The organism is Thermaerobacter litoralis (assembly GCF_054654595.1).
Genome location: NZ_BAAIES010000009.1, coordinates 173,015 through 634,387, shown reverse-complemented (window position 1 = coordinate 634,387; position 461,373 = coordinate 173,015). Strand labels below are relative to the sequence as shown.

The following is a 461,373-nucleotide window of genomic DNA, read 5'->3' as shown; positions in this document are numbered from 1 at the left end:
CCGGTACGGCCACCGGGACGTGGTCGCCCTCCTGCTGGACCGGGGGGCCGATCCCGACGTGGCGGCGGCAGGCGGCCAGACGCCCCTGGACTGGGCCATCGTCTTCGGCCATCCCCAGGTGGCGCGGCTACTGGTCGAAGGGGGTGCGGCCATCGGGCCCTTCGCCGCGGCCGGCCTGGGGGACCTGGAGCGCCTGCGCCAGTGGATCCGCCGCGACCGGCGCTGGCTGGCCGCCCGCAACGACTGGCAGGGCACCTTGCTTCACGTGGCCGCCCTGGCCGGACAGCGGGAGGTGGTGCGGTGGCTGCTGGAACAGGGCGTCGACCCCCAGGCGCGGGACGCACGCCGGCGCACGCCCCTGGACCACGCCCGGGATCCCGTCATCCGGCGGTGGCTGGCCGCAGCGCCTCCAGGGCCGGCGGGATGACGAAGGCCGCCTGGTGGACCGCCGGCGTGTACCAGCGGGTGCCCGCAGGGGCGTCGCGCACGGGCCCGCTGGCCGGGTTCGTCCCCCTGGAACCCCAGACGAAGGCCTGCAGGCCGATCAGGTACGCGATGGAGGGGCAGTAATACACCCCGCTCTGGGGGAACACGCCCTCCAGCCGGCGGCCGATGGTCGCCAGGGCGTCCCGGTGGATGAAGGGGGACAGGGCTTGCTGGACCAGGCAGCCGCCCTCGGCCAGCGCCCGGTGGGCCAGCCGGTAGAAGGTCTCGCTGTACAGGGTGTCGGCGGGGGTGCCGGGGTCGCTGCAGTCCACCAGGATGGCGTCGTACTGCCCCGGCTGGGCCTCCTGCAAGAAGGCGAAGCCGTCGGCGTAGACGATCTGCAGCCGCGGGTCGTCCCAGGCGTCGCCGCCCACCTGGGGCAGCCACCGGCGGCAAACGCGGACCACCGCCTCATCCAGCTCGACCAGGTGGATCGCCTCCACGTCGGGCCAGCGGGTCACCTCCCGCAGCGTGCCGCCGTCGCCGCCGCCGATGATCAGCACGCGGCGCGCGCTCTTCAGGGAGGCCAGCGGGACGTGGACCAGCATCTCGTGGTAGATGAACTCGTCCATCTCCGCGACCTGCAGGATCCGGTCGAGGAACAGGGCGCGGCCGAAGCGCTCCAGCTCGGCCACGACGATGTCCTGGTAGGCGGACCGCTCGTGATGGAGCAGCCGTTGCAGGCGCCACCGGATCTGAAAGCCGATGGTCTGGTTCTCCACCAGCCATCCGGATTCCGGGTCGACCTGCCAACCGGCCTGGGTCACGTCCGCTCACTCCTTTGCAGCCATGGTCTCCGCCCGGGGCGACCCCGGCGGGCGCGGCGCAGCCGCGGTGGCGCTGCGCCAGGACCCAAAGGCGGCCACCGAGCGGCGCCGTGCCCGGGGGCCACCCGGCGGAGCCACCCCTGCACCTGTTTGCTACCGGGGGCCCGAACCCTGCCCCGCCGAGACCTCGATCCAGGGGGCGGCCGTGGCCGCTCACCCATCCCCGCCCAGCCCATGGACGCCTGGACCGGGGCGGGGACCGCGGGGCCGTGGCCACCAGGGCCGTGGACGCCTTCCATCCGCAATGGTAAAATGACCGGCGCGTACCCCGGGAGTCCCGGCCTGGCTTCGGGAAGCGCGGGCGTGGCGGAACGGCAGACGCGCCAGACTTAGGATCTGGTGGGTTCATCCCGTGGGAGTTCGAGTCTCCCCGCCCGCACAGGGCCCTGGGAACCGGCGGTGCGTTGCAGGATGAACCGGCCCGTGCTATACTCACGTGTCGGCGGGCGGTTCCAGCCGCCGCAGCCCGTTCACCAGCAGCGAAGGGCGAGGCAATCCATCGGCCGAGCCGATCCATCTGCGGGAGTAGCTCAGGGGTAGAGCGTCTGCTTGCCATGCAGAAGGCCGCGGGTTCGAATCCCGTCTCCCGCTCCGTGGTGGCGCCCTCGGGCACCGGATCTGGAACCCGGTGCCGCGGGCGCCATCTGTGCATCGCGGACACCATCGGTGCCCCCGGTCCAGCCGGCGAACCGCCGCCGGGCGGTTCGCGCCGCGGCCGGTTCCTCCGCAGCCCGTTTGCCGCCGTCTCCCGCGTGTGCTAAAATCTGCGGGTCCTGGCTCGATGCCCGCCGCTGGGGAAGGCGCCGCCAGGGCGCCGTGGCCGCTGGCGAAGGACCGGTTGGGCCGTGGGCCCCCAACGGCGCCGCCTCCGGCCCGGGGATCCCGCGAGGACCTCCATGACCCGAGGGTTTGCACGATCATGGCTGAAGGCTCGACCGGGCGCGTCCCGAGCCGAGCAGGGAGGATGGGCTGAGTTGAAGGCGACCGTCGAGAAGATCGAAAACCGCCGCGCAACCTTGACCATCGAGGTGGAACCGGAGGCGGTGGCCCGGGCCCTCGACCATGCATACCGGCACCTGGTCCGGCGGGTCCACATCCCGGGTTTCCGCAAGGGGCGCGCACCCCGGTTCCTGGTCGAGCGGCATCTCGGCAAGGCGGCCCTCTACGACGAGGCCCTGGAACACTTGCTGCCCGAAGCCTACAACCGGGCCGTGGCCGAGACCGGCATCGAGCCCATCGACCAGCCCCAGCTGAACATCGAGACCTTTGATGAGGAGAAGGGGCTGCGCTTCACCGCCGAGGTGGAGGTCAAGCCCGAGGTCGACCTGGGCGCCTACCGCGAGGTGCGGGTGGAGGTGCCGGCTCCCACCGTGACCGCCGAGGACGTCGACCGGGAGCTGGAACGGTGGCGCGAGCTGCGGGCGACCCTGGAACCCGCGGGCGAGGAGGCGGTCGCCGACAAGGGCATGGTGGCGGTCCTGGACCTGGAGGGGACCCTGGACGGCCAGCCCATCCCCAACGGACAGGCCGAGGATTACGTGGTGGAACTGGGCGCCGGGCGGCTGCTGGATGGCGTGGAGGAACAGATCCTCGGCATGCGCCCCGGGGAGGAGAAGGACGTGCCCGTCACCTTCCCGGAGGACCACGCCGAGGAATCCCTGCGGGGGAAGACGGCCACCTTCCACATCCGCTTGAAGGAGCTCAAGCGCAAGGTGCTGCCCGCCCTGGACGACGACTTCGCCCAGGACGTGGCCGGGGTTTCCAGCCTGCAGGAGTTGCGCGAGCGGGTCGAGAAAGAACTGACCCGAATCGCCGAGGAGCAGGCCCGTGCCGAGGCGCGCCGGCAAGTGGTCCAGAAGGTGGTGGAAGGCGCCCGCCTGGAGGTGCCGGAGACCCTGGTGCGCCGCCAGGTGGAAGACCGGATCCGGAACCTGGAGAACCGGCTGCGCCGCCAGGGCGACAGCCTGGAGTCGTACCTGGAGGCCACCGGCCAGACGCGGGAGCAGCTGGAGGCGTCCCTGCGCGCCGAGGCCGCCGACGACGTGCGCACCGACCTGGTGCTGGACGCCGTCGCCAAGGCTGAGGGCATCGAGGCGACCCCGGAGGACATCGAGGCGGAGATCCGCACCCTGGCCGCCTCCACCGGCCGGCCTTACCAGCAGTTGCGGGACCAGTTCAACCGCACCGGCCTGATCCTCGACCTGGCGGATGGGATCCGCCGGCGCAAGACCATCGACTGGCTGGTGGAACGGGCCACCGGCAAGGCGGTGGGCGAGGTGGCCGACGCCGGCACGGAGGCGGCCGCGGCCGGTACGGCGGAGGCGCCCGGCAACGCCACGGCGGCCGGTGCGGCCGGCGGCGGGGCGGGTGCATCAACCGAAGGCGCGCAATGACAAACTGCAAGGGTGTGACGGGAGGCCGGCCGCAGGGACCTGGCGCGAGGCCAGCGGGTCCCGGGCCGGTTCGGATTCCCTGGGCGGGGCAGGCGGCCGGGGAATCGGGCCAATATAATAGACACCGAAGCCGCGCCTCCGGGCGGCCGGTTCGTCCCCTGGGGGCCGGCCGGGCCGGAGACCGGCCGCTCCCCCGCGGATGCGCCGCCGGCTTCGGTGGGCGAGGGCGAGGTGGGCTGGAATGAACCTGGTGCCGTACGTCATCGAGCAGACCAACCGGGGCGAGCGGGCCTACGACATCTACTCGCGGCTGCTCAAGGACCGCATCGTCTTCATCGGCACGCCCATCGACGACGTGGTGGCCAACTCGGTCATCGCCCAGCTGCTGTTCCTCCAGACCGACGATCCGGACCGGGACATCTCCATCTACATCAACAGCCCGGGCGGCAGCGTGGACTCGGGGTTGGCCATCTACGACACCATGCAGCACATCAAGCCCGACGTCGCCACCTACTGCGTGGGCCTGGCGGCCAGCATGGGCGCCATCCTGCTGGCCGGGGGCACCAAGGGCAAGCGCTACGCCCTGCCCCATTCCCGGATCATGATCCACCAGCCCCACTCCCAGGTTGGCGGCACCGCGTCGGACGTGAAGATCTACGCCGACCAGCTGCTCAAGCTGCGCCAGGTGGCCAACGAGATCCTGGCCAAGCACACGGGCCAGCCCCTGGAGCGGATCGAGCGGGACACCGAGCGGGACTTCTTCATGACCGCGGAGGAGGCCAAGGAGTACGGGATCATCGATCACGTCCTCGAGCCTCGGGCCAAGCGGTCGGACGGGTAGCCACCCGGCAAGAGAGGGGTCGTCATGTTCAAGTTCACCGACGAGAAGGGCCAGTTGAAGTGCTCGTTCTGCGGCAAGTACCAGGACCAGGTCAAGCGCCTGGTGGCCGGGCCGGGGGTCTACATCTGCGACGAGTGCATCGAGCTCTGCAACGACATCATCGAAGAGGAGCTCAGTGAAGAGGCCGACGTCGAGCTCAAGGACCTGCCCAAGCCGGCGGAGATCAAGGCCTTCCTGGACCAGTACGTCATCGGCCAGGAGCGGGCCAAGAAGATCCTCGCCGTGGCGGTGTACAACCACTACAAGCGCATCCACCTGGGCGGGCGTATCGACGACGTCGAGCTGCAGAAGAGCAACATCCTGATGATCGGGCCCACGGGCTCGGGCAAGACCCTGCTGGCGCAGACCCTGGCCAAGCTGCTGAACGTGCCCTTCGCCATCGCCGATGCCACCTCCCTGACCGAGGCGGGCTACGTGGGCGAGGACGTGGAGAACATCCTGCTCAAGCTGATCCAGGCCGCCGACTACGACATCGAGCGGGCCGAGCGCGGCATCGTCTACATCGACGAGATCGACAAGATCGCCCGCAAGGCGGAGAACCCGTCCATCACCCGCGACGTCTCCGGCGAAGGCGTGCAGCAGGCCCTGCTCAAGATCCTGGAGGGCACGGTGGCCAGCGTGCCGCCCCAGGGCGGGCGCAAGCACCCCCACCAGGAGTTCATCCAGATCGACACGACCAACATCCTCTTCATCTGCGGCGGCGCCTTCGAGGGGCTGGACAAGATCATCTCCAGCCGCATCGGCCGCAAGGTGATGGGCTTCGGCGCCGAGGTCCGCAGCAAGCAGGAGACCAACGTGGGCGACATCCTGCGGCACATCATGCCGGAGGACCTGCTGAAGTTCGGGTTGATCCCCGAGTTCGTCGGCCGGTTGCCGGTCATCGCCACCCTGGACGCCCTGGACGAGGACGCCCTGGTGCGGATCCTCACGGAGCCCAAGAACGCGCTGGTCAAGCAATACCAGAAGCTGCTGGCTCTGGACAACGTGGAGCTGGAGTTCGAACCCGAGGCCTTGCGGGCCATCGCCCAGGAGGCGCTGAAGCGCAACACCGGAGCCCGGGGCCTGCGGGCCATCGTGGAAGAGCTGATGCTCGACCTGATGTACGACCTGCCGGGCCGGGACGACGTGGCCCGGGTGGTGATCACCGAGGAGACGGTGCGCCACCGCCGGGAGCCCATCATGGTGACCCGGGAGCGGGCGAAGAAGCAGGAGGAGACGGCCTGACCAGCGGCGTCGCGGCCCGCGGCAGGCCGGTCGCCGGGGCCGCGGGCGCGGTGCCGGAGGCGGGATGGGACGGATCGCCGGGCGGGTTGAGTGGCCCGGTCCCAGCGGACGGCGGACAAGCTTCAATAGAGCGGTGGAACGGCGCGGCGGGTTCCTCTAGGGCCTGCCGCGCCGGCCGCTTTCCGGGGGCGGTGCTCCCCTGGCGGCCCTGCCGGCCATTGGCCTTGGGTGCCGGGGTGAAGGCGGCGGGCGGGGCAGATACTAGGAGCGATTTCCGGGATGCCGCCCTGCTGCCTGCACGGCGGCATCCCGCCCACCAAGCGCGAGGGGAGCCCGCCGGCCATGGACTACGGAAGCATCATCACCTTCGTCCAGTTCTTCTTCGCCGTGGTGATCGGCCTCTACTTCTGGAACCTGCTCAAGGCCCAGCAGGGCAGCAAGGTCGCCGTCCGCAAGGAGTCGCGCAAGGAGCAGGACCGCCTGGCCGCCTTGCGCGCCATCGCCTTGACGGAGCCGCTGTCCGAGCGGACCCGGCCCCAGCGGTTCGAGGACATCGTCGGCCAGGAGGAGGGCCTGCGCGCCCTGCGGGCGGCCCTGTGCGGCCCCAATCCCCAGCACGTGCTGATCTACGGCCCGCCAGGGGTGGGGAAGACCGCCGCCGCCCGGCTGGTGCTGGAAGAGGCCAAGCGCAACCCGCGGTCGCCCTTCCGACCCGACGCCGCCTTCGTGGAGATCGACGCCACCACCGCCCGCTTCGATGAGCGGGGCATCGCCGACCCGCTGATCGGGTCGGTCCACGATCCCATCTACCAGGGCGCCGGCCCCCTGGGGGTGGCCGGGATCCCCCAGCCCAAGCCGGGCGCCGTCACCCGGGCCCACGGCGGCATCCTGTTCATCGACGAGATCGGCGAGCTGCACCCGGTCCAGATGAACAAGCTGCTCAAGGTCCTGGAAGACCGCAAGGTCCTCCTGGAGAGCGCCTACTACAACCCGGACGATCCCAACCTGCCCGCCCACATCAAGGACGTGTTCGAGAACGGCCTGCCCGCCGACTTTCGCCTGGTGGGGGCCACCACCCGCATGCCGGACGAGATCCCGCCCGCCATCCGGTCGCGGTGCGTGGAGATCTTCTTCCGGCCGCTGACCCCGGAGGAGGTGGGCCTCATCGCCCGCCGGGCCGCCGCCCGCCTGGACCTGCCCATGGACGAGGGGGCGGTGCGGGTCATCGAGCGCTACGCCCGCAACGGCCGGGAGGCGGTGAACATCGTCCAGATCGCCGCGGGGCTGGCGGAGACCGAGGGCCGGCGGCGGGTGACCACCGCCGACGTGGAATGGGTGGTCAACACCGGCCAGTACACGCCGCGGCCCGAACGGCGGGTGGCCGACCGGCCCCAGGTGGGGGTGGCCCACGGGCTGGCGGTGTACGGGCCCAATCTGGGGACCTTGATCGAGATCGAGGTGGTCGCCAGCCGGGCGGCGGCCGCCGGCCAGGGACGGATCACCCTGACCGGCGTCATCGACGAGGAGGAGTTCGGCGGTGGCGGCCGCCCGGTCAAGCGGCGCAAGAGCACGGCCCGCGGCTCCGTGGAGAACGTGCTCACCGCCCTGCGCCGCCTCTTGCCGGTTCATCCCGCCGACTACGACCTGCACATCAACTTCCCCGGGGGGATCCCCCTGGACGGCCCCTCTGCCGGGGCGTGCCTGGCGGCGGCGATCTACTCCGCCCTGACGGGGGTGCCCGTGGACAACCAGGTGGCCATCACCGGGGAGGTCAGCGCCCGCGGCCTGGTCCGGGCTGTGGGCGGCATCCAGGCCAAGGTCGCGGCGGCCCGCCAGGCCGGTGCCCGGCGGGTGATCCTGCCGCGGGAGAACTGGCAGGAGTCCCTGGCCCGCTGTGGCCTCGAGGTGATCCCCGTGAACACCGTGGATGAGGTCCTGCGGGCGGCCCTGGTGAAGGAGGAACCGGCCGCGCCGGGGGCCGGCCGGGAGGTGGCGGCCCAGGTGTTGACGGCGGCGCCCCAGGGATCGTCCTGAGGCGGCCGGACCATGTCCTGACGGGCCTGCCGGAAAGTGCTTCTGCCATCCGGTAGGAATGGCGCTGCCGTTCCCCGAACCCCTATGGCCGTGACGCGCGGCGGCCGGCCGTGACCCGGCCGCCGCCCCAATTGGGGACGAGGGGAACGGCAGGCGATGACCATTCTGGCACGGGGGCAGCGGGTGGTCCTGACCCCCCTGACCCCCTCCGACCTCCCCTGGCTGGTGCGCTGGGAGCAGGATCCGGAGATCGCCCGCTTCGCCGGGCGGCGTTTTGGCAACCTCGCCGAGGCCCAGGCGTGGTGGCGAGCGGTCCAGGCCGATCCCCGCCATGTGGCCCTGGCGGTACGCACGCCCGCCGGGCGGCTGGTCGGCGACGTGGAACTGGTGGAGATCAACTGGGTGCGCCGGGAGGCGGAGTTGCGGATCCGCATCGGGGACCGGACCCTGCGGGGTCGCGGCCTCGGCCGCGCCGCCGTGGAGGCAGCCGCGCTATACGCGGCCCGCCTTGGGCTGCGGCATCTGTTCTTGCGCGTCGACGTGCGCAACGTGGCGGCCCTGCGGTGTTATCGCGCCGCCGGCTTTCGCTGCCTGGCCCGGCTGCGGGCGGGCCGGCGCAAGGCGGACGGGGTCGCGGACATGTACCTGATGGGACGCTCCCTGGCGGAGGTCCTGGCGGCCGCGCGCTGACATCCGGCCCAAGCGGCCTTGACAGGGGTCGCTTTCCTTCATTTACACTACAGTCAACCCAATCCAGCCGGCGCCGCCGCCGGGGAAGGGCGGGTTTCGTCAACCCCGTGGCGGCGGGCCGGTTGCACCGGCGATGACGGGGAGGAGTAAGGGCCGCGCCCCGGCCAGAGAGAGGCGCCCGCAGGCTGCAAGGCGCCTTCCGGTGAGGCGGGCCCCGAAGTCGCCCCGGAGCTCCCGTACCGAAGGCGCCCGCCGTGCCCACGGCGCAGGCCGGTTCCACCGCCGGGTGGTGACGGGTGCAGGTAGGTCGGGCGGCTGGCGCCCGTGATCGCGCCGCGAGCGCCCCGCCGGTCAACGGGCAGGGCCGGTGGCGCCCTGGCCACGGCCGGTGGCGGTCCCGGTTCGCCTGGCAAGACCGCCCCGCGGCCGCGGGCGGCGGCCGGCCAGGGCCACCAGGGCGGCCGGCCAAGGGCCCAAAGGGAACGGGTCCTGGGCCGGAAGCGGTGGGGCGGAAGAAGGGTGGTACCGCGAGAGCAGGGCCTCTCGCCCCTTGGGGCGAGGGGCCCTTTGGTTTCTGCCCTTGGTTTTTGGGGAAAGGGAGGGAACGAAGATGGCGAGCCCCGAACAGGTCCAGCCGGCCACCCGGCCGGAAAGGGCGCCGGCCTCCACACCGCCGGCCGCCGCGCCGGACGCGGCCTTGCCGACGCGCTACCGGCCGCAGGACTTTGAAGAGGACGTCTACCGCTTCTGGTTGGAGCAGCGGGCCTTCCACGCCGACCGGGAGGCGCCGGGGCCCACCTTTTCGATGGTGATCCCGCCGCCCAACGTCACGGGCAACCTGCACATCGGCCACGCCCTCAACAACACCCTGCAGGACATCCTGGCCCGCTGGCACCGGATGCAGGGGGACGTGACCCTCTGGGTGCCCGGCACCGACCATGCCGGCATCGCCACCCAGCACGTGGTGGAGGTGCGCCTGGCCAAGGAGGAGGGCTTGCGCCGCCAGGACCTGGGCCGGGAGAAGTTCCTGGAGCGGGTCTGGGCGTGGAAGAACCAGTACGAGGCGAACATCCTGGGCCAGCTGCGCCGCCTGGGCGCCTCGGTGGACTGGGACCGGCTGCGCTTCACCATGGACGAGGGCTGCAGCCGGGCCGTGCGCGAGGTGTTCGTCCGGCTCTACGAGAAGGGCCTGATCTACCGCGGCGACTACCTGGTCAACTGGTGCCCCGAGTGCCACACGGCCCTGGCCGACATCGAGGTGGAGCACGAGGAACGGGAGGGCCGGCTCTACCACCTGCGCTACCCGCTGGTCGACGGCGAGGGCGCCGTGGAGGTGGCCACCACCCGCCCAGAGACCATGCTGGGCGACACCGCCGTGGCCGTCCACCCCGAGGACGAGCGCTACCGGCACCTGGTGGGCAAGCGGGTGCGGCTGCCCCTGGTGGGGCGGGAGATCCCCATCATCGCCGACCCCTACGTGGACCCCGATTTCGGCACCGGCGCCGTCAAGGTGACCCCGGCCCACGACCCCAACGACTTCGAGATGGGGCGCCGCCACGGCCTGGAGCAGGTCCAGGTGATCGGCTTCGACGGCCGGATGACGGACGCCGCGGGGCCGCGCTACGCCGGCCTGGACCGCCAGGAAGCCCGGCGCCGGGTGGTGGCTGACCTGGAGGAGGGGGGCCACCTGGTCAAGGTGGAGGCCCACCGGCACAACGTGGGCGTCTGCTACCGCTGCGGCACCGTCATCGAACCCCTGATCTCCCGCCAGTGGTTCGTGCGCATGAAGCCCCTGGCGGAACCGGCCATGGAGGCGGTGCGCAGCGGCCGCACCCGCATCGTGCCGGAGCGCTTCACCCGGGTCTACCTGCACTGGCTGGAGAACATCCGCGACTGGTGCATCTCCCGCCAGATCTGGTGGGGCCACCGCATCCCCGCCTGGTACTGCGAGGACTGCGGCGAGACGGTGGTGGCGCGGGAGGATCCCGAGCGCTGCCCCCGCTGCGGCAGCCGGTCGCTGAAGCAGGACGAGGACGTGCTGGACACCTGGTTCAGCTCGGCCCTCTGGCCCTTCTCGACCCTGGGCTGGCCCGACCGGGACAGCCCGGACCTGCGCCGGTTCTACCCCACCTCGGTGCTGGTCACGGGCTACGACATCCTGTTCTTCTGGGTCGCCCGGATGATGTTCATGGGCCTGGAGTTCATGGGCGACGTGCCCTTCCGCACGGTCCTGCTCCACGGCCTGGTGCGCGACGCCCAGGGGCAGAAGATGTCCAAGTCCCGCGGCAACGTGGTCGATCCCCTGGAGGTGATCGACAAGTACGGTGCCGACGCCCTGCGCTTCACCCTGGTGACCGGCCTGGCTCCGGGCAACGACGCCCGCTTCTCCTGGGACCGGGCGGAGGCCAGCCGCAACTTCGCCAACAAGCTGTGGAACGCGGCCCGGTTCGTCCTGATGAACCTGCAGGACTTCGATCCGGCGCGGGGCGAGCCCCGGCGGGACAATGCCGCCGACCGCTGGATCCTGGCCCGCCTGGACGCGGCGACGGCTGACGTCCAGCGGCTGCTGGAGTCCTTCGAGCTGGGTGAGGCGGCCCGGACCCTGTACAACTTCATCTGGGACGAGTTCTGCGACTGGTACATCGAGCTGGTGAAGCCGCGCCTGGCCCTCACCGGCCAGGCCGCGCCGGGCTCCGGCGCTCAGGGGGCGCGCCAGGCCGGCGGCGTGGGCGGCGTGGCGGACGAACCGGCAGCCGGGGCGGCGCCCGCGGCAACCGCTGGTGCTCCCGCGGCGGCGGATGCGGTGGATGCGGCGGGCGATCGCTACGCCGCCCAGTACACCCTGTGGCAGGTGCTGGAGCAGACCCTGCGCCTGCTCCACCCCTTCATGCCCTTCATCAGCGAGACCATCTGGCAGCGGCTGCCGCGGCCGGCCGGCGCGCCGGCGACCCTGGCCCTGGCGGCCTGGCCGCGGGCCGGGGAGGCGCGCCCGGCCGGGGCGACGGCCGCCGACGACGAGCGGATCGCCCGCTTCCAGCGGGTGATCGACACGATCCACGGCCTGCGCAGCATCCGGGCGGAGTTCCGGGTGCCGCCGGGCCGCAAGGCCCACGTGCTGATCTACGCGGACGAACCGGCCCAGGCCGAGGCCTTCGCCGAGCAGGCCGAGGCGATCCGGCGGCTGGCCGGGGTCGACCGGTTGGAGATCGCCACGGGCAGCGGCCAGCGGCCCGCCCAGGCGGCGGCCTACGTGGGACCGGGCATCGTCGCCTACATGCCCCTGGCGGGCCTGATCGACCTGGAGGCGGAGCGGCGGCGCCTGGCCCGGGAGCAGGCGGAGGCCGAGGCGGCCCTGGAGCGGGTGCGCGCCAAGCTGCGGAACGAGGGCTTCGTCACCCGGGCCCCTGCCGAGGTGGTCGAGCAGGAGCGGCAGCGGGAGCGGGAACTGGCGGCGCGCCTCGACCTCCTGCGGCGCCGGCTGGAGGAACTGGGCTGAGGGTGGCCCGGCCGGCCGCGGGGCCGGCGGTGAAGGCAGCACCAGCCAGAGCAGCCACGTCACCAGCCAGCGCGGGCACGGTCCGAGCGGGTACGGGCACGGTCAGAGCGGCACGCAGGACGGGCGGCAAAGGCCGCCCGTCCTGCATTGAGGGGCTGGGACGGCGAGCCGGCGGGATGTAAAATAATGGTACAGCGCAAGATAATGGCGATCGACATCACTTTTCGACACGAGGGAGGCAACGGCGTGCCGGTACCGAAGAGAGGGACCGTCCGGGAAAGGACGGGAGGTCATGCGACGGAACGGCGGAGGATGGCGCCTGATCGCGGCGGTGCTGGTGGGCAACGCCCTGGGCAACCTGGTGGCCCGCCAGTGGGCGGCGGCGTGGCTGCCCTGGCTGACCCAAGGCCTGGGCCCATCGCTGGAGCCCTTCACCCTGGCCGTGCCCTACCTGGGGGCCCTGACCTTCGGCCTGCGCCTCGAGGTGACGGCCGGCGGCTTGCTGGGGATCCTGATCGCCCTGGCGTGGCTGCGGCGCCAGCGGTAGGATCCCGCCGGTCCCCCGGGCGGGCGCGGGCGGTCACCGGGAGGAAAGGACGGTGAACGGGGCGGGGACGGGGCGGGAGCTGGTGCTGGCCTCATCGTCGCCGCGGCGCGTGCAGCTCCTGGCCATGCTGGGGCTGCCCTTCGTCCAGGATCCGTCCCGGGCCGAGGAACCCCTGCCGGAGGCCCCGCCCGGCCGGATCGACCCGGAGGACTGGGCCCTGCGCCAGGCGTTGCGCAAGGCCCGGGACGTGGCGCGCCGCCACCCCGGCGCCCTGGTCATCGGGGCCGACACCGTGGTCGAGCTGGACGGCCGGCTGCTGGGGAAGCCGCGGGATGCGGACGAGGCCCGGGCCATGCTGGCGATGCTGGCGGGGCGCGAGCACCGGGTGGCCTCGGGCGTGGCCGTGGTCGACGGCAGGAGCGGCCGGGCGGCCACGGGGAGCCGGCTCACCCGGGTGTGGATCCGGCCCCTCACCCCGGCGGAGATCGACGCCTACGTGGCCACCGGCGAGCCCATGGACAAGGCGGGGGCCTATGCGATCCAGGGCATCGGCGCCACCCTTGTCCCCCGCATCGAGGGGTGCTACTTTAACGTCGTTGGCTTGCCCCTGGCCCTGCTGGCCGATCTTCTCTCCCTCTTCGACGTGCAGGTGCTGGGGCGCGCCCCGGTCCGGACCGGCCGGGATCCGGGGGCTGCCGGGCGATGAGGGCGCCGCGGCGGACCTCCTCCCTGCGGGTCAAGGACCTGCCCCCGTCGGACCGCCCGCGGGAGCGTCTCCTGGCGGGTGGCGCCTCGACCCTGAGCACCGTCGACCTCCTGGCCATCCTCATTGGTTCGGGGACGGGCCGGGGCGACTCGGCCCTGGACCTGGCCCGCAGGGTGCTGGCCTACGGGGCCCGCGGCCCGTCCGGCCTCGCGCCGCGGGCTGGCGCCGAGCCCGCCCGGCTCCGGGGCGCCGGCGGCCGGGTGGCGATCGCGGCGGGGCGGGGCGGCAGCGCGGTGGCCGACGGGTCCACCTCCACGGCGGTGGCCGCCGGCGGGGGGACGGGGGGCGATCCGGAGCCCCCGGAGGCGTTGGGGGAGTGGGATGCCCTCCAGTGGCTGGCATCGGCCCGGGCTGAAGAACTCTGCCAGATCCCGGGCATCGGGCCGGCCCGCGCGGCCCAGATCGCGGCCGCGGTGGAGCTGGGCCGGCGGCTGGCCACGGCGCGGCCGGTTCGTCCGCGGGTACGGTGCCCCGAAGACGTTAGCCGGCTGCTGATGGCCGGTATGAAAGACCTGGATAGGGAACATTTTTATCTGGTTCAGTTAAACACGAAACACTATGTACTAGGTGTGGACTTGATCTCCATCGGTACGCTGAACGGGGCCATGGTGCACCCGCGGGAGGTCTTCCGTGCCGCCGTGCGCCGCGGGGCTGCGGCGCTGGTGCTGGTGCACAACCACCCCAGCGGCGATCCCACGCCGAGCCCGGAAGACGTCCAGGTGACCCGCCGGCTGGTGGAAGCCGGCCGCATCATAGGGATCGACGTGCTGGACCACGTGATCATCGGTAACCAGCGGTACGTGAGCATGCGGGAGGCGGGCCTGGTCTGGACGGCAGACGGCTAGGCGCCGCAGCAGGCAGGGCCCGGGAAAGCGCCCGGGTCGGAAGAACGAGGCCGGAAGGCGGCACGGTCAGGGGGCGTTGGTGGTGCTGGAATCGGTATACCGTTACTTCTCGCGCGACATGGGCATCGACCTGGGGACGGCCAACACGCTGGTGTACGTCCGCGGCCGGGGCATCGTGATCCAGGAGCCCTCGGTGGTGGCCGTCCAGGCGGAGACCAAGCAGGTGCTGGCGGTGGGCGAAGAGGCCAAGCGCATGATCGGCCGCACGCCCGGCAACATCATCGCCGTCCGGCCGATGAAGGACGGCGTCATCGCCGATTTCGAGATCACCCAGGCCATGCTGCGCCACTTCATCGGCAAGGCCCTGCGCGGCCGGTCCCTGGTGCGGCCGCGGGTGGTGATCTGCCTGCCGTCCGGCGTCACCGAGGTGGAGAAGCGGGCCGTGGTGGACGCCACCGAGCAGGCGGGGGCGCGCAAGGCCTATCCCATCGAGGAGCCGATGGCGGCGGCCATCGGGGCCGGCCTGCCGGTCCACGAGCCCACCGGCAACATGATCGTCGACATCGGCGGCGGGACGACGGAGGTGGCCATCATCTCCCTGGGGGGCATCGTCACCCACCGGTCGATCCGGATCGCCGGCGACGAGATGGATGAGGCCATCGTCAACTACGTCAAGCGCAACTACAACCTGCTGATCGGCGAGCGGACCGCCGAGGAAGTGAAGATCGCCATCGGCTCGGCGTATCCCATGGACGACGAGGGCTCGGTGGAGATCCGCGGCCGCGACCTGGTCACCGGCCTGCCCAAGACCATCGAGGTGACGGCGGCGGAGATCCGCGAGGCCCTCTCGGAGACGGTGGCGGCCATCGTTGACGCCATCAAGGTCACGCTGGAGCGCACGCCGCCCGAGCTGGCGTCGGACATCATGGACCGCGGCATCGTCATGACCGGCGGCGGTTCGCTGTTGCGCGGCCTGGATCGCCGGGTGGCCGAGGAGACGGGCATGCCCGTGCACATCGCCGAAGACCCCCTGCTGTCGGTGGCTCTCGGTGCGGGCAAGTACCTGGATGTGATCGACAACGTCCAGCGGAGCCTGGCAACCTCGCGCCGCCTGGCCTGAGGCCGGTTCGTCCGGCAACGGGAGAGAGGGGCGGGAAGCGCAATGGTGCCGTGGCTCCGCAGGCTGCTGGCCGTGGTCCTCGTGCTGGCCCTGGCGGGGGGCGCGATGGCGGCTACCCGCCACCTGCGGCCACGGTCGACCTTGCTGGAAGGGGCGCTGCAGGAGGTGCTGGCGCCCCTTAGCGGCGTTGCGGCGCGCATGGCCCGGGGCGCCGGGGAGATCGGCCGGACCGTGGCCACCCTGACCCGGTTGGAGGCGGAGAACCAGCAACTGCGGGAGGAACTGGAGCGCCTGCGGGGCGTGGAGGCCCAGGTGCGCCAGTTGGAGCGGGAGAACCGCCAGCTGGAGGAACTGCTGGGTCTGAAACAGGCCCGGCCCGACGCGGTCCTGGCGGCCCGGGTCACCGGGCGAACGCCCGACCGCTGGTACCAGGAGATCACTCTGGACCAGGGCTCGGCCGACGGCGTGGAACCCGACATGGTCGCCGTGGTGCCCGGCGGCGTGGTGGGCCGGGTGGTGGCGGTGACGCCCCACAGCGCCCGGGTCCTTTTGATCACCGATCCCGAGAGCGGTGTTGGCGCCCTGATCGGGCGCAGCGGCGAAGCGGGGGTCGTCTACGGGCGGGGTGGGGACCTGCCCCGACTGGTGATGACCCTCTTCGCAGCCGACGCCGACGTCCGGGTGGGCGACGACGTGGTGACCTCCGGGCTCGGGCCGGTCTTCCCGCCGGGGCTTCCCATCGGTACGGTGACCTCCGTCGGCCGGGATCCCACGGGGCTGGGCATCCAGGTGACGGTGGAACCCAGTGCGCCCTTGAACCGGCTGGCCGCGGTGCTGCTGCTGGAGCCCGCCCGCAAGGGGCTGGCGCCGGTCGGCGGCGGGACGGCCGCGGCGCCGGGCGGTGGCCCGGCGGCCGTAGCGGGCTCCCCGGCTGCCGGGGCCGGCGAGCTGGGGCCGGGGGCCGGGGAGCCCGGCGTCAGCCGGGGGACCGGCGCGCCCTCCGGAGGGCCGGGGGGTACGGCGCCGTCGGGCGGGCAAGACACCCGTCAGGGCGTCGGTACGGTCCCGGTCGGCCCGGCGGACGGGGGAGGCGGCGGCAGCGGGACCGTCTCGGGTAGCGGGCCGTCGGAGCCCGCCGGGAGCCCGCCCGGCGGCGGGGAGCCGGCGGGCGCGGCGGGCGGGGACGATGCCGCCTCCGGGGCTTGGGGCATGAGCGCGGGCGCGGCAGCAGCGGCCGGGGCGACCGCGGCCGGGAGGGGAACACCATGAGGCGGCCCCTGCGCTGGACCCTGCTAGGGCTCCTGGCCCTGTGGCTGGAGGTCACCCTGGTCCCGGCCGCCGGATTGCCCCGGCTGCACCTGCCCCTGTTGCTGGCCGCCGCCACGGGCCTGGTCTACGGTCCCCGGCAGGGGATCGCCGTCGGGGCGGTGGCCGGCCTCTGGCTCGATCTCTGGACGGGCCGGCTGGTCGGCTCCTGGACCCTGCTGGGTGCGGCGGCGGGCTGGGCTGCGGGCAAGGCCGGGGAGAGCCTCTACCGCGACGTGCCCGGCCTCTCGCCGGCCCTGGGGGTGGCCTTCACGGGCCTGGCCGAGACCGCCCGCGGGCTCCTGGTGGCTGCGGCTGCGGGCCTGCCGGTGACGGTGCAGGACGTGGCCGGGTGGTGGCGGTCCCTGGTCCCGGAGCTGGTGGCGGCGGCGGTCGTCGCGCCCCTGCTGTTCCGGTTCGTCCTGGGCATCGAGCGGCGGGAACGGGAGGCCCGGGAGGCGGAGATCCCGGGCGGCTGGCGGGGAGGATGGCCATGAACCCGGAGGAACTGGCCCGCCGGCAGCGCCTGCGCCGGCGCAACATCCTGATGGGGCTCCTGGTGCTGTGGACGGTGATCCTCCTGGGCCGCCTCTACATGCTGCAGGTGGTCATGGGGGACGAACTCAGCGAGTACGCCGCCGGCCAGCGGCTGCGCAAGGTCTACGTCCCGGCGCCCCGGGGCCAGATCCTGGACCGCCGGGGGCAGGTGCTGGCCACCTCCGTGCCGGCCTATTCGGCCTATCTCGTCTACACCCGGGAGGGGCTCGACCCCGCGGCGCGCCAGCTGCTGAGCCGGATCCTGGGCATCCCCGTGGAGGCCATCACCGAGGCGGAGGCGCAGCTGCGGGTGCGGCCCGTGCCCGAGATCCCCGTGCGCCTCAAGGCGGAGCTGACGCCGGCGGAGATCACCGCCCTGGCGGAGAACCGGGACCGGCTGCCGGGGGTGCTGGTCGAACCCCAGCCCCTGAGGACCTATCCCGGTGGCACCCTGGCCGCCCACGTGCTGGGCTACGTGCGGGAAGGGAAGCGGCCGTGGCAGCTGGTCGGGGAGAGCGGCATCGAGGCCACCTACAACGGCCCCGTCCAACTGCCTGACGGCCGCACCCTTCAGGGGTTGACGGGCGTTGACGGCCAGCGCCTGGTGGAGGTGGACGCCCGGGGCCGCCCCCTGAGCGACGAGTCCCGCCACCTGCTGCTGGGCGGCGATGCCGAGCGGTATGCGGTGCCGCCCCGGCCGGGCAACACCCTGGTCCTCACCCTGGATGCCCGGGTCCAGAAGGCGGCGGAAGAAGCCCTGGCCCGGCGGATTCAGGAGCTGCGGGAGCTGCAGGTGAATCCCTGCCCCTGCCCGGCGCGCAACGGTGCCGCTGTCGCCGTGGACGTGCGTACCGGGGCCATCCTGGCCATGGCCTCCTACCCCACCTTCGACCCCAACGACTACGCGCGGCAGGCCTTCATGGAACCGAGCGACCCGCGCTATGCCGAGGTTAACCGCCGGATCGACGAGCAGAACACCTGGGACAAGAAGTACCGGGGCCGCCCGGTGCTGGGCCCCTTGCTGAACCTGGCCCTGTATCCCCGGGCGCCCGGGTCGACCTTCAAGCCCATCACGGCCCTGGCGGCCATGGTGCGGGGGGTGCTGCCAGGCTCGGTGTACTGCAGCGGCGAATACCTGTACGCCGGGCACGAATACGGCGACTGGCAGGCCCACGGCCGCGTCGACTTCGACAAGGCCATCGGCCGGTCGTGCAACGTGTACTTCTACCAGGCGGGCCAGCGGGCGGGCATCGAGGCCATCGTCGACGTGGCGACCCAGTTCGGCCTGGGGCAGCCCACGGGCCTCCGGGACCTGCCGGGGGACAAGGCGGGTACCCTGGGGTCGCCGGAGACCAAGGCGCGGTTGGAACCCGAAGATCCCACCTGGTACGGCGGCCACACGTTGAATGCGGCCATCGGCCAGGGCTACCACGCCTTCACGCCCCTGCAGATGGCCCTGTACATCGCCACCCTGGCCAACGGGGGCACGCGCTACCGGCCCTACCTGGTCCAGGAGATCCGCGACCCCCAGACCGGGCGGGTCCTCTGGGAGGCCCAGCCCGATCCCCTGAACACCGTGGACATCCCTTCCGCCTACCTGGAGCGGGTGCGGGAGGCCATGGTGACGGTGACCCAGGACAACGGCGGCTGGTACGGGACGGCCTACGGCGTCTTCCGCGACGCGCCCTACGTGGCCGGGGGCAAGACGGGAACCGCCGAAGTCGGGGAGCGCCTGCCCGAGTCGGAGAACGACGGCTGGTTCGTCGCCTTCGCGCCGGCCGGCAAGGGCGAGCAGCCCGAGATCGCCGTGGCCGTGGTGGTCCACGCCGGCGGCGGTGGGGCCCTGGCCGCCGGCCCGGTGGCCCGGGCCATGCTGGATGCCTACTTCGCCGGCCGCTACGGCCTCCCGGCAAACGCCACCGAGGCGGCCCAGGAGGCGCACCAGGACGCGGCCCGGGGGGCGACGGTGGTCCCCGCCGATTGAGGCCCCGGGACAGGGGCCAGGGGCGGGGGCGCCGGCCCCGGTCGGCTTCCCGGTGCTGGCTTCGCCGGCGCCGGGCGGCGGGCCCCGTGGCTGCTCCCGGGTTCCCCGGGGGTCGCCGGCCGGGGCCGCCGCCGGTTGCCGGCCGGCCCGGGTCCAACCGGCCGGCGACACCCACCGGCGCCGGTGCCGCCTCCTGCCGAACTTTGCGCCGGCCGGCCGGGGCGCTGCGACACCGTTCGCGGCAGGACTTGTCCCCCCCGGGGCGAAGGAGCGGTCAGCGCCGGTTTGGAAGGGGGGGCCGCGGTGAAGGGATCGCCGCAGGTGATCAGGGCCGGGGACGAGGTGATCGTCTCCCTGGCCGGCGACCTGGACTTCCCCACCTTGTGCACCACCTTGGAACGGATGCTGGCGGGTGACCCCAGCCTGCGCGAATGCCCCGCCCTGGTGCTGGATACGGGCCGCATGCAGCTCACCGCCGATCAGGTGATGGCCCTGGAAGGCCTGGTCAGCCGCTACGGCGGCGCGCGCCTGCTCCACGTGATCACCGAGCAGGTCGACGAGGCCGGGGGCCGCCGGAGCCCATCCCGCCCGCCCGGGGGGGGCCCATGGACCATGCCGCCGGGGTGGGCGGTGCGGGAGGAGATCCCGGCATCCCGGCCCCCGGGCGAGCCGGCGGCCCACGGACCCCGGCCGGCCGGGCCCGGCAACGGCGGCGGGGCCGGCCCGGCCGCCGCACCCGCCCGGCGCCGCCGCACGCCGGGGGCTGCCGGCGAGGGCGCAGGACGGGGCGCGGCCCGCGGCGGCGACAGCGCCGGCAGGGCCCCGGGGGAGCCTGCCTTCCCCGGGACCGCCCGGGAGGGCTCGCCGATCCCGGGCGCCACGCCGCCGGACGAACCGGCCCCGGCGGCCGGCGCGGCCGGTTCCTCCGCCGGCGGCCGCCGCGGCGGGGCCGGGGAGGCGACGCGGTCCACAACAGCCTCCAGCACCACCGCCACGGGGCCGGCCGCCGGGACCGGCGGTGCCGGGGACGGGGCGGCGGGAGCCGCGGTGGCGGTGCCGGCGGGGCCCGCCCTGGCGGTCCCGCCCCCGGCGGGCGGGGTTGCCGCCCCGCCGGCGGGGACCGGAGCCCAGGTCGCCCCCGGGGCCGGGACCACGGCGGCGGGGCGCGCTCCGTCCGGGGGCGTCGCAGCCCGGGCGGTCCGGGGCGCCGGCAGGACCCGGGCGGGGGTCGTGGTGCGGCGAACCTTGCGCTCGGGCCACCGGCTGGTCTACGACGGCGACGTGGTCATCCTGGGGGACGTCAACCCCGGGGCCGAGGTCATGGCCACCGGGGACGTGGTGGTCTTCGGCCGCCTGCGGGGGACGGTCCACGCCGGTTTCAAGGGCGACGAGCAGGCCGTGGTGGCCGCCCTGGTGATGGAGCCCGTCCAGCTGCGCATCGGCCGCCGGATCGGCCGGTCGCCCGACGGCGAGTCCCCGGCGGTGGGGCCGGGTGGACGGTCGACGGGCCATCGCGGGACGGCGGCGCCGCGCGGCCCCGAGATCGCCTGGGTCCGCGACGGGCAGGTGCTGGTCGAGCCCTTCGACCCCGCCCGCTGGTTCTGGCAGCGCCGGCAGGAGCAGGACCGGGCAGGGCGGGACGGGGCGCGGAGGGTTGCCGGAGGGTAGACCCGCGGGAGGCCGCCGGCCGCGGGAGGGGATCCGGCCCGCGGCGGGGCCGCCAAAGAGGAGGGGACGCCTTGGGCACGACGCTGGTGATCACCTCGGGCAAGGGCGGCGTCGGCAAGACGACGACCACCGCCAACCTGGGCACGGCCCTGGCCCTGACGGGCAAGCGGGTGGTCCTGGTCGATGCCGACATCGGCCTGCGTAACCTGGACGTGGTCATGGGCCTGGAGAACCGGATCGTCTACGACCTGGTCGACGTGGTGGAGGGGTTCTGCCGGCTGCGCCAGGCGCTGATCAAGGACAAGCGCTTCGACGGCCTGTTCCTCCTGCCGGCGGCCCAGACCAAGGACAAGTCGGCGGTCCAGCCGGAGCAATTCAAGGCCCTGTGCGACGAGCTGGCCCAGGAGTTCGACTACGTGCTGGTCGACAGCCCGGCGGGGATCGAGCAGGGCTTCCGCAACGCCATCGCCGGCGCCCAGGAGGCCCTGGTGGTCTGTACCCCCGATGTGTCGTCGGTCCGGGACGCCGACCGGGTGATCGGCCTGCTGGAGGCCGAGGGCCTCGCGTCTCCGCGGCTCATCATCAACAAGCTGCGGCCGGAGATGGTCCAGCAGGGCCGCCAGATGGGGGTCGAGGACGTGTTGGACGTCCTGGCCGTGGAGCTCATCGGGGTTGTGCCCGAGGACGAGCAGGTGGTCGACTCCACCAACCGGGGCGAGCCCGTGGTGGCCCACGAGCGCAGCCGGGCGGGGCGCGCCTACCGGGACATCGTCCGCCGGCTGTTGGGCGAGCAGGTCCCCTTCCCCGATTTCAAGGAGGAACACGGCCTGTTCGGGCGGCTGCGGCGGCTCCTGGGCGGGGCCTGAGCCGGCGGCCGCGCCTGGGCGGCACGGTAGCCGCAGCCGGACCGTCCAGGTCCCGGGTCCGGCCCGGGGCCGTGGGATCGTGGGGAGGGATGAAGGGTGATCCAGCTTCTGGCCCGCGTCCTGGGCCGCGGCGGCGCCGCGACCGGGCAAGGCGGCGCGCCGGGGTCCCGCGCCGGCGGTGGGGCGGGAGGGGGCTCCGGCCGGATGGCCAGCAAGGACATCGCCCGGGAACGGCTCAAGCTGATGCTGGTCCACGACCGGGTGGACATGGAGCCCGAGCTGATGGAGGCGCTGAAGGACGACCTGATCCGCGCCATCTCCCGTTACCTGGAGGTCGACCGCTCGGCCATGGAGGTGAGCCTGCACCGGGAGGCCTCGACGGTGGCCCTGGTGGCCAGCATCCCCGTGCGGGCCGTGCGCCGGCGGCCCCTGGCGGCGGGCGACGGCGAACCCTGAGGGCCCGCAGTGGCGCGGCCCAGCCGGGGGGCATCCGGGGCATCCCGGCGGGGCGGCAGCCCCTGCCAGCGGCCCACGGCGGCAGGCAGCCCCACCTACCTAGGGCGGCGCCGGCTGCTATCATGGGAGGGGCCGGTGGCGTGCGGGCGCCCCGCCGGCCACCGGCCTGCCGGTTCCACCGGTGAACGGGGCCCGGACCGGAAGGTGTCCCGGGCCGGCGGGAACGGCCGGCCGCCGGTCGCCCCGATGGCGCGGAAGGGAGGGAAGCCCGTGGGCTTGCTGGACCGTCGCCTGCTCAAGACCCTGGATTTGCCCTTGATCGCCCTGGTCATGGTCCTCATGGCCTGCGGGCTGGTGCTGATCGCCGTCGCCGTCCGGGCGCGGGGCATGGTCGACCTGGTGGAGAAGCAGGCGATCTTCGCGGCGGCCGGTTTGGCCTTAATGCTGGCCGTGACCCTGTGGGTCGATTACCGCACCCTGCCACGCATCCAGTGGTACCTCTACGGCGCGGCCCTGGTAGGCCTGGCCGCCATGCTGGTGGTGGCCCCGGAGACCAACGGGTGCCGCTGCTGGATCAACGCCGGCCCCATCAGCCTGCAGCCGGCGGAGTTCGTCAAGCCGATCCTGATCCTGGTGCTGGCCGACTGGCTGGCCCGCCACGAGGACCGCCCCTGGACCTGGTGGGACCTGGCCCCCGTGCTGGCCATCGTGGTCCCGCCCGCGCTGCTGGTCCTCAAGCAGCCCGACCTGGGCACGGTGCTGGTCTTCTTCGGCATCGCCGGCGGGATGCTGCTCATGGCCGGCTACCCGGCGGCGCGGCTCTTCGGCCTGGCGGTCGCCGGCCTGGCGGCGGCCGTGGCCCTGGTCTGGGCCCAGCTGCGCTTTCCCGACAAGCTCTCCCTGCTCGAGCCCCACCAGCTGATGCGCCTGGTGGTCTTCATCAATCCCTACAACGACGGCCAGAACGGGCTGGGGGCGGGCTATCACGTGCTCCAGTCGCGCCTGGCCGTGGGCAACGGCCGGCTCTTCGGCCAGGGCTTGACCGGGGCGAGCCAGACGGCCACCAGCTTCCTGCCCGAGCCCCAGACCGACTTCATCTTCGCCGTGGCGGCCGAGACCCTGGGCTTCGTGGGCATCACCGTGCTGGTCCTGCTGCTTCTGGGCTTGCTGCTGCGGGCCCTCCACGACGCCACCCAGGCGGGGGACACCTTCGGCATGCTGCTGGGCGCCGGGGTCGTCTCCATGCTGGCCACCCACTTCATCATCAACGCGGGGATGACCGTGGGCCTGATGCCCATCACCGGCCTGCCGCTGCCGTTCATCAGCTACGGCGGCAGCAACCTGATCACCAACTGCCTGAGCCTGGGCCTGCTGATGAGCGCCTACGCCCGCCGGCACAAGATCCTCTTCTGAATGTCCCACCGGTGCTGACGCCCCACCGGCTAGCCCATCGGCCGCGGCACCTGCGGTGACCCCACTGGCGGAGGCACCCCAGGCTACCCCAGCGGCTCGCCTGCACCCTGGGAGCCTGCGCTGCCAGCGCGTGCCCGCACCCTCTGGTGCCCCCATTGCCGGGGCCGTCCCGCGGCGGCGGGCTCCGGGCCGGGGTGTGGCGGCGAAGGCGACCCCGGGCCGCGGGGGTGGACCCAGGGTCCGGCCGCCCGACCAGCATAGGGATGGCTCGGGTATCCATATACTGCGCCCGGAGGGACGGCCCATGGTGTCCCCAGGCGCAGGCGGAGAACGGGACGAACGCGGCCCCCAGGCCGGGTCCGGTGGGCCCGGCACCCCCGCGGTTCCTGGCGAGCCGGCGGCGGTGGGTCCGGCCGGGAACGGAACCTTGGGGGCCGGCGCCGGCGACGCCGGTCCGGCAGCCTTCCCGGCGCCGGAGACCACGGTCGCCCCCGGCCCGGCCGCTTCCACGGGAGCGGGGGTGGAGGGTCCTGCCGGGGTCGGGACCGGCGGCCCGCCCGGGTCCCGTCCGGTGCCGCCCCCCGGCGGCTGGATGCCCGGCGCGCGCCACGGCGCGGGCTGGTGGGTACCCCTTTGCCTTGCCCTGGCACTGGTGGCGGGGCGCTGGTTGCCCGGGGACGCCGGGGAGGCCTGGGCCCGCGCCGCGGGACGGTTGGTGGAAGCCAACTGGCTGGAGCGCCCGCAGGTGGCCCAGTGGCTGGCGCGGCTGCCCGGCGGTGGGTGGCTGCAGGAGGCCGTCCTGGGGTCCGCCCCCGGGGACGCCGGCGCGGCCGGCGCCGGCGTCCCCGGCGGGAGCCTGCCTGCGCTGGCGCCGCTGGCGCCGGACCCGGCGGGGTCCGGCGCCAGCGGTGGGCCCACCGGCGCTTCCGGCGCCGGCCACGGGCCCACCGGCGCTTCCGGCGCCGGCGGCGCCGGAAGCGCCGCGGGCAGCGGCCCCACCCCCGGGGCTCTCCCGGGGGATCCCTCCGCGGGTGCCGCCGCCGGCTTGCCCGCCGCCCCATCGGGCGGCGGGCCCGGCGATCCGTCTGCAGCCGGCAATGGGGAATGGACCGAGCCCGGCGGTTCGGCCGGCGGCGGTCCGGCCGGCGACGCCGGTTTGTCCCGCGACACCGGTTCGGCCGGTGGCGCCGGTTCGTCCCCCGGCGGCGGTTCGGCCGGCGCCGCCGGTTCGTCCCACGACACCGGTTCGTCCCGGGAGAATTGGGAGCCATCCTGGGACTGGCCGGTGGACGGCCGGGTGACGGAACCCTTCGGCTGGCGCCTGGACGACGGCGACGCGCCCCGGTTCCATGAGGGCATCGACATCGCCGCGCCCGCTGGCACCGCGGTGCGGGCGGCGGCGGCCGGGGTCGTGACCCGGGTGTGGTACGACCGGGCCGGGCTCGGGTGGATGGTGGAGGTCGACCACGGCGGCGGGTGGGTGACCCGCTACGCCGTGGTGGATCACGTGGTGGTCCGGGACCGGGACGCCGTGGCGGCCGGCCAGGTCCTGGCCGCCGTGGCCGCCGAGGGGGAGGGCGCCGGTCCCCACCTGCACTTCGAGATGCGCCAGCGGGGGCAGGCGGTCGACCCGGAGCTCCACCTGCCGGCCGGGGGCGGCAGTTAAAGGACCTGGCCAGGGGCGACCACCGGGCGCCGCGGACCCGCATCGCCCGCCGGCGCGGCGTTGGCTGCACCGCGCCGCCCGCCACCGGGCGTGGGCCGGCCTGAGGCTTGGGGTTCGTGACCCGCCCGGCGCCGGACGCGAGGAGGCGAGGGCCCCTGCACCTGGGCAGCTTCCTGGGCGTGGCCGTGTTCGTCCACCCGCTGCTTTTGGTCCTGGTGGCCCTGGCGGCGGTCCTGGGCTTGCCCGGGCAGTTGCTCCTGCTGCTGGCCGTCCTGGCGACCCACGAGCTGGCCCACCTGATCGCCGCCCGGCTTTGTGGCCTGGAGATCGCCCGCCTGGAGTTCCTGCCCTACGGCGCCGTGGCCGACATCCGGGGACCGGGCCGGCGGGAACCCCTGGTCGAAGCCGTGGTGGCCCTGGCCGGGCCGCTGAACAACCTGCTGCTGCTGGCCGGCAGCATCGCCCTGCACCAGGCCGGCTGGCTCCAGGGACCCTGGGTGGCTCCCTTCCAGGCGGCCAACCTGACCATGGCCCTGTTCAACCTGCTGCCCGCCCTGCCGCTGGACGGTGGCCGCATCCTGCTGGCCTTCTTGAAGCGGACCCGCGGCCCGCGCCAGGCGGTGATGACCCTGGGCCGGCTGGGGCGCGGGGTGGCGGTCGCCCTGGCGGCGGCCACGGCCCTGGCCTTCTACTGGCAGGTCCTGGCGCCCCACCTGCTGGCGGCCTCGGTGACCATCTGGGTCGGCACCGCGCGGGAGGAGCAGTGGGTCGGCGTCACCGCCCTGCGCGGCCTGTGGACCAAACGGGGACGACTGCGGCGGGTGGGGCTCCTGCCCGTCCACCGCCTGATCGCCCTGGAGACCACCAGCCTGCGCCAGGTGGCCGAGGCCCTGCGCCCGGGCAGCTACCACGAGATCGTGGTGGTCGACGGCCAGCAGCGCACCCTGGGCGAGGTGGACGAGGGCCTGCTCCTGCGCGGCATTTTGCAATTGGGTCTGGATGCCCCGGTGCGCGACCTCCTGGAGTGGCGTCCCTGATGCCCCGGCCGGGGCCGGTCCATGGGCGGCCGGAGTGTCGTCCCGCACGGGTTCCTCGGGGGCGCCGTCCCGCAAGGGGGTCCTCGCTTGCTGTCGCCCCGTGTCGCGTGGGCCGCCTCGCACAGGACCCCGAGATCCGGTACGGTCCTCCCTTGCTGTCGCCCCATGTCGCCGCCATCGAGTTCTGTCGTGACCACCCGCCTTTCCCGTCGCATTGCCGGAGCCGGTGCCCGCCATATTTCTCCATAGCAGCGCGCCAGGGCGTACGGTGGCGCGGCGGCCAGCGGGCCCGCGGGGCGGCGCGCCGGGGCGGTGCTCCGGGGCGGCGTGGATGACGGCCCGCCGATGGATTAAACTGAGCTTATCTACAAGTTTGGAGTGGTTTTTCATGAACAAGTCCATCCTGGTCACGGTGGAACCCGACGAGACACGGGTCGCCGTGCTGGAAGACGACCGGCTGGTCGAGGTCTACCACGAGCGGCCGTCGACCCAGCGGGTCGTGGGGAACGTCTACAAGGGGCGGGTGGAGAACGTCCTGCCCGGCATGCAAGCCGCCTTCGTCAACATCGGTCTGGAACGCAACGCCTTCCTCTACGTGGCCGACGCCATCCCCCGCGGCGACGAGGCCGACGACGACGAGCTGCCCGACGACCTCCGCCAGGCCGCCATCACCGACATCCTCCACCCCGGCCAGGAGATCATCGTCCAGATCACCAAGGAGCCCACCGGGACCAAGGGCGCGCGGGTGACGCGCCACCTCACCCTGCCCGGCCGGCTGCTGGTGCTGATGCCGGGCGTCGACTACGTCGGGGTCTCCCGCCGCATCCACGACGAGAAGGAGCGCCAGCGGCTCAAGCAGCTGGCCCAGGCCCTGCAGCCGCCCGGCGCGGGCCTGATCGTCCGCACGGCGGCGGAGGGCCGCAGCGAGGCCGAGCTGCGCGGGGACGTGGAGTACCTCACCCGCCTGTGGGCCGACATCCAGCAGCGGGCGCGGCGCCAGCGGGCCCCGGTGTTGCTCTACCGGGACCTGGGGCTGGTCTTCCGCGTGGTCCGGGACATGCTGACGCCGGAGGTCGACCGGGTCCTGATCGACGATCCCGCCGAGTACCGGCGGATCCTGGACCTCATGGCCACCTTCGCCATCCCCCTGCGGGACCGGGTGCAGCTCTACCAGAACCGTGAGGCCGGCCTGTTCGAGCAATTCGGCATCAACGAGGAGATCGAGCGGGCTCTCAAACGCCGGGTCTGGCTCAAGAGCGGCGGCTACCTGGTGATCGACCAGACCGAGGCCCTGACGGCCATCGACGTCAACACCGGCAAGTTCGTCGGGTCGAAGAACCTGGCGGACACCGTCTTCCGCACCAACATGGAGGCTGCGGCCGAGATCGCGCGCCAGCTCCGCCTGCGGGACATCGGCGGCATCATCGTCATCGACTTCATCGACATGGACGAACCGGCCCACCGCCAGCGGGTGGTCCAGGAGCTGGAGCGGCACCTGGCCCGGGACCACACCAAGGCCACGGTGCTGGGCATCACCGCCCTAGGGCTGGTGGAGATGACCCGCAAGAAGGGCCGGCGCAGCCTGCTGGAGCAGCTGACCCGGGAGTGCCCCTACTGCGAGGGCCGCGGCCGGGTCCTCAGCGAGGAGAGCGCGGCGCGCCGGGTGCGCCGGGAGATCAAGCGCATCCTGCGCCACTCCCCCAGCGAGGCCATCCTGGTGGAGGTCCACCCCTCGGTGGCGTCCCTGCTGATCGGCCCCGGCGGTGCGAACCTGCGGGAGCTGGAGCGGGAGACGGGGCGCAGCGTCTTCATCCGGGGCCGGGAGGACGTTCACCTGGAGGCCATGCACCTGGTCGCCCTGGGGAGCCGGGCGGAGGTGGAGCGGCAGGCCCTGCCGGTTCATCCGGGCCAGCGGCTCGAGCTGGAGGTGGAGGAGCGCCACGCCACCAACCAGGCCGACGGCATCGCGCGCCTGGAGGGGTACGTGATCGACATCCAGGGCGCCGGGAACCGGGTGGGCCAGCGGGTGGTGGTGGAGATCACCCGCGCCTACCGCACCTATGCCAGGGCAAAGGTGGTCTCCTGAGCGCCGCGTGCACCGAAGGGCCCCGCTTGCCTTGACACCCCTGGCCCCGGGCGACTAGAATACTAGCGCTGTGAAGGCCCCGGCTGCGCGGGGGCCCCTTTTTCTGCCCTTTTCCGGCCAAATTTCCGGCCACGCCGGCCGGCCGGCGCCGCGGGGGCGCACCCCGTGAACCGCCGGCTGGGAGCGCGCGAGATAGCCAACGCAGCCAGGTGGAGGCGGGGTGACGCCATGTACGCCATCATCGAGACGGGGGGCAAGCAGTACCGGGTGCAGGAAGGCGACGTGCTGCGCCTGGATAAGCTGCCCGCAGGCGAGAACGAGACGGTGGTCTTCGACCGGGTGCTGGCGGTCAAGCAGGGTGACGAGTTCCGCATCGGGACCCCGGTGGTCGAGGGGGCCCGCGTCACGGGCCACGTGCTGGGCCACGGCCGGGACCGCAAGATCATCGTCTTCAAGTACCGGCCCAAGGTGAACTACCGGCGCAAGCGGGGTCACCGCCAGGCCTTCACCCGGGTGAAGATCGACCGCATCGAGGCGTGAGCCGTGATCCGGGCCGTGTTCTTCCGCGATGGCCGGGGCGCCATCACCCGTTTCGAGATCACCGGCCACGCCGGGTTCGCCGAGCGCGGGGAGGACATCGTGTGCGCCGCCGTCTCGGCCCTGGGGCAGGCGGCGATCCTGGGCCTGGAAGAGGTTCTGAACCTGGTGCCCGAGGTGGAGCTGGACGAGGAGGGGCGGCTGGTGTGCCAGCTGCCCGCGGCGGTGCCGCCTGAGGTGGAGCGCGCCGCCCAGGCGATCCTGGAGACGGCGCGGGTGGGGATCCAGGCCATCGCCGGCGACTACGACGATTACGTGCGCGTGGAGGAACGGACGACCGGAGGGAGGTGAGGTCCATGCGCCGGATCAACCTGCAGCTGTTCGCTCACAAGAAGGGCGGCGGCAGCACCCGCAACGGTCGCGACAGCAACCCCAAGTACCTGGGCGTCAAGCGGTACGAGGGGCAGGTCGTGCGCGCCGGCACCATCCTGGTGCGGCAGCGCGGGACGCGGTTCCATCCCGGCAAGCACGTGGGCCGGGGTGGCGATGACACCCTGTTCGCTCTGATCGATGGCGTCGTCCAGTTCGGCACCCGGGGCGGCCGCCGCGTGGTCAACGTGGTGCCGCTGGCGGCGGTCGAGCCCACCCAGGTTGCCGCCGACTGACGCCACCCCCTTGCCAGGCGCCTCCGCTGCGGCCGGAACCGGTTGGGCGGAGGCTTTTTGCTATCTGGACAGGCATGGCGCGGGGCGAGGGGCTTGCCGGCCGCGGGGCGGGGGCGGCTGGACCTGGCCCCTGGTGGCCGCCGGGGATGGGGGATCCTGATGACGGGACGGGAGGAACCGCACGCGGGCGACCCGCAGCAAGCCGCCGGGGCCCCCGGTGGGGGCCACGCCCAGCACCTGGTCCGGGTGGTGCGGGCCCGGCGCCACGCTGCCGTCAACCGGCTGCAGATCGCCCTTGGCTGGCTCCAGCTGGGGCGGCCCGAGCGGGCCACGGCGGCGCTGGCCGAATGGTGCCGCCAGCTGGAGTGGGAGGGCGTCGTGCTGCGCCAGTGGCCGGCGGAGACGGCCGCCCTCTACTTGACGTGGCGTGCCCTGTGTGAGGAGGCGGGGATCGAGGTCGCCTGGCGCGCCCCGCAGGTCCAGGGACCGCGGGCGGCCGTGCCCGGCGCCGGCCCGCGGCGGCCGGCCGCCAGGCCGGCGGGCCAGGCCCCCACTGCTCAGGGACGGGCAGCGGCTGCCCCGGGGAGGGTGGCGGCAGAGCTCGAAGCGGCCCGGCAGGCGGCCCTGGTGGCGCCGGGGCGCCGGATCTGGCTGCACTGGGACGGCCTGGAGGGCCGGCTCCGGTGGGGCCTGGAGGGCGGGGACGCGGGCGCGGCAACCGCCGCCGGCCAGGAAGCCGCCGCCGGGCCGGGCGGGCTGGAGGATGCAGGTTCCACCGCGGGGTGAAGGGCGTGCCCGACTTCGTCGACGAGGCGGAGATCTACGTTGAAGGGGGTACCGGCGGCAACGGGGCCGTCAGCTTCCGGCGGGAGAAGTACGTCCCCCGGGGCGGCCCCGACGGCGGCGACGGCGGCCGGGGCGGCGACGTCATCCTGGTGGTCGACCCGGCCCTGACGACCCTGGCCGACCTGCGGTACCGCCGGCACTACCGGGCCGAGCGCGGCACCCACGGGGAGGGTGGCAACCGCCACGGCCGGCGGGGCGAAAACCTGTACGTGCGGGTGCCCCCCGGCACGGTGGTCCGCGACCGGGACACGGGGGCGGTGCTGGCCGACCTGGCGGCCGAGGGCCAGCAGGTGGTGGTGGCCCGGGGCGGCCGGGGCGGCCGGGGCAACGCGCGCTTCGCCACCCCCCAGCGGAAGGCGCCCCGCCTGGCGGAGAAGGGGGAGCCGGGCGAGCGGCGCTGGCTCAAGCTGGAGCTGCGGCTGCTGGCCGACGTCGGCCTGGTCGGCTGGCCCAACGCCGGCAAGTCCAGCCTCCTGGCCCGGATCTCCGCCGCCCGTCCCAAGGTGGCCGCCTACCCCTTCACGACCCTGGCGCCCAACCTGGGCGTGGTCCAGCGCGGGCCGGGACGCAGCTTCGTGGTGGCGGACATCCCCGGTCTCATCGAGGGCGCCCACGAGGGCGTCGGCCTGGGGCACGAGTTTTTGCGGCACATCCAGCGGACCCGGGTGCTGATCTACGTGGTCGACGCCGCCGGCACCGAGGGGCGCGACCCCCGGCAGGACCTGGCCACCTTGCGGGACGAACTGGAAGCATATGAGCCGGCCCTGCTCGCCCGGCCCGGGGTGGTGGCGGCCAACAAGGTGGACTTGCCGGAGGCCCAGGCCTACCTGGCCTCGCTGGAGGAGGCGGCCCGGGAAGCCGGGCTGGAGCTGGTGCCCATCTCCGCGGCCACCGGTCAGGGGGTGGACCGGCTGCTGGACCGGGTCGAAGCCCTCCTGGCGCAGGCGCCGGTGCCCCAGCCCCTGCCGGCGGCCGGGCGCAAGGTCTACCGGCCGGGACCTGATCCGCGCCGGCTGGAGGTGCGCCGGGAGGCAGACGGCGCCTGGGTCGTCACGAGCCCTCTGGTCGAGCGCTGGGTCGCCATGACCGACTTCGACAACGACGAGGCGGTGCGCTGGCTCCTGCGCCGACTGGAGCGCCTGGGCGCCGAGGAGGCCTTGCGGCAGGCCGGGGCGCGCAACGGCGATACGGTGCGGTTGGGGCCGCTGGAGCTGGTGCTGGGGGACGAGACGGGCTCCACGGAGCCTGCCGGCCAGGGGGCCGGTAGCGACCATCGCCACGGGGACGACGGGTGAGGCAGGCCGGAGGCGGGCCGCGAAGGAGGATACCGGTGGCCAGAGGGCTGGAGGAGTGGCTCAAGCCGCGCCGGGACGGCCGGCCCCTGCAACTGGGCGTCCTGGGAGGGACCTTCGACCCCATCCACATCGGGCATCTGGTGGCAGCGGAAGCCGCCCGGGTCCACTTTGGGCTGGACCGGGTGCTGTTCGTGCCCGCGGGCCGGCCGCCCCACAAGGACCCGGCCGGCGTGAGCGACGCCGAACACCGCTACCGCATGACGGTGCTGGCGACCGCCGGCAACCCCCACTTTTACACCACCCGGCTGGAGCTGGACCGGGAGGGCCCCTCGTATACCATCGATACCTTGACCCAGCTGTCCGCCCTGGCCGGACCCCAGGCCTCCCTGTTCTTCATCGCCGGGGCCGACTCGGTGGTGACCCTGCCTTCGTGGCGCGGCGGCCTGGCCCTGCTGGACGTCTGCCGCCTGATCGTGGTCACCCGGCCGGGGTTGCCGGGTCCCGTCCTGCAGCGGTTCCTGGACGACGTGCCGCCTGCCCGGCGCGCCCGGGTTCACGTGCTGCCCATCCCCGAGATCGGGATCTCGTCCACCGAACTGCGGGAGCGGGTGGCCACTGGCCAGTCCATCCGCTACCTGGTCCCCGCCGCGGTGGAGGATTATGTTGAGAAGTACGGCCTCTACCGCCCCGCCGGCGGCGGCACCGGTGAGGCCGCGACCCTGCCGGGAACCCCCGTGATTCCCCGGACGGCCTCCCGGACGCGGGGAGCCGCGAAGGCCGCGCCCGCACCGCCGGAGCCGCCGGGTGGGGCGCCGCCGCCGACGCCAGACTGCAGCGGGGCGCCGGGGCTGCAGGCGCCGGACCGCAGCGGGGCCCAGGAGCTCGAGGCACCGGACCGAAGCGGCGCGCCGGGACCGCAAGCCCGGTTCCCGTCTTTCGGGCCGGACGCGCCGCGGGGCGGGGCCTCCGCGGGAGCCGCCCTGCGGCCGGGGGCGGGTGGTGCCGGTGGCGCGGGTTCGTCCGGATCGGATGCCGGCATCGCCCTCTGAGGGGGAGGGAACCGGCATGGTGGACGAGCCGTCCATCCAGCAGGCGATCCGGGCTGCCCAGGCAAAGGCCGCGGCGACCCTCAGCCCCGGGCGTTACCGGCACGTGGCGCGGGTGGTGGAGATGGCGCGCCGGCTGGCCCGGAGCCACGGAATGGACCCGCTGCCGGTGGAACTGGCCGCGTGGCTGCACGACCTGGCCCGGGAGCGGGACGGGGCGACCCTGCTGGCCCAGGCGCGCCAGGCTGGCTGGGAGCCCGATGCGGCCGAGCGGGCGGACCCCATCCTCCTCCACGGTCCGGTGGCGGCGTGGGAGGCGGCCCGCGAGGGTTTGGCGGACGATCCCCAGGTGCTGGAGGCCGTTCGCTGGCACACCACCGCCCACCCGGGGTTGGGGCCGGTGGGCTGCCTGCTCTTTTTGGCGGACAAGTTGGAGCCCGGTCGCACGTACCCTGGTGTGGAGGACCTGCGCCGGCTGGCCTTTGAAGACCTCGATGCGGCGATGGCCGCCGTGCTGGACGACTTGATTCGCTACTGCCTGGACCGGCGGCTGTGGCTGCCGGCGGTGACCGTGGCGGCCCGTAACGCCTGGCTTCGGCGGTCCTGGCCCGGCCCGGCGGGCCCGGTCGATGCCTGAGCGCGCCTGGCCGGGCGCGCCTAGCCGGGACCTTCCTGGGGACCCGATGGCGGCCGATCCGACGTCCCGGCGACGGGAGGGCGGCGGGCGCCCGGCGAGCCCGGCATCCACAGGGGCAGCCCGGCGGCGGAAGGGGCGCGGCATCCGAGGGGCCGCCCAACGGCGGGCGCTCGGCGCGCGGCATCCGCAGGGACTGTCGGCGGCTAGCGGCCGGCGGCGGCCGGCGCCCGGCGCGCCGGGATGGCCAAGGGGCGCGGGGACGATGGCGGCTGGTACCGGTCGACCTGGCCGGCCGGCTTCCGGCCCGTTACGATGGCAGGAGGCGCACCGGGACACCCCGTCCCGAGGGCCCTTGAAGGAGCGTCAAAGACGGTGAGCATGCCTCTGGTCGGACCCATGGAACAGGAACCCAAGCGGCCGCGGCGGAAGGCGGCCCGGGTGCTGACGGTCCTGGCCGCCGTGCTGCTGTTGGCGGGCGTGACGGCGGCCTTCTGGCTGGGTTCCACCCTCTACGGGTTCTTCAGCAGCGTCCAGCAGGTCCCTCGCCAGGACGATGCGGACGGCCAGCAGGCGGTGGCCGCCGACCGGCCGCTCAACATCCTGGTCCTGGGGGTCGACGCCGGGGCGGGGGCCGGGGAGCCGGAAGCCCCCCAGCGCTCGGACACCATCATGGTGGTCAACGTCAACCCGGTCACCGGACGGGTGGGGCTCCTGTCCATCCCCCGCGATACCCGGGTGCCCATCCCCGGCCGGCCCCACCCGGAGAAGATCGCCCACGCCCACGCCTACGGGCAGGCCGAGGGCGGTCCCGGCGCGGGGGCGGAGCGGGTCGCCGCGACGGTGGAGGACTTCCTGGGGATCTCCATCGACTACTTCGTCGAGGTGGACTTTGACGCCTTTCGCGCCCTGGTCGACGCGGTGGGCGGCGTGGAGGTCTGCATCGAAAAGCCGATGCGCTACACGGCCCGCAGCCAGAACCTGCGGATCGACCTGAAGCCGGGATGCCAGGTGCTGGACGGCGAGAAGGCCCTGCAGTACGTGCGCTACCGGCAGGACGGCGACATCTTCCGCATCCAGCGGCAGCAGCAGTTCCTGCGCGCCCTGGCGGACAAGGTGCTGAGCATGAAGGGTGTGCTCAAGCTGCCGCAGCTGGCCAGCACCCTGGGCAGCCAGATCACGACGAACATGCCCACCAGCCGGATGCTGGGCCTGGCCACCCTGCTGCCGCGGTTCGACACGACCAAGCTGGAGATGGGGATCCTGCCGGGCAAGCCGGGGTACATCGACGGCCTCAGCTACTGGCTGGTCGATCAGGAGACCGCCCGGCAGGAGGCGATGAAGATCCTGGCCGGCGTGGACGTCGAGGCCAACGCCCAGGTCCGGCTGGAGGTCCTCAACGGCAACGGCCGCCGGGGCGCCGCCGGCCGGGTCGCCGACCTCTTGCGCGGCCTGGGTTTCCAGGTGGTGACGGTGGGCAACGCGGAGCGGTTCGACTTCGCGGCCACCACGGTGGTGGTCCGGCCTGACGACACCGAGCTGGCCGACCGCCTGCGCCAGGCGCTGGCCGGGGCGGCGCCCGGGGTCCGGGTCGAAACGGCGGAGGAGTTGCCCGAGGGCGTGGACGCGCGGATCGTCGTCGGGCAAGACTTCACCGGGAGCGCCGCCGTCGGGGCGGCGACGGCCGACGAGAACGGGGAGGGAGGAGGCGCTTGACCAGCCGGGAGAAGGCGCTGGCCATCGCCCGCGCCGCCGAGGCGAAGAAGGCCGCCGACGTGGTGGTCCTGGACATGGAGGGCATCACCCTGATCGCCGATTACTTCGTGATCTGCCACGGCCAGAACGCCATCCACGTGCGCGCCATCGCCGACGGGGTCGAAGAGGACCTGGCCGAGCGGGGGCTGGTCCCCAGCCACCGGGAGGGCTACGACGCGGCCCGGTGGGTGCTGTTGGACTTCGACGACGTGGTGCTCCACGTCTTCCTGGCGGCCGAGCGCGAGTACTACGCCCTGGAACGGCTCTGGGGGGACGCCCGGCGGTTGGAGCTGGAGACGCTGCCCGAGGCGTGACAGGTCTAACGCGTGACAGGTCTAACGGTTGCCTTGACACCGCCGCGGGACCCTCTCTATAATGGGCTACGCGGTTCGACAACCGGTCGCGCAAAGGCCGTGAACGGGAGCAGTACCTTGCCGGCGGCCCCCAGAGAGCCGGTGGTGGTGCAAACCGGCGGCACGTGGCAGGGGAACTCGCCCGGGAGCCGCACCGGCGAAGGCGGCGGGCCAAGGCCGCCGGCAGCCGGTGACGTGGCCCGCGTTAAGGGCATGAGTGGGTCAGATCCGTGGGGCGGTAGCTCAGTTGGGAGAGCGCGTCAATGGCATTGACGAGGTCGTGGGTTCGAGTCCCATCCGCTCCACACTGATCAAGAAGGGTGGTACCGCGGGAGCCCCCCGTCCCTTGTGGACGGGGGGCTCCTGGCGTCTTGGCCCTGGCGCCGGGCATCAAGGACCGTGACCGGCGCCGGGCGCCCAGCGGGAGCGCCCGGCGGGCGCGCTTGCCCCTTCAGGCAGCAGGCAGGAGGAGGCTACGGCCATGGCCGTCGACGACCGCTACAACTTTCACGCCGCCGAGAAGAAGTGGCGGCAGCGCTGGGCCGAGGAAGGTCTCTACCACGTGGAGGCCGACCCGTCGCGGCCCAAGTTCTACTGCCTCGAGATGTACCCCTACCCGTCGGGCAAGCTGCACATGGGGCACGTGCGCAACTACTCCATCGGCGACGCCACGGCCCGGTTCCACCGCATGCGCGGCTACAACGTGCTCTACCCCATGGGGTGGGACTCCTTCGGCTTGCCGGCGGAGAACGCCGCCATCGCCAACCAGACCCACCCCGCCGATTGGACCTACGCCAACATCGCCGCCATGCGGGAGCAGATGCAGCGGCTGGGGCTCAGCTACGACTGGCGGCGGGAGATCGCCTGCTCCCACCCCGGCTACTACAAGTGGACCCAGTGGCTGTTCCTGCTGCTCTACAAGCGGGGCCTGGTGGAGCGGAAGAAGGCGCCGGTGAACTGGTGCCCCCGCTGCGCCACGGTGCTGGCCAACGAGCAGGTGGAAGACGGCGCCTGCTGGCGTTGCGGCACGCCGGTGGAGAAGCGCGAGCTGGAGCAGTGGTTCTTCAAGATCACCGCCTACGCCGACCGGCTGCTGGCCGATCTGGACTTGCTGGAGGGCTGGCCCGAGCGGGTCAAGGTGATGCAGCGCAACTGGATCGGCCGCAGCGAAGGGATGGAGCTGGACTTCCCCATCGCCGGCCGGGACGAGAAGCTGACCGTCTTCACCACGCGCCACGACACCATCTACGGCGCGACCTTCATGGTGCTGGCGCCGGACCACCCGCTGACCCTGGAGCTGGCCCGGGGCACCGCCCAGGAGGACGCGGTGCGCGCCTTCGTCGAGCGGGTGACCCGCCTGACGGTGCGCGACCGGGCCGAGGCGGTGGACGCCAAGGAGGGCGTCTTCACCGGCGCCTACGCCATCAACCCGGCCACCGGGGAGCGGATCCCCATCTGGACGGCCAACTACGTCCTGATGGACTACGGGACCGGGGCGATCCAGGCGGTCCCCGCCCATGACGAGCGGGACTTCGCCTTTGCCCGCCAGTACGGGCTGCCCGTGCGGGTGGTCATCCAGGGCGAGGGGGTGCCGGCCGACGGCGACCGGCTCAAGGAGGCCTACACCGGTCCTGGGCGCATGATCCACTCCGGCCCCTACGACGGCATGGACAGCCGCGAGGCCTACCGCCGGATGGCCGAGGATTTCGAGCGCCAGGGCATCGGCCGCCGCACCGTCAACTACCGGCTGCGGGACTGGCTGATCTCGCGGCAGCGTTACTGGGGCGCGCCCATCCCCATCGTCTACTGCGACCGCTGCGGCATCGTCCCCGTGCCGGAGGAGCAGCTGCCGGTCCTCTTGCCCGACGACGTCCGCTTCGAGGTGGGCGCGTCGCCGCTGACCACCTCCGAGCGCTTCGTCCGGACCACCTGCCCCTCCTGCGGTGGACCCGCGCGGCGGGAGACGGACACCATGGACACCTTCGTCGATTCGTCGTGGTACTACTACCGGTACACGTCGCCGCGGGACGAGCACCAGCCCTTCGACCGGGAGAAGGTGTTCTACTGGCTGCCCGTCGACCAGTACATCGGGGGCATCGAGCACGCGGTGCTGCACCTGCTCTACTCCCGGTTCATCACCAAGGTGCTCTACGACGAGGGGCTAGTGCCGAGCCCGGAGCCCTTCCAGCGCCTGCTGACCCAGGGCATGGTGATCAAGGACGGGGCCAAGATGTCCAAGTCCAAGGGCAACGTGGTCAGCCCCGAGGACATCCTGGAGGAGTACGGTGCCGACGCCACCCGCCTGTTCATCCTCTTCGCCGCGCCGCCCGAGCGCGACCTGGAGTGGTCCGAGCACGGGATCGAAGGCGCCAGCCGGTTCGTCCACCGGGTCTGGCGGCTGGTGGCCGGCTGTGCCGGCCCGATTCGGGAGGCGGCGGGTCAGGTGGCCGTCGCCCGGGAAGGAGCCCTGGCCGCACGGCAAGGCGCGGCGGCGGAGCCCACGGCGGCGGGGAGCCCCGGGGCCGCGAGCCTGGAACCGTCCAAGGAAGGGTGGGGGCCGGAGGAACACGCCCTGTGGCGGGAGGTCCACCGCGCCATCGCCCGGACGACGACGGACATCGCCGAGCGCATGCAATACAACACGGCGGTGGCCGCCCTGATGGAACTGGTCAACGCCATCTACGGCTACCGCGACCGGGTGGAACCGGCCGCCCAGCGGCCCGACCTGCTGGCCGCCGCCCTGGACCGGCTGCTACGCATGCTGGCCCCCTTCACCCCTTACCTGGCGGAGGAGGCCTGGGACCTGCTGGGCTGGCGGGCGACCCGGGGCAGCGTCCACCAGCAGCCCTGGCCCGAGTGGGATCCGGCGGTGCTGGAGGCCGGCACGGTGGAGATCGTGGTCCAGGTCAACGGCAAGGTGCGCGACCGGTTGCAGGTCGACCAGGGGATCGGCGAGGAGGAACTGCGCCGGCTCGCCCTGGAGAGCCCAAAGGTGCAGGACTGGATCCAGGGCAAGACGGTGGCTCGGGTCGTCACGGTGCCGGGCCGGCTGGTCAACATCGTCGTCAAGTAGCCGGTGGAACGCCGCGCGGGAACGGGCGCCATCGCGCCGACGGTACGGGAACCAGGAGGCGGGCGGCCTAGGGGCCGCCCGCCGGCTTTGTTTTCCGCCCCTGGCGAGGGCGTTGGTTGCCGGCGCCGTCGCCGTTGGGTCACCAAGGCGCCTCCATGATCGACGCCATATTTTTAATCCACATATTTACAGGGCCGGGCTGGCTGTTGTAATTTATTGGTAGACCGACGGCCTGGGTCGGGCTGGGGCCGCGGCCGGTCCGGCCACGAGGACCGCAGCGTTCCGGCCGGCTCGCACGGGGCGGGATCGCCCGGCGGGCCGGGCGGTGACACCAAGGACCCGGCCACGGCGGCACCCGGGGGCGGCGCGGCAGCGGCGCGCCGCCCGGCACCGACGGGCACCCGGTGCTGGCCGGGCGGCTACCGCGCCACCGGCGGCCCCGCCGCCCGTTCTGCACGGGTAGGGGGAATGGTCATGGACGCCTTCGAACCGGTGCCGCCTCCGCCCGTCTGGGGCGGAGGTTCCGGCCGGGGTCGCTGGGCCGGCGCCCTGGCCCCTTTGGTCGGCCTGGCCCTCCTCGCGGGTCTCTGGTCCTGGCGCGCTGTGGAGGGAAGCGCGGGGGTGGCCGTGGCGGTGGAATCCGGCCCGGTACGGGCCCTACAAGCCGGAAAGGCCACCGCAACGCCGCCGGGATCGGGCGGTGCCGGGGACCCCGGCGTTCCGCGGTCCGGTGAGCCGGAGCCTGGTCTGCCGCCGGCGGGGGAGGGTGCGGGGCACGGGGTGGCGGGCGGCCTTGGGGGCGTCGTGCCGGACGGGAGCGGGGCTGGGCGCTCGCCCGGCGCGGAGGCCGGTTCTTCCGGCGCGGCGGCGCCACCGTCCGGAGAGCCTGAGGCCAGCCCGCCTGGCGCGCCGAGGCCGTCGTCGGACCCACCGGCCGCCGAAGGGGAGAACCTCACCGGAGGCGCCGCGGGTGGCGGGGCGGGCGAGGTCATGGGGGCCCGGCCGTCTCCCGCCGGCGGCGGACCCGGTGCAGTCTCCGGGTGGGGGGGCGCACCTTCAGGGCCGATGCTGGCCGTCCACGTGGCCGGGGCCGTCGCCCACCCCGGTGTCTACCTGCTGCCCCCGGGAGCACGGGTGGTCGACGCCGTCACGGCGGCAGGCGGCCCCACCCGCGAAGCCGCCTTGCACGCTCTCAACCTGGCGGCGCCTCTGGCGGACGGCACGCGGATCCAAGTGCCGACCCAGAAGGAGGTGACCTCGGGAGCGTTCGTCCCCGGCCGGGACGGCCTGGCGGCGTCCCCGGCCCCCGGTCCTGCCGGGACCCCGGCGAACGGCCCGGCGAGCGGTGCCCCGGGCGCGCCGTCCCGCCCCATCGACATCAACCGGGCGACGGCGGCCGAATTGGAGGCGTTGCCGGGCATCGGTCCCGCCCTGGCCCAGCGGATCGTGGCCGATCGGGAGGTCAACGGTCCCTTTCGCCGGCCCCAGGACCTGACCCGGGTGGCCGGCATCGGTGCCAAGACCCTGGAGAAGCTGCTGCCCTACATCACGGTGGGCCCGTAGTGCCGCGGGTTCAGGCGCGTGGCGTGCCCGCGAGGGCGGATCGCGTCCCGGTCCCTGCCGGGGCCGGGGCCGGGGAACGCCGTGGCAGGTCCGGGGTGGGATGCCCGAGCGGTGACCCCCGGGCGGTGGGACAGGCCGTGGGCGATGCCGTTCCCCCGGGAGGTCCCGGCTGCTTGCAGCGCACGACCCCCATCCCTTGGGTGGTGGATCTGCCGGGGCGCGGTGCCGCCGCAGCGGCGGGAGGTGGGCGGGTGCTCGGCCGCACGGGGTGGATGCTGGCCTACATGGCGTCCGTCGGGGCGTGGGCCCTGCTCCGCTGGCCGGCTTACCGGGCGGGGCCCCCGCCCCGGCCGCCGTCCCCCTGGGAGGCCGTCCTGGCAGGCGCAGCGGCCGTCGTGATCCTGCTGGCCCTGGCGGACCGGACCTGGTGGGGAGGGCGGTGGGGGAGGAACCGGGCGCGCCCTCTCGCTGCGGTGCCCCGGGCGGGCGGCGGGGCCGGCATGGCCGTGGCCTGGGGAGGCGATGGCGGCCACGGGTGCCGGAGTCCCGCCATGGCGGGGGTTTCCTTGGCGACGGGTCACCCTGGCGCCAATCGTCAGGGCGCCCAAGGCCGCCTGCATCCGGAGGGCCCTGTGCCGGCAGCTCCTTTAGCCGCTGCTGCCGCCGCCCTTCCCGCCGTCCTGCTGGCCGGGCTGGCCGCGGCGGCCGGCTGGCTGGCGGCGGAGACCTGGGTGTGGGCGGCCTGGCGACCGGCGGCGTGGGCGGACGAGGAGACGGTCACGGTCGCCGGTTACCTGGTGGACGGCCAGCGGCTGGCGGTCACCGCCATCGACGGGATCCCCGTCCAAAGCCGCCTCCGGGTGCGATGGCCCGAGGCGCGGTCGGGTGGGGACGGCGGGCCTCCGCCGGTGGGGGCTCCCGTGACCGTCACGGGCGCGCTGCGCCCGCTGCGTCCCGCCACCAATCCCGGCGGCTACGATGACCGGGCCGCCGGCCTGCGGGAGGGGTTCGCCTTCGAGTTGCGCGCCGCCGCGCCACCGCGGATCGACGGCCCGCCGCGGCCGGCGGCCCAGGTGACCCGGGCGCTCGGCGCCCTGCAACACGTCCTGCTGGATGGCCTGGCGGCCACCCTGCCGCCGGGCCCCCAGGGGGTGGCGGCAGCCCTCCTCTTCGACCGCCGGGACGGCCTCTCGGTCACGGCCCGGGACGCCCTGGCGGAGACGGGGCTCATCCATGCCCTAGCGGTGTCGGGCCAGCACGTGGCGATGGCGGCCGCCCTGGCCACCTGGATGGCGGGGCGGGCCCGGTGGCTCCCCCGGCGCCGCCGCCTGGCCGTGACGGCGGTGGTGCTCCTCTATGCGGGCCTGACGGGCGGACCGCCCTCGGTGCTGCGGGCCACCGCCGTCTTCCTGCTGGCCGAGGCGGCCCGGGTCCTGGGCCGCCCGGTGTACCCGGTGGAGCTCTTGGTGTGGGCCGGGTTCGTCCAGGCCGCGTGGCGCCCGCTGGTCCTGCTCGACCCCGGTTTTCAGCTCTCCTTCGCGGCGACCGCCGGGCTGGTCTTGCTGGCGGACCCGCTGCGCCAGGCCTGGCGCCGGCGCTGGCACCGGTGGGCGGCGGGCGCCGGGACGAACCCGGGTGAGCCGCCCCAGGGTGCGGGTCATGCCTCGATCACTATCCTGGGCGCTGCTGAGGGCGTGCCCGCCGGCCGGCGCGGGGGCCGGGGCGTTCCTGCGCCCGGCGGGGCAGGTGGCCGGGGCGCAGCACTGGCGATCCACAGGCTGGCATGGGGCGCGGTTCGCGTGGTGGGGTGGGCGGGCGACGCGCTGGCGGTCACTGCCGCGGCACAGCTGGCGGTGATGCCGGTGCAGGTGGCCCTCTTCGGTCGCCTCCCCCTGGCGGCGCTGGTTGCCAATCTGGTGGTGGTTCCCCTGTCGGCCGTCGCCCTCGTGGCCGCCGCCGCGGCGGCGGCCGGCGGCGCGCTGCTGGTCCCGGCGGCCGGGAGCGTGCTGGGAGAGGGCGTGGTCCACGGCCTGGCGCGGGCAGTGGGCTGGCCGGCGGAGGTCAGCCTGACGGCCATGGTCCGGGCGGCCATGCTGGCCGGTACCCTGCCGGCGGCCGGCGCGCAACTGGCCCCGGCGGCCGCCGGGTGCATCGCCCTGGCGGCAGGATGGGTCGTGGGGCAGCTGGGCGACGGGCGGCCGGGATTCGCCCGCCGGTTGCGCCCCCGGCCGCTGCCGCCGGGGCGCCAGCTGGCTCCCGCCGCCGGGGCGGTGGTGGCGGCCCTGCTGCTCTCGGCCTGGGTGGACCGCCCGCCTCCCGCCGGCACCTGGGAGGCGTGGTTCCTGGACGTCGGGCAGGGGGACGCGATCCTCCTGCGCTTTCCGGGCGGGCGCACGGCCCTGGTCGACACTGGCGGCCGCGCCCTGCAGCCGCCCGAGGGCCGGTACTGGCCCGGTCCGGCCCCGGCGATCCCCGATGCCGTGGGGGAACGGGTGACGGTGCCCGTGGTCCGGCGGTTGCTGGGCCGGGGGCCCGACCTGCTGGCGGTGACCCACGCCGACCGAGACCATGCGGGAGGCGCGGGCGCGGTGCTGGAGCGCCTGGGTGCGGGGACCGTCTGGCTTGGCGGCGTGCCTGGGGCACCCCTGGATCGGGCGCTGGTGCGCTTGGCCGGCGCCAAGGGCATCCCGCTGCTGCGGCCCCACGCGGGCTGGCAGTGGCGACCGGCTCGGGGTTGCACCGTCGACGTCCTCCATCCCCAGCCGTTAGGGCCGTCCGGGTTGTCTAGACCCCTGGCGGGGCCGTCCTGGCAGTCGGGGCCCGCGGCGGGGGCGGCCGGGGTGTCTGGGCCCGCGGCGAGACCGGGCGGGGTGTCGGGGCCTGCGGCGGGGCCGGGCGGTGGCGGCCGCGCCGCAGGCGCCGGCCAAGGGGAAGGCCGGGAAGGCGGGGCGGGCGGAGACAGCGGGGACGGCACGGCGCCGGCGCCGGCCGGGGAGAACGACCAGTCCCTGGTCCTCCGTGTAGCGTGCGGGGGCCCTCGCCTGCTGCTGGTGGGTGACCTGGAGCGGGCCGGGGAGGAGGAGCTCTTGCGCCGCGGCGTGGACCTGCGGGCGGACGTCCTCAAGGTCGCCCACCACGGCTCCCGGGGCGCGACCACGCCGGCCTTCCTGGCGGCGGTGGCCCCGCGGCTGGCCGTGGTCTCCGTGGGGCCAAACCCGTACGGCCTGCCTCACGTGGAGACCTTGGCCCGCCTGCGGCGGGCCGGCATCCCGGTCCTGCGCACCGACCGGCTCGGCGCCATCCGCATCCGGGCGGAGGCCGGCGGCCATCTGGAGGTCCGGGCCATGGCCCCGGGCGGCGGCCGCCCTGGGGGACCGTAAGGGCTGCCGGTGGTCCCCGGTGGGGCGCGGGAAGGAAGACGGCTGCCGCGTTCCACCTCCGTCGGGTACCATCGGGGTGATGCCTTCACAGCCGGTACACCCCTGGGGGGTACGCCCTTGGAATCCCGACCTGCCGCCGAGGTCCTGGCGGCCATCCAACGGGGAGCGATCGAGCCCGTCTACGTGCTGCACGGGCCGGAGACCTACTGGCACGACGCCATCGTACGAGCCCTGCGGACGGCCTTGCTGCCCGGGGACGATGTGCTGAATTACGCCCAGCTGGACGGCCGGGCGACCCTGCCCGCCGAGGCGGTGGAACAGGCCCGGACCATCCCCTTCCTGGCCGAGCGCCGCCTGGTGGTGGTCAAGGAGGCGGCCTGGCTGGCCAGCCGCGGGGGCGCGGCGGGCGGTGGCGGTGGAGCCGGCCCCGAAGGCGGCCGGGACGGCGACGGCCGTTCCGGGGCCGGCCGGGCCGGCACCGGGGGGCAGGGGGACACGGCGCACGGCGACGAAGGCGCCGATGCCGCCACCCCCTGGCCGGCCGGGGCCGCCGGGGAGGGACGGCCGGGGCGGGGTCGTGCCGGTTCGTCCGCCGGTGGGGGGCGGAGCGCTGGGGAGGCCGTCGACGGCGCCCTGCTCGAGTACCTGGAGGATCCCTCGCCGACTTCGGTCCTGGTGATCTGCCACCCGCCGGACCTGGACGGGCGGCGGGCCGTGGTCCGGCGCCTGCGGCAGCAGGGCTGGGCGGTGGCCTGCCACCCCCTGCGGGACGAGGCCCTGGCGCGCTGGCTCGTCCAGCGGGCCGCCGCCTGGGGGAAGGAGCTGGAACCCGAGGCGGTGGCGTGGCTGGTTGAGTCGGGGGAGCCCGATCTGCAGCGCCTGGAGAGCGAGATCGCCAAGGTGGCGACCTACGTGGGGTCGCAGCCCCGGATCGGCGCCGCCGACCTGCGCGCTGTGGGGGTGGCCGTGGCCACGGCCGGGGTCTTCGAGCTGGTCGACGCCATCGTCGCCGGGCGCCGCCGGCAGGCCATGGAGCTGGTGGGTCGCCTTCTGGACGGCAACGAGCCGCCCCTGCGCCTCTTGGCTCTGATCACCCGCCAGTACCGGATCCTGGCCTATGCCGCCAGCCTGCGCCGGCAGGGGGCTGACGCGGCCCGCCTGCAGGAGGTGCTCCAGCTGCACCCCTTTGTGGCGCGCAAGGCGTGGCAGCAGGCCCGGACCATGTCGCCGGAGCGGGCGGTGGCGGCCCTGGAGGCCGTCCTCGAGACCGACGTGGGCATCAAGCAGGGGCGCTGGCCGGCCCGCCTCGGCCTGGAGCGGCTGGTCTGGATCCTGTCCGGCATAGGGGCCCCCGGTGGGGCGACCGCGGGGCAGGCCGCACCGGCCGGCCCGCCGCCGGCGAGGGGACGCACGGGGCGCGGCGGTGCGTCGTGGGGCCGGCGCGGGGGCGGTACGTACTACGCCGGCCGATAAAACGCCGGTTGAAAAACAAGCCGCTTCCCGTCAGAAGCGGCCATGGTGAGGAGCGGATGGAGAAATTTGGCGAATCCGGCGTTTGCGGCAGCCTTGGGCGGGCACGACCTTCGCTTCAGGAGACGCGCCCCAGCTTCTTCAGCCGCTGCATCAGGCGGGACTTCTTCCGCGCCGCGGCGTTGCGGTGGATCGCTCCCCGCAGGGCGGCCCGGTCGATGGCGCTCAGCGCCCGGCGCAGGGCGGTCTGGATCGCCCCCTCGTCCCCGCCGGAGAGGGCCTGTTCGAGGCGCCGGATGGCCGTCTTGATGCGGGTCTTGTACATCTTGTTGCGCAGGCGGTTGCGCTCCGCGATCCGGACCCGCTTGCGCGCCGAACGGGTGTTGGGCACTTTCTTCACCTCCGTGCCAGACTTTCATGTTAATCCACGGGGCCGGGCGGAGCAAGGGGCTCGGCGGGACCGGCGACCAGCGTTTCCTGGCAACCGGGAATAGGGGCTCCACCGAAGGGTTAGCCTACAGCCGGTGAAGGAGCAAGCGGCTGGAAGGAGTGACCCTGGTGGTGATCGGCGCCATCATCCGCTTCATCGTCTCGGCCATCGTCCTCTTGCTGGTGGGGTTCCTGGTGCCCGGCTTCCGGATCATGGGCTTCGTCAACGCCTTGCTGGCTGCGGTGGCCATCGCCGCCATCGGCTGGTTGATCGAGGCGCTGCTCGGGCGCAACATCTCGCCGCAGGCCCGCGGGCTCGTCGGCTTCCTGACGGCGGCCGTGGTGATCTACGCCGTCCAGTTCATCGTGCCCGGCATGAGCGTGTCCATCCTGGGGGCCCTGCTGGCCTCGCTGATCATCGGCATCATCGACGCCTTCGTGCCCACGGAACTGCGCTGAGGGAACGCTGTCCAGCGTGCGCCGGCCGGCGCCGGCGCGGGCCCGGGACACCGGCTCCCGGGCCTTTTCCGTCCAAGCCTTCCGTCCAAGGCCTGGGTCTTGAGCGGTCCCGGGCCTTTTGCTGGGATTTCTGGGATCCCTGCCGTTTTCGCCCGCCCTGCCTTTCGCCGGCTCCGCCCCCCGACCGGGGTGGGGTGCGACCCCCGGCATGACCACCTTCCCCCACGCATAGGTGTGCTGCGGAGGCGAATGGAGGGACAGCCATGCCCGCAGACCGGCCTCCTGCGCACGGCCCGGCGGCAGGGGTTCCCCAGGATGACGGCCGTTCCACCCCCGCGACGAGCGATCCGGCGACGATGGAGCCGAAGGCGATGAGGATGGCGCCGCCCACGGCAGGCGCCAAGGCACCCGCCCAGGCGGATCCCCCAGCGACGGCGCAACCCCAAGAGGGGGATCCCGCATCCACCTCGCCGCCGGTTCCGTCGCCCCGGAGGACGGCTCCCGAACCGGCCGGCGCGGAGGGGCTGCCCGTTTCCGGTGACGCCGGGGCCCCGGTCCCGGCCCCGCCCGGCAAGGGGACAGGCCCTGAGTGGGCCGCGACGGCCCCGCCCGCCCTGGGACGACCGGCCCTGCGCCGCGCGGCCCCGGACCGGCGCGGTGCCGGCGGCACCACCGGTCAAGCCGCCGCCCGAGACCCGCGGGGGCGGGAGACCACGGCCCAGGGAACGGGCATCGCCGGCACCACCCGGCGGCTCGCCCCGGCGGACCCCGGCCCTGCGGCAGGGGCGGGGCCGCGGCGGGCGGAGGAACCGGCCCACGCCGCCGCCGAGATGGCGGCCACCGCCGCCACCGGCCCCGCCGGCGGGTGGGCTGGCACCGCCGCAGCCGCCCCGGCCGGTGCCGCGGCCGCCCCGACCGGCGCCGGTGCCGGCCGAGGTCCCGGTGTCGCGGCCGGTGCCGGCGCCGCCGGCACGCCCCGGGACGGCGCCGCCGCCCCTCCCCGGGACGGCACCGCCGGCGCTGCCCCCGATGCCGCCGCCGGGAGATCAGGCGACGGTGGCGGAGGAACCGCCCCGGGCGGCGACCCCGACCGGCCGTCCCCGGGGCGCCGGCCGGCCGATCCCTGGGCCCTGATCGCCACCTACGCCGGCCTGGTGGCCGCGGTCTTCCTGTTCCTGGCTGGTTTGGGCGGCGGCCTGCCCTGGGACCGGTCGCACCCCCCGGGGGCCGGTGCCCCCGGGAGCCCCGTGGCGGGCGAGCAGGTGCCCGGCGCGCCCGGCCGGGAGCCGGCCGTGCCCGCCCTGAGCGGAGCCGGCGGCGCCGGGGATCCGGCCTCGGGGGCCGGAGCGGGATCGGGGGACACCGGCGCGCCCCAGGGGAGCGGTGGCGGTGCTGGCGGCGGTTCGACCCCCGGCCTGGCCGGCGGCGCGGCGCCGGGTGCGGCCGCCGGGCCCGCCGAGCCGGCCGAGCCCGATCTCTGGCAGGCCCTGGGGGAGCGGCTCTGGGGCTGGCGCGCCGCCCTGCGGGCGGTGTGGCCGGGTTCGTCCGGGGATGGGGGGCCGGAGGGGGCGGACCTGGGCCGCCGCCTGGTCCACCTGCTGACGGAAAAGGTGAGCGGCGTTCGTTTGGACGAGCCCCTGACCCTGGTGGCCGCCCAGTTCCCCGGCGAGCACCACCTGGAGGTCTTCGAGGAGGAGGGCGGTCCGGTGGTCGGCCGGCTGGCGCCGCCCGACATCCTGGCCGGCGGCTTGCCCAGGTTCCGGCCGCCGGCGGCCGCCGCCGGTGGCGACGAGGTGGCGGTGACGGGCGACCGGCCGCGGGTGCTGATCTACCACACCCACACCAGCGAGGCGTACGTGGGCGCCGTGCCGGCCGGGGCGGGGTTCGACCCGGCGGTGGAGGCCTTCACCAGCGATCCCGGTGCCAGCGTGGTGGGGGCGGGGGCCGTCATCCAGCAGGTGCTGGAGGAACGCGGCATCGGCGCCGTCCACCTGCGCCAGGTTTTCGACCGGGACGGCCAGCGGGTGACCCGGATCGGCAACTACCAGCGCTCCCTCAAGGCCCTGGTGGGCGGCGGGGATGAACCCGGCGTCCTCGACCGGTATCCCAGCGTGGACGTGGTGGTGGACGTCCACCGGGACGGGATTCCCCGGGAGTCCACGGTGGTCCGGGTGGGCGGCCAGCCGGCGGCGGGGATCCTCTTCGTGGTGGGAACCGACCGTCGCCTGGAACACCCGCAGTGGAAGAAGAACTACTGCTTCGTCCAGTGGCTCGTGGCCGAACTGAACCGCCGTTACCCGGGCCTGGTCAAGGGCGTCCTGGTGTCCGACAACCGCTACAACCAGCACGTGCGGCCGGGGGCGGTGCTGGTGGAGATCGGCGGCTACGGGAACACCCCGCAAGAGGCGGACCGCAGCGCCCGCATGTTCGCCGAGGCCCTGGCGGCGGTGATCGAGGCGGGCAAGGTGCCCCAGGCCGACCGGCCCTTCCAGTGCCCGCCAGGGGTGGCGCCGCCCCGGTGAGGGCCGGGTGCCGGGGCGAAGGCTGGGGCGGGGGCTGGGGTGGGGCTGGGCCGTGGTGAGGCCCGCCGTCGTTGCGCCCGGCCCCGGCGGAGGGCCCCGCGCCCAGCCCGGGCGCCGCGGCCGCGGGCCCGCCCCGGCCGCGGCGCCCGCCCCGGCGGCGGGCTTGTGACCCCGGGCCATCGCCGGTATGCTCATCGGTAGCGGCGGTTCCCGGCCGGGGCCGGCCGGGAACCGCCGCGTGCCCGGGAGGCGATGGCCTGTGGCGATCCTGGCCGAGTCCCAGCGGCAAGCGGTGGCCCGGCGCCTGGAGGCGCTGGAGGGTCCCGTCGAGCTCGAACTGTTCGTCCGTGATACCCGCCTGATCATCCCGGGCCGGGAGTGCCCGCGCTGCGAGGAGACGGTCCAGCTGCTGGAGGAGGTCTGCACCCTCAGCCCCCACCTGCGGCTGACCGTCCGGGATCTGGACCGGGAGGCGGACCGGGGGCAGGCGCTGGGGGTCCAGTACACCCCGACCCTGGTGATCCACGGCCGCGCGGGCGGCCGCGTGCGCTTCGTCGGCGCACCCCTGGGGTACGAGTTCGCCAGCCTCCTGGAGGTGCTGGCGGAGGCCGGCCGGGCCGGATCCCGACCGGCGTCGCCGGCCGGCCGGGAAGCCGGGCCGGCGGAGGCGGGTCCGGCGCCGGCGCCCGATCCTGCTCCCGGCCAGGCGGGGGCGCGCCCGGAACCCGGGGCCACGGAGGCCGAGGCGAGGGCTGGGACCGAGAGCCGGGCGGCTTCCGGGCCGGGCGCAGACGGAGCGCCGCCCGCCGGGGAGGGCGCGGCCGGCGTCCTCGATGGGGCAGGTCCCCTCGACCCCGAGCGGCTCGCCCTGCTGGAGGCGGCGGCGGAGACCGTGCACCTGCGGGTGTTCTTCACCCCCACGTGACCCCACTGCCCGCGGGCCGTGCGCTCCGCCATGCAACTGGCCCTGGCCAGCCCCCGGGTGGTGGCCGAAGCGGTAGAGGCCAGTTCCTTCCCGCAGCTGGCGCGCCAGTACCAGGTCTGGGCCGTGCCCAAGACCGTGGTCAACGACCGGGTGGCCCTGGACGGGGCCGTTCCCGACGAGATGCTGTGGTCGGCCATCGCCCAGGCCCTGGGGATCCCGCCCCGCTGAGGACCGGCCCGGCGGGGTCGGAACCCCGCCGGGACCGGTAAGCCCCGGCCGGGCCGTGGACCGGCACCGGGGCCGGCTCCATGGCGACGGGACGCCCCGGCCACCGAACCCGGCGGGGACCGTCACCCGTCCCGGATGGACAGCCATCCCCACGACGCGAGGTCATCGTCCAGGATGAACCAGACAGCCGGAGAGGGCCGCCAGGCCCGGATCCGCAACTTCTGCATCATCGCCCATATCGACCACGGCAAGTCCACCCTGGCCGACCGTTTGCTCGAGCGGACGGGCACCATCAGCGAGCGGGAGCGGCGGGACCAGGTGCTGGACATGCTGGAGCTGGAGCGGGAGCGGGGCATCACCATCAAGGCCCAGGCCGTGCGCATGTTCTACCGCGCCGGGGACGGGCAGGAGTACACCCTGCACCTGATCGACACGCCGGGCCACGTGGACTTCAGCTACGAGGTCTCCCGGGCCCTGGCGGCCTGCGAGGGCGCGATCCTGCTGGTCGACGCCACCCAGGGCGTGGAGGCCCAGACGGTGGCGAACCTGTATCTGGCGCTGGACGCCGGCCTGACCCTGATCCCGGTGATCAACAAGATCGACCTGCCCGCCGCCCGGCCCGAGGAGGTGCGCCAGCAGCTGGCCGACCTGGGCTTCGACCCGGAGGAGGTGCTGCTGGTCTCGGCCAAGGAGGGCACCGGCGTCGACGGGCTCCTGGAGGCGGTGGTCCAGCGCATCCCGCCGCCGGCGGGCGACCCGGAGGCGCCGCTGCGGGCCCTGGTGTTCGACAGCCACTACGACCCCTACCGCGGCGTCATCGCCTACGTTCGGGTGCGGGACGGGCGGCTGCGCCCCGGCGACCGGATCCGCCTGATGGCGTCGGGGGCCGAGTTCGAGGTCGACCAGCTGGGCACCTTCCGGCCCCTCCTGGTGCCCGTGGACGAACTGGCCGCCGGCGAGGTGGGCTTCGTCGCCGCGGGCATCAAGAACGTGCGCGATTGCCGGGTGGGCGACACCATCACCCTGGTCGACCGGCCGGCGGCGGCGCCGCTGCCCGGCTACCAGCCGGCCAAGCCCATGGTCTTCACGGGCCTGTACCCCGTGGACCCGGGCGACTACGACCGGCTGCGGGAGGCGCTGGAGAAGCTGCACCTCAACGATGCCGCCCTGGTCTTCGAACCGGAGACCTCGGAGGCCCTGGGCTTCGGCTTCCGCTGCGGGTTCCTCGGCCTGCTGCACATGGAGATCGTCCAGGAGCGGCTGGAGCGGGAGTACGACCTGGACCTGATCACCACCGCGCCCAGCGTGGTCTACCGGGTCCGGCTCCGGGACGGCAGCGAGGTGGAGATCCAGAACCCCGCCGAGCTGCCGCCCCGGGACCGCATCGAGGCGTTCCTGGAACCCTACGTGCGGGCCTCCATCTTCACGCCCAAGGACTACGTCGGCACCTTGATGGAGCTCTGCCAGGACCGGCGCGGCGAGTTCGTCAACATGGAATACCTGGACACCCGGCGGGTCCGGCTGGAGTACCTGATGCCCCTGGCGGAGATCATGTACGACTTCTTCGACCAGATGAAGTCGCGCTCCAAGGGCTACGCGACCCTGGACTACCACCTGGAGGGGTACCGGGAGTCCGACCTGGTGCGCCTGGACGTGCTGGTGGCCGGGGAGCTGGTGGACGCCCTGTCGGTCATCGTCCACCGGGACAAGGCCTACGCCCGGGGCCGCGCCCTGGTGGAGCGGCTCAAGGAACTGATCCCTCGCCAGCTCTTCGAGGTGCCGATCCAGGCCGCGGTGGGTTCCCGGGTCATCGCCCGGGAGACCATCCGCGCCCTGAAGAAGAACGTGCTCGCCAAGTGCTACGGCGGCGACGTCACCCGCAAGCGCAAGCTGCTGGAGAAGCAGAAGGAAGGCAAGAAGCGGATGAAGCAGGTGGGCCGGGTGGAGATCCCCCAGGAGGCCTTCATGGCCGTGTTGCGGGTGGACGAGCCCCGGGGAGGCGGGGGCCGGTGAGCCGGCGACGGGGCGCGGGGACGAACCCGGCCCCGGCGGCGGGGCGCGCCCAGGAGGCGATCGCCGCTGGCGGCTCCTGGCCCGAGTGGGACGCCGGCCCCGCCCTGTACATCCACGTCCCCTATTGCCGCCAGCGCTGCCACTACTGCGACTTCAACACCTACCTGCTGGACCCTGAGGGCAAGGCGCGCTACCTGGCGGCCCTGGAGCGGGAGCTGGCCCTGCTGGCCGCCGATCCCGCCCTCACCCGGCCGCTGGTGTCGGTCTTCGTGGGCGGGGGGACCCCGTCGATCCTGGAGCCGGCCGAGCTGGAGCGGCTGCTGGCCGCGGTGCGCCGCCACTTCGCCCTGGCCCCGGGGGCCGAGATCACGGTGGAGTGCAACCCCGGCACCCTGGACGGCGACCGGCTGCGGGCCCTGCGGGAGGGCGGGGTGACCCGGCTCAGCCTGGGGCTGCAGGCCGTGCAGGACGAGCTCCTGCAGGCCATCGGCCGCGACCACACCTGGGCGGACTTCTGCGCCACCTACGACCGGGTGCGGCGGGCCGGGTTCGACAACGTGAACGTGGACCTGATCTTCGGCCTGCCCGGCCAGACCCTGGCCCAGTGGGAGGCGTCCCTGGAGGCGGTGATCGCCCTGGCGCCCGAGCACGTCTCCTGCTACGGCCTGGAACTGCACCCGGGCACGCCCTTCCACCGGCGGTGGGAGGCCGGCCAGCTGGACCTGCCCGGGGAGGACGAGGAGCGGGCCATGTTCGACCGGGCCGGCGAGCGGCTAGGGGCGGCCGGGTTCGTCCGGTACGAGATCTCGAACTTCGCCCGGCCGGGCCGGGAGTCCGTCCACAACCGGGTTTACTGGCTCAACGGTTCGTACCTGGGCGCCGGCCCCGGGGCCTGGTCCTGCTGGCAGGGCGAGCGGCGGCGGAACTGGCTCCACCCCGTGGCCTATGCGGCCTGCCTGGAGGCGGGACGGTCGCCCGTCGACCTGCGGGAGCCCGTCGGCCGGCGGCAGGCCATGGAGGACACCATGATCCTGGGCCTGCGCCTGGCGGCGGGGGTCGACGAGGCCCGCTTCGCCCGGCGCTTCGGGCTCACCCCCCAGGAGGCCTTCCCGGAGGCCGTCCGCCGGCTGCTGGCGGAGGGCTGGCTCGTCCGGGAGGGCGGCCGGCTGCGCCTGGCCCCGCACGCGGTCCCGGTGGCCAACAGCGTGCTGGAGCACTTCGTCGCCACAGGGGACGAACCGGCCGAGGCCGGCCGCTGACCGCCCACCATCCCCTTCCGCCAGCAGGCCGGGGGCCGACCACCCATCCCGGCCGCTGCCCCCACCCGTCCATACCCCTCCTCCGGGGCGCCGGCCATCCATGGCGCCGGCACCGCCCGTGGCCACGCCGCCCGCCGGCGGCAGGCCGCAGCGGGCCGGGGCCGACGGGCCGGGGCCGGATCGTCCCGGGACGGCGACGCATTGACGCAGGCCGCCCGCGGTGCTACCTTGTAAAGAGGATCGTTAGCACTCTCGGATATCGAGTGCTAATCCGGCCCGGTGTCCGGGAGGCAGCTCGGCCTCCGCCGGGCGGGCCCGGGCAGCTCACAGGGCGGCCCTTAAGGGCCGCGGGCCGCCAGCGCGCCAGGGCCGTCCCGGAGCCGAGGGGGGATCGCCATGGACCGGCGCAAGCAACAGGTCCTCAAGGCCGTGGTAGAGGACTACGTCGACACGGCGGAGCCCGTCGGCTCCCGCACCCTGGCCCGCAAGTACGGGCTGGGGGTGAGCCCGGCCACCATCCGCAACGAGATGGCGGACCTGGAGGAGATGGGTTTCCTCGAGCAACCCCACACCTCCGCCGGGCGGATCCCGTCCGACCGCGGCTACCGCTTCTTCGTCGACATGCTGATGGACACCGTGGTGCCGCCGCCGGAACTGGTCGAGCGGCTGCGCCGCCTGTACGCCGAGCGGGTCGACCAGGTGGGCCGCCTCTTGCGGCAGACGGCCCAGGTCCTCAGCGAGGCGACGGACTGCTTGGCCCTGGTCGAGGCGCCGCGGGTGGAACCGGTCACCTTCCGGCACCTGCAGGTGCTGCCCCTCAGCGAGCGCCGAGCGGTGCTGGTCCTGGTGACCGACGAGGGCCTGGTGCAGCAGCGGCTGCTGGACCTGCCCGAGCCGGCCAGCGAGGCCGACCTGCAGCGGATCTCCGCCGTCCTGACCCGGCGCCTGGCGGGGCTCACCCTGGACCGGGTGGGGCACACGGTGCTGCGGGAGCTCTACGAGGAGCTGGCGGCCTGCGGCGCCCTGCTGGAGGTGGCGCTGGAGGCCCTGCGGCCGCCGGCCTCCGACGACGACCATCCCGTCTTCGTCCTGGGCACCCGCCGGCTCTTCCGCCAGCCGGAGTTCCAGGACCTGGAGCGGGCCCAGGCGGTGCTGGGCCTGGTGGAGCGGCAGGAGCTGGTGCGGGATCTCCTGGGCCGGCAGGGCAACGAGGAACTGGTGATCACCATCGGGCACGAGAACCCGTATCCGGATCTGTACGACTGCAGCGTGGTCAGCGCCACGTACCGTCTGGGCGGTGAGGTGGCCGGTCGCATCGCCGTCCTCGGCCCCAAGCGGATGCACTACCCCCGGATCACCAGCCTGATGGAGCTGCTGGCGCAGCTGTTGACGGAGGCCCTTGAGCGCACGGTGCGGTGACCGGACCCGCCGCCGGATGGATGGCCCGTCCCTGCCAGCCGGTGGCGGGGCTTTTTTGTCCGGGACCGGCCGGCGACGGGCGACGGGAAGGAGGCAGGGCCCATCGTGACAGAGGACGCGACAGGCGCGACGCGGACGAACCCCCAGGAGCCGGACCCCGCCGCGACTCCCCCGGGGACGGCCGGCGGGCGCGCCCCGGAGGCTCCCGCCGCGGAGGACCCGGCCGGGGAGGCCCTGGACCTGGAGCAGGCCCGGGCCGCCCTGGCGGCGGCCCGCCAGGAGTTGGCGGAAGCGAGGGCCGAGGCGGAGGCGGCCCGTTCCGAGGCCGCGGCCGCCCGGGCGGCGGCGGACGCCGCCCGCCGCCGGGCCGACGAGGCCCTGGACCAGCTGCGGCGGCTCCAGGCCGATTTCACCAACTACCGGCGGCGCATGCTGGAAGAGCAGGGGCGCTGGCGCCAGGAGGCCGAGGCCGAACTGGCCCGGTCCCTGCTGCCCGTGGTCGACAACCTGGAACGGGCGCTGGCTGCCGCCGGCGACGACGGCCATCCCCTGGCCCAGGGGGTCGCCATGGTCCACCGCCAGTTCCTGGACGTGTTGCGCCAGGCGGGGGTCGAACCCATCGAGGCCCAGGGCCAGCCCTTCGACCCCTACCGGCATGAGGCGGTGGCCCGGGTGGAGACCGACGCGCACCCCGACGGCACGGTGATCGAGGTCTTCCAACGGGGTTACCTTTACCGGGGACGAACCCTGCGCCCGGCCATGGTCAAGGTGGCGGTGGCCCCGCCGGCGGCCGCCGGTGCCGGTGGAGACGGGGCCGGGGCGGCTGCGGCGCCGCCGTCGCCGGAGGGGGTCCCCGCAGGAGCTGGTGACGGGACGCCCCCCGAGGAGGGCAGCGCCGGAGGGACCGGCCCGGGATCAACGGCGGGCCGGGCCGGCGGCGAAGAAGGCAGGGGGAAGACACCCGGTACGCCCATGATGGAGGCTGGGTCCTAGAGGAGGCGACGTGGCATGGGCAAGGTGGTGGGCATCGACCTGGGCACGACCAACTCGGTGGTGGCGGTGCTGGAGGGCGGCGAGCCCACGGTGATCACCAACGCCGAGGGCAGCCGCCTGACCCCGTCGGTGGTCGGCTGGTCGAAGGGCGGCGAGCTGCTGGTCGGCCAGGTGGCCAAGCGCCAGGCCGTCACCAACCCCGAGCGCACCATCTTCTCGATCAAGCGCTTCATGGGGCGCCGCTTCAGCGAGGTGCGGGACGAGGCCGGCCGGGTCCCTTACAAGGTGGTGGAGGGGCCCAACGGTGACGCCCGGGTGGAGGTGGACGGCAAGCTCTACTCGCCGGAGGAGATCTCGGCCATGATCCTGCGCAAGCTCAAGCAGGACGCCGAGGCCTACCTGGGCGAGCCGGTCACCCAGGCGGTCATCACCGTCCCCGCCTACTTCAACGACGCCCAGCGCCAGGCGACGAAGAACGCCGGCCGCATCGCGGGCCTGGAGGTCTTGCGCATCATCAACGAGCCCACGGCGGCGGCCCTGGCCTACGGCCTGGACAAGGGCGAGGACCAGAAGATCCTGGTCTTCGACCTGGGCGGCGGGACCTTCGACGTCTCCATCCTCGAGCTGGGGGACGGCGTCTTCGAGGTCCGGGCCACCAGCGGCAACAACCACCTGGGCGGCGACGACTTCGACCAGCGGATCATCGACTGGCTGGCCGAGGAGTTCAAGAAGGAGCACGGCATCGACCTGCGCCAGGACCGCATGGCCCTGCAGCGGCTCAAGGAGGCGGCGGAGAAGGCGAAGATCGAGCTCTCGTCGACCTTGAGCACGAACATCAACCTGCCCTTCATCACCGCCGACGCCAGCGGGCCGAAGCACCTGGACATGACCCTGACCCGGGCCAAGTTCGAAGAGCTGACGGCGGACCTGGTGGAGGCCACCATGGGGCCCACCCGCCGCGCCCTGGAGGACGCGGGGCTCAAGCCCGAGGACATCGACAAGATCATCCTGGTGGGCGGTTCCACCCGCATCCCGGCGGTGCAGCGGGCGATCAAGGAGTTCTTCGGCAAGGAGCCCCACAAGGGCGTCAACCCCGATGAGGTGGTGGCCATGGGCGCCGCCATCCAGGGCGGGGTGCTGGCCGGCGAGGTCAAGGACCTGGTGCTGGTCGACGTGACGCCCTTGACCCTGGGTGTCGAGGTCCTGGGCGGCGTGGTCGAGCCCATGATCCCGCGCAACACCGCGATCCCGACGTCGAAGTCGAAGATCTTCTCCACCGCCGCCGACGGCCAGACCCGGGTGGAGATCCACGTGGTCCAGGGCGAGCGGCCCCTGGCGCGGGACAACAAGACCCTGGGCCGGTTCATCCTGGACGGGATCCCGCCGGCGCCGCGGGGCGTGCCCCAGATCGAGGTCACCTTCGACATCGACGTCAACGGCATCGTCCACGTGCGGGCCAAGGACCTGGGCACGGGGCGCGAGCAGAAGATCACCATCCAGTCCCAGGGCGGCCTCAGCGAGGACGAGATCCAGCGCATGATCAAGGAGGCCGAGCAGCACGCCGAGGAGGACCGGCGGCGCAAGGAGCTGATCGAGGCCCGCAACCAGGCGGACAGCCTGCTCTACCAGGCGCGGAAGACCCTCAAGGACAACGAGGGCAAGCTGGACGCCGGCCTGAAGCAGCGGGTGGAGGACCGGATCAAGGCCCTGGAGGAGGTGGCCCAGGGCGACGACCTGGGCACCATCCGGCGCCGGTCCGAGGAGCTCTCCGAGGCGCTGCTGGAGATCGGCCGGCGGATCTACGAGCAGCAGGCGGCTGCGGCCGGTGCCGGCGCCGCCGGCGGGGCCGGTTCGTCCGGCGGGGCGGGGCCGGCGGGCAGCTCGGGGGACGTGTACGACGCCGGCTTCCGGTCCAAGGACGACGAGCGCACCGGCACCGGCGGCGACTGACGGCGCGGTCGGCCGGGGGCGGACGCCGCCTTCGGGCGGGACGTGGATCCCGGTGAGGGGGGCGGCGGCCGGTGCCCCTGGCCCCCGGCCGCCGGGCGGCGGGACGGGCCGGGCGGCCGCGGGTTGACGCCCGGTGAGGAGGAGGTGCGGCGTGGCGAAGGACTACTACGCGATCCTGGGGGTCTCCCGGGACGCCTCCCAGGAGGAGATCAAGAAGGCCTACCGGCGGCTGGCCCGCCGCTACCACCCGGATGCCAACCCGGGCGACCCCGAGGCCGAACGCCGCTTCAAGGAGATCAACGAGGCCTACCACGTCCTCAGCGACCCGGAGAAGCGGGCGGCCTACGACCGCTTCGGCACCGCCGAGGGGCCCGCCGGCTGGCCGGGCGGTGGAACCGGCGGGTTCGGCGGCGCCGGCGGGCCGGGGGGTGGCTTTGGCCCCTTCGGTGGCTTCGGCGACTTCGGGGACTTCGACGGCTTCGGCCTGGGCGACCTGTTCGACGCGGTCTTCGGTGGCGGGCGGGCGTCCCGGCGGGGCGGCCCGGCCCCGGGTGCCGACCTGGAGATGGAACTGGAGCTCACCCTGGAGGAGGCAGCCCGGGGCGGCCGGCGCGAGATCCGGGTGGAGCGGCCGGAGGAGTGCGCGGCCTGCCGCGGCACGGGGGCCGAGGGCGGGCGCCTGGTGGCCTGCCCCCAGTGCGGCGGCAGCGGCCAGGTGCGGGCGGCCCGCGCCACGGCCTTCGGCCAGTTCGTCACCGTCCAGACCTGCCCGCGTTGCGGCGGCGCGGGGCGGCTGGCGGCGGCGGCCTGCCGCGCCTGCGGGGGCCGCGGCCAGGTCCCCCAGCGCCGCACCCTGGAGATCGACATCCCCCCCGGCATCGACGACGGCATGCGGCTGCGCCTGCGGGGCCAGGGACTCCCCGGCCGGCAGGGGGGCCCCGCCGGCGATCTCTACGTGCGGATCCGGATCAAGCCCCACCCGGTCTTCCGCCGGGAGGGGGACGACATCGTGGCCGAGGTCGCCGTCGGCATGGCCCAGGCCGCTTTGGGCGCCAAGGTGCGGGTGCCCACCCTGGACGGCGAGGAGGAGGTCCTGGTCCCGCCGGGCACCCAGCCTGGCCAGGTGATCCGGCTCAAGGGCAAGGGCATGCCCCGCCTGCGGGGCGGCGGCCGCGGCGACCAGCTGGTCCAGGTCCGGGTGGAGGTGCCCCGGCGCCTCTCGGACCGGGAGCGGGAGCTTCTCCTGGAGCTGGCCCGCCTGCGGGGCGAGGCCGTGGCGGAGGAACGCGGCCTCTTCCAGCGCATGCGGGATGCGTTCAACCTCTGACGGCCCCCGGCCGTGCCGGGAGGACGGCCTCCGGCCGAGGGGGGAGGGTTGCCGGTGCGCTGGCTGGAGATGGTGATCGACGTGCCCGCCCAGGCGGCGGAGGCGGCCGCCGCCGCCCTGGTGGAGGTGGTCGGGTCCGGCCTGGTCTGGGAGGACCGGGACGGCACGGTGCGGCTGCGGGCTTACCTGCCCGAGGAGGGCTTCGAGGAGCGGTACCGGCGGCTGGGGGAGCGCTGGCGGCGGGTGCGCCAGGTATTCCCCGCCGTCGGCCCCTGGGCACCGGCGGTGCGCGCCCGGGCCGAGGAGGAATGGGCCGAGGCGTGGAAGGCCTACTTCGAGCCCCTGCCCGTGGGCCGGCACCTGATGGTGGTGCCCAGCTGGCACCGGGACCGGGTCGACCCCGGCCCGCGGGTGCCCCTGATCCTGGATCCCGGCATGGCCTTCGGTACGGGCCAGCACGCCTCCACCCGCCTGGCCCTGGAGTTGCTGGAGGAGGTGCTGGTCCCGGCGGAGGAACCGGCCGGCGCCGGCAGCCCGGGCGACGGGGACGCCGGCCGCGCCGGCGTCCGCCGCGGGTCGCCTGCCGGTGGCGACCCGGAGGACCCGGTCTCCGCTCGCCTGGATGGCGGCGGCCCGGGCGATAGGGACGGCGGCCGGGCCGGCTTCCGCAGCGAGCACCCTGCCGGCGGCGGCCCGGGGGGTCCGGGCCATGGCCCCGCAAGCGGTGCCCCGTCCCGGGGCGTGGTCCTGGACGTCGGCACGGGCTCGGGCATCCTGGCCATCGCGGCCGCCAAGCTGGGGGCGGAGCGGGTCCTGGCCGTCGACGTGGACCCGGTGGCCGTCAAGGTCGCCCGGGAGAACGCGGCCGTCAACGGGGTGGACGGGCGGGTGGCGGTGGCCGTGGCCACGCCGGCGGCGCTGCGCCGGGAACCCCCCGCCGGCTGGGCGCCCCACCTGCCGGCGGCCCTGACCGTCGCCAACATCACCGCCGAGATCCTGGCCGGCATGGTCGACGACCTGCACGCCCTGACCCGTCCGGGTGGCGTGCTGATCCTCTCGGGGCTGCTGGCCGAAGCCACCGATACCACCGAACTGGAGGGCCGCTGCCGGGCCCGGGGCTGGCAGCTGGAAGAGCGGCGCCGGGCGGAGGGCTGGGAAGCCTGGCGGCTGCGGCGGCCGTGAGGCGGGAAGGGCATGTTCGTCCCCCACGTGTTTGTGGACCGGGAACTGGAGCCGGGCGCGGTGGCTCCCCTGGACGCCGACGACGCCCACCACCTGCAGCGGGTCCTGCGCCGCCGGGACGGGGACCCGGTGGTCGCCGTCACCCCCGGCGGCCGGCGCTGGCTGGGCCGGCTCCGGGCGGAGACGCCGCCCCGGGTGGAGGCGCGGGAGCCGCTGCCCTCCAGCGAGCCGCCCCTGGCCATCACCCTGGGCCAGGGCCTGCCCAAGGGCCCCAAGATCGAAGAGGTGATCCGCCACGGCACGGAGGTGGGCATCGCCCGCTTCGCGCCGGTCCAGGCGGCCCGCTCGGTCAGCCGCCCGGACGCCCAGGGGGCGGACCAGCGGCGGCAGCGCTGGCAGCGCATCGCCCGGGAGGCGGCCCGGCAGGCCCAGCGGTCGGCGGTCCCGCAGGTCGACGCCCCCCGCCCTCTGGACCGCCTTCTGGCGGAGGAGGCCTGGGACCTGATCCTCATGCCCTGGGAGGAAGAGGAGGCCCGGGGCCTCTGGGCGGAGCTGGAGGCGGTGGCCCGGGCCTGGGGCCGTCCCGCCACGGGCCGGCGCGTCCTCATCCTGGTCGGGCCCGAGGGCGGGTGGGAGGCCTGGGAGGTGGAGGCCGCCCGCCGCGCCGGCGCCCGGGTCGTCACCCTGGGGCCGCGGATCCTCCGCACCGAGACGGCGGGCGTGCTGGTCGCGGGGCTGGTGCTGCACGTGCTGGGCGACCTGGGCTGAGGGTTCGAAGTGGGGCGCAGCGGAGCGGGGCGCTGGGCAGCGGAAGCGCCGGGAGGGAGACGGCCGGACCAGCCGGTCGGCCAGCCGTACGGCTAGCCGTACGGCGAAGGGGTCCATCCCCAAGGGGCCGCAGGGAGGAGCCGGCGGCATACAGGTGCATAGAGGTGCTCCAGGCGGCGCGGGACGGCGCCGGCGGACGGACGACGGAAAGGCGGGGAGAGCGTGGACGAGCGCGAGACGGCCCGGACCCAACCCGGCCTGGGCAACGGGGCGGGGGATGGTCCGGACCCCCAGGCCGGCCGCCGGGCCGGGCCCGGATCGGCCGCCGGCTCCGGCGCCGGGCGGCGGCTGCGGGTCGGCATCCTCTTCGGCGGGCGGTCGGGGGAACACGAGGTCTCCCTCATGTCGGCCCGGTCGGTCTACCGGGCCATGGATCGCGACCGGTTCGAGCCCGTGCCCATCGGCATCACCCGGGAGGGCCTGTGGATCCTGCCCCGGGATGCCGCCGCCCTGCTGGAGGCGGGGCGGGGGGTCGAACGGGCCGACGGCGTGCCCCTGGCCGTGGTGCCCGGCCCGGCGGGAGCCCGCCTGCTGGTGTTGGAAGGCGGCGCGGAGGCCGGTTCGTCCGGTGAGGAAACCGGGGCGGCGGGGCGCGCCGGGGCCGTGGCGGGGCGGTGGCTGGAGCCGCTGGACGTGGTCTTCCCCGTGCTCCACGGCACCTTCGGCGAGGACGGCACGGTCCAGGGGCTCCTGGAGCTGGCCGGCCTGCCCTACGTGGGCGCGGGCGTCCTGGGCTCGGCCGTGGGCATGGACAAGGCCGTGATGAAGGAGCTCTTCCGGGCCCGCGGCTTGCCCGTGGTCCCCTTCCTGGTGGTGACGGCGGCCCGCTGGCAGCGGGAACCCGGTGCCGTCCTCGCCGCCATCGAGGGACAGCTGGGCTACCCCTGCTTCACCAAGCCCGCCAACCTGGGCTCCAGCCTGGGCATCCGAAAGTGCCGCGACCGCGGAGAGCTGGAGGCCGGCCTTGAGGAGGCCTTCGCCTACGACCGCAAGGTGGTGGTGGAACGCGGCGTGGACGCCCGGGAGCTGGAGATCAGCGTGCTGGGCAACGACGAGCCCATCGCCTCCGTACCCGGGGAGATCCGGCCGAAGGACGAGTTCTACACCTACGCGGCCAAGTACACCGAGGGCGGCTCGGACCTGATCGTGCCGGCCCAGCTGCCGCCACGGGTGGTGGAGGAGATGCAGAGGCTGGCCATCGGCGCCTTCCAGGCCATCGACGCCGCCGGCATGGCCCGGGTCGACTTCTTCCTGGAGCGGGCCACCGGGCGCTTGCTGGTCAACGAGATCAACACGATCCCGGGGTTCACCGCCCTGAGCATGTATCCCAAGCTCTGGGAGGCCGCGGGCTTGCCCTACCGCGACCTGATCACCCGGCTGATCGAGCTGGCGCTGGAACGTCATGGTGAACGGGCGCGGCTGCGGACATCCTATGGAGACGGGGCCCCGTCCTGAAGGACACCGCGCCTCCGGTGGCGAAACTGGACGGCAACGCCCGGGCCCGTGACGGGCCGCCGCCCGGCGGCCCCGCCGGCCGCGAAACGGATCATGACCCCGGTCCCCGGGCCACCGGCCGGGTGCCCGGGGGTGGCCGGGTGGCCCGGGTGCCGGGGCCGAGCCGGGGCGGGTCGCCGGTAAGGGGAGGTGACGCCGTGGCGGATTGCCTGTTCTGCCGGATCGTCGCGGGCGAGCTGCCCGCCGACAAGGTCTACGAAGACGAGCACGTCCTGGCCTTCCGGGACATCAATCCCCAGGCGCCGCAGCACGTCCTGGTGATCCCCAAGCGGCACATCGCCTCCCTCAACGAGGCGGGGGCCGACGACGTCCCGGTCCTCGGGCACCTGCAGCGGGTGATCCCCGAGGTGGCCCGCCGGGTGGGCGTGGCCGAGAGCGGGTACCGCGTGGTCGTCAACACCGGGCGCGATGCCCTGCAGACGGTCTTCCACGTGCACTATCACGTCCTGGGCGGCCGCTCCCTCGGATGGCCGCCCGGTTGATGGCTCCCTGCGGCCACCCCGGTGGCCGGAGGTCGTGGTCGGGAAGGAGGGATCCGGGGTGGCCGAGATCAAGCGCCGGGAGAACGAGACCCTGGACGACGCCCTGCGCCGGTTCCGCCAGGCCATGCGCAAGGCGGGCATCCTCAGCGAGGTGCGCCGGCGCGAGCACTACGACAAGCCCAGCGTGCGCAGGAAGAAGAAGAGCGACGCCGCCCGGCGCCGCCGCCGGGGCCGGTGACGCCGGCCCGGGCCGCTGAAGCCGCCGGCCGCCGGCAAGGCCGTTGCCCGGACCGGGTCGCCGCGGCCGTCGCCGTGGCCACGGCTAGCAAACCGGCGGGCCGGGTGGGCGGGGAGGTCTCTCCATGTCCCTCAAGGAACGTCTGGAACAGGACATGAAGGAGGCCATGAAGGCGCGGGAGGCGGGCAAGACCCGCCTCTCCGTCATTCGCATGGCCCGGGCCGCGATCAAGAACGAGGAGATCGAGCGCGGCCATCCCCTGTCGGACGACGAGGTGTTGCAGGTCCTGGCCCGGGAGAAGCGCCAGCGCCAGGAGGCCCTGGAGGAGTACCGCCGGGCCGGGCGGGACGACCTGGTCCAGCAGATGGAGGCGGAGATCCAGGTCCTGGCCGCCTACCTGCCCGAGCCGCTGAGCGAGGCGGAGCTGACCCTGCTGGCCGAAGAGGTCATCGCCCAGGTCGGGGCCCGCGGGCCCCAGGACATGGGCAAGGTCATGGGCCAGCTCATGCCCCGGATCCGCGGCCGGGCGGAGGGCAGCGACGCCAGCCGGATCGTCCGCGAGCTGCTGAGCCGCATGGCACCGAAGGCGTAGGCCGGACCGTGCAAGGGCGGACCGGCAGGGCCGGGGAGGAACCGGGGAAACGGGGGCGGGGCGTGGTGGACGGGGGCCGGCTGTGGAAGGCCCTGCAGCGGCTGGCGGGGGTGCTGGTCGTCCTCGCCACCCTGGTGGGCGGCGGCGGGAGCGGAGGACCGCCGCCGGCCGCCAGCGCGTCGCCGGCGGCGGGGACACCCGAGCAGGTGCTGGTCATCCCCATCCGCGGCAACATCGAGCCGGGGCTGGCCCGGTTCGTCCGTCGCGGCTTGAACCGGGCCCGCGAGCAGCGGGCCGCCGTGCTGCTGGAGATCAGCACCTTCGGCGGCCGGGTCGACGGCGCCACGGAGATCCGTGACGCCATCGACGCGGCTGTGGCCGCCGGCGTGCCCGTTGCCGCCTGGGTTCCGGACCGGGCCATCTCCGCGGGGGCCCTGATCGCCATCGCCGCGCCGTCCCTGTACATGGCGCCCGGCGCCACCCTGGGCGCCGCCGAGCCCCGCCCCGCCGACGAGAAGACCATCTCCTACGTCCGCGCCGAATTCGAGGGAGCCGCCCGCAGCCGCGGCCGCGATCCCCAGGTGGCCGCCGCCATGGTCGACAAGGATGTGGCGATCCCGGGGCTGGTGGAACGGGGCCACATCCTCACCCTGACGGGCGAGCGGGCGCAGGCCATCGGGTTCATCGAAGGGCTGGCCGCCAGCCGCCAGGAGGCGCTGGCCAAGGCCGGCTGGACGGGCCTGCCCGTCCACGAGCTGGCGCCCACGGCGGCGGAGCGGGTGGCCCGCTTCGTCACCGACCCCCTGGTCGCTCCCCTGCTGCTCTCCATCGGCCTGGCGGGGCTGGTGGCCGAGTTTTACGTGCCGGGGTTCGGCTTTCCCGGAATCGTGGGCTTGCTCAGCCTGGCCCTGTTCTTCGGCGGGCACCTCCTGGCCGGTGTGGCCGGCTGGGAGGTGCTGTTGCTCTTTTTGGTGGGGGTCGTCCTGCTCGCCGTCGAGCTGGTCGTGCCCGGCTTCGGCGCCTTTGGCGTGGGAGGCCTGCTGGCCCTGGGGGCCGCCGTGGTGCTGGCCACCGGCGACCCGGTGCGGGGGTTGCAGTCGCTTCTGATCGGGTTTGTCGTCGCCGTGGCGGTGGCGGTGATCCTGGGCCGGGTGGCCGGCCGCCGGGGCTTGTGGCGCCGGCTGGCCCTGCCCACCCGCCTGGGCGCCGCCGAGGGTTTTCGCGCGACGGAGGTGGACCAAACCCTGCTGGGCGGGCGGGGCCGGGCCCTCACGCCCCTGCGCCCGGCGGGGACGGCCGCCGTGGCGGGGCGGCGGGTGGACGTGGTGACCGAGGGCGAGTACCTGCCGGCCGGGACCCCCGTCCAGGTGATCCGGGTGGAGGGCCGGCGGGTGGTGGTGCGGGCGGTGGAACCGGAGGGCCCCGGGGCCGAACCGGGCGGTCCTGCGGTGGAACCGGACCCTGCCGCGGCCGGGGACCGCTCCGGGGCGGCGGGGGCCGGCGGCCCGGAGGGACCGCCGCCGGCCGGGCCCGGGCCCGCCGGCCCCGCAGCCGGTTCGTCCTGATCGCGGCGGGAACGAGGGAGGGGGAGGAACCCGTGGACCTTTCGTGGCCGATCCTCCTGGTCAGCATCGGCCTCTTGCTGGTTGCCCTGACGGTGGTGTTCAGCTTCATCCCCGTCGGGCTGTGGATCTCGGCCCTGGCCGCCGGCGTGCGGGTGCCCATCATCACCCTGATCGGCATGCGCCTGCGGCGGGTGCCGCCGCACCGGATCATCAACCCGCTGATCAAGGCGGACAAGGCGGGGATCGACGTCAGCCTGGACAAGCTGGAAGCCCACTACCTGGCCGGCGGCAACGTGGACCGGGTGGTCGACGCCCTGATCGCCGCCCAGCGGGCGGAGATCCCCCTGACCTTCGAGCGGGCGGCGGCCATCGACCTGGCGGGGCGCGACGTGCTGCAGGCGGTGCAGGTCAGCGTCAACCCGCGGGTGGTGGAGACGCCGGTGGTGGCGGCCGTGGCCAAGGACGGCATCGAGCTCAGGGTCAAGGCCCGGGTGACCGTCCGGGCCAACATCGACCGGCTGGTGGGCGGTGCCGGGGAGGAGACCATCATCGCCCGCGTGGGGGAGGGCATCGTCACCACCGTCGGCTCCGCCGAAGACCACAAGGCGGTGCTGGAGAACCCGGACTCCATCTCCCGGGTCGTGCTGAGCAAGGGCCTGGATGCGGGCACCGCCTTCGAGATCCTCTCCATCGACATCGCCGACGTGGACGTGGGCCGCAACATCGGCGCCCAGCTGCAGATGGACCGGGCCGAGGCCGACAAGAACATCGCCCAGGCCAAGGCGGAGGAACGGCGGGCCATGGCGGTGGCGGCGGAGCAGGAGATGCGGGCCCGGGTCCAGGAGATGCGGGCCAAGGTGGTGGAGGCCGAGGCCCAGATCCCGCTGGCCATCGCCGAGGCCTTCCGGCAGGGGCGGCTGGGCGTCTTCGACTACTACCAGCTGCGCAACCTGCAGGCGGACACGGAGATGCGGGCGTCCCTGGCCGGCGGGCCGGGTCAGGGCGACGCCGGTTCGACCGCGCCGGGCGCGGAGGGCCGCTGACCGCCGGCCGCGGCCGGTCATGACCCGGGAGGGGGAACGGCGGCGTGCCGGACTGGTTGGAGGGGCTCTTGGGGTCGGGGATCGACGTCGCCATCCTGCTGGGGATCCTGGCCAGCGTCGTGCGGGGTCTGGTGGACTACTATCGCCGCCGGCCGGGCCAGGGGCGCCCTGCGGCGGGACCGGCCGCGCCGCGGCGCCAGGAAGGGGCCCGCCCGGGGCCGGCCAGCGGGCCCAGGAGGCTGGAGCGGCCGGTGCCGCGGCCCGATGGGGCCGGCGAGCCGGGACAGCCGCTTTCACCCACAGCCCCTCCACAGGAGGAGCGGCAACCCGCCCGCCCGGCTTCCCGCCCGGCGGCTGAAGCGCCCCGGACCCCCACGGCGTGGCCGGGCGGCGGCCCCTGGGGCGACCTCTGGGGCGATCTGCTCCAGCAGATGGAACAGCTGCTCCGGGAACGGATCGAGCCCAGGGTTCCGGACGAACCGGCGCTCCCGCCCCCGGTCCGGCAGCGCGGGGAGGCCACCCCAGGTGCGGAAGGCCGTGCCGGCGAGGAGGGTACTCCCGGCGGCGAAGGGGTGCCGGGCGGCGAAGGCACCGCCGGAGGGGAAGGGGTTGGGGGTCTGGAAGGGCCGCGGGTGGCGGCGGCCCGGGCGGAAGAGCGGCCCGCCCCGTCCCGGCCCGGCCCAAGCCGCCCCGCTCCTGCGGAGGACGGCGGGAGGGCCGGCGTCCTCCAGCCCCCCGTTCCCCCTACCGGGCCGGCGCCCCTCCCCGGCCTGCCGTCGCCCGTCCATGCCGCCGCCTTGGCGCCGGAGGCCCGCCGCGCCATGGTGCGCCGGGCCTGGATGTGGATGGAGGTCCTCGGCCCGCCCCGGTCCCTGCGGCCGTGGGTGCCCCCAGGGCCCGGTGGCGCCCGGCGCCCCTGAGGGAGGCGCGGGCCGCCCGCTGGGCCCCTGCTGCCGCCATCCCGGTTGCCGCCATTGCCGCTTCCGCCAGCCCTGCTCCCGCCATCTCCGCTTCCACCGCCCCTGCGAACGCCATCCCCGCTTTCGCCATCCCCACTCCCGCCACCCCTGCGGCCGCCATCATATCCCCCCGCCCCCCGCCGTAACCTTCAGCGGAGGCTTGTGCACGAAGGAGGCAGCGCCTTGGCGCGGGACGGGCGCGGGGGCGGAGGCCGAGGGGCGCACCCGGGCGGGGGCGGCTGGCGCCACTGGCTGGCGGAACTGGAGGACAGCCTGGCCGGCGCCCTGGAACTGCCCCGGGATGCGGTGCGCAACCTGCCCCGCATCACCTTGCTGGGGTCCCTGGAGCTGGTGGTGGAAAACCACCAGGGCGTGCTCTACTTCGACGATGCCCGGGTCCTGGTCGCCGTGCCCGGCGGCCGGCTGGAGGTGACGGGGCAGGGGCTGGCCATCGGCCGGATCGACCGGGAGCAGTTGCGCCTGCAGGGCCGCGTCGACCAGCTGCGGTTCCTGCCGGTGCCCGGAGCGGGGGAGGGCGGCCGCCGGGCCGGGGCCGTCCCAGGGGCGAGCTACCCGCGGCCGGGAGGCGACCGGCGGTGACCCGGGGCGTGTGGCGGTTCCTCCTAGGCGCCGTGGAGGTGGTGGTGACCCCGTCGCCCCGCCGCCGCTGGCGCCTGCCGGCGCGACTGGGGGGGCGGGCCGCCGCCGAGCCGGCGGGATGGGGGGACGATCCCGGCCTGCCCCGGGCGGGGATCGAGGCCTTCCTCAACCAGGCCGCCGCCCAGGGCCTGGTCCTCTGGCGGGTGCGGCGGGGCGATGCGGGGACCCTGCGCGGGTGGGTGGCGGTCGACCAGGTGGGGGCCCTGCGGGCCGTGGCCCGGCGGGCGCGGTGCCGGGTGCGGTTCGGCCGGCGGGTGGGCTGGCCCTTCCTCTGGCGGCGGCTGGCGCGGCGCCGGGTGCTGCTGGGCGGCGCCCTGGCCACCGCCGTCCTGGTCTACTATCTGTCGGGGGCCATCTGGTTCATCGAGATCCACGGCCTCGAGCACCTGCCGGAGCCGGTGTTCCGGCAAGAGCTGGCCCGGGCGGGCCTGCGACCCGGCGTGCGCAAGGATGCGGTGGACCTGCGCCAGCTGGCGGAGCGACTGCCCCTGGAGGTCCCCGGGGTCGCCTGGGTGGGCATCACCAGCTACGGCGTCAAGGTCGTCCTGGACGTGGTGGAGAAGGAGCCGCCCCCGGCGGTGCCCGCCGACCGCCCGGCCCATGTGGTGGCCCGCCGGCCGGGGGTCATCGTCCAGGTCATGGCCCTGCGGGGTGAACCGGTGGTCCAGCCCGGACAGGTGGTGAAGGCCGGCCAGATCCTGATCCGCGGCGAATACCGCCCGCCCGAGCCGCCGGCCTCGGAGGGGGACCGGAACCGGCCGCCACCCCGGCCGGGCAAGCCGGTGGCGGCCCTGGGCCGGGTCCTGGCGCGCACGTGGTACAGCGAGTACCGGGAGGTTCGCCTCGAGCAGATCCAGCCGGTGCGCACGGGACGGTCGTGGGTCCAGGTCGTCCTGCGTATCGGACCCTGGCGCCTGCCGGTATACTGGCAGCGAGGGCAGTCCGGACGGTACGAGGTGGAGCGCCGGGTGCTGCTGGCCGCGCCGGGCTGGAGGGATGGCCCGGCCCCTGTCGAACTGTTGAGGGAAACCCGCCACGAGGTGGTGCTGGCGCGACACAGGCTGACGCCCCAGCAGGCCATGCGGCAGGTGGAGCGGCAGGTGGTGGCCCGGGTGGCCGCCGGCCTGCCGCCGGGAAGCCGGGTCGTGGCGGTGAAGAGCCAGCTGGTGCAGCAATCGGCAGGATTCGTCGGGGTTCGCACCACCGTCGAGGCCATCGAGGACATCGGCGTGCAGCGCCCCTTCGACCGGCCCTAGCGGTCCTCCAGCCGATGCGGGCACCGCCCACCCGGCGTGCAAAAGGAGGGCGATGGGCTCCTTGCCCGAGGCGCGGCAGCCCAACGGTGCGGCGCCGCCGGCCGCCGAAGGCCACGTGGCCGTCATCGACCTGGCGGATCACAGCGAAGCGCTGCAACTCTTCGGGCGCGGGGATCAGAACCTGCGGCTGATCCAGGACAGCTTCCCGGTCCAGATCGTCTCGCGGGGCGATCACATCCGCTTGCGCGGCCGGCCCGACGAGGTGCGGCAGGTCGCCACGCTGTTCGAGGGCCTGCTGCAGCAGGTGCGGCGCGGGGTCCCCCTGGGCCCCGAGGACGTCCGCTACGCGATCCAGCTGGCGCGGGAGGGCCGCGCCGAGCGGATCCCCGAGGTGGGGGACGACGTCATCGTCACCACGGCCCGGGGCAAGCCGATCCGCCCCAAGACCCTGGGGCAGCGGCGCTACGTGGAGGCCATCCGCGAGAACGGGATCGTCTTCGGCATCGGGCCCGCGGGAACGGGCAAGACCTACCTGGCCATGGCCGTCGCCATCGCCAGCCTCAAGGCCCACCAGGTGGCCCGCATCATCCTCACCCGGCCCGCCGTCGAGGCCGGCGAGAAGCTGGGCTTCCTCCCCGGCGACCTGCAGGAGAAGGTCGACCCCTACCTGCGGCCCCTGTACGATGCCCTGTGGGACATGCTGGGCGTCGAGACCTTCCAGAAGTACATGAACCGCGGGCTGATCGAGGTGGCCCCCCTGGCCTACATGCGCGGCCGGACCCTGGACGACTCGTTCATCATCCTGGACGAGGCCCAGAACACCACGCCGGAGCAGATGAAGATGTTCCTGACCCGCCTGGGCTTCGGCTCCAAGGCGGTGGTGACGGGGGACGTGACCCAGGTGGACCTGCCCCGCGGGCGCCATTCCGGCCTGGCCCACGTCCAGCAGGTGCTCAAGGACATCGAGGGGATCGAATTCGTCTACCTGACGGAGCGGGACGTGGTGCGCCACCCCTTGGTGCAGCAGATCATCCTGGCCTACGAGGCGTACGAGCGACAGGAGGAACAGGCGGCCGCCGGCCGCGACGGGGGCGCCCGCGAGGGGAGCCCCGAAGGCCAGGAGGGCCGGGATGCCGGGGCCGGGCGGCGGGAGCGGGACGGCTCCGGCGCCGGGGGGGCGGGCCGGCGCCGCCCGTGACCCCGGAACCCGGAGGACCCCGCGGGGCACCCGGGTCCCCGTGGGGCATCCGGCGGCCGGAGCGAAGGAGGCCAGGCGGTGGCGGGCGGTTCGCGGGTCGACCCCCGTGAACCGCCCGCCACCGTGCCGCGACGCCTGTGCCGGGAGTGGACAAGATGGACGGAGGCTTTGCCGGCCTGGGCCGCTGGCTCGATCGCCACCTGGGCGACCAGTGGCGGGAGCCCCAGGTGCGGCGTTTCATGTGGAGCGGCCTGTTCTTCCTGTGCTTCACGCTGCTTTTGGCCACGGCGGTGGCCCCGGCCCAGGTGCGGGTGCGCCCCGGGCAGGCCGCGCCGCGGGATCTGGTGGCGCCAAAGCAGTTGATCGACCGGCCGGCCACGGAACGGCTGCGCCAGGAGGCGGCCCGGGCCGTGCCCGACCAGTACCAGGAGGATGACACCGCCGCCGAGCAGGCGCGGCGGGACGTGGACGCCGCCTTCGACGCCGTGGCGGCGGTGCAGGAGGCCATGGCCCGCCGGGCCGAGGCCGAGGGTCAGGGCGGCGGTCCCCCCGAGCCCGTCGCCGCCGACCGCGGCCGCCTGGAGCAGCGGCTGGGCTTTGCCCTGCCCACGGAGGTGGCCGACGCGGTCCTCACCGCCGACAAGGGCACCCTGGAGGCCATGCGCCGCGACCTGTGGGCGCTGGTGCGGCGGGAGCTGGACCAGGGGATCAAGGAGGACCAGCTGGCGGCCACCCGGTTGCGGCTGGGCGAGGAGATCGACAACCTGGACTACCCCCGGCCCCTGCGGGAGTTCATGGACCTGGTGGGCAGCCGCGCCCTGCGCCCCAACCTGATCTTCGACCGGGAGGGGACCGAGGAGGCCCGGCGCCGGGCCATGGAGCAGGTCGACCCCGTGGTCATCGTGCCCGGCGAGGTCATCGTCGAGGCCGGCGAGAAGGTGACCGAGGACGACATGGTCCGCCTGCGGGACGCGGGCCTGCTTCAGGAAGACCCGTGGGGCCTGGCGGGCATCTGGGCCGGCACGGGCCTGCTGGTCCTGCTGGGCATGGCGGCCGGGGGCGCCTACCTGGCGACCTTCGACCGGCGGGTCTACGAGGACGAACCGCGGTTCGTCCTGTTCGGGCTGGTGCCGGTGATCACCCTGGTCTTCGCCCGCCTGCTGCAGCCCGTGTCCCCGTACCTCATGCCCGTGGCCACGGGGCCGATGCTGCTGGCCGTCCTGCTGAGCCCGCGCACCGCCCTGGTCGCCGCCATGCTGCTGGCGGTGGCGGTGGGGGTGATGGCCGGCGACGGCCTGCGGTTCGGCATCGTGGCCTGGTTCGGCGGGGCGGCGGCTGCCTTCGCCGTCTCCCGCCTGGGCCACCGTTCCGACTTCATGCGGGCCGGGGCCATCATCGCCGGCGTCAACGCGGCGACCACCCTGGGCCTGGCCTTGATGCTGGGCAGCCCGCCCCTGGACCGCCTGGAGGTCTGGAAACAGGTGGGGTGGTCGGCCTTCGGCGGCCTGCTGGCGGCCATCCTGACCATCGGCCTCCTGCCCTTCCTGGAAAGCTTTTTCGGGCTGGTCACTCCCGTTCGCCTGATCGAACTGGCCAACCCGAACCAGCCCCTCCTGCGCCGCCTGCTGGTGGAGGCGCCGGGCACCTACCACCACAGCCTGATGGTGGCCAACCTGGCCGAGGCGGCGGTGGAGGAGATCGGCGGCAACTCCCTGCTGGCCCGGGTCGGCGCGTATTACCACGACGTGGGTAAGATCCGGCGCCCCTACTTCTTCATCGAGAACCAGTTCGGCGGCGAGAACCCCCACGACAAGCTCTCGCCCAACCTGAGCGCCCTGATCATCACCGCCCACGTCAAGGACGGCATCGAGCTGGCTCGCCAGCACGGCCTGCCCGAGGAGATCATCCGGTTCATCCGGGAGCACCACGGCACCACCCGGGTGGAATACTTCCTGCGGCGCGCCCAGGAGATGGGCGAGCCGGACCAGGTGCTGGAGGGCAACTTCCGCTACGACGGCCCGCCGCCCACCACCCGGGAGACGGCGGTGGTCATGCTGGCCGACGGCGTGGAGGCGACGGTCCGCTCGCTGGGCCACCTGACCCCGGGCCGCATCGAACAGGTGGTGCGGAAGATCATCAAGGACCGGCTCAACGACGGCCAGCTGGACCGGGCCGACCTGACCCTCAAGGACCTGGACCGGATCGCCGCCACCTTCGTCCGGGTGCTGACCGGGGTCTTCCACCACCGGATCGAGTACCCGGAGGTCGTGCTCAAGGAGATGGAGCGGGCCCGGCGCAAGGAGGGGGCGCCGCCGCGGGAGGGGCGGCCGGCGCGGCCGCCGGAGCCGAGGCCGGTTCCTCCGGCGGACGGGGGCCCCCGGGTTCGGGAGGGGCGCGGCGATCCGGAGCGGCGGGACGGCACCCCCCTGGAGACCGAAGCGGCGCCGGACGAACCCGGCCCGGGGCCGGCCGGGGCCGAGCCCCCGGGCCCGCCGGGCGCCGGCCGCCCGCCCGACGGCGGCGATTGAGGCGGCGGCGCACCGGGACACCCACCCACCGGGAGGGAACGGGATGGACCGCCACGACCCGCAACAGGGCCCGACCACCGTCCTGACCATCGCCAACCAGCAGGCCATGCCCGTGCCGGCCCACTGGGAGCGCCTGCTGCCCCAGGTGGTGACCCGCCTGCTGGCGGCGGAGGGCCTGGCCGGGCCCGTCGAGGTGGCCCTGACCTTCGTCGATGACGCTGCCATCCAGGAGCTGAACCGGCGCTACCGGGGCAAGGACGCCCCCACTGACGTGCTATCCTTCCCCCAGCTGGAGCCGGCGGAGGTGGCTGCCTTGCAGGCGGGCGGGGAGGCGGCGGAGGCGGGGACGGGTTTACCCCCCGCCGTCCCGGGCGGGGTCGCGGGCCCCGCGGGGGAGCCGGTCCCCCTGGGCGACGTGGTGATCTCCCTGGAGCGGGCGGCCGCCCAGGCCCGCGAGTACGGCCATTCGGTGGACCGGGAGGTCGGTTACCTCCTGGCCCACGGGGTGCTCCACCTGCTGGGATACGACCACGACGATGCCGAGGGGGAGCGGCGGATGCACGAGAAGGCGGAGGCGGCCCTGGCCGCCTGCGGGTTGACGCGGCCATGAGGGGCGGCCGGCGGCCCAGCTTCGGGCGGGCGGCGACCCTCGCCGAGTCCTTCCGTTACGCCTGGGCCGGCTTCCGCTGGATCTGGGCGACGGAAGCCAACATGCGGCTGCACTTCGCCGCGGCCACCTTGCTCTTCACCGCAGCCTGGTGGACCGGTGCCGTCGCCTGGCAGTGGGCCCTGCTGATCCTGGCCGCGGGGCTGGTGATCCTCCTGGAGTGGATCAACACCGCCATCGAGGGCGCCGTCGACCTGGCGACCGAGGAGTTCCGGCCCCTGGCCGGCCGGGTCAAGGACGTGGCGGCCGGGGCGGTCCTGGTGGCTGCCCTGCTGGCCACCCTGACGGGCGTCGTCGTCCTGGGGGCGGACCTCTTGCGCCTGCCCGCTCTGCTGGTCTTCTACGCCCGGGAGGCGCCCTGGCGGCTGCTGCCCCTGCTCCCCGCCCTGTACTTCGCCCTCAGCTCCCTGGGGGTTCGCCGGGCGACCCGGGACGAACCGGCCCCCCGCGGCCGCGGGGGCGGCTAGACGAAGACGCGCGGTCCCGGCCGCCGGGCCGCCGCCGGCCTGCCGCCCCGGACCGGGGCGCCGCCTTGATCGCCAGCCGAAGACCCACAATGCAGTACACCCGCTGGGAGGAGGTCAAGCCCTTGCGACCCTGGCCGACCCCGTCGCCCTTGCCGCCGGTTATAGCCTTGGCCCGTTCGACCCCCTGGCCTGCCCCGAACCCTTCCCGCAACGGCGACCGGGAGGCCGGCGGCCGTCTCTCCCGGCGGCCGGGTCCGGCTCAGGGGCCGCACCCTTGCCGGTCCCGGCCGGCCGCGGGATGGCAGGGGCGGCGCTGGACCCGCCGGTCGCTCGCCGTGGTGGCCGCCCTGGCCACCCTCCTGCTGGCCGCCTGCGGCCGCTCCCAACCGGCCACCACCCCCGGTCCCACCCCGCCGCCCGCCGGCCAGGAACCCGCGCCCGCGCCCCCGCCGGTGCTCAATCCCTTGACGGGGCGGCCGGTGGCCGATGAGGCCAGCCTCCAGCAGCGCCCGGTCCTGGTGAGCATCGACAACCACCCCGACGCCCGGCCCCAGGCGGGGCTGACCCAGGCCGACCTGGTGTACGAGGTGCCGGCGGAGGGCGGCATCACCCGCCTGCTGGCCCTCTTCATCACCCAGCGGCCCCAGCGGGTGGGACCGGTGCGCAGCTCGCGCCACTACTTCCTCGACCTGGCCGCCGAGTGGCAGGCCCTCTACGTCCATGCGGGGGGCAGCCCCCAGCATTACGCCCGCATCGGCGCCAGCGGCCTGGACGACCTGGACGGGGTCCGCTCCGACCCCCGGGGCGGCGGGCAGCGGGTCTTCACCCGGGACAAGGGCCGGGCCATGCCCCATAATCTTTATGCATCCCTGCCGGTGGCGCTGGCGGCCGCGGAGGAGCGGGGTTGGGCGGTGGCCGCGGCAGCCCCCCGGGCGCCCTTCGCCTTCGCCGAACCCGGGGCGCCGGCGGCGGGCGACCAGGTGGCCGAGCTGGTGATCCACTGGCCCGGCTGGCGCCAGGGATGGGTTCGCTACCGCTGGACGGGGCAGGGTTTCCTCCGGGAGACGGCCTTCGGCCCCCATATGGCGGAGGAGACCGGCCAGCCCCTGGTCCCGGCCAACCTGTTGATCCAGTTCGTCCCGGTGCGGGCGATCCCCGGCGACGTGGCCGGCCGCCTGGACGTGGAGGTCACCGGCGCGGGCCGGCTGCTCATCGCCACCGGCGGCCTGCTGCGGGAAGGGCGCTGGGAGAAGGCCTCGGCGGCCGCACCGACCCGCTGGCTCGAAGCCGGGGGCGAACCCGTCCGGCTGGCGCCGGGCGCCACCTGGATCCACCTGGTGCCCGAGGGCACCCGGATCGAGGTAGAGGCGCCCGCCCGGGAGGGGGAGGCCGGCGGTCCCTCGGGTTCCGGCGACGGGCCGTCTCCGGGTGGCGCGACCAGCGGCCCATGACGGCAGGGAGGCACCAACCCGCGACCAGGAGGATGGCGAGGAGGGAGGCGACCATGGCGGCCAGGAGGGCGGTGGCGGCGGCCGGGCCCAACCGGCCCCAGGGCGGGCCGGCCCCCGCCGCGGGCGCCCAGATTGCCCCCGGCGACGATCCGGCCCCGCAGGACGCCCCGCCGGAGGCCGGGGCGGCCCGGCCCGACGGGCCGGGGGACGAACCCGCCTCGCGGGCGGCCCCGCGGGCCGGGGATGGCGGGGCCGGCCCGGGCGACGCCGGCCCGGGCGGCGGCTTCCGTTCGGGCTTCGTCGCCCTGATCGGCCGGCCCAACGTGGGCAAGTCGACCCTGCTCAACCAGATCATCGGCCGGAAGATCGCCATCATGTCCGACAAGCCCCAGACCACCCGGACCCGCATCTTGGGGGTGCTCAACCGGCCCGGTGCCCAGCTGGTCTTCGTCGACACGCCGGGCATCCACAAGCCCCAGCACCTGCTGGGCGAGCACATGGTGCGGGTGGCCCGCCGTACCCTCCAGGAGGTGGAGGCGGTCTGCTGGCTGGTGGAGGCGCCGGACCGGGAACCGGGGCCGGGCGACCGGTTCATCGCCGAGCACCTGGAAGCCGTGAAGACGCCCAAGATCCTGGTGGTCAACAAGATCGACCAGGTGCCGCCGGGCGAGGTGCCGGCCATCGCCGCCCGTTTCGCCGAGCTGGGCCGGTTCGCCGCCGTCCACCCCATCTCCGCCCTGCACGGGCTGGGTGTGGCCGAGCTGGTGGCGACCCTGGAGGGGCTGCTGCCGGAGGGACCCCGGTTCTTCCCCGAGGACATGGTGACCGACCAGCCCGAGGCCCAGATCATGGCCGAACTGATCCGCGAGCAGATCCTCCACCTGACCCGGGAGGAGGTGCCCCACGCGGTGGCGGTGCTGATCGAGAAGGTGGAGCGCCGCCCCAACGGGGTCGTCTACGTTCCCGCCACCATCTACGTCGAGCGGGAGGGGCAAAAACGCATCCTCATCGGGGAGCAGGGCCGCATGCTCAAGGAGATCGGGCGCCTGGCCCGCCAGGAGATCGAGGCCCTGCTGGGCTCGCGGATCTTTCTGGACCTCTGGGTCAAGGTCAAGCCCGATTGGAGGAACAAGCAGGGGGCCCTCAGCAACTTCGGGTTCCACCAACCCTGACGCGCGGGCGGGGCGCGATGGGCGCCCCCCGTCCCCGATGCGTCGGGCGGTGGAACCGGGTGGGGCCGGGCAGGTGGGGAGCGATGGCGGACCGGACCGGCGCGGCGGAGCAAGGGACCCGGGAGACCGGTATGGAGGGACCCGGCGGGGCGGGATCGCCGGCACGGGAGGCGTGGCCGGACCAGCTGGCCCGGGCCGTTGCCGCTGGCGATGCCGCTGCGGCGGCGGAGCTGGCCGCCCAGGTCCATCCGGCCGACCTGGCCGAGTTCGTCCTGAAGATGGCGCCGGCGTCCCGGTCCCGGCTGCTGGCCTGGCTGCCGCCCGAACAGGCGGCCCTGGTCGTCGAGGAGCTGCCCCCGCCGGTCCAGTCGGAGATCCTGGCGGTCCTGGGCCGCCAGCGGGCCGGCGCCGTCCTGGAGGAGATGGCCAGCGACGAGGTGGCGGACCTTTTGGGGGAGCTGCCGCCCCAGCGGGCCGTCGACCTCCTGGGCCTGCTCAAGGAACCGGAGGCCGCCGACGTGCGGTCCCTGTTGTCTTACCTGGACGACACCGCGGGCGGCCTGATGACCACGGAATTCGTGGCCCTCCAGGACGACCTCACCGCCGCCGAGGCCATCGACGCCCTGCGCCGGCTGGCCCCCGACGCCGAGACCATCTATTACGTCTACGTGGTGGACGGCGAGGAGCGGCTGCAGGGGGTCCTCTCCCTGCGGGAGCTCATCGTCGCGCCGCCGGAGACGCCGATCCGGCGGATCATGCGCACCCGGGTGGTGACGGTGCCGCCGGAGATGGACCAGGAAGAGGTGGCCCGCATCGTCGCCAAGTACGACCTGCTGGCGGTGCCCGTGGTCGACGGCGCGGGCCGCATCCTGGGCATCGTCACCGTGGACGACGTGGTCGACGTCCTGGAGGAGGAGGCCAGCGAGGACATCTACCGGCTGACGGCCACCCCTGAGGGGGCGGTGGCTGGCACCTCCTGGCTCCGGGCCCGGTTGCGCCTGCCGTGGCTGGTGGGCCTGCTGCTGGGCGAGCTGGTGGTGGCCCGGGTGATCCAGGGCTTCGAGGGGACCCTGGAGCGGGTGGCGGAGCTGGCCTACTTCATCCCCCTGCTGGCGGCCACGGCGGGCAACGTGGGCACCCAATCCCTGGCCACGGCCGTCCGGGGCCTGGCGACGGGGGAGATCGCCCGCGGGCAGGCGCCGCGGGTGCTGCTGCGCGAACTGCAGGTGGGCCTGTTGCTGGCCGTGGTGCTGGCGCTGACCAGCGGCCTCCTGGTGTACGGCGTGCTGGGCCACGGGCCGGTGGCGGTGACGGTGGGCGTCGCCATGGGGGTGAACACCCTGGTGGCCGCGGCCATCGGCGTCCTGGTGCCCCTGGGCCTGAGCTGGCTGCGGGTCGACCCGGCGGTGGCCTCGGGCCCCTTCGTCACCACCACCCTGGACGTGGTCGGCACCCTGGTGTACTTTCTCACCGCCACGGCGCTCCTGTTGCGGGCGGCGGGCTGACCCCCGGAGGGATCCGACCGGCCGCCGGCGCCCGCCCGGCCCGTGGGCCAACCGGGGGCAAACCCGCATCCCGGTGGGCCAACCGGCGGGCGAACCCGCCTCCCGGCGGGCCGCACCGGTGGGTGAACCCGCCTCCCGGCCGGCCAAACCGGCGGGGGCGGGGGACGAACTGGCCCGGCGGCCCCCCTTGCGCCCGGTGGCTCGGGTTTTGCCGGCCCGCGGGGCTCGCCCCGGGCACCGGGCGGGGGCCGGAGGGGGTCGCCGGAGGAAGGGGCCCGAGGGCGGGCGCGGGAGGAAGGGGCCGGAGGGGGGCGCCGGAGCAACGGGCCGGAGGACGGGCGTGGCAGGAAGGGGCCGGAAGGCGGGAGCCGGAGGTGGAGGCATGCCCCTCTACACGGTGGACGGCATCGTGCTGCGAACCCGGGAGTACGGGGAGCGGGACCGCCTGGTCACCCTGGTCGACCGGGAGGGCACGCGGCGCACCGTCCTGGCCAAGGGGGTGCGGCGCCCGCGCAGCTCCCTGGCGGCCGGGGTGCAGCCCTACACCTTCAGCCGGTTCCTCCTGTGGAAAGGGCGGTCCCTGGACGGGGTCAGCCAGGTCCAGGTGCTGGACGCCCTGACGGGCCTGCGCGGCAGCCTGGAGGCCCTGGCGGCGGCCGCCTACGTGGCCGAACTGGCCGAGGCCTTCACCCAGGAGGGGGCGCCGAGCCCGGGGGTCTTCGCCACGGTGCTGGAGGTGCTGCGGGGGCTGGCGGCGGCCCCGGGCGACCGGACGGCCCATGCCCTCTGGCTGCGCCACGCCGAGCTGCGGTTGCTGGAAGGGGCGGGGCTGGGGATGCAACTGGACGCCTGCCAGGCTTGCGGGCGGTCCCTGGGCCCGCCGGCGGCGTCACCGCCCGGGGCCGAGGAGGGGGCGGCCGTCCCGGCGGGGTACAGCGCCGAGCTGGGCGGGGTCCTCTGCCGCCGGTGCCTGCCGGGGTACCCGGCGGCCCTGCCCCTGGACCCGGCCCCGTGGCAGGTGCTGCGCCAGGCCCGGCGCCTCAACGCCGTCCTGGCCGGCCGGCTGCGGCCGGGCGCTGAGGTCCTGGCCCGGGCCGCGGAGGCGGTCCAGACCCACCTGGTCTACCACCTGGGCCGGCCCTTTCGATCCCCGGGGTTTTTGGCAATACTGGATGAAGCGACGCGCTTGACGGCCCAAGACCGGGCACCCGGGCGTGAACCCCGCACCGGGCCGTGACCCGAGGGTCGGAGGGGGTGAAGCGGGTGACGGAGCTGGAGAAGATCGACATCCTGCGGGAGCGGGCGGGCGTCAGCTACCGGCGGGCTAAGGAACTCCTCGACCAGTGCGGCGGCGATGTGGTCGAGGCCCTGATCCGCCTAGAGGAGGAATCCCGCCGCAACACCTGGCAGGAGCGCATCCAGGTCCAGGGCGCCGAGCTGGTCGACCGGGTGCGCCAGCTGATCAATGAGGGCAACGTGCGGCGCATCGTGATCCGCAACCAGGACGGGCAGACCCTGGTGGAGCTTCCGGTCACCGTGGGCGCCCTGGGGGCGCTGCTGGCGCCCATGCTGGCGGTGGTCGGCGTCATCGCGGCCCTGGTCACCCGGGCGACCATCGTGGTGGAACGCCGCAACGACGGCGGTGGGAGTCCCGGCCAGGGGGCGGGGACGGGCGCCGAGGGCGGCCCGGCGGCTCCCGGGAATCCCGCCGGGGCCAGCGGCTGGGGCGGCCAGATCACCGGCGCCGGCGGGGCCGGCGAGACGGGAGGCTGGGGCGTCTCCGGGGACGGCCCGGCGGGCGGCCCCCAGGACACGGGGCCTCGCCACTAGGCGGGCCGGCAGGATCCGGGGCGCCGCCGCCGAAAGGCAGCCTGTCGCGCCCGGTGCAGCGAGTCGCGCCCGGTGCAGCCTGTCACGCCGGTGGACCTGGAAACCGGCGGGATGAGCAACCCTGGCCATCGACCTTGACCGTCCAACCGGCCGGCCGCGGCGGCTCCCCGCAGGGACCGGGGGGCTCCGCCGCAGGCGGCCGGGCGCCGGAGGGCGATGAGGGGGAGGAGTACCCCGGTGCGTCCGGTTCCAGCGAGCCGGTGCGGGTGGGAGGCCGGCCCGGAACCCGGGGGAAGGCGCCCCCGAGCCTGCGGGAGGAAAGGCGCGGGCCGGCACCGGCCGGCCCCTCGGGGGCCGGTTCGTCCGGCGCCGCCTGCGCCGAGTAAAGCCCGCACCGTGGAGGTGGGTTCGCCCCCCGCCGGGACCGCGCCCGATCCAGGGAGAGCAGCCGGCGGCGCCCCGTCGGGGCCGTTCGGGCGAGCCAAGCAGGGTGGAACCGCGGGGGCCTTCAGGCCGCCCGTCCCTGTGGGGGCGGGCGGTTTTTCATTGGGCCAAGCCGGGCGGAGAGGTCGCGGACCCGGCCGCGGCCAGCGGCGGGCCGCGACGGAGGAGGGATGCAGCGGTGGACTTCCAGCAGATGATCCTGCGCCTCAACCAGTACTGGGCCGAGCAGGGCTGCGTGCTGGCCATGCCCTACGACGTGGAGACGGGGGCCGGCACGATGAACCCCTTGACCTTCTTCCGCGCCCTGGGGCCCGAGCCGTGGCGGGTGGCCTACGTGGAGCCGTCCCGGCGGCCGGCCGACGGCCGTTACGGCGAGAACCCGAACCGGCTCTACCAGCACTGGCAGTACCAGGTGATCCTCAAGCCGTCGCCGCCGGACGTGCAGGAGCTCTACCTGGGCAGCCTGGAGGCCCTGGGCATCCGGCCGCTGGAGCACGACATCCGCTTCGTCGAGGACAACTGGGAGTGGCCCAGCGGCGGCGCCTGGGGCCTGGGCTGGGAGGTCTGGCTGGACGGGATGGAGATCACCCAGTTCACCTACTTCCAGCAGGTGGCGGGCTTCGAGTGCAAGCCCGTCTCGGTGGAGCTGACCTACGGCCTGGAGCGCATCGCCACCTACCTGCAGGGGGTGGACACCGTCTTCGACATCCGCTGGGTCGACGGCGTCACCTACGGCGAGATGTTCCGCCTCGCCGAGTACGAGCACTCCGCCTACAGCTTCGAGCACGCCGACGTGGACATGCTGCGCCGCTGGTTCGACGACGCGGCCCGCGAGGCGGCCCGGGCCCTGGAGAGAGGCCTGGCCCTGCCCGGATACGACTACGTGCTCAAGTGCTCCCACCTCTTCAACGTGCTGGAGGCTCGCAACGCCGTCAGCGCCAGCGAGCGCACGGCCCTGCTGGGGCGGGTGCGGGGGCTGGCCCGCAAGGCGGCGGAGGCCTACCTGGCCCAGCGGGAGCGGCTGGGCTACCCGCTGCTGCAGGCCGGAGCCTGGGGCGCCGGTCCCGCCCCCGCGGACGAACCGGCCTCCGGCCCGGCGGCGGGCTGATCCGGGCGGGTACCGGGGTTGACAGCGAAACTCGTCGGGGGAAGGAGCCAGGACCATGGACCAGCATGAGATGGACCAGTCCGAGATGGACCAGCGGCTCGATCTTCTGGTCGAGGTGGGGTGCGAGGAGATCCCTGCCGGCGACTGCGGGGAGGCTCGCCGCCAGCTGGCGGAGCGGGCCGGCACGGCCTTGGCGGAGGCGGGCCTGACGTATGAGGTGGTGCGGTCCCTGGGAACCCCGCGCCGGCTCACCCTGGTGGTGCAGGGGCTGTCACCGCGGCAGGAAGCCCGGGAGGAGTGGGTCCGGGGGCCGTCCCGGGCCGCGGCCTTCGGTCCGGGCGGCGAGCCGGCGCCGGCGGCCCTGGGCTTCGCCCGCAGCCAGGGGGTCGAGGTGAGCCAGCTGGTGGTGCGCCAGACCCCCCAGGGCGAGTACGTCTTCGCCCGCAAGGTCCACCAGGGGCGGCCTGCGGCGGAGGTGCTGGCGGAGTTGCTGCCGGCCGTCCTGGGCGGCCTGGAGTTCCGCCGCACCATGCGCTGGGGGGCCGGCGAGCACCGGTTCATCCGCCCCGTCCACTGGCTGGTGGCCCTGCTGGGCGAGGAGGTGCTGCCGGTCTCCTTCGCCGGGGTGCGGGCCGGGCGGGTGAGTTACGGTCACCGGTTCCTCCATCCGGAGGCGGTGGAACTGGCCTCGGCGGCGGAAGACGAGTACCGCCGCCGGCTGGCGGAGGCGTATGTGGTGGTCGACCCCGAGGAGCGCCGGCAGCGCATCGTGGAGCAGGCCCGGGCCGTGGCCGCCGCCGTGGGGGGCGAGGCCGAGATCGACCCCGAGCTGCTGGACGAGGTGGTCGACCTGGTGGAGTACCCCACGGCCTTCACCGGCTCCTTCGCCCCCGAGATGCTGGAGCTGCCCCGGGACGTGCTGGTCACCACGATGAAGGTCCACCAGCGCTACTTCCCCGTGCGGCAGCCGGGGGAGAGCCGCCTGATGCCCTACTTCATCGCCGTCCGCAACGGCGACGAGCGGCACCTTCAGACGGTGCGGCAGGGGAACGAGCGGGTGATCCGCGCCCGGCTGGCCGATGCCCGGTTCTTCTTCCAGCAGGACCGGCAGCGGCGGCTGGCGGACCGGGTGGCGGACCTGGAGCGGGTCTCCTTCCTGCCGGGTCTCGGCACGCTGCTGGACAAGACGCGGCGGCTGGAGCGGCTGGTGGGATGGCTGGCGGAGCGACTGGACCTGCCGGCGCCGGAGCGGGAGCAGGCGGCCCGGGCGGCCCACCTGGCCAAGACCGACCTGGTGACCTCCCTGGTCTACGAGTTCACGGAGCTGGCAGGGCGCATGGGGCGGCAGTACGCTCTGCTGGACGGCGAGCCGGCGGCGGTGGCGGAGGCCCTGGCCGAGCAGTACCTGCCGCGGGGCGGGGACGATGACCAGCTGCCCGCCACGCGGCCGGGGCTGCTGCTGGCCATCGCCGACCGGGTCGACACCCTGGCGGGCTGCTTCGCCGCGGGCCTGGAGCCCACGGGCTCCCAGGACCCCTACGGCCTGCGCCGGGCGGGGGTGGGCCTGCTCCGCCTGCTGGCCGGGCCCGCGGCGCAAGGGCCGGCGGGCCGGACGGGAGGCGGCGCCGGAACGCCCGCCGGCACAGGCGCAACCGGATCAGGCCACCCGTCGCTGCCCCCTCTAGATGTCCTGCTGGATCAGGCCCTGGCCGGCTACCTGCCGCCCGTGGCGTCGCCGGCGGTGGAGGTGCGGTTCGACCCGGGCGAGGTCAGGGCCAGGCTGCTGGACTTCCTGGTGGCGCGGCTGCGCGGGCTGCTGGCCGAGGCAGGTTACGCCCACGACGTCATCCAGGCGGTGCTGGCGGTCGACGCCCGCGACGTGCCCGGGGTCTGGGCGCGGGCCCGGGCGGTGGCGGAACTGGTGGCCTCGCCCCTGGCTGCCGACGTGCTGACCGTCCACCGGCGGGCGGCCAACCTGGCCGGGCGGGCGGAGGCGGACGCCGTCGACCCGGCCCTGTTCCGGGAGGCCGAGGAGCAGGCGCTCTACGCCGCGGTGGAGGCAGCCGCCGGGGTGGTGCAGGAGGCCCTGGCCGTCCGGGATTACGGCGCCTACTTCCGGGCCATCGCCGGGCTGCGGCCCGCCGTCGACGCCTTCCTCGACCGGGTGCTGGTGATGGCGGAAGATCCGGCCCTCCGGGCCAACCGCCTCGCCTTGCTGAAGCGGGTGGCCGGCCTGGCCGGCCGGGTGGCGGCCCTCGGGGAGCTGGCCGCGGGCGTGTGACCGGCGACCGGCCGTCCAGCGACCGTGGGTGGGCGGGGGCCGGGCAGGCCACGACGGCCCGGCCCCCTCTGTCCTTGTCGCAGCCCGAGCCCCGGTGGTGGCGGAACCAGGGATTCGACAGGGGGTGTCCAATGGTTTAGAGAGATCGCACCCGGGAAAGCGGGCACTGGTGCCCACCACGCCGGTCCCCCGCCAGGGGGGTTCCGTGGCCCCGCCGGCGCGTCGAGGGGTGCTCGGGGGAGGGACTTGCAACCCTTGATCCGTCTGCTGACCGAGGCCGACCGCCAGGCCACCCTTGAGTTCCTCGCCGCGGAGAGCGCCTTCAACCTGTTCATCCTGGCGGACATCCACAACTACGGATTTGCCATCGACTTCCAGCAGGTGTGGGGCGATTTCTCCGCGGGCGGGCGGCTGCGGGCGGTCCTGCTGCGTTACTTCCGCAACTTCATCCCCTACGGCCGGGACGGGTTCGATGCCGAGGGCCTCGCCCGGATCATCCAGCGGCGGGTCGGCGAGGAGGATGGGAATCGCTGGGAGGTCTCCGGCAAGACGGACGTGGTGGAGCGCCTGCGCCCCTACACCCGGCACATTCTCGACTGGGATCGCCGCCGCTCCCTGTACTTTGCGGAGCTGGCGAGTGACGGAAGCCTCAGGGGGTTGCGCCAGGCGCTGCCCGGCGACGTGAAGCTGCACCGCATGCAACCCGGCGATGTGTCCTTGGTCGGCGAGCTCTACCGGCGCATCGCCGAGTTCCGTACCTTTGACGAAGGCGCGGAACGGGAACTGCACCACTCCCTGGCCACGGAGGCCGCCCGCGGCTACTGGCTGGAACACGACGGGCGTGCCGTGGCGGCCGTCAAGACGGCGGCGGAGAACCCCTATTCGGCCATGGTGGTGGGCGTGGCCACGGATCCCGACTTCCGCCGCAGGGGCTTCGCGACCCAGCTCATGGTGCGGTTGTGCGAGGAGGTCCTGGCCGAGGGCAAGCGCCTGTGCCTCTTCTATGACAACCCGGCGGCGGGCGCCATCTACAAGCGGCTCGGTTTTCGGGACATCGGGACCTGGGACATGGTGCCGGCACGCGGGGGCGCGCCCGGGGCCGCATCCGCGCGGTGACCGTACCGCGGGCACCGTGGGCTTCACCCCGTACGGGCTTGGTGCCCTCAGGGCCGGCGGGTGCGCCGGGCGCCTCCGGCCGGTAACCGGGACCGCGGGCGCGGTACCCGGCCCGGTGCGGCCGCCGGGCCAGGAGACGGGAGGCTCCCGCGGGGGAGGGAGGAAACCGGGTGGGAGAGCCGGTCGTCTTCATCGTCTCCGATTCCCTGGGCGAGACCGCCGAGCTGGTGGCCCGGGCGGCCGCCAGCCAGTTCAACGGTCATCGTGCGACCTTCTACCGCTTCCCCTACGTCGATCGTATGGAGACCGTCGACGAGATCGTGGCGCGGGCCCGCCGCGAGCAGCGCAGCCTGATCGTCCACACCCTGATCCTGGAGGACTTGCGCCGGGCACTGAACGAGAAGGCCCAGGCGGCCGGCATCCCCGTGGTCGACATCATGGGGCCGATGATGGCGGCCTGGATGCGGGTGGCGGAGCGCCCGCCGCGGCTGCAGCCCGGCCTGCGCCACCGCCTGGACGAGGAGTACTTCCGGCGGGTGGAAGCCGTGGAGTTCGCCGTCAAGTACGACGACGGCAAGGATCCCCGCGGCCTGCTCCAGGCGGACATCGTGCTGCTGGGCGTCTCCCGCACCTCCAAGACGCCGGTCAGCATGTACCTGGCCCACCGCATGTACAAGGTGGCCAACGTGCCCCTGGTCCCGGAGGTGGAGCCGCCTCCCGAATTGTATAAGGTACCGCGGAACCGGCTGGTGGGCCTGATCATCCGCCCCGACGCCCTGCAGCGGATCCGGCGGGAGCGGCTCAAGGCCATCGGCCTCGGTGAGGACTCCAGCTACGGCAGCATGCAGCGCATCCAGGAAGAACTGGCCTACGCCCAGCGCATCTTCCGGGAACTGGGCTGCCCCGTCATCGACGTCACCAACAAGGCCGTGGAGGAGACGGCCAACACGGTGCTGCAGATCCTGGCGAAGGGGGAGCGCCATGAGCACGGGGACCGCTGAGCCCGCGGCCCAGCCCCAGGCGGCGCCGCGGCGGTGGGTCTACTTCTTCGACGAGGGAGCGGGGGCCGGCCGGGCCCTCCTGGGCGGCAAGGGCGCCAACCTGGCCGAGATGACCCGCATCGGCCTGCCCGTCCCGCCGGGCTTCACCATCACCACCGAGGCCTGCAAGGCCTACCAGGCCGCCGGCGGGGTGTTCCCGCCCGGCCTCATGGAGCAGGTGGAGCAGCAGCTGGCGCGGCTCGAGCGGGAGATCGGCCGCCGGTTCGGCGATCCCGAGCGGCCCTTGCTGGTGTCGGTCCGCTCCGGGGCGCCCGTCTCCATGCCGGGGATGATGGACACCATCCTCAACCTGGGGCTCAACGACCAGGCGGTGCAGGGGCTGGCCCGGGAGACGGGGGACCCGCGCTTCGCCTTCGACTGCTACCGGCGGCTGATCCAGATGTTCGGCGACGTGGTGCTGCGGGTACCGGCCGCCCGCTTCGAGCACGCCCTGGAAGCCGCCCGGCAGCGGCGCGGCGTCCGGTTCGACCACGAACTGCCGGCGGAGGAACTGGAGCGGCTGGTGGCGACCTTCAAGGAGATCGTCCGGCAGGAGGCCGGTCGCGACTTCCCCCAGGACCCGCGGGCGCAGCTGGAGCTGGCCATCCGGGCCGTGTTCGACTCGTGGAACAACGAGCGGGCCAAGGTCTACCGCCGCATCCACAAGATCCCCGACGACCTGGGCACCGGTGTCAACGTGCAGGCCATGGTCTTCGGCAACACGGGCCCGGACTCGGGAACCGGCGTGATGTTCACCCGCAATCCCTCCACGGGTGCCCGCGAGCTGTATGGCGAGTACCTTCCTAATGCCCAGGGGGAGGACGTGGTGGCCGGCATCCGCACGCCGGAGCCCATCGCCCGACTGAAGGAGCAGCGGCCGGCGCTCTACCGCCAGCTGGAGCAGGTGGCGGAGCGCCTGGAGCGCCACTACCGGGACATGCAGGACATCGAGTTCACCGTCGACCGTGGGCGCCTGTTCCTGCTGCAGACCCGCAGCGGCAAGCGGACGGCGGCGGCCGCCGTGCGCATCGCCTGCGACATGGTGCAGGAGGGCCTGATCGACCGGGATACGGCGCTGTTGCGGGTCGACCCGGACCAGGTCGCGCGCCTCTTGCACAAGCACGTGGACCCCAACGCGGCGGTCGAGCCGCTGGCCCAGGGGCTGCCCGCCTCGCCGGGGGCGGCGGTGGGCGCCATCGTCTTCGACGCCGGCGAGGCGGAGCGGCTGGGGCGGGAGGGCCAGGCGATCATCCTGGTCCGGCCCGAGACCACCCCCGATGACATCCACGGCATCGTGGCGGCCCAGGGGGTGCTGACCAGCCGGGGCGGCATGACCAGCCACGCCGCGGTGGTGGCCCGCGGCATGGGCAAGCCCGCCGTCTGCGGCTGCGAGGCGCTGCGCATCGACCTGGAGCGGGAAGAGTTCCAGGTGGGGGGCCGGGTCTTCCGCAAGGGCGACATGATCACCATCGACGGCGCCACGGGCCGGGTGTTCGCCGGCCAGGTGCCGCTGGTGGAACCGGAGCTGTCGCCCGAGTTCCGGCAGCTACTGGAGTGGGCGGACGCGGCGCGGCGGCTGGGGGTGCTGGCCAACGCCGACACGCCGGAAGACGCCCGCCGGGCCCGGGAGTTCGGCGCCGAGGGCATCGGCCTCTGCCGGACCGAGCACATGTTCATGGGCCCCGAGCGGCTGCCCGCCGTCCAGCGCATGATCCTGGCCGAGACCCGGGAGGAGCGGGAGGCGGCCCTGGCCGAGCTGGCGGTGATGCAGCAATCCGACTTCGAAGGGATCCTGGAGGCCATGGCCGGGCTGCCGGTGACCATCCGCCTGCTGGACCCGCCGCTCCACGAGTTCCTGCCCTCCCTGGAGGAGCTGCTGGTGGAGGTGACGCGGCTGGAGCTGGAGGGCGGCGACCCGGCCCGGCTGGAGGAGCGCCGTGAGCTCCTGCGCAAGGTGCGGGCCCTGCATGAGGCCAACCCCATGCTGGGCCACCGTGGCTGCCGCCTGGGCATCACCTTCCCCAAGGTGTACGAGATGCAAGCCCGGGCCATCTTCCGGGCCACGGCCAACCTGCGGCGCCGCGGCGTGGACGCCCGGCCGGAGATCATGATCCCGCTGGTGGCCCACGTGCGGGAGCTGGCCTTCTTGCGGGAGCGCATCGAGGCGGTGCGCCGGGAGGTGGAGGCGGAGACGGGCCTGGACCTGAAGGTCCGGATCGGCACCATGATCGAGGTGCCGCGGGCGGCCCTGACGGCGGGCGAGATCGCCCAGGTGGCCGAGTTCTTCTCCTTCGGGACCAACGACCTGACCCAGACCACCTTCGGCTTCAGCCGCGACGACGCCGAGGGCAAGTTCCTCCACCACTACCTGGCGGAGAAGATCCTGCCGGAGAACCCCTTCGTGTCCCTGGACGCCGCCGGGGTGGGCCGGCTGATCCAGCTGGCCGTGGCCGACGGCCGCCGGGTCCGGCCCGACCTCAAGGTGGGCATCTGCGGCGAGCACGGCGGCGATCCGGCGTCCATCGCCTTCTGCCACCGGGCGGGGCTGGACTACGTCAGCTGCTCGCCCTTCCGCGTGCTCATCGCCCGGCTGGCGGCGGGCCGGGCGGCGGTGGAGGAAGGCGGCAGCGAGGGCGGCGGGGGCGAAGGGTGAGGCAGCCCCCATCGTCACCCAGGGCGAGGCAGCCCGGGTGGCCGTCCGGTTGGATCAGGTGACCTCCGATGCCGGTGCGGGCGGCGGGGGTGCGCCGTCTCCGGCTGGGGGCCGGCCCGTTCCACCCCTCGGGCCGGGTTCGGTGCCCGCCAGCAGAGCGATCACCGGCTCCACGTCCCGCTCCTGTACGAGAACGTACAGGTGGTCCCCGGGATGGAGCACCGTCCGGCCCCGGGGCGGGATCACCCGGCCGTCCCGCACCAGCATGGTGACCGTCGCCCCTCCGGGCAGGTTGACCTGGGAGAGGCTGCGCCCCGCCGCCGAGGCATGTTCTGAGACCTGCACGTGGATCAGGCCCACGGCGGGCCGGCCCACCGGCGCCAGCTCCAGCCGGGGCTCCGCAGGTCCCGCCCCCGGCGCGGCCAGCCCCAGCCAGCGGGCCAGGGGAGCCAGCGTGGTGCCCTGGACGGCCACCGATGCCAGGACGACGAAGAACACCACGTGGAACAGGTACCAGCTGTCTTTCAGCCCGGCGGCCAGCGGGACCGTGGCCAGCACGATGGGCACCGCGCCCCGCAGGCCCGCCCAGCCGAGGAACAGGCGCTCGCGCCAGTCGAAGTCCCAGGGCAGCGTGCAGATCCAGGTGGCCAGGGGCCGGGCGACCAGCATGAGGGCGCCGGTGATCACCAGGGCCCCGCCGGCAACCTCCGGCAACTGGCTGGGAAAGACCAGCAGCCCGAGGAGGACGAACATGCCCACCTGGGCCACCCAGCTCAGGCCCTCGTGGAACCGCACCACCGTGAGCCGGTACACCGGCGCGTAGCGGCTCATCATGAGCCCGGCCAGATAGACCGCCAAAAAACCGCTGCCGCCCACCACCGCCGCCGCGCCGTAGGCCGTCAGGGCGACGCCCGTGCTCAACAGCATGTACGGGTAGCTGGATTCCGCGGCCAGGCGGTTCATGGCGACGGCTCCTGCCCGCCCGGCCGCCCATCCCGCCACGGCGCCGAACCCGACCTGCCGGACCAGCAGCGCCAGGCCTTCCAGGGGGGCGACCGGTTCGATCGCCATGCGGACGAACAGGTCGGTGAGAAAGATGGCCACCGGATCGTTGGTCCCTGACTCCAGCTCAAGGGTGGCGGCCAGCTTGCGGGGGAGCGGCGTGCGGCGCAGGATGGCAAAGACGGCGGCGGCGTCGGTGGAACCGACGATGGCGCCGATGAGCAGCCCATGGGTCCAGTCCAGACCGGGCAGCCAGGCCGCCGCCGCTCCCACCAGCGCGGCGGAGATGGCGACGCCGGCCGTGGCCAGGACCAGCCCCGGAGCCAGGACGGGGCGCAGCTCGCTCCACCGTGAGGCCAGCCCGCCTTCGAACAGGATGAGCGCCAGGGCGACGGTGGCCACCTGGTGGGCAAGGCGGGCGTTGTCAAAGTAGACCCAGCCCAGGACGTCGCTGCCGGCCAGCATGCCCAGGCCGAGGAACAGCACCAGGGCGGGGAAGGCGACCCGATCGGCCAGCCAGGTCAGCGCCACCCCCAGCAACAGCGCAATGCCCAGTCCCAGCAGCAGCAGGGTCAGGACGTCGATGGTTCCACCCCCTGGCGAGAATTCCCCCTGCCTTCCCGCAGGCGGGTACAGGCATAGGCCTGGCGGCCGGGCCTTGTGACCGGTCCCTGCGGCAGGGCTCCGTGCTCGGGTGTCGCGGCCGGTCTGTGCGGCCGAGCTCCGTGCTCGAGCCTCGTGACCCGTCCCTGCGGCCGGGTCCCTCGCACGGGCTCCGCGCCCGGTCCTAGGGCCCCGGCCCCATGCCCGGTTCCGCTGCCGCCTGCCCGTCCCCTTATCTTGTGGCTCGCGTCGCGGATCGTGCCGTGCCCGCGCTCAGCACGGCCAGGCCGGCGATACCGGCCACCGCCGATGCGGTCAGGACGCCGATCTTCGCCTGATCGAGGTAAGGGGTGCCGTCGAACGCCAGGCCTGCTATGAAGAGGGACATGGTGAAGCCAATCCCTGCCAGCAGGCCGGCACCGGCCATGGCGCTCCAGCCCGTGCCGGCCGGCAGGGAGGCCCAGCCGGCGCGGACAGCGAGCCAGCTGGCGCCCAGGAGGCCGGCGGGCTTGCCCAGGAGCAGGCCAAGGAACGCGCCCATGGTGACACGGCTCGGGGAGGCCGCCTCCAGCGATACCCCCGCCGTCAACAGCGCGAACAAGGGCAGGATGGCATAGGTCACCCAGGGGCTCAGCATGTGTTCAAGGCGGTGAAGGGGACCGGCCGCCGCGTGGGCCGGCGTGGTCCCACTGCCGGCCGGGCCGCCGGTGCCGCGGGCCGGCACGTTGCCCTCCGTGGCTTCCATGGGGACGGTCAAGGCCAGGAGGACGGCGGCGACGGAGGGACTGATCCCCCCCTGGAGCGAGCCGTACCATGCCAGGAGACCGAAGAGCAGATACACCGCCAGGTGCTGGCCGCGGGCCAGGCGGCCGTAAGCGAGGGCCCCTGCCAGCGCCACCGCCATGAGCAGCAGGGGACCGGGCTGGAGACCCCCGCTGTAGAACAAGGCAATGACCAGTACGGCCCCCAGGTCGTCGACGATGGCCACCGCGGTGAGGAAGACCTTGAGCCCAACGGGCACCCGCGGGCCGAGCAGGCTGAGGACCCCGAGGGCGAAGGCGATGTCGGTGGCCATCGGGATACCCCACCCCGGTGCGCCGGGCCCGCCGGCATTCACCACGCTGTAGATCGCCGCCGGAACCACCATCCCGCCCACTGCCGCGATGACGGCCAGGGCGGCCCGGCGCGGATCGGCCAGCTCTCCGGCCAGCAGTTCCCGCTTGATCTCGAGACCGACCGCGAGGAAGAAGATCGACATCAGCCCGTGCTTCACCCACTCGGCCAGGGTCATGTCCAGCTCCATAGACCCGAGCCGCAGCGCCACCGGGAGTTCCTTCAGGGCCCGATAGGCTTCATATGCCGGCGAGTTGGCCCAGATCATGGCGATGACGGCACAGGCGATGAGGAGGATCCCGGCCCCCGCCTCGCTGGCCAGAAACTCCTGCCATGCGCCTGGCACCGGCCGGACGCGGCCCTTGCCTCCCGCCACCGGCTACCACCTCCTGACGATTCGCTCCCACCGCTTCGTCATGGACCGGAGAAAGGACGTCACGAGAGACGCGCGAGCCAGGCCCTCTCGCCGGGGACCAGCCTGGGGCATGGAAGCGCCGTGGGGAACCACACCAAAAGATACCGGAAAGACACCGTTGTGGCCAGCCTGGCCATGTGGACGGTGGCGAATCGCAAAAGTCCCCGCCAATAACGCTTCATCACACGATATCACCGTCAATCTCGCTCGCGCTCTGCGGAAGCACTGCCGGGTAGCTCCAGGGCCGGGGCGGCACGAAGGGACGGCCGCCCATCACCCCCCAGCCCGCCGCAGCATGTATGGGTTGGGGAGGGAGGCACCGTGTTCGTCCATCTCGGCAGTCTTGCCCAGATTGCAGGTGCGGATTGGGTGCGGCGGGGGCTGGAGCTGGTTCCACCCGCCGACGCCAGGATCCTGGCGCGGCGGTGGGGCCTGGACGGGGGGACGCCCCGGTCCATTGCCGAACTGGCCCGGGAAGAAGGGGTGCCCCCCATCGCCATGGTGAGGCGGCTGCAGGAAGCGGAGCGGCGCCTTCTCCGGGCCATGGCGGCAGCCCGGCCGGCGGCGGCGCCGGGCAGCGGTCAAGGTTCTTCGCCCGGGGTGGAGACGCCCGGAGCCTCCCCGGGTTCGCGGGCCACGGCACGGCCCCCCGCCCCGGCAGCCCGCGGCGCGGCGGGGACCGGCCCGGGACCGGGCGGCCGCCCGGGACCCGGACAGCCGGGACCCGGGCAGCCGGGTCCTCAGCCCCGCCGGAAGGCCGCCACGGGATCGGCGACCGGCACCGCGTCGGCCAGGAACGCCTCGCCGTAACGCACGCCGATGCGCAGGCCGTAGTGCCGGGCACGGACGGTGGCCGCCTCGAGGTAGTCCTCGACCCCGAAGTACTTGTGGTCGATGGGGGCCGTGGGCTCGACGAACTGGCTGGCGAAGGCCCGCATGGCCTGCAGCTTCCCCTCGAAGGTGTCCGTGATATCGACGACGAAGCTGGGTTCGACCCACTCGTTGACGGGGAAGAAGAGCAGGGCGTCCACCAGGTGGTACGGCTCGCCCAGATCCAGGTTGCGCAGGGCCGCCTGGAACACGGCCCGCCGCACCAGGGCCCACGCCCCCCGGTGGTCGGGGTGGCGGTCGTCGCCATGGTGGGTGAAGACCAGCCGCGGCCGGCAGCGGCGGATCAGGGCGGCCAGCTTGCGGCCCAGGGCGGGGGAGTCTTCCACCCGGTTGTCGCCCAGGTGGAGATTGAGGCGGAAACGGGCGCCGTACACCCGGGCGGCGGCCGCCGCCTCCTGGGCCCGCCGTTCCGGGGTGCCCTTGCTGCCCAGCTCCCCCCGGGTCAGGTCGATCAGGCCGATGCGGTAGCCGAGCCGGTGCAGCTTGACCAGGGTGCCGCCCATGCCGATCTCGGCGTCGTCGGGATGGGCGCCGATGACCAGCACGTCCACCGGCTCGGGCTCGGCGCCCGGGGCTGGCGCCGGGGCCCGGGACTCGGCCTGGGGCCCGGCCCGGCCGGCCGGTGCCACCTCCGTTCCCGGAGCCCCGGTGCCGGGCGTGCCCTGGGACCCCTCTTCCGCGGCTGCGCTGCCCGCCGGTACGTCTTGTGCGTCTTGTGTACTGTGGGAACCTTGTCGAGGCGGGAAATCCACCACAGCCTTCTCCTCCCGTTCCGATGTCTACTGTACTGAATCCCCCGGCCCGGTGCCCTTCCCGGGTGCTTCCCGGGCGCTCCTTCTGGCTGGCTCTTCCAGGGCGAGTCGTTCCAGGGCGGCCAGCGCGGCCCAGGCGACGAACCCGGCGCAGGTGGCAAAGGCAGGGCCGGTGCGGACCTGTCCCGTCGCCGCGTCCACGGTCTCGCAGGCGAACCCGCTGTCCATGGGCGCCCGGGCCAGCCATCTCAGGTACTCCCGCCGCCCGGCCAGCAAGCCCGCGGCCACGCTGAGCAGCCAGGGATGGCGGGCGTGGGGGCAGGTGGGCGTCGCAAAGGGCCCGGGCGGCGGCCCAAAGGGATTGTGCTGCGAGTAGATCCACCGCACCGTGTTGGCGAGCACCGCCGCCACGTCCAGCGGGTCGTCCGGCCGGCGGCGGGCGAAGCCGTAGGGGCCTAGAAGCTCCAGCGTGCCCGGCGGCTCGTCGTACAGCACGGCGCCCGCGCCGCCGGGTCCGGCCACGGCCCAGGCAAACTGGGGGCCCCACTGTCCGGGCACCACGCAGTGGGCCAGCACGGCCCGGCGGGTATGGGCGGCCCGCCCGGCCAGCCAGGCGGGATCCGGGCTGCCGCCCGGATGGCGGGTGGTCCGGGTGCCCGCGGGTCCGGTGCCGGCGGGTGGGGCCACTCCGGGCCGAGAGGAAGCCAGGGCGCTGAAGGCAGAACCGGCGGTGGAGGCGGGCGGGATGTTCGGGGCGGCACCGGCGCCCGGGGTGTGGTCAGCCGCCGAGGCGCGACCGGCGCTGCCGGCGGCGAGGGTGGGGCGCCAGGGCACCTCTGGCCCCACGGCCACCGGGAGTACGGCCACCGCGGAGGCATCCCCATGGCCTGGTGCGGCGGGCCGGTCCCGGCGGGCCTGGGTCCGGGCCGATGCCCGGGCCAGGTCCTCCAGCGCCTGGGCGTAGAGGGCGTTGTCGTAGGTCACGAAGGGCGCCTGGGCCGGGTCGTCCGACGGCAGCAGGAAGGTGGCGACGAGCCCCGTGGCCTCATCCCGCCGGGCCTCGGCCGCGGCCAGGACGGCGGCCAGCCCGGCGGCGACGGCCGGTTCGTCGAGGATGGACGCGTCGCCCGTGGCCTCCAGGTACCGGGCCAGGGTCAGGGGCCAGGCCGCAGCCTGGTCCAGCTCCCAGCCCGGATAGAGGACCGTGCCGTCCAGGTACTGGCTGTGCTCGCCCGGGTAGCGGGTGTAACGGGCGAAACCGGCCACCAGGATCTCCCGGGCCAGGTCCGCGTCGGTAGATAGCAGGGCGGGAAAGGCCCAGAGCAGGCTGTCCCGTGTCCAGTGGGCGCCGCTCACGTAGTAGCGCGGGCTGCGCGAGGTGAGCAGGACCCAGTCGTCCCCGTCCAGGGTCCGGCCGTGGGCGTAGAACAAGCTGAACCAGAGGTTGCGCCGGAGGCGGTCTTCCAGGGCGCGGGCTTCCGGCGGGCTGAGCAGGCCCAGGGCGACGGCCCGGTCCAGGCCGGCCCGGCGCAAGGCGGCCCGGCGCCAGGGGGGCAGGGCGGGTTCGGGCGCCGGTGCCACCCGCTGGCGGTCCCCGTGAGGTTCGACCGGGTCCTGCTCGCCTGCCGCCTGCGGCCGGTTCCTGTCCCGCTGGGGCCGAAAGGGATCCCGGGCGGCCAGCCACTGCAGGGTGGCGTCCAGCAGCCGCTGCCATCCCACCCGGGCCAGGTGCACCGCCGTGGTGGCGGCGCCGTCGGCTTCGGGCGCCACCCCGCCGTACACGATGAGCTCCCCGGTGCCGGGGGGTGACCAGAACGCCCAGCCATCCCCACCCGTCTCCCGCTCGGGGGGATCGCCTGCGGCCGAGCGCAGGGCCAGGGCTGCAACGGGCACCGTGCCGGGAGCCTCCCAGGCCAGAGCCCTGGTCCAGCGGTAGGGGAAGGGCCCGGCATCACCGGCCAGGGGCCGCCGGTGGTAGACCGTGCGGTACACGGTCCCCGGACGAACCAGCAGTCCCAGCCGCACCCCCGCGGGCAGCGGGAGCCGGCCGCCGGAACCCGCCGCCGGGACGAGGCGCAGGGCGACGGCAAAGCCCCGCTGGCCGGCCGGGGCCAGCCAGGTGACCTCAAGGCTCAAGTCCGGCAGGCCGGGAAGCTCGATCTGCCACTGGGGCACCCACCCTCCCAGATAGTGCAGCTCGGGGCTGGCCGGGGACGGGAGTTGCTGGGGGGCACCCCCGATGGTCTCGGGGCTTTCGGAACCAGGAAGGCGACCGGCAGGGCGGTCGCCGGCCGCCGCGGCCGCAGGCACCCTTGGGCCGGACGTGACCGGGCCGTCGCCGGCTCCCGCCGCGGTCGCCCTTGCGGCGGTGGTGGCGGGGCGGTCGCAGGCCCCCACCGCCGCAGGCGCCCCCGAAGCGGTCGTCGCCGGGCCGGCGGTGGCCGTCCGGCCACCTTCCGGCGCCGGCGGCCACAGGCGCCGGCCGTCCTGCTCGACCACGGGGATGAGCAGGGGACCGGGCGCCTCACCGGTCCCTGGACCCTCCGCCGGGCCGTGGCCGTCCCCGTGCCCGGGCTGCCGCCCCACCGAGGCTCCGGTGAACTCGATCAGGGCCCGGGCGACGCCGCTCAGCACGCCCACGGACCGCGCCGCCGCGGTGGCCGGGTCGAGGTCCGGCAGGGACACCCAGAAGTTCCCCGTCACCGCCACGGGCTCCACCGCTGCCAGCTCTTCCGGCACGGTGAGGATGGGGGAGCCGGGCAAGAGCGGCTCGCTGGCACCGTCCCATGGCCGCTTCTCCGTACCCGGCCGCGATCGCCCTGCGGGCTGTGGTCGTCCTGTGCCTTGCAATGGCGGCCCTCCCCCGCCCCTGCCCCGGTCATGTCCCGGCGGCCACGGGGCTCCTGGCGCTCAGTGACGCAATGGCGGGACGGAACCCGCCCGGCAGCCTTTCGCCGGGGGCCGGCGGGGATCCTCCGCCGGGACCCGGTGGGGATCCTCCGGCCGGGGCCCTGTGGGGTGCCTCCGGTCCGCACCCGCTTGACCCCGGGAGTCACCCCTTGGTCCCACTAACCTTGATCCCACTCAAGGTATGTCCCTCCGCGAACTCCCGCTGCAACAGGAAGAAGAGCACCAGGGACAGCACGAGGGACGGGAGCACCACCAGGGTGGCCGCCGCCATCTGGTCGAATCCAGGCGGTGGAAGGCCAGGTCATAGATGAGGAGCACGAGCAGGCGCTGCTTCCGGCGGCCGCCGCTATATCATCCGTGGGACCCGGAGCCCTTTGCGCGGCCGCGCCCAGGAACCCCTTGCCGCCCCGCCGAAACCTCCGGAAAGGCGCACCAGTCCGCGAGAGGGGGGATGGATGGTGGTCAAGCTGGTGGCCCTATATCAGCATCCCGACGACCCGGAGGCTTTCGACCGGCACTACCGGGAGGTGCACCTGCCCCTGGCCCAGCGTATGCCGGGCCTGCGCCGCGTCGAGATCGCCCGGGTGACCGGCTCGCCGGGGGGCTCGTCGCCCTACTACCTGATGGCCGAAATGTATTTCGACGACGCCGCCAGCCTGCAGGCGGCGCTGCAATCGGCCGAGGGGCGGGCGGCCGGCAAGGATCTCATGGGCTTTGCCGGGAAGATCGTCAGCCTTCATATCGCCGAGGTGATCCAGCAAGACTAAACGGGTGTGCCGGCGGGGCGGGTATGTGGTGGGGTGAGTCTGCAGGCCGCGTGGGCCACCCGGGCGGGCGTGCCGACACGGCGCCGGGGCTCGGCGGGTGGCAGGGCTGGTCCGGCCAGGCGGCGGCCGGCGGGTCTCGCTGCCGAGGGCTGGGCTGGCACGGCGGTGCGGGAGGGCTGGCGCTGCCGAGGGCTGGGCAGGCAAAGCGGTGCCGGAGAGCTGGCGCTGCCAAGAAGGAGGGGCACCGGCCTGGAGGTGGGCATGCGGCTTGATCCGGGCGTGGGAGTGGTCGGAGCGGGGCCTGGTGGAAGGCAGGGTGCCCGGCGACGGGCAGGCTCCAGGCCAGGGACCGGGAGGCGCGGAAGCTTCCGGGGCCCCGGGCCGCGACCCTGAGGGCGGAGCGGCTCGCGTCGAGGCACCAGGCGACGGCCGCGCCGAGCCTGCAACACGTGGCACTGCTGGCCGTGCCGGCGGCCACCGGGTGGTGGTCTGGCTCGATGTGCGGGACCCCACCCCGGCCGACTGGGACCTGCTGCGCCGGCGTCGCGCCCTGGCTCCCTTCCTCTGGAGCCGGCTGGAGTCGGGCACGGCACCCTACGGGGTCGAAGCCGCCGGTGGGACCCTGGTCTTTCAGATCCTGCTGCCGGCCGGCCGTCCCTGCCTGGTCATCCTGGCCCCCGGCGAAGTGACCACCGTCTGCGACGGGGGCGGCGACCCGTGGGAGCGGCTGCGGGAGCGGCTGGCCACCGGCCCGCCCTCCGTGCCCCGTACGGCGCCGTGGCTCCTCTACTTCTTGCTGGAAGACGTCCTGCACAGCTACGGCGACCATGTCCAGCGCCTGGAAGACCGCCTGGAGCCGGTGGAGGCCCACTTCCTCAGGGACGAACCCGGCCCCGGGGGCGCGCCTGCCGGCCAGGGCGACGCGGCCCGCACCGGGAACACGGTTCCGGGCGCAGGTGCCCCGGGCCGGGCAGGCCCTGCATCCGGCGAAACCGCACCCGCCCCGGGCGGCCCCGGCGGCGGCCGAACCGGCAGGGCCCCAACCAGCCCCGCCGCCGGTCAAACCGGCGAGGCCCCGGCGGGTGCCGCCTCTGACCGGACCCGACAGCCGCCGGCGGGCGAGCCCCGCTGGAGGCGGGTGCGGGGACCGCGGCCCGCGGCGGTCAATGGATCCAGGCGCCCCGCCCCCGGGCGGTGGCGGGATGCCGGCGGCGTGTCGTTCCTCAGCACCTTGCACCGGCGGGCCGGCCAGCTGCACCGGCGGCTGAACAGCCTGAGCGAGGTGCTCGACCGGCTTCTGGAGAGCAGCTACAACGGCTACGAAGGCCGGGGCGAGGGGCTGGGCGACCGCCAGCTGCGTCCCTACCTGCGCGCCCTGCGGGACCACGCGGGGCGGCTGAGCGGCCGGCTCGAGAACGCCCGGGAGCTGGTCGTCACCCTGATGAACCTGCGGCTCGCCCTGGCGGCCGAGCGCACCAACCGCCTCATCCTGAGGCTCACGGTGCTCTCGACCATCTTCCTGCCCCTGACCTTCCTCACGGGCATCTACGGCATGAACTTCAAGTACATGCCCGAGCTGGACCTGCCCTGGGCGTATCCGGCCCTGCTGGCCTTCATGCTGGCTCTGGGCGTGGGCCTGTGGTGGTTCTTCAAGCGGGAGTACGAGTGGTGACGGGAGGGGACGAGTGGTGACGGGGGCAGGGGCTGAAGCGCGGGTGCGGTGAGCGCGGCTCAAAAGGCGGGCGCCCGCGGCCCAGGTCAGGCCGCGGGCGCCGGGCTTGCCTCCCGCCTTCCGGGACGTTCCTCCTCAGGCGCCGGCTGCCGCCTGGGCGGCCGGTTCGTCCCAGATGGGGGTGCCGTGGCTGCGGGCGTACTCGCGGAAATCGGCCATCAGCTGGCGGGTGATGGGACCCGGCCGGCCGTCCCCCAGCCTGCGGCCGTCGACCTCGATCACCGGGCAGACCTCGGCGGCGGTACCGGTGATGAAGCATTCCTCCGCCACGTACACGTCGTGCCGGGTGAAGACGGCCTCCTCCACGGGGATGCCCCGCCGCCGGGCCAGCTCCATCACCGTGTCCCGGGTGATCCCCTGCAGGATGCCCAGGTGGGGCGGCGGCGTCAGGAGCCGCCCATGGCGGACGATGAAGATGTTGTCGCCCGTGCATTCGGCCACGTAGCCTTCCTCGTTCAGCATGATGACTTCGGCGAAACCGGCCAGGTTGGCTTCCAGCCGGGCCAGGATGTTATTCAGGTAGTTGAGGGACTTGACCCGCGGGTTCAGGGCGGCCGGCGAGGTGCGGCGGGTGGCGACGGTCATCACCCGCATGCCCTGCTCGTAAAGCTCGGCGGGGTATAGGGCCAGCCGGTCGGCGATGATGACCACCGTGGCCCGGGGGCACTTGCGCGGGTCGATGCCCAGGTCCCCCGGGCCCCGGGAGACCACCACCCGGATGTAGGCTTCCGCCAGATCGTTGCGACGGCAGGTTTCCACCACGGCGGCGGCCATCTCCTCGGGAGGGATGGGGATCTCCAGCAGGATGGCCCGGGCCGATTCATAAAGCCGCTGGATGTGTTCGTCCAGTTTGAAGACCCGGCCGTTGTATGCCCGGATGCCCTCGAACACCCCGTCGCCGTAGAGAAAGCCGTGGTCGAAAACGGACACGGTCGCCTCCTCCTTGGGGACGAAGCGACCGTTCACGTACACCAGCATACCGTTCGGACCCCCTCCGTACCGCGGGCGCCTCGAATATGTTAACGTCGAAAATACCATCTGGCTGTGACGGGGTCAAGAAAGAACTGGCCGATTTGTGACGAACTTCACATAGGCACGGGTCTCAGGATGCAGCCGGTACGGGTGCCGCACGACCGTGTACCGGGTGCGGGGTGGATGCACTGTGACGGCCGAATGGACCTTCCTCGACCACACCTTCCGCATCGGCGAGGAGACCCTGCCCTACGTGCGGCAGGGGCTGAACGAGGAAACGGCCCAGAAGATCTGCGAGATCATCCGCGACATCGCCGAGGTCGACGCCGTGGCCATCACGGACCGGCAGACCATCCTGGGCTACGCCGGCCTGGGCTGCCCCTTCATGGTGCGGCACCAGCCCATCCTCACCCGGGCCACGCGCAACGTGCTGGCGACGGGCCGGCTGCGGCTGGTGGCCTCCAAGGCGGATTTCGAATGTCCCATCGCCGGTTGCCCCTGCCCCCTGCAGGCGGCGGTCATCGCACCCCTCAAGGTCCGGGACCAGGTGGTGGGGACGCTGAAGCTGTATCGCACCCACCGCAACGACATCCCCGGCATGGTCCACCGCCTGGGGGCGGGGATCGCCCAGCTGCTCAGCCTGCAGATGGAGCTGGCCGAGGCCGAGCGGCTGCGGGAACTGGCAGCCCGGGCGCGGCTCGAGGCCCTGCAGGCCCAGATCCGCCCGCACTTCCTGTTCAACACCCTGAACACGGTCCTGATGTTCAGCCGCACCGACCCCGACCGGGCCCGCGACCTGCTGGTGAAGCTGGCGGTGTTCCTCCGCCGGGCCCTGACGGTACGGGACGAGTTCATCCGCCTGGAAGACGAGATGGAGTACGTGCAGATGTACCTGGAGATCGAGCAGGCGCGGTTCGGCGACAACCTGCGCTTCCGCGTGCGGATCGACCCCCGGGCCTTCGGTTGCCTGGTGCCGGTGCTGACCATCCAGCCCCTGGTGGAGAACGCGGTGGTCCACGGGCTGGCACCCCGGGAAGGCGGCGGGCGCCTGACGGTGGCGGCCCGGGTGCGCGGCGGCCACTTGCACGTGGTGGTGGCCGATTCAGGGGTCGGCATCCCCCCGGAACTGCGCCAGGAGATCTTCCGGCCCGGGGTCGGCAAGGGCATGGGGCTGGGTCTTTCCAACGTCAACCAGCGGCTGGTGGGCTTGTACGGGGAGGCGTACGGGCTCAAGGTGCGAAGCCGCCCGGGGCGGGGAACCCTGGTGCGCCTGGTGGTCCCCTTGCGGCGCCAGGCCGGGCAGCCGGCCAGGGAGGAACCGGCGCGATAAGGAGGAACCGGCGCCATGACGGTGCCTGCCGAGCGACAGCCAGAATTGGAACGGCCGGACGAACAGGAACGGGCGGGACGGCAGCGGCCGGAACGGGAAGGGCCTGACGGGCTTGAGCGGCCGCAGGGGTACGAGCGCCGGCCCCGATCCGAGCGGCAGCCGGAAGGGCGGCCCGAAGAAGACCGGGGTGCGGACGCAGCCGCAGGACCGCTGCCCGCGACCGGGACCGGGAGGGGTCCGTCGCCCGCGGGGGAGCCGGGCCGCGGCGGGGCCGCGTTCGACCCGAACGGCGACCCCGAATGGGAGTGGGATCTGGACGGCCCGCCGCCAGGGGACCGGCCCATCCGGGCCCTGATCGTCGACGACGAGTACCCCGCCCGGGCGGAGCTGCGCTACCGGCTGAGCCGGGAACCGGGGGTCGAGATCACCGGCGAGGCGGCCACTGCCCGGGAAGCCCTGCGGCTGATCGGCGCCCTGGACTACGATGTGGTCTTCCTGGATATCGCCATGCCGGGAATTTCCGGTCTGGAACTGGCCGAGCGGCTCAAACAGCAGCCCGGCGCTCCGTACGTGATCTTCACCACGGCCTACGACGAGTACGCCGTCAAGGCCTTCGAGGCCCGGGCCCTGGATTACCTCCTCAAGCCCTACAGCGACGACCGGCTGCGGGAGGCCTTGAGCCGGGTCCGGGAGCGGCTGGCCTTGCGGGGGGGTGCAGGGCCGGCGAGAACTCCGGCGACGCCCGTAGCGGGTCCGGTGGGGACGACCCCGGCAGGTGTGGGCCCTGCAAGCCAGGTCGTGCCGGATGCCCAGGCCACTCCCGTGGCGGGTCCGGGCGCCACCGCCACAGGAGCGGGAGCACAAGCGGGTTCGCGGGCGCCAGGTGGGGTGGTGGCGCAGGCGGGGCGGTCAGGACCGGCGGCGGCTGACCAGGCGGCGGCACCGGGCGCCGCGGAGGGAGCGGGGGGCGGGCCGGCCGCGACGGGCGGCGGCCGCGGGCGGCCCCGGCCGCGCTGGGTGATGGGGGTCCGGGACGAGGCCGCGGTGCCCATCCCCGTAGAAGAAGTGGTCTACGCCGAAGCGGAGAACGACCAGGTCTTCGTGTACACGGCGACCCACCGCCTCCCGACCCGTTACACCTTGCGGGAGCTGGAAGACCTGCTCCCCCCGGACCGGTTCTTCCGCTGCCACCGGGGCTACATCGTCAACCTGCGCAAGGTGCGGGAGATCAGCCCGTTCTTCAACGGGACCTACAACCTGACCGTGGTCCACGCCGGCCAGCCGGTGACGATTCCGGTGGCTCGCAGCCGCGTGCCCGAGCTGAAGCGGCACTTCTGGCCCGAGCAGGCCAGTTGATGGCGGGACCGTGGTGTTGAAAACGGCGCTCACAGGCGGCCAGGTTCGGCTAGGCTTTGGGAGACGGTCACGGGTATCATGGGGTTAGGCACCTACCCATCCGGTGCGGACGCACTTGGCGTTCCGGCACACCCAACGCCCGGCCGGAACATCATCGCCGAACCATCACCAAGCATCAAGTTCAAGAACCATGACGCCACAATCCATGCAGGGAAGGCGGGAGCCACCATCGACCCTGTATTTGTCATCGCCGCGACCAACGCCACCCTCAACGCCATCAGCGCCGTGGTGATCGCCCGGGCGTACCGGCGGATCCGTGCGGGTGACGTGGCGGGGCATCGCCGGGGCATGCTGCTGGCGGCCGGGTTGCAGGCGGTGTTCCTCATCCTGTACCTGACCAAGAGCGTCCTCTACGGGACGACGCCGTTCGAAGGCCAGGCTGCCATTCGGCTGATCTACCTGGTGATCCTGGGCGCCCACAGCCTGGCGGCCAGCGTGACGGCCCCCCTGGTGCTGGTGGCGCTGGTCCTGGGTCTGCGCGGCCGCTACGACCGCCACCGCCGGGTGGCCCGCTGGGCCTATCCCATCTGGTTCTTCACGTCGGTCACGGGGCCGTTGACCTTCCTCTTGCTCTACGGATTCGGCCGGCCCGGCTATGGGGTCCAGGCCCTGGCCGCTCTGGTGCAGGGACTGCCGGGGGCTGTGGCCGCCATCGGCACCACCTGGGGCCCCTTCGCAGGGGCCGGAGGGATCTGGACGGACCCTGGGCTTTTCCTGACCCAGGTCCTTGCAGGGATGGGTCCGACTCTGGCCGCTCTTGTACGGATGGTGACCTGGGCGTGACAGGGGCGGCGGGGCGGACCTTGGCGGCGGCGGGTGGCGGTCCGGGTCCAACGCGGGTACCGGCGATCGAGGTGGAGCACCTGTCCCGGCGTTTCGGCGCCATTGAAGCCGTCCGCGACGTCAGCTTCCGTGTCGAGCAAGGGGAGATCTTCGGCCTGCTGGGCCCCAACGGAGCCGGCAAGACGACCACCATCAAGGTGCTGCTTTCATTGCTCAAACCATCCAGCGGCCGGGTCCGGATTCTCGGGATCGACGTGGCGGAGCAACCCGCGCGGGCCAGGCGCTATGTCGGGTGGGTTCCTCAGGAAACGGCCGTGGATCCCCTGTTGACCGGCCGGGAGAACTTGCTGCTGGTGGCCGGCATGTACCATCTTCCCCCTGCCGATGCAGCCCGGCGGGCGGAGGAGCTCTTGCAGCTGGTCGACCTGTCCGACGCCGCGGACCGGGTCGTCCGAGACTACTCCGGCGGGATGCGGAAGCGGCTCGACCTGGCCATGGGGCTGGTACACCGGCCTGCCGTGCTGGTTCTGGACGAACCCACCCTGGGCCTCGACATCCAGACCCGGCGGCGGCTGTGGCAGTACATCCGCACGTTCCGGGACCGGGGAACCACCATTCTGCTCACCACCCACTACCTGGAGGAAGCAGACTGGCTCTGTGACCGGGTGGCCATCATCGACGGGGGCCGGTGCCTTGCCCTGGATGCCCCGGCGCGGCTCAAGGCCCGCTATGGCAGCGAGTATCTGGAGTTGCGGGTGGCGGCAGGCCAACCGGCCGAACAGGTGCGGCAGCTGGCCCGGCAGCTCGAGGTCCTGGAACCGGTCATGGAGGTGGAGGTGGACTGGCCCGGTTCCAGCTCCGGGCTTGCCGTTCGCATCGGATTGCGGGTGCGGGATTCCCTTGCCGCCCTGGAACCGGTCCTGGCCACCTGCCGGGCGGCGGGGATCGCTCTTGGGGGGGTGGCGGCTCGGCCGGCCACCCTGGACGACGTGTTCCTCCACTTGACCGGGCGAGCCTTGCGGGATGGGGAGACGGCAGGCTAGGTTACCCTGGCAAGGGCTGGGTGTGAGCTGGCGGGGACTAGGTCGGAACTCGCGGAAGCTGGGTCTAAGCTGCCGAAGGTCGGATCCAATCCAAGCGGGACGGTACGGCGAGCGCTGCTGGAGGGGGCGGAGGATGGGCGAATTCTGGCTGGAAAACCGTGTGATGCTCCAGCGGTGGTGGTTCCGCTTGCGCCGGGAGCCCTTGACGTGGTTGTCGACGTTGAGCCAGCCGGTGCTCTGGCTGTTGCTTTTCGGTCACCTGCTGGCCCGCATGGCGGCGGGCGATGTGCCGGGGCACAACTACCTGGCCTTCATGAGCGCCGGGGCCATGGTGATGACGGTGTTCAACGGGGCCATAAACGGTGGGGTTGAGCTCCTTTTCGACCGGGAGACCGGGTTTCTGCAGCGCCTTCTGGCCGCGCCCATCCAGCGGCTGTCCATCGTCACCAGCCGGTTCGTCTACATCATGGCGGTGACCGCCGTACAGAACTTGCTTATCATCCTGACAGCCTACGGGCTAGGGGTTCGATTTGCCACCGGCCTGGGCGGGATCGTGGCGGCCCTTGGCATCGGTGCCCTTTATGGGGCGGGGGTCGCCACCTTGTCGATTGCCCTCGCCTTCGCCGTTCGCCGGCATCCCGAGTTCTTTACCATCACGGCGTTCCTGAGCCTGCCCCTGCTCTTTTTGAGTACCGCTCTGGCCCCCCTCGACCTCATGCCGGGATGGATGCAGGTCCTGGCCCGGTCCAATCCCATGACCTACGCCATCGAGGCCACCCGCGCGCTGGTCCTCAACGGCTGGGATACGCAGCTGGTTTTCTCTATGGTGGGAATCCTCCTGGCCTTCGATGCGGTGGCACTGGCCGTTGCGGCGCGGGTGTTACGGCGTGGCCTAGCGTAATAGCGTAATCTGGCGTAAGTAGAGCAGGGCGGCTTGGTGTTATGCCGGTGATTTTGGGTGTGGCGCCTGGTGCTGCGCCGTGGTCAACCTTGGACATGGTTTGTTTTTTGGTCCCCGTGGGCGATTGGACGAGTTGTCGCGGAGTAGGACGAATTCACCTTCCTCAAGAAGAGATAACGTTCCTCTTTGGAGCCTGTTTCACTGATCCTGACGAGATCAGAACTGGGGGAACGTACCGGGTCGATTCGGCTATGTCCCGTGGGCTGACGGCCAGGACGGGGTAGGCCGGCGGCCCGGTCGTTACCCTATCTACGCCAACCCCGCCGCCATCCAACCCAAGGGCGAGGATGAGGACGCCTCCGTGACCCTTCGCCAGAGCTTCAGCAAGTTATGGGTCAGGCAGAGCAGCTTCCACTCGCTGTCACACGCCGCCAGACCCCGACGCAGGAACCGGTCGGCCCCTCGCACGGCCTTGATCTGCCCGAACACCGGCTCCACGGTCTGGCTGCGCTTGGCGTAGATCGCCTGCCCTCGCCGGGTCCGCAGCTTACGTTCCATCCGCTCCCGCAGGCTCAGCCCTTTGGGGATCCGGCCCCGCGGAGGGGGTGCATCCTTCCAGGCTTGGCGCTGCTTCCACTCCTTGCTCGTCGCCAGGAACAGTTCCGGCCCATCCGCCGGTGCCTGCTTCACGTTCGCCTCGCTCCAGTACCCCGCGTCGGCGACGACGGCCCGGATGGGCTTGTCCACGCCCGCGGCCCGCAGGTTGGCTTGCGCCTGCTGGAGCATCGGGTGGAGTTGGCCCACGTCGTTGGCGTCCTGCGTCACCGCCGCGGCCACGATGAGCTGGTCTTCGGTCACCACCGCCTGGGCGTTGTACCCTTGCACAAAGCCCTGCCGGGTCTTCATGATCCGGCTGTCCGGGTCCGTGACGTTCGCCTTCGCCGCCGGATCCACCGAGGGATCCGGCGCCTTCGGCTTGCGCCCCCGCCGCTTCTTGCCGGTCGCCTGCTCCTGCGCCTTCCGCTCCTCGATGCGGGCCTGCTGCCGGGCGGCTTCCCGGGCCGCCTCGTCCTCCAGCCGCCGCTTGCATGCCTTCAGCCGCTCCAGCCGGCTCGCACGGTGGCGCAGCTCCTCCGGCAACTCGTCCCCACGACGCCCGGAGCCGTACCGCTCATCTTCTTCCCGGTCCGTGGCCTCCGCCTCCCGGAGCATCTTCTCCACTTCCTGGCGAATCGCATCGTAGGTGCGGTTGGCCGCCAGCGAGGCGTTGGCCTTGACTTTCGTCCCGTCCAGCGCCACCACGCCGACCTTCCCCAGCCCCGCCTCACGGCACAGCCGCAGCACCTGGGTGAACAGCGCGGCCAGCTCCCGTGCATGGCGCTGGCGGAAGCGGGCGATGGTCACGTGATCCGGCTTCTGGTTGGCGGTGATCACCCGGAAGGCCACGTCCTCGAGGCACAACCGCTCGATCCGCCGGCTCGACCGTTCGCCGACGCAGTAGGCGTACAGCAGGAGCGTCACCATCAGGGTTGGGTCGTAACTCTCTCCGCCCCAACCGTCGGCGCGGTACTTCTCGTAAAAGGCCCGCAGGTCCATCTGCTCGACGGCGTCGATCAGAAACCAGGCCAGATGATCCTCAGGCAGCCAGTCGCGAAGGCTCGGTGGGAGCAGGTACAGTTGGTCGCGGTTCACCGGGCGGAAGTTGTAGGCCATAGGAACACCTCAGGCGATGGCGAATTCCAACCGATGCCTTCACTTAACCTCCCGTGGCTGCAATCCTGCGGAAATACCTGGGTTCGTGAAACAGGCTCTTTGGCAACCTCCAAAACCAACCGGGTCATTCCAGGCACCCTACTCGGGTTTGAGACAAAAGAGGCCGTCGAGGAAGCCGGTTACGAGGTGGCCTGACGCGGAAAGGCGGGGCAGGGCCCGGCACTCCGGCCGGGTGCTGCCCCTTCATCGATGCCTCTAACGGGCACGAAGGCCGTTGGCGACGGCCAGCAGCTCACTCACCTCGTGAGCGGCAACGGCCAGCGAGACGCCAAGCCAGCCTGTCAGCGCGCCCGGGATCAAGATCGCCAGAACGGCTAGCGAGAAGATGATGTTTTGGCGGCTGATGGCGCGGGCCCGGCGCCCCAGGCGAACAGCGTAAGCCACTTTTCTCAGATCGTCGGCCATCAGGGCGACGTCAGCCGCCTCAATAGCGGCGTCGGTTCCCGCGGTGCCCATGGCCATCCCGACCGTGGCAGCGGCAAGGGCCGGCGCGTCGTTGATGCCGTCGCCGACCATGATCACACCGCCATACTCTTCAGCCAGCGCCCGCACGATCCTGGCCTTGTCCTCCGGCTTCAGTTCCGCCCGGACATCGTCGATGCCAAGTTCCCGGGCGATGGCGTTCGCCGTCCGCTGATTGTCGCCGGTTAGCATGATGAAGTGCTCGATACCCGCTTCGCGCAATGCCTGTAGAGCGTCTTTTGCCTCGGGCCGGATCTCATCGCGGATGGCCAGCAGCCCCTTCACTTCCTCATCGGTGCCCACGAAGACGACCGTATGCCCGCTGTCCCGCAGCTCGTCGATCTTGTCCGACAGCTCCGCGGGGACCCGGGCTCCCAGCTGTTGAAAGAGAGCGGGGCTCCCAACATAGAGGCTCACCTCGCCGACCACCGCCCTGGCCCCGGCTCCGGGTAGAGCCTGAAAGTCCCCGGCCTCGGGTACCTCGATCCCTTCATTCTGGGCCTTGGCCATGACGGCTCGGGCCAGGGGGTGCTCGGAGAAACGCTCAATCGCGGCCGCTCGCGCCAGCACTTCCCGCTCCGTCCATCCGGGCGCTGCGACAATGGTAGTCACCACGGGCTCTCCGCGCGTCAGCGTTCCGGTCTTGTCGAGGGCCACTGCGCGGACCGTGCCGAGGTTCTCAAGATGGATGCCCCCCTTGATGAGCACGCCGTTCTTGCCAGCTGTACCGATGGCGGAAGCCATGGCCACGGGCGTCGACATGACAAGGGCGCAAGGTGCCGCTGCTACCAGGAGGACCACAGCGCGGGTGGCCCAGGTCGACCAGTCGAGACCGATCAGGGGCGGGAGCACGACCAAGGCCACGGCTGCAAGCAGGACAACAGGGCTGTAACGCCTACCAAACCGCTCGATGAAGCGCTGAGCCCGCCCTTTTTCTGATTGAGCCTGTTCGACCAGGCGGATGATCTTGGACAGGGTATTGTCCTCGAAAGTAGCCGTGGCCTCCAGAACAAGGGCGCCCTCACCGTTCACTGTGCCGGCAAAGACCCGGTCGCCTGGGCCCTTTGCCACAGGCACCGACTCGCCTGTGACCGCAGCTTCGTTAATGCTCGACCGCCCTTCACGAATGATGGCGTCGGTGGCGATGGATTCGCCCGGCCGCACGAGGAACCGATCGCCCGGTTTCAGGGAGCTCGCCGGCACCATGCGCTCCCGGCCGTTCTCGAGGAGCCGCGCCTCCTTGGGGGCCAAATCGAGCAACGCCTTGATGGCGGAGCGGGTGCGAGCGAAGGTGTACTCCTCCAGGCCTTCTGCCAGCCCGTAGAGAAAGACAAGGAAGGTGGCCTCAAACCACTGGCCGAGAAGGACGGCTCCCAACGTGGCGAAGGCCATGAGAGCTTCGATGCCTACTTCCCGCTCTTCAATGAACTCTTCCCAACCCTCGCGTACCCAGAAGTAGCCCCCGAGGGCAATGGCAACGACGTACAAGGGGATCTGGACCGCGGGGCCAAGGCCTAGCTTCCCGGCTAACCAGCCCAAGCCCAACACGATGCCTCCGAGGCCAGCATTACGGATGGGGGGGAAGCGGTACCAGGGACCTTCGAAGCCTTCTTCCTCTTCAGCGTCCTCATCTTCTCGGCTCGAGGAATGGCGTTCCGCCTCTTCGGCGACGGCGCGCGTGGTAAGGCTCTTTTCGTCCATGACAATTCCTCCTTCGCACTACTTCCGAACACGGACGTTGGGGGCCAGGTGCTTCTTCTGAATCCCCGCGCGGCAGCGGCCGCCGACGCGCAAGGTCATCCGTTGCTCGAAGTTTTTCTGGTCTTCACGGAATAAGTCGGCAGGGAGCCGCCTGACGACCTCTGCCAGCTCCTTCACGACCGGGTCCGTGAGATCGAGGGAATAGTAGACCCACCGGCCGTCTCGTCGTGCCCGCAGTAGCCTGGCGTTGCGGAGCTCTTTCAAGTGCCGTGACACGTGGTATTGGGGTACCTCAAGGGAGTCGACGAGTTCGCAGACACACACCTCCTCATCATTCGCGGCCATGAGCCGGACGATCCGGAGGCGCGTAGGATCCGACAGTGCCTTGAAAACATCCGTGATTCGCGAGAGTTCCGTCACGGGTCAACCCCCTGCTTCCCGCCCGTTCTGGTTCTCCAGTACTACCGGCGCATGGCCGGGCCCCGCCGCTTTAAGAAGTATATATGTGCATATGCGCATATTTCAAGGCGGGGGCGCAGTCCTTTCACGCTTTCCTTTCCCATGCACCTTGGTGAGTAGTCGGCGCCCGTGAGGAACCGTCTGCCCGCGGACCATTCCTTCCGGGACATCGACCGGGCCGTCGATTTTGCGTTCGTCGAAGAAGAGACGGCCGATCTGTACAGCGCCGATCAAGGCCGGCCTTGTGACCGCTAATCGAAAAGTTACCTGTATCAGTTTCGGTAGGGGGTGCCCCTACTCCCGGCCAAGAGACGTCTTAGCCGGAGGGTTGGCGGGACCAAAGTGATCGGGCTTTGGCCCAGTAAGTGGGATTGCTGACCTCCGGGAGTGGCGAGACGACCTGGTTGGGGAAATAGGGTGCCCCCCCTTCCATTTGGGGCCGACCCGCATGAACCACAGGTGTCGGCATGATCGGAGTGCAAGCCCCCAGCGGGCAGCAGGACAAGCTCGGCCGCCAGGGTAAGGTTCTTCCCAGATTCGTAGGCGGCCGCTTGGCGGGGCACAGGCAGGAGGGACGGCCGACGGTGGTGTGGGCTTCGAGCTCGTAAAGTTGTCTGGTCGGCCCCCTCCTGCGAACCGCCTACATGGGCGCGGCTTGGGCCGACAGCCCGGATAGGTGAGTGCGCTGCGATCTCCGTCTCCGCCCCAAGAGCCCGGGAGAGGGGGAGCAACGCCGTGCCACGGTATTTCGGGCTCGACCTCCATAAACGGTACGTCCACGGCTGCGAATGGCAGGTGGACGTGCAAAAGGGAAGGCATTTCCGGTTCCCCAATACCGATGCAGGGTGGGCGACCTTCGTTGAGCAGCTGCGTGCGGATGACGAGATCGCCCTCGAGGTCACCGGAAACGCCTTCAACGTGCACGACTTGCTTTCGGCGTACGCCGGCAAGGTCCTGCTGGCCAATCCCCTGGAGCTGAAGCGCTTGGGTGCCGGTCGGCACACGGATCGCGTGGAGGCCGAACGGCTGGCCAAGATGCTGGCCCTGGGGATGGTGCCGGCCGTGTGGGTGCCACCGCGGGAGGTCCGCGACGTCCGGTGCCTTTTGCAATACCGGGACCGGTTGGTCCGGAACCGGCGGCGGTACCTGACCCAGGCCAAGTCCGTGTTCCAGCGACACGGGCTGCCCATCCCGCGGAAGGTGGACCCCCGGCAGTGGCTGGACCGAGAAGCCCTGACCCCGTTGCCGCAAGCCGAACGCGTCATCCTCCTCAGCACGCTCCGGCAGCTGGAGGCCGTGGACGCCGACCTTCAGGCCGTGGAAGCAGAGATCGCGCGACAGGTGGCCGACCAGCCGGCCGTTCAGTTGCTGACGATCACCGGGGTGGGCCTCATCACCGCGGCCACCATCTGGGCGTACCTGGGGGACCCGAGCCGCTTCCGAACCGCCAAGCAGGTGACGCGGTACGCCGGGCTGGATGCATCCGTGCATCAATCCGGCGAGCAGGACCACCGGGGTCGGATCAGCCGGAATGGATGCAAACTTTTGCGCACCACCCTCGTTGAGGCCGCTCTCGCGGTGGCGCGTCACGACCAGGGCCCCTTGGGGGCGTTCTTCCACCGGAAACAGCGGCAAATCGGACATCACAAGGCCGTCGTGGCCTTGGCCCGCAAGCTCCTCATCGTCGCCTGGCGTATGCTCCTTACGGGCCAGCCCTACCGGGCGGCCAAGCCGTTGCTCGTGCAGCGGAAGCAACGCCGCCTGCTGAATGTAGCGCAGGCTGCTGTTGATTGGGATGCGGTGACCAAGGCCCTTTGGCCTGAGGACATCAAGACCCACCGTCGGCGAAAAGTCGCTTGATCGCTGGGTGCTTGACTTCGAACACACCACCACCTGGGACTCTAGCTACTGGTATGACGCCAACGGCAATATCGTCGCGATCGACACGCTAAGCGGCCGGCAGACCTTCGAGTACGACGCCCTGAACCGGCTCGTGCGCTGGACGGACGAGACGGGGAAGGTGACGGAGTACGCCTACGATGCGGCGGGCAACCTGGTCCGAAAGGGCAGCGAGACCTTCACCTACGACGCGGCGAACCAGATCGCGAACCCCGGGTTTAGCTACGATGCGAACGGCAATCTGACCAGCGACGGCACGTATCGCTATGAGTACGACGCGGAGAACCGGCTGGTGAAGGTCACGCGGGTTGCGGACGGGTTCCTGGTGGCGCAATACGAGTACGACTACCGGGGCCTGCGGATCCGGAAGGTGACGCCCAGCGGCGAGGTTCGCTACCACTGGGACAGCCGGGGCCGGCTGGTGCGGGAGAGCGACGGTTCGGGCAAGACCCTGGCGCGGTACATCTGGAACGACCGGGACGAACTGGTGGCCATCGAAAAGGACGGGCAGGTCTATTATCCGCACCTGGGGCACCGGGGCGACGTGCTGGCGGTGACGGACGCGTCCGGGAACCGGGTGGTGGCGTACCGCTACGGACCGTGGGGCGAACTTTTGGGCCAAACGGGGAGCTTCAAGCAGCCGTGGCGGTACGCGGGGTACTATTATGACGAGGAGACGGGGCTGTATTACCTGAAGGGGCGGTACTACAGCCCGCGGCTGGGACGGTTTTTGACGAAGGATCCGGTGCTCGAGTTTGCGGAGAAGAAGCCGCTGGATCCGTATGCGGGGTTTGTGGCGCTGCAGGATGCGTTGGCGGATCCCCAAACGTTGAATCCCTATACCTATGCACGTGGGAACCCCGTGCAATACGTGGATCCGGACGGTCGATGGGCGAACATTGTACTCGGTGCCGCCATGGGTGCATTTTGGGCTGGATTGGGCTATCGCAATAACACGAAAAACCCAACGCGAACGGGTTTGATTGTTGCTGTCGCAACCGGGGCCTTCTTGGGCGCCGTGTCTGGCATGGGAGGAAGCATGTTAACCACAGTAGGTTCTCGGGTTGCGTGGACTGCCTACAGTGCCGCGAAAGAGTACTTGATTGTGGGTGCTCTGACCAATGAGAAGCTGTCAGTGCGCGGATTGGCCAAAAATGTGGGGATCGGTATTGCCCAGGACATTGGCGGCGATACGATACGTGCATTGCGGAAGAGTGTAAAAAGGAGGTGAGACCTTCGCATGACATTTCGGGAACTCATTGATTCCATAGTTGAATCGGTAAACCCGCACGTCATGTACGCAATAGGCATTTCATTAATCGTGTCGAGGAAATACTTTATAGTTGCGTTAATACTGTTGGTTGGATCGCTTCTCTTAACCATGGCTGGGTTGCTTCACAACGAAGTTGATACAATAGCATTTGGTTGCATATTCACAATCATTTCTGTCGGTCTTGTATTTTGGACTCGACGTCTGCCAAAGAAGCAAAAGGAAGACAAGGTTTAAAGGGACGGTCCGATGTCGATTGGAAACGAGCGGACGGTGCTTTCGCTTCTTACTCCAGGCACGTCGCTTGTTTATCGAGCGAAACACGTCGTGGAAGCGTGCATCGCTCCGGGGCCTTCCCGGTGGATCAGGGCCATGGGAACGGGTTAGATGCTAACGAATCCTTTCATTGCTGGCAAGCCCATACAAAGGCCGCCGTTTTGGCGGCCTTTGTCTTCCGAAGGCGGTGACTGCTCGAATTCCGTGCTGGACGTACTCGTCGGGTTTGTATTACTTGACTTGGACAGTTCGTTGTGCCATGCCGACTACTTTTATCCTTGTATGGAAGAACAGGACACGCTGTGTTTGTAATGCCACGGAAGTGTTGTGCGTGCTAATCGAAAAGTTGACCACCGTGACAACCTAAATGTTGACCACCCCGGCATCGGATTCAGAGGTTCGTTAGGGTGAGACCCCCTCCTTCCGCAGGCGCTGCTGGCTTTCGCGGAACCGGTAGGACTCGCCGTTGAATAGCAGCACATGGGACCGGTGGGTGAGCCGGTCGAGCAAGGCCGAGGTCAAGGCGGCGTCGCCAAAGACCTCGACCCAGCGCGAGAACTCGAGGTTGGTCGTGATGAGCAGGCTGCCGCGCTCGTAGCGGTGGGCACAGAACTGGAACAGCAGCGGGCCCGCCGGACCCAGACCCAGGTACCCGAGTTCATCGAGGATCACGAGGTCGAAGCGATCCCACCCCTTGAGGACCTTGGGCAGGCGGGCCTCGTTGTGTGCCTGCAGCAGCTCTTGCCCCAGGGCGACGGCCGTGGTGAACCGGACCCGCCAGCCGGCATGGATGGCGGCCACGCCGAGGGCGATGGCCGTGTGGGTCTTCCCCGTCCCTGTCGGGCCCAGGCAAATCACGTTCTCCCGGGCCTTCACGAAACTTGCGTCGGCGAGCTGGAGCACCCGGGTCTTCGGGAGGGTCGGGAAGCGCCGTAAAGTCGAAGGAGTCCAGCGCTTTCAGGGCGGGGAAGCGAGCCAGGTGCAGCCGGCGCTGCAACCGGCTTTGTCGCCGTGACTCCACCTCGGCCGTAAGGCAGGCGGCCAGGTAGGCCAAGGGGTCCTGGCCGCTCTGGGCAGCGTCCCGGGCCAGTTCGCGGTACGCCTTGCGCAGCCCCGGGAGCCGTAACTCCCGGGCGTAGAGGTCGATGAGCGCTTCCTGCGTCGCCTTGGTGGCATTCATCGGGGGTTCCCTCCCAGCAAGGCATCGTAGCAGGCCGGGTCCGAGGTCCGGACTTGCACGGCCGCGAATCGTTCCGGAACGGGCACCGGCTCGGGGACCGGACGGGCCAGACGGTTGAGGATCAGCTGGCGAACGGCTTGGGCCTCAAGGAGCCCCTGGGCAGCGGCTTCTTCCAGCGCTTCGGCCACCGCCCTGGCCGGAAACTCCCGGTGGAGAAGGAGGACCTGGGCGAACTCGCGGTACCCGTCGGGACGCCGGCTGCACAGGAGGCGCTGAACCTGGGCATACACCGGCGGCAACGTGGGCACGACGGCCAGGTGGGTGGCGGCCCGCGGCTTCCGGGCCAAGGCCGGAAGGTAATGGGCCAGTTCGAGGCGGGTCTCGCCGCGGCCATAGACCCGCGAATGGGTCGCCACAAGGCGCTCGCCGTCGGTGACCTCAACCCGGTCCGTATAGGCCCACAGGGTCAGCGTGCGGCCCACCCACTCGCAAGGCACCGAGTACCGGTTCCGGTCGAAGGTGACAAGGCTCAGCTTGTTGACCGTGACGACGTGGGGCCGGGCGGCACGGAAGGGCCGGTCCGGCAGGGGCCGTAGCGCGGCTCGCTCTTGTTCCCAGGCCTCTTGGCGCCGCTGGCGCTCCCGCTCACACCAGGCGAGCAGGTGAGCGTTCAGCGCCTCCCAGTCGGGAAAGTCGGGCACGGGGACCAGGGCGTTTCCGCCGCACGTACCCCACGCCGTTCTCCACCGCCCCCTTCTCGTGGGCCTCGCCGGGCCGGCAGAAGGCACTGTCGAACAGGTCATGGGCACGGAGGCTGGCGAAGAGGGTATGCTCCTCCCGGGCCGGGCCGGCGAGGATCTTGGTGACCGCCGTCTTGGCATTGTCGAAGATGCACTCGTGGGGAACGCCGCCGAGCCAGGCAAAGGCGCGGCAGTGGCCTTCGAGCAAGGCCTCAAGCCGCTCCGTCGGCGACGCCTAGGCGAAGATCACGCCGCTGGCCCGCAGGCGCAGGACGAACAGGTGGGCGACCGTGCGGCGGCCTCCGAGCACCACCAAAGCTTCACCCCAGTCGACCTGGGCCGTCTGGCCCCACGCGGCCGTCAGAGGGAGGAACGGTTCAGGCCGGCGGTCGCGTACCTGGGCGACGAACCGCCGGACGGTGGACTCACCGCCTTGAAAGCCGTACTCCTCGACCAGCCGCTGGTCGATCCGGCGAGCCGTGTGACGCTGCTTTCGCGGGGCCGTGGCATCCTGTTCCAGCCACGTCAGGATGACGTTGCGGTTGGGGTCGAGCACGGGGCTGGGCCGTGGCGACGTGAGCCGGTAACGAGGCGCTTCCGCACTTGCCAGAGCCTTGCGAACCGTCTGGCGGGCCAGCCCGAGCTGCCGGCTGATCTTCCGGATGGACCAACCTTCGACGAAGTGCCGCTTTCGGATAAACTCGATATCGACCATCCCGAGCACTCCTTCGGCCTCCTGTCCCTGGAAGGTCTGGACACCCTCCCAGCATACAGGGGGCAGGTCTCGGGGTGGTCAGTTTTTCGGTTAGCACAAGGGCCCTACGTGGGTAACTTTTCGATTAGCGTTCACAGCCCGCGCGGTTTCGGGGCGTTTCGATTCCTCATAGGCACCCTACAAACTGCCTGCCGCGCTCCACCGCACCGCAATCCCAAGTCGTTTCGATTCCTCATAGGCACCCTACAAACGACATATCCACCGGCTGCCAACATTATCTTGGTTACGTTTCGATTCCTCATAGGCACCCTACAAACACGTTGCTACGACGCTCGACGGCAGGAGAGGCGTGAGTTTCGATTCCTCATAGGCACCCTACAAACGCCATGAACGCGTGGGAAGCATGGCGCGAACACGGAGTTTCGATTCCTCATAGGCACCCTACAAACCAACGAGCCGGTGGCCGACTTCGCCACCGCCCACCGGGTTTCGATTCCTCATAGGCACCCTACAAACCCGGGCGTAGGAGTCGGACGGCCGTGGCGTGTTTGTGTTTCGATTCCTCATAGGCACCCTACAAACTCGTCGTCGCTGACCGGTTCGATTTTCTCACCGCCGGGTTTCGATTCCTCATAGGCACCCTACAAACCGATATGGACGCGTCCAAAAGGCCATTTGGATTTGTCGTTTCGATTCCTCATAGGCACCCTACAAACGTTTGCTCTTTGCGTGCGAGGCCGCGCTACGGGCGAGTTTCGATTCCTCATAGGCACCCTACAAACTCACACCGCTCCTTGATCTCCTTCAGGCGTTCAGGCTTGTTTCGATTCCTCATAGGCACCCTACAAACGGCTGGAGAAGCAATTTGGGGGGGGCATTTTCGGATGGTTTCGATTCCTCATAGGCACCCTACAAACGTAATCCCCAGCTTTCTTTTTTGCCCTAATTCCGACGTTTCGATTCCTCATAGGCACCCTACAAACGGCGTATTACCGCCGGGTCTGCGAGAGCCTGGGGCTGTTTCGATTCCTCATAGGCACCCTACAAACAAGGCCCTGAACCACCCCGCCATCGTGTACGTGGGGTTTCGATTCCTCATAGGCACCCTACAAACCAAAGCCTGCTGGACGCTGGGGCCCTCGATCCCCGGTTTCGATTCCTCATAGGCACCCTACAAACGTAGGGCCACACTTGTGGCCGCGATGCAGGCGGTGGTGTTTCGATTCCTCATAGGCACCCTACAAACTTGCGGCCGGCGGCGCGCCGGCCCAGGCCCAGGCCGGGTTTCGATTCCTCATAGGCACCCTACAAACCCGCAACTGCGTTCCTGACGGGTCTATCACCATTGCGTTTCGATTCCTCATAGGCACCCTACAAACCCGCGAGTGGCTGCAGGACCTGGGCGTATACGCCGGTTTCGATTCCTCATAGGCACCCTACAAACCGTTCGAGCGTGCCGTCGGCAAGGTCGAGAACAAGATGTTTCGATTCCTCATAGGCACCCTACAAACTTTGCCTCGCGCTCCTGCAACTCGGCGATGGCCATGTTTCGATTCCTCATAGGCACCCTACAAACGTCCTTGTTCGTGTGGAACGCATGTTCCACGAGAAGTTTCGATTCCTCATAGGCACCCTACAAACCCTTGTGCTCCTGGCAGTACCGCTCCGGCGGCTGCAGTTTCGATTCCTCATAGGCACCCTACAAACCCCATCTTCGACCGAAGAAACCGTTCTCCTTCAACGGTTCCTGCGCCCGCTTTCTGTCGATCCAGATACAGGGATACTGGGCAAAACAGGATGCGGGCAAGCCAAAAACGCAGGCGTGGCGCCAACTGGGTGGAATTACCTCCTGCTGTCGACCTCCCGGGGTTTTGCCGTGATCGGAGGTCGACAGCAGGGCCACCTTGCCTCCTCCCCCGGCCACCTATCCATCGGGCTATGCTCGATCGTCCGATGCGCCGTCATCCCATCCCCAAGTCCCAGACCCCCCTCCAGGAGGACGGGCCCTTCATTGCGAACCTGCCATTGCGCGCTTGCCAGAACCGACCTGGATGGCCGGGCGCCTCATGCACCATGGGGCGCCGAAGCCGGCCGGCGGTACCGCTGGGTCGGCCGCCGGCGGAAGGCGCCCCATCCACCATGGGGGCGCCGAAGGCGAGCCTGCCAGTACCGACCACATCGGCGGGGGGATGCTCAATGCGCTTCGTGGTCTTCGGCGGGGCGGGGGACATGGGAAGCCGGGCGGTCCGGGAACTGGCCAGGACCCCCGGTGTGGCCCAGGTGACGGTAGCGGACCGGGATCTGGAGGCGGCCCGGTCGGTGGCCACCGCGGCGGCGGAAGAGGCGGCGCCAGGTTGCCGGGTGGTTGCGGAGGCGGTCGACATCCTGGCACCTGGGGCAGCCGCCCAGCTGATGGCGGCCCACGATGTGGCGGTGGGGGCGGCGGGCCCGTTCTACCTCCTGGAAGAACCCCTGGCCCGGGCGACCATCGAGGTCCGGCGACCCTACATCAGCCTCTGTGACGATCACGACGCGGCCCGGCGGGTCCTCGAACTGGACGAGCCGGCTCGCAGGGCAGGGGTCACCATCCTGACCGGCCTTGGCTGGACGCCGGGGCTAACCAACCTTTGTGTGCGCCATGCTGCCCAGCGGATGGACCGGGTCGAAGCCGCCCATATCGCCTGGGCGGGCAGCTCGGCGGATTCCCGGGGCTGGGCCGTGGTCCTCCACACCATGCACATCTTTAGCGGGCGGGTCACATCCTTTGTCGCAGGACGGTGGGAGGAGGTTCCTGCAGGGACCGGGGCGGAACGGGTGGAGTTCCCCCCACCCCTTGGTGCCGTGACGGTCTTTCACGTCGGGCACCCCGAACCGGTGACGTTACCGCGATTCCTTCCCGGCCTGCAGGAGGTGCGGCTGAAGGGAGGCCTGTCGGAGCCCGCCCTGAACCGGCTGGCTGTCACCTTCGGGCGCTGGGGGTTGATGGCCACCCACCGCCGGCGGCAGCGGTTGGGCGCGGTGCTCAAGCCGCTGCTTCCTCTCCTGGAACGGGTGGGGGCCCCATCCCGGCCCGCTTCCGGGCTCGTCGTCCGGGTGCGGGGCCGGGTGGGCGACCAGGTGGTGGAACGCAGCTACCGGGCGGCGGCGCCCATGGCGAGCCTGACGGCGGTGCCTCTGGCCCTGGGAGCGCTTTGGATGGCCCAGGGGCGAATTGAGGGACCGGGGGTGCTGGCGCCCGAAGCACCGGGCGGGCCGGACCCGGAGGCGTTCTTCCAGGAGCTGGCCGAGCGGGGCGTGGCTGTGGACCGGGAGCCGTGACGGCCCTGCCCAGCCCTGGGCGCCGGCCGGTGGCGAGGACCTGCGACCACTTCTCAGGGCTGGTGGTCGACAGGCGGTTTGCGTCTGGTAGAACTCCGAGGACGTTAGGCCGACTAGCACCAACACCATTGGGGAGGGGCTCCTCCTGTGAGAATCGCCCCGGTTCTCAACCTCGCTGTGCTGACAAACCGTTCCTTCCTTGCTCTCGGCCTGCCTGATCGCCGCCGGGGTCCCCCGGTCGGCCGGCACCGCTCCGGCAAGTCCGGTAGTCAAACGTCAGTTCTGCTGCAGCCTGAATAACTCGCTTAGCCTCTGGCTGCCCGTATTCTTCATCGGGTCCGTCGGTGTGGGCATCGGCAACGGCATCGTGCAGCCCTTGATCGCCACCCTGTGGCAGGAGCAGACACCAAACCATCTGCTCGGGCGGGCTCTGGGGCTCGTTAGCAGCCTGTCCGGGACGATCGCCCTCTTCACGATGGCGATCACCGGCCCCCTGGGAGAGATCTTTGGTCCAGGCCCCTGCCCCCACGCCCAGGGCTGCATACGGCTGCCCCGCCGGCGGCGGCGCCTACGCGGAGGCGGGTTCGTCCAGGGACCTCAGCCTTTTAAAGAGGGCGGGGATCACCTGGGTGACCAGCACCCGTTCCATTTCGCCCAGGCCGCCCCGCCGGGCGCTGAAGAGAGGCACCTCCGGAGCGTGTTTCTGAATCATCATCTGGGTGGTGTGGTAGCCGTAGGCGGTGACCACGACGATGGCGTCGTAGCGGCCGTCCAGGGCCTTGCGCACCCACTGGCGGCTGGTGCCGTCGGCGAAGACCATGTCGCCCCCGTAGCGGTTCACCACCTGCTGGTAACCGCCGCCGTGGTTGGGGTCGCCTACGACCAGGATGCGGGTGTTCTGCAAGGGGCGCAGGGCCGCCAGCTGGCGGTTGACCTCTTCCAGGGTTGCAATGCGCTCCTTCAGCCGCTTCATCTCCTCGCGGCAGGACCTGGCCATCCTGACCAGGGCTTGCCGCATCCGGTCGCGCCGGGCCTCGGCCTCGGTGACGATGGACTGGGCAACCTGCACGGTCTCCTGGTCGTTCAGCAGGGCCATGTATTGCTCGAAGCGGCGGCGCCAGTCCGCCGAGTCCTTGAGCCAGCGGTTCCAGGCGGCAGCCCAGGCCGGGTCGTCCAGGGTATCCCCCATGGCCCACAGCAGCCCGAGGGCCAGCCCTTTCCGGCGGCTCCGCTTGAGCAGGCCGACCACCTGCTGGGGTTCCGGCGGGCTGCCCGGGCGGTAGCCCGGAAGAAGGCACGGGGTCAGTTCAGCGGCCAGTCGCTGGGCCAGCTGCGGGTGGCGGCAGGCTTCGCGGAACAGCCAGTTCGCCAGTTGACCCCGCTTGCGCCCGCACCGGGGCTGGAGGTCGAGCCGCTGGCAAATCAGCCACAACATGCCTTCGTTGACGATGCCTAAGGCCATCTGCAGCCCGGTCAGGCGCTGCATTGGTTCCGCCATCATCGCCCCATCCCCTCCCGCTGCGGCCGGTCGGGCCCGGGGCCTGGCGGGCTCCGGCCCCTCCCCGCCCTGGCTTTGGCCGTATTATCCGGGATTCGCCTTGACAGGCGGCGTCATGGAGAAGGGACGGGGGAGTCCGGGGAGTGAGCCCAATGCACCGTTACGGCCCGCGACGGCACGGGCGCCGCCGCCTGCTCGGGCTGGATGGCAACGGTTGACGCCGGGGTTCGGCCGCTGCTATGCTGATTACCAAACGACCGTTTGTTGGTTTACCTTTGTTTGGTTAACCGGGAGGAGCCATGGGCCGTTCCACCGCCCGCCGGGAAGAGATCCTCACCGTGGCCGGCGAGCTCTTTCGCCAGAAGGGCTATCACGCCACCTCCATGCAGGACATCGCCGAGCGGCTGCAGCTGCAGCGGGGCAGCCTTTACGCCCACATCGAGAGCAAGGAAGAGCTGCTGTTCGAGATCGTGGACCGCGCGGCCGACCGGTTCCTGGACGGCATCGAGCAGGCCTGGAGGGAGGGCACAACGGCCCGGGACCGCTTGCAGCGGGCCCTGGCCGCGCACATGGCGGTGATCGCCGAGCACCGCGACACGGCCAGCGTGTTCTTCCACGAGTGGCGCTTCTTGCGTGCTGACCTGCGGTCCCGCATCCAGGCCAAGCGGGACCGCTATGAAGCCCGCTGGCGGGAGCTCATCGCCGACGGTGTCGCCCGGGGCGAGTTCCGCGCGGTCGACCCGCGGTTCGCGGCCCTGCTGGCGCTGTCGGCGGTCAACTGGGCCTACCAGTGGTATTCGCCGGACGGGCCCTTGGCACCGGACGACGTGGCGGCCACCTTTGCGGAGCTGATCCTCAAGGGCCTGGAGGCCGGCTCGTCCTGAGGGCGGTGCCGGCCGGGCGACCGGCGTCATGGCCGCAACGAAGCCGTCCCGGAAGGCGGGATCGTCCGGCCCTGGGAGCGGGCTTGGGCCAGGCGGGTCGCCATCGGTGCCTTGCAAGTCATCGCAAGTCTCAGGGCCGCCTTGCAAGTCACCGCAAGTCTCAAGGGATCGCAAGACGCTTGTTTTGCGAGTCCTGGTTTGGAGTCTTGGGTCTTGTTTTGGAGTCTTGGGGACGCGTCACCCTGGGGGAAACACGGAGCGGTCCCCGGCCGGGGTCCTGGGGTGCCCGGCCCGCCGGTCGAACCGGCCCGCCGGTCGAACCGGCAGCCGGGTGGCCCCGTGCCCTGAGCGGGCCCAAAGGGCAGCCCGGGGCCGGATGCCCCGGCCGGGGCCGCCACGGGAGGGGAAACCATGGCAGACCAGGGAATGCAGGGCCAGGCCGCTGTTGCAGCCGGCCAGCGGGCAGGGTTGCCTCCGGCCGGGCCGGCAGGCCCCCGCGACTGGCGGGAGGAGGAGCGCATCGCCGAGTTCACCGCCCGCCTGGAGCGGGGCGAGAAGGTGGAGGCGGGCGACTGGATGCCCAGCGAGTACCGCCGCCAGTGCCTCCGCCTGATCCAGACCCACGCCAACAGCGAGATCATGGGGGCCCTGCCCGAGCGGGAGTGGATCCCGCGGGCGCCCACCCTGCGCCGCAAGCTGGCCCTCATGGCCAAGGTCCAGGATGAAGTCGGCCATGCCCAGCTGATCTACCGCGTGGCGGAAGACCTGGCCGCACCCCTCGGCATCACCCGCGAGGACATGATGGACGCCCTGGTGGCGGGCAAGGCCAAGTTCCACAACGTCTTCAGCTATCCCGCGCCCACGTGGGCCGACGCGGGCATCATCGCCTGGCTGGTCGACGGGGCCGCCCTGGTGACCCAGGCGGCGCTGCTGCAGACCAGCTACGCCCCCTACGCCCGCATCCTGCGGCGGATCTGCGCCGAAGAGGCGATCCACCTCAAGCACGGCGAGGACATTATCCTCACCCTGATGAGCGGCACCCGCGCCCAGCAGCAGATGGTCCAGGACGCGCTGAACCGCTGGTGGCGGCCGCTGCTGCACTTCTTCGGACCGCCCGACGAGATGTCGCCCAACCTGGAGCAGGCCATGAAGTGGCGGATCAAGGTCCGCACCAACGAGGAACTGCGGCAGGAGTTCCTGAGCAAGTACGTGCCCCAGATCCGCGCCCTGGGGCTCCAGATCCCCGACCCCGAGCTGCACTACGACGAAGCGCAGGGCCGCTGGGTCTACGGCGACCCCGACTGGGACGAATTCTGGCGCGTGGTCAAGGGGCAGGGACCCAGGACGGAGGCGCGGCTGGCCATCCGGCGCCTCTCCCACGAGGAGAGCCGCTGGGTGCGGGAAGCCCTGGCCCGCGGCGCTGCGGCCGCCTGACGGGCCGCCATCCCGGCCCAGGAAGGGGACGAACCGGCATGGGCGTCACCATGGAGGTCTACGAGGTCTTCGGCCAGCCGCGGCGGGGCGAGCCGTATATCCACTGCGGCAGCCTGCTGGCGGGGGACCGGCGCAACGCCCGGCTGCTGGCCCAGCAGCTCTACTGCCGGCGGCAGGAATACGTCAGCCTGTGGATCGTGCCGCGCTCGTGCATCGAAGCCGTGGGCGAGGGTGACACCGACTGGTGGCAGCCGGCCACGGACAAGACGTACCGCCTGGGGGAAGGCTTTGCCCGGACCCGGATCCTCTGGCAGCGCTTCGGCCGGGGGCCGGGCGGCGGCACGAGTCGCGGCGGGCCCGGGCGCGGTGGCGCTGGCACGGCCGGAGCCCACGCTTCCTCCCCGGAACAGGACGGGCCGGCAGCCGTCGCCCCGGCCCACCGGGCCGGCGAGCCGGGCGCACCCGGTGATGCGGTACCCGGTGGCGTGGTCAACCGCAGCGGTCACGTGCGGGTGCGCCGGGGGCCCCGGCGCCAGGACCGGGGAGGGCGGCGGGATCCCGGGGGCGCCGCGCCCGGTGGCGGGGGCGGTGCGGCGGGGCCCGGTATCTGGATGGCTGGTTCGGGGAGCAGTGCCGTTGCCGGCCGCGACGCCGGGAAGGGCACCGGGCCCAGGCCGGGGACCGGCACAGGGTCCCCCGCCGGGACGGGCCCTGGGGCCGGGCCCGGGCAAGGGGGTGAGGGCCGGTGAACGGGTCGAACCGGGCCCACGCCATGGAGTCCCTCTCCGCCCACCCGGCGGGCGCGGCTGCCGCGGGCGCTGACCCGGGCCTGGTGGCCCTGCTCTTCGCCCTGGCCGACGACGAGCTGATCGCCGGCCACCGGGCGTCGGAGTGGACGGGCGTAGCGCCCTACTTGGAAGAAGACGTGGCCTTCTCCTCCATCGCCCAGGACGAGGTGGGGCACAGCGCCCTGCTTTATCAACTGCTCGCCGATCTCGGCCAGGGAGGCGGGGATCCTGATGCCCTGGCTTTTGGCCGGGATCCTGCGGACTTTCGCAACGCGATCCTGCTGGAACAGCCCAACGGCGATTGGGCCGCGGAGATCGCCCGCCACTTCCTCTACAGCGAGTACGAGGCCGTGCTGTGGCCGGCGCTGGCCCGCTCGCCCTACGAGCCGCTGGCCGCGGCGGCGGCCCGCATTGCCCGGGAGGAGGCCTACCACCAGGCCCATTTCCGCCAGTGGGTGGTCGAACTCGGCCGCGCCGGTGGCGAGGCACGGGAGCGGCTGGCGCCGGCCCTCACCCGGGCCCTGGCCCTGGCGGCCGGGTTCTTCGAACCGGTGGAAGGGGAGGAGCAGGCTGCCCGCTGGCGGGGGGCCAGCCTGGAGGAGCTTCGCCGGCTGTGGTGGGCGGCCGTCCGCCAGGTGCTGGAAGAGGCCGGCCTGGCCGAACCGGTGCTGGGGCAGCCGGGACCGGGAGAGCCGGCTGGCGTGGAACCGGCGGATCCCGGGATGGGGGGAAGCCCGGCGGCCGCCGGGAGCGAGCGAGGCCTGGGAGGCCGGCGAGGACACCACTCGCCCGCCCTGGAGACCTTGCTGGCTGAGATGACGTTGGTCTACCGCTCGGACCCGGCGGCGGAATGGTAAGGGGGCCGGCGGATGCAGGGCCGTGAGGCCGGACCGGGCGACGGCGCCGGTTCAGGGGAGGGAGAGCCCGTGGGTTCTGCGGGACCGTTGCGGCAGGCGTCGGGATCGGTGCCGGCCGGTTCGTCCGGGGACGGCAGCGCCCCCGGGCAGGCCCCGTGCCAGGAGAATCGCCGCTCCCGTGGGAACGGCGGGGCCGGGGGGTCCCGCCGGCCGGGCGAGACCGGAGCCCAGGCCGGAAGCGGGCCCGCCGCCGGCCGGCGTCCGGCCACTGTGCAGCAGGAGAACCAGGCGCTGCGGGATGCTCTGTGGCAGGCCCTGGCGGAGGTGCCCGACCCGGAGATCCCCGTGGTCAGCGTCGTCGACCTGGGGATGGTGGAAGCGGTGGAGGCCGACGCCCGCGCCGGCCGCGTACAGGTCACGCTGCTTCCCACCTTCGTGGGCTGCCCGGCCTTGGGGCTGATCCGCCAGGCGGTCGCCGGGCGGCTGCAGGCGGTCCCGGGCGTGCGGGAGGTGGAGGTGCGGGTCGCTTACAGCCCGCCCTGGTCCACCGACCGGATCACGCCCGCGGGGCGCCGGAAGCTGGCCTCCTTTGGCATTGCCCCCCCTCCGCCCGTGGGAGCGGGGCGGCCCGCCGCCGGGCGATCTGCGCCGGAGCCGCATGGGCCGGGACGTTTGCCGGGCGGAGACGCCGAGGGCGCCGGCGCCGGGAAGCCGGATGCCGGGATGCCGGGTGCCGGAGCACCGGACCTCGCGGCGGCCGCCAGCCAGGTGCCTCCGGGACCTGCCGGCTGCGGGGCATTGCGGCGTCTGGAGACCCTTGCTGCCCATGCCGCCACCTGCCCCTTCTGCGGGTCGCGCCGTACCCGCCGGGAGAACGCCTTCGGGCCGACCCCGTGCCGCAGCCTGTGGTATTGCCTGGATTGCCGCAACCCCTTCGAGCAGATGAAGGCCCTTTGATCTTCGCCCCCCCACCCCCCGGCAAGGAAGCCGCAAGGAAATCCACCCGCCTCACGCCAATTGGCGTAAAAGGCCCAGGCCGGGTCAGATCCTGCGGGGCCGCCCCGGCCGGGCCAGATCCTGCTGGAGGGGATGACGTTCATGGCCGAAGGCGACGGCCGCTACACCACCATCCTGGCCGAGCGGGAGGGCGGCGTCCTCACCCTTACCCTCAACCGGCCCGAGGTGCTCAACGCCTTCAACCGGACCATGACCTCCGAGCTGCTGGACGCCTTGCGCCGGGCGGAGCGGGACCCCGAGGTGCGCTGCGTGGTGATCACCGGCGCAGGGCGCGCCTTTTCCGCCGGGGAAGACCTGAAGAGCCGGCAGGAGGGTGGCGAGAAGTCCTTCATCGCATCCCTGCGCGAGCGGTACAACCCCCTCATCTGGAAGATCCGGACCATGGAGAAGCCCGTCCTGGCCGCCGTCAACGGCGTGGCGGCGGGGGCCGGCCTGGGCCTGGCCCTGGCCTGCGACCTGCGCCTGGCCTCGGAGCAGGCCCGCTTCGGGCAGGTGTTCGTCAAGGTGGGCCTGGCGCCCGATTCGGGCACCAGCCTGTTCCTCCTGCAGCTGGTGGGGCCGGCCCGGGCGGCGGAAATGGCCTTCTTCGGCGACCTGGTCCCTGCCGGGGAGGCGTTGCGGATGGGGCTGGTCAACCGCGTGGTGCCCCATGAGGAACTGGCTGAAGCCACGCGCCAGTGGGCCCAGCGGCTGGCCGCCGGCGCCACCCGGGCCATCGGCCTGGCCAAGCGGGCCTTCAACTTTGCCGCGGGAGCCCGCCTGGCGGAGGTGCTGGAATACGAGGCGTACCTGCAGGAGATCGCCGGCCACACCGCCGACCACGCCGAAGGAGTGCAGGCGTTCCTGGAGAAGCGCGAGCCCCGCTTCCAGGGGCGCTGACGGGAGGCCGCCCCGGTGAACAGGTCAACGGTTGCGGGCGAACCGTCCCCCGGCGAGCAGGCCCGAGCCGCCTCTGCGGGGCCCGGTGGGGCCCCGGCTGCCCGAGCCGCCTCCGCGGGATCCGGTGGGGCCGCCGCCGGTCCGGCCCCCTCGGGGCCGGCGGGTGGGTCCCTGGTGGACTCCGGGGCCGTGGTGGCGGTGCTGGGTGCCGGCACCATGGGCGGCGGCATCGCCCGGGTGGCCGTGGAGGCGGGGTTTGCCGTGGTCCTCTACGATGTGGCCATCGCCGCCCTGGAACGGGCCCGCCGGCGGCTTGCGGAGGCCTGGCGGCGGCACGAGCAGGAGGGCCGCGTTCCTCCCGGCACGGCGGCGGAACGGCTCGGGCGGCTGCAGACCACCACGGACCTGGGCGCTGTGGCTCCGGCGGCCGTGGTGATCGAGGCGGCGCCCGAAGACCTGGGGCTCAAGCAGGACCTGCTGGCGAGCGTGGGCCGGCGGGTCCGCCCCGAGGCCCTGGTCGCCAGCAACACCTCGTCCCTGTCCATCACGGCCCTGGCCCGGGTGGTCCCCGGGCCGGAGCGGTTCATCGGCCTGCACTTTTTCAACCCGGTGCCGGCCATGCGGCTGGTGGAAGTGGTCGCCGGTGCCCTCAGCGCGCCCGAGGCCGTGGCCCGCGGGGTCGACCTGGCCCGCCGGCTGGGCAAGGAGCCCGTGGTGTGCGCCGACACCCCGGGCTTCGTGGTCAACCGGGTGGCCCGGCCTTTCTACGGCGAGGCCCTCCGGCTGCTGGGCGAGGGGGCGGCGGGGGTCGAGACCATCGACGCCCTGGTGCGAGCCGCCGGCTTCCCCATGGGGCCGTTCCAGCTGATGGACCTCATCGGCGTCGACGTGAACCTGGCGGTGACCCGTTCGGTGTTCGAGGGCTATGGCGGCGAAGCCCGCTACCGGCCCCACCCCATCCAGCAGCAGCTGGTGGCCGCGGGCTGGCTGGGGCGCAAGGCGGGCCGCGGCTTCTACCGCTACAGCGAAGCGGGGGAGCCCGTGGGGGTGGCCTGGCGCGGCTGGCGGCAGGTGGCGGCGGGGAGCGGGCTCGCAGGCAACTCTCCGGAAACCGGGCCTGCCGCCGCCGGCCAGGCGACCGGTGTGGAGGCCACCGGGGGGCAGGAAGGGCTGCCCGGCCACCTCTGGGTGGTGGGCGACGGGCCTCTGGCCAAGGCCCTTGGCGAGCGGTGGACCCAGGCGGGCGTCGAAGTCGAACGGATCCCGGGGCTGGACGCCGTGCTCCGGCGCCCGGCCGGGGTGACGGATCCCGGGGCCCCCGAGAGCCCGGGTGCGAGGGGCGGCGCCCGCCGCCGTGGTCATCACCTGGGAGGACCTCGATCCCCTGGCACCCGGCTTCTGGTCCCAAGCGCTGGAGGACCTGGCCCGGCTGGAGGCGGGGCTGCCGCCCGGGGTGCTGCTGGTGAGCCTGCTGCCCGGGCCTGTGGCGGAGCAGTCCTGGGGCCTCGTGCACCCCCAGCGGGTGGTGGGATGGGCGGCCGTGCCGCCCCTGGGCCAGGCGGTGGAGCTGGCGGCAGGCCCCGTGACAAGCCCCGCGGCCCTGGCCCGTGCCCGGTCCTGGTTCGAACGGGCGGGCCTGGCCGCCCACCCCGTGGCCGACGGGCCGGGCGGCGTGGCGGCCCGGGTGGTGGCCATGCTGATCCAGGAAGCGGCGGCCGCCGAGGCGGACGGGATCGCCGAGGGGGAGGCCGTCGACCGGGCCATGCGCCTGGGCACCGGCTACCCCCGCGGGCTCCTGGAATGGGGGACCCTTTGGGGCTGGCGGCGGGTGCTGGCCCTGATGGAGGGCCTGTGGCGCCACTACCGGGAGGAACGCTACCGCCCCCTGCCCGCCCTGCGCCGCCGGGCGCTGGGCGAGTCCAGGTGGACCGAGAGTGCGGCAGGCGGGGAGCCGGGCGAGTCCAGGCGGCCCTGAGGCGGGACGAGCCGGCCGCCGGCGGGTCCGGACCGCCCTGAGGTGGGGCGAGCCGGGTGGTGGGCGCCGGGCGAGTCGAGGGCGGCCGGCGGCCGGGCACGCCGGGCGCTGGAAGGCTGCGGCCCGAGGGCTGGTGGTCACCATCTTGGGCGCAGACCCGGGACCCATGGAGGGGGACGGGCGGCCCCTGGTGACGCCCGCAGGCACGGGAGAGGAGGGTGCGCGGTGGCAGAACCCGTCATCGTGGCGGCGGTGCGCACGCCCATCGGCCGCCATGGCGGCGCCCTGGCGCCGGTTCGTCCGGACGACCTGGCGGCGGTGGCGATCCGCGCCGCCGTAGAGCGGGCGGGCGTGGACCCTGCCGAGGTGGAGGACGTCATCCTGGGCTGTGCCAACCAGGCAGGGGAAGACAACCGCAACGTGGCCCGCATGGCCGCCCTGCTGGCCGGCCTGCCCGAGCACGTGGCCGGGGTGACGGTCAACCGGCTCTGCGGCTCCGGGCTGGAAGCGGTGCTGCAGGCCGCCCGGGCCATCCGCGCCGGCGAGGGCGAGGTCTTCGTGGCCGGCGGGGTGGAGAGCATGAGCCGGGCGCCCTGGGTCATGCCCAAACCCGATCAGGGTTACCCCCGCGGCAACGTCCAGGTGTTCGACACCACCCTGGGCTGGCGGTTCGTCAACCCGCGGCTGGCCGCCATGTTCCCGCCCGAGTCCATGGGCGAGACGGCGGAAAACGTGGCCGAGCGCTACCGCATCAGCCGGGAGGACCAGGACCGCTTCGCCCTGGCCAGCCAGCGGAAGTGGGCGGCCGCTCAGGAGGCCGGCAAGTGGCGGGACGAGATCGTGCCCGTGGAGGTGGCCGGGCCCCGGGGGCGGCAGACCGTGGTCGAGGTGGACGAGCACCCGCGGCCCGACACCACCCTGGAGAAGCTGGCCAGCCTGCCGCCCGCCTTCCGTCCCGGGGGAACCGTCACCGCCGGCAACTCGTCGGGGATCAACGACGGCGCCGCGGCCCTGGTCGTCATGGCCGACCACCGGGCACGGTCGCTGGGGCTCCGCCCCCTGGCGCGGGTGGTGGCCGGCGCGGTGGCCGGGGTCGACCCGCGGTACATGGGCATCGGTCCGGTGCCGGCGACCCGCAAGGTGCTGGCCCGGGCGGGGTGGCAGGTGGAGGACCTGGACCTGATCGAGCTCAACGAGGCCTTCGCCTCCCAGTCCCTGGCCTGCATCCGGGAGCTCGGCCTGCCGGAGGAGCGGGTGAACGTCAACGGCGGGGCCATCGCCATCGGCCATCCCCTGGGGTGCAGCGGGGCGCGGATCCTGACGACGCTGGTCTACGAGATGGCGCGGCGGGGCGCGCGGCGCGGGCTGGCCACCATGTGCATCGGGGTCGGCCAGGGGATCGCGGCGCTGGTGGAGTCGGCCGCCTATTAAGATTTATTATTAAATTGGACTGCTAGCAGGACGTGGGTGGTGCGGCGCGAATCCATTCCCCACGGGGTCGGGGAGGGTCGAGCGTTGTACCGCCTGGACGAGCACGTGGTCGACGAGATCCGCCAGCGCCTCGACATCGTCGAGGTGATCGGCGACTACGTGCCCCTGCGCCGGGCCGGCCGCGAGTACGTGGCCCTGTGCCCGTTCCACGACGAGCGGACCCCTTCCTTCACCGTCTCGCCCGCCAAGCAAATGTTCTACTGCTTCGGCTGCCAGGTGGGCGGGGACGTCTTCACCTTTGTCATGAAAAAGGAAGGGTGGACCTTCCCCGAGGCGGTGGCCCACCTGGCCCGGCGGGCGGGGGTGACCCTGCCGGAGCGACCCCTCTCGCCCGGCCAGCGCCGGGTGCGGGACCGGCAGGAGCAGCTGGCGCGGGTGCTGGCCGCGGCGGCCGCGTTCTTCCGCCAGGTCCTGCGCTCTCCGGCGGGGGAGGCGGCCCGCCGTTATCTGGAAGAACGCGGCCTGCCCGAGCCCCTCTGGGACCGCTACGGCCTGGGGTACGCGCCGGCCGGCTGGGACGGCCTGGTGCGGGCCTTGGAGCAGCGGGGGGTGCCGGGCGCCTGGCTGGCCGAGGCGGGGCTGGCCCAGCCGCGGCCGGGCGGCGGCTACTACGACCGCTTCCGGCACCGGGTGATGTTCCCCATCGCCGATCCCCGGGGCCGGGTGGTGGGGTTCGGCGGCCGGTCCCTGGACGGGCAGGAGCCCAAGTACCTGAATACGCCCGAGACGCCGCTGTTCAACAAGCGGCGGCTTTGGTACGGGCTGGACTGGAGCCGGCCGCGCCTGCGGGAGACGGGAACGGCGGTGGTGGTCGAAGGGTACATGGACGCCATCGCCGTCGACCGGGCGGGCGTCGGCTATGCGGCCGTGGCGTCGCTGGGCACGTCCCTCAGCGAGGAGCAGGTGGACCTGCTGGCCCGCTACGTCCAGCAGGTGATCATCGCCTACGACGCCGACGCGGCGGGCCAGCGGGCGACCATGCGCGGCCTGGCCATGTTCGCCGACGCCGGCGTGGAGGTGCGGGTCGCCCAGCTGCCGCCGGGCCGGGATCCCGACGACGTGGTGCGGCGGGAGGGGCCCGAGGCCCTGCGGCAGATCCTGGAGGCGGCCGTTCCCGTGGTGGAATACCGCTTCCGGCAGGTGATGGCCGCGGTCGACACGGCCACGCCCCGGGGGCGCGCCCAGGCCGTCGCGGAACTGGCGCCGTGGCTGGCCCGCGTGGGCCACCCCGTGGAGCGGGCGGAGTATGTACGCCGGTATGCGGTCGCCCTGGGGCTGGACGAGGCGGTCCTGTGGCAGGAGGTGCGCCGGGCCAGCCGGGCGCTTCGGGATGCGGCCGCCCGGGCGGGCCGGCGGGCCGGTGGGAATAACGTCCAGGCCGTCCGGCATACTAACCGTCGGGTCCCGGTGGAGGAAGTTCCTGCTGGCGTGGCCCGGGCGGAACGGGGCCTGGTGGCTGCCGCCCTGTTCCACCCCCGATGGCAGGCGTACATCGCCGGCCGCCTGGAGCCCGGCGACTGGGTGACGCCGGCCCACCGGCTGCTGTTCGAGCTGGGCCTCGAGGAGGCCCGGGCTGCCGGCGGGATCGTCGACCCGGGCCGGCTGCTATCGCGGTTGCACGGCCTGGCGGCGGCCGCCGGCGACGGGATGACCCCCGGTGTCGAACCGGCCGGTGTCGAACCAGCAGGAACATCGGAGGCCGGCGACGAAAAAACGATAGATCGGGACGCGATCCTGCCCCGGGATGGGGTGCCAGGCGGGGACGGGCCGCAGCAGCGGGATGAAGGGGCCGGTTCGTCCCGGCAACCCGTTGCGGGGCCTGCGGTGTACCAGCAGGCGATCTCGGTGCTGGCCGCCCTGGTGCAGGCGCCGGAGCCCGGGCCGGACGAGCCCGGCGAGATGGAAAGGATTTTAGAAGATTATATCAAAACCCTGAAGCGACATAGCCTATGGAAAATCCAGCGGCGCATCGCCCAGCTGGAGGCCAGCGGCCACGCCGTACCCGTCGACCTGGTGACGAAGTTTCAGCTGCTTTCGGCGCAGCTGAAGGGTCGGGTGGGCGGATGAGCCCGCCGCGACCGCCCTCGCCGGTCCAGTACCGGAAGGGACGCGGACCGGCGAATGCTTTTCTGAAAACCATCACGGTCCCCGGCCCGGGAGCAGCATGGGCCGGCCGGGGCCGGCCCCGGACCCCGGGGACCGCGGCGGAAAGGGGGGAGTCCGATGGACGTGAGCGAGGTCAAGAGCCCGTTGCTGGAGATCGATGAGGTCCGGCGCCTGGTCGACAAGGGGCGGCAGCGGGGTGGCGTCCTCAGCGAGGACGAGATCACCGACGCCCTGCAGGCCGTCGACCTGGACGCCGACCAGGTGGATGAGGTCTACCAGCTCCTGGAGGACCTGGGCATCGAGGTGGAGACGGGCCCCCGCCGGTCCGGCAACGGGACCCGGAACGGCCGGCCGGGCCGGAATCACCGGACCCGGGTGTCCGATCCCGACCTGGACGGCGTGATGGACGAGGCCGCCCTGGACGGGGTGACGGACGTGGACCGGTCCGAGGACCTGGACGACGGCGGCGAGGAGACCGGTAAGGGCGACGGTCGGGACGAGGGTGCCGAGGGGACCGACGTCGACCAGCTGGGCGAGCCCGTCGACGACGAGGACGACCTGTCCATGCCTGACGGCGTCGCCCTCGACGACCCGGTGCGCATGTATCTCAAGGAGATCGGGCGCATCCCCCTCTTGACGCCGGAACAGGAGATCGAGCTGGCCAAGCGGATCGAGCAGGGCGATGAAGAGGCCAAGCGGAAGCTGATCCAGGCCAACCTGCGCCTGGTGGTCAGCATCGCCAAGCGGTACGTGGGGCGCGGCATGCTGTTCCTGGACCTGATCCAGGAGGGCAACCTCGGTCTGATCAAGGCGGCGGAGAAGTTCGACTATCGCAAGGGCTTCAAGTTCAGCACTTATGCCACGTGGTGGATCCGCCAGGCCATCACCCGCGCCATCGCCGATCAGGCCAGGACCATCCGCATCCCGGTGCACATGGTGGAGACCATCAACAAGCTCATCCGCGTCCAGCGCCAGCTGGTCCAGGAGCTGGGCCGGGAGCCGACGCCGGAGGAGATCGCCAAGGAGATGGGCATCGAGCCGGAGAAGGTGCGGGAGATCATGAAGATCGCCCAGGAACCCGTATCCCTCGAGACGCCCATCGGTGAGGAAGAGGACAGCCACCTGGGCGACTTCATCGAGGACGAGGATGCCCTCGCCCCGGCGGAGGCGGCCTCCCAGCTCCTCCTGCGCGAGCAGCTGGAGGATGTGCTCCACACCCTGACGGACCGCGAGCAGAAGGTGCTGCGGCTGCGCTTCGGCCTGGACGACGGCCGCCAGCGGACGCTGGAGGAAGTGGGCCAGGTCTTCGGCGTGACCCGGGAGCGGATCCGCCAGATCGAGGCCAAGGCGCTGCGCAAGCTGCGGCACCCGTCGCGGAGCAAGAAGCTGAAGGACTACCTGGAGTAAGGCGGCGGCTGTGATCCGCGATGTCAGGCAGTCACGAGCCGGTGCCGGTAAGCCCGTTTACGAGACGGCGAGGGGTAGGCGATGAGCCTGCCCCTCTTCTTTTGGCCGGATGCGAGTCATGTTTTCTGCATACCTGTTCGAATGAGCCTGCTGCCGGGTGAGTGAGACAGGAACCACCGATCCGGGGGCGGGCTACCCGCAGGACAGGACAATGCTTCGGCTAAGGACGCAGCCGCTTTTCCAAGATCAGCTTTGGTTCGCCCCGCTCGTCCACGTAGACTCCGATGACGTCAAATCCGTGGCGCAGGTTGAGGATCAGCATGTCGCGCCACTTGTTCTTCGTGGCGGTGCGGATGGTACCGTAGCCCTGTTCACGACACCAGGCGTGCTGGCGGCGCATCAGCTCGCTGGCGATTCCCCGCCGGCGAAAGCCGGGCGCCACCGCCCCCATCCAACTGTAGAAGTGGCCGGGTTTCCGCTCGTAGCCAATCTTGTAGCCCACCACCTGTTGTCCCGCCAGCGCCACCAGCGTCAGAAGGCGGTGCCTGTTATGCGCTTCGCGGAGCAGGCGATCCGCTTGGCCATCGCCGAAGACGAGCTCGTGCAGCCGCAAAAGATCGGCCAGGACTTTGCCGTCGGGGAGACCCTCAAATTGCTGGTATTCGACGGGACCTGGCTCCATGGCCGAATCCCCCCGTACCCCCGCAACCTCGCCGTGCGACGTGATGCGACGCCAGTATGCCACGGCTGCGGGCAGGGGGCAACGCTGGCGACCCGGGCCGATCCGCCTTGGGGGCCGGCGAGGGGCACCCGCCCGGCCTCGAGGCCCGCTGGCCCCGGTGGCCACCGACGGGTCCCGGTGCTGGGGCCCGGTGGGCTCGCTGGGGTGGACGTCGGGGACGGGGTTACTCTGGCAGGGGCTGCCCAGCGCGAGGGGAAAACAGACACCGGCAAGGGACGAGGAGGGGTGGGGCGGCATGACAGTGAAGGCCTGGCAGCTGCTGCGGCCTGCCGATGCCCGTGCGGCCCCCCTGTGCCTGGTGGAGGTTCCGGAGCCCGAGCCGGGACCGGGGGAGATCCGCCTGCGGGTGCGGGCCTGCGGCGTGTGCCTTACGGACGTGCACGTGGCCGAGGGTGACCTGGTGGCGCCCGCCTACCCCGTGACTCCCGGCCACCAGGTGGTGGGGATCGTCGAGGCCGTGGGCCCCGGCGTGGAAGGCGTTCGCCCCGGGGAGCGGCGGGGGGCCTACTGGCTGCACCGGGCGTGCGGGTATTGCGAGGCGTGCCGCCGCGGCGACGAGAACCTCTGCCCCCACGCCCGGTTCACCGGCCTCCATGCGCCGGGCGGCTTCGCCCAGGCCATGGCGGTTCCGGCGACCTACACCGTCCCGATCCCGCCGGGCTACGACGACGCCACGGCGGCGCCGCTGCTCTGCGCGGGCGTCATCGGGTACCGGGCCTTGCGGCTCAGCGGCCTTCAGCCGGGGGAGCGGCTGGCCCTGTTCGGCTTCGGCGCTTCGGCCCACCTGGTGCTGCAGGTGGCCCGCCACCAAGGCTCCCAGGTGGTGGTCTTCACCCGCAGCCCGGCCCACCGGGACCTGGCCCGGCACCTGGGAGCCGTCTGGGCAGGGGGTGCCGAGGTTCTGATGCAGGAAGAGCCGGCAGGGCCGGCTCCTCCTGCCTGTGACCGGGCCATTGTCTTCGCCCCGGCAGGCGAGCTGGTGCCCCTGGCGTTGCGGGCGGTGCGGCCGGGGGGCACCGTGGTGATCAACGCGGTCCACATGACGGACATTCCTTCGTTCCCCTACCGGCTCTTGCACGGGGAGCGGACGCTGCGGACCGTGGCCCACGTGACCCGCCGGGACGCCGAGGAGTTCATGGCGGTGGCGGCTTCGGTGCCCCTCCAGGTGGCCGTCCAGCGCTACCCCTTTGAGCAGGCCAACCAGGCTCTGGCGGCCGTCAAGGAGAGCCGGGTCCGCGGTGCGGCCGTCCTGGTGCTGGGCGAACCCGCCGGCCGGTGAGGGGGCCGGCCGGTCCAAAGCCGGCCCATCGGGGGCCGGCCAGCGCGCACCCGGTCGATCGGGGGCCGGCCAGCCACCGGCGGTCATCAGGTAGCCCCGGAACCCGGGCAGCCGGCTGGGGTGGCACCAGGCCGGTCCCTGCGAACAAGGGCGGATCCGGGGCCCACGGGAGAGGAGCTGGCACCATGGTAGCGGTAGCGGACGCCCAGGACGCCCATGGGGACGGGCGGGAGCGTGCCGGGAGGCTGTCCCTTCAGGAGGTCTGGCCCGGCGCGTACCGCGTTCCCATCCCCATTCCGGCTCCCCTGCGCGAGGTCAATGCCTATGCCCTCCGCGGCCCCCACGGATGGACCCTGGTGGATACCGGGTTCCACACCCCGGAGGCCGAAGCCACCTGGAATCAGGCCTTTCACCGGCTGGGCATCGGTCCCGGTGATGTCGAGGCCGTCTTCGTCACCCATTTCCATCCCGATCATTTCGGCGCAGCGGGTTGGCTGCAGAAGTGCACGGGGGCGCCCGTCCTGATGCACCAGCGGGAAGTGGAGCTGGCCCGGCGCATCTGGAGACCGGCCGCCGCCGAGGCTTTTAGCGCCTTTGCGGCCCGGCACGGCGTGCCGGACCAGCTGGCCGCCCCTCTGGCCCAGCGCCGGGCCCGGATCGTCTCCTGGGTGGATCCCCAACCTCAGGTGACGCCGGTGCGGGAAGGGGAGGAGCTGCGTCTGGGCGGGCGGCGGTGGCAGGTCCTCTGGACGCCGGGCCACACCGACGGCCTGGTGGTCCTCTGGCAGCCGGACGAGGGCCTGTTGCTGGCCGACGACATGGTCCTTCCCGGCATCTCCCCCAACATCTCCGCCGGCCCCCAGGCGACCCCCAATCCCCTGGGCCGGTATCTGGACTCGCTCCAGCAGGTGGGGCGGCTCCCGGCGCGGCGGGTTCTGCCGGGGCACCGGGCTCCCTTCGACGATCTGGCCGGACGGTGCCGGGAACTTGCCGAACACCACCGGCGCCGGCTGGAGGACGTCGAAGCCATCGTCGCCGCGGGCGGGCGAGTGACGGCCTGGCAGGTGGCCGGGCAGTTGTTCGGGCGGGTCATGGATACCCTGGCCAACGTAGAGTTCGCCCTGGGGGAGACGGTGGCGCACCTGGACTACCTGGTGGAACAGGGCCGGCTGGCGGTGGTGGAAGCTGGTGACGAAGCCGCGGGACCCGGCGGGAAAGAAGACCCGAAGCCCGGCCCCCGGGAGGGGAGCCGGGCTTCCGTACCCCGCCTGATGTACGAGAAGCGGTGATGAAAGAGCGAAAAGAGCCGGCCGCGACCGGTTCACCGTGCGGGCGTCCCTGCGGCCGGGGGTGGGTTCTACCGCGCCGCCGTGCCCAGGGCGGAGCGGGCGGCCAGCACCCGCTCCCAGGCTTCGGCCTGCAGGGGGCGGTCGAAGCTGCGCAGCTCGGCCAGCCGGAACCCGTGCTTGCGGGCCAGGTCCTTCAGCCAGAGGATGGTCTCCAGGTTGAGGTCGGCTCCCAGGCTGGTGTGCTGGTAGTGGTGCTCCAGGGCCAGCATCATGGTCTCCGCCATGCAGGCGTAGACCAGGCCCCGCTCGAAGCCGAAGTTCCACCCCATGGACGGCCGGCCGGGCACCTCGATGACGCCGCCGTCGATCACCAGGACGTCGGGCCGGGCATCGCCCACCTCCCGGCTGACGTTGGGCGGCCGGCTTAGGTCGCACACCACCGCCCCGAACTTCACGTTCCCCGGGGTGACCAGGTGGGCGGTGCTGCTGGTGGCGGTCACCACCACGTCGGCCTGGGGGAGCATGGCGTCCAGGTCCGTGGTGATGACCAGGGGGCACCGTCCACTCGCCATCCAGGCTTCCAGCCGGGGGAGGAAGGCCTCGGCGGGTTCTGCGGCATCGGGCCAGCCGCCGAATTCCACCAGGACCTGCGCCAGCGGGCCCAGGGGCCGGCCTGAGGCCGCCAGGCTCAGCACGTGGCGGGCCAGGTCGGCCGCCACCCGCAGCAGCCGCCGTCGGCTCTGCTCGGGCCGGGCCGGGTTGCCGATCAGCAGCAGCCGGCGCACCTCACCGGCCAGCAGCAGGGCCGTCGCCCGCCCGATGGCGCCCGTGGCACCCACCACGGCCACGGTTCCCTGGCCAAGGGGGAAGCCCAGTCGGCGGCTGGCTTCGGCAATGGCTTCCACGGCCGCCACCACGGTGAAGCTGTTGCCGGTGGTCAGGGCGACGCCGGCGTCCCGCAGGTGCAGCCCGCCCCGGGTGACCACCGAGGTGTAGGCGCCCAGGCCGACGATCCGGGCGCCGTTCTCGCGGGCCAGCTCGATGGCTTCCTCGATCTCCGCCACCGCCTCCGCCTGGGGCATGGCGAGGAACTCGTCGGCGGTGCGGGGGACGGCGTAGAACTCGCCGTAGGCGGTGGCCCCGGTCGCCGAGACCACCCGGGTCCGGCCGATACGGAAGGGCTTGAGAAGGTGGTTCCAGCGACCGGCCAGCTCTTCCAGCTCGGCGCGGCTGAAGGCGGCCAGGCTCGGGTCAAACTCCGGGTAGTTCTCCAGATCCACGGGATGAACCAGGAAGGCAAAGCGCCCTTCCCGGGGGTCACCGCTGGGGGCCACCGCCTCGCCCGGTTCGCGGGAGCGAACCGCCCGGAGGGCAGGCTGGTGGCCGGCGGGCCGGCCCACGGGCTGCACGGTCGCCGCCTGTGGGCTGACCAGATGCCGCAGCAGGGCGGCGGTGTCATCCCGGTCGATGAGTTCGACCACCCGCTCGATGGCGGCCAGGGCGTAGTCGCACTCCGCCCGGGTGGCGATGAGGGGCGGCTCGATGCGGATCACGTCGGCACCGTTCAGGGTCGGGGCGACCCGCAACCCCTCCACGTTGAGCAGGTACGAGGCGATCACCGGCGTCAGCAGCTCCTGCTCGCCCATGACGCCCAGCAGGTTGCCGGGGAAGGCCTCCCGGTCCACGCCGAACTGGAGGCCCAGCATGAAGCCCCGGCCCCGCACCTCCCGGATCACCCGGGGATGGCGGCGCTGGATGGCCAGCAAGCCCTGGCGCAGGTACTCGCCGGTCTCCGCCACGTGGCGGACCAGGGCCTGTTCGTCCCGGGTCAAGAGGTCCAGGGCCGCCAGGCCGGCGCGGCAGGCCAGGGTGTTGCCGGCGAAGGTCGAGGAGTGCTTGGTGGCGAACTCCTCGGTGTAGACCTCCTCCGTGCAGAGCACCGCGCCGATGGGCATGAGGCCGCCGCCCAGGGCCTTGGCCAGGGTCATGGCATCGGGCGTAACCCCCTCCGCCTGGCAGGCGAAGAGGGTCCCCGTGCGCCCGAGGCCCGTCTGGACCTCGTCGACAATGAACAGCACGCCGTGGCGGCGGCAGACCTCCCGGGCCTCCCGCAGGTAGCCCGGCGGCGGCACGACGATGCCGCCCTCCCCCTGGATGGGCTCGACCAGGAAGGCGGCGTATTCGCCCGGGCGCGCTTCCAGTGCCGCCTCCAGGGCGGCCACGTCGCCATAGGGGACCTTGTCGAATCCCTGGGCGGGGGCGAAGAAGGCCTCCTGGTAGGCGGACCGGTGGGTGGCCGACAGGGCGCCGAAGGTCTTGCCGTGGAAGGCGTTTTCCGTGGAGAGGATCCGCGGCCGGCCGGTGGCCGCCCGGGCCAGCTTGATGGCCGCCTCCACCGCTTCGGCGCCGCTGTTGGCGAAGGTGACGTAGCGCAGCCCCGCCGGCGCCACCTCGATGAGGCGCCGGGCCAGCTCGCCGGCGGCCTCCAGGAAGGAGGGCTGGATGAACGAGGGCTCGCCCCGGTCGCGGGCCGCCTCCAGGGCCGCCCAGATCTCGGGCGGGTTGAAGCCGAAGGGCAAGGCGCCGTAGGCGGCGACGAAGTCCAGGTAGCGCCGGCCCTGGTCGTCCCACAGCCAGCACCCCTGCCCGCGCACGAAGCGCTTATCCATCTGGATCTGTTCGAGGAGCTCGCCCAGATGGGGGTTGACGAACTGCCGGAACGGATGCATCCGGTGACCTCCAATCCCGAAAAACCGTCTCCCACTTCAGAGCCGGACCCGATCCGGATCAGGCCCTCCGGGTGGGCAGCCCGGCGGCGGGCCGTGGATCCGGCGGGGCCGGTTCGTCCCCGGCCGCGGGCGCCTGACCGCCGTGGGGGTCCCGGCGGCTGGCTTCCCGCGGGGTGCGCTCGCCCCGGGCCATGGGGCCCTGGGCCACGGCCTCGCGGGGGGCGGATTCGCGCCCGCCGCGGTCCTCCCGGGGCACCCGCAGCTGCCGGATCAGCTGGCGGAGGGCCTCCGGATCGACGAAGCGGTCCTCCGTGATGGGCGACGTGCCGATCTGGATGCCCGTCACCCGGTCGGGCCCCAAGAGGGCCTCGACCAGCCGGATCCGCATGTCCGACCCCAGGAAGATCAGGTGATCCAGCTCCCGGGCCCGGGCGATCAGCGCCATCAGGTCGTTCAGCAGGGCGGCGCCGCTGCGCTCGCCGATGAAGCGCCGGCGCTCCTCTTCGGTGAGCAGCCAGACGAAGTCGACGCCCTCGCTGCGCGCCACCTCTTCCAGGGCCTCGCGGTTGCCGACGGGGAAGCCCACCAGGCCCAGCTTCTGCCCCCGGCGCACCTCCCCCAGGCTTTCCAGGCGGGAGACCAGGGTCCGGTCGATGCCCAGCTCGTGGGCCACATCCTGCTGGGAAAGGCCTGAGGCGCGCAGCTCCAGGATGCGGTCGACCATGCGGTAGATCCGCTGCCGGTCGATCACCTTGTCGCCGATGCGGACCAGCTCCACGCCCGTGGCCCCCTCTCCGCCCTTCCGCCGCTGGACCGCCGTCCCGCGGCGCTGCCGCCGATCCGCGGCCTCGCGGCCCGGCGACCCTGCGGCGGCCGGCCCTTTCCGCGCCGGGACGCCAACCTATGTGCACAAATATGCGCACAGTCACCCTGAGTATAGCGCACGCTCGAGGCCCTGGGTATGCCCTTGGGGCCCCTTTGCCCCGTCTCGAGCCCGCCACCCCCGCCGGGGCCTCCGCCGGGGACCTTCAAGTCATGACCGCAGTCACTACCGGGACGCTGCCGGGCCCCCTACCATTGGAACCGGCAGAGCGCAGAACGCCACACCGGGGGTGGAACACCATGACGGCGCGCCTCCATCCCATCGACGACGCCCCGGGCCCGGACGAGACCGCCCGCCGCCGTGGCGGCCCCGAATCCGAAGGGCCGCCGCTGCGTCCCGGGCCCGACCACCAGCCGGTGCTGGTGGTGCGAAACCTGGTCAAGCGCTTCGGGGAGAAGGTGGCGGTCCACGGGGTCTCCTTTACGGTGGAACCCGGCGAGACCTTCGGGCTCCTGGGGCCCAACGGCGCCGGCAAGAGCACCACCCTGGCCGTCATCGCGGGCCTGTTGCGGCCGGACGGCGGGGAGGTCGAGGTGGGCGGCTTCTCGCTGGCCACCCGCCGGCGCGACGCCCAGCGGCTGATGGGGGTGGTCCCCCAGGATCTCGCCCTCTACCCCGAGTTGACGGCCGCCCAGAACATGGCCCATTTCGCGGCCCTGCGCGGCCTGCGGGGTCCGGAAGGGCGCCGCCAGATCGCCGAGGCGCTGCACCTGGTGGGTCTGGCGGACCACGCGGGCCAGCGGGTGGAGCGGTTCTCCGGCGGCATGAAGCGGCGGCTCAACATCGCCATCGGCCTTCTGGGCTGGCCGCGCCTGCTCTTGCTGGACGAACCCACCGTGGGCATCGACCCCCAATCCCGCCGCCACATCCTCGAGGCGATCCGGAAGCTGGCCGCTTCCGGGATCGCCGTCTTGTACACCAGTCACTACATGGAGGAAGTGGAGTTCCTCTGCCGGCGGGTGGCCATCATGGACCACGGCCGGATCATCGCCCAGGGACCGCTGGACGAGGTGAGGGCCCTGGCCGGCGATGCCGCCCTCCTGCGCCTTCCGTGGGACCAGGTGCACGGCGACGTGGACCCCGAGACGGTGGCGCGCCGGTTGGGCGTGCCGGTGGAGGTGACGGGCGGTGAAGCCCGGTTCCTCCTGCCCCAGGGACCGGAGCAGGCCGCGCCAGTGGTGGGGGAACTGGTTCGCCTGGGCATCCCGCTGCGCGGGATGCGCCTGGAGACGCCCGACCTGGAGACGGTCTTCCTGGCCCTGACAGGGCGGGCCTTGCGGGATTAGGGGGAGTGGCCATGACCGGGTTGCGACAGGCTGCGATCATCGCGGCCAACCAGCTCTTGCGCTTCGTGCTGGACTGGCACGGGGTGCTGATCCTGTTCCTCCTGCCGCTGGCCTTCAACCTGGTGTTGGGGGTGAGCCTGCGGCAGGCCTTCTCCCCCGAATACCGGCCCGAGCGGCCCTACCGGGTGGGGGTGGTCATCCCGGCCGGGCAGGAGGCGGCGCCCGCGGTGGAACAGGTCCTGGCGGCGGGTGAGGCGGACGGATGGGTCCACATCGAACGGTACGCGTCGGGCGAAGCCGCCTTGACGGCCGTCCGGCAGCGGCGGGTGGAGGCGGCGCTGGTCCTGCCGGCCCGATTCCCCCGGGAGCCGCTGAGGGTGATTGCCGAGCCCGGGACGGTCCCGGCTTCTGTAGTGGAGACCCTGGCCCGGGAGGCGGCGGTGGCCGGATCCGGCGCCGCCGGCGGGGCCGGCCCAGGCCATCCGGTGCCGATGGACATCGCCATCCGCCCGGCACCCCCGCCGGCGGGCGGGCAAGGGCCGGCGGGGGCGGGCGGCGGCCCTCCGCCGGTGGACGCCATGGCCTACTACGCGGCCGGCATGGCGGTCATGATGATCTACCTGGCGACCCGTGAGGGGACCAAGGCCTACGTCACCGATCGCGGCACGGGTGTCTACCTGCGCGTCCGGGCCGGGGGCGTCAGCCCCACCGCGTACCTGCTGGGAACCTTCCTGGGCAGCATGGCCGTGGGCCTGATCTTCATGGGGGTCATGGCCCTGGTCACCCGCGGGCTCTTCGGCGTCCACTGGGGCCATCTGGGTGGCTGGATCCTCCTCACCCTGGGGGCCACCCTGGCGGCGACGGGCGTCAATGCCCTCCTGCTGGGGTTCGCCCGGTCTCCGGAGGTCCAGGAGGGAGTCAGCATCGCCCTGGCCCAGGGGCTGGCGTTCCTGGGCGGCTCGATGATGCCCCTCTTCATCTTTCCCGAGATCCTGGCCCGGATCTCCCGCTTCATCCCCAACCGCTGGATGCTGGACGGCTACCTGCAATTGATGGCCGGCGCGGGACCGGCGGCCGTTCGGGACGAGAGCCTGCGCCTGGCCGCGGTGGGGGTGGGGCTGGTGGCGTTGGGCTGGGCCGCGGACCGGCTCCTGGCACGAGCCTCGGGGGAGGGATGACCGTGGAGATGGAGGCGCGCCCGCTGGGAGGCGGCGCCTGGCGGCGGGTGGTGGCCATTGCGGTCACCACCACGCGCGGGACGTTGCGCCGGCCGCTCAACCTGCTGTGGCTCCTGATCGTGCCCCTGTTCTTCGGCGGCGTGGTCGCCAGCCTGTTCGTCCCATCCGGTGCGCCACCGCGGCTGGCGGTGGTGGTGGACGACCAGGGGCCCTGGGTGGGACCGTTGCTGGACGGCCTGTCGTCGACGCCCATGGACCTCCAGCGGCTGGGACGGGAGGAAGCTCTGGCCCGCCTGCACCAGGGTCGGGAGCGGGTGGTGCTCTGGGTGCCGGACGGGTTCTCGCGCTCGGTGGATGCCGGTGTGCCGCGGCTCGAGATCTGGTACGGCCCGAGGGCCGAGCCTGGCGTGGAGGCCGCGCGGATCCGGGCCGTGGTGGCCGGTCTGGTGACCGGGAAGCCGGCCGGCCCGGTGCCGGTGGTCGTCGAGGGACCGCGGCCTGCGGCGGAGGCGGACCGCTTCCCGCTCCTGCGCACGGTCTTCGGGTTCTGGGCGATGTTTGCCCTGGTCTCCTTGATCACCCAGGCGGCCGCCCTGCACCGGGAACGGGAGCTGGGGACGCTGTCCCGCTCGCTGGTGGCCGGGGCCACCTACGGCGAGGTGGTGGCGGGCCACGCCGCGGCGCTGTTTCTCATCGGGCTTTTGCAGGCGGCAGCCATGGTGGGCGTCACCGCCCTGGCCGGTGCCCCCTGGTTCGCCGCAGGTGTGCCGGCCATCGCTCTGCCGGTGGCGGCGCTGCTGGTGGCCGCGTGCGGCATTGCGCTGGCCGTGGCGGGCTTCACCCGCACCTCCCGGCAGATCAATGCCGCGGGGTCCCTGGTCGGCACCCTTGCGGCCATGCTGGGGGGCGCCTTCTGGCCCCTGGACGTCGTCCCCGTGTCCCTGCAGGAGGTGGCGCGGCTCAGCCCGGTGTATTGGGCTTTGGACGGCTTGCGCGAGGCTTTCGTCTTCGGCGGCCCGGGTGCGGCCCAGGGGCCGGCGGTGGCGGTCCTGGTGCTGATGGGCGTGCTGGCCGGAACGGCCGGGATCATGGGCCTTCGGCGCCCGCCGGCCTAGGCCCGGCCCTTGCCGGCCTGCCCCGGCCGACGATCCGCCAGGCCCCGCCAGGCCGGCCGGGCGGCTGCCGCAGGCCACGGGGCGGCGACGAAAGGCAAGACCGAGGGACCGGAGGGCGGCAGCCGGCGGGTGCGCTCGGGCGCCGAAGGGGTGGCGCGCGGGGGCAGCCCGGCCGCACCGGATCGTCGCCGGCCGGGCGACCGGGCGGCCGGTGGGGGGAATGGGCGTGGACCCGTGGAAAGACCCGTGGCAATCGGAAGGACACCGGGGGTGGGGCGATCTCGGGTTCCACCTGACCCGCCTGGTCCTCTTCGCCACCGGTACGGCGGTGTGGCTGCTCGATACCCCCAGACCGGCGCCGCCGGTCGCCGTGGCGCTGGCCGGTGTCCTGGTGCTCGACAGGCTCGCCCAGGCGGCGCCCGGCCCGCAGCCGCAGGGTGCGGCGGCCCGGGCCTGCTGGCCGGCGGTGGCCGCCTGTGTGGTTTCCCTGCTGCTGACCCTGTGGGCCGTTTCCCGTACCGGCTCCCTCGCCCTGGTGGGGACGGTGGCGGCGGTGGTCATGGGGTCGTCCACCGTGACGGGGCCGGCTCTGTCCCGGTGGATCAACGCGGCGGCGGGCCTCGCCGCGGTGGCCGCGGCGGCGTCGGCCGCCGGCCTGCAGGGCGCCTTGCTGGCGGGGGCGGTCTTGCTGGCGGCGGCTTGGAACGGTGATGTCCATGGGCTCTACCGGGCCGAGCGGGACCGGTTGCGGCAGGCGGTGGCCGGACTGGCGGCCGCCCAGGAGCGGCTCACGGAACTGGCGGCCCGCAGCGGCCAGTTGGAGGCGCAACGGGAGCGGGAAGAGCTGCTGGGCGCCTTGCACGATGCCCTGGGCCACACCCTGACGGCCCAGCTGTTGCAGGTGTCCCTGGCGCGCCGGCTGCTGCCCGCCGACCCCGAGGGAGCCGCGGCGCGCCTTGAAGCGGTCGAGGAGGGACTGCGTGACGGGCTCGCCCAGGTCCGGCGGATGCTGCGCCGCTCCCTCCATCCCGCCCGCCTGCCGCTGGCCTCCGCCGTCCAGCGGCTGGCGTCGAACTTCAGCGCGGCGACGGGCGTCGCGGTGGAGGTTCTGCTGGAGCCCGACGCCGCCAGCGTGTCGGACACCGATGCCCTGGTGGCGAGCGTGGTCCAGCGGGCCGTTCAGGAGTCCTTGACCAACGCGGTGCGTCACGGCCAGGCCCGGCGCGTCGTGGTCCAGCTAACGGCCACCGGCCCTCGCCTGCGCCTGCGCGTAGAGGATGACGGCCGGGGGGCGGCGGAACTGGTTCCGGGCCTGGGGCTGACCCGCATGACCTACGGCATCCAGCGACTCGGCGGGACGATTCGCTTCACGACCCTGGCCGGCAAGGGTTTCACCACCGAGATCACGGTGCCGCGGCGCGCGCCTGCTGGGCGCGAGCCCGCGAGCGTCGACGCGGCGGAACCGGCCGGCTGGGTGGGGGATGGGCGATGATCCGCGTGCTGCTGGCGGAAGATCAGGCCCTGGTGCGGGACGGCTTGCGATTGCTCTTGGAACTGCAGGGCGACCTGCAGGTGACGGCCGTGGCCGACGGGGAGGAGGCGGTGGCCCAGGCCGCCGCCGCTCCCTTCGACGTGGCCCTCCTGGACGTACGGATGCCGCGCATGGACGGCATCACCTGCCTGCGCAAGCTCCAGGCCTTGCGGCCCGAGATGCCCGTGCTGATGCTGACCACCTACGACGACGACCAGCTGGTCCGCCAGTGCCTGGCGGCCGGTGCCGCCGCGTACCTGCTCAAGGACATGGCGCCGGAGGACCTGGCCAACGCCATCCGGCTCGTCGTGTACGGCGGCGGGTTGATCCCCGGGGATCTGGCGGGCCTGCTCGCCCGTTCCTCCCCCGCCGGCCCGGCCGGGGGAGAAGACGGGGGACCGGACCCGGCCAACCCACAGGGCCGGGACGGTGATGGCGCCCGCCTTCGCGCCGGGACGGAAAGGGCAACGCCACCCGGAGCCTCCCGGGAAACCGCCCTCGCCCGAAGGGCGGCCGGCTCCACGGCGGGCGAGGGGGCCGAGCCCTTGACCCCCCGGCAGGTGGAGGTCCTGCAGCTTCTGGCCGAGGGGTTGTCCAACCGGGAGATCGCCGCCCGGCTGCATCTGTCCGAAGGCACGGTGAAGAACCTGGTCAGCGAGATCTATGCCCGGTTGCAGGTGCGGGACCGGGTGCAGGCGGTGTTGCGCGCCCGGGGCTGGCTGAGCCCCCAGGGCCGCGAGGGACGGAAATGAAAGGCCGGCCGTTCCCGGGACGGTGGCGCCCCGGGACGGCCGGCCGCCGAGGGACATCCGGCGAAATGGGAAACCGTCTCCCGTCGCCTCCCATCGCCGGCCGCCGTCGTGGCCGGCGGTTGGGGGCTGCAGCCGCCGGGCCGGCCGGGCGCTGGCCAGCGCCGGCAGCGCCGACGTGCCTTTAGTCCATGGGGTGGCTGAAGTGCATCTCCACGTGCTCGATCTGGTCGCCGTCCAGCACGAAGTGGGCCGCCGGCCCGGTGATCCGGATGACCCGGTTCTGCAGGTCGAACTCGGTGTCACCGATGTGGAGCTCGAACTTGCGCCCTGAGGCCAGGGTGACGATCAGTTCGCCCCACCGCTCCAGTTCCGCCTTGACCTGCTCCATCCGCATGCTGCCCACCTCCTGGGTCACCGTTCGGGACGGGGATCCGGCGGCCGCCGGCTCCAACGGTCCCTGGGCCGTTTCAGGGCCCGCGCCCCGCGCGGGCCCTGGGCGCGTTGCGGGCAGGCCGGTTCGTCCCGGCGACGATGCGCCCGCGATGGCCGGGTTCGAGACCGCCGTCGCGTCAGGGTGCCTGGCGACGGGCCGGTCCACCGGCGCCGGCGTGCCCTCGCCGGCCGCCCCCGTTGTGGTAAAGGATAGCATGCGCGCCCGCGGCGGTCGAAGGGCGCGTCCGGGCGCTCCCGGGGTCTCCCTTACCGGCGTCCGAGGCCGGGATGGGACGTTGACGGCCGGCCCGGGTCGTGAGAGGCGGGGGATGGTGCCGGTGGCCGCCCCCGGTCGGGAGGAAGCCGATCCTTCCCACGTCATGGTTCTTCCCCTCCGGCGCAAGGTCCGTCCATAGCAATCCCGGCCGTGGAGGTGTCCATGCATCGGTGGGGCGTCCCGTGGAACCGCGGGACCGGAGCCGACGAACCGGCCACAGCGACAATGACCCCCGCGTCCGCGAGGGTCGTGCGCCAGGGCCGCGACAAAAAAAGACCCCCGCGTCCGCGAGGGCGATGGGGAGCGTTCCAGATTGGGAAATGTTCCACGTGTGGCCCCAAGGGGAATCGAACCCCTACCTCGGGCTTGAAAGGCCCGCGTCTTAACCACTCGACCATGGGGCCAATCCTCTCGCATTATAGCCACCGACCCCGATCCCGGCAAGGGAAAAGGCGGTGGCGGCCGCGCCAGCGGGAGCGGGGCGCCTGGTGGGATTCGAACCCACAACCCACGCCTTATGAGGGCGCTGCTCTGACCCTTGAGCTACAGGCGCGCGCTGGTGCCATGACCCGGGCGGGGTCGAACGAGGCGGACGGCCGCAACCCGCACCCCCCACCGCGGGCTTTCCTGGACCCGGCAAGGAGCGCCGGGTGCAGGGCGATTATACCACAGCCGGTCCTCGACGGGCCCCGCTTCGGCGGGGTGCCCACCGCAAGCTCCCCGGGGCGGCCGGGAACCTCCCACGGGGCGGCCTGCATCCCCCCGGGCCTGCCGCGCAGCCCGGGACAGACGCCCGGCGCACCCACCCCGGCCGGTGCATAGCTTCCAGATAGGGGCGGAAGGTTCTGGCAGGCGGCGCCCGGCCGGCGGTAGGAACCCCTTGTTTGACCGATGCGCCCAGGGCCCACGGGGGCGCGGGACCACCGTGCACGGCGCCAACGCAACGCCGGCGGTGCCGCCCGCAGGGGCCACGATGCGCTGGTAAGACGAACGGAACCGACGAGCGGAACCAAGACAGATCGGAGGAGGAGAACGCCTCGATGCCCAAGGTCTACCTCGATCCCGGTCACGGGGGTGAGGACCCCGGCGCCCGGGGTCACGGGCTGGTGGAGAAGCAGATCAACCTGTCCATCGCGCGCCGCGTTCGCGACCATCTGGCGCGCCACGGCCTGACCGTTCGCATGTCGCGCACCGGTGACCAGACCCGCTCTCTGCGCGCCCGCACCGATGAGGCCAACGTCTGGGGCGCCGACGTCTACGTCTCCATCCACTGCAACGCCTACACCGACGAGTCGGCCAACGGCTTCGAGGTCTGGCACTCCGTCCAGCCGGGGTCGCGCAGCCGCATCCTGGCGCGCTACCTGGTCCAGTGGCTGGACCGGTTGACCCCCTTGACCAACCGGGGCGCCCGCTCCCGGGCCGGGCGGGGCGGGCGGGACTACTACCACGTGATCCGGGAGTCGCGGATGCCCGCGGTGATCGTGGAGTGCGGGTTCATCACCAACCGCGGCGACGCGCGCTACCTGGCGTCGGCCTCGGGCCAGGCGCAGGTGGCCGAGGCCATCGCCCGCGGCGTGCTGCAGTACTTCGGCCGGCGGTGGGTGCCTGCGGAACCGCCCGCGGACGAACCGGCCCGCCAGCCCTCCCCGCCTCAGGAGGAAGGGGAACCCCAGGGGACCTGGTACCGGGTGGTCATCGGCTCCTTCCGCAACGAAGCCAACGCCGAACGCCTGGCGCGGCGGGCGCGGGAGGCGGGCTTTGACGTCTGGGTCGACCAGGTGCGGCTCTGAAACCCCCGACCCGCCGCGGCCTGGACCCGCCCACCCGCTCCCCGTCCCCAGCCCCATCGTCCAGGGAGGACCGGCCGGCAGGGATTCGAGCCCTTTCGACAGAACCACCCGCCAGGCGGCCGCCGGCCTCGGGCTCCGGCGCCGTTCGACACGGGGAGACAGGGTGGTCGGCTGGTGCGATCGCTGCCGTCGGAGACAGGGGTGGACGCGGGGATCGGGGTGGCCGGGCCGGGCAACGCGGCCTCCCGCGGCCATGCCTTTCCGGGGCCAGGGCGCTCTGCGCCCGGAGGGACCCTGGACGGTGCCGTGCTGTTCGTCCGGCTGCACCGGCTGATTCGGAAGGGGCAGGTCCGGGTTCGGCTGGACCGGCGCGGCGTGGTGACCCTGTACCGGCAGCGGGCGGAGGTGGAACCGGCCCTCTACCTGGCGCTGCTGGCCCAGGCCTACGCCCGCTTTCTGGCGGCCGCGCTGGCGGTGGTGGCCGGTTTCCTCCTGGTGGCGGAGCGGGCGCCGGAGGGGGGGCTGGCTGCCGGCGCCGGTGCGGCGGTCCTCTATCTGGGGGCCTGGCTGGCCCGCTGGCGCCAGGAACGGCGGTGGATGGCGGAGGTCCGCCGTCGCCTCCTGGAAGATCCGGTCTTCTTCGCCCAGGCCTATGAAGACGGCCTGTTCACCTTGCAGCGCGGCCGGCGCCGGTGCCGTTATCCCCGGCCGTGGCAGGCGATCCTGGGGCTGGAGGGCGAGGCCGAGGACGGGGACCCGGCTGTTCGGGTGCGGAGCTCGCAGGAGGGGGCGGCCCCCGCCGGAATGGGGCGGGCCGTCCCCTGACGGGGCCGGCGGTTCGCCACCGGGTAGGGGCGGGTGTGCGGGGCCGTGCCGGCCAGCGCGGCGTCCCGGGGCGACGGCCGCTTGCCCGCCCGGGCGGAGCATCGCGCCGGCCGAGCCCGCTCCGGGCCGGATCCGCGGGCGGCGAGACGCAGGCTCGGGGATGGCGACCCCCGCGGATGGCGACCCCCGCTGCCGGACCGGCGGCTCACTCCAGGGGCCGCTCGGGGGCCGAAAGGGCGACCAGACCCGGTTGCGGCGTGTCTCCCCAGCGGGCGGCCATCTGGTCCAGCCCGCCGGGATACACCTGGGGCAGTTCCTGGTGGACGATCCGGCGCAACAGGCTGCGCGCCACCGCGTAGTGGCCGGACAGGTCCATCAAAGTGCGGCCCAGGTAGGTGGTCGTGGCGCCCCGGTGCTGGGCGGCGTACTCGTAGAACCGGCGGCCCTCCCGCTCCAGCTCCCGCTCTCGGGCCGCTGCTCCCGCCCCTTCATCCGCCTTCACCGCAACCGATGACAGGAACAGCGTCAGGTCGCCCAGCCGCCGGTAAATGGACAGGCGCTCGGGTTCCGCGGCCAGGAGCGCCACCTTGTTCAGCGCCGCCAGGTCGACCTCAGCCAGCGGCAGGCGGAACTGCCGGCCCCCCAGGGAAAAGGCCGCGATGCCGGGCGGGGTGTAGGCGAAGGAGGCCAGAAGCTCGGCCAGGTAGTGGATGGTCCAGGGCGACTCCAGCAGCCGGCGCACCGGACTTGCCAGACCCCCGTCGCGGACCGCGGGCCCGTCCACCGGGCCATCCAGCATGAGACAGGGCGGGTCCCCGGCCGGGGCCCGGGTCTCCGCAGGCGGCGCCACCGGGGCCGCCGGGACCGGTTCCTCCGCCCCTTCCGGCGCCTCCCCGGCCCGAGCCCGCTCGGCCACCCGGTGCCGGTGTAGCAGCACGGCGAAGAGCAGGTAGGGGCTGATCCGCTGGGCGGCCTCGCCTTCCTGCAATGCCTGGTGGGTGCGACCGTCCTCCAGCGCCCGCTCGATGGCCTCCCCACCGTCCCGCAGGAGCCGGGCGATGCGGTCGCGGGCATCGGGGCGCGGGGACACGGCCGCCGCGAGGAACTGGAAGTCGGCGTCGGTGAGGTGTTCTAGCGGGAGCAGGTTGGCGGTCACCGCCGATCCCTCCTACCCTATTTTAATCCAGCCGTAGCGGCCCTTGCCACCGCGGCGACGGGATGCGAAGGTTGGGAGGCCGTTGGATTGGGTTTTCGTAACGCCGTGGCGCACATTTGAGGTCATCCACGGAATCCATGGCGCTGGGGCCTGGCCCGCGCCGGGGGACCCGCCCCGCCGGCGGCCGCCGGTCCCGGGGGTCCCGGGGGTGCCGGGCACGCCGGAGGCGACGGGGTCGCCGGGGCTGGCGGTGTCGCCGGGCCGCCGGGCGCCCTCTTCCGCGGACGAACCGGCCGCCCGCCCGGCTGGGCCTTCCACAGCCGGCCCCCGGGCGATGCCCCCAGAGGGATCGCCGCGGGCTGCTTGCCCCGGGCCGGAGGGGGCCGGTCCGCCGGCGGCTCCCCACGGCGGGGTTCTCGGCGATTCGCCGGCCACCCCGCCCATTCCTGCTAGGACAGGGGCGGGAGGGCGCGACCCGGGGAGTTTGGGTGCCGCCGGCCTGGGGCCGGTTCGTCCGGCGGGGGAGGGGCTGGCGCCGGCGGATCCCGGCGGGGCCCGTCCCAGTGGGATTGCGGCCCCCAGAGGAGCCCCCCTTGTCCCTCCGGCACCGGCGACCTCAGCGGCCCCGCCGGGTTCACCGGCTGCGGCGGCCCTAGCGGCCTCGCCGGGTCTACCGGCTTCGGCGGCGCCTCTGGCCTCGCTGGATTCACCGGCGCCGGCGGCTCCTGCGGGCCCGCCGGGCCCCCCGGCTGCGGCGGGCCCGGCCGGCTTGCCGGCTCCGGCAACGGGCTTGCCCGTACCCGTTCCGGGGCCGGTGAGCCCCGGCACCGCGGCCCCAGCCGGGCGGGACCCCCGGCCGGAGGGACGGGAGAACCCGGCCCCGGGACCCGGGCCGGCGGCCCCGCCGCCCTGGACCCTGGAGGTGTCCTGGCAGCTGCCGCGGGCGGGGCAGTGGCGGGTGCGGGCCGCCGGCGTGGGATCCCGGGTCTACCTGCACCTGGCCGTTCCCCCGCAGGCGCTCGCTGCCCTGGCCGCCCGGGGTTGGAGCGACGAGGGCTTGCAACGCCTGCTGCGGCACCTCCTGGCAGCCGCCGGGTTCGACCCCGCCGGGACATCGATCCGCTCGGCGGGACCCGGGAAGCCGTGTGGATAGACTTCGCGCCCCGCCCGGCCGCTGCGCCCGGCCGGAGCGGGGCCCCGGGCGGCACGGCAAGCGGGTCCCGGTCGAGGGGACGCAGCCGGCGGCGACGGAGGGATCGCCGGTGGCGACGGGGCCATCGCAGCCGGGGGGCGGCGGGCATCGCCGGCGGGGGAGCGGCGGGCGGGATGCGGGACATGGTGCATCACCGGTGAGGGGTGGTGGCCCGGGCAAGGCAGCCGCCGGCAAGGCGGGTCTCCCCGCAGCCGCGAGCCGTCGCCGGCGAAAGGGGAAGACCTGTGAAGGGCGGCTGATGCGGAGGGCGTGGCGCCCCATTCGAAAGGACCGGTTCGTAAGGAGTGGCGGCCAGAGGGAGGCCGCCCCTGGGACGCCGGTGGCCCGGGCGGGGCGCCGGCCCGAGGGGGGCGCCCCCTTGCAAGCCGGAGGAAGGTGGGCTACGTTGGGCGCGACTCCGGGTGAGACGCGGCCGCTGCCGCCAGCCATTCCCCAGCCCGGCGGCGCCGGCCGGGGTCCGGCGGATGGAGCATCGCCGCCGCGGGCGGCGGTCGCCTTGCGGTACGATCCGGCCACCGATCCAGCCCCGCGGGTGGTGGCGGCGGGCTTCGGCGCCATGGCGGAGGCCATCCTGCGGCGGGCCCGGGAGGCCGGTGTGGTCCACGTCACCTCGCCGCTGGCGCCGGTCCTGGCCCGCATCCCGCCGGGGCAGGCCGTTCCGCCGGCCCTGTTCGAGGTGGTCGCCGAGATCATGGCCCTGGCCCTGGCCCTGGACGAGCAGATGGCAGCCGGATCGGAGGGGCGGCCAGTGGCGCCAACGCCGCCGGCATCGCCGCCAGCGGAGCCGGGGAGCCCGGGAGCCGGTTCACCCGCCGCCCCGGCCGGGCCGGCAGGCCGGACCCGGCGCGATCCCCAAGGCCGCGGCCTGGCGGCCCGCTGGGGGCTGGACGGGGAGCCGGGTTCCACCCGCGGAGACGCCAGGGAAGCAAGACAGGGGGGCGGAAGGTGATCCAACCGGTGCGCTACGAAGCCGGCGTGGTCCACATCCTCGACCAGCGCCGGCTGCCGGCGGAGGAAGCCTGGCTGGCCTGTTCCTCGGTGGAGGAGGTGGCCCGGGCCATCGAGACCCTGGCCGTCCGCGGGGCGCCGGCCATCGGCATCGCCGCGGCCTACGGCGTGGCGCTGGCCGCCTCCGGTGCCCGGACGGAGGACGGTGGCGCCGGTGGGGTCCCGGCCGGGGACCCCGTCGTCGCGGCCCTGCGCCGCCTGGCGGCCACGCGGCCCACGGCCGTCAACCTCCACTGGGCTCTGGCCCGGATGGAGGACCGGTACCGGCGGCTGCGGGCCGCCGGCGCCCCGGTGCAGGAGGTGGCCGCGGGCCTGGAGGCCGAGGCCCGCGCGATCCAGGCGGAAGACCTGGCCATGTGCCTGCGCATGGCCGAGCACGGCGCCGCCCTCCTGCCGGTGGGGGCCCGGGTGCTAACCCACTGCAACACCGGCGCCCTGGCCACCGGCGGCCACGGCACGGCCCTGGGCGTCATCCGCACCGCGTGGCAAAAGGGACGCCTCCGCCACGTCTGGGTCGACGAGACCCGGCCCGTTCTGCAGGGGGCCCGGCTCACCGCCTGGGAGCTCCGGCAGGAGGGGATCCCCCACACCCTGATCGTCGAGGGGGCAGCCGCCTCCCTGATGCGGTCCGGCCGGGTCGACGCGGTCCTGGTGGGTGCCGACCGCATCGCCGCCAACGGGGATACGGCCAACAAGATCGGCACCTACATGCTGGCGGTGCTGGCCCGCCACCACGGGGTGCCCTTCTACGTGGTGGCGCCGTGGTCCACCGTCGACCCCGGCGTCCCGGCGGGGGACGCCATCCCCATCGAAGAGCGGGATCCCGGCGAGGTCACGGGGTTTGGCGGCGTGCGCTGGGCGCCGGAGGGGACGCCGGTCTTCAACCCGGCCTTCGACGTCACCCCGGCCGAGCTGATCACGGCCATCGTCACCGATCGGGGGGTGCTGCGGCCACCCTACCGCGAGGCCATCGGGGCTCTGGCCGCGGCGGAGGAACCCGGCCCGGCGGCCGCGGGCCGCCCGGCCCAGGACGTGGGCTGTTCGTGATCCGCCGGCCCGGTCGACCCCGCCCGAGGGCGCCTTACCGGCGGCCGGCATCCCCTGCGCCGGAATCCGGGGTAGCCCCGGGCCGAGGCCGGGGGCCGGCGGGGGCGGGACGGGGCGGGGCGGCGGCGGGCGCCACCAGGCCGCTCACCGCCCCCAGCAGGGCCAGCAGGGCGGTCAGCAGGTTCAACCCCATGGAAAGGCCGTGGAGGGCTCCGAAGGACCCGGTCCCCCGGGCCGCGTGGGCCATGGGCAGGACCACCTCCCGGTTGACGACCACCAGGGCCAGGGCAGCCAGCCCGACGGCCAGCCGCCCCCCGGCGCCGGGGGCACCGCCCCGCCCGGTCCCTGCCCGGCGCCCGCGGGATTCCACCAGCGCCGCCACCACGGCGGCCAAGGCGAGGATCTCCCCCAGGCGGAAGTAGCCGGGGAAGAGGGCCGCCACGATGGTCCCGAAGTCCTCCGGGAAGGCCCGGGTCAGGGTCGGGGTCAGGATGCCCGTGTAGTAGCCCATGATGCCGAACCAGGCGGCCATCAGCAGGACGTACAGATTGCGCCAGGCCCGCGGCATGGACGGCCCTCCTCCTTCAAGTACGCACCGGCGGCGCCCTTCGGGGGCGCACGGGGTTTCGGGTGCGGGTGGGGTTCGGGGTGCCCATGGGTTGCTCAGGGGGCGGGATAGGCCACCGCCACCAGCAGGGCGCTGATCAGCGCCAGGGCGAAGGGTCCGCCGGCCCGTCCCTGGGCCCGCCGGCCCGAAGCGACGCTCATGTGGGCCAGCACCGCCGCCGCCAGCATCAACAGGGGGTGACGCCACGTCACGGCGCCGACCCCCACGGTGACCACCAGCCCGATCCCCAGCAGGGCCTGAAGGTCGAACAGGCCGACGGCGATGCCGCCCACCATGCGGGCGGCCGGCAGCTCCCGGCCCGTCAGCCACTGGTATCCCGTCCAGATCACCCGCAACACGGCAAAGGCGAACACGATGGGTCCGAGGAAGCCGTGGACGAAGGACAGCGCCGGCACCGTGGTCCCTCCCTCGCGTCTCCTGCACGATGGTGCTCCCGTGGACAGGCTCGATGCCACCATCGTACCCGGCTTTCAACCGGGGAGGAACCGGTCCACGACCCGATGAAAGGATGGAGGGACACGACGCCGAGGGCGGAGGCCAAGGCCGCGGTCCAAGACCCGCGCCCTCGGTCGGACCCGTCGGCGACCGAGGGGAGGCGCGAACATGGCGCACTGGGCGGGGCGGGACGGAACCGGCGCGGAGCCGGCCGGTTCGCCCGCAGGAGGCAGGGACGGGAGGGGGCCGGGCGGCGATGTCGAGGCGATTCGGGCCTTCTTCGGTCAGCACGCGGAAGCGTACCGCCGGAGCCAGGGACACCGCTCCGGGGCGGACCTCCACGCCCTGGTGGACGCCCTGAATCCCCAGCCGCACCAAAGCCTGCTGGACGTGGCCACCGCCACGGGCCACACGGCCCTGGCCTTTGCGCCGCGGGTGAAGGCGGTGACGGGCGTCGACCTCACCCCCGCCATGGCTGAGGCCTTTGCCCGGGAGGCGGCCGAGCGGGGGGTGACCAACGCCCGGTTCGTGGTGGGCGACGTCCACGCCTTGCCCTTCCGCGAGGGGTCGTTCGAGCTGGTGACCTGCCGCCGGGCGGCCCACCACTTCCGGGACGTGCCGGCGGCCCTGGCGGAGATGGTGCGGGTGCTCACCCCGGGCGGCCGCCTGGGCATCGTCGACATGACGCCGCCGGCCCACCCCGGCGGGGCGGCCCTCTTCAACGATCTGGAACGGATCCGGGACGCCTCCCACGCCTGGGCCCACACCCCAGGCCGGTGGGCCGCCATGGTGGAGGAGGCGGGGCTTGATCTGGAGCGGCTCGAGGTCCTCACGGACCCCATGCCCCTGGCCGTGTGGCTGGCTCCGGTCCCCCTGGAGGCGGAGATCCTGGCCCGGCTCCGGGCTCGCTGGGAACGGGACGAACCGGCCGTCCGGCACCAGGTGGTGCGGGAGGAAGCCGGCGGCTGGGTCTTCCTCAAGCGCCGGGTCCTCCTGGTGGCGCGCAAGCCCTAGGTGGCGCGGTGCTCCTGGAAACCCGGCACGGATACGCGACGGGGCCGGTCGGGGGTCACCGACCGGCCCCGGGGTGGGGCTGGACCCATGGGGCACCGGGGCTGGGTTCGTCCGCGACCGCCTGCGCCCCGCGCCATCCGTCCGACGAGGTCAATACATGGACTGAACCTCGATGCGGCCCTCGTCGTCGTAGATGTAGAGGGCCCCTTCCTTCTCGTCCCGGGTCCGCTTGTGGGATCCGTCGCAGAAGGGCTTGTTCTTCGAGAGGCCGCAGGCGCAGATCCAGATGCTCTTCTCGGACCCCTCCGGCCGCACCTCATAGGGCCGATTCCGGTCGTGGCGCACCAGCCGGCTCACCGGTCGATCCCTCCCGTTGGATCGTGATGGCATCCTCTTCCCAGTGTCGACCGCCCGGAAGGGCGCGTCAACGCCTGCCATCGACCGGGCCGGCGGGCGCCAAGGGGGTGAGCCGGCGCGGCCGGGCCGGTCAGGCGGGGTGGATCGACGCCGGGTTGTCACCCTGGCCACGGCGGGCGATGATCGCCCGCACCACCTCGTCCTCCACCGCCTGGTTGACGGCCCGCAGGCGCCGGGGGATGAAGAAGGCATCGATGAGGGCCCAGAATCCCAAGCCACCGAGGGTCAAGGTCATCAGGATGCCTTGCCAGACCGGTCCCAGGTAGTAGCGGTGGCCGCCCAGGCCGCCGAGGAAGAGCCACAACAGCCAGGCCACCACCGCCGACTTCTGCCGGCGCTCGATCTCCAGCCGGGCCAGCTGCAGCTCCCGGTCGGAGAGGTCGTAAAGATCGGCCACGGTCTCCCTCCTTCCCGCCACCCCGTATGCGCGGGGGTCACCCCGTCCCGCGGGACATGGCAGGACGCTGGCCTCGCCGCGCCGGGGACGGTCGGGCCGCGGGCGCCCCCACCTGGCCGCCCGGCGCTGCCGGGAGGCCTCTGCCGCCCGCCCCCGGCCGGCCCCTGGCGGGCCGGACGGCCCGCGGCCGGTCGCCGCGGTTCCTCGCGGTGGCACGAAACCTACGTATTCGGCGCCATGGGCGCTCCTCCTGCACACCGGCGCCCTGCAGACCGGCGCCGGGGCCCAGGGCGCAAGGGATACCCACCGGGCTGGGCGTGCAGGTTAGGGCCGGAGGTGACGCCATGACCACCGACTGGGCCCTCTTGCGGGACTTGACCGAGGCCCCCGGCGTCTCGGGGTACGAGGCGCCGGTGCGGGAGGTGCTGACCCGCTATCTGAGCCCCCTGGTCCCGCGGCTGGGGACCGACAACCTGGGCTCCCTGATCGCCGAACGGCCCGGCGCCGCCGCCCGCCCGCGGGTGATGCTGGCGGCCCACCTGGACGAGATCGGCTTCATGGTGAGCCACGTCGACGACGGCGGCTTCATCCGCTTCCAGCCCATCGGCGGCTGGTGGAGCCAGGTGATGCTGGCCCAGCGGGTCCGGATCTACACCGCCCGCGGTCCCGTCACCGGGATCATCGGCGCCAAGCCGCCCCACATCCTCCCGCCGGAAGAACGCAGCCGCCCCGTGGACATGCGGGACATGTTCATCGACGTGGGCGCCACCAGCCGCCAGGAGGCAGAGGCCCTGGGGATCCGGCCGGGGGATCCGGTGGTCCCGGCCAGCCCCTTCGAGCCCCTTGGGCCGCCGGGGGCCTTCCTGGCCAAGGCCTGGGACAACCGGGCCGGGTGCGTGGTGCTGGTGGAGGTGGTGCGCCGCCTGGCGGCGCTGCCCCATCCGAACACGGTTTACGCCGTCGCCACCGTCCAGGAGGAGGTCGGCCTGCGCGGTGCGACCACCAGCGTCCGGGCGGTGGCGCCCGACGTGGCGCTGGTCATCGACACGACGGTGGCCACGGACACGCCCGGGATCGACCGCAGCCGCCTGCCGGCCTCCTGCCGCATGGGGGGCGGACCGGCCATCTCCCTCTATGACGCCAGCATGATCCCCCACCTACGGCTGCGGGACCTGGTGATCGACACCGCCCGCCAGCATGGCATCCCCATCCAGTTCGACGTGATGCCCGGCGGCGGCACCGACGCCGGCAAGATCCACACGGCGTCCACGGGCGTGCCGACCCTGTCCATCGGGATCCCGGTGCGGTACATCCACAGCCACGGCTCGATCCTGCAGCTGTCGGACCTGGAACACGCCGCCCGGCTGATCGTGGCGGTGATCCAGCGCCTCGACGGGGCGACCGTCGAAGCCTTGAAGGCGATGGCCCCGGCGTACCCGCCGCCGGTCGCCGTCCCCGCGGCCATGCCGGCGGTGGCAGGGCTGCCGGGAGGCTTCGGCGGGGCAGCCGTTCCGGCCGTGGAAGCCCGCGACGGCCGCGGCTGACGGCGACCGTCCCAGGGCCGGACGGGCCCTCCCCGGCGCCGCCGCCCCCCGGCCCCGGCCCCAGTGGCGGCCCAGGAGGGCCCGCTTGGCCGCGGGCGGCCGGACGAGGCCCCACCGGCCCGGCCGTACCTGGACGAAGCGCCGCGGGCGCCGCCCGCCGTCCTGGCCCCTGGGGCTGCCCGGGCACCAGGGTGAAACCAGGAAATGGAATCCTTGCCCCCGCGGGGGAGGAGCCCTAGCCCTGAACGCCGAACCTTGCCGGTGATACGGGACAAGCCCGGCCGGGCGCCTTGACACGCCCGACGGCGCCGGCAGGCCGTCGGCGGGCCCGGCGCGGGGCTGGTTCCACCGACGGGGGAGGGATGGTCATGCGGCGGCGCGAGGGCCTGCGGCGGAGGATGCCGGTGCTACTGGTGACACTGGCCCTGGTGGTCCTGGCGGGGTGTGGTGGCGGCGGGCCGAGCCCGGCAGGCAGCGGCGGCGGGAGCGCGGGCGGCGCCCAGGGCGGCCAAATCCGGATCGCCACGGGCGGCACGGGCGGCGTCTACTACATCTACGGCGGCGCCATGGCCGACGTGTTGAGCAAGCACCTGCCGGGCGTCAATGCGGTGGCGGAGGTGACGTCGGCCTCCGTCGACAACATCCTGCTTCTGGCCACCGGACAGGCGGAGATGGCCTTCAGCCTGGCCGACACGGCCTACCTGGCGGTCCAGGGGCAGGACCCCTTCGACGGGCCGCAGCCGGTGAAGGCGCTGGCGGTCCTCTACAACAACTACAACCACCTGGTCACCCGGGCCGATTCGGGCATCCGCACCCTGGCGGACCTGAAGGGCAAGCGGGTGTCCACCGGCGCCGCGGGCAGCGGCACCGAGGTGACGGCCCTGCGCATCCTGGAGGCCGCGGGGCTCGATCCGGACAAGGATGTGCAGCGGGAGTTCCTGGGCGTGCAGGAATCGGCCGACGCCCTGCGCGACGGGCGGATCGACGCCTTCTTCTGGTCGGGCGGCTACCCCACCGGCGCCGTCAGCGACCTGGCCAACACGCCGGGGCTCGACATCTACCTGGTCCCCATGGGGGACGTGGTGGACGACCTGGTCCAGAAGTACGGGGCCGTCTACGTCGAGGACAGCTTCCCGGCCGGCGCCTACAGCGGCGACGTCAAGGAGGACACCCCGACGGTCGCCGTCCCCAACTACCTGCTGGTCCCCGCCAGCATGGACGAGCAGCGGGCCTACGACATCCTCAAGACCTTGTTCGAGCACAAGGCGGAGCTGGTCGCCGTGCATCCCGAGGCCGAGAAGCTGACGCTGGAGAACGCCGTGACGGGCCAGGTGGTGGAGTACCATCCGGGGGCCATCCGGTACTACCAGGAGCAAGGCGCCTGGAACCGCTGAGGCGTGATGCGGGGAACCGCTGAGGGGCGACGCTCGCCTGGAACCGCAGAGGGGCGACTCCCGCGGGCCCGGCGGGCGGCCCCCCGCGGCGGGTGCGGGGCCGCCGGGCGCCGGTGGGGGGCGGCCTTCGGGACCGCGGGCCTGGTGGCCGTCTTCCTGGGCCTCGCGCTGGCGGGCGCAGGGCCCGGGGCCGGTCGGACCGGGGGTGTTCCGACCGGCGGTGTTCCGGGTGCGGCCCGATGGCCGGGCCCCGGCCTCGCCGTCTGGGGGCCGGGAGGCCCCTCCCAACCCGGGCCGGAGACCCTGGCACTGGTCGTCCGCACGGCCTCGGGCAGGCCGGTCGCCGCCTGGGCGGTGGAACCCGGCCGCGAGGTGCAACTGGAGTACCTCCACTCCCTGTTCCACGTGCCCGTGCGGGAGCGCCTCCGGGTCACACCGGCCGGGTTCGTCCCCATGGCGGTGGAGGCGCCGTCGCCGGACATCGCCTGGTACTACGGCGGGGGACCGGAGGGGCGCTGGCAGCTCGAGCGGCTGGCGGCGCCCCCCCGGCTAGCCTGCGGCGGTTTCGGCTGGAGCGGGGGCCCGGACGGGGCGTGGTACCGGCTGGCCGCTCTAGGGCTGCAACCGGCCGGGGTGCCGGTTTCATCCCTGCGGATCCGGGCGACACCGACGGGGAAACGGTCCCTGGTCGTCGCCGGGCGGTGCTGGCCTTTGCTCGAACTGGTGGGCGTCAACGGGGAAGCCGTGTTGACCGTCAGCCCCGGCGCCGGGGACGAGGAAGGTCGCCGCTCCCGCTTCCCTGAGCGCCCTTGAGCCCTTCCCGGCCGCGGGTGTACCCGGGGGCGCCGGGACCGGGCGGGGGCGGGATCGGGGGAAGGGTGGACGGAGAGCGCCGGGCGATATGGAGGGGGGACCAGGGTGAAGCCATCGGCCGGTGTCGGAACCCAGGGCGAAGGCCACTCCACCGTGGAGGGGGGGATCGACCCGGGCCGCCTCGAGGACGTGGACGAGCTGGTCGAGCGGTTCGAAGGGGCGACCCGGCGGCCGTCCCGGCCGTGGGCCCTGTTGATCCGCGGCCTGGCGGTGGCCATGGCCATCTACCACATCTGGGCGACCTTCGCCTACATCCCGTCCCATCCCATGCGGGCCATCCACCTGGGCTTCGGCCTGGTGCTGATCTTGCTGCTGTATCCGGCCACGGCCCGGCAGGACCGCCGGCGGATCCCCTGGAGCGACGTGCTGCTGGCCGCCCTGGCGGCGGCGTCCATGGCTTACCTGGTCGTCTACTACCGGGAGGTGGCCTACCGGATCATCCGGCCCGAGCTGCCGGACCTGGTGCTGGGGACGGTGGCCCTGCTGCTGGTGCTGGAGGCCGCCCGCCGCACCACGGGCTGGGTCCTGCCGCTGCTGGCGGTGGCCTTCCTGGCCTACGGCTTCCTCGGCCCCTACTTCCCCGGCATGTGGGGCCACGGCGGCTACAGCTTCTCCCGGCTGGTCGGCCAGATGTACCTGTCCCTGGAAGGCATCTTCGGGGTGCCCCTGGGCGTGTCGGCGACCTTCATCATCCTCTTCACCCTCTACGGGGCCCTGCTGGACGCTTCGGGGGCGGGGCGGTTCTTCGTCGACCTGTCGCTCGCCCTGGTCGGCCGGCACCGGGCCGGGCCCGGCCGGGCGGTCACCGCCGCCTCCTTCCTGCTGGGGGGCCCGTCGGGCAGCGGCGTGGCGACGGCCGTCACCCTGGGGGCGATCACCTGGCCCCTGCTGCGCCGGGCCGGCTACAGCCCGGAGCGGGCCGGGGCCTTGCTGTCGGCCGGCGGCATCGGGGCCGTGATCTCGCCGCCCATCCTGGGGGCGGCCTCCTTCATCATCGCGGAGATCCTGCAGGTCTCCTACCTGGACGTGATCCGCTGGGCCGTGGTCCCCACGGTCCTCTACTACCTCTGCATCCTCTTGATGATCGAGCTGGATACGGTGGGCGGCCGGGTGCAACCGGTGACGGCGACGGCACCGCCGGTGGGCCGGCTCCTGCGGCAGTACGGGTTCCACCTGACGTCCCTGGTCGCCATCGTGGTGTTCCTCTTGGCCGGTTACACCGCGGCCTACGCGGTCCTCTGGTCGATGGCCCTGGCCGTCGCCGTGTCCTTCCTGCGCCGGGACACGGCCCTGACACCGCGGAAGCTGGTCGAGGCGCTGGATCGCGGGGCCCGCTCGGCCCTCTCGGTGGTGGCGACGACGGCCGTGGCCGGCATCATCGTCGGCGTGCTGAACCTGACCGGCCTGGGGCTCAAGTTCTCGTCCCTGGTCCTGGCCCTCTCGGGCGGCCAGCTGGTGCCGACCCTGATCCTGTCCGCCCTGGTGCTGCTGCTCCTGGGCCTGGCGCTGCCCATCACGGCCTCCTACATCGTCGCCGCCGTGACGGTGGCCCCAGCCCTGGTCCAGGTGGGGGTGCCCGAACCGGCCGCCCACATGTTCACGTTCTACTACGCCGTCCTGTCGGAGGTATCGCCGCCCACGGCCCTGTCGTGCTTCGCTGTCTCGGCCATCACCGGCGGCAACCCCTTCCGCACCATGTGGCTGACGTGGCGGTACGCCCTGCCGGCCTTCCTGGTGCCGTTCCTCTTCACCCTGAGCCCCACGGGGATGAACCTGCTCCTGGACGGGCCGTGGTTCGGCGTGCTGCGGGCGACCCTGACGGCCATCGCCGGCCTGGCGGCCCTGGTGGCCGGCATCGCCGGCTGGGTGCGGGGGCCGGCCCGGTGGCCCGAGCGGGTGCTGCTCGCCCTCGGGGGCCTGGCCTTGATGTACCCGGGACCCCAGGGCGACCTGACCGGCCTGGTGCTGGCGGCGGCGGGCCTGGGCCTGCACCTGGCGGCGCGCCGGACCGCGGCCCCGGCCGCTGGCGCGTGATGGGACGCTCCCCTCAAGGCTGGGCCGGGGGCGGGCCGGAGGGGAGGGCGGGGTCGTACCCCGGAGCGGGCCCTTCGTCCCGGACGTAGAAGCAGGGAGCCAGGTACCGCAGGCCCGTCCCCGTCACCCCGTAGAGGCTCTCGCTGCCGCCGATGAACAGGATCCCGCCGGGGCGCAGGCTGGCGGCCAGGGACGTCCAGACGCGGCGCTTGACCTCTTCGGTGAAGTAGATCACCACGTTGCGGCAGAGGATCAGGTCCCAGCCGCCCGGGTAGGGATCGGCGATCAGGTCGTGGCGGGCGAACCGCACCCGGTGCCGGATCTCCGGCTTGAGGACCCAGCCGCCGCCTTCGGGGCGGAAGTACCGCTGCCGCCAGGGCGCGGGCACCCCGCGGACCTCGAGGGGTTCGAACCAGCCTTGCCGCGCCCTTTCCAGGGCCGCGGCGTCGATGTCGGTGCCCACCAGCTCGTGGTGCCCGGCCGGATCCAGCTCCTCCAGCAGGATGGCCACGGAGTAGATCTCTGCCCCGACGGAGCAGCCGGCGCTCCAGATCCGGAGCGGGGAGCGCCGGCGCAGCAGCTCGGGCAGGAAGCGGTGGCGCAGCAGGTCGAACCGGTCCGGGTTGCGGAAGAACTCGGACACGTTGATCGTCAGGAAGTTCTCGAAGGCCTGGGCCAGGGCCGGATCCTCCCGCAGGCGGGCCGCCAGGTGGGCGTTGTCCGCCAGGCCGTGGCGCTCGCGGAAGAACCGGAGCCGCCGCTCTAGCTGCTGGGAGCGATAGGCCTCCAGCTGCAGCCCCAGGGTCTGGTGGACCGCGGCCGCCAGCACGGCGAACTGGGCGTCGCCAGCCGGGCCGGTGGCGGCCGGTTCCTCCCTTGGCGGGAAGCTTGGCGATCCTGGCATCGACCAACAATCCCTTCCTTCGAGCGGTGTGGGCCTGTCAACCCTTGACGCCGCCACCCAGCGCCTCCACCAGCCAGCGGGCCAGGTCCTCCGGCGGGCCCGATCGCTCGGCGATGCCCAGGGCGGCCGTCGCCCCGGGCATGCCCGCCACCACGCAGCTGCCGGGGTCCTGCACCCACACCCGGGCGCCCAGCCGGTGCAGGCGCTGGGCGCCCTTGGCCCCGTCGGCGCCCATGCCGGTGAGGACCAGGACGATGGCCCGCCGGGCCAGTTCCTCCGGGACCGAGGCGAAGGTGACGTCGGCTGCCGGGCGGACGCCGTGCAGCGGCGGGCCCTGGTCCAGGCGCAGGACACCCCCGGCCGTCACCACCAGGTGGTGGTCACCGGGCGCCACCCAGGCGCTCCCATCCCTGAGGCGGGCCCCGTCCCACGCTTCGGCCACCGCAAGGCCGGAGACCTCGTCCAGGTGCTGGGCCAGGGCCCGGGTGAAGGTCGGGGGCATGTGCTGGACGATGACCACGGCTGCCGGCAGGTCGCCGGGCAGGGCGCCCAGCAGCCGGTAGAGGGCGCCGGGCCCGCCGGTGGACGATGCCACCAGCACCAGGTGGGTGAGGGCCCGGGGACCGCCCGGGACGTCGTGGCCGGAGCCGGGGCCGGTGACGGGACCAGGGCCGGAAATGGCTTTCGGCCCGGTCTCAGGACCGGGGCGCGAACGGGCGGCGCCCCCGGCGGGGCCGCGGCCCCGGGTTTGGGGGTGGGGGATGGCCGCCGCCGCCTTGACCTTGGCGACCAGCTCGGCCCCCACCCGATCCAGGTCCAGGGAGACCGCCCCGGAGGGCTTGGCGACGAAGTCCACGGCCCCCAGGGCCAGGGCCCGCACGGTCGCCTGGGCGCCCTGCTGGGTCAAGCTGGAGACCATGACCACCGGACAGGGGTGGACCGCCAGGATCTGCGGCAGGGCGGCCAGGCCGTCCAACCGGGGCATCTCCACGTCCAGGGTGATCACGTCGGGCCGGAGCAACCCCGCCCGGGCGACGGCCTCCAGCCCGTCCCGGGCCGTGCCCACCACCTGCACCGCAGGATCGCTCTCCAGGATGCGGGTGATCACCCGCCGCATGAAGGCGGAATCGTCCACCACCAGCACGCGGATCGGGCGGCCGCTTCCCACCGCCATCACCCGCTCCCCCGGCTGCCGGCGCCGGACCGGGGGGTGGAACCGGCCCCCATCGCCGCCAGCTCGCCGACCAGGGCGGGCGTGTCCAGGATCAGGGCCAGCCGCCCGTCCCCCAGGATGGTGGCCCCGCTCAAGCCACGGGTTCCGGCCAAGAGCTCGCCCAGCCCCTTGACCACCACCTCCTGCTCGCCCAGCAGCCCGTCGACCACCAGGCCGATGGGCTGTCCCTGGTGCTCGACCAGCACCGCCACCAGGGGTTCCGTTGGGCGGGCAGGCCGGAAGCGGGGGTCGCCGAACTGGCGCAGCCAGAGCAGGGGGACCACCTGACCCCGCACCGTGGTGACCCAGCGGCCTTGCACGGAGCGGAGCTCGGCCGGTTCGACCCGTACGGCCTCGCCCACATCGGCCAGGGGCAGGGCGTAGAGGAACTCGTCGACCCGGACCAGCAGGGTGCGCAGGGTCGCCAGGGTCAGGGGCAGCACCAGGGTGAAGGCGGTGCCCTGGCCGAGGCGGCTCTCCACCTCCACCCGGCCCCCCGCCTGCTCCAGGCGCTGGCGCACCACGTCGAGGCCCACACCCCGGCCCGAGACGCCGGTGACCCGGGCGGCGGTGCTGAAACCGGGGAGGAACATGAGGTCGTACGCCTCCCGGTCGCTGAGGGCCGCCGCCCGGTCGGGGGTGAGCAGACCCTTGTCCACCGCCGCCCGGCGCAGGCGCTGGGGATCCAGGCCCCGGCCGTCGTCCTCGACCCGGATCAGCACGTGGTGACCTTCCCGGGCCGCCACCAGCCGGACCCGGCCGGTGGGCGGCTTGCCGGCCCGCTGCCGCTCGGCGGGGGGCTCGATGCCGTGGTCCAGGGCGTTGCGCACCAGGTGGAGCAGCGGGTCCGCCACCACCTCATGGAGGGTGCGGTCGAGCTCGGTGTCCTCCCCGGCCAGTTCCAGCTCGACCTCCTTGCCCAGCATCAGGGCCAGGTCCCGGACCAGGCGGGGGAACCGCCGGAAGATCCGGGCCACGGGCAGCATCCGCGCCTGGAGGACGGCGTCCTGCAAGGCGCCGGTGATGCGGGCGATCTGGCCGTTGACGCGGAAGAGCTCGTCGGCCAGGTCGTGGACGGCGGGCCGCCGCCCCAGCTCCAGCCCCAATTGCCCCAGCCGGCCCCGTTCCACCACCAGCTCGCCCACCAGGTTGAGCAACCGGTCGAGCAGGGCCACGTCCACCCGGATGGTGCGGTCGTCGCTGGCGGGTGGGGCGGTCCGGCCAGCCCCTGGTGCGGTGGGGAGCGGCTCTCCCGCGGAGGGCGAGCGGCCGGGGACCGGGGCCGCCGCCGCGGTGGTGGAACCGGCGGCCGCGGGGGCACCGGCCAGAGCAGCCGCCTGCGATGGCGATCCGCCGGCGGGGACCTCCCCGCTGGCGGTGCCGGCCACGGGAGGTTCGGCCGCCCCCCGATCCCGCTGGGTGGAACCGGCCGCTGCCCCACCCGGAGGGGCCGGGGCGGCCGCCGGCACCGCGCCGGCCGGTGCCGGGGCCGCCCCGGCCGGCCCGGCGGGCCCGGCCGGTTCCTGGCGAGGGCCCGCTGCCGGCCGTACCCGCACCGCGCGAACGTCGGGCACGGCGGCAGCGGCCTGCTCCAAGGCGGGGGCAGCGGCGCTGCCGTCCACCCACACCCGCACCGTGGGGCCGGACCAGGTGGCCTCCAGGCCCTCCCGGGAGGGCTCCGACGCCAGCACCGGGGCCCGTTCCTCCACGGCCAGGAGGACCTGTAGGGCCCGCACCGCGGGCATCAGGCAGCCCGGCTCCAGCTCCGCCTCGATGAGCCAGCAGGCGGGAGGATCGCCGGCGCCGGCGGCTGGGCTGGCTGCCGCCTCGGCCGCCGGCGCCCCCGCCGCCTCAGCCACCCCGGCCCCCGGCTCCTCCGCAGCCCCGTCCTGCGCCCCGGCCGGCCAACGGCCCACCGGGACGCCGCCGGGCCCGCTTGAAGCCAGGGTGGCCGCCAGGTCCTCGGGCAGGGGCGGCGGGGCCTCCCCCGCGGCGACGGCCGCCAGGGTGGCCCGCAGGTGATCGACCCCCGCCAGCATCCGGGAGATCTCGCCCGGGTTCGGGGCCCCGTCGCCGCGGCGCCAGGCGTCCAGCCGGTTCTCCATGGCATGGGTCAGGGCGGCCATGGCGTCCAGGCCCACGGTGGCCGCCGAACCCTTCAGGGTGTGGGCGGCCCGGAAGACGGCGTGCACCGTGTCCGGCCCCGCCCGGCCGGCCTCCAGCTCCAGCAGGCCGGCCTCCAGCTGGTCCAGGAGCTCGCCGCCTTCGGCCAAAAAGAGCTGGCGCTCCTCCTCGCTCAACTCCAGCCAGGGATCGGGGCTCACGGGGTCCTCCCTCCGTGCGGGGCCGGCCCGGGTTCGGCCGCGGCAACGTCATCGCCCGCGGGCCCGGCCGAGACGGCCCCGGCGGTCTCAGGGGCCCCGGCGGCGGCCGCCGTCTCCCCCGGTGACTGCACCCCCCCTGGGTCCCCGGGTCCCTCCGGCTCCGCCGCCGCGGCCGCTCCCGGGATCGCCTGGACGGCCTGCCACTCGGCCGGCGCCAGAACCTGCTGGGGCTGCAGGACCAGGATCAGCCGGTCGCCGTGGCGGGCGATCCCCTCGATGAAGCTGGCGTCCACGGCCAGGACCTCCGCCGGTGGCTCGATGGTGCCGCCCGGCAGGCGAATGACCTCGGAGACGGCGTCCACCACCAGCCCCACCACCGTGGCGCCCAGCTCCACCACCACGATGCGGGTGCTGCGCTCCCGTTCCCCCTGGGCGAGGCCCAGGCGGCGGCGCAGGTCCAGGACGGGGATGATGTGGCCGCGCAGGTTGATGATCCCTTCGACGAAGGGCGGGGTGCGGGGGACCCGGGTCGGCGGCTGCCAGGTGATGATCTCCCGCACGCAGCCAACGTCGAGGCCGTAGTCCTCCCCGGCCAGGCGGAAGAGGACCAGCACCCGGTTCTCCCGGGCGCCCGCCTCCGGCCGGCGGGCGGTCTCAGCGGCCATCGCCCTCGCCTCCCGCGGCGGCCAGGGCCGGGGTGGGCTCCCACCGGGCCCGCTCCGCCTCCGGGCCGCCGGATGCCAGCTTGAAGCGGCTGATCTGCTGCTCCAGCCGGGTCGCCACCTGGCTGAGGTCCGCGGCCGAACGGGCCACGCGACCGGCCGCCGCCTTCAGCTGGTCGACCGCGGCCGAAACCTGCTCGGCGGCCGCCGCGTTCTCCTGGGCCACGGCGGCCACCCGCTCCACCGACTTGCCCGCCTGGGTGGCGCCGGCGGCCATCTCCTCGGTGGCGGCGGTGTTCTCCTCCGTGACGGCCGCCACGGCGTCGAAGGCCCGCACCACCTGTTCCGTGCTGGTCCGCAGGTCGGCGGCGGTGGAGGCGATGGCGCGCACGTCGTCCACCACCCCCTGCACCGCGTCCAGCACCGCCCGCAGGGCCTCGCCCGTCTGGCCCGCCATGACGCCGCCCCGTTCCACCTGGTCGGTGGCGGTCACCATGGCCTGGACGACGGCGGCGGTGCCCGACTGGATGCGGTCGATCAGGCCGGTGATCTCCCGGGCGGAGACGGCCGACCGCTCGGCCAGCTTGCGGACCTCGTCGGCCACCACGGCGAAGCCCCGGCCGTGCTCCCCGGCCCGGGCCGCCTCGATGGCGGCGTTCAGGGCCAGCAGGTTCGTCTGCTCGGCGATGCCGGAGATCACCTGGGTGATCTCGCCGATCTGGGACGACAGCTGCTCCAGGCTGCGCAGCCGCTCGGCCGATTCCTCCACGGCCCGGCGGATGTTGCCCATGACGTCCAGGGTCTGGCGCACCACCTCCGCCCCCTGGTCCGCCGTGCCGCCCGCCTGTTCCGCCCGTTCCCGGGCCCGGGTGGCGGTGCCGGCCACCGTCTCCACCGCCCGGTTCATCTGGTCCAGCAGGTGGGAGGTGGCCTGGATCTCGCCCGCCGTCTGCTGGGCACCGGTGGCGATCTGCTCCGTGGTCTGGCGCAGCTGCTCGACGGCCTGCCGCATCTCGTCGGAAGCCTGGGCCTGCTCGGTCACGCCGGCCGCCACCTGGCCGACGGCCTGGGCCGCCTCGGCGGCGCCCTGGGCCGATTGCTCGGCGGCGGCGCTGAGGTCGCGGGCGGCGACCAGGACCGCCCGGCTCGAAGCCTGCACGGCCTGGAGGACCTCCTGCAGGCTGCGCAGCATGTCGTTGAAGGCCTGGGCCATGTCGCCGATCTCATCCCGGCTGCGCACGGTGAGGAAGGGCACCGTCAGGTCGCCATCGGCCACCCGCCGGGCCGTCTGGGCGACCCGGCGCAGCGCCCGGGTCAGGGCGCGGGTCAGGGTGTAGGCGATGACCAGGCCGGCCACCAGGGCGGCGGCGGCCGGCCCGAGGATCAGCAGCCGCGCCCGCCTCTCGGCGGCCCGTTCCTCCTCCAGGATCGCCTGGTGGCGGGCCTGGCGGTTCTCGACCAGCCGGTCCACGGCGGCATCCAGCTGGGCCTGGGGGTCCCGGACCCGGGTCAAGGCCTGCTGGACGTCGCTGGGGGTGGTGGGGCGCATGGCCAGGACCGGGGCAACCGCCTGCTGGAAGCTGTTGGCCGCCGTGCCGACGGCGTCGACGGCCTCCTGGGTGGCGGCCTGGGTGGCCAGGTTGCGCAGCTCCGCCAGCACCTGGGACATGGCGGTGGCGGCCTCCTGGGAGGCGTTGCGGTAGGCGGGATCGCCGGTCAGGAGGAACCCGCGCACCGCCGAGGCCTGTTCCTCCGCCAGGGCCCGGACCTGGGCGGCCAGGGTCAGGGTCCGGCCGATGCGGTCGACCTCGCCCGTGATGGCGACCATCTGCTGGATCGCCGTGATGCCGGTGTAGGCGACGAAGGCCAGAAGCAGCAGCATGACGCCAAAGGCCGACCACAGCTTGGCACCGACGCCTAGACGAAATCCCTTCACGTCGCCGGCCTCCTTTTCCCTCCGCGTTGCCCTTTGGCCCGTTGCGGTCGGGGCCGGTTCATCCGGCCAGGGCGCGGTCCACGGCGCCCAGGACCCGGTCGGGCTGGAAGGGCTTGACGATGAAGTCCCGGGCCCCGCTCTGGATCGCCTTGAGCACGATGGATTGCTGGCCCAGGGAACTGCACACGACGATGCGGGCCTGGGGGTCGATGCCCCGGATCGCCTCGATGGCGGCCAGGCCGTCCATCACCGGCATGGTGATGTCCAGCAGGACCAGATCGGGCCGCTGCTGGCGGTACTGCTCGACGGCCTCGGCCCCGTTGGTCGCTTCCAGGACCGTGTGGCCCGCCTCGGTCAGCAGGTTGGAGAGGCGCATGCGCATGAACGCCGCGTCGTCGGCAACCAGGATCCTTGCCACGGCAGTGCCTCCTCCGTCAGGCGCGGGCCGGCTGGCCGGCGGGCCGCAGGGCCACGGCCAGCTGCACCTCGCCCAGGGGGGTCTCGAGGGGAACGATCAACCGCTGGATGCCGCCGTTGGAGATGATGGCGCCGCGCCCGATGATCACCGTGGGGGGCGAGATGGTGCACTGCCACCCCTCTTGCTCGAACAGGATCGAGGCGCGCCCGGAGACCACGTTGCCGAACTCGGCGAAGGCGCTCTCGGCCATCTCGTCGAAGACGGGCGGCAACACGCCGGTCACCGCCTCCACCATGCGGCGGGCCGTGGTCTTGGTGGTGCCGAACATGGCCGTGCCCTCGATCTCGCCGGTCAGGCCGATGATGGCCGTGACCTCCTGGGTCGTGTAGTAGCTGGTCTCGATGCGCAGCTCGCCCCGCTCCACCCGGTCGACGCCGAAGTCCGCCTTGAGCACCTCGACGGCAGCGGCCAGGAAGGGCCGGATGTACTCCACTCGCACGCCGTCTCACCTCCCCCCGCCGGCGGGCGCCGGGGCGCCCGCCGGGGCGACCGGCCAGGCCACCGCCCAGGCGGTGATCTGCCGGGTTCGTTCGTCCAACAGGTCGATCTCCTGCCCCGCCCCCACCGCGCCGGCACCCGGTTGCCAGCGGGCGGGCAACAGGCGGACCCGGGGGCGCAGCCGCCGGGCGCCGGCACAGTCGACGACCACGCCCCAGAGGCCGCCGTCCAGCTGGACCAGGGTCCCGGGCGGGTAGGGAAACAGCAAAGCGGCCAGTTCCTCCACCACGTCGGGCCCCCACAGCCCGCCGCCTTCCGCCAGCAACCACTCGTAGGCCTCGTGGGGCAGCCAGCCGGCCCGGTGGGCGCAGCCCGAGACGGCCAGGGTGTAGGCCGTCACCGCCGCCAGCCGGCGGGCCGCCGGGTGGAAGGCGTCGCCCCGCAAGCCGTCGGGATAGCCGGCGCCGTCCAGCTGTTCGTGGTGCTGGGCCACCAGGGCGCGGACCAGGCCCCCCAGATCCACGCCGGCCAGCCACTGGAGGCTCAGGGTGACGTGGGACCGAGCGGCCCGGTGGATGGACCCCCGGCCCGTGGGGCCGCCGCCGGCGAGGCCGCCGGCCGGGCCGCCGCCGGCCGGGCCGCCGCCGGCAGGGCTGCCGGTCCCCTCATTCCCCGTCCCGGCTCCGTCCAGCCCGCCCAGCCCGTCCAGGGCCGCCACCGGATGGCAGGCCGGGGCCACCTCGGCCACCCGCCAGAGCCCCACGTCCTGGAGGAACGCGGCCAGGACGAAGTCCCGGGCCTGGAGGACGTAGGGGCCGGAGAGGGCGAGAAGCCCGGCCAGGACCGCCCGGTTTAGGACGCCGGCGACCCAATCGCCCATGGCGTCCCCCGGGGCCGGGTAGGGCAGCGGTGCGCCGGCCTCGGCGGCCGGGGCGGGACCCGCGGGCCCGGGCCCCCTGAGCCCCACCGGCCGGGCGCCCGCAGAACGGCCCAGCGCCTCCAGTTCCTCGACGATCCGGCCGGCCAGGTTCAGCAGGTCCTGGCGCAGGGCGGGGGGAAGCCGGGGCGTGCCGTCGTGGGCGGCGGCGGCCAGGCGGGTCAGGATGGCACCGGCCCGGAGGGCGGTGTCGGGCTGGAGGGGCTCGCAGGGGGTGATCCCGGCCAGGGCCGGTTCCTCCAGCCAGACGTACCGGATGCCGAAGGAGGCCAGGCGCGGCAACACCGAATCATTTAGGGGATGGCCCTCCCGCAGCACCGGCTGCCCCGTGGGGGCGTAGAGGGGCCGCGCCAGGACGGCGCCCGGGGCGACGGCGTCCACGGCGACGCGAAGCATGGCGTTCCTCCCCCCTGGGTGGCGACGGGTGGCTCCCAGGCCGCGAAGATTGTCGAAAGGGCGGTTTCGAACCCTTTTGGCAGGGGCCGGCCGCGCCACGCCCGGAAAGTCATGGATCCCTGATAGGGCTTGTGTCCTCCTTATCGGATGGGGCCAGAGGCCCGTTTAGGCGGCGAGGGCACCGGCGCGGCGGCCGCAGGGGGTGCGGGGATGAACCAGGAGGCGGCGAACCAGCAGGCGGCCCGGTGGGTGGCGGCCCTGCGGGACCTGGTGGGGCCGGAACGGGTGCGCACCGGCCCGTCGGAGCGGGCCGAGCACGGCCGCGATCTGACGGTCCACCCGCCCCGGGATCCCGACGTGGTGGTCTATCCCGAGCACACCGGCCACGTGGCGGCCGTGCTGCGCTGGGCGGCGGGCGCCGGCGTGCCCGTGGTGCCCTTCGGCGCGGGGAGCAGCCTGGAGGGCCACGTGATCCCGGTGCAGGGCGGCATCAGCCTCGACCTGGCCCGGATGGACGGGGTGCGCGCGCTGGACCCCGTTGCCCGCATCGTGGTGGTGGAACCCGGCCTGCGGCGGTCCCGCCTGAACGCCTACCTGGGCCGGGAGGGCCTGTTCTTCCCGGTGGACCCGGGGGCCGACGCGACCCTGGGCGGCATGGCCGCCACCAACGCCAGCGGGACCAACGCCCTGCGCTACGGGGCGATGAAGCATCAGGTGCTGGGGCTGGAGGTGGTGCTGGCCGGCGGCTGGGTGCTGCACACCGGCGTGCTGGCGCGCGGGCTGGGGGATGCTGGCCGTAGTCCGGGAGGAACGGGCGAAGACGGCGCGGGCGCCAGCCTGGAGGCGGGGGTGCCGCTGCCCCGGGCGGTGGCCGGTTGGGATCCGACGCCCTTGTTCGTGGGGTCCGAGGGCACCCTGGGCGTGATCACGGCCCTGGCGCTGCGGGTCTACCCCTTGCCGGAGGCGGTGGTGGCCGCCCGGGTGGTCTTCCCCAGCGTGGAGGCCGCGGCCCAGGCGGCGGTGGAGGTGGCCCGCCGGTGCCCCTCGGCCACGCGCATCGAGCTCCTGGACGAGCGGACCCTGGCGGCGGTCAACGCCTTCCGGGGGACGGGCTATCCCGAGCAGCCGACCCTGTTCCTCGAATGGTCGGGAAGCGAGGCCGCCGTCGAGGCCGAGGCGCGCGCGGCGGAGGCCGCCTGCGCGGCGGCGGGCGGGGCCGGGTTCGTCCTGGAACGGGACCCGGCGGGCCGGGAGCGGCTCTGGGACGCCCGCCACCACGCGGGGCTGGCCGTGACGGCGCTGGCGCCCGGGCGGAAGAAGCTGAGCACCGACGTGTGCGTGCCCCTGTCCCATCTGCCCGCGGCCATCCGCCACGCCCGGCGGACCATGGAGGCGCTGGGCTTTGCCGCCGGGATCGTGGCCCATGCCGGCGACGGCAACTTCCACGTGCTGTTTGCGGTCGACCCCGCGGACCAGGACGAGCTGCGGCGCGCGCGGCAGGCCAGCGCGGCCATCGTTCGCGACGCGCTGGCGCGCGGCGGCACGTGCACCGGGGAGCACGGCGTCGGCCTCGGCAAGCGCGAATATCTATTGGAAGAACACGGCCCCGCGGCCGTGGGCCTCATGGCCCAGCTGAAGGCCTTGCTCGACCCTTGGGGGATCCTCAACCCCGGCAAGGTCCTGCCCGACGGGTACGCGCCGGCGGTGGGGCAGGGTGGGGCGCAGCCGCCCGGCGGGCTGTGAGGACGCCCGCGGGGAACGGCGAACGGACTGCCTTACGGTTTGGTAGGTGGGGTGAGGGAACAGCGAAGGGACTGCCTAAAGTCCCGGTAGGTGCTGATGGCGGAACAGCGAAGGGAGCGGTGGGGAGCGGTTTGACGGTGGGGCCGGGGGCGGCTATAATGGCGCTGTGACGCCGCCCCGGCGGTCGATGCGGCGTGGGCGCGTAGCTCAGCGGTTAGAGCGCTTGACTCACATTCAAGAGGTCGGAGGTTCGAGTCCTCCCGCGCCCACAAGGAAGAAACCCGCGAGGCACAAGCCTTCGCGGGTTTTCTGTTTCACCGGATCCGGCCGGCGGCCCGTTGGGCTGACCGAACCCCGATCCCTGCGCCGGGGTTGGCGAAGGGCGACTTGCCCAAAATAGCCGTAGGACGCCCGACCCGGGCACCGTCACCTCGGGTGCCGGCCCGAGCGCCCCATGGACGGCGCGCGGCGGTTCGGCAGCGGCCGCCGGCCCGCCGCGGCGCGGCTCGGCCGGAGGCGCGCCGCGGCAGCGCCGCTGGTTCCACCGGCTAAGGAGGCCATGGATTGCCGGCGGTTTTCGACAGTCGAGCGGAAGGAAGTTGGGCTCGGATCGCCAAACAAGTTCTGGGTTTGGACGGGCCGGGTTGCCGGCACCCGCCCCGTCCCCCGACTCGGGCATCATTAAGGAGGCTTCTTTGACGTGCCGAAGCGCAAAGCCGCCTCGATTCTGGTCGCCCTGCTCCTGGTGGCGGCCTTCGTGCTGTCCGCCTGCGGCGGTGGCGGCAACCAGCAGGCTCAGGAGCCCAAGGACCCGGAGAAGCTGGTCATGGGCTTCGTCCCCTCGCAGAACGCGACCACCCTGCAAGAGACGGCCGAGCCGCTGGGGAAGATGCTGTCCGACGAGCTGGGGATCCCCGTCGAGGTCTTCGTCTCGACCAACTTCATCGGCCTGGTCGAGGCCATGGCCAACGAGCAGGTCCACATCGGCTTCCTGAACCCCTTCGCCTACGTCATCGCCAAGGACCGCGGTGACCCGGTGGAGGTCATGTTCAAGAGCGTCCGGCATGGCAACGACAGCTACCGGGCGCAGATCTTCGTCCGGGCCGACAGCGGCATCAACGATGTGCAGGGGCTCAAGGGCAAGAAGTTCGCCTTCGTCGACCCGGCCTCCACGTCGGGTTACCTCTTCGCCGCCCACTACCTGTTGAAGCACGGCGTCGATCCCGAGAAGGACATCGAGGCCATCATGGCGGGCAGCCACGACGGCGCGGTCCTCAGCGTCTACAACGGGCAGACCGACGGTGGCGCCAGCTTCGAGGACGCCCGCACGCTGCTCAAGGACGACTACCCCGACGTGATGGACAAGGTCAAGGTCATCGCCTACACGGATCCCATCCCCAACGACACGATCTCCGTCGCCAGCTGGCTGAGCGACGACCTGAAGAAGCGGATTCACGACGCCTTCGTCAAGATCGCCCAGTCGGAAGAGGGCAAGAAGGTCCTCTTCGACATCTACGAGATCGAGGGCCTGACCGACGCCAAGGACAGCGACTTCGACATCATCCGCAACGTGGCGAAGGACATGGGCATCGATCTGGAGGAATTGGCCGACTAAGGCAACGCGCGGGCCCGCCGTCGCGGCCGGCGGGAAGGCGGGCGCCCGGCAGGTTTGAAGCACGGCGGGACGGGACGGGGAGCAGAGGCTCCCCGTCCCGTGCGCCGGGATCCTAACACGGCAGGGTGAAGCCATTGATCGAGTTTCGCCACGTCAGCAAGGTCTATCCGGGGGGCGTCCGGGCCCTGCGGGACGTGACGCTGACGATCAACCCCGGCGAGTTCGTGGTCATCGTGGGCCTCAGCGGCGCCGGCAAGTCCACGCTGCTCCGGTGCATCAACCGGCTGATCGAGCCCAGCGAGGGCGAGATCCTGGTGGACGGCGTGGACGTGCGCAAGTTGAAGGGGGCCGAGCTGCGCCGGCTGCGGTCGCAGATCGGGATGGTGTTCCAGACCTTCAACCTGGTCAAGCGGTCCTCGGTGATCAAGAACGTGCTGGCCGGCCGGCTGGCCCACACGCCGGCCTGGCGCGGGCTTCTGGGTTGGTTCCCGCGGGAGGACGTGCGCCTGGCCCTGGAGTGTCTCGACCGGGTGGGGATCGCCGACAAGGCCTGGGTGCGGGCCGATCAGCTGTCGGGCGGCCAGCAGCAGCGGGTGGCCATCGCCCGCGCCCTGGCCCAGCGACCGAAGATCATCCTGGCCGACGAGCCGGTGGCCAGCCTGGACCCGCCCACCTCCCACGTGGTGATGAGCGACCTGCGCCGGATCAACCGGGAGGACGGCATCACCACCATCGTCAACCTGCACTTCATCGACCTGGCCCTGGCCTACGCCGACCGGATCATCGGCATGCGCAACGGGCAGGTGGTCTTCGACGGCCCCGCCTCCGGGGTCACCGAGAAGACCTTCGAGGAGATCTACGGTCGCCCCGTCCGCGCCGAGGACTTCCGCGGCGGTGCCGAGGGGGCGCCGCTGGCCCGGGAGGCCGCGGTGGCGCCTGGGGAGGGGAGCCGCCAGTGACCCCGCCCGTTCGGACACCCCGGGAGCCGGGTGCCGCGGGGGAGGGCGGCGGGGCCCGCGGCCCTGCCGCCGGGCCGGAGCCCGGGCAGCCCGTTCATCCCCGCCCCGCCCTGCGCGCCCGGGCGGAGACGCTGCTCTGGCTTGTCGTCCTGGTCGTCCTCTACGTGTGGAGCTCCGAGGGGACGCGGGTCAGCCTGCGCGACCTCTGGGAAGGCCTGGACACCGTGGCCCGGATGCTGGGCCGGATGTGGCCCGCCGACTGGGGCTACCTGCCCGAGACGGTGGAGCCCCTGCTGGAGACCTTGCGGCTGGCGCTTTTAGGGACCACCTTCGGCGCCATCCTGGCGGTGCCGCTCAGCCTGCTGTCGGCCCGGAACGTGGCGGGGACGGGTTGGGCCTATCAGGTGGCCCGCGCCATCATGAACCTGATCCGGTCGATCCCCGACCTGGTCTGGGCCGCCCTGCTGGTCCCGGCCGTGGGCATCGGCCCCACGGCGGGCGTGCTCGCCTTGACGTTGTTCTCCACCGGCATCGTGGCCAAGCTGGTCAGCGAGTCGGTGGAGGCCATCGACCCCGGCCCGCTGGAGGCCCTGGACGCGGTCGGCGCCTCCCGTCTCGCCCGGATCGTCTACGCCGTGGTGCCGCAGGTGCTCCCCCACTTCATCGCCTACACCCTCTTCATGTTCGAGATCAACCTGCGCACCTCCACCGTCCTCGGCCTGGTCGGCGCCGGCGGCATCGGTTCGACCATGATGACCCAGCTCACCTTCTTCCGCTACGACCGGTTGATGGCCATCGTCGTCATGCTGTTCGTCCTGGTGGTGGTGGTCGACTGGATCAGCACCCGCTGGCGCCAGCGCCTGGTGGAAGGCGCGCCGGCCCTGGCGGTCGCGGACCCGGTCCTCATGGCGGAAGAACCCGGCCTCGCCCGCTCCCCGGTGGGCACGGCGGCTGCCGGCGGCGATGGGGGCGCCGCGGGAACGCCCCAGCCCGCCGGCCGTTCCGCGCCGGTTCCACCGCGGCGGGCGGCCTGGCGGTGGGTGGCGATGGTGGCGGTGCTGGCGGTGGTCTACGCCTGGGCTTTCCAGGGGGTTCGCTTCGCCCTGGTGGGGGACCCGGGTCCCGTCTTCCGCGGCCTCTTCTCGCCCAACTGGGACTACAGCGGCAAGGTCTTCGAAGGGGTGGCGGAGAGCTTGCAGATCGCCTTCCTCGGGACCTTGATCGCGTCGGTCATCGCCATCCCCTTCGGCTTTCTGGCGGCGCGGAACGTGGCCACGTCCCTGGCGGTGGTGGGCAAGGGCTTCCTGGACGCCATCCGCACCTTTCCGGAGCTGGTGCTGGCCATCATCTTCATGGCCGCCGTGGGCCCGTCGCCCTTCGCCGGCGTGCTGGCCGTGGGCTTCCACTCCATCGGCACGGTGGGCAAGCTGTATGCCGAGGCCGTCGAGGCGGTGGATCGGGAACCCATCGAGGCCCTGCAGGCGGTGGGGGCGTCGCCGCTGATGACCTTCTGGCACGGGGTGCTGCCCCAGGTGCTGCCCGAGTTCCTCTCCTACGCCCTGTACCGGTTCGAGATCAACATCCGCGCGGCCACGGTGGTGGGCGTCATCGGCGCGGGCGGCATCGGCACCTCGCTGATCTTCAACGTCCAGCTGCGCAACTGGGAGAACGTGGGGATGGTCCTGCTGGGGATCCTGGCCACGGTGCTGGTGGTCGACGCCGTGAGTTCCCGGCTGCGTGGCCGGCTGGTCTGACGGGCGGCAGCCATCCCCGCGGGTCAACGGGGGCCCGCCTCTCCGGAGGCGGGCCCCGGTCTTTTGCGCGCGGCCCACCGTGTTCCGTGCGCATCCGCTGGTGCAGGGGTGGCGATTCCCGCCGCGGCGGCCGCCCGGGCGGATCCTGCGGCGGGCGGCGGGCGCGGCGGCCCCGATGGACCCCGGCAGGCGCCAGCCGGCGAAGGGCGAACACAAAGGATGAAGGAAGGATGAAGGGCCGCCAGAGGGGATGGCAAGGGGGGACCGCTTGTGGTCGAACGGGTGCCTTCCGCACCGGCCGGCGTCGCGGTGCGGGTGCGGCTGTTCGCCGTGGTGGCCGATCGCCTTGGTGCGCGCCAGCTGGAGCTGGTCCTGCCGGTGGGGGCGACGGCCCAGGCCGTTCGGGACGAACTGGGCCGCCGGTACCCCCAGTGGCGGCCGCTGCTGGACCTCTGCCGCCTGGCGGTCAATGGCCGTTACTGCGAGACCGGCACCCCCGTCCATCCGGGCGACGAGGTCGCCCTGATCCCGCCGGTCAGCGGGGGATCCCTGCACCAGGAGGACGCCGGTGGCGACCCGGGGGGGCCGGCCGCTGCCGCCGGGCACCGCGCGGAACCGGGGGTGGTGGCCGAAGGCGCAGCCGCGTCCGAACCCATGCCGCCGGGGACCGGGCCGGCCCCATCCCCGGCGCTGGGGCGGGTGGCCGCCGGGGACGACGGCCGGTTCTTCGTCACACCGGAGCCCCTGTCCCTGGACGAGCTCTTCCGCTTCGTCGCGCGCCCCAGCCACGGGGCGGTGGTCCTCTTCATCGGGATCACCCGCCGGTTCACCGCCGAGCGGGAGACGGAGCACCTGGAGTATGAGGCCTACCTGCCCATGGCCGCGGAGGAACTGGCCCGTATCGGCGCCGAGGCGGAGGCCCGATGGCCCGGTTCCCGGCTGGCCATCGGTCACCGCACTGGGCCGGTGGCCACCGGCCAGGCCAGCGTGGTGGTGGCGGCGGCGGCTCCCCACCGGCCGGCCGCCTTCGCCGCTGCCCGCTACGCCATCGACGAGCTGAAGGTCCGGGCACCGATCTGGAAGCGGGAACACTATGCCGACGGCCGGGTCGAATGGGTGGGGGTGCCCGCGGCCGGCGAGGCCCCCGCGGGGGATGCCGCCGGTTCGTCCCGGTGAACTTCCGATGAATTTGCGAGAAGGGGGGAGGCCGCCCGTGGCGACGTTGGGGACGCCGACCACCTGGGATCCCGCCGAGGTCCCCGAACTGCTGGCCTGGGACCGGGAGCTCCCTCCCGTCCGGATCCCGGTGACCGGCAACATCCCCACCACCCGGCGCCTGCGCGCCCTGATCGACAGCGCCGCCTTCCAGCGGCTGCGCCGGGTGCGCCAGACGGGCCCGGCCTTCCTGGTCTACCCCGGGGCGGTCCACACCCGGTTCGAGCATTCCCTGGGCACCTACGAGATGGCCCGCCGGCTGGTGCTGGCCCTGTTGACCCGCGGCGCCCGCCCGGCGGGGGACACGGCCGTCCCGGGCGGCATCCTCTCGCCCGGCGACGTGGCCACCTTCCTGGTCTCCGCCCTGTTGCACGACGTGGGCCACTACCCCTTCTCCCACACCATCGAGGAGATCCCCGACGACGACCCGGTGCTGGCCGGGCGGCTGCCGCGCCACGAGGAACGGGGGGCCGCCATCATCCGGGAGAATGCCGAGATCCGGCAGATCCTGACCGATCTCTGGGGCGTCGATCCGGAACGGGTTTGCCGGGTCATCCGGGAAGAACCGGCCCCCGGCGACCCCGGCGCCGCGCGGCTGGCCAACCTGCTGGCGGGCCCGATCAACCCCGACCGGCTGGACTACCTGGCGCGGGACAGCGAGCACATCGGCGTGCCCTACGGCCGCGGCATCGACTACCAGCGCCTGCTGGATGCGGTCTGCTGGACGCCCGACGGCATGGGGATCGGCGTCACCCCCAAGGGCGTGTCGGCGGTGGAGACCCTGATCTTCGCGTCCTACATCATGTACCGGGACGTCTACTGGCACCACACGGGCCGGATCGCCGCCGCCATGCTGCGCCGCGCCCTGACCGAGGCCCTGCGGGCCGGAGCCTTCGCCATCGAGGACTTCGTCGACCTGGACGACGAGCAGGCCCTGGCGGTGCTGCGGGCGGTGCCCCACCCGGCCACCCGGGATCTGGTCGAGCGGCTGACGGGGGCCGGCCGCCGGCTCTACAAGCGGGTGGTCCGCCTCAGCTACCCGCGGGCCCTGGCGGGCGAGTACGGCACCGAGATCCGGGACCTGGTCCGGGCCGGGTACTGGGAGCGGGAGGCCTGGTCGCGGGACGCCTGCCGCCAGCTGGCCCGGCGCCTGGGCCGCCCGGTGGAGGATCACCACCTGCTGGTGGACATCGTCGGCGGGGGCAAGGAGCTGTTCTTCGAGGTGCCCGTGGTGGCAGGGAACCGGGTCTACACCACGGCCGATCCCGAGGTGTCGGTCCTGGCGCCCAACATCGCCCGCAACTTCCGGGAGCAGGCCAAGTACGTCCTCCTGGCGGCTCCGGCCGAACTGGTCGAACCCTTCCGGGCGATGCTGGGGATGCCGGCCGATTGGCAGCCCTCCTGAGGCGGGCGGGATCGGCTTCCGCCGGCCCGCGCTGCCGCGTGGCTTCCGCAGCGCAGCGCCGCACGGGGTTGGGGGCGGGGCTGTAAACTTTCCGACACGGACCTCTTGCATTTTTGTTACACAGCGGTTACTATGGCTTCACCATGGCACGTCCTACGACCCGTCCAACCCCACGCCAGTTGCTCCACGCCGGCGTCCTGACGGGCACGCTGCTGTGGGCCTTCACGGCCGTCGGGGCCGGGCACGCGGTGCAGGCCGTGCAGGCCCAGGGGCCGGCGCCGCTGGTTCCCCAGCCCGCCCTGCGGGCCCAGGTGGCGCGTCAGGCCATGCTGGAGCGCCAGGCCGAGGCCATCGCCCGCATCGAGTGGCAGCACAAGCGCACCGTCGGGAAGACCCTCTGGGCGGCCCACCGGGAACGGGTGCGCCAGGAGCGGCTGGCCCGCTTGCGGCAGCAGGAGGAGGCCCGCCGCAAGGAGGAGGCCCGGCGGCGGGAGCAGGCGCGGCAGCGCGAGCTGGCCCGCCGGGAGGCCGTGCGCAAGGCCGAGGCGGCCCGCCAGGCGGAGCAGGCGGCCACCTCCCGCACCCGGGCGGTGGCGGCCTCCGCCGGTGAGGTCCAGCTGGATGACGTGGAGCTGCTGGCCCGCATGGTGGAGATCGAGGCGGGCAACGAGCCCTATGAGGGGAAGGTGGCCGTCGCCGCCGTCATCCTCAACCGGGTGCGCAGCCCGCAGTTCCCCGACTCCATCCGGGCGGTGATCTTCCAGCGCGGCCAGTTCCCCACGGCGGCGGAGCGGCTGCCCGAGGTGCGGCCGGGTTCCTCCGAACGGCGGGCGGCCCGGGAGGCCCTGGCGGGCAAGGATCCCTCCCACGGCGCCCTCTACTTCTACAACCCCGCCCGTCACCCGTGCGAAGGGGACGCGGCCCGGGACGACTTTTTCTGCTCCCTCGAGGTCACCGCCCGCATCGGCAACCACGTCTTCGCCCGGTGAGCACGGCAGAGGGCCGCCTCCATGCCGGTGACCACGCCCCCGCCGAGGGCAGCATCCTGGATGGCGGCACCCGGGACGGCGGCGCCAGGGGCGCCGGCGCCCCGCAGGATGAACCGGCACCGGCAGCCGTGCCGGTCGCCGTGCCGCGGCCGCCGGGAGCCGCGCTCCGGCGGCTACGGCTCGTGCGAAACAGGCCGCGGACCGCGCGACGGCGGCCGGCCGGGGCCGCTGGTCAGAACGGCCGGTCGCAGGGATGCGGCGGGGGATTCATGCCGGGGGCGCGGGCCGGGGAGCGGGGCGACGGTTCGCTGCGGCCGCCCGGTACACCGCCACCGCGCCCAGCACGGTCAGCAGCGGGGCCGCGGCGGCGGCCAGGGAGCGCACCTCCGGCCCGGGCAGGGTCGGGTGCAGGCCGGCCAGGTAGTCCACGGCGTCGTTGAACCCGCTCCAGACGGCGGCCGCCGCCAGGCCCCGGAGGGAACCCGGATAGACCCGCTGGTAGATCAGGGCCTCCACGGCCATCCCGGCGTGGGAGGCGATCAGCAGGGCCGCCTCGGCGCCGAGGGCCCCCGTCTGCAAGGCGTAGCCGCCCAGGACCACCACGGTCCAGAGGCCGTACTTGATCATCACCAGATAGGCCCATGCCTCCAGCGCCGGCAGCCGCCGGCCCGCCAGTTGCAGCACCAGCGCCAGGGTGAACAGGGTCGACGCCGTGGGGGAGTCGGGGACCACCGGCCACTTCCACCCCGGCGTCGCCGCCAGCTGGTCGTGGTACCACCAGAATCCCCAGACCGAACCCACGGCGTTGACGACCACCAGCAGCCGGGTGGCCGGCCGGTTGTGGGGGAGGCCGAGCAGCCATCCCCAGATCGCTCTCAAGAGACGGGTCATGATGTCGCTCCCATGGTACGTCCTTTTCGTTCTCGTCTTTCTCGCGTTCGTTCTCGCTTTCGCGCGGCGTGGGCGCGTGGTTCCCGCGGGGTGGGCGCGTCGTTCCCGGCGTGGCCGCGTCGTTCCCGGGGCGTGGCCACGTCGTTCCGCGGGGTGGGCGCGACCGCCTCGGTCGCCCGCCCGTGGCACCGGCCCGGCACCTAGGTTACATTGGTGGACGGGGTGAGCGCCTTGACCCGCCCGTCCTGGCTCTGGATCGCCGTCCTGGCCGCCACCCTGGTGGTGGCGCCGGTCCTGGCGTGGCAGCTGGCTCCGGTTGACCCCCGGGAGCGGGAGGCCCGGGCCCTGGAACGGGCCCTGCGGTGTCCCGTCTGCGAAGGCCAGTCGGTGGCCGACTCCAACTCCGCCGTGGCCCTGGAGATGCGGCAGGAGATCCGCCGGCTCCTGGCCGAGGGACGCAGCCGGGACGAGATCCTGCAATCCTTTGCCGACCGCTACGGTGCCTGGGTGGTGTACATGCCCCCCCGGTCCGGCTGGTATCTTCTCGGCTGGGCGGCCCCCTTCCTGGCGGTGGCGGGCGGAGCGGGGCTCCTGGCGTGGTGGTGGCGGGGGCGGCGGGCGGCGCCGGGGGCCATCGCGGTGGAACCGGCGGTGGACCCTGCGGCGGGGCCCGATGGCGGCTCCGGCCACCCCGGCGATGCCCGGGGCGCCACGCCGGCGGCCCGGCCGGGCGATGCAACGCCGGGCACCGCGGCGGAAGGCGGTGCGGGCGGGGTGGCCGGGGAGGGCGGCGGCCGGTCCGCCGGTTCGTCCGACGCCCTGGCCGACGCCCTGCGCCGGTGGATGTGACCGCACGCTCCCGGCGGGGACGCCGGGGATGATGGGAGGACCCCGATGGCCCAACTGGGACATGGGCTGACCGTCGTGGCCTTGGTGCTGGCCCTGGCGCTGGCGGTGTGGGCGCCCCTGGAGGGGCGCTGGCGCTGGCGGCTGCGCTGGATGCCGCCGGCCCGCTGGCTGGCGGCGGGCCTGTTCGCCAGCGTCACGTTGGCCGTGGCCATCCTGGTCTACGCCCTCTTCACCGACGACTTCTCCTTCCGCTACGTGGCCAGCCAGTCCAGCCGCTACATGCCGACCCCCTACAAGGTCAGCGCCCTATGGTCGGGGCAGGAGGGGTCGCTGCTCTTCTGGCTGTGGCTGCTCAGCGGCTACACGGCGGCCGTGGCCTTTACCACCCGGCGGGCTGTGCCGGCCCTCTTGCCCTACGCGCTGGCGACCCTGGGCGGGGTGGCCGCCTTCTTTGCCTTCCAGGTGGCTGTGGTGGGGGGCCCCTTCGAGGTGCTGCCGAACCCACCGGCCGACGGGCGGGGGATGAACCCGCTGCTGCAGAACCCGTGGATGGTCTCCCATCCCTTGACCCTGTACCTGGGCTATGTCGGCATGGCGGTGCCCTTTGCCTTCGCCATGGCGGCCTTGTGGACGCGGCAGGCCGGCGACGCCTGGATCCGCGTCACCCGGCGTTGGACCCTGCTGGCGTGGCTGTTCCTCTCGGTGGGCATCCTCATCGGCGCGCGCTGGGCGTACACCGAGCTGGGCTGGGGCGGCGTCTGGGCCTGGGATCCGGTGGAGAACGCGGCGCTGATGCCCTGGCTCCTGGCCACGGCCTTCATCCACTCCTCCCTGGTCCAGGAGAAGCGGGGCATGCTCAAGCGGTGGAACGTGGGCCTGGTGGTGTTTGTCTTCCTCCTGACCATCTTCGGCACTTTCGTCACCCGGAGCGGGATCCTCTCGTCGGTCCATGCCTTCGTCACCTCACCCACCAGCCCGTGGTTTTTGGGTTTCCTCGGCGGCGTTCTGGTCGTGGCGGTCTACCTGCTGATCGACCGGGCGCCCCTGCTGGCCGACGAGCGGCGGCCGGAGTCGGCCCTGTCCAAGGAGACGGGGTTCCTCCTGAACAACCTCCTGCTGGCGGGGTTGACCTTTGCGGTCTTCTGGGGGACGGTCCTGCCCCTGGTCACCCCGCTCTTCGGCGCCCAGGTGTCGGTGGGGCCGCCCTTCTTCAACTGGGTCGGCGTGCCCCTGTTGCTGGCGATGATGGTCCTCATGGGCGTGGCCCCCGTGCTGGCGTGGCGGCGGGCCTCCTGGCCCCGGGTCCGGCGGCTCCTGGCCCTGCCGGCGGTGGGCGCGCTGGCTCTGGCCGTCGCCCTGGTGGTCCTGGGGATGCGGGAGCCGGCCGTCGTGGCGGGCTTCTCCATCGCCTTCTTCGTGGCCACGGCGACCGTGGCGGACGTGGTGGCCGCCCACCTGGCCCGGGTGGAGAGCACGGGCGACCGCTCCCTGCGGGGCTTCTGGCAGATGCTTAACCGCAATCCTCGCCGGTACGGTGGGTATGTGGTCCACCTGGGCGTGGTGCTGGTGATGATCGGCCTGACGGGCCTGTACGGCTACCAGCAGGTCCAGGCGGTGGGGCTGGAGCCCGGCGAGAGCTATTCCCTCGGCGGGTTCACCATCACATACCATGGCCTGGGCGAGCGGATCTCCGAAGGCGTCCCCGCCGTGTACGCCGACCTGACGGTGAGCCGGGACGGCCGGGAGGTCGGCCGGCTGCAGCCGGAACGCCGGTTCTACCCGGGTTTCGCCGAGACTATGGGACCCACCACCGAGGTGGCGATGCTCACCTCCTTGAGCCGCGACCTGTACGTCGTCCTGGGCGGTTGGGAGGGTGAGACCGCCGGCCTGGAGTTCTACCTGAATCCCATGGTGGCCTGGGTCTGGATTGGCGGCTACCTGGTGGTGGCCGGCACCCTCTTCTCCCTCTGGCCGCGCCCGGCCCTGGCCACGGGCCGGGCCCGGGTGATGACCGAACTGGCCGAGCTGGAGTACGACTTCCGCAGCGGCAAGATCGCCGCGGCCGACTACGCCCGGCTGCGCCAGGGGCTGGAGGCGGCGGCCCAGGCCGTGCTGGCCGGCTGGTCGGAGGCGGAAGCCCGGGTGGCGGCGGAGATCGACGCCCTGGCGGCCGCCGGCGGTTCGGCCCAGGGGACCGCCGGCCGTACGACCCGGGCCGCCGCCGGCCGGTGACGAAGGAGGCAGGACGGTTGGACAAGCCCTTGATCGTCGGTTGTCACCTATCGGTGGCCAAGGGGTTCCCGGCGGCGGCCGGGGTCGCGGCCCAGGTGGAGGCCAACGCCCTGCAATTCTTCCCCCGCAATCCCCGCGGCGGTGCCCAGCGCCGGGTGGACGAGGCCGAGCGCAGCGAGTGGCTGCGGCGCCGGCAGGAGGTCGGCCTGCGCTACGCCATCGCCCACATCCCCTACACGGTGAACCTGGCCTCGCCCAAACCCCAGGCCTACGAGTTCGCCCGCCGGGTGCTGCGGGAGGACCTGGAGCGCTGCCGCTGGGTCGGAGCCGAGGCGGCGGTGACCCACCCGGGGAGCTACGTGGAGGGCGATCCGGCCGACGGCATCCGGCGGATCGTGGCGGCCATCGAGCCGGTTCTTCCCTTGCTGGAGGAACCCGGCGCGCCGTGGCTCCTTTTGGAGACCATGTCGGGCCAGGGCAGCGAGATCGGTGGGCGCCTGGAGGAACTGCGGGCCATCCTGGAAGGGCTGGGCTGGCCCCAGCGGGTGGGGGTGTGTCTGGATACCTGCCACCTGTTCGCCGCGGGCTACGACTGGCGGGACCCCGACCAGGTGGAACGCCTGGTGGACGATCTGGACCGGGTCATCGGCTGGGAGCGGGTCCAGGCCCTGCATGTCAATGACAGCAAGTTTCCCTGCGGCTCCCGCCGCGACCGCCACGAGAAGATGGGCCAGGGGGCCATTGGCCGGGAGGGCTTTGCCAACCTGCTGCGCCACCCGCGCTTGCGTGCCTTGCCGATGCTGCTGGAGACGCCCATCGAGGGCGAGCTGGACTATGCCGCGGAGATCCGCTGGCTGCGGGACCTGGACCAGGCGGTGGCCGGCGGGGCGTGAGCCTCGAATCCCCTTCAGGGAGCTGGGGGGTGGCAGGACGCGGCCCCGCCGGCGGGCGGGCCCCATGATGAACCCCCGCAACCCGTAGCCGCCCGGTGGACGGGTGGGGTGCAGCTCAATTGAATTCCATGTATTGATACAGCGGTGGCATTGGTAGGGGAAAAGTATCGAACTAGTAGCTTTTGGACGAACAATGACTCACCATAAACATGGGTGTAGGCCCCTGTTTATGGTTTTGGAGGCCTTGCATCCATGATTGTTCATTGGCTGCGAATATTTTGGCGTGCCAGAGATCGAAGCATCCTGTTCATTACTACACATCTAGCACTGGTGCTCTACGGGGGATATCATCTCCGAATCTTTTTGCGCCATCGGGCTCTATTCCCTGCGTTAGAGTCCGTTTTCCAGCCTAACATTTTTATTGTGGCGTTGTTCATCTATTGTTTTTATAACCTGGCTCGCGCCCTTCGCGACCACTCATTGGACGAATCCTTCAAAACGACAAAGTATGGTCTAGCCAGGGTGTATGCTGGGCTCGTCGGGTGTCTGTTGGTTATCTCGACAATTCCTTTCGTTCTCTATCTAATGTTGAGCGCATTTTTTTATGCCCTTTCGGGTTTGGACTTCGACCCAGTGCTCATACATCTCATTAAAACATGCATACTGTATTCGTGGCTATCCTTTCTAATTGCCGGGTTGCTCGGTATCGTGTTCGGGTCCGCCTTCGGGGGGAGGCGGCTTGCGGTTTATGGCCTAACCGTTGGCCTGACCCTTCTCAACACGAGGTTCACCGAGGTTCCTTTCCGAATCCCCCTTCTTCTGTTTGGATCGTCATGGACCGAGAATCTGCTTTATTCCATTAAGGACTTTGTACGCCTGGTACCCCATGAGATCGGCAACGCCTTTGCCGTTCCCGACATCTATGGATTTCCACTGGAACCAGTTCGGTGGGGTGTGGCTCTCTTTTGGATGGTCTTTCCCCTCGCCTTAATCGGTTACACCGCGGCCCGTAGTCGTCAAGTTAAGAATGTCTTGCTCGCCGCAACCATTGTGACGGCATCTGTTGCCGTCGTTTTGTTCTCCTACCGCGGGTCGACTCTGGCGATGGACCGGCGGATGCAGTCGTTTCCGTACGCGGACCCAATCTACTACATGGGACAGGACGAACCAGACTCCCAGCGACTGGAGCCCGGATTTCAGGTGGAGGCGTATGACATGAAGTTCACAATCAGCAACGAGTTGCGTGCCGAGGTCAGGGTGACCCTTGACAACCCTCATCTTGACCGGTACGATTTCACCCTTTACCACGGATACATTATCACGGACGTGCACACGGAATCTGGCAAAGTGCGTTTTACCCGCGACGGGGACTACGTCACGGTGGGCCCACTCGATGGGGCGAGGACCGTCACGTTTCGGTACCATGGGAAATCCCCGAAATACTATGCGAATGCCCAGGCCATCACCCTGCCGGGGTATTTTGCGTACTACCCGAAATCCGGTCGACTCAGAATCTGGGACTCCGACCGGTACGGATACGTGATCAACTTGTCATCGAAAGAAAGCGAATACACGGTTGAAGTGCGGTCGAACCTTAAGGTCTTTTCGAATCTGGACGGCCACGACAACGTCTTCGCCGGTCGTACGAATGGCCTGACGCTGTTCGCTGGGCTTTACGACGAGGTGGAGAACGGAATCTACGCAGAACCCACGCGTAACGACCGGCCTACCCGTGAGTGCTTGCGCCGGGCCGAACATATCCTGGACCGCGTCTATACGGAACTTGAGCAGCCGATGCCGGCATTGATCCGGGGTTTCTCCGAGAAGAAGTTCTTTCAGGTACCGCGGAGTTTTGGCCTCAATTCAACTACGGAAGATGTCGTGATCATGAGCGACCATGTGACGGCCCAATCATGCGGCAGTGGCGCCGAACTGGCCCGTAGCATCATCATGACCCAGTTTCAAGCGGGAGTGTCTGCAGAAAACTTTAGGTTCGTGGGCCAATACGTGGATTACCTTGTTGGGATCCCAGAGGGTGCCCCGGTCGATCCGTCTGCGAGGTTGGACCCGGCCAAAATCTTGTCTGACATCCAGGAAGTGCGGCGACTGCGCCAGCATTCGGCTTCATCTACAGAATCCGGCCTTAGCGCCGCGTCCATGCGCCAGGAAGAGTTGACGGCGACGGTCCTTGACCAGGCAGCCCGTTACCTGTTTTCGGAATCACCCCAAACGACGAAACACCGTCGCAGATTTTATGATCATCTGACCTCCGGCCAAGGTGGAGATCCCCTCGACTTCGTCGAGCGGTCCTTGAGGGAGGAACTCGGGGAATGATGGCGATCGACCGGGTGAGCAAGCGATTCGGACGGCGACAGGTTCTGAAGGACATTGATCTACGGCTGGACTCCGGCGTGTACGGCTTGCTAGGTCCAAACGGGGCGGGGAAGACGACGTTGCTTCGCTGCATGGTGGGACTGATTCACCCCGACCGAGGTCAAGTGCTTTACGAGGGCGTGCCCATTAAAAAGTCGAAGGTATTTTATCAGGAAATGGGGTATCTTCCCCAAGCCTTTAGCATGTTTCGTGAGCTTACCCTGTACGAGATGATGGAGTATGTGTGTTCCCTGAAGGGAATTCCCAGAAACCAGACGGCCGGTGAGATCGACAGGGTGCTTGAAGCGGTGAATCTGGCCGATCGGGCGGGCGAGCGGGTCAAGACTCTGTCGGCCGGCATGATCCGGCGGGCCGGAATTGCCCAGGCTCTGCTGGGTAGTCCCCGGTTGCTGCTCTTCGACGAGCCGACGGCGGGTCTGGACCCGGCCGAACGGACCAGGTTCAAGAACCTGGTCAACACGATCAAACAAGGCCGGGCGATTCTCCTCTCGACGCATCTGGTGGAGGATGTCGATGCCTGTTGTGACAGGGTCATCATCCTGGACCGGGGACAGGTTCTGTTCCAAGACAGCTGCGAGGAACTGCGCCGCCTAGCGGAGGGGAAGGTCTACCAGGTCGCTGCGGAGAATGCGCAGGACATCGCCGGGCCTCACTTCACCGTGCGAATCACCGAGGTCTCGGGTCGCGTGCAGCACCGCGTCGTCACACGGCAGCCTCAGCGGTTCCCCGCCGTTGCGCCGACACTGGAGGACGCCTACATGGGGCTGATCCATGGGCTATGCTGAGTCGGGCCTTTTACCTCGAAATGAAGAATCTTGGCCGTTACGGCCTGGTGCCGCCCGCCATCGTGCTGGGGTTGACGCCTCTGAGCGTGCTCGCGGCGACCGCAGAAGGTCACGATCCAAGCATCATTGCGACGGTATGCCAGTTGTTGATTCCCGTCTTCGCTCCCTGGTGGCCCCTGCTGATCCTGCGGGAATACGTGGACTCGCCGGCTCGGGAACTGCTGCTCGTCTACGCCGGCCGCCGGGGTGCCCTCTTCGCCAGGATGATCATCTGTTGGGTCCTGTTCGTCGCCTTGTGCGCCGTCTCGTTCCTGTATCTCTCGACGCGTTTTGGGCGCCTGTGGCTGCTCTTTATCGCCGTCGCCGTCCAGAGTGCGGCTCTCATCGCGGCAGCCTATTGCCTTGCCCTTGTGGTTCGAAACACTTTTCTCCCTCTACTTTTCAACGTAACGTATTGTGTGGGTTTCATGTTGACCGCGCCCAACCTGCCCGTGAGCATCTTTCAGCTCGGCCTGTACGATCGCTGGAGTGACCTGGGCAAGGTGCCCGCAGTGGGCGTCCTCACCGTGGGCCTTTTTGTCGTGGGCTACTGGCTTGAAACCCGCGGGTACGCTCACACCCGCCTTTGACGGCCGTGAAGCCAGCGGCCTCGTGAGTGCCGCTGGGGCGGGCCGCACGGCCCGCCCCGCGCCGGACCGCCGGAGGCCCGGTTCGACGGGACCGCCCTGCCCCACCGCCGGTTCCCCGCCGCGGGTGGGAACTCTGCCGGTTGGGCTCGTGCCGTCCGTGGGCCTGCGCCCGATTCCCAAGCCGGTACGGATCCCGTGGCAGGACGCGGACGTGCGGGACTCGATGTCGCCGCAACCGAGGTCCCAAGGGGGTCCTGCTGTTCCGTCGGTTTGGGCGGTGGCGACTGCCTGAGTCAGGCCGCCGGCAGGGGGCCGGAAGGGGACCGGTTCCACCTTGAAAGGGGCCGGTTCCCCCGGTTGCAAGGGCGAGGGCCCGCGAGGCACGGCGCGCCCGCTCCCCTCCCCGGCCGGTCTAAATAAGACCGGCCCCACCCTGGCCGGCCCGTCGATTGCCCGGGAAATATGTCGGGACGAACCAGCCGCCTCCCGCGCCCTCCGGCAAATCCCGCACCAGCTGCCAGGTGATGGCGAAATCCGCCGCATCGACCCGGGCTGCGGCGGTCACGTCCTGCCCAAAGCCGTTCTCCACCAGCAGGCGGCCGTGGTGGCAGCGGGCCAGGGCGCCTGCCGGATCGTCCCGGTGGTGGTGCCAGAGCGCCAGGGCCGCCTGGGCGGCGTCGGTCAGCGCCGGGCCGCCGGGCGGAGCCAGGGTGGCGGAGGGGCCGGCCCCGTCCAGTTCGAGCAAGGCTTCGATCACCGCGCCGGCGCCCAGCACGTCGTCCAGGGAGAAGGCCCCTTTGGTTCCGGCGCAGATCAGGGTGATCCGGGCGGGCCGGGGCTCGGCCAGGAGGGCGCGGGCGGTGGCGGTGCGGTTGAGCAGGCTGGCGGCGAAGAGACGGCGGCAACCCGCGGCGCGCGCGGCGACGGCGGCCCGGGTGCCATTGGTGGTGCACAGGACCACGACCTTGCCGCCGACCCGGGCCGGGTCCATCTCCAAGGGGGAGTTTCCCATGTCAAACCCGGGTTGGCGGTGCATGTTTGCCTCACCGGCCAGCAGGGGCGGTGGCTCCAGGGCGTCCCGCAAGGCCAGGGCGGTGGGCCGGTCGGCCACGGGGCACACGGCCCGGGCGCCGGCCGCCAGGGCGGCCGTCATCGTGGTGGTCGCCCGCAGGATGTCGAAGACGACCGCGGCCTCATCGGGGGCGAAGGCGTGGTCGCGGGCCGCGTCGGCGGTCCAGAGGACGTGGACGGTGGCCATGGGGGGACCTCCTTGAACTCCGGTTGCTCCGGCCCAGCTGTTCCGGCGCGGTTGTGCCGGGATGGAACAGGCCAGGGGAGCGGGCCGGTGGCTTGCCACGCGGCCGTCACTGCGCTATTATAAGGGCTGCGCGCCCACCGGTCGCACCGGAGGTGCGGCGCGTGGCGCCCCCGCCGGCCCCAGGGTTGCGCCCGGTGGGGGTCGCAAGGTACAAAACAAAATCGATGACGTGCGGGAGTAGCTCAGTGGTAGAGCGTCACCCTCCCAAGGTGAAGGCCGCGGGTTCGATTCCCGTCTCCCGCTCAAATTCAGGGGCCGGCAGCTTGGCTGCCGGCCCCGGTTTTTTGCGTCGTGTACGGGCTCCATTCATCCATCGCCACCATTGCGTCCATGCCAAGCCATTGCATCGAGGCCACCGGCTACGGCACCGGCGCGTTTGCGGCGGGCCGTCGCTGCCGCCGTGCGTTTCTCGGCATCGTTGGGGCGGGGAAGCGAACGGGCGACCCTCAAGCCCTCCCGCCCGGCTCCCGGCGTGCCTCCACCCGGGTGCTGACGCCGGTGGCCGCCGGGTTCGTCACCGCTCGGGTGAACTCCGTGTTGCGGCAGTCGGGGCACGGCGGCAGCCGGTCGCCCGGGTCGTCCAGCCGCACCGTCTGCCCGCAGCGGGTGCAGGTGTAGATGCCCGGGCCGGGTTCTTCCCCCGTTCGGGGCATGGGTTTCACCCCCGGGTTTAACCTGTCCCGTTTCCGGCCGGTTCACCCGGGGCGCCGGGGTCAATCCCCGGCCACGGCGACGCCGGCGCGCTGCAACATGCGGCAGTGGGCGCAGATGTCGCCCGTGGTCGGCTGGCCGCAGAGGCGGCACGGCCGCACCTCCACCTGCTCCCGCTCCTCCTCGAAGTGCTCGCGCCCGCGCTCGAGGAAGCCGAAGAGGAAGCTGGCCTTGGTGCCGGGCGACAGCTCCTCCAGCTGGTTGAGGATGTGCTTGTACTGGATCGACTTGGCGCCCTTGGCCATCGGGCATTCCTCGACGATGTAATCGATACCGCGCAACACGGCGTAGGAGGCGATCTCCCGCTCGGTCAGCCGGTACAGGGGCTTGACCTTCTTGACCAGGTTCGGGGCGCTGGCCTCCAGCACCGGCGACTGGCGCGCCAGGTAGCCGGTGTTCCAGTGGAGCACGTTGCTCAGCAGGGTGGCCGCCTCGTCGTCCAGGTTGTGACCGGTGACGATGACGTCGTACCCGCCCTCCAGCGCCACCTTGTTGAAGAGGTACCGCTTGTTCAGGCCGCACGCCGAGCAGGCGGGCCGGCGCACCTTGCGGGCGAGCTCCCGGGTCCCCAGGCCGTACTCCTCTTCCACGGAGACCACCCGCAGGTTGGCGCCCCGCTCGGCGGCGAAGTTCAGCACCTTCTCCGTCGACCGCTTGGAGTAGTCGCCGATCCCCAGATCGATGTAGAAGCCGTCGGCCTGGTAGCCCAGCCGCAAGAGCACGTCCCACACGGCCAGGCTGTCCTTGCCGCCGGAGACGGCGACCAGGATCCGGTCGTCGGGGGTGAACATGCGGTGTTCCTTGATGGCGCGCTGAACCTGGTTGTCGAAGTACTCGAAGAAATGCTCCGTGCAGAAGGCCGCGTTGTGGCGGCGGATGGGCACCACCGCCGGTTCACCGCACTTGGTGCACTTCAACGCTGCCACCTCCTTTCCCCGCCGGCGCGGCGGGCGGTAGGCCGGTGGGGCGGGACGAAGGATCAACCGCCGGAGATGGCCGGGCGGACTTCGATCTCCGCCTCGTCCGGAACCCGCGCGTCGGGGGTCAAAAGGCGCTTCTCGTAGATGACGATCACCGATTCGTAGGGCAGTCCCAACTCGTCCAGGATCTCCTGAACGCGCTTGGGACCCTTGATCTCGTACACCTTGCGAACGGGAATGGGAACGGTGACCTTCATTGGGGAAGCCCCCTTTGCGGGATCGTCCCTTGCGTGCCCATGATAGCAGCGGGGGATGGAAGCGGCAAGGAAGGGGTCTGCCGGGACGGGGACGCGACGCCGTGGCCAAAGGGGACCCGACTCCCAGACGGACCCCACTCCCATGAAGCGGACCCGATTCCCAGCGCGAGGCAGGGGTGGCGAGGCAGGGGTGGGAGGATGGCGGCGATCCGGCCGGGGCCGCGCATCGAGGGGCTGCTCGACGTCCTGGGATCCGTGGGGGTCCTGGCCGACATCGGGACCGATCACGGGCTGCTGCCGGTGGCCGCCGTCCTGCGCGGGCAGGCGCAGCGCGCCGTGGCCACCGACCTCCGGCCGGGTCCCCTGGAAGCTGCCCGGCAGCAGGTGGCCCGGGCGGGCCTGGACCACCGGGTCGAACTGCGGCACGGCTGGGGCCTTGAACCCTTGCGGCCGGGGGAGGCCGACGCCATCGTCATCGCGGGGTTGCATGGCGAGACCATCGCTGCCATCCTGCACCGGGGGGCGGCTCGCCTGGTCCCGGGGACGCGGCTGGTGCTGCAGCCGTCCCGGGGCGCGGCGGCCCTGCGCTTGCCGGCCTGGGACGGGGACGGGCGGCGTCTCTGGCCCGCCCCGGCGCGCGGCGCCAGCGAGGGCGCTGCGGCGGGGTCGCGGGGGTGCGGCCCGCTTGCGGCCGCGCCGGGAGGGAGTCGCCCGCCGTCCCCCGGCGCGGGTGGAGCGCAGGGGGCGCGGGGGGACGCATCCGGCGGCCCTTCAGGGGATCCATCCGGCCGGTGCTCATCGGAAGGGACCTCGTCGGAAGGGTGCTTGTCGGCAGGGTGCTCCGAAGGAACCCCGTCCCAAGGGACGGGGACGGCAGTCGAGGGGACCGGGCCGAAGGCGGCCCCCGCGCTGTGGGTGGCCCTGGAAGGGGAGCGCTTGGTCCAGGATGGCCGGCACACCTATCCCATCATGGCCGGCCGGGTGGTTGAACCGGCCGCGGTGGCGCTGGCCGTCCGGGCGCCGGCCGCCGCGGTTGCCAGCGCCCGCGGGCCTGAACCCATGTTCGGCCCAGCGGACGGTGGTGAACCGGGGCTCACCGGGTCCGGGCCGGGCGCTGCCGCTGCCCGGCGGGCACCCGCACCAGGGTTTGCGATATCGGACGAACCGGCGTTCATCTGGGTATGGGGCCGGCCGGTGGCCGAAGCAGCCCAACGGCTGGCGCATCTGGCCAGCGCCTGCGGCGTGGATCCCCGGGCGGCCGTGGCCTCCGTGGGACCAGCCCTGCTGGCCCGCCGGGCGGATGGCGGCCCCGATCCCCTGCTGGCCGCGTGGCTGGACGAACTGGCCCGGCCGTGGCGGCGGGCTTTGATGGCGAACGCCGGTTCAACCCCGCGGGCCCGGGCTGCCCGCCGTCAGGCGGCGGCGTGGTTGAAATTTTTGGGGCAGGTCTTGGCCCGCACGGCGGGGAATCACGGCGGGGAACAGGGGACGGAACCCCGCGCCGGTCCGGCCGTCCCGGGAGTGACCCGGGACGCCCGGGCCGGCCGTCAGGAGGATGAAGGGTGACGGCGAAGCCGATTCAAGGGATGGCGGGGGGCGCGGGCCGTCGCGCCACGGCGCCGTGGCGGCTCCACACCGACGGTGCCGCCCGGGGCAACCCGGGCCCGGCGGGCATCGGCGTGGTCCTGGTCGACCCCGACGGCGTGGTGGCCGAGCGGGTCGCCCAGGCGATCGGGGCGACGACCAACAACGTGGCCGAGTACACGGCCCTGATCACCGGCCTGGAGCGCGCGCTGGCGCGCGGCGTGCGCCACCTGGAGGTCTACTCCGATAGCGAGCTGATGGTGCGGCAGCTCAACGGCCAGTACCGGGTCAAGAACGAGGGGCTCAAGCCCCTCTTCCGGCAGGCGCTGGAACTGGCGGCGCGGTTTGATGCAGTGCGTTTCATCCATGTGCCCCGGGAGCAGAACCGGGAAGCCGACCGGCTGGCCAACCAGGGGATCGACGCCGCCGGGGAGGCCGCCGCGCCTGCCGGGCCGGACGGCGGGCTGAACGGCCGTGACCGCGCGTCCACCCAGGAGCGCTGACGGGGGCCGGCAGGTGCCGCCGGACCTGGGGCCCTTCGCCCGGCGATGGTTCCTCCCGACCTTGTGGGCGCGGCCAACACCCCGTAGAATGACCGTGGCGCGCCCAGGCGGCGGGCCACGGCGCGGGTGCCCGCGGCGTCCTGCCGGATCGGCCCGCGGAAGGGCCGGCGCGCCGGCAACCAAGCCGACCGTTTTCCGAAGTTTTGCGACCTTTTGAAGTTTAGCGACCCTTTTGCAATGACGGGTCGAGTCAGCCGGGTGATCGCGGGCGCAGGGCCGCAAGGCCGCGTCCGAGGAAAGTCCGGGCTGCACAGGGCACGGTGCTGGGTAACGCCCAGCGGGGGCGACCCCCGGGAAAGTGCCACAGAGACATACCGCCGGTGGAACCGGACGGGCGGTGCGGCCTGGCCCGCGCCGCCGTCCGGGCCGCCGGTAAGGGTGAAAAGGTGCGGTAAGAGCGCACCAGCGGCCAGGCGACTGGCCGGCTAGGCAAACCCCACCGGCAGCAAGGCCGAGTAGGAGGGCGATGAGGTGGCCCGCTGAGCCCTCGGGTTGGCCGCTTGAGGCCCCGGGCAACCGGGTGCCCTAGATAGATGATCACCCTCGACAGAACCCGGCTTACAGGCTGGCTCGTCCCGGTTCGTCTCAGCGGGAGGAGGTTGCGGCGCGCAGCCTCCTCCCGCTTTTTCATAACACCTCGAGGACTGCCTCGGCCCGTGGCGATGATGCCAGCCAGGGGCCGCCGGGCCGTGCCGATGGCACCCGCCGGCGGCGGGCGGGCCGGTGGTGCCCCGCGGCGCCGGTTCCTCCCAGGGGCACGACGGCTGCCAGCAGGGAGGGGCGGCCGGCGTCCATGGGGAACCTGGATCCCGACGGCCTGGGGCTTCAAGGACCAGGGACCGGGAAACCCCAAGGGCCATGTCAACGACACCCGGACACAGACGCTCGCGAAAACCAGAGGAGGGCGATCGCCATGGCCGCCACGCCGCCACCGGCCGGCCCGCCGACCCCGCCGGGCGCGGAACCCCGCCCGGGCCACCAGGCCGGCCACGGCCGGGAGCCCGCCGTCGCCTGGCCCTGCCGCTCCCTGTGGCGGAGCCGCCACCGCCCGGAGGATCCGGACCGCTTCCTCGCTGGCCTCCGGCAAGAGGCGCGCCGCGTCAAGGAGCGGGGTGCGGGGGCCCTGGAGTTCCACGCCGACGCGTGCGGGCTGGACGCCCGTTACGCGGAGCCGGGGCCGTGGCGGGAGGCGGCGGCGATCCTGGCCGCCGAGGGGCTCGGAGCCAGCGTGCACCTGCCCTATGTCTGGCCGGACCTGACGTCCCTGGACCAGCCGGTGTGGGAGGGCAGCGTCGCCTCGGTCCTTGGCGCCCTGCGGGCGACGGCGGCGCTGGCGCCACAGCTGGCCGCCGTCCACCCCGCCAACTACGCCACCCAGGCGCTGGTACTGGCCACGCCCGCCGCGGAACGGCCCGCCCTCTTGGAGGAACTGGCCGCGCGCCTGGTGACGGCCTTGCGCCGCCTCCAGGCGGAGACGCCCCCGGAAGCCGCGGGCGCGCTGGCCCTGGAGAACCTGGAGGGCATGCCCTGGCCCCTTTTCGTCAGGGTCGTCCGTGCCGCCGGCGTCGCCGTTTGCTTGGATGCGGGTCATGCCGTCAGCAACGGCGATGACCCGGTGTCGATGGTGCGGGAGGTGGGCGACCGCCTGCGGGGCATCCACCTGCACGACGCCGTGCCGCCAGCGCCCGCGGCGGGTGCGGCTTGGGCTGGGGCCGCGACGCCGGCTGCCGGGGCCACCGGCCGGGCCCACCTGCCCCTGGGTTCGGGACGCCTGGCCCTGGACCAACTGGCGGCTGCCCTGCGGCAACGCGGCTTTGCCGGCCCGGTGGTCCTGGAGCTGGACGACGACAGCGCTCTGCCTCAAGCGACCCGGCTCTTCCGCGAGGCCTGGCGGAGCGCCGCCCCGCGCGCGCCCCGGACCTGAAGGCCCCTGGCGTGTCCGCCGGCCTGGAGGGGGCCCCGGCGGGGTCCCCGGCGCGCCGGGGCGGGATGCGACCCCGGCACCGGGTGCGCCGCCGGGGCCCGACGCCCCTCCGGCACCAGATGCGCTGCCCAGGCTGGATGGGCCATCGGGGCCCAACGCCGCTCGGGCCAGATGGGCCGCCGGGACCCAACGCACCGCCCGGACCGGATGCGGCGCCGGGGCGCAACGTACCGCCCGGACCGGATGGGCCGCCGGGGCGGGGTCCTTCGTCCGGCTCCAGGCTCGCCGGGTCCCCGCTCGGCCTCCGGGGCCCCATCCCGTCCCGTGCCCGTTCCTGCTCCCGCCCGGGTCCCGGGGCCGGTGGTGCTGGTCATCGGGAAGGCGATGCGACCCGTCCCAAAGCGCTGGCCGGTCCTCGCGGACCGGATGGGGTCCCGGGGGCCCCTGCCGCTCCTCGCGGACCCGACGGGGTCCTGGGAGCCGCTGCCGGTCCTCGCGGACCCGACGGGGTCCCGGGGGCCGCTGCCGCTCCTCGCGGACCCGACGGGGTCCTGCGAGCTGCTCCGGTTGGCAGCGTACCGCGGACCGCCGCCGGCCGTGGGGAGGTCGGGGCCGAAGGGGCCGGCGCCGTCCCTTGGAACGTCCCTTCGAACCAGGCGGCGAGCCGCGGGTGGCGCCCCAGCCAGGCGGCCAGGGCCGCCGTCGACCCCAGTCCCCAAACCCAGTACAACGGCCATGCCCCCGCCAGCGGATCGCCGGCCAGGGCCTGGAGCACCCACGAGAGGACCGGAAAGGCCAGCCCCACGTGGAAGTTCAGCACCACCATGGAGTGGCGCCCCAGGTAGGCAAGGACCGCCCGGGCCGGCGACCACCGGGCCAGCCCGGCGGCCAGGTAGAGGGCCACCAAGCACCCACCCAGGCCGCCTGCGTAGAACCACAGGGGCTGGCCGTACTCCCGGGTGTTGATGGCGACGGAACCGTTGATCCCGAGGGCGGCGAGCCACAGGCCCGCAGCCAGGGCGACGGCGGCCGGCCGCCGGGCCCATGCTGGGGCCGGCGGAAAGGCGGTGCCTTCCCCTGGCATCCACCGGGCCTGCCGGAGGAACCAGCCGGCCCAGAAGAAGGGCTGGGCGGCCAGGGCGACGTCGAGGGCCCACGGCAGGTGGACGTGCTGGCCCAGGGCGACGCCGGCCAGCCCCAGGGTCAGGGCAGCCGCCGCCTGGGACGCCGGGGAGCGGGATGCCACCAGCCGCAGCAGGCCCCAGAACACCACCTGCCCGCCGAAGGACGCGGGCAAGTACCACAAGGGCAGGTTGAACACCAGCCATTCCGCGCTGGCGCTGCCGTACAGCCAGCCGGCCAGGGGACGCCACCAGGGGATGGCCTGGGCGTCCGGGCTGGTGGGCCGGCGGGCCAGCAGCCAGAACAGGAAGGTCAACAGCCCTGCGGCCAGGTAGGGCACCAGCAGCCGCCGGCCCCGGTGGCGCAGGAGCCGACCGGGCTGGCCCCGGTACCGCTCCCAGTTGAACAGGTACCCGGAGACGAAGAAGAGCAGGGGCAGGCGGACGGTGCTGAGGGGCCCGTTGAGCCAGGCCGGCAGGCTGGTGTGGCCCAGCACGACCAGGCTGATGCTCAAGCCCCGGGCCACGTCCAGGGCCGCCAGGCGGCGGGAGGAACCTCCGCCCGGGTCGGGGGCGTGGCGGGGCGGAACGGCGACAACCTGCGGCGCGGGCCGGTGGTGGCGATGGGCGCTGGAGTGCGGCTCTCGGCAGATCATCCTACAGAAATTATTCGACCCGGGCCGGGACGAACAGGCCGCCAGCACCGGGACCACCCGGCCGGGTCGTCTGCGGGTGAGGACCGCAGCCGCCGGAGGCTGAACGGACGCGGCAACAGGAGAGGGCGCGGCCGGTTCCTGGCCGCGCCCCCTCCTTGCCGCGTCCCTTCCTTGCTTGGCGTCATCACCGGCGAGCGGGTGCGTCGAACCGGAGCTCGTAGTGGACCGGGGTCGCCGAATCGTCGCCGGTGATGTGGGTGACCAGCACCAGCTGCCGGTCGGCGTTGCTGCGGCCCAGGGTCGCCGCCAGGGTGTTCAGGTCTTCCTGGCGCGGCCTGTCGTGGAAACGGAAGTCCCGCGCCTCCACCCGGCCGTTGCGGTCCAACTGGACGGCCGTGACCAGGTAGGTCACGGGCTGCCCCGTCGCCTCGCTGAGGCTCTGGAAGCCCTCCAGGCTGCTGCCGTCGAAGGGACCGGCGAGGGTTCCCTCGCCCGCCCGGACGACCACGTTGTCGATGAACCAGCCGTCGTTGGCCGGGTCGTCGTCGTTGCCGGCCGTCGCCCAGTCGGTCACGTAGCGGAAGGCCAGCAGGATGCTGCGCCCGTCGTATGCCGACAGGTCGAAGGTCTCATGGCGCCAGCCGCCCGAGACCCCGGTAAAGCCGGGTACGTTCTCCCGCACCCGGGGATGGGCATTGGGGTCGAGCACCGACGTGGTGTTTTCGTTGGCCAGGCTGGTCCACGTCTTGCCGCCGTCGCTGGAGACCTGGACGAAGCCGTAGTCCCAGGCTGCCTCGATGTCGTAGGCGTGGTCGAACTCCAGGATGGTGCCGCTCGCCCCCCGCAGGTCCAGGGGGAGGACCAGCCACTGGTCCAAGAGGTCACCGGTGCCGCTCCAGAGGGCCTGCCCGTCGCCGCCCGCCGGCGCCGGGACCACCGACCACGGGATCGGCAAGAAGTCGTCGCCGTTGAAGGTGACCCGGGTCGCCCGGGCCTGGTCGCGGGTCCAGGTGGCGGCCACGTCGGTGGCCCAGCCGGCCACCTGCCCGTCGCCGAAGGTGGTGGCCTCCAGGTTCACCCCACCCTTCGAGCCGAACCGGGTGAGGTCGATGCTGTGGAACCGGTAGGCGTCCGGCGCCCGGCTCTGGCCGGCGGCCACGAGCGCCACCTGGAAGTCCCGGTAGACCTCGGGGAACCGCTGCCGGTACCCCAGCTCGGCCAGGACCGCGTCGACCCCCTGGCTGCCGTTGGCAGGGTTGGCCACCAGCCGGCGGATCACCTCGCCGCCGCCGAAGTGGTCGTGGAGGTACAGCTGGAAGAGATACGCCACCCCGTAGTCGGCCAGGATCTGCCGGTCGCCCTGGTCCCCCCAGGCGGTGAGGGAGTTCTCGGGGTTGTCCAGGTACCAGTCGACGTGGCTGTCGGGGTGACCGTACCCAACCAGGAACTCGGCGAAGTCCGAGATCCCCTCGTTGATCCAGTTGTCCTCGTCGCTGTCGTAGTCGTCGTGGATCAGGTGCTGGAACTCATGGGCCAGGGTCCCGTCGTACAGATACGGCCTTCCGGTGGCGGGATCCCGCCGCCAGGGGGCGTCGTTGGGACCGAGCCGCTGGGCCCAGTCGAAGGCGTCGATGGTCACGATGTTCCGGTCCATGTAGAGCTCATAGGCCGAGGCATAGAACCCCGCCACGTAAGACGGGTAGGTGGGGTCGTAGTAGTTCTCATCCTTGACGTTCTCCACCAGGATGATGTCCCGGGCCTTGCCGTCGGCGGCGGTGTAATAGCCGTCCGGCACGTAGCCCCACTGGTCGAGCAGCGCTTGCGACCCGTCGTGGACGTCCCAGGGGCCGAAGAACGCCTCCTCCTTGGGCCGGATGTTGGTCTCGAACTCGTTGAGCAGGTAGCGGACCTGCTCATCGGTGACGGCCACCCGGTCGTTGCGGGGATCCCCCTGCGGGAACGACAGGTTCTCGGCGACCCAGATCTCCGCGTGCTCGCTGACGCCGCGCAGGACGAAGGTGGTCGCGACCAGCCGCCCGCGGCTGTAGTCCAAGGTGAAGAAGGTACGGCGGGTGCCCGGCACGGGCTCGTAGGCCGCCGTGGCGGCCATGATCCCGGCTTCCCCCTGCGCACTGCCGTCCACCACCGGCGCCTTGCGGGCGACGGGGAACCGGCGATGGCGCACCTGGGGGCCGACGTCCATGGGCTCGGGCTCGCGGACGGCGGACGAACCGGCCCCTCCGGCCTCAAGGCCTGCCGCCGCTCCGCCGGAGCCCGAGGCCAGCGCCCGGCCGGCGAGGCCCGGTCCCGGCCCGGCCGAGACGATGGCCGCGGCCAGCGTCACCGCCAGGCCCAGCGCCACCAGGCGCCGGCGCCGCGTGGTACCGTTGCGATGCTGCATCCCCATCCCTCCTCACGGGGTGACGAGCTCGTCCCGGGGGGATGGGTTCGATTTCCACGGGCACCATTCCTTTATCAGGGGCACCAAATTTTTGTCGGATCGTGTCGACCGGATGCCGTCATCCATCGTCGGTGTCCAGTTCCCGATCACCGCCGCGGCCCAACCGGGCTGGTGGAACGGGCCGGGCCGGCGCCTTCCCCATCGCCGCCCGGAGCCGGCCCGCCGGTTCGACCCCCTGGCTGCCGCCGCGGGAGGATGGGCCGGCCATGGGCGACCGCCGCCGGAGGGGACGGCTGCCGGGAGGGACGGGGGGCCCGGTCCGGGGCCTCGGCGCCGGTGGTCCAGAAAGCCGTTCCGTCGGAAGACCCCGGGGCGGCGCCGTGGTGCGATTCCGGGGGCTCCGGGCGCTTACCAGGGGGAGATGCCCAGGTTCGACGGAATCGGGTTGCCGTTCCCGCCCAGCGCTTAGGGCCTGGCGGGACGGCCGCGGGCCGGGTGGAATCCGGGGCCGCAGGGGCTGGACCGGACGTTGCCCGCCCCGCTGCCGCCGGTGTGTTGGACGGACCCTGGGGCCGCCGCGGTCCGGGCGCCGGAGCGGGCCGCTGCCCCGGCGGCTGGGGCGACCGGTGCGGGGCGGTGCGCCAACCGGCCCAGGAGGGCGTGACGACCCGCCCCAGGCTCGGCCCCGGCCGAGCGATCGGGGGTGGGGTCGTACCACCTTCTGCCCTGGGGGCGCTCCCGGCGGATCCGCCCGGGGTGAGCGAGGTGGCTGGAGGGGCGGCGGCTTCTCCGGGCCGGGGCGGGGTGGGCCGGCCGCTACCAGAGGCGCCGCCTGCCCCCGCCGCAAGGGTGGCGCCGCCCGTCCCCGCCGTAAGGGCGGTGCCGCCCACCCCCGCTGCAAGGGCTCGGAACGGCGATGGCGGGATGTCCGGGGCCGGCGCCGGGTCCGCCTGCTGCGCGGCCAAAGGAGCCGGCGCGGGGTCCGCCTGCTGCGCGGCCAAAGGAGCCGGCGCCGAGGCCGCCTGTTGCCCGGCCGGGGGAACCGGCGGTGGGGGAGCCGGTTCGGGGTCCGGCCCGGCGGGTAGGGCCGGTGCCCGCCGTGCCGGCGCCGCCGCCACCGGGGCCGCAGGGGCCACCGGCGGCTCGGGACCGGGTTCGGATTCCCCCTGGACCGTGCCGGCCGGTTGCCGCGAGCCGGGTGCTGGTTCCTGCGCGGGTATGGCCGGCCGTACCGGTGCGGGCTGCGGCTCTTCCCGGAGCGCCCCGGCGGGCATTGCCGGTGCGGGGCTTGCGGCCGGTGGCGCCGGGGCTGCCGCCGGCAACGGAGCCGCCGCCGGGGGGCCGTCCGGATCGGCGACCTGGGGTGGTTCGGCGGTGGCCGGGGTAGCGGCCAGGGCGGCGGCTGGCGTGGCCGCCGGCGCGGCGACCGGGTCGGCGCCCGCCCCGGCGGGATCGCCCCCCGGCGAGGTGGCCGTCGTCGTGGGGATCGCCGGAGTGGAAGCCGCCGGTGGTTGGCCGGTGGTCCCAGGCACCGGCGGCGCATCCGGGGCCGGAGGGGTCCGGCCGCTCCCAGGCGTGACCGGAGTGCCCAGGCTACCCTTTCCCGGCCAAGGTTCGGGCGCGCCGCGACCGCCGGCCCCGGCCAAGCCGGCCACGGCCGCCGGCTCAGAAGCCGGCTCGGCGGCCGGCGGGATCGCCGGTTCGTCCGGCCGGGCCGTCTCCCCGCTGGCGGCGAAGGCCGGCACCGCCGACAGGCACCACCGGCTGCCGGCGGCGGTGAGGGACCCCACGACATAGCCCGCCAGGGAGGCCAGTACCGCCAGCAGCCCTTGCCCGGCCGGGCCCGGCGGGAGCTGGTGGAACCAGGCCGGCCCCGTGTCCAGGGGCGGACCGGCCTCCCAGGTCCCGGTCAACCAGAGCAGGGCCGTGTGCACCAGGCCGAAGAGAGCCGCCGCGGTGATCCCCAGAAGCGCCGAGCGGAGGGCGTCCCGCCGGCGTCCCCGGCGCCGGCGACCGTCCCGGGCGGGCGGGTGAGGCCGCCCAACCCCGTCCCCGCGGTTCCCGTCCGGGGGCGAGACCTTTCCCACCGCCCCTCTCGGTCCAGCCGGTTCCGTAACCGTATAAGGAGCGGCGACAGGCGGTTCAGCAGGGACGGGCCGCCGGCACGGGAAGGGCACGACGGGGGCGGGGCGGCGGGAACCGGACCCCGGATCGGACGAAGACCTCCCGGCCGGTGCCTCGCCCCGGCCGCGGAGGGAGCGGCCCTGTGCCGGCGCCCCCCGGCTGGGCAGAAGCCAGAGCAGGCCCGAGAGAATGACCGGCTGGGCCGGGGTGGGCACCTCCGCCTTCCCGGTCAGGGCCAGCATGATCCCCGTCCGCAGCATGGTGTAGGAGGCGGCGGCTCCTGGTGCATCACCCGGCCGGCGGGCGGACGACGCGGCGTGGGTGAGGACCCAGGCGGCCAGGGCGACCGAGGCCGCCGCGTACACCCCCGGTGCCAGCCGCCGCACGGGGTGGTCGACCGGCAGCGCGGTGAACTCCCAGGGCGCTACGGCCGCCAGGGCCAGGGCCAGGGCGCCGCCGTGGAGGACCCAGCGCAGGACGAGCCGGCGGGGGTCCTCCGCAGCGGGCCGGCCCACCAGATCCCCGGCGGCCAGGGCGGCCACCACCGCCGCCGCCAGCACCGCCAGGGCCGCCGGCGTCCACAGGCCCCGGCCCAGGTCTGGAAGGGCCGGTCCCGATCCCCACCAGCCCATCCACCCGGCCAGGGCCACGCCGTAGCCCAGCACGGCCAAGGCCGCCGGGACCGCGGCGGCGACGGCCCGGAGCCGGCGGCCGAGCGCCACCCCGGGGCGGGGGCCCGCCCCGCCGGAGCTCGTCCCCTCCCGGTTCCCGGCGTCCCGCCGTAGGGCCCGGCGTCCCACAGCCGGCGCAGTGGCCTCGGCCGGCGCGGCGGCCGCGGCCGGCGCACCGGCTGCGGGCGAGCCGGCCTGCAATGGTGCCCCGAGCTGGGGCGATGGCCCCCTGCCCGCCCCATCCCCATGGCGGCCTGTGCCGCGGCGACCCCGGTTGCTGAGCCGCTGCCGCCACCGGCGGCGGGCGGCGGCCAGGGCCGAGGCGGTGAGGCCCGCAGCGGGGATCCACAGCCCGGCGGCCAGGAGCGGATGGGCCGCCGGGCCTGCGCCGGGGTGACGGACGGCGGCGGCCAGGGTGGCATACAGGCCGGCCGTCACCAGGACCGTGCCCACGGCCGCGCCCCAGGCCCAGGGCCCCGGGCCTCCCCGGCCGGCGCCGGCCGGAGCCGGTTCCTCGGCGGGGGGTGGGGGAACCACCAGCACGGGGTGGGAGCCGGCGGCGTGGGGGCCGGCGACGGCTCCCCGCTGGGACCCGGGGGCCGTGCCCGGCTGCGGGCTGGTGGAACGGGCCGCCGCCTCTGGTCGCGGGCCGGAGGGGGCGGGTGAGGGGCGACGGCGCTGGCCCTCCGGGGGCCGGTGCTGGCCGGGCCGGCTCTGGCCGGGCCAGTGCTCGCCGGGCCGTTCCCCGCCGGGCCGGCCGGGAGGGTCGGAAACCGGACGAGGGCCGCGGGCCGGGCGGGTCCGGCGCAGGGGGATGGGTCGACCGGCAGGGTCCATGGCGAAACCTCCTTGTCATCCGGGCTGTGGGAAGGTCCACACGGGCGGGGTTGGCTGGACGACGGTTGGCTGTGCAATCTATGGACGAAAATCCGTCGGTCGCCCATCTCAGCCTATGCGCCCGGCGGCTCGGACATGGCAGGGCGCCCGTCCCAAACCCCGCGACGGGGGTGCGGGGAAGGCGCTCAACGCCCGGCCCGGTCCGGCGAGACCGGGCGCCGGGGCACGTCGCCCCCAGGGGCCCGGCCCGGCGATGCCAGCCGGTCCCGGGCAACGGAGTGGCGAGGTGGCTCCCGGTCGGGCCGGGTCCCAAGCACTCGACTGCCAGGAGGGCCGGCGCCCAGGAGGAGACGGGCGGCCCGGCGCGGAATGGGGCTGGCGAAAGGATGTGAGGTTGTGGCGGTCATCCTCCGCCTTGTGCTGTGGGTCGTCGTCTGGATCGGGGGCCTGGCGGCCGCCCGGGCGGTGGTCGAGCCGGCGGTGCGGCAGGGCGCTGAGGCCTTCCCCCAGCTGGCGTGGCCCGCCCTGGGGGTCGTCCTGCTCGGCGCCGCGGGGATCTACGGCATCCTGGCCGCCGGTTGGGGCCGGCTGATGGATGGGCGCAGCCCCTGGCTGCGAGGGCTGGCGGCGCTGGTGTGGACCGCCGCGGCCGCGTTGCTGGTGCTGGCGGCCGTTCGCGCCCTGGTGCGGGTCGAACCGGTGACGGCCGGTGCCCCCACCGCGCCGGCGCTGCTCCTGGCCCTGTTGGGTTCGCGGCTGCTGTGGGCCGCCGGGCTTCTGCTGGCCCTGGCCGGGGCGAGCCTGGGTGCCCGGCCCGCCGAGCGGCGCCGCCGCCTGGGCCCCGGGCGCTTTGGCGGGTGACCGGCGCCTCAGCGCAACCAGCGCAGGCGCCACAGGGGCCAGAAGACCAGCACCGCCCGCCCGTCCAGCCGGTCCAGGGGCACCGGCCCGAAGGAGCGGCTGTCGTAGCTGCTGGGCCGGTTGTCGCCCAGGACGAACACCGTCCCCGGCGGCACCGTGACCGGGGCCAGGTCCGACCGGTCGCCGTAAACCACGTAGGGCTCTTCCACGGCGGCGCCGTCGCGGATCAGCTGGCCGTCCTCCATGGCCACGGTCGAGCCAGGACCGGCCACCACCCGTTTGATGTACTCGCCCCCCGGCTGCTGGGGCGGCCGGAAGACCACGATCTCCCCCGGCCGGGGCTCCCGCCAGCGGACGCCCAGCTTGAACACCAGCACCCGCTCGCCGTGGTGGAGGGTGGGTTCCATGGAGTGGCCCTGAACCACGAAGGATTCGGCCACGAAGGTGCGGATCAGCAGGGCGAGCAGCAGCGACAGGACCAGCGTCTGTAGCAGTTCCATGAGAACGCTTCCTAGCGCGCGATATCGGGACATGAACAACGCTCCATTGGAGGGACCGGACCCCCAGGAGGTCCGGTCCCGGTTAATCCATTGGTATGACGGTCACCGCCGGGATCTTCCCTGGCGGCGCACGCGGGATCCGTATGCCATCCTGGTGTCGGAGATCATGCTCCAGCAGACCCGGGTGGACACGGCCCTGCCATACTACCTTCGCTTTCTCCAGCGATTTCCGACAGCCTTCCACCTGGCCGCCGCGCCGGAGGAAGAGGTGCTGCGGCTCTGGCAGGGCCTGGGGTATTACCGGCGCGCCCGCCAGCTGCAGGCGGCGGCCCGGGTGCTGGTGGACCGGCACGGCGGCCGGGTGCCCCCCGACGAGGCCGCCATCCGGGCCTTACCGGGCGTGGGCGACTACACCGCCGGGGCGGTGCTCAGCATCGCCTTCGACCTGCCGGTTCCGGCCGTGGACGGCAACGCCCAGCGGGTCTTAAGCCGCCTCTTCGCCCTGGACGAACCGGCCGACGCAGCGGCGGGCCGCCGGAAGCTCCAGCAGCTGGCCCGGCAGCTGGTGCAGGGGCCGCGGCCCGGGGCCCTCAACCAGGCGGTCATGGAGCTGGGTTCCACCGTCTGCACGCCGCGCAAGCCCCGCTGCGAGGAATGCCCGGTGGCCGACCTTTGCCGGGCCTGGGCGGCGGGGCGGCCGGAGGCCTGGCCGGTGATGCGGCGGCGGCCGGCCCCCCTGGTCGAAGAGCAGGTGGTCATGGTCCTTTGCCGCTGGGACGGCCGGGTGGCGCTGGTGCGGCGGCCCGAGGGCGAGCTCTTGGGCGGGCTCTGGGCCTTGCCCTACGCCCGCCGGCAGCCGGACGAGACGTGGCTCCAGGCTCGGGCGCGGGTGGGTGGCATGCTGCAGGCGACCCTGGGGGTGCCCTTGCGGTGGCGGGTCGAACCCGTGGCGGGCCGGTGGGATTTCAGTCACCGGCGCTGGCAGTGGCGGCTCTACGTGGCCGAGGTGGACGCACCTCCGGGGAGCGATGGGACCGGCGGAGCGGACGGGCCCCTTGACGGCGGGGCCGCCCCCGGCGGCTCCGGGGCGACGGCGTTGGGGCGCCCCATTCCCGCACCCCCTGAGGGGTTGGGGGCGGCAGGCGGCGGGACGGCGGGGGCCGTGGGCGAGGAGCCGGGGTCGTGGCGGAGCGGGGACGGGCCGGGATCCCGGGCCGGGGGACCGGTCCCGGTCCAATGGGTGGATCTTGAGGCGCTGGACGAATGGGCCATGGCCGCCCTGGACCGGAGGGCTCTGGCGGCGGCCATGGAGGCGCCGGCGGCGCCGTCCCTGAACGGGCGCCGGAAGAAACGGGCCGGGGCCGGCTGAGGCCGGCCCCGGCTGCCCTTTCGCTACCACAACTCCGCCATGCGCTTGCGGACCTCGCCCTCCTCGGGGAAGCGGCCGGTCTCCGCCTTGTTGTAGATCTCCCGGCCGCCGGCGGTGACGATGAACCGCCCGCCCGACGAGGGAACCAGGGTCAGCGACGCCACGCGATCGGGGTAGGCCCCGAGGATCTCTTCCGCCACACGGGCGGCTCGCGGCAGGTACCCTCAAGAGGTGCAGTACTCGATGCGGACCTCGATGCGCTCGCTCACCACATACCCTCCCTTGCTGGCATGGAACCGGCCCTTGGTGCACCTCGGGGCCGGTTCGTCCGGCCCAGCCGCCCAGCTCGTCCAGCTTATGGTTAGTTTACCATGCCGGCCGGCGAGCCGGTGGGCCGCCCTGCGGGGCTGATCCGGCGACCCGCTCGCGGTCAGACCGCCCGCGGTCATAGGATGCGCTTGCCGAAGGCCGAAGCGATGAGGGCCACCGCCACCTCGGCGGTGCGGTTGTGCACGTCGCGGATGGGGTTGACCTCCACCACCTCCATCCCCGCCAGCAGCTTGGACTCGGCGACGATCTCCATGGCCAGATGGGATTCGCGGTAGGTCAGCCCGCCCACCACCGGGGTCCCGACGCCCGGTGCCACGTCGGGGTCCACCACGTCCACGTCGAAGCTGACGTACAGGCGGCGCGCACCCCGGCCCTGCAGGTGCTGCAGCGCGCGCCGGGTGACCTCGGCGATGCCCAGCTCGTCGATCTGCTGCATGGTGTAGGTCACGATGCCGGTTTCCCGCAGCTTCTGCCGCTCGCCGGGATCCACGTCCCGCAGGCCGATCATCACCAGGCGTTCCGGTGGGAGGTAGCGGGGAAGCCACCGGGTGTGGGCCAGGAGTTCGGGATCGCCCCGGCCGACGATGCAGGCCACCGGCATCCCGTGGACGTTGCCCGAAGGCGTGGTGGCCGCGTCGTTGAAGTCGGCGTGGGCGTCGAACCAGAGCACCCCCAGATCCTCCACGCCCTGGGCCAGGAACCCGCCGATGGTGCCGACGGCCAGGCTGTGGTCGCCGCCCAGCACCAGGGGCACCCGGCCCTCCCCCGCCAGGCGCGTCACCCGTTCGGCCAGGGAGCGCCAGACGGGTTCGATGGCCTCGATGTGCTTGAGGCGCGGGTGACCGGCGTCGAGGCTCTCGGCCACCGGGACCTCCAGGTTGCCCAGGTCCCGGACCCGGCACCCGACCTGCCGCAAGGCGTCGGTCAGCCGCGCGTACCGGATCGCGCTGGGTCCCATGTCGGTCCCGCGGCGACTGGCGCCCAGGTCCATGGGAACCCCGAGGATCGCCACCTCCACCCCATCCATCCCCTTCCCGTGCCTGCCGTGCTCCCTTCTCCCGCAGCCTTTGGGACCGGGGGGACGCCGGCGGGCCCGCCCACCCACCGGCGACCACCGTCGCCCTCCCCCGCCCCGCACCATCCCCTGGGGCCATTATGGCACGGGCGGCGGGGGACGTGCCGGGCGTCGCCCGGGCACGGCGGCCGCCAGGCCCGGGGAGGCGGTAGCGGGGGGCGCCGGACCCGCGGGCCGCCAGGCCCAGGGAGGGTGCCGGGCGTCCTCCGGCCGGGGGCCGTAACGCCCCGTGAGGCGGTCCCGGGCGTCCTCCGGATCCGCGGACAGGACCGGTCGCGGGGCCCTCGCCAGCGGCAGTCACGCCGCGGCGGCCGCCGGACCCGCGGGCCGCGCGACCGGCGGCGGCACGTCCCTGGGGCATCCTTTCTTCCAGACGAACCGCCCGTCGCCGATCCCGGCGGCGCGTCCCCGCATCCCAAGGCGGCGGCGACGGGACGGGCGAGGAAGGAAGGTGACGAGGGTGGAGAACACCGGCGTTCTGATCGTGCTCGGCCTCCTGGTCGTCGGCGCTCTGGTGTTCTGGACGATCAACCGTGCGGGAACCAAGGCCGGCCTGCCCGGCGACATCCCCTCCCGCCCCCGTCCGGTGGAGGGCCGGCCCGTCAATCCCCGCCGCCCCACGGTGGGCGGGGACACCTTCACGGCGGCCGAGAACGTCCTCACCGGGGGGGAGGAACCGGGCGAGCCCGGCGAGCCGGGCGAGCAACGCCAGGAGCAGGCGAAGGAGCGCCGGAACCCCGGCGGCCGGCTCGGGGAACAGGATGGACAGGGGTCATCGCCATGACTTTCCAGCGGGAGGCGGGCCCCTGCCATGACTTGCCGGCGTGAGGCGAAGGGCGACGGATCATATTACGACTGCCAGCCTCGGCAAAAAGGCACGGGCCTCGGGAGGAGGTGAAAGGCCTTGGCTCGTGGTCAGCAGAGCAACCGGCATCTGGTCCCGGGTGCCGCCCGGGCCCTGGATCAGTTCAAGTATGAGGTGGCGCGGGAGCTGGGCATCCAGATTCCTCCCGACGGATACTGGGGCGACATGCCCACCCGGCTGACGGGCGCCGTCGGCGGCCACATGGTGCGCCGCATGATCGCGCTGGCGGAACAGCAGCTGGCGCAGCGCGGCACCCTGCCGCCGGCCGACGCCACCCGCGCGGCCGCGACGCCGGCCTTCGGGGCGGCCAACTGGGCGGCCGGCCGGGCCGACGCCTTCCAGCCGGCGCCCCGGATCTGAGGCGCTCTTGCGGCTGTAGCGCAGGAGGACCTCGCCGGCGGTTCCGGCCCGGCTGGCGGCATCCCGGTCTTTCGCGGTGGGGCGACAGGATGCCCGAGGTGCCCATCGCGGGGAGCGCGGGCCGAGCCGGCCGGTTCGACCGTCGCGGGTTCGGAGCGGGCAGGTTCCGTGGCAGGGAACCGGCCCCACGGGTACGCGGGATCGGAAGACGGCTGCGGGCCTTGGCGACCATCGACCCGGCCTGGTTGGGGCGGGGCGGCGGCAAGGCCCGTTTCCCTTTGGCCGGCGGGCGGATGACACGGGATTACCCGGCCAGGGACCCGGGATTACACGGCCAGCCGCGGGATTACACGGCCAGCCGGTAGAAGAGCCAGGAAGCGATGTAGGCCAGTTGCCCCGTCAAGACCAGCACGCCCAGCAGCACCAGGGCGAGGCCGCTGGCCTGTTCCACCCGCCGGAGGAACGGGCCGCCGCGGCGCAGCCAGCCGGGCTGGAGCCGGTCGATGACCAGGGCCAGGGTCAGAAAGGGGATGGCGAAGCCGGCGGTGAAGGCCGCCAGCAGCAGGACGCCCTGGACCACCGTCCCCACCGATGAGGCCAGCAGCATGATCGACCCCAGCACGGGGCCGACGCACGGCGTCCACCCGACGCCAAAGGCGGCTCCCATGAGCACCCCGGGCAGGAAGCCGCCGCCGGCCGGCGCCACCTGGGCCCACGCCGGCCGCCACTCCCGCTGGAGCCACCGCCACCGCAGGATGCCCAGCATGTGAAGGCCGAAGAGCACGATCAGCACACCGGCCACCTTCTGCAACAGGTCCCGGTAGGCGATGAGCAGGGCGCCCACCGCCGACAGGCTGGCGCCGGTGGCGATGAACACCAGCCCCAGGCCCAGGACGAACCCGGCGGCGCCGGCGAGCCGGCGCGGGCGGGCGATGGCGGCGCCACCCGGCGGCATACGGACGGGGGCGGCCGGCTCGCCGCCGGTTCCACCCAGCAAGGCGAGGTAGGCCGGATAGAGGGGCCAGACACACGGGGAGAAGAAGTAAGCCATGCCCGCCAGCAGGGCGATCCCGGCGGTGACCTGGGCTTCCGCACCCGTCATCCCGCAGCGCCTCCTCTACCGCCCGTGGGGCACATCCTGCCGTGGCGCACCGGCCTCCGGGGCGGCACGCCCTGCCGTGACGCATCCACCGCCTAGGCCGCGGCACGCCGGTTCAGGCGGCGGGACGGTCCAGAGCACCCGCCTCGATGGCGATGCGCTTCAGCTCGGCGATGGCCTCCTGCACGTACCCCGGCAGCCACAGGGCCCGGCACGTCTCCTTGCTGGGCGTGACCGACCGCATGAAGAGATACGTGGTCAGGAAGTCCACGTAGACCCGGCGCCCGTCGGTGGTGCCGACCTCCAGGTACGAGGTGTTGGGCGACAGCTCGAACAGGAAGCGGAAGTTGGGCTGCTCGGCGTCGGCCTCCACCCGGGGCGCGCCGAAGCGGGCCTCCAGGGCCTCCCGCAGCCGGGCGACCCGCGGGCCCAGCTGGCCGGCGGGCGCGTCGTCCTCCAGGCGGTCGAAGGCGGTGCCGGTGACCCGCCGCCGCTCCAGTTCCTCGATGGTCTGGCGGAACAACGGCTGATCCAGGCGGTCGACCACGTTCTCCATGCCCTTTCATCCCTCCGGAAGCGGAATCGTCCCCTCCACCGCGAATTCTACCGCCCCCGGCGCGCCAGGGAAACGGCGGGCGTGGGAAACGGCGGCGTCCGGCGCGCAAACCCGCCCCCATCCCTGGCCCCGGGGAAGCCGATCGCCGCCAGGGCCGCCCAGGGCGCCGGCACCATGTGGTAAACTCTCCTATTGTGGCAGCGCCGCGGCCATGCCCCTTGGCGCGGCCGGGGGGCCGTGGCTGGGTCGCGGGTGGATTCCGGCCGTGTGGGTGGATGCCGGCCGCGTGGCCCTTGGGCGCGGCGCCCGGGCGCGGCGGCAAGGGACGGGCGCCGGGGCATGGGGGCGGCGGCCGGGGGCGGGGGAACACGGCAGGGCGGGGGAGGTCCTTGGTGATCCGGGTGCCGGTGACGGCTTGGTGGTTCCCCTTCGCGGCCGGGGGCTGGGTCCTGCTCCTGTACGGGTTCCCCCTGCTCGTGGGCCTTGCCTTGTCGCGCCTTCCAGGTGCCGCTGCAGTTCCTGCCGGGCGCAGCGCGGCTCCTGCCGGGCGGGGTGGGGCGGCGGGGACACCGGCCCGCCCCGCGGTGCGAACCTGGCCGGGCGGTACCACCGGCGGCCGCGGCCTGGCGGCCGGCGCCTTCACCGCTCTCTTGCTGACGAACTGGCTGGCGACCCTGGGCCTGGGCCTCGAGGGCCCCGGGTGGGTACCGGGGCTCTGGCTGCAGGCCGCCTTCCTGGCCGCCCTTCTGATCCCCGCCTACGCCGGCTGGATGCGCCCCGGCGGCCGGACGGGGCGGCGGGTGGCCTGGGTGTGGGCCGCCGCCCTGGGGCTGGATGGCGCGGCGGGCGCGTGGGTGGTCCGCGCGGCCCTGGAGGCGGGCGGGATCGCCATCGGACCGGCGGCGGCGCTGGCTGCCAGCCGGCTGATCCTGGGGTGGGGGCTGGGCCTGCTGGTGGCCGACGGCCGCCGGCCGCCCCGGCGGTCGCTGGTGCTGGCGGCGCTGGTGGCCGGGCTTCCGCCCTTGCTCACCGGCGTCCTCCCGGCCCGGGCCGGTCTGGTGGCGTGGAGCCTGGTCTTGCGGGCGGCCTCCGCCGGGCTGGTCCTGTCGGGTTTGGCGGGCGGGCGGCTGGTGCCCGGAGCCCGCCGCGGCCGGGGCGAGGCCCAGTGGGTCTTCACCCTGGCCATGGCGATCGCCCTCGCGCTGATGTTTCTCCTGGCCCGCTGGCAGGCCGGCCCCCTGGGCCCCGGCGGGCCGGCCGGCATCCCGTAGCCGGCCGGCGGGTGGCCCGTAGCCTGCGGAATGTCCCGTCCCCTGCCCCGTCGGCTGCGGCGGTTCCGTCCCCTGTGGCGTTTTGCAAGTCCAAACCTTGTGAAATCCATCACGAAAAACACAACAAGCCTCCATCCGGAGGCTTGTTGTGTCTGGGGGATGCGTCACGGGGCGGTGCGGCCGCCCGCGAGAGGGGTGTACCGACAGCGGTGTTGCCCGCTTATCGGTCGCAACCGAGCCGGGTGTTGGGCCCGATTGCAAGTCTAAAATAGCAGCCTTGCAGAGAAAGGCCCAATCGGGCGCAGGTGGTATCTCGCCGTCGGGTGAGGACCTGAGGGCCCGAGTTGCAGCAGCGATCCGGCCTTGCAAGACGGCCACCCCTCCGGGCGGTTGCGGGACCGCCGTGGTGCCCCTGGCACAAGCCTTCACCGGTACCGAGGCATGCTAACCGGGAGCCTTGCCTGTAGCAGACGGGCGTCGCCGCCCCCGGCGTCGCTGCCGCTGGCGCCGCCGCCCCCGGCGGCGGAGGGTCGGAACGGTTGGTTGCCGGCAGCCTGGGGCCGCGCCTGCAACCCAGCAGGGCGACCGGCGACGCCAGCCGGTGGCGCCGGCCGGTGGCGCCCATGGTGACGGCGACCGCGATGCCGGCCGGTGACGGCGACCGGTGACGGTAGACCGACTGCGGCGAGGAGGTGAAGCGGGCTTTGTTCGGAGGTACGACGGCGCTGCTCCTCGGGCTGGCCCTTCTGGTCTTGCTGGGCGTGACCCACCGGGTGCTCGACCGGATGCGGCTGTCCAAGACGGCGGCCCTGGCGCTCCTGGGCGTGATGATCGCCGGCACCTTCCTGCCGGAGATCTCCCTCGGGGCCGGGGTCAGCGTAGACCTGGGCGGGGCGCTGGTCCCGGCGGCCGTCGCCCTCTACCTGCTCTGGACGGCGGACCACGCCTTCGAACGCCGGCGGGCCCTGGTGGCGTCCCTGTGGACGGCCGCGGCCGTGTACGCCAGCGACTGGTTCTTGCCCAGCGACCCCGGAGGCGGGCGCTGGTGGCTGATGGACCCCTTGTGGGCGCCGGTGGTGGTGGCCGCCGTCTTCGGCTACCTTTCGGGGCGCTCCCGCCGCGCCGCCTTCATTGCCGCCACCCTGGGTGTCCTCCTGGTCGACCTGATCGGTGCGGTGACCAACAGCTTGCGGGGCATCCCCGGCGCCTGGGTCAACCTGGGCGGCGGCGGGGTGCTGGACGCCGTGGTCCTGGCGGGGGTGGGGGCCGTCGCCCTGGCCGAGCTGGTCGGCGAGACCCGGGAGTGGCTGGCCCGGCGCGCGCCCTGGCGGCGGGCCAGGACGCGTCCCGCGCCGCCGCCGGCGGTGGCCGAACAGCCCGCGGCGCCATCGGTGGCGGCCTCCTGGCTGCTGGCCGCACTGGCCTTGGGGGTGGTGGTGACCACGGCCTGGCTGGGCCCCCGCTACCAGAGCCCGACGGGTGACGAGCTGTTCGACACCCACATGGAGCTGCGGGAGATCGGCACGGGCCGCCTCCTCTTGACCTCCGCCCGGGTCATGGTGGTGGGCGACATCTGGATCGACGCCGCCGACCGGTGGTACCGGATCGTCCGGGTGGCGGGGCGCACCGCCTACGCCCGGGCCCTGCTCAACCCCGCCGACGGCACCCTGGCCGGTGGAACCGGCTCCCTGCCTCTGGCGACCGCCACGCCGCCGCCCGGCCTTTTCTCCGCCTGGCGTCTGGCGCCGCCGGGCCTGGCGCCCGATCCCTGGGGCGCCGCCCTGGGCGGGCAGGGAACGGCCGGGGCCGGGGCAGCCGATCCCCTGACCGGGTGGGGCCCGGGCCCGCAGCCGGGACCCGCCTCCCTGGCCGCCGCCTTGCCCCTGGGCGCCCTCTTCCAGAAGGTGGTCGACCCGGCGCCGGTTCGTCCGACGCCGCGGGGCGAGGGGCTGATCGGCATCTACCACACCCACAACGACGAGTCGTACATCCCCACCGACGGCACCGCCAGCGTGGAGGGGCGCGGCGGGATCCACAAGGTGGGCGACGTCCTGGGGCGGGAACTGGCCCAGCACGGCTTCCGGGTGGTGAAGTCCGAGGCCCTGCACCTGCCCCACGACCGCGGGGCGTACCGGCGCTCCCGGCGGACGGCGCTGGATTTCATGCCGAAGAACCCGCTGGTGCTGCTGGACGTCCACCGGGACGCCACGCCGCCCGAGTTCTACCGGGAGGTGGTCAAGGGCGAACCGGTGACCCAGATCCGGCTGGTGGTCGGGCGCGAGAATCCCTTCCGGCGGACGAACCTGGCCTTCGCCCGGCGCCTCAAGGCCGAGGCGGACCGCAGCTTCCCCGGGCTGGTCAAGGGGATCTACTATGGGCGCGGAAACTATAACCAGGACTTGGGGCCGCGGACCCTGCTGATCGAGGTGGGGGCCCACACCAACAGCCGCATCCGGGCGGAGCGCGGGGCGGCCATGTTCGCCACGGTGCTCGACCGCACCCTGGCCCGGCGGCCCCGCTAACCGGCCGGGCGCCGGCCGCGGCCCCCTGGCCGGTCACGTCCCCTTCGCCGGCCGGGCCCCCTCCCCGAAGGGACGGCGAGGGAACGGCGACGGCGCCGGTGCCGGCGGGCGCGGCCTCCAGCCCCTCCCGCCGGCGGGCACGGCCTCTAGCCCCTTCGGCCGGCAGGCACGGCCTCCAGCCCTTTCCGCCGCCGGGCCGGCCGCCGGCGGGCCGGCCGGCGATGGACCGGCCGGCGATGGGGCGGCTGCCGATGGACCGGCCGGCGACCGGGCAGGGTTCCACCACAGGTCCAGGGTGCCATACCCTGGCGTGGACGGGGGTGGGTGACGGGATGAACGGCGGCGGTTTCGGCCCCTTGGGCGTCGCCCTGGGTGGCGGGGGCCTGCGGGGCCTGGCCCACGTGGGCGTGCTGCGGGCGCTGCAGGAGGCCGGGTACTCGCCGGACATCGTCACCGGCACGTCCAGCGGCGCCATCCTGGCCGCCCTCTGGGCATGCGGCTGGACCCCGGCCCAGATGGAGGACGTGGCCCGGCGCCTGCGGTCGGCGGAACTGTACGATTCCAACCTGACCTGGGGTTCGGCCCTGGCCATGCTGGCCCAGGTGCTGGGGCTGCGCTGGCGGCCGCGCCGGCCCGTGCCCCAGGGCATGATCCAGGGGCAGAAGCTGGAGCGCCTGGTGGGGCTGTGGACCCGGGGCATCCGGCTGGAGCAGCTGGAGCGGCCGGTGGCCATCATGGCCGCCGACGTGCGCTCGGGCCGCGCCGCCGTCTTCTGCCCGCCGGCCTACCGGGAGCGGGTGGAACGGGCCATGCCGGGGGCCATCGTGCTGGACAAGGGCCCGCTGGCCGCCGCCGTGCGGGCCAGCATCGCCATCCCGGGGATCTTCGAGCCCAAGCGCCTGGGACCTTACGTGCTGGTCGACGGCGCCGTCAAGGACAAGGTACCGGCCGAAGCGGCGCGGGCCCTGGGCGCCCGGGTGGTCCTGGCCGTCGACGTCTCGGTCCGCCAGCGCCGGGAACCGACGGGCCTGCTGGACTTCCTGGGTCAGGCCTTCGACCTGATGGCCCGGGACCTGGCCGCCTTCAAGCTGGAGCGCTTCGCCGACCTGGTGCTCCAGCCCGACCTGCCTGACGTGGCCTTGACCGACCTGGATCGGGTGCCGGAGTGCATCGAGGCCGGCGCCCGCGCCCTCAAGGAGGCGCTGGACGACCTGCAGCGCCTGCTCCACCCCGCCACCGGCGAGGCGGCCTCGGGCGAAGCCCTCACGTGAAGGACCGCCTGCCCTGCTCCATCCTCGGCGAGCCGTCCTCCACCGCACCGGCCGTTCCGGCCGGGCCCCTTGCCGCCGGCCTCCTGCCGGGGCGGGGGGCCTGCGCGTCTCCTTCGACCCTTGAAGACCGTCGTCGACCCCTGAAGGGCCGTCTTCCATCCCTGAGGGGCCGTCTTCTACCCCAGCCTCCCCCCGCATAGCCTAGCCTGGGCCGGTCCCCTGCGGCGCTGCGGCGCCCCGTCCCCGGGCCGTGGTGCCTCCCGGGCGGCCGGCCCACCGGACCCGCGAGGGGGTGGGCCCATGGACGGTCCAGGCCGGGGCTCGCTACGGCCGGGCGGTCGTCCTGGGGAGGAGCAGCGCCCGCCCGCCGGCGATCCCCGGGCGACGACCCCGCCGTCGCAGCGGCGCGATCCGGGGACCGGGCCGGCGGGCGAACCCGGAGGCCGCCGCTGGCTGCGGGGGAGGATGCCCGGCTTCCGGTGGCCACCCGCCCGGGCTGCCGGCCACGGTCCGGGGCCGGCACCGGCCGGTTCGTCCGAGGAGGGGGGCGTCGCTGCCGGTCGCCTGCCGTCCCGGCGAGGCCGGCAGCCGGTGCCCGGGGCCGGGCGCCGCTGGCCGCGGTGGCTCCTGGGCGGTCTCGTCCTGGCCGGAGCCCTGCTCTGGGTCGGAGGGCACCAGGCGGGGGGCGGGCTGGCGGGCGCCGGCCCCGTCTGCGGCGAGCGGGAAGGCGCCCGCACGTCCTACTGGCGGTTCGCCCGCTGGTGGGCGTCGGTGGCCGGGCTGGCCCTGCAGGGGGGCCGGCCGGTGGCGGCGGCCGGCGACGTCCTGATCGTCATCGACATCGACAAGCGGCAGCTGACGGTCTACCGCAACGGCCGGCCGGTCAAGACCTTCCCCGTGGCCGCGGGGCGGCCCGGGGAGCCGTCCCCGGTGGGGGAGTGGCGGGTGACCGACATCGCCCACTGGCCGGGCGGCCCCTTCGGTGCCCGCTGGTTCGGCCTCAGCGCCCCCTGGGGGTCGTACGGCATCCACGGCACCAACAACCCCGGCTCCATCGGCACCTACGCCAGCCTGGGCTGCATCCGCATGTTCAACGAGGACGTGATGACCCTGGACGACCTGGTCCAGGTGGGGACGCCGGTCAAGATCACCGGCACCACGGAGGTCTACTACCGGCTGCCCGTGTACCGGCGGGGGGACGTGGGCCAGGACGTGGTCCTGCTCCAGCTGGCCCTGCGGGCCGCGGGGTTCGACCCCGGGGTGGCCGACGGCGTCTACGGCGGCGGAACCGAGCGCGCCGTGGCCGAGGCCGAGGCGTGGTTCGGTCTCGATCCCGACGGCGTGGCGGACGCCGCCCTGCAGCGCCTGGTGGGCTTCCGGCCTTGAAGGGCCGGTCTGACGGCACCGGGCAGGACGGGGGGAGCGGCCATGGCACGGTCAGGGCGGACGAACCGGCGGGACCCGGCGCCAGGGGGCCCGCCCGCGGGGCGGCAGCGGTGGCAGCGGGTGGCCCTGGTGGTCGGGGCCGCCGCCCTGCTGATGGTGGCGGCCGGCGCCTTCGCCCTGTGGCGCCAGCGCCAGGGCGATCCCTGGGCCCGGTACCGGCCGGTTCCCCTGGACCCGCAGAAGACCTACGAGCTGGTCCTGTGGGAGACCGAGCTGCCGGTGGCCGTGCTGCCGGACCCCTTGCGGCTGCCTGAGGGGCCAAGTCCCGAGCCCCGCGGCACGGCGGCGTCCGGGGGACGCAGCGGGGAAGAGCCCGCCGGGCCGCCGGCGGCCGGTGGGACCCCGGATGCGCCGGCGGGCGACGGATCGGGCACCGGTCCAGGCCGTGCGGGTTCCGCCGGTTCGTCCGGACCGGCCGGCACCCAGGCGGCCCGGCGCGGCGGGCCGCCGCCGGTTCCACCCCTGCCCGGTCCGGGTCCGTTCACCCACCGGGAATACGTGGACCGGGCCCTCGCCGCCTTCACCCGGCAGTTCCCCAACATCCGCGTCCGGGTGGAGTGGATCCCCGCCGGGGAGGCGGCCGCACGCCTGGAGCGGGCCCTGGCGGACGGCAAGCCGCCCGACGTCTTCGGCGGCTGGGGCAGCGCCCTGCGGGTCCGCCACCCGCTGCAGGTGCCCGTCGACCCGTATCTGAGCCGGGCTGAGCGGCGCTGGTACAACCCCACGGCCCTCTTGCTCTACCGGGCCGGGGGGCGCAGCTGGGTCTGGCCGCGGTGGGTGGCGCCCCATACGTGGTGGGTCGACGCCGCCCGGGCGCGCCAGGCCGGCCTGGATCCCAACGCCCTGGCCCTGACCGGTTGGACCTACGAGGACGCCGCGCGCCTGGCCGGCGTTCCAGCCGCGCCGGGTTCCCCGGCCGGCGGCACGGGGGCCGGAGCCGGGACGGCGCCGGAGGAACCGGCCGGCCCGGGCGCGGCCCTCACCCTGTGGGCGGCCCGCCCGGACCTGCCGCTGGAGCAGCTGCTGAGGGTGCGGGGGCTGGCCGGCCCGGTGGCGCCGTCGGGGGCGGTGGTGTGGGCCGGGCCGGAGGGCCAGGCGGCCCTGGAGTGGCTGCAGCGGCTGCGGGACGACAAGCGGCTGGCCGTGGTGACGGGGGACCGGGCGGCCGGCTGGCTGGCCGAGGCGGAGACCGGCCCCATGGCCGGCGGGTTCCCGCCGGCTTTGGGCCGCTGGCTCCTGGAGCGGGAGGCCGGGCTCGTCCCCCGGCGTCCCGACGAGCCGCCCCCGCGGCCGGGGGTCGTGGTGGTGCCGCCCCTGGTGGCCCGAGACGGCGACGCGGCACCCGAGGTGCCCGAGCGGTGGCCCCTACCCCCGCCGCCCCGGGTGGACCAGGGTGGGCGGATCACCGGCGGCATCCCCAGCGCCGCCGACCCGCGGCAGGTGGAGCCGCTGATCCCGCCCGGCTTCGACGGCCTGGTCCTGCTGCCGCCGCCCGTCCCCGCCCAGGCGCCGCGGCCGGCCTTGCTGGAGACCGGCGGGCTCATGGTGTTCCGGCAGAACCGGTACCGGGGGGACGACCACACCCAGGCGGCGGTGGAGCTGGCCCGCTTCCTCAGCCGCTGGCGCACCGACGTGCTGACCCGCCGCCTGCTGGCGGTGCCGGCCGACGTGACCTCCCTGGCGGCGTGGCGGGCCACCAGCCCCTTGCCCGCCGCCTACCGGCGGCAGCTGGAGCACCTGGCCGTGGGCGTCTGGAACCGGGACGTCCGGGGCCGCTGGCAGCGGCTGGCGGTCAGCTACCCGACCGCGCCGGGGGTGCCGGTTCCCGAGCCGGGGGAGGTGGACCGCCGCATCCGCGAGCCCCTGGCCGCCTTCTGGGCGGGCCGGGCCGGCGCCGCGGAGGTGCTGCAGCAGTGGGGCGGGGGATCCGCCGAGGAGCGCGCCGAACCACCGGCGGGCGGGGAGCCGCCGCCGCGGCGGTGAAGCGGGATGGGTACAAGGGGGCGGGCGGGGTGGTTTACAATGGGAGGGCGGCCGGGTTCAGCCACCGGCAGATCGGGACGCCGGGGAGATCGGCCCGCCGCAGGTGACGCCTTGGACGTCCAGCCTGGCAACGCCACCCCGGAAGAGCGGCCGGAGCCGCCGGCGCTGGAGCAACAGCTGACCATCGCCCGCGCCAACCTGCGGGGCTACCTGATGTTGCTGCTGCGGTACGCCCAGGAACGGGGCGATACGCCCGAGGGCCTGGCCCGGTACCTGGGCGACCAGGTGGCCCAGACGTGGGCCCCGCTGGCGCGCTGTTCGGGCATCGAGTTCGCCCAGGCCCTGGCCCAGATGGTGGCGGCCGGCGGCGACCGGGTGGTCACCGTCCGGGACGAGGGGGGCATCGCCCGCCTGGAGCTGGAGCCCCCGCCTAGCGATGAGGACCTGCTGACCGGCTTTGGCATCGACCGCGAGCAGTGGCACGCCTTCTACTACGGCCAGTTCGAGCGGATCGCCACCCGCCTGGGCTTGCGCTGCGTCCACGAGCGGGAGGGCAACCTCCACCGATTCTACTTCGCCCGTATTGCCCGCCGGACCGGGGGGCACCGGCCCATTCCGGTCTAGCGCCCGTTCCTGACTCAAACCGGCCGTTGACCTGGCCGTGCGGCCGGGTTTATCATAGCGTCGACGATTAAACGATTGTGGAATCGTTATAAGATTGCAGAATCGTGATTGCGGGTCCATGTGCCACGTCACGGCCTGCGCCCTGGAGGGTCACCCGGTGAGCATCCAGCCCAGCCCGTCCCGGCGGGACGTCTGCCTGCGCTTCGAGCCCCATGCGGATCGGATCGCCACCCTGCGGGACCGGATTCTGGAGGTGGCCGGCCTGTCGGAACTCTTCCAAGTCCTGGCCGACGAGACGCGGACCAAGATCCTCTACCTGCTGGCGGTCGCGGAATTGTGCGTCTGCGACCTGGCCGCCGCCCTGGACCTGTCCCTGCCCGCCGTCTCCCACCACCTGCGCCTGCTGAAGACCATGCACCTGGTCAAGTACCGGCGGGAGGGGAAGAACGTCTACTATTCGCTGGCGGACGAGCACGTGCTGCGGCTGATCCAGGTCGCCCAGGAGCACTACGCGGAGCAGCGCTGACCGCCGGCACCGCCGCGGGCCGCCGCGCCTCGGGCGGGCGATCCTGCGCCGCAGCCGGTGCGGGTCACCGGTCCTGCAGCGCGGCGGCCGGCCATCCCGCCCGGGCTGCACGGCGCAGCCCGGCCCCTGGAGGGACGCCGATGGCAAGGGCAAGCCGGACCCTGCAAGCCTACCCCAGCACGGGCCTGGACTGCGCCCGCTGCGGCCGGCGCAGCGAAGATGCCCTGCGCGGGGAGCCCTCCGCAGGACCCCGCCGCCAGCCAACCGGGGACGGATCGGCGCCCGGTTCCGGCAGGGGCGGATCTGCCGCCGGCTCCGGTACGTTGGCCGGTCGAGGTGAAGGCGCCGGCGCGGGGGAGGCGGAGCGCGGCGCCGCCCGCCGGCGGCTGATGGCCATCGGCCTGGCGACGGTCCTCTTCACTGCCGCCGCCCTCGCCCGCCGGCAGCTCGCGGGCACGCCCCCGGGCCTGGTGGCCGATGGCATGCTGCTGGCGGTGTACCTCTGGGTTGGCCACGGCGTGCTGCGCGCCGCCCTGCGCAACCTGCGGCGCGGTCGGGTCTTCGACGAGAACTTCCTCATGACCGTTGCCACCCTGGGGGCCATCGCCCTGGGCGAGCTACCCGAGGCCGTGGCCGTGATGCTCTTCTTCACCGTGGGCGAGTACTTCCAGGACCTGGCCGTGCAGCGCTCCCGCCGGTCGATCCGCGCCCTGCTGGACCTGCGGCCCGAGTTCGCCCGGGTGCGCCGGGGTGGCACCGTGTTGACGGTCGATCCCGCCACGGTGGCGGTGGGCGAGGAGATCGAGGTGCGGCCCGGCGAGCGCATTCCCCTGGACGGCCGGGTGACGGCCGGTTCGTCCTTCGTGGACACCTCGGCTCTCACGGGCGAGGCGGTGCCGCGGCGGGTCGAACCCGGCGACGAGGTCCTGGCCGGCATGGTGAACACCCGTGCGGTGTTGATGGTCCAGGTGGCCCGTCCCTTCGCCGCCTCCCAGGTGGCACGGATCCTCGAGTTGGTGGAACGGGCCGCCGCCCGCAAGGCGCCCGCGGAGCGCTTCATCACCACCTTCGCCCGGTACTACACCCCCGCGGTGGTGGCGGCGGCTGCGGCCCTGGCGTTGATCCCGCCGCTGGTGGTGCCCGGGGCGGCCTGGGGCGAGTGGATCCGGCGCGCGCTGATCCTTTTGGTGATCGCCTGTCCGTGCGCCCTGGTGGTCTCGGTGCCCCTGGGTTACTTCGCCGGTTTGGGCGCCGCCTCGCGGTGCGGCGTGCTGGTCAAGGGTGCCCACTACCTGGATGCCCTGGCACGGCTTGACACGGTGGTCTGGGACAAGACCGGCACCTTGACCCGGGGCGAGTTCGAGGTGGTGGAGGTCACCGCCCGCGACGGGATGCCGCCGGAACGGGTGGTCGAACTGGCCGCCCACGCGGAGGCGTCCTCGGGGCACCCCATCGCCGCTGCCATCGCCCGAACCTACGGTAAGCCGGTGGACGCCGGGCGGGTGGCCGGCTTCGAGGAGCTGGCGGGCCGGGGTGTCCGCGCCCGGGTGGACGGGCAGCCGGTCCTGGTTGGCAGCGCCCGGTTCCTCCGGGAAGAGGGGGTCGCCGTGGCGGACGGCGAAGGGACCGGCACGGTCCCTGGGGATGGAGGGGCTGGGGACGGGCCTGGTGGCACCCTGGTCTTCGTGGCCGTGGCGGGCCGGCTGGCCGGGCGCATCGTCGTCGCGGACCGGGTCAAGCCCGAAGCCGCCGGCGCCGTTCGGGCCCTGCGGCGCCTGGGCATCCGGCGGCAGGTCATGCTGACGGGCGACCGGCCTGCGGTGGCCCGGGCCGTGGCCGCTGCCCTGGGGCTCGACCAGGTCCGGGCCGGGCTGCTGCCGGAGGAGAAGGTGGCCGCCCTGGAGCAGCTGGAGGCGGCAGCATCGGGACGAGACGGGATCAACGACGCGCCGGTCCTCGCCCGGGCGACGGTCGGGGTCGCCATGGGCGGGCTGGGCTCCGACGCCGCCATCGAGGCGGCCGACGTGGTGATCATGGACGACGACCCGGCCCGCCTGGCCACGGCGGTGACCGTCGCCCGCGCCACCCGCCGCGTGGTGCAGCACAACATCGCCCTAGCACTGGGGGTCAAGGGCGCCTTCGCCGCACTGGGCGCCGCCGGTGCCGCCACGCTGTGGGAAGCGGTGTTTGCCGACGTGGGCGTGGCCTTGCTGGCCGTCCTGAATGCCATGCGGGTGCTGCGGGCAGGGCGGGACGAACGCGGCTAGCTGCCCTCTCCTGGCGAGCCGGCGCGCGCGGAATGACGGTTGACAGCTGCTGCCTCCTGTGCTAGTCTCCCTGCGAGCGAAAAAACGCCCTTTAAACTGGTCCCGTGAGGCCGGTAAGGAGCCATACGGGGGCGCGGCGACGGTCCGGGGGTGCATGCGACCGGGCGTGCCATCGCGGGCGAGAGCCCGGCCGTCGTGACCAGAGCCGGCCGTGCTACCCAGTAACGACTTCTTGCCGGTGGGCAAGAAGTTTTTTGTGCCTGCGGGACGGGGCGATCTGGAGGCGAGACCGTGCTGACCGGGACGACGCCCCAGTCCGTGAGCCCCGCGGCGACCCCGCCGCACGCCGTGGGCGGAGCCGCCCGCGCAACGTGGCCCGTTCCCCTTCCTCTTCCCGTTCCGATCCCCTCGTCCTCGCCGGTTCATCCCCAGCCGCAAAGCCATGGCGGGTCAAGAACGCACGCGTCGGCCGACACGTCGGGCCTCCCGGCCGCACAGCCCGGCGTCCCGCCTGCGCCGCCGGGGACCCCGCCCCGGCCCCACGACATCTCGCGTCCCCGCTCGCTCACAGGCATCGCCGCCCTGACCGACCCTGAGCTGGAAGACCTTCTCGCCAGAGCCGTCCGGATGATGGCTACGCTCGAGGCCCCCAGGGGTGCGGGTCTTGACCCCGCTCCCCTTCAGGGCCGGCGGGTCGTCACCCTGTTCTACGAGAACAGCACCCGGACCAGCCAGTCCTTCCACGTGGCGGCCCACCTTCTGGGGGCCGCCACCTTCGACCTGCCCGTTGGCCGCAGCAGCGTGCAGAAGGGCGAGAGCCTGCGGGACACGCTCCGCACCTGTGCGGCCGTGGGCTTCGACGCCGTGATCCTGCGCCACCCGGTCACCGGCGCGGCGACCTATGCCGCGTCGGTGCTGGACGTTCCCGTCATCAATGCCGGCGACGGTACCGGCGAGCATCCCACCCAGGCCCTGCTCGATGCCCTGACCATCCTCCGGCACAAGGGGCGGCTGGCGGGGCTGAAGGTGGCCATCGTGGGCGACGTGCGCCACAGCCGGGTGGCGCGCTCCAACGCGCTGCTCCTCAGCCGCCTGGGGGCCGAGGTGTGGCTCTGCGGGCCGCCGGGCCTCTTACCTTCGGCGCCACCCCGCCCGGGCGTGACGGTGACGGCCCGGCTCGACGAAGCTCTGGCCGATGCCGACGTGGTGATGGCCCTGCGCATCCAGCGGGAGCGGCTGGGCGGGGTGCTGCCCGACCTGGGCGAGTACCGGCGCGGCTGGGGCATCGGCCCGCGGCAGCTGGCGTGGGCCCGGCCCGGCGCCATCCTGATGCACCCGGGCCCCGTGAACCGGGGCATCGAGCTCGACCCCGAGCTCATGGAGGACCCGCGCTGCGTCATCGAAGAGCAGGTCACCTGCGGCGTCGCCGCGCGGATGGCGGTGCTCGAATGGGCGCTGGGCGGGCCGGCGACCCCGCCCGGTCCCGCCGGGCGGGTCGAACCAGCTGGTGCCGCCGGGGCGGTCGAGCGGGCGGGCGCCACCGATTGGGTAGAACGGGCCGGGCCTGCCGATCGGGTCGGACGGGCCGCCGGCGGCACGCCCTGGGCCGCCGACGCCGCCCGCGTCTGCGCGCGACCGGCAGGGGAGGTGAGCGTGCGGTGATGCACCCGGAGCGGTCGGTGAACCGCCTCTGGATCCGCGGCGGGCGACTGATCGACCCGAGCCAGGGCTTGGACGGCCCCGGCGACTTGGTGATCGAAAGCGATCGCATCGTTTACGCCGGGCCGCCCCTACCCGATGCGGCTTCGGCGGTGCGGGTGAACGGGCCCGGGGCGCCCGCGCTGGCGTCCCGCGGGCCCGCCGCGGCACCCCAGGCGCCCGCTGCCGGGCCCGCCATGGGCGGAAGCAGCGCCGGGTTCGGGGCGGGCCATGGTGCGACCGTGGCCTCCTCTGCCCCTGCGCCCGCTCTGTCCGACGCCGCGGCGGCACCCTCGTCCCCGGGCCGGCTCTCCATCCTCGACGCCCGCGGGCTCTGGGTGGTCCCCGGCCTGATCGACCCCCACGTTCACCTGCGCACGCCGGGCGAGACCCATAAGGAGACCCTGGCGACGGGCGGCGCCGCCGCGGCGGCCGGGGGATTCACGGCCGTGGCCTGCATGCCCAACACCCGGCCTCCCCTGGACGACGCCATCCGGGTCGAGTGGCTGGCCTACAAGGCGGCCGCCGAGGCGCCGGTGCGGGTCCACGTGGTTGCCGCGGCCACCCGCGGCCTGGCCGGGGAGGAACCCACCCCGTACGCCGCCCTAAAGGCGGCGGGGGCGGTGGCCGTCACCGACGACGGCCGGCCCATCGCCCGGGCCGGGGTCATGGCCCGGGTGCTGGAGGGCGCGGCGGCGGCCGGGCTGCCGGTGCTGGTCCACGCGGAGGAACCGGAGCTGAGCGCCGGCGGCGCGATGCATGCTGGGGCCGTGGCGGCGGCCGCCGGGATGCCCGGCATCCCCGACACCGCCGAGGCGGTCATGGTGGCCCGGGACCTCTTGCTGGCCGAGCGGGCCGGGGCGCGCCTGCACGTGCTCCACGCCAGCGCCGCGGCGACGCTGGAGCTGGTGCGCTGGGGCAAGGCGCGGGGCATCCCGGTGACGGTGGAGGTCACGCCCCACCACCTGCTGCTGTGCGACGAGGACGTGGCGGCGGCCGGGTTCCACCCCCACTGGAAGATGAACCCGCCCCTGCGCTCCCGCCGGGACCGGGAGGCCCTGCTGGAGGCGGTGGCGGGCGGCCTGGTGGATGCCATCGCCACCGACCACGCGCCCCACCACGACCTGGACAAGGACGGCCCCTTCCCCGAGGCGGCCTTCGGCGTGGTCGGGCTGGAGACGGCCCTGGGGCTGCTCCTCACCCACCTGGTGCCCGGCGTCCTCTCCCCCTCCCGGTTGATCGACCTGATGGCCCGCGGGCCCGCCCACATCCTCGGGGTCCCCGGGGGCAGCCTGCGGCCCGGCGCCCCGGCCGACGTCACCCTGATCGATCCCCAGCACCGCTGGGTGGTGGAACCGGACCGGTTCTTCAGCCTGGGGCGCAACACGCCCTTCGCCGGGTGGACCTTGCGCGGGCGGGCCGTCGGCACCCTGGTGGGCGGGCGGATGGTCTTCCGCCTGGAGGGCTATCCGGCCCCGGAGGTTCTGGCTCTGCCGGCGCCGGGCAGTGGAACCGGCGCCGCGGTGGAGGGGCCCGCCGGCCGGCCGGACCGCCCGGACGGCGGCCGCCGCGGGGCACGAGCCAGGGGGGTTGTATAATGTTAACGACTACGTGTATATTTATGCAGTCCCCAGCGGGCGGCCGGCCTCAAAGCACCTCTTGCAACGCCTTGCAAACCGTTGCGCAGGGGCCGGCCCGCCCAGCCGACGGCCGCAGGCCCTGGCCTGGGCCGTCGCCGGCGAAGGAGGCCGGAAGCATGGAACCAGTGAACCCGAAGCCCGCCGAGCCGTCGTTCCCCAACCCCCTGGCCACCGGCCCCGACCGGCTGGCCGCTGGCCCCGACCGGGTGGGGGTCCCCGCGCGCCTGGTGCTGGAAGACGGGACCCAGTGGCTTGGGCGGGTGGTGGCGGCCCCGGGTGATCCCGCCGGTCAAGGTGATCCCGCCGGTCGCGCCGTGCACCCCGATCCCGCCGCTGGCGACGATCTTGCGGATTGCGCCGATGCCGGCGGGCCGGTGGGCGGCGGCCAAGCCCGTGCCCTCGGCGCGGCGGCCGGCCGCGCCGGCGGGGCCGGTGCCGCCGGCGGGCGGCCCCCGGCCGCGGGCCGGTGGTCGGTCACCGGCGAGGTGGTCTTCAACACCAGCATGACGGGGTACCAGGAGCTGCTCTCCGACCCCTCCTACGACGGGCAGATCGTCGTGCTGACCTATCCGCTGATCGGCAACTACGGCGTCCATGAGGGCGAGGACGAGTCGGCCGGGCCGCGGGTCACGGCCCTGATCGCCCGCGAGCTGTTCGACGCGGCGGCGGTGGGTCTCCACCCCCTGGCGACCCACCTGGCCCGGGCCGGGGTACCGGCGGCCGACGGCTTCGACACCCGGGCCCTGACCCTGCACCTGCGCCGCCGCGGGACCCTGCGGGGCGTGCTGACCACCGACCTGGAGGCCCCCCTGGCCCAGCTGGTGGCCCAGGCATCGGCCTGGCGGCCACCGTCCGCCCTGGAGGCGGGCACCCGCCGGCCGTACCGGCTGGAACCGCCGCGAACCGGCGGCGCCGGCTCCGGCCAGGGAGCTCCCGCCGGCGGCGGGAACCCGGCCCCGGGCGGTTGGACCCCGGTCGAACCGGCGGCGCGGGCCGCCGCCCGGCACCACGCCGTCCTGGTGGACTTCGGCGTCAAGCGCAACATCCTCCGCGCCCTGGTGGCCCAGGGGTGGCGGGTCACGGTGGTACCGGCCCGGACCCCGGCCGCCGAGATCCTGGCCCTGGCGCCGGAGGCGGTGATCCTGTCCAACGGGCCCGGCGATCCCCGGGATCTGGGCGCGGTGCTGGACACCGTGCGCCGGGTGGCGGAGGCGGTGCCCACCTTCGGCATCTGCCTGGGGCACCAGCTGCTGGGGCTCGCCTTCGGCGGCCGGGCCTACAAGCTGCCCTTCGGCCACCGCGGCGCCAACCACCCGGTGAAGGAGATCGCCGCGGCGGCCTGGCCGGGATCGGGCCGGGGCGACGGGCGGGTGTTCATGACCTCCCAGAACCACGGCTACGCCCTGGACGCCGATACCCTCGAGGCGGCGGGCCTGGTGGTCACCCACGTGAACCTCAACGACGGCACCGTGGAGGGACTCTGCCATCCGGATCTGCCGGTCCGGGGGCTCCAGTTCCACCCCGAGGCGGCGCCGGGGCCCCGGGATGCGGCGCCGCTGCTGGCCGAGTTCCTCCAGCAGGTGACGGGCGCGGGCCGGCGCCTGGGCGCGCCCCAGGGCCCGTCGCCCCGGGTCGCGGCGGCGGTGGCCGGGGAAGGGGGGCTGGCCGGTGACTGAGCCCGCCGGCGTGCGCAAGGTCCTGGTGATCGGCTCGGGGCCCATCATCATCGGCCAGGCGGCGGAGTTCGACTACTCCGGCACCCAGGCGTGCCGCGCCCTCAAGGAAGAGGGCCTGGAGGTGGTGCTGCTCAATTCCAACCCCGCCACGGTGATGACGGACCCCGGCACCGCCGACCGGATCTACGTGGAACCCTTGACGGCGGAGTTCGCCGAGGCGGTGATCCGCAAGGAGCGGCCCGACGCCCTGCTGCCCACCCTGGGCGGCCAGGTGGGCCTCAACCTGGCCATGGAGCTGGTGCGGTCGGGGGTGCTGGAGCGGTACGGGGTGCGGCTCCTGGGCACCCCGCCCGAGGCGATCCAGCGGGCGGAAGACCGCGATGCCTTCAAGCAGCTCATGCTGTCCATCGGCGAGCCGGTGCCCCAGAGCACCATCGTCCGGTCCTTCGCCGAGGCCCTGGCCTTCGCCCGCCGGGTCGGCTTCCCCGTCATCGCCCGGCCCGGCTACACCCTGGGCGGCACCGGCGGCGGCATCGCCCGGGACGAGCGGGAGCTGGAGGCCCTGATCGACCGCGGCCTGGCGGCCAGCCCCATCGGCCAGGTCCTCCTGGAGGAGAGCCTGCTGGGCTGGAAGGAGATCGAGTTCGAGGTCATCCGGGACGGGGCGGGCAACGCCATCGCCATCTGCAGCATGGAGAACGTGGACCCCGTGGGCGTCCACACCGGCGACAGCATCGTGGTGGCCCCGGCCCTGACCCTGACCGACCGGCAGCTGCAGCGCCTGCGCTCGGCGTCCCTGCGCATCGTCGACGCCATCGGCGTGGAAGGGGGCTGCAACGTCCAGCTGGCGCTGCGGCCCGACGGCGCCGCGTACCGGGTCATCGAGGTCAACCCGCGGGTCAGCCGCTCCAGCGCTCTGGCGTCCAAGGCCACGGGCTACCCCATCGCCAAGGTGGCGGCGCGGGTGGCCCTCGGCCGCCGGCTGGACGAGATCCGCAACCCCATCACGGGCACCTCCGCCCTCTTCGAGCCGGCCCTGGACTACGTGGTGGTCAAGATCCCCCGCTGGCCCTTCGACAAGTTCGCCACCGCCGACCGGCGGCTGGGCACCCAGATGAAGGCGACGGGCGAGGTCATGGCCATCGACCGCAGCTTCGAAGGGGCGCTGCTCAAGGCGGTGCGCTCGCTGGAGATCGGCGTCGACTGCCTGGAGTGGCCCGAGGCCCGCGACCTGGACGAACCGGCCCTGGAGGCGGCCATCCGCCAGGGCGACGACCGCCGGCTGTTCTTGCTGGCCGAGGCGCTGCGCCGCGGCCGCAGCGTGGAGGAGCTCCACCGGTGGACGGGGATCGACCGGTTCTTCCTGCACCGCATCGCCCGGGTGGTGGCCCTGGAGGAGCGGCTGCGGGAGGTGGGGCGGCGGGCAGGCGGCGGCCCGGCCGCCGGCGCCTGCACCGGTGCGGTGCCGGTGCCCGGACCCGCGGCACCGGCCGCGCCCGTTGCGGACCGGGGCGCGGCCGCCCGGGCCGGTTCCTCCGCGGCCGGTTCCGTCCCGGCCCGGATCCCGCCGGCACTGCTGCTTGAGGCCAAGCGCCTCGGGCTGACCGACCGGCGCATCGCCGAGCTGGCCGGTTCGTCCGAGGAGGCGGTGCGGCGGGCGCGGCTCGAGGCCGGCCTGCGGCCCGGGTACAAGATGGTCGACACCTGCGCCGCCGAGTTCGACGCCCTGACCCCCTACTTCTACTCCACCCACGGCGAGGCCGACGAGGCCGGACCCCGCAAGGCGGAGGACGGCGACCGGCCGGTGGTGGTGGTGCTGGGGGCGGGGCCCATCCGCATCAGCCAGGGCATCGAGTTCGACTACAGCGCCGTCCACGCGGTCCGGACCCTGCGGGCCATGGGGTACCGGGCGGTGATCGTCAACAACAACCCGGAGACGGTGAGCACCGACTTCGACACGGCGGACCGGCTCTACTTCGAGCCCCTGACGCCGGAGGATGTACGCCACGTGCTGGACCTGGAGCGGCCGGTGGGGGTCCTGGCCCAGTTCGGCGGCCAGACGGCGGTCAACCTGGTGGCGCCCCTGGCCGCGGCCGGGGTGCGGATCCTGGGGACCTCGCCGGAGGCCGTGGACACGGCGGAAAGCCGCGAGCGCTTCGACCGGCTGCTGGCCCGGCTGGGGCTGCAGCGGCCGCCGGGAGCGGCGGCCCGGTCGGTGGAGGAGGCCCTGGCCGCGGCCGAGGCCATCGGCTATCCCGTGATCGTGCGGCCGTCCTACGTCCTGGGCGGGCGGGCCATGCAGGTGGCCTCCTCGCCGGAGGAACTGGCCGCCTACCTGGCCTCCGCCGCCCGGGTGGCGGGCGACCGGCCGGTGTGGGTCGACCGCTACATCGCCGGGATGGAGCTGGAGGTCGACGCCGTGGCCGACGGGGAGACGGTGGTGATCCCCGCGGTGATGCGCCACATCGAGCGGGCCGGGGTCCACTCCGGCGACTCCATCGCCGTGGTGCCGGCGCCGGGGGTGCCGGCGGCGGTCCTGGCCCAGGTGGAGGCGGCCACCGTCGCCCTGGCGCGGGCCCTGGAGGTGCGGGGCGTGATCAACCTCCAGTTCGTCTGGGACGGCCGGGAGCTCTACGTGCTGGAGGTCAACCCCCGGGCCAGCCGGACGGTGCCCTTCATCACCAAGGCGACCGGCGTGCCCCTGGCGGAGCTGGCCACCCGGGCGGCCATGGGGGAGCGCTTGGCCGGCCGGGGCTGGCGCACGGGCCTGCTGCCGCCGCCGGAGCACGTGGCCGTCAAGCTGCCGGTGTTCTCGTGGAACAAGCTGCCGGGCGTCGACCCCTCCCTGGGGCCGGAGATGCAGTCCACCGGCGAGGTGATGGGCGTCGACACCACCCTGGAGGGGGCGCTGGCCCGCGGGCTCCTGGCGGCGGGGCTGCGCCTGCCCGCGCCGGGCCAGGGGATCCTGCTGACGGTGGCGGACCCCGACAAGCCGGCGGCGGTGGAACTGGGCCGGCGCCTGGCGGCCGCGGGCTACCGGCTGTACGCCACGCCGGGCACGGCGGCCGCCCTGGGCGCGGCGGGCCTAGAGGTTACGGTGCTGCCCAAGATCTCGGCGGGCGACGGAGGTAACGGCGGCGCCGCCTCCTCCCGCGCTCCCTTGCTGGAAGCCCTGCGGGACGGCCGGGTGCGGCTGGTGATCAACACCCTGACGGTGGGGCGGCGCCCGGAGCGGGACGGGTTCCGCATCCGCCGGGCGGCGGTGGAGCGGGGGATTCCCTGCCTGACCTCCCTGGACACGGCGGCCGCCCTGGTGGAGGTGCTGATGCACCACCCCGACCGGCGGGCCCTGGCCGCCCAGGTGCGGGCCCTGCAGGACCTGCCGCCGGTGACGGAAACGGGGGGCCACCCGGCCCAGGACCCCGGAGCGGCGGGGGCGCCGGACCGGCACGGCGGGGACGGGGCGGGGGATCACGGGACGGTCCTCCGGCCCGCCGCCCGCCATCCCCGGGGGATGGTGCCGGGCCCGGAAGGGCGGGCCGGTGAAGCCGTGGGCAGCGCCGGGGCCCCGGCGGCGACCCCGGCCGGCGCGGCCGGGGACCGGGCGGTGGCCTTCCCGGCGGGGAGGGAGCGGTGATGGCCGGTTGCGGCGGGCCGTTCCTGGGCACGTTCCTGGGCGGCGCGGCTGGGGCCGGCGGCGGGCTGGGAGCGGCGGCGTCTGATGGCGCCGGGCCGGAGCCTTTGCGCACCCTGGCGCGGGTGGTCACCAGCCGCTCCGTGGCGCCGGGGGTCGTGGCCACCTGGCTGGAGGCGCCCGATCTGGCCCGCCGGGCCGCACCGCTGCAATTCGTCATGGTCCACGTGCGGGGGCCGGCGCCCGATCCGGCCCCCGGTGCGGGGCGGCCCTTCCTGGGCCGCCCCTTTTCTGTGGCCGGGGTGGATGGCCCCGGCGGCCGCATCGCCCTGGTCTACCGGGTGATCGGGCCGGCCACCACGGCCCTGGCGGCGGCGCCGCCGGGGACCGAGCTCCTGGTGCTGGGGCCGCTGGGCCGGCCGGCGCCGGCGGACTGGACCCGGGCGCAGGCCGGCGGGGCCCGTCCCCTGTGGCTCATCGCCCCCGGCTGGCAGGTCCTGGCCTTGCGGTCTCTGGCTGCGGCGGCCTGGGCCGGCGGGGTGCCAGTCTCGGTCCTCTGCGCCGTGCCGGGGAGAAGCACTGGGGGGGATGATCCGGCGGCGCCAGGCGCGGCGACGGCGGAAGGCGCGGCGGCGGCGCAAGGCGTAGGGGCGGTGCAAGGCGCGGCGGCGCAAGGCGCGTCTGTGCCGGAGGCCCTGACCCGCCTCTGGGACGAACTGGCCCCACCGGCACCCCCGCTGATCCCGCTGAAGCCCGCTCCGGCCCCGGACTGGCTCTCCCTGCCGGCGGCGGCGCCGGGGGGCTCCCGGGGCGCCGCGCCGGCCACGGCCCCCCGGGCGGCCGCACCGGGGCCGGTCGCCCGGGTGGTGGCCGCGGGCCCGCCGCCCTTCCTCCGCCAGGTCCAGGCCGCCCTGGCGCGCACGGGCGCGGAAGGGTACCTGCTGGTCGACGCCTACATGCCCTGCGGCTACGGCACCTGCCTGGGCTGCGCCGTCCCCTTGCGGGATCCCGCCGGCTCGCTGCGGTATGTGCGGGCCTGCCGGGAAGGGCGCTGGTTCCCGGCCAGCGAGGTGGTCCTGGAATGAGTCTGGCGGTGCGCCTGGGCCCCCTCACCCTGAAGAATCCCATCGTCACCGCGGCCGGCACCTTCGGGTACGGTCGGGAGGCGGCGGCCTTCTACCCCCTGGACCGGCTCGGCGCGGTGACGGTCAAGGGGCTGAGCCTGGAACCCTGGCCCGGCAACCCGCCGCCCCGGGCCGTGGAGACGCCGGCCGGCATGCTCAACGCCATCGGGCTGCAGAACCCGGGGGTGGACCGGTTCGTCCAGCACGACCTGCCGTGGCTGCGGCGGTTCGACGTGCCGGTCATCGCCAACGTGGTCGGCAAGACGGCGGAGGAATACGTGGCCGTCGCCCGGCAGCTGGACGCCGCCGGGGTCGACGCCCTGGAGCTCAACCTGTCCTGCCCCAACGTCAAGGCGGGGGGCCTGGAGTTCGGCCGCGACCCCCAGGTGGCGGCCCAGCTGGTGCAGGCGGTGCGGCGGGTGACTTGGCGCCCCCTGCTGGTCAAGCTGTCCCCGGAGGGCGGGCGCCTGCTGGAGGTGGCGGCCGCCGTCGTCGAGGCGGGGGCGGACGGGCTGTCGCTGATCAATACCCTCAAGGGTGCGGCCGTCGACGTGGAGGCCGAGCGCCCGGCCCTGGCCACCGTGGGCGGGGGACTCTCGGGACCCGCCATCCGGCCTGTGGCCGTCTACTGGATCTGGGAGGTCTACCGGAGCCTGCGGGTGCCGATCCTGGGCATGGGCGGCGTCACGTCGGGGCGCGACGCCGCCGAGCTGATGCTGGCCGGCGCCGCGGCCGTGGCGGTGGGGACGGCGGCCCTGGTCGACCCCCTGGCGCCGGTTCGGGTGCTGGACGAACTGGCGGCCATCCTGGAGGCCAAGGGCCTGCCGGCGGCCGCGCTGACCGGCCGCGCCCACGGCACCGCGGGGGCCGGCCCGGAGAAGGCGCCGCAGCCCCTGCCAAAGGCCCCCCGGGAGCCCAAAACCCCCCAGGAGGGAGAGGAAGGCTGGTGACGGACGAGGTCAAGGGGCCGGCCCTGCCGGCTGTCGGGGGGCCTGCTGGCGCGGCTGCCGGAGCGGCCTCCCCGGCGGCCGAAGCGGCCGGCCGGCTCATCGTGGCCCTGGACGTGGCCGACGCGGACCGGGCGGCGCGGCTGGTGGATGGGCTGGCCCCGACCGGATGCGCCTTCAAGGTCGGCCTGGAGATGCTGTACGCCCTGGGGCCCGGCTGGATCGACCGGCTGGTGGGCCGGGGCGTGCGGGTGTTCGCCGACGCCAAGCTGCACGACATCCCCCACACGGTCTTCCGGGCGGCCCGGGCCCTGGCGGCCCGCGGCGCCTGGATGATCACCGTCCACGTCCCCGGCGGCCGGGACATGGTGCGGGCGGCCCTGGAGGGGGCAGCCGAGGGGGCGGCCGCCGCCGGCTGCCCGCGCCCGCTGGTGGTGGGCGTGACGGTCTTAACCAGCCTGGACGAACCGGCTTTCCGGGAGGCCGCGGGCGCAGCGTCCGGCCCAGGCTTCTCCCTGGCCGCTGAGGTGATGCGGCGAGCCCGCCAGGCCCTGGAGTGGGGGCTCGACGGGGTCGTGTGCGCGCCCGTGGACCTGGCCGCCGTGCGGGCGGCGGTGGGGACGGGCCTGGTGCTGGTCACGCCGGGCATTCGCCCCGCTGGCGCGCCGGCCGGGGACCAGCGGCGGGTCGCCACGCCGGCGGAGGCGGTGGCGGCAGGGGCGGACTACCTGGTGGTGGGGCGGCCGGTGACGGCGGCCGCCGACCCAGTCGCGGCGCTGGAAGCCATCGCGGCCCAGGTGCAGGGGGCCGGCCCGGCGGCTGGGGGCGCGCACCGGGAGGCGGACGGTGCCAGGGGGCCGGACACCCAGCCCCCCCGGCCGGACACTTCGCCCTCCCGCCCGGACGCCGCAGCTCCTCGGGCCGATGCGGCAACGGCCGCGGTCGCCGCCGCGGCCCCGGGTTTGCGAGAGCAACCCCTGGCCCAGGCGCGGGTTTCCGGGCCGCAGGCCGCGGCGCCGCCAGGGCAGGGGCTCCCGGGCGGGCTCGAGCAGCGGATCGCGGGTTTGCTAGAGCAAACCGGCGCCCACCGGCGCGGCCACTTCCGCCTGACCACCGGGCTGCACAGCGACGAGTTCTTCCTGCTGGCCCAGGCCTTTCAGGACCCCGCGGTGCTGGAGGAGGTGGGGGCGGCCCTGGCGGCCGCCGTGCGGAAGGCGCTGGGGGCCGGCGCCCCGGTGGGGGCGGTGGTGGGGCCGGCCATGGGCGGCGTTCTTCTGGCCCACGCCGTCGCCCGCTGCCTCGGCGCCCGCTCCCTCTTCGCCGAAAAGGAACCGGGGGGGAGCATGGCCCTGAAGCGGGGCTTCCGCCTGGCGCCGGGCGAGCCGGTGCTGGTGGTGGAGGATGCCGTGACCACGGGCGGCTCGGTGCGCAAGACGATGGCGGCCGTGGCGGCGGCCGGCGGCCGGGTGGTGGCCGTCGGGGCCGTGGTCGACCGCAGCGGCGGGGCGGTGGACTTCGGCGTGCCCTTCATCAGCCTGCTCGCCCGGACCGTGGCGGCCTACGAGCCCGATGCCTGCCCCCTTTGCCGCCAGGGGGTCCCGCTGGTCGACCTCAAGCGCGGCTGACGCCGGCCCCCGCCGGCCCCGGCGGGCCGGGGCCGGCCGGGGCGGGACGGTGCCGGCTCGGGCCGGCGCGCCCCACCCGGCTGCGGTTGACAGCGGCGGAGGCCCGTGGGTAACCTTAGACCAGAACCAAATAAGGATAGATTCGCAAAAACCCCCCATGGACGCCATGGCCGGTCGGTCCGCCATCGCCCACGGGGCCACGCCCGGAGGTGAGCTGGGTGGCCAAGGAACTGGTCGAACTCGGCCGCGACTACAAGTATGGCTTCCACGACCCGGAGAACTACGTCTTCAAGTCGCCCAAGGGCTTGACGCGGGAGATCGTGGAGAGCATCTCCCATTACAAGGACGAGCCCGAGTGGATGCGGGAGATCCGCCTCAAGGCCTTCGAGGTCTTCCAGAAGAAGCCGATGCCGACGTGGGGTCCCGATCTGTCGGACCTGCGCTTCGAGGACATCCACTACTACATCAAGCCCGCGGAGCGCCAGGGCCGCAGCTGGGACGAGGTGCCGGACTACATCAAGAAGACCTTCGACCGGCTGGGCATCCCCGAGGCGGAGCGCAAGTTCCTGGCCGGGGTCAGCGCCCAGTACGAGTCGGAGGTCGTCTACCACAGCATCCGGGAAGACCTGGAGAAGCAGGGCGTGATCTTCTGCGACACGGACACCGCCGTCAAGGAGTACCCCGACCTGGTGCGGGAGTATTTCGGCACGGTGGTGCCGGCGGAGGACAACAAGTTCGCCGCCCTCAACACGGCGGTCTGGTCGGGCGGTAGCTTCATCTACGTGCCGCCGGGCGTCCGGGTGGAGATCCCGCTCCAGGCCTACTTCCGCATCAACGCCCAGAACGTGGGCCAGTTCGAGCGGACGCTGATCATCGTCGACGAGGGCGCCTTCGTCCACTACGTCGAGGGCTGCACGGCGCCCATCTACTCCACCGATTCGCTGCACTCGGCGGTGGTGGAGATCATCGTCAAGAAGGGCGGCCGCTGCCGCTACACCACGATCCAGAACTGGTCCCACAACGTCTACAACCTGGTGACCAAGCGGGCCGTGGCCTACGAAGAGGCGACCATGGAGTGGGTCGACGGCAACATCGGCTCCAAGGTCACCATGAAGTACCCCAGCGTGTACCTGCTGGGCCGGGGCGCCAAGGCCGACATCCTCTCCATCGCCTTTGCCGGCCGCGGCCAGCACCAGGACGCGGGCAGCAAGGTGATCCACGTGGCGCCCGACACGTCGTCCACCGTGGTGTCCAAGGGCATCTGCAAGGACGGCGGCATCCAGACCTACCGGGGCCTGGTGCAGGTCCACGAGGGGGCCGAGCGGGCCAAGGTCAACGTCCAGTGTGACGCGCTGATCCTGGACCCCTACTCGAAGACTGACACCTTCCCCTACATCGAGATCAACGAGGACAGCGTCACCATCCAGCACGAGGCGACGGTGTCCAAGGTCAGCGAGGAGCAGCTCTTCTACCTGATGAGCCGCGGCATCGACGAGCAGACGGCGACGACGATGATCGTCAGCGGCTTCATCGAGCCCTTCACCAAGGAACTGCCGATGGAGTACGCCATCGAGATGAACCGCTTGATCCAGCTGGAGATGGAGGGCTCCGTCGGCTGATCCCGGCGGCGGCCTGTTCCACCCCCTGGACGGACGAACCGGCGAAGGCCGGTGGCCCGCGGCCACCGGCCTTCGCGTGCGGGGAGGGACCCTGGATGGCGTGGCGGCACGTGGCAAACCGGGACCAGGTTCCCGCGGGGACGGGCATCAAGGTGGAGGTGGACGGCCATCCGGTGGCCGTCTGGCACACCGAGGGCGGCGAGATCTACGTGACCGACGACACCTGCACCCATGCCCAGGCGTCGCTCAGCGAGGGCGGCCTTGAGGGCTATGTCTGCATCTGCCCGCGCCACGGCGCCCGGTTCGACGTGCGGACCGGGGCGGTGCGGGCGCTGCCGGCGGTGGTGCCCTTGCGAACCTATCCCGTCCGCCTGGAGGGCGACGCGATCTTCATCGAATGGAATGACTGAGAGGCGGCGTGGCCGGGGGCGCCGGCGCGGATCCGGGGCCCCCGGCCGCAGGGCCAGTCCACCCGTTGCAGGGCCCATGCCGCGGCCCGGTGGAGGCGCCGGGGCGGCGGGGCCGGACGGGACGGGGTGGGCTGGGATCCGGCGGGAGGCGAGGCGGGTGAAGGCACGGGGCGGCTCGGAGGCCGCGGGTGGCCGCGCCGGGGCGGCGGGCCGCCGCCGGGGCGGGCCGGAGCCAACGGGCGCCAGCGGCGGCCGGCCGCCGGAGGGAGGCGCCCCGCAGGCGCCACCGGGGGGCGGGCGGGCGCCGGGCCGGTTCGTCCCGGGGGCATGGGCCGCACCGGCGTCCCTGTTTGCGGCCGGGGCCCTGCTCTTCAGCCTGGGCATCAACGGCTTCCTGGTGCCGGCCCGGCTGGGCGAGGGCGGGCTGAGCGGCGTGTCCCTGCTCCTCCACTACGCCACGGGCCTGCCCGTCTCGCTGCTCTACCTCCTGCTGAACCTGCCCCTCTTCGCCTTCGGTTGGCGGGCTATCGGCCGCCGGTTCATCCTGCGGACGGGGCTGGCCACCCTGCTGGTCTCCCTGGCCCTGCGGCTGACGGAGGGGGTCGCCTTCCGCGTCGACGAGCCCCTGCTGGCCAGCCTCTACGGCGGCGCCTTCATCGGCACGGGGATCGGCCTGCTGTTCCGGGCCGGGGCGTCCAGCGGTGGCATCGACATCGTGGCCCGGTTCCTCAAGGAGCGGTATGGCATCGGCATCGCCGAGACCTTCCTGGTCTTCGACAGCCTGGTCCTGGCGGCCTTTGCCCTGACCCTGGGTGCCGACACCGCCCTCTACTCGATCCTGGTCACCTTCCTGGGCGGCCGGATTGCCGACGTGGTCCAGGAAGGTCCCCTGCGCGCCAAGAGCGCCTGGATCGTCACCAACCGACCCCGGGAGGTGGCCCAGGCGGTCAACACCCGGCTCGGTCGGGGGGCGACCCTGCTGCGGGCGACGGGGGCCTGGACCGGGGAGGAACGGGCCGTCGTCCTGGTGGTGCTGAACCGGCGGGAACTGGCGCGGCTCAAGCAGCTGATCCGGGAGATCGACCCCCAGGCCTTCGTCGCCGTCACCGATGCGGCGGAGGTGATGGGCGAGGGGTTCCCGGCCGCCTGGTCCTGACCCCGGCCCGAGTCCCGGGCCCCCGGCCCCGGCCGGGCGGGAGCTCCCGCGATTTCGCCCCCGGCGGCTCCCGCCACACCGGGTGCCCGGCTCCCCCTGGTTCCCGCCGGCTCCAGGTGGCTCTTCCCGGTGGCTCTCGCCAGCCCCCGCCAGCTCTCGCCGGCTCCCGACGGCCATTGCCGGCCCCCGCCGGAGGCCGCTGACTCTCGCCGGCCCTCGACAGCGGCCGCGCTTGATCCCTTTCGGAGCCCTTTGCGCCTCCTTGCCACCCATCCCCCGAAGATCCCGCCCGTTGCCCCGGTTCACCGGCCCTTCCCGCTTTTGGGACCTTGACCGAAGATGACGAAATGATTGCAAAAATGTTAAGCTCTCGGTATGAACGCGCCATGGAACGGGCAGGCCCGGAACCTGCGGGATCGCCGGGGAGCGCCGGCCGTTGCGGACCAGGGGCCGGCGGCACAGCCGTCCCCATCCCGCAGCACAACGGGGCGGAGGCCGGCACCGGCGGCTCGCCAGGGCACCCGGCGGCGGATCGGGGCCGGGTTGCTCGCCCTCTGCTTGATGCTGCCCTTCGGGTACCAGGCCCTGCGCAGCGGGGTGGAACCGGCCGCCGGCCCGGCCCCGGCGGCGGTCCGGGGCGACGCCTTCGCCCGGGCAGTGCAGCAGATGCTCTACCGGATGGAGCGGCTGGACCCCGCCCGCCTGGCCGGCGATCTCGCCGCCCTGGAACTGGAGCTGGAAACACCGGAGATGCCCTTCGTCAACGTGGTGGCGGCCCACGTCCCGCCGGGCGAGCCGGCGGGCGGCGTGGCCGCGGCGGCGGGCGATTCCCAGGCCTCCTCGCCGGGCCCGGCCCCGGGCGGGGATGGCCCGCCTGCCGGCGAAAAGGTCCCATCGGCCAAGGCTCAGGGGGCCGTCGCGGCCGGCGGGGTGCGGGCCGTCCTGGTGGTCGCCTTCGGCCCCCGCTACCCCGAGACGGTGGGCCACCTGATCGCCACCTGGACCCGCGACCCCGGCGTCCAGGTCCAGGTGGTCGACGAGCGGGAAGGCCGGACGGCGACGGGCTCTATGAGCCCGGCCGCCGCGGGCGGGCCGGCCCTGGCCGCCGCCAGCGCCGTCGCGGGCGCCCAGGCCGCGGGGCCGGCCGGGGACCAGGAGGGCGGCCCGGCCACGGCGGGCGCCTGGGGCCTGGGCCTGTCGGCCGTCGTCAAGGACGCGTGGCTGCTGCCCGCCGGCGGGGTGCCGCGGCTCCTCCTCATCACCGAGCACACCCCCAGCGGCGGTCCCCGGGAACTGCGCCTCACCCTGCTGGAACGGACCGGCGCCTCCTGGCAGCCCGTCTGGGGGCTGGGCGGCCCGGCGCCGGGCCGGAGCCCGGCCCGGGTTGCGGCCCTGGGGGCCGGTTCGTCCGACGGGGTGAGCGTCCGCCAGGTGCAGGTGGGGGCCGGGGGGCGCCGGCTCGACGTCACCGTCTCCACGCGGGCCGTGGGGACGGCGCCCGCCCTGGTGACGCCCGACGGTCCGGTGGCCGCCCTCTGGGTCCAGCGCTGGTCCTGGGACGGCCAGGCCTACCGGCTGGTGTCCACCCAGCCCGTGGACCAGCCCTTGAGCGTGCTGGACGCCTTCATTACCCTGGTGAGCCGGGGGCTCCTGAACGACGCCCGGCGCCTGGTGGCGGGCGAGGATCCCCAGGTGGTGGCGGCCGGACGGCAGCTGCTGGCCCAGCAGCCCTTGGGCCAGGGCTGGCGGGTCGACGCCGCCGGGGGCAGTTACGAGCGCGGACCCCTGGTGGTCACCCGGGGCGACGCCACCCGCGTCACCGTGACCTTCACGGAGGAACCGGCCCAGGGCGGGACACCCGCCGTGCGCATCGCCGCCATCGCCGCCGGCGGGCGCTAGGCCCAGGACCCCATCCCAAGACCGGCGAGGAGGCCATCCCGTGGACATCGGCTTGATCGGCCTTCCCCAGGTGGGGAAGTCCTTGCTCTTTCGCCTGCTGGCGGGTGAGGGCCGGGGCGGCCCCGGCCAGGCCACCGTCGGCATGGCCAGCATCCCCGATCCCCGCCTCGACCGCCTGGCGGCGCTGTACCAGCCGCGCAAGATCACCCCGGCCACCATGCGGGTGACCGACATCCCCGGCGCCGTGCCCGGCGAGGACCGGGCCCGCTGGAACCGGTTCCTGGAGGCGGTGCGCGGGGCCGACGTGCTGGTGCACGTGGTCCGCGCCTTCACCGGCGACGCCCTGCCCCACGTGCTGGGGACGGTCGATCCCCTGCGGGACGCCCGCCTGATCCGCGACGAGCTGATCCTCAACGACCTGGCGGTGGTGGAGAACGCCCGCCAGCGGCTGGAGGCGACCCCGGCCCGCAAGCGGCGCCCCGACGACCAGGCCCTGCTGGAGCGCCTGCCCCTGCTGCAGGAGACCCTGGAGCAGGAACGGCCCCTGCGGGAACTGGAATGGACGGATGAGGACCTGCGCCTCGTCCGGGGGTTCGGCCTTTTGACCCTCAAGCCCCTGGTCCTGGCGGTCAACGTGGACGAGGCCCAGCTGGGGGCGGGCACCTTCCCCGGGGAAGCCGGCCTGCGGGAGGTGGCCGCGGGGTGGAACGAGCCGCTGATCACCTTCTGCGGCCCCGTCGAAGCCGACATCGCCGAGCTGCCCGCGGCCGAGCGGGAGGCCTTCATGGCCGAGTACGGCATCACGGAGCCCGGCGTTGCCCGGCTGGCCCGGGCGGCCTACGACGCCAGCGGCCTGATCAGCTTCTTCACCGCCGGGGAAGAGGAGGTCCGGGCCTGGCCCATCCGGCGCGGCACCACGGCCCGGCAGGCGGCGGGGAAGATCCACTCCGACATCGAGCGTGGCTTCATCCGGGCGGAGGTGGTGGCCTACGAGGACCTGATCCGCCTGGGATCCATGGCCGCCGTCCGCGAGGCGGGCCTGCTGCGCCTGGAGGGGCGGGACTACGTGGTTCAGGACGGCGACGTGATCCTGTTCCGGTTCAACGTCTAGGAGGCCGGCCTCCGGGCACGGGCTCCGGGCGCCGGCGCCGGGTCGCGGGCGGCCGGGAGGGGATGGGGGGAACCGGATGCGCGGCATCGTCACGTACAATCCCAGGGACCTGGACGCCCTGCGGGAGCGGGGGCTCTTGCCGCCGGCGGCGCCGGGTGACGGCCGGACCATGCCGGCCGGGCAGGGGCCGGCCCACCCTGGGGCCTATCAGGTCTTCTACGAGATCAAGAGCGTCCTCGGCCGCACCGAGCCGCCGGTCCCCGGCGCCCACAACATGATCAGCTGCTTCGGCGACAACCGGGCGGTGGAACGGGATCCGGCCCTGGCGGCCGTGGGGCCCGAGGGCCTGCGGGCGGTCCGGGGGACGCCCTACTTCGACTGGGATTGGGTCTGCCCCAGCGAGGCCGGCTACCGCCGCAGCCTGCTGGATCTGGTGGAACGGGCCGCCGCGGCCCCGGTGGCGGGCCTGCGCCTGGACACCGTGAGCTTCCCCAGGGAGGGTTTTTGCCGCTGCCCCCGCTGCCAGGAGGCCCGGGCCGCCTCGGGCCTGGACGAGGCGGAGTGGCGGGCGGCCACCATCGCCGGGTTCGTCCAGGAGGCGGTGCAGCGCGCCCGCCGGCTCACGGACCGGCCGGTGTCCCTGACCCTGTACCCGGACCCCTACGCCGGCCACCAGTTCCTCCGCTTCGGCGTCGACCTGAAGCGGCTGGCGCCGCTGGTGGACTTCTTCGTCGTCCCCATCTACGACCTCCACTACAGCACCACCTACTGGGTGGAGACCCTGGCCTGGGGGTTCCGGGACCTGCTGGGCGAGGCGCCCTTCGTAGTCGAGCTCTATGCGTTGAACGTCGACCGGAAGGCGCTGCTGCGGGCGGCGCGGGTGGCGGACGCCTATGCCGACGGCATCCTGCTGGCCTACGAGCGGGCTCCCGAAGCCCTGGCGATCCTGGACGAGCTCGGCCCGCCGCCGGGCCACAGCCGGCTGGCGGCGCGGGGGACGGCGGGGTCGTGACGGGGCGTTCGGGGCGCGGCTGGACCGCCAGCTCATCAGGGGCCTGACTTGAGCCCTGGCTCGCGAGCCCTGACTCGAACACGAGATGGTTCGGGTGCCCCTCGCCATCGAGGGCAGGGCGGGGCCTCGCGGTCCCCAGCAGGCCATCCCGGGCCGGGGCCGGTACGCCTCCGGGCCCGGTACGCCGCCGTAAACGGTGGAACCGGCAGGGACCCGCCGCCGGCAACGGGCCGCCCGGCAGGGCCGGGAGCCGGGTCGAAGCGCCCGGCAGGCCGGGTTCCGACGCCTGGCAGGCCGGCTCCCGTCCCGGCTACCGGTCCGGCCCGCCGGGGTGGACGCCGGCCGGCTGGCGACCCGGCCGGGGGGCGGGCCGTCCCTGGGCGGGCGGCGGCACCGCCGGATCCCGGCGGGCCGGACCGCCCGTCGCTGCGGGCTGGCGGGAGACCTGGGCGGAAGGGGGCTCGGCCGCCCGGCCGCCGGGCGTCCCCGGTTCATCCGCCTCGCCCGACTCCAGGCGGCGCAAGGCCCGCACCCCCCAGACCAGGGCGATCACCAGCAGGACCGTCACGACGGCATAGGGCAGGCGCGGCTGGAGGCCGAACAGGAAGCCCGCCAGCAGGGGACCGGCCATCCGCCCCATGCTCTCGAAGGAGGCCTGGATGCCCAGGGCGGTGCCCTGGCCCAGCCGGGTGCGCCGCGAGACCAGGGTCGTCAGCGGCGGGCGGATCAGCGCCAGGGCGACGCCCCAGACGGCCACGGCCACGCACGCCTGCCAGACCCGGCCGGCTTCCAGCAGGAGGAGGAAGGCCAGGATCCCCGCCAGGTAGCCGGTGCCGGCCACCCGGGTCTCACCCCAGCGGGCCATCGCCCACCCGACGGCGCTGAACTGCACCACGGCCGACGCGATCCCCATCACCGAGAAGGCCAGCTGGTTCGCCGATTCGGGCGCCCCCATCCGTTCCATCAGGTAATACCCCAGCATGGAGAAGACGCTGGAGCCGGCCATGGCCGCCACCAGAACCAGCCAGTAGCAGGGCGACTCCGGGCTGGCCACGGCCAGCCGCAGCGCCTGGAGCAGGGGCGGGCGCCGGCCGCCCGCCGCCGCCCGCGGCGGTGGCGCCGGCAAGACCAGGGTGGCCAGGGCCGCCGTCAGCAGGATGGCGATCCCGCCCGTCAGGGCCAGTCCCGGGAAGCCGTAGCCCAGGGAGGTGATGGGGACGCCCAGCAGCGGCCCCAGGACGAACCCCAGGTTGCTGGAGCCGCCCATCATGGCCAGGGCCCCGCCCCGCCGTTCGGGCGGGGTGAGGTCCGCCACCAGGGCCTGGGCGGCGGGGAAGGTGGAGGAGGACAGCATGCCGCCCAGGAAGCGGACCAGGATCAGGGCGGCCACCGAGTGGACGAAGGCCATGGCGGTGAAGGACAGGCCGAACCCGGTCATCCCCAGGATGAGCACGGGCTTGCGGCCGATCCGGTCCGACAACGACCCCCACACGGGCGCGAAGAGGAACTGGGCCAGGGCATAGAGGGAGACCATCAGCCCCATCTCGAAGCTGCTGGCGCCCATCTGCCGGGCGAAGTAGGGCAGCACCGGCAGGACGATGCCGAAGCCCGCCACCGTCAGGAACATGGTCAGCAGCAGAATGAAAAACCCGTGGCGGGAGAGATTCCCACCAGCGGGCGCAGGGAAAGCCAGGGCCTCCGCGGAAGCCATCCGGTCCGGCATGGGTCGACCTCCAACCCGGTGGCGCAGGCGGCCGAGGGGCCACCTGCGAAATATTTCGGTACTCAAAGTATTCTAGCCGGAAACCTTGCCGGTACCAAGGGGGCCCGTTTCGCCGGGGGCCGGTTTGGCCGCCGGCACGGCCGGGCGGCGCCTGAAGGGCTGCGGTCGTGAGGCGCATCCTCTCGCTTTGCGGCCTCGCGGGGCTGCCTGGCTCCGTGGCGGTGATCCCGCCGGTGGCGCTGATCCTGCCGGTGGGCCACCGCCTCAGGCGCTGCCGGCCGGTTCCTCCGGACCGAACCAGCCCTCCAGCCGCTCCCGCTCGAAGGCCAGCTTCCGGTCCAGGTGCTCCCGGGACGGCGTGGCCACCTGCACCTGGGGGGCCGGGCGGGCGAGGAACTCGCCCTCCACCAGGGTCGCCAGCCCGCCGCCCAGCTCCAGGAAACAGTACCCCTGCCCCCGGTAGGGTTCGGGCGCCGGGCCGCCCCTCTCGTCGGCGGCGATGGCCGCAGCTACCACCACCGCCTCCCCTTCGGCGAACACCCCGGCCTTGGGTAAGGGCTGGCCGTTGGCCATGAGGATCTGGGTGCAGTCGCCGATGGCGTAGACCCGGGGGAAGGATGTGCGCAAGGTGGCGGGGTCGACGGCGATCCAGCCGCCGGCCGGCGCCAGGCCCGCCTCCACGGCCACCGCCGGGATCCGGTGGGGCGGCACACCCAGCAGCAGGTCGAAGGGTTCCCGCCGGCCCTCGGCGTCGACCAGGTGGCCGGGCTCGACCCGGACGAACCGGCGGTTGGGGTGGAAGGCGATCTGCCTCAGGCTCAGGCTCGACTCGATGGCCTGGCAGCCCGCGGGCCCGGCCACCGGCAACGAGCCGGGCTGGGGGGTGAAGACGGCCAGCTCGAAGCGCCGCCGGTCCGCGCCGCGGCGGCGCAGGGCCTCGTCGACCAGCAGGGCGGCCTCGTAGGGCGCGGGCGGGCACTTGTAGGGCAGGCCCAGGATGGCCACCACGATGCGGCCGCCGTCCATGGCCTCCAGGTGCCGGTTGGCCGCCAGGGCCTGGTCGGGATCGTACAGGTTGAAGGCGTTGGGCGCCTCCTGGAAGCCCGGGACCAGATCGGGCCGGGGCTGGGCGCCCAGGGCGACCACCAGGTGGTCCCATTCCAGGCGGCCCGCCTCTGCCAGGTCGACCCAGCCCCCGGCCGGGTCGATGGCCGTCACCCGGTCCTGCAGGTAGCGGATCCCCCGCGAAGCCAGGGCGTGCTTGGAGCGGGTGGCCTCCCCCGGCCGGGTCTTCCCGACCAGGAGCCACGTCTTGCGGAACCCCAGCCGGAAGGTGGGGTTCGGATCGACCAGAACGACCTCCACATCCCCATCCAGCCGGGCGCGCAGCTCCAGGGCCGCCTTGATGCCGCCCCAGCCGCCCCCGGCGATGACGACCCGCCGGCGCCGGCCGGCCATGGTCTCACCTCCCGCAGGGTCACCCTTCGACGTCCAGACCCGCTTCCTCCAGGAAGGCCCGCAGGCGCCGGCGCACCTCGCTGCCCCCGGCCAGGGTGACCAGTTCGTCCGCCAGGGCGCGGGCCTCTTCGTAGCGGATCCCGCGGATCACCCGCTTGACCTCGGGCAGGGCCCGCGGGTGCATGCTGAGCTCGTGCAGGCCTGCCCCCACCAGGAAGGGCGCGGCCAGGGGATCGCCGCCCAGCTCGCCGCACACCCCGGCCCAGATCCCGGCCGCCGCGGCCGCCCGCCCCACCTCCAGGATCAGGCGCAGGACGGCGGGGTGCAGGGGGTCGTAGAGGGCGGCCACCCGCTGGCTGGTGCGGTCGACGGCCAGGGTGTACTGGGTGAGGTCGTTGGTGCCGATGGAGAAGAAGTCGACCTCGGCGGCCAGGACCCGGGCGGACAGGGCGGCGGCCGGGGTCTCCACCATGATCCCCACCTCCACCCGCCCCCAGGGCAATCCGTCCCGCTCCAGGCCGGCGGCTGCCTCTTCCACGGCCCGGCGCAGGCGGCGGACCTCGTCGACGGTGGCGACCATGGGGAACATCACGCTCACAGGGCCTTCCGCCGCCGCCCGCAAGGCCGCCCGCAGCTGGGCTTGGAGAAGGTCGGGCCGCTCCAGGCCCAGCCGGGCGCCGCGCCAGCCCAGGGCGGGGTTCATCTCCTCCGGCCAGTCGATGAAGGGCAGGCGCTTGTCGGCGCCCACGTCCAGGGTACGCAGGACCAGGCGCCGCCCCTTGAGGGCGCGGACGGCGGCGACGTAGGCCTGCCACTGCTCCTCCTCCCCGGGCGGCCGCGAGCGGTCGAGGAACAGGAACTCGGTGCGGAACAGGCCCACGCCCTCGGGACCGAAGGGTTCCGCGGCGGCGATGTCCTCGGGCTTGCCGATGTTGACGGCCAGTTCGATCCGCCGCCCGTCCAGGGTGACGGCGGGAAGATCCCGCAGGGCGGCCAGGGCCTCCACCCGGGCGGCCCGCGCCGCCAGGGCCTGCCGCACCGCCTCCTGGCGCTGGGAGCTGGGGTCGACCACGACCCGCCCCGCGCTCCCGTCCACCACCAGGCGGGTGCCGGGCGCGACGGCCTCCAGGACGCCCGCAACGCCGGCCACCGCCGGCACGCCCGCGCCCCGGGCCAGGATGGCCACGTGGGAGGTGGCGCCGCCGGCCTCCGTCACCAGCCCGAGGACCTTCTCCCGCGGCCAGCGGGCGGTGTCCGAGGGGGCCAGGTCGTGGGCCACGATGACGCTGGGTTCCTCCGGCGCCAGGTCTAGGGGGACGCCCAGCAGGGCGGCCAGCAGCTGGCGGCCCACGTCGCGGATGTCGGCGGCGCGGCCCCGCAGGTAGTCGTCATCCAGCTGCTCCAGCATGGCGGCGAAGGCCTCGGTGGCGCCGGCCACGGCGGCGGCGGCGGTCCGGCCCTCGGCGGTGATGGCCTGCCGGACCTGGCCATCCAGCTCCGGATCGTCCACTAGCAGCTGGTGGGCGGCGAAGATCGCCGCCTCGTCCTCGCCGGCCTGCCGGCGTGCCCGTTCCGCCAGCTCGGCCAGCCGGGTGCGGACATGCTGGCGCGCCGCTTCCCAGCGGCGCAGCTCCTCCTCGGGATCCACGGGAGCGGCGGGCGCCGGCACCGTCAAATCGGGCGGGCGGTAGACCCAGGCCGGCCCCAGGGCCAGGCCGGGTGCGGCGGCGATGCCCTCCAGGATCCGCTCGCCCGGTGCACTGGTCTGGGCAGAGAAGACGGCGTCCCCGGCCGCGGGGGTGGCGCCGGGCACCGTGGCGTCCTCCGGTGGGGTGGCCCCGGCGGTACCGGCGGCCGGGGGCGACGGGGCTCGTTCGTCCGGCACGGCATCACGACCCTTCGCCGAAGTTGGACTCGACCAGTTCCTTGAGGGCGGCCAGGGCGGCCTCGGCGTCCTCGCCCTCGGCGCGCAGGGTCAACGCCGTGCCCTGGCGGGCCCCCAGGCTGAGGATGGCCATCATGCTCTTGGCGTTGACCGTCTTGCCGTTGGCCTGGACCTCGATCTGGCTGCGGAAGCGGCTGGCCGTCTGCACGAACAGGGCCGCCGGCCGCGCGTGCAGGCCCGTGGGATGGTTCAGGGTGACGGTGATCTCCGCCATCGGGAACCCCTTTCCGGGGGCGGCGCCGCAGGACGGGAAACCCTAAAAGGGCAAGGAGGGACTGCCGTGGGCGACCAGGCGCGGGGCCCGGCCGAGGCATCCCGAAACGGCCCACCCCATGTGGTGATTCTGGGCGCGGGTTACGCCGGTTTCGCCGTGGCCCGCGGGCTGCGGGGAGCGCCGGCACGGGTAACCCTGGTCAACCCTTATCCTTATCACTACTTTACAACACTGCTCCACGAGCCCGTGGCGCGGCCGCGCCAGCGGGAGCGCATCGCCCTGCCCCTGCGGCCCTACCTGCCCCGCAACGTCCACCTGTGGCTGGGCCGGGCCGTCGCCGTCGATCCGGCCCAGCGGGCCGTGGAGGTGGAGGATCGGGCGACGGGCGCCCGGCGCCGGCTGGACGCCGACCTGCTGGTGGTGGCGGTGGGCAGCGAGCCGCTGTACTTCGGCATCGCCGGGCTGGAAGAACGGGCGCTGACGGTCCGCGACCTGTCGTCCGGGCCCCTCATCCGCAGCACCGTCGAGCACCGGCTGGCGCGCTACGCGGCCGGCCAGATGGGGCCCGAGGGCCGGCGCATCGTCATTGGCGGCGGCGGCTACACCGGGGTCGAACTGGCCGCCGAGCTCGCCGAAGCGCGGGACGAGCTGGCGCGGGAGACGGGCGTCGCGCCGGCGGCCATCGAGATCTACCTGGTGGAGGCGGCGCCCACCCTGTTGCCCGGCTTCGACCCGGTCCTGGTCCGCTACGTGACGCGGTTCCTGGAGCGGGTCGGGGTGCGGGTGATCACCGGCACGCCCATCGCCCAGGTGACGCCGCGCCACGTGGTCCTGGCCGACGGGCGCCGCCTGGAGGCGGGTACGGTGATCTGGACGGGCGGCGTGCGCGCCCACCGGCTGGTCGAACAGGCGGGGTTCCGGGTGGACAAGCGGGGCCGGGGCCTGGTGGGGCCCGACCTGGCGGCCCAGGGGTTCGACGGCGTCTACCTGGCCGGTGATGCGGCCGCCTTCCCCGGTGACGACGGCCGGCCGCTGCCGCCGACGGCCCAGATCGCCCTGCAGCAGGGGGAGTACCTGGGGCGGGCCTTGCGCCGCCGCCTGCAGGGCCAGCCGGTGGCGCCCTTCCGCCCCCACCTGCTGGGGACGGTGATCAGCCTGGGGCGGCGGGATGGGGTGGGGCTGTTGCGCAACGGCACCCGGGTGACGGGGCACGCCGCCCGGGTGCTCAAGTCGGCCACCCTGTGGCGGTACCTTTACCGCATCGGCGGGCCGTCCTTGGTCCTGCGGGTGATGGGGGGCGTGCCGCTCCAGCCCCTGCCCGGCCGGACCCAGTAGCGCCTGTTCCTGCGGCCCGCCCGTCCCCCGGCGCGGGCCTGCGCGGGCGCCGCGGCGCGCCGGGTGCTTCGGGGGCCGCCGCCCGGCGGGCGGCAGGGCAGCGCCCAGACCGCGGGCACTCCGCCGGCCGGTCGACCCGGGGCCGTGCCACCGGGTGGTCAACCTGGGGCCGCGCCGATGACCGGTCAACTGGGGATGGCACTACTGACCGGTCAACCCGGGGCCGCGCCACCGGCCGGGTTAAAAAATGGTGTAGTGCGAACCGGCGGGATGTGGTAGACTACGACCAGTTAGCCGTTCGGTAGGCCGGTCTCGACGATCGGGCTTCACCGTCGCGACCTGGACCCGGCCGTCGGAGCCGCGGGGGCCGGCACCCGCTGCAACGAGGGGGTCCCGGGAGCAATCCCGGCTAGCGAGTCTCATCATCAGTACGGAGGTATCCGCGGTTTGACCGGGACAGTCAAGTGGTTCAATGCGGAGAAGGGTTACGGCTTCATCACCCGCGACGATGGCCAGGGCGACGTGTTCGTCCACTTCTCCGCGATCGTCGGCACCGGTTACCGGACGCTGGAGGAGGGCCAGAAGGTCACCTTCGACGTGGTCGAGGGTGAGAAGGGCCCCAAGGCGCAGAACGTCATCGTTCTGTAAGCCCCTGCACCGGAAATCGAACGAGGGAGCGCCGCGCTTCGGTGCGGCGCTCCTCTTTTTTTGACTCTTCTTTTTCGGGTTATCTAGGAGCCTGTTTCACGAACCCAGGTATTTCCGCAGGATTGCAGCCACGGGAGGTTAAGTGAAGGCATCGGTTGGAATTCGCCATCGCCTGAGGTGTTCCTATGGCCTACAACTTCCGCCCGGTGAACCGCGACCAACTGTACCTGCTCCCACCGAGCCTTCGCGACTGGCTGCCTGAGGATCATCTGGCCTGGTTTCTGATCGACGCCGTCGAGCAGATGGACCTGCGGGCCTTTTACGAGAAGTACCGCGCCGACGGTTGGGGCGGAGAGAGTTACGACCCAACCCTGATGGTGACGCTCCTGCTGTACGCCTACTGCGTCGGCGAACGGTCGAGCCGGCGGATCGAGCGGTTGTGCCTCGAGGACGTGGCCTTCCGGGTGATCACCGCCAACCAGAAGCCGGATCACGTGACCATCGCCCGCTTCCGCCAGCGCCATGCACGGGAGCTGGCCGCGCTGTTCACCCAGGTGCTGCGGCTGTGCCGTGAGGCGGGGCTGGGGAAGGTCGGCGTGGTGGCGCTGGACGGGACGAAAGTCAAGGCCAACGCCTCGCTGGCGGCCAACCGCACCTACGATGCGATTCGCCAGGAAGTGGAGAAGATGCTCCGGGAGGCGGAGGCCACGGACCGGGAAGAAGATGAGCGGTACGGCTCCGGGCGTCGTGGGGACGAGTTGCCGGAGGAGCTGCGCCACCGTGCGAGCCGGCTGGAGCGGCTGAAGGCATGCAAGCGGCGGCTGGAGGACGAGGCGGCCCGGGAAGCCGCCCGGCAGCAGGCCCGCATCGAGGAGCGGAAGGCGCAGGAGCAGGCGACCGGCAAGAAGCGGCGGGGGCGCAAGCCGAAGGCGCCGGATCCCTCGGTGGATCCGGCGGCGAAGGCGAACGTCACGGACCCGGACAGCCGGATCATGAAGACCCGGCAGGGCTTTGTGCAAGGGTACAACGCCCAGGCGGTGGTGACCGAAGACCAGCTCATCGTGGCCGCGGCGGTGACGCAGGACGCCAACGACGTGGGCCAACTCCACCCGATGCTCCAGCAGGCGCAAGCCAACCTGCGGGCCGCGGGCGTGGACAAGCCCATCCGGGCCGTCGTCGCCGACGCGGGGTACTGGAGCGAGGCGAACGTGAAGCAGGCACCGGCGGATGGGCCGGAACTGTTCCTGGCGACGAGCAAGGAGTGGAAGCAGCGCCAAGCCTGGAAGGATGCACCCCCTCCGCGGGGCCGGATCCCCAAAGGGCTGAGCCTGCGGGAGCGGATGGAACGTAAGCTGCGGACCCGGCGAGGGCAGGCGATCTACGCCAAGCGCAGCCAGACCGTGGAGCCGGTGTTCGGGCAGATCAAGGCCGTGCGAGGGGCCGACCGGTTCCTGCGTCGGGGTCTGGCGGCGTGTGACAGCGAGTGGAAGCTGCTCTGCCTGACCCATAACTTGCTGAAGCTCTGGCGAAGGGTCACGGAGGCGTCCTCATCCTCGCCCTTGGGTTGGATGGCGGCGGGGTTGGCGTAGATAGGGTAACGACCGGGCCGCCGGCCTACCCCGTCCTGGCCGTCAGCCCACGGGACATAGCCGAATCGACCCGGTACGTTCCCCCAGTTCTGATCTCGTCAGGATCAGTGAAACAGGCTCCTAGGGGGGCCTTCGGGGTCGGACGGCCGACCGGGGCGCGGTTCGGGTTCCCGTCGGGTTGCGGCGGGCTGGCCGCTTGCCGGAGACTGGGGACGAACGACGTTGGACCCCTCGCGGGGCCGCAGGAGGTGGCCCGAGCTGAGGCGGCGGATCGCCATCGGGACGGCGAAACGGGGGAAACGGTGGGCGGCCACGGCGCTGGCGGCCCTGTGCCTCTTCGGTCCGGCGACGGCCGGGGCCGCGGCCGCCGGCGGCTCCCCATCCGTGGGCCCGGGCGGCTGGTTCCACCGCTACGCCTTGCCGCCGGGCAGCCAGCCCTGGAGCATCGCCGTCACCCCCGACGGGACGGTGTGGACCACCTTGACCGGCCGGCGCCAGCTGGCCGCGCTGGATCCCGCCACCGGCCGCTGGCGCTTCATCCAGTTGCCCCGGGGGCTGGCGCATCCCGCCCGCTTGATCGCCGGTCCCGACGGGTCCCTCTGGCTCACCGACAACGATTACGGGACGAACCCGGCCGACCGGCTGTGGCGGTACCGGCCGCCGGCTGCCGGCGGCGCGACGCCGGCGGAACCCGGTGCAACGGGCGATTCCGGGGTGGCGCGGGGTGGGACCAGTTCCTCCGGGAGCGGCTGGCAGGCTGTCCCGCTTCCCTTCGCCGGCGCTTCCGCGGTCCTGGCCGCCGGCGATGCCGTGTGGGTGCTGCAGTTCCAGGGCAACCACCTGGGGCGGCTCGACCCGGAGACGGGCCGGATCGACACCTTCAACCTGCCCCTGCCCGGCTATCCGTGGCCGTCGGGCTGGGACCTGGACATGGACCGGGCGGGCCGGCTGTGGACGGTGAGCCCGCGCAGCGGCACGGTGTACCGGTTCGACCCGGCGGAGGGAGAGTGGGCCTCCTTCCCCCTGCCCCCGGATGTGGCCGGCCCCGCCGCCCTGGCCGTCACCCCCGCGGGAGACGGCGTCTGGGTCAGCGAGCACGGCGGCCGCACCATCGGCCGGCTCGACGTCGCCACCCGGGCCTGGGTCCCCGTTCAGACGCCGCCGGCGCCGCCGGCGGAGGAGATCGAGGCTACCCGTCCCAACGACCTGGAGTGGGATGAACAGGGCTTCCTGTGGGTGGCCCTGCACACGGGCAACGCCCTGGCGCGCATCGACCCCTCCAGCGGCACCCTGGAGCTGTTCCCCTTCCCGGCGGCCGAACCCAAGACCTGGGTCCAGTGGCTGGCCCGGGCGCCCGGCGGTAGCCTGTGGTTCGCCGCCTTCGGGCGAGACTACGTCGGGCGGGTCGACCCGGCGGCCCTGCCGCCGCTGCAGCTGTCGGCCACCGTGGCGGAGGCGCGGCTGGCGCCGGGCGGCTCGACCACGGTGCGGCTGGCGCTGGTCCGCCCGCAGCCGGCTGCGGTGGGGGGATCCACGGGCGACCGGGACCGTGGGGCGGCCGGCACGCCGGGTGCCGCCCATCCCGGCGCCGGCGAGCCGGCCGGGCCGCCGGCCGCGGGCGGTTCGGCGCCGGCACCGGGCGGCCCCGGTACCGGGGATGCCGCCGCCGCGGAACCTGCCGGGGCTGCGGGCGCCGGTGGCGGACCGGCAGGCCGGTCCGGCCCGGCAACCGGGGCGGTGGAGTGGACGGTGTTCGATGTGCCCCGGGGCTGGGGGGTGCAGTGGGAAGAACGGGGGCGCGATGCCGCGCGGGCCCGCATCGTTGTGCCGCGGGACACGGAGGCCGGGGTGTATCCGCTGGTGGTGGCGGCCCAGGTGGGAGGCCGCGGGCTGGTGACCCGGACGGTGCGGGTGCAGGTCGCGGCCGGAAGCGCCCTGCCGTGGTCGACCCTGGCGGGGTTCGGCGCGCTGGTGGGCGCACTGGTGGTGGGGTGGATGGGGGTGCTGGCGGGGGTGCAGGCACAGCGCCGGCGGTCCGGCGGGGGCGGCTCGGCGGAGGGCCCGGCCCCGACGGGTTGAACGGCGAAGGGGGCCGTCAAGGACCAGGGCAAGGGAGGAGAGAGGGACGGATGAGGAGGGCGTTGGATGTGGGGAGCAAGAACCCGCTGTTCCGCCGCGGGAGGCCATTGGGCCGGACCCGATCCGGCCCCCGGTGGCTCGTGGCGGTGACGACCCTGGCCCTGGCGGTGGGGCTGGTTCTTCCGGGGCCCGGCGGCTGGCCGCGGGTCGAGGCCCATGCGGCGCTGGTGGGCAGCGTGCCGGAACGGGACGCCCGCCTGGACGAGCCGCCCCGGCAGGTGGAGCTCACCTTCTCCGAGCCGGTGGAGGCGGAGTTCAGCGAGCTGGAGCTGACCCGGCAAGGCGGGGGCACGGTGGAGCTCGGGCCGGTCGAGGCCGATGGAGCGACCCTGCGGGCGGAGGTTCGCGGGGCGATGCCGGCGGGTGCGTACGTGTTGCACTACCGGGTCCTCTCCGAGGACGGGCATCCGGTGGAGGGGGAGGTGCCCTTCACCGTGACCGCGGCGGCGCCGTCACCCGGGGCGGGCAGCGCGGACCAGCAGCCGGCCCCGCCCAGCCCGGGTCAGGATGAACCGGGCGGCGCGACCACCCCGCCCGCGCCGGCGGAGGAACCGGCGCCGGCCGCGGGCGGTTCCCAGGGCTGGCTCTGGGCCGCCCTGGTGGCGGTGGTGGCGGTGGTGGCCGTCGGGCTCATGACCATGCGCAACCGGGGCCGCCGGTAAGCGGCAAGGGGACGCCAGGCCGCCGGCTGGCGGGGTCGTCGCTGGGAGGGAGCAGGGTTGCCGGAACTGCTGGCCGGGGTCATCCGCTGGGTCGGGCTGCTGGGGCTGATGGCGCTGGCCGGCCCCGGCGTGCTGGACGGCTGGATCCTCCCGGGCTCCAACAGGGGAGGACGGGAGCGATCCAGGCGCAGGGATGTCCCGGGGCTGGGCGAGCCGGTGGCAACTGGCCCGGCGTCATCCGCCCCGCGGCCCGGTGCCGAGTCCCCGCCGCGGGGCGCCGCACCGCCGCCCGCCTGGCGCGCAGGAGGGACGGCGGCCGCCGGCGCCTGGGGCGATCCGGATCACCTCCGGCGGAGCCGGAAGATGATGGTGGCCGGGGGCGTGGTCCTCGCCCTGAGCGCCCTGGCCGGCGCCCTCGTCGCCGCCTGGGAGGTGGCGGAAGGCCGCCCCGCCGTCCTGGGCCGGTACTTCATCGCCACGCGCACCGGCCGGGCGGCCCTGCTGCAGGCGGCGGCCGGGGTCGTGGCCGCCCTGCTGGCCGCCCGTTTCTGGCCGCGGCAGGGGCCGGTGTCGCGGGGGTGGATCGTCCCCGGCCTGGTGGCCGCCGCTGCCGTGGTCTGGAACAGCCACGCCGGCATCCGCGGCGGGACGGCCCTGGTGGGGGACGGGCTGCACGTGGCGGCCGTCGCCCTCTGGATCGGCGGCTTGTTGCGGCTGGCCCTCCTGGACTGGGAGCGGCTGGCCGGCCTCCAGCGGCTGGCCGGCCCCGGCTCGGGTGCCGGGGCCCGGGATCCCGGTGGCGGCGGCCACTGCGCCGGGGGGGACCTGCCCGCCCTAATCCGGCGCTTCTCGGACCTGGGCGCCCTGGCGGTGCTGGTGGTGGCGGTCAGCGGGATCCTGGCCGCCCGCCGCAACCTGTACGGCGCCGACGCCCTGGTGCACAGCCCCTATGGACAGGCCCTCGTGGTCAAGCTGGTCCTGGTGGCGGTCCTCCTGGCCATCGCCGCCGTGAACCTGTTCGCCCTGCGGCCCTGGCTGGAGCGCATGGCCCGCGGTGCAACCGGGACACCCCGCGCGGTGCCTTCCGCGGCCGCCCCCGCGGCCGGCCCCGGTGGAGCCGGTGATCACGCCGCGGGCGGTTCCGCGACCCGCCGCCAGGGCCGGGAGGGTCTGGGGGGCGGAGGCGCCGGGGCAGGACCGGTCGCCGTGGTGCGGCGCCTCGTCCGGGCGGAAGCGGTGGCGGCCCTGGCGGTGCTGCTGGCCTCGGGCATCCTGGCGGTGCTGCCCCCGGCGGACCGGCCCGCCGCCGCCACCGAGACGGTGACCTGGCGCGAGCAGGTGGCTGGCGTGCCGGTGGAACTGGCCCTGGTGCCGGGCAGGCGCGGGGAGGTCACCCTCTCGGCGCGCTCCCTGGGCTCGGTCGCCCTGGTGCGCGGCGCCGTGCGCCTGGACATGCCGGAGCATCCCATGGGCCTCTATCAGGTGACCCTGAGCCCTCCCCGCGGCCGGTCGACAGGCCCGCTGGAGGCCCGGGCGGTGCTGCCCATGCCCGGCGCCTGGGAACTGTCGTGGACCCTGGCCCTGGCCGACGGGCGGCAGGAGACCATCACCACCACCTTCGAGGCCAGCGGCGCCCCGGGCAACCAGCGGCAGGGACGGCTCAGCCTGCGGGCCGCCTACCAGTCCCTGCCCGGCGCCGTTCAGGCCACGGTGGCCCTGGTTGGTCTGGTGGAGGCGGCGGTGCTGATCGTGGTGGGCTGGCGCCGCCTCTGGCCGATCCCCTTCGGGGCGGGACTGGTGGCCCTGGCCGCCGGCGCCTGGCTCCTGGGCCAGGTGGCCTGGATCGACGCCTACCCCACCACCACGACGCCCAACCCGCTGCCCCCCACCCCGGCGGTGATCGAACAGGGCCGGCGGGTGTTCGCCGCCCATTGCGCCGCCTGCCACGGCCCCGCCGGCCGGGGCGACGGGCCGGCCAGCGCCGGCCTGTTGCCGCCCCCGGCGGACCTTACCGGCGTCCACACCCGGCAGCACACCGATGGCGACCTGTTCTGGTGGATCACCCACGGCATCGACGGCACGGCCATGCCAGCCTTTGGCGACGTGCTGACCGAAGAGGAGCGCTGGGCGGTGATCCGGTTCATCCGGCAGCTGGGGGCGGAAAGCCGGTGACGGCGGCGGTTCCGGCGCGGCCTTGACGGCCAGGCCCTGCGGTCGCGCCCTGGCGACGGCCCCGGCGCAGCGGGCGGCGGCCGTCCGCGGTCGGGTTCCCGCGAAGGAGGATGGCCGCCGGTCCCCTCACCGGGGGCAAGAGGACAGGGGCTGCCCGGCCCGGCCGGTGGACCGGGCCGGCGCGGTCGGCGGGCCGACCTGGATACCCGGAGCGTAACGGCCCGGTCAGCGGGCCTCGCCGGGGGCCGGTTCGTCCCCCCCGGCCGGCCGGGCCAGGACGAGGCAGATCAGGATCAGCGTGAAGGCGGTCAAGGCCATGAAGGGGATGGTGATGAAGCCGAACCAGTTGATCCACGGCGTGAAGCAGGACACATCGGCGCCGCAGACCGGGACCCGCAGTCCCGGGATCTGTTCCTGGATGTAGTGGAAGGCCGAGATGGACCCGCCCACGGCGCTCAGGGGCCACAGGTAGGGGATGAGCCGGCGGTCGTCCCGGTAGCTGGCCATGCCCAGCAGCAGCACCTGGGGGTACATGAAGATCCGCTGCCACCAGCACAGCTTGCACGGGATGAAACCCATGACCTCGCTGAAGTACAGGCTGCCCAGGGTGGCCACCGTGGCCACCAGCCAGGCCAGATAGAGCCCGTAATGTTGGAAGAACCGGCGCATGGCGTCCCTCCCGCCCGGGATCCCGCCCGGAATCGCCCGGGACCGCCGCCAGGGCGCAACGGAAGCGGATGGCGACCCGGCGACCGCAGCCGCCCCTTCTCGGGAACCCCGGGCGCCGGCGACTGGTGCCGCCCGGGCCGGCCGCTTGGGCTCTGGATCCGCTGCCACTGCGCTGCATCAGCGTGGATCAGCGGCCATCAACGTGGATCAGCGGCCGGAATTGCTTTCGCTGCCGCCTCCGGCCGCCCCCTCGCCCTGGTCCCCGCCGCCCTCGCCCGCCAGGGCCCGGTCAATGGCCTCCTTCAAGCCCTCGAAGGACCAGTTCTCGACGAACTGCCCGTTGACAAAGAGGGAGGGCGTTCCCCGCACCCCCACCCGACGGGCGATGGCCCGGTCGGCCTCCACCGCGTCCCGGTAGCGGCCGGACCGCAGGTCCTCCAGCATCCGCTGGGCGTCGAGTCCTGGCACCACCTGCTTGGCGATGTCCACCAGGAACTCGGGCGTGGCCCAGCGGGTGTCCTCCGGCCCCTGGAGCTGCATCACCCGGTCGATGAAGGCCCAGGCGCCTTCGGGGTTCTGGGCGTAGACGGCCTCCAGGGCCTCGGCCGCCGTGTCGGAGTCGGGCCCGATGAAGGGGTAGTTGATGAAGTAGAACCGCACCTTGCCGGTGTCGATGTAGGCCTCTTTGAGCCGGGGGAACTCGTTCATGGTGAAGTCCCGGCAATAGGGGCACTTGAAGTCCGCGAACTCCACCACGGTGACGGGCGCCTCGGGCGAGCCCAGGGCCGGCTGCTGGTCCAGGCGGAAGACGTCGCCGGGGATCGGGCCGTCCTCGTCGACGTCGTTGCGGGTGGCGGCCACGGCCAGCACGACCGCCAGCACGATCACGGCGGCGGTGCCCAGGGTCAGCCAGCGCAGGCGGCGGCGCCGGGCCTCGGCTTCCCCGCGGGCGGCCTTGCCGTAGGCGCCGGCGGGCGGCCGGCGACCGGCGCCGGGCGCACCGGCCCGGCGGCCCTGGGCCGTGCCGGTTCCACCCGATCCGGAACCGGCGTCCCGGGCGTTCGAAGACGACGATCGGGGCGTCACAGGTTCCACCCTTTCCGTGACATGATGCGGGCCGTTACCGCGACGACAGGGGGCTAGTCCCATGGTAGCCGGAGCGGGGACGCCTGGGAAGCCGGTGCCGGACCGCGGTCCCGTCGGGCCCGGTGATCCCTGGCGGCCGGCGGCGTCACCGCCGCCGGAGGGCGGCCCGGTGGGGGAACAGCAGGGCGGCCATCAGCCCCAGCCCGAGCCAGCCCAGCAGCGGATAGAGGACCCGAACCAGGTGGGCGAACCCCACCTCCGCCACCGCCAGCGCCGCCGCAGCGGTCCCCGCCACGGCCAGCCGGTAGGGGCGCGTGCCCGGTCCGCCCAGGCGGCTGGCGAAGCCGTAGAGGCTGCCCACGGCGGTGGTGAAGATCTCGGTCCAGAGCACCCCGGCCAAGATTCCCCGGAACCAGGGCGGTAAGCCGGCCGCCAGGTGGAGCACGGGGATCTCGCGGGTCGCGGGGCCGGGCATGTGGGCCAGCATGGCCAGGTGGAGCAGCAGGGCGAGGCCGGCCAGGCCCGTTCCTCCCGCCAGGCTACCCCAGCGGCGGGCTGCGGCCGGGGCCGCCGCTCCCAGGGGAACCAGCACGGGAAGGGACAGCAAAAGGTTGAAACCGGCGTAGAGCCATGCGGCGAGCCACCAGTGCCGGGCGGGAGGTGCGGCCGGGCCGTCCCCATGCGGCGCCAGCACCGGCCGGGCCGGTACCGGCCCTGCAGGTGGAACCGGTTCCCCCGGGGCCCCTGGCCCCACAGGCGGGCGCAGCCCGGAGGGCGGCGGCAGCGGGGCCGGTGCCGCCGTCCCCGGCGGTGGAACGGGCCCCGCGGCGTCGTCCCGATTCCAAGACGCCGTGGGCGGTGCGGCCGGGACCTCCGGGGACGCGGCGGGCGCCGTCGCCAGCCCGTAGACGGAGACCAGGATCACCGTCCCCACCAGCACGGGGACCACCGTGACGTTGGCTGCCAGCACCCCCGGCAGGCCACGCCAGACGGTGACGGCACACAGCAGGGCGAAGAGGAGGCGCCCGGCCCAGAGGGGCCAGCCCAGCTGGTCGGCGGTGACCGCGGCGGCCCCGGCCGTCATCACCCCGACGCCGGTGAAGAGGGCGGCGGCCAGCAGCCCGTCCAGCACCCCGCCGGCCCACGGGCCGGCCATCGCGGCCAGGGCGTCGCGGTATGAGCGGGCGCCCGTCCGGGCGCCCAGCTCGAGCCACCAGCGGCCGCCCACGGCGAAGGCGACGGCCACCAGCAGCAGACCGGCGGTGCCCGGCGGGCCGTAGAGGGTGAAGAAAGTCAGGATCTCCTGGCCGGAGGCAAAGCCCGCCCCCACCACCGTGCCGATGAAGGTGGCGGCCACGGGCCACGCCCCCGTGACCGGGGCGGGCGGGCTCTCGTTGGGTTGGGGGGGCCGGGTCATGGCAATCATCGGTATGCGGATGGGGGGAGCCCTTAAGCCTCCCTGCAGCCGCTCCGGCCGCCGGCCCGGCGGGCCGGCGGCCGGGCACCGGACGCGTCGGGCCGCAGCTGGTGCCGGCGCGGCACCGGAGCCGCGGCCAGGGCCGGCCCCGGCCGGACCGGCCCCGGTCGGCGTCGAGGCGTGACGGTGGCGCAGGGGCGGCGTCGACAGGACTTACCGGGAAGGGTAAGATGATGAACACACCGGCAGCCGGGAGCGACCGGACCGCCGGCGGGCGGAAGCCGCCCTTTCACCTGGCGCCGGGAACGGGAGGACGCAAGCGATGGGGCGGAAGCGGGTCTTCAGCGGCATCCGGCCGACGGGCCAGATCCACCTGGGCAACTACCTGGGGGCGATCAAGAGCTGGATCGAGCTTCAGGACCGGTACGAGTGCATCTATGCCATCGTCGACTACCACGGCATGACGACGCCCTACGATCCGGCGGAGATGCGGACCAACGTCAAGGAGCTCCTCATCGACTACCTGGCCGCGGGGGTCGATCCCGAGCGCTCGATCCTGATGGTCCAGTCCGCCGTGCCGGAACACACCGAACTGGCCTGGATCCTGGGCACGGTGACGCCCGTGGCCTGGCTCGAACGGGTGCCGACATATAAGGAAAAGGTCGAGCAGCACCCGGATTATGTCAACCTCGGCCTGCTGTCCTACGGGGTGCTGATGGCGGCGGACATCGTGCTCTACAAGGCCGAGGTCGTCCCGGTGGGCGAAGACCAGCTCCCCCACCTGGAGCTGACCCGCGAGATCGTCCGCCGGTTCCACCACCTGTTCGGGGTCAAGCTGTTCCCCGAGCCCCAGGCCCTGGTCCAGGAAGAGACGGCCCGGATCATGAGCCTGACCGAGCCGGAGAAGAAGATGAGCAAGAGCCTGGGGCCGCGCAGCCTGATTGCCCTGGCCGACCCGCCCGAGGAGATCCGCGACAAGATCATGAAGGCCGTGACCGATACCGGCCCCACGGGCGAGGGGATGAGCCCGGGCGTGGCCAACCTGTTCCACCTGCTCAAGCTCTTCGGCACCGAGGAGGAGTACCGCCAGCTGCGGGCGGAGTACGACGCGGGGACGCTGCGTTATGTCAACCTCAAGCGGACCCTGGCCGATGCCCTGATCCGCAGTTTGGAGCCCTTCCGCCGGCGCCGGGCCCAGCTGGAGAACGACCCGGCCTACCTGGAGCGGGTGCTGCGGGACGGCATCCGGCGGGCCCGGGCCATCGCCCGCGAGACCATTGCGGAGGTCAAGGAGGCCTGCGGCCTGGTCCGGGACGAAGCCGGCCTCTGGGTTTCCGGGGCGGCCGCCAGGCAGACGTCGGTGTCCGCCCAGTAGGGACCTGGCGGTGACCGTGGGGCCTCGAGGGATCGGGCCCGGGCCGCTCCCCTGGGGGGCGCTGGGGCCGGCGGCAGATGGGGTGCCATGGGGCAGGAGCCATTGGGGTGAACCTCAACGGAGCGTTCGGGCCCTCCTGCTGACCGGTCCGGCGGGCGGCGATTGACCTGGCCAGCGCGGTACTCCGGGCGATACCCCCGGGGCCGGCAAGGTGGCTCCCTGCCGGCGCCCCGGGGTCGACCGCTTGCCAGGTCCGATTCAACGATTCAACGAGCGGATCCGCCGGGGCAACCGCCGGGGCCGGAGGTGCCCCCTCCCCCGCCCATCCCGCCACTGCGGGAGCCCTAAGGGCCTGCCGCTCCGGAACCGCCCGAGGCGCCGCTGGCCGCGCCCGCCCGGCCGCCTCCCCCGGCCGTGCCGGTTCCTCCTCCGGAACCGCCCCCGGAGCCGCCGTGGCCGGTTCCACCCCCACCGGACGAACCGGCGGTCCCTCCCATCATGCTGCGCATCATGGCCATCAGATCCGCCCGGAGGGCCGGGTCCTTCATCAGTTCCCGCATGACGTCCACCAGCCGGCGGCGCAGCTCGGGATCCTCGGGGATGCCCTCCAGGAGGTCGACGGTGTTCTCCAGCATCGCGGGCCGGGTCTCCCGGGCCGTCGAGGTGGCCCGAGTGAGCTCGGCGTTGGCGCGCAGGGCGTCGTCCCGCAGGGCCGGTTCGTCCAGAAGGCGGCGTTGTTCCCGGACCACCTCCTCCAGGATCACCCGCCGAGCCTGGGGGTCGGTGGCGATGACCTCGCCCCGGCCGGCGGCGAAGGCCTGCTGAACTTCGGGGTCGTCCGCCAGGGAGGTGACCATCTGCCGCGCCTCCCCGTCGCTGGGCTTGGCCGAGGGCAGGCTGCACCCCGCCGCCAGGGCCGCCACGGTGACGGTGGCCACCACGGCCCCCAGGATGGCGCGGCCCGGCGGGCGGGAACGGGTCCGGTGATGGGTCCGATCGCGGGTCGGGTCGCGAGTCCAGTCGCGGGTCCGGTCGCGGGTCCGGTCGCGCCGCGGCGACCGGGCGATGGATGTTGGGGTGGGAGCGGGGCGCCATGCGGGCCGCGGCCCCCAAAGGCGCTGCCCCCGAACGAGGATCCGCCGCAAGGGAATGACCTCCTTTGGCCACCATCTTCAGGGCTAGAATGGACGAGACGCAGCGGCCTGAAACCGGCGGAAACCCCGGGGCTGGGCAGCGGCCTCGCAGCCCTGGAGCCCTGGGGAAGAACGGCCCGGGCGCGGCCCTGGGGGCGTCCAAGGGGTCCAAACGGGCCGGGCGCCTGGTCCAGAAGCGGGACCAGGCGCCCGGCGGGGTGCGGGTCGGACGGTCGGGGACGAACCGGCCGGTGCGGCACGGGCCGCAGCGGGGGCCGCGGGGCGGCGCCAGCCGCCCGCGGCGCCAGCTGCCGGTTCGTCCCGTGGAGGATGGATGGCCCCGGCGGATGGCCGGGGCCGGTGCGGTGCCTTACCGCTCGATGGGCGCCCGCACCAGGTTGCCCCACTCGGTCCAGGAGCCGTCGTAGTTGCGGACGCTGTCGAAGCCGAGCAGGTACTTCAGGGCGAACCAGGTGTGGGACGAGCGCTCGCCGATCCGGCAGTAGACGATGACGTCGTCGTCGGGCTTGAGGCCCTGTTCCTCCAGATAGATCTTGCGCAGCTGGTCCGCCGGCTTGAAGGTGCCGTCGGGGTTGACGGCCTTGGCCCAGGGGACGTTCTTGGCGCCCTTGATGTGGCCGCCCCGCTGGGCGCCCTCCTGGGGGTAGTTGGCCATGTGGAGCAGCTTGCCGGAGTACTCCTCGGGCGAACGGACGTCGATCAGCGGCTTGCCGAACTCGATGTGGCGCAGCACGTCTTCCTTGAAGGCGCGGATATAGGGGTCGTAGCGGGTGACCGCCTTGTAATTGGTCTTGGGGAAGGACGGGACCTCCCGGGTCAGGGGCCGGCCTTCGGCCTCCCACTTGGCCCGGCCGCCGTCCATGATCTTCAGGTTCTTGTGCCCAAAGAGCTGGAAGACCCAGAAGGCGTAGGCGGCCCACCAGTTGTTCTTGTCGCCGTAGAAGATCACCGTGGTGTCGTTGTCGATGCCCTTCTCGGACATGAGCCGGGCGAACTGCTCGGGCGACAGGTAGTCCCGGACCACCGGGTCCTGCAGGTCCGTCTGCCAGTCGATCTTGACGGCGCCCGGAATGTGGCCGGCCTCATAGAGGGTCACGTCCTCGTCGGACTCCACCAGGCGGTACTTGGTGCTGTTGGGGTCGGTCAACTCGTCCAGGTGCTCGGCCACCCAGTCGGTGCTGACCAGGACCTCGGGGTGGGCGTAGCCCCGCTCCTGGAAGACCTTTTCCATGGCCTCGGACACGGGAACCCCTCCTCGGGAATGGCGAGTTAACTAAATGGAATTGTAAGCAAAGCGGTCCTGTTACGGCAACCATTATGACCGGCCCAGGGGGGAGCCAATCGCGTCCGGCTCCCCGGCATCCCGGGCTGCTCACCCGTGATAAAGTAGACAAAGCGAAGGACCAGGAGGGACCGCACGGTGGAGTGGGACCGCGAGACCCTGATCCAGATCCTGATCGAAGAGGCCCGCAATCCCCGGATGCGCGGCCGGCTGGACGATGCGGACGTCACGGTGTCGGGAGGCAACCCCGGTTGCGGGGACGTGGTGCAGGTCTACCTCAAAGGGACCGGCGACGGCCACGGCATCGCCGACGTCCGGTTCGAGGGCAGCGGCTGCAACGTCAGCCAGGCGGCGGCCTCCATGCTGCTCCAGAAGGTGGTCGACGACGGCCTCACCATGGACCAGGTGTTGGCCTTGCGGGGCGAGGACATGAAGCAGTTCGTGGGCGAATCGGCGCTGGCCACCCGCCCCCGCTGTGCGACCCTGGCCCTGAGCACCCTCAAGGAGGCCGTGCGGCAGTACCGGCGCAACCTGCGGGCCCAGGGCCAGTGGCAGGGGCCCATCGACCCCCACCAGGACGAATAACCCTGCGGCTGCTCGCCTTCCCCGTCGCACCGCCCCTCCGGGTCCTTGCCGGCGGCCTCGGCCCCTCCGGGCCCCTGCCGGCGGCCCCGATGGAGGCTCGTGGGGGGCTGGAGCACGACCGTCACCGGGGTGGCTCGGCCGGCAGCCCCAGCCGCCGGCACAGGGCGACCAGATCGGGCGGCGGTGGGGCCACCAGCTCGATACCGCCGGGAAGAACCAGCCGGTAACAGTGAAGGGCGGGCCGCTCCAGGCCGGCAACCCGCGGCCCGCCGTACTTGCGGTCCCCGGCCAGGGGATGCCCGGAAGCCGCCATCTGGGCCCGGATCTGGTGGGTTCGCCCGGTGATGAGGCGCACCCGGCATAAGGTGAAGCCACCGGCGGATGCCACGGGGTCCACCTCGAGCCGGGCGGTCCGCGCCCGGGCCGGCTCGGCCGCGGCCGGCCTTTCGCCCCCGCGGCCCGCGCCGGCCGGGCTCGCCGGTCCCGCCGGCGTCACCGCACCGGCCACGGGTCCCGGACCGATCCGCCTGGGACCGGTCCGCCCCGGAACGGTCCCCTCCCGCCAGGAGACGGGCGGGCCGGACGCCCCGGCCCCGGCCGCACGATCGCCTTCTTCACCCCCCACCACCTGCGTGACGCGCCGTTGCCGGTCCCGCCAGAGCTGGTGCTGCAAAGGGCCCGGCCGTGGGTGGCCCCGGACCACCGCCAGGTACTCCTTCACGGCCCGGCCGCTGCGCATCCATTCGGCCAGCTGGGCCGCCCCCTGCCGCGTCTTGCCGAAGGCCACGAGCCCCGAGGTGTTCCGATCCAGCCGGTGACCCGGCGACGGCTGGAACAGGGCCCCTGGCGGGAGGGTGCCGCGGCGGGCCAGTTCGTCCCGGACCCAGTCCAGGAGGGTGAACTCGTAACCCCGACCCGTGCCGTGGGTCAGCAGGCCCGCCGGCTTGTCGACGACCAGGAGGTGTTCATCTTCATAGACGACGACGGGCCGGGGTCCGGGGGTGCCGGTCCCGCCATCGGGCGGGCCGGCCTCCTGGGACCGCCCGGGTCGCCGGGCCGTCCGCCCGTCCAGCCGGCCCTGGCGCCCGTCCCAAGGGGTCGCCCCCTGGCGCGTTCGGGGAGGTGCAGCCGGTTGGGCCGGCGGCCGGCCGGCCGGTTCGTCCAGCTCGGCCTCGATCACGTCGCCGGCCCGCAGCACGGCGTTGCGCGCGGCCCGCCGGCCGTTGACGGTGATGCGCCCCTGGCGCAGCAGGCGAAAGACCGCGCTCAGGGGCACGTGGCGGAGCCAGCGGCGCGCCAGGCGGTGGAGGCGCTGGCCCTCGTCGGCGGTGGTGACCACATACCGCAGCCGTTCCATCGCTCCCATTCCTTTTGAACGTTCCTTTGGACGGCGGGGCGCACACCGCGCACCGCGCGGCGCCTCCGGCTGGCGAGCCGCCGCTCCTCACGCCAGGAACGCGGCCAGCACGCCCACGAGGAAGATCCCGTCGAAGACCCCCGCGCCGCCGATGCTGAGCATGCCCGGGCCCATCCGGTCCAGCGCCTTCAGGTTCAAAAGGTCGGCGCCCACCAGGGTGCCCAGGGTGCCGGCGATGTACGCCACCGGCGCCCGGCTGCCCGGCGGTGCCACCAGCAGGGCGATGACGGCGGCGGCCAGGGGTGGGATGAAGGCCGGCAGGACGATGCCGCGTCCGGGAAGCGGGCGCGCCAGCGCCTTGGCGATGGTGGCGACCAGCAGGGTGGCGATGAGGACGGGCAGCCAGGGCGCGCGCCCGGCGCCCAGCAGGTAGAGGCTAAAGAGGGTCGGGATCACCGCGCCGCCAACGTTGACGGCCAGGACCCGCTCGGCCACCCGCGGCGGCTGGACCATGGGGAAGAGCCAGAAGAAGGTGATGGGCGGCACCAGCGGCGGATTCACGGGCACTTGCTGCCGCCGCAGCGGCAGGTTGATGCCGCTGCCCAGCAGCGACAGGGCGAACAACAGGAAGGCGCCCGCCGGGCTCAGCCCCAGGCGCGCGAAGGACAGGGCCGCCACCTGGGCGTAGGTGAAGAAGAACAGCATCGGCAGCGACAAGAGGAAGAACAGCAAGAGGGGCAACAGGGGCACAGCGCATCCTCCCCGGCGGCGCGGCCGGCCGCGACGGCGTCCTGGCGGCTCTCCTGACCGGCCCAGTGCTTCCGCCCGCTGGTGGTAATCGCCATCATCATACCATCCTGGGCGGCGGGCAGGGGGACGCATACTAGGGGCGGCCGCGCGGGCTGCTGCGGCGCCCGGCGGATGCAAGCCGGGACGCGGCCCGCGGGCCTTGACCGATCACCGCCGAGGAGGGACGGCCATGCCCCAAATGGCCCAGCACCAGGCGGCCGAACTGTGGGAGCTCTGCCGCGACCATGCCGTGGCCGGGGCGAAGCTGCGGGCCCTGGCCTCCTGTTGCCAGGACGCCTCCCTGCGGCAGACCCTGGAGCGGCATGCCGGTGAGTTCCAGCAGGCGGCCCAGCGGCTGATGGGCTTCCTGCAGGATCAGGGAGCCTACGGCACCTACGGCGCCTACGGCCAGCACGGCCAGGCGGGCCCGCACGGCCAGGCCGGCACCTGGCAGTGGACGGCCTCGACGGCGTGGCAGTCGCCCTACCAGGCCCAGTGGCAGGCCGGTGGCGCGGCCGGCACGGGCGCGGCGTGGAACGCCCAGCCCTACGGCCACGGGGTGAACCAGGTCTTCGGCGCCGCGGGCGCCCAGGGCCAGCCGCTGGACATCGCCCTGGCGTCCGACTGCCTGCGCATGTGCAAGACCTTCGCCGTCCAGTGCATCTGGGGCGCCACCGAGTGCAGCGAGCCGGCCCGCTCGTACCTGCACCAGCTGGCCGGCGAGCACCTGCGCATGGCGATGGACCACTATCACTGGCTGGAGCGGCACCAGGTCTACGCCTCGCCGCGGATCGACCAGCAGGCGGTCCAGGAGTACACCCACAAGCTGCAGCAGCTCATGCAGGTGGGGCAGGCCGTGGCGGCCCAGGGGCTGGCGCCGGCCAACCGGGCCTTCGCCCCGGCGGGTGCGGCCGGAGCCGGCGCCGGCACGGTGAACCAGGCGCCCTACGCCTACGGGACGAACCCGGCCGGTTCCGGCTACAGCCACCAGGGCCACCCCGCGGCCTACGCCGGCGGCCGGCATGATGCCTACGCCGCCTCGGCGGCTTACGCCCGGACCTGACGGGGACCTGCCGGGACCGTCCGGGCGAGCCGGCCCTGGGGCGGCGCCGGGGTACGGACGCGGGCCGGACCGGAAGGCGGCGCCCGGCCCCACCGGCCGTACGCATCCGAGCGGTTGTAAGCATCAGCGGGGCAACGCGGGGCAAAAGGGGCGGGCCTTGGGGCCCGCCCCGCTCCGCGTGGGGTTTCAGAAGAACAGGCCGTTGACGATGAGCAGCGTCACCAGACCCGTCAGCCAGCCGAGGGTCGAGGGAACCGACCAGGTGAGGATCTGGGTCTTCACGTCGGTGATGCCCAGGGTGCGGTTGATCACCCAGAAGTAGCTGTCGTTGAAGTAGGAGAAGACCATGGACCCCACGGCCGCCGCCTGGGCCGCCATGACCGGCGCCACGTTGAGCGAGGCCAGGATCGGCGCGGTGATGGAGGCGGCGGTCACCATGGCCACCGTGCCGCTGCCCTGAACCAGCCGCACCAGGGTGGCGACCAGGAAGGGAAGCAGCAGGGGCGGCAGGGACATCTGGGCGATCTGCTGGGCGATGAAGTCGCCGGTACCGCTGACCCGCAGCACGTTGCCCAGGGCGCCCCCCGCGCCGGTCACCAGGATGATGATGCCCGCCGAGGCGATGCCCTCCTCCACCCGCTGCAGGACGTCCTCCCGCGACGCCTTGCCCATCAGGCCGTAGACCGCCAGCAAGAGGCCGATGGCCACGGCGATGACCGGGTTGCCGAGGAAGATCAGGTAGGTGGCCACCGGACCCTGCGCCCCCACGGCGGTCAGGGTCGTGTTGAGGAAGATCAGCAGGACCGGCACCACGATGGGGGCAAAGGCGCGCCAGGCGCTGGGCAGCCCTGCCTCCCCGCGGCCGCCCCCGGCCAGCCCCGGGTTCCCCAGGGCTTGGGTGGAACCGGCGGCCGCGTCGGAGGCGCCGGTGATGGGGGCCATGCCGGTGGCCTGGCGGCCCTTGGACCGTTCCCCGGCCTTCCGGGCCCCCGCGGAGCCGGAGCCCGCCCCCGGCGCCGTCTCGACGGTGATGCCGCGGGCCGCGGCCCACCGGCCGATCCAGCGGGCGTAGAGCATGGTGACGATGTAGACGGGGATGGTGATGACCAGGCCCCAGAAGATCATCAGACCCAGGTCGACGTTGAAGGTTCCCGCCGCGGCCAGCGGCCCGGGCGTGGGCGGCACCAGGTGGTGGGTCGACATCAGCCCCGCGGCCAGGGCCACCCCCAGCCCCAGGACGGGCTTGCCGGCCTCCCGGGCCAGGGCCCGCGCCAGGGGCGAGAGGATCACGAACCCGGAATCACAGAAGATGGGGATCGACACCACGGCGCCCGTGGCCCCCAGGGCCCACTCCTCCCGGCCGCGGCCGAACAGGCGCAGGAAGGTCAGCGCCATGCGCTGGGCGGCCCCGGTGACCTCCAGGATGCGCCCCAGCATCACGCCGAACCCGATGACGATGCCGATGCTGGCCAGGGTGTTGCCGAAGCCCTGGGTGATCGCCTTCGCCAGCTCGTCGGGGGCCATCCCGCCCACCAGGCCCGTCAGGGCCGCGGCGGCGATCAGGGCCAGGAAGGTGTGGATCTTGGTCCGAAGGACCATGAAGATCAGGGCGGCGACGCCGAGGACGAGCCCCAGCACCATCTGCGCTCCATCGGGATGCATGCACCTCACGCTCCCCTCTCGACGGGCGCCGGTTCTTCCCCGCCGGACGAACCGGCCCCAGGCTTCAAGGCCTCAGCCTCCACGGACGCCGCTGCCGCCGGCTTGGAGCTGCGGCCCAGCCCCGCCAGCCGGCCGGCCGCCAGGATGGCCCGCTTCATGCTGACGGCGCTGGCCTTGCCCGTGCCGGCGATGTCGAAGGCGGTGCCGTGGTCCACCGACGTGCGGATGAAGGGCAGGCCCAGGGTGACGCTGACGGTGCCCTCGAAGTCCATGCTTTTGGCGGCGATGTGCCCCTGATCGTGATAGAGGGACAGCACCGCGTCGAAGGCGCCCTGCCGGGCCAGGTGGAAGACCGAGTCGGCCGGCACCGGCCCCGAGACGCGGTGGCCCTCCTGCTGGAGCTGGGCCACCGCCGGGGCGATCTCCTCGATCTCCTCCCGGCCCAGGAGGCCGCCGTCGCCGGCATGGGGGTTCAGGGCCGCCACCGCCAGCCGCGGCGCGGCGATGCCCAGGGCCTGCAGGTGCCCCAGGGCCGCGCGGGCCGTGGCGACGATCCGCTCTTTCCGCACCAGGTCCAGGGCCTGGCGCAGGGAGACGTGGCGGGTCAGGAAGAAGATGCGGAGGCCCGCCACCTCGAACATCGTCAGGGGGTCGGGCGAGCCGGTCAGCTCGGCGAAGATCTCCGTGTGCCCGATGTGGGGGACGCCCGCCGCCCGCAGGGCCTCCTTGTGGATGGGCGCCGTGGCCACGGCGTCGACCCGGCCGGCCCGGGCCCAGGCCACCGCCCGCTCGATGTACTGGTAGGCGGCGCGGCCGGCTGCGGCCTGGATCTGGCCCAGGGCGAGATCGGGCGGCACGTTGGCCAGGTCGACCAGGTCCAGGGTGCCCGGCGTGTACAGGCCCTCGGCCGGATCGGCCACCACCCGCACCGCCGGCGCGCCGGGGATGAGGCGGCGAGCCCGTTCCACCGCGGACCGGTCGCCGATAACCAGCGGCCGCAGGGCGTGGTAGACCTCCTCGTCCATCAGGGCCTTGACGACGATCTCGGGACCGATGCCCGCCGGGTCGCCCAGGGTGATGGCCACCAGGGGCCGGTCCAGGCCGGCCCGTCCGGCAGACCCGGCTCGCGCCGCACCGGGAGCGGTCGCCGCCGGCCCGGTGGCGCCAGCGGAACGAGGGTTCGGGGATTCCGTCGCCATCGTCTGCACCTCCTTGCGGGGTTGGGTACGGTTCAGGCCGTCGGCGCAGCCGCCTCCCGGGACCGGGAGGTGCCGCGAGGGGGAGCCGTCACCTCGCCGTCACCATCGCCCCTCGCGTCCCCGTTGCCGGCGGCACCGGCGGCGGTACCTGGCTGCACCCGCCCTTCCAAGAGGCGCACCAGCAGGGTGTCGTCCCCCACCAGGCCGCCCTTGGTGATCACGGCCAATCCCGGCCGGCGCCCGCCCTCCAGCGACCCGGCGGCCACCAGGGGCGCCAGCTCGGCGGTGATGCGCAACGCCCGGGCCTCCAGGGCGGCGGCCACGGCGGCGGCGGTGTCCCCGCCCGTGAGGACCAGCCCGGCCAGGTGGGGCAGGCGGTCGACCAGGGTGGCGGCGAGGACCGCCAGGCTGCGGGCCACCTGCTGGGCGGCGGTGCCGGTCACCGGGGCCTGGGCCCCGGTGGCAGGTCCGCCGCGGCGGGAGCCGGAGGCGGCCGCTGCGTCGGGGCCGGCCCGATCGCAGGAGGGGGCCTCGCCGGCGGGAGCGGCCGTGCCGTGCCGGTCGGTCTCGACCACCGCCACGCCCCAGCGGGACAGGGCCGCCTCGACCTGGGGGAGCAGCTGGCGGCCGCCGCCCTCCGGATCCTCCAGAAGCTGTGCCAGGGGAAGGGAGAGCCGGGGCACGGGCCACCGCTGGGTCAGGGCGGCCAGCTGCCGGTCCGTCAGGCGGGTCAGGCTGCCGGCCACCACGAGCCATGGGCCGCCACCGGGGGCGGCGGCCGGCGGGCCTTGCGGTTCACGCTCCGCGGCCGCCACGGGCGTCGCCTCCAGTGCCGCCGCCGGCGTGCCGGTGGGGTGGCCGGTCATGGGCCGCGGGGCCGGTTCCACCCGGGGCGCGCTGGCGGGGCGGGGCCGGTCGCTGGGACGGCCGTCACCGGGCCCCCCGGTGCCGGCGTGCCGGTTCGCCAGGTGGGCGACCCAGGCGGCGAAGAAGGGCCCCGGGTCGACGGCCAGGACGGGCACCGGGGCGCGGGCCACCAGGGCGGCGACAGCTTCCACATCCTCCTCCCGGGCTGCATCCAGGACCACGGCCCGGGTGCCCGCCCGGTGGAGCGCGGCCAGCCGCTGGGGCAACGCCTCGTCATACCCGGCGGGGCCCGGGGGCAGGTAGGTGACGGGCAGGCCGGACTGGGTGGCCAGGAGGCGCGCCACATCGTCGTCCGTCACGGGCGTGATGGGATCGCGGGCCGCCTCCGTCTCCAGCAGCGGCACGCCGTGGACCCACAGCCGGCCGCCCACCGTGGCCCGGCCGGAGGCCGGGAAGGCCGCCACCACCACCGCCAGGTGGCCGGGCAGGGCTTCCAGGGCTCCGGCCAGTTCGGCCCCCAGGTTGCCGCGCAGGGTGCTGTCGATCCGCTTGCCGAAGAACCGGCAACCGGCTTCGCCCAGGGCGCGGACGGCCTCCCGCACCCGGTGCCGCGCCACGGCCGGTTCCACCGACCGGGAGTGGGTGGGGATCACCCACAGGGCCGGAGCGGGCCCGCCGGGCTGCGGCCCAGCCCCCGCCCCTGCCCCGGCCGCTGCAGCGGCCGCGGCCGCCGCCGGAGCCGCCGGGGAACCCCCTGGCGGGGCGCCGTTCCCATCGGTGAGGCCGGCCAGCCACACCCGGCCGGCGATCCCCGCCCGGGCCGCGACCCGCGCCGCGGTGGCGTTGGCCCCCGTCACGTCGTCGGCCACCAGTCCGAACATGCCGGCTCCTCCTCTCACGACGCGAAGACGACCTCGACGCCCGCTTCCGCCAGGGCCGCCAGCTGCAGGGCGGCGGTGGCCTGGGCCTGGTCGTCGGTGATCAGGGCCGCGATGGGCTCCAAACCGGCGAAACGGGCGAAGGCGCGGCGGCCCAGCTTGCTGTGGTCGGCCACCACGTAGGCGCGCTCGGCCGCGGCCAGCATGGCCTGCTTCACCGGGACCTTCTGCCGGTTGGTGGTGGAGAGGCCGTACACGGCGTCGACCCCGTCGGCCCCCAGGAAGGCGCGGTCGACGTGGGTGGCGCGCAGGTAGGCCTCGGTCTCCGGCCCTTGGAGGCTGTAGACGCCGCGCCGCACCTGCCCGCCGGTCAGGTACACGTCGATGCCGTCCCGGTCCGCCAGCTCCCGGGCGATCAGCAGGTCGTTGGTCACCACCTTGAGGGTGATGCGCGGGGGCAGGTGGCGGGCGATCTCCAGGGTGGTGGAACCGGCGTCCAGGATCACCGTCTCGCCCGACCGGATCAGGGCCGCCGCCGCCCGGCCGATCTTGCGCTTGGCTTCCACCTGGCGGGCGCGCTTGGAGGCGTAGGGCAACTCCCGCGGCGTGGCCGCGCCCACCGGCAGGGCGCCGCCGTGGGTGCGGACCAGCAGGCCGTCGGCTTCCAGGCGCTCCAGGTCCCGCCGCACCGTCATGGGCGAGACGGAGAGCCGCCGGGCGACCTCGGTCACCTGGATGCGCCCCTCTTCCTCCAGCCACTGCAGCACCTGGCGGCGCCGTTCTTCGGCCAGCATGGCGGCATCGCTCCTGTTGGGCCCCGTGATGCCCCCTGGCGCTCCACGGGTCTCCGTCGGTCTCCGTGGCCTGGTCCGGCCTGGTCCCTCGAACCGGACCTACCGCCGGCAGCGGCGCGCCGCGAGCGCGGCGAACCGGCGGAGCCGGCCGGGGGGCCACCGTTCCGGACCGGGCGGTCCGGGGCCCGGCCTGTGCGATGGCGTAAGACTTGATGTTCGTAGTGCTTCGGATGTGTGCGTTTGTGTTCGATATTCGCCGCCCGGTCCGCCACTCCTGCCGGTGAAGCGGCCGTCGCGATCGGGAATGGGTGGCAGGGGCGGCAAGGTGGGGGCAGGGCGGGTAGGGACGGTTGCGCAGGGGCGGGGTGGCAACGGTCGCCGCCGTTGGCGGGGCTCAGCGGTCACAGGGGCGCCAGGGGGATGAGGAGGCTGGTGCTGACGGCGGCCGGACGGGGACGCGGGCCGGGATGCGGCGATCCGTCAGCGGCGGCCCGTGCGGCCGTGGGGGCCGGGGGACACCAGCCGCCAGGCGACGATCAACGCCCAGAGGGCGCCGGGGACCAACGATACCAGAAGAACCGGCACCGCCAGCTCCGGCAAGAGCCAGGCGACGACCATCCCCGGCAGCCCGGGCAGCAGCGCCGCCAGGGCAAGGCCGAGGGAGACGCGGGGCAGGCCCGGGACCCGGGTCCCGGCCGCGGCCAGGTCCCACGCCGCCGCGATCCCGGCCAGCCAGTACAGCCAGGTGGCCACGTACCCGCCCGCCAGGGTGGCGGGCCAGGCCACGGTGAACCAGGAAGGGCTCTGGCCGGCGGGGGTCGACCGGGCCAGCAGGGGCAGGCCGGCGGCCTCCAGCGCCAGCAGCGGGAGCCATACGGCCAGGGCGACCGCGGCCAGCATGGCGCCGGCCCCGCTCAACCCCACCCGGCCGGCCTCCCGCAGGGCTTGGTAGACCAGGTACCAGCCTAGCGACCAGGCGGCCACGCCGAAGCCCAGCCCCCCATGGACGGCGATCCAGCGCAGCGGCGCCCGCCGGACGGCATCCAGCACGGCGGCGGCGTCGGCCGGATCCAGGGTGACGGGGTGGAACGCGGTGCTGGCCGCCGCCAGGATGCCCCCGGCCAGGAGGAGCAGGCCTGCCCAGCGCCCGCTGGCCGTGGAAGCCGCAGCCGGCGGTTCGCCGGGCCCCGCAGGCCCCGTTCGTCCTCGTTCAGCTTGCCGGGCCATCGCCATCCCCCCACCGCCTTCACAGTATGGCCCGGTCCGGACCCCCAGCGCACGGTCCCGGCCCGGCCACCCCCGGCCACCCCCGACCCGGTACCGCCGGCCCGGCAGCGCGGTTCGGGCGGCCCGGGCGCTGGGCCCCCGTTCCGCATTGGTTCGGGCCGCCAGCCTCACCACCGTCCAGGAGTGGTACCTTATAGGTAACGCCCTCGGCGAGGTCACCCCCGGCGGTGCGGGCGGTCGTCCTGCGGCGTCCCGGGGTGCCGCGCGTGGGGTGTACAAGCGGTGCGGCGTCCATCCTGCTTCAAACTCCCGGGAGGCATGATGCGTGGCAGATCTGTGGGAACAGGCGGCACGGTTCTTTGGGCTTGTGTTTGTAGATCTGCTGCTGGCCGGTGACAATGCGGTGGTCATCGCCCTGGCGGCCCGCCGCCTGCACGGGCGGATGCGCCGGCAGGCGATCCTCCTGGGCGCCGGCGGCGCCGTGGGGCTCCGCCTGGCCCTGGCGGCCGCGGTCACGTGGCTTCTGCATATCCCCCTGCTCCAGGCAGTCGGCGGGCTCCTCCTGCTCTGGATCGCCCGCAAGCTGGTGATCGACGACCACAGCGGACACGACAACGTCCGCGAAGCCGCCAACGTTTGGGAGGCCGTCCAGACCATCATCCTGGCCGACGTGGTGATGTCGCTGGACAACGTCCTGGCCCTGGTGGGGGTCTCGGGGGGGCACCTGGGCCTCTTGGTGCTGGGGCTGGCGCTGTCGGTGCCGCTGATCATCTGGGGGAGCTCGCTGCTCAGCGGGCTCATGGATCGCTGGCCCTGGCTGACCTACGTGGGCGCCGGGATCCTGGTCTGGGTGGCCGTCGAGATGCTGCTCAAGGACCGGGTCGTCCACGAGGCCCTGGCCGGCGCGCCCGAACCCGTCTTGCTGGCCGGCCACGTCCTGGCAACCCTGTTCCTGACGGGCCTGTTCATCTTCCAGAGCCGCCGGCCCGCCGCGACGCCCGCGCCGGAGGTGGCCGCGGGGAGCGCGCCTGCCGCCGGCACCGGGTCCCGCCAGACCGATGCCGTGTCGGACGAACCCGGCAAGCGCGCCCCATCCTCCCACGCGGGCCACGGGGACGGCCGCGTCCCCTCCTCACCGGCTGAACCGGTTCCCGGTGCTCCGGCCGGCGGCACCGCCACCCGCAACGGATCGGAAACCGGCGGGCGGTCCCGGCCGGGGTCCGCGACCGACCCGGAGCCACGGCCGGCGCCGGTAGCTCCGGCCGTGGCGCGGGGCCATCGCAAGCCGCAAGACCCACCCCCCGGCGAGGCGTGAGCCGAGAGCCCCTGGTGAGGAAGCAAGTCCCAAGTCCCTGGCGCGGGCCGGCGAATCCCTGGCGGAGGGGCAAGGCCGAAGTCCGGTGGCGTAGGGTGCTAGGATTTGGCCGGTTCGTCCCGGTACACCAGGTCGCAGGTGGTCACGGGCGGGTGGGCCAGCGCTTCGCACAGGAAGGGCGGCAAGAGCCGCACGCCGTGGCCGAGGTCATCAAGGGGGAACCAGCGGAAGGTCAGCAGGTTGGGCCCATCCTGCCGGTGGCTTGATTGCCCCCGCGCCGGGACCCGTCCGCCCGGGGAATCGGGCAGCGTCACCCGGTAGTAGAACCCCAGCTCGTGAAACCGCCGCCCTTGCAAGGTAAAAAAGGATTCGACAACCCAGAGCAGGCGGCCCACCTGGACGTTGACGCCGAGCTCCTCGTGCAGTTCCCGGTGCAGGGCAGCGCCCGTCGCCTCGCCCCCTTCGACCCGGCCACCGGGTAGGAACCAGTAATCGGTGCCGGCGACCTGGTTCAGAAGAACATGGTCGCCGGCGAGGATCACGCCGGCGACCCGCAGGTTGAAGCGCACGCCGTCCACATCGAAGCTGAGCACCCGGCCGGGGCCTCCTTGTCTTGTCTGCTCCGGGCCCACCGGCCGGCCGTGTTGCCCGGGGGCACCGGTCGACCGGTTGACCCCACGCCGTACCGCTAAGCCGGCACCACCGCCGCCAGCTCCCGGACCGACTGCTCGGTGGCGGCGTCGAACAGGTGCAGGTGCTCGGCGTCCAGGGTCAGCGCCAGCCGGTCGCCCGGGCGTACCGCCAGCCGCGGGTCGACCCGCACCGTCAGGCTCACCGGCCCCGCCGTCACGTACACGAAGGTCTCGGCACCCAGCGGTTCGACCACCTCGACGGTGGCCACCAGGTGGGCTCCCGGGGCGTCGCCGCCGCTCCCGGCCGCGTCCGCCGGCCGGGCGTGGATGTGCTCCGGCCGGATCCCCAGCAGGACCTCCCGTCGCCCGCTGGCCGCCCCCAGGCCTCCTTGCGTCTCCCCGCCGGTGGAACCGGTCCCGCCCGCGACGTACGCCTCGGCCGCCTCCGCCAGCTCGCCCTCCACGCGGCAGGTCAGGCCGGCACCCGCAAAGCGCACCTCCCCGTCGCCGCGTTCCACCACCCCACGGATGAAGTTCATGGGCGGCGAGCCGATGAAGGAGGCCACGAACACGTTGGCCGGCCGCGCGTAGATCTCGTGGGGCGTCGCTACCTGCTGAAGCTTCCCGTCCCGGAGCACGGCGATGCGGTCGCCCAGGGTCATAGCCTCCACCTGATCGTGGGTCACGTAGATCGTGGTGGTGCCCAGGCGCTGGTGCAGCCGGGCCAGCTCCGTGCGCATCTGCACCCGCAGCTGGGCGTCCAGGTTGGAGAGGGGTTCGTCCATCAAAAACACCTTCGGATCGCGGACGATGGCGCGCCCCAGCGCCACCCGCTGCCGCTGGCCGCCCGAGAGCTGGGCCGGCCGGCGCTTGAGCAGGTTCGTCAGGCCCAGGGTCTCCGCGGCCTGGCGCACCCGGCGGTCGATCTCGTCCCGCGGCACCTTGCGCATCCGCAGGCCGAAGGCCATGTTGTCGTAGACCGTCATGTGGGGGTAGAGGGCGTAGTTCTGGAAGACCATGGCCACGTCCCGGTCCTTGGGCGGGACGTCGTTGACCAGGCGGTCGCCGATGTAGACCTCCCCTTCGCTCACGTCCTCGAGGCCAGCGATCAGCCGCAGCAGCGTCGACTTGCCGCAGCCCGACGGCCCCACCAGGACCAGGAACTCCCCGTCGGCGATGTCCAGGGAGACCCCGTCCACCGCCACGGTGGAGCCGAAGCGCTTCGTCACGTCCACCAGCCGGACCTCTGCCATGCTCGGATCCCCCATCGTCGTGAAGGTTCCCGCCGTCGAAGGTTCCCACCAGGTGCGCAGGTTGGGTACGAAGGGGCCGGGTTCCGCAAAGGCTCCACGTGGGTTCCTAAAAATCAACAATTCGACACCCACCCCTTCCCTCCTGCCCGTGGGCAATTGCGGGCGCAGTTGCGGGTATTTCCATCAAGCGGGGTCCACCGGAAAGAGCGACCCACCAGGCGATGGCGACCGCCGCCAGGCCGCCGGCAGCCGGTGTGGTAATAAAAAGAAACGGGGGATTCTCCCTCCCCCGAACACACACCAGCCCGGAGGTGGGAACCATGGGGCGGATCGGACGCTGGACCGCGCTGGTCGTGCTGGCCGCGCTGCTGCTCACGGCCTGCGGCCAGGGCGGCTCCGGAGGCCAGGACGCGCAGGGCACCGGCGGGGACCAGGCGGCGGACCGGTTGACGGTCATCGGTCCCTGGTCGGGCCCGGAGATGGAGCAGTTCCTCCCCGTGCTGGAAGAGGCGGAGCGGCGGCTCGGGGTCACCATCGAGTACCAGACCCAGCGCTATGAGGACCTGGCCCAGGTCCTGCCGGCCCAGTTCGAAGCCGGCGAGACCCCGGCCGACGTGATCTTCATGTGGGATTGGTGGATCAAGGAGCACGCCGCCGACGCCGCCGACCTGGGCGACGTCTGGCAGGCCGAGGCCTCCGCCTTCCGCATGCCCGCGGCCGAGGCGGATGGCCGGGTGGTCGCCGTCCCCTACGCCCTGACGGTCAAGCCCGGTTTCTGGTACCGCAAGTCATTCTTCGCCGAGCACAACCTCCAGGTGCCGTCCACGTGGGAGGAGTTCATGGCCCTCTTGGAGCGCCTGGCCGCCATCGACGGCATCCAGGCGCCGGTGGCCAGCGGCGACGGCACCGGCTGGCCGCTGTCCGACGTGGTCGAGCACTTCTTGATCGCCTTCGGCGGGCCCGACCTGCAGCGCGGGCCGATCGAGGGCCGGGTGGCGTGGACCGACCCCCAGGTCCAGGCCATCTTCCGGGACCGGCTGGTGCCGGCGCTGGAGTACTTCAGCGACCCCATGGATTGGACCCAGGCGGCCCAACTGTGGTGGCAGGGGGAGTATGGCCTCTACTTCATGGGCAACTGGCTGACCGGCATGGTGGAGGACCCCTCCGACCTGGGCGTCTTCCCGTTGCCCGGCGCCAAGGGGATGGTGGCCGCCACGGACTACATGTTCGTCCCCCAGCATAGCCCGCGGGTCGAACAGGCCAAGCGGCTGGTGGCCTTCCTGATCAGCCGCGAGGGCATGGAGCTGCGGGTGCGGCAGGGCGGTAAGCTCTCCGGCCGCAACGACGTGCCGGCCGACGCCCACCCCGCCGTCGACCAGCAGGTGGTGCAGCTGCTCGAGGGTGCCGAGCTGCTGCCCGACCTGGACGATGCCATCGGCGGCGACTGGCAGCGCACCTTCTGGGACCAGCTGAAGCTGCTCTGGGTCGATCCCGGCCAGTGGCAGGGGGTGCTGGAACGCCTGGAGCAGGAGCGGGGGAGGTGAGCCGCGGTGAGCCTCCCCGACCAGCCCTTGGGACTGGGGACGAACCGGCCCGATCCCACCCCCGTCGCCCCCCGGCGCCGGGGGTGGGATCCCCTCTGGCTGGCGGCACCGGCCCTGCTGCTGGTGCTGGGCCTGGTCGTCGTCCCGGCCGTCCAGACCCTGTGGCTCGCCTTCACCGGCCCCGACGGCCGCTGGACGGGTCTCGCCGCCTTCGCCGCCGTGCTCCGGGACCCGGAGACCTGGGCACCGGGCCGCTTCCCTCTGGAATCGCCGCCGTGGGGTTCGGTCCTCCACAACCTGGTGTGGATCCTCATCCACCTGCCCCTGACCGTGGGGCTGGGGCTGCTCCTCGCCCTGGTGCTGCGGGAGGTCCGGGGCGCCACCCTCCTGCGGGCCTTCGTCTTCCTGGGCATGGTGACGCCCCTGGTGGTGGGCGGGGTGCTGATCCGGTTCCTCTTCGATGAAAACGCGGGCGTGGTGCCCGCCGTATTCCGGGCCTTGGGCGTCGACGCCCTGGCCCGGACCTGGACGGCCTATCCCCAGCTGGCCCTGCCCGCCCTGATCCTGGGTTCCGTCTGGCTGTGGGCCGGGTTTGCCATGGTCCTCTACGCGGCCGGCCTGGGCACGATCCCGCGGGCCTACTACGAGGCGGCCATGGTCGACGGCGCCGGCTGGTGGGCCCGCTTCCGGCACATCACCTGGCCGGCCCTGCGCCCGGTGACGGCGGTCGTCGTGGCGATGACGGTGCTGTGGGAACTGAAGATCTTCGACCTGGTCTACACCGCGACCCAGGGCGGCCCCGGCGGGGCCTCCATGGTGCTGGCCCTGCAGATGTACTTCTACGGCTTCCGCTCCCTGGACCCCCACCGGGCGGCCGCGGTGGCCACCCTGCTGACCCTCTGCACCCTGCTGATCGGCCTCTGGTTCCTGCGCACGGCGGAAGGGGGCGAGCGCCCGTGAAGCCCGGACAACCCAGCCCGCTCCCTGGGAGCGGTGGGGCCGGTCCCCGGTCCCGGCAGGCCGTTCCCCGGTGCCGTTGGGCCGGTTCCCAGAGCCGGCGGGCCGGTCCCCAGGGCCATCCGGCCGCGACCCGTCCCGCCGCGGCCCGCCCCGGAGGCCGGATGCCCGCCAGCCGCCGGCGGTGGGCGGCCGCCCTCCTGCGCCACGCCCTGGCGTGGGGGCTCGGGCTGCTGTGGGTCGTCCCCTTCGCCGGGGTGGCCATGAGCGCCCTGCGGCCCTCCGGCGAGCTCCTCCACGGCTGGTGGCGGCTGGAACCCTTGACCTTGAGCGGCGCCAACTTCAGCCGGGTTCTCCACCACCCGACGGCGGCCATGGCGGAGGGCCTGCTCAACTCCCTGCGGGTCGCGGTGCCGGGCACCCTGCTGCCCCTGCTGCTGGGGTCCCTGGCGGCCTACGGCCTCTCCCGCTCCCGCTCCCGCACCCGGCGCCCGTTGATGATGGGGGTCGTCCTGCTCCTGGCGGTGCCCCAGCAGATGGTGGCGGTGCCCCTGTTCCGCCTGCTGCGGGACGCGGGCCTGGTCAACACCTACACCGGCCTGGTCCTGGCCCACACGGCCTGGGCGCTGCCGTGGATGATCCTGTTCTTCCGCAACTACTTCGCCACGTTGCCGGGCGAGGTGGAGGAGGCGGCCCTGCTGGATGGGGCCGGCCGCTGGCAGATCTTCCTGCGGGTGATCCTGCCCATGAGCCTGCCTGCCCTGGCGTCGGCCGCGGCGCTGCAGTCCACCTGGGTCTGGAACGACTTCTTTCTGGCCCTGGTGCTGGTGTACCGGCCGGACCTGCTGCTGGCCACCCAGCGCATCCCGCTGCTGCGCGGCCAGTACCACGTGGACTGGGGGTTGCTCTCGGCGGCGGCGCTGCTGGTGATGGCCGTGCCGGTGCTGGTGTTCGCCCTGCTGCAGCGGTACTACGTCAAGGGTTTGGTGGGCTGGACCCTGAAGTGAACGGGGCATGGAAAGCGAAACGGGGGCACGGTGTGATGGCCCGGTGAAAGGTGAAAGCGGTGCCGCGGCCAAAACGGTGCGCGGTGAAGCCTGCGCCGCCTGATGGCGGCGTTGGGCGCCCCAGGGCGGCTGGGACAGGCAAGGGCCGCGCCCGCCGGTCCGGCGCCCCTTGACCGGGCTCCGGGCGCCTGCATAGGATGTTGCCCCGGATGCTGCATCCCTGTGGGAGGGACCGGTGGCGTGCAGGCGCCTGAGGGACAGGCCGGCCAGCCGGCGGCCGGCCGCGATGGCTCCCCGCCGGCGACGGGTGACGGTGGCTCGGCAAAGGCCGATGGTGTGGCGACGGCGCTGGTGGCGGTCCGGGAGGGGAACCCGGGCACCGGGCCCCTGATCCCGGCCCCGGCGCCCGGGAAGGCGTCAGGGCCGGGGTCGACCCCGCCCGCCAGGGCGGGCGCCTCGCCGAACAAGGCAAAGGCGTCCCCGGCCCCGCGCCGGCCGGCGCCGGGCGGTGCCCCACAGCCGGTTCCACCGTCCTTGTGGTACAAGGACGCGGTGATCTACGAGCTGCACGTGCGGACCTTCGCCGACGGCAACGGCGACGGGATCGGCGACTTCCGCGGCCTCACGGCCAAGCTGGACTACCTGCAGGAGCTGGGGGTCACCGCCCTCTGGCTCTTGCCCTTCTATCCCTCGCCCCTGGCGGACGACGGCTACGACATCGCCGACTACACGGCCGTCCACCCGGCCTACGGCACCCTGGCGGAATTCCGGCGGTTCCTCAACGAGGCCCACCGCCGCGGCATCCGGGTGATCGCCGACCTGGTGCTGAACCACACCTCCCGCCAGCACCGCTGGTTCCAGCGGGCCCGGCGGGCGCGGCCCGGCAGCCGCTGGCGGGACTTCTACGTCTGGAGCGACACGGCCGACCGGTACCGGGGGGTGCGGGTGATCTTCCCCGACTTCGAAGAGGGGAACTGGACCTGGGATCCGGTGGCGGGGGCTTACTACTGGCATCGCTTCTACGCCCACCAGCCCGATCTGAACTACGCCAACCCCCTGGTCCGCCGGGCCATGCTGCGGGTGGTCGACTTCTGGTTGCGCCTGGGTGTCGACGGCTTCCGCCTGGACGCTGTGTCCTACCTCTTCGAAGCGGAGGGGACCTCCTGCGCGGGGCTGCCCGAGACCCACGCCTTCGTCCGCGAGCTGCGGGCCCACGTGGAGGCCCGGTATGGCGAGCGGGTGCTGCTGGCCGAGGCCAACGAGCCGCCGGCCGAGCTGGCCCGCTACCTGCAGGGCGACGAGTGCCACATGGCCTTCCACTTCCCCCTGATGCCGCGGCTGTTCCTGGCCCTGGCCCGGGAGGAGGCGGCGCCGATCTGGCAGGTGCTGCGGGACGAACCGGCCATCGCCCCGGCCTGCCAGTGGGCCCTGTTCCTCCGCAACCACGACGAGCTGAGCCTGGAGATGGTGAGCCCCGAGGAGCGGGAGGCGTTGCTGGACGCCTACGCGCCCGACCCCCAGGCCCGGGTCAACCTGGGCATCCGGCGGCGGCTGGCCCCGCTTCTCGGCAACGACCGGCGGCGGCTGGAGCTGGCTTATGGGCTGCTCTTCTCCCTGCCGGGCACGCCGGTGATCTACTACGGCGACGAGATCGGGATGGGGGACAACATCTACCTCCCCGACCGGCACGCCGTGCGGACGCCGATGCAGTGGAGCGGCGGGCGGAACGCGGGCTTCTCCACGGCCAACCCCCAGCGGCTCTGCGCGCCGGTGGTGGTCGACCCGGCGTACCACTACGAAGCGGTCAACGTGGAGGCCCAGCTGGCCAGTCCCGATTCGTGGCTGAACTGGGTGCGGCGGCTCATCGCCGTGCGCAAGGGGCTGCCGGCGCTGGGCCGCGGCAGCCTGGAGCTGGTCGAGGCCGACAATCCCCGGGTGCTGGCCTTCATCCGGCGCCACGGCGATCTGGCGGTTCTGGTGGTGGCCAACCTGTCCCGCTACGTCCAGGGGGTCCGGCTTGGCCTCGGGCCGTACCGGGGCGCCATACCTGCCGACGCCTTCGGCGGCTCGGCCCTGCCTCCGGTGGGGGAGGAGCCGTACTTTCTGACCCTGGGTCCCCACGGGTTCTACTGGTTCGTCCTGCGCCGGCCGCCGGCCGGGTTGTAACGGGGCACGCCCGCGGTATGCGGCCCGCCTCCCGCGCGGCCTGCCGGCAGGCACCGGCCGCCGGTTCGCGTAATGTATCCCTGCTGGAAGATGGCAAGCAGAGGGGGCGGGGCCGTGACCGCCAACGTAAGCGAGCGCGGGGCCGGTTGGGTGGCCCCCGACACCTTCGTTGTAGACCTGCGGGAGGGCGGCCAGGCCGAGCGCACGGCCGGGTTCCTCATCCGGGCACCCCGCCCGGCGCTGATCGAGACGGGCGGCCGGGCCGGCGTCCAGGCATGGCTGGAGGCCCTCGAGCAGCAGGGAGTTCCCCGGGACGAGATCGCCTACATCATCCTGACCCACATCCACCTGGACCACGCGGCGGGGGCCGGTACCCTGGCCCGGCTGCTGCCCCGGGCCCAGGTGGTGGTCCACCCGCGGGGCGCCCGGCACCTGCAGGATCCGACCCGGCTGGTGCAGGGAGCCCGGGCGATCTTCGGGGATCGCCTGGAAAGCCTCTTCGGCCTGCCCGAGCCGGTGGCTGCGGAGCGGATGCTCACGCCGGAGGACGGCGAGACCCTGGATCTGGGGGCCGGCCACCGGCTGCGGTTCATCGCTGCCGGCGGCCATGCCCGGCACCAGTACATGATCCTGGATGAGGGCACAGGGGCTCTGGTCACCGCCGACGAGGCGGGGGTCCGCTATCCCGCCCTTTGCCGGCGCCTGGGCCGGGACTACCTCCTGCCTTCCACCGCGCCCAACCAGTTCGACCCGGAACGCATGCTCCAGTCCGCCCGGCGGCTGCCCCAGTTGCGCCCGGCCACGATGCTGCTGCCCCATTTTGCGGCCACCAGCCTGTCGCCCGAGGAGATCGCCGAGCGCCTGGAAGAACAGGTGCCCCTGTTCGTGGCCTGCGGGCAGGCGGACGGGCGGCCGGCCGGCCCGGAGGAGACCCGCCGCCGCCTGGCCGAGCACATCCGCCGCGACGCGGAGGCCCACGGCCTGGACTGGGCTGAGGTGGAACCCGCCGTGGCCCTGGACCTGGACATCTGTGCCTTCGGCATCGCCGATTACCTGCAGCGCCGGGCGCAGGGGAAGGCCTGAAACATCCACAAGGGGGACCTGCCATGACTCCAGCGGTGGCGGAGTCTTTCAGGGCTTACCTGGTCGAGCGGGACGGCGACGGCAGCCTGCGCCAGGGGGTGCGTACGCTGGGTGCCGGCGACCTGCCGCCGGGCGAGGTAACCCTTCGCGTCGCCTATTCCGGCGTCAACTACAAGGACGGCCTGGCCAGCCGGCCCGACGGCCGGGTGGTGCGATCCTATCCCATGGTGCCGGGTATCGACCTGGCCGGCAAGGTGGTGGAGTCGGCCGATCCCCGCTTCCGGCCCGGGGATCCTGTCCTGGTGACGGGTTTCGAGCTGGGGGTCAGCCACTACGGGGGCTACGCCGAATACGCGCGGGTGCCCGCCCAGTGGGTCGTGCCGTTGCCCCGCGGCCTCGACCTGCGGGAGGCGATGATCCTGGGCACGGCGGGGTTCACCGCCGCCCTGGCCCTCCATCGCCTGGAAGAACACGGCCTGGCGCCGGGCCAGGGCCCGGTCCTGGTCACCGGCGCCACGGGCGGCGTGGGTTCTGTGGCCGTGGCCATCCTGGCCCGCCGCGGGTATGAGGTGGTGGCCAGCACGGGCAAGGCCGGCGCGGTGGAATACCTCAAGCGCCTGGGGGCCAGCCGGGTCATCCCCCGCAGCGAGGTGGCGGTGCAGGGCGGAAAGCCGCTGGAGAAGCAGCTTTGGGCGGCAGCCATCGATGCGGTGGGTGGCGACACCCTGGCCCATGTGTTGCGGACCACCCGTTACGGGGGCGCCGTGGCGGCCGTAGGCCTCACCGGGGGCAGCCAGCTGAACACCACCGTCTTCCCCTTCATCCTGCGGGGCGTCTCCCTGCTGGGCATCGACTCGGTCTACTGCCCGATGCCCCTGCGCATGCGGATCTGGCAGCGGCTGGCCGGCGATTTGCGGCCGCCCGCCCTGGACGCCTTGGTCTGCCGCGAGGTGGGGCTGGACGAGCTGCCCGAGGCCTTCGCAGACGTTCTGGCCGGCCGGGTGCGGGGGCGGATCCTGGTCCGCGTGGCGTGAGCTCCGGTCCCCGGCGGGGAACGTTCCCTGCCGGGGACCGGGCCCGGGTGGGGGTGGCTCCGGGCACGGGGGCTCCGGCCGCCTTGGGCTCCGGATGGCACTCTGATGAGCCCTTATGGACCCTGTGGACCCTGTGGACCCATCCCCGGGGTGGAGCACGAGAGGGTCCATGCGATGGAGTCTAGGGGGCCTGCCCCTGGTTCTGGGTGCCGTTCAGGCCGGCCAGGCCGTGATGCCGGCCCGCCACGGGCCGGCATCACGGCCTGGCCCGGGAGCGGCGAGACAGGCGGGCCCGCAGGCGGCGGGCCAGCCGGGCCCCGGCGTGAAGACCCAGCCGAGCGACAACGCGGGCCCCGCCGCGTCCCAGCCGCCAAGCACCGCGCCCTGTGGCGGCCACCAGATCGCGGGAGAGGCCCCAGACCAGGCGCCAGTCGTGTTCCACGGTGGCGCTGTCGAGCCCTGCCTGCCGCAGCAGGGAGGAGCGAACGGGCGCGGGCAGGGACCGCAGGGCCAGGCGCAGGGTGAAGAGCGCCACCAGCAGGTCGTCCAGCTGGCCCAGCACGGGGACAAAGCCCGGCAGCGGGTCGAGGGGTGCCAGGAGGTAGGCGAGGCCCGCCAGAACCAGCCGGCGGGCACGCCCGCCACCGGGGACCCCGTTCCGCCGGTTCAGGGCCAGGATGAGGCGGGCCAGCTGCGCGTACTGGGGCAGGCGGGCGGCCAGCTGCCGCAGGCGACGCCAGCGTTCCCCCCGCAGGGACTCCGCGCCCGTCGAGCGGGGGCGGTGGTCTGGGGTGGCCGGCTCGGAGACCATGGCGGCGGCCCCTCCTTTCGCCTCCCGACGGTGGCCGGGCCAGACCGCCCGGCGCCTCGGGACTCAGGCTTCGCCAACCTTCGCTTAACGTCTGTTTACCGCTGTACGCGGGAATTGGCCAGCCGTTGTCCGGAGCGGTTCCGCTCCCCGAGCGGGTCCGCCAGCCGCCGGCCGGACCCGGCAGGTGTCCCCGCCTGGTGTTGCGAACCCCTTTCGTAATGGTACAGGTCTTTGGGACCTGGCGTGTCGGGGCTTGTGCCCGCCGTCCTATCGTTTTCCGAGCTTATCATCTCCTTTGTCCAACCGGACCCGGCTTGCCGGGCAGCGTGCATCGCCCGGCGAACCGGTCCCGGCAAACCGGCGAGGAATGCAGGGGGCGGGTCGCCCGCCCGGCAATGGGGGGTTGGGTCATGGCGGCGGTCAGCGAGGGCACCCTGCTCTGGTCGCCTTCCGAGGAACTGCAGCAGCGTTCCCGCATGCGCCATTACATGGACTGGCTGGCCCGGCAGCGGGGACTGGCCTTTCCGACCTACGAAGCCCTGTGGCAGTGGTCCGTGCGGGATTTGGAAGGATTCTGGAGCAGCCTCTGGGACTACTTCGGCATCCAGGCGTCGGCCCCCTACGCCAGCGTGCTGGGCCGGCGGGAGATGCCGGGCGCCCAGTGGTTTGTGGGCGCGCGCCTCAACTACGCCCAGCATGCCTTGCGGGCCGCGACCGCCAGGGCAGGCGGACAGGGAACGCCAGGCGAAGACGGGAGCGCGCCCGCCCGGCCGGTGGTGGATCCCCAGGACCCGGCGGTGATCTACCAGTCCGAACTGCGCCCTCTGAGCATGTTGACGTGGTCGGACCTGATCCAGCAGGTGGCGGCGGTGGCCAGCGGACTGCGGGAGCTGGGAGTGGGGCCGGGCGACCGGGTGGTGGCTTACCTGCCCAACATCCCCGAAGCCCTGATCGCCTTCCTGGCCACCGCCAGCCTGGGGGCCATCTGGTCCAGCTGCTCGCCCGATTTCGGTGCGCCCAGCGTGGCCGACCGCTTCCGCCAGATCGAGCCGAAGATCCTCTTTGCCGTTGACGGGTACCGCTACAACGGCCGGGATTACGACCGGCGGCCGGTGGTAGCGGAACTCCAGCGGCAGCTGCCGTCCCTGGAGGCGACGGTGCTGGTGCCGTACCTGGGTGAGGGGGCCGGCCGGGCGGTCGCCGGTGGGATGGCGGCCGTCGCCGGCCCGGTCCCGGCGGGACAGGGTAGCGGCCCCGCCGGGGATGGCGGCGGGGCCGGGTTCTTCCCCGGACGAACCCTGCCCTGGTCCGACCTGCTCCGCCAGGGCGGGCCCCTGACCTTCGAGCAGGTACCCTTCGACCAGCCGTTGTGGATCCTCTACAGCTCGGGCACCACCGGCCTGCCCAAGCCCATCGTCCAGGGCCACGGCGGGATCCTCTTGGAGCACCTCAAGATGCTGGCCCTGCACAGCGACCTGGGGCCGGGGGACCGGTTCTTCTGGTTCACCACCACGGGCTGGATGATGTGGAACTACCTCGTCAGCGGCCTGCTGGTGGGGGCGACGGTTTTGCTCTACGACGGCAGCCCGGGCTATCCCGACATGTATGCCCTCTGGCGCTTTGCCGAGGCCACGGGGATGAAACTGTTCGGCACCAGCGCCGCCTACGTCACCGCCTGCATGAAGGCCGGGATCGAACCGGGCCGGGAGCTGGATCTGAGCGCCCTGCGGAGCGTGGGTTCCACCGGCTCACCCCTCTCTCCCGAAGGGTTCCAGTGGCTTTACGAGCACGTCAAGAAGGACCTCTGGGTGGCCTCGGTCAGCGGCGGCACCGACCTCTGCACCGCCTTCGTGGGCGGCTGCCCGCTGCTGCCGGTGCATGCCGGCGAGATCCAGTGCCGCTGTCTGGGCGCGGATGTGCAGGCCTTCGATGAGGAGGGCCGGCCCGTGGTGGACCAGGTCGGGGAGCTGGTGATCACCCAGCCCATGCCCTCCATGCCGCTCTTCTTCTGGAACGATCCGGAGGGGAAGCGGTACCGGGAGAGCTACTTCGAGATGTTCCCCGGCACCTGGCGCCATGGCGACTGGGTGAAGATCACCCGCCGCGGTACCGTCGTCATCTACGGCCGTTCCGACTCCACCATCAACCGCCAGGGTGTCCGCATGGGAACCAGCGAGATCTACCGGGTGGTGGAGGACATCCCCGAGATCCTCGACAGCCTGGTGATCGACCTGGAACTGCCCGGCCGCGGGCCCTACATGCCCCTGTTCGTCGTGCTGCGGGAAGGGGTGGAACTGGATGATGCCCTGCGGAATCGCATCAAGCAGCGCATTCGGGAGAGCCTCTCGCCCCGTCACGTGCCCGATGACATCGTGGCCGTCCCCGAGGTGCCGCGGACGCTGAACGGAAAGAAGCTCGAGGTGCCCATCAAGAAGATCCTCATGGGCGCGCCGCGGGAGAAGGCGGTGAACCCGGATTCGATGAGCAATCCGGAGTCGCTGGCGTATTTCGAACAATTTTCGCAGCAGTTGTAGTGGCCAGCCGTTGTGGTCAAGCGGCGATGAGGCCGTGCGCAACGGATCCCACGCAAGTGCTACCAGCTGCCGGTACCGGTGGGGCCGCGACCTCGTCCGGTACCGGCATTTTTCTGTTTCGAGTGGGTCCCGGCCGCCGGCCGGACTGTGGTCGCCATCTGCAGGAACGGTAATGGCTTTGTTGCCGAAGTTTACGCAATCCTTGATGGGCCCTTAACGGGTGCGGCGGCAGGCCGCGGTAAGGTGGGGACGGGATATGGTCGCAGCGGAAGGAGGTGAACGGACCTGCCGTTCCAGGCGAAACCCGGTGCAGTACGGATGGTGATCTTTGACCTCGACGGTACCCTGTACGACGACCTCCTCTACAGCACTGCTTATGCCCGGGTCCTTGCGGCCCATCTGCCGGGGGACCTTCGCGGCGCGTTCCTGCGCGAGACGTTTCCGTTCTCCGACGTGAACCGCCGGCTGCGAATGGGGAGAATCTACGATCGCATCGAGGACGTCCTGCATGGCCACCCTCAGCTGGAACCCGGCGTGGCGGTACGTTGGGAGGGAGGTTCTCCTGCACCGTGGCGGCGGGTCACCAATACCGGCGGCTACATCGGAGCACCGGGGCGCTACCTGGGCCTCGGGGACGTGTGGATGCTGGTGACGGCCACGGCGCTGCGGTTTGGGCTCTCCCCCGACGAATGCCTCGAGGCGATGGTCGAAGTTCGTTCGTGGGTTACGGTGCCGCCCCCCGAGTCCTACCGGGAAGAGCCCTTCTTTACCGCTCCCGGTGAGCCCCTCCGTGTTCTGGTGACCAACGCTGCTACGGGCCATGCCGAGACGATCCTGAAATTCCTTGGGCTTGATGGGGCCTTCAGCCACTGCTTCACCGAGGCAGGAAAGCCGGAGGGGTGGCGACGGATCATCCCACTGCTGGAGCAGGTCACTGGAATTCCCCGCCAGCAGATGCTGGCCGTGGGCGACAACCTGCTCAACGACGTGCTGCCTGTGCGAGAACTGGGTGTGCAGGCCGTCCTGGTAGACCGGTATGGCCTCTACCCGCAGCATTTTGCCCGGGATTGGGTGATCATCCGTTCTTTGGACACGCTGTTCCCGGCCTTGTTGCCGAAAACTTGGCACCGGCTCGTACCTTCTTAAGGGTCGTCTGAACCCTTCTCGTGGACGGGTCTGCGTCCGCTGGCGCGTCCGTACCGACCCGCTGATTCGCCCGGCGCGAGCCGGAAGGAGGGCTTCTCCATGGTGTTCTACCCCAAGGTGGTAGTACGGTCGGGCTGGATCTTGGCCAGGATTGCCCTGGCAGGGATCCTGGTCGTAGCTGTCCTCCTGCCGGTCGTGAACGTGGCGGCCGGTAGCCCTGACGGATGGAGCGCGGCGGCCGATGTCAGCCGTAGCGACGAGGCGGTGCGCCTGCAGATCCTCGCCGTCAACGACTTCCACGGCGCCCTGCAGTCCCGCACCCTGAACGGCCGGCCCATCGGCGGTGCCGCCGTGCTGGCCGCCTACTGGGACCGGTGGGAGAAGGAGGCGCAGAAACAGGGCATCGCCACCCTGCGGGTCGGGGTGGGCGACCTGGTTGGGGCAAGTCCGCCGGTCTCCGCCCTGCTTCAGGATGAACCCACCATCGAAGCCTTGAGCCGCATGCACCTCCTCTTCAGCGCCGTGGGCAACCACGAGTTCGACGAGGGGGTCGCCGAGCTCAAGCGGCTGCAGGAGGGGGGCTGCCACCCTGAGACCGGCTGCTTCCCCGGCGCGGGCTTCCAGTACCTGACAGCCAACGTGGTGGACGCCGAGACCGGCGAGCCGCTGTTCCCGCCCTACGGGATCGTGCGGGTGCGGGGGATCCCGGTGGCCTTCATCGGCGCCACCTTGAAGGAGACGCCGACCATCGTCACGCCCACCGGGGTGGCGGGCGTCCGCTTCCTCGACGAGGCCGAAGCCATCAACCGTTACGTGGCAGAGCTCAAGGCTCGGGGGATCGAGACCATCATCGTCCTGCTCCATCAGGGCGGCGACGGCGATCGCCGCGGGGGACCGATCAGCGGTGACGTGGTCCCCATCGTCACGGCCCTGGACGACGAGGTCGACGTGGTCCTTTCCGCCCACACCCACCGCGGGTATTGGGGCACCATCGACGGCAAGCTGGTGACCCAGGCCTATTCCTCCGGGACCGCCTTCGCCGACGTCGACCTGGTGCTGGACCGGGCCACGGGGGACGTGATCGCCAAGGAGGCTGCCATCGTCGACACCTGGGCCGACGTGGCACCGGGCAACGAGCCCGATCCCCGCATCGCCCGCATCGTCGCCCGGGCCGAGGAGCAGGTCGAGCCGATCATCAACCGGGTGGTGGGCGTGGCCGCCGACGACATCACCCGGCAGCAGACACCGGCCGGCGAGTCCGAGCTGGGCAACCTGATCGCCGACGCCCAGCGCTGGGCGATGGGAACCGACGTGGCCTTCATGAATCCCGGTGGCATCCGGGCCGACCTGGCGGCCGGCGAGGTCACCTGGGGCGAGCTCTACGAGATCCAGCCGTTTAACAACGACCTGGTGAAGATGACCCTGACCGGGGCCCAGATCGAGCGCCTCTTGGAGCAGCAATGGCTGAACCAATCCCGGCCGCGCATCCTGCAGGTCTCCGGCCTCACCTACCGCTGGGATCCATCCCGGCCGCCCGGTGACCGGGTCGATCCCGCCGACGTCTTCATCAACGGCCGGCCCCTCGACCTGGATGCCCGTTACACCGTCACGGCCAACAGCTTCATCGCCGCCGGCGGCGACAACTTCACGGTCTTCACCGAGGGGCAGGACCGGGTGGTGGGGCCGGTGGACATCGATGCCCTGGTGGACTACGTCCAGCAGCTGCCCCAGCCCTTCAACGCCGTCATCGAAGGCCGGATCGGCCTGGTGGGGGCGCAGTGACGCCCGGGGTGGACGCCGCCTGAGGCACATTGGTACGGGCACGGTGGAACCCGTCGGAGCAATCGTTGGTGCGGGCCGGCGGCCGGTTGCGGCGGCCGGCCCCGTCGTCTTTCTTACGAATGGTGGGCAACAGCGACCCTGGTTCTTTGCCAGGCCCCCAAAAAAACGGTTAACGGGATTTCGCCGCCACGTTAACGTACGGTGGCGACGGAAGCGGGAAAACTTGCACAATCCTTGACAAGCCCTTAACTGCCCGGCGACCGGGGCGCGGTACGGTGGGGGCGGGGCGTGATCCCTCCGGTGGAGGTGAACCGCGCTGGCTGACAACCTCGAGGAGGTGAGCCGCGTGCCGGCGCTCTACGATGGGTTCACGGCCGGGCTCTGGGGCGGCAGTCTCCCCGGCAGGCCGGTAGGCGTGGTCACCCGGACGAACCCTCCCCTGCCGGATGCCGGGGCGATCCGCATGGTGATCTTCGACCTCGATGGCACCTTGTATGATGACCTCTTGTACAGCACCGCGTACGCCCGGGTCCTTGCGGCCCACCTGCCCAGCTCCCTGCGCGGGGCATTCTTGTATGACGCGCTTCCTTTCACAGACCCAAACCGCCGGTTCCGGCTGGGACGAATCTATGACCGGGTCGAGGGCGTGCTCCTCGGCCACCCTCAGCTGGAACCCGGCGTGGCATCCGCATGGGACGACGCTTCACCTCGGCCGTGGAAACGGGTCGGCGAGGCGGGCGGTCACGTGGGGGCGACGGGACGGTACCTGGCCCTCGGTGACACCTGGATGCTGGTCACGGCCGCGGCGTTACGGTACGGGGTTTCAACCGACGAATGCCTGGAGGCCATGGCCGAAGTGCGCTCGTGGGTGTCGGTACCGCCGCCGGAATCGTACCGGGCCGAGACGTTCTTCCGCACCAAGGACGGACCGCTCCGAGTTCTTGTGACGAACGCCAGCACGGGCCATGCGCAGGCGATGGTGGAGGCCCTGGGCCTGGAAGGCGCCTTCAGCCAGTGCTTCGCCGATGCGTGTAAACCTGAAGGGTGGCGGCGGATCATCCCGTGGCTTGAGCAGGCGACCGGGGTTCCGCGGGACGCTATGCTGGCTGTCGGTGACAATCTCCTCAACGACGTCCTTCCCGCTCGCAACCTGGGTGTCCACGCCGTCCTGCTGGACCGCTACGGCTTGTTTCAGCGGCATACCCCCCAGGACTGGGTCGTGGTCCGTTCGCTCGACGACCTCATCGCGGCGCTGAATCCCCAACGACACCCGCAGCCGGCACGTTCTTAGAGGACCGTCCGGCAACGAAGGGTCACCGGGAGCGGCGGTGGCCCCCGTGCCGTTTCCGGGAGAACCCGGGTGCCCACCGGCGCCAGAAGCCGGTAATTGACGGCCACCGGCCGTCATCCCCGGAAACAAACCGCCGGCGTCCTTGGTTAGAGACACAACATGTAGTACCATCCTTGCGGACAAGATTCCATATCTGGCGTGCGGCGGCGAAACTCCCGGCATCCACCGGACGCGCCGCCGCAGGCGCGGTGCCTGCCCGACAGGGCAGGGCGAGGCGGTCGGCTGACCGCCCGCTGGGGGAAGACCGGTGCAAATCCGGCGCTGTCCCGCAACGGTAACCGGCCGCGCCTGGCCCTGGACGAGCCAGTCCTTCCCTCCCCCTGTCCCGCCTACCACGGTGGTTTCGGGGCCCCGGGTGGACCCGCTCCCGGCCGGCGTGACCGGAAGCCCGAGTACCCACGCCGTGCCTCCGTTCCGCCCCCGCGGAGGGGTGAGGGCGGGCCGAGGACGGGCATCGCCTTGCCGTCGACCGGCCCCCGCCTGGGCCGGCTTTGCATATCAGAGGACCGGACGACGGCGACCGGCGTTGAATGCCCATTCCCTGCCCCCTCCTCCCTCTACCGTTTGCCCGGTCCACCGGGCCGGGCACCGGCACCCAGGGGGCAGCGCCCCCGGGGGCGGAACCGCCGGAAGGGAGGAGGGACCCCCTTGCAGGCCGTCTTGGACCGGCTTACTGCCGGTATCCCTGCAGCCAGCCGTCTTCAGGCGCTTCTCCAGCAAGACCTGCGCTGGCTGGCCGCTGGCCCCACCGGCCCAGCCGGCTCCACCGACCCCACCGGCGCCGCCGATCCGGCGCCCACCAGCGATCCGGGGGAGGCCGTCGAAGAACTCCTGGTCCAGGCTGCCACCCAGCACCTGCACCGCGAGCCTCGGATGGAGCGGGTCGCCGTGCGGGCGCGGCTGCGCCGGCTGTACCGGTTCGTCCTCGATGATCCGGCGCCGTCCCCCGCGGCCTACCGGGCCGCCTTCCCGGCTTACGTCCGCCGCGGCGTGGCCTGCGGCGCGCTGGACGAGCGGCTGCTGGCCTTCGACCTCGACGCGCTGGCCGCTGCCCTTCACCCCGAGCGGGACGAGATCTTGCCCTTCATCGGCCTGGTGACCCTGATGGACCGCTACCTGGTGCGGGAGCCCGAGAGCCGGCAGTGGCTGGAGACGCCCCAGTTCCTCTTCATGCGGGTGGCCATGGGGCTGGCTCTGGCGGAAGAACCCGGCCGCCGGGAGGCCTGGGCCCGCCGGTTCTACCACGCCATGTCCACCTTCCGCTACCTGCCCAGCACGCCGACCCTGTTCAACGCCGGCACGCCCCACCACCAGCTCTCGTCCTGCTACCTGGCCGACGTCCACGACTCCATGGATCACATCCTGGAGGCAGCGGGCGACTTCGGCCGGCTGGCCAAATACGCCGGCGGCATCGGGGCCTCGGTGACGCGGCTGCGGGCGGCCGGGTCGCCGGTGCGGGGGATCAACGGCGAGTCGTCGGGCGTCATCCCGTTCATCCACTTCTACGACGCCCTGATCAAGGCGGTGAACCAGGGCGGCCGCCGGCGGGGGACGCTGGCGGTGTACCTCGAGCCCTGGCACCTGGAGATCGAGGCCTTCCTCGACCTCAAGCGCAACAGCGGCGACCCGTACCTGCGGGCCCACAGCGTCAACACCGCCCTCTGGATCCCCGACGAGTTCCTGCGCCGCGTGGAGGCCGGCGAGCCGTGGTACCTGTTCGACCCGGCCTACGTGCCGGAGCTGCCGGAGAAGGTGGGGCGAGCCTTCGCCGCCGCCTACGCCGAGCGCATCCGCCAGGCCGAGGCCGGGGCGCTGCCGGCCCGGGCGTGGAAGCGGGTCGACGCTCGGCAGCTCTTCCGGGAGATCCTGGCCACCCTGCAGGAGACCTCCCACCCCTGGCTGGTGTTCAAGGACGCCGGCAACCTGCGCTCGCTGCTGCCGGGGGTGATCCACTCGAGCAACCTGTGCACCGAGGTCTTCCTGCCCACCACCGCCGAGGAGGTGGCCGTCTGCAACCTGGCCAGCGTCAACCTGGCCCGCCACCTGGGGCCGCGGGGCATCGACTGGGACGCCCTGGCCGAGACGGTGGCCGTGGCCATGCGGGGCCTGGACAACGTCATCGACCTCAACCTCTACCCCATCGAGAAGGCGCGCCGCTCCAACCTGCGCCACCGGCCGGTGGGGCTGGGGGTGATGGGCTTCGCCGAGGCGGTCAACCGGCTGGGCTGGGGCTACGCCGACCCCGAGGCGGCCGAGCTGGCCGACCGGGTGCTGGAGTTCATCAGCTACCATGCCATCCTGGCCTCCTGCCGGCTGGCGGACGAACGCGGCCCTTTCCCCGCCTTCGCCGAGAGCGGGTGGGCGCAAGGCCGCGTCCCCGTCGACACCCTGGCGGACCTGGAGGCGGAGCGGGGGGAGCCCGTGACGGTCGACCGCACCGCCCGCCTCGATTGGGAGTCGGTACGGGCCCAGGTTCGCAGAGGCATGCGCAACGGCACGGTAATGGCCATCGCCCCGACCGCGACCATCAGCCTGATCGCGGGGACCACGCCGAGCCTGGATCCGCCCTACGCCAACGTCTTCTCCCGGCAGACCCTGTCGGGCAAGTTCCTCGAGATCAACCGGGTCCTGGTGGAGGAGCTGGAGCGGCGGGGCCTCTGGGAGGCCGTCCGCGACCGCATCGTGGAGGAACGCGGCGACCTCCAGCCCATCGCCGAGCTGCCCGCCGACGTCCGGCACCGCTACCCCACCGCCTACCAGGTGCCGCCCGAGGCGTACCTGGAGGTGGCCGCCCGGGCCCAGAAGTGGGTCGACATGGGCATCAGCCGCAACCTGTTCCTGGCCGATCGCGACCTGGGGGCCATGGAGCGAGTGTACGTCGAGGCGTGGCGGCGGGGGCTGAAGTCGACCTACTACCTGTTCATGGCGCCGCGGATGTACGCCGAGCCGTCGACGGTGCGGGTGAACAAGGCGCGCCGCAAGCTGCGGTGGAACCTGGACGACGGAACCGTGGCGGCGACCGTGGCCGCGCCGGCGAAGGCGGCGGTGACGGCAGGACCCGGCGCCCAGGCTCGACCTGGGACCTCCGCGCCCGGTGCCCTGGAGGCCGCCGCGGTCTGCCGGGTTCGTCCCGACGACCCGGACCTGATCTGTGAGGCGTGCCAGTGACCCGGCCAGGGACCGGGAATCCGGTTAGGGACGAGAGCGGGCCGTGCCGGTCCGGCCCGCCCCGACCCCGAACACCCGGTGCCGGGTCCCACATCCGTTCCATTATCCGTTCCAAAGGAGGAGATCCCCATGGCATCCACCACGCGCCAGCCGGGCGACCGCCTGCTGGGCGGCGACCCCCTGGAGCCCATCCAGCTCTTCCCGCTGCGGTATCCCTGGGCCTACGCCCACGCCCAGCAGGGCAAGCGCAACACCTGGTTCCCCGAGGAGATCCCCCTGGCCGACGACGTCCGCGACTGGGAGCTGCGCCTGACGGACGACGAGCGGCGGGCCGTGGAGCTGCTGCTGGGGTTTTTCAATCCCATGGAGTCCCTGGTCACTCACAACCTGGTGATGTCCATCTACCCGCTGCTGACGCCGCCGGAGGTCCGGCTGTACCTGGCCCGGCAGATCTGGGAAGAGGCCAACCACACCATGGCCTTCGAGTACGTGCTCAAGACCCTGCCCGTCGACCGGGAGCGGGTCTTCGCCGCCCACCGCGACGTGCCGGCCATCCGCGCCAAGGAGGCGTTCCAGCAGGAGCTGACCCGCCAGCTGCTGGTCCGGCCCGACGTCTCGACCCTGGAGGGGCGGCAGGCGTTTCTGCGCAACCTCATCGGCTACTACATCGTCCTGGAGGGCGTGTTCTTCTACGGGGGGTTCCTGTTCGCCTACACCTTCCGGCGTCGCAACCTGCTCAAGGGCCTGGCGACCCTGGTCGATTGGGTGCTCAAGGACGAGAGCCTGCACCTGTCCTTCGGGATCCACCTGATCACCGCGCTCTTGGAAGAGCACCCCGAGCTGATGACGCCCGCGTTCGCCCGGGAAGTCAAGGGGCTGATCCTGCGGGCGGTTGAGCTGGAGCGGGATTACAACCGCGCTCTGCTGCCGCGGCCCATCCTGGGCGTCAGCGCCGACTATCTCAACGCCTACATCGAATACGTCACCGACCGGCGCCTGGACGAACTCGGCCTGGGGCCCCACTTCGGCACGCCCAACCCGGCCCAGTGGATGGCCACCGAGGTGGACGTGCCGGAGATCGTCAACTTCTTCGAGGCGCGCAACATCCACTACGAGGTGGCGGCGGACCGGAACCGGTGAGGGATGAGCTGCCGGGGCGTGAGGTAGCGGTTTCAGACCTTTGGCCCAGGTGCCGGCGCGTGGCCTACTCCCGTGCCGGCACCTTTTCGACCAGGAATTCCTGGTACGGGCCGGTGACGATGAAGCGGACAGGAACGCGCTGGCCGTTCTTGTACCGGTTCAAGTCGATCTCGACGTCGTGGAACGTCCCATCCTGCGGCACGATGGTGACGTCGATGGAATCCGGATGGAGATCGATGCGCGCGATGTACGCCCCCAGGGTGGTGACCCGGGTGGCAACAACGCGGAGGTGGCTCTCGTCCCTCGGCGGAGTCAGAGCTGGGTCGATGTGAATCGCCGGTGGGGTGGCGTGTTCCAGAGGACTGCCGTCGAGGCTGATGGGCAAGATACCGAGCTCCTTGAGCCCGCTCGACCAGTCCGACATCCCCTGGGAGACAAAGGCGATGATCCCCTTGTTGGCCTGCAAGAAGGCCTCGACCGAAATCAGGTCGGCCCCGGCGGGGGACGAGGCTCCCCCGCCGGCTGGTTCTGGCGATGCGGGTCCGGGTTCCTCCAGGGACGTCGGGCCGGCGTCGCCAGTTTGGCCCTGGTTCTGGCCGGTGGCCGCGGCAGAAGCCGCCGGGCGTTCCGTGGTCCCCGATTGCGCGCAACCGGCCGCTGTGAAGAGGAGGAAGGCGAGCACCGACCACGAAATCAGCCGCGAAATCAGCCACACGGTGCGGTTCGACATGTGACGCACCCCACTCGAGGGCCCAGTTCCTGTGGCCCACCGGCTCCGGCCGAAGCCACGGCCATCCACGAGATGCCCGAAATGCCGGCCCCAGCCATGGGCGTTACGCAAGGGCGTGACGATGTCTTGCGGCGGTGCGGATGTGGTGGTCTTGGGGTAACGGTTCTGCGACGGCTACCCTGGTCCTCTTGCCACAACCCGTGATCTTGGTGTCGCGTGTTACCCGAAACACTTAGGAACACTTAGGGGCCGGCGGTGCCGGTCGACCCAGCCGAGACTGAAGTGGAGGTGGGGGTTGGGAAGACATGGGCTGATAAATGTTAGATCCCTGACCTTCCCCCGGGAGCGAAGGAAATAACGAAAGAAAGAACATGAAATGGTGCGGAAAACGACCATCCTTTGTCTCACCGCCTCATAGCCCGTCCAAGGGTTAATCAATCCCCGTTCACCGGGTTTGTCCCACACCGAGCTGGTTGCGGATGAAGAAACTGGAAGGGGTGATGCGTCATGCGGAACCGTCGGCTCCCATGGTGGCGGTACGCCGTGGGATTGGGTGTGCTGGTCGCGGTGTTGGGCCTTGCCTTGGTGGTCTCCCACGCGACGGATGCCTCCAAAGCGAGCCCCCCGCCTGCCCGAGGTGTGGGGAAGAAATGGGCCACGACGGTGCAAGACCTCCATCCCGGCAAGAAGCCGAAGCCGGTTGGCCGCCTCCACGCCCAGGCACCGAAGCCCGAACGGCGCTTCAAGCCGGAGATCCCACATACCGAGGAGCAACCGCTACTCGAACTCCCTTCCAAGGCGATGAATCCGTCATCGTCATCTCCGTCGAGTGGGCAGTGACGGCGTGACAAGGTGAGCCAAGGACTTCAGGGAGGGTGCTCGCAATGCGCAGGCTGGGGGAGCGCATTGTGCGGTGGACAGCCCGCGTCTTGGTGTGCGTTCTAATTATTGATGCGCTTGTTCTGCACCTTCCGGTCGTGGTTAATTCCCCGGTGCCGCCAACGGCCCTCGCCGCGTCGGGCATCGCCGACCGCGACCGTTTGGGGCTCGAGCCGTACTGGGGCTATTTCCGCTTCGGGTTGGGCGCGGGCTGGCAGCTCTCTGTGAATACCTTCACCGGGAACCTCGTGCTGCAAGAGGAACTTGTGAAGATCCCCGGCCGCGGCCCGGCCCTTGCTGAAACCCTCACGTACAACAGCCTCTCCCAACGGAACGAAGGCGTTGGGCCAGGGTGGGTGCTTGCCAACGACCCCTACCTCCGCGAAAACGCGGACGGCAGCGTCACCCTCCGCGACGAGGACGCGACGAATCACACCTTTACCCGCAACGCCGACGGAAGCTACACGAGCCCACCGGGCGTATACCTGACCCTCCGCAAGGAGGCCCAGGGCGTCTTTACGATCACGGATCGCGCCCAGACGGTTTACCGCTTCGAGAACGGCCAGCTCGTTCGTGTCACGGACGAAAAAGGGAATGTGCTCACCATCCAGCGTGACACGGCGGGACGGCCGACCCAGGTCACCGATGTGTCGGGCCGGAGCCTTCGTTACACCTGGGACACGAGCGGCCGGCTGACCGGCCTGACCGATCCGGCGAACCGGACCATCACCCTGGGCTACGATGCAAGTGGCCGCCTGGCCTGGGTCAAGGATGCCCGGGGCAACACCACCCGGTTTGGCTATGACGGAAACGGCCGGCTAGCCGCCTTCACCAACTCCAAAGGCGAAGTCACCCGGTTCGAGTATGACGCTTCGGGCCGGATCGCCCGGATCGTCGACGCCCGCAGCACCAGCTCGCAAACCTTCGCGACCACCTTCAGTTACGATGCGACCACGCGCACCACGGTCATCACGGACCCGGCGGGGAAGAAGAACACGTTCATCCACAATGAGGCCGGGAATGTCATCGAATATCGGGACGGGAACGGCAACAGCGTCAAGCAGACCTGGAGCGCCAACAATCTGGTCAAAGAAGAGGACGCCAAGGGAAGCCTGAGCCTGACGTACGACAGCCGAGGCAATGTCACCCGGGCCGAAGAGACGCTGAGCAGCACGCAATCGGCTGTAGAGAGCTGGAGCTACGACGCCCGCAACAACCCCACGGCCTACGCCGATCCCCGGAACAACCGCTTCCAGTTCATCTACGACGGGACGTCGAACCTCCTGTCCTCGACCGCGGTCGCGCGGCGTGAGGCGGACGCCAACACGTACGACGCCTACGGCAACCTGACCTCCGTGACGGAGGCGGGGGCGCCCACCTTCAGCCTGGTGGAGAACGGGAGCTTCGAGCGGGTCGACTCCACCACCGGCCAGCCGGTCGCGTGGTATTACGGGGGAACGTCGGAGGCCTTTTCCCTCGATTCGTCGGTCGCACGCTATGGGTATCAAAGCCTGAAGTTCACAAGCCCAAGCTCGGCCACCGCGTATGCGTTCACCGATGCCGCCGCCGTCAGTCCGGGCCAGCTGCTGACGCTCTCGGCCTTCGTCCGGCTGGAGGACCTCGTGGGCGACGGGGCGGCCGTTGGGCTTGAGTTCTACGATGCGAACGGCAACGCCGTCGGATCGGAGTACTCCAACCTGTACAGCGGAACCGGCAACACCTCGCTCGTCGTCACGGCCACCGCGCCGGCGGGGGCGGCGTGGGTCTACGCGGTTCTCATCGTTCAGAATAGTGCGGGTTCGGCGTGGTTCGACGGCGTCCAGCTCGAAAGCCCTGTGCTGGCCGGTGAGGGGCACATCCTGAGCCGGTTCGATTACGTGGACAACTCGAGTTTTGAATGGGGCGGCCTCGACTGGTACGCCGGCGGCGTGAGCGGGGCGGTGAGCATCACCAACGAAACGGCCTGGGGCGGGCAGTACGCGGCCAAGGTGACGCTGAGCACGAGCGGCACCGCGTACCTCATCAGTGAGCGGGCGGGCGTGTACGGCGGCGAGCCCTTGACGCTGTCCGGCATGCTCAAGACCGCCGGCGTCAATGGGAGCGGCGCCTGGATTCAGGTGCAGTATTACGATGGGGCGGGCAACTACCTCGGCGCCAGCCGGACACCGCCGGTTACTGGCACCACCGACTGGACGCGCTATGCCGTGATCACCACCCCGCCGGCCGGGGCCGTGGAGGCCCGCGTCTTCGCCGTGCTGAATGCCTCAGCCGGGACGGCGTACTTTGACAATCTCAAGCTCGTCCCCCGCGCAACGACCTGGTTCGGTTACGACGCCGGCGGGAACTACGTGACCTCCATCCGTGACCCGCTGGGCAACACGACGTCGCTGACGTACGACGCGGCGGGCAACCTGACGAGCCTCACGGACCCCAAGGGCAACAAGACGACCTACAGCTACGATGCGAACAACAACCTGACCGCCGTGACGGATGCCGCCGGCCGGACGACGTGGGTCGAATACGACGCCCTGGACCTGGCCGTCACGGTTCGCGACCCACGCTCGGCGGGGAATACGGACAACACGTACCGAACGACCTACACGTACGACCCGCTGCAGAATCGCACGAGCATCACGGACCCGCTGGGGCGGAAGCTGTCCTACAGCTACGATCCCTCGGTCAACCTGGCCCGCGTGACGAACCCGGACGGCACGGCGGTCAGCTTCGAGTATGATGCGGGCAACCGGCTGGTGCGGAAGTGGTACAGCCAGGGCGGCATCAGCTACACGTTCCAGTATGACGCCGCGGACAACCTGACCGGCGTCACCGACGACAAGCAGCGGTCGTACAGCTTCGGCTACGATGCCGCCAACCGGCTGATCCAGGGCACCGACGTGTGGGGGTACCGGCTCGACTACACCCTCGACGCGGCGGGCAACATCACCCGGGTCACAGACTCCGAAGGCAAGACGGTCACGTACGAGTACGGGACGAAGAACCAGCTCCTCGCGGTCACTGACCCCGCGGGGCGGTCGACGCGGTACCGCTACGACGATGCCGGGCGGGTCTTCGAGGTGATCCGCGGCAACGGCATCAAGTCGGTCCAGGTCTATGACGAAAACGGGCGGCTGCACCAGATCGCCGACCCCGGCAACCCGGACAACTCGCTGATCGCGTACTGGTATGACGCTAACGGCAATATCGTCGCGATCGACACGCTAAGCGGCCGGCAGACCTTCGAGTACGACGCCCTGAACCGGCTCGTGCGCTGGACGGACGAGACGGGGAAGGTGACGGAGTACGCCTACGACGCGGCGGGCAACCTGGTCCGAAAGGGCAGCGAGACCTTCACCTACGACGCGGCGAACCAGATCACGAACCCCGGGTTCAGCTACGATGCGAACGGCAATCTGACCAGCGACGGCACGTATCGCTATGAGTACGACGCGGAGAACCGACTGGTGAAGGTCACGCGGGTTGCGGACGGGTCCCTGGTGGCGCAATACGAGTACGACTACCGGGGCCTGCGGATCCGGAAGGTGACGCCCAGCGGCGAGGTTCGCTACCACTGGGACAGCCGGGGCCGGCTGGTGCGGGAGAGCGACGGTTCGGGCAAGACCCTGGCGCGGTACATCTGGAACGACCGGGACGAACTGGTGGCCATTGAAAAGGACGGGCAGGTCTATTATCCGCACCTGGGGCACCGGGGCGACGTGCTGGCAGTGACGGATGCGGCGGGGAACCGGGTGGTGGCGTACCGCTATGGGCCGTGGGGCGAGCTTTTGGGCCAAACGGGGAGCTTCAAGCAACCGTGGCGGTACGCGGGCTATTATTACGACGAGGAGACGGGGCTGTATTACCTGAAGGGACGGTATTACAGCCCGCGGCTGGGGCGGTTTTTGACAAAGGACCCGGTGCTGGAGTTTGCGGAGAAGAAGCCGCTGGATCCGTATGCGGGGTTTGTGGCGCTGCAGGATGCGTTAGCGGATCCCCAGAGGCTGAACCCCTATACTTATGCACGTGGGAACCCCGTGCAATACGTGGATCCGGACGGCCGGTGGGCGAACATTGTGCTGGGCGCATTGATCGGTGCAGCAGGGGCCACATGGCAATATCACCTCAACCATAGAAATGATAAGAAAAAGTGGATTGGTGGATACGTAGGCGCTGCCATCGTCGGTGCAGCAACTGGAGCATTAGGGGGTATCACAGCAGGGGCCGTGAAATCTGCTCCGTTGGCGGCACGGCTAATCGCCAATATTACCCGACAAGTCGGCAACTACTTTATGGTCACCGCGGTCACCGGTTCGAAGCTGAGCGTTAGAGGTGCTGTAAATTCAGTTGTGAGCGGAATAAGAAGCTCAGTTAACCTGCCGGAACTACGTCGACGCCGGTGACCCAGTGAGGGAATCGCGAACATGCTTCAGATAGTGTTGCAAATATTGAGCGATGTCATTAAGGCACTTCTTTGGGGAAGCATCATAAGCGACGTAACATGGCAAGGTATTCGCATTATAGGTGTTCTCTTAATAGCTCTAGCAGTTGTGTGGTTTATACAAACGCATTTTGGCATGGATGTCTTCCCGGGGGTGGAGACGAACGATAATGGAACTTTGTTGTCAGGAGCACTAGTCCTGGGAGGGCTATTCCTATACTTGGTAGGTAAGTGTGGGGAGAACTGGAAGAAAAAGCGGCGAATGTCGTAGAATGCAGGTGTGGCATTGGCTGATCGTGAATTAACTAAGTAACGGGATATAGAAGGCATAAACTGGATTCTCCTTGGGTTGGCTCCTCTCTTGCCCGTGCTGGCAGGGGAGAGGCTGTCTGTGTTTACGGGCGACCGATGGGTCACATGGCGGTACTAGAAAAGGAGAAAGCGAAGACCGACTGGAGAGGAGCGGGCTGTGCTCTCGCTTCGCGCTCTGCGCACAGCTTTTTATTGAAGAACGGGATACGTCTTGGAGGGCTGCATCGCTCGAGGGGCTACGCGGGGGATCAGGACCACGGGGGTGACAAGGCGCCAGCCAACCCCTTGCTTAACGGAAAACCCACATAAAGGCCGCCATTGAGCGGTCCTTGCGACGGCAATGACACTGTGTCGGGCCACTGGCCGTTGGGCTGTGCAGCACATCATGATAAAACTCGGACCCAGTGTAATTGCGACCAATGTCACCGGGATTGACGGACGCGTCCGGGAACCAGGTGGTGGCGTACCCCTATTGGCCGTGGGGAGACCTTTGGGGCCAAACGGGGAGCTTTAAGCAACCGTGGCGGTATGCGGGGTATTGTTACGACGAGGAGACGGGGCTGTATTACCTGAACGGCCGATATTAGAGCCCGCGGCTGGGGCGATTTTTGATGAAGACCCCGGTGCTGGAGATTGCGGAGAAGAGCCCGCTTGATCCGTATACGGTGTGCGTCACGTTACGCGCAATGTTAACTACACCCGCGGCACTAATTCCCTATGATTAGGCGTACAATAATCCCACCCTTTATTATATTGAGCCACACGGCAGATTAGCAATATTCCACGGTATATGAGTCTGTGCCGGATTGATGATCAGCCCCTACGGATCGTATGCGGTAAGACGTCGGACTCGTAACGTCAGTCCCGGCGGGTCATTCGGTGCCTACTATCCCCCCTTCGCTTCGGCATTGGCTGTACGCACGTTTTACAGAGACACATCTTCCATTACGGGTTTCGGCGTCACCGTGACCGGCGGTGTTGGATTTGGCGCTCACTGGGGGTTATCGATATCTAGGAGGAGCACGTCGGCGTACGGTGGTTACGGTTTATATTCGCCACAATTTGGTGTATCTGTTTCATACACATGGAGACTGAATAAGAGGTGACCTTGTATGAACCCGACATACATCCTAACAGGGTTAATCGCGATGATAGTATTTGCGGTTACAGTGTTGCTGGTTCTTATGGGATGGCTTCCAGGGGGCGTGATCGGAGTAATGATAATAGCGGGAGGCATCATAAATGTATTCTTTCCAAAATGGCTATACCGTTTTGCTTTTGGGAAAGAGGTTGATCCACCCTGGTTTATTCTGGCGTTATCTTTCCTGGCTGGATCGGGACTAATTGTTTTCGGACTTGCGATTTTAATCGGAAGAATTGAGTTTCCTTCCGGAATATTGTTAACACATTGAGAAAACAACAGTTTACTCGGCAGGTAACCAGCTTCAAAATTTGAGCAGCCGGTACGGCTCCAAGAGCCGACCGAGGACACGCTTGTCAAGGTGCAGACGGCGCGAACTGTGGTAGCTTAACTTTAAAGTTGGGGGCACTCCTACGGGGAGCTGGGTGGCTCAGCCGACCCGAACGTTCTCCCCCGGGTGCCCTTTACGATTGCGGCGGGCGCGCCGTACGGAGTCGGGAACGGTGTACGCCTGTGCCAGGCGCCGAGCCGTTTCCCGGTCTACGGGCGTGCCGTGTGCATCACGCCGGGCGTACAGCCTTCCGTCCCTTCGCACGGCATACAGCCGGTCGGCAAGGTGCACCGCCACGACGCACACGGCCTGCGTGTGGTGATGGCCCTTCTCGACAAGACAGCGCTGATAGATCTGGGCGAGCTGGGGGTCTTGGCGACGTGCCACCTCGGCGGCCAGATACAGCGCCCGTCGCAACCAGGCGGGTCCGGCCTTGGTGCTCCGGGTCCCCTTGGCCCGGAGAATACCCGACTGGTCGACGCGAGGGATGAGGCCCGTATAGGCCCGAAAGGCCTTGCTGCCCGGGAAGCGGTGGGGATCCGGCAACCCGGCCAGCAAGGCGGGAGCCAGCACCTTCCCCACGCCGGGCAGCGACTGGACATGCCCCTCCGGGTCCAGAGCCCGGTAAAGGGCGAGGTTCCGCTGTCGAACCTGCCGCAACTGGGCGATGAGCGTGTCCAGGATGGCGTAATCCTCGGCCACGTCTTGCGTGAGGTCCTAGGCCTTCAGATCGCCGGGTCCCCAGAACGCAGCGGCGGCCTCGTAGCATGCCCAGGGGCGGCGGAACCATCCCTCCGGCACGGGACGGCGCCGGGCACCGGCCACGCGATCCCGGAACGCCTCGGGTCCCATGGCGAGGACCTGCTGCGGGTCGAGGTAGCCGCCGTAGAGCGCCCGCGCCAGGCGGGAGGCGGGGTCCCCGACCAGGGCCGCGAGTCCAGGAACCGCGAGGTCCACCTTGGCGCAGATGGACTGCTTGAGTTCCGCCACCAGCCGCGCCAGCTTGGCCTCCTTTTTCACACCCCGGCGGAGGGCCAGCCAGCGAACGTCCAGGACCTCGGAGGTGAACAAGGCCTTAGGATCGACCAGGGGCATGCGGGCCAGCGTCAGGGCGTCGAGGGGGTCCGTCTTTGCGTGGCGGCGGTAGAAGCGCCGCAGATCGTGCACCTTCTGCGGCGCTACCAGGGCGAACCGGCAGCCGCGCCGCAGGCAGTGCCGTCCGATGGGGATCCACACGGTGCCGGTGGGCTCGGCGACCACCTGCACCTCGGCCTCAGGGAAGCGCTGCCAGAGCTGTTCGAGCAGAGCATCTAGCTCACGCATGTCCGTGCACAGGCGGCGTTCGGGCATGACAACGGTGCCTCGGTCATCGACCACGGCGGAACGGTGTAGCCCCCGAAGGGCGAGGTCGATGCCGAGGTACAGTTTCATGCGGATCCCCCCAAGGCAGTGTGGTGGTGGCCGGAGGGCACTCCGAGGAGGCGAACCTACACCTGCGGTTCATGCGGGTCGGCCCCCTACACGCAGTGGGGGTACCCCATTTCCCAAACCAGGACTCTTCGCCATCCCGGAGGTTAGCCATCCCACCCGCTGGGCCTAAGCCCAATCAGTTTCGTTCCGCGAACCCTCCGGCTAAGACTAGCTTCATCCCTCGGTGGGAGAAGGGGTGCCCCTACGGAAGCTGATACAGGTCAATTCGATCCCGGGTCAGTTTAACATCGGCGATGACACCTCTCGGAAGCGCTTTCTGTCGAAGCATGGGAACGCGTGTCGACAAGTTATCTGCTTCACATAGAAGGCTTCGCCAATTGTGCGGTGAATATCCGTTATGGGGTAAGAAAGACGCCAACCCACGAGGGGGGATCCAGCGGACACTGGTACGGCACCAACTTTTCCTCTTTTGGCGGCAGATACGGTTTGGCGGAAGAAGGGTTCCCGTTCAGCTGTGAGCTCATGCAGTACTACGATTCCCACTGACCGGTCTACCTCCTCGCTCTCATTCTTACGCAGCTGTGAGTAGCTGGCACCTGTTGGCGCGTGTTAAGGGGGTGGGGCACCACGCATCCAGGCCTTATGTATCCTAGCCCGGCGTTTCCCAGGTTGGCGGGTCATTGTAGCTCGCGGTGGTGACATTGTAACGGGCGCCACCTGTTCTCACTCGGGAGGGACTTCCCGTGGCACATCGATTTCTCCGGCTAATGGTCCTTCTGACCATCGGCGCTATTGCGTTGTGTCTCGTGATACCGGTATACGCCAGTCATACACCATCCCCCCCTCCGTGGACTAGTGCATATTACTTGAGCACGGTAAACCAAACGGCAATGTACGATCTCGGTTGTGAATGGGGGACAAAGGACCGAAACACCGACGGAACACAGTACCGGCTCATGATTCTCGCTTATGGCATGCCTAAGTACCAGAACGGCGCATATGGGGCGAGCGCCTTCAATGGCTTCGTATCTACCAGCCAAATTGCCGCCGCAGTTCAGGAACTAGGACGCGGCTATTATGTTTGTACAGGCTATGACACGTCGTCCCAGCTCCAAATCGCCGTTGGCACAAGCAACTACGGCTCGTCCGTAACGTACGGGCATGGACAGGCATGGGCCAACATGGTCAACTCCATCAACGACTGGTTCAAGAGCCGAGGATATAGCTCACAGGTTTATGCAGTAGGCGCAAGCGATATGGAGCTTGGATGGAACAGCCCAAGCGTCACGAAAAATTGGGTCAACGGATACGATTCAGTAAACTTGCATCCTCTCTATAATTTTGGAGATGCAGCGGGGTGCCCCAGCACCGAGACCTCCGGCAACGCGTATTGTTCCAACGGATGGTACCAAGCGGATGTCTACTACATTTCGTGGGCTGCACCCCCCGCAGTGCCGACTCCACAAATCTACCGTAACGATGGCATCCAGGCAAGGCAGTGGTGGTCTATCTCGTTGTATGGCTACAAGTACGGGAGTGGGTCCATGCGCTTCCGTGCATCGCTGACTCAGTACCAAGCGTGCCAACAGAATGGTTGCGATCCGTCGATCGACAATACTCCTGAGCAGGGATGGAAACAGCTGTGGGACGCGCTAAACCACGATAGCCGTACAACGAGTACGGTAACGTACGCCACGGATATCCGGTGGTATCCGTAGGTTGATACGACATCCCAAAGGGGGGCTATGCCTTGCGAAGGTGGATTGGCGTTGCGGCCGCGTTGGTGGTAGTCGGTTCTGCCCTGTTCATCATTCTCTCCAATTCTCGGGCGTCGAGCCCGTGGTGGGCCGATTTGCCGCCAGGAGAGAAGAGGGACCTGTTTGCCCGGCAGGAAGCAGAGCGGTACTCCGTCCCGCCAGCGCCGAAGGATCAGGAGCAGCCCGGGCCCCTGGGGTCGCAGCAGGATCCCCAGCGGCCCGTGGGCGTCATTCCTGAAGGCGAATACCCTGACAGTAGTGTCGTCATTCAAAACCGATGGCAAGGTCCTTTCGGCAATGGCGTCGTTCAAATCTTCGCGGGCGCCACCGCCGATGACCCGTCCCAGGGATTGGTCATTGTTCACTGGCTGGATAAAGACTGGCGCTTTGTCCGCGGCCAAAGGTTCCTGGCTCCAGCGAAGGTCGGGAGCCTTGAAATCGTGGCCGCCAACAACGGTGCGTTTACCCTTCGCAGTTCTAGTGGCAGGACATTGACATTCGATCTTCGGAAACTGTCCTTCGAAGAATAAAACAGAGTTTAGACTAAGACGGCTTGGCGATGGAGAGGCTCGGTCGGTCCGGGCCTCTTTTCTCAGCTCCCTCGAAAATGCGGCGTGGGCTTAGGCGGCGGACATGGGCTTCTCGAGTGTGACCTTGTGACCCAGCGTCTCAAGACGTGCCACGGTCCGCCGGACGGTGGCCTGCTCGTTGAGCCGTTCGAAATGCGCCGCCCCAAGATCGTTATAGCGTGTGCCGTGCTTGATCATGTGGTCGATGATCACCAAGATGCTGTGGGCGACGGCCACTTTGGCACGGTTCTTGCCCCGCCGCGCAGCGAGGCGGCGGAATTGGGCCGCCAAGTAGGTGTCGCGTGTCCGCGCCGCAGCCTGAGCCGCGCGGACCAGGGCCGCCCGTAGATAGGCGTTCCCTTGCCCCGTGTTCCCGCTCCGGCGCTTTCCGGCACTCTGGTTGTTGCCCGGACAGATCTTGGCCCACGAGGCCAGGTGACGATGCGTCGGGAAGCGGCTCATGTCGACGCCATCTCCGCCAGGATCTCCTCGCTTGTGCGCCGGGCCAGGCCATCCAGCGCATCCATCCGCTCCAGGATGGCTTCATAAGGTCGCATGCGCTCAGCGATCTCGCGGTCCAAGGCGGCAATCTGCTCATCCAGGAACTCAACGTGGGCCAGCTGTGCAGCCAGCATCCGCCGTTGGTGCGGGCCGATCCAACCCGTCAGCGCTTGGACCAAGCGCTCCCGCTTGCTCCGCAGGCGACCCCGGGCCAAATCCGCCAGCTTCTCCGCATCGGTTTCTCCGGCAATGTGTCATCGCCGGTGTTAAACTGACCCGGGATCGCCGGGTAAGAATTGACCCACCCCCCAGCAAAGACACCTTCCGAATCCAGCCACGGAGCGGGAGGTGTCCTCGGCAACATGCTGGGAGGTGGGAAGGTGAAACGCCTATACGAGCTTCATGGCGAGGGCCGGTCCATCCGGGAGATCGCACGAATCCTCGGGATCTCCCGGAACACGGTGCGGCGGTACTTGCGTGCCACCGAGGTGCCCAAGCCGGCCCCTCGGGCGGCCCGCGGCTCCAAGCTCGACCCCTACAAGGAGTTTATCCTGCAACGGGTGGCGGAGGGAGTGGAAAACTGCGTCGTCCTTCTTCGCGAGCTGCGGACCCAGGGTTACGAGGGGGGCTACACCATCCTCAAGGAGTTCGTCCGGCCCCTGCGTCGCCCCCGCTCCATGCCGGGCACCGTCCGGTTCGAGACGCAGCCGGGCCAGCAGGCGCAAGTGGATTGGGGCAGCTGTGCCTATACGCTGCCGGACGGCACGGACCGGCGAAAGTGGGTCTTCGCGATGGTGCTCAGCTGGTCCCGGGCCCTGTACGTGGAGTTTGTCGACCGGGCCGACACCGCGGCGTTCATCCGGTGCCATCTGAACGCGTTCCGGTACTTCGGCGGGGTACCGGAAACGTGCCTGTACGACCGGACCAAGCTGGTGGTGTTGGGGCTGGACGAGAACGGCGAGCCCAAGTGGAATGAACGCTTTGTGGACTTTGCCCTGCGGCTGGGTTTTGCCATCCGGCACTGCCAGGGCTACCGCCCCCAGACCAAGGGCCGGGTGGAAAGCGGCATCAAGTACGTCAAGGGCAACTTCACTGGCGCATTTGCCCTTTCACCGCACCCTGGAGCAGTTCGACTTCGGGTTCCAGCCCTCCGTCGACGAGCGCCAGATTCGCGAGCTGGCTACCCTCGCCTTCGTCGCCGACGCCGCCAATGTGATCTTCCTCGGACCACCAGGCGTGGGCAAAAGGTCACGTCCCGTCAAGAGGTGTAAAATTTCTCCCCCCTTCGGGTTGGATGAATCACACAGCCAGCGCCTTCAGTGCCGTCCTGTCGCCGGATCGCTGAGAGCCCTCGCGGGGTGGGTTCGCATCGATCTTGGCCATGGACTCCAGGCTGAAGTACCGCCTGGACACCAGCCACTCATCCTGCTGCTCCTCCAGAAGAGCCCCCAGCAGCCGCAGGGCCGCGGCCACGTTCGGGAAGATCCCCACCACGTCGCAGCGCCGGGCCAGTTCCCGATTCAGCCGCTCCAGAACGTTCGTCGAGTGGATCCGGCGCTAGTGCTCGGCCGGGAACGACAGGTAGGCCAGCACGTCCTCCATCGCGTCACGGAGCAGAGCAGCAGCTTGCGGGAATCGACGGTCCAGGTTGGCGGCCACCTGTTCGAGCTGCTCCCGGGTGGATGCCAGGTCGGGCTGGGCGAAGATCGTCCGCACCTGGGCCGCCACCATCGGCTGGGCGTGCTTGGGCACCCGGGCCAGCAGGTTCCGCATGAAGTGCACGCGGCACCGCTGCCAGCTGGCGCCCGCCAGCACCTCGCTGATTGCGCGCTTGAGTCCCTCGTGAGCATCCGAGATGACCAGGCGAACGCCCTTGAGCCCTCGGGCCACCAGGCTGCGGAGAAACGCGAGCCAGAACTCGTACGTCTCGGCCGCTCCCACGTCAAAGCCCAGCACCTCGCGCTCGCCGGTTCGCTTCACCCCCACAGCGATGACCGCCGCCATGTTGACCACGCGGTGGTCCTGCCGCACCTTGATCGGCTTGGCATCCAGCCATAGGTAGGGGTACTCGCCCTCCAGGGGGCGGTTCCGGAAACGCTCCATCTGTTCGTCCAGTTCCGCACAAAGCCGGGAGACTTCACTTTTGCTGATGCCGTCCAGGCCCAACGCCCGGACCAGGTCGTCGACCTTCCGAGTGCTGACGCCCTGCACATACGCTTCCTGCACCACGGCGACCAGGGCCCGTTCTGCCCGCCGGCGGGGCTCGAGCAGGCTGGGGAAGTCGCTGCCTTGGAGAAGTTTGGGGATCCGCAGCTCGATAGTCCCCACGCGGGTGTCCCAGGGCCGCGAGCGATAGCCGTTCCGGTACGTCTTGCGCGTTTCCGTGCGTTCGTACCGCTGAGCGCCGATCAGCTCACTGACCTCGAGCTCCATGAGCTGCTGAGCCAGCCAGCGCAATCCTTCCCGCAGGGCATCGACTTCCGGCTCCCCCTGGTATTTGCGCAAAAGCTCGAGAAGTGCCATCTTGAACTCAGCGGTCACCGGTGAGCGGACCTCCCTTCGCGCTGTTTTGCGTCCAACCCGAAGGGGAGCCGCCGGTGGCCTTTCTTGTCAAGCGCCACCAGACCCGGGCCTTACAGCCCGGCGATTTCCACCACCACCTGGGACACTAACGTTTCGGTGCGCTCGGCCCGTTCGGCGCCCACAAGCTCGCTCACTTCAAGCTCCATGAGCTCTTGGACCAGCCAGCGCAGCCCTTCGCGCAAGGCATCGGCTTCCGGTTTGCCTTGATGTTTGCGCAGAAGCTCGAATCATGCCATCCTCAAGTCAGTGGTCGCTGGTGGGTGCCCTCCCCTCGTGCGGTCTCGTTCAACCCGAAGGGGAGCCACCGGTGACCTGTTTGTAAATGTTCAGCAGGACCGGCCGGTCCGGCCACAAACTCTTCCACCACCACCTGGGACTCTAGCACCGTAGACGCAGAGGTGGCACCGTGCCTGACACACCGGCCGCGACCGCTGGGCCACGGATCACCGTGGCGCTACTTCCCACCTTGCACCGGCTACACCTGGAGCCGGCCTTTGCCCATTACGACTTCACGGTGATCCGTCGCATCATCCTTGCGTTCGGGCCGGATGCCATCTGTGGCGAGGTGCGGCCCATCGACTGGCAACGGACCGCGGGCGGCACGCGCCCCGGTTACTGCGGGCCTTTGGAATACCGGCGGCTCATCTTGCCCCTGTGCCGTGAGAGGGGAATCCCTTTTCACCCCATCGATGATTACACGGACGAACCCGACGCCGGTTCGGGTGAACGAGCCGGTCCGGCGCACCCTGGTGATCCGAAGCCGGAGCCGCGGCCGGTGGGCGGCGGGGGCATGCCCTTGGCTTCTGTGGCCAGGCCGCCTGTGCCGGCGGCTTGGCAGACCGCCGCGGAGGCGACGTTGCAGGACGTGACCCAGACCTTTCTCCAGTGGATCGGGCGTCGCGAGCTGGGACTTCGGGCCATCTTCGATCAGGGGGTGATGGACCTTATCCGGGCCAAGCACCGACTGCAACTCCAACTGGACGCCACGGAAGAGATTCGAACCTGGTCGGTGCGGAACATCCGCATGGCGGCAAACATTCTCGCCGCCTGCGCTTCGCTTCTTCGTGCCAGCAACCATGCCAGCACCCGCCACCTGAGGCGGCGGGTGCTGGTGACCGTCGGTTGGAGCACGTGCCCTTCCTATGGGATCTTTTGCAAGCCAGTGACGCCGTGGACCTCTGGCCGGTGGACTGGCCGCTCCACCTGGTCCAGGACCGGCTGGAGCCTACCGTCCCGTCCGAATAATGGGTCCAATGAAGCCCTCACCCAGGACCAAGTCAAGCTGCGCGGATTTCCAGGCAACGCGTGACCCAGGTATCCGTTGGTGTATTGGGGCTGCGTCATAAGGAGGGAACTGTGTTGCAGCACCTCCGCACCGGTCGGCGTGTATACGGGAAAGACGCCTTGACGGTCGCGATCGCGTCCATGCAACTCCTTGCGCTAATCCTGGGAGGATGTGCAGGTCAGGCCGGCCAAGCTGAGACAAAGGCCGGCACCGCATCACTTCCAAGCGACATCTTTCCACCGCCGGTTCCGGCCCAGCATGACGGGTTTTCTCTCGCCGCCGCGTGCCCCAATCCTGCCGGACTCGAACGCGTAAGCCATGCCGATGTTTCCGACCTGATCGATTCCGTTTCGGATCACCTGATGGCTATAGCTCGAGGCGACAAGGACGCAGCCCGCAAGACGGCGGACCAGTCGTTTTGGCCGATCCTCGATTCCATGCTGGCCAATCAGAACCATGCCGCCGATGAAGCCGAGGGTCTGGACAAGAGCCGCGTCGCGGAATTCGGCCCTGCGAGCGAGGCACCGCATACGGAACTCATCCGAAACCACTGCGGTGAGGATACGCTAGAGGCCAGCTGGTGGATTCAAACGCTTCCTCGCGAGGCCGATGGAGCCACCGCCTCGATGTCGCTACGGGGGAACTTCTACCTCATCCGCCGCAATGGCCACTGGTTGGTGTGGGGGGCCGAATGACGCAGCGGCAATTATCGCAACAGCGCAACCAGCGCCGCCCACCACCGGCTGAGGGTCGCGAGCAGACCGGCCCACCACCCTTCCGCAGGGGCTGGGGCGCCGTTCCCGGGAGCGGGCTCCCAGGTGGTCGCCGCACCCGAGTCCGCGGCCCCCGGAGCCGGCGCGACGGTGGCGGCTGGACCGCCCTCGGCCCCAAGAAGCTGGGCGGGCTGGGCGGCCACCACCTCGATGGCGTCCGCCCCGGGAAGGCTCTGGATCGCGGCCCGGGCTTCGGCGACGGAGCTCGAGACCCCCAGCGTCACCCGGTTCGTCCGAACGTCCACCCCGGTCCACACCACTTCGACTCCCTGGGCCTGCAGGCGGGCCATGTTTTGGTTCAGCGTCGCCTGCACTTGCTCGAGTTCCCTCAGCGTGTACTGGCCTTCCTCGAACCGCAGCTGGTGTCCAGCGAGGCGATCCCGCAGCGCCTGCTCACCGGCGGGGTCGAGGGGTCGCGTCAGCACGACCACCACCGCCGCTTGGCCGTTGCCCGCCTCTTCCACGTAGAGGCCACCGAACCGGTCGGCGAAGCGCTCCCGGAGGTAGGCTTCCGCGGCCTGAACGTCGTCCGGCGCGACCACCCAGGACACGGGTCGATCCGGGGAGCCGGCGGGTTCCGGGGGCTTCCCCGGAGCGCCACGTCCCGTGGAAGCCTGGAGGGCACCTGCGAACCCGGCCATGGCCACGGTCAACAAGGCCACCCATCCCACCACCCATCCCACGCGCCGCACTGCTGCCCGGGCTCGACGGCCTTTTGCACGGGGACCCCGCGTTCGTCGCCCGCTCCCCGTCACCCCTCGGCTGTCCCTCCCCGTCACCTTGATTGGGATCATCGGCCGGCCCAAGGATCCTCCATCTGCGAACAGCAAAGTCCTCGCCTCCTCCAGATTCGGTTTGCCCGGGAGTCCGCCCTTGACACCTTCGCGTCCGCCCCTGCATCGGTCTGGACGGTCCTGCCCTTCGACTGCCCCTCTGGAATTCCGCTTGGAGGCGGCCTTGAGAGTCGGGTTTGAAGCGGCCTTGACGGTCGAGACAGCCTGACTCCCCCTGGCACCGTGACCCTTTGAACGCTCCTCCTCCGGTGTACCGTCGCCCTTTGGACGCCGCCGCGCCGAACGGGGTTCCCGCGACCGCCGGCGTCGGTGCGATTGCATCGTTCGGGCCTGGCAGGAGGTCGGGGCTCCTTTCGGGTAGGAATCCAAGGGCAATTCGGTGGCTCGGGCGCGGTTCCGGCCGCGCGCCCGCTGATCATCCTCCCAAAGGGGTGGCGTCATGGAGAACCAGGAGTATCGCCCCGGCCTCGAGGGCGTGATCGCCGCCGAGACCCGCATCTCCTACCTCGACGTGGAGAACGAGGAGATCGTGGTCCGCGGCTACAACCTGCTCGACCTCATCACCCAGAAGACCTACGTGGACGTGCTCGGCCTGCTGATCAACGAGCGGCTGCCCGACGAGGCCGAGCGCAAGGACCTGGAGCGGCAGCTCCTCGCCGCCGAGGTCCCCCAGGCCGTGTGGGACATCCTCGCCAAGCTGCCGGCGTCGATGCACGCAATGGACCGGCTGCGCACCGCCGTCTCGGCCCTGGCCGGGTTCGACCCCGAGGCCGACTCGCCGGACCCCGAGGCCGAGCGGGCCAAGGGCGTCCGCCTGGTGGGCCAGGTTTCCACCATCGTGGCCAACCTGACCCGGGTGGCCCAGGGGGGGAAGCCGGTTCTTCCCGATCCCCAGCTGGGCTTCGCCGAGAACTTCGTGTACATGATCACCGGCCGCCGGCCGGACCCCGCCGGGGCCCGGGCCTTCGACCAGGCGCTGATCGCCTACAGCGAGCACGAGATGCCCAACTCCACTTTCACGGCGCGGATCATCGCCTCGACCCTGTCCGACGTGTACGGCGCCCTGACGGGGGCGGTGGCGTCCTTGAAGGGGCCCCTGCACGGCGGCGCCAACGAGGCCGTGGCCCACATGATGCTGGAGGCCGGCGACGTGGAGGGCCTCGACCGCCTGATCCGCGAGAAGCTGGCCCGCAAGGAGCGCATCATGGGCTTCGGGCACCGGGTCTACATGCGCAAGTTCGACCCGCGGGCCTGGATCCTCAAGCAGACCCTGGCCCGGCTGGTGGACGAACGCGGCGACGAGGAGGGCCGCCGCTGGGTGGCCATGTGCCAGCGGGGCGAGGACATCATGCGGGAGGAGAAGGGCCTCTACCCGAACCTGGACTACTACGCCGCGCCGATCTACTACGTGCTCGGCATCCCCATCGAGCTGTACACGCCCATCTTCTTCGCCGCGCGGACGGCGGGCCTGGTGGCCCACGTGGTGGAGCAGCACGCGGAGAACCGGCTCTTCCGGCCGCGGGTACGCTATCTGGGGCCGCGGGGGCTCAAGGCCTGAGCGGTCGTGGCCATTCCGCGGCGGACCGCCATGGCGGCGCCTGTGGCGGCGATGCGCCATGGGTGCCCCGGGCATGGCGACGGCCGTGAAGGCGATGGCGAGAGCCGCCAAGGCGATACCGGCGACGGTTGAATGCCGTGGCGATGGCAGCTGAATCCCGCGGCGATCATCGCAGGGGAGGTCGCAGGACGGCACCATGGCAAGCCACGACGCAAGCGCCCCGGCCGGCGGGGCCACGAAACCCCAGGAACCGGACCGGGTCCTGGTGGAGATCGCCGACTATGTGCTGAACCAGGCCATCGACAGCGACCTGGCCTACCGCACCGCCCGCTGGGTGCTGATGGACTCCCTGGCGGCGGCCTTCTACGCCCTGGCCTATCCCGAGTGCACGAAGCTGCTCGGCCCTACGGTGCCGGGGACCATCGTGCCCCATGGGGTCAAGGTGCCGGGCACGCCCTACGTTCTGGATCCCGTGGAGGGCGCCTTCAACATCACCGCCCTGATCCGCTGGCTGGACTACAACGACACCTTCCTGGCCAAGGAGTGGGGGCACCCGTCGGACAACCTGGGCGCCATCCTGGCGGTGGCGGATCACGTCAGCCGGGTGCGGCGCAGCCGCGGCGAGGCGCCCTACACCGTCCGCGACGTGCTGACCATGGCCATCAAGGCCCACGAGATCCAGGGCGTGCTCTCGCTGGAGAACAGCCTCAACCGCTTCGGCTTCGACCACGTGCACTTCGTCAAGGTGGCGTCGGCGGCGGTGGCCACCGCCCTGTGGGGCGGCGGGCGCGACGAGGTGGTCAACGCCCTCTCGAACGCCTGGATCGACGGGGCCGCCCTGCGCACCTACCGGCACTTCCCCAACACGGGCTCCCGCAAGTCTTGGGCGGCGGCCGATGCGGTGAGCCGGGCCGTGCGGCTGGCGCTCTTCGCCGTCAAGGGCGAGATGGGCTACCCCACCGCCCTGAGCGCCCCCCGCTGGGGCTTCGAAGACGTGGTCTTCCGGGGCGAGAAGGTGGTCCTGGCGCGGCCCCTGGGGTCCTACGTGATGGAGAACGTGCTCTTCAAGATCGCCTACCCGGCCGAGTTCCATGGGCAGACGGCGGTGGAGGCGGGCCTGCGCCTGCACCCCCAGGTCAAGGACCGGCTGGACGAGATCGAGCGCATCGTCATCGAGACCCAGGAATCGGCCGTCCGCATCATCGACAAGAAGGGCCCGCTGACGAACCCGGCCGACCGCGACCACTCCCTCCAGTACATGACCGCCGTGGCCCTGATCTACGGGGAGCTGACCTACCAGCACTACGAGGAGCCCATCGCCTCCGACCCCCGCATCGACGCCCTGCGGGAGAAGATGGTGGTGGTGGAGAACGAGCGGTACAGCCGCGACTACCTGGACCCCGAGAAGCGGTCCATCGCCAACGCCGTGCAGGTGTTCTTCCGCGACGGTACCGCCACCGAAAAGGTGGAGGTGGAGTACCCCCTGGGCCACCGGCGCCGGCGGGACGAAGCCCTGCCGCGGCTGCACGAGAAGGTGCGGGGCGCCTTGCGGGAGGTCTTCCCGGCCAAGCGGGCGGAGCGGCTGTTCCACCTGCTGGCCGAAGACCCCGCCCTGCCGGAGATGCCCGTGGACCGCTTCATGGACGAGCTGCACCGGCCCTGAAGGCCCGGGAGGCCGGCGCCTGTGGCACCGTTGGCGCCTTGGGCGCCGTTCGGGGACGGCGGATTCCCCGGCCCTCCGGCGCAAGGTGGGCCGGCCAGGGACGGCTACGGCCCGTCCGGGACGGACCGACCCGCCCGGGCGGGCCGGTCCGTCCCGTGAGCCCGGGAGGTTGTGAGGAGGGATTCCCATGGCCTGGTTGCTGCAGAAGGAAACGCCCCAGCCCGAGCTGGCCGAGCGTTTCCGCCAGCTGGTGCGGAAGGGGCCGGTTGTGCTGCCGGGCGCCCACGATGCCATGGCCGCGCTCCTGGCCCGGCGCGCCGGGTTCGAGGCGGTCTACCTGTCCGGGGCCGCCTATACCGCCAGCCGCGGCCTGCCCGACCTGGGCCTGGTCACCAGCCAGGAGGTGGCCGACCGGGCCCGGGACATCGTCCGCGCCACGGACCTGCCGCTGATCGTGGACATCGACACGGGCTTCGGCGGGGTGCTGAACGTGGCCCGCACGGGCCGGGAGATGGTGGAGGCGCGGGTGGCGGGGGTCCAGATCGAAGACCAGGAGATGCCCAAGAAGTGCGGCCACCTGAGCGGCAAGAGCCTGGTCACGGCCGACGAGATGGTGCAGAAGATCCGGGCCCTCAAGGAGACGGCGCCGTCCCTTTACGTCATCGCCCGCACCGACGCCCACGGGGTGGAGGGGCTGGAAGCCGCCATCGCCCGGGCCCGGCGCTACGTGGAGGCCGGGGCCGATGCCATCTTCCCCGAGGCCCTGACCACCGAGGAGGAATTCCGCGCCGTGCGGGAGGCGCTGCCCGGCGTGCCGCTCCTGGCCAACCTGACGGAGTTCGGCAAGACTCCGTATTACAGCGCGGCGGATCTGGCGGCGTGGGGCTACGACATCATTCTCTTCCCGGTCTCTTCCCTGCGGGTGGCGGCGCGGGCCGTGGAGCGGCTGTACCGGCACCTGCGGCAGGCCGGTTCGACCCGCGAGCTCCTGGGTGAGATGCAGGACCGGGCCGAGCTCTACGAGACCATCCGCTACTTCGACTACGAGGAGCTGGACAAGACCATCGCCCGGTCGAGCCTGCCGCCGCTGGCCCGGCAACGGGAGGGCGACGCCTGAACCTGGCGCCGGTGGAACCCGGCGCACCCCGGGGACCCGGCGGCCCCAGCCCGGCGCACCCCGGGGCCCGCCGGCCCCATAGCAGGCCGATCCCTTCAGCTGTCGAACAGGACGATCCCGTCCCGGGTCATCCGCTCCAGCACGGCGGCGACGGCCTGCGCCTCGGAGACGCTGTAGACGTGGGGCTCGAGGGCCCGCAGCGGGATGGCCCGCCGTACCCGCTGGAAGGCGTCGGCCACCGGAGGGTCGTGGTAGACCACCAGCAAGTCGATGTCGCTGCGGGCCGTAAACCGCCCCCGGGCATAGGACCCGAAGAGGACCACCCGCTGGAGCGGCAGTTGCTGCGCCAGCCGGGGAAGGCTGTCCCTGATGCGCTGTACGACCTCCTCAAGGCTCAGAGACGGAAAGGTAACGCGCACAGAATTCCAGGATGACCCGTGCATGATCCAGCATCCTCCTGGCTTCGGAAGCCGTGTAGAGTCGCCTCGGCGCTCCAACAGGATGAGCATCAGGGTACCGGGTGGGAATATGCGCCTTATCGAGCTCGAGGGCCCGATCCCGAAGGTCGTCGGGTACGGGAACCTGCTCCGCCAGCGCCTCGAGGAGGGCATAGACCGAATGTCCCCAGGCCTCGCCCCCGAATCGCTGGCAGACAGCCTTTACGGCCTTGTCGGCAGCCTGGTGGGCTGAGAAGCAGGCCCAGTTATAAAAGCCGCGTTCCAGGTCGTCGCTTTCCGCATGGGCAAGGTCTCCCAGAGCCTCGTCCCACCAGTCCTGGCTCCGGTCCAAACTTCTCACCTCGTTGCGGCGGCTACTCTCATGATGCCACGGCCCCCGCTCCTTGGGCACTCCGCTTTACACTGCGGTTCGCCCGGCTCTGACGTGGGCGGCATGGGGCCCGCCCATGTCCAACCGGGGAATTCCAGAGATGGATGGTGCGGCCGGATAAATGGCTTCATATGCCGTAACTTGACATCGATCACAAGCCAGGGCTATATTCCAATTGCTTGTTAGCACTCATTGCTGCAGCCTGCTAATAGCAGGCGGCCCCGGTACGGCGCCATGCGGGGCAACCTTCGCCATCCTTCCAGCACCGTTCACGTTCAGAAAAGCGACCAGCACAAACGGGTGAGGAACAGGCGGGCAAGACCGCGGTGACGGCGCTTGTGGTGCGGCGGGGCGGCGGCACTGCGGGAAGGCGATGCCCCTGCCAGGGGCGCCTCCGGGCTCCCCGGGAGGAGGTGCCGCCATGAGGGGCGGAACCGCCCCAGACCGGCCGCGTGCCCGGGCGGTCAAGCCGGGGTGAGGCGGTGGGACTGGGGCCTGGCCCTTACCCTGCGGGATGCCGCCCCTCGGCGAGCCGTCAGCAGGAGTCCGCGGCGAGCGACGAGCAAGGGGAGGTGACCGTCCTGTGCGTGCTGGCTGGTGGAACCGTTGTCTGGAACGCCGGAGCGGTAGCGAGCGGAGGCCTGGCTTAGAGGGTGGCCCGCGGCGTCAGGGGCGCCAGGACCGCAACCGGTCGGGTGCCCGGCTGCTGGCGGCCCTGCTGGCCCTCAGCCTGGTGCTGCTGGCCGGATGCGGCAGCGGGGGAAGCTCTCCGGGCGCGGCGGGCGGCGGTACGGGCGAGGACGGTTCGTCCGGAGAGCAGGGCGTCCAGACCGTCACCCTGCGCGCCATGACCATCGGCAAGCCCACCGAGCACTGGCGGTTTGACAACCTCAGGGAAGCCGTGGACCGGCTGAACGAGAAGCTGGAGCAGGAGGGCGCCAGCGTTCGCGTCCAGTTGGAGGGCTCCCACGAGGACCGGCCCTGGGACGAGTACAAGCAGCGCTTCATCCTGGCGGCCGAGGCCGGGAAGGCGCCGGACATCATCCTCAGCGGCCACGAGGACGTGGCGCCGTGGGCCGCAGCCGGGCACATCATCCCGCTGGACGAGTACGTCAAGGATAGCCCGGTGTACCAGGACGTGTTCCCGACGCTGTGGGAGTCGGTGACCCTGGACGGGAAGATCTGGGGCATCCCGCAGGATACCGAGGCGCGGCCCCTCTACTTCTGGAAGTCGCATCTGAAGCAGCTGGGCTGGTCCGACGAGCAGATCGCCCGGTTGCCGGAACAGATCGAGAAGGGCGAGTTTACCCTGGATGACCTGCTCACCGTGGCCCGGCAGCTTCAGGACCGGGGCATCGTGCCGGCGGGGCAGGGCTTCTGGACGCGGCCGCAGCCGGGTGTGGACTTCTACATGTTCTACCTGGCCTACGGCGGCCAGATGCAGGATCCCGCAACGGGCAAGCTGGTGCTGGACAAGGAGGCGCTTCTGAAGGAATACCAGTTCTTCGCACGGGCGCGGGAGCTGGGCGTGCTCAAGCCGTCCCTGCTGGGTACCGACTGGTCCATCTGGCACCGGACGGTGACGGGCAAGCAGGTGGGCCTCTGGGTCGGCGGCTCCTGGCAGGTGGCCGAGTGGCAGGACCAGTACGGCCTGAGTGACGCCGACGTCCAGGATCTGGGCTACGCGCTGCTGCCCGCGGGCGAGAAGGGCAAGCCGGGGGTCACCCTCTCGCACCCGCTGGTGTACATGGTGACGAAGTACTCGCAGCACCCCGAGCTGGCGGCGCGGCTGATCCTCGAGGCGACGAATCCCGAGTTCAACACGCGCCACGCGGTGGAGAGCAACCACCTGGCGATCATGAAGTCGCAGCTGGACCAGCCGGCGTACCAGGAGAACCGGCTGCTGGGTGACCTCGCGTACATGGTCGAGCATGCCGGCTTCGTCCCGCTGCACGAGCAGTTCGGCAACTACGACCAGGCCATCTACCGCGGCCTGTCGGCGGTGGTGGCCGGGCAGATGACGCCCGAACAGGCCGTCGACACGGTGGTCCGGCAGCTGCAGTCGCAGCTCCGGGACGAGGTGATCATCCGGTGAGCCGGGCGGCCGAGGTCCTCGCGGCCGCCCGGCCGGCCGCGCCGTGGCGGCTGGGGGCAGGGTTCCTCCTGCCCTTCGCCCTGGTGGTGGCCGTGTTCTTCCTGGTCCCGGCGGTGCTGACGGTGATCCTCAGCCTGACCGACCTCAGCGTCGCCACGGGCCTGGAGGGCTTCCGCTGGGTCGGCCTGGAGAACTACCGGCGCATCCTCACCGACCCGGTGGCGGGCCTGGTGCTGCGCAACACGCTGCTCTACGTGGGCGCCACCCTGACGCTGTTCAACGTGGGGCTTGCCCTGGTGCTGGCGCTGGCCACGGCCTTCCTGCCCCGGCGCTGGGGCGGGTTCTTCCGGGCGGTGTGGCTGCTGCCCAGGATCACGCCGTCGGTGGTGTACGTCCTCATGTGGAAGTACTTCGCGGCGGAGCCGCCCTACGGCGTGATCAACCAGGTGCTGGGCGCGCTGGGCCTGCCGGCGGGCGGCAACTGGCTCTACGAGCACCCATGGCCCGTTGTCATCGCCATCAACGGCTTCGTCGGGGCGTCCATGGGGATGATCATCTTCAGCGCCGCCATCCAGGCCATCCCGCGGGAACAGCTGGTCGCGGCCCAGGTGGACGGCGCGGGCACCTGGGCGCTGGTGCGGCGGGTGGTGCTGCCCCAGCTGCGGTGGCCGGCGCTGTTCGTCGCCGCGTACCAGACCCTGTCGCTGCTGGCGTCCTACGAGTACATCCTGCTGGCCACCGACGGCGGGCCGGGCTTCTACACCACCGAGGTCTGGGCCCTCTACGCCTTCCACACGGCGCTGTCCAATTACTTCGGCAACGCCCAGTACGGCCTGGGTGCCGCCCTGGCCACGGTGCTGGTGGTCATCGGGCTGGTGGCGTCGGTGCTCTACCTGCGCTTCTTCAACTTCCGCCAGTTGACCCAGCCGCCGCGGATCGAGGTGAGCTGAACCCGGCGGGTGCGCCTCGGCCAAGAGGCGTGGGGAACGCGCAAGAGGCGTGGGGAGCGCGGCGCAGCCCCTGGGCGTCGTGGCGGTTGGAGCGCGAGGGGCTCAAGGTGTCCAGGTGAACGGATCGCGGCACCGGTCGCGGGAAGGGAGGTGGCGGCGTGCTCGGCAGCCTGAGCGAGACCCAGCGCCCGGCGCGCTGGGCGTGGCTTCTGCTGGTGCCGGTGACGGCGCCGGTGCTGCTGCTCTACGCGTGGCTGCTGGTGGCGTCCTGGAGCGATGGGATGGAAGGGTTCCGGCCGCTGGGGTGGACCTGGGAGAACTGGTCGTTCCTTTGGCAGCCCGACCCCTTCGGCCCGTCCATAGTGCAGCTGACCATCAACACGCTGCTTTTTGCCCTTCTGGTGGCCCTGGGCGAGGTCCTGCTGGCCAGCACGGCCGCCTACGCCCTGTCGCGCCTGGCCGTGCCGGGCCGGCGGCTGTGGCTGGCCATGCTGATCGTGCTCCACGCCTTCCCGGGGATCACCCTGCTGGTGGCGCTGTTCCTCTTGCTCCGGCAACTGGGCCTGTATGACACCCTGGCGGGCGTGGTGCTGGCCAAGATCGCCCTGGAGCTGCCGTTCCACGTGTGGGTGCTCAAGGGCTTCTACGACCAGGTGTCCTGGGACCACGAGATGGCGGCCCTGCTGGACGGGGCCAGCCGCCTGGCCGCCTGGTGGCGGGTGGTGCTGCCCATCATCCGCCCCGGCCTGATGGCATCGGCGGTCTTTGCTTTCCTGTCCGGGTGGAGCGAGTTCCTGCTGCCCTACGTGCTGGCGCCCGGCGCCGGTGTGCAGACGCTGCCGGTGTACCTGGGGGCGCTGCTCTCCCAGGCCGACGTGGCCCGCTACGGCACCGTGACCGCCGTCGCCGTGTTCTACATGATCCCGGTGATGCTGGTCTACCTGTTCCTCCAGCGCTACCTGATGGTGCTGTACACGGGGGGTGTAAAGCGGTGAGGATCCGGCTGGAAGGGGTCACCAAGCGCTTCGGCACCGTAACGGCCGTCGACCGCCTGACCCTGGAACTGGAACCCGGCCGGCTGGTGGCGCTGCTGGGGCCGTCCGGGTGCGGCAAGTCGACCACCCTGTACATGCTGGCCGGCGTGCTGCGGCCTACGGAGGGTGACATCTTCTTCGACGGCGTGCGGGTCAACGACGTGCCGCCCCAGCGGCGCAACGTGGGCATGGTCTTCCAGAGCTACGCCCTCTACCCACACATGACGGTGTTCGAGAACATCGCCTTCCCCTTGCGGATGCAGCGGCTTCCCGAGCCGGAGATCCGCCGCCGGGTCCATGAGATGGCCGAGCTGGTGCAGGTGGGCAGCCTCCTGGACCGGCGGCCGGAGCAGCTCTCCGGCGGCCAGCAGCAGCGGGTGGCCCTGGCCCGGGCGCTGGTCAAGCGGCCGGCCCTGCTCCTGCTGGATGAACCCCTCTCCAACCTGGATGCCCAGCTCCGGCAGGCCATGCGCGCCGAGATCCGGCGGATCCAGCGGGAACTGGGTGTGACGGCGGTGCTGGTCACCCATGACCAGACCGAGGCGATGAGCATCGCCGACTGGGTGGTGCTGATGAACGGGGGCCGCTGCGTCGCCCAGGGCACCCCCTACGACCTCTACCAGACGCCGCCCAACCGCTTTACCGCCTCCTTCATCGGCCACCCGCCCATGAACTGGGTGCAGGGGCGGGTCAGCGGGTCGCGGCTGCAGGTGGACGGCCTGCCCGTGTACCTGCCGCTGCCGGCGACGGCACGGGAAGGCGAGGTGGCCATCGGCATCCGCCCGCAGCACGTGCAGCTGGTGGCGCCCGGTCGCGGGCACCTGGACGGGCGGGTGACCATGATCGAGCTGCTGGGCCACGAGAAGCTGGTGACGGTGGAAGCCGGCCGCGTCCCCGGCGGGGCGGCCCCTTCCGGTCCTGCCGGCCCCACGGCCGGGAACGGCTTGAGGCTGCAGGCCCTGGTGCCCGCCGACGCCGCCGTGGTCGAGGGGGAGGCGGTGGGCGTCCGGCTGCCGGTGTCGCGCCTTCACCTGTTCCGGCTCTCCGACGGCAACCGCCTGGCCCTGCCGGGTGCAGCGCGCCGGCCGCTGGCTGGAGCGCTGGCGACCGCAGCGGGCGACGCCGTGGCGGACGAAGCGGCCGGGGAGAGCGCGGGGACGGCCGGGTGAGGCGGAGGGAGGCCGCGGGTTCCTACACCCGTGGCCGGGCCGTCAACCTTCGACGGTTGCGACGATGAGGTGCCGGCCGGATTCCATGTCGCCGGTCGCCACGTGGGCGTCCTCGGAGGACCTCTCCTAGAGCCGGTGCGCCAACTTGCCGCACACCGACGGGGCGATGCGCCGCTAATCGCTCCACACGTGCCACCCTCGACTCCTCACGGGTAGAGGGACGGGGGGCTCCAGCGCTTCCATGCGGACGGGCGTCACCTGCTCCGTCCAGACGCGCCAGCGCGGGGTCTGTTGGGGATCGGAGAACCGATCCCGGCGTTTGATGGGCCCATCCTCGCCTGTCGTGGCTATGCTATGCTCTTCTCACAGCGGTTTGGGAGGCGGTACCATGCACCACGAAACGGCAGCGTCCAAAGACGCCGACATGCCCCCTACGACCCCCGACACGTCGTGGTTGATCCTCCAGCGCTTGGACGATGTCCGCCGGGAACAGGACCGCCTGTACAACTACATTGAGCAACGGGCTGACCGCATCGAACAGCGCATCGACCGCCTCGAACAGCGCTTGGACCGCCTAACGGGATGGTTCATTGCCGGCCTGATCGCTGTGCTGGGCGCACTGGCAGGTGTCGCCGTGGCCGGGCGGCTTTGAAACGGCGACCCGGCGGCACAAGATTCGCCTACGGCTGATAAGAGATGACGATGGAATGGTAGGCAGCTACGAGCCCTCGATCACGGCCCCTGCGCGGGTGCCAGCTCCTCCATGGGGACCCAGCGGACGCCCGGTGCCTCCAGGCGCTCCAGGGCCCGCCGGTAAGCCCGCTCCAGCAGGGGCACATCGGCCTGGGGCACCTGGTACCGGGCCGGATCGCCGGCCGCCTCCCGGGCCGGCAGGGGGCGCCAGAGCCAGCGCCCGTCCACCCTCCCCTTGTGGATGTAAAGGGGCACGTAACGGATTCCCGTGACCCCTGCCCGGCCGGTGAGGGGGTCGCGGGCCAGGTCGAGCCAGAACAGGGCGGAGGTCATGCGGTCTTCCCCGATCTGCCCGGCCAGGAAGTTGCCCTGGGAGAACAGCACCGCCTTATAAAGGCAGGGACGGCCTCCGGTGGACCCGGTGTACCCGGCAGGCTGCCCGGACCCGGATCCGGGCCTGGTGCAGGAACGGTCTGGCCCGGCAGCGGCGGCCCCTGCGCCGGGGGCACCGGCTGCCGTGGCGCCCCCCTCGGGACCGGCGCGATCCTCCTGCCCCGCACTCTCCTGCCCCGGCTCTGCCGGCCCCGACGCTCCCGGGGCCAGCGCTCCCGGTGCCGCCTCGCCCCCCGCCTGCCCCGCCGGGCGCAACTCGGCCCGCTGCAGCACGTGGGGATGGTGGCCCAGCACGATGTCGGCGCCTGCCGCCAGGACCTGATCGACCATGTCCTCCTGCTGTCTGTTGGGCTCGGTCTCGTACTCGTTGCCGAAATGCAGGGAGACCGACACCAGGTCGGCGCCCGCCCGCCGCGCCCGAGCGATGTCCGCCGCGATCTGCCGGGGATCGATCAGATTGACCAGATAGGGCGCCGGCAGGGGGATGCCGTTGGTGCCGTAGGTGTAGGCCAGGAAGGCGATGCGGATGCCGCCCGCCTCGGCGATGGCGATGCGGTCCCGTTCCTCCGGGGTGCGGGCGGTGCCGGCATGGATGAAGCCGAACCGCTCCAGGTTGGCATAGGTGCGCTCCACCCCCCGCCGGCCACGGTCCAGGGTGTGGTTGTTGGCATTGGTCAGGACGTCGAAGCCGGCCTGGCGCAGGGCCGCCAGCAGTTCCGGGGGCGAGTTGAACCGGGGATACCCCGTGTAGCCTCCCAGGTCGGCGCCCGTGACGGGCTGTTCCAGGTTGCCCACCGCCAGGTCCGCGGCCCGCAAGGCCGGCGCCACAGCCGCCAGGGCCGGCCCGAAATCGTAGGTCCCGTCCCCTTGCCGGGCCGCCGCCAGCAGGGTGTTGTGGATCAGCACGTCCCCCACGCTGGCCAGGCTGGCCCGCTGCCAGTGGAGGCCGGCCGGCCCGTCTCCGGGGCCGGGTTCGTCCTCCTCGCCGGGAAGAACCCGGCCGCCGCCGGTGCTACCCCGGGGGCCGGCGGCATGACCGGCAGGATCCGTGGCGGAAGGATTCCCCCACGGCGCCAGGCCTGCCCATTCGGCCAGGGGACCGCACCCGCTGCCCAACACCAGCAGGGCCGCCGCGAAGAGGACGGCCAGACGCCTCATGGGGGTCCGCACCCGCCGTCGTGCCACGTCCACCCTCCTTGCCGGTCGCCGGGCCGGGGGGGACAGGCCGCCCCGGAAGGCCCGATCGCCTGCCCCTTCCATGACGGAGCCGGCCGTGCGGATCGCGCAGTGGGGATCCGGTAGTGTCGATCCGGCCGTACGGATCCGGCAGCGCAGATCCGGTGCTGCGCATCCGGCAGCGCGGATCCGGCGGTGCCGCAGCCGGCACTACGACTCCGGCCGGTGCCCGGAGCCCCCCTGCGCCGGACGCCGGCGCCTTCGGGCCACCTGCCTCAAGCGGGGCTGTTCTTCAGCGCGGTGCGGCGCTCTTCCTCCCGGTTCTTCAAGGAAAGGGCCGCCAGGATGCCCAGGGCGGCCAGGACGCCGAGGACCACGTACGCCTGCTCGTATCCCGCCACGTCGCCGGCGTGGGAGGCCACGATGGCGCCCATGGCGGCGCTGCCCACGATCTGGCCCATGTTGCTGGCCACGGTGAGCAGGGACTGGGCGGCCGCCCGGTGGCCGGCCCCGGCTTCGTTGAGGACCACATACCGCAGGGGTGCGCCCGTCAGGCTGGCCAGGCCGAGGCCCACCACGACGCCGTCCGCCACGAAGAGGCCCATGCTGCGGGTGACCGCGGGGATCAGCAAGAGCCCGGCGGCCAGCACGGCCGTTCCGACCGTGAGGACCACCCGGGAGCCCGCCTGGTCCAGCAGGCGGCCCACCAGCGGCGCCCCTACGGCACTGGCCAGCACCGCCGGCCCGAGCAGGTACGCAGCGGTGGAGGGTTCGACCCCGAAGGCGGCCACGGCCAGGGAGGGGACGAAGACCAGCCCCGCCTGGAGCAGGCCGCTCAGGCCGGAAAGGGCGTTGGCCACCGCCAGCTGGCGGTTGGCCAGCAGCCCAGGGTCGATCAGCGGCGCGGGCGAAGCGGCCTCGACCCGCTGGAAGGCCACCAGCAGCACCAGCCCGGCCGCCAGCAGGGGCCAGACCTGGGCCGAGGCCAGGCTGGCCAGCACCGCCTGGCTGTCGATGCGGTTGATGGCCAGGGCCAGGGCCACCAGGCCCGACCCCAGCAGGACCATGCCGGGGAAGTCGAAGGCTGTGCGAGCCGCCGGCCGCGGCGCCGGCAGGACCCGCCGGCTCCAGGCCAGCACCAGGGCGGCCAGGGGCACGTTGATCAGAAACAGCCACTGCCAGCCGAAGGGCAGCAGCACGCCGCCGATCACGGGCCCCAGCAGGAAGGCGAGGCCGAACATGGCGCCCGTCATGCCCAGGGCACGGCCGCGGCGCTCCGGCGGGAAGGTCTCGCCGATGGTGGCGCTGGCCACCGGGAAGATGCCGCCCGAGGCGAGACCCTGGATCGCCCGCCCGGCCAGGAGGACGGGGAAGGAGGGCGCGGCGGCCACCACCACCGAACCCAGGCCGAAGAGCGCCACATCCAGCATGTAGACCGGCCGGCGTCCCCGCAGGTCGGAGAGCCGGGCCATCAGCGGATTCCCCACCAGATTGCACAGCACGTAGATGGTGAAGACCCAGCTGAGCTGCCGCTCGCTGACGGCGAAGTCCCGGCCGATGGCGCTCAGGGCCGGGCCGACGATGGCGATGTCCAGCGCCCCCAGGAACACGCCGAGCAGCAGGACGCCCAGGACGCGCTGTCCCTGGGGATCGGCGACGCCTTCGCGGCCGGCGGCACCGGCGGGAGTCGAGGACCGGGCGGACGTGGAGGAGCCGCGGGCAGTGCCGGGACCCGCCGGCTGGGTGGGTCCGGTCGGAGCCTTCGGCTGGCCGCCGCTACCGGATTGGGCCCCATGACCGGGCTCTGGCAGGCCGCCCCCGGCGGCGTTCGGCCGGGACGAACCGGCGCCCGAGGCCGCACCGGCGCTTCGCCGGCCGCTTGGCTGGCGGTGGGACACGGCAGGTCAACTCCTGTCGTCGGGCTGGCTTGCCCGGCCCCCCTTTCGACCGTGGCCGCCGCCGGCTGGGCCGAGTCCGGTCGGGCCGCGGCCGGCGGGACCACGCGGCCGGGCAAGCAGACGGGCAAGCACTACAAAGGGAGTGTAGCACGACGGGCCGGAGCCGGTGCCGTGCCGTAGAAAAGGGGACGGCGTCATGCACCTGCGGTGCACTCACCGGTCCCACCGCTGCACGAAGGCGGCCGCCGCTCCGCCCGGGTCGGCCGCCCGGGCGATGGCCGAGGCGACGGCGACCCCGGCCAGGCCGGCCCCGCGCAGGGCCGGGAGGTCATCCAGGGTGATGCCGCCGATGGCCACCACGGGCAGGCGGGTGGCGGCCACCACCGCCTTCAACCCCTTCAGGCCGATGACGCGGGCATCGTCCTTGGTGGAGGTGGAACGGAGCGCCCCGGCGCCCACGTAGTCCGCCCCGGCGGCCTCGGCCGCCCGCGCCTCCTCGGGGCTCCGGACGGAAACGCCCAGCAGGCCTTCGGGCCAGAGCCGGCGCACCACCTCCGCCGGCAGGTCGTCCTGTCCCACGTGCAGGCCGTCGGCACCCACCGCCAGCGCCAGGTCCAGCCGGTCGTTGACCACCAGCAGGGCGCCGTAGCGGGCCGTGATCCGGCGGGCGGCCTCGGCCAGTTCGTAGGCCACCCGGTCGGCCGCCGCCTTGGCCCGGAACTGCACCGCCCGGACCCCGGCCGCCAGCACCGGCTCCAGCAGAGGGGCCGGGTCGGCGGTGCCCACAAGGCCCAGGTCGTAGATGAAGTAGACCTTGAGCAGGCCGGTTGCGGGGCGGGCGGGATCCGCACCCCCGGCAGGGATGCCCGCGGGCAACGGGAGGCGGGCGCCGCCCCGGCCAGACCCGTCCTTACCGTTCCTTGAACCCTCCGTCATGGGATCACCTCCCGCCGTCTCCGCGCGGTTCACCGTTCCCGGGATCCGTGTGGCGGCCCCGGGAGAATGGAAAGCCCTTCGGCATCCCCTGTGCCCCCCGCCCCCAGCCGGTACAGCTCGTCCAGGAAGGCCGCCTGGAACGAGCCCGGCCCCGAGGTGCGCTCCGCCGCCCGCTGGGCGGCCAGGCCGTAGACGGCCATGGCCAGGGTGGCATCCTTGAGAGGGGTCTCCGAGCCCGCCAGGAACACCGCTACCGCGGTGGTCGCCCCGCACCCGCCGCCGGTCACCGCCGCCAGCCAGGGGTGGCCGTTGGCCACCCGCCAGGCCTGGCGGCCGTCGGTGACCAGGTCCACCGGTCCGCTGGCCACCACCACGCAGCGGTAACGCCGGGCCAGCGCCTGGGCTGCCTCCAGCACCTCCCCTTCCTCCACCGCGCCGCTGTCCACGCCCCGGGTGCGGCCGGTGCCCGCCCCGGCCAGGGCCAGGATCTCGCCGCCGTTGCCGCGCACGGCCGTCGCGCCGCCGGCCAGCAGGTCCAGGGCCAGCCGGGTGCGCAAGGGGGTGAAACCGGCCCCCACGGGGTCGACCACCACGGCGCGCCCGTGGCGGAGGGCCTCCGCCTGCGCCGCCTTGAAGACGGCTTCATCCCCTGCCCGCAGGCTGCCGATGTTCAGGACCAGGGCCTCCGCCGCCGCAGCAATGGCGGGGAACTCCTCCGGTTCCGGCGCCATCAAGGGGGATGCCCCCAGCGCCAGGGTGATGTTGGCCGTCCAGTTCATCACCACGTAGTTGGTCAGGTGGTGGACCAGCGGTCGCCGGTGGCGGATCCGGGCCAGGACCCGGGCGGCTTCCGCCGCCCAGCTCGCGGGCGCCGGGCCGGTGGAGGAGTTGGAGGCTTCCGGAGCCGGCGGCTGGGGAGCGCCCATGTTCGTCACGGGGATCCCTCCTCTGGAATGCCTGTGGAACGCCTGATCGTCCTGCCAGGCCAGGGCGAGACGCGCGTCCAGGGGCCGGGCGGAGCCGGCTCATGCCGGCCCGGCGCGGGTCCGGGCGAACCGCCGGGTTCATGGCGAACCGGGCAGCGCCCCGGTCATGCCGGCCCACGGCGGGCCAGGGTGGGCCACGAGCCCCGGGCGGGGCGGAACCTTGTCACGTCGCCCGGCCGTAGTCCGGGGCGAGCTACGGACCCACGGCCCCGGTGGAACCGAGGCATGCCGGCCTACCGCGGGTCGGGGCGAGCCACGGCGCACGGCCCCGGTGGCGGCCCGGTCCGCGCGTTCCCCGCGGGGGCGATTGCCGCCCCTCTGAAGGCGCGGGGTCACCTGCGGGACGAGGGCGGGCTCTGGCTGGACCCCGGGCCCGGGCCGGGAACCGGCCCCCCGTCGCCCTCCGGGGCCGGGGCGGGGAGCCAACGCAGCAGCAGGCCGCCCACCAGGGCGCCCAGCAGGCTGCTGACGGTAAAAGGCACCACGTAGAAGAACCAGGCCGCCTCGGCCTGGCCCAGCAGCCACCGGGCCACGGGGAAGGCGGCCAGGCCGCCCAAGAGGCCCGTGCCCACCACCTCCCCCGCCATGGCCGCGGCGGGGCGCCGGGCGGCCCGGTAGGCGAGCCCGGCCAGGGCGGCGCCGAAGAGGCTTCCCGGGAAGGCCAGCAGGGTGCCCAGCCCCAGCAGGTTGCGCAGCAGGCTGATGAGCAAGGCCACGGTCACGGCGCCCGCGGGGCCGAACCAGGCGGCGGCCAGCACGTTGACGGCATGCTGCACCGGCGTGGCGGTGGCCACTCCGACGGGGACCCGGATCATGCCCGCCAGGACGGTGCCCAGGGCGATCAGCATCGCGGCCCGGACCAGCCGCCGGGTGCGGTGGGGGGGCGCGCCGGGCTGAGGTGCCGTCATCCCTCTTCACCTCCGTCGAGCTGCCGGCCCTCAGGGCCCGCGGCCCCGGATGCGGCCTGGTCCACGGGCGCGCCGTTCGGCGCGCCGCCCTCCCCGGCCGCCGCTCCCAACGGGTCACCCAACGGGTCATCGGGCGCAGCCTCCCAGGGGTAAAAGGAGCAGGTCGGGCCGTGGCCGCGCCCGATGGCGGGGGCATGGCGGATGGCCCCGGTGATGTAGATCTTGGCGGCTCGCAGGGCGTCCAGCACCCCGTACCCCCTGGCCAGGTAGGCGGTGATGGCGGCGGAGAAGGTGCAGCCCGTCCCGTGGGTCGAGCGGGTGGCGATGCGGGGCGCCCGCAAGAGGTGCCAGTCGCGGCCGTCGTAGACCACGTCCACGGCGTCGGCCGAATCTTCCGCCACGTGGCCGCCCTTGACCACCACCCAGGCCGGCCCCAGCCCGTGGAGGACCTGGGCCGCCCGGCGGGCGTCGTCCAGCGTCCGGATGGGGACGCCGGCCAGTTCCTCCGCCTCGTGGCGGTTCGGCGTGATCACCGTCGCCAGGGGCAGGAGCAGCCGCCGCACCGCCTCCCGGGCCGGTTCGTCCAGGAGGGGGGCCCCGCTCTTGGCGATCATCACCGGGTCGACCACCAGGGGGAAGGGACCCAGCCGGTCCCGCCAGTAGCCGATGCGCTCCGCCACGGCCTCCACGATGGCGGTGGTGCCCAGCATGCCCGTCTTGGCGGCGTCGGTGCCGATGTCGTCCAGCACGGCATCGATCTGGGCGGCCACCATCCCGGGGGGCACCAGGTGGACGTCCCGCACTCCCTCGGTGTTCTGAGCCGTCAGGGCGGTGATGGCCGAGGTGCCGAAGACCCGCAGGGCGTTGAAGGTCTTGAGGTCCGCCTGGATCCCGGCGCCGCCGCCGCTGTCGGAACCGGCGATGGTCATGGCGCGGGGCGGCGGCACCTGGGGCGGGGTGCCCGGGTGGGGCGCATCCGGGCGCCCATCCGGGCGGGGAGCCCCCGGACGGGGCTCGGCAGGGGTGGGCATGGTGGATCGCTCCCTTCCCACAGGTGGTACGGGCTGGCGGGGGCTGCCGCGGCAGGGCAAGGTGCGGCCGGCAACGAAAAAGGCCGCGGGACGAACGCGGCCCAGGCGCCAGGAAGCGATCCAGAGGCTTCGTTGGAGCGGGACCGCACCGTTCCCTCCGGTGGCATTACCCACGTCAGGTTCGAGGGGTTCGAGCCGGTTGGCTCGTCTCAGCCGGCGTGGCGCCAGCACCCCCACGGTGCTACCATCTCCAGTATCCGGCCCGCACGAGAACAGGTCAACGGGTGGGCGAAACGGGGGAACCAGCTTGCGCGAGCGATTGAAGCCCGTGGTCCGGGCGATGGCCCTGGGACTGTTTGTGGTGATCGCCGCCATGTGGCAGCGCCGCACGGGCGGGTCGGTGGCGGGGCTGCTGGGGTTCACCGCGGCGCTGGCGGGCGCCGTCCTGCTGGGCGCCCTGGGGTTTGCGCGGCTCATGGGCGTGCTGGAAAGCGGCCGGCGCGGCGATGCCGCCCGCGGTGGGGCCGCCCGCGGCGACACCGGCGGCGGTGGCCGCGGCGGGGCCGGCGGCACGACCGGAGCGGCCGGCCGCCTTGTGGCCGCCACCAGCAGGGGTCCGGCGGGTCGACCGCGCCGGTCCGGGGCCCGTGCCGGGGAAACCGCCGGAGCGGGCCCCGCCCAGGGGCGAGGCCGGCCGTGACCGCGGTCCTGGTGGCCCTGGCCGCCGGCATGGCCGCGGGGCTGAGCGGCCTGGGTGGCCGGCTGCCGGCAGCCTGGTGGGATGCGGCATCCCGGTGGACGCTGCGGGCGCTGCTCTTTCTCATGGGCCTGCGGCTGGGCCTGGATCCCCAGGTAGGGTCCGGTTTGGCCCGGCTGGGCGGGCGGGCTGCCGCCTTTGCCGTGGCCACGGCGGGCGGGGCGCTGCTGGCGGGACTGCTGGGCTCGGCCCTGGGGGCCGCATGGCGTGCTCGTACGGCCTTTCGGCAGGGCGCCCCCAGCACCAGGCGCCGGCGCGCCCCCGGCGCCTGGTGCCGGCGTATCCGCATGGCCTGGTGCCAGGCCACCCCCATCACCCGGCGGCTTGGATCCAGGGCCGCGGGCGGGGCCGGCGAGGTGGCGGGACGCACCCGCCAGGGCCCGATCACGCTCTCGGGCGGGGCGGCAGGACCCCACCTTCTCCCTTCGGATCCCGTCCCCCGGGGAAACCTCGGCCCGGAGGCCCCGAGGACCCGGCCGGACCCGGCCCGCCACGATCCCGCCGCGGGGGACCCGGCCACGGCCGCCGGGGGGGCTGGCCGGTCCGGCGAAGCCCTGCGCCTCAGCGCCGCAGCCGTCCTGGCGGTGGCCGGCGGCTGGCTGGCGGGAGCCGTGTTCGTCCACTGGCTGGGCGGCCTGCCGGGAGGCAGCGTGGGGGCGGCGGTGGCCGGAGAAGCGGCGGCCATGGCCGGCGGGCTGGAGGCGCCGGTGGAGGCGCCGGCGAGCGGCGGGACGGGAGGGGTGGCCGGCGGGCCGGAAGGATCGGCCCCCCTGGTGGCCGCTGCCGGGCGGCTGGCCGCCGCCGGCTCCGGGTACGCCTTGCTCCTCCTCATGGCCCTTTACGGGTACGAGTTCGGCCGGCAGTGGCCGGCCACCCGGGAGAGCCTCCGGGCCGTCCGGGGCAAGGCCCTCCTGTTGCCCTTGCTGGGTGCGGCGGGGAGCCTGGCTGGGGGCTGGCTGGCGGGGCGGCTGACCGGCGAGCCGCCTGCCCTGGCCCTGGCGGTGGCGGCCGCCTTCGGCTGGTACAGCATGGCCGGGGTGCTGGTGGCCCAGCTCTGGGGACCGGCCGCCGGTGCCCTGGCCTTCCTGGCCAACGTGATGCGGGAGCTTCTGACGGTGGTGGCGGTGCCCTTCCTGGCGCGCCTGGCGGGCCGGCGGTCCTGGCTGGCCGTCCTGCCGGGAGGCGCCACCACCATGGACACCACCCTGCCCGTCATCGCCGCGGCGGCGCGGGATGCGGGCACCACGGCCCTGGCCTTCGTCCACGGCCTCATCCTCACCTTGCTGGCCCCTGCCCTGATCAGCTGGCTGGCGAGCCTTTGACCGTTTCCCCCCTCCGTGACACCTGCCCGGGGCATGCGACATACGCCTATCGGGGAACCCCAAACGGGGGGGTTGAACCATTACCATGGCGCTGGATGTCGTTCCGCTGCTGCAGGGGCTGTCGTTTTCCCTGTCCGGCGAGCCGCTGCCTCCTTGGGTCGGCGAGATCCGCTCCCACTCCGCCCGGGTCGAACCCGGCGACCTGTTCGTGGCCATTCCCGGGCGCCGGCACGACGGCGCCGCCTTCGCCGGCGAGGCGCTGCGCCGGGGGGCCCGGGTGGTGGTGGCCCAGCAGCCCCCGGGGCAGCCGCTGCCTCCCGGGGTCAGCTGGCTTCAGGTTCCCTGTGCCCGCTCGGCCCTCTCCCGCCTGGCGGCCAACCGCTACGGTCACCCGTCCCGCCGGCTGGTGGTGGTGGGTGTCACCGGGACCACCGGCAAGACGACCACCACCCTTCTCCTCCACCATCTGCTGAGCGCCACAGGAATCCCGGCCGGCCTCATCGGGTCGCTGGAGGTGCGCGCCGGAGGGCACCGCTGGCCGGGCAACCTGACCACCCCCGACCCGCTGGACCTCCACCGGTACCTCAGGGTGATGGCCGATGCCGGTTGCCGGGTGGCGGTGATGGAGGTCTCGTCCCAGGGTGCCGACCAGCGGCGGGTGGATGACGTGGCCTTCGACCTGGGCGTGGTGACGAACCTGGCTCCCCTGGAACATCTGGAGTACCACCCCACCTACGAGGACTACGCGGCCGCCAAGGGCCGTTTCGTCGCCATGATCCCGCCCGGCGGCGGCGTGCTGATGCACGAGGGCGAGGCCGCCCTGCGCCTGGGCCCTTATGCCCGGGCGCCGGTGGTCCTGTTCGGGCGCGGTCGCGCCTGCCACCTGCGGCTGGCGGCCGAGCAGGTGGCCGCGCCCGCCGCGCCGCTCTCCGGCCGAGCGGGTCCCGATCTCTGGACGAACCGGCTGCATCTGGAACTCCCGCCGGCCTGGCCGCCGGGGCCCGCCCTGCGGCTGAGCCGGGATCGTCCCGGGGGGAACGGACACTTTCGGGCCGTACCGGCTGTCGCGCCACCTCCCGCCGCCGGCGTTCGGGTGGCTCCCGAGGGGCCGGGACCGGCCCGGCCGGGCGTCTGGCTGGAGACTCAGCTCATGGGCCCCCACCATGCCCTCAACGTGGTGGCGGCCGTGGGAGCTGCCCTGTGGCTGGGCCTGGATCCGGGCACGGTCGCCCGCGCCCTGCCGGGTTTTGCCGCACCCCGGCGCCGCACCCAGGTGCTGATGCGCCGCCCCTTCACCGTCATCGACGATACCGCCGGGCGGCCCGACAGCCTGGCCGCCTGCTTCGCCGTGGCCGCCCGGATCCCCCACCGGCGGGCGGTGGTGGTCTATGCCGTGCGGGGAGGGCGGGGTGCGGCCATCAACTATGCCAACGGCCTCCAACTGGCCTGCGAGGCCCGCCGCCTCGGGGCGGCGGTGCTGGTGACCGCCAGCGCGGGGGATACCACGGCGCGGGATATGGTGCGGCCCGCGGAGTGGGAGGCGTGCCTGGCCGGGCTCGAGACGGGCGGGCTCAAGCCCCCCCAGGTCGGCACCTTCACCCGGCTGGGGGATGCGGTGGCGGCGGCGGTCTCCTTGCTGGGGGAAGGCGATCTCCTGCTCCTGCTGGGGACCCAGGGCATGGATGCGGGCGCGCTGTACCTGCAGCGGATTCTGGCCCGGCCGGTTCTTCCCGTGCGGCCGGCCTTGTCCGTGCGGCATCCGGCGCCCCTGGAGCGGGCGGGCCCCACGGTCTCGGCCGGCCCCACGGCCCCGGCCGGTCCCGGGCTCTCACCGGAGGGACTGCCGGCGGCCGCGGGCAGGGCCGGCCGGGCGGAGGAACTGCCCGAAGGGGCCGTCTTCCCCGGGGGCGCCCTGTGATCCCTGAGCGGCCGGCCAGCAGGGGCGGCGACGGGCACCCGGCTGCGGGTCCTGGCGGGTCGTGGCCGGCGGGCCGGGCCGGCCGCCCGGGTGCCGGATGGGGTGGCGTTGTCTCCGCCCGGGCGCTCCTGTGCTATGATTAATCGCTAGCCGGCCATCGCCGGGCGAGCCCGCCATCGTGGCCGGCCCGTCAGAGCAAGCGAGGCGACTGCCATGGAGCGCAATCACCGGCCCGGCCCCGGCGGGCCGTCCGATCCCCAGGAAGAGAAGGGCCCGGCTCCCGGCGGCACCGGACCCGGCAGCGCCGGACCTGGTTCCGGACCCGGCGCCGGACCCGGAGGTGCCCGGCCTGGCCATCCTGCCCCGGCCCGGCCACCGGCCCGCTCGGGCGGTACCGGCCGGGCGCCGGAACCGCCCGGCACGCCGGCAGCGGCCGGCCCGTCCGGCTCGCCCGGGGCCCCGGAGGGCGATCGGCGAGCCGCTCGCCCGCGCCCCTTGCGCCAGGGCTACTCCCGGCCGCGGCGAGACCACCCGTACGACACCCGGGTCCTGGACGACCTGGCCCGGGTCTTCATGGAAACCACCCTGCGCGAAGACGGCACCGTGATCTGCCCCGACCGGCGGGAGGCCCTGGCCCTGGCCGAGCAGGTGCTGGACATCCTGTACTATTCCGGCTTCTACAACGCAGCCGACGTAGCCGGGCTGCGCTTCCACCTCTACCCCCGGCTGGAGGCGGACGGCCAGCCCGATCTGATCTACGCCAACACCTGGATGGACGGGCGGTGGATGGAGATCGCGGTGGTGGAGGTGCCCCGGCCCAACGCCCGGCCTCCCGAAGAGGAAGGCCCGCACCCGGTACGCGGCCTGGCCCGGCCGTTGCCGGCGGGCGAACCCGGCCGCAACGGGCTCACCCACCCGGGCCGGCCGGGCGCCCGCCGCCCGGAGGGTTAGGCCGGGCCCGGGGCAGGGAGCCTCTTGCGCCGGGCGCCGGCCATGGAGCCCCGAGGAACGGCGATGGTAGCCCAGGCCGCGGGGCTGTGTCCCGCCGGGCCACCTCTTGCAAGGGGGACCGCTGCCCGGACTCCGCCTCCCCGGTGGAGAAGCTGCCGCCGGGCCTGAACTGCCGCCCGAGGAAGGGGCGCCGCTCTGTACCCTGGTTTTGCATTTATGCAAAAATGTTGTTGGCTAACAACTAGCAGGGTGTGGCTGCGCCGGTTCGTCCGGATCGCGCCGGGCTGAACCGGCCCGGTCCCCCAGGGGGGACGGAACATGGCTGGTGAGAGCGAGGCCGCCGTGGCCGTGCGCAACCTCTATGTGGCGTACGATCACCGGCCCGTCCTGCGGGGCGTGCGGCTGGCGGTGCCGGCGGGCTTGCTGGTCGCCTTGGTGGGGCCGAACGGGGCCGGCAAGTCGACCTTGTTCAAGGCGATTTTGGGGCTGGTGCGGCCCGCCGCCGGCACGGTGCGGGTCTTCGGCCAGCCGGTGGAGCGCCAGCGGCGCCGCATCGCCTACGTGCCCCAGCGGGAGCTGATCGACTGGGATTTCCCGGCCACCGTGTCCGACGTGGTGATGATGGGGCGCGTGCCCCGCCTGGGCTGGTTGCGGCGCCCGGGGCCGGAGGACCGCCGCCGGGTGGCGGAGGCCCTGGAGGAGGTCGGCATGGCGGCCTACGCCCGGCGCCCCCTGGCGGCCCTTTCGGGCGGGCAGCAGCAGCGGGTCTTCATCGCCCGGGCCCTGGCCCAGGATGCCGACCTGATCCTGCTGGACGAACCCTATGCCGGCGTGGACGCCGCCACCCAGGAGGTGGTGCGGCGGCTGCTGGGCCGGCTGCGGGACGCGGGCAAGACCATCCTGGTGGTCGACCACGATCTTGCGGGGATCGGCCACTACGACCGGGTGGCACTGATCAACGGCCGGGTCATCGCCTTCGGCCCGCCGGCGGACGTCATGACGGCCGAGCGGCTGCGGGAGACCTACGGCGGCCGGCTGACCTACCTGGACCGGGTGGTCCTGCCGGTACCGGGAGGGGTGCGGGCATGACGGGCGATCCGGGCTGGCTCGACATACTGGCTGAGCCGCTGCGCTACCCCTTCATGGTCCGGGCCCTGGCCGCGGGGGTGCTGGTGGCCGTGGCCGGAGCGGTGACGGGCAGCTTCCTCCTGGTGCGCCGCTGGTCGCTGCTGGGCGATGCCATCTCCCACGCCGTGCTGCCGGGCGTGGCCGTCGCCTACCTGCTGGGCTGGCCTTACTTTACCGGCGCCCTGGCCAGCGCCCTGCTGACGGCGGCCGGCATCGGCTTTCTCGAGCGGAACACCCGCCTCAAGTCCGACGCCGCCACGGGCCTGCTCTTCCTCGGCGCCTTCGCCCTGGGGCTGGCCATCCTCAGCCGCGCCCGCAGCAGCGTGGACGTGTTCCACATCCTGTTCGGCAACGTCCTGGGCGTCTCCCGCGCCGACCTGGTGCTCATGGCCGTGGTGGCGGCGGTGGCGGCCGGGCTGGTGGCGCTCCTCTTCAAGGAGCTCCAGTTGTGGGCGTTCGATCCCGTCACCGCGGAGGTGGCGGGACTGCCCGTCCGTGCCCTCCACTACCTGATGATGGTGCTGGTGTCGGCGACCCTGGTGGCGGCGCTGCAGGCAGTCGGGGTGGTGCTGGCCCTGGCCATGCTGGTGACCCCGCCGGCCACCGCCTACCTGCTGGTGCGCCGCTTCCCGGCCCTGATCGGCCTGGCCGTGGTGCTGGGCACGGTGGCGGCGGTGACCGGCCTCTACCTGTCCTTCTACCTGGACGTGGCCTCGGGACCCGCCATGGTGCTGGTGGCCATGGCGGGTTTCGTGGTGGCCCTGGTGCTGGCTCCCGAGCAGGGGCTCCTGGCCCGGCTCCTGCAGCGGCGCCGGACCGCCCGGCTGGTGGCCGCCGAGGACGTTCTCAAGGCCCTGCACGAGCTGGGGGTGGAAGGCGGCGAGGCGGTCGCCCGGGGGGCAGGACCCGCGGCAGGACCCGCTGCAGCCGCGGCCGCGTCCCCGCGGGGCGTGCCGCTGGACGTTCTGGCCGGTTGGACCGGCTTGACCCGCCGGGAGGTACGGGCGGCCCTGGCCCGGCTGGTGGCCCGGGGCCTGGCGGCCTGGGATCCGGAACCCGAGGCCGGGGACCCCGGACCGCAGGCGCCGCAGCCGGCCGGTGACGGCGCAGGCGGCGGCCCGCAGCCTGCGGGGGCCGGCTTCCGGGAGGGCCGCGGGCCCCGGGCGCAAGGACCGGCCCTGGGTGCGCGCCTCACCGCAGCCGGGGTGCGGGAAGCCCGCCGGCTGATCCGGACCCACCGGCTGTGGGAGCGGTACCTGACCGACGTGGCCGGCATGGCCTGGGAAGACGTTCACCAGGTGGCCCACGAGCTCGAGCACGCCACCCCGCCCCACCTGGCGGAAGAGATGGCCGAAGCCCTGGGCCATCCCGCCCGCGACCCCCACGGCGCACCCATTCCCACCCCCGCCGGCGAGGTGCCGGCGGAGCCCGGCCCGCCGCCGGTGGCCCTGGACCAGCTGCCGGCGGGGACCCGGGCGGTGGTCGCCCGGGTCGACGACGAGGACCCGGACCTTCTCGGCCGGCTGCGCCGGGCGGGACTGGTGCCGGGCACCCGCCTGGAGGTGCTCGGCCGCGCCCGGGACGGGCTCTGGGTGCGCCGCGAAGAAGCCTCCCAGGTTCGGGTTCCGGGGCCACCGGCGGAGGAACCGGCCGGGCGCCGGGGCCCACGGCCAGAGCCGCCCGCACCGGTGGCTGCGGAGCAGGGGGCGGGGCGGAGCGAAGCGCCGGGGGAGGCCTCCAGCCCCGAGGGGCAGTGGCTGGACGCCGCCGCCGCGGCAGCCCTGCGGGTTCATCCCCTGGAACCGGACGGGACCCTGACGCAGCCCGGCCCGCGTGAGGAGGAGCCGGCATGAGGCGTTCCCAACCCCTACCGGCCGCGATCCTGGTGGTGGTGCTGGTGCTCCTCCTGAGCGCCGGCTCGGTGCTGGCGGCCGGCCGGTACTGGTGGCGCCAGCTGATGGGCCCCGGCGACCCGCGGCCCCTGGTGGTGGCCAGCACCACCATCCTGGCCGACCTGGCGGCCCGCATCGGCGGCCCGCGGGTGCGGGTCCATAGCCTGCTGGCCCCGGGCCAGGATCCCCACAGCTACGAGCCCGTGCCGCGGGACGCCCTGGCCCTGGCCCGGGCCCGGGTGGTGCTGCTCAACGGCCACGGGATCGACCTGTGGGCCGAGCGGCTGCTGGAGGGGATGCCCCAGGCTCCCGCCACCGGCTCGGCGCCAGGGACGGCTACAGGCTCCGGCCTGCCGCCCGCCCCGCCCAGCCTTGACGGGCCTGCACCGGCGACCCGGCTTCCGGACCCAGAGGGACCCCCGGACCCCCCGGCGGCACCCGGCTCCGCGGCGGCCTGGCCCGGTGCCCCGCGGGCGGCATCCCCGGACCCGGTGGCCCCTGCCCTGCCGACGGGCGGCCCTCTGGTGGTGCGGGTGGCGGAAACCCTTCCCCCCGCCGTCCTGCTGCCCTGGCCGGGCGATCCGGCGAAGGTCGATCCGCACCTCTGGATGGATCCCGTGCTGGTCATGGGCTACGTGGACGCCATTGGCGCGGCCCTGAGCGCTGCCGATCCGGCGGGGGCCGGGTTCTACCGGCAGCGGGCGGCCTCCCTCCAGGAAGAGCTGAGGGCGCTGGATGCCTGGATCGCCCGCCAGGTGACCGCCGTCCCGCCGGATCGCCGCCTGCTGGTGACCACCCACGACGCCTACCGCTACTTCGGTCGCCGCTACGGCGTCCGGGTCGTGGACAGCGTGTGGGGCATAAGCACCGAGGAAGAACCGGCGGCCGCCGAGCTGGCCCGCCTGCTGGGGCACCTGCGGCGTTACGGCGTGCCGGCCTTCGTGGAGTCGACCATCAATCCCAAGCTCATGGAGGAACTGGCCGCCCAGGCGGGCGTGCCCATCGGCGGCCAGCTCTACGCCGACTCTGTGGGCCCTCCGGGCAGCGGGGCCGAAACCTACCTGGACATGATGCGCCACAACGTGCGGGTCATCACCGGGGCGCTGCGGGAGGCGCCGCGGCCTCAGGACCCTTCCGGCCCTCCGCCCCGTTGAGCCGGGGCCGGGCGGGCTGCACGCCGCGGCGGACGAAGGGGTTGCGCACCGGGGCGCCGAGGCCGCCCCAGCCCCGGTGAGGGCGAACCGGGTAGGGCGTGGCCGGGTCTTCCCCCGGCGCGTCCTTCCGGGTACCATGGAACTGGTAACTTATGCCTGCCGGGGTTCCCGGCAGGGGCGGCGTCCCATGCGGGAGGAGGGGAAAGGTGCGGCAGGGGTGGCGCCGGCTGGCGGCCGGCGTGGCCGTGGCGGTGGTGGCGGCGGGTGTGGTGGCCTGGTCCCTGACGCCGGCAGGAAGCCAGTGGTGGCAGGCCACCCTGGAGGGGCTGGGACGACCCCAAGCCCCCGATCCCCAGCAACTGGAGCAGGTCGGCCGCCACCTGGCGGCGTCGACGGGCGAGGAACTGGAGCGGGCGAAGGGCAACGTGCACGGGGTCCACGAGCGGATGAACCAGATCGCCGGCTGGGGGCACCTGGCGGCGCTGCGGGACGCCCACAGCCCCGCGTGGAACGACGTCCAGCAGGTGCTGGAAAGCGCGAGCCTACAGTTCTTGCGGGACGTGGCAGCGCGGTTGCAACCGCCCACCGCCGGCCAGGACCTCAAGGCCTTCATTCTGGCGCTGGAGGAGGGCTACCGCCGGCGGGACCCCGGCCGGGTCCGCACGGCCCACCGGATCATCCACGACCTGGACTACTTCGTGTTCAACCACCAGACGGTGCCCGGGGGCAGCCGGGACTACTGGGGGGCCACCCTGACGCTGGAAGGGGACGGCTCCCTGGCGGCCGAGGTGCTGGGAGCTGCCGCCGGGGAGTCGGGCCGGGAAGCGGGCCAGGGAACGGGGGCCGGGGAGTAGGGGGTTGGGGAGTAGGGGGCCGGCGCGGCGGAGGGGACCGGGTCCCGGTGGGCACCGGCAGGCGGCAAGGCCCTTCGGCCGGTCCCGGCCCCGTGCACCCAGGGACGACCCCGGCGGGCGAGGTTCCCTCTTCAGCGGCGGGCCGCACCCGCCACCCCCGCCCGCTTGCGCTCCAGCACCCGGCGGGCCGCGGCGGCGATGGCCTCCGGGGTCAGCCCGTACTTGCGCATGAGCTCCTCCGGGGCGCCCGATTCGGCATAGGTGTCCTGCAGGGCGACGAACTCCGCCGGCACCGGCACCGTCTCCGCCAGGGCCAGGGCGATGGCGCTGCCCAGGCCGCCGGCTTTGAGGTGCTCTTCCGCCACCACCAGGGCGCCTGTTTCTTCCGCCGCCGCCCGCACGGCGTCCCGGTCCAGCGGCTTGACACAGGCAAAATCCAGCACCCGGGCTTCGATGCCCTCGGCCGCCAGCGGCTCGGCCGCGGCCAGGGCCGCCGCCACCATCAGCCCGTTGGCGGCGATGGTCAGGTCGCCGCCGTCCCGCACCCGGATGGCCCGCCCGATGGCGAAGTCGCAGGGACGGGTGTCGTAGACCAGGGGAGCCTTGGGCCGGCCCACCCGGATGTACACCGGGCCCGGGTGCGCCACGGCCGCTTCCACCGCCCGGCGGGTGGCGTGTTCGTCCGCGGGAACCAGCACCACGAAGCCGGGCAGCGCCTGGGCCAGGGCCACATCCTCCACGGCCATCTGGGACACGCCGTCTTCGCCGATGCTGATGCCGCCGTGGCTGCCGACGAACTTCACGTTGAGGCCCGCGTAGTTCACGCCGATGCGCATCTGGTCGAAGGCCTTGCACATTAGAAAGGCCGCAAAGCTGGCACAGACGGGAACCTTTCCGCACGACGCCAGCCCCGCCGCCAGGCCGACCATGTTGGCCTCGGCGATGCCGGCGTTGAAGAACCGGTCGGGAAACTCCTGGGCGAAGTAACGGGTGTAGGTCGACTTGGACAGGTCGCCGTCCAGCACCACCAGCTCGGGATGCCGGCGGCCCAGCTCCACCAGTGCCTCGCCGAAGGCCTGGCGGGTTGGCTTGCCTGTGGGAAGCCCGAACATGGCAGGATCCTCCTCGCGCTCGTCAGCGGACTGCACCCGGTCAGCGGGCCGCGGCCGGTTCGTCCCCCAGCTCCGCCAGGGCCTTTTCGGTCTCCTCGGGGGTCGGCGCCCGGCCGTGGAACTCGTTGTTGTTCTCCATGAAGGACACGCCCTTGCCCTTGACGGTGTGGGCGATGATCATCACCGGGCGCCCGGTGCCGGCCCGGGCCCGTTCCAGCGCCGGCACCACCTGGCCGAGGTCGTGGCCGTCGATCTCCTCCACGTCCCAGCCGAAGGCGCGCCACTTGTCGGCCAGCGGCTCCACGCGCACGATGGCGTCCACCGCGTCGTCCAGCTGGTAGCGGTTGTAGTCGAGGATGGCGATCAGGTTGTCCAGGCGGTGATGGGCCGCGAACATGGCCGCCTCCCAGACCTGGCCCTCCTGGATCTCCCCGTCGCCCAGGAGCACGAACACGCGGTAGTCCTTGCCGTCCAGCTTGCCCGCCAGGGCCATTCCCGCGGCGATGGAGAGGCCCTGGCCCAGGGAACCGGTCGAGGCCTCGATCCCCGGGCAGTCCCGCCGGGAAGGGTGTCCCTGCAGCGGGCTGTCCAGCTGGCGCAGCCGCTCCAGCCAGGCCTCGGGGAAATAGCCCGCCTCCGCCAGGGCGGCGTACACGATGGGCACGCCGTGCCCCTTGCTCAGGACGAACCGGTCCCGATCGTCCCAGCTGGGGCGGGCCGGGTCATGGCGCATCACATGGAAGTACAGCGCGGTGACGATCTCCGCAGTGGACAAGGAGCCGCCCGGGTGACCCGAGCCCGCCCGGGCGATCATGCGGATGACGTGGCGGCGCAGCTGGCGCGCCCGTTCTTCCAGCGACGCCAGCGTCTCTGCCGGAACGGTCGGTGCAGGCACGTGCATCGCCTCCTGCGGCCGCGCGCCGCAGAGCGCCGGCCGGTACGGGAATCTGGGGTGGATGCTGCAAACTTCCCCTACAACCTTCCCCTAGGATACACGAACGGGACCGCCCGTGAGGCGATGCGGTATCCTTAAGGTTGAGCCTGGGGTAGGGCCGGTTGCCTCCGGTGGAGCCGGTTCGGCCCCCGGCAGCGGGAGGTGATCCCATGGCGAAGGTGACGGAAGAACAGGTCCGCGAGGCCCTGACCGACGTCATCGATCCGGAGATCGGGCTCAACGTGGTCGACCTGGGCCTGGTCTACCGGTGCGAGGTGGACGACGAGGGCGTGGTCGAGGTCGACATGACCCTGACGGCCATCGGCTGCCCCCTGGGCGACCAGATCGTCAGCCAGGCCAAGCAGGCCATCGAGCGGCTGGAGGGCGTGAAGGAAGCCCGGGTCCGGCTGGTCTGGAGCCCGCCCTGGCGGCCCGAGATGATGTCGGAGCGGGCGCGGATGCTGCTGGGGTTCTGACGGGGCCCCTGGGCGTAGTACCCGGCAGCGGGGCGCGGCGCGGGGACCGGGCCAGGTGGTGCGGCGCCAGCGCGGGATGGAGGCGGAGGCGAGGGATCGACTTGGGCGATCGGCCTTTGGACCGGCCTGCGTCCGAGGAGACCGGGCGCGTGGTGCGTTCCCCCCTGCGGGTCCGCTTCGCGGAGACGGACGCGCAGGGGGTGGTCTATTACGGGAACTACTTCGTCTACTTCGAGGTCGGGCGGGTCGACCTGCTGCGGGAGGCGCAGGGGGCCGGGCTGCAGGGAGCGACGGCCCAGGGAGCGGGGAGCGCCGGCGAGCCGGAAGGCGGGCGGGAAGCGGCGGTGGAGCCCGGCGGCGGCGTCCACGCCCTGATGGTGGTCCACGCCGAGTGCGACTACCGGGCCTCCGCCCGGTTCGACGACCGGCTGGAGGTGGAGACCTGGATCGAAGCCCTCGGCCGGACCAGCATTACCTTCGGCCACCGGGTGGTGCGGCTGCCTGGCCGGGAGGAGCTGGTGCGCGGCCGGGTGGTGGCCGTCCACGTGGGGCGGGAGGGTCGTCCCGAACCCCTTCCTGCATCCTGGCGGCAAGCGCTGGAGCGGTACATGCCCCCCGCGCCCGACCCCGGCCAGCCCGCCCGGGCTCTGGCGGAGGCGGGCCCTTATCTTACCAGCCGCAAGGTCAGCGGATAGCGGTAGGCCTCGCCCTTGCTGGCCCGGACGGCGGCCACGATCACCAGCACGAGCCACCCCAGGGACACGGCCGCCGCCAGCAAAGCCAGCAGCACGAAGAGGAGGAAGGTGAGGGCCCGCGGGCCCGGGCCGCCCATGGGGCCCACCAGGATGTCGGCCATGCCCATGGGCACCAGGGCCAGAAGGCCCAGGGCAATCAGGGCGATGAAGTACAGGGTGACGCTGAGCTGAAAGTTGACGGCTTCCTTGCCCTGCTGGTCGACAAAGGGGTCGTCGTTCCGCTTGACCAGCCAGACCACCAGCGGGCCCAGCAGGTTGCCTAGGGGAATCCAGATGCCGGCCAGGGCCGCCAGGTGGCAGGCTACCGCCCAGCTCCGGGATTCACTGCCTCCGTTGACCATGGGTCCCCCTCCTCCTCTCCCCCTGTGCACCAGGAGCCTGCCCGGGCGCCTGCACGGGTACCCTCGTGATCCGGCCTGCCGGCCCACGGGCGGGTCCCCACACCGGATGCTGTGAACGCATGGGCCGGCATCCGCACGGCCGCCGGGCAGGCCGGCCCAACCGCTCCCGGCGGGGCCGCCGGGCCGGCCGGCGGGCCGGCGGGCCGGTGGGCCGGGACCAGGCTCTGGGGCGAGCCCTGGGGCGGGTTCCCAGTCTTGGCCGCGGGCCTACGAATCGCCGCCCGGCCGGGCCTGCTGGATGTACCGTTCCATCTGCTCGGCCGTCATGGGCCCGATGTGCCGCGCCCGCACCACCCCATCCGGGTCGATGAAGTAGCTGGTCGGCAGGTAGACGATGCGGTATTGCCGCCCCACCCGGCTGCCCTCGTCGTAGACGAAGACCCAGTCGTACCCGTTCTCTTCCACGTAGGCCTTGATCTCGTCGGGGCTGGCCGGGTCACTGGTGGTGACACCCACCACCACAACGTCGTCGGGCATCCGGTCGACCAGCTTGCGGATTTCCGGCATCTCCTGCCGGCACGGGTAGCACCAGCTGGCCCAGAAATTGAGGAAGACCACCTTTCCCCGAAAATTCGACAGGCTGACCGGCCGGCCCTCCAGTTCCCGCAGGGTGAAGTCGGGGGCCGGGGTGCCGGGGGCTACCACAGGCCCTTCGGGGGGAGCCGGTACCTGTCCGGACGAACCCGGCGGGTTCTGCCCGGCTCCCGGGGTGCCGGCGCCCGGAGCGCCCGCGCCCGGGGCGCCGGGCGGCGATGCCTGCCCACTGGGCGGGCTTCCGCCCGGGCCCGGCGCGGCCGGTTCGTCCCGGTTCAGGACGGCGATACCGGCGGCCAGACCCGCCACAACGAGCAACAACCCGGCGACGAGCGCGATACGGCGGCGGCTGTCCATGGTGGTCCCCCTTTGCCGCCCGGCGTGCAGGCGCGGGAGCTGGCCGGGCGGCCGGTTCGTCCCCGCCGGACCTGCGGCCAGTCCGCCGGTACCGGCGCGGCCGGGGCGCCATGCGGCTGCCGGCACCCGTGTCCCGGCTCCGGTCCCCGTGGTTCCGGCATGGGTTCCCATACCCTCGGCCGGTCCCCCGCACCCGGTTCCGGTCCCAGTATATCGCCGGGGTCTGCCCCATCTGTATCCGGAGGGGAATCGGGGGATCATCCGGTGGAGATCGGGTGCGCCACCGGGGCGGCGGGCCGAGCGCAAGGAGGCATGGAAGCCAAGGCCCGTGCCAGGACCGTGACCCGGGGGAGGCGGTGCAGGGAAGGTGAGGGAAAGGAGCAGGTCCCGCGCGGCCGACCGGCCCTTCCGATCCCCCATCCGCCGGCATGTGCCGGGACGCCCATCCGCCGGCATGTTAGGATGGGAATACGAAGGTCGCGGCGGTCGCGGCAGGATCCGTTGCGGGATGAACGCAGCGGGTTGCAGGCCGGCGGGTTTCAGGCCCCGGCATGAAGGGCTGAGGGACCGGCCCGAAGGGATCGCATGAAGGCTGGGCATGAAGGCGCCGGCACCCAGGCACCCGGTATGACGGTAGCCGGCACCAAGGCGCCGGCATGACGGTACCGGTACGGCCGTGACGGCCCGCCCCACGGCGGTGACGGCCCGCCCCGGTACCGGCGGTCCGGGAGGAACCCGGCGAAGGGAGGCACCCCCTATGGGTAGCAGCGACCGCCGGCCCAACCGGCTGATCCACCAGGCCTCGCCCTACCTGCAGCAGCACGCCTACAACCCCGTCGACTGGTACCCCTGGGGGCCGGAGGCGCTGGAGCGGGCGCGGCGGGAAGACCGGCCCATCCTGCTCAGCATCGGCTACGCGGCCTGCCACTGGTGCCACGTGATGGAGCGGGAATGCTTCGAAGACCCGGCCATCGCGGCCCGGATGAACGCCGGGTTCGTCAACGTGAAGGTCGACCGGGAGGAGCGGCCGGACCTGGACCAGGTCTACCAGACGGCGGCGCAGATCCTGGGTTCCGGGGGCGGCTGGCCGCTGACGGTGTTCCTGACGCCGGACCTCAAGCCCTTCTTCGCCGGCACCTACTTCCCGCCGGAAGACCGCCACGGCCTGCCGGGGTTCCCAAAGGTGCTGGAGGCGGTGCTGGACGCTTACCGCCACCGCCGGGACGAAGTGGAGCGGGTGGCCGGCCAGGTGGCGGAGGTGCTGCGCCGTTCGGTGAGCGGTGCCGGCCTGCTGGACCGGGGGACGGCCGAGCCGGCCCGCCGTTCCGGGGGTCTGGGACCGGACGGTGCAGCCAGCGGTGACGCAGGCGAGGCCGGCGGCGCCGGGGAGGCCGGCGGGGTTCCGGCCCCGGGGCCCGGCGAGGCCTCCGGGCAAGGGGAAGAGGCCTGGGAGGCGGGCGTGGCCCCTGGGCGCGGCGGGGCCGGGACTCGGGCGCCCGGGGCGGGCGGCGTGGCCTTGGGTCTGGCGCCTGAGGGTGCTGCAGGCCGGGAGGCGGCACGGCGTTGGTTGGAACAGGCTGCCGCCCGCATCGCCCGCAGCTATGACCCGCAGTACGGTGGCTTCGGCCGGGCCCCCAAGTTCCCCCAGGCCACGGCGGTGGCGGTGCTGCTGCGGGCCGGCGCCGGGAGCGGCTTGAACCAACCCGGCGGATCCGGGACGGGGACCGGACGGCATACTGAGGAGGGAACCGGGGACAGCCGGGCGCCGGCGGCCGAGGCGGGTGCAGCCGAGGCGGGCCGAGAGGGCGGCTCCGGTGCGGGCCCGGCGGCCGCCCCGGCAGCCCGGGATCCGGCCGGGGGAGGCCAAGGGCCAGGCCCGGGCTCCCGGCGCTACCTGGACATGGCCCTGCACACCCTGCAGGCCATGGCCCTGGGGGGCCTGTTCGACCACCTGGCGGGCGGGTTCCACCGTTACGCCACGGACCGGGCGTGGCTGATCCCCCACTTCGAGAAGATGCTCTACGACCAGGCCCAGCTGGTCCCCCTGTACCTCGACGCCTACCGGATCACGGGGGATCCCTTCTACGCCGGGGTGGCGCGGCGCACCCTGGATTTCGTCCGCGAGGAGATGACGGCCCCCGAGGGCGGGTTCATCAGCACCCTGGATGCCGACAGCGACGGCCGCGAGGGAGCCTACTACGTCTGGACGCCTGCTCAGCTCCGGGAGGCCCTGGAGGGTTCGGCCGCGTCCGGGACCCGTAGGGGGCCCGCCGGAGGGGAGCCTGCGAGGAACCCCCTCGCCGCCACGGGGCTCGCGAACAGCCCCACGGGACCGGTCGAACCCGCCGAGGCGGCGCCCGCCGCTGCCGCCTCGGTCGACGTCGCCCTGGCGGCCCGCTGGTTCGGCGTGACCGAGGAGGGCAACTTCGAGGACGGCACCACGGTGCTCTACCGGGCGGTGGCCGACGAGGAACGCCCGGCCCTGGCCCGCAGCCTGGGCCTGGATCCTGCCGAGCTGGACCGCCGGCTGGAGTCCATCCGCCGGCGGCTGCTGGAAGCCCGGCGCCGCCGTACCCCGCCGGCCCGGGACGACAAGATCCTAGCGGGCTGGAACGGCCTGATGATCGCCGCCTTCGCCCAGGCCGCACCGGTGCTGGACGAACCCGGCTACGCGGAGGCGGCCCGCCGGGCGGCCGAGTTCGTCCTGGGGGCCCTGCGCCGGCCCGACGGGCGGCTGCTCCACGCCTACCGGGGCCGGGCCCTGGATGTGCCCGGGTTTCTGCAGGATTACGCCTTCCTCATCGAGGGGCTTCTGGCGTTGCACGCCGCCGGCGGCGACCTCCGCTGGCTGGACGAGGCGGACCGGCTGGCGGGGGCCATGATCGAGGCCTTCTGGGACGAGGACAGCGGCCTCTTCTACGACGCGCCCCTGGAGGCCGAGACCCCCCTGGCCCGGCCCGTGGAGCTGTTCGACCAGGCGGTGCCGGCTGCGCCGGCAGCAGCGGCCGGGGTCCTGGCGCGGCTGGCGGTGATCACCGGCGACGAGCGCTACCACCGCGTGGCCGGCCGGTTTCTCGACCGGGTGAGGGCCCTGGCGGCGGAGCAGCCGCTGGCCATGGCCCGGACGGTGTGGGTCGAGGCCGACCGGCTGGAGGGGTATACGGAGGTGACCCTGGTGGGTGATCCTGACGCCCCCGTGATGGCGGAGTGGCGCCGGCGGCTGGCCGGGTTCTACCTGCCGGGGCTCCTCTTGACGATCCGGCCGCCCGGTGCCGGCACCGAGCGCCGGGCGGTGTGGCAAGGCCGTGATCCGGTGGGCGGGCGTCCCGTGGCCTATGTCTGCCGGGACTTCACCTGCTCCCTGCCCCTCGTGGACTGGGAGGGGCTGCGGCGGGAGCTGGAACGGGCGCATGGGTAAAGACTGGTCTGCTTTACGGTGACACCGATACGGCAGCGGTTGGTGGCCTATTGACCATCATTGGTGCTGGTATTTTGGTCTGGACACGTCGCCTGCCCAAAAATAAAGAGGCAGGCGAAGCAGACGAAGCTTAAATACAAGGGCGAGCGGCCTTGCCTATTGCTGATCCCGGGCCAGAGCCAGCAGTTCCGCCAACGGTTTCGGCTCCGGCCACGGCACCCGCACCCCCTGCAGGCGGGGCGCCCGCCAGCGGAAGCCCCGGGCCTGGACCAGCACCCAGAAGGACTCGCCGAGCCCTTCCGGGGCGTACAGGGCGTAGACCCGCTGCAGCGCCTGGTCAGCCTCCAGATCCCCCTGCCAGGCCCGCCGCGCCAGGGGCAGGGCCTCTTCTTCCTCGATGCCAAGGTTCAGGAGGAAGGCCCCCTGGGGCAGCAGCCCCAGATCCCGCAGCCCCAGCCGCCGGCCCAGCCGCTGCAGGTAAGTGAAGTCCAGGTCGGCGGTGATGTCCTGCTCGCCAGGCCGGGCGAAAGGGTCGTCCAGCAGTCGCTGGCGGTAGTAGCCGCGGACGGTGCCCCGGGGGCGCTGGGGGCTGTAGACCACCTCCGCTGGGCCACCGTAGTCGATGGTGATGACGAAAGCCCGCCGGGCCAGGACGCCCGCAATGGCCCGCAGCATGTCCCCCGCTCCCACGTTGACGTCGACGATCTGGCCCGGCTGCGGGTCGATCCCCTCTTCCCGCAGAATGGTCACGGCCCGCGGCTCGCTGACTGGTCCTTCCACCTGGACGAACCGGCCGTCCTGCACCGTGACGTAGAGTTCTCGCCACTCGAAAGGATGCTGGTGACCACCACGGCGCGCGGGTCGCCACGGGGCCGCCCCCTGGTCGCCACCGGAGGCGGACCCCAGACTGCCGCTGCCGCCGCCGTTCCCCCCACCGGTCGCGGCCGGCACGGCTTGGCCGCCGGCCGGGACCTCGGTATCTGCAGGCGGAGGGGTGGCCGAGGCAACCTGCCCCGCCGGCCTGCGCACCAGGCGGTGGACGGGAAAGGCGCTCATCAGCTCGTTCATCAGCACCACATGGACCGGGCCGGCCTGTTCGACCCGGGGGACCCAGCGCACTGGAGCCTCCGGCCAGGCCGCGGTGATGAAATCCCGCTGCCGCTCCTGCAGCTGGCGGCTCTCGTCGACGATCACGTACTCCAGGTGGCCGGGGCCGTAGCCGTCGGACCGGGCCGCCAGCAGCAGGTCCCGGGCCAGGTGGCCGCCTCCGGCGCCGATCTCCAGGATGCGGGCGGGGTTGGCCGGCAGGCCCCGCCGGGGCGAAAAGCCAAGGATGTGGAGCATCTCCCGGACCTGGCGCCAGATGGTGCGGCCGAAGGCCGGGTGGAAGGAGGGGGCGGTGAGGAAGTCCCCTTCCCGGCCGATGAGCGGGCGGGCCTGGGCGTAGTAGCCGTGCTCGGGGTGGTGCAGGGCCAGGTTCATGTACCGGGCGAAGGGAATCGCCCCCTGGCGCCGGATCTCGTCCAGCAGCAGCCGGATCAATTCGGGGTTGCCCTGCACCTTCACCTGCACCTTGCAGCTCTCCTTCCCGCGGCCGGCACGGCAAGGAGTCCCGGGCCAGCCCACGAAACCATTGCCATGATACCCGATCTCCGGTCCCGCACCGGCCCTGGATCGGCAGCCCGGAGGGGTGAAAGCGTTGCGGACGCGCTTTACCGAGCGTTTTGGAGTGGAGTTGCCCATCGTCCAGGGAGGACTGGCCTATCTGGCCCGCAGCGAGCTCTGCGCCGCCGTCTCCGCAGCAGGGGGCCTGGGCCAGCTTACCGCCGCCACCATGGAATCGCCCGAGGTGTTGCGCCAGGAGATCCGGCGCGTCCGGGAGCGGACCGACCGGCCCTTTGGCGTCAACTTCGCCATCGGACACCGGGATCTGTCGGAGTTCGTCCGGGTCACCATTGAGGAACAGGTTCCCGTCATCAGCGTGACGGGCGGCAACCCGGAACCCCTGTTCAAGGCCTTCGAGGGCCACCCCGTGCTCAAGATGGTGCTGGTGGCCGGTGTCCGGCAGGCCCAGAAGGCCGAGGCTCTTGGCGCCGACGCCGTGATCGCCGTGGGGGTCGAGGGGGGCGGCCACATCGGCCGGGACGACATCGGCACCCTGGTGCTGGTGCGGCGGGTGGTGGAGAGCGTCCAGATCCCCGTGCTGGCCAGCGGCGGGATCGTCGACGGCCGGGGGCTGGCGGCGGCCCTGGTGCTGGGGGCCGACGGCATCGAGATGGGAACGCGCTTCGTGGCCACGGTGGAGTGCCCGGCCCACCCCGCCTACAAGAAGGCGCTGGTGGAGGCGCGGGAGACCGACACGGTGGTCATCGAGCGGAGCCTCGGCCGGCCGGGTCGAGTGCTTCGGGGTCCCTGGTCGGAGCGCATTCTGGAAGCCGAGGCCCGCGGGGCCGGGCTCGACGAGCTCTTGCCCCTGATCTCCGGCAAGGCCAACACCCGGGCAGCCCTGGAGGGCAAGCTGGACGAGGGCTTCGTCTGGGCGGGCCAGGGGGTGGGCCTGATCCGCGACATCCCCACGGTGGCCGAGCTGCTGCGGCGCATGGTGGACGAGGCCGCTGCGGCCTTGCGGGAGGCCACGGAGCGGCTGCAGGCGTCGGCGGGGGAAGCCGCCAGCCGCCTCGCCGGCCAGGAACCGGGCGCGGGTTCCGCAGGGGCGTGAAGGTGCGGTCCGCAGGGGGTGAAGGTGCGGAACGTTGCCTGCCTGGGGGCGTCCCGCGCCGAGCAGCCGGGCGGGGGATCTTCCTCCTGCCCCGCACCTTCTGTGGCCCATGGCGTCCCAGGGCCTCCTGCGCCCGGGTGCGGTGCGCTGGGTGTGCGTAGCCGGCCCGGTGCGCACCGTGGTCGCCAAGCAGTTGCCGGTTCCTCCCCTGCCACCACCCTCAGCGCCTGCTACCAACGGAAGCGGGCCGCAACCCGTCGCAGGCGCGGCCCGGGAGGTGCCTGGGACGACCTTGAGACAACGGCTCTTGATGCCGCTTGCAGTGATGCTCGCCCTCGCCCAGTGGGCGGCCTTGGGCCTCGTCGTGAGGCTGCAGCTGGCCATCGCCTTCGTCCTGCTCAAGCCCCTCCTGGTCCGCGACCGCGTCGGGTGGGGCTACCTCGCCCTCGCGCTGGCTCTCGTAGTGCTGGACGTCGCCCTTTACCTGCGCCTGCCGGGCGAGCTCACCGATTCCCGGAAGCTAGCCCGGCGGCTCCTGCGGCTGCCCGATTGACCCCGGGCGGGTTCCGCGTCGCTGGGCCGACGCCTCGCGCACGGCCGGCGGACCGGTGCGCGGGAACCCGGGCCCGCCTCGCCTTGCCATGCCGGTCGCCGCCATGGAGGAATGCCGTCCAAATCTTCACATAGCCTTCGCCCGCCCTCCGCGGCCGTAACGGTCACGGCGTGGTTGTCCTGGGCGCCACGCCGCCACGACGGCGGTTGCGGCGATCTGCGGTGCGCGTCGCAGGCCGTTCCGCAGACGGCCCCGGTGATTGCGGAGGAGCGGTGTCGGACGCAGGGGCGGCGGGCGGAGAGAGCTGCGTGCCATCCGTCAAGCCGGCGAACACGGGCAGTGGGGCGGGCACGGAGTGCGCGCGGTTCCCTGTTCCGGCCCCGGCCAACCGCTCGAGCCCGTGGCCGAGCACCGGGTATACCTGCTGCCGCACCGGGTCGATCAGGGCCGTCGGCCGCTCGTAGACCCGGGGCGTCGTGCACACCAGCCACAGGGCGCGCCAGTGCGGCATCTCGTGGTAGCGATCCGGCCACAGGGTCTTGCACCACCGCTTAACCAGCGGCGCGTACTTGCTGCTGAGGCCGGGGAACACGTGGTGCTCCGTGTGGTGCGAGAAGTTGAAGTGCAGGACGTCGACCCACCTTGGGACCGTGACCGAAAGGCTGTTGGCCAGGGGATCGTTGACCGGCGTCAGCGGGCTCAGCAGGTGATTGGTCACGATGTAGCTCATGACGGCGAAGTTGGCGACCAGCAGCGGCACGAGGTAGGCGAACACCCAGTCACCGAACCCGATCCAGGCGCCGAGGGCCACCCAGCTCGCCACCGGCAGGAGGAACTGGGCCACCACCACCGGCCGCTCGCGGCGTGGCATCTCGGGCAGGAAGCGCCGCAGCATCTGGACGGAGTGCAGCGAGAACCACACGCTGAGGGAGAGCAGCGTCAGCACCGCCCGCACTGGCGGCGCGATGCGGTAGACGTACTGCAGGGCCGGGCGGGCGTGGAACTCCTCCAGGGTGTGCATGGCGTCGGGGTCCTCGCCGTGCTCCTGGGTATGGCCGTGATGCTCGACGTTGTGCCACCGCCGCCAGAGCCGCGGGCCGATGGCGAAGGGCCAGAGGCAGATCTGGCCGGCCAGGTTGCGCAGCCAGGGCGTGCGCACCACGCTGCCGTGCAGCACCTCGTGGCCGAACAGGCCTAGGCTCGCGAAAGCCTGGCCGATGACCACCGCCAGGGCGAGATCCATGCCCCAGTGCAGGTCGAACCGGGCGACCGCGACGATGCCTGCCACGGCGACGGCCACCAGGGGGAGCAACCAGAGGATGCGCCACGGCTCGGGCTGGAAGATGTGGCGGGGCAAGACACGCTTCAATGTGCGCGTGTACTCGCCCAGGGGTTGGAGGGTTGGTTCGGGCGAAGTCGCGGCCGTTGCGTCGGGTGCGAGAGGATCTCCGTCGTCGGGGTGGGATCCGGCAGAGGACGGGATGCCCTCGGGGGATCCGTAGGGGCGGCGCCGTGGTTCCGGCGTCGTCAGCATGTCTCGGCGTCCTTTCGTCTGCAGCGCAGGCCTGGCGGGCTCGACTCCCGGCGTGCTTCCCGCACCGCGTCTCCCTCGCCCGGCCAGCCTGGTGAAAGCAGGCGACTGGTGCGAGTTCCTCCATCATATGCGGGATCGGCGCCGCTGTCGAGGTTTTGCTGTTGAGACCATATAGCCGGAACGCGGCGAACCGCCAGCCGGTCGGGGCCGCGGATCCGTAGCGCGCCAGCCACGCCGAGCCGGCTGGCCCCCGGGGGGACCGGCGAATCCGGCTTACCCGTCCGGTGACCGGGGATGGCAACCCGAAACGGCAACCGGCGCCGGCAACCACCGGCCTCCACCGCTCGTGCCCACCGTTGCGGACGCCGCCGGATGGACCCGGCGTTCAAACGGGTGCTACCCTCAAACGGGTGTTACCACGGAGGCGTGCTGGATGGACCCGCCGTCGTCAGCCAGGGCACGGTGCAACCGGCCGCCCCATGCAACCGCCCGCCCCACCGGTGGATTCCCGTTGCAGTGGATTCCCGTTCCGGGCCACAGGCGAGCCCGCGGTGCAAGGAGGTGCTCCCATGCCCGCCGCCATCGTTATCCGCGGGCTGACCAAGTACTACGGCAGGAGGCGCGGCGTCGAGGACCTCGACCTGGAGGTGGAAGAGGGCGAGATCTTCGGCTTCATTGGCCCCAACGGCGCCGGCAAGACCACCACCATCCGCACGCTGCTGGGACTGGTTCGTCCCACGTCGGGCAGGGTGGAGGTGTTCGGGCGGCCGGTCCGGCCGGGCGGCGGGCCCTGGCTGGCCCAGGTGGGGTACCTGCCCAGCGAGGTCGGCTACTACCCGGACATGACGGGCCAGGCGCTCCTGGACTACGCCGCCGGCTTCTACCGGGTCGTCGACTGGCGGTGAGTGGCCCAGCTGGCCGAGCGCCTCCAGCTGGATCTCTCCCGACCCGTCCGCACCTACTCCCTGGGCAACCGCAAGAAGCTGGGCATCGTCCAGGCCCTCCTGCACCGGCCGCGGCTGCTCATCCTGGACGAACCCTCCAGTGGCCTGGACCCGCTGATCCGGGCGGAGCTGTTCGAGATCCTGCGCGAGGTGAACGCGGCCGGTACGACCATCTTCTTCTCCACCCACGTCCTCGACGAGGTCGACCGGCTCTGCCACCGGGTGGCGATGATCCGCGACGGGCGCCTGCTGCGGGTGTCGACCGTCGACGATCTGCCCGGGCGGCACATGAAGATCGTGACCCTGCGGCTGGAGGGGGGTGCGCCGCTGCCGGGTGAGCTGCTGGCCCGATTGGGCGACCCGCGGCCCGAGCCGGTGCCCGGCAAGCCCGGCACGTACCGCCTCCTGGTACGGGCGCCGGTGCAGGAGCTGGTGGCGGCCCTCGCCCCGCTGACGCTCGAGGATCTGAATATCGCCGAGCCGGGCATCGAGGACGTGTTCCTCACCCTCTACCGGTCGGGGAACGGCGAACCGGATGGTGCCCCGACCGCCACGATGGGAGGACGACGGGATGAACAGCCGTAGCGGCCTGGGGATGATCCTTCACGTGGCCCGGATGGAGCTGCGCCTGTCCCGCCGCGCGCTGCTGATCTGGACCGCCGTGCTGGTCGGCATCGTCGCGCTCTACCTGGGCCTGTTCGAGTCCATCCAGGACCCGGTGATGGTGGAAGCGCTCAAGGCCATGCCCGAGAGCCTGCTCAAGGCCTTCAGCTTCACCCCGGCGATGATCGCCGACGTCAACAGCTACTATGGCGTGTACATCATGGGCTACCTGGTGCTCCTGGCGACCATCTACGGCCTGATGCAGGCGGGCGGCAGCGTCGCCCGGGAACCGGATCTGGGGGCGGTGGAGTTCCTCTACACGCGGCCCGTGACCCGGCGTCAGGTGACGGTCGCCAAGATCGCCGCCTTCGTCGGGGGGGCGGTCGCCCTCTGGGTGGCGATCCTGGTCGTCAGCACGCTGGTGGGGTGGGCGGTGGCCGGCGACGCCTACGACCTCGGGCGCCAGCGGTGGACGCACCTGGCGGGGTTCTGCGCTACCCTGGCTGCTGGCGGCGCCGGGTTCGTCCTCGCGCCCTTCTTCCCCCGCGCCCAGACCGCCATCTCCGCCGGGGTCGGCGTCGGGCTGGCCTCCTTCGTCCTCCACGCCTTGAGCCAGGTCGCCGACCGCCTACGCCCCATCGGCTACCTCAGCCTGCAGCGCTACGCCGCCATCGACCGGGCGGCGGCGGGGGATCCCGACGTGGGCGGCCTGCTCGTCCTGGTCGCGGTCTTCCTGGTGGGCTCGCTGGCCGGTACGATGATCCTCGAGCGGAAGGACTTCTCGTGAAAGGGCTAGACGGGGGTTCGTCCATGCCAGGCGACGCCACTTCCCAGGGTGACGGCACGTCCCACGGCGGGAGCGGTGGTGGGACTGCCGGCGGCAGCACTGGTGGCGGGATTCCCCGCGACGGGAACGGAGACGGGACGACCCGCCAGCGCAGCGGCGGTGGGCCTCCTAGCAGCGGCACCGCCGGCCGAGGCCGTCTCGCGGGCGGCGACCGCCTCGTGAGCCGTGGCCGTCGGCGCGCGGCTCCACCATCGGCGCGGCGGGGCCGGGATGGGACCGTCCCGGCGAGTACGGCCGATGCCAGTCCCCGCGAGCGCATCCTCGACGCGGCGGTGGCCGAGTTCGCGGACCACGGCTACCTGCGGGCGTCCCTGAGCCGCATCGCCCGGCGGGCCGGCGTCGCCAAGAGCCTGGTGCTCTACTATTTCGGCAGCAAGGACGAACTCTACTCGGCGGCGGTGGACCGTGCCCTGCAGCCCATCGAAGCGGCCCTCGAGGAGGCGGAGCCGGACCTGCCGCGGGATCTCTTCGAGCGGCTCCGCCGGCTGGGGGCGATCAAGCTCCAGGTCTACCGGGACCGCCCGGACGCCTACCGGTTGATCGTCCGGTCGATGGTCGACCCGGCCGTGTCCGCCGAGTTCCGCCAGCGGCTGGCCGAAGCGGCGGCCCGGAGCCAGGAGCTGCTCTACCGTGACGTCGATACCAGCCGCCTGCGGCCGGGGGTGACGGTGGAGCAGGCCGTCGAGCTGCTGGTGCTGGTCGGCGACGGCCTCCTGCCGCGCATCTTCGCTGCCATCCGCCAGCGCCCCGACCTCGGCTACGCCGACCTCGACCAATGGGTCCAGAAGTGGGAACGCTATCTCGCGCTGGTCCGCGACGGTCTCTACAAGCCGTCCCGAGGGTCTTGAGGGGACCTGCGGTCCCGCAGCACTTGGAGAGAGGGCGTCCTGCCGTCTGGGTTTATGCCGGTCAACGGACCTCCAGCCGCGACAGAATTCGCGCGAAGGTGTTGGGGGGAGGGGGCGTGCTGCCAACCTGCTCTTGGAGAGTGGGTCCCGGTCCCCTTTCTGACCCCGTCCCGGCCCCTAACGGGCGACCCACGCTGGGAGCCCGATGCGGACGAACCCGGCGCCGCGCGTCACCGCCGGGCGCGCCTTGTCGTATTCGCCGGCGGCGGAGCCGAAGGACGTCCTCTGCGAACATCTTCCCAGCCCCGCCGCGTGACGTCCCTCGTCTTCCTGCGTTCTTCCCCTTGGAGGTACCTCCTCAAGGCCACAGTTGGGAAAGCAGGTGCAGGAATGCCCGAACGAGCGAATGCCGGATCGCCGCCTGCAGCCGGCGAGGATGCGGTCCGGCAGTGGTACGACGCGACGTGGCCCTGGCTCTACCGGTTCGTCTACGCCCGGGTCCAGAACCGCGAGGAGGCCGAGGACGTGACCCAGGAGACCGTCCTGCGCGTCCTGCGGGGTGGGCGGGCGACGGGCCGTGGTGGCTCCGGAGCGTCGGGTTGCGCCGCAGGAGCCGGCGGACCCAGCACTTCCGATCGCGCCGCCTGTGGTGCCGACCCCTCCGGTTCCGACGCCCATGGGCCGGCGATGGCGGACGCGGTGGCGGAGGCGGGACGGACGGGCTTCCCTCCGCCTGACGCCCTGGTCCGCACCGTCGCCCTCAACCTGATCCGCGACCGCTGGCGGCGGCAGCGCCGGGACGGGGCGACCGTGCATCTCGAGGCGGCCCTGTTGCAGGGGTCCGCCCCAACCCGCGACGGGACGGCAACAGACGCCGACGCGGCCGCCGTCGTCGACCGCGTCTGGCTGGAGGAACGGCTGCGCCGGTTGCCGCCCGCCTACCGCGAGGTGCTGCACTGGCGCATCGTGGTCGGGCTGTCGAGGGCCGAGACCGCCCGCCAGATGCGGCGCAGCGAGGCCGCCGTCCGCGGTTTGCAGTATCGGGCTCTGCAGGCGCTGCGGCATCTGGTGCGGGAGGTGGACCGATGATGAACGACAAGAACCGCAAGAACCGCCTAGACGGCAAGAGCCGGCCGGGGGCCGGCACGGGCCCGCTGTCGATGTGGAACGACTGGAACCGGCGTCGCTGGCGGGCCCTCCGCGAGGAGCGGCTGGACCGGATGATCGACGCCCTGAACGAGGAGCGGCGTCCCCCGGCGCCCGCGGAGCCCGAGGAGGCGGAGCTGCTGGCGGTGGCCCGCATGCTCAAGAGCCTCCGCGGTGTGCCGGAGCCGGCGGAGGGGTGGAGGCCGCGGGTCGTCGCCGGGTGGACGGGTTCGTCCGCGCAGGGGCCGGCGGTTTCCGGGCGTGGGAGCGCAGAAGCCCCGTCGGGACCCCCGTCGGCGTACGGTGGGGGCGCCAGCGGAAGAGGGCAGAACGCCGCCGGCGACGTCATCGGCACCCGCGACGCCCTTGACGCCCTCCATGCCGTTGACGCCGGAGTCAAGGAACGCTGCCGCAAAGGCGCCGGGGAGGGGGAGGGGACCGATTCCCTGGGCGCCGCCGCCCTTGGCGCGAGAGAAACGGGGGCCACCGGCGCCGGGCAGCGGAAGGGCGCTTGGACGCGCAGCCGCCGGCGGCGGGTGGGGATCGCCACCGCGGGCCTGGTCGCCGGGCTGGCGCTGGCCGCGGTCTTCGCGCCGTGGCCCGGCATCCCCGGCCTCGGAGGATGGCTCCAGGCGCAGCTGGGGCTCAGACCGGCCGCCGAGACCGATGTGGTCCACGCCATGGAGCGGGCCGTCGCCCAGCTCCGCAGCTACCATGGGGTGCTCGCGAAGCGTGCCACCAACGCCGACGGCGAGACCTGGCTGGTGCGCCGGGTCGAGATCTGGGTCGACGGCGACCGTTACGTGACGCGGGACGACACGGGCGTGGTCACGGTGCACGACGGCCGGCGCAAGTGGCAGGTTCGTCCCGCCGATCGGGTGGTGGCGGCGCTGCCCCCGCTGCCTGACGTGCGGCCCTTCGACCTGGAGGACGAGGCGCGCGCCGCCCTACGCTACCCCCACCGGGTGGTGGGCCGCGAGCAGGTCGCGGGTCGCGAGGCGATCCGGCTGCGCATCGAACCGCCGGGCGGGCTGCCCTACGACCTCTGGGTCGACGCCGAGACCCACCTGCCCCTGCGCCTGCGGACGGCGATGCAGAACGCGATCCAGACCGAGACCACCTTCGTCCGGTTCGAGGCCAATGTGGCGGTCGACCCGTCCCGCTTTCGCTTCCACGTGCCGGCGGGCTACCGCGTGGAGGAGGAGAACCCCGGGCAGCTGGTGGACACGCCCGCGGAGGCGGCGGCCATCGCCGGCTTCACCCCGCTGCTGCCGGACGAGGCGCCCCGTCGGATCCTGGCGGCTCGGGACCGGGTGGTCCTGGATTACGGCGAGACGGTGATCGTGGAAGAACCGGCCCAGGGCCCGTTCGAGCCCCAGCCGAACGCCGCCCTCGGCTCCGTCGGCCAGGACGGCGTGCTCGAGGTGTTCGGCGAGCGGCTGCGCTGGCGCCAGCAGGAACTCGAGATCACCGTCGAGGGGCCGCAGCGGGTGGAACTGGCCCGCGCCTTGGCACCGGACCTCCAGCTCCCGGACGCCGGCGGAGATCCCGGCGCCGGGCCCGGCTTCGACCCCCAAGTCGAGGTCTCCGTCGATATGGAGGTGGAGCGCAACTCCCAGCAACAGGTCGACGGCGGCCACTTTCCGTGGATGCTGGATCCCGTGCAGGTGGCGGGTGCCTTCCTCCTCGGGCGGTTCGGCGAGCAGATGGGCGGCCCCGGAGCCCTGGTCGACGAGCACATCCGCGTCGTGCACAACGACGGCGGGCGGGCCATCGTCGAGGTCCAGGTCGGCCCGGTGGCGCGGGTGTACCTGGAGCGGCTGGTGCGCCAGGACGAGACGGGGATCTGGACGGTGGTGGGTTACGATCCGCGCGGGTCGTAAGGAAGCGGACAAGAGGAACGGACGAGGCGGGACAAAAAGGGCCGGGACGAGTCAAGGCCAAGGCGGCACAACCGGCACGCCGGCCTTGCAAGTCAGGGTGGCTGCGGCGCGACCGGGACGCTCGAGCGCGGGCGGCCGGATTCCGGCGGGGCCGGAATCCGGCCGCCCGCCCCGCTTTCGTTGCCCCACCGGCGAATGCGGTCAGCGTCGTCTCCCTGCCGGAGCAGGCGGCCGTGCGCGTTTCCCGCTGGCCACGGCGGAGGTATGATCTGGATGAGGGACGCTGGCCGCCGGGAGGGGTGAGGCAGGTGCCGCTGGATGCGTTGGACACACTGCTGCTTGGCGCCCTGCTGGGGATTCCCGGCTGGGTGCTGACCATCGGGTGCGGGCTGGCGGCGCTGGTGACCCGTCGGGCAGGGTGGGTCTATGCGGCAGCGCTGTTCGCCATCGGACCCCTTGTCTACTTTGCCGCCACGCCGCGCTTTCAGTACGTGGCACCGGTGGGCATCGTGCTGGCCATCGTGGCGGTGCTGGTGCTCCGCAGGAAGGGGGACGTGCGGGCCGCCGCGGCCCTGGCGACGGTACCGCTGGTCGCTATCCTGGCGTGGATGCTGGTTTTGGCCGTGATCACGGGCCAGATCTAGGCCGATAAGGGTCGACCAGTGCGACGTCATCTACGGATCCGGTCGTAGCCCGGTCCGTAAGCGCGAAAGCAGAGGGTAGTACGGGACGCGGTAACGGACCGAGTGCCGACGGTGTTTGCACCACAGACCCTCGGCGTGGTGCGGTCCGGACCACGGGGGCAGGAACATCGCGGGGGCAGGCAACATCATGGGCATCGAGATTCGCCGGGCGATGCCGGCCGATGCGGCCGGCATCGCCCGGGTGCAGGTGGCCACGTGGCGCAGCACCTACCGGGGGGTGATCCCGGACGCGTATCTGGATGCCATGGAGGAGGAACCCCGGGCCCGGTGGTGGCAGGACGTCATCGCCCGCGACGCGGGAGATGCCGGTTCGTCCTTCGTGGTGGTGGCGGTGGATGGGGTGACCCTTGGCGGCGATGCTGGGGCCGCCGACGGGGGCGGCTCGGGCCGGGAGGCCGGTGGTGGTGCCTCCGGCGACGAATTCCGGGCGGGCAGGACGGGTGCGCACCAGGAAGGGATCGCACCGGATGCGGAACGACGGCCGGTGGCGAAACACCCGGCGGGAGCGGCCCGGACATTGACGCGGAAGGGCGATGCTCCGGTGGAAACGGCGGGGCGGGTGGTGGGCTTCGCCGCCGCCGGCCCGGAGCGGTCGGGGGACCCCGAGTTTAGCGGGGAGCTGGGCGCCATCTACGTGCTGAAGGACTACCAGGGGCGCGGCGTGGGCCGGCGCCTAGTGGCGGCGGCCGTCCGGGAACTGCTGGCCCGCGGTCATCGGTCGATGCTGGTGTGGGTGCTGGCCCAAAACCCTTACCGGCGTTTCTACGAGACCCTGGGTGGCACTCGCGTCCGTACCCGGACCATTGCGATCGGCGGGGTGGACCTGGAGGAGTGGGGGTACGGATGGGCGAACCTCGAGGGGTTGTTGCGAAGGCTGGAGGGACAGGGCTCCTGAGGAGGTCGGCGCAGCCACTGGGGTGAGACCTTACGCCATGATGGGCCGTGGTTCGACGGCGGAAATGGGTGGGATCGGATTCACCCGACCACTGGCAAACGGGCAAGCAGCAGCGAGCCGTAGAAGACAAGGGGCGTTGTACGGATCACGAACGAAGGCGGTGGGGGATGGATGTCTGTATCGTATGCCGCGCCGGGCGGACCGCTCTTGTGGGTGACCCTTTGGCTCGCGGTGGCCGTCCTTGGGCTGGTCGCGGCCGCCCGGCTTTCGGCCGGTGGGAACCGCGGCGGCCGGGGCGTCCTGTGGTGGGTGGTGGCGACGCCCCTGGCGCTCGTAGCCGCGGCCATCGTTCTCGTCCTGGTGAACGCCGTCATCGCGGTGCTGACGATGTCGTGACGCGATGAGGCCCAGGCGGGCATTGGTGCGTCGGACCACGCACCGGGGTCGGACGGCCGTCCGTTCGTGGACTGCTCCGGATCGACCGGGGCTTTCTGGGGTCCGACGGGGTTCCGACGGGGGAGAGCGGGTTAATGGGTCATGAGGTCGCCATGGCACCCCGCCATGGCACCCTTCGACCTTTAGGGCCCGTTGAACCCGTCGCCCTTGAGAGCCCGTTGAAGCAAAGGAGATGATCCCATGCTTGCCCCGGGTCACCCCGCCCCCGACTTCACCGCCGTCGACGATGCGGGCCGGCCGGCTCGCCTCTCGGATTTCCGCGGAAGGCCCGTCGTCCTGTACTTCTACCCCAAGGATTACACGCCCGGCTGCACGGCGGAAGCCTGCCACTTCCGGGACCGCCATGCCGACCTGGAAGCCCTGGGGGCCGTGGTGCTGGGCGTCAGTCCGGACCCGCCCCAAACCCACCAGGGCTTCCGCCAGCGGCACCGCCTGCCGTTCCGCCTCCTTGCGGACCCCGACCGGAGCCTGGCCGCCGCGTACGGGGTGCGGCGGGACCTACCCGTCATCGGCCGGTTCGTCCCCCTGGTGGACCGGGTGACCTTCGTGATCGGGCCCGACGGGCGGATCCTTGGGGTGCTTCGGGGGATCCCGCCCAACCGTCATGCGGAGAAGGCGCTCGAGCTGCTTCAAGGCGAGTTGCAGGTTCCAACGAAACGCGGATGAGACTGCGACCCCCACTCCCGCGACGTCGCCCCCAGTCTGCCGTTCCACTCATCTCACTGCTTACTTACTTTCTTTGACTTACTTATTCGACTACGTGTCGGTCGGAATGGGGGAGGAAAGGGGCGACCGCTTTGAAGATTGTTCGGGTTGAACGGGCGAAGATCACTCGTTACCGCGATGGCATCCTAAAGGTCTATCGGGAGGCATTCTCTGCCCCGCCCTATTGTGAAGGACCGGAGCACTTCGAGCGGTTCAACACCTCACTGGCTTCGCACCTGGAACGCCCGGGGTTTCACTGCTATGTTGCTTTGGAACCCGACGGTGACAAGGTAGTGGGGTTCGCCTACGGGTACAGTGGACTCCCCGGTGGCTGGTGGTGGGACACAGTAGCTTGCGCCCTGGACAAGGAGAGCGTCGTACGCTGGTTGGAAGGCTGCTTCGAGTTTGTCGAGTTGGCCGTCATGCCGGCATACCAGAGGAAAGGAATCGGGACACTGCTGCACAACGCCCTTCTCGACGGCATCCCGAACCGAAAGGCGGTACTCTCCACCCTGGATGCGGATACCCCCGCCCGTCGATTGTACGAGCGCATGAACTGGACAACTTTGCTGAAGGACTTCCGCTTCCCGAGCGGAACCACTCCGTACGTGATCATGGCTCGGGATCTGACAGCGCGGAATGATGGGTGAGGCTGCCCATGAGGAGAGCACTGCTCGGCCTCGGGAGGGCGCGGGCTTGAACCGGTCACGGTCGGTGCGACGTCGGTTTGATGTCGGTTTCGCCGGGGCTTGGGTGACGAACTTCCTCCCGTCCAATCTCGTGATGGGGGCAAGGTGGCGGTCACCGTCACAGGTCAGGCCTTGCCCGGCAGCCTAGCTACTGACTCCGCGGTCCGATCGGGTGCGAACCCGGACGGCCGCCAGCGCCGTGACGGCATGGACCACCGCCAGGATCCCGAACAGGACTCCCAGCCCCCACCGCTCCCCTGCATAGCCCAACACGGGGAAGGAGGTCAGCGACAACGCCGCCCAGAGCGTGTTGGCGGCGGACAGCACCGTGCCCCGAAGGTGGGCGGGTGCCGCCTCCAGTAACCGCGCGTTGAAGGTCACCTGGCTGGCTCCACCCGCCAGGCGGTGCAGCACGAGGCCCCCCACGGCCAACGCCAGAGCTGGGTTCAAGAGCGCCAATCCGCCGTCCGGTTCTGCGGGGCCCGTGACGACGCGATGCGCACCGACGCTCGGCACCGCAGCCAGGGCCCGCAGCAGGGCCCCGGCTGCCAAAAGCCACGGAATCAGTACGAACACGGCCCGCCGCGGCCCGCGCCACGCCCCGGCCAGCCGGGCCCCGGCCATGGTGACCAGCGAGGCACCGGCCAGAAGGGTCGAGACGGCACCCGGACTGGCGCCGAGGGCCAGGAGCAAGGGCTGGGTATATTCGGTGGCCGCGGCCGATCCCGCCCAGGTCAGGGCGACCACGACAACCAGGGCCAAGGTTTGCCAATGCCGGCTCGCGACGGTCCATGTGGACCGGGCCAGGGACCATCGCGATGCGAGCGATGCCAGCAAGTCGCCGCGCCTCACCCCGGCCCCGCCCGCCCCGTGGAGAACGGGACCGGAACCCCCACCCGTGCGGGGGAGTCCTGCCGCCACGATCATCCCCGTCGCCGCCACCGCCGCTTCCAGGGCGTAGAGCCATTGGAAGGACCGACCGGCGACCAGGCCGCCGACCCATCCGGCCAGCAGCGTGCCCGTGGCAGTCAGGGTGACGTAGGTGGCCAGCAGCCGGTCGAAGGCGGCAACCTCGCGCGGATGGCCGTCAGGGCCGGTTCTTCCGGGCGGGGATGGCGACTCGGCCGGGTCCCGGTTTTGAGCCGCCTCGGCCGCCGCCCCAGCCACCTTCTCGGCCACCTCCCGGAAATAGGCCAGGTTCGTCCCGGAAGGAAGGGTCCGCGCCAGGCCCGTCAGGGCTGCCGACGCCAGCACGACCCCCAGGTTCACCGGATAGAGCAAGAGCAGGGCGGCTGTCGCCTTGCAGGCCATCCCGGCCACCAGGAAGGTGCGGCGTCCCAGGCGGTCGGCCAGGTACCCCGACGGCACCTCGGTGGTGAACATGGTCGCCTGGTAGACCACGTACACCAGGGATACCTGCGCCAGGGAGAACCCGTGGCCCAGCAGGTAGAGCATCCACACGAACTGGTCGAACTGCACGGCTTCCAAGAGCCCGTAGACGTAGAATCGGTAAAGGGGGAGCCGGTGCCGGTCCGGGCGGATGCGGAAGAACCGGCGCCGGTGGGGGCCCTTGGCGGTGACCTGCCCCGGATGGTAGGGCTCCACGTCCATCGACCGCTTCCCCTTCGAATCACGAACCGGCCGAATGCGAATCTACGCACCACCCGAATACGAACAACGCCGAACGTCAAACAACATTGGAATTGGCCGCAGACCTGCGGGAACCTGCCGCGCCATCGCCCGGTACTGGGTGCCACGAAGTGATTGCTTCCAAGGAACGGACATGGCAAGCCTCCTCGATAACGTGGAGGGTTGGCTCCGAGGGTTGGCTCCGGCGGCGATTGCAGGCGGGCAGGTTTACGGGCCTGCCCATCTCTGGACACCGCACGTCGGCCTACCGATTACTTCCCGTAGATCCGGGGTCACTACAGGCGGTCCTGTTCCCGTGGCGAACCGGTTCTCCGTGGCAGTTCATACCACAAGATGCAAGGAGGAGCCGACATGTCGCCGGATGCCGAATCCCGCCAACCCACCCTCTTCGCCACCGGCTACGGAAGGGTCTCGGTCACGCCCGACGTGGCGGTGCTGCGGTTCTACGTCTACAGGACGCATCCCACGAACCACATGGTCGCCTACCGGGAGGCGGTCGCTGCGGCGCAGCAGGTCATCGCCGCCCTTCGGGATGAGGGGCTCGCCGACGACGACTTGCGAACTGTGGACATCGAAACCAACACCCATTACCACACCGACCGCCAGGGCCGCCGGCACCTGATCGAACACGAGGTCCGGTACGTCCTGGAAGCCCGGGCGCGGGACTTCGAGCTGGCAGGCAAGCTGATCGGACGCGCCCTGGCGGTGGGGGCCAGCGAGGCCACCTTGTGGGGGCTTGAGGTCTCCGACGTGCGGGACCTAGAGCTGCAGGCCGTTGCAGAGGCCGTCCGGCACGCCCGGGAGCGTGCCGAGGCAGCCGCGCGGGCGGCCGGGGTCCGGCTCGGCCCGCCCCTCCGGATGAACCTGCGCCTGAGCGGCCACGGTGGCCGCTACGGCTACCGCGATTCGTACGCGGTGTATGCGGCGGGACCCGCGGACGAAGCTTCGGCGCCCATCACCCCCGGTAAACGGGACATCGGCGCCGAGGTGGAGGTGACCTTCGCCCTCGAGCCAAACAGGTGACGCCCCGATGAACAGGTCGAAGTCCCCCAGGTGACGGACCAGGATCCCATGAACCCCTTCGGGCGAGATCGTGTCGTACAGGGGCACCGCGGGCGAGACCGCGTCTTACAGGTGACCTTGGTCCCTTCCAACCCTTTCGCTTCGCCCCTGGATCCACGCCCTTCGCCGCCAGATCCCCAACCGGCCGCCGGGAGGCACCGAACCGTCGAGTCCTGGCCCAGGGCGAGCCTCTTACCGAAAATTCCCGCTCGTTTGTTGCATTCAAATCGCAAATTTTTGTCCGGCGCAGCAGGACTCGTCCGCCGGCTACCGAATCTCCTTGGCCATACACCCGGGCCGGATGGCGCGTGCTGGCGCACGGGCGGGCATTGCGGCCCAAAAGGGGAGGGAACGCGGTGGCGCTGTGGGGTCGATGGGGCCGGCGTTGGGCCACGGCGGTGGCCGCCCTGGCGGCCGCGGCGGTCCTGGTGACGGGCTGTGGCGGCTCGGCGGGCCAGGCCGGCGGATCGGGCGGATCGGGCGGCGGGAGCACCGGAAGCGGCAAGAGCGGGGACGGGGCCGCCGACGTGGCGGTTTACGCCAGTTCTTCCGAGGTCATGGTCTTCTGGGATCCGGCCGACAGCTTCTCCAACGAGATCATCGCCATGAACAACATGTACGAGACCCTGGTGCGGGCGAAGCCCGACGGCACCGTGGAGCCCCTGCTGGCCACCTCGTACGAGAGCTCTCCCGACGGCCTGACGTGGACCTTCCACCTCCGGCAGGGGGTCAAGTTCCACGGTTCGGGCGACGAGATGACTGCCGAGGACGTGAAGAAGTCCATCGAGCGGACCATCCAGCGGGGGCAGGGGGCCTCCTTCATCTGGGCGCCGGTGGATTCCATCGAGGTGGCGGACAAGTACACGGTGGTCTTCCACCTGAAGTACGCCGCGCCACTGGACCTGATCGCCTCGGCGGGCTACGGCGCCTTCATCTACGACGTGGACTACGCCGAGTCCCAGGGCGGCACCGACTGGTTCAACGCCGGCCACGACGCGGGCACCGGCCCCTACACCGTCCAGTCCTGGACCAAGGGCGGGGACCTGGTCCTGACCCGGTTTGACGACTACTGGCGGGGCTGGGACGGCCCTCACTTCAGCCACATCGTCTTCCGGACCATTGAAGAACCCGGCACGCGCCGGCAGGCGGTGGAGGCGGGCGAGGTCGACTTCGTCAACCAGCTGCCCTACGACAGCCTGCAGGCCCTGTCCAACCACCCCCAGGTGGAGGTGGTGACGGCGCCCTCCTTCCAGAACCTGCTGGCGCTGGTGAACGTGCAGAAGCTCGACCGCCGGGAGGTGCGGGAGGCCCTTGCCTGGGCCTTCCCCTATGAGGCGGCGGTGCAGGACGTGGCGGCGGGGTACGCGACCCAATCCCGCGGCGTGGTGCCCACGGGTCTCTGGGGCCACTCGGCCGACCTGCCAGCCCGCACCCAGGATCTCGACAAGGCGCGGCAACTGCTGGAGCAAGCCGGGGGCGTCGATCACGAGCTTCTGATCACCTACACCTCGGGCGACGACGCCCAGCGGCAGATCGCCGAGCTCTACGCCGCCAACCTGCGCAGCTTGGGCCTTGAGGTCGAGGTCCGGGGCATGCCGTGGGAGGCCCAGTGGGATCTGGCCAAGTCGCCTCAGCCGGAGCAGCGCCAGGACATCCTGCTGTTCTACTGGTGGCCGGAATATCCGACGCCGGATACCTTCTTCCGCAGCATGTTCCACAGCGAGGACGAGATCGTCTTCAACCTGTCGTATTACAGCAATCCGGAGTTCGATCAGTTGATCGACCAGGCGGCGACCCTGGCGGCCACCGATCGCGACCGGGCGGCGGCCCTGTACCGGCAGGCCGACCAGATCCTGTTCGACGAGGTGCCGGTCATCCCCATCTACGACCTCAAGTACGCCCGGGTCAAGAAGCGCTCGCTGAAGGGCTACGTGGACAACCCGGCCTATCCCAACGTGGTCTTCTGGTACGACGTGCACCGCGAGTGATGCCCGGCTCACGAACCAAAATCGGGGCAGGCAGGTGGACGGGTTGAGTTCGGGGTTCGGGCGCTACATCTTAAGACGCCTCCTCCTGGCCGCGGGTGTGCTGGCCGGGGTGACGGTGGTCACCTTCCTGGCCGCCCAGGTCATCCCGGCCGACCCGGCGGCCCGCTGGGTGGGCCCCCACGCCACGGCGGAACAGATCGCCCGGGCACGGGAAGAACTCGGCCTGGACCGGCCGCTGCCCATCCAGTACGCCGACTACATCGGCCGGCTGCTGCGGGGCGACTGGGGGACGGCGGTGGTCACCCACCAGCCGGTGCTCTCCGACCTGCTGGCCTTCCTGCCGCCGACCCTGGAGCTGGTGGTGGCCAGCACCCTGCTGGCCCTGGTGATCGGCGTGCCCCTGGGCGTGGTGGGGGCACGCTACCGCGACCGCGTCCCCGATCACCTGTCCCGGATGCTGGCCATCGCCGGGGTCTCCATGCCGACCTTCTGGCTGGCGCTGCTCTTGCAGCTGGTGTTCTTCCGGAAACTGGGCTGGTTCCCGCTGCAGGGGCGGCTCGACACCACGTTCCAGCTGCTCCATCCCGTGCCGTCCATCACCGGCGCCTACGTGCTGGACGGCCTCTTGACCGGCGACTGGGCGCTGGTCGTCGAGGCGGGCCGGCACCTGGTGCTGCCGGCCCTGGCCCTGGCTGCCTACCCCATCGGCCTGGTGATGCGTATGGTCCGGGCGGCCATGAGCGAGGTGCTGGCGGAAGACCACGTGCGCAACGCCCGGGCGCTGGGCGTCGGCGAGGGAACGATCCTCTTCCGCTACGCCTTGAAGCCGGCGCTGGGCCCGGTGCTGACGGTGGTGGGCCTGTCCTTCGGCTACTCGCTGACGGGGGCCTTCCTGGTGGAGGCCGTGTTCGGCTGGCCGGGATTGGGCCGCTACGCGGCCAGCGCCCTGGTGGCCGGCGATTACCCGGCCATCATGGGCGTGACGATCCTGGTGGCCACGGCCTACGTGCTGATCAACCTGGTGGTCGACGTGGTGCAGGCGTGGCTCGACCCGCGCATCGCCTTGCGGTGAGGCGGCCTTCGGGGGAGGTGGCGGACGGATGGCACTCTGGCGTCAACTCTGGAAGAACCCGCTCACCGCGGCGGGCCTCTTGCTGGCTTGCCTGCTGCTGGCAGCCGCCCTGCTGGCTCCGGTCCTGGCTCCCTACCCCGGCGATGCGGGCGATGCCGTCCACCCCGACCAGCGGCTGCAGCCGCCGGGTGGAGCCCACCTCCTGGGTACCGACGACCTGGGGCGCGATCTCTTGTCCCGGATCCTTTTCGGCGCCCGGCTGTCGCTGCGGGCGGGGCTCTTCGCCATCCTCCTGGCGGTGCTGATCGGCGTCCCCTTGGGCGCCCTGGCCGGCTATGCGGGCGGCTGGCTCGATGAGGCCATCATGCGGGTGACCGACGTGTTCCTGAGCTTCCCGCCCCTTTTGCTGGCCATCGTCTTCGCGGCCATGCTGGAGCCTTCGATCAACAGCGCCACCCTGGCCATCGCCCTGTCGTGGTGGCCCTGGTACACCCGGCTGGTGCGGGGCGAGGCCGTCAGCCTGCGGGAGCGCCCCTTCGTCGAGGCGGCCCGGGCCGCGGGTGTCCGGCCCCTGGCCATCATCGCCCGCCACATCCTGCCCAACGCCTGGGTGCCGGTGGTGGTGCAGGCGTCGCTGGATTTCGGGTCGGTGATCCTCACCTTTGCTGCGCTGTCCTTCCTCGGCCTGGGCGCCCAGCCGCCCGAACCCGAGTGGGGCCTGATGATCAACACCGGCCGCACCTTCTTCCTCGACCACCCCTGGTACGTGACCTTCCCGGGGCTGGCGATCTTCCTGACGGTGCTCGCCTTCAACCTTCTGGGCGACGGGCTGCGGGAAGTCCTCGACCCCAAGGGGATCCGGCGGGTGGGGTTGTGACGCGGCGGGCGGGTTGGGGTTTGGATTCGGGTTTGACCCACGGCTTCGCGGTAGCTGCATACGAGGCGCGGGAGGAGGTCGACCCGTGGGGGCGCTGCTGGAGATCGAGAACCTGACCGTGGATTACCGGGTGCCCGGCGGGTGGCTCAGGGCCCTGGAGCTGGAGGCCCTGGAGGTTGACCGCGGCCAGGTGGCCGGCTTGGTCGGGGAGTCGGGCTGCGGCAAGTCCAGCGCCGGCCTTGCCCTGTTGCGCTTGCTGCCCCCGGGCCTGACCCGCGTGGGCGGCGTGGCCCGCTTTGCTGGGGTGAACCTGATCCGCCTGCCCGACGCCCAGATGCGCCGGATCCGCGGGCGGCGGATCGCCATGGTGTTCCAGGATCCGGCCACCGCCCTCAATCCCGTGTTCACCGTGGGCGAGCAGGTGGCCCGGGTGGTGCGCCTGCACCACCGGGTGCCCTGGCGGGAGGCTTACCGGCGGGCCCAGGCGGTGTTCGAGCTCGTCGGTTTGCCCGATCCGGAAGCGATGCTGCGCCGCTACCCCCACCAGTTGTCGGGGGGCCAGCGCCAGCGGGTGGCCATCGCCGCCGCCGTGGCCTGCGAGCCCGAACTCCTCATTGCCGACGAACCCACCACCGCCCTGGACGTCACCGTGGAGGCCCAGGTGCTGGAGCTCTTAGCCGGCCTGCAGCGGCGGCTGGGCATGGCGATGATCCTGATCAGCCACGACCTGGAGCTGGTGGCCCGCTACTGCCAGCGGGTGGCCGTCCTCTACGCGGGTCGCGTGGTGGAACAGGGCCCGGCGGCGGACCTGTTCGCCGAGCCGTGGCATCCCTACACCCGGGGCCTGCTAGCCTCGGTGCCCCGGCGGGGCCGGCCCCTCAAGCCCATCCCGGGGACGGTGCCGGACCTGCGGCAGCCGCCGCCCGGGTGCCGGTTTGCCAGCCGCTGCCCCCTGGCCCAGCCGGCCTGTCACCGCCACGACCCGCGGCTGCAACCGGTGGGGAGCCGGGGTGTCGCTTGCCCCGTGGTGCTGGAAGGGGGGCTGGCCGGTGCCTGAGGCAAGATCCGGGTCGGCAGAGCCAGAGGCCCCGCAACGGGCACTCCCCGAGCCGCCGTTCCTCGAGGTGCGGGGCCTGGTCAAGGCGTTTTCTGTGCGGCGGGGCGGGTTCTTCGGCTTGGGAAACCGGCTGCAAGGCCGGCGGGCCCGCCTGGGTACACGGGGGACCGGTGCTGGAATCGGACAGGCCGGCACGGGAATGCGGCAGGCGGGTCCCGAGACCGGGCAGGGTCGAACGGGGATCGGGCGGGCCGGCGGTGAGGTGGAGCGGGCAGGAGCCGGGGGTGTACGGGCAAGTGCCCGGCCGGCCCCGGTGGGCGCCTCCGGCCAGGGGCCCGTACCGGGTTCCACCCTGGCTCCCGCCGGTGCGCTCCGCGCGGTGGACGGCGTCGACCTGCTGGTCCCCTACCCCGGGGAGACGGTGGGGATCGCCGGCGAATCCGGGTCCGGCAAGTCGACCCTGGCCCGGCTGATCCTGCGGCTCATCGAGCCCACGGCGGGGTCCGTCTGGATGGAGGGCGTGGAGGTGACCGCCCTCCGCGGCGAGCGGCTGCGGCAGTGGCGGCAGCAGGCCCAGATGGTGTTCCAGGACCCCTGGTGGTCCCTGGATCCGCGCCAGCGCCTGGGCGACGCGGTGACCGAGCCCCTGGCCGCCCACCGCCGCCTGACCCGGTCCGAGCGCCGCCGGGTGGCCGAAGATTTGCTTGAGCAGGTAGGCTTGCCGGCAGCCTTTGCCGCCCGCTACCCCCACGAGCTCTCGGGCGGCCAGCGCCAGCGGGTCGGCATCGCCCGGGCCCTTTCGGTCCGGCCCAAGCTTCTAATCCTGGACGAACCCACCTCGGCCCTGGACGTGTCGGTCCAGGCCCAGATCCTGCAGCTGCTTGAGCAGCTGCGCGAGCAGCACCGGTTGACGTACCTATTTATCTCCCACGATCTGCGGGTGCTGGAGTACCTGTGCGACCGGCTGGTGGTGATGTACCGGGGCGTGGTGGTGGAAGAGGCGCCGGTGGACGAGCTCTTTGCCCGCCCCCGGCACCCGTACACCCGCACCCTGCTGGCGGCCCGCCATGGGGGGCCTGGTATCCCGCCCAGCGGCGTCCCAAGCCTTGCGCCCGGTGTGCCGGCCATCTTGCCACCGGGCGCCCCGCAGAGCCTGTGGCCCGGCGTCCCACCCATCTCGCCGCCCGGTGCCGCGCCCGGTGTGCCCGCCGCCGTCCCGCCCGGTCCTGCGCCCGGCGGGCCACCTGGTGTCTCGCCTAGCGCCGGGCCCGGCGTCCCGATCGGCGGCCCGGTCCCCGCCGGGCTGAATGGGGCCGGGACCGCCACCCTAATCGGGCAGCCCGGTGCGGGGTGCCGCTACGCCGGCCGCTGCCCCTGGGCCCGGCCTCGCTGCTTCGCAGAGGCGCCGGCGCTCCGGCCTCTGGAACGGCCTCCGGCAGGGGACGGTTCCACCGTCACGGGAGCATCCGGGCCTCCTGCTGGCGGGGGGCTCCCGGCCGGCCTCGGCCAGCCCGATGCCGCCCTGGCGGTCAAGGCCTACCGGCCGGTGCACCGGGTGGCCTGCCACTACGCCGAGGAATTTTGACGGGGGAGGAATGCCGCGGTGTGGCGCATGGCCACCGACGTGGGGGGCACCTTTACCGACCTGGTGGCGGTGGATGAGACCTCAGGCCAGGTGGTGACGGCCAAGGCACCGTCCACCCCGCCCGACTTCAGCCGCGGCACCCTGGAGGTGGTGGCCCGCTCGGGGATCGACCCGGGCACGGTGGCCACCTTCGTCCACGGCACCACCGTGGTCATTAACGCCATCACCCAGCGGCGCGGGGCCCGGGTCGGCCTGATCACCACCCGGGGGTTCCGGGACGTGCTGGAGATCGGCCGCGGCAACCGCCCCGACCTGTACAACTTCGCCTTCGTCAAGCCGGAGCCCCTGGTGCCCCGCCACCTGCGGCTGGAGGTCACCGAGCGGGTCGATCCGGCCGGCCGGATCGTCACCCCCCTGGCTGCCGACGAGGTGCGATCCGCCGCACGCCGGCTCCGGGAGGCCGGCGTGCAAGCCGTGGCCATCGCCTTCCTCCACTCCTATATCAACCCTGCGCACGAGCGGGCCGCCGCCCGCCTGGTCCAGGAAGAGTGGCCGGACGTCGAGGTCTGCACCTCGTCCGAGATTAGCCGGGAGTGGCGGGAGTACGAGCGCACGTCCACGGCGGTGCTGAACGCCTACGTGCGGCCGGTGGGCCGCCGGTACCTGGAGGGGCTCGAGGCCCAACTGCGGCAGCGGGGGCTGGGGGGGCGCGCCTACGCCATGCTCTCCGGTGGCGGCCTGGCGCCCTTTGCCCGGGCGGCGGCGGCGCCGATCCACCTCTTGGAGTCGGGGCCGGTGGCCGGGGTGACGGGAGCCGCCATGCTGGGGCGGCTCATCGGCCGGCCCAACATCATCGCCTTCGACGTCGGCGGCACCACGGCCAAGGCCTCCCTAGTGCAGGAGGGTCGTCCCTCCATCCGCACCGACTACCGGGTCGAGGCCACCCCGACCTGGCCCGGATACCCCGTCCAGGTCCCCGTGGTCGACATCGTGGAGGTGGGGGCGGGCGGCGGGTCCATCGCCTGGGTCGACCCGGCCGGGGCGGCCCGCGTGGGGCCCATCAGCGCGGGCGCGGACCCCGGGCCCGTAGCCTACGGCCGGGGTGGAACGGAGCCGACCCTGGCCGACGCCAACCTGGTGGCGGGCCGCTACAACCCCTTCAACTACCTGGGGGGCGAGCTGGCCCTGGACGTCGATGCCTCCCGGGCGGCCATCTCGGCCCTGGGCCGGCGGCTGGGTCTTGACCGGGATGCCTGCACCCTGGGCATCCTGCGCCTGGCCGAGGCCGTGATGGCCAAGGCGTTGCGCCTCGTCTCCCTGGAGCGGGGCCTCGATCCCCGGGATTTTACCCTGATTGCCTTTGGCGGCACGGGACCGGCCCACGCCGCCGCCCTGGCCGCCGAGCTGCGGATCCCCGAGGTGGTGATCCCGCGGCATCCCGCGGTGTTTTCGGCCTGGGGCATGGCCATGGCGGATCTGCGGGTCGACCGGGTCCAGACCCTGCTGGCGCCCATGGAGCCGGGCGCCCTGCCCCTCCTCAACGGCACCTGGCGGGAACTGGAGCGGGAGGTGCGGGAGGCGCTGCGCCACGAGGGCGTCCGCCGGCCCGTGCTGTACCGGCAGGCCGCCATGCGCTACGCCGGCCAGGAGCACACGGTGACCGTCCCGGCGACCGCCGGCACCTGGACGGCGGTCCACCTGCAGCGGATGGTCAACCGGTTCCACCGCGCCCACCGCCACCGCTACGGCTTTCGCCTCGACGCCCCGGTGGAGGTGGTGCGGCTGCATGTCACCGGGGTGGTGATGTCGGAACGCCACCTGCCGGCGATCAATGTGCCCATGGCCGACCTGCCGCCCGCCACCCTGCCGGCGGTGGCGGGGGCTGCCCTGCCCGCTGCCGGCGGGTCCGGGGCCGGTATGCGGGACGGGCGCCGGGCCGGAGCGGAAGCCGCCGGGGGGAAGCTCCCCGGCGGCGTGGTGGCCCGCGGGGCGGTCCCCGGCAACGTGGTGGCCCGCGGGGCGCTCCGGGGAGAGATGGCGTCCGGCGGGGCGGCATCGGGCGGGATCCTGGGCGGTGGCAGCCTGGCCTCCGCTGCCCTGGCCGAAGCGACCCTCTCCGCCCGCCTTGGCAGCCGGCCTTGCCTGCTGCCCGGCGGGTGGCGCGACGTCCCCGTCTACGACCGGGACCGGCTGCCGCCCGGCGCCCGGCTGGAGGGCCCCGTTTTGATCGAAGAACCGGCCACGGTGACGGTGGTTCTTCCCGGGCAGACGGTCACCGTGGACGTCCTGGGCAACCTCTGGATCGCCACGGGGGTGTGACGGGCGGTGGATCCCTTCACGATCGAGGTCATCAAGGAGGGCTTGCAGGCCACGGCCCAGGAGATGTTCATCGCCCTGGGACAGTCCAGCCAGAGCCCGATCATCTACGAGGTGCTGGACTACGCCACCGGCGTCACCGACGGGCAGGGGCGCCTGGTCGCCCAGGGGCAGGGCGTGCCCGGGTTCATCGGCTGCCTGGACTTCGCCGTGCGGGAGGCGCTGTCCCGGTTCGGCGACCAGCTGCACCCCGGCGACATCGTGGCCTTGAACGACCCCTTCCTGGGCGGCGGCACCCACCTGTCCGACGTCACCCTGCTGATGCCCGTCTTCGCGGGGGGCCGGCGGGTGGCCTTCGTGGCCAGCAAGGCCCACTGGACGGAAGTGGGCGGGATGCACCCCGGGTCCTGGAGCCCCGACGCCACGGAGGTCTACCAGGAGGGCCTGCAGCTGCCCTGCGTCAAGGTGGTGGAACGCGGCCGGACGAACCACGCCCTGCTGGACGTCATCGCGGCCAACGTGCGCCTGCCCGAGCAGACCCTGGGCGACTTCTGGGCGCAGGTGGCCGCCCTCAAGGCCGGAGCCCGGCGCCTGGACGACCTGTGCCACCGCTACGGCGTCGACGGGGTGCTGGAGGCCATGGACGCCCTCCAGCGCCAGGGGCTGGCCATCACCCGCCAGGCCCTGGCCGCCATCCCTGAAGGCGTATACGAAGCCGAGGACTTCATCGACGGGGACGAACTGGCCGGCGCCGACCGCCTGCCCGTCCGGGTGCGGGTGACGGTGCGAGACGGCCGCATGATCTGCGATTTCACCGGTTCGGCGCCCCAGGTGCCCGGACCCCTCAACTGCACCCGCTCGGTGCTGATCTCGTCGGTCCGGGCCGCCTTCAAGGCGGTGACCGATCCCGCCTTTCCCGCCTGCGACGGCTGTTTTGAGCCCCTGGAGGTGGTCTGCCCGCCGGGCACCATCTTCACGGCCCGGCGGCCGGCGGCGACGTCCACCTATTTCGAGGTGGACCAGATGGCCTGCGACCTGGTCCTCAAGGCCCTGGCCCCGGTGGTTCCCCACCGGCTGACGGCCGGCCACTACCTGTCGGTCTGCGGCACCCTGCTGGCCGGGCGGGGGGACGACGGCGCCGACTGGCTTCTGGTCGAACCCCAGGTGGGGGGATGGGGCGCCGCGGCCCACCGGGACGGCACCGCGGCCCTGTTCAACATCGGGGACGGCGAGACCTACATCCTGCCCGCGGAGGTGGCCGAGGCCCGGTATCCCGTCCGCCTCGAGCGCTTTGCCCTCAACACCGAACCGGGCGGCGAAGGCCGTTACCGGGGCGGCTTCGGCTGCGTGCGGGAGTACCGGGTCCTCGCCCCGGCTTTCCTGACGGCCAGCTTTGGGCGCCACCGCACCCCGCCCTGGGGCGTGGCCGGCGGGCGGCCGGGCACGCCCAACCGCATCCGGGTGCTGGATGCTGCGGGGCGGCTGCGCTGGGAGGGGGGCCGGGTGGCCCGCCTCCCTCTGGAACCCGGCGACCGGGTGGTGCTGATCACCGGCGTGGGCGGCGGCTGGGGCCCGCCCGAGGCCCGCGACCCCGCGGACATCGCCCGGGATGCCGCCTGCGGGTACGAGCGCGAGCCGGTGGAATAGGGGAGGATGACCGTTGCGCATCGGCATCGACGTGGGAGGAACCAACACCGACGCCGTGCTGCTGGACGGTAGCCGGGTGGTGGCCTGGCACAAGGCGCCCACCAGCCCCGACGTCACGGCGGGCATCGCCGCCGCGGTGCGGGGGGTGCTGCAGGCTGCCGGCTGCCGGCCCGGTGCGGTGCAGGCGGTGATGATCGGCACCACCCACTTTGCCAACGCGGTGGTGGAACGCCGGCTGGAACCGGTGGGGGTGATCCGCATCGGCCTCCCGGCTACGGCGGCCCTGCCGCCGCTGGTCGACTGGCCCCGCGATCTGGCCGCCTGCGTGGGCGATCAGGTCTTCCTGGTCCGGGGAGGGCACGAGTTCGACGGCCGGCCCATCGCCCCCCTGGACGAACCGGCCCTGCGGGCCGCCGCCCGCCGGCTCAAGGCGGAGGGTCTCAAGGCGGCCGCTGTGACGGCCGTCTTCTCCCCCGTCGACCCGTCGGCGGAAGAACGGGCCCGGGCCATCCTGGAGGAGGAATACCCCGGCCTGCGGGTCACCCTCTCCCATGCCATCGGCCGCGTGGGGCTGCTGGAGCGGGAGAATGCGACCGTTCTCAACGCCAGCCTGACGGCGCTGGCGGGCCGGCTGGTGGAGGGGTTCCGCGAGGCCCTGAGGGAGCTGGGCCTCCACTGCCCGTTCTACTTCACCCAGAACGACGGCACCCTGCTGTCCGCCGATGCGCTGCAGCGCTACCCCGTCCGCACCGTGTCCTCTGGGCCCACCAATTCCATGCGGGGCGCAGCCTTCCTTAGCGGCCTGCGGGATGCCGTGGTCATCGACATCGGCGGCACCACCACCGACGTGGGCGTGCTGGTGCGCGGCTTTCCGCGGCCCGCGGCGGCCACGGTGACCATCGGCGGCGTGCGGACCAACTTCCCCATGCCGGACGTCCTGTCGGTGGGGCTGGGCGGCGGCAGTTATGTCGAGCCGGAACCGCTGCGCATCGGCCCCCGTAGCGCCGGCTTCCGCATCCGGGCCGAGGCCCGGGTCTTCGGCGGGGAGCGCCTGACCGCCACGGACCTGGTGGTGGCGGCGGGGCGGGCGGAGGTGGGCGACCCGGCCCGGGTGCGCGACCTCCCTCCGCAACTGGTGGCGGACGGACTGGAGCGGATGGCCCGCATGATCGCCGACGCCGTCGACCGGGTGAAGACCAGCGCCGAGCCCGTCCCGGTCATCGCCGTGGGGGGAGGCTCCATCCTCATGCCGGACCACCTGCCGGGCGCCGCCCGGGTGGTTCGTCCGGATCACTATGCCGTGGCCAACGCCGTGGGCGCGGCCATGGCCCAGGTGGCGGGCGAGGTGGAGCGGGTGGTGTCCTTGGAGGGGATCCGCCGCGAGCAGGCCCTGGCCGCCATCCGCGGCGAGGCGGTGGAACGGGCCCGGGCCGCCGGCGCCCGGCCCGAGACCATCGAGGTGGTCGACCAGGACGAGGTGTCCCTCGCCTACCTGCCGGGCAATGCGGTGCGGTTCCGGGTCAAGGCCGTCGGGGACTTGACGCTGGCGCCGGCTCGCCCGGCGTGAGGCCCGGCGCCCGTGGCCCTGGGACCGCCGCCGGGCAGGCCGCGAAGGCCACGAAGGCCACGGGGCAGCCGCCGGGGTTCCCCGGCCGGAGGGCGCCGTGGAACCCGCCCGCCGAACGACCTTTGTGAGATCGGTTGGGTGGGTTTGTTGGGTTGGCGCTGTTTGAGCGAGCTAGTGGGGAGTGAACGGGCATGGAAGCCATGGGTGATGGGGCGACCGGCACGAACCCGGCGGGGACGAACCGGCCCGCCGCCGCAGCGGCTCCGTGGGTGGCCGGCGGCTGGGAGGTGACCCCGGACGATGTGGAAGCCATCGCCGTGGGCGCCGGCATCCTCGGCACGGGCGGCGGCGGCAACCCCTACCTCGGCAAGCTGCAGCTTTTGCGGTACCTGCGGGCCGGGCGGCGGGTGCGGGTTCTTCCGGCCGATGAGGTGCCCGACGACGCCCTGGGTTGCGGGATCGGGGGCATGGGGGCCCCGACCGTGGGCTATGAGAAACTTCCCGCGGGCACGGAGATGACCGGCGCGGTGGAGGCCCTGGCCCGCTTCGCCGGCCGGCCGCTGGACTTCGTTCTGCCGGGGGAGATCGGCGGCGCCAACGGGCTCGTGCCGCTGATCGTCGGGGCGCTGCTGGACTTGCCGGTGATCGACGCCGACCCCATGGGCCGGGCGTTCCCGGAGCTGCAGATGGACACCTTCATGATCAACGGCGTCTCGCCCTCGCCCTTCGCCCTGGCCGACGTCCACGGCCACGCGGTGATCTTCGACCGGATCCGCGACCCCTACTGGGCCGAGCGCCTGGCCCGGGCCACCACCATTGCCATGGGTGGCTCGGCGGGACTGGCCATGCCGCTGGTGGAGGGCCGGCAGGTGAAGGCCTTCGGCATCCCCGGCACCCTTTCCCTGGCCCGCCGCCTGGGGCAGGCGGTACTGGCGGCCCGGGCGGCCCACACCTCGCCCGTGGAGGCCATCCTGAAGGAGGTGCCCGGTGTCCACCTGCTGGACGGCAAGGTGGTCGACGTGGCCCGCCGCACCGTCCAGGGCTTCGCCCGCGGCGCCGTGCGCATTGAGGGCTTGGGGGCCTTCGACGGCCAGGTAGTGGTCATCGAGTTCCAGAATGAATACCTGGTGGCGCGGGGAACGGGTGGCGAAGCAGGGGATGGCCCGGAGGGGAACGACGGCCAGCCGCTGGCCTGCACCCCGGACCTGATCTGCATTGTCGATACGGAGACCGGCGAGCCCGTGGCCACGGAGGTCTTGCGGTACGGGCTGCGGGTCAGCGTGCTGGGCCTGGCGGCGCCGCGCCAGCTCAAGACTCCCGCGGCCCTGGCGGTGGTTGGGCCCCGGGCCTTCGGTTACGACGTGGAGTTCCGGCCCTTGCCGGGGGATCTGCTGGACCGTCCCGGAGACTCTGCGTAAACGCTTGGGCAGACCCGTGATGAGGGGCGCTCGGTCTGCACGGGTAAGCTGGGACAGGCACGGCGTGACGCCAGTCCATGGGATCAGGCTGGGACCGGGGCGGGGGCCCGACCAAGACTTGACGGGCTGCGGCTGAGTCGGGAGGCGGGTACCCGCGACATCACCGCAAGACATCGACGAGATGTCGGCGAACGAGGTGGGAGGTCCCATGCCTTTGCGCCGTGTGGGATGGATCGGCCTTGGCGCCATGGGGAGTCGCATGGCGCGCAACCTGATCAAGGCGGGTTTCGAGGTGGCCGTGTGGAACCGGACGCCCGCCCGGGCGGAAGAACTCGGCCGATCCGGGGCCGTGGTGAAGGCCTCGCCGGCCGAGGTGGCGGCCGGGTCCGACGTGGTGGTGACCATGGTCGCCGATCCGGCGGCGGTGGCTGCGGTGGCGCGGGGCTCGCAGGGCCTGCTGGCCGCAGCGGAAAGCGGGCGCCGGTTCGTCTGGGTCGACATGAGCACCATCGGGCCGCAGGCCGCCCGGGAGTTCGCCGCGGAAGCTCGGGAGCGGGGCATCCCCTTCGTCGATGCGCCCGTCAGCGGCAGCCTGGGGGCGGCGGAAGAGGCGCAGCTGGTGATCCTGGCCGGCGGTGACCCGGCCGTGGTACGCGAGCTCGAACCCCTCTTCACGGCCTTGGGCCGCAAGACCATCTACTTCGGCGAGGCGGGCCAGGGCCAGGCGGCCAAGATCGCGGTCAACCTCGTGCTGGCGGGGCTTTTGCAGGTGGCGGCGGAGGGCCTGGTCCTGGCGGAGCGCCTGGGGGTCGACCGGGAGGCGTTCCTCGACCTGCTGGAATCCGGCCCGGCCGCGGCGCCGCTGATCAAGATGAAGCTGCCCGCCTGGCGCAGCGGGGAGTTCCCGCCCCAGTTCCAGCTGGCCCTGATGCACAAGGACCTCGGCTTGGCCGTGGCGGCGGCTCACGAGGCGCGCGTGCCGATGCCCGCCACCGCCCAGGTGGCCCAGACCTACGCCGCCGCCACGGCCGGCGGGTTAGGGCATCTCGACTTTAGCGCCATCCTACGCGAGATCGAACGGCGGGCGGCTTTGGAACCGAATCCAGGGAACGGGCCGGCGGCAACTTGAAGGTCTTTGTGCCCGTAGGCGCTTGGGGCGTCCGCGCCCTCGTGGTTCGAACTGCTCGCGCTGGGGGATGCGTGGGTGTTGGGCCTGGGGACGATCCTGGGCCTCCTCTTCGTGGCGATGCAAATCGGCATTGCCCTGTTCCTCCCCGAATGGTTGCCGTGGTCCACGTGCGGTATCTGACCCGGCCCGTGCTGCTGGCGGGGGTGTGGGGGATCGGGCTCCTCCTGGGTTGGGGATAGTGGTTCACCGGCAGCATGGCTGGACCGCGGTGTGGGCCCATTGCCGGCCCTTTGCATCAGGTCTGACCGCCAGGTCCATCATGATGCTTCCGGCCTCCTTAAGCTGGCCGAGCTGCGGCCGTCGGTTGGCCGCCTCGAGGCCGCAGCGGGGGCATGAGCGACGGAAGGCATTGCGCGTATGCGAATCGAGCAAGTGCGCGAAAAAACTCGAACTTCCCACTGGCACCAAAGGCCAATCGGACAAATCGTACGTAATTGGCTTGCGGAACCGCAGAAAAGAAAGGACGGCCGGGTGGTCAAGGCCCCCAATACCGTGGCATCCGCAATCCCCCTCGATGGTTTTGAGCGCAGGGGCGGCGATGTCGGACAGCGTGCGTGCATCCACTTGTTCGGGTTCACGGGCGTACCCGCCCACTCCCATGTGGGCGGTGCCGCGGGAGGGGGCCACTCCACCCACCACCTCGAGCTCAACGGCCCATGTGTAAATGCCGCGCACCCTCCTGCCTGCGCTCCGCTGCCGCCTCCGCCCACCTGTTCCCCTCGACAACAAACCGAACCCGGTCGCCGACCACGAGCGGCACGCGGGTCAGGCTCGCGTAGCACCGCTCACCCGCCATCACAACACGGATGTCGCTGCGCACCTCGCAAACAACGCCTATCGACGCATCATCTGAAACCGCCAACGGCGCATCATCTCCACCTGGCTCTGGCGTACCCGCCTCCTCTCGTTCCAGGCGTGCTCGGTACTTCGCTGAGCGCCTCTCCCTCGCTCTCAGCGCCCGGCGGTTCTTCCACTTCCGGTCGAACCAGTTCTCCCGCGCTCTCCGCAACAGCCTATCCCTCCTACCCCTGCCTCCGCCTTGCCGCAGCGCTCGATTGGAGCCCGCTCGCTACAGGGGGTCCTGTCCCCGGGTGACGGCACCGGGGAAACCGGATTAGAACAACCGGCGGACGACAGCCCCGATGAACAGGTCGAAGTCGCCCAGACGATGGGCCAGGATCCCATGAACCTCTTCGGGCGAGATCGTGTCGTAAAGGTGCACCGCGCGATTGCGGAAGCGGACCATCCGGTGGAAGGTGGCCCGGTGCTCCGCAGGAAGGATCCCAGCTTCCACCAGCAGGTCAATGGCTTCGCGGTACGACTTGGGAACCCCCAGGCCCAGGCGGGCCACAATGTGGTTGGCCACGTCGATCATCGCCTCGATGGAGGTCTGTAGCATGTGGACGGCCGCGGCCTCGGCGATCTTGTCGTCGCGCAAGGCAGCGGGCCCGCGCCGGGCGAGGGCCTCCAGTTGCACCAGGTTCCTCCGAATGAAGTCGATCTTGTCCCGTACCTTCTCCCGGTCGATGACGCCCAACGTCGTGGTCGGGGGTTCGCCGTTCATTGCCGGCCGGGTTTCCGGCACACCTTCCGCGCCGTTCCTGGGCGGATCTGCCGCCGGCCGGCCGGGTTCGTCCGGCGTTGTGGGGCCGCCGGGATCCGGATCTTCTCCCTTGGCCCTGCCCCTGATCCTGGCCCTGGCCGAATCCTGGGACTCGCCAGACGAATGGGAAGGCGGTACCTCGTCCATCGGAGCGCAGGCCTCCTTGAGCAGGGTGCAGGCCTCCTTCAGCGGGGCATAGGCCTCCTTCAGCGCCCGGTCGTAGTCCAGCGCTAGGCGCCGGTAGTCGGGCTCGAAATCCCCGTAGAGCTTGCACACGCGTTCCCGGAAGTCCGCCAGGGCCACGGGATCGGCGACGTAGAGCACTCGGCCGTCGGTCAGGACGCGCAACTGAAAGGGCAAAGGCGTCCGGTTGAGGACGGTGACGGACACGTCTTCGAGGCCCAGGGCGTCTTCCACGTCGCCCTGGAGGTTCGCGAGTTCCCGCAGGTCCGGAAGCCGCTCCGGCCGGTAGACCACGGCCAGGTCCACGTCGCTCAGGGGCGTCTGGTGCGGGGTGCCGTAACTTCCGTGGAGGAACGCGGCCACCAGGCCGTCGAACCGGGCGAAGACGCCCGGAAGGCGGCCGAGCCGCTCGTCGACGCGGAGGAACTCGCCAGTCACCCGCAGCTTACGGACCACGGCTGCGAACCTCCCGTATCAGTATGATGTTACCACCGGCGAAGGCCCACCGGCCGATGGAGTGGCCCGCCAGGGAAGGAAGGACGAGGGAAATTCGAAAACGAGGCGGGGTGATAGTAGGTGTTGCCGTCACGCCGCGCGAAACCCTGCGACGGCGGCCTGCGCCCGGTCGAACCGGCACGGTGCCGTGCGTAGCCCGTGATGAGGGGCGGTGACCGCTCGTGTGGGGCGCCTGGTTTGGAGCCGGGACGATGGTCTTTGCCGTCAGCGTGCTCGCCCTGAGCCACCGCATGGCGCCGGCGACCGCCCGCCGGTGGGGCTGGGCGGCGGTGGCGGCGTTGTTCGCCTTCGCCCTGATCAGTGTCTTCTCGATCGGACGCTACGTCATGCTCCTCACCCTGGCGGCGGTCGCGGCCGTGGCCGCCCGGGAGGCGGGGCGAGCGGCCGCCATGCGGCTGCTGGCCGTCCTGGGGGCCACGTGGGTGGCCGTCTCCCTGGGCCTGGTGGCGGTGTTCCCGGCCATGGCGGGCGTCCAGGAGCTGGTGCTCGAGTTCGCCCTGGCCCTGCTGGCGTACCGCTGGGCCGTAGAGCGGCCCACTCTACGAAGAGGATGAGGCCGGGAGGCCGGCCGGGTCGTACGGGCGCCCGCTCTCGCGCGGTGTGGTCGGGGTCCGCAGTATGGTCCGGGGCCGGCTGCACGGGCGGCCCGCGCCCGAGCAGCGTGGCGCGCCGCCGAGGCCGTGAGGGCGGCGCCCCGTCGGGTAGGGTGAGCTCGGCGGCCGGGCCCGATGCGGCCAAAGTCTCGCCGGAAGGACGCTCGGTCTGCACGGGTGAGCTGGGACGAGGACGGCGTGACGCCAGTTCCCCACCGGATCAGGCTGGGATCGCGACAGGGTCCCGCCCAAGACTCGACGGGATGCGGCTGAGTCGGGAGGCGGGTACCCGCGACATCCCCGCAAGACATCGACGAGATGTCGGCGAACGAGGTGGGAGGTCCCATGCCTTTGCGCCGTGTGGGATGGATCGGCCTTGGCGCCATGGGGAGTCGCATGGCGCGCCACCTGATCAAGGCGGGTTTTGAGGTGGCCGTGTGGAACCGGACGCCGGCCCGGGCGGAAGAACTCGGCCGGTCTGGGGCCGTGGTGAAGGCCTCGCCGGTCGAGGTGGCGGCCGGGTCCGACGTGGTGGTGACCATGGTCGCCGATCCGGCGGCGGTAGCTGCGGTGGCGCGGGGCTCGCAGGGCCTGCTGGCCGCAGCGGAAACCGGGCGCCGGTTCGTCTGGGTCGACATGAGCACCATCGGACCGCAGGCCGCCCGGGAGTTCGCCGCGGAAGCCCGGGAGCGGGGCATCCCCTTCGTCGATGCGCCGGTCAGCGGCAGCCTGGGAGCGGCGGAAGAAGCGCAGCTGGTGATCCTGGCCGGCGGTGACCCGGCCGTGGTACGCGAGCTCGAACCCCTCTTCACGGCCTTGGGCCGCAAGACCATCTACTTCGGCGAGGCGGGCCAGGGCCAGGCGGCCAAGATCGCGGTCAACCTCGTGCTGGCGGGGCTTTTGCAGGTGGCGGCGGAGGGCCTGGTCCTGGCGGAGCGCCTGGGGGTCAACCGGGAGGCGTTCCTCGACCTGCTGGAATCCGGGCCGGTCGCGGCGCCGCTGATCAAGATGAAGCTGCCCGCCTGGCGCAGCGGGGAGTTCCCGCCCCAGTTCCAGCTGGCCCTGATGCACAAGGACCTTGGCTTGGCCTTGGCGGCGGCTCACGAGGCGCGCGTGCCGATGCCCGCCACCGCCCAGGTGGCCCAGACCTACGCCGCCGCCACGGCCGGCGGGTTAGGGCATCTCGACTTCAGCGCCATCCTACGCGAGATCGAACGGCGGGCGGCTTTGGAACCGAATCCAGGGAACGGGCCGGCGGCAACTTGAAGGCCTTCGTGCCCGAAGGTGCTTGGGGCGTGCGGGCCCGTGGTCCCCATTGCTGGCGCGGGGGGATGCGCGGCAGGTGTGGGGCCTGGGGACGATCCTGGGCCTCGTCGTCGTGGCGGTGCAGATCGGCATTGCCGTGTTCCTCCCCGAACGGTGGCCGTGATCGAAGGTTGCCGAGACCGGCGTTGTGCAGGTTGCGGTCATCGCAGCGGTCGCAGAGCGCGATGGATTGACCAGCAAACACACCCCGCCCCGGAGTCCGGGGCGGGGTGTCGACCATCGAAGTTGCGACATGCTCGATGTCATGTTCGGATGGACAGGGTAGGCCAGTGAGCCCGGCGACCCCGGGGCTCGGCGGCCTCCGACCCGGCCCGCCGGCGCCGCCGCTCCGCGACCCCACGGCCGTCGCGGCCCCGTACCGGCGCCGCTCGGACCCGCGATTACCCCACCCGTGGCCCCGCGGCCCGGATCTCCTCCGACACGCCCTCGAAGCGCCGGAAGTTCTCGACGAACCGGGCGGCCAGCTCCCGGGCCTGGCGGTCGTAGGCCTCGGGGTCGGCCCAGGTGCCCCGCGGGTCCAGCACCTCCGTCGGCACGCCCGGGCAGGCCGCCGGCACGGCAAACCCGAAGACCGGGTCGACCCGGTGCTCCACGCCGTCCAGCTCGCCCCGCAGCGCCGCCCGGATCATCGCCCGCGTGTAGGGCAGCTTCATCCGGCTGCCGACGCCGTAGGGCCCGCCGGTCCAGCCCGTGTTGACCAGGTACACCCGCGTCCCGTGCTGCCGCAACCGCTCGCCCAGCATGCGGGCGTATTCGACCGGCCGGCGCGGCAGGAACGGCTCGCCGAAGCAGGTCGAGAAGGTGGCCTCGGGCGAGGTCACGCCCCGCTCGGTTCCCGCCAGCTTGCTGGTGTAACCCGACAGGAAGTAGTACATGGCCTGCTCGGGTGTCAGCCGGGCGATGGGCGGCAGCACGCCGAAGGCGTCGGCGCTCAGGAAGAACACGGTCTGTGCGTGGCCCGCCACGCCGGGGATCACCGCCCCGTCGATGAACTCCACGGGATAGGCGGCCCGGGTGTTCTCGGTCAGATCGGCCCGGTCATAGAGGGGCTGCCGGGTCTGCGGGTCGAGGATCACGTTCTCCAGCACGGCGCCGAAGCGGATGGCGTTCCAGATCTGGGGCTCGTACTCGCGGGAGAGGTTGATGCACTTGGCGTAGCAGCCGCCCTCGAAGTTGAAGATCCCCCGCTCCGACCAGCCGTGCTCGTCATCGCCGATGAGACGCCGCTCCGGGTCGGCCGACAGCGTGGTCTTGCCCGTCCCCGACAGGCCGAAGAACAGGGCCACGTCGCCCTCTGGCCCCACGTTGGCCGAGCAGTGCATGGGCAGCACGCCCCGCTCGGGCAGCAGGTAGTTGAGCACGCTGAAGATCGACTTCTTGATCTCGCCGGCGTACTCGGTGCCCCCGATCAGGACGACCCGGCGCTCGAAGCTGACCAGGATGAAGGTCTCCGAGCGCGTCCCGTCGGTGCGCGGGTCGGCGTGGAAGGTGGGCGCGTAGAGCACGGTGAAGTCGGGCTCGAAACCGCGCAGCTCCTCGGGCTCGGGGCGGAGGAACAGCTGCCGGGCGAAGAGGCTGTGCCAGGCGTACTCCGTGACCACCCGGACCCGCAGCCGGTAGGCCGGGTCGGCGCCGGCGAAGCCGTCGAAGATGAAGTGGTTGCGCTGGCGCAGGTACTGCTGGACCCGCTCGTAGAGCCGGTCGAACCTGTCCCGCGGGAAGGGCTGGTTGACGGCGCCCCAGGCGATGTGCGGGCGCACCGCCGGCTCGTCGACGATGAACTTGTCCTTCGGCGAGCGGCCGGTGTACTTGCCGGTGGTGACCACCAGCGCCCCGGTGTCGCTGAGCTGCCCCTCGCCCCGGGCCAGGGCCAGTTCCACCAGCTGGGCGGCGGGCAGGTTGCGGTGGACCACCGGCGCCACCTTGCGGCTGGCGTGGGGCGCGGGCTCGTAGTCGTCCCGGAAGCGTGCGTCCATGGCGGGTTCTGACCCCCAGTACGGCCGGGCGTCGCGCATCACGGCCTGGCATCGCGGCCGCGCAGGCACCGCTCCCGCCGCGGCCCCTCCCACTCCCGATCCGGACGAACCGGCCCGCGGCCGGCCCCTGGCCGGCCTGCGGGTGGGGTGGGGCGGGCTGCGGGGCGAGGGTGCCTTGCGCTGCGCGTCCCCTTGACGGCCTGTTGCCGGTTGCGGCGCCCCAACCATGCTCCCGCCAGACCCGGACGGTCCCTGGGGTCCCCGGCGGTCCCGGCCGGTGCCAGGGGAGAACCCTGGGCCGGCGGCGGGAAGCAAGATTGCCTGCGCCGCTTGGGCGTTGTTGCAGGTTCCATTTCAGCACATTTGGGCGGTGGCGGCAATGGCGAACGGGTGACCGGCGCCACGCCGTCGTCGCCGCCGGGACCGGCGGGGGGAGCGGGAACCGGCCCGGGGGCCCGCCGCCCCCCGCCCGGCCGTCGATCCAGTAAGCCAGGAAGGGCCGCGGATCCGGTAACGTTAAAGGGAGGCAAAGGAGGACGCGCCCATGCCCGCCGCCGTCTTCGAACGGTACCGCGCCATCGTCGACGACTGGGACGCCTTCCAGGCCAGCCTGGCCCGCCCGCAGCCCACCACCCTGCGGGTCAACCGGCTCAAAGCGGACCCAGAGGCCCTGCGCGCCCGGCTGGAAGAACGTGGCTTCCGCCTTGAGCCGTACGAGTGGTACCCCGACCTGTGGCGGGTGACGGCCGAGCCCTTCTCCCCCGCCCTGACCCTGGACCACTGGCTCGGCCGGTTCTACCTGCAGGAGGCCGCGGCTGCCGTCCCGGTGCTGGCCCTGGATCCCCAGCCCGGCGAGACGGTGCTCGACCTGAGCGCCGCGCCGGGGGGCAAGTCGACCCAGATGGCCGAGCGCATGGGCGACCGGGGGATGGTGGTGGCCAACGATCCCGACCCGCGGCGGCTCGCCGCCCTTTCCCACAACCTGCAGCGCCTGGGGGTGACGTCGGCGGTCGTCACCCGGGCCGACGGGCGGGAGTTTCCCGGCGGCGTCGCCTTCGACCGGGTCCTGGTGGACGCCCCCTGCTCGGCCGAGGGCAACGCCCGGCGCAGCGCCAGGGCCCGGCAGGGCGCCGGGCGGCACCAGCGGCGCCGCCTGCCGGCCGTCCAGGCCGCCCTGCTGCGACGAGGCCTGGCGCTGGTCCGGGCCGGCGGGGTGGTGGTCTATTCCACCTGCACCTTTGCCCCCGAGGAGAACGAAGGGGTAGTCGATCTCGTCCTCCAGGAGGCCGAGGGTGCCGTGACCGTGGAGCCCTTGCCCGAGGCCCTGCCCGGCGTGGCCGGCGTGACGGCCTGGGAGGGGCGGCGGTTCCGGCCGGAGGTGGAGGCGTGCCGCCGGATCTACCCGCACCACCTGGATTCGGGCGGGATGTTCGTGGCCCGCCTGCGCAAGCAGGGCCCCGTTCCCTGGGAGGGCGCCGGCGGTGATGGGGCCGGCACCGGTCCAGGGCGGCGGGCTCCTGCTGGGGCCGGGACGCGGTCACCGGCACCGTCCGAGACGGACGGGTCCACCGCCCGCCCGGAGGCCCGTTGGGTGGAGGCCGATGCCGCCTTGCGCCGGCGGGTGGCGGCGTGGCTCCGTGAAGCCTTCGGCCTGGACGAGGGGGTCCTGGACGGTGTCCACGCCTTCGGCAACGAGGACCAGGGGATCTGGCTGGCCGCCCTGAACCGGATCCCCGGCTGGGCGGCGGTGTGGTCGGCAGGGATCCGGCTCGTCCGGGGCCACGGGGCGACGTGGAAGCCCACCAGCTTTGGCCTGATGCACTGGGCGTCGGGCGCCACCCGCAACGTGGTCGACCTGGACCGGGCGGGGCTGCGGGCCCTGCTAGAGGGCCGGCAGATCGCCGCGCCGCCGGGCGCGCCCCTGGCCCGGCGGGGCTGGGTCGTCCTGCGGTATCAGGGCCACGCCGTGGGCTGCGGGTTCTGGGACGGCCAGCGGCTGCGCTCGGCCCTGCCCCAGGAACGGGCCGGCGAGCTGCTCAGCATCCTGCGGCGGGAGGATCCGGAGACGTAGGGTCCGCCGAGCCGTTGCGGAGCACCCACCGCCATGCCACCAGCGCTCCCGTGGCGGCCAGGCCCAGGGACACCGCGGGGACCGCCCCGAGTCCTGCCAGGTCCGCCACCAGCCCGCCGGCCACGCTGCCCAGGGAGGCCGCCAGGGCCGCGCTGCCTTCGTAGATGCCGACCCCCTCCCCGCGGCGGGCGGGCGGGATGGTCCGGCTGATCACGCCGGTGGCGCCGGTGGCCGTCAAGGGGTAGAGGGGCAGGGCAAAGGCCGCCACGGTGGCCAGGGGCGTGCGGAAGGCCGTGATCAGGCCGTACATCGCCACGTAACCGGCGATCCCCAGGGTGAAGACCCGCCGCGGCCCCCACCGGTCGGCCAGCCGACCCACCGGCGCCATGATGAGGATGCCCAGGGTGCTGGCCACCCCCAGGGCCCAGCCGACCTGCCCGGTGCTGCCGTCCAGGTATTCGGTGAGGTAGGGGCCGAAGACGGCGAAGAAGGCCTCGTTCCCAGAGGCGGTGAAGAGCACGGCGGCGGCGATGGCCACCACCGCCGGATAGCGCCAGATGGGCCGGCCCTCCAGCCCCCCGGGGTGGGCGGGCGCCGGCAGGGGGACGGCAGGGGATGGCGCCCCCACCGCCGCCGGAGCCGCCTGGGGCGCCCCGCCGTTAGGGACCCGGCCGGACGAACCGGCCGCGCCGGCCGCCTCGGGCGCGGGGCCGGCAGCGTCCCCGGCCGCGGGCGTAGAGCCGGCCGGCAGGTGGGTCGCCGCCAGCGCCCCCCTTGCCTTCGGGGTGCGGGTGCCGGCGGCTGCCACCGTCCGGGCCACCACCGCCGCCGCCAGCAAGGCCAAGGCCGCGCACAAGAAGAAAGAAAGCCGGATCCCCGCCATGCCCGCCGCATCCGCCAGCCAGCCGCTGCCGAAGCTGCCGGCGGCCCAGCCCACCGACCGCGCCCGGTAGAGCCGGGCCGCCGCCTCGCCGGGCCGGTCGGGATGGCGCACGGTCAGCCAGGCGACGGACAGGGGCATCACCGCGGCCAGGAAGGCGGTGGTGGCCACCATCAGGCCGGCAAAGGCGGCGGACGAGGGCACCAGCGGTAGCAGGGCGAGGGCCGCGGCGCCGCCTGCCAATCCGGCCGCTACCAGCCGGCCCGGGCGCCCCGTCAAGTCCCCCCACCGCCCCCACCGGCCCGCCATGACGAAGGTGGCCAGGGAGGCCAGGGCCAGGGCAAAGGTGACCACCGCCAGGCGCGGCTCCCCCAGTCCCTGCCGCATGAAGACCGGCGCATAGGCGTAAACGGCCACGCCGGCTGTCCCCTCGACCGCCGCGGCCAGCAACAAGGCGTTCGCTGCAGAGCGGGCATCCCGGGCGATACCACCCCGGGCATCCACAGGACGGCGGGTCATGACCGGCGGACGGCCTCCCGGTACCGGAGCTGGCAAATCCAAACAGACGTCCGCTATTCTAGCCGAGCCTTGACCCGCGGTCAAGATGACCCGTCCCGGTGCCGGTTAAGGCGCCTGCCAACGGGCAGGCGATGCTGGTGTCGAGCACGCGCCCGGGCGGAGGCGGCGAGCCCCGAAGCCGGCGATGGCACGTCAGGGCGCGGCCAAGGTTAAGACGGCGGCGCCGGGGTGGTGCAGGACGCCGCCGCCGTCGAGGCGACGCGAAACGGCACGGATGTTCAGGGGTTGCCATGGTAAGCCCGGTCAAGACCGGCGCGGTGGCCGGCGGGGCATGGTTCTACATGGACGGCGACGGGGACGACGCGGGCTCCCCGGGGTCACCGGTGGTGCCGGGGGCCGGCCGGAGGGAGCGGTCGAGCCACTGCTCCGCCCATTCTTCGAGGCGCTCCTGCTTCCGGCGGGCCTGTTCCTCCGTCAGCCGCCCGGCGGCGACGGCAGCGTCCAGGCGCGCCTTGATGGGGGCGACCAGGGCGTCCACCAGGGCCTCCCGGGAGACACCCCGTTCCTGGGCGATGGCCGCCAGGGTCTGGCCCTGCAGCAGCCGGTCCAGGACCTGGCCCGGGGTCAGTCCCATGGCCTCACCGGCCGCTTCCAGGAGGCCGGGCAGGCCTGCCCCCAGCCCCCGGCCGGGGACGAACCCGCCATGCCACCGGTCCCCGCGACCGCGACCCGGTGCAGCCCGCTCGGGGCGGCCGAAGGGCGGCAGGAGGCGGTAGGCACCCTGGTCGATCCGCTGCCGGAGGGCTTGCGCCCTCTCCTCGGTCATCTGGCCTTGCTGGGCGGCTTGGTCGACCATGCCGGTCAGCACGTGCCGGACGGCTGCCTCCAGCCGGTCGCGGGGCAATCCCAGGGCGGCGGCCAGCCGGTCGAGGAACAGCGACGTGGCCGGCGACGGATCCTGTGCCGTGCCCGCGGGGACCTGGGGGGTTCCCGCCCGGGCCGCCAGGGTCCCGCCGGTTGCGGCGGCGGTCAGGGACGGTGCCGCGGCGGCCGCCGCCAGGGCCAGGCCGCACGCCAGCAGGGCGCCCAGCCACCGCCGGGGTCCTCCGGGGCGGCGCCCCCGGGCCGGGCTCCCCTCACCCGTAGCGTTCATCCCGTTCATCCGACCCCTCCTCTCGAGCCCGCCGTTGGCCAAGGCGGGCGCTGGCACCACCGTACCCCACCGGTGTTGCGGCCGTTTAAGGAACCCGTAAAGGATGTGTAAACGAATGGCGCCAGGCCGCCCGTCTACTGCGAGGGGTCGATGTGCCGGCGGACCCGCTCTGCCGCCCGGTGACGGGAGCGCAGGCGGGCCGCTTGGAGCCGGGCCAGGGCCGGGTCGACGGACGTTGGAGGGCTACCGGCGGAAGAGGGGCCGTTACCGGCGGGCGCGCCGGGGCCGGGTGGAACCGAGCCCGGCATCGCCCCGCCCGACGGGGCTTCACCGGGCGGACCGCCGGATGACTGAACGCCCGGCCCGGCCGCACCGGCTGCCACGGTGCCGGGGCTGTCCTGGGCGGGCCCGGGCTTTGTGGGGCTGGACGGGCCGGAGCCGGCGGCCGCGCTTGAGCCTTCCGGGACGAACACGCCCCCGACGGGGCCGGGTTCCCGGGCGGGCCGTCGTTCCGGCTCACGGAGGGGGGAGGGGGTAGCGGGTCCGCCAGGCAGCGTGGGCTCCCACGGCCCGGTTGGCGAACCCTGCGGCGCTTCCGGCGTCCCGGTCCAGGCTTTCCGCGACGGGCCGGGGCGGGCCGCCACCCGCCGCCGCACCGGCGACAGCCGCCACACCGCCGCCATCCGCCGCAACGGCGACAGCCGCCGCACCGCCGCCGGGATGAGCCCCCGCAGGCGCAACCGCCCATCCCAGCCCAGCCGGCGAGCCGCCACGTCGGCGGGCAGCAGCAGGGCTGCCAGCAACAAAAGGAACGGCCAGAGGGGGCGCCGCCCGGGCGGCGCTGGCAGGCCCGACGGGTCCAGGGCCGCCGGCAGGTCGAAGTCCTCCCACGCCCAGAAGCGGCCGCCCGTCACCGCGGCCACCGCCTCCAGCACCGCCCTGCCGGATCCGTCGGGTGCTCCGGGCAGCAGTTCCGCCGGATAGGGGACGGCGACGGTGGTGGTGAGGACCCGGTCCGGCTCGGCTTCCACCACCACGGGGTGGACCCCGGCCTTCGCCACCGGGACCATGGCCTGGGATTGCCCCGCCCCCACCGGCCGCAGGGGCGCCGCCGCCTCCCCGATCCGCACGCGCCCGGCCGGAGGCGGCGAGCCGTAGACCGTCACCGCCACCAGGCCCGAACCGGTGGGGCGGGCTTCGACCCGCCACGGGGTGGCGCCCCGGCCTTCCTCGTGAGCACCGCCTCCGCCCTGCGGGCGCTCAAGGCCCTCCCGACCCCCAGAGCCCGCCGTCGCCGCCGGCCCGGCGCCGGCCGGACCGCTGCCCCCACCGGGTCCCGTTCCTTCCCCGGCGAGCCAGTCGGCCACGTTGGCCCAGAGGCGGGCGTAGGGGCGGGGTTCTTCCAGCCAGGCCGCCACGCCGGGGCCGGCCGTGGGACCGGTCCAGGCCACCGCCCGGCCGAGGCCGTAGTACCAGGCGGCCAGCACCGGGTCGCCGTCGGGTCCGGTCAGCAGGACCTCGGCCCGGTCCTTGGGGCTGGTGAGCACGTACCCGCCCAGGGGCGGCAAGGTGATGTCGCCAGGGCCGCGGCCACCCCCGTTCCCCGGCGGCGCGGAACCCCTCGCCCCGGATCCCGCCGGCCCGAGACCCGCCAGCAGGGCGCCCGGCCCGCCGGCCGCGCCCAACGCCGTGACGGTGGGGAGGAAGGGCTCGTCGACGACCAGGGGCCGGGCCTTCAGGACCGCGTCCCGCACAAGCAGGGAAGGCAGCTGGCCGGGGTCGCGGGCCACGTACATGGCACCGCCCCCGTGCCGCGCCAGCTGGTCCAGGACCCCCAGGTCGGCGTCGGGACCGATGGCCACCGTCGACAGGGTGATCCCTGCGTCCCGGAAGGCCTCCGCCGTCCCCGTCACGTCAAAGGGTTCGGAAACGCCGTCGGTCAGGGCGATGACGTGCCGGACGTCCGCCTCGACGCCCTTCATGAGGTTCAGGGCCGCGGCGAGCCCGGCGCCCAGGGACGTCCCCCCGCCGGCCTGGGCCGGAAAGGCGGCCAGCACCTGGTCGGGGTCGGTGACCGGCTCGAGGTTCCGGGTCACGGAGGCCTGCTGGTCGAAGAGGACGACGCCCAGCCGGTCGAAGGAGGTGAGCAGCTGGGCCACCCGCCGGGCCGCCTCCACCGCCATGGCCAGTTTGGTGCCCTCCATGCTGCCCGAGCGGTCGATGACCAGGGTCAGGGCCACGGTGGGCAGGTTCTTCCGCGCCCGGACGTCGGTGTGGACGGGCAGGGCCCGCTCCACGGGGGTTCCCGCGTAGCCCCCCGGCCCGAAGGTGTCGGGCATGCCGGCCAGGGCCAGGCCGCCGCCCAGGTCCCGGACGAACCGCTCCAAGTCGGCCATGGCCCCTTCGCCCAGCGCGGGGGCGGGCACGTTGTCCAGGATGACGGCGCCATAGCGGGCCCAGCCGGCCAGGTCGGCGGGGCGCTGGGCCAGGGTGCGGTGCTCGACGGCGAGGCCCTGGGCGGCCAGGGCCCGGGCCAGCAGGGACCCCTCGTCCTGGCTCAGGACCAGCACGGGGCGGGGACCTTCCACCTGGATCACCGCGTCGAAGGCGTTGTTGGCCGCCTCGCCGTCGGAGGCGGGGTCGAGGGCCTCGACCACCGCCTGCAGGGGCCACGGCCCCGGCCGGGAGGGCGTTGCCGTCAGGACGAACCGGCTGTCCCCGGCGGCCAGGTCGACGGTCCGGCTGGCCACCGCCGTCCCGTCCGCCATGAGGTGGAGGCGGGCCTGGACGGGGTGGGTGGCGCGCACGGTGATCTCGACGGCCACGGGCCGGCCCGGTTGGGCGGTGGCCGGTGGGCGGACCCCGATGACGGCCACGTCCGGACCGGGGAGCGGGTCGACATGCACCGTGTCGACGGTGATGCCGGCGGCGGCCAGGGCGCGGGCCTCGGTCACCACGTCGCCCTGGGTGGCCCGGCCGTCGCTGATCACCACCACCCGGCGCCAGTGATCGGAGGGCAACAGGGCGGCGGCCACCCGCAGCGCGGCCGCCAGGTCGGTGGCCTCCCGGTGGGCGGGGGTGGTCCACGCGGGGAAGGGCGGTTGAGGAAGGGGCGCCGGGGAGCGCTCGACCTCCGCCGCCCCGCCGGCCGAGATCAGGGCGACCTGCACCGGTCCTCCGCCGGCCGCCCGCTGGGGGGGATCCTGGAGGAACGCGGCGACGGCCGCCGTCACCGGCCCCAGGGCCGGTTCCATGCTGGCCGAGCGGTCGACGACCACGGCCACCGCCAGGCCGCGGGCACCCAGGGGCAGGGTGGGCTCGGCCAGGGCCACGATCACGCAGGCCATGGTCAGGGCCCGCAACCACCGGGCGGGCCGGCGGGAAGGAAGCCGTGCGGCGTAGGCCCCCGGTTTCCCAGTGACCCCCCTGACGGATCCGGCGACCAGAAGGGGAATCACCAGCAGCAGCAGGACCCAGGGGCGGTCAAAGCTCATGGCGCACCACCCACGTTCCGGCCGCCAGGGCGGCCAGGACCGCCCAGGCCGCCCACCGCCAGGCTTCGGTGGTCCCGGCGGGCGCGGGGGCCGGGGAGGAGGACCCCGGCGGGGGCGGCGCGGACCCCGGGGGATCGCCGGCGGCGGCCGGGGTTCCGGGCTGGGACCCGGCCCCCAGGCCGGCATCGGCACCGGGCTGGACCCCTCCAGGGGTTCCGGCAGCCGCGTCGCTGGTCCCGGTCCGGGCCGCCTCCGCCAGCGAGGACTGGGCCACCGCCGCCGACTCCAGGGGGTCGGGGCGCACCCACACGGCCGCCTGCAGGGTCCCGGGGCCGCCTTGCGAGCCGGCCCCATCGGGCCCGGCCGCCGGTTCCTCCGCGGGGAACCCGGAACCAGGCGGTGATGCGGAACCGGACCCGGACCCCGCCGCGGCGCCCGGCCCACCCTGGGCTGCGGCGTTGCCTCGTTCCACGGCCCGGGCCGTGATGCGGTAGAGGCCGGGTTCGTCCGCCACCGCACCCGCGGGGAGGACCCGGCCCGACGGCGTGCGCACCGTGACCGCCGTCACCCAGGGGGAGGGCGCCAGGGGAAGGGGGTGGCCGGCCACGGCGCCGGTCGGGGCACCCAGGCCGCCAGGGGCCAGGTCGTCCACCAGCGCCTGGACCAGCAAGGGCCACACCGGCCGCAACAGCAGGGTTCCCTGATAGGGGTCGAACCCCAACACGACCCGGCCCCCCTGCCCCGGTGCAGGAGCCCGGTAGGTGGCGATGGGCCGGCCGTCTCCGAGAAGCAGGGGCTCCTCTCCCGGACCTGGTACCAGGGGACGGGCGGACAGGAGGGTGACGCCCTCCAGGGGCACCAGGGCCAGGAGCCGGGCGGCGCGACCTCCCGGCGGTACGGCCAGGGACTGGGGCCGGAAGGGGCGGGAGGAACCCGGCGAGACCTGCGGAGTCCCCGGCTGCGATCCCAGCCCGCTGGGTGCTCCTGGCGCCCCCGGTGCTGTGGGTGCTCCCCGCGCTCCCGGCCCGCCGGGCGCTCCTGGCGCCCCCGGCGCCCCGGCCGCTCCTCGTCCCCCCGGTGCCCCGGGCGCTTCTGGCCCCGCCGGCTCCCCCGGCGGCGGGCCGGCGTCTGCCGGCGGCGGGCCGCCGCCGTCCGGCGAACCGGTGGGTGAACCGCTGGCGCCGGCCGCTGGACGGGCCTGGCCGGCGAGCTCGGGCGCCGTTGGGCCGGGCGGGTCGATCCAGATCACCGGCAGGGTTTCGGGAAGGCCCGCGGGCAAGGGGTGCCCGGCCACCACCAGCAAGTCGAGGGAGGCCAGAGCGGGCCGGCTGCCGGGGGCGCCTTCCTCCAGCAGGCGCACCACCGTGGCGCCGGGTCGCAGGGCCAGGGCCCGCTCGATCAGCCCCGCCTGGCCTGCGGCCAGCAGCCCGATGCGCACGCCCGGGCGGGCGGCGGGCACCGCCCAGGCCACGTCGTCCAGCGGATAGGCGTCGCCGGGCACCAGGGCGACCCGGTAGAGGGGGGCGCCCGCGGGGACGGTAAAGCGGTGTTCGGCCGGCCGGCCCGGTTCCAGCCGTACCCGCTGGGATGGGGCGTTCCCGAAGCCGGCCCCGGGGCTCCCGCCGGCCGGCGGCGGCCCGGGATCCGGCCCCGTCCAGGGCGTGCCGGCCAGGGTTGCCGGCTCGACCAGCACGTCCACCTCCGCCGGCGCCCGGCCGTAGTGGACCAGGGTGACGGTGATGGTCGCGGTTTGGGGCCCGGAAGGCCCCGCGCCGGATCCCGCCGGCCCTGGCCCTTCGGTGGCCCCTTCTGGTAGGGCGGCGGCGGGGACGGGCGGGCCGGCGGCGACGATGGCCGTGTTCTCCTCCGGTTGCCCCACGGTCAGGATCTGCAGGGGGTGCAGGCCGGCGGGGGGCCTTGCCAGCTGGGCGGCCAGGGCCGGATCGCTGCCGTCGGTGACCACCCGCACCGGGCTCTCGGGCGGCAGGCCGGCGGCGGCTCCGTAGGCGAGGGCCAGGGCCGCGGCCCAGTCGGTGGTGCCGCCGGAGGGCCGGTTCGTCCGGTCGAGGGCGGCGGCGATGGCCGCGGGGGACGCCCCCGGCCCGGCCAGCCAGCGGAGCTCCGGGCCCGCCCAGAGGAGGGCGCCGCGGAAGCCCGGGCCTGCGTGGCGCAGATCTTCCCGGATCGTCGCCAGGGCCTGTTCCCAGCGGTCCCCTGCGGCCATGCTGGCGGTGGCGTCGAGGACCCAGACGGCCCCGGCCGCGGCCGGGGCTCCGCCGGGAAGAAGGGGCCGGGCCAGGGCCAGCGCCAGGGCCAGGGCGGCCAGCAGTTCGAGCCAGAAGGAGAGGCGTGAGCGGAACCGCTGCCACGGGTGCCGGGCCACCGTGTCGCGGGCGGCCAGCCGCCAGAGGAGGGTCGATGGTACCACCTGCTGGCGGGGCCGCCGGCGCAGGAGATACAGGACCAGGATGGCCGCAGCTCCCAGGACGGCTACCAGCGGGGCCAGCCAGCCCCAGCCGGCGGCACCCCAGCCCCAGGCCGCGGCCCAGACCGGGCCGGCACCGGTGTACGGAAATTCGTTCGCGACCGGCCGGCGGCCGCCAACGCCCGTCTCGTCCAACGGCCCGTCCCCCCGTCGTGGCCCTCCCCTTGCCGTCGACCCGGCCCCTGCCCGCAGCCTCAACCGCGCCGCGGCCCTTGCCGTTGCGTTTGCCCTCGACGGGCCCTCACCCTGGCCCTGCCGTCGCCGTCGCCCCTATCGCGGTCCTGCCGTCGCCGTGTCCCTTGTCGCGGCCCTGCCGCCGCGATGGCCCTTGCCTGGCCCTTGCTCGGCCCTAGCCCGCACCCCTGCCCTTGTCCGGTGTCCCCGGCGCCATCCCCTTCCCCCGGGGCTCGCGGGCCCGGCACCGGCGGCACCCAAGACGCGGAGGCAGCCGAAACTCAGCTCAGCACCCCGGCCGGAACCAGGTGTTCGACCACCAGCGGGCGCAGGGGGTAGGGCGCGGGTGCCACCACGTGGACGACCCCATGGGCGTGGCAGGCCCGCCGCCAGCCCTCGACCCAGCGGGCCACCCCCTGGAGATAGGCCTCCAGCACCCGGGCGTCGATGGTGATCTCCACGGCGGCACCCGTCTCGGCATCCACCAGGGTCCACTCCCCCGGGGGCGGCGGCAGGGGAAGGACCGGATCGCCGTCCAGGCTCGCCGCCCCACCGGATGCCGTCCCCGGCGCCTGGCGGTGGCCCCGGGCAACCACCGGTCCTGGGCTGGCAAGGGCTTGAAGGCCCGGGGCGCCGGTTCCTCCACGGTTCGGGCCTCCCAGCGGCGTCCTGCGGTTCCGGCCACCGGCCGGTCCCCCGGCCCTCCCTGCGAGGGCCCCCAGCTCCCAGGGCGCCAGCAGGTGGATGATTACCCCTTGCCCGGCACCGGCCAGCAGGGCCGCCACCTGCCGGGCGTACGGGCCGGGATCGCCGTCCCTTCCCCAGGCGGCGGGGTCCAGCAGGTCGCTGATCAGCACCGCCAGGCCGCCCCGCCGCCGCGGTGCACCCGCCGGTCCCACGGCGGCGGCGCCGGGCGGGCCGGTGTCCCCCTCCCGCCACCGGCTCAGGGCGGGCAGGAGGGCCGTGGCGGCGGGACCCGGGAGGTGCCCGGCGCTCGGGTCCCCCGTTTCCCGGGATGCGGGCCGGGACGCGGGGGAAGCCTGCCCATCCGGGCCCCGCCCATGGGCGGCGGGGGTGCCGTGGGTTCCACCGGCGAGGACGGCAGCCGCCTCCAGCCAGGCGGCCAGGCGGGACAGGCTGGCCCGCCCCCGGCCCGCTCCCAGCCGGCGGGCCCCCGTCCCTTCCAGCCACACCACCTCGAGCCGGTCGCCCTGGCGCAATCCGCAATAGCCGAGGGCTGCGGCGATCCCAAGGGCCGCCGGCCCCTTGCCGCCGGCCGCCATGGAGGCCGATCCGTCCAGCAACAGGCTGACCAGCCTCTCCTGCTCGGCGGTGTACTCCCGCACGAAGGGCCGGTCGAACCGGGCCAGGGCCTGCCAGTCCAGGAAGCGGGGATCGTCGCCCGGCACGTACTCCCGGAAGCCGGCGTACTCGAGGGATCGGCCCTTGCGCCGGGTGCGGTAGGGCCCGGCCCCTGCCGCGGGGGCCGCCGGCCCGCCCCGCAGTTGCAGCCGGTCCAGCACCGCCCGCACCGATCCGTCGATCCACCGCGCCAGCCCCTCGCCCACGGTCCCTCCGCCCTCCGTCATCGCCAGGGGGCCGGTTCGTCCAGCACGGCGGCCAGCTCGGACAGGACCTGGTCGGGCCCGACGCCCGCCGCCTCGGCCTCGAAGTTCAGGATCAACCGGTGGCGCAGGGCGGGGTAAAGAACCGCCTTCAGGTCCTCGTAGGCCACGTTGAGCCGGCCGGCTGCCAGGGCCCTGGCCTTGGCCCCCAGGATCAGGGCCTGCAGCCCGCGGGGGCTGGCACCATACCGGACGAACCGGCGCACCGCGGGCGGGGCCTGGGGGTGGTCCGGGTGGGTGACGGCCACCAGGTGGGCAGCCCGGCGGAGGACCTCGTCCGCCAGCAACACCCCCCGCGTCAGGGCCATCCACTCCCGCACTTCGGCCTCTCCCGCCGCCACGGGCGCGGGCTCGGGCGGCTGCACGCCCGTGGTCAGGCGGCCGATGTGGACCAGGGTCTCCTCCGAGGGGTACGGCACCAGGACCTTGAAGAGAAACCGGTCCAGCTGCGCCTCCGGCAGGGGGAAGGTGCCCTCCATCTCCAGGGGGTTCTGGGTCGCCAGGACGAGAAAGGGGCGGGGGAGGGGCCGGGTGGCGCCGCCCGCCGTCACCTGGCCTTCGGCCATGGCTTCCAGCAGCGCGCTCTGGGTCTTGGGGGTGGCCCGGTTGACCTCGTCCGCCAGCACCAGGTGGGCCCAGATGGGGCCCGGTTCCCAGCGCCAGCCGCGGCGGCCGCCGGGTTGCTCTTCCAGGACCAGGGTGCCCAGCAGGTCGGCGGGCATCAGGTCGGGGGTGAACTGAACCCTTGCGAACGTCAGCCCGAGGACCCGGCCCAGGGCGCGCACCAGGGCGGTCTTGCCCAGGCCCGGCACCCCCTCCAGCAGCACGTGGCCGCCGGCCAGAAGGGCCCAGAGCACCTGATCGACCACGTCCTCCTGGCCGACGATCACCCGTTGAACCTCGGCCCGGACCCGGGACAGCCCGGCGGCCAGGTCGTCGAGCCGGCGGGCCAGTGGCTCGGGGTCCGGAGCGGGCCCGCCCTGGCGCTCGGCGGATGGGGCGCCGTCGGGCCCACCCCCGGGCTCGGAGGCGGCACCGGGCCCGCTCTGGAGGGTGGAGGCGGCACCGGCACCAGGACCGGGAACGGGACCGGGTTCGGGGACCGGCGGGGGCCGGTCGGCCGGGTCGGACTCCCTCATCATCGAACCTCCTCAACCACCGGGCGTGGGGGATGGCCCGCGGCGGCCGGACGGGCGGAGGGCGCCGGGTACGGCAGCCGGGCTTCTGGATCCAGGGACCGGCCTCATCGCGCCGGTTCGCCGCCGGCGCCGAAATACGCCCGGATGAGCCAGCGCAGTTCGGGGGGCAGGTGACCGAGGCCGGTGTCCAGGTCCTGGGCGGCCTCGGCACCCCAGGGACCCTGCAGGTTCTGGGCCGGCACCGCTTGACCCGGTGCCACGACGACGGCCTCCGGGCCCCAGCCGGGGAGCTGGACGGAACCGGGGGTCTGGGCGCCAGGAAGCCAGGCAGCGTAACCGCCGGTCAGGCCCGGGGGCTGCGCACCGGCCAGCGGCGAACCCGCGGTCTCGGTTCCCCAGCTGGAGCCACCCGCCGCCGGGGAGGACCCGCCACCCTGGCCGGCGGTGCCGGCCGTTCCGCCGCCTCCAGCTCCGCCACCAGCTCCGCCACCGCCTCCCGCGAAGGAACCATCCCCGAAACCGGCGCCGCCGGAACCGTTCGCTGGTCCCCGACCGCTTCCCTGGCCGGATCCCGCACCGGCCTCCGCACCGGAGCCGGCCGCGTTGGGGCTCGTCCCGGTACCGCTGGCGGAGCCGCCGGGTTCGGTGGCGGCGCCGGATCCGGGAGGGGATCCGAAGGGGGAGGGATCGCCCGCGAGGGGGAGGCCGTCCATTCCTGACGGCCCCGGGCGGGTTCCCGCCGCCGCCGGGACGCCGGTCAAGTCAGCCTCCAGGGCCGCGGCGTCCCATGCCAGCTGCTGCAGGCCGGAGGCCAGCTCCGCGAGGCGGGCCGCAAGACCTGCCAGGTCTTCCCCGGCAGGGACGGGATCGGCGTCGGGGCGGCCTCCCGTGTCGCCCGAAACCCGGCCGCCCGCGGCGGACGAACCAGCGCGCTGGGCACCGGCTGCCGGGGCCGGTCCCGCCCCTGCCGAGCCGCCCGCGGCGGGGGAGCCTGGCGAGCCTGGCGAACCGCCGCCCCAGGGGCCGCCGTGGCCGGCCGCCACCTGGGCCACATCGGCTGCCCGGCGTGCCGCTTCGGCGGCCTGGGCCAGGCGTTCGGGCCGGGGATCGGCCTCGGCCTGCCGGAGCCGTTCCTCCAGCCCGGCCAGGGCCTGTTCCAAGGCCGCGGCCTGGCCAAGACCCGGCGCCGGGGACCCCGCCCCGCTGGAACCCTCCGGCCCTGCTGGGCCGTGAGACCCCTTCTGGCCGGAACCTTCTGACCCTGCCGGGCCGTGACGTCCGGCATCGCCGGTCTGCGGGGTGGCGCCGGGTGCCGGAACCGTCGCGGGGTCTGCCGCCGGCGGCCGGATCGCGTGGCGGGCGGCTGCCACCTGTTCCCGTGCTTCGGCCAGCTGCGCTCGCCACTGGGCCCGCTGGGCCCGCAGGGGGGCCAGGGGATGGGGAGCCAGCCAGAGGGCGAGATCCACGGCCAGGGCCAGGACCAGCACGGTCGCCCACGACCGCCAGCCCGCGGGGGCCAGGGGGAGCCGCCGGGGATCGGCACCGGCCAGGGCTGCGAGCGCCCGCTGGCGTTGAGCCAGGACGAAGGCGCCGGGGTCCCGCGACGCCGCCTCCGGTTCTCGCCGGGGCCCCGGTGGCGACGGGGCGGACGAGCGACCCAGCGGGGTTCTCCGCCCCGCCCCGGCCCGGACGGCGCGGCCCTTGCCCCGGGCCCCCAGGTCCCCGGCGGCGTACTCCCAGGCCGTGACGGCCTGCTGCCCGAGACCGGCGGCGGCGTCGGCGGCCCGGGCCGCCGACGCCCAGCCGGGCCGGGTTCGTCCCAGGTGAAGGACCGTTCCGGCCAGGATGACGACCCCCAGCCCCAGGGCCGCCCGGCGGCCCCAGGGGTCGACGGCCCACCGGTCGAGCAGAAGGGGCAGGACGGCGGCGACGGCGGCCAGGGTCAACCCGCGCACCAGCCCGCCCAGCACGTGGCGCGCCAGCAGCCGGCGCCGCCACGGGGACAGGGCGGCACACAGGGCGGCGGCCGAAGGGACCAACGGGTTGGCTCGAACCTGCCGCATCGCTCTCATAGCCTGCGTCCCCTCTCCATCCCCCACCGGTCATCCCCTCGGGCCCCCACCGGTCTGCACGGCCCCTTCCGGTCCTTCCCCCCACGTTCCGGGTCCCGCGGAGGGCCCGCGGCCCCTGCGCAGGTCCCCCGCCGCTGCTGCCGCGGGGTCGCTCAGGCCCTCCGGCGGGTGATCAGCCGGGTGGTCGCGACCACCAGCAGCACCGTGAAGGCCAGCGTCCAGAGGACATACGCCCAGAAGTATCCATCGGGCCCCAGCAGGCCGGCCACCCGGGCGGCCGTGGTGAGGCGGACGCCGGGCGGCGGCAGGGATCCCCGACCAAGGACGATGGCGCCAGCAATCCAGTTCCAGGCCTCGATCACCGGCGAGCGCAGGGCGTAGAGCAGGCTGAGCACCGGGCTGGCCAGTTCGACGGCCAGCGGGCCCAGGGGGCGGGGGGAAACCGCGCCGGCCTGCGGCCCCGGCGGGTTCAGGGCGTCCAGCACGGGCCGGGCCAGCAGGGTGAACGCCACCCAGGCCATGGCGACGCCGTAGGTGGCGATCACCGCGGCCACCGTCCGCCGCAGGACGGTGGAGAAGAACAGGCCCAGGGCGGCCCAGGCCAGGGCGCTGACGGTGAAGTGGATCAGCAGGCGCACCAGGGCGTCGGGCTGGACCGCGTTGAACCGAAAGAGGGGCAAGAACACCGGCAGCGACGCCACCACCAGCCACAGGGCCAGGGCGACGGCGGCCAGCAGCTTGCCCGTCACCATGCGCCAGGCGGGCAGCTTCGTCACCAGGAGGACCTCCCAGGTCTGCCGCTCCCGCTCGCCGCTGATGCTGCCGGCCCCGGTGGCGCCCGCCACCGCCCCGATCAGGACCAGTTCCGCCAGCATGAGCACCTGGAAGATGATCCAGGTGATCTCGTAGGCCGCGGCCCCCGCCCGCGCCGGGTCGGTGACGCCCGAGAGCACCACCGCCAGGAGGAACAAGGCGGCGACGGCACCGGTGTAACCGAGAAGGAGCAGCACCGTCCGGTTCCGGCGCATCCGGGCGCGGAACTCCAGCTCCAGGATCGGATTGAGGGCTGTGGGCACCAGGACCCGGTGGAACCGGCCCAACCCCGCAAACCCCCGCCGTTCGGTCACCGCCCGTCCCCCCTTCCCCCGTCCACCCTGGCCGGCAGACCGGCCAGGCTCTCGACGGCGTACAAGAAGGCCTCCTCCAGGCTCCCGCCCACTTCCGCCAGGTGGCTGACCAGGAATCCCGCCTCCACCAGCCGGGCGTTGATTCCCGCCAGGGCGGCGGGACCACCCGCGAAATCGACGATGAGCTCGACCCGGCCGTCCCCGCCCGGCCCCGCCGGGCCGGCCGGTCCCCCAGCCCCCGCCCCGCCGCTCTCTTCGCCGGCACCATCGCCTGCCCGCTCCACGTGGGTCACCGCCGGCAAGGCCTCGAGGAGCCGCCGCGCCCGGGCCGCCAGGGCGGCCGGTTCCTCCCCCGGGGGCAGGACCAGGTGCAGCCGGGCCGAGCGGCGGCGAACGGCGGCCAGGACCTCGGCCATGGTGCCGGCCAGGAGGAGCCGGCCGCCGTGGATGATGCCCACGTGGGTGCAGAAGTCCGCCAGCTCGCTGAGGATGTGGGAGCTGACGATCAGGGTCTTCCCCATGGCAGCCAGTTCCTTCATCAGCTCCCGGAACTCGATCCGGGCCGCCGGGTCCAGGCCGCTGGCCGGTTCGTCCAAGAGGAGGACCTGGGGATCGTGGATCAGGGCCCGGGCCAGGCCCAGGCGCTGCTTCATGCCGCGGGAGAGGGTGTGGACCATCGCCCCCGCCTTGCTAGCCAGGCCCACCAGGTCCAGCAGGGCGTCCCGGCGCCGGCGGGCGGCGGGGCCGCGCAAGCCGTAGCAGGCGGCGTAGAAGTCCAGGTACTCGGTCACCGTCAGGTCGTCGTAGACGCCGAAGAAATCGGGCATGTAGCCCAGCACCCCAGGCAGGGCGTCCCGCTGGCGGACCACGTCGATCCCGCAGACCCGGGCCTCGCCGCCCGTGGGCTCCAGCAGGCCCGCCAGGATCCGCAGGCAGGTGGTCTTGCCGGCTCCGTTGGGTCCGATGAACCCGTAGACCGCGCCGTGGGGCACCACCAGGTCGATGCCGCCCAGGGCCTGAACCCTGCCGAAGGTGCGCCGCAGGTCGCGGGTGACGACGGCGGGTTCACCGTGGGAGGCTGGAACGCCGCTGGGCTGGGGGCTCACGGGGTCACCTCCAGTTCCACGCGGGGAAGGACCGCCATCACCGGTGCGCCGTCAGGTCCCCGCAGGCGCAGGCTGAGGCGCCCTCCCGGCGGGAGGAACCGGCCCAGGGCCGGGCCTTCCAGCTCCAACCGGGCCGGGCCGAAGGTGATCCCGGCGGTCGCGGCCGGGGGCGCCTCCCCGGGGGCTTCCCACACCCCCGGTGCCTTGACCGTCACCCAGCGGGCGGCGGTGAAGTCGTAGAGGTCCAGGGACGCCTCGACCAGCGGGGATCCCGGCCCGCGGGACGGCAGGTGATCGAAGGTCAGGCGAAGCCGCCGGGCCCGGGCCGCCACGGCCTCGGGAGGCCGCCACTCCAGCTCCACCGTCCCGTTCTCCAGCACGACCGCTTGGGGGTCGGCCGAGATCACCTGCTGGGCCCGGATCTGGGTGGCCTCCAGCGGCCACAGGCCGGTGCCGGCGAGGGACGTGCGGCTAGAGGGCCCACCTGAAGGCGGCCCCGGCGCCGCTCCTTCCCGCGATGCCGGGGGCGCGCCCGCTCCGCCCAGGGGGTCGACCTGCACCGGCGCCACCACCAGGGTGAACCCGTGCCGGTCCCAGGTGGAGGGCGGGTGGAGGGGAAGGGCGGGCGCTCCGGCCGCGGCCGGGGCCGGCCGGTCCGCCCCGGCAGACCCCGCCCGTTCACCGCTTTCCGCCTCGCCTGCGGCATCTTGCCCGCCGGCCCCGTGCCCGCCAGCCGCCTGCCCCAGCAGGACCGGGGTGCCCTCAACCCCGGCCACCAGGACCACGCCGCCCTGGGTGGCGCCGGCGAGGCTCTGGATGGCCTGTCGCAGGTGGTTGTGCTGGCGCTGGGCCTGGGCCCCGCTCCCGCCGCCCGAGCCGGCGGGGAGGGTGGGCCCGCCGAAGCCGGGGGGCCACGAGGGTGGAGGGGGCGTGGGGTCGATCCGGACGACGGCCTCGGCCGCCTGTCCGGGGGCCAGATCACCGACGTGGTGGACGACCCGATCCCCCTGGAGGACCGCGACTTGGGCCAGCGGCACGTCAAGACCGTTGACCACCTGCAGCCGCCAGCGGTCCTCGCCGGCCGGCCTCGCGCGGGCGACGAGGCCCGGTCCCTCTTCCGTCCTCTTCAGGGCCAGGTCGAACTGCACCGTCACCGGGTCGACCCGTCCGGCCCCCGGCCGGGCCCAGCGCACCCGCTGGCCGGCGGCCGCCGGTTCCACCTCGACGGTGGGGGCCAGGGCGGAGGGCGGGCTGAAGAGGGATGCGCCCTGCGGGCGAAAGACCGGCACGACCAGGGCGCCGGCGGGAGCGGTGACCGCGGCGGTCGCCCCCGGCCGGTAGGCGGCGACCAGGCCGGACCAGGATCCCCGGGTGCCCCCGGCATCCAGCAGGAGGAACCCGGCGGCTGTGCGGGGCGTGTCCCGGGAGGCCAGGATGCCGCTGACGTAGGAACCTGCGATGACGGCCCCGGCCAGGGCGGGGACCACGATCCACGCCAGGGGCCGGCGGCGGCGCAGGATCCCGTGGAAGGTGACCGGCCCCACCAGGACCAGGTAGGCGGCGAACCCCAGCAGGAGGACAGCAGGCCCAGGGAACTGCAAGCCGGGAAGGTCGCCCACGGCCGTCAGCAGGGCATCGGTGTGGGGAGTGTAGATGTTGAGCTGGACGAGCCCGCCCAGCACCGTCCGGAACAGGAAAGGCGGGCCGCCGGCATCCAGCGCCGTGGCGTAGGGAACCGGGTTGGTGCGGCCGGAGGTGCCCGGAACGGGACCCGACCCCATGCCGTAACTCGCCCAGACCAGGTCGGCCTGGCGCATGGTGGCCGGCCGGAGATCGGCGCCCAGCCAGGCCGCCAGGGCGGCCGGGGTCCCGCTCCAGCTGAGCCAGGGTTCGGCGTCCAGCCGGGTCGACCAGGCGTAGACGCGACCGGCGCCGGCCTGGGCCACGTACCCGGCAGGGGCGGCCCCCTGCGGGCCTGCCAGAGCCAGGCTCGGGGGCGGGGTGGCGCCCGGGGATGGGGCGCGGGCCCGCTGGTCCTCATCCGATTCCCCCTGACCTTCGCTCGAACCCGGAGCGGAGGACCGATCCCCCGACGCCCCCGTGCCGGGCTCGGCTCCGCCAAGCGGGCGCAGGATCGCGGCGACGGCGCTGGTTCGTCCCGGTGGGGGGACGTCGGGCTCAAGGCGCCGCGCCCAGGTGACCGCCCCTGGAAAGGTGTCGACGGTGACGGAGCCCGCGACCTTCCAGGGGAAGAGTTCGGGGCCCAGGCTGGCCGCGACGGTGCCTGCGTCAGGGCCGGTGCCGACCAGCAGCGTTCCGCCCAGTTGGACCCAGAGGGCCAGGGTGGCTTGCTGGGCGGCATCCAGGTCGCGCCAGGAGGCCGCCCCGTCCAGGACCACCAGGTCGAAGTTGGCCCAGCCCGCCGCGGTCCGGGGAGCGAGCTGGGGGTCGATCCGGTCCACCGTCACGTGGCCGCCGCGCGGAGCGGGCAGGGCCGCCAGGTACGGGATGTCCCGGGGGGCCAAGAGGGCCACCCGGATGTCGGTCGCCGCGCCCCCCGGGACGGGAACGGTGGACCAGGCCGCCACGTCGCCGTCTTCATCCAGGAGCCGGGCTTCCAGGGACATGACGGTGATCCCACCCTGGGTGGGGACGGGCACCGTCAAGGTGCGGCGGGCCCCGGCCGGGACCTCCACGGGATGCCTCCATCGCACCAGATCCCGGGTCAGGGCGGAGGGGCTGGCGGCGGGCGGCATGCCAGCGAACGGCCCCTGGAGGATGACCTCCACCCCGGCGACCTCCAGGGTGCCGCGGAAGGGCGCGGATCCCGAGTTGGTGATGGTTATGCTCGCTGGAATCCAGGGGCCGCCGGCCGGCTGCTGGCCGTACCCCGCCAGGACCTCCAGGGAGAGGGGGGAACCGGAGGCGGGGGCGGAGCCGGAGCCGGGAGCCGGCGAACCGCCGGTCTCAGCCTGTGCGCGGGAGATGGGCAACCCGGCCCCGATCAGGGCAGCGAGAAGGGTCGCGACCACCGCCAGCGCGGCGAGGGCCCGTGGGAGAAAGCGGCGCCGCCGGGGCGCGGGTCCTGGGGGGGTGGTGGCATCGTCTTGCCTGCTCCGGGTGTCCGCCACGGGCATGCCGGCGGTGATCGGCGCCAGGAGCAACGACCCACCCCCTTGAGGGGGTGTGCCCTCACTACGCCGGACGATCCGGCCCGTCGACCCGCTCTGTGGCTCCACCTTGACCACCGCCCCCATTCATCCATCGACGATGGACGCCCCGCACCGGTTCCGTCCTTCGGAGGCATCGCACCTGCCGAGTTGGTGAGGCGCCACCTTGTTACTTGTGGTTCCTTGTGTCGTTGGTGTCGTTCGGTGGGAAAGACTGGGATTCCTTTTGCGCAGCGGGCCGCCCCGACACGATCTGCCCCCTCGACTCGCCATGTAGCGGGACGACGCCTGTGCCCATCCGGGAGAAGGGTGGCAACGGCGCCCCAGGACACGGAGCCGTTCGCAGCGGCGGGGCGACGCGACGACGCGATACCCACCCATCCGGAAGGCTATGCTTCGTAAACCCGCTGGCCGGCCATGTAGGTCGCCAGCACCTGCACCGTATCGATCTCCTCCGGTTCGACGGCCAGGGGATCCCGGTCGAGGACGACGAAGTCCGCGGCGAAACCCGGGGCCAGCCGGCCCACGCCCGGGAGGCGCAGGACCCGGGCAGCCTCCCGGGTGTACAGGGCCAGGGCGGTGGCCGGCGGGATGGCCTCGCCCGGCCCCACCTGGCGCCCGTCGGAGGCCGTCCGGGTGACAGCCATCTTCACGTTGACGAAGGGATTGGCCGGGTCGGACCACGAGGTGGCCGGCGCGTCGGACGAGAGGGCGACGCGGACGCCCGCGTCGAGCATTGACCGCAGCGGGTAGGCGCACCCGGCCCGTTCCTCCCCCAGGTTGTTGACATAACTCTCGATCTCCGCGAACAGGAAGATCGGTTGGGGGACAAAGGCCATCCCCGCCTGGGCCGCCTGGACCATCGCCTCGGGACCGGCCAGGGTGGCGTGCTCGATGCGGATGGAGGGGCCGTCGGCGAGCCATGCCGGGAGGCCCACCAGGGTGCCGGCCACCTGCTCGATGGCGCGATTCCCCATGGCGTGGACGGCCAGCTGCACGCCGGCTCCCCGGGCCGCGGCGGCCGCGGCCCGCAGTTCCTGGGAAGTGACCATGGGGAGGCCGTGGCTACCATCCCCTCGATAGGGCGGATCGACCCAGGCGGTACGTCCTGAAATGCTGCCGTCGGCGAAGACCTTGATCCCGGCGACGAAGACCGGCTGGCGGGGGTCCAGATCGATCGGCTCATAGGGCAGGAGGACAGGGGCCCCGCCCCTTGCTGCGCCTCCCCCTTGGGGATCGGGGTCCACGCCCAGACCACCGGTTGCGCCGCCCTCCTCGCCGTCCTTCTGCAGGTGGTCCCAGAGGACGTAAAGGGCCACCCGCTGCTGCAACCCCCGGGTCCGAGCCATGCGGTACAGTTCCAGGTCGTCCACCGGATGGCGCCGGGCCATCATGTCGGTGATCCCGGTGATCCCCCGCGCGAAGAGGTAGGGGCTGAGGCCGGCCAGCATCTCCGCCCAGGCCTCGGGGGAGGGATTGGGGATGCGGTCGAGGACCAGATGGCGGGCCGATTCCCGCAGGATGCCCGTCGGTTCGCCGCGTTCGTCCCGGTCGATCCGGCCACCCGGCGGGTCCGGTGTCTCCCGGGTGATCCCCGCCAGTTCCAGGGCTTTGCTGTTCACCGCCACCACGTGGTAACAGATGCGGGTGATGACCACCGGCACGTCGGCGGCCCCCCGGTCCAGGTCCCAGCGGGTGGGGGCACGCCCTTCGGCCAGCTTCCCCTCGTCGTAGCCCCAGCCCAGGATCCACGGCGGGTTTGGCTGATGCCCCGGGTTACGCGCCAGGTCCTCCCGTCGCCGGCGTACGGCCGCGACGATGTCGTCGACGGAGTGGACGGCCGGCGGCAGGCAGGCGATCTGCTCCGCGGTCTGGGCGAGGAACAGGGGATGCATGTGGGCGTCGACGATGCCGGGAATCACCCGCCGTCCTTGGAGGTCGACGGTGGCCAATCCCGAGCCGGGATTGGCATCCTCTTGGCGGCCGATCCAGCGGATGCGACCGTGTTCCACGACCATGGCCGTCGCTTCCGGTAGCTGCGGATCGGCGGTGAAGATGCGGGCGTTGAAGAGGAAGAAAGACGGTAAATTGCGTAATCCTGGCATGAGAAGCCTCCTTCAGTGGAACGGCCAAGGCTGATTTCACTCTCTTGTTTGACCTTTTTGACCTTGAACCTTCCGGTTCCTGTGGCCGGGCGGCTCAGTTCAACCCGGTTGCCCATCATTGCCTCTGGGGTCCCTTTCGCCGGTTGTTTGGAGACGTAGACGGCTGCACCGCAAAGGGGGCATGAAGAGCGTGAAAGCGATGATCGTACAGCATGAAACATACTCCTTTCAGTTGCGCGTCTGGCTGGGCGATATATCAGAGGGAGAGGCGCGAAAGCTTATCGCGACCTGTGGATGGCGGTTCAAGGGACCGTATGAAAGTTATTCCCAAGGGTATTCATACTTTTTCTTCGTCTACAAGCCGTGGGGAAAGAACGACCTCCGAGCCGTCGACTTTGCCGGAATTGTGAAACAGGCTGCGTGGGAGTTAGATATTGGAGTCAGCCAGATATTGTACGGGGACGAAGTGCCAGATCAGGAATATGACCTCGGTCTTACGTCTCAAGATGACGATCAAGACGAAGAAGACCAGGAGGATGGATTCGACGAACCGATCGATGAACAGGACGATGAATTGAATGACGAAGACGAGGAACCTTGCGAAGACGGTGACGAGGATTATGAGGCTAACACCGATGACCATGAAGACGATAGTGACGATGAATACGAAGACGGTGAAGAAGAGGACGAAGACGCTTTCCCGCTAAGACAAAACGATGTACCAATGGATGAGTCTGCACTGGACGTCATTGTTGACCACGAAGGGGGCGATGGTCATACCATCGACCGCCCCGCCGCCGGCCAGCATATGAAACCCCATATAGATGGTCATCACCTTGAGGAGATTGCGGACCGGATGGAGGAGCTTCACTCTGCCCTTCAACCGCTAATTCATCAGGTTGGACGATCCAAGTTGGATAATTATGGTGGACCGATTATGCGAATACGGCGGTTGGCTGGGGATATTTTTGCTGAGACAACCTTGAGTCTGATTTCTCTCCATCTTCTTTCCCCGACGGAAGAGACCTTACGGACGGCAATCCAGATCTCCCCTAACGCGTTATTGCGCTTGGATGAGAGCAGCGTAGACCGCCTTGCGCAGTGGGCCGTTCATGTTCTGCAGAACCACCCTGACCTCGTTGTCCGGTTACTTGAACCGGTGCCACAAAAGACTAACGAAATGAAGCTTCATCTGGCCCAGGCCTATCTTGAGCTTGGGCAGGTTGAGGACCTGATGGTCATCGCCAAACAGCTAGAAGATCAAGGATATCGTCTGAGCGAGGTCTATCATCTATTGGCATTGGCCTTCAAAGATCTTGAGCCGCATTTGGCGGAATCATATATCAAGAAAGCTGTTCAAGCAAATCCTAACAATCGCCAAGCTGTTAAGGATGCCGTAGAGATCATTCGGCTCCGTGATGAACTTCTTGCATTTTTGGACCAGCATCTTGAAAGGTTGTCGTCGGGAATTGAAATGTACCGGTCGAGGGACCTCTACGAGGAGAAGGTCAGGTGCCTCGTCGAGTATAGCGGTGTTTCAAATCGGGCATTGGTAGACGCGATCCTAGACTTAATGGAGGCCTATGGATTTGCGGAAGAACGATGCTGGTCGTTTTATGAGCAATATGCACGGAAGTCCAACCTGTCCTCCCGGGATCTCATGGACATTCTCACATCGATGGGGTCCGGGAACCGTGTGCTGAAGGAAATTGAAAACCTGGCATTGTCTGAGATTGGCAAGTCCGCCGGTGCCGATGCGACTGTTATCGAGGATGCTTGTATCGCCCTACAGGCATCGGGGCGGGAAGATGGCGCCCGGGAACTTTGGGAGCTTTACATGAACGAGCGTTGCGAGCTGGAGAAGAAGGGTATGTTTGGATCCAGGGCGGAACCGGCACAGCTTTTCCAGCACCTTGCGGGCGTCGATCAATGGCCCAGTCTTATGGATCACCGGGTGGCCATCGTGGGCGGAACCCAGAGGGTGCGAGAGAAGGTGGTGGACATCCTTAAACGCCATTGCCACCTGCGCTCGGTGGCAGAGGTCCCGCCTTCATGGGAGAGGAATCTGTCCCAGAGCGATGTCGATCGCTTGCTCCGTGGGGCGACCTTTGTGGTGGTCATTACAGGTGCGATGAAGCATCTCACGAGCAACATGGTATCCAATTGGGAAAAAAGGCAGCGCCATAATCCCCGCATGGTATTCCCCCGCGGTCGCGGGGTGTCCGGCATCATCGCCTCCATCCTTCACCATGCAGCGCAGCCGTAGCGATCTTATCTTGCAGTTCGGCCCGGCACCAGGCCCACCAGCTGCGGTGCCGGGCCGCCCCCTTCACCCAACCCAACGACCACCCTCCGGGCGGCGGACCCCTGCCGGCCTTCCCGAAGGGAAACCCTTCAATCGCCTCCGGTTAGCACCTTACCGCGAAGGACGTGCTTGAGCACCTTGCCCGTGGCGTTGCGCGGCAACTGTTCGACAATGAAAAGCCGCTTGGGGATCTTGAAGCGGGCCAGCTTGCCTTCGCAGAACGCGGCCAGTTCCTCCAGGGTCAGGGTCTGGCCGGGCTTGACCGCCACGAAGGCCACCGGTACCTCGCCCCAGCGGTCGTCCGGGGCCCCGACTACCGCCACCTCCATCACCTTGGGGTGCTGGACGATGACCTGTTCCACCTCGACGGGGTAGACGTTCTCGCCACCGGAGATCAACATGTCCTTCTTGCGGTCGACGATGTAGTAGAAGCCCTCCTCGTCCTGCCGGGCCAGGTCGCCCGTGTGGAACCAGCCGTCGCGGAAGGCCTCGCGGGTGGCCTCGGCGTTGTTCCAGTAGCCCGCACAGACGTTGGGCCCGCGGACGACCAGCTCGCCCACCTCGCCGGGCGGCACATCCTGCCCGGCCTCGTCGACGATGCGCAGCTCGACGGTATGGACCGGCAGGCCGATGGACCCGTTCTTCCGCTCGGCGTCGCGGCTGTTCAGGATGGCCACGTCCGGCGCGGTCTCCGTCATGCCGAAACCCTCGAGGAACCGGAATCCCCTGGACTGGAAGAACCGGATCACCGTCAGCGGGCACGGGGCCCCACCGGCCACCAGGCTGCGAAGGCTGGAGAGGTCATAGCGGTCGAACTCGGGATGATACATGAGGGCCTGCCACATGGCCGGCACGAGGAAGAGGACGGTGATCCGCTCGCGCTGTACCAGCTCCAGGGTTCGTCCCGGGTCGAACTGGCGCTCCAGCACCACCGTGCAGCCCTTGAACAGGGCCGGCAGGGTGTAGACGCTCAACCCGCCGATGTGGAACATGGGCGCCACGGTGAGGACCACATCCCGGGTCTCCAGCCCCTCCTCGTTCAAGAGCATGTTGACGGCATTCCAGACGGAGTTGCTGTGAGTCAGGACCGCCCCTTTCGGCCGGCCTGTGGTGCCCGAGGTATACATCATCAGGTGGGGATCGAAGAAGCTGACGATGGCCTGCGGCTCGGCCGTCCCGTGAGCCAGGTGTCCCTCGAGCCACGCGTCGTAGGCCAGCTGCGCCGGCACCGGGTGGGCGGGATCCGGCGCCCCGGGGGCCATGGCCGTCCCCGTCGCCGGCGGGAGTGGGCCGGGCGCCGCCGTCGCCCCGGTCCCGCCGGGCCAGCCCGCTGGCGAGGGGGCGGTTCCTCCCATCCGGACTCCCAGCCCCGGTCCCCCCGGGCCCGGGGCCTGGGCAGCTGGGGAAGGAGCGCCAGCCGCGGACCTGCCCGCCTCCATCCCGGGCCCGCGGGTTACCACGACCGTTCGCACCCCGGTTCCCTGTACCGCGGCCTGGGCCAGCGGGGCCAGGATCGGGTCGTAGAACAGCACCGTGGCACCCGAGTCATCTAGGATGAACCGGACCTCCGGCGGCGCCAGCCGCACGTTGATGGGTACCGCCACGGCCCCGATCTTCGCCGCGGCGAAGAGCACCTCGAGGAACTCGATCCGGTTGGGCATCAGGATGGCCACCCGGTCGCCCTTGCGCACCCCCAGGTCGACAAGGCCGCGGGCCAGGGCGTTGACCCGCCCGTTCAGCTCCCGGTAGGAAAGGCGCCGGTCCCCGTCGACCAAGGCCGTCTTGTTCGGGTGGAGCAAGGCCGCCCGGGCCAGTAACGCCCCCACCGTGGGCGGCTCCATCACCACACCGCCCGATACGTACGCCGGCATCGACCGCACCCCCCATGCGATCCAAGACGCATCCCCACGATTCTGGCACTATCAGTTCAGCTCAGGATCGTGGCGTGCTTGCGCCGCGGCAGTTCCACCTCCCGGTTCTCGAACTGCTCGAAGTAGCGGCTCACCTCCCGGCGCAGATCCCGGGGCGGGATCAGGTCGTCGACCACCATCTCCGCGGCCAGCTTGGTGATCTCGTACCCCTTGCGATACTCCTCCCGCAGTGCGGCCACCACCCGCGCCCGCTCGGCGGGATCGGGGATCGCCTGCAACCGGTTGTAGAACACGGCGTTGATCGCGGCTTCCGGCCCCATGACGGCGATCTCCGCCGACGGCAGGGCCAGGGTGACGTCGGGATTGTAGGCCGGCCCGGCCATGGCGTAGATCCCCGCCCCGTAGGCCTTCCGCACCACCACGCAGACCTTGGGCACCGTGGCCGACGAGGTGGCGAAGATGAACTTGCGGCCCCGCCGCAGGATCCCGGCCCGTTCCACCGCCGAACCGGCCATGAAGCCGGGGGTGTCGCACAGGTACAGCAACGGGATGTTGTAGGCGTCGCAGATCCAGACGAACTCGGCCCCCTTGTCCGACGACTCGGGGAAGATGGCCCCGCCCCGGACCGCCGGCTGGTTCGCCACGACGCCCACCACCCGGCCGTCGATGCGGGCGAACCCCGTCACCAGCTCGCCCGCGTAGGCCGCCTTGACCTCCAGGAAGCTGCCCTCGTCCACCAGGGCCTCGATCAGCCGCCGGACGTCGTAGGGCTGGTTGGGATCCCGGGGGATGATGGCGTCGATCTCGGCAGGGTCGCGGGCCGGGGGCCGCGGCTCGGCCCGGGCCGGGCGGCCGTCGCAGTTGTCCGGCAGGTAGGTCAGGAGCCGCTTGACCAGCTCGGCCGCCTCTTCCTCCGTCTCGACGACGAAGTCGGCCGAGCCGCTGACGGTGGCGTGCATCCGGGCGCCGCCCAGGTCTTCCGGCGTCACCTTCTCCCCGGTGACCATCTGCACCATCCGCGGCGAGGCGATGGCCATGGCCGCGTTGGCCAGCATGATCACGAAATCGCAGAAGACCGGCGTGTAGGCCGTCCCGGCAAAGCACGGGCCGTACAGCACCCCGATCTGGGGGACGGCGCCCGACATGATGCTGTGGTAGTAGAACAGCCGGCCGCCGCTGTAGCGGTCGACGTGGTAGCCGCCCGCCTCGTCGATCCGCGCCCCCGAGGAGTCGATGAGGTAGAGGATGGGCCGCCGGGCCCGAATGGCCGCCTCCTGGACCCGGATCATCTTCTCCCCGTGGTAGCGGCCGATGGACCCCGCCTTGACCGTGTAATCGCTGGCCGCAAAGAAGACGAGCCGGCCCCCGATCCGCCCGCTGCCCGTCACCACGCCGTCGGCCGCCAGCTCCGGGTCCCCCGCCCGGGCGAACTCGCCGAACTCGGTGTAGGGTTCGCCGTCGTCGAAGAACAGGCGCAGCCGGTCGCGAACGAAGAGCTTGCCCGCCTCCCGCTGCTTCTGATGGCCCCGTTCGGGGCCTCCCCGCTTGATGCGTTCCAGTTCCCGGAGGACCCGTTCCTCCCGCTCCATCGGACGTGACCTCCTGTTCATACCATGGGCCGTGATCATGGGCCGTGAACCCGCCCGCACCACCGCCGCTGCGGTGCCTTCCTCCGCCGGCTGGTGCCCGCCGCGCAGGGATGGAACACCGCTCCAAAGCCCTGAGGGCGTTCGCCCCTCACAAGGCCCCGAAGAGGGTGGCGCCCCCGTCCAGGGTCAAACCCCCGTCGCAGACCAGCGTCTGGCCGCAGAGCCAGCCGGCGTCGTCGGTGCAGAGGAACCGGACGATGCGGGCCACGTCCTCGGGGGTCGCCACCCGCTTGCGGGGCGTGGCCGCCACCAGCCGGGCCTCCACTTCGGCCCAGCGGTCCCCGGCGTAGAAACGGGCGGAGTCGGTGGCCACCGGCCCGGGGCAGACGGCGTTCACGTTGATCCCGTGGGGGGCCAGTTCCACCGCCAGGTAACGGACCAGGGACTCCATGGCGGCCTTGGCCGCCCCCAGGACGCCGTGGCCCGGGATGTAGCGGATGCTGTCGTAGCCTGAAACGGCGACGATCTTGCCGCCCCGCAGACCGGGGCTAGGACGGGCCGTCTCGGGGCCCGCCGCCGGCCAGCTTCCCCCGGCGCGGCTGTCCCTGGCTTGGCCGGCCGGCGTCGGGCCCGCCCTGCGGGCCGTCATCAGCGGCACCGCCGCCTGGACCATCTGCAAGAAGGCCTGGATCGTGATGGCGAAAGTCCGCTCGACGTTGTGGGGACCCACCGCGAGAAGAGGCTTGAAGGCGGTCGCGGCGGCATTGGCCACCAGAAGGTCGAGGACGCCGGCCTCCTCCCGGATCCGGTCCATCATGGCCGCCACGGCCTGCCGGTCCTCCAGGTCAGCCTGCACCGGGATGCCGCGGCCGCCGACGGCGTCGATGGCGGAGGCCACCTGCCGGGCCTCGTCCTCCCGCCGCTTGTAATGGACGAACACGGTCGCCCCTTCGGCGCCCAGGGTGCGGGCCACCGCCGCGCCGATCCCCCGGGAGGCGCCGGTCACCAGGGCCACCTGGCCTGCAAAGGTCATGCCCATCTCCCTCTCCTCCGTCCGCCCTGCGCCCGGCGGCCCCGCCAGGCGGCCGGTTTGCGCCGGGTCCTCAGTAGGACCGGGGCAGGTCCAGCTCGTGCTCGGCGATGAAGTTCAGCACCATCTCGTTGTTGATGGGGGCCGTCCGCAGCAGCCGCGCCGAGGTCCACAGGTGGATAAGCTGGTTCTCCTTGACGAAGCCCTGGCCGCCGAAGGTCTGGATCGCCCGGTCGACCGCCTCGATGGCCGTCTCCGAGGCCAGGTACTTGGCCATGTTGGCCCAGGTGCCGACCCGTTCGGGCGAGACCTGCCGGTCGAAGGCCTGGGCCGCCCGGTAGGTGAGCAGCCGGGCCCCCTCCTGCATGACCCGGATCCGGGCCAGGGGGTGCTGGACGGCCTGGTAAGCGCCGATGGGCCGGTCGCCGAAGACCTTGCGCTGCCGGGCGTATTCGGCTGCCCGCCGTAGCACATGCTCCGTCAGGCCGATGCCCGTGGCCGCGGCCAGGATCCGCTCGGGGTTGAGGGCGAAGAACAGCACCTGCGCCCCCATGTGCTCGGCCCCGATGCGGTGGTCCTCCGGCACCTCCACGTCGTCGAAGACCAGGCGGAACTGGCGGTAGCCCTCGATGCCCGCCGTGTTCATCGGGTAGAGGTGGAGGCCCGGGGCGTGGCGGTCGACCAGGAAGAGCCCCAGGCCGTAGGTGCGGGGCAGGCCCTGTTCCTTCAGGACGGCGTAGGGGATGGTCCGGGCCACCACCAGGATCATGTCGGCCACGTCGGCGCCGGTGATCCACCCCTTCTCGCCCCGCAGGCGGTAGACCCCGCCCTCCTTGCGGGCCTCGGTCTTCATGCGGAAGCTGTTGGTGCCGCTCTCGGGCTCGGTGATGGCGAAGGCCAGCTTGAGGCTGCCGTCGGCAATCCGGGGCAGCCAGCGGCGCTTCTGCTCCTCCGTGCCCCCGCGGAGGATGCAGGTGGTGTCCATGCTGGTCACCACCACCAGGGCGTTGCCGTAGCCGGCGCTGGCCAGTTCCTCCATCACCAGGGTCATGGCCAGCAAGCCGAGCCCGGTGCCGCCGTACTCCTCCGGGATCAGCAGGCCCAGCAGGCCGGCCTCGGCCAGCTGCTCCCACATGGCCTCGGGGAACCGCTGCTCTTCAAAGATCTGGCGGAGGAACTCGGCCCGCTGGGGCTCCAGCCGCTTGATCAGGTCGCGGGTGATCTCCACCACCTGGCGGTACTCGTCGCCCAGGTCGAGGAGGTTCAGTTGGGTCGCCTGCATGATGGCTCCTCCCTTCAGCGAGGGGTTGGGATCGCCGCCCGCGGTGGCCGCATGAAGGGCGTCTCGGCCAGGACCGCGTCGGGCACCTCGACCTCCATGCGCAACATGGCCGCCGCCAGGGACTTGCCCTGGGCGTCGAGCCGCAGCGAGGCCGGACCGCCGCCCCCCAGGGCCTGGCGGATGACGATCTTGATCCCCCGGACCTTGGGCAGCGGGTAGACCTCGGCCGGGCCCCGGGCCAGGCCCCGGAAGTGCTGGAGGACGGCCGCCGGCGTCAGCTGCTCCGCCAGGGCTTGATAGAAGCCGTCGTTGGGGGCAAAGACCGTCAGATCCAGGGTGTCGCCCTTGTCCCCCGAGCGAACCTGGCAGTAGCCCCGCAGGGCAACCCGGGCCATGGGAATCCCTCCTTTTTTGGTCTGCTGTGATTCTGAAGTGCCCACGTTTTCCGGACGGCTGGCGTTGGCTGGGCCCGGCGTCCGCCGGTTGCCCCCGGCCCCCTCCCCCGGTCCCCTGCTTAAGACCCTCCCGAAGACCCTGCTTAAAGCCGTTCCTTAAGCCCTTCCTTAAGGACCTCCCTCAAGACCCGGCCTGCTGCCCCAGCCCGGCCTGGTCCAGCCCTTGGAGGTCGTCGACCCCCAGCACCTCGACCCGCACCGCCTGTTCGACCCAGGCCCGGGGCACCGCGGTGGACCAGATCCCCAGGAGCTGGCGGGAGCGGCTCAGGCCGGCCAGGGCGCCGCCGATGTAGGGCGGCCCGTTGAGGGCCAGGGGCGGGAAGAGCCGGGACAGCCGCTCCGCCTCCTCCCGGCTCTGGGTGCGGATGACGAAGCGCAGGTAGACCTCGTTGGGCTCGTCGGGGATGGGGGCCAGGGGGCCGTGGAGGGCGTTGACGCCCAGGTACTCCACGTGGACCTCCTGGGGGTTGAGGCCGGCCCGCGCCATCTGCCGCCGGATGATCTGCTCCGCCGCCTGGGCCTTCTCCAGGGCGTCGGGCCAGGAGTAGCCGATGATGGCCTGGCCGAGCCAGCCGTCCTCATACCCGGCGGTCACCTTGAGGGTTTCGGGCCGCGGCCGCCCCCGGGTGCCGGTCACCGCCACGCGGTCGGGCCCCACCGGATGGAGCTCGATCTGGGAGAAGTCGGCGACCACGTCGGGGTTAACATAATGCGCCGGATCGTGCACTTCGTAATAGAGCTGCTCCTTCACCGTGTCCGGGGTGACCAGGCCGCCGGTGCCGGCCGGCTTGGTGATCACCAGCCCGCCGTCTTCGTCCACCTCCGCCACGGGGTAGCCGATGCGGTCCATGTCCGGCACCTCCCACCAGCGGCCGCTGAAGTTGCCGCCGGTGGCCTGGGCCGAACACTCGCCGATGTGGCCCGCCACCACGCCGGTGGCCAGCCGGTCCCAGTCGTCCCAGCCCCAGCCGAACTCGTAGACCAGGGGCGCCAGGAACAGCGAGGCGTCGGCGACCCGCCCCGTGATGACCACGTGGGCCCCCGTGGCCAGGGCCCGCACCACGGGTTCGGCCCCCAGGTAGGCGTTGGCGAAGAGCAGCCGGTGACGGACCTCGTCGTAGGATGGGCCGCCGTCCAGGGGCTCCAGGGCGGCCCCCTGTTGCCGGAAGGCGTCGAGGCGGCCCAGGACGTCGTCCCCCGTGACGACGGCGACCTTGAGATCCCGGAGGCCCAGCCGGGCCGCCACCTGCAACACCTCCCGGGCGGCACCGTAGGGGTTGAGCCCGCCGGCGTTGCTAATGAGCCGCACACCCCGGGCCATGGCGACTGGCAGCACCATCTGGCAGAGGAGGCCGATGTCCCGGGTGTAGCCCCTTCGGGGGTCCCGCTGCCGGTCTTTGTGGAGGATGGCCATGGTCAGCTCGGCCAAGTGGTCACAGCACAGATACTTGATATCGCCCGCCCGCACCGCCTCGGCCGCGGCGAAGGGGAGATCGCCGTAGAACCCGAGCCCGGCTCCGATGCGGACAGTCCGCCGGGAAGGCGTAGACGGCGCCCGGTGGGCTGCCGGCTCGGGGCGGGTTGCCGGTTCCATGCGGGCCGCCTGGTTCAGGGAGGCTGCCGGTTGCGAGGGGGCCGCCCGATCCACGGGGGCTGTTGGCTCCAGGCTGGCTATAGGCTCCAGGCGGGCCACCGGCTCCCGAGGGGCTCCCGGTTCCGGGCGCTCTAGAGGGGCTGGCGCCTCCGGGCGGCTGGTTCCGCTGGTCACTGGGGTCACCTCCTGTTGGGCATCGGGCCAGGGTTGGGGGCACCGGGCGGGGGCCCGCAAGCCGTGGGGCGGCGGCCGGTTCGACCAACCGGTCGGTCGAACCGGCCCATGGGAAAGCCCCGCCTAGCGATGGGTCCACTGGGGCGCCCGGCGCTCGAGGAAGGCGGTCGCCCCTTCCTTCAGGTCGGCGCTGAGGAAGGTGCTGACCCGCAGGCTGTTGGCGTGGTCGACGGCCGCCGGCCAGGGCAGTTCCAGGGCCGCTGCATAGGCCCGGAGCCCCACGCTTACCGCCGCCCCGCTGCGCCCCGCCAGCTCCCGGGCCACCGCCTGGGCCCGTTCCACCGCCTGGCCGGCCGGCACCACCTCCGTCACCAGGCCGAGCCGCTGGGCTTCCCGGGCGTCGACCCGCCGGCCCGACAGGCCCAGGGCCAGGGCCTGCCGCGGCCCCATGACCTGCATCATCAGAGGCAGGATCACCAGCGGGAACAGCCCCAGGTTGATCTCGGGGGTGGCGAAGACCGCATCCTCCGCGGCCACCACCCAGTGGCAGAGACAGACGAGCCCCAGGCCCCCGCCCATGGCCGGCCCGTTGACCGCCCCGATCAGGGGCTTGGTCAGCCAGCGGGGTGCCTTGAAGAGCTCGGTGGACCGCTCCCCCTGCTCCAGCACCTCGGGGCCCGTCAGCCGGTCGAGGCCGGCGAATTCCCGGATGTCCCCCCCGGCCGAGAAGGCCGCCCCCGCCCCGGTCAGGACCAGGGCCCGCACCTGGGGATCCTGGCAGCCCCGCCGCAGGGCGGCCACCAGCTCCTGGGCCATAGCGGTGGAGAGCGGGTTCCTCCGCTCGGGGTCGTTGAGGGTGAGGGTGGCGACGGGCCCGTCGACGGTGTACAGGACGAGCCGGGACTCCCTTTCGGGCATGGTGCCCACCTCCTTTGCAACGCGCCCTGTACGTGCGGGGCCCCTGGCCACGCATCCGCGCCGCCCCGCGGATCGCGGAGGGGCGATCGAGGCGATCGCCCCCATCACCGGACCCTGTGCCCGGGAAGGCGGCTGCCCTCAGCCCGTGGCCGGAGGGGGGCTTGCCCCCATCGCCCTGGGCCGGGCGAGGATGGCCCGCGCCCTGGCCGCCGGGGACGGCGGGGCGCCGCCGGCCTGCTTACCCGTGGCCGGCCGGCCCCGCGTACAGCCCCTGGTGCTCCTGGCGCAGGACGTGCTTCTGGATCTTGCCGGTGCCCGTCCGCGGGAAGCCGTCGACGAAGACCACCCGCTTGGGCACCTTGAACCCGGCCAGCCGCTCCCGGCAGTGGGCGATGAGCTCCGCTTCGGCGGCGCGGGCGCCGGGTTTGAGCAGGACGAAGGCGGTCACCGCTTCGCCCCAGCGCTCGTGGGGCAGCCCCACCACCGCGCACTCGGCCACCGCCGGATGGGCCAGGAGGGCCCGTTCCACCTCAATGGAGGCGACGTTCTCGCCGCCGGTCTTGACCATGTCCTTCTTGCGGTCGGTGAACCAGACGACCCCTTCCTCATCCATCCAGCCCACGTCACCGCTGTGGAACCAGCCGTGGCGGAAGGCCTCGGCCGTCGCCTCCGGGTTGTTCCAGTAGGCCGTCATGCACTGGGGACCGCGGTAGACGATCTCCCCCACCTGCCCGCGGGGCAGCAGGTTGCCCTGGTCGTCCATGATGCGGACGTCGGTCATCACCGTGGGGAGGCCCCAGGAAGCCGGCTTGGTGTCCTGGTGGTGGGGGCGCTGGAAGACCGTCGGCGGGGTGAACTCCGTCTGCCCGGACCCCAGGACCACATCGGCGTTGGGGAAGAACCGGCGGATCTCGGCGATCCGCTCGGGCGCCATGGGGGCCATGGCATAGAGGCAGCGGCGGACGCTGCCGAAATCGCGCCGGCCCGCGTCGGGCTGCTGGATGAGCTCCTGCCACATCATCGGCAGCAGGAGCACGTGGGTGACGCGGTACCGCTCGAGGGCGTCCATCACGTCCCGGACGTCGTACTTGCGGAGGAACACGGCCGTCCCGCCCACCAGCAGGGTGGGGATCAGGATGGCGTTGAGGGCCGCACAGTGGAAGATGGGCAGGACCAGCAGGAAGACGTCGTCGGGATCGGCCCGGTTCGTCACCGCCGCCGAGAGGGCCGTGATGGTGACGGCCAGGTGACTGGTGAGGACGCCCTTGGGCATCGACGTGGTCCCGGAGGTGTAGAGGCACTGGACGATGTCCCGGTCGTCGATGAAGACCTCCAGGTCGGCGTCAGGGTCGAAGGCGCCTGGGGTGGGGCGGTGCACGCCATCTGGTCCCGCCCCGGTGAGGTGGTGGGCACCATCAGGTCCCGCCGCCGCAAGGGCTCCCGGTGGCGATGCCGGAGGCAGGGGCCCCGAAGGGGGCGCTGGTGGTCCTTCGAGCAGGCGCTCAAAGTCCAGCAGGCGCTCAAAAGCTTGGAAGCGCCGGCCGGCCACCTCGGTGTCGGTGGCCGGGTCGACCTCGGTGAGGAAGACCCGCTCCACCGCCGGGAGGGCGGCCACGGCCGCCTCCAGGGCGGGCCGGAAGATCCCCTCCGCTACGATCACCCGGACCCCCGCGTCCCGGAGCACGTAGGCGATCTCCTGGGGCTTGAGGCCCAGGTTGACCGGCAGCGCCACCAGCCCCGCCTTGGCACAGGCGAAGTAGGTGACGACGAACTGCCACATGTTGCGGGCCAGGATGGCCACCTTTTCCTGGCGCCCCAGACCCAGGGCCAGGAGGGCCCGGCCCACCCGGTTGGCCCGCCGGTTGAGCTCGGCGTAGGTCAGCAAGACCCCGCCGTGGACGTCGACGACGGCGGTCTTGGTGGGATACCGCTGGGCCGTGCGGGTCAGGATGTCCCCCACGCAGACCCGCTGGATCAGATTGAGGGCCAGGTCGAAGGACGGGGCGTCCCCCTCCCGCACCCGTGACGCCGTCCCCCCCATGGACGGTCACCCCCAGAAGGTGTTGGGGACGGGGATTCGACGGGGTGGGGGGAGGGTCCTTCCGGGCACCATTTCGCCGGGCAACGGACGTTGGGGGTTCGGTTTGGGGGCATGGCTGTTGGGTTTGGGCTGCGTCTTACCTATTGGCTGTCACGCATTCATCGAGCGCTGGCCGGGTCGTTTACCTTGGAAGTAGCCGTTAGGAACGAGGGGAGCGAGGACCTGACTCGACGCCCCGCGGAGAATCTCTGGATCGTGAGCGACGCGACGACGGGCTGGCGGAGCTGATGGAGGCCGACAAGAAGGCCGCGGAGGCGGAGGGGCGGTGAACGCAAGACGGCCTCCCCTGTTCGCCAGTACAATTGAAGCAATCGGAAGCGTTTGTTGGATCCTGGGCCTGGCACAGCCGGGCCGAGGGGGGATGGCCGGATGAAGAAGAAGGTCTTGGCCCTGGTCATGATTGGAACAGTGTTGATCGGGGTGACGGGCTGCCGCTGGGGGCGGTCAGAACCGTCGGCGCTGGAATCTTCGGCCCCCAAGGTGGTCGATAACCCGGAACCTGCCTCGGAACCGGTGCAGGAGGCGGCGGTGAAGCCACTGGAGCTACCCATGTACGAGGTTATTGACCAGGCAGAGATGAAGGTCCCCACGGCGAGGCTAGGGGAAGAACTCCGCATTGGTCCGATTACAGTAACGGCTTGGTTAAAAGGTGCAAGCAACTTCCCTATTGACGAGGTAAAAGAGGCTCTTTTCCAGATTCGCGTTCGCATTCAGAATACGGCAGAATATGGGTGACGGCTATATTGATCTCAATCCCCAGAAGGTACTTTGGATTGCAGATGACGGCAACCTTGTTACTAAGAAAATAGACCCCCAAAATGAATTGGTATGTGATCAGTCGCGTGCCAGAAAACTCGCCGATCCGCCGTTTGTTGATTATCCCGGATCCATATTTCTTGCGTGACTTGGGGTACCCGAATCACTGGTTGCTCAGTCGGCCTGGGCCAAGATTGCACAGGGCATGCAATTGTTGCCGCACCGGATTGAACCTGGGCAGGTTGCAGAAGGCGACATTCTATTCCAGAATGTGGGTAATCCTGAAGTGATTAAGCGGGGTGGGGACGATCCGAATGCAGATTGGTATCTATTTTTCGGGAATTGGATGCGAGGGCAGGCCTGGAGCCGCATTAACCTAGGTACCTTACCCGATTTGTATGACCAGCTGGCGGAAATGATGCACGATGACCCTCCGATGCCGTGGATATCAATAAGGCCAGGAAGCGCGGGAGGACCACCTCCCGGAACACGTGGTGTGCCGAGCTGGGCGCGGCCTGATCCTCCGGTGCCGACGCCAATTCCGGGTGGTGCGTAACGGGTACGGGCTCTGTTATCTGGGCAGGACCTTATATGATGCACTACAGGAATGAGGGAGCCACCCGCCTCCTTACTTCGAGGTGCGAACGAGGTACAATTTCATGGCAGGCAATTACGAGAAGGTTATCGGGAACGTACGGGCGCCCGGTAAGCGACGGTTCGAAGGGAGTCCTCCAGTTTTCCTGCTTCCGCAACCAAGCCAGAAGTACGACGGACCGCACCCGATTCGGGTGCGGTCCGTCATGAGCTGCCGAGGAACTCCCCAATAAGGGATTTTGCCGTGTTGGCCGAGGTCCTGACTCACCGCTTCAGGTACTCGTCCAGCCGCCGCAGGAACTCGCGCATGAAGCCCGGCAGATCCGGCCAAGCGTGGGCGGAAACCAGGTTCCCGTCGACGTGGAGCGGCTCGGTCACGTAGGTGGCGCCCAGCGATTCGACGTCCGGCTGGCAGGCCGTGTAGGCCGTGAGCTGACGCCCCTTGAGGTGGTCCCGGACCCGCGAGAAGATCAGCGCCGCGTGGCAGATGGCGCCCACGGGCTTATTCGCCTCAAAGAAGTGGCCGACGATGCGCGGGATGTGCTCGTTAAGCCGGATGTATTCCGGCGCCCGGCCGCCCGGCAGGATCAGGCCGTCGTACTCCTCCGGCCGGACGTCGGCGAAGGCCAGGTCCGCCTCGAGCTTGTAGCCCTGCTTCTCGGTGAAGGTCTCCCACCCCGGCTCGAAGTCGTGCACGACGGTCCGCAGCGTCTTCTTGGTGGGGGCTGCCACGTGGACCTCGTGGCCAGCTTCCTTCAACCGGTAGAGCGGGTAGTAGACTTCAAGGGCTTCGACGGCATCGCCGGTGAGGATCAGCACCTTGGCCACGATGGATCCTCCTTCCCCTATAACGCCTCCGACATAACGCCTCCGACGCCGGTACCCCGGTCCCGTCGCGTTCGAGACGACACCACCAGGCCACGACGTCGGGGTCCAACCTCAACTCTAGTCCCATCTGGGCGGCACTGTCCAGGCAGGTCCCAAGCCACGTCCCCTCGTCCTAAATCCTCCTGTCCCACACCCCCCGAGGGCGGCAGGAGCAGAACCCGGGGGTAGCAGGAGCGGGCAGCAGAGGCGACCCGGGCAAGGGTTAGCCCGCGTCGGTGGTGATCTGTCCAGCAGCCGCGCGGCACCCGTCTCCCGTCGCTCACGAGGTGATCTCTCGAGACAATTGTCCTTGACCAGGGGCGCCTGGGCCAGACCCTCCTACCTGCTCAAATCGCCACGGCCGGGCATGTTTGGCTATTGAGTATAGCTGTACCGAGCAAATATAATCATAAGTGAGCAAAATCACCTAACCGTTTGGCCAAGAGGGGTCACCGTGTTCGCAGAGCAACGCAGACGTCAGATCATTGCCCTATTGACGTCGGACCGGGCCGTGTCCGTGACGGAACTAGCGGCGCGGTTCGGGGTGTCGGAATCCACCATCCGCCGGGATCTGCGCGAGATGGAAGAGTTAGGTCTCGTCGAACGGACCCATGGAGGCGCCGTCCTACCGGACCTCCGGCGTTACGAACCTGCCTTCCACCAAAAAGAAGCCGAGAGGCGTGCCGAGAAGGACGCTATTGCTCGTATGGCGGCGCAGCTCGTAGAAACCGGTGACACCATCATCCTGGACAGTGGAACGACCACGCTGGCACTCGCACGGTTGTTGCGGAGCTGTACAGATCTGACTGTGGTGACCAACAGCATCGTCATTGCCGGCGAGCTGGCTGCCGCGCCTGGTGTGGAGGTCGTGGTCACGGGTGGGACCGTGAAAGGCAGAACGATGGCTCTGGTCGGTGCCGAGGTGGTCCGCTTCCTGAGCAGGGTTAACGTGGATCGCGTGTTCCTCGGTATTAACGGCATCGATCTTGAGGCCGGCTTGACGACCCCGACCCTGGCGGAGGCAGAGACCAAGCGGGCGATGATGCGGGCCGCCCGCGAGGTCGTCCTACTCGCCGATCACTCGAAGCTCGGTCGCGTGACCTTCGCGCATGTAGCTGACCTAAAAGAGGTAGACCGTTTGATCACTGACTCGGGTGCCCCGCCCCAATTCGTCTCCCAGTTGCGCGAGTCCGGTCTAGAGGTGCATGTCGCACCAGTAGAAGTGCAGGCCGCGGAGGAGGACTTCCGCGCCCGCGGGCGTGGCGGGAATGCGAAGGACGTGAGCGGATGAAACCGCTGGTGGCGACAGTGACCCTCAATCCCGCCCTCGACCGTACGGTGGCAGTCGACCGGCTCACGGTCGGGGGAACGAACCGCGTAGCGTCTGTGCGCGTAGATCCCGGGGGCAAGGGGCTCAATGTGGCGCGGGTGGTGCGCCGGCTCGGCCTCGGTGCGGTCGCCCTTGGTTTCGTTGGCGAGGAGAACAGCCACATCTTCCACCGCGTCCTTGCCAGCGAGGCAGTTGAGGACCGACTGGTCGAGGTTCCGGGCGAAACCCGTACCAATCTGAAGATCGTCGACCGCCACACGGGCACGGAGACCGAGATCAATGACGCTGGCTTCCACGTGCCAGCGAAGTACCTTGAACAACTACTCGCGGGGCTCGACGCGATACTAGAGCGGTGTGGGGCACTGGTGGTGACCGGGAGCCTGCCACCCGGGGTGCCAGCCGAATTCTACGCTCGCCTCATCTCCCGTGCCAACGAAGCCGGTGTCCTGACGGTTCTGGATGCTGCAGGAGAAGCCCTCCTCCGGGGGATTGAGGCCGGCCCTCGTGTCGTCAAGCCGAACAGGGCGGAACTGGAGGAAGTCACTGGAGAACGTCTGCCTGACCTAGAGGCGGTGCATCGTGCCGCGACGGCCTTGCGTACCGCCGGTGCAGGTTGCGTGCTGGCGTCCCTGGGCTCCGAGGGGGCCCTCCTGGTGACTCCGGAGGGCTCATGGTACGGCCGGGCTCAACCAGTGGCGGCCGGGAGCACGACAGGAGCCGGTGACTCCATGGTTGCTGCCACGGTGTACGGCCTACTGTCAGGCCGGGCTCCCCGCGACATCCTGCGCTTGGCGGTGGCTGCTGGGGCCGCCACTGCAGCACTACCCGGCACGCAGCTCTGCACCGCCGACGGGATCGAGGCGATGCAGGCCACCGTCACCGTGTGGGCGTTTCGTGCCCTTACTACCGGCAGAATCGATGGCAGGGTCCCGCCCGGTTCCCCAAGTCGTCGCGATATGGATCCCGCTGTACCAGAGGGTGATACAGAGTGAACTGCGCTCTGAACGACCTACTCGATGAGAGTCTTGTAACCCTAGAGCTAAAAGCCAGCCACCGCGAGGCGGCCATTTGGGAGCTGGCCGGCTTACTGGACCGCGCCGGCAAGCTCGTGGACATAGAGAAGTACGTGGCAGCCGTTATGGCGAGAGAAGCCCTGGGCACCACGGCCGTTGGCATGGGCGTGGCCATTCCCCATGGCAAGAGTGCCGCCGTGCGTACGGCGGCGGTTGCTTTTGGGCGTGCGCCGGCCGGGGTCGATTTCGGGGCGCCCGATGGTGCGCCGGTTGACCTCATCTTCTTGATTGCAGCCCCAGAGGGAGCTCATGACGTTCATCTGCAGGCCCTTGCCAACCTGGCCCGCCGGTTGATGCACGACGAGGTGCGGGCGGCCCTCCGTCAGGCCAGGACTTCTGGGGAGGTGATTAAGGCACTGGTGACGACTTGAACCGCCGATTTGCCGCCAGAGGCGGGTCAACATCAGCGCAGGAGGTGCGCACGATGAGCCGCAAGGTTGTTGCGGTGACGGCGTGTCCGACCGGGATCGCCCACACGTATATGGCGGCGGAAGCGTTGGAGAAGGCAGCGCGGCAGAAGGGTATTCAAATACGCGTTGAGACGCGCGGGTCCGTAGGCGTAGAGAATCCATTGACTCCGGAGGAGATCGCATCGGCCGACGTGGTGATCATTGCCGCCGATGCCAAGGTTGACACAGGTCGGTTTGCGGGTAAGCCCCTGATCGAAACCAGTGTGGGCGAGGCCATCAAAGACGCCGGAGGTCTCCTTGACCGGGCTCTGGCCGCTGCGGTTACCCAGGGCGCGGGCGAGACTGGCACGGAATCTGGAACTGGCGTAAAACTGACAAAGGTGCCCGAAGGGGGTTACCTGGAGCGTGTTGAGGCGGAACGGGCGGCGCGGGCGGCACGGCGTGCGGGTCCGTATAAGCATCTGATGACCGGGGTCTCGTTCATGATCCCCTTCGTCGTAGCCGGTGGCATCCTGATAGCCCTGTCCTTCGTTTTCGGTATTGAGGCTTTCAAACAACCCGGCACGTTGGCGGCAGCCTTGATGGACATCGGTGGGGGTTCTGCCTTCGCCTTGATGATACCGGTCCTTTCGGGTTATATCGCCTACTCCATTGCGGACCGGCCCGGCATTGCACCCGGTATGGTGGGTGGCATGCTGGCCAGTAAACTGGGAGCCGGTTTTCTGGGCGGAATCGTGAGCGGCTTCCTCGCCGGGTATCTGGCCGCGTGGCTAGTTCGGTCGATTCGGCTTCCGAGAACGCTGGAAGGACTCAAACCCGTTCTCATCGTTCCCCTCGTGGCTACCGGTGCCACCGGCCTACTGATGATCTATGTGGTCGGCAGCCCGCTTCAGGCCACCATGAATGGCCTAACGGATTGGTTACAGGGGTTGAGCCGCGGCAATGCCGTTATCCTTGGTTTGATCCTTGGTGCAATGATGGCCTTTGACATGGGAGGACCGGTCAACAAGGCGGCCTACACTTTTGCCACCGGACTCCTTGCCTCGCAGGTGTTCACGCCCATGGCTGCGGTCATGGCGGCGGGCATGACACCGCCGTTGGGTCTAGCACTAGCCACCTGGCTCGCGCCGAAGAAGTTCACTCCGGAGGAACGCGAGGCAGGCAAAGCGGCCGCCGTCCTCGGCATTTCCTTTATCACCGAAGGCGCCATTCCCTTCGCAGCAGCCGATCCCTTGCGGGTCATTCCGTCCATTATGGCAGGCTCGGCAGTTACCGGTGCGCTCTCCATGGCCTTCGGTGCGACCTTGCGCGCGCCGCATGGCGGGATCTTCGTCCTGCCCATCCCGGGCGTTGTTGGGAACCTTGGTCTCTATGCTCTCAGCATCCTCGTGGGGACGGTCATCACGGCTGCGGTAGTCATCGCCCTCAAGCCCCAGATAGCCCAGTCCGAGAACTACGGCCAGTTAGAGCTACCCGCTACCCGAGCGATGTGAATGCACGAAGTAGGACGGTGTCCCGGGCCAACAGGTCCGGGACACCGTTCGTTGTCGGCAGCCTGCTGCATACGGCTGAAAGGCGCGGCTGCCCGTCGCACCGCTGTGCTTCGCGACGAAGGTCTCCTCACCGGCAACCGGCATCAAGAGGCCGTGAAGGAAGACCGAGCGAAACGTCCGGGGCCCACAGCCTCCAGCCACCCGCTGTAGCCTGCCTGCCCACTCCTATGGCTATGGGGATGGGCCGAGCCTTTCCCCCCGCATAACTCCGCGACGATCCGCGCCGTCAGCGGCGCCAGCAGGATCCCGTTTCGGTAGTGGCCCGCCGCCACCACGGCATTGACGAACCCCGGCACCTCGCCGATGATCGGCCGCTTGTCCGGCGTCCCCGGCCGTAGCCCAGCCCGGGCCTCCAGCCACCGGGCTGCGCCCAAATCCGGCAGGAGCCGCTGGGCCGCGGTGGCCAGCCGGCCGACGGCGTCCAGCGTGACGCCGGTGTCGTAGCCGGCTTCCGGTTCCTCCGTGGCGCCGATCAGCAGCCGGCCGTCCCGCCGGGGCACCAGGTACACGCCTCCGGCGAACACCGGCACCTGGCCGCGGACGAACGCAGCCACCGAGGCCGGCGGCTCCACCGCCAGGATCTGGCCCTTCACGGGCACGACGGGCAGCGCAAACCCGGCCTGGGCGGCCAGGGTTGCGTTGTAGACGCCCCCTGCCAGGACGAACCGGCCGCCGCGCACCTCCCCCGCCGGCGTGAGGGCGGCGACCAGCCGGCGGCCGCCGGAGGCTGGTTCGTCCCGCCAGCCGTTGACCCGGGTTCCGGTCAGCAGGGTTGCCCCTGACGCAGCCAGCGCAACCACCAGGGCACGGACGGTGGCCACCGGGTCCACATGGCCCCCTTCGGGGAAGTATAAGGCGCCCAGGACCCGGGGGAAGACGGACAGGTGGGTGGGAAGGTCGTCGCGGCTTAACCAGACGGGAGGGCGAAAGGGGGCACCCGCCTCATGCCAGTCCTGATGCCCGCCTTCATCCTCCTCCCCGGACCCGCCCCGAGGGCGGGTACCGAGTGAAGACGGGGAGGGCTCGGGCGTTTCCGGTCGACCGGGACCGGGTGCGGCGATCCCGCCGATCCCACCGATCCCTCCATTCCCACTGTGTCCTCCGTTTCCTCCGTTCCCTCCGCTTCCTCCGATCCGTGTGTTCCCACCGTTCCCACCGTTCCCACCGTTCCCTCCGTTCCTGCCGTCACCCCGTTCGTCTTCCCCACCGCCTGTTGAAGCGCGGTGGGCCAGTTCGGCAGCCTCGCCAGGCTCGGTGGCCAGGACGGCGATGCCGTGCCCCACGTATCCGGTCTCGACACCCGAGGCCCGTTCCACCTCGGCCGCGAAGGTGGCCCAGAGCCGGTTGCTGTACAGGCCCAGCTCCCGCAGCAGGGGGTCCGCCTTGGCTTCGTGCCCCGGGGCGAGCATGCCTGCGGCCACGGTCGACGCGCCGCTGCCGGGCCGGCCGGCTTCGACCACAGCCACGCGGGCGCCTTGCCTGGCGAGCTCGAAGGCCGTGGCCAGGCCGATGAGGCCCGCCCCCACCACGACGACGTCGTAACGGGGCTGAAGGACGCCGATGGGGCCCGCATCCCGCAGGTTGGTTTGCGGTGGTCCCGCATCCGCGTCCCGCGGGCCGGGACCGGGGCGGTGGGACAGAGCATCCGAGGGAACACCCTTCACCGGGATCACCCGACCTTTCGGCCCTGAAGGGCCCTTCACCGACCCGGGGCCGTCATCCCCCGGGTTCTGTCACGGTTTCGACCGGTAAGTCGCTTGACCGGGGCGCCCCGGCGCGGGTGGGGCAATGTCCCGCGGCGGGGCATTGCGCGGGGATGGGGGGCGGCCGGGTTCCTCACGTCCCCACCCGCACGTGGGGCACGCCCTGTCAGGTAATCCCTCCACGGGTTTGCGGGCGCCGATCCAGCTCACCAGGCCGGGCGGCACAGTCGATCCAGGTGTACGTACACCAAATCCAGGACCTGCTTGTTCATATATCTGGAAGCCGTCGAGTCGACCCCCTTCCGCCGCACTCGGTCGTGCGCTTTGACGTTCCGTCGCACCCGCCTTGGCTCCCTTCCGTCGCACACGCCGTGACGCCCTTCCGTTGCATGAGCCTTGACGCCCCTCCGTCACACCCTCCGTCACACCCTCCGTTACACCTGGTCGCACGCTTCGGCTCCCTTGCGCCCGATCGGGTCGCCAGAATGAACGGCATCGCCGGCGACCCGGGCCGTTCCAGGAGAAGGGAGCTCCGCTGCCGAAACAGTCCCCGTGCACCGGTGGCGCGGGGGTTTGAAGCCCTAAAGGGGGGTGGGACCATGGTGGTTCTGGTGGCGGAATACAGGGCCAAGCCGGGCATGGGGGACCGGGTGGAGGCGGCGTTGCGGGAGATGATCCGGCTGACCCGGCAGGAGCCGGGATGCCGGCTGTACCAGGTCAACCGGTCCGTCGACGACCCCGACCGCTTCCTCCTCTATGAGGTCTACGAGGACGAAGCGGCCCTGGAAGCCCATCGCCGGACCGATCATTTCCGGCGCATCGTGGAGGAGACGGTGGTTCCGCTGCTCGAACAGCGGGAGCGCCGGTTCTTCCGGTTGGTCGAGCCCTGAGGGGCGGGTCACAACGGGGCCGGTCCCCCGGCGCCGGCCTGCATCCCATGCGACCGGCCTACGCCGTTCCGGCCGCATCACGCCGCGGCCCCCGCGGCCCTGGTGGCGCTGGCGGCCCCCGCGGCCCTCGCGGCGCTGGCGGCCCTGGCAGCCCTGGCGGCCCCGGCGACCCTGGCAACCTACCCTGGCGACCTTTTGAAACCTTTTACCCGTTTACCCGCGCGGTGCGTTTTACCGGGGGCGGGTTCGTCCGCGAAGGGGGACCGCTGGTGCGTCACCAATCGTACGCCTACGGGCAGAACCACTGGGATCTGGACCCGGACCTGCGCCACGTGCTGGCCGCCTACTGGCCAGCCTACGCCGCCCACGAGGACGAGCTGCGCCGCTTCGGCGCCCTGGCGGGAAGGGAGGTCTACGAGGTCGCCTATCACGTCGACCACGATGCCCCGCCGGTGCTGATCATGCACGACCTGGATGGCAACCGGGTCGACCGGGTTCGCTTGTCGCCGGCCCAGGAGGCGCTGCTGCGGGAGCTGGCACCGATGAACCGGCCGCCCTACGAAGGGGGCAGCTGGCACCACCACTACGCCCTCAGCTACCTGGTCGCCGACCCCGGGATCGACTGCATCCTGACCATCACGAACCAGACGGCCTACGTCATCCACAAGTACGCGCCGGCCTTCGGCGCCTGGAAGGAGCGGCTGCTCCGCGGTGAGTTCTGGGGCGCCACCTGGATGACCGAATCCCAGGGCGGCAGCGACCTGGGGGCCAACACCTTGAAGGCGAGCCCCGCCGGCAGCGAGCCACCAGCCTGGCGTCTGGACGGCGAGAAGTACTTTTGCAGCGGGGCCGGGCTGACGGATGTGGCGGTCGTCACCGCCCGGCCGGAGGGGGCGCCGCCGGGTCCCAAGGGGCTGGCCCTCTTCCTGGTGCCCCGGCTCAACGGGGCCGGCGAGCTCAACTACCACGTGCGGCGCCTGAAGGACAAGAGTGCCACCCGGGCCGTCCCCTCAGGCGAGGTCGACTTCCGCGGCAGCGAGGCCCACCTGGTCGGGGAGGCGGAGCAGGGGATCTACTACACCCTGGAGGTCCTCACCGTCTCCCGCCTGGCCAACGCCATCGCCGGCATGGGCATCGCCCGCAAGGCGCACCTGGAGGTGCTGGAGCGGGTGCGGCGGCGACGGGCCTTCGGCCGGGCCCTGACCGAGCACCCCTTGATCCGCCGCGACCTGACCGACCTGGCCGTGCGCCTCGCCGGCGGGCTGGTGCTGGGATTCCACGCCGCCGACCGCTTCGAGCAGGCCTGGGACGAGCGGCCGCCTTACACGGCCCGCTACCACTACGCCCGGTTCCTCTCCCATCTGGCCAAGAACCGCACCGCCGACCACGCCGCCGAGGTGACACGGCTGGCCATGGAGCTCTTCGGCGGGCTCGGCTTCCTCGAAGAGTATGCCGTGGCCCGCTGGCACCGGGAGGCGCTGATCACGCCCATTTGGGAGGGGCCCAGCAACATCCAGGCCCTGGACCTGCTGGAGGCCATGCACAAGAAGCAGGCCCACGAGCCGTTCCTGGCCGAGTTCGTCCCGATGCTGGAGGAGGCCGGGACGGGAGAGGCTCGCGCCGCCCAGGAGGCCATGGAGCGGACCATCGCCCGCCTGATCCAGCTGGGGACGAACCGGCCCGCCGAGGCCCAGTGGTACGCCAAGGAGGCTGCGGCCCGGCTGGCCGATGCCGCCCAGGTGGCCCTGCTCTACCGGCTTGCCGCGGTAACGTCGGGCTCCCCTGCAGACGTCGAGGTGGCGGCGGCTAAAGGGCAGGGGATGTCCCGCGGGACGCCCGCCGGGTCCGACCGCACCGCTGCGTGCACGAATGGAAGAACCCGGGCGGCCGGCGACCGGTACGCCATGCTGGCAGCCCTGTACGCCCGCCGGTTCCTCCTGGGGGAGGACTATCCGTCCTGGGCGGCCGGCGAAGCGGCGGTCTGGTCGGGAACCGTCGCCCTCTTGTCATGAGCCGGCGCCTGCCGGAGGGCGGCCGCCGGACGGGGCCGAGCCCCACGAAGCCGACCTGTGGCGGGCCCTGCCACAGGAGACCGAGCTGCGGGAAGCCGAGCCGCAGGGGGCCGAGTTGCAGGAAGCCAAGCGGGGGAGGCCGAGTTGCAGGGGGCCGAGTCGCAGGAGGCCAAGCGGGGGAGGCCGAAGAGCTGAACCGCGCTGCGCCGGGTCCTGCCGGCAGCGGGTCCGCAAAGGAGAGGATCGCCGATGGACATCACCCATCCAGCCGGGTTCTGGCGGCGGCTGGCGGCGCTCATCCTTGATTCCGCGGTGGTCGGCGTGCCGGTGGCCACCCTGGTCTACCTCTTCACCGGGACCTGGGACATGGACACGCCCTTGAACCAGGTGGCCGCCACCCTCTACCAGATGATCGTGCCGGTCATGTGGACCGGCTACACGGTGGGCAAGCGCATCATGGGCATCCGCATCGTCAAGGTCGACGGCAGCGAGGTTGGCCTCGGTACCATGGCGCTTCGTACCCTGGTTGGCGGCCTCGTCTACTTCATCACCTTGGGCATCGCCCTGATCGTCAGCGTGATCCTGGTGGCGGTTCGGGAGGACAAGCGGTCCATCCACGACTTGATCGCAGGGACCTACGTGACGAGAGAATCCTTCAAGGAATCCTTCCAGGTGTAGTCCCAGCCGGGGACGGGGGCCGGTTCGTCCGGAACCTTGGGGAACCTTGGCGCAGGACTGTGGGACGAACCGGCCCCGGGACGGACGGTGACGCCGACACGCCCAACGACCGGGCAGCACTCCTCCCTTTAGAGCAGTCTTTAGAGCAGTTCGAACCACCGCTTGATGCGGAGGGCCATCAGGCGGCGGCGCTCGGCCAGAAACGTTCCGTAGTCCGGCACCTCGCCCTCCAGCAACGACAGGGGGATGCAGTTCTCCTCGAAGTTCTGGCGCAGGGTGTCGGGGTCCGTAATTCCCCCATACTTCTTGCGGCCTCCATGGACCTGATCCCGCAACTCCTTGAAATATACTTGGGGTGGCGTGTCCCCGATGGCGATGTTGATCTCACTCTGGGCCATGACGAAATTGGCGATTTGGTTGTAGCGGCCCCGGCTGAGCCCAAGCTGTTGCAGGTACTTCCTGGGAAAGATGTGGTGATGGTCACCCTGGTTCAGGAGAAGATCACGAACCGTGATGTTGGTTGAAAGAAAGCCCCTGTCGCCAAGGCAAACTTGTGCCGCCTTAAAGGCGACGAAATAGGGACTTTGGACAGAAGATGTCTCCATCAGTTGGGGAAGAAGCGTGGTCCAAAAGCTGTCCGAAAGCTCACTGCTCAGGACGGCTTCCGTGTAGCGCGCGATGCCGTGGCTTTCAAGCTGACGGATGTCGAGATCGAAGACGGTTTCCGTCTGGGTCGTATACCGTCCTGTCAGGATGGACATCGCATACCAACGCCGGACGATGCGTTCCAGCTCACTGGCCGGCACGCCCTCGGACCGCCCTCGCAGGTAAAGGATGTACGCGAAGTTCACCGCGTTGTGACCGGTGATCATTTTGCTGGTGATGAAGCCGGCCGAGCGAAGGATCATCACGAAGCGCTTGAAATTGGTCTCGTTGATGAAGGCGTGAATACCGTCCTTGAGCTTCGCGAAGGATTCCTCGACGATGGATTCCTCGTATTGACGGGTCTCGAAGTTGCGCCCCGACAGCAGGGCTACCAGGTCCTGTAAGCGGCCTCGACCAAAGCCGGAGGTGAAGGCCACCCGCAACATGTCGGTGTAGTTAGGATCATAAAGGTCGTCGTTGACGTTGTTGAGCCATTTCATCTTTGGCCAGAACTCGCTGCGGACGAACTCGGGATCGTTCTTCTCGATGTGGACGTAGAAGTCCGGGTTGCGGGCCAGATGGCAGAAGTAGTCGATGGCCTTCCGGAGCAGGTGACCGCCATGCGTTTCGTTGACGGCGATCTTCGACATGGCGAAGTCCGCCTGGGATAGCTCCACTCCGGCGGAGTTCACCCGGATGAAGATCTCCGTCACCGTCTCGATGTCCAGGTCTTCCGCGAGCTCGATGAGACCGATGTGGTTGTTGACGATCTTCTTCAGCCGTTCCAGTACGCGGCCGACCTGCTTGCGGTCGGTGTCCGGGTTCTTCTGTACGTAGTCGTCGACGAAGTCTCCCAAATAGGCGTCCGGGGCAAAGAGGCGGCTGATGTCGTCGATCCACGCCGGATCCCGGGCGATGGCGGAGTTGCGGACCTCAAATCGTTCGTCCTTCGGATTGAAGGCGATCTGGATCCGCTTTTGGGCATAGTTCTCGTCCAGGACCTCTTCACCCAGCAGGGCGGCCCGCAGCGCCGTGACCCGCTGCTGGCCGTCGATGAGGATCCGTTTACCCGCCGATAAGGTGCCGTCCTTCAGCCGGACCGTCGGGTTCCGCCAGGCGATGAGGTACCCTACGGGATAGCCCTGGTAGAGGGAGTCCAAGAAGTCGCGCACCTTGGTCGCATTCCAGACGAAGGGGCGCTGGATCTCCGGGATGGCGATCTCCCCGGATTTCACCCAGGCGAGCAAGGTCTCGATGGGGTGGGGGGTCACCGAATACCGCTGCGTCGACAAGGCAGAAGACCCTCCTGGCATGGACACTGGGGCCCCTGCAGGCAACCGCAGGGCCCTCCGGCTCCTTCGCTGTCGCAGGTGGAATCCCTTTGTATGGCCAACTCTATCTGGGAACCAGCCCACGCCGTGGTCGGGGGGATCGCCATGGACATAGCCGTAAACACCGGAGACTCGGGCGCTACAGAATCCAAAGCCGGCGATGGGGACGGGGACACCGGCGGGACGGCGGGAAATCTGCAACGGAGCCCCTACGGTTTGAGGCCCCCAGCGGCCGCATCGACCCGCCCCGTCGCCCTCCTGACCGGCGCTTCCCGGGGAATGGGGTACGCCGTGGCCCGCCGCCTGGCCCGGGAGGGCTTTGCAATCGTCCTCTCCAGCCGCGAGCCTGAAGAGGCGGCACGGCGCCTGACCGCCGAGGTGCCCTCCGTCTCCGCCTGGCCAGTGGCCGCCGACATCGGCGATCCCGCCGGGACGGCCCGCCTGCTGGCGGCAGTCCGGGAAGCCGGCCGGCTCGACGCCCTGCTGCTCAACACCGGCGGGCCCCCGGTCAAGTCCTTCGTCGACCTTACCGACGCCGACTGGGAGCAGGCCTTTCGCCTCATGGTGGAAGGGCCGGTACGGCTCTTACGGGAGGTCGTACCCTTCTTCCGGGCGGCGGGGGGCGGGCGGGTGGTGGCGATCACTTCCTTTACGGTGAAGAACCCTACCGCCGGCAGCACCCTGTCCAACGCCTTACGGGCGTGCCTGGTCAATGCCCTCAAGACCGCCGCCCTCGAACTGGCACCGGAGGGCATCTTGATCAATACCGTGGCCCCGGGCTACACCCGCACGGAAAGCCTGACGGAGTGGAACGCCGCCTTTGCCCGGCGGCTGGGCAAGCCCCTGGCCGAGGTGGAGCGGGAGCGGGCGGCCGCCATCCCCTTGGGGCGGCTGGCCGATCCGGCGGAGGTGGCGGAGGTGGTGGCCTTCCTCCTCTCGCCGCGCAACACCTACGTCACCGGCCAGCAGATCGCCGTCGACGGCGGCTTGGTGGTCGCCGGGTAGGCCTGCGGGCTGCCGGCGAATCCCGACGGTCCCATGACGCAGGAGGAGCCGGACACCAAGGCCTGATGAAAGGTTAGGAGGCAAACGTGGTGGAACCCCGGGGCGAGCCCTACCGGATCAAGATGGTGGAACCGATCCGGCTGATCAGCCGGGAGGAACGGGAGGCGGCGCTGGAGCGGGCCGGGCTCAACCTGTTCAACCTGCGCTCGGCGGAGGTCTACATCGACCTCTTGACGGACTCGGGCACCGGCGCCATGAGCCAGGATCAGTGGGCGGCGCTGATGCGGGGCGACGAGGCCTACGCGGGTTCGTCCAGTTTCGAGCGGCTGCGGGCGGCGGTGGAGGCCATCACCGGCTACCCCCACGTGCTGCCCGTCCACCAGGGACGGGGCGCCGAGCAGGTGGTGCTGCCGGCGCTGATCCGGCGGCCGGGCATGTTCGTCCTGAGCAACATGCTGTTCGATACGACCCGCGCCCACGTGGAGCTGGCCGGCGGCCGGCCGGTCGACCTGGTCACGCCGGAGGCCCTGGACATCGACGCCGAGCACCCGTTCAAGGGCAACATGGACGTGGACCGGCTGGAGGACTTCATCCGCCGCCAGGGGCCGGAACAGGTGGCCTGCATCATCGTCACCGTCACCAACAACTCGGCGGGGGGCCAGCCGGTGTCCATGGCCAACATCCGGGCCACGGCGGAGGTGGCGCGGCGGCACGGCATCCCGCTGCTCTTCGACGCGGCCCGCTACGCGGAGAACGCCTGGTTCATCCGCACGCGGGAGCCCGAATACGCGGGCCAGAGCCCGCGGGCCATCGCCCGGGCCATGTTCGACCTGGGCGACGGCATGATGATGAGCGCCAAGAAGGATGGCCTGGTGAACATCGGCGGGGTGGCGGCCTTCCGCGACCGGGCGCTGTACCAGGCGGCGGCCCAGCGCCTGGTGCCCTACGAGGGGTTCTTGACCTATGGCGGGCTGGCGGGGCGGGACATGGAGGCCTTGGCCGTCGGCCTGTGGGAGGCGCTGGATCCAGCCTACCTGGCGCACCGGATCGGGCAGGTGGAGTTCCTTGGCCGGCGGCTGCGGGAGGCGGGCGTTCCGGTGCAGTGGCCCGTGGGCGGCCATGCGGTGTTCGTCGATGCGGGCCGGTTCCTCCCCCACATCCCGGCCGAGCAGTTCCCCGGCCACGCCCTGGCCCTGGCCACCTACCTGGAGGGCGGGGTGCGCGGGGTGGAGGTCGGGTCGCTGATGATGGGACGGGATCCGGAGACGGGTCGCCAGCGGCCGTCGCCCTTCGAGTTCTACCGGCTGGCCATCCCGCGGCGGGTGTACACCCACCGTCACCTGGAGGACGTGGCGGAAGCGGTGATCGGCGTCTTTCGCCAGCGCCAGCGGGTGCGGGGGGTGCGAATGGTCGACGAGCCGCCGGTGCTCCGCCACTTCACGGCGCGCTTCGCGTGGGTGGAGGCGGCGGCTGGATGAGGTGCATGGGTGAGGCGGGGGGAGAAGGGGGCGCATGGGTCAGGCCGCGGGTTCGGATATGCTGGGGTTGAGGTGAGCGCGCCATGACCAGAACCGATCCGGCGGCTGACCGGGCGCGTGAGGGGGCGCCCGCTGCCACCGCCCGGCTGGAGAAGGCCACCCTGGGGGGCGGCTGCTTCTGGTGCCTCGAGCCCGTCTTCGAGGAGCTGGAGGGGGTCGTCCGGGTCGAACCGGGCTACGCCGGCGGCCACGTGCCGAACCCCACCTACGAGCAGGTGTGTACGGGAACCACCGGCCACGCCGAGGTCGTCCAGGTCACCTTTGACCCCGCCGTGATCAGCTACCGGGAGCTGTTGGACGTCTTCTTCGCCGTCCACGATCCCACCACCCCCAACCGCCAGGGGCACGACGTGGGACCCCAGTACCGGTCCATCATCCTCTACCACTCGCCGGAGCAGAAGGCCACGGCGGAGGCGGTGATCCGCGACCTGGAGGCCCGGGGCGTGTGGGAGGACCCCATCGTCACCCAGGTGGTGCCCTTCGAGACCTTCTACCCCGCCGAGGAGGTCCACCGCCGCTTCTACCGGCGCAACCCCTTCTATCCCTACTGCCAGGTGGTCATCGACCCCAAGGTGCAGAAGTTCCGGCGCCAGTTCGCCCACCGGCTCAAGGGGACGAACGCGGCCGGCAGGCGTAACGCGGCCGGCAGGGACTGAGAAAGCGACGGTCGCAGCGCACGGATCGCACCAAGGAGGGCGTCCCCTTTCTTTCCCAGAGGGAACGCCCCCACCGCCGCCGAACCGTGGGCACCAAGGGTGGAGCCCGATCCGGGGGCGTGGTTCCACCCAATGGCCTACGGGGGTGGTGCGGTTGCAACGGCTGGGTGAAACCCTTAGCCGGTGGACCCAGCGGTACCTACCGGACTCCTTCATCTTCGCCATCCTGTTGACCCTGCTGGTCTACATCTTGGCCTTGATCTTCACCGACCACGGCCCGTACCAGCTGGTCCTCGATTGGTACGGGGGCTTCTGGAACCTGCTGGCCTTCGGCATGCAAATGACCTTGATCCTGGTGACGGGGTACGCCCTCGCCAACACATCCGTGGTCCGGCGCGGATTGAACCGCCTGGCCGACTGGCCCCGGACGCCCGGGCAGGCGGTGGCGCTGGTGGCCTTCGTAACCGGTGCCTTGGGACTGATCAACTATGGTCTCAGCCTGGTGGCCGGTGCTCTCTTAGCGCTTGAGGTGGGACGGAGCTGTGCCCGCCGCGGAGTCAAGGTGCACTTCCCCCTGCTGGTGGCAGGTGGGTACATCGGGCTGATGATCTGGCACGGGGGCCTGTCCGGCTCGGCGCCGCTGACGGTGAACACCCCAGGGCACTTCCTTGAGGACCAGATGGGGCTCTTGCCCTTGTCGGAGACGCTGTTCCGGCCCTTCAACCTGGTGGTCGCCCTGGCACTGCTCGTGCTCTCCCCCTGGATCATGGCCCGGATGCATCCGGCGGAAGGGTCGGTGGAAGAGCTGCCCGGGGCGCTGGCCGACTCGACCAGCGAGGTGACGGCGGCGACGGTGGAACCCGCACCCGGGGTGGGGTCGGGGACACCCGGCGCGGCGACAACCCTGGCTGAGCGGCTAGAGAACAGCCGGGTCCTGACGGGGCTCGTGGTACTAGCAGGCTTGATCTACATCGTCAGTGCCTTCGGCAAGAAGGGGATCGCGGCCCTCGATATCAACATGGTCGTCTTCATCTTCCTGGTTCTCGGCATGTTGCTGCACGGCACGCCGATCCAGTATGTCCGGGCGGTGGCGGATGGCATCCGTTCGGCCAGCGGGGTCGTCCTCCAGTTCCCCTTCTACGCCGGCATCATGGGGATCATGACGGCGTCGGGATTGGTGGCCGTCATCGCCAACTGGTTCGTCGCCATTTCAACACCCCTAACCTTTCCCTTTTGGACCTTCGTCAGCGCATGCCTGGTAAACCTGGCCGTACCATCGGGGGGCGGTCAGTGGGCGGTACAAGGCCCCATCGTGATCCAGGCCGCCCAGGCGATGAACCTGGATTTGGGCAAGGCCGTGATGGCCGTGGCCTTCGGTGATGAGCTGACCAACATGATCCAGCCCTTCTGGGCTATTCCCCTGCTCGGACTGACGGGCCTCCGCGCCGGGCAGATCCTGGGCTACACGGCGGTGGTCATGCTGGTTGCCTTCGTCGTGATGAGCGTGGGCCTGGTCTTCCTTCCCTGAGCGAAACGTCCTGAGCAGAACGAACGCACGGCACCGTCCCGATTTGGGCGTTCAGCACCGTCCGCAGTTGGGGTGGGCTGGGTGAGGGACGGTCAAGCGGGCGGGCCCCGGACCACCCGTGCATACGTGAACCCCGGCCGGTTGTTGAGCCCTCAGGAGCCGGCCGGGGTTCTCTGTCCATAGCGGCTGAGGTGCGGGCCGGTTCGATCATGGCGGACGAACCGGCCCGTCTGCTTTCCGCACCCTCGTGATGCCTCAACCCGCCGCCTCCTGGCTCTCGGCGGCCGTCCCCCGCGGCTGCTGCACCACCAGCACCGGCAGGTGGGCGTGGCGCAGGACGTACTCGCTGACGCTCCCCAGAAGGACCTCCTGGACGCGCCCCAGGCCGCGGCGTCCCATGACGATCACCTGGAAGCCGCCGTTCTGGGCGTAGCGGCAGATCTCCGGCCCGGGTGCGCCGATGGCCACGTCCACGGTGGCGGCAAAGCCGGCTCCGGCCAGCTCGTCCGCAAGGGGCTGGAGGTCTCGGCGGGCGTTGGCCTCCCCCAGCAGGATCAGGTCGTCCCCGCCCGTCAGGGGAGGAACCAGCGGGTTCGTCACGCCCGGTGGAACGGGCGGCGGCAGCACCTGGAGGACGGTCACCTCGACCCCGTCGGGCCGGGGCATCAGCTCCTTAAGCGCCCGGACCAGGCGCCGGGCGTCGTCCTTGCCGTCGGCCGCGATCAGGATGCGCCGGTACATGATTCCCACCTCCTTGGTTCACCTTTACCGTCGAGGACCCACCTGAGGGGTGGCTGAGTGGGCCATGAGGCCATGCTGAAGAACCGGCAGACCGGGCCCGGGATGGGGCCCGTGAAGCCCACGCCCCCAGCGGCGGCCGGGGCGCCTGGGGGGAAGACCGCCGCAGCCCAGGACCCGGCGGAGCGGGCGGTCCGGTCCCCGGAACCCCGGGGACCGGTGGTACGGATGGCGCCTCCCCCGGCGGAACGGCCCATGGTTCGCCCGGCCGGCCAGCCTCCGGCCTGGCGGGCGGAGCGATCGCCCGCGCGTCCGGCGGGGCAAGGGCCGGCTCGGCCGGCGGAGGGACCGCCCACGCGTGCGGCGGGGCAGCGGCCGGCTCGGCCGGCGGAGCAGCCGCCGGTTCGTCCGGGGATGGAGCCGGCCGGCCCAGCGGCGTCCACGCCGGTGTCCATGCCCCGGCCCGCCGGTCCCGGTGCCCGGCTGGCGCCGCCCGGTACCGGCGGCCCGCGGCCGCTGCGGCCGGCGGAGGGCGCCCACCTGCCGGCCTGGTCGACCACGCCGCTGACAGGCCGGCCGCCCATGGCCGAGCCCCTGGCCACCGGCTTGCGCGAGCACATCGAGGACCTCCTGGGCATGGTCGAACACTGGACGGGCCAGCTGGCCCTTGACGAGCCGATTCCCGCCGCCACGGCGCGGCTCGAGCTCCTGTTGCAGGAGGCCCTGGGCCGTCCAGCCGACCTGGTTGTGGTGCCCATCCGGCGGCCGGGGGCGGCGACCCTGCTGGTCGCCTACGTGGACGGCCTCGCCGGGCAGGAGCTGCGGGCCCAGTTCATCCTCCGCCCCCTGCAGGAGGCCTGTCCCGGGCCGGCCGACGCGGCGGCGGCCTGGATCGCCCGGGGGATGCTCCCTGGCGGGCAGGTTCGTCCCGTCGAGACCGTGCGGGAGGCGGTGGAAGGGCTGCTGGAGGGCTGCGCCCTGGTCGCCGTCGACCGCCCGGGCCGGCCCGGCCTGCCGGGGGACCCCGCGGCGGCTGTTCCCGCCTGGCTCATCGACATCCGCCAGTTCGAGCACCGGACGGTGGACGACCCGGCCACCGAGGGCACCATCGGCGGGCCCCGGGACGCCTTCGTCGAGGTCCTGCGGGTCAACACCGCCACCCTGCGGCGCCGGCTGCGGACCGCGGACCTGCGGATCGAGGAACTGGACACCGGGCGCCTCGGCAGGACCCGGGCGGCCGTCGTCTACGTGGCCGGCCGGGCCGATGCGGGCACCGTGGCCCTGGTCCGGCGGCGGTTGGAGGCGGCCCCCTGGGACCTGCTCTTCTCGGAGGAGCAGGTGGAGGCGCTGCTGCAGGAGCGGCCCGCATCGATCTTCCCCCAGGTACGGATCACCGAGCGGCCCGACGTGGTGGCGGCAGGGCTGATGGAAGGGCGGGTGGCGGTGCTCCTGGACGGGACCCCCTTTGCGGTCCTGGCGCCGATGACCTTTTGGGATTTGCTGCAGTCGCCCGACGACTACTACCTGCGCTGGCCCTTCGCCACCATCCTGCGGGCCGTGCGGTTGTTCGCCGTGCTGCTGATGACCGTGGGATTGCCCCTGTACGTGGCCGTCACCACGTACAACCAGGAACTGATTCCACGGGAGTTCCTCTTCACCCTGGCGGCGTCCCGGGAGACGCTGCCCTTTCCGACGGCCCTGGAAGCCATCGGGCTCAGCTTCGTCTTCGACATCCTGCGGGAGGCCACGACCCGGCTGCCCCGGCAGGTGGGCGGCGCCCTGACCATCGTCGGCGGCCTGGTGATCGGCGATACGGCGGTGCGGGCGGGGATCGTCACGGCCCCGACCCTGATCCTGATCGGCGCCAGCGCCATGGCGGCCTTCGCCCTGCCCACCTTCGCGGCGGCCATCCCCTTCCGGATCCTCCACTACGTGTTCCTGACGGTGGCGACGGTGCTGGGGATGTACGGGCTCGTCACGGCCTTTCTGATCGTCCTGGCCCACATGGCGTCCTTGCGCTCGGTGGGCGTCCCCTACCTGACGCCCTACGCGCCCTTCCGCCCCCACGGCTGGGAGGACAGCCTCACCCGGGCGCCCTGGGTCGTCATGCGGGGCAAGCCGCCCCTGATCGGCCGGGAGGGGCGGTGAAGGCGGGGGCGGTGCCGGTGGGCGGCGGGCGGGGAGAGGCGCCGGACCCGCAGGGGAGGATCGAGGCATGCCGCGGCGCGACCAGGTGGACCCGGCGTCCATCGCCGCCTTGCTCATCATCACCATCCTGGCGACCCTGGTCTTCTTCCTGCCCCGGTCCCTGGCGGCGGTGGCGGGGAGAGACGCGTGGCTGGCGGTGCTGGCCGCCACGCCGGCGGTCGGGCTGGTCGTCGGCGCGTGGTACGCCCTCTACTTCCGGCCCGGGCTCACGCCCCTGGACCGGGTGCGGTTCCACCCGGTGGCCCGCTGGTTCGTCCTGCCCGTCCTGGTAGCCTACGCCGCCTACCACGCCGGCGGCATCCTGGGCGAGACGATCCTGCTCATGGTGATCGTCTTTCAGGAAACGCCCGTGTGGGTCTTCCACGCCACCATGGCGGTCACCACCTGGGTGCTGGCGGCCTACGGCCGGGAGACCCTGGCCCGGCTCGGGCTGATGGTCCTGCCGGTGATGGTGGTGGCGCTGGCGGTGAACCTGGCCATCCTGCTGCCGGGCGGGGCCGAATGGGCCCAGCTGCTTCCGTTGCTGGAAGGCGGGCCGGCCACCCTGCTGCGCGGGATCCCCGTCCTGGTGGCGGCGACGGCGGAAACCCTGATCTTGACGTACTTCGCCGACGGCCTGCGGGCGCGGGACCGGATCGGCCGGGCCCTGGTCTGGGCCGTGGCGGGCGAGATCGTCCTGCTGGCGGGGGTGGCGGTGGCGTGCGTGGTCTTCTTGGGGCCGGGGGAGACGGCGCGGGCGGTGGCGCCCACCTTCATCCTGGCCCGGCTGGCCCGGCCCGTGCCGGTCCTGTCGCGGCCGGAGGTGTTCACCATCTCCGCCTGGCTTTTGGGCATCGCCCTTAAGCTCGCTCTGTTCGTCTACGTGGCGGGGGTGACGACCCGCGTCACCCTGGGCCTGAGCGACCGCTGGCAGGCCGCGATCCACGGGGTGATGACGGCGGTGGCCGTGGCGGTGGCGGTTCTGCTCTTCCCCGACAGCCAGCGCTGGGACTGGCAGTTCACCCGGGTCTGGCCCCTTGTGGGGATGGCCGGTCTCGGCGCGGGATTGGTGGCCGGGCTCTTGCCCGCCCGGGGAGAACGCAAGGTGCGGGGGGACGGTGGATGGGGCGGATCCGGGCTGCGTTCCTCCTGATCCTGGTCGCCCTGGGCTTGGCGGGCTGCTGGGGTTACAACGAGGTGAACGACCTGGCCTTCGTGACCACGGCGGCCCTGGATGCCGGGGCGACCGGCGGCTCCGGAGAGGCTGGCGGGTCTGGGACGGCCGGCGGGTCTGGGACGGCGTATCGCTGGACGGTGGCGGTGCCGGTGCCCGAGCTGGTCCTGCCGGCCTCGGTGGGCGGGGGCGGGTCGGTGGCGGGTGGTGCGGCCCGGACGAACCTCTTCCGCTCGGCGGTGGGACCGGCGCCGCGGGCGGCCGCCGAGGCCCTGGAGGCGGGTTTCCCCCGCGAGGTCCGGTGGTCCTTCGCCGATCACGTGCTGATCGGGGAGGAGGCGGCACGGCGGGGGCTCCGGCCCCTCCTGGAGATGGTCTCCCGGGCCTACCGGGTCGAGCGGCGGGCCTCCCTCTACGTGGTGCGGGGCCAGGCGGGCTCGCTGCTCCAGTCCCTTCATCCCGCCCTGGACCGGTCGCTGGCCCGGTCCTTCGACGCCATCGGCCGGAAGAACCGGCCCGGCACCCTGCGTTCCGTGGACGCCAACACCCTGCTGCGCTGGCTCGACACCCCGGGCCTGGACCCCTTTTTGCCCGTCGTCAAAGCGGCGGAGGCCAGCGGTGCCGTCAGCCCCAGTCCCGATGGCGTGGCCCTCTTCCGGCGCGACCGGCTGGTGGGCTTCCTGCCGCCGCCTCTGGCCGACGGCCTGCTCATGGCCCGGGGGGAGGCCCATCCCTTCATGCTGTCCGTCCGCTGCCCCGCGGCCCCCGGGGGAGCGGGAGGGGAAGCCGCCCAGGCCCCCGCAGGCGGGCGGCCGGGGACGGTCACCTTCCGGGTGGAGCGGAACAAGGCGCGGGTGCGGGTCACCCCGGGGCCTCAGGCCGGAGCCGGGGGAGTGGCACCCGCCGCGGGTTCGGGTCCGGGGGGAGGCAGCGGGGTGGCCGGGCTCCCGTCCTTTCTGATCGAGGTGCGGCTGGAGGCGGTGCTGTTCGAGTGGGACTGTGCCGCCAGGACCCTGGACCTGGCCCTGGTGGAGGCAGCGGGCCGGGAGGCGGCCCGGCAGGCCCGGGATCGGATCCGGGCCGCCCTGGGGCGGGCGGCGGAGCTGGGGGTCGACCCGGCCGGTCTAGGCACGGCCTGGTACCGCCGCGACCCCAAGGGCTGGCGGGCGGCGGCACCCGGCTGGCGCCAGGCGCTGCGGGACCTCGAGCCGCGGGTGCGGGTGACCGTCCACGTGCGCGGCTACCAGCTGACGTCGGCGGCGCCGTAGCGCGGCCCCGGCCGGCCGCGATCATGGCCTTGTGCACCCCGAGCCCGGCCGGGGTCCGGGCCCGGTGCCGCGCCGGGGCCCGCGACGATGCTGCGGCCCGCGACACGGCCGCCCCTCACGGTCACGCCGCAGGCCGCGACGCGGCCCGCCACCATGCTGCCGCCCCGGCGCCGGGTTCCACCGCCCCGGCGTCCCCCAAAGGGCTCACGGGATGGCCTCGCTCCGGTCGCCCGCCACCGCGACCAGGGCCTCGAAGAGCCGCCGCTGGACGGACCAGATGGGGTCTGCCGGGCCCCGGCCCGCCCCGTCCTCGGGATGCCACTGGACGCCGACGAGGAAGGGATGGGCGGGGTCCGTCCCTTCCACCGCCTCGATGACGCCGTCGGGCGACCGGGCGGTCACCTGGAGCCCCGGCGCCGGCCGGCCCACGACCTGGTGGTGGCGGGAGCGCACGTCGATGCGCGGCCGCCCGTAGATGTGGTGGAGCCGGCTGCCGGGCACCAGCTCGACGGGGTGTACCGCCCGCGGCCCTCCCGGGTGGCCGGGGACGTGGGGGACCGCGTCGCCGTAGACGTCAGGGACGTGCTGGATCAGGTCGCCGCCCAGGGCGACGTTGAGCACCTGCACGCCGCGGCAGATGCCCAGGAGCGGGATGCGTTCCTCCACGGCCAGGCGGGCGACGGCCAGCTCGAAGGCGTCGCGGCCGGCGTCGATCCCGGCCACCAGCGGGTGGGGTTCGGCACCGAAGTGACGGGGGTCCACGTCGCCGCCCCCGGTGAGGATCACGCCGTCAACCCGGCTCAGGATCGCCTCCGGGGGCGGCCCGTCGGCCACCAGGACCACGGGGATGCCGCCCGCCTGCCGCACGGCGGCGATGTAGTCGCCCGGGACGAACAGGCGCCCGCGCTCGTCCCAGCCGCAAGACGTCACGCCGATGAAGGGTCCGGTCAAGGGGATCGCCTCCAGCGATGGAATGCCCGCCCCAACGATGAGGTACCGATCCTTTCGCAGCGGAGGGCACGGGGTCCTGGTGAACCCGCTGCCTTTGGTGGCCCCCTTCCCCGGTGGCTTGAACAGGTTGCGGCCCGGGACGGCCAGGAAGGACGCCGCCCGAAAGGCGACGGTGGAGGCGTCCGCTGCAGGCGACGGATGCCGTCGATGGAATCGAGCGAATTCGAATCGATAAGCATCCGGAACGGGAAGTAAAGCCCAGCCATCCGTCGAATTGCATTGCAAGATGCGCACTGGGGAGGGGTGCCCGTGGGGGATGGGACGGTGCGGTGTGGCGACATGGGCGGCCTGGGGGAGGGGATCCCTCAGGGCCCAGCCGCGGCAGGACGGGGGACGATCCGCCGGCGGGCGGTCCTCTGGACGGTCCTCGCCGGCCTGGCGACGGGCCTCGTGACCTTCATGGCCGCGGGCCTCCCGCCGGGTGGCCACCGGGAGGCGGCGGCTGCGACGGCGGGGGCCGAAGGCATCTCCGCTGAGGTCTACGTGGAGGCGGGCGATGACTTCTTCCGCGACCCGGTGGTCCGCATCGCGCCCGGGACCACCGTGGTGTGGGAGGTGACCGGACGCAATCCCCATACCGTCACCGCCGACGACGGGTCCTGGGATTCGGGCCACCTCCTGCCTGGCGACGTGTACCGCCGCCGGTTCGACCAGCCGGGGCGGTACCCCTACTACTGCGTGTATCACGGGGCCCCGGGCGGCATCGGCATGGCGGGCGTGGTGATCGTGGAAGAACCCGGCGCCGGCGGGGCGGCAGGCGGCGGCGCCGGAAGCCCGGGTGGCGGCGGCGCGGGAACCCCCGGGGCCGGCACTGGAGCGGGTGGCTCCGGAACGGGCGGCTCGGGGGAGGGGGCCCAGGGCCAGCCCGCGGCGGGCCATGGCGCTGGCGGCCACGGGGCCGGTTCGTCCGGCGGGGAGGAACCGTTGCCCCCGGCGCCGCCACCCCGGCCTTCGGGACCGTACCGCACCCTGCGGGTCCCCGAGGACTACCCGACGATCCAGGCGGCCGTCGATGCCGCCAAACCCGGCGATCTCATCCTGGTGGGGCCGGGCGTCTACTACGAAGAGGTGGTGGTGACCAAGCCCCACCTCACCATCCGCGGGCTCGATCGCAACCGGGTGATCATCGACGGCGAGTTCAAGCGGGGCAACGGCATCAAGGTCCTGGGAGCCGACGACGTGGTCGTTGAGAATATGACCGCCCGCAACCACCTGCTCAACGGCTTCTACTGGACCGGGGTGCTGGGGTACCGGGGCTCCTACCTCACGGCGTACAACAACGGGGACTACGGCATCTACGCCTACGACTCGGTCTACGGCCAGTTCGATCACTCCTATGCCTCCGGCAGCCCCGACTCGGGCTTCTACATCGGCCAGTGCAAGCCGTGCCATGCGGTGATCACCCAGGTGGTGGCCGAGTACAACGCCCTGGGTTATTCGGGCACCAACGCCGGCGGCAACCTGACCATCATGAACTCCGTCTGGCGGTACAACATGTCGGGGATCGTCCCCAACACCCTGGATTCCGAGAAGCTGGCGCCCCAGGACGGGACGCGGATCGTCCACAACCTGATCTACAGCAACCACAACCTGGAGGCACCGACCAAGGCGCTGCAATATCCCTCCTTTGGCAACGGCATCGTGGTGGCGGGCGGGATCAACAACGTCATCGAAGGGAACCTGATCTGGGACCATCCCAACCACGGCATCCTGATCGTCCCCAACCTGGACGAACAGGTCTGGATCGCCTCCGGCCACACCGTGCGGGCCAACACCGTGTGGGGTTCGGGCCGGGCCGACCTGGCCCTGGCGGCGCCGGCGGGGCCGGGGACGTGCTTTGCCGGCAACCGCTTCCGCACGAGCCGGCCCTGGGGGATCCAATCCCTGTACGGTTGCGGCTCCGGCAGCCTGCTGCGGCGGGTGGGGGGTGGCGACCCGGGCCCCCTGCTGGTGACGGCCCGTCTTTTCCTGGAGGCCAGCCTGGGCCGGGTGCCGGACAATGACTGGCGCCGGCAGCCCGTGCCCCCGCCCCAACCGAACATGCCCGATCCCCTGGCGCCGCCCCAGCCGTCCTGGCCGACGCCCGAGAGCCGGCAGGTTCCGCCGCCGGTCGAACAAGCGCCGGTGGAGCCGCCGTCGCCCCTGCCGGTGGAGGTGGTGCGGGGCATGGGCGGTTCCGGGGCGGTCGGGCCCGGTGCCGGTGACGGGGCCGGCGGCGGGGCGGGTGCCGGCGCAGGGGCCGGGGCGGAGGGTAAGACCGGGGAGGAACCGGCCGTCTTGCCGCCGGCGGGGGGTCTCCCGCCGTCCGACCGGCCCCTGGCCGCCGACCTGGCCGGGGCAGCCGGCTACCTGGCGATGATGATCCTGCCGCCCGCAGCCGACCTGGCCCTGGTGATCTGGACGGGCCGGGACACGGGGCGGCGCCGGTTGCGGCCCCTGGCCCGGATCGCCTGGGTGGCGGTGGCGGCCGTGCTGCCCTATCTGGGCGGGCTGGCGTACTGGGCGGCCTCGCGGCGGGTTCTGCGGCGGGCCCGGCCGGCGGGAACGGGAGCGTAGTAGGGCGGGAGTACGGCGGGTGGGGCCACCGGGCGGGAGGCCCGGTGGCCCCGTGTTACGGGGATTTCCCGGGACGCTTTACGGCCCGGTCACGGCAGCGGCGGCCGCCGGTCGAACCACGGCGCCGCCCGTTCCAGCTGCCCCGCCAGGCGGAAGAGCACGTCTTCCGCGCCGAAGGGGGCGACGAACTGCACGCCGATGGGCAGGCCCTCCGGCGTCCAATGAAGGGGGACCGACATGGCGGGCACCCCGGCCAGGTTGGCCAGCTGGGTGAAAGGGGTCGCCGCCAGGTTCTCCAAGGCCACCTGCTCGAGGATCCCGGCCGCCCGGTAGACCCGCCCCGACCCCAGCACGCCCAGGGCGTTGAGCAGGTTCATCAGGCGCTCCTGGGCCGGCGAGGGCTTCAGCTCCCCGATGGCCACCGGCGGCCGGGCGACCGTCGGCGTCATGTACAGGTCCCACTGCTGGAAGAACCGGCCCAGGGCCCGGGCGGCCTGGTCCCACTGCTCCAGGGCGCGGCTGAACTCGCCGGCGCTGACCGTCTCCCCGAGGAGACCCAGCATCCGGGTGGCCGGCTCGAGCCGCCTCACCGCCTCCGGGCCGCGTAGCTCCCGCACCCGCCGGACCTCGGCCGCCACCGTGCCGCAGTACATGGTCAGGTAGCTGCGGGCCAGGGCCAGGCCGTCGATCTCCGGCCGGGCTTCCTCCACATGATGGCCCAGTTCCTCCAGCAGGCGGGCGGCACCCTCCACCGCCTTCACGCACTCGGGGTCGACCGGCCGGTCGATGGGGGAGCGGGTGTCCACGGCGATGCGCAGCGGCCCGGGGTCCTGGCCGAGTTCGTCCAGATAGGACCGGCGGGGCGGGGCGATGACGTAGGGCGACCCGGGTTCCGGCGGGGCCAGCAGGTCCAGGATGGCGGCGCAATCCCGCACCGACCGGGTGAGGACCCCGTAGACCGCGGCGCCGTGCCACATCTGGCCGAAGTCGGGGCCCGTGGGGGTGCGGCCCCGGCTAGCCTTGAAGCCGAACAGTCCACAGTGGGAGGCGGGGATGCGCAGGGACCCGCCGCCGTCACCACCCGAGGCCAGGGGTACCATCCCGGCGGCCACCGCCGCCGCCGACCCGCCGCTGGATCCGCCGGGGGTCCGGGAGGGGTCCCAAGGGTTCCGGCACGGGCCGTACAGTTCGGGCTCGGTGAAGGCCACCAGGCCCAGCTCGGGCGTGTTCGTCTTGCCCAGGATGACGAGCCCCGCCCCTTTGTAGCGGCGGACGGTCTCGGCGTCATGATCCGGGACGAACCCGGCATAGGCCCGGGACCCGTGGGTCAGGGGGGCCCCGGCCAGCGCTTCGCCCAGGTCCTTGACCAGAAAGGGCACCCCGGCGAAGGGGCCAATCCCCGTGGCACCGGGAGCGCCGCCGCCGGCGGGGGCAGTCCCGCCGGCCGGCGCAGCGGATTTGGCTGGGCCGGTGAAGACCCCATGGGGCGCGGCCTGCGGGGGCGCCGGGGCGGGGTTTGCGCCCGAGTTACCGCGGCGGGCCGCGTCAAGGCGGTCGTCGACGGCCCGGGCTGCCTCCAGCCCCTGTTCGAAAAGGGGCACCACCACGGCGTTCAAGGTGGGATTCACGGCTTCGATGCGGCGGATGGCCGCCTCCGCCACCTCGACCGCCTTGACCTGGCGGGTTCGGATCAGCTCGGCCAGGCCGAGCCCGTCGTAGCGGTGGTAGTCGGCCCAGTCCATGGGGACGCCTCCCTTTGCCGGAACCGGCGGTTTACACGAACCGGTCCATGAAGTAGCTATAGCGCCGCCAGATCAAGCCGTCCCGAAAGTGGTGGAAGTCGGCGAAGCGGACCTCGACGGCCTCGCCGCTCTTCAGCACGCCGCGGAACCGTCCACGCACGGCCACGTGAGGCGCTTCGACCAGCACCGTCTCCAGCTCGTGACGGCCCTCCTGGATGATGCGTTCCGCGGTGTAGAACTGGCGCAGGGCGTCCAGGCCGTGGATCGGTGGCCGGCCGCCCCGTTCGTAGACCACGTCGGGGTGGAAGAGGGCCAGGAGCCCTTCGAGATCGCCGGCGTCGACCCGCTCGTAGTAGGCGTAGACCTTGGACCGAAGGTCACCGGTCACGACGCATCCCCCCGTGGCGTTGGGCCGTCCCGGCTCGCCCGGATGGGACCCGGGAGCCCGTGGTTTCCTTGTCCGCCGGGATTGCTCGATAACCGCCGCGCCGTCCCGCACCGGGGTACCGCCGGGACCCGCGGGCTGTGCTGGAGGGTTTTGCCGAGAGGGGGATCGTTCCTGCTGGGTTCCTCGGCTCCGATCAGGCGGCGGGGGGCCAGGCGAACCCGCCGCGGCGGCACAGCCCGACAGCAGCAGGACCCCAACGAAGGGGAGGCGAAAATCGGCGAAGGTGTTCCAAGAGATACGAAATCATTGCGATACATCCGGCTTACGGCCCGCGTTCCGTCCACAGAGCGACGGAGCAGGTTTGTTGCAGGACGTTGGATCATATATGATTTCCGATACGAGCGAGGGTGGGGACGGCTTCCGCGCGCCCCAGGGGCGGGTGGAGCCGACCCCCCAGGAGGACCCCGGCCTTGACCAGCAAGCAGGAGCTGGCCTACCAGTCCATCCGCCAGCGGATCCTGGACGGGACCTACGGGCCCGGCTACCGGCTGGTGATCGACGCCCTGGCCCGCGAGCTGGGGGTCAGCCCCGTCCCGGTCCGGGAGGCCATCCGGCGCCTGGAGGCCGAGGGCTGGGTGGTCTACCGCGCCCACGCCGGCGCCGAGGTGGCCCCCGCCGACCTGGGCCAGTGGGAGCAGCTGATGGAAGTGCTGGCCGTCCTGGAAGGGGCGGCTTCCGCCGCCGCAGCGCCCCACCTGACCCCGGCGGACCTGGAACACCTGGAGGCGATCAACCAGGCCATGGCCCAGGCCCTCGACCGGGTCGACGTCATGGCCTTCAGCCGGCTCAACCGGCAGTTCCACTTCGCCATCTACGCCGGTTGTCCCAACCCCTACCTCACTGAACTCCTGCACCAGACCTGGGACCGGCTGGACCGCATCCGCAGCACCATCTTCCGCTACGTCCCCCACCGGGGTTGGGAGTCCATCGCCGAGCACCGCCAGTTGCTCGACCTGATTCGCAGGGGCGCGGAATCCGGCGCCATCGAAGCCTTCGCCCGCCAGCACAAGCTCCGCACCGTCGCCGCCTACCGGACCCGCACCGCCCAAGAGGGGAGGCCGACGGCATGGCCAGCACGGCGAGCCGGGACGTGACCCGGCTCAAGGGGTCCATCGTCCCCCTGGTGACCCCCTTCCGCCCCGACGGGGCCATCGACGAGAAGGCCCTGGTCGAGCTGATCGAGTGGCAGATCGACAGCGGCAGCCATGGCATCTCCGTCTGCGGCACGACCGGCGAGCCCAGCGCCCTGTCCCTGGAGGAGCGGGAGCAGGTGATGGAGCTGGCCGCCCGTACCATCCGGGGACGGGTCCCGTTCATCCCGGGCACCGGTACCAACAACCTGGAGGAGACCCTGCGCCTCACCCGCTTCGCCCAGCGGCTGGGGGCCGACGCGGCCCTGGTCATCGTCCCCTACTACAACCGGCCGTCCCAGGAGGGCCTCTATCGCTACTTCCGGCAGCTGGCGCAGGCGGTGGAGCTCCCGCTGATCCTCTACAACATCCCGGGCCGGACGGCGGTGAACCTGGAGCCGGCCACCATGGCCCGGCTGAGGCGCGACTGCCCCAACATCATCGGGGTGAAGGAGTCCAACAAGGACTTCGAGCAGGTATCCAAGGTCCTCCACGCATGCGGGCGGGACTTTCACGTGTACTCGGGCATCGAGCTGCTCTGCTACCCCATGCTGGCGGTGGGCGGTGTGGGCCACTTCAGCGCCACGGCCAACGTCCTGCCCCGGGAGGTGGCAGCCCTTTACGACCACGTGGCGGCCGGCCGCTGGCGGGAGGCCATCGATCTTCACTACCACCTGCTGCCGATGAACGAGGCCCTGTTCCTCGAGACCAACCCCGGGCCGGTGAAGTGGGTCTTGGGCCAGCTGGGCCGGATCCACCCCGCCTACCGCCCGCCGCTGTGCGAGCCGTCGCCGGCCAACCAGGAGCGGCTGCGGCAGGTGATGGCCCTCTACGGCTTGGATGCCGCCGGCGCCAGCCCCGCCCCGGGGAGTGCCGGGGAGGCGGCCCCCGGCCTGCGGGCGGCTGGGGGGACGACCCCGTGAAGCGGGCCCGGTTCCTGGCCGCCGGCCGGTACCACGAGGGCTACCTGGCCGAGCCCGGCGTCCTGGTCGACGAGGCCGGCCGGGCCCATGGCGAGGACCAGGTGGTCTTCCTGCCCCCCGTGGCGCCGGGCAAGGTGATCGGCCTGGCCCTGAACTACGCCGACCACGCCGCCGAGCTGTCGCTGGCGGTGCCGGAGGAACCGGCCCTGTTCTTCAAGCCGCCCAATACCTGGGTCGGCCACCGCGCCCCGGTGGTGGTGCCGGCGGGCGCCGGGTTCGTCCATTACGAGATCGAGCTCGGGGTGGTCATCGGCCGCCGCTGCCGCCGGGTGCCTCCGGAACGGGCGTACGACGTCATCGCCGGCTATACCATCGCCAACGACGTGACGGTGCGGGACTTCATCACCAACGTCTACCGGCCGCCGGTCAAGGCCAAGGGCTGGGACACCTTCTGCCCCCTGGGGCCCTATCTCGTGGAGGGGGAGATCGCCGACCCCCACGCCCTGGGGATGCGGGTCTACGTCAACGGCCAGTTGCGGCAACAGGGGCACACCTCCCAGATGCTGCGGCGGATTCCCGACCTGGTCGCCTACCTCAGCGAGTTCATGACCTTGGAGCCCGGCGATGTGATCCTGACGGGGACGCCCAAGGGGATCAGCCCGGTTAAGCCGGGCGACGTGATGCGGCTGGAGATCGACGGGCTGGGGGCCCTGGAGAACCCGGTCCAGGAGGAACCGGCCTTCCAGGGCCCGTCCGGGGGAGCGTGAAGCCATGGGCGGAGCGACGGACGAGGCGGCGGGCCGGGGGGCCGGCCCCGGCCCGGAGGCGGTGATGCCGGCGGGAGCAGGGATGGGGATGGAGGCGGCAGCGGGCCGGCCGGCCGCTGGGCAGCCCGCCCCGGTGGCCGGCGCGGGATCGTCCCGGGTGACGGCCGCGGCGCCCGCCCCGGGCCCCGCGCCGGGCGGTGCGCGGGAAACGGCGGCCGGCGTCCCGATCCCCCGGCAGGTTCTCCACTTCATCGGCGGCCGGTTCGTCCCCTCGCGGTCGGGCCGGTTCTTCCCCACCCTGAACCCGGCGAACAACCGGCCCCTGGCCGAGGCGGCGGAAGGGGGGCCGGAGGACGTGGACGCCGCGGTCCAGGCGGCCCGGCGAGCCTTCGACGAGGGGCCGTGGCCGCGGATGCTGCCCGCCGAGCGGGCCCGCTACCTCGAGCGGATCGCCGACGGGATCGAGGCGCGGGCGGAAGCCATCGCCCGGGCGGAGGTCCTGGACACGGGCATGCCCATCAGCCAGGCCCGGGGGCAGGCGGCCCGGGCGGCGGAGAACTTCCGCTTCTTCGCCCGGCGGATCCAGGACCTGGGCGGCCACGCCTGGCAGGTGGGGGGCCGGTTCGTCAACTACGTGGTCCACAAGCCCGTGGGGGTGGCGGGCCTGATCACCCCCTGGAACACGCCCTTCATGCTGGCCACCTGGAAGGTGGCGCCGTGCCTGGCGGCGGGGAACACCTGCGTCCTGAAGCCCGCCGAGTGGTCGCCCCTGTCGGCCCACCTGCTGGCGGAGATCGTGGCGGAGGCGGGGCTGCCGGAGGGCGTGTTCAACGTGGTCCACGGCTTTGGCGAGCCGGCGGGGGCGGCGCTGGTGGCCCACCCGGCGGTGAACCTGATCTCCTTCACCGGCGAGACCACCACGGGCAAGGCGATCATGGCCAACGGCGCCGCCACCTTGAAGCGCTACTCCTTCGAGCTGGGCGGGAAATCGCCGGTGGTGATCTTCGCCGACGCGGACCTGGAGCGGGCGGTGGACGCCGCGGTCTTCGGGGTCTTCTCCTTGAACGGCGAGCGGTGCACGGCGGGGTCGCGGCTGCTGATCGAGGAGCCGGTGTACCGCGATGTGGTGGACGCCGTGGCCCGGCGGGCGGCACGGATCCGCACCGGCGACCCGGCCGATCCGGCCACCGAGCTGGGGCCGCTGATCCACCCCGACCACTGGCGGCGGGTCATGGGCTATGTGGAGGCCGGGAGGGCGGAGGGGGCGGAGCTCTTGACGGGCGGGCGGCGGCCCCCGGGGCTTCCGCCGGAGCTGGCCGAGGGGAACTTCCTCGAGGCGACGGTCTTCGCCGGGGCCCGGCCGGGTATGAAGGTGTTCGACGAGGAGATCTTCGGGCCGGTGGTGGTGGCGACGCCCTTCCGCACGGAGGACGAGGCGGTCCGCCTGGCCAACGCCGTGCGCTACGGGCTGGCGGCCTACGTCTGGACCCGGGACGTGGGCCGGGCCCACCGGGTGGGGCAGGCCATCGACGCCGGCATGGTGTGGCTCAATTCGCAGAACGTGCGCGACCTGCGGACGCCCTTCGGCGGGATGAAGGACAGCGGCATCGGCCGGGAGGGCGGCGACTACAGCTTCGAGTTCTACTGCGAGCGGCAGGTGATCCACGTGGCCCTGGGGGAGCACCCGATCCCGCGCTTCGGGGCGGGATGAACGGGGGCGGGGCGGGTCGCCCGGCGGGCACGGCCGGCCGCGTCCGGCGGGCACGGCAGGCTGGGTCCGGCAGGCACGGCAGCCCGCGCCCGGCGGATGCGGCAGGCCGGGTCGGGGCGGCCGGTTCGCCGGGCGACCGGGCCACCACCCGGGGTAAGGGCCAGGAAGCGCACCGGGCGGGCCGGGCTGGGGCCGGTTCGTCCGGACGAACCGGCCCGGCGTGCGGCAGGCCGGCGGCCGCCGGGACGCCGGGCGGCGACGCCCGCGAGGAGGGGGATCATGCCGGCACGGGACGGTCGTGCCTACGTGGAGGCGCTCAACGCCTCCCGGCGCGACGTGCTGATCCACGGGGAGCGGGTGACAGGCCGCATCGCCGACCACCCCGCCTTCCGCAATCTCGTCCGCACCTACGCGGAGCTCTACGACCTCCAGCACCGGCCGGAGCTGCGGCACGTGATGACCTACCCGTCGCCCACCACCGGGGAGGCGGTGGGGGTGCAGTTCCTGCTGCCCCGGACCCGGGACGACCTGGCCCGGCGCCGGGCCTTCATGCAGGTCTGGGCGGAATACAGCGGCGGCATGCTGGGCCGGACGGCCGACTACCTCAGCGGCGCCATCACCGCCATGGCCGGCGCGGCGGAATGGTTCGCCCAGGCCGAGCCCGCCTTCGGGGAGAACATCCGCCGGTATTACGAGTACATCCGGGAGAACGACCTCTTGCTGACCCACACCCTGATCAACCCCCAGGCCAACCGGGCGGCCGGGCCGGCAGGGCAGAAGGACCCCTACCTGGCGGCGCGGATTGTCAAGCACACCGACCGGGGGATCGTGATCCGCGGCGCGCGGATGCTGGCCACCCTGGGCCCCATCGCCGACGAGATCATGGTCTTCCCGTCGACCCTGCTCAAGGCGACGCCGGAGGACGAGCC

At 72.4% G+C, this 461,373-nt stretch carries 355 protein-coding genes, 7 tRNA genes, 1 other RNA gene, 9 pseudogenes, 1 CRISPR repeat array and 2 riboswitches (2 of these 375 only partly in view); of the genes and pseudogenes, 252 read left to right on the top strand and 120 right to left on the bottom strand.

Annotated elements, in window-relative coordinates; all coding sequences use genetic code 11:
• Positions 1 to 427 carry the 3' portion of an ankyrin repeat domain-containing protein gene (locus tag ACYQ02_RS09750; protein ID WP_460040238.1) on the top strand. 281 nt of this gene lie to the left of the window's left edge, so the window shows 427 of its 708 coding nt (coding positions 282-708); its start codon lies beyond the left edge, outside the window; its stop codon occupies positions 425 to 427.
• Here the strand turns inward: ACYQ02_RS09750 and speE are convergent.
• The gene (gene speE, locus ACYQ02_RS09745; protein WP_460040237.1) at positions 381 to 1,253 is read right to left on the bottom strand and encodes a polyamine aminopropyltransferase; all 873 of its coding nucleotides are present in this window, start codon (positions 1,251 to 1,253) and stop codon (positions 381 to 383) included. The two genes, ACYQ02_RS09750 and speE, sit on opposite strands and share 47 nt — an antisense overlap.
• Before the next feature lie 357 nt (positions 1,254 to 1,610).
• Here speE and ACYQ02_RS09740 point away from each other — a divergent pair.
• From ACYQ02_RS09740 to holA, 36 genes are all read left to right on the top strand, one after another.
• Positions 1,611 to 1,692 (top strand) — tRNA-Leu (locus ACYQ02_RS09740).
• A 140-nt stretch (positions 1,693 to 1,832) separates the two neighbouring features.
• Positions 1,833 to 1,904 (top strand) — tRNA-Gly (locus ACYQ02_RS09735).
• A 383-nt stretch (positions 1,905 to 2,287) separates the two neighbouring features.
• Positions 2,288 to 3,706 (top strand): trigger factor, encoded by a 1,419-nt coding sequence (tig, locus tag ACYQ02_RS09730; RefSeq protein WP_460040236.1) that lies wholly within the window; start codon positions 2,288 to 2,290, stop codon positions 3,704 to 3,706.
• A gap of 241 nt (positions 3,707 to 3,947) precedes the next feature.
• Positions 3,948 to 4,547: an ATP-dependent Clp endopeptidase proteolytic subunit ClpP gene (gene clpP / locus ACYQ02_RS09725; protein WP_460040235.1), complete on the top strand. Its 600-nt coding sequence runs from the start codon at positions 3,948 to 3,950 to the stop codon at positions 4,545 to 4,547.
• A 24-nt stretch (positions 4,548 to 4,571) separates the two neighbouring features.
• Positions 4,572 to 5,831, top strand: a complete 1,260-nt coding sequence (gene clpX / locus ACYQ02_RS09720; RefSeq protein ID WP_460040234.1) for an ATP-dependent Clp protease ATP-binding subunit ClpX — start codon at positions 4,572 to 4,574, stop codon at positions 5,829 to 5,831.
• A gap of 342 nt (positions 5,832 to 6,173) precedes the next feature.
• Positions 6,174 to 7,865, top strand: a complete 1,692-nt coding sequence (gene lonB / locus ACYQ02_RS09715) for an ATP-dependent protease LonB (RefSeq protein ID WP_460040233.1) — start codon at positions 6,174 to 6,176, stop codon at positions 7,863 to 7,865.
• 156 nt (positions 7,866 to 8,021) lie between these two features.
• The gene (locus tag ACYQ02_RS09710) at positions 8,022 to 8,555 is read left to right on the top strand and encodes a GNAT family N-acetyltransferase (RefSeq protein ID WP_460040232.1); all 534 of its coding nucleotides are present in this window, start codon (positions 8,022 to 8,024) and stop codon (positions 8,553 to 8,555) included.
• Between the two features lie 610 nt (positions 8,556 to 9,165).
• A complete protein-coding gene (locus tag ACYQ02_RS09705; protein WP_460040231.1) occupies positions 9,166 to 12,051 on the top strand; it encodes a valine--tRNA ligase in 2,886 nt (961 codons plus the stop codon).
• A gap of 292 nt (positions 12,052 to 12,343) precedes the next feature.
• A complete protein-coding gene (locus ACYQ02_RS09700) occupies positions 12,344 to 12,598 on the top strand; it encodes a 2-keto-3-deoxygluconate permease (RefSeq protein WP_460040230.1) in 255 nt (84 codons plus the stop codon).
• A gap of 52 nt (positions 12,599 to 12,650) precedes the next feature.
• Complete coding sequence (locus tag ACYQ02_RS09695; RefSeq protein WP_460040229.1) at positions 12,651 to 13,304, top strand: Maf family protein; 654 nt, start codon at positions 12,651 to 12,653, stop codon at positions 13,302 to 13,304.
• Complete coding sequence (gene radC / locus ACYQ02_RS09690) at positions 13,301 to 14,209, top strand: RadC family protein (protein WP_460040228.1); 909 nt, start codon at positions 13,301 to 13,303, stop codon at positions 14,207 to 14,209. Before ACYQ02_RS09695 ends, radC begins: the two co-directional genes overlap by 4 nt.
• Positions 14,210 to 14,288: 79 nt before the next feature.
• Positions 14,289 to 15,329: a rod shape-determining protein gene (locus ACYQ02_RS09685; protein WP_460040227.1), complete on the top strand. Its 1,041-nt coding sequence runs from the start codon at positions 14,289 to 14,291 to the stop codon at positions 15,327 to 15,329.
• 45 nt (positions 15,330 to 15,374) lie between these two features.
• Positions 15,375 to 16,598 carry a rod shape-determining protein MreC gene (mreC, locus tag ACYQ02_RS09680; RefSeq protein ID WP_460040226.1) on the top strand — a complete coding sequence of 408 codons (1,224 nt, stop codon included), beginning with the start codon at positions 15,375 to 15,377 and terminating at the stop codon, positions 16,596 to 16,598.
• Positions 16,595 to 17,131, top strand: a complete 537-nt coding sequence (locus tag ACYQ02_RS09675) for a hypothetical protein (protein WP_460040225.1) — start codon at positions 16,595 to 16,597, stop codon at positions 17,129 to 17,131. Before mreC ends, ACYQ02_RS09675 begins: the two co-directional genes overlap by 4 nt.
• On the top strand, positions 17,128 to 19,155 hold the full coding sequence (mrdA, locus tag ACYQ02_RS09670) for a penicillin-binding protein 2 (RefSeq protein ID WP_460040224.1): 2,028 nt from the start codon (positions 17,128 to 17,130) through the stop codon (positions 19,153 to 19,155). Before ACYQ02_RS09675 ends, mrdA begins: the two co-directional genes overlap by 4 nt.
• A gap of 303 nt (positions 19,156 to 19,458) precedes the next feature.
• Positions 19,459 to 20,823: a septum site-determining protein MinC gene (locus ACYQ02_RS09665; protein ID WP_460040223.1), complete on the top strand. Its 1,365-nt coding sequence runs from the start codon at positions 19,459 to 19,461 to the stop codon at positions 20,821 to 20,823.
• Between the two features lie 71 nt (positions 20,824 to 20,894).
• Positions 20,895 to 21,689, top strand: coding sequence for a septum site-determining protein MinD (gene minD, locus ACYQ02_RS09660; protein WP_460040222.1), 795 nt, complete (start codon positions 20,895 to 20,897; stop codon positions 21,687 to 21,689).
• A 96-nt stretch (positions 21,690 to 21,785) separates the two neighbouring features.
• The gene (gene minE / locus ACYQ02_RS09655; protein ID WP_460040221.1) at positions 21,786 to 22,145 is read left to right on the top strand and encodes a cell division topological specificity factor MinE; all 360 of its coding nucleotides are present in this window, start codon (positions 21,786 to 21,788) and stop codon (positions 22,143 to 22,145) included.
• Positions 22,146 to 22,415: 270 nt separating this feature from the next.
• Entirely contained in the window at positions 22,416 to 23,558 is a 1,143-nt protein-coding gene (gene rodA, locus ACYQ02_RS09650; RefSeq protein WP_460040220.1) for a rod shape-determining protein RodA, read from the top strand.
• A 304-nt stretch (positions 23,559 to 23,862) separates the two neighbouring features.
• Positions 23,863 to 25,224: a murein hydrolase activator EnvC family protein gene (locus ACYQ02_RS09645; RefSeq protein WP_460040219.1), complete on the top strand. Its 1,362-nt coding sequence runs from the start codon at positions 23,863 to 23,865 to the stop codon at positions 25,222 to 25,224.
• A 116-nt stretch (positions 25,225 to 25,340) separates the two neighbouring features.
• A complete protein-coding gene (locus ACYQ02_RS09640; protein ID WP_460040218.1) occupies positions 25,341 to 26,261 on the top strand; it encodes a site-2 protease family protein in 921 nt (306 codons plus the stop codon).
• A gap of 388 nt (positions 26,262 to 26,649) precedes the next feature.
• On the top strand, positions 26,650 to 28,347 hold the full coding sequence (locus ACYQ02_RS09635; protein WP_460040217.1) for an Rne/Rng family ribonuclease: 1,698 nt from the start codon (positions 26,650 to 26,652) through the stop codon (positions 28,345 to 28,347).
• A gap of 228 nt (positions 28,348 to 28,575) precedes the next feature.
• Positions 28,576 to 28,887 carry a 50S ribosomal protein L21 gene (rplU, locus tag ACYQ02_RS09630; protein WP_460040216.1) on the top strand — a complete coding sequence of 104 codons (312 nt, stop codon included), beginning with the start codon at positions 28,576 to 28,578 and terminating at the stop codon, positions 28,885 to 28,887.
• A gap of 3 nt (positions 28,888 to 28,890) precedes the next feature.
• On the top strand, positions 28,891 to 29,235 hold the full coding sequence (locus ACYQ02_RS09625; RefSeq protein ID WP_460040215.1) for a ribosomal-processing cysteine protease Prp: 345 nt from the start codon (positions 28,891 to 28,893) through the stop codon (positions 29,233 to 29,235).
• Positions 29,236 to 29,240: 5 nt separating this feature from the next.
• Entirely contained in the window at positions 29,241 to 29,549 is a 309-nt protein-coding gene (rpmA, locus tag ACYQ02_RS09620) for a 50S ribosomal protein L27 (protein WP_460040214.1), read from the top strand.
• A 159-nt stretch (positions 29,550 to 29,708) separates the two neighbouring features.
• Positions 29,709 to 30,335, top strand: coding sequence for a Spo0B domain-containing protein (locus tag ACYQ02_RS09615; RefSeq protein ID WP_460040213.1), 627 nt, complete (start codon positions 29,709 to 29,711; stop codon positions 30,333 to 30,335).
• On the top strand, positions 30,332 to 31,690 hold the full coding sequence (obgE, locus tag ACYQ02_RS09610) for a GTPase ObgE (protein WP_460040212.1): 1,359 nt from the start codon (positions 30,332 to 30,334) through the stop codon (positions 31,688 to 31,690). Before ACYQ02_RS09615 ends, obgE begins: the two co-directional genes overlap by 4 nt.
• Positions 31,691 to 31,725: 35 nt before the next feature.
• Complete coding sequence (gene nadD / locus ACYQ02_RS09605; RefSeq protein ID WP_460040211.1) at positions 31,726 to 32,739, top strand: nicotinate-nucleotide adenylyltransferase; 1,014 nt, start codon at positions 31,726 to 31,728, stop codon at positions 32,737 to 32,739.
• 16 nt (positions 32,740 to 32,755) lie between these two features.
• On the top strand, positions 32,756 to 33,373 hold the full coding sequence (gene yqeK / locus ACYQ02_RS09600; RefSeq protein WP_460040210.1) for a bis(5'-nucleosyl)-tetraphosphatase (symmetrical) YqeK: 618 nt from the start codon (positions 32,756 to 32,758) through the stop codon (positions 33,371 to 33,373).
• A gap of 378 nt (positions 33,374 to 33,751) precedes the next feature.
• Entirely contained in the window at positions 33,752 to 35,086 is a 1,335-nt protein-coding gene (locus tag ACYQ02_RS09595; RefSeq protein WP_460040341.1) for an LCP family protein, read from the top strand.
• A complete protein-coding gene (gene rsfS / locus ACYQ02_RS09590; RefSeq protein WP_460040209.1) occupies positions 35,083 to 35,439 on the top strand; it encodes a ribosome silencing factor in 357 nt (118 codons plus the stop codon). Before ACYQ02_RS09595 ends, rsfS begins: the two co-directional genes overlap by 4 nt.
• A 271-nt stretch (positions 35,440 to 35,710) precedes the next feature.
• Positions 35,711 to 35,783: transfer RNA gene (locus tag ACYQ02_RS09585), tRNA-Ala, on the top strand.
• Positions 35,784 to 35,959: 176 nt separating this feature from the next.
• The gene (gene leuS / locus ACYQ02_RS09580) at positions 35,960 to 38,551 is read left to right on the top strand and encodes a leucine--tRNA ligase (RefSeq protein WP_460040208.1); all 2,592 of its coding nucleotides are present in this window, start codon (positions 35,960 to 35,962) and stop codon (positions 38,549 to 38,551) included.
• Between the two features lie 1,065 nt (positions 38,552 to 39,616).
• On the top strand, positions 39,617 to 40,114 hold the full coding sequence (locus ACYQ02_RS09575; RefSeq protein ID WP_460040207.1) for a ComEA family DNA-binding protein: 498 nt from the start codon (positions 39,617 to 39,619) through the stop codon (positions 40,112 to 40,114).
• 251 nt (positions 40,115 to 40,365) lie between these two features.
• On the top strand, positions 40,366 to 43,494 hold the full coding sequence (locus tag ACYQ02_RS09570; protein WP_460040206.1) for a ComEC/Rec2 family competence protein: 3,129 nt from the start codon (positions 40,366 to 40,368) through the stop codon (positions 43,492 to 43,494).
• Between the two features lie 117 nt (positions 43,495 to 43,611).
• Complete coding sequence (gene holA, locus ACYQ02_RS09565; RefSeq protein ID WP_460040205.1) at positions 43,612 to 44,967, top strand: DNA polymerase III subunit delta; 1,356 nt, start codon at positions 43,612 to 43,614, stop codon at positions 44,965 to 44,967.
• A 115-nt stretch (positions 44,968 to 45,082) separates the two neighbouring features.
• Here holA and rpsT read toward each other — a convergent pair whose 3' ends face one another.
• On the bottom strand, positions 45,083 to 45,355 hold the full coding sequence (gene rpsT, locus ACYQ02_RS09560; protein ID WP_460040204.1) for a 30S ribosomal protein S20: 273 nt from the start codon (positions 45,353 to 45,355) through the stop codon (positions 45,083 to 45,085).
• A 167-nt stretch (positions 45,356 to 45,522) separates the two neighbouring features.
• Here rpsT and ACYQ02_RS09555 point away from each other — a divergent pair, with 167 nt between their 5' ends.
• From ACYQ02_RS09555 to ppdK, 34 genes are all read left to right on the top strand, one after another.
• Positions 45,523 to 45,852, top strand: a complete 330-nt coding sequence (locus tag ACYQ02_RS09555) for a phage holin family protein (protein ID WP_135224450.1) — start codon at positions 45,523 to 45,525, stop codon at positions 45,850 to 45,852.
• 371 nt (positions 45,853 to 46,223) lie between these two features.
• A complete protein-coding gene (gene spoIIP / locus ACYQ02_RS09550; RefSeq protein ID WP_460040203.1) occupies positions 46,224 to 48,374 on the top strand; it encodes a stage II sporulation protein P in 2,151 nt (716 codons plus the stop codon).
• Positions 48,375 to 48,633: 259 nt separating this feature from the next.
• Positions 48,634 to 49,527 (top strand): thioredoxin family protein, encoded by an 894-nt coding sequence (locus tag ACYQ02_RS09545; RefSeq protein WP_460040202.1) that lies wholly within the window; start codon positions 48,634 to 48,636, stop codon positions 49,525 to 49,527.
• 174 nt (positions 49,528 to 49,701) lie between these two features.
• Positions 49,702 to 51,540 carry a translation elongation factor 4 gene (lepA, locus tag ACYQ02_RS09540; RefSeq protein ID WP_460040201.1) on the top strand — a complete coding sequence of 613 codons (1,839 nt, stop codon included), beginning with the start codon at positions 49,702 to 49,704 and terminating at the stop codon, positions 51,538 to 51,540.
• Positions 51,537 to 52,799: a radical SAM family heme chaperone HemW gene (hemW, locus tag ACYQ02_RS09535; RefSeq protein WP_460040200.1), complete on the top strand. Its 1,263-nt coding sequence runs from the start codon at positions 51,537 to 51,539 to the stop codon at positions 52,797 to 52,799. Before lepA ends, hemW begins: the two co-directional genes overlap by 4 nt.
• A gap of 396 nt (positions 52,800 to 53,195) precedes the next feature.
• Complete coding sequence (gene hrcA / locus ACYQ02_RS09530) at positions 53,196 to 54,218, top strand: heat-inducible transcriptional repressor HrcA (RefSeq protein ID WP_460040199.1); 1,023 nt, start codon at positions 53,196 to 53,198, stop codon at positions 54,216 to 54,218.
• 105 nt (positions 54,219 to 54,323) lie between these two features.
• A complete protein-coding gene (gene grpE, locus ACYQ02_RS09525) occupies positions 54,324 to 55,211 on the top strand; it encodes a nucleotide exchange factor GrpE (RefSeq protein WP_460040198.1) in 888 nt (295 codons plus the stop codon).
• Between the two features lie 15 nt (positions 55,212 to 55,226).
• Positions 55,227 to 57,161, top strand: coding sequence for a molecular chaperone DnaK (dnaK, locus tag ACYQ02_RS09520; protein WP_460040197.1), 1,935 nt, complete (start codon positions 55,227 to 55,229; stop codon positions 57,159 to 57,161).
• A gap of 151 nt (positions 57,162 to 57,312) precedes the next feature.
• Entirely contained in the window at positions 57,313 to 58,488 is a 1,176-nt protein-coding gene (dnaJ, locus tag ACYQ02_RS09515; protein WP_460040196.1) for a molecular chaperone DnaJ, read from the top strand.
• 54 nt (positions 58,489 to 58,542) lie between these two features.
• Positions 58,543 to 59,670, top strand: coding sequence for a 50S ribosomal protein L11 methyltransferase (locus ACYQ02_RS09510; RefSeq protein WP_460040195.1), 1,128 nt, complete (start codon positions 58,543 to 58,545; stop codon positions 59,668 to 59,670).
• Between the two features lie 12 nt (positions 59,671 to 59,682).
• The gene (locus ACYQ02_RS09505) at positions 59,683 to 60,438 is read left to right on the top strand and encodes an RsmE family RNA methyltransferase (RefSeq protein ID WP_460040194.1); all 756 of its coding nucleotides are present in this window, start codon (positions 59,683 to 59,685) and stop codon (positions 60,436 to 60,438) included.
• A 222-nt stretch (positions 60,439 to 60,660) separates the two neighbouring features.
• Entirely contained in the window at positions 60,661 to 61,953 is a 1,293-nt protein-coding gene (locus tag ACYQ02_RS09500; protein WP_460040193.1) for a D-alanine--D-alanine ligase family protein, read from the top strand.
• Between the two features lie 197 nt (positions 61,954 to 62,150).
• Positions 62,151 to 62,495 (top strand): histidine triad nucleotide-binding protein, encoded by a 345-nt coding sequence (locus tag ACYQ02_RS09495; protein ID WP_460040192.1) that lies wholly within the window; start codon positions 62,151 to 62,153, stop codon positions 62,493 to 62,495.
• A 58-nt stretch (positions 62,496 to 62,553) separates the two neighbouring features.
• Positions 62,554 to 62,733: a 30S ribosomal protein S21 gene (gene rpsU, locus ACYQ02_RS09490; RefSeq protein ID WP_460040191.1), complete on the top strand. Its 180-nt coding sequence runs from the start codon at positions 62,554 to 62,556 to the stop codon at positions 62,731 to 62,733.
• 124 nt (positions 62,734 to 62,857) lie between these two features.
• The gene (locus ACYQ02_RS09485) at positions 62,858 to 63,325 is read left to right on the top strand and encodes a GatB/YqeY domain-containing protein (protein WP_460040190.1); all 468 of its coding nucleotides are present in this window, start codon (positions 62,858 to 62,860) and stop codon (positions 63,323 to 63,325) included.
• Positions 63,326 to 63,333: 8 nt separating this feature from the next.
• Positions 63,334 to 64,890, top strand: a complete 1,557-nt coding sequence (locus tag ACYQ02_RS09480) for an NfeD family protein (protein WP_460040189.1) — start codon at positions 63,334 to 63,336, stop codon at positions 64,888 to 64,890.
• 32 nt (positions 64,891 to 64,922) lie between these two features.
• A complete protein-coding gene (gene floA / locus ACYQ02_RS09475) occupies positions 64,923 to 65,933 on the top strand; it encodes a flotillin-like protein FloA (protein ID WP_460040188.1) in 1,011 nt (336 codons plus the stop codon).
• A gap of 44 nt (positions 65,934 to 65,977) precedes the next feature.
• A complete protein-coding gene (locus ACYQ02_RS09470) occupies positions 65,978 to 66,853 on the top strand; it encodes a hypothetical protein (RefSeq protein WP_460040187.1) in 876 nt (291 codons plus the stop codon).
• Between the two features lie 222 nt (positions 66,854 to 67,075).
• Positions 67,076 to 67,492 (top strand): YabP/YqfC family sporulation protein, encoded by a 417-nt coding sequence (locus ACYQ02_RS09465; RefSeq protein WP_460040186.1) that lies wholly within the window; start codon positions 67,076 to 67,078, stop codon positions 67,490 to 67,492.
• Positions 67,489 to 68,808: a sporulation protein YqfD gene (gene yqfD, locus ACYQ02_RS09460; protein WP_460040185.1), complete on the top strand. Its 1,320-nt coding sequence runs from the start codon at positions 67,489 to 67,491 to the stop codon at positions 68,806 to 68,808. The genes ACYQ02_RS09465 and yqfD overlap by 4 nt, the downstream gene beginning before the upstream one ends.
• Before the next feature lie 61 nt (positions 68,809 to 68,869).
• On the top strand, positions 68,870 to 70,006 hold the full coding sequence (locus tag ACYQ02_RS09455; RefSeq protein WP_460040340.1) for a PhoH family protein: 1,137 nt from the start codon (positions 68,870 to 68,872) through the stop codon (positions 70,004 to 70,006).
• 155 nt (positions 70,007 to 70,161) lie between these two features.
• Complete coding sequence (locus tag ACYQ02_RS09450) at positions 70,162 to 72,534, top strand: HD family phosphohydrolase (RefSeq protein WP_460040184.1); 2,373 nt, start codon at positions 70,162 to 70,164, stop codon at positions 72,532 to 72,534.
• 43 nt (positions 72,535 to 72,577) lie between these two features.
• A complete protein-coding gene (gene ybeY / locus ACYQ02_RS09445) occupies positions 72,578 to 73,144 on the top strand; it encodes an rRNA maturation RNase YbeY (protein ID WP_460040183.1) in 567 nt (188 codons plus the stop codon).
• Entirely contained in the window at positions 73,141 to 73,668 is a 528-nt protein-coding gene (locus ACYQ02_RS09440) for a diacylglycerol kinase family protein (protein WP_460040182.1), read from the top strand. Before ybeY ends, ACYQ02_RS09440 begins: the two co-directional genes overlap by 4 nt.
• Positions 73,669 to 73,790: 122 nt before the next feature.
• The gene (locus tag ACYQ02_RS09435) at positions 73,791 to 75,119 is read left to right on the top strand and encodes a DUF3048 domain-containing protein (RefSeq protein ID WP_460040181.1); all 1,329 of its coding nucleotides are present in this window, start codon (positions 73,791 to 73,793) and stop codon (positions 75,117 to 75,119) included.
• A 53-nt stretch (positions 75,120 to 75,172) separates the two neighbouring features.
• On the top strand, positions 75,173 to 76,291 hold the full coding sequence (gene era, locus ACYQ02_RS09430) for a GTPase Era (RefSeq protein WP_460040180.1): 1,119 nt from the start codon (positions 75,173 to 75,175) through the stop codon (positions 76,289 to 76,291).
• 83 nt (positions 76,292 to 76,374) lie between these two features.
• Positions 76,375 to 77,796, top strand: coding sequence for a magnesium transporter (gene mgtE / locus ACYQ02_RS09425; RefSeq protein WP_460040179.1), 1,422 nt, complete (start codon positions 76,375 to 76,377; stop codon positions 77,794 to 77,796).
• Positions 77,797 to 78,178: 382 nt separating this feature from the next.
• The gene (gene recO / locus ACYQ02_RS09420) at positions 78,179 to 79,033 is read left to right on the top strand and encodes a DNA repair protein RecO (protein ID WP_460040178.1); all 855 of its coding nucleotides are present in this window, start codon (positions 78,179 to 78,181) and stop codon (positions 79,031 to 79,033) included.
• A 26-nt stretch (positions 79,034 to 79,059) separates the two neighbouring features.
• Complete coding sequence (locus tag ACYQ02_RS09415; protein ID WP_460040177.1) at positions 79,060 to 79,626, top strand: DUF4342 domain-containing protein; 567 nt, start codon at positions 79,060 to 79,062, stop codon at positions 79,624 to 79,626.
• 622 nt (positions 79,627 to 80,248) lie between these two features.
• Positions 80,249 to 81,178, top strand: coding sequence for a glycine--tRNA ligase subunit alpha (glyQ, locus tag ACYQ02_RS09410; RefSeq protein WP_460040176.1), 930 nt, complete (start codon positions 80,249 to 80,251; stop codon positions 81,176 to 81,178).
• 55 nt (positions 81,179 to 81,233) lie between these two features.
• Positions 81,234 to 83,459, top strand: a complete 2,226-nt coding sequence (glyS, locus tag ACYQ02_RS09405; protein ID WP_460040175.1) for a glycine--tRNA ligase subunit beta — start codon at positions 81,234 to 81,236, stop codon at positions 83,457 to 83,459.
• A 255-nt stretch (positions 83,460 to 83,714) separates the two neighbouring features.
• Entirely contained in the window at positions 83,715 to 84,575 is an 861-nt protein-coding gene (locus ACYQ02_RS09400; RefSeq protein ID WP_460040174.1) for a GNAT family N-acetyltransferase, read from the top strand.
• Positions 84,576 to 84,745: 170 nt separating this feature from the next.
• Positions 84,746 to 85,576 carry a pyruvate, water dikinase regulatory protein gene (locus ACYQ02_RS09395; RefSeq protein ID WP_460040173.1) on the top strand — a complete coding sequence of 277 codons (831 nt, stop codon included), beginning with the start codon at positions 84,746 to 84,748 and terminating at the stop codon, positions 85,574 to 85,576.
• Entirely contained in the window at positions 85,557 to 88,268 is a 2,712-nt protein-coding gene (ppdK, locus tag ACYQ02_RS09390) for a pyruvate, phosphate dikinase (RefSeq protein ID WP_460040172.1), read from the top strand. The genes ACYQ02_RS09395 and ppdK overlap by 20 nt, the downstream gene beginning before the upstream one ends.
• Positions 88,269 to 88,322: 54 nt before the next feature.
• Here the strand turns inward: ppdK and ACYQ02_RS09385 are convergent, their stop codons facing one another.
• From ACYQ02_RS09385 to ACYQ02_RS09365, 5 genes are all read right to left on the bottom strand, one after another.
• Positions 88,323 to 89,831: a potassium/proton antiporter gene (locus tag ACYQ02_RS09385; protein WP_460040339.1), complete on the bottom strand. Its 1,509-nt coding sequence runs from the start codon at positions 89,829 to 89,831 to the stop codon at positions 88,323 to 88,325.
• Between the two features lie 274 nt (positions 89,832 to 90,105).
• Entirely contained in the window at positions 90,106 to 91,362 is a 1,257-nt protein-coding gene (gene nhaA / locus ACYQ02_RS09380) for a Na+/H+ antiporter NhaA (protein ID WP_460040171.1), read from the bottom strand.
• A gap of 779 nt (positions 91,363 to 92,141) precedes the next feature.
• Complete coding sequence (gene bshB1 / locus ACYQ02_RS09375; protein WP_460040170.1) at positions 92,142 to 92,921, bottom strand: bacillithiol biosynthesis deacetylase BshB1; 780 nt, start codon at positions 92,919 to 92,921, stop codon at positions 92,142 to 92,144.
• Positions 92,922 to 93,071: 150 nt separating this feature from the next.
• Entirely contained in the window at positions 93,072 to 95,894 is a 2,823-nt protein-coding gene (locus tag ACYQ02_RS09370) for a hypothetical protein (RefSeq protein ID WP_460040169.1), read from the bottom strand.
• A gap of 202 nt (positions 95,895 to 96,096) precedes the next feature.
• The gene (locus tag ACYQ02_RS09365) at positions 96,097 to 96,225 is read right to left on the bottom strand and encodes a hypothetical protein (protein WP_460040168.1); all 129 of its coding nucleotides are present in this window, start codon (positions 96,223 to 96,225) and stop codon (positions 96,097 to 96,099) included.
• Positions 96,226 to 96,409: 184 nt separating this feature from the next.
• Between ACYQ02_RS09365 and ACYQ02_RS09360 the strand changes: the two genes are divergently transcribed.
• Positions 96,410 to 96,721 carry an EthD family reductase gene (locus tag ACYQ02_RS09360; RefSeq protein WP_006902987.1) on the top strand — a complete coding sequence of 104 codons (312 nt, stop codon included), beginning with the start codon at positions 96,410 to 96,412 and terminating at the stop codon, positions 96,719 to 96,721.
• Positions 96,722 to 96,989: 268 nt separating this feature from the next.
• Entirely contained in the window at positions 96,990 to 98,393 is a 1,404-nt protein-coding gene (locus tag ACYQ02_RS09355) for a magnesium transporter CorA family protein (RefSeq protein ID WP_460040167.1), read from the top strand.
• Positions 98,394 to 98,528: 135 nt separating this feature from the next.
• Here ACYQ02_RS09355 and ilvE read toward each other — a convergent pair whose 3' ends face one another.
• Positions 98,529 to 99,431, bottom strand: a complete 903-nt coding sequence (gene ilvE / locus ACYQ02_RS09350; protein WP_006902989.1) for a branched-chain-amino-acid transaminase — start codon at positions 99,429 to 99,431, stop codon at positions 98,529 to 98,531.
• A 184-nt stretch (positions 99,432 to 99,615) separates the two neighbouring features.
• Between ilvE and ACYQ02_RS09345 the strand changes: the two genes are divergently transcribed.
• The 5 genes from ACYQ02_RS09345 (at position 99,616) to ACYQ02_RS09325 (ending at position 104,898) form a co-directional block, all read left to right on the top strand.
• The gene (locus ACYQ02_RS09345) at positions 99,616 to 100,755 is read left to right on the top strand and encodes a histidine kinase (protein ID WP_460040166.1); all 1,140 of its coding nucleotides are present in this window, start codon (positions 99,616 to 99,618) and stop codon (positions 100,753 to 100,755) included.
• 15 nt (positions 100,756 to 100,770) lie between these two features.
• Positions 100,771 to 102,111 (top strand): LytR/AlgR family response regulator transcription factor, encoded by a 1,341-nt coding sequence (locus ACYQ02_RS09340; RefSeq protein WP_460040165.1) that lies wholly within the window; start codon positions 100,771 to 100,773, stop codon positions 102,109 to 102,111.
• Between the two features lie 78 nt (positions 102,112 to 102,189).
• Positions 102,190 to 102,954 carry a DUF420 domain-containing protein gene (locus ACYQ02_RS09335; protein WP_006902992.1) on the top strand — a complete coding sequence of 255 codons (765 nt, stop codon included), beginning with the start codon at positions 102,190 to 102,192 and terminating at the stop codon, positions 102,952 to 102,954.
• Between the two features lie 20 nt (positions 102,955 to 102,974).
• Entirely contained in the window at positions 102,975 to 103,997 is a 1,023-nt protein-coding gene (locus ACYQ02_RS09330) for an ABC transporter ATP-binding protein (RefSeq protein ID WP_460040164.1), read from the top strand.
• A gap of 133 nt (positions 103,998 to 104,130) precedes the next feature.
• Entirely contained in the window at positions 104,131 to 104,898 is a 768-nt protein-coding gene (locus tag ACYQ02_RS09325) for an ABC transporter permease (RefSeq protein ID WP_006902994.1), read from the top strand.
• Positions 104,899 to 105,207: 309 nt separating this feature from the next.
• Here the strand turns inward: ACYQ02_RS09325 and ACYQ02_RS09320 are convergent, their stop codons facing one another.
• The 3 genes from ACYQ02_RS09320 to ACYQ02_RS09310 all read right to left on the bottom strand — a co-directional run bounded on the left by ACYQ02_RS09320 (position 105,208) and on the right by ACYQ02_RS09310 (position 109,254).
• The gene (locus ACYQ02_RS09320; protein ID WP_460040054.1) at positions 105,208 to 106,611 is read right to left on the bottom strand and encodes an IS1182 family transposase; all 1,404 of its coding nucleotides are present in this window, start codon (positions 106,609 to 106,611) and stop codon (positions 105,208 to 105,210) included.
• Positions 106,612 to 106,866: 255 nt separating this feature from the next.
• On the bottom strand, positions 106,867 to 108,834 hold the full coding sequence (locus ACYQ02_RS09315) for a heavy metal translocating P-type ATPase (RefSeq protein WP_460040163.1): 1,968 nt from the start codon (positions 108,832 to 108,834) through the stop codon (positions 106,867 to 106,869).
• An 18-nt stretch (positions 108,835 to 108,852) separates the two neighbouring features.
• A complete protein-coding gene (locus ACYQ02_RS09310) occupies positions 108,853 to 109,254 on the bottom strand; it encodes an ArsR/SmtB family transcription factor (RefSeq protein ID WP_135224308.1) in 402 nt (133 codons plus the stop codon).
• A 168-nt stretch (positions 109,255 to 109,422) separates the two neighbouring features.
• On the opposite strand from ACYQ02_RS09310, the gene ACYQ02_RS12290 reads away from it, so the two are divergent.
• The 3 genes from ACYQ02_RS12290 (at position 109,423) to ACYQ02_RS09300 (ending at position 112,423) form a co-directional block, all read left to right on the top strand.
• Entirely contained in the window at positions 109,423 to 109,548 is a 126-nt protein-coding gene (locus tag ACYQ02_RS12290) for a transposase (RefSeq protein WP_487248085.1), read from the top strand.
• A 480-nt stretch (positions 109,549 to 110,028) separates the two neighbouring features.
• Positions 110,029 to 111,153 carry an IS110 family RNA-guided transposase gene (locus ACYQ02_RS09305; protein WP_460040162.1) on the top strand — a complete coding sequence of 375 codons (1,125 nt, stop codon included), beginning with the start codon at positions 110,029 to 110,031 and terminating at the stop codon, positions 111,151 to 111,153.
• 7 nt (positions 111,154 to 111,160) lie between these two features.
• A complete protein-coding gene (locus tag ACYQ02_RS09300) occupies positions 111,161 to 112,423 on the top strand; it encodes an RHS repeat domain-containing protein (RefSeq protein WP_460040161.1) in 1,263 nt (420 codons plus the stop codon).
• Positions 112,424 to 113,140: 717 nt separating this feature from the next.
• On the opposite strand, the pseudogene istB reads toward ACYQ02_RS09300, so the two are convergent.
• The 4 genes and pseudogenes from istB to ACYQ02_RS09280 form a co-directional block, all read right to left on the bottom strand.
• A pseudogene (istB, locus tag ACYQ02_RS09295) lies at positions 113,141 to 113,918 on the bottom strand (IS21-like element helper ATPase IstB).
• Positions 113,915 to 114,619 carry a Mu transposase domain-containing protein gene (locus ACYQ02_RS09290; protein WP_460040160.1) on the bottom strand — a complete coding sequence of 235 codons (705 nt, stop codon included), beginning with the start codon at positions 114,617 to 114,619 and terminating at the stop codon, positions 113,915 to 113,917. Before ACYQ02_RS09290 ends, istB begins: the two are co-directional and overlap by 4 nt.
• Positions 114,564 to 114,866 (bottom strand): hypothetical protein, encoded by a 303-nt coding sequence (locus ACYQ02_RS09285; protein WP_460040159.1) that lies wholly within the window; start codon positions 114,864 to 114,866, stop codon positions 114,564 to 114,566. Before ACYQ02_RS09285 ends, ACYQ02_RS09290 begins: the two co-directional genes overlap by 56 nt.
• 27 nt (positions 114,867 to 114,893) lie before the next feature.
• Entirely contained in the window at positions 114,894 to 115,382 is a 489-nt protein-coding gene (locus ACYQ02_RS09280; RefSeq protein ID WP_460040158.1) for a hypothetical protein, read from the bottom strand.
• 146 nt (positions 115,383 to 115,528) lie between these two features.
• Positions 115,529 to 117,080: direct repeats of the CRISPR family, unit length 30 nt; unit sequence GTTTCGATTCCTCATAGGCACCCTACAAAC.
• Between the two features lie 489 nt (positions 117,081 to 117,569).
• Between ACYQ02_RS09280 and ACYQ02_RS09275 the strand changes: the two genes are divergently transcribed.
• A complete protein-coding gene (locus tag ACYQ02_RS09275; protein ID WP_460040157.1) occupies positions 117,570 to 118,691 on the top strand; it encodes a saccharopine dehydrogenase family protein in 1,122 nt (373 codons plus the stop codon).
• Between the two features lie 568 nt (positions 118,692 to 119,259).
• On the opposite strand, the gene ACYQ02_RS09270 is transcribed toward ACYQ02_RS09275, so the two are convergent.
• Positions 119,260 to 120,192 (bottom strand): hypothetical protein, encoded by a 933-nt coding sequence (locus tag ACYQ02_RS09270; RefSeq protein WP_460040156.1) that lies wholly within the window; start codon positions 120,190 to 120,192, stop codon positions 119,260 to 119,262.
• 296 nt (positions 120,193 to 120,488) lie between these two features.
• Between ACYQ02_RS09270 and ACYQ02_RS09265 the strand changes: the two genes are divergently transcribed.
• From ACYQ02_RS09265 to rpoD, 11 genes and pseudogenes are all read left to right on the top strand, one after another.
• Positions 120,489 to 121,073, top strand: coding sequence for a TetR/AcrR family transcriptional regulator (locus ACYQ02_RS09265; protein WP_460040155.1), 585 nt, complete (start codon positions 120,489 to 120,491; stop codon positions 121,071 to 121,073).
• Positions 121,074 to 121,484: 411 nt separating this feature from the next.
• The gene (paaA, locus tag ACYQ02_RS09260; protein WP_460040154.1) at positions 121,485 to 122,507 is read left to right on the top strand and encodes a 1,2-phenylacetyl-CoA epoxidase subunit PaaA; all 1,023 of its coding nucleotides are present in this window, start codon (positions 121,485 to 121,487) and stop codon (positions 122,505 to 122,507) included.
• Positions 122,508 to 122,545: 38 nt separating this feature from the next.
• On the top strand, positions 122,546 to 123,256 hold the full coding sequence (locus ACYQ02_RS09255) for a phenylacetic acid degradation protein PaaB (RefSeq protein WP_460040153.1): 711 nt from the start codon (positions 122,546 to 122,548) through the stop codon (positions 123,254 to 123,256).
• A complete protein-coding gene (paaC, locus tag ACYQ02_RS09250; RefSeq protein ID WP_460040152.1) occupies positions 123,253 to 124,152 on the top strand; it encodes a 1,2-phenylacetyl-CoA epoxidase subunit PaaC in 900 nt (299 codons plus the stop codon). Before ACYQ02_RS09255 ends, paaC begins: the two co-directional genes overlap by 4 nt.
• A 12-nt stretch (positions 124,153 to 124,164) precedes the next feature.
• A complete protein-coding gene (locus tag ACYQ02_RS09245) occupies positions 124,165 to 125,109 on the top strand; it encodes a PaaD-like zinc ribbon domain-containing protein (RefSeq protein ID WP_460040151.1) in 945 nt (314 codons plus the stop codon).
• A gap of 141 nt (positions 125,110 to 125,250) precedes the next feature.
• Complete coding sequence (locus tag ACYQ02_RS09240; RefSeq protein ID WP_460040150.1) at positions 125,251 to 126,048, top strand: enoyl-CoA hydratase/isomerase family protein; 798 nt, start codon at positions 125,251 to 125,253, stop codon at positions 126,046 to 126,048.
• A gap of 216 nt (positions 126,049 to 126,264) precedes the next feature.
• A pseudogene (locus ACYQ02_RS09235) lies at positions 126,265 to 127,011 on the top strand (3-hydroxyacyl-CoA dehydrogenase family protein); the annotation flags it as partial.
• A gap of 730 nt (positions 127,012 to 127,741) precedes the next feature.
• Complete coding sequence (locus ACYQ02_RS09230) at positions 127,742 to 128,023, top strand: 3-hydroxyacyl-CoA dehydrogenase family protein (RefSeq protein WP_460040338.1); 282 nt, start codon at positions 127,742 to 127,744, stop codon at positions 128,021 to 128,023.
• 225 nt (positions 128,024 to 128,248) lie between these two features.
• Positions 128,249 to 129,454 carry a thiolase family protein gene (locus ACYQ02_RS09225; RefSeq protein ID WP_460040149.1) on the top strand — a complete coding sequence of 402 codons (1,206 nt, stop codon included), beginning with the start codon at positions 128,249 to 128,251 and terminating at the stop codon, positions 129,452 to 129,454.
• Positions 129,455 to 129,493: 39 nt separating this feature from the next.
• Positions 129,494 to 131,581 (top strand): DNA primase, encoded by a 2,088-nt coding sequence (dnaG, locus tag ACYQ02_RS09220; protein WP_460040148.1) that lies wholly within the window; start codon positions 129,494 to 129,496, stop codon positions 131,579 to 131,581.
• A gap of 156 nt (positions 131,582 to 131,737) precedes the next feature.
• Positions 131,738 to 133,027, top strand: a complete 1,290-nt coding sequence (gene rpoD, locus ACYQ02_RS09215; protein WP_460040147.1) for an RNA polymerase sigma factor RpoD — start codon at positions 131,738 to 131,740, stop codon at positions 133,025 to 133,027.
• Positions 133,028 to 133,247: 220 nt separating this feature from the next.
• On the opposite strand, the gene ACYQ02_RS09210 is transcribed toward rpoD, so the two are convergent.
• Positions 133,248 to 133,709: a GNAT family N-acetyltransferase gene (locus tag ACYQ02_RS09210; RefSeq protein ID WP_460040146.1), complete on the bottom strand. Its 462-nt coding sequence runs from the start codon at positions 133,707 to 133,709 to the stop codon at positions 133,248 to 133,250.
• 295 nt (positions 133,710 to 134,004) lie between these two features.
• Between ACYQ02_RS09210 and ACYQ02_RS09205 the strand changes: the two genes are divergently transcribed.
• Positions 134,005 to 135,048, top strand: a complete 1,044-nt coding sequence (locus ACYQ02_RS09205) for a zinc-dependent alcohol dehydrogenase family protein (protein WP_460040145.1) — start codon at positions 134,005 to 134,007, stop codon at positions 135,046 to 135,048.
• Between the two features lie 185 nt (positions 135,049 to 135,233).
• On the top strand, positions 135,234 to 136,337 hold the full coding sequence (locus ACYQ02_RS09200) for an MBL fold metallo-hydrolase (protein ID WP_460040144.1): 1,104 nt from the start codon (positions 135,234 to 135,236) through the stop codon (positions 136,335 to 136,337).
• Between the two features lie 68 nt (positions 136,338 to 136,405).
• On the opposite strand, the gene ACYQ02_RS09195 is transcribed toward ACYQ02_RS09200, so the two are convergent.
• Together ACYQ02_RS09195 and ACYQ02_RS09190 are read right to left on the bottom strand one after the other, a co-directional pair.
• Positions 136,406 to 139,066, bottom strand: a complete 2,661-nt coding sequence (locus tag ACYQ02_RS09195; protein WP_460040143.1) for an aminotransferase class III-fold pyridoxal phosphate-dependent enzyme — start codon at positions 139,064 to 139,066, stop codon at positions 136,406 to 136,408.
• A 58-nt stretch (positions 139,067 to 139,124) separates the two neighbouring features.
• Positions 139,125 to 139,844 carry a transcriptional regulator gene (locus ACYQ02_RS09190; RefSeq protein WP_460040142.1) on the bottom strand — a complete coding sequence of 240 codons (720 nt, stop codon included), beginning with the start codon at positions 139,842 to 139,844 and terminating at the stop codon, positions 139,125 to 139,127.
• A 521-nt stretch (positions 139,845 to 140,365) separates the two neighbouring features.
• On the opposite strand from ACYQ02_RS09190, the pseudogene ACYQ02_RS09185 reads away from it, so the two are divergent.
• The 5 genes and pseudogenes from ACYQ02_RS09185 to ACYQ02_RS09165 form a co-directional block, all read left to right on the top strand.
• Positions 140,366 to 141,235: pseudogene (locus tag ACYQ02_RS09185) on the top strand (ABC transporter ATP-binding protein); the annotation flags it as partial.
• Between the two features lie 11 nt (positions 141,236 to 141,246).
• The gene (locus ACYQ02_RS09180) at positions 141,247 to 142,413 is read left to right on the top strand and encodes an ABC transporter permease (RefSeq protein ID WP_460040141.1); all 1,167 of its coding nucleotides are present in this window, start codon (positions 141,247 to 141,249) and stop codon (positions 142,411 to 142,413) included.
• A complete protein-coding gene (locus ACYQ02_RS09175) occupies positions 142,410 to 143,528 on the top strand; it encodes an ABC transporter permease (RefSeq protein WP_460040140.1) in 1,119 nt (372 codons plus the stop codon). Before ACYQ02_RS09180 ends, ACYQ02_RS09175 begins: the two co-directional genes overlap by 4 nt.
• A 226-nt stretch (positions 143,529 to 143,754) precedes the next feature.
• Positions 143,755 to 145,020 (top strand): sensor histidine kinase, encoded by a 1,266-nt coding sequence (locus ACYQ02_RS09170; protein WP_460040139.1) that lies wholly within the window; start codon positions 143,755 to 143,757, stop codon positions 145,018 to 145,020.
• Positions 145,017 to 145,811 (top strand): response regulator, encoded by a 795-nt coding sequence (locus tag ACYQ02_RS09165; protein WP_460040138.1) that lies wholly within the window; start codon positions 145,017 to 145,019, stop codon positions 145,809 to 145,811. The genes ACYQ02_RS09170 and ACYQ02_RS09165 overlap by 4 nt, the downstream gene beginning before the upstream one ends.
• 181 nt (positions 145,812 to 145,992) lie before the next feature.
• On the opposite strand, the gene ACYQ02_RS09160 is transcribed toward ACYQ02_RS09165, so the two are convergent.
• The 3 genes from ACYQ02_RS09160 to ACYQ02_RS09150 all read right to left on the bottom strand — a co-directional run bounded on the left by ACYQ02_RS09160 (position 145,993) and on the right by ACYQ02_RS09150 (position 147,073).
• The gene (locus ACYQ02_RS09160; RefSeq protein ID WP_460040137.1) at positions 145,993 to 146,205 is read right to left on the bottom strand and encodes a hypothetical protein; all 213 of its coding nucleotides are present in this window, start codon (positions 146,203 to 146,205) and stop codon (positions 145,993 to 145,995) included.
• A 647-nt stretch (positions 146,206 to 146,852) separates the two neighbouring features.
• Positions 146,853 to 146,924: transfer RNA gene (locus ACYQ02_RS09155), tRNA-Glu, on the bottom strand.
• A 76-nt stretch (positions 146,925 to 147,000) separates the two neighbouring features.
• Positions 147,001 to 147,073 (bottom strand) — tRNA-Ile (locus ACYQ02_RS09150).
• A gap of 487 nt (positions 147,074 to 147,560) precedes the next feature.
• On the opposite strand from ACYQ02_RS09150, the gene ACYQ02_RS09145 reads away from it, so the two are divergent.
• A complete protein-coding gene (locus tag ACYQ02_RS09145) occupies positions 147,561 to 148,310 on the top strand; it encodes an N-acetylmuramoyl-L-alanine amidase (RefSeq protein ID WP_460040136.1) in 750 nt (249 codons plus the stop codon).
• A gap of 174 nt (positions 148,311 to 148,484) precedes the next feature.
• A complete protein-coding gene (locus tag ACYQ02_RS09140) occupies positions 148,485 to 149,135 on the top strand; it encodes a hypothetical protein (protein WP_460040135.1) in 651 nt (216 codons plus the stop codon).
• A gap of 205 nt (positions 149,136 to 149,340) precedes the next feature.
• Here ACYQ02_RS09140 and ACYQ02_RS09135 read toward each other — a convergent pair whose 3' ends face one another.
• Entirely contained in the window at positions 149,341 to 150,291 is a 951-nt protein-coding gene (locus tag ACYQ02_RS09135; protein ID WP_460040134.1) for a hypothetical protein, read from the bottom strand.
• An 814-nt stretch (positions 150,292 to 151,105) separates the two neighbouring features.
• On the opposite strand from ACYQ02_RS09135, the gene ACYQ02_RS09130 reads away from it, so the two are divergent.
• The 3 genes from ACYQ02_RS09130 (at position 151,106) to mtnA (ending at position 153,559) form a co-directional block, all read left to right on the top strand.
• On the top strand, positions 151,106 to 151,444 hold the full coding sequence (locus ACYQ02_RS09130; protein ID WP_460040133.1) for a hypothetical protein: 339 nt from the start codon (positions 151,106 to 151,108) through the stop codon (positions 151,442 to 151,444).
• 556 nt (positions 151,445 to 152,000) lie between these two features.
• Positions 152,001 to 152,453: an EscU/YscU/HrcU family type III secretion system export apparatus switch protein gene (locus tag ACYQ02_RS09125; protein ID WP_460040132.1), complete on the top strand. Its 453-nt coding sequence runs from the start codon at positions 152,001 to 152,003 to the stop codon at positions 152,451 to 152,453.
• Positions 152,450 to 153,559 carry an S-methyl-5-thioribose-1-phosphate isomerase gene (mtnA, locus tag ACYQ02_RS09120; RefSeq protein WP_460040131.1) on the top strand — a complete coding sequence of 370 codons (1,110 nt, stop codon included), beginning with the start codon at positions 152,450 to 152,452 and terminating at the stop codon, positions 153,557 to 153,559. Before ACYQ02_RS09125 ends, mtnA begins: the two co-directional genes overlap by 4 nt.
• A gap of 34 nt (positions 153,560 to 153,593) precedes the next feature.
• On the opposite strand, the gene ACYQ02_RS09115 is transcribed toward mtnA, so the two are convergent.
• Together ACYQ02_RS09115 and ACYQ02_RS09110 are read right to left on the bottom strand one after the other, a co-directional pair.
• Complete coding sequence (locus tag ACYQ02_RS09115; protein WP_460040130.1) at positions 153,594 to 154,127, bottom strand: DUF4149 domain-containing protein; 534 nt, start codon at positions 154,125 to 154,127, stop codon at positions 153,594 to 153,596.
• Positions 154,128 to 154,222: 95 nt separating this feature from the next.
• On the bottom strand, positions 154,223 to 154,582 hold the full coding sequence (locus tag ACYQ02_RS09110) for a hypothetical protein (protein ID WP_460040129.1): 360 nt from the start codon (positions 154,580 to 154,582) through the stop codon (positions 154,223 to 154,225).
• A gap of 208 nt (positions 154,583 to 154,790) precedes the next feature.
• On the opposite strand from ACYQ02_RS09110, the gene ACYQ02_RS09105 reads away from it, so the two are divergent.
• Complete coding sequence (locus tag ACYQ02_RS09105; protein ID WP_460040128.1) at positions 154,791 to 155,636, top strand: class I SAM-dependent methyltransferase; 846 nt, start codon at positions 154,791 to 154,793, stop codon at positions 155,634 to 155,636.
• Positions 155,637 to 155,786: 150 nt separating this feature from the next.
• Here ACYQ02_RS09105 and ACYQ02_RS09100 read toward each other — a convergent pair whose 3' ends face one another.
• Complete coding sequence (locus ACYQ02_RS09100) at positions 155,787 to 155,993, bottom strand: CDGSH iron-sulfur domain-containing protein (RefSeq protein WP_460040127.1); 207 nt, start codon at positions 155,991 to 155,993, stop codon at positions 155,787 to 155,789.
• A gap of 130 nt (positions 155,994 to 156,123) precedes the next feature.
• A complete protein-coding gene (locus tag ACYQ02_RS09095; RefSeq protein ID WP_460040126.1) occupies positions 156,124 to 156,450 on the bottom strand; it encodes a TM2 domain-containing protein in 327 nt (108 codons plus the stop codon).
• A gap of 344 nt (positions 156,451 to 156,794) precedes the next feature.
• Here ACYQ02_RS09095 and ACYQ02_RS09090 point away from each other — a divergent pair, with 344 nt between their 5' ends.
• The 4 genes from ACYQ02_RS09090 (at position 156,795) to ACYQ02_RS09075 (ending at position 162,295) form a co-directional block, all read left to right on the top strand.
• The gene (locus tag ACYQ02_RS09090; RefSeq protein ID WP_460040125.1) at positions 156,795 to 157,994 is read left to right on the top strand and encodes a M42 family metallopeptidase; all 1,200 of its coding nucleotides are present in this window, start codon (positions 156,795 to 156,797) and stop codon (positions 157,992 to 157,994) included.
• 368 nt (positions 157,995 to 158,362) lie between these two features.
• Positions 158,363 to 159,388 (top strand): TAXI family TRAP transporter solute-binding subunit, encoded by a 1,026-nt coding sequence (locus tag ACYQ02_RS09085; protein WP_460040124.1) that lies wholly within the window; start codon positions 158,363 to 158,365, stop codon positions 159,386 to 159,388.
• A 372-nt stretch (positions 159,389 to 159,760) separates the two neighbouring features.
• Entirely contained in the window at positions 159,761 to 160,201 is a 441-nt protein-coding gene (locus ACYQ02_RS09080) for a hypothetical protein (RefSeq protein WP_460040123.1), read from the top strand.
• A gap of 105 nt (positions 160,202 to 160,306) precedes the next feature.
• A complete protein-coding gene (locus ACYQ02_RS09075; protein ID WP_460040122.1) occupies positions 160,307 to 162,295 on the top strand; it encodes a TRAP transporter permease in 1,989 nt (662 codons plus the stop codon).
• Between the two features lie 13 nt (positions 162,296 to 162,308).
• On the opposite strand, the gene ACYQ02_RS09070 is transcribed toward ACYQ02_RS09075, so the two are convergent.
• Genes ACYQ02_RS09070 through ACYQ02_RS09035 form a run of 8 tightly spaced genes read right to left on the bottom strand, consistent with a single transcriptional unit; the run spans position 162,309 to position 171,583 of the window.
• Complete coding sequence (locus ACYQ02_RS09070; protein WP_460040121.1) at positions 162,309 to 163,199, bottom strand: CheR family methyltransferase; 891 nt, start codon at positions 163,197 to 163,199, stop codon at positions 162,309 to 162,311.
• 37 nt (positions 163,200 to 163,236) lie between these two features.
• Entirely contained in the window at positions 163,237 to 164,373 is a 1,137-nt protein-coding gene (locus ACYQ02_RS09065) for a protein-glutamate methylesterase/protein-glutamine glutaminase (protein ID WP_460040120.1), read from the bottom strand.
• Positions 164,373 to 166,736 (bottom strand): chemotaxis protein CheW, encoded by a 2,364-nt coding sequence (locus ACYQ02_RS09060; protein ID WP_460040119.1) that lies wholly within the window; start codon positions 166,734 to 166,736, stop codon positions 164,373 to 164,375. Before ACYQ02_RS09060 ends, ACYQ02_RS09065 begins: the two co-directional genes overlap by 1 nt.
• Positions 166,733 to 167,401, bottom strand: coding sequence for a chemotaxis protein CheW (locus ACYQ02_RS09055; RefSeq protein ID WP_460040118.1), 669 nt, complete (start codon positions 167,399 to 167,401; stop codon positions 166,733 to 166,735). The genes ACYQ02_RS09060 and ACYQ02_RS09055 overlap by 4 nt, the downstream gene beginning before the upstream one ends.
• Complete coding sequence (locus tag ACYQ02_RS09050; RefSeq protein WP_460040117.1) at positions 167,391 to 169,334, bottom strand: methyl-accepting chemotaxis protein; 1,944 nt, start codon at positions 169,332 to 169,334, stop codon at positions 167,391 to 167,393. The genes ACYQ02_RS09055 and ACYQ02_RS09050 overlap by 11 nt, the downstream gene beginning before the upstream one ends.
• Before the next feature lie 58 nt (positions 169,335 to 169,392).
• Positions 169,393 to 169,752: a response regulator gene (locus tag ACYQ02_RS09045; RefSeq protein WP_460040116.1), complete on the bottom strand. Its 360-nt coding sequence runs from the start codon at positions 169,750 to 169,752 to the stop codon at positions 169,393 to 169,395.
• 16 nt (positions 169,753 to 169,768) lie between these two features.
• Positions 169,769 to 170,251 carry a chemotaxis protein CheX gene (locus ACYQ02_RS09040; protein ID WP_460040115.1) on the bottom strand — a complete coding sequence of 161 codons (483 nt, stop codon included), beginning with the start codon at positions 170,249 to 170,251 and terminating at the stop codon, positions 169,769 to 169,771.
• Between the two features lie 6 nt (positions 170,252 to 170,257).
• The gene (locus tag ACYQ02_RS09035) at positions 170,258 to 171,583 is read right to left on the bottom strand and encodes an HD-GYP domain-containing protein (protein WP_460040114.1); all 1,326 of its coding nucleotides are present in this window, start codon (positions 171,581 to 171,583) and stop codon (positions 170,258 to 170,260) included.
• A gap of 210 nt (positions 171,584 to 171,793) precedes the next feature.
• Between ACYQ02_RS09035 and ACYQ02_RS09030 the strand changes: the two genes are divergently transcribed.
• The 8 genes from ACYQ02_RS09030 to ACYQ02_RS08995 all read left to right on the top strand — a co-directional run bounded on the left by ACYQ02_RS09030 (position 171,794) and on the right by ACYQ02_RS08995 (position 181,263).
• Positions 171,794 to 173,326 carry an FAD-binding oxidoreductase gene (locus ACYQ02_RS09030; protein WP_460040113.1) on the top strand — a complete coding sequence of 511 codons (1,533 nt, stop codon included), beginning with the start codon at positions 171,794 to 171,796 and terminating at the stop codon, positions 173,324 to 173,326.
• A 196-nt stretch (positions 173,327 to 173,522) separates the two neighbouring features.
• Positions 173,523 to 173,595, top strand: a tRNA-Val gene (locus ACYQ02_RS09025).
• A 431-nt stretch (positions 173,596 to 174,026) separates the two neighbouring features.
• Complete coding sequence (locus ACYQ02_RS09020) at positions 174,027 to 174,941, top strand: phosphate/phosphite/phosphonate ABC transporter substrate-binding protein (protein ID WP_460040112.1); 915 nt, start codon at positions 174,027 to 174,029, stop codon at positions 174,939 to 174,941.
• Between the two features lie 134 nt (positions 174,942 to 175,075).
• Positions 175,076 to 175,900 (top strand): phosphonate ABC transporter ATP-binding protein, encoded by an 825-nt coding sequence (gene phnC, locus ACYQ02_RS09015; protein WP_460040111.1) that lies wholly within the window; start codon positions 175,076 to 175,078, stop codon positions 175,898 to 175,900.
• The gene (phnE, locus tag ACYQ02_RS09010) at positions 175,897 to 177,654 is read left to right on the top strand and encodes a phosphonate ABC transporter, permease protein PhnE (protein WP_460040110.1); all 1,758 of its coding nucleotides are present in this window, start codon (positions 175,897 to 175,899) and stop codon (positions 177,652 to 177,654) included. The genes phnC and phnE overlap by 4 nt, the downstream gene beginning before the upstream one ends.
• 270 nt (positions 177,655 to 177,924) lie before the next feature.
• Positions 177,925 to 178,830 (top strand): molybdenum cofactor biosynthesis protein, encoded by a 906-nt coding sequence (locus ACYQ02_RS09005; protein WP_460040109.1) that lies wholly within the window; start codon positions 177,925 to 177,927, stop codon positions 178,828 to 178,830.
• 37 nt (positions 178,831 to 178,867) lie between these two features.
• Positions 178,868 to 180,274, top strand: coding sequence for an HD domain-containing protein (locus tag ACYQ02_RS09000; protein WP_460040108.1), 1,407 nt, complete (start codon positions 178,868 to 178,870; stop codon positions 180,272 to 180,274).
• 143 nt (positions 180,275 to 180,417) lie between these two features.
• Positions 180,418 to 181,263, top strand: coding sequence for a cell wall hydrolase (locus tag ACYQ02_RS08995; protein WP_460040107.1), 846 nt, complete (start codon positions 180,418 to 180,420; stop codon positions 181,261 to 181,263).
• Between the two features lie 267 nt (positions 181,264 to 181,530).
• On the opposite strand, the gene ACYQ02_RS08990 is transcribed toward ACYQ02_RS08995, so the two are convergent.
• Positions 181,531 to 182,154, bottom strand: a complete 624-nt coding sequence (locus ACYQ02_RS08990) for a DUF1405 domain-containing protein (RefSeq protein ID WP_460040106.1) — start codon at positions 182,152 to 182,154, stop codon at positions 181,531 to 181,533.
• A 222-nt stretch (positions 182,155 to 182,376) separates the two neighbouring features.
• Here ACYQ02_RS08990 and ACYQ02_RS08985 point away from each other — a divergent pair, with 222 nt between their 5' ends.
• The 6 genes from ACYQ02_RS08985 (at position 182,377) to ACYQ02_RS08960 (ending at position 189,936) form a co-directional block, all read left to right on the top strand.
• Positions 182,377 to 183,003, top strand: coding sequence for a cytochrome c-type biogenesis protein (locus ACYQ02_RS08985; protein WP_460040105.1), 627 nt, complete (start codon positions 182,377 to 182,379; stop codon positions 183,001 to 183,003).
• A 45-nt stretch (positions 183,004 to 183,048) separates the two neighbouring features.
• Positions 183,049 to 185,235: a heme lyase CcmF/NrfE family subunit gene (locus ACYQ02_RS08980; protein ID WP_460040104.1), complete on the top strand. Its 2,187-nt coding sequence runs from the start codon at positions 183,049 to 183,051 to the stop codon at positions 185,233 to 185,235.
• A 17-nt stretch (positions 185,236 to 185,252) separates the two neighbouring features.
• Positions 185,253 to 186,128: a deoxyribonuclease IV gene (locus ACYQ02_RS08975; RefSeq protein ID WP_460040103.1), complete on the top strand. Its 876-nt coding sequence runs from the start codon at positions 185,253 to 185,255 to the stop codon at positions 186,126 to 186,128.
• Positions 186,129 to 186,380: 252 nt separating this feature from the next.
• Positions 186,381 to 188,462 carry a hypothetical protein gene (locus tag ACYQ02_RS08970; RefSeq protein ID WP_460040102.1) on the top strand — a complete coding sequence of 694 codons (2,082 nt, stop codon included), beginning with the start codon at positions 186,381 to 186,383 and terminating at the stop codon, positions 188,460 to 188,462.
• Positions 188,459 to 189,307, top strand: coding sequence for an ABC transporter ATP-binding protein (locus tag ACYQ02_RS08965; RefSeq protein WP_460040101.1), 849 nt, complete (start codon positions 188,459 to 188,461; stop codon positions 189,305 to 189,307). The genes ACYQ02_RS08970 and ACYQ02_RS08965 overlap by 4 nt, the downstream gene beginning before the upstream one ends.
• The gene (locus tag ACYQ02_RS08960; RefSeq protein WP_460040100.1) at positions 189,301 to 189,936 is read left to right on the top strand and encodes a hypothetical protein; all 636 of its coding nucleotides are present in this window, start codon (positions 189,301 to 189,303) and stop codon (positions 189,934 to 189,936) included. Before ACYQ02_RS08965 ends, ACYQ02_RS08960 begins: the two co-directional genes overlap by 7 nt.
• Before the next feature lie 412 nt (positions 189,937 to 190,348).
• Here the strand turns inward: ACYQ02_RS08960 and ACYQ02_RS08955 are convergent, their stop codons facing one another.
• Positions 190,349 to 191,194, bottom strand: coding sequence for a 2-phosphosulfolactate phosphatase (locus tag ACYQ02_RS08955; RefSeq protein WP_460040099.1), 846 nt, complete (start codon positions 191,192 to 191,194; stop codon positions 190,349 to 190,351).
• 231 nt (positions 191,195 to 191,425) lie between these two features.
• On the opposite strand from ACYQ02_RS08955, the gene ACYQ02_RS08950 reads away from it, so the two are divergent.
• A tRNA-Gly gene (locus ACYQ02_RS08950) sits at positions 191,426 to 191,497 on the top strand.
• Positions 191,498 to 191,700: 203 nt separating this feature from the next.
• Here the strand turns inward: ACYQ02_RS08950 and ACYQ02_RS08945 are convergent.
• Genes ACYQ02_RS08945 through ACYQ02_RS08935 form a run of 3 tightly spaced genes read right to left on the bottom strand, consistent with a single transcriptional unit; the run spans position 191,701 to position 193,142 of the window.
• Entirely contained in the window at positions 191,701 to 191,907 is a 207-nt protein-coding gene (locus ACYQ02_RS08945; RefSeq protein ID WP_460040098.1) for a zinc ribbon-containing protein, read from the bottom strand.
• Between the two features lie 60 nt (positions 191,908 to 191,967).
• The gene (locus ACYQ02_RS08940) at positions 191,968 to 192,891 is read right to left on the bottom strand and encodes a TIGR00269 family protein (protein WP_460040097.1); all 924 of its coding nucleotides are present in this window, start codon (positions 192,889 to 192,891) and stop codon (positions 191,968 to 191,970) included.
• A gap of 53 nt (positions 192,892 to 192,944) precedes the next feature.
• Positions 192,945 to 193,142 (bottom strand): MoaD/ThiS family protein, encoded by a 198-nt coding sequence (locus tag ACYQ02_RS08935; protein ID WP_460040096.1) that lies wholly within the window; start codon positions 193,140 to 193,142, stop codon positions 192,945 to 192,947.
• Between the two features lie 198 nt (positions 193,143 to 193,340).
• Here ACYQ02_RS08935 and ACYQ02_RS08930 point away from each other — a divergent pair, with 198 nt between their 5' ends.
• From ACYQ02_RS08930 to ACYQ02_RS08915, 4 genes are all read left to right on the top strand, one after another.
• A complete protein-coding gene (locus ACYQ02_RS08930; RefSeq protein WP_460040095.1) occupies positions 193,341 to 194,708 on the top strand; it encodes a tRNA (adenine(22)-N(1))-methyltransferase in 1,368 nt (455 codons plus the stop codon).
• The gene (locus ACYQ02_RS08925) at positions 194,705 to 195,229 is read left to right on the top strand and encodes a ribonuclease HI family protein (protein WP_460040094.1); all 525 of its coding nucleotides are present in this window, start codon (positions 194,705 to 194,707) and stop codon (positions 195,227 to 195,229) included. The genes ACYQ02_RS08930 and ACYQ02_RS08925 overlap by 4 nt, the downstream gene beginning before the upstream one ends.
• Positions 195,230 to 195,475: 246 nt before the next feature.
• Positions 195,476 to 195,866, top strand: an RNA gene (rnpB, locus tag ACYQ02_RS08920) — RNase P RNA component class A.
• A gap of 336 nt (positions 195,867 to 196,202) precedes the next feature.
• On the top strand, positions 196,203 to 197,213 hold the full coding sequence (locus tag ACYQ02_RS08915; protein WP_460040093.1) for a TIM barrel protein: 1,011 nt from the start codon (positions 196,203 to 196,205) through the stop codon (positions 197,211 to 197,213).
• 370 nt (positions 197,214 to 197,583) lie between these two features.
• Here the strand turns inward: ACYQ02_RS08915 and ACYQ02_RS08910 are convergent, their stop codons facing one another.
• From ACYQ02_RS08910 to ACYQ02_RS08900, 3 genes are all read right to left on the bottom strand, one after another.
• On the bottom strand, positions 197,584 to 199,047 hold the full coding sequence (locus ACYQ02_RS08910; protein WP_460040092.1) for an acyltransferase family protein: 1,464 nt from the start codon (positions 199,045 to 199,047) through the stop codon (positions 197,584 to 197,586).
• Between the two features lie 127 nt (positions 199,048 to 199,174).
• On the bottom strand, positions 199,175 to 201,391 hold the full coding sequence (locus ACYQ02_RS08905) for a choice-of-anchor J domain-containing protein (RefSeq protein ID WP_460040091.1): 2,217 nt from the start codon (positions 201,389 to 201,391) through the stop codon (positions 199,175 to 199,177).
• Positions 201,392 to 201,537: 146 nt separating this feature from the next.
• Positions 201,538 to 205,023: a hypothetical protein gene (locus tag ACYQ02_RS08900; protein ID WP_460040090.1), complete on the bottom strand. Its 3,486-nt coding sequence runs from the start codon at positions 205,021 to 205,023 to the stop codon at positions 201,538 to 201,540.
• A gap of 396 nt (positions 205,024 to 205,419) precedes the next feature.
• On the opposite strand from ACYQ02_RS08900, the gene ACYQ02_RS08895 reads away from it, so the two are divergent.
• Positions 205,420 to 205,884, top strand: coding sequence for a hypothetical protein (locus ACYQ02_RS08895; protein WP_460040089.1), 465 nt, complete (start codon positions 205,420 to 205,422; stop codon positions 205,882 to 205,884).
• Between the two features lie 8 nt (positions 205,885 to 205,892).
• Here ACYQ02_RS08895 and lepB read toward each other — a convergent pair whose 3' ends face one another.
• On the bottom strand, positions 205,893 to 206,384 hold the full coding sequence (lepB, locus tag ACYQ02_RS08890) for a signal peptidase I (protein WP_460040088.1): 492 nt from the start codon (positions 206,382 to 206,384) through the stop codon (positions 205,893 to 205,895).
• 31 nt (positions 206,385 to 206,415) lie between these two features.
• Here lepB and mutY point away from each other — a divergent pair, with 31 nt between their 5' ends.
• Positions 206,416 to 207,753: an A/G-specific adenine glycosylase gene (gene mutY / locus ACYQ02_RS08885; protein WP_460040087.1), complete on the top strand. Its 1,338-nt coding sequence runs from the start codon at positions 206,416 to 206,418 to the stop codon at positions 207,751 to 207,753.
• A gap of 23 nt (positions 207,754 to 207,776) precedes the next feature.
• Here the strand turns inward: mutY and ACYQ02_RS08880 are convergent, their stop codons facing one another.
• A complete protein-coding gene (locus tag ACYQ02_RS08880) occupies positions 207,777 to 208,022 on the bottom strand; it encodes a SelT/SelW/SelH family (seleno)protein (protein ID WP_460040086.1) in 246 nt (81 codons plus the stop codon).
• 176 nt (positions 208,023 to 208,198) lie between these two features.
• A complete protein-coding gene (rocF, locus tag ACYQ02_RS08875; RefSeq protein WP_460040085.1) occupies positions 208,199 to 209,110 on the bottom strand; it encodes an arginase in 912 nt (303 codons plus the stop codon).
• Positions 209,111 to 209,609: 499 nt separating this feature from the next.
• Here rocF and ACYQ02_RS08870 point away from each other — a divergent pair, with 499 nt between their 5' ends.
• Both ACYQ02_RS08870 and ACYQ02_RS08865 read left to right on the top strand, forming a co-directional pair.
• Positions 209,610 to 209,942: a hypothetical protein gene (locus tag ACYQ02_RS08870; RefSeq protein ID WP_460040084.1), complete on the top strand. Its 333-nt coding sequence runs from the start codon at positions 209,610 to 209,612 to the stop codon at positions 209,940 to 209,942.
• 120 nt (positions 209,943 to 210,062) lie between these two features.
• Positions 210,063 to 210,383 carry an alpha/beta-type small acid-soluble spore protein gene (locus tag ACYQ02_RS08865; RefSeq protein ID WP_460040083.1) on the top strand — a complete coding sequence of 107 codons (321 nt, stop codon included), beginning with the start codon at positions 210,063 to 210,065 and terminating at the stop codon, positions 210,381 to 210,383.
• A gap of 346 nt (positions 210,384 to 210,729) precedes the next feature.
• Here the strand turns inward: ACYQ02_RS08865 and ACYQ02_RS08860 are convergent, their stop codons facing one another.
• Both ACYQ02_RS08860 and ACYQ02_RS08855 read right to left on the bottom strand, forming a co-directional pair.
• A complete protein-coding gene (locus ACYQ02_RS08860) occupies positions 210,730 to 211,485 on the bottom strand; it encodes a cytochrome c biogenesis CcdA family protein (protein ID WP_460040082.1) in 756 nt (251 codons plus the stop codon).
• A gap of 112 nt (positions 211,486 to 211,597) precedes the next feature.
• Complete coding sequence (locus ACYQ02_RS08855; protein WP_460040081.1) at positions 211,598 to 212,038, bottom strand: hypothetical protein; 441 nt, start codon at positions 212,036 to 212,038, stop codon at positions 211,598 to 211,600.
• Positions 212,039 to 212,430: 392 nt separating this feature from the next.
• On the opposite strand from ACYQ02_RS08855, the gene ACYQ02_RS08850 reads away from it, so the two are divergent.
• From ACYQ02_RS08850 to ACYQ02_RS08745, 22 genes are all read left to right on the top strand, one after another.
• Positions 212,431 to 213,309, top strand: a complete 879-nt coding sequence (locus ACYQ02_RS08850) for a hypothetical protein (protein ID WP_460040080.1) — start codon at positions 212,431 to 212,433, stop codon at positions 213,307 to 213,309.
• A gap of 539 nt (positions 213,310 to 213,848) precedes the next feature.
• Positions 213,849 to 213,977 carry a hypothetical protein gene (locus ACYQ02_RS08845; RefSeq protein WP_460040079.1) on the top strand — a complete coding sequence of 43 codons (129 nt, stop codon included), beginning with the start codon at positions 213,849 to 213,851 and terminating at the stop codon, positions 213,975 to 213,977.
• Between the two features lie 36 nt (positions 213,978 to 214,013).
• Entirely contained in the window at positions 214,014 to 215,831 is a 1,818-nt protein-coding gene (gene spoIIP, locus ACYQ02_RS08840) for a stage II sporulation protein P (RefSeq protein ID WP_460040078.1), read from the top strand.
• Positions 215,832 to 216,163: 332 nt separating this feature from the next.
• Positions 216,164 to 217,102 carry a patatin-like phospholipase family protein gene (locus ACYQ02_RS08835; protein WP_460040077.1) on the top strand — a complete coding sequence of 313 codons (939 nt, stop codon included), beginning with the start codon at positions 216,164 to 216,166 and terminating at the stop codon, positions 217,100 to 217,102.
• Between the two features lie 300 nt (positions 217,103 to 217,402).
• The gene (locus ACYQ02_RS08830; protein WP_460040076.1) at positions 217,403 to 218,488 is read left to right on the top strand and encodes a L,D-transpeptidase family protein; all 1,086 of its coding nucleotides are present in this window, start codon (positions 217,403 to 217,405) and stop codon (positions 218,486 to 218,488) included.
• Between the two features lie 42 nt (positions 218,489 to 218,530).
• A complete protein-coding gene (locus ACYQ02_RS08825) occupies positions 218,531 to 220,531 on the top strand; it encodes an extracellular solute-binding protein (RefSeq protein WP_460040075.1) in 2,001 nt (666 codons plus the stop codon).
• Positions 220,532 to 220,642: 111 nt separating this feature from the next.
• Positions 220,643 to 221,155 (top strand): hypothetical protein, encoded by a 513-nt coding sequence (locus ACYQ02_RS08820; RefSeq protein ID WP_460040074.1) that lies wholly within the window; start codon positions 220,643 to 220,645, stop codon positions 221,153 to 221,155.
• Positions 221,156 to 221,312: 157 nt separating this feature from the next.
• Positions 221,313 to 221,681: an ArsR/SmtB family transcription factor gene (locus tag ACYQ02_RS08815; RefSeq protein WP_460040073.1), complete on the top strand. Its 369-nt coding sequence runs from the start codon at positions 221,313 to 221,315 to the stop codon at positions 221,679 to 221,681.
• Between the two features lie 140 nt (positions 221,682 to 221,821).
• Entirely contained in the window at positions 221,822 to 223,948 is a 2,127-nt protein-coding gene (locus ACYQ02_RS08810; RefSeq protein WP_460040072.1) for a heavy metal translocating P-type ATPase, read from the top strand.
• A gap of 291 nt (positions 223,949 to 224,239) precedes the next feature.
• A complete protein-coding gene (locus ACYQ02_RS08805; RefSeq protein WP_460040071.1) occupies positions 224,240 to 225,610 on the top strand; it encodes an aspartate carbamoyltransferase catalytic subunit in 1,371 nt (456 codons plus the stop codon).
• Complete coding sequence (locus ACYQ02_RS08800; protein ID WP_460040337.1) at positions 225,610 to 227,244, top strand: dihydroorotase; 1,635 nt, start codon at positions 225,610 to 225,612, stop codon at positions 227,242 to 227,244. The genes ACYQ02_RS08805 and ACYQ02_RS08800 overlap by 1 nt, the downstream gene beginning before the upstream one ends.
• A 158-nt stretch (positions 227,245 to 227,402) precedes the next feature.
• Positions 227,403 to 228,962 (top strand): glutamine-hydrolyzing carbamoyl-phosphate synthase small subunit, encoded by a 1,560-nt coding sequence (gene carA, locus ACYQ02_RS08795; protein WP_460040070.1) that lies wholly within the window; start codon positions 227,403 to 227,405, stop codon positions 228,960 to 228,962.
• A complete protein-coding gene (gene carB / locus ACYQ02_RS08790; protein ID WP_460040069.1) occupies positions 228,955 to 232,599 on the top strand; it encodes a carbamoyl-phosphate synthase large subunit in 3,645 nt (1,214 codons plus the stop codon). Before carA ends, carB begins: the two co-directional genes overlap by 8 nt.
• The gene (locus tag ACYQ02_RS08785; RefSeq protein ID WP_460040068.1) at positions 232,599 to 233,681 is read left to right on the top strand and encodes an iron-sulfur cluster-binding protein; all 1,083 of its coding nucleotides are present in this window, start codon (positions 232,599 to 232,601) and stop codon (positions 233,679 to 233,681) included. The genes carB and ACYQ02_RS08785 overlap by 1 nt, the downstream gene beginning before the upstream one ends.
• Positions 233,678 to 234,670, top strand: a complete 993-nt coding sequence (locus tag ACYQ02_RS08780; RefSeq protein ID WP_460040067.1) for a dihydroorotate dehydrogenase — start codon at positions 233,678 to 233,680, stop codon at positions 234,668 to 234,670. The genes ACYQ02_RS08785 and ACYQ02_RS08780 overlap by 4 nt, the downstream gene beginning before the upstream one ends.
• Positions 234,667 to 236,292 carry an orotidine-5'-phosphate decarboxylase gene (gene pyrF, locus ACYQ02_RS08775; RefSeq protein WP_460040066.1) on the top strand — a complete coding sequence of 542 codons (1,626 nt, stop codon included), beginning with the start codon at positions 234,667 to 234,669 and terminating at the stop codon, positions 236,290 to 236,292. The genes ACYQ02_RS08780 and pyrF overlap by 4 nt, the downstream gene beginning before the upstream one ends.
• A 218-nt stretch (positions 236,293 to 236,510) precedes the next feature.
• Positions 236,511 to 237,911: a Fe-S cluster assembly protein SufB gene (sufB, locus tag ACYQ02_RS08770; RefSeq protein ID WP_460040065.1), complete on the top strand. Its 1,401-nt coding sequence runs from the start codon at positions 236,511 to 236,513 to the stop codon at positions 237,909 to 237,911.
• A 95-nt stretch (positions 237,912 to 238,006) separates the two neighbouring features.
• Entirely contained in the window at positions 238,007 to 238,321 is a 315-nt protein-coding gene (locus tag ACYQ02_RS08765) for a non-heme iron oxygenase ferredoxin subunit (protein ID WP_460040064.1), read from the top strand.
• Positions 238,322 to 238,478: 157 nt separating this feature from the next.
• A complete protein-coding gene (locus ACYQ02_RS08760) occupies positions 238,479 to 239,477 on the top strand; it encodes a YitT family protein (RefSeq protein WP_460040063.1) in 999 nt (332 codons plus the stop codon).
• 558 nt (positions 239,478 to 240,035) lie between these two features.
• Positions 240,036 to 241,376 (top strand): hypothetical protein, encoded by a 1,341-nt coding sequence (locus ACYQ02_RS08755; protein ID WP_460040062.1) that lies wholly within the window; start codon positions 240,036 to 240,038, stop codon positions 241,374 to 241,376.
• A gap of 40 nt (positions 241,377 to 241,416) precedes the next feature.
• Positions 241,417 to 242,487, top strand: coding sequence for a redox-regulated ATPase YchF (gene ychF, locus ACYQ02_RS08750; protein ID WP_460040061.1), 1,071 nt, complete (start codon positions 241,417 to 241,419; stop codon positions 242,485 to 242,487).
• Positions 242,488 to 242,563: 76 nt separating this feature from the next.
• Positions 242,564 to 243,499 carry a hypothetical protein gene (locus ACYQ02_RS08745; RefSeq protein ID WP_460040060.1) on the top strand — a complete coding sequence of 312 codons (936 nt, stop codon included), beginning with the start codon at positions 242,564 to 242,566 and terminating at the stop codon, positions 243,497 to 243,499.
• 310 nt (positions 243,500 to 243,809) lie between these two features.
• Here the strand turns inward: ACYQ02_RS08745 and ACYQ02_RS08740 are convergent, their stop codons facing one another.
• The 4 genes from ACYQ02_RS08740 to ACYQ02_RS08725 form a co-directional block, all read right to left on the bottom strand.
• Complete coding sequence (locus ACYQ02_RS08740; RefSeq protein WP_460040059.1) at positions 243,810 to 245,222, bottom strand: MFS transporter; 1,413 nt, start codon at positions 245,220 to 245,222, stop codon at positions 243,810 to 243,812.
• A gap of 264 nt (positions 245,223 to 245,486) precedes the next feature.
• The gene (locus tag ACYQ02_RS08735; RefSeq protein WP_460040058.1) at positions 245,487 to 246,680 is read right to left on the bottom strand and encodes an NAD(P)/FAD-dependent oxidoreductase; all 1,194 of its coding nucleotides are present in this window, start codon (positions 246,678 to 246,680) and stop codon (positions 245,487 to 245,489) included.
• Between the two features lie 19 nt (positions 246,681 to 246,699).
• Positions 246,700 to 248,565 (bottom strand): phosphoenolpyruvate--protein phosphotransferase, encoded by a 1,866-nt coding sequence (ptsP, locus tag ACYQ02_RS08730; RefSeq protein ID WP_460040057.1) that lies wholly within the window; start codon positions 248,563 to 248,565, stop codon positions 246,700 to 246,702.
• Between the two features lie 4 nt (positions 248,566 to 248,569).
• Positions 248,570 to 248,839, bottom strand: a complete 270-nt coding sequence (locus ACYQ02_RS08725; protein ID WP_460040056.1) for an HPr family phosphocarrier protein — start codon at positions 248,837 to 248,839, stop codon at positions 248,570 to 248,572.
• A 66-nt stretch (positions 248,840 to 248,905) separates the two neighbouring features.
• Here ACYQ02_RS08725 and ACYQ02_RS08720 point away from each other — a divergent pair, with 66 nt between their 5' ends.
• From ACYQ02_RS08720 to ACYQ02_RS08695, 6 genes are all read left to right on the top strand, one after another.
• Entirely contained in the window at positions 248,906 to 250,174 is a 1,269-nt protein-coding gene (locus ACYQ02_RS08720) for an NAD(P)/FAD-dependent oxidoreductase (RefSeq protein WP_460040055.1), read from the top strand.
• 447 nt (positions 250,175 to 250,621) lie between these two features.
• Positions 250,622 to 250,822, top strand: coding sequence for a cold-shock protein (locus ACYQ02_RS08715; protein WP_135224299.1), 201 nt, complete (start codon positions 250,622 to 250,624; stop codon positions 250,820 to 250,822).
• Positions 250,823 to 251,007: 185 nt separating this feature from the next.
• Complete coding sequence (locus ACYQ02_RS08710; RefSeq protein ID WP_460040054.1) at positions 251,008 to 252,411, top strand: IS1182 family transposase; 1,404 nt, start codon at positions 251,008 to 251,010, stop codon at positions 252,409 to 252,411.
• Between the two features lie 222 nt (positions 252,412 to 252,633).
• Complete coding sequence (locus ACYQ02_RS08705; RefSeq protein WP_460040053.1) at positions 252,634 to 254,490, top strand: Vgb family protein; 1,857 nt, start codon at positions 252,634 to 252,636, stop codon at positions 254,488 to 254,490.
• A 68-nt stretch (positions 254,491 to 254,558) separates the two neighbouring features.
• Positions 254,559 to 255,212: a copper resistance CopC family protein gene (locus ACYQ02_RS08700; protein ID WP_460040052.1), complete on the top strand. Its 654-nt coding sequence runs from the start codon at positions 254,559 to 254,561 to the stop codon at positions 255,210 to 255,212.
• Positions 255,213 to 255,269: 57 nt separating this feature from the next.
• Positions 255,270 to 257,384: a CopD family protein gene (locus ACYQ02_RS08695; RefSeq protein ID WP_460040051.1), complete on the top strand. Its 2,115-nt coding sequence runs from the start codon at positions 255,270 to 255,272 to the stop codon at positions 257,382 to 257,384.
• A gap of 225 nt (positions 257,385 to 257,609) precedes the next feature.
• Here the strand turns inward: ACYQ02_RS08695 and ACYQ02_RS08690 are convergent, their stop codons facing one another.
• From ACYQ02_RS08690 to ACYQ02_RS08680, 3 genes are all read right to left on the bottom strand, one after another.
• On the bottom strand, positions 257,610 to 258,053 hold the full coding sequence (locus ACYQ02_RS08690) for a disulfide oxidoreductase (protein ID WP_460040050.1): 444 nt from the start codon (positions 258,051 to 258,053) through the stop codon (positions 257,610 to 257,612).
• Positions 258,054 to 258,260: 207 nt separating this feature from the next.
• Positions 258,261 to 259,139 carry a DsbA family protein gene (locus ACYQ02_RS08685; protein WP_460040049.1) on the bottom strand — a complete coding sequence of 293 codons (879 nt, stop codon included), beginning with the start codon at positions 259,137 to 259,139 and terminating at the stop codon, positions 258,261 to 258,263.
• A gap of 145 nt (positions 259,140 to 259,284) precedes the next feature.
• Positions 259,285 to 260,496 (bottom strand): YkvI family membrane protein, encoded by a 1,212-nt coding sequence (locus ACYQ02_RS08680; protein ID WP_460040048.1) that lies wholly within the window; start codon positions 260,494 to 260,496, stop codon positions 259,285 to 259,287.
• 382 nt (positions 260,497 to 260,878) lie between these two features.
• On the opposite strand from ACYQ02_RS08680, the gene trpS reads away from it, so the two are divergent.
• The gene (trpS, locus tag ACYQ02_RS08675) at positions 260,879 to 261,931 is read left to right on the top strand and encodes a tryptophan--tRNA ligase (RefSeq protein ID WP_460040047.1); all 1,053 of its coding nucleotides are present in this window, start codon (positions 260,879 to 260,881) and stop codon (positions 261,929 to 261,931) included.
• Positions 261,932 to 262,275: 344 nt separating this feature from the next.
• Here trpS and ACYQ02_RS08670 read toward each other — a convergent pair whose 3' ends face one another.
• A complete protein-coding gene (locus ACYQ02_RS08670; protein ID WP_460040046.1) occupies positions 262,276 to 263,076 on the bottom strand; it encodes a hypothetical protein in 801 nt (266 codons plus the stop codon).
• A 358-nt stretch (positions 263,077 to 263,434) separates the two neighbouring features.
• A complete protein-coding gene (locus ACYQ02_RS08665; RefSeq protein WP_460040045.1) occupies positions 263,435 to 264,328 on the bottom strand; it encodes a sulfurtransferase in 894 nt (297 codons plus the stop codon).
• Positions 264,329 to 264,505: 177 nt separating this feature from the next.
• Between ACYQ02_RS08665 and ACYQ02_RS08660 the strand changes: the two genes are divergently transcribed.
• Entirely contained in the window at positions 264,506 to 264,952 is a 447-nt protein-coding gene (locus ACYQ02_RS08660) for an iron-sulfur cluster assembly scaffold protein (RefSeq protein ID WP_460040044.1), read from the top strand.
• Between the two features lie 121 nt (positions 264,953 to 265,073).
• Here ACYQ02_RS08660 and ACYQ02_RS08655 read toward each other — a convergent pair whose 3' ends face one another.
• Positions 265,074 to 266,309, bottom strand: coding sequence for an RluA family pseudouridine synthase (locus ACYQ02_RS08655; RefSeq protein WP_460040043.1), 1,236 nt, complete (start codon positions 266,307 to 266,309; stop codon positions 265,074 to 265,076).
• Positions 266,310 to 266,396: 87 nt separating this feature from the next.
• A complete protein-coding gene (locus tag ACYQ02_RS08650; RefSeq protein ID WP_460040042.1) occupies positions 266,397 to 267,059 on the bottom strand; it encodes a DUF1614 domain-containing protein in 663 nt (220 codons plus the stop codon).
• A 229-nt stretch (positions 267,060 to 267,288) separates the two neighbouring features.
• Here ACYQ02_RS08650 and ACYQ02_RS08645 point away from each other — a divergent pair, with 229 nt between their 5' ends.
• Positions 267,289 to 268,161 carry a hypothetical protein gene (locus ACYQ02_RS08645; RefSeq protein ID WP_460040041.1) on the top strand — a complete coding sequence of 291 codons (873 nt, stop codon included), beginning with the start codon at positions 267,289 to 267,291 and terminating at the stop codon, positions 268,159 to 268,161.
• Positions 268,162 to 268,347: 186 nt separating this feature from the next.
• Here ACYQ02_RS08645 and ACYQ02_RS08640 read toward each other — a convergent pair whose 3' ends face one another.
• The 5 genes from ACYQ02_RS08640 to ACYQ02_RS08620 form a co-directional block, all read right to left on the bottom strand.
• Positions 268,348 to 269,823 (bottom strand): GntP family permease, encoded by a 1,476-nt coding sequence (locus ACYQ02_RS08640; protein ID WP_460040040.1) that lies wholly within the window; start codon positions 269,821 to 269,823, stop codon positions 268,348 to 268,350.
• 5 nt (positions 269,824 to 269,828) lie between these two features.
• Positions 269,829 to 270,923, bottom strand: coding sequence for a 4-hydroxythreonine-4-phosphate dehydrogenase PdxA (gene pdxA / locus ACYQ02_RS08635; protein WP_460040336.1), 1,095 nt, complete (start codon positions 270,921 to 270,923; stop codon positions 269,829 to 269,831).
• Between the two features lie 131 nt (positions 270,924 to 271,054).
• Positions 271,055 to 272,770, bottom strand: a complete 1,716-nt coding sequence (locus ACYQ02_RS08630) for a four-carbon acid sugar kinase family protein (protein WP_460040039.1) — start codon at positions 272,768 to 272,770, stop codon at positions 271,055 to 271,057.
• A 14-nt stretch (positions 272,771 to 272,784) separates the two neighbouring features.
• Positions 272,785 to 273,561: a DeoR/GlpR family DNA-binding transcription regulator gene (locus tag ACYQ02_RS08625; RefSeq protein WP_460040038.1), complete on the bottom strand. Its 777-nt coding sequence runs from the start codon at positions 273,559 to 273,561 to the stop codon at positions 272,785 to 272,787.
• A 480-nt stretch (positions 273,562 to 274,041) separates the two neighbouring features.
• On the bottom strand, positions 274,042 to 274,788 hold the full coding sequence (locus ACYQ02_RS08620) for a hypothetical protein (protein WP_460040037.1): 747 nt from the start codon (positions 274,786 to 274,788) through the stop codon (positions 274,042 to 274,044).
• Between the two features lie 325 nt (positions 274,789 to 275,113).
• Between ACYQ02_RS08620 and ACYQ02_RS08615 the strand changes: the two genes are divergently transcribed.
• Positions 275,114 to 276,103: a TerC family protein gene (locus ACYQ02_RS08615; protein WP_460040036.1), complete on the top strand. Its 990-nt coding sequence runs from the start codon at positions 275,114 to 275,116 to the stop codon at positions 276,101 to 276,103.
• 98 nt (positions 276,104 to 276,201) lie between these two features.
• Here the strand turns inward: ACYQ02_RS08615 and ACYQ02_RS08610 are convergent, their stop codons facing one another.
• Both ACYQ02_RS08610 and ACYQ02_RS08605 read right to left on the bottom strand, forming a co-directional pair.
• Positions 276,202 to 276,696, bottom strand: coding sequence for an NUDIX hydrolase (locus ACYQ02_RS08610; RefSeq protein ID WP_460040035.1), 495 nt, complete (start codon positions 276,694 to 276,696; stop codon positions 276,202 to 276,204).
• 95 nt (positions 276,697 to 276,791) lie between these two features.
• Positions 276,792 to 277,988, bottom strand: coding sequence for an ABC transporter ATP-binding protein (locus ACYQ02_RS08605; protein WP_460040034.1), 1,197 nt, complete (start codon positions 277,986 to 277,988; stop codon positions 276,792 to 276,794).
• Between the two features lie 320 nt (positions 277,989 to 278,308).
• Between ACYQ02_RS08605 and ACYQ02_RS08600 the strand changes: the two genes are divergently transcribed.
• From ACYQ02_RS08600 to ACYQ02_RS08575, 6 genes are all read left to right on the top strand, one after another.
• Positions 278,309 to 279,532: an ABC transporter substrate-binding protein gene (locus tag ACYQ02_RS08600; RefSeq protein ID WP_460040033.1), complete on the top strand. Its 1,224-nt coding sequence runs from the start codon at positions 278,309 to 278,311 to the stop codon at positions 279,530 to 279,532.
• Between the two features lie 6 nt (positions 279,533 to 279,538).
• Positions 279,539 to 280,492, top strand: coding sequence for a carbohydrate ABC transporter permease (locus ACYQ02_RS08595; protein WP_460040032.1), 954 nt, complete (start codon positions 279,539 to 279,541; stop codon positions 280,490 to 280,492).
• Positions 280,493 to 280,653: 161 nt separating this feature from the next.
• Positions 280,654 to 281,496, top strand: coding sequence for a carbohydrate ABC transporter permease (locus ACYQ02_RS08590; protein WP_460040031.1), 843 nt, complete (start codon positions 280,654 to 280,656; stop codon positions 281,494 to 281,496).
• 534 nt (positions 281,497 to 282,030) lie between these two features.
• A complete protein-coding gene (gene treS / locus ACYQ02_RS08585) occupies positions 282,031 to 283,662 on the top strand; it encodes a maltose alpha-D-glucosyltransferase (RefSeq protein ID WP_460040030.1) in 1,632 nt (543 codons plus the stop codon).
• A 114-nt stretch (positions 283,663 to 283,776) separates the two neighbouring features.
• Entirely contained in the window at positions 283,777 to 284,745 is a 969-nt protein-coding gene (locus ACYQ02_RS08580) for an MBL fold metallo-hydrolase (protein WP_460040029.1), read from the top strand.
• A gap of 23 nt (positions 284,746 to 284,768) precedes the next feature.
• Positions 284,769 to 285,779: an acrylyl-CoA reductase family protein gene (locus tag ACYQ02_RS08575; RefSeq protein ID WP_460040028.1), complete on the top strand. Its 1,011-nt coding sequence runs from the start codon at positions 284,769 to 284,771 to the stop codon at positions 285,777 to 285,779.
• A gap of 256 nt (positions 285,780 to 286,035) precedes the next feature.
• Here the strand turns inward: ACYQ02_RS08575 and ACYQ02_RS08570 are convergent, their stop codons facing one another.
• Complete coding sequence (locus ACYQ02_RS08570) at positions 286,036 to 286,590, bottom strand: YkvA family protein (protein ID WP_460040027.1); 555 nt, start codon at positions 286,588 to 286,590, stop codon at positions 286,036 to 286,038.
• Between the two features lie 410 nt (positions 286,591 to 287,000).
• On the opposite strand from ACYQ02_RS08570, the gene ACYQ02_RS08565 reads away from it, so the two are divergent.
• From ACYQ02_RS08565 to ACYQ02_RS08540, 6 genes are all read left to right on the top strand, one after another.
• Complete coding sequence (locus ACYQ02_RS08565; RefSeq protein ID WP_460040026.1) at positions 287,001 to 289,124, top strand: acetoacetate--CoA ligase; 2,124 nt, start codon at positions 287,001 to 287,003, stop codon at positions 289,122 to 289,124.
• A gap of 318 nt (positions 289,125 to 289,442) precedes the next feature.
• Positions 289,443 to 290,270 carry an HAD family hydrolase gene (locus tag ACYQ02_RS08560; protein WP_460040025.1) on the top strand — a complete coding sequence of 276 codons (828 nt, stop codon included), beginning with the start codon at positions 289,443 to 289,445 and terminating at the stop codon, positions 290,268 to 290,270.
• Positions 290,271 to 290,369: 99 nt separating this feature from the next.
• Positions 290,370 to 292,052: a bifunctional metallophosphatase/5'-nucleotidase gene (locus tag ACYQ02_RS08555; RefSeq protein WP_460040024.1), complete on the top strand. Its 1,683-nt coding sequence runs from the start codon at positions 290,370 to 290,372 to the stop codon at positions 292,050 to 292,052.
• 346 nt (positions 292,053 to 292,398) lie between these two features.
• Positions 292,399 to 293,343, top strand: coding sequence for an HAD family hydrolase (locus ACYQ02_RS08550; protein ID WP_460040023.1), 945 nt, complete (start codon positions 292,399 to 292,401; stop codon positions 293,341 to 293,343).
• A gap of 255 nt (positions 293,344 to 293,598) precedes the next feature.
• Positions 293,599 to 293,735, top strand: a riboswitch (cobalamin riboswitch).
• A gap of 316 nt (positions 293,736 to 294,051) precedes the next feature.
• Positions 294,052 to 296,571: a ribonucleoside-diphosphate reductase subunit alpha gene (locus tag ACYQ02_RS08545; protein WP_460040022.1), complete on the top strand. Its 2,520-nt coding sequence runs from the start codon at positions 294,052 to 294,054 to the stop codon at positions 296,569 to 296,571.
• Positions 296,572 to 296,700: 129 nt separating this feature from the next.
• Positions 296,701 to 297,711 (top strand): ribonucleotide-diphosphate reductase subunit beta, encoded by a 1,011-nt coding sequence (locus ACYQ02_RS08540; protein ID WP_460040021.1) that lies wholly within the window; start codon positions 296,701 to 296,703, stop codon positions 297,709 to 297,711.
• 64 nt (positions 297,712 to 297,775) lie between these two features.
• Here ACYQ02_RS08540 and ACYQ02_RS08535 read toward each other — a convergent pair whose 3' ends face one another.
• Positions 297,776 to 298,441 carry a hypothetical protein gene (locus ACYQ02_RS08535; RefSeq protein WP_460040020.1) on the bottom strand — a complete coding sequence of 222 codons (666 nt, stop codon included), beginning with the start codon at positions 298,439 to 298,441 and terminating at the stop codon, positions 297,776 to 297,778.
• A gap of 884 nt (positions 298,442 to 299,325) precedes the next feature.
• On the opposite strand from ACYQ02_RS08535, the gene ACYQ02_RS08530 reads away from it, so the two are divergent.
• Positions 299,326 to 303,717 (top strand): RHS repeat-associated core domain-containing protein, encoded by a 4,392-nt coding sequence (locus ACYQ02_RS08530; protein WP_460040019.1) that lies wholly within the window; start codon positions 299,326 to 299,328, stop codon positions 303,715 to 303,717.
• A 1,462-nt stretch (positions 303,718 to 305,179) separates the two neighbouring features.
• Entirely contained in the window at positions 305,180 to 305,479 is a 300-nt protein-coding gene (locus tag ACYQ02_RS08525; RefSeq protein ID WP_460040018.1) for a hypothetical protein, read from the top strand.
• Positions 305,480 to 305,638: 159 nt separating this feature from the next.
• Here the strand turns inward: ACYQ02_RS08525 and ACYQ02_RS08520 are convergent, their stop codons facing one another.
• Positions 305,639 to 306,241: a transposase gene (locus ACYQ02_RS08520; RefSeq protein WP_460040017.1), complete on the bottom strand. Its 603-nt coding sequence runs from the start codon at positions 306,239 to 306,241 to the stop codon at positions 305,639 to 305,641.
• 15 nt (positions 306,242 to 306,256) lie between these two features.
• Positions 306,257 to 306,970, bottom strand: coding sequence for an IS110 family transposase (locus ACYQ02_RS08515; protein ID WP_460040016.1), 714 nt, complete (start codon positions 306,968 to 306,970; stop codon positions 306,257 to 306,259).
• A gap of 1,750 nt (positions 306,971 to 308,720) precedes the next feature.
• Here ACYQ02_RS08515 and ACYQ02_RS08510 point away from each other — a divergent pair.
• On the top strand, positions 308,721 to 309,257 hold the full coding sequence (locus ACYQ02_RS08510) for a hypothetical protein (RefSeq protein WP_460040015.1): 537 nt from the start codon (positions 308,721 to 308,723) through the stop codon (positions 309,255 to 309,257).
• 90 nt (positions 309,258 to 309,347) lie between these two features.
• Here the strand turns inward: ACYQ02_RS08510 and ACYQ02_RS08505 are convergent, their stop codons facing one another.
• Positions 309,348 to 309,758: a transposase gene (locus ACYQ02_RS08505; RefSeq protein ID WP_460040014.1), complete on the bottom strand. Its 411-nt coding sequence runs from the start codon at positions 309,756 to 309,758 to the stop codon at positions 309,348 to 309,350.
• Positions 309,755 to 309,976 (bottom strand): hypothetical protein, encoded by a 222-nt coding sequence (locus tag ACYQ02_RS08500; RefSeq protein WP_460040013.1) that lies wholly within the window; start codon positions 309,974 to 309,976, stop codon positions 309,755 to 309,757. The genes ACYQ02_RS08505 and ACYQ02_RS08500 overlap by 4 nt, the downstream gene beginning before the upstream one ends.
• Before the next feature lie 183 nt (positions 309,977 to 310,159).
• Here ACYQ02_RS08500 and istA point away from each other — a divergent pair.
• Both istA and ACYQ02_RS08490 read left to right on the top strand, forming a co-directional pair.
• A pseudogene (istA, locus tag ACYQ02_RS08495) lies at positions 310,160 to 310,831 on the top strand (IS21 family transposase); the annotation flags it as partial.
• A gap of 61 nt (positions 310,832 to 310,892) precedes the next feature.
• Positions 310,893 to 311,042, top strand: a pseudogene (locus ACYQ02_RS08490) (ATP-binding protein); the annotation flags it as partial.
• 54 nt (positions 311,043 to 311,096) lie between these two features.
• Here ACYQ02_RS08490 and ACYQ02_RS08485 read toward each other — a convergent pair.
• Positions 311,097 to 312,338: pseudogene (locus ACYQ02_RS08485) on the bottom strand (IS256 family transposase).
• 131 nt (positions 312,339 to 312,469) lie between these two features.
• A pseudogene (locus ACYQ02_RS08480) lies at positions 312,470 to 312,598 on the bottom strand (IS256 family transposase); the annotation flags it as partial.
• A 188-nt stretch (positions 312,599 to 312,786) separates the two neighbouring features.
• Here ACYQ02_RS08480 and ACYQ02_RS08475 point away from each other — a divergent pair.
• Positions 312,787 to 313,689: a hypothetical protein gene (locus ACYQ02_RS08475; RefSeq protein WP_460040012.1), complete on the top strand. Its 903-nt coding sequence runs from the start codon at positions 312,787 to 312,789 to the stop codon at positions 313,687 to 313,689.
• Positions 313,690 to 313,739: 50 nt separating this feature from the next.
• Positions 313,740 to 314,360, top strand: coding sequence for a hypothetical protein (locus ACYQ02_RS08470; RefSeq protein WP_460040011.1), 621 nt, complete (start codon positions 313,740 to 313,742; stop codon positions 314,358 to 314,360).
• An 11-nt stretch (positions 314,361 to 314,371) separates the two neighbouring features.
• Here the strand turns inward: ACYQ02_RS08470 and ACYQ02_RS08465 are convergent, their stop codons facing one another.
• Complete coding sequence (locus ACYQ02_RS08465) at positions 314,372 to 315,100, bottom strand: alpha-lytic protease prodomain-containing protein (RefSeq protein ID WP_460040010.1); 729 nt, start codon at positions 315,098 to 315,100, stop codon at positions 314,372 to 314,374.
• 571 nt (positions 315,101 to 315,671) lie between these two features.
• Here ACYQ02_RS08465 and mmgD point away from each other — a divergent pair.
• The 3 genes from mmgD (at position 315,672) to prpB (ending at position 319,570) form a co-directional block, all read left to right on the top strand.
• Positions 315,672 to 316,790 (top strand): citrate synthase, encoded by a 1,119-nt coding sequence (gene mmgD, locus ACYQ02_RS08460; protein WP_460040009.1) that lies wholly within the window; start codon positions 315,672 to 315,674, stop codon positions 316,788 to 316,790.
• A gap of 196 nt (positions 316,791 to 316,986) precedes the next feature.
• Positions 316,987 to 318,453 (top strand): bifunctional 2-methylcitrate dehydratase/aconitate hydratase, encoded by a 1,467-nt coding sequence (locus ACYQ02_RS08455; RefSeq protein WP_460040008.1) that lies wholly within the window; start codon positions 316,987 to 316,989, stop codon positions 318,451 to 318,453.
• Between the two features lie 187 nt (positions 318,454 to 318,640).
• A complete protein-coding gene (gene prpB / locus ACYQ02_RS08450; protein WP_460040007.1) occupies positions 318,641 to 319,570 on the top strand; it encodes a methylisocitrate lyase in 930 nt (309 codons plus the stop codon).
• 95 nt (positions 319,571 to 319,665) lie between these two features.
• On the opposite strand, the gene ACYQ02_RS08445 is transcribed toward prpB, so the two are convergent.
• Both ACYQ02_RS08445 and ACYQ02_RS08440 read right to left on the bottom strand, forming a co-directional pair.
• Positions 319,666 to 320,013, bottom strand: coding sequence for a nucleotidyltransferase family protein (locus tag ACYQ02_RS08445; protein WP_460040006.1), 348 nt, complete (start codon positions 320,011 to 320,013; stop codon positions 319,666 to 319,668).
• The gene (locus ACYQ02_RS08440; RefSeq protein ID WP_460040335.1) at positions 319,958 to 320,368 is read right to left on the bottom strand and encodes a HEPN domain-containing protein; all 411 of its coding nucleotides are present in this window, start codon (positions 320,366 to 320,368) and stop codon (positions 319,958 to 319,960) included. Before ACYQ02_RS08440 ends, ACYQ02_RS08445 begins: the two co-directional genes overlap by 56 nt.
• 613 nt (positions 320,369 to 320,981) lie before the next feature.
• On the opposite strand from ACYQ02_RS08440, the gene ACYQ02_RS08435 reads away from it, so the two are divergent.
• The 5 genes from ACYQ02_RS08435 to ACYQ02_RS08415 all read left to right on the top strand — a co-directional run bounded on the left by ACYQ02_RS08435 (position 320,982) and on the right by ACYQ02_RS08415 (position 326,298).
• Positions 320,982 to 322,493 carry an ABC transporter substrate-binding protein gene (locus ACYQ02_RS08435; protein WP_460040005.1) on the top strand — a complete coding sequence of 504 codons (1,512 nt, stop codon included), beginning with the start codon at positions 320,982 to 320,984 and terminating at the stop codon, positions 322,491 to 322,493.
• Positions 322,490 to 323,443, top strand: a complete 954-nt coding sequence (locus ACYQ02_RS08430) for a carbohydrate ABC transporter permease (RefSeq protein WP_460040004.1) — start codon at positions 322,490 to 322,492, stop codon at positions 323,441 to 323,443. Before ACYQ02_RS08435 ends, ACYQ02_RS08430 begins: the two co-directional genes overlap by 4 nt.
• A gap of 158 nt (positions 323,444 to 323,601) precedes the next feature.
• Positions 323,602 to 324,438, top strand: a complete 837-nt coding sequence (locus tag ACYQ02_RS08425; RefSeq protein ID WP_460040003.1) for a carbohydrate ABC transporter permease — start codon at positions 323,602 to 323,604, stop codon at positions 324,436 to 324,438.
• Positions 324,435 to 325,646, top strand: a complete 1,212-nt coding sequence (locus ACYQ02_RS08420) for an ABC transporter ATP-binding protein (protein ID WP_460040002.1) — start codon at positions 324,435 to 324,437, stop codon at positions 325,644 to 325,646. Before ACYQ02_RS08425 ends, ACYQ02_RS08420 begins: the two co-directional genes overlap by 4 nt.
• Positions 325,647 to 326,034: 388 nt before the next feature.
• Complete coding sequence (locus ACYQ02_RS08415) at positions 326,035 to 326,298, top strand: hypothetical protein (RefSeq protein ID WP_460040001.1); 264 nt, start codon at positions 326,035 to 326,037, stop codon at positions 326,296 to 326,298.
• An 80-nt stretch (positions 326,299 to 326,378) separates the two neighbouring features.
• On the opposite strand, the gene ACYQ02_RS08410 is transcribed toward ACYQ02_RS08415, so the two are convergent.
• From ACYQ02_RS08410 to thiD, 6 genes are all read right to left on the bottom strand, one after another.
• Positions 326,379 to 327,917, bottom strand: coding sequence for a CapA family protein (locus ACYQ02_RS08410; RefSeq protein ID WP_460040000.1), 1,539 nt, complete (start codon positions 327,915 to 327,917; stop codon positions 326,379 to 326,381).
• 266 nt (positions 327,918 to 328,183) lie between these two features.
• Positions 328,184 to 329,806, bottom strand: a complete 1,623-nt coding sequence (locus ACYQ02_RS08405) for an MFS transporter (RefSeq protein WP_460039999.1) — start codon at positions 329,804 to 329,806, stop codon at positions 328,184 to 328,186.
• A gap of 213 nt (positions 329,807 to 330,019) precedes the next feature.
• Positions 330,020 to 330,742 (bottom strand): thiamine phosphate synthase, encoded by a 723-nt coding sequence (thiE, locus tag ACYQ02_RS08400; RefSeq protein WP_460039998.1) that lies wholly within the window; start codon positions 330,740 to 330,742, stop codon positions 330,020 to 330,022.
• A 29-nt stretch (positions 330,743 to 330,771) separates the two neighbouring features.
• A complete protein-coding gene (gene thiM, locus ACYQ02_RS08395; protein ID WP_460040334.1) occupies positions 330,772 to 331,668 on the bottom strand; it encodes a hydroxyethylthiazole kinase in 897 nt (298 codons plus the stop codon).
• Between the two features lie 392 nt (positions 331,669 to 332,060).
• Positions 332,061 to 332,636: an energy coupling factor transporter S component ThiW gene (thiW, locus tag ACYQ02_RS08390; RefSeq protein WP_006903213.1), complete on the bottom strand. Its 576-nt coding sequence runs from the start codon at positions 332,634 to 332,636 to the stop codon at positions 332,061 to 332,063.
• Positions 332,633 to 333,667, bottom strand: a complete 1,035-nt coding sequence (gene thiD, locus ACYQ02_RS08385; RefSeq protein WP_460039997.1) for a bifunctional hydroxymethylpyrimidine kinase/phosphomethylpyrimidine kinase — start codon at positions 333,665 to 333,667, stop codon at positions 332,633 to 332,635. Before thiD ends, thiW begins: the two co-directional genes overlap by 4 nt.
• A 135-nt stretch (positions 333,668 to 333,802) precedes the next feature.
• Positions 333,803 to 333,912, bottom strand: a riboswitch (TPP riboswitch).
• Between the two features lie 62 nt (positions 333,913 to 333,974).
• Here thiD and ACYQ02_RS08380 point away from each other — a divergent pair.
• The 8 genes from ACYQ02_RS08380 to ACYQ02_RS08345 all read left to right on the top strand — a co-directional run bounded on the left by ACYQ02_RS08380 (position 333,975) and on the right by ACYQ02_RS08345 (position 343,643).
• Complete coding sequence (locus ACYQ02_RS08380; RefSeq protein WP_460039996.1) at positions 333,975 to 334,367, top strand: hypothetical protein; 393 nt, start codon at positions 333,975 to 333,977, stop codon at positions 334,365 to 334,367.
• Complete coding sequence (locus ACYQ02_RS08375) at positions 334,364 to 335,746, top strand: LysO family transporter (RefSeq protein ID WP_460039995.1); 1,383 nt, start codon at positions 334,364 to 334,366, stop codon at positions 335,744 to 335,746. Before ACYQ02_RS08380 ends, ACYQ02_RS08375 begins: the two co-directional genes overlap by 4 nt.
• 85 nt (positions 335,747 to 335,831) lie before the next feature.
• Complete coding sequence (locus ACYQ02_RS08370; protein ID WP_460039994.1) at positions 335,832 to 337,664, top strand: Mur ligase family protein; 1,833 nt, start codon at positions 335,832 to 335,834, stop codon at positions 337,662 to 337,664.
• 213 nt (positions 337,665 to 337,877) lie between these two features.
• Positions 337,878 to 338,615, top strand: coding sequence for a hypothetical protein (locus ACYQ02_RS08365; protein ID WP_006903218.1), 738 nt, complete (start codon positions 337,878 to 337,880; stop codon positions 338,613 to 338,615).
• A gap of 318 nt (positions 338,616 to 338,933) precedes the next feature.
• Positions 338,934 to 339,704 carry a metal ABC transporter ATP-binding protein gene (locus ACYQ02_RS08360; RefSeq protein WP_460039993.1) on the top strand — a complete coding sequence of 257 codons (771 nt, stop codon included), beginning with the start codon at positions 338,934 to 338,936 and terminating at the stop codon, positions 339,702 to 339,704.
• Positions 339,701 to 341,596 carry a metal ABC transporter permease gene (locus ACYQ02_RS08355; protein WP_460039992.1) on the top strand — a complete coding sequence of 632 codons (1,896 nt, stop codon included), beginning with the start codon at positions 339,701 to 339,703 and terminating at the stop codon, positions 341,594 to 341,596. Before ACYQ02_RS08360 ends, ACYQ02_RS08355 begins: the two co-directional genes overlap by 4 nt.
• Positions 341,593 to 342,789, top strand: coding sequence for a metal ABC transporter solute-binding protein, Zn/Mn family (locus ACYQ02_RS08350; protein WP_460039991.1), 1,197 nt, complete (start codon positions 341,593 to 341,595; stop codon positions 342,787 to 342,789). Before ACYQ02_RS08355 ends, ACYQ02_RS08350 begins: the two co-directional genes overlap by 4 nt.
• Before the next feature lie 206 nt (positions 342,790 to 342,995).
• Positions 342,996 to 343,643: a hypothetical protein gene (locus tag ACYQ02_RS08345; RefSeq protein WP_460039990.1), complete on the top strand. Its 648-nt coding sequence runs from the start codon at positions 342,996 to 342,998 to the stop codon at positions 343,641 to 343,643.
• A 131-nt stretch (positions 343,644 to 343,774) separates the two neighbouring features.
• On the opposite strand, the gene ACYQ02_RS08340 is transcribed toward ACYQ02_RS08345, so the two are convergent.
• On the bottom strand, positions 343,775 to 344,755 hold the full coding sequence (locus tag ACYQ02_RS08340) for a transketolase family protein (RefSeq protein ID WP_460039989.1): 981 nt from the start codon (positions 344,753 to 344,755) through the stop codon (positions 343,775 to 343,777).
• Positions 344,756 to 344,795: 40 nt separating this feature from the next.
• Entirely contained in the window at positions 344,796 to 345,656 is an 861-nt protein-coding gene (locus tag ACYQ02_RS08335) for a transketolase (RefSeq protein WP_460039988.1), read from the bottom strand.
• 203 nt (positions 345,657 to 345,859) lie between these two features.
• Here ACYQ02_RS08335 and ACYQ02_RS08330 point away from each other — a divergent pair, with 203 nt between their 5' ends.
• Both ACYQ02_RS08330 and ACYQ02_RS08325 read left to right on the top strand, forming a co-directional pair.
• Positions 345,860 to 346,165 carry a metal-sulfur cluster assembly factor gene (locus ACYQ02_RS08330; protein WP_460039987.1) on the top strand — a complete coding sequence of 102 codons (306 nt, stop codon included), beginning with the start codon at positions 345,860 to 345,862 and terminating at the stop codon, positions 346,163 to 346,165.
• A gap of 149 nt (positions 346,166 to 346,314) precedes the next feature.
• The gene (locus ACYQ02_RS08325; protein ID WP_460039986.1) at positions 346,315 to 346,860 is read left to right on the top strand and encodes an acyl-CoA thioesterase; all 546 of its coding nucleotides are present in this window, start codon (positions 346,315 to 346,317) and stop codon (positions 346,858 to 346,860) included.
• On the opposite strand, the gene ACYQ02_RS08320 is transcribed toward ACYQ02_RS08325, so the two are convergent.
• Both ACYQ02_RS08320 and ACYQ02_RS08315 read right to left on the bottom strand, forming a co-directional pair.
• Entirely contained in the window at positions 346,830 to 347,261 is a 432-nt protein-coding gene (locus ACYQ02_RS08320; protein WP_460039985.1) for a DUF4870 domain-containing protein, read from the bottom strand. The two genes, ACYQ02_RS08325 and ACYQ02_RS08320, sit on opposite strands and share 31 nt — an antisense overlap.
• A gap of 267 nt (positions 347,262 to 347,528) precedes the next feature.
• Positions 347,529 to 348,212 (bottom strand): TlpA family protein disulfide reductase, encoded by a 684-nt coding sequence (locus ACYQ02_RS08315; protein ID WP_460039984.1) that lies wholly within the window; start codon positions 348,210 to 348,212, stop codon positions 347,529 to 347,531.
• A 757-nt stretch (positions 348,213 to 348,969) separates the two neighbouring features.
• Here ACYQ02_RS08315 and ACYQ02_RS08310 point away from each other — a divergent pair.
• Positions 348,970 to 351,630, top strand: coding sequence for a thioredoxin domain-containing protein (locus ACYQ02_RS08310; protein WP_460039983.1), 2,661 nt, complete (start codon positions 348,970 to 348,972; stop codon positions 351,628 to 351,630).
• Between the two features lie 156 nt (positions 351,631 to 351,786).
• Here ACYQ02_RS08310 and ACYQ02_RS08305 read toward each other — a convergent pair whose 3' ends face one another.
• The gene (locus tag ACYQ02_RS08305) at positions 351,787 to 353,202 is read right to left on the bottom strand and encodes a class I SAM-dependent methyltransferase (protein WP_460039982.1); all 1,416 of its coding nucleotides are present in this window, start codon (positions 353,200 to 353,202) and stop codon (positions 351,787 to 351,789) included.
• Positions 353,203 to 353,329: 127 nt separating this feature from the next.
• Between ACYQ02_RS08305 and ACYQ02_RS08300 the strand changes: the two genes are divergently transcribed.
• Complete coding sequence (locus ACYQ02_RS08300) at positions 353,330 to 354,349, top strand: NAD(P)H-dependent flavin oxidoreductase (RefSeq protein ID WP_460039981.1); 1,020 nt, start codon at positions 353,330 to 353,332, stop codon at positions 354,347 to 354,349.
• 292 nt (positions 354,350 to 354,641) lie between these two features.
• Positions 354,642 to 354,902 carry a hypothetical protein gene (locus ACYQ02_RS08295; RefSeq protein WP_460039980.1) on the top strand — a complete coding sequence of 87 codons (261 nt, stop codon included), beginning with the start codon at positions 354,642 to 354,644 and terminating at the stop codon, positions 354,900 to 354,902.
• 163 nt (positions 354,903 to 355,065) lie between these two features.
• Here ACYQ02_RS08295 and ACYQ02_RS08290 read toward each other — a convergent pair whose 3' ends face one another.
• A complete protein-coding gene (locus ACYQ02_RS08290; protein WP_460039979.1) occupies positions 355,066 to 356,271 on the bottom strand; it encodes a fatty acid desaturase family protein in 1,206 nt (401 codons plus the stop codon).
• A 644-nt stretch (positions 356,272 to 356,915) separates the two neighbouring features.
• Between ACYQ02_RS08290 and ACYQ02_RS08285 the strand changes: the two are divergent.
• The 10 genes and pseudogenes from ACYQ02_RS08285 to ACYQ02_RS08240 all read left to right on the top strand — a co-directional run bounded on the left by ACYQ02_RS08285 (position 356,916) and on the right by ACYQ02_RS08240 (position 366,117).
• A pseudogene (locus tag ACYQ02_RS08285) lies at positions 356,916 to 357,965 on the top strand (ABC transporter ATP-binding protein).
• Positions 357,952 to 358,770 (top strand): ABC transporter permease subunit, encoded by an 819-nt coding sequence (locus ACYQ02_RS08280; RefSeq protein ID WP_460039978.1) that lies wholly within the window; start codon positions 357,952 to 357,954, stop codon positions 358,768 to 358,770. Before ACYQ02_RS08285 ends, ACYQ02_RS08280 begins: the two are co-directional and overlap by 14 nt.
• A 218-nt stretch (positions 358,771 to 358,988) precedes the next feature.
• A complete protein-coding gene (locus tag ACYQ02_RS08275) occupies positions 358,989 to 359,678 on the top strand; it encodes a TetR/AcrR family transcriptional regulator (protein WP_460039977.1) in 690 nt (229 codons plus the stop codon).
• A gap of 390 nt (positions 359,679 to 360,068) precedes the next feature.
• Positions 360,069 to 360,767 carry an RNA polymerase sigma factor gene (locus ACYQ02_RS08270; protein ID WP_460039976.1) on the top strand — a complete coding sequence of 233 codons (699 nt, stop codon included), beginning with the start codon at positions 360,069 to 360,071 and terminating at the stop codon, positions 360,765 to 360,767.
• On the top strand, positions 360,764 to 362,707 hold the full coding sequence (locus ACYQ02_RS08265) for a sigma-E factor regulatory protein RseB domain-containing protein (protein ID WP_460039975.1): 1,944 nt from the start codon (positions 360,764 to 360,766) through the stop codon (positions 362,705 to 362,707). The genes ACYQ02_RS08270 and ACYQ02_RS08265 overlap by 4 nt, the downstream gene beginning before the upstream one ends.
• A 308-nt stretch (positions 362,708 to 363,015) precedes the next feature.
• Entirely contained in the window at positions 363,016 to 363,351 is a 336-nt protein-coding gene (locus ACYQ02_RS08260) for a hypothetical protein (RefSeq protein ID WP_460039974.1), read from the top strand.
• Positions 363,352 to 363,538: 187 nt separating this feature from the next.
• The gene (locus tag ACYQ02_RS08255; RefSeq protein WP_460039973.1) at positions 363,539 to 364,306 is read left to right on the top strand and encodes a GNAT family N-acetyltransferase; all 768 of its coding nucleotides are present in this window, start codon (positions 363,539 to 363,541) and stop codon (positions 364,304 to 364,306) included.
• A 171-nt stretch (positions 364,307 to 364,477) separates the two neighbouring features.
• Positions 364,478 to 364,702: a hypothetical protein gene (locus ACYQ02_RS08250; RefSeq protein WP_460039972.1), complete on the top strand. Its 225-nt coding sequence runs from the start codon at positions 364,478 to 364,480 to the stop codon at positions 364,700 to 364,702.
• 240 nt (positions 364,703 to 364,942) lie between these two features.
• Positions 364,943 to 365,428: a peroxiredoxin gene (locus ACYQ02_RS08245; RefSeq protein WP_460039971.1), complete on the top strand. Its 486-nt coding sequence runs from the start codon at positions 364,943 to 364,945 to the stop codon at positions 365,426 to 365,428.
• Positions 365,429 to 365,559: 131 nt separating this feature from the next.
• Positions 365,560 to 366,117 carry a GNAT family N-acetyltransferase gene (locus ACYQ02_RS08240; protein ID WP_460039970.1) on the top strand — a complete coding sequence of 186 codons (558 nt, stop codon included), beginning with the start codon at positions 365,560 to 365,562 and terminating at the stop codon, positions 366,115 to 366,117.
• Positions 366,118 to 366,300: 183 nt separating this feature from the next.
• Here the strand turns inward: ACYQ02_RS08240 and ACYQ02_RS08235 are convergent, their stop codons facing one another.
• Entirely contained in the window at positions 366,301 to 367,767 is a 1,467-nt protein-coding gene (locus tag ACYQ02_RS08235; protein ID WP_460039969.1) for an MFS transporter, read from the bottom strand.
• A gap of 390 nt (positions 367,768 to 368,157) precedes the next feature.
• Here ACYQ02_RS08235 and ACYQ02_RS08230 point away from each other — a divergent pair, with 390 nt between their 5' ends.
• From ACYQ02_RS08230 to ACYQ02_RS08180, 11 genes are all read left to right on the top strand, one after another.
• Positions 368,158 to 368,829 carry an SIMPL domain-containing protein gene (locus ACYQ02_RS08230; RefSeq protein ID WP_460039968.1) on the top strand — a complete coding sequence of 224 codons (672 nt, stop codon included), beginning with the start codon at positions 368,158 to 368,160 and terminating at the stop codon, positions 368,827 to 368,829.
• A 395-nt stretch (positions 368,830 to 369,224) separates the two neighbouring features.
• On the top strand, positions 369,225 to 370,856 hold the full coding sequence (locus ACYQ02_RS08225) for an ABC transporter substrate-binding protein (protein WP_460039967.1): 1,632 nt from the start codon (positions 369,225 to 369,227) through the stop codon (positions 370,854 to 370,856).
• A gap of 43 nt (positions 370,857 to 370,899) precedes the next feature.
• On the top strand, positions 370,900 to 371,928 hold the full coding sequence (locus ACYQ02_RS08220; RefSeq protein WP_460039966.1) for an ABC transporter permease: 1,029 nt from the start codon (positions 370,900 to 370,902) through the stop codon (positions 371,926 to 371,928).
• A gap of 28 nt (positions 371,929 to 371,956) precedes the next feature.
• Positions 371,957 to 372,805 (top strand): nickel transporter permease, encoded by an 849-nt coding sequence (gene nikC, locus ACYQ02_RS08215; RefSeq protein WP_460039965.1) that lies wholly within the window; start codon positions 371,957 to 371,959, stop codon positions 372,803 to 372,805.
• Between the two features lie 85 nt (positions 372,806 to 372,890).
• Positions 372,891 to 373,862 (top strand): ABC transporter ATP-binding protein, encoded by a 972-nt coding sequence (locus tag ACYQ02_RS08210; RefSeq protein ID WP_460039964.1) that lies wholly within the window; start codon positions 372,891 to 372,893, stop codon positions 373,860 to 373,862.
• A 199-nt stretch (positions 373,863 to 374,061) separates the two neighbouring features.
• Positions 374,062 to 375,447 carry an ATP-binding cassette domain-containing protein gene (locus ACYQ02_RS08205; RefSeq protein ID WP_460039963.1) on the top strand — a complete coding sequence of 462 codons (1,386 nt, stop codon included), beginning with the start codon at positions 374,062 to 374,064 and terminating at the stop codon, positions 375,445 to 375,447.
• A 27-nt stretch (positions 375,448 to 375,474) separates the two neighbouring features.
• Positions 375,475 to 377,766, top strand: coding sequence for a hydantoinase/oxoprolinase family protein (locus tag ACYQ02_RS08200; protein WP_460040333.1), 2,292 nt, complete (start codon positions 375,475 to 375,477; stop codon positions 377,764 to 377,766).
• A gap of 6 nt (positions 377,767 to 377,772) precedes the next feature.
• The gene (locus ACYQ02_RS08195; protein ID WP_460039962.1) at positions 377,773 to 379,410 is read left to right on the top strand and encodes a hydantoinase B/oxoprolinase family protein; all 1,638 of its coding nucleotides are present in this window, start codon (positions 377,773 to 377,775) and stop codon (positions 379,408 to 379,410) included.
• Positions 379,411 to 379,423: 13 nt separating this feature from the next.
• Positions 379,424 to 380,977, top strand: a complete 1,554-nt coding sequence (locus tag ACYQ02_RS08190; protein ID WP_460039961.1) for a hydantoinase/oxoprolinase N-terminal domain-containing protein — start codon at positions 379,424 to 379,426, stop codon at positions 380,975 to 380,977.
• A 191-nt stretch (positions 380,978 to 381,168) separates the two neighbouring features.
• Complete coding sequence (locus ACYQ02_RS08185) at positions 381,169 to 382,395, top strand: S-methyl thiohydantoin desulfurase family protein (RefSeq protein WP_460039960.1); 1,227 nt, start codon at positions 381,169 to 381,171, stop codon at positions 382,393 to 382,395.
• A gap of 223 nt (positions 382,396 to 382,618) precedes the next feature.
• The gene (locus tag ACYQ02_RS08180) at positions 382,619 to 383,524 is read left to right on the top strand and encodes an NAD(P)-dependent oxidoreductase (protein ID WP_460040332.1); all 906 of its coding nucleotides are present in this window, start codon (positions 382,619 to 382,621) and stop codon (positions 383,522 to 383,524) included.
• Between the two features lie 243 nt (positions 383,525 to 383,767).
• Here the strand turns inward: ACYQ02_RS08180 and ACYQ02_RS08175 are convergent, their stop codons facing one another.
• Together ACYQ02_RS08175 and hepT are read right to left on the bottom strand one after the other, a co-directional pair.
• Complete coding sequence (locus ACYQ02_RS08175) at positions 383,768 to 384,259, bottom strand: hypothetical protein (protein WP_460039959.1); 492 nt, start codon at positions 384,257 to 384,259, stop codon at positions 383,768 to 383,770.
• 439 nt (positions 384,260 to 384,698) lie between these two features.
• Positions 384,699 to 385,826: a type VII toxin-antitoxin system HepT family RNase toxin gene (gene hepT, locus ACYQ02_RS08170; RefSeq protein WP_460039958.1), complete on the bottom strand. Its 1,128-nt coding sequence runs from the start codon at positions 385,824 to 385,826 to the stop codon at positions 384,699 to 384,701.
• A gap of 251 nt (positions 385,827 to 386,077) precedes the next feature.
• Between hepT and ACYQ02_RS08165 the strand changes: the two genes are divergently transcribed.
• Both ACYQ02_RS08165 and ACYQ02_RS08160 read left to right on the top strand, forming a co-directional pair.
• Positions 386,078 to 386,440 carry a hypothetical protein gene (locus tag ACYQ02_RS08165; RefSeq protein WP_460039957.1) on the top strand — a complete coding sequence of 121 codons (363 nt, stop codon included), beginning with the start codon at positions 386,078 to 386,080 and terminating at the stop codon, positions 386,438 to 386,440.
• A 399-nt stretch (positions 386,441 to 386,839) separates the two neighbouring features.
• Positions 386,840 to 387,745: an NAD(P)-dependent oxidoreductase gene (locus ACYQ02_RS08160; RefSeq protein WP_460040331.1), complete on the top strand. Its 906-nt coding sequence runs from the start codon at positions 386,840 to 386,842 to the stop codon at positions 387,743 to 387,745.
• A 440-nt stretch (positions 387,746 to 388,185) separates the two neighbouring features.
• On the opposite strand, the gene pckA is transcribed toward ACYQ02_RS08160, so the two are convergent.
• Positions 388,186 to 389,781: a phosphoenolpyruvate carboxykinase (ATP) gene (gene pckA / locus ACYQ02_RS08155; protein ID WP_460039956.1), complete on the bottom strand. Its 1,596-nt coding sequence runs from the start codon at positions 389,779 to 389,781 to the stop codon at positions 388,186 to 388,188.
• On the opposite strand from pckA, the gene ACYQ02_RS08150 reads away from it, so the two are divergent.
• Positions 389,780 to 389,977, top strand: a complete 198-nt coding sequence (locus ACYQ02_RS08150) for a hypothetical protein (protein ID WP_460039955.1) — start codon at positions 389,780 to 389,782, stop codon at positions 389,975 to 389,977. The genes pckA and ACYQ02_RS08150 overlap by 2 nt on opposite strands.
• A 348-nt stretch (positions 389,978 to 390,325) precedes the next feature.
• Positions 390,326 to 391,852 carry an NOL1/NOP2/sun family putative RNA methylase gene (locus ACYQ02_RS08145; RefSeq protein ID WP_460039954.1) on the top strand — a complete coding sequence of 509 codons (1,527 nt, stop codon included), beginning with the start codon at positions 390,326 to 390,328 and terminating at the stop codon, positions 391,850 to 391,852.
• On the opposite strand, the gene ACYQ02_RS08140 is transcribed toward ACYQ02_RS08145, so the two are convergent.
• The 12 genes and pseudogenes from ACYQ02_RS08140 to ACYQ02_RS08085 form a co-directional block, all read right to left on the bottom strand.
• A complete protein-coding gene (locus ACYQ02_RS08140) occupies positions 391,818 to 393,251 on the bottom strand; it encodes an MFS transporter (protein ID WP_460039953.1) in 1,434 nt (477 codons plus the stop codon). The genes ACYQ02_RS08145 and ACYQ02_RS08140 overlap by 35 nt on opposite strands.
• Before the next feature lie 337 nt (positions 393,252 to 393,588).
• A complete protein-coding gene (locus tag ACYQ02_RS08135) occupies positions 393,589 to 394,413 on the bottom strand; it encodes a hypothetical protein (RefSeq protein ID WP_460039952.1) in 825 nt (274 codons plus the stop codon).
• Between the two features lie 125 nt (positions 394,414 to 394,538).
• A complete protein-coding gene (locus ACYQ02_RS08130; protein WP_460039951.1) occupies positions 394,539 to 397,898 on the bottom strand; it encodes a VWA domain-containing protein in 3,360 nt (1,119 codons plus the stop codon).
• Positions 397,888 to 400,518: a DUF7407 domain-containing protein gene (locus tag ACYQ02_RS08125; RefSeq protein WP_460039950.1), complete on the bottom strand. Its 2,631-nt coding sequence runs from the start codon at positions 400,516 to 400,518 to the stop codon at positions 397,888 to 397,890. The genes ACYQ02_RS08130 and ACYQ02_RS08125 overlap by 11 nt, the downstream gene beginning before the upstream one ends.
• 320 nt (positions 400,519 to 400,838) lie before the next feature.
• Positions 400,839 to 402,125 (bottom strand): DUF58 domain-containing protein, encoded by a 1,287-nt coding sequence (locus tag ACYQ02_RS08120; RefSeq protein ID WP_460039949.1) that lies wholly within the window; start codon positions 402,123 to 402,125, stop codon positions 400,839 to 400,841.
• Positions 402,126 to 402,142: 17 nt separating this feature from the next.
• Complete coding sequence (locus ACYQ02_RS08115) at positions 402,143 to 403,321, bottom strand: AAA family ATPase (RefSeq protein ID WP_460039948.1); 1,179 nt, start codon at positions 403,319 to 403,321, stop codon at positions 402,143 to 402,145.
• A 104-nt stretch (positions 403,322 to 403,425) separates the two neighbouring features.
• The gene (locus tag ACYQ02_RS08110; RefSeq protein WP_460039947.1) at positions 403,426 to 405,393 is read right to left on the bottom strand and encodes a hypothetical protein; all 1,968 of its coding nucleotides are present in this window, start codon (positions 405,391 to 405,393) and stop codon (positions 403,426 to 403,428) included.
• A 152-nt stretch (positions 405,394 to 405,545) separates the two neighbouring features.
• Positions 405,546 to 406,520 carry an ABC transporter permease subunit gene (locus ACYQ02_RS08105; protein WP_460039946.1) on the bottom strand — a complete coding sequence of 325 codons (975 nt, stop codon included), beginning with the start codon at positions 406,518 to 406,520 and terminating at the stop codon, positions 405,546 to 405,548.
• On the bottom strand, positions 406,517 to 407,173 hold the full coding sequence (locus tag ACYQ02_RS08100; RefSeq protein ID WP_460040330.1) for an AAA family ATPase: 657 nt from the start codon (positions 407,171 to 407,173) through the stop codon (positions 406,517 to 406,519). Before ACYQ02_RS08100 ends, ACYQ02_RS08105 begins: the two co-directional genes overlap by 4 nt.
• Positions 407,162 to 407,482, bottom strand: a pseudogene (locus ACYQ02_RS08095) (ATP-binding cassette domain-containing protein); the annotation flags it as partial. The gene ACYQ02_RS08100 and the pseudogene ACYQ02_RS08095, both read right to left, overlap by 12 nt.
• Positions 407,483 to 407,622: 140 nt before the next feature.
• On the bottom strand, positions 407,623 to 410,790 hold the full coding sequence (locus ACYQ02_RS08090; RefSeq protein ID WP_460039945.1) for a hypothetical protein: 3,168 nt from the start codon (positions 410,788 to 410,790) through the stop codon (positions 407,623 to 407,625).
• 395 nt (positions 410,791 to 411,185) lie between these two features.
• Positions 411,186 to 412,901, bottom strand: a complete 1,716-nt coding sequence (locus tag ACYQ02_RS08085; protein ID WP_460039944.1) for an amidohydrolase — start codon at positions 412,899 to 412,901, stop codon at positions 411,186 to 411,188.
• Between the two features lie 190 nt (positions 412,902 to 413,091).
• Between ACYQ02_RS08085 and ACYQ02_RS08080 the strand changes: the two genes are divergently transcribed.
• Complete coding sequence (locus ACYQ02_RS08080; RefSeq protein ID WP_460039943.1) at positions 413,092 to 415,167, top strand: hypothetical protein; 2,076 nt, start codon at positions 413,092 to 413,094, stop codon at positions 415,165 to 415,167.
• Between the two features lie 128 nt (positions 415,168 to 415,295).
• On the opposite strand, the gene ACYQ02_RS08075 is transcribed toward ACYQ02_RS08080, so the two are convergent.
• The 8 genes from ACYQ02_RS08075 to ACYQ02_RS08040 all read right to left on the bottom strand — a co-directional run bounded on the left by ACYQ02_RS08075 (position 415,296) and on the right by ACYQ02_RS08040 (position 426,160).
• On the bottom strand, positions 415,296 to 417,077 hold the full coding sequence (locus ACYQ02_RS08075; protein ID WP_460039942.1) for an acyl-CoA synthetase: 1,782 nt from the start codon (positions 417,075 to 417,077) through the stop codon (positions 415,296 to 415,298).
• Between the two features lie 56 nt (positions 417,078 to 417,133).
• A complete protein-coding gene (locus tag ACYQ02_RS08070) occupies positions 417,134 to 418,666 on the bottom strand; it encodes an acyl-CoA carboxylase subunit beta (RefSeq protein ID WP_460039941.1) in 1,533 nt (510 codons plus the stop codon).
• A gap of 148 nt (positions 418,667 to 418,814) precedes the next feature.
• Positions 418,815 to 419,705, bottom strand: a complete 891-nt coding sequence (locus tag ACYQ02_RS08065; protein ID WP_460039940.1) for an SDR family oxidoreductase — start codon at positions 419,703 to 419,705, stop codon at positions 418,815 to 418,817.
• Positions 419,706 to 419,769: 64 nt separating this feature from the next.
• Positions 419,770 to 420,978: an acyl-CoA dehydrogenase family protein gene (locus tag ACYQ02_RS08060; RefSeq protein ID WP_460039939.1), complete on the bottom strand. Its 1,209-nt coding sequence runs from the start codon at positions 420,976 to 420,978 to the stop codon at positions 419,770 to 419,772.
• 14 nt (positions 420,979 to 420,992) lie between these two features.
• Positions 420,993 to 421,373 carry an AtuA-related protein gene (locus ACYQ02_RS08055; RefSeq protein WP_460039938.1) on the bottom strand — a complete coding sequence of 127 codons (381 nt, stop codon included), beginning with the start codon at positions 421,371 to 421,373 and terminating at the stop codon, positions 420,993 to 420,995.
• A gap of 181 nt (positions 421,374 to 421,554) precedes the next feature.
• Positions 421,555 to 423,201, bottom strand: a complete 1,647-nt coding sequence (locus tag ACYQ02_RS08050) for an acyclic terpene utilization AtuA family protein (RefSeq protein WP_460039937.1) — start codon at positions 423,199 to 423,201, stop codon at positions 421,555 to 421,557.
• 123 nt (positions 423,202 to 423,324) lie between these two features.
• The gene (locus ACYQ02_RS08045; protein ID WP_460039936.1) at positions 423,325 to 424,119 is read right to left on the bottom strand and encodes an enoyl-CoA hydratase/isomerase family protein; all 795 of its coding nucleotides are present in this window, start codon (positions 424,117 to 424,119) and stop codon (positions 423,325 to 423,327) included.
• A gap of 238 nt (positions 424,120 to 424,357) precedes the next feature.
• Positions 424,358 to 426,160, bottom strand: coding sequence for an AMP-binding protein (locus tag ACYQ02_RS08040; protein WP_460039935.1), 1,803 nt, complete (start codon positions 426,158 to 426,160; stop codon positions 424,358 to 424,360).
• Positions 426,161 to 426,589: 429 nt separating this feature from the next.
• Between ACYQ02_RS08040 and ACYQ02_RS08035 the strand changes: the two genes are divergently transcribed.
• Positions 426,590 to 426,955, top strand: coding sequence for a hypothetical protein (locus ACYQ02_RS08035; protein ID WP_460039934.1), 366 nt, complete (start codon positions 426,590 to 426,592; stop codon positions 426,953 to 426,955).
• Between the two features lie 879 nt (positions 426,956 to 427,834).
• Here the strand turns inward: ACYQ02_RS08035 and ACYQ02_RS08030 are convergent.
• Positions 427,835 to 428,398: a DJ-1/PfpI family protein gene (locus ACYQ02_RS08030; RefSeq protein ID WP_460039933.1), complete on the bottom strand. Its 564-nt coding sequence runs from the start codon at positions 428,396 to 428,398 to the stop codon at positions 427,835 to 427,837.
• 493 nt (positions 428,399 to 428,891) lie between these two features.
• On the opposite strand from ACYQ02_RS08030, the gene ACYQ02_RS08025 reads away from it, so the two are divergent.
• From ACYQ02_RS08025 to ACYQ02_RS08010, 4 genes are read left to right on the top strand one after another with little or no spacing between them, the layout of a single operon-like run.
• Positions 428,892 to 429,728: a DeoR/GlpR family DNA-binding transcription regulator gene (locus tag ACYQ02_RS08025; protein WP_460039932.1), complete on the top strand. Its 837-nt coding sequence runs from the start codon at positions 428,892 to 428,894 to the stop codon at positions 429,726 to 429,728.
• Positions 429,725 to 430,759, top strand: a complete 1,035-nt coding sequence (gene pfkB, locus ACYQ02_RS08020) for a 1-phosphofructokinase (protein WP_460039931.1) — start codon at positions 429,725 to 429,727, stop codon at positions 430,757 to 430,759. Before ACYQ02_RS08025 ends, pfkB begins: the two co-directional genes overlap by 4 nt.
• The gene (locus tag ACYQ02_RS08015; RefSeq protein ID WP_460039930.1) at positions 430,756 to 431,211 is read left to right on the top strand and encodes a PTS sugar transporter subunit IIA; all 456 of its coding nucleotides are present in this window, start codon (positions 430,756 to 430,758) and stop codon (positions 431,209 to 431,211) included. The genes pfkB and ACYQ02_RS08015 overlap by 4 nt, the downstream gene beginning before the upstream one ends.
• A 53-nt stretch (positions 431,212 to 431,264) precedes the next feature.
• The gene (locus tag ACYQ02_RS08010) at positions 431,265 to 432,743 is read left to right on the top strand and encodes a PTS fructose transporter subunit IIC (protein ID WP_460039929.1); all 1,479 of its coding nucleotides are present in this window, start codon (positions 431,265 to 431,267) and stop codon (positions 432,741 to 432,743) included.
• 143 nt (positions 432,744 to 432,886) lie between these two features.
• On the opposite strand, the gene ACYQ02_RS08005 is transcribed toward ACYQ02_RS08010, so the two are convergent.
• Positions 432,887 to 434,467: an NAD(P)/FAD-dependent oxidoreductase gene (locus tag ACYQ02_RS08005; protein WP_460039928.1), complete on the bottom strand. Its 1,581-nt coding sequence runs from the start codon at positions 434,465 to 434,467 to the stop codon at positions 432,887 to 432,889.
• A 638-nt stretch (positions 434,468 to 435,105) separates the two neighbouring features.
• On the opposite strand from ACYQ02_RS08005, the gene ACYQ02_RS08000 reads away from it, so the two are divergent.
• The 3 genes from ACYQ02_RS08000 (at position 435,106) to ACYQ02_RS07990 (ending at position 438,086) form a co-directional block, all read left to right on the top strand.
• Positions 435,106 to 435,396 (top strand): putative quinol monooxygenase, encoded by a 291-nt coding sequence (locus ACYQ02_RS08000; protein WP_460039927.1) that lies wholly within the window; start codon positions 435,106 to 435,108, stop codon positions 435,394 to 435,396.
• A 269-nt stretch (positions 435,397 to 435,665) separates the two neighbouring features.
• Positions 435,666 to 437,408: an acyl-CoA dehydrogenase family protein gene (locus tag ACYQ02_RS07995; protein WP_460039926.1), complete on the top strand. Its 1,743-nt coding sequence runs from the start codon at positions 435,666 to 435,668 to the stop codon at positions 437,406 to 437,408.
• A 249-nt stretch (positions 437,409 to 437,657) separates the two neighbouring features.
• Positions 437,658 to 438,086: an RDD family protein gene (locus tag ACYQ02_RS07990; protein WP_460039925.1), complete on the top strand. Its 429-nt coding sequence runs from the start codon at positions 437,658 to 437,660 to the stop codon at positions 438,084 to 438,086.
• Positions 438,087 to 438,226: 140 nt separating this feature from the next.
• On the opposite strand, the gene ACYQ02_RS07985 is transcribed toward ACYQ02_RS07990, so the two are convergent.
• Entirely contained in the window at positions 438,227 to 440,023 is a 1,797-nt protein-coding gene (locus tag ACYQ02_RS07985) for a GmrSD restriction endonuclease domain-containing protein (protein WP_460039924.1), read from the bottom strand.
• Between the two features lie 255 nt (positions 440,024 to 440,278).
• Between ACYQ02_RS07985 and ACYQ02_RS07980 the strand changes: the two genes are divergently transcribed.
• The 4 genes from ACYQ02_RS07980 (at position 440,279) to ACYQ02_RS07965 (ending at position 444,789) form a co-directional block, all read left to right on the top strand.
• Positions 440,279 to 441,067: an SDR family oxidoreductase gene (locus ACYQ02_RS07980; RefSeq protein ID WP_460039923.1), complete on the top strand. Its 789-nt coding sequence runs from the start codon at positions 440,279 to 440,281 to the stop codon at positions 441,065 to 441,067.
• An 89-nt stretch (positions 441,068 to 441,156) separates the two neighbouring features.
• Positions 441,157 to 442,545: a tryptophanase gene (locus tag ACYQ02_RS07975; RefSeq protein ID WP_460039922.1), complete on the top strand. Its 1,389-nt coding sequence runs from the start codon at positions 441,157 to 441,159 to the stop codon at positions 442,543 to 442,545.
• An 83-nt stretch (positions 442,546 to 442,628) separates the two neighbouring features.
• Positions 442,629 to 443,261: a peptide-methionine (S)-S-oxide reductase MsrA gene (gene msrA / locus ACYQ02_RS07970; protein ID WP_460039921.1), complete on the top strand. Its 633-nt coding sequence runs from the start codon at positions 442,629 to 442,631 to the stop codon at positions 443,259 to 443,261.
• 154 nt (positions 443,262 to 443,415) lie between these two features.
• Positions 443,416 to 444,789 (top strand): short-chain fatty acid transporter, encoded by a 1,374-nt coding sequence (locus ACYQ02_RS07965; protein ID WP_460039920.1) that lies wholly within the window; start codon positions 443,416 to 443,418, stop codon positions 444,787 to 444,789.
• Between the two features lie 255 nt (positions 444,790 to 445,044).
• On the opposite strand, the gene ACYQ02_RS07960 is transcribed toward ACYQ02_RS07965, so the two are convergent.
• Complete coding sequence (locus ACYQ02_RS07960) at positions 445,045 to 445,530, bottom strand: universal stress protein (RefSeq protein ID WP_460039919.1); 486 nt, start codon at positions 445,528 to 445,530, stop codon at positions 445,045 to 445,047.
• Between the two features lie 450 nt (positions 445,531 to 445,980).
• On the opposite strand from ACYQ02_RS07960, the gene ACYQ02_RS07955 reads away from it, so the two are divergent.
• The 3 genes from ACYQ02_RS07955 (at position 445,981) to ACYQ02_RS07945 (ending at position 450,156) form a co-directional block, all read left to right on the top strand.
• Entirely contained in the window at positions 445,981 to 447,675 is a 1,695-nt protein-coding gene (locus tag ACYQ02_RS07955) for a spore germination protein (RefSeq protein ID WP_460040329.1), read from the top strand.
• A 67-nt stretch (positions 447,676 to 447,742) separates the two neighbouring features.
• Positions 447,743 to 448,867, top strand: a complete 1,125-nt coding sequence (locus tag ACYQ02_RS07950) for a GerAB/ArcD/ProY family transporter (protein WP_460039918.1) — start codon at positions 447,743 to 447,745, stop codon at positions 448,865 to 448,867.
• Positions 448,837 to 450,156 carry a Ger(x)C family spore germination protein gene (locus ACYQ02_RS07945; protein WP_460039917.1) on the top strand — a complete coding sequence of 440 codons (1,320 nt, stop codon included), beginning with the start codon at positions 448,837 to 448,839 and terminating at the stop codon, positions 450,154 to 450,156. Before ACYQ02_RS07950 ends, ACYQ02_RS07945 begins: the two co-directional genes overlap by 31 nt.
• 204 nt (positions 450,157 to 450,360) lie before the next feature.
• Here the strand turns inward: ACYQ02_RS07945 and ACYQ02_RS07940 are convergent, their stop codons facing one another.
• Positions 450,361 to 451,107 (bottom strand): gamma-glutamyl-gamma-aminobutyrate hydrolase family protein, encoded by a 747-nt coding sequence (locus tag ACYQ02_RS07940; protein ID WP_460039916.1) that lies wholly within the window; start codon positions 451,105 to 451,107, stop codon positions 450,361 to 450,363.
• A 309-nt stretch (positions 451,108 to 451,416) separates the two neighbouring features.
• Here ACYQ02_RS07940 and ACYQ02_RS07935 point away from each other — a divergent pair, with 309 nt between their 5' ends.
• Complete coding sequence (locus ACYQ02_RS07935) at positions 451,417 to 453,723, top strand: right-handed parallel beta-helix repeat-containing protein (RefSeq protein WP_460039915.1); 2,307 nt, start codon at positions 451,417 to 451,419, stop codon at positions 453,721 to 453,723.
• Between the two features lie 89 nt (positions 453,724 to 453,812).
• On the opposite strand, the gene ACYQ02_RS07930 is transcribed toward ACYQ02_RS07935, so the two are convergent.
• Positions 453,813 to 455,465 carry an amidase gene (locus tag ACYQ02_RS07930; protein WP_460039914.1) on the bottom strand — a complete coding sequence of 551 codons (1,653 nt, stop codon included), beginning with the start codon at positions 455,463 to 455,465 and terminating at the stop codon, positions 453,813 to 453,815.
• A gap of 31 nt (positions 455,466 to 455,496) precedes the next feature.
• On the bottom strand, positions 455,497 to 455,853 hold the full coding sequence (locus tag ACYQ02_RS07925; RefSeq protein WP_460039913.1) for a nuclear transport factor 2 family protein: 357 nt from the start codon (positions 455,851 to 455,853) through the stop codon (positions 455,497 to 455,499).
• A 470-nt stretch (positions 455,854 to 456,323) separates the two neighbouring features.
• Here ACYQ02_RS07925 and ACYQ02_RS07920 point away from each other — a divergent pair, with 470 nt between their 5' ends.
• The 5 genes from ACYQ02_RS07920 to hpaB form a co-directional block, all read left to right on the top strand.
• Positions 456,324 to 457,007: a GntR family transcriptional regulator gene (locus ACYQ02_RS07920; RefSeq protein ID WP_460039912.1), complete on the top strand. Its 684-nt coding sequence runs from the start codon at positions 456,324 to 456,326 to the stop codon at positions 457,005 to 457,007.
• On the top strand, positions 456,980 to 457,966 hold the full coding sequence (gene hpaI, locus ACYQ02_RS07915; protein ID WP_460039911.1) for a 2,4-dihydroxyhept-2-ene-1,7-dioic acid aldolase: 987 nt from the start codon (positions 456,980 to 456,982) through the stop codon (positions 457,964 to 457,966). Before ACYQ02_RS07920 ends, hpaI begins: the two co-directional genes overlap by 28 nt.
• A complete protein-coding gene (locus ACYQ02_RS07910; protein ID WP_460039910.1) occupies positions 457,963 to 458,733 on the top strand; it encodes a fumarylacetoacetate hydrolase family protein in 771 nt (256 codons plus the stop codon). The genes hpaI and ACYQ02_RS07910 overlap by 4 nt, the downstream gene beginning before the upstream one ends.
• 4 nt (positions 458,734 to 458,737) lie before the next feature.
• Positions 458,738 to 460,444 carry a 5-carboxymethyl-2-hydroxymuconate semialdehyde dehydrogenase gene (gene hpaE, locus ACYQ02_RS07905; protein ID WP_460039909.1) on the top strand — a complete coding sequence of 569 codons (1,707 nt, stop codon included), beginning with the start codon at positions 458,738 to 458,740 and terminating at the stop codon, positions 460,442 to 460,444.
• A gap of 279 nt (positions 460,445 to 460,723) precedes the next feature.
• A protein-coding gene (gene hpaB, locus ACYQ02_RS07900) for a 4-hydroxyphenylacetate 3-monooxygenase, oxygenase component (protein ID WP_460039908.1) crosses the window boundary here: on the top strand, positions 460,724 to 461,373 show its start. The gene runs 913 nt beyond the window's last position; 650 of the gene's 1,563 nt are visible here — the first part of the coding sequence; the start codon lies at positions 460,724 to 460,726; the stop codon falls past the right edge of the window.

Coding starts and splice junctions, on each gene's coding strand:
- clpP (WP_460040235.1), top strand. CDS start 3,948: ATGAACCTGGTGCCGTACGTCATCGAGCAGACCAACCGGGGCGAGCGG.
- clpX (WP_460040234.1), top strand. CDS start 4,572: ATGTTCAAGTTCACCGACGAGAAGGGCCAGTTGAAGTGCTCGTTCTGC.
- lonB (WP_460040233.1), top strand. CDS start 6,174: ATGGACTACGGAAGCATCATCACCTTCGTCCAGTTCTTCTTCGCCGTG.
- ACYQ02_RS09710 (WP_460040232.1), top strand. CDS start 8,022: ATGACCATTCTGGCACGGGGGCAGCGGGTGGTCCTGACCCCCCTGACC.
- ACYQ02_RS09705 (WP_460040231.1), top strand. CDS start 9,166: ATGGCGAGCCCCGAACAGGTCCAGCCGGCCACCCGGCCGGAAAGGGCG.
- ACYQ02_RS09700 (WP_460040230.1), top strand. CDS start 12,344: ATGCGACGGAACGGCGGAGGATGGCGCCTGATCGCGGCGGTGCTGGTG.
- radC (WP_460040228.1), top strand. CDS start 13,301: ATGAGGGCGCCGCGGCGGACCTCCTCCCTGCGGGTCAAGGACCTGCCC.
- ACYQ02_RS09675 (WP_460040225.1), top strand. CDS start 16,595: ATGAGGCGGCCCCTGCGCTGGACCCTGCTAGGGCTCCTGGCCCTGTGG.
- mrdA (WP_460040224.1), top strand. CDS start 17,128: ATGAACCCGGAGGAACTGGCCCGCCGGCAGCGCCTGCGCCGGCGCAAC.
- ACYQ02_RS09645 (WP_460040219.1), top strand. CDS start 23,863: ATGGTGTCCCCAGGCGCAGGCGGAGAACGGGACGAACGCGGCCCCCAG.
- ACYQ02_RS09635 (WP_460040217.1), top strand. CDS start 26,650: ATGAACAAGTCCATCCTGGTCACGGTGGAACCCGACGAGACACGGGTC.
- rplU (WP_460040216.1), top strand. CDS start 28,576: ATGTACGCCATCATCGAGACGGGGGGCAAGCAGTACCGGGTGCAGGAA.
- rpmA (WP_460040214.1), top strand. CDS start 29,241: ATGCGCCGGATCAACCTGCAGCTGTTCGCTCACAAGAAGGGCGGCGGC.
- ACYQ02_RS09615 (WP_460040213.1), top strand. CDS start 29,709: ATGACGGGACGGGAGGAACCGCACGCGGGCGACCCGCAGCAAGCCGCC.
- yqeK (WP_460040210.1), top strand. CDS start 32,756: ATGGTGGACGAGCCGTCCATCCAGCAGGCGATCCGGGCTGCCCAGGCA.
- ACYQ02_RS09595 (WP_460040341.1), top strand. CDS start 33,752: ATGCCTCTGGTCGGACCCATGGAACAGGAACCCAAGCGGCCGCGGCGG.
- leuS (WP_460040208.1), top strand. CDS start 35,960: ATGGCCGTCGACGACCGCTACAACTTTCACGCCGCCGAGAAGAAGTGG.
- ACYQ02_RS09575 (WP_460040207.1), top strand. CDS start 39,617: ATGCTGGCCGTCCACGTGGCCGGGGCCGTCGCCCACCCCGGTGTCTAC.
- spoIIP (WP_460040203.1), top strand. CDS start 46,224: ATGAGGATGGCGCCGCCCACGGCAGGCGCCAAGGCACCCGCCCAGGCG.
- lepA (WP_460040201.1), top strand. CDS start 49,702: ATGAACCAGACAGCCGGAGAGGGCCGCCAGGCCCGGATCCGCAACTTC.
- hrcA (WP_460040199.1), top strand. CDS start 53,196: ATGGACCGGCGCAAGCAACAGGTCCTCAAGGCCGTGGTAGAGGACTAC.
- dnaK (WP_460040197.1), top strand. CDS start 55,227: ATGGGCAAGGTGGTGGGCATCGACCTGGGCACGACCAACTCGGTGGTG.
- ACYQ02_RS09505 (WP_460040194.1), top strand. CDS start 59,683: ATGTTCGTCCCCCACGTGTTTGTGGACCGGGAACTGGAGCCGGGCGCG.
- ACYQ02_RS09485 (WP_460040190.1), top strand. CDS start 62,858: ATGTCCCTCAAGGAACGTCTGGAACAGGACATGAAGGAGGCCATGAAG.
- ACYQ02_RS09450 (WP_460040184.1), top strand. CDS start 70,162: ATGGACGGAGGCTTTGCCGGCCTGGGCCGCTGGCTCGATCGCCACCTG.
- ybeY (WP_460040183.1), top strand. CDS start 72,578: ATGGACCGCCACGACCCGCAACAGGGCCCGACCACCGTCCTGACCATC.
- ACYQ02_RS09440 (WP_460040182.1), top strand. CDS start 73,141: ATGAGGGGCGGCCGGCGGCCCAGCTTCGGGCGGGCGGCGACCCTCGCC.
- era (WP_460040180.1), top strand. CDS start 75,173: ATGGCGGCCAGGAGGGCGGTGGCGGCGGCCGGGCCCAACCGGCCCCAG.
- mgtE (WP_460040179.1), top strand. CDS start 76,375: ATGGCGGACCGGACCGGCGCGGCGGAGCAAGGGACCCGGGAGACCGGT.
- recO (WP_460040178.1), top strand. CDS start 78,179: ATGCCCCTCTACACGGTGGACGGCATCGTGCTGCGAACCCGGGAGTAC.
- glyS (WP_460040175.1), top strand. CDS start 81,234: ATGGACCAGCATGAGATGGACCAGTCCGAGATGGACCAGCGGCTCGAT.
- ppdK (WP_460040172.1), top strand. CDS start 85,557: ATGAGCACGGGGACCGCTGAGCCCGCGGCCCAGCCCCAGGCGGCGCCG.
- ACYQ02_RS09365 (WP_460040168.1), bottom strand. CDS start 96,225: ATGGCGGCGGCCACCCTGGTGGTGCTCCCGTCCCTCGTGCTGTCCCTG.
- ACYQ02_RS09360 (WP_006902987.1), top strand. CDS start 96,410: ATGGTGGTCAAGCTGGTGGCCCTATATCAGCATCCCGACGACCCGGAG.
- ilvE (WP_006902989.1), bottom strand. CDS start 99,431: ATGCTGGTGTACGTGAACGGTCGCTTCGTCCCCAAGGAGGAGGCGACC.
- ACYQ02_RS09340 (WP_460040165.1), top strand. CDS start 100,771: ATGACGGTGCCTGCCGAGCGACAGCCAGAATTGGAACGGCCGGACGAA.
- ACYQ02_RS09335 (WP_006902992.1), top strand. CDS start 102,190: ATGGGGTTAGGCACCTACCCATCCGGTGCGGACGCACTTGGCGTTCCG.
- ACYQ02_RS09325 (WP_006902994.1), top strand. CDS start 104,131: ATGGGCGAATTCTGGCTGGAAAACCGTGTGATGCTCCAGCGGTGGTGG.
- ACYQ02_RS09320 (WP_460040054.1), bottom strand. CDS start 106,611: ATGGCCTACAACTTCCGCCCGGTGAACCGCGACCAACTGTACCTGCTC.
- ACYQ02_RS09315 (WP_460040163.1), bottom strand. CDS start 108,834: ATGGACGAAAAGAGCCTTACCACGCGCGCCGTCGCCGAAGAGGCGGAA.
- ACYQ02_RS09275 (WP_460040157.1), top strand. CDS start 117,570: ATGCGCTTCGTGGTCTTCGGCGGGGCGGGGGACATGGGAAGCCGGGCG.
- ACYQ02_RS09270 (WP_460040156.1), bottom strand. CDS start 120,192: ATGATGGCGGAACCAATGCAGCGCCTGACCGGGCTGCAGATGGCCTTA.
- ACYQ02_RS09265 (WP_460040155.1), top strand. CDS start 120,489: ATGGGCCGTTCCACCGCCCGCCGGGAAGAGATCCTCACCGTGGCCGGC.
- paaA (WP_460040154.1), top strand. CDS start 121,485: ATGGCAGACCAGGGAATGCAGGGCCAGGCCGCTGTTGCAGCCGGCCAG.
- ACYQ02_RS09255 (WP_460040153.1), top strand. CDS start 122,546: ATGGGCGTCACCATGGAGGTCTACGAGGTCTTCGGCCAGCCGCGGCGG.
- ACYQ02_RS09245 (WP_460040151.1), top strand. CDS start 124,165: ATGCAGGGCCGTGAGGCCGGACCGGGCGACGGCGCCGGTTCAGGGGAG.
- ACYQ02_RS09240 (WP_460040150.1), top strand. CDS start 125,251: ATGGCCGAAGGCGACGGCCGCTACACCACCATCCTGGCCGAGCGGGAG.
- ACYQ02_RS09230 (WP_460040338.1), top strand. CDS start 127,742: ATGCTGATCCAGGAAGCGGCGGCCGCCGAGGCGGACGGGATCGCCGAG.
- rpoD (WP_460040147.1), top strand. CDS start 131,738: ATGGACGTGAGCGAGGTCAAGAGCCCGTTGCTGGAGATCGATGAGGTC.
- ACYQ02_RS09210 (WP_460040146.1), bottom strand. CDS start 133,709: ATGGAGCCAGGTCCCGTCGAATACCAGCAATTTGAGGGTCTCCCCGAC.
- ACYQ02_RS09205 (WP_460040145.1), top strand. CDS start 134,005: ATGACAGTGAAGGCCTGGCAGCTGCTGCGGCCTGCCGATGCCCGTGCG.
- ACYQ02_RS09200 (WP_460040144.1), top strand. CDS start 135,234: ATGGTAGCGGTAGCGGACGCCCAGGACGCCCATGGGGACGGGCGGGAG.
- ACYQ02_RS09195 (WP_460040143.1), bottom strand. CDS start 139,066: ATGCATCCGTTCCGGCAGTTCGTCAACCCCCATCTGGGCGAGCTCCTC.
- ACYQ02_RS09180 (WP_460040141.1), top strand. CDS start 141,247: ATGACCGGGTTGCGACAGGCTGCGATCATCGCGGCCAACCAGCTCTTG.
- ACYQ02_RS09175 (WP_460040140.1), top strand. CDS start 142,410: ATGACCGTGGAGATGGAGGCGCGCCCGCTGGGAGGCGGCGCCTGGCGG.
- ACYQ02_RS09165 (WP_460040138.1), top strand. CDS start 145,017: ATGATCCGCGTGCTGCTGGCGGAAGATCAGGCCCTGGTGCGGGACGGC.
- ACYQ02_RS09160 (WP_460040137.1), bottom strand. CDS start 146,205: ATGCGGATGGAGCAGGTCAAGGCGGAACTGGAGCGGTGGGGCGAACTG.
- ACYQ02_RS09145 (WP_460040136.1), top strand. CDS start 147,561: ATGCCCAAGGTCTACCTCGATCCCGGTCACGGGGGTGAGGACCCCGGC.
- ACYQ02_RS09115 (WP_460040130.1), bottom strand. CDS start 154,127: ATGCCGCGGGCCTGGCGCAATCTGTACGTCCTGCTGATGGCCGCCTGG.
- ACYQ02_RS09105 (WP_460040128.1), top strand. CDS start 154,791: ATGGCGCACTGGGCGGGGCGGGACGGAACCGGCGCGGAGCCGGCCGGT.
- ACYQ02_RS09090 (WP_460040125.1), top strand. CDS start 156,795: ATGACCACCGACTGGGCCCTCTTGCGGGACTTGACCGAGGCCCCCGGC.
- ACYQ02_RS09085 (WP_460040124.1), top strand. CDS start 158,363: ATGCGGCGGCGCGAGGGCCTGCGGCGGAGGATGCCGGTGCTACTGGTG.
- ACYQ02_RS09070 (WP_460040121.1), bottom strand. CDS start 163,199: ATGCCAGGATCGCCAAGCTTCCCGCCAAGGGAGGAACCGGCCGCCACC.
- ACYQ02_RS09065 (WP_460040120.1), bottom strand. CDS start 164,373: ATGGCGGTGGGAAGCGGCCGCCCGATCCGCGTGCTGGTGGTGGACGAT.
- ACYQ02_RS09055 (WP_460040118.1), bottom strand. CDS start 167,401: ATGGCCGCTGAGACCGCCCGCCGGCCGGAGGCGGGCGCCCGGGAGAAC.
- ACYQ02_RS09035 (WP_460040114.1), bottom strand. CDS start 171,583: ATGCTTCGCGTCGCCGTGGACGCCGTCGCCCCGGGCGCCGTCCTGGCG.
- ACYQ02_RS09030 (WP_460040113.1), top strand. CDS start 171,794: ATGAACCAGGAGGCGGCGAACCAGCAGGCGGCCCGGTGGGTGGCGGCC.
- ACYQ02_RS08995 (WP_460040107.1), top strand. CDS start 180,418: ATGGCACGTCCTACGACCCGTCCAACCCCACGCCAGTTGCTCCACGCC.
- ACYQ02_RS08990 (WP_460040106.1), bottom strand. CDS start 182,154: ATGACCCGTCTCTTGAGAGCGATCTGGGGATGGCTGCTCGGCCTCCCC.
- ACYQ02_RS08980 (WP_460040104.1), top strand. CDS start 183,049: ATGGCCCAACTGGGACATGGGCTGACCGTCGTGGCCTTGGTGCTGGCC.
- ACYQ02_RS08970 (WP_460040102.1), top strand. CDS start 186,381: ATGATTGTTCATTGGCTGCGAATATTTTGGCGTGCCAGAGATCGAAGC.
- ACYQ02_RS08965 (WP_460040101.1), top strand. CDS start 188,459: ATGATGGCGATCGACCGGGTGAGCAAGCGATTCGGACGGCGACAGGTT.
- ACYQ02_RS08960 (WP_460040100.1), top strand. CDS start 189,301: ATGCTGAGTCGGGCCTTTTACCTCGAAATGAAGAATCTTGGCCGTTAC.
- ACYQ02_RS08955 (WP_460040099.1), bottom strand. CDS start 191,194: ATGGCCACCGTCCACGTCCTCTGGACCGCCGACGCGGCCCGCGACCAC.
- ACYQ02_RS08945 (WP_460040098.1), bottom strand. CDS start 191,907: ATGCCCCGAACGGGGGAAGAACCCGGCCCGGGCATCTACACCTGCACC.
- ACYQ02_RS08935 (WP_460040096.1), bottom strand. CDS start 193,142: ATGAAGGTCACCGTTCCCATTCCCGTTCGCAAGGTGTACGAGATCAAG.
- ACYQ02_RS08930 (WP_460040095.1), top strand. CDS start 193,341: ATGGCGGCGATCCGGCCGGGGCCGCGCATCGAGGGGCTGCTCGACGTC.
- ACYQ02_RS08915 (WP_460040093.1), top strand. CDS start 196,203: ATGGCCGCCACGCCGCCACCGGCCGGCCCGCCGACCCCGCCGGGCGCG.
- ACYQ02_RS08905 (WP_460040091.1), bottom strand. CDS start 201,391: ATGCAGCATCGCAACGGTACCACGCGGCGCCGGCGCCTGGTGGCGCTG.
- ACYQ02_RS08900 (WP_460040090.1), bottom strand. CDS start 205,023: ATGGACCCTGCCGGTCGACCCATCCCCCTGCGCCGGACCCGCCCGGCC.
- lepB (WP_460040088.1), bottom strand. CDS start 206,384: ATGGAACTGCTACAGACGCTGGTCCTGTCGCTGCTGCTCGCCCTGCTG.
- mutY (WP_460040087.1), top strand. CDS start 206,416: ATGAACAACGCTCCATTGGAGGGACCGGACCCCCAGGAGGTCCGGTCC.
- rocF (WP_460040085.1), bottom strand. CDS start 209,110: ATGGATGGGGTGGAGGTGGCGATCCTCGGGGTTCCCATGGACCTGGGC.
- ACYQ02_RS08860 (WP_460040082.1), bottom strand. CDS start 211,485: ATGACGGGTGCGGAAGCCCAGGTCACCGCCGGGATCGCCCTGCTGGCG.
- ACYQ02_RS08855 (WP_460040081.1), bottom strand. CDS start 212,038: ATGGAGAACGTGGTCGACCGCCTGGATCAGCCGTTGTTCCGCCAGACC.
- ACYQ02_RS08835 (WP_460040077.1), top strand. CDS start 216,164: ATGAACGGCGGCGGTTTCGGCCCCTTGGGCGTCGCCCTGGGTGGCGGG.
- ACYQ02_RS08830 (WP_460040076.1), top strand. CDS start 217,403: ATGGACGGTCCAGGCCGGGGCTCGCTACGGCCGGGCGGTCGTCCTGGG.
- ACYQ02_RS08825 (WP_460040075.1), top strand. CDS start 218,531: ATGGCACGGTCAGGGCGGACGAACCGGCGGGACCCGGCGCCAGGGGGC.
- ACYQ02_RS08810 (WP_460040072.1), top strand. CDS start 221,822: ATGGCAAGGGCAAGCCGGACCCTGCAAGCCTACCCCAGCACGGGCCTG.
- ACYQ02_RS08800 (WP_460040337.1), top strand. CDS start 225,610: ATGCACCCGGAGCGGTCGGTGAACCGCCTCTGGATCCGCGGCGGGCGA.
- carA (WP_460040070.1), top strand. CDS start 227,403: ATGGAACCAGTGAACCCGAAGCCCGCCGAGCCGTCGTTCCCCAACCCC.
- ACYQ02_RS08785 (WP_460040068.1), top strand. CDS start 232,599: ATGGCCGGTTGCGGCGGGCCGTTCCTGGGCACGTTCCTGGGCGGCGCG.
- ACYQ02_RS08780 (WP_460040067.1), top strand. CDS start 233,678: ATGAGTCTGGCGGTGCGCCTGGGCCCCCTCACCCTGAAGAATCCCATC.
- ACYQ02_RS08765 (WP_460040064.1), top strand. CDS start 238,007: ATGGCGTGGCGGCACGTGGCAAACCGGGACCAGGTTCCCGCGGGGACG.
- ACYQ02_RS08745 (WP_460040060.1), top strand. CDS start 242,564: ATGCGCGGCATCGTCACGTACAATCCCAGGGACCTGGACGCCCTGCGG.
- ACYQ02_RS08740 (WP_460040059.1), bottom strand. CDS start 245,222: ATGCCGGACCGGATGGCTTCCGCGGAGGCCCTGGCTTTCCCTGCGCCC.
- ACYQ02_RS08735 (WP_460040058.1), bottom strand. CDS start 246,680: ATGGCCGGCCGGCGCCGGCGGGTCGTCATCGCCGGGGGCGGCTGGGGC.
- ACYQ02_RS08725 (WP_460040056.1), bottom strand. CDS start 248,839: ATGGCGGAGATCACCGTCACCCTGAACCATCCCACGGGCCTGCACGCG.
- ACYQ02_RS08710 (WP_460040054.1), top strand. CDS start 251,008: ATGGCCTACAACTTCCGCCCGGTGAACCGCGACCAACTGTACCTGCTC.
- ACYQ02_RS08690 (WP_460040050.1), bottom strand. CDS start 258,053: ATGCGCCGGTTCTTCCAACATTACGGGCTCTATCTGGCCTGGCTGGTG.
- trpS (WP_460040047.1), top strand. CDS start 260,879: ATGGGGCGGAAGCGGGTCTTCAGCGGCATCCGGCCGACGGGCCAGATC.
- ACYQ02_RS08655 (WP_460040043.1), bottom strand. CDS start 266,309: ATGGAACGGCTGCGGTATGTGGTCACCACCGCCGACGAGGGCCAGCGC.
- ACYQ02_RS08645 (WP_460040041.1), top strand. CDS start 267,289: ATGCCCCAAATGGCCCAGCACCAGGCGGCCGAACTGTGGGAGCTCTGC.
- ACYQ02_RS08640 (WP_460040040.1), bottom strand. CDS start 269,823: ATGCATCCCGATGGAGCGCAGATGGTGCTGGGGCTCGTCCTCGGCGTC.
- ACYQ02_RS08630 (WP_460040039.1), bottom strand. CDS start 272,770: ATGTTCGGACTGGTGGCCGACGACGTGACGGGGGCCAACGCCACCGCG.
- ACYQ02_RS08625 (WP_460040038.1), bottom strand. CDS start 273,561: ATGCTGGCCGAAGAACGGCGCCGCCAGGTGCTGCAGTGGCTGGAGGAA.
- ACYQ02_RS08620 (WP_460040037.1), bottom strand. CDS start 274,788: ATGGCCCGGCAAGCTGAACGAGGACGAACGGGGCCTGCGGGGCCCGGC.
- ACYQ02_RS08605 (WP_460040034.1), bottom strand. CDS start 277,988: ATGGCAGAGGTCCGGCTGGTGGACGTGACGAAGCGCTTCGGCTCCACC.
- ACYQ02_RS08600 (WP_460040033.1), top strand. CDS start 278,309: ATGGGGCGGATCGGACGCTGGACCGCGCTGGTCGTGCTGGCCGCGCTG.
- ACYQ02_RS08590 (WP_460040031.1), top strand. CDS start 280,654: ATGCCCGCCAGCCGCCGGCGGTGGGCGGCCGCCCTCCTGCGCCACGCC.
- ACYQ02_RS08575 (WP_460040028.1), top strand. CDS start 284,769: ATGACTCCAGCGGTGGCGGAGTCTTTCAGGGCTTACCTGGTCGAGCGG.
- ACYQ02_RS08570 (WP_460040027.1), bottom strand. CDS start 286,590: ATGGTCTCCGAGCCGGCCACCCCAGACCACCGCCCCCGCTCGACGGGC.
- ACYQ02_RS08565 (WP_460040026.1), top strand. CDS start 287,001: ATGGCGGCGGTCAGCGAGGGCACCCTGCTCTGGTCGCCTTCCGAGGAA.
- ACYQ02_RS08560 (WP_460040025.1), top strand. CDS start 289,443: ATGGTGATCTTTGACCTCGACGGTACCCTGTACGACGACCTCCTCTAC.
- ACYQ02_RS08555 (WP_460040024.1), top strand. CDS start 290,370: ATGGTGTTCTACCCCAAGGTGGTAGTACGGTCGGGCTGGATCTTGGCC.
- ACYQ02_RS08540 (WP_460040021.1), top strand. CDS start 296,701: ATGGCATCCACCACGCGCCAGCCGGGCGACCGCCTGCTGGGCGGCGAC.
- ACYQ02_RS08535 (WP_460040020.1), bottom strand. CDS start 298,441: ATGTCGAACCGCACCGTGTGGCTGATTTCGCGGCTGATTTCGTGGTCG.
- ACYQ02_RS08530 (WP_460040019.1), top strand. CDS start 299,326: ATGCGCAGGCTGGGGGAGCGCATTGTGCGGTGGACAGCCCGCGTCTTG.
- ACYQ02_RS08525 (WP_460040018.1), top strand. CDS start 305,180: ATGAACCCGACATACATCCTAACAGGGTTAATCGCGATGATAGTATTT.
- ACYQ02_RS08515 (WP_460040016.1), bottom strand. CDS start 306,970: ATGAAACTGTACCTCGGCATCGACCTCGCCCTTCGGGGGCTACACCGT.
- ACYQ02_RS08505 (WP_460040014.1), bottom strand. CDS start 309,758: ATGAGCCGCTTCCCGACGCATCGTCACCTGGCCTCGTGGGCCAAGATC.
- mmgD (WP_460040009.1), top strand. CDS start 315,672: ATGGAGAACCAGGAGTATCGCCCCGGCCTCGAGGGCGTGATCGCCGCC.
- ACYQ02_RS08455 (WP_460040008.1), top strand. CDS start 316,987: ATGGCAAGCCACGACGCAAGCGCCCCGGCCGGCGGGGCCACGAAACCC.
- prpB (WP_460040007.1), top strand. CDS start 318,641: ATGGCCTGGTTGCTGCAGAAGGAAACGCCCCAGCCCGAGCTGGCCGAG.
- ACYQ02_RS08445 (WP_460040006.1), bottom strand. CDS start 320,013: ATGCACGGGTCATCCTGGAATTCTGTGCGCGTTACCTTTCCGTCTCTG.
- ACYQ02_RS08415 (WP_460040001.1), top strand. CDS start 326,035: ATGCACCACGAAACGGCAGCGTCCAAAGACGCCGACATGCCCCCTACG.
- thiE (WP_460039998.1), bottom strand. CDS start 330,742: ATGACGGAGGGTTCAAGGAACGGTAAGGACGGGTCTGGCCGGGGCGGC.
- thiM (WP_460040334.1), bottom strand. CDS start 331,668: ATGGGCGCTCCCCAGCCGCCGGCTCCGGAAGCCTCCAACTCCTCCACC.
- thiW (WP_006903213.1), bottom strand. CDS start 332,636: ATGACGGCACCTCAGCCCGGCGCGCCCCCCCACCGCACCCGGCGGCTG.
- thiD (WP_460039997.1), bottom strand. CDS start 333,667: ATGCCCACCCCTGCCGAGCCCCGTCCGGGGGCTCCCCGCCCGGATGGG.
- ACYQ02_RS08370 (WP_460039994.1), top strand. CDS start 335,832: ATGGCGCTGGATGTCGTTCCGCTGCTGCAGGGGCTGTCGTTTTCCCTG.
- ACYQ02_RS08365 (WP_006903218.1), top strand. CDS start 337,878: ATGGAGCGCAATCACCGGCCCGGCCCCGGCGGGCCGTCCGATCCCCAG.
- ACYQ02_RS08360 (WP_460039993.1), top strand. CDS start 338,934: ATGGCTGGTGAGAGCGAGGCCGCCGTGGCCGTGCGCAACCTCTATGTG.
- ACYQ02_RS08355 (WP_460039992.1), top strand. CDS start 339,701: ATGACGGGCGATCCGGGCTGGCTCGACATACTGGCTGAGCCGCTGCGC.
- ACYQ02_RS08350 (WP_460039991.1), top strand. CDS start 341,593: ATGAGGCGTTCCCAACCCCTACCGGCCGCGATCCTGGTGGTGGTGCTG.
- ACYQ02_RS08340 (WP_460039989.1), bottom strand. CDS start 344,755: ATGTTCGGGCTTCCCACAGGCAAGCCAACCCGCCAGGCCTTCGGCGAG.
- ACYQ02_RS08335 (WP_460039988.1), bottom strand. CDS start 345,656: ATGCACGTGCCTGCACCGACCGTTCCGGCAGAGACGCTGGCGTCGCTG.
- ACYQ02_RS08330 (WP_460039987.1), top strand. CDS start 345,860: ATGGCGAAGGTGACGGAAGAACAGGTCCGCGAGGCCCTGACCGACGTC.
- ACYQ02_RS08320 (WP_460039985.1), bottom strand. CDS start 347,261: ATGGTCAACGGAGGCAGTGAATCCCGGAGCTGGGCGGTAGCCTGCCAC.
- ACYQ02_RS08315 (WP_460039984.1), bottom strand. CDS start 348,212: ATGGACAGCCGCCGCCGTATCGCGCTCGTCGCCGGGTTGTTGCTCGTT.
- ACYQ02_RS08310 (WP_460039983.1), top strand. CDS start 348,970: ATGGGTAGCAGCGACCGCCGGCCCAACCGGCTGATCCACCAGGCCTCG.
- ACYQ02_RS08280 (WP_460039978.1), top strand. CDS start 357,952: ATGAACAGCCGTAGCGGCCTGGGGATGATCCTTCACGTGGCCCGGATG.
- ACYQ02_RS08270 (WP_460039976.1), top strand. CDS start 360,069: ATGCCCGAACGAGCGAATGCCGGATCGCCGCCTGCAGCCGGCGAGGAT.
- ACYQ02_RS08265 (WP_460039975.1), top strand. CDS start 360,764: ATGATGAACGACAAGAACCGCAAGAACCGCCTAGACGGCAAGAGCCGG.
- ACYQ02_RS08255 (WP_460039973.1), top strand. CDS start 363,539: ATGGGCATCGAGATTCGCCGGGCGATGCCGGCCGATGCGGCCGGCATC.
- ACYQ02_RS08250 (WP_460039972.1), top strand. CDS start 364,478: ATGTCTGTATCGTATGCCGCGCCGGGCGGACCGCTCTTGTGGGTGACC.
- ACYQ02_RS08245 (WP_460039971.1), top strand. CDS start 364,943: ATGCTTGCCCCGGGTCACCCCGCCCCCGACTTCACCGCCGTCGACGAT.
- ACYQ02_RS08235 (WP_460039969.1), bottom strand. CDS start 367,767: ATGGACGTGGAGCCCTACCATCCGGGGCAGGTCACCGCCAAGGGCCCC.
- ACYQ02_RS08230 (WP_460039968.1), top strand. CDS start 368,158: ATGTCGCCGGATGCCGAATCCCGCCAACCCACCCTCTTCGCCACCGGC.
- nikC (WP_460039965.1), top strand. CDS start 371,957: ATGGCACTCTGGCGTCAACTCTGGAAGAACCCGCTCACCGCGGCGGGC.
- ACYQ02_RS08205 (WP_460039963.1), top strand. CDS start 374,062: ATGCGGCAGGCGGGTCCCGAGACCGGGCAGGGTCGAACGGGGATCGGG.
- ACYQ02_RS08200 (WP_460040333.1), top strand. CDS start 375,475: ATGGCCACCGACGTGGGGGGCACCTTTACCGACCTGGTGGCGGTGGAT.
- ACYQ02_RS08185 (WP_460039960.1), top strand. CDS start 381,169: ATGGAAGCCATGGGTGATGGGGCGACCGGCACGAACCCGGCGGGGACG.
- ACYQ02_RS08165 (WP_460039957.1), top strand. CDS start 386,078: ATGGTCTTTGCCGTCAGCGTGCTCGCCCTGAGCCACCGCATGGCGCCG.
- ACYQ02_RS08150 (WP_460039955.1), top strand. CDS start 389,780: ATGGCGGGTTCTGACCCCCAGTACGGCCGGGCGTCGCGCATCACGGCC.
- pckA (WP_460039956.1), bottom strand. CDS start 389,781: ATGGACGCACGCTTCCGGGACGACTACGAGCCCGCGCCCCACGCCAGC.
- ACYQ02_RS08145 (WP_460039954.1), top strand. CDS start 390,326: ATGCCCGCCGCCGTCTTCGAACGGTACCGCGCCATCGTCGACGACTGG.
- ACYQ02_RS08140 (WP_460039953.1), bottom strand. CDS start 393,251: ATGACCCGCCGTCCTGTGGATGCCCGGGGTGGTATCGCCCGGGATGCC.
- ACYQ02_RS08135 (WP_460039952.1), bottom strand. CDS start 394,413: ATGAACGGGATGAACGCTACGGGTGAGGGGAGCCCGGCCCGGGGGCGC.
- ACYQ02_RS08130 (WP_460039951.1), bottom strand. CDS start 397,898: ATGAGCTTTGACCGCCCCTGGGTCCTGCTGCTGCTGGTGATTCCCCTT.
- ACYQ02_RS08115 (WP_460039948.1), bottom strand. CDS start 403,321: ATGAGGGAGTCCGACCCGGCCGACCGGCCCCCGCCGGTCCCCGAACCC.
- ACYQ02_RS08110 (WP_460039947.1), bottom strand. CDS start 405,393: ATGAGAGCGATGCGGCAGGTTCGAGCCAACCCGTTGGTCCCTTCGGCC.
- ACYQ02_RS08100 (WP_460040330.1), bottom strand. CDS start 407,173: ATGAAGCAGCGCCTGGGCCTGGCCCGGGCCCTGATCCACGATCCCCAG.
- ACYQ02_RS08085 (WP_460039944.1), bottom strand. CDS start 412,901: ATGCCAGGATTACGCAATTTACCGTCTTTCTTCCTCTTCAACGCCCGC.
- ACYQ02_RS08075 (WP_460039942.1), bottom strand. CDS start 417,077: ATGCCGGCGTACGTATCGGGCGGTGTGGTGATGGAGCCGCCCACGGTG.
- ACYQ02_RS08070 (WP_460039941.1), bottom strand. CDS start 418,666: ATGGAGCGGGAGGAACGGGTCCTCCGGGAACTGGAACGCATCAAGCGG.
- ACYQ02_RS08065 (WP_460039940.1), bottom strand. CDS start 419,705: ATGGGCATGACCTTTGCAGGCCAGGTGGCCCTGGTGACCGGCGCCTCC.
- ACYQ02_RS08060 (WP_460039939.1), bottom strand. CDS start 420,978: ATGCAGGCGACCCAACTGAACCTCCTCGACCTGGGCGACGAGTACCGC.
- ACYQ02_RS08055 (WP_460039938.1), bottom strand. CDS start 421,373: ATGGCCCGGGTTGCCCTGCGGGGCTACTGCCAGGTTCGCTCGGGGGAC.
- ACYQ02_RS08045 (WP_460039936.1), bottom strand. CDS start 424,119: ATGCCCGAAAGGGAGTCCCGGCTCGTCCTGTACACCGTCGACGGGCCC.
- ACYQ02_RS08040 (WP_460039935.1), bottom strand. CDS start 426,160: ATGGGGGGGACGGCGTCACGGGTGCGGGAGGGGGACGCCCCGTCCTTC.
- ACYQ02_RS08035 (WP_460039934.1), top strand. CDS start 426,590: ATGAAGAAGAAGGTCTTGGCCCTGGTCATGATTGGAACAGTGTTGATC.
- pfkB (WP_460039931.1), top strand. CDS start 429,725: ATGAAACCGCTGGTGGCGACAGTGACCCTCAATCCCGCCCTCGACCGT.
- ACYQ02_RS08010 (WP_460039929.1), top strand. CDS start 431,265: ATGAGCCGCAAGGTTGTTGCGGTGACGGCGTGTCCGACCGGGATCGCC.
- ACYQ02_RS08000 (WP_460039927.1), top strand. CDS start 435,106: ATGGTGGTTCTGGTGGCGGAATACAGGGCCAAGCCGGGCATGGGGGAC.
- ACYQ02_RS07990 (WP_460039925.1), top strand. CDS start 437,658: ATGGACATCACCCATCCAGCCGGGTTCTGGCGGCGGCTGGCGGCGCTC.
- msrA (WP_460039921.1), top strand. CDS start 442,629: ATGACCAGAACCGATCCGGCGGCTGACCGGGCGCGTGAGGGGGCGCCC.
- ACYQ02_RS07960 (WP_460039919.1), bottom strand. CDS start 445,530: ATGTACCGGCGCATCCTGATCGCGGCCGACGGCAAGGACGACGCCCGG.
- ACYQ02_RS07955 (WP_460040329.1), top strand. CDS start 445,981: ATGCCCCGGCCCGCCGGTCCCGGTGCCCGGCTGGCGCCGCCCGGTACC.
- ACYQ02_RS07950 (WP_460039918.1), top strand. CDS start 447,743: ATGCCGCGGCGCGACCAGGTGGACCCGGCGTCCATCGCCGCCTTGCTC.
- ACYQ02_RS07945 (WP_460039917.1), top strand. CDS start 448,837: ATGGGGCGGATCCGGGCTGCGTTCCTCCTGATCCTGGTCGCCCTGGGC.
- ACYQ02_RS07930 (WP_460039914.1), bottom strand. CDS start 455,465: ATGGACTGGGCCGACTACCACCGCTACGACGGGCTCGGCCTGGCCGAG.
- hpaI (WP_460039911.1), top strand. CDS start 456,980: ATGGCCAGCACGGCGAGCCGGGACGTGACCCGGCTCAAGGGGTCCATC.
- hpaE (WP_460039909.1), top strand. CDS start 458,738: ATGGGCGGAGCGACGGACGAGGCGGCGGGCCGGGGGGCCGGCCCCGGC.